A 457,736-nucleotide genomic window follows, 5' to 3' on the forward strand; every position below is an offset into this window, starting at 1 on the left:
CGGCGCGAGTCTGGCCGAGATCGACGCCGGCCTGTTCGGCGAAGACTTGCTGGCCACCTACCGCAAGGCAATGGAGACGGGCTTCCATGAGGACGACCGCATGATGCCGAGCGACAATCGCCTGAACATCAGCTGGGGCCGGCGTCGCCTGGTGCGGGTCGGTCACGGCCTGGCCGTCACGCTGCAGGACATCAGCGAACGCAAGGCCCACGAGTCGCAGCTCGAGCGCCTGGCCAACGTCGATTCGCTGACCGGCCTGGCCACCCGCCACGCGTTGTTGGAACGCATGCCAGCGATGCTGGCGCAGGCGCACACCGCCGACATGGGGGCGGCGCTGCTGTTCATCGACCTGGACGAATTCAAGCACATCAACGATTCGCACGGCCACGCCACCGGCGACGGGGTGCTCAAGTGCGCGGCGCAGCGCCTGCTGTCGCTGCTGCGGCCGTCGGACCAGGTGGCGCGCTTCGGCGGCGACGAATTCGTCGTCCTGCTCACGCCCTGCGATGGCGAGCGCCAGGCGGCATCGGTCGCGGCGCGCATCGTCGAGGCGTTCGGGGTGCCGTTCCTGCTGGGCGACGAGCTGCACGCGGTGGGCGCGTCGATCGGCATCAGCATGTACCCGCGCGACGGCGCCGATGCCGAGACGCTGGTGCGCCACAGCGATATCGCCATGTATGTCGGCAAGAACGACGGCAAGGGCCAGTACCGCTTCTTCGATCCATCGCTGTCGACGACGCTCAATTCGCGCGCGCGCCTCAAGCAGCACATCCTGGAAGCGCTCGAGGGCGACCAGTTCGTGCTGCACTACCAGCCGCGCGTCGATGCCCGCAGCGGCGAGTTGCTCAGCATGGAAGCGCTGGTGCGCTGGCGCCATCCGACGCTGGGCATCGTGGCACCGGGCGACTTCATTCCGCTGGCCGAATCGACTGGCCTCATCGTGCGCATCGGCGAGGCCGTGATCGACAAGGCGTGCGCGCAACTGGCCGCGTGGCGCGAGGCCGGCGTGGCGCTGGTGCCCGTCTCGATCAACGTCTCGCCCAAGCAGTTTTTGCGCGGCGGCGTGCAACGGCAGTTGCGCGCCGCCATGGCGCGCCACTGCGTGCCGGCCAGCCTGATCGAGGTGGAAATCACCGAGTCGGCGATGATGGGCGACCAGGACGACATCCTGGCCGAACTGGCGGCGCTGCGCGCGCTGGGCGTGAAGCTGCACGTGGACGACTTCGGCACGGGCTACTCGTCGCTGTCGCAATTGCAGCGCCTGAAGATGGACGTGCTGAAGGTCGACCGCGCGTTCACCAACGAGCTGGCCAGATCGAAAGAGGGCAAGGTGTTCTTCCAGGCGATCGTGTCGATGGCGCACGCGCTGGGCATGTCGGTCGTGGCCGAGGGCGTGGAAACCGCCGAGCAGCTGGCCATCCTGCGCGGCCTGGAATGCAATGAAGTGCAGGGTTACTTCATCGCGCGCCCGATGCCGGCGCACGAGATGGCGGTGTTGATGACGCAGCGCTATTTACTTGAGATAGCAGCGGCGGCGTCGTGAGCGAGGGGGCAGGGAAGTTCCGTGCTGACGATTGAGCGGCATTGGTCCGGTGATGCAGGCGCGGCATAGAGTAACTGCACCGGACATGCCCGGTGTGAAAGGATCCCATGCCGAACCTTCAGGATGTTGCTGACCAAATCAACGCGCGCCTCGACCAGATCTCGACCAACACCGCGAGCACGGCGGGCAATACGGCCGATATCCGCAACGAACTGGTGCAGACCAACAGCCGCCTGCAGCAGATCGACGCCACGCTGGTGAACGGTTTCGCCAATTTGTCACAGGGTTTGTTCGCGCTGATCCAGGTACAGATCATCGCTGCCGGCCTGCTCGACCACAACCGCAAGCAGAACGACACCATCATCTGCGAGCTGGCCAACAGCAACACGCTGCTGTGCAGCATCCTGCGCAAGCTGGCCCGGCAAGTACGCAGCAGTGAGGCGTCACAGGTGTCGCTGGCGCGCATCGAGGGCATCAATGAGCGCGTCCATGCGCCCGAAGCCGGCGACGTCGACCGTCAGCGCGAACTGCTCGAACAGGTGCAGGCCTGCTGCCCGCCCGAATCCCCGCCGCAAGAGCCGTGCCCCGACATGTGCCCGCCACCGGTGTACCGCGACCGCCAGCCAACGGGCCAGGACTGGAAGCCGCTGCCGCCGCCGCAACGGCCGATCGGGTAGCTGCCATGGCCACGTTCATCCTGCAGGATGCGACCGGCATCGGGTCGGACGACCTCGACCCGGCGCAGGGCTTCATCGACATGTCGATCATCGCCAACGATACCGGTCTCGGCATGGCCGATCCGGCGGCCGGCAAGCAACGCATGACCTACACCCGCACCGGTAACAGCCCGCCCCAGCTGCGTCTCGATGCCATGATCAACACGGCGTTCTCGCCAAATTACGGCAGCGGCGCGAACAACGTCGACACGATCGTCCTCGCCGGCCTGAAAACACTGGTGCTCGACGACGGCTCGTCGATGGCCAACAACGGCACTGCGTTGCCGCCCAGGTCGAGCGGCCTGCCCGGCGCCAGCCTCAACCCCACCGAGCAGTGCCTCGTCATTTACGATACACAGCTGACTATCTGCGTGGCCAGCGCCGGCTCGGGCGGCTCGCTTGATTTGTCAATATCCCCGCCGGTAGCGCTGTATCACGAGTTCTCCCATGCCTTTCGGATCGTCAACAACACGCTGCAGGCCGTGACTGGCATCTGCGACCCGTCGGCGCCCGAAGAACGCGCTGCCATCATTGACGAGAATGACCTGCGTACTGACCTGGCCAGCCGGCAGGGCGCAGCCGCCACGCTGCGCGACCCCGGCAATCACTGCGGCAGGATCGATTCGGACTGCGAAAGCTGCTGCATCATCGCCACGCTGGTGTCCAGGTCGCCCGGGTCGCGGCAGGTGCAGATGCTGCGCTGCGCGCGCGACCACTTCGTGCGCGGGACCGAGGTCGGGCATGCGTTCTTCGATCAATTTTTCCACGACTATTACGCGTTTTCACCACAGGCCTGCACGCTCATGGCCGGCGACCAGTCGCTGCGACGTCAGTTGCTCGAAGGCTTCGTCGAACCCTTGCTCGACTTCTGGAACGTCATGGTCGAGCGGGGCCGTCGCGTGATGAGCAGCACGCAATTGGGCGCTGCATTCATCGCGCTGCACCCCGATCGCCTTCACGCCGAGCTGCGCCACGCTGCTTTGCTTCGTACCAGTGCCTATTGGGAATGCGGGGCCGGGCAGTCCGCCGAGGCGCCGGCGCGGTTGATGGCGTTGCTGCGCGAACGTGCCTGGTCCAGCCCCTACATGCAATGGGCACTGGTCGCGCCGGTCAGGCTGATGCACGCGCTGCTGACCCGGTATCTGGCCGGCGCCGATGCCCAGTCGATCGGCCGCGCGTTCAGCGAGGCGCTCGATGCTTGGGCGCCCGAGGTGCCGATCAGCCCATTGTGGGCCGCGCTGCCAGCCGCGCAGGTGCGCAGCGAGTTGGCATTCTGCGAGCGCGCACTGCTGCAGACAACGACGAGTAAAGCCCGCTTCCGGCAACGATTGGGCGAGCGGTTTCCCGATATCACGGCCGTCGCTAGCGTGCTGGGCCGACTGCAGACACTGGACCAGGGGGCTACATGGCAAGCGACGACAGCAAACCCGACGACCTGACCGCAGCCATCCGGTCGGTGGCGCCGGTGGATACACGCCTCGAGGTCGTCGTGCGGTTGCAGAACAAGGCAACACGGGCGCTGCATTATGTGGCCGACGTGCGCGCAACACGCTACGACCCGGCCACGCGCACCCTGACGTTGTCGCTGTCCGATGAAGGCCGGGAAGTCATTCTTGGTCTGGCGGGCAAGTTGCCCCGGTTCCGGCATGTCGATCCGGGCAGCCAGGCCGAGATCCACCTGAGCGTGCCCGACAAGATCGTCAAGCTGTCGCGCTCTGCCGGATCTGACGAGCTGGCGTTCGAAACGCAACAATTGTCTGAGGTCCGTGAAGTCGTGGTCGAAGTGGCATGGGCCGACGTGCCGTATTACCATGACACACGTGCCAGCGCGCTGCAAGATGCGCGCCTGCCGGCTGCCCGGTGGGAGCAACACAAGGCACGTGCGACGCAGCGTCAGGACACGCAGCGCGCGCCCGGATCATGAGGCAAGGCGCGCACGGTGACTGGGCATGCAGCGGAGCATGCCCAGGGAAGGGCGATCAGTCGAGGTCGGCAGCGCTGTGGCGTTCGAGCACCTGGTCTTCCGCCGGTCCGAACGAGCGGTTGACCTTGCGTCCGCGTATCACGGCGGGCCGCGCCGCGATCGCATCGGCCCAGCGCTTGACGTGCTTGTATTCGTGCACTGACAAGAACGTGGCCGCGTCATACAGCTGACCGAGCACCATGCCGCCATACCAGGGCCAGATGGCCATGTCGGCGATCGTGTACTCGTCGCCGGCCATGTAGCGGTTGTCGGCCAGATGGCGATCCAGCACGTCGAGCTGGCGCTTGGTTTCCATCGCGTAGCGGTCGATCGGGTATTGCAGCTTTTCCGGCGCATACGCGTAGAAGTGGCCGAAGCCGCCGCCCATGAATGGCGCCGAACCCATCTGCCAGAACAGCCAGTTCATCGTTTCGGTGCGCGCCACGCCATCTTGCGGCAGAAACGCATCGAACTTTTCGGCCAGGTACACCAGGATCGCACCCGATTCGAACACGCGCACGGGCTCAGCGCCACTGCGGTCGACCAGGGCAGGGATCTTCGAATTCGGGTTGGCATCGACGAAGCCGCTCGAGAACTGCATGCCTTCGTTAATACGGATCAGCCAGGCATCGTACTCGGCGCCCGCATGGCCGGCGGCCAGCAGTTCTTCGAGCATGATCGAGACCTTCACGCCATTGGGCGTGGCCAGCGAATACAGTTGCAGCGGATGCTCGCCTACCGGCAGCGCCTGGTCGTGCGTCGGTCCGGCGACCGGGCGATTGATATTGGCAAAGGCGCCGCCCGGGGTGGCGGGCGGGGTCCAGACAGTTGGTGGAACATACGGCGTTGAATCAGGCATGGCGTTTCCTTGAGCTGACGTGTCAGAAGAACCATTCTAGCCAATGGACGACAAACGTGTTGGCTGCGGCTTCACGCGTTCAAGTTACCCCGGTTTCGTGGCGGCCACGTGTTGTTGAACGCGTGGACGGGGAACCCGTCCACCCTACAAAAATACCGTAGGGTGGGCGGCTATGCTGCCCACGCGTTCAACGGAACAAAAATCCGCCAAGGCCGGGTCGAAAAGCGCAAAGCCGGATAAGAAAAAACCCCGCCGAAGCGGGGTTTGGGAGATAGCAGAGCGGCTCAGACAAACGCCGTCAGCGCACCCTTCATCTTTTTGAGTGCCGCCGACTCGATCTGGCGAATCCGCTCGGCTGACACGCTGAATTCTTCCGCCAGCGTGTGCAGTGTGGCACCCGAACCGTCGTCGTTGGCCAGCCAGCGCGCTTCGATGATGCGGCGCGAACGTGGATCCAGCTTGCCAAGCGCCGATTCCAGGCCTTCGGACTGCAGGCGCGTGACTTGCTGCGCTTCGAGCACCTTGGTCGGCTCTTGCTGCTCCGACGACAGGTAGGCGATCGGCGAAAACTTGTCGTCTTCGTCGTCGGTTGGCGACTCGAGCGCGATATCGCGGCCCGACAGACGGGTTTCCATCTCGATCACTTCTTCACGCTTGACGCCAAGCAGCTTGGCCAGATCATCGACCTGACCCGGCGACATCGCGTCCAGGCCCACCTTGTTGCTGCGCAGGTTGAAGAACAGCTTGCGCTGCGCCTTGGTCGTCGCAACCTTTACCAAGCGCCAGTTCTTGAGAATGTACTCATGCATCTCGGCCTTGATCCAGTGCATCGCGTACGACACCAGGCGCACGCCCTGGTTCGGGTCGAAACGCTTGACTGCCTTCATCAGGCCGATATTGCCTTCCTGGATCAGGTCGGCGTGTGGCAGGCCGTAGCCCAGATAGCCACGCGCGATCGACACCACCAGGCGCAGGTGCGACAGCACCATCTTTTGCGCTGCGTCGAGATCGTTATCGTCGCGCAGCCGCTTTGCCAGCGACATCTCTTCTTCGTGCGTCAGCATCGGCAGGCGGTTCACTGCCGAGATATACGCATCGATATTGCCGAGATTGCCGGTGAAACCTAGTCCCAGAGCACGATTGCCGGTCGGGACCAATGCGGATTGTGCGGACATGTTTATTTCCCTTTTAATAATCTTGCTGCACCCTGACGGGCCTCGGCCTCATGCCGGTGACACCATCCTGAAGCGAACATCGCTTCGTCATGCGGATACTTTTGCTTGAAATTTGATTGCCTTGGACCATATATTAGCACTCCCCCAAAGAGAGTGCCAGAACGTGGCCAGAACTTAAGACTGTCCAAAGTATTGCCCATAGGAATTAAATCCGCAAGCAAACTTACTGTAGAACAGCACTTGAATATTCGTTTGATTCAGCTCAGAACCGAGCCGATAAACACTGGAAATCGCGTACAGGTTCAGAGTAAGGCGCGACAGACAAGCTCTCTGTTGAATGGCGCACGTACGACTGGGACGGCCTGTAGGAGTTCTACGCAAGACAGCGTAGGGAAGTACGACGTGACCGTAGGAGTATGGGCGCACTGCGGCGCATTCCGACGGCCAGGTAATTGGGGAGGCAGCGCAACGGCCGCCTCGCCCTGCTCTGGAAGTGGTGCCACTTCCGGCGTTTTCAACACCCTGAATCAATCTTTTTTATTCAGCAATATTGTAGGAGTGCCGCTGCCGTCACCCCTGTAGCGCTGTCAGCGCCCCCGCGCCAGGTGACGCCGTACCGACAGCATGGCGCCGATCAGGCCCAGGCCGGCACTCACTGCCAGCAAGCCGGCAATTTCCAGCCCGCCCAGCGTCATCAGCTGGAATTGTGAGCCGTACAGCCGCGCAAATTCGGCAATGGCGCCATTCAGCGGGTGCAAGGCCAGCGCCACCACGCCCAGGGCCACGCCGCCGGCGCACAGGCCGAGCAGGGCGCCCGTATAGAAGAACGGGCGGTGGATGAAGTCATTGGTCGCGCCCAGCAGTTGCGAAACGGAGATTTCTTCTTTCTGCGTCAGCACCTGCAGGCGAATGGTATTGAACACCACCGCGATGACGACGATGCCGAGTGTACCGGCCAGCAGCAGCAGGGCCAGGCGCAGGATGCCCAGCAGCGCGGCCAGGCGCTTGACCCAGGCCGAGTCGACCTGCACCGTCTCGACGCCGGGCAGGGCGCGCAGGCGCTCGGTGATGGCGTCGACCTGCGCCGCGGCGCCGGCGCTGGCAAAGCCGCCCAGCTTCATCACGTAACTGTCCGGCAGCGGGTTCTCGCCGAGCGTTTCCAGCACGCCGCCCAGGCTGCTGCGGGCCTTGAGCGATTCCAGCGCTTCTTCGCGCGGCACGAACATGACTTCGCCCTTGCCCTGTGCGACGATCTGGCGAATCTGCGGCAGCAAGGCCTGTGCATCGGGCCGACTGACATCCTCGCGCATGAACAGACTGATCTCGGGGTCGACCGATAACTGCTCGGACAGCGGCCGTACATTGTCGAGCAGAGTCAGGCCGGCGAACGGCAGCGTGAGCGCCAGCGCGACGACGAGCACGTTGAACAGGAAGCTGCCGGGCGACTTGCGCACGGTCGACAGCGCGGCCACCAGGGCGAAACGGTGCTGGCGCAACCACGGGCTCATGCTGCACCTCCGACCAGTTGGCCATTTTCCAGGCGGATGACGCGCTCGGCGCGCTCCAGCACGTAATCGTCGTGGGTCGAGATCACGCACGTGACGCCCACCGCATGGAACGAGCGCAGCGCATCGAGCACCTTGTCGGCCGCGACGCGGTCGAGGTTGGCGGTGGGTTCGTCGGCCAGGATGATCTGCGGGCGGTTGACGATCGCACGGGCCACGGCCACGCGCTGCTGCTCGCCGCCGGACAGTTCGAGCGGCATCGCGCGGGCGCGGTCGAGCAGGCCGACCTTGTCGAGCGCCGCGCGGGCGCGCTGCTCGGCTTCGGCCGTGCGCGCACCGGTCACCAGCATCGGCAGCATCGTATTGGCCAGGATATTGCGGTCGTTGAGCAGGCGCTGTTGCTGGAAGATGATGCCGATATTGCGGCGCAGGAAAGGAATCCCGGCCGGCTTGATGCGCCCGACGTCATGCCCGCTGACGATCACCTTGCCGCTGGTGGGCCGCTCGACGCCGGCGACCATTTTCATGAGGGTCGACTTGCCCGCGCCCGATGGGCCCGCCAGATAGACCAGCTCGCCCTTGCCGATGGCGAGCGTGACGTCGTGCAGCGCGTAGCTGCCCTGCGCGTCGCCGTGGGTGTACTGCTTCGATACTGACTGGAATGCAATCATGGTGTCCTTGTTCGATCAGCCGCTCAGCCGAGCAGCGCGTCGACGAATTCTTCGGCATTGAATGGCTGCAGGTCTTCCAGCTTTTCGCCCACGCCGATGAAGTACACGGGAATCGGGCGGTTCTGCGCGATCGCGGCCAGCACGCCACCCTTGGCGGTGCCGTCGAGCTTGGTGACGACCAGGCCCGTCAGCCCCAGCGCATCGTCAAACGCCTTGACCTGCGCCAGCGCGTTCTGGCCCGTGTTGCCGTCGATGACGAGCAGGATTTCATGGGGTGCACCCGCCATGCCCTTGCCGATCACGCGCTTGATCTTTTTCAGCTCTTCCATCAGGTGCAGTTGGGTTGGCAGGCGGCCGGCCGTGTCGATCATGACGACATCGGTGCCACGCGCCTTGCCCGACTGGACCGCATCAAAGGCGACAGCGGCCGGATCGCCCGACTGCTGCGAAATCACGGTCACGTTGTTGCGCTGGCCCCAGACCATCAATTGCTCGCGCGCGGCGGCGCGGAACGTGTCGCCCGCAGCCAGCAGCACCGACTGGTCGAAGCTTTGCATGTGCTTGGCCAGCTTGCCGATGGTGGTGGTCTTGCCGGCGCCGTTCACGCCCGCGATCATCATCACCAACGGGTCATGGCGGCCCAGTTCGAGCGGCTTTTGCAATGGCAGCAGCATCTCGATCATCAGGCTCTTGAGCGCCGTCTTGACGGCGGGCGCGTCGAGCAGCTTGTCTTCCTTGACCTTGCGGCGCAGTTCGGTGAGCAGGTGTTCGGTGGCGCCGATGCCGGCGTCGGACATCAGCAGCGCCGCTTCGAGTTCGTCGTACAGGTCTTCGTCGATGCGCGCACCGACGAACAGCAGCGACAGATTGCTCGAGGTCTTGGACAGGCCGGCCTTAAGGCGCGCCATCCACGATTGCTTCTTTTCCAGCTCGGTGGTGGGGCGCTCGGCGGTTTCCGGGAACAGGTTGCTACCTTCGTGCAGCACGCTGACCTCGGTCTTGAGGTCAGGCTTGACCTCGGGCTTGACGTCCTTTTTGATATCGGGCTTGGCCACGACAGGCGCCGGGGGCGCCGGCCTGGCGGCAGGCGCCGCGCGCGTCGCGGGTGCAGCAGGTACAACAGGTTCCGGCGCCGGGGTATCGGGCGCTTTCTTTCTTTTGAAGAAGCTGAACATAGTGTCTGGTGGGGGACTTCGTGCGAACGCCGGCGGGGCCGGCGATGAAAAAACGTGCGAATATTTTACCAGAGCAGCAATACGTTCCCGCTTTGCGCGCTAGCGTGCTCCTTTTGCGGCCTCGGCCTGTGCACGCATCATCTCGAGCGTGGCGTTTGGCGTGATCAGATTGCCGTCGTAGCGCAGCTCGATCACGGCCGGCAGCTGTTCCTGCGCCGTGTAGGCCAGCGCGCGCGCCAGGGCCGGTGCAAAGTCGGCGGTCTGGTCGACCACTTCACCATGGCCGCCATAGGCACGCGCCAGCGCCGCGAAATCCGGATTGTGCAGGTTCGTGCCCGACACGCGGCCCGGATAGGTGCGCTCCTGGTGCATGCGGATCGTGCCGAACATATTGTTGTTGAAGACCAGGATCACGACGCCGGCACCGTACTGCACGGCGGTGGCCAGTTCCTGGCCGGTCATCATGAATTCGCCGTCGCCGGCAAAGGTCACCACGGCGCGCTCGGGATGCACGATCTTGGCCGCGACGCCGCTTGGCACCGCATACCCCATCGCGCCATTGGTCGGGGCCAGCTGCGTGCGCATGCCGCCGTACCGATAGAAGCGGTGCGCCCACGACGCGTAGTTGCCGGCGCCGTTGGTGATGATCGCGTCCGCCGGCAGGGCGCTTTGCAGATCCTGCACAACTTGCCACAGGTCGAGCGGGACGCCTTCGCGCAGCAGGGCAGGTTGCGCCTGCCACGCGACCAGCTCGCCCCTGGCCTGCGTCACATTGGCCTGCCAGGTTGCGTCGACCGGTTCCATCGCGGCGAGCATGGCGCAGGCCTGCGGCATGCCGGCCGCGATCATCAGTTCGCCCTGGTAGACGCTGCCCAGTTCTTCGGGATCGGGATGGATGTGCACCAGGCGCTGGGCCGGCACGGGCGCGTCCAGCAAGGTGTAGCCGCCGGTCGTCATTTCACCCAGGCGCGGGCCGATGGCGATGACCAGGTCGGCGTCTTTCACGCGCGCGGCCAGCTTCGGATTGATGCCGATGCCCACGTCGCCGATGTAGTTCGGGTGCGCGTTGTCGAGCAGGTCCTGGAAGCGGAACGTGCAGCCCACCGGCAGGTGATTGCGCTCGGCGAACTGCGCCAGGTCGGCGCAGGCTTGCGCGGTCCAGGTGCCGCCGCCCAGCAGGACGACCGGACGCTTGGCCTCAGCCAGCATCGTGCGCAGTTGCGCGATCTGGTCGCTTGATGGCGCGCCGTGCGCTGGCGTATAGGCGCGCGTGTCGGCAACTTCCGCCAGCGAGACCAGCATGTCTTCGGGCAGCGCCAGCACCACCGGACCCGGGCGGCCGCTGGTGGCGACCTGGAATGCGCGCGCCAGGTATTCGGGGATGCGGTCGGCGCGGTCGATCTGGGCGACCCACTTGGCCATCTGCCCATACATGCGGCGGTAGTCGATTTCCTGGAACGCTTCGCGGTCGACGAAGTCGTTACCGACCTGGCCGATGAACAGGATCATCGGCGTGGAATCCTGGTACGCCGTGTGCACGCCGATCGATGCATTGGTGGCGCCCGGCCCGCGCGTGACGAAGCAAATGCCCGGCTTGCCGGTGAGCTTGCCGTAAGCCTCGGCCATGAACGCCGCGCCCCCTTCCTGGCGATTGATCACGAAGCGGATGTTCGAATCGTGCAGCGCGTCGAGCACGTCCAGGTAGCTTTCACCCGGGACACCGAAGGCGGTATCGACGCCGTGAATGGAAAGGGCATCGACCAGGATCTGGCCGCCGGTGCGGGAAGGGTGCGTCATGGTGGGGATCGTCCTTGAAGTAGCTTTCAAGGCATTTTATGTGACCAGTACGAGCACGGCTTTTGAAATGGCGACATGAAATTTCATAAACAGCGGTACTGGTACGGTGATCCATCATCGCAGCGTGACCTGGCGATGTCGATCCGAACATCGATGCGGGCAATAGGCTGCGGTTTGACCAGCTTGATACCGTTTCGCTGAACGCCTCGAATGTCGTGACGCGAGACCAAGAAAACCCAAGCCAATCAACGCCAGCGTGCCCGGCTCTGGTAGCTGGTAGCCAGGTATGTCCGCCCCTAATGCCCACTGGTTGGCAGGCGGCGTCAAATTGCCGAAGTAGATGGTATCGATCGCTGCAGTGGGATCAAATGTGAAGCTGCCGAGCACCATGCCAATATCCTGGATTCGTGCGCCGCGGAAAAGGCAGAACTGTCCAGGCAGAGTTTCACAGAAGCCTGTCCCCGTATTACCAAGGAACTGTGCTCCATGAGTGTCGTTCTGGATTGACGAGTAGTAAACCAGGAAGTCCCCATCGCCGTAGTGATTGCCGAGGGGCTGACGTGTCGAATAGTTGAACGATACGCCGTCAGCGAAGCCGCCTGCCACGGAAATTTTTGTCACTCCCGTAAGATAAGTAAGACCATGTTCGACTTTGATGATACCGCCCTCGAAAGTAACGCCGTAGTCGCCACCACGATTGCCAAAGCTGTCCGTGCCGCCGTTGTAAAAGTTTTCAATCAAGGCGCCGTTTTGTGAACCTTCGAAGTTCAGGATTGGAATGGCGGATGCTGTGCTGCTAAAAGCAATCAAAACTGCAGTCACCATGCTCGATATGTTGAATTTCACGATAATTTCCTAAGATTTGAATGACACGAGGCCATTAGCAATATCCGCACCATGAAGCAATGTGCTTTTCATTCAATGGCTTGGGAAAATTATTCTTGAACATTTTAAAAAAGTGTAATAAATGCCGACATGCAAATAGGGTGAATATGGGAGAAGGTGGTGAAACGACAGCGATCCAGGCTTCGTACTGACATGGTAGGGTACCCAGGCTTGCCAGAGCCCGCGAAATCCCCGTCAGATATCGGGTACAATACGCCCCGTGAAGCAGGCCAGGCAGTCGCTGGTCCACGCCGCAAGGTCGTGGACGGGAGGAAGGTCCGGACTCCATAGAGCAGGGTGACGGTTAACGGCCGTCCGCCGAAATCCGCTGGCGCAAGCCAGTGGTACAAGGCGAGGAATAGGGCCACAGAGACGAGCGTATTTAGTTACGGTGAAACGCGGTAACCTCCACTCGGAGCAATTCCAAATAGGCACGCGTTGATGTTGCTCGCGGAGCGTGCGGGTAGGAAGCTTGAGCGCTGGAGTAATTCAGCGCCTAGAGGAATGATTGTCCAAGTGTCGCCGCAAGGTGGCATTACACAGAATCCGGCCTATCGGCCTGCTTTACACATAATTCATGACGCGCACCGCTCGGTGCGCGTTTTCCCCGGTCGTTCCGGAGACCGCATTGACCCACTACATCCTCGCCCTCGACCAGGGCACCACCAGTTCGCGTGCGATCGTGTTCGACGATGCCGGCGTGGCCGTGGCCAGCTGCCAGCGCGAATTTCCCCAGCATTTCCCGCAACCCGGCTGGGTCGAGCACGATCCGGCGGACATCTGGGCCAGCCAGCTCGCCTGCGCGCGCGCCGCGCTGACCGACAGCGGCGTCGACCCTGCGCGCATCGCCGCGATCGGCATCGCCAATCAGCGCGAAACGACGCTCCTGTGGGACCGCGTTACCGGCGAACCCGTGGCCAACGCCATCGTCTGGCAAGACCGGCGCACGGCCGGCGCCTGCGACCGGCTGCGCGAAGCGGGCAGGGCGGCCATGATCGCCGAACTGACCGGGCTGGAACTGGACGCGTATTTTTCCGCCACCAAGCTGCAATGGTTGCTCGACCACGTCCCGGGCGCCCGCCAGCGCGCCGAGCGGGGCGAGCTGGCCTTTGGCACCGTCGACAGCTATCTGGTGTACCGCCTGTGCGGGCGCCACGTGACCGATACCAGCAACGCGGCGCGCACGATGCTCTTCAACATCCACACGCTGGCCTGGGATGACGCCTTGCTGGCGCTGTTCGACATCCCGCGCGCGGTGCTGCCCGAGATCGTGCCCAGCAGCGGCCTGGTCGGGCATGCCGCCGCCGAGTGGTTCGGCCACCCGATCCCGATTGCCGGCATTGCCGGCGACCAGCAGGCAGCCACCTTCGGCCAGGCGTGCCATCGCAAGGGCATGGTCAAGAATACCTATGGTACCGGCTGCTTCATGCTGATGCATGCCGGCGCAACGCCACCGGTATCGCATCACCGCCTGCTGTCGACCGTTGGCTGGACAATTGACGGGCGCACCGACTACCTGCTCGAAGGCAGCGTCTTCATGGGTGGCGCCACGGTGCAATGGTTACGCGATGGCCTGGGCATCATCCGCCAGTCGCGCGAGGTCGAGGCGCTGTCCACGAGCGTGCCCGATAGCGGCGGCGTGATGCTGGTGCCGGCATTTACCGGCCTGGGCGCGCCGCACTGGGATCCATACGCCCGCGCCACCATCCTCGGCATGACGCGCGGCACGACCGCCGCCCACATCGCGCGCGCCGCGCTCGAGGCCATCGCCTACCAGAGCGCCGAACTCCTGACGGCCATGCAGAAGGACGCCGCGTGCGCCGTCACCGAACTGCGCGCCGATGGCGGGGCGGCGCGCAACGACCTGCTGATGCAATTCCAGGCCGACCTGCTCGGCATCCCCGTGGTGCGCCCGCGCGTGACCGAAACAACGGCGCTGGGCGCCGCCTGGCTTGCAGGCCTCGCGTGCGGTGTCTGGGAGTCGCCTGCAACACTCGAACACCAGTGGCAGGTCGACACCTGTTTCGAGCCCCGGATGGCGGCCGAGCGCCGCGCGGCGCTGATGGCGCGCTGGGCGCGGGCAGTGGCACATGCACGATCCTGGGCCGAACCGGAGGATTAAATCCGCTGCTGGATGACAACGATGCAACGAGTGTTGCAAAAAACCAGCAAATCGCGCAGAGTCAGCAGAATTGAAAAAAGCGCTTTGATTCCTCATGGAAACACATGTATCATATTTTCTGAGTTGAGCAAGACGATGCGCGTCGCGGTGACAGCGCCCTTGAATCTGGAGAATATGATGATGACTACCCCAAAACGTATCCGTGTCCTGGCTGCTGTCCTGGCTGCTGTCATGCCTTTCACCACGGGCGCCGCGGTGTACTCCAAGAGCAAGAGCAGCACCTTCGACGTCACGATGCGCGTCGTGGCCGACTGCACCATCGCCGCCAACGGCATCGACTTCGGCCAGACCGGTGTCATCACCTCCGCGATCACCGGCTCGTCGAACATCAATGTGACCTGCACCAACACCACGCCCTACAACGTGGGCCTGGACGCCGGCACCGGCGCCGGTTCGGCCGGCACCACGCGCTTCCTGAGCGGCACCGGCGCCAACGTCGACACCGTCGCCGTCAACCTGTACCGCAGCGCCGGCTCTAGCCTGTGGGGCAATACCCAGGGCACCGACACGCTGGCCGGCACCGGTACCGGCAATGCGCAGACGCTGACCGTGTACGGTGAAATCCCGGTCCAGAAGTCGCCGACGCCGGACAACTACAAATCGACGATCACCGCGACCATCTACTTCTGATTGGAGTCGTGCATGCGGGGTTTCTTCTCCATCGCGCTGGCGGCGGCACTGTGTTCCGGGACGGCGGCGTATGGCGCCAACCTGCAGATTTCTCCGGTGTCGATCAGCTTCCAGCCCGGCCAGAACTCGGCCGGCATCCAGTTGCAGAACAATGGCGACACGCCGCTGTACGGCCAGGTCCGGGTGTATGCCTGGGACCAGCGTGACGGCATCGACGCCCTGACCCCGACCACGCAGCTCGTGGCCAGCCCGCCGATCATCGAGATCGCGGGCAAGAGCGCCCAGACGATCCGCCTCGTGCGCCGCGCCGGCACCGCAGTCGGTAACCCTTCGACACCGGGCGGCGCCGAACAGACCTACCGCATCCTGATCGATGAACTGCCGCGTGGCGACCCTCAGCAGGCCAACGTCGCGATCCGCCTGCAGTATTCGGTCCCGGCCTTCGTGCTGCCAAGCGATACGCAAGCTGCCCCGCAACTCGAATGGAGCACCTTCCAGCGCGCCGGCGCCTGGCATCTGCGCGCCCGCAATACCGGCGCGCTGCATGCGCAGATCGGCGCCACCAGCGTGACGGTCGGCAGCCGCGACGTCGTGCTCAGCAAAGGCTTGCTGGGTTACGCACTGCCTGGTCGCACGCGCGAATGGGCCTTGCCCGCCGACGTCGCCGGGGCACTGCCAGCGCCGCTCGCCATCGACACCAACGTCAACGCCAAGTCGCAGTCCGCCAAGGCGGCCGTCGCGCGCGACTGACGCCCGGGGCAGCCATGCACACGCGCCACCGGGCGTGGCTGGGCCCTGCGGTCGTCGTCCTTGCCTACCTGCCTGCTGGCCCTCGCCATCACACCTGCCACGCCCATCGCGGCAGCGGCCGCCATGGTGGCCGCCGCCCCGGCGTCGGCCTCGCTGGCCGCGCTCGACGCGCAGGCCGGCCTGGTGGCGGCCCAACCCACCGAACTGTATCTGGACGTGTCGATCGACGGCCAGTCCACGGGCCTGCTCGTCTCCGTGATCCAGCAGGGCGCCAGCCTGCGCATGACGGTCGAGAGCCTGCGCGAACTGGGCCTGGACCCGGCGCGCTTTGGCGTGGCCGACCGCGCCGATTTTCTGCTCGACGAGATCGACGGCATGACCTGGCGCTACGACAGCGCCGCCCAGACGCTGGCGCTGACCCTGTCGGATCGCCTGCGCGTGTCGCGCGTGATCAGCGCGCGTACCGTGCGCGCCAGCGGTGCTGGCCAGGCCAGCCGCGGCATGCTCCTGAACTACAACGTGTTCGCCCAGAGCAGCGGCGGCTCGGTGGCCAGCAATCTCGATCTGCGTTATTTCGATCCGCACGGCAGCTTGAGCAGCACCGGCGCGGCCATCCTGCGCGGCGAAGAGCGCGGCTACACGCGCTACGACACCACCTGGACTTACGCCAACCAGGACCGCTTGACCACCGTGCAACTGGGCGACACCGTCACCCCGGCGCTGAGCTGGTCGCGCGCGCTGCGCCTGGGCGGCATCGAGTGGCGCCGCAACTTCGAGCTGCGTCCGGACCTGGTGACCTATCCGGTGGCCTCGATTGCCGGTTCGGCGGTCGTCCCCACGAGCGTGGACCTGTTTGTCAACAATGTGCGCCAGTTCAGCACCAGCGTGCCGACCGGCCCGTTCGTGGTCGACCAGGTGGCGGGCCTGAACGGCGCCGGCCAGGCCACCGTCATCACGCGCGATGCGCTGGGGCGCGAAGTCGCCACCACGCTGCCGCTGTACGTCGACACGCGTCTGCTGGCGCGCGGCCTGACCGATTTCGCCGTCTCCCTTGGCGCGCTGCGGCGCGACTACGGCGTGGCATCGTTCCGCTACGGCGGTCCGGCGGTGGTGGGTTCGATACGCCATGGCTGGACCGACCGCCTGACGCTGGAAGGGCATGCCGAAGCCGGCAGCGGCCAGGTGCTGCTCGGCGGCGGCGTGCTTGCGCGCGTGCCGGGCGCCGGCGTGGCCAGCGGCGCACTGGCGGCCAGTGCCGGCCGCTACCGGGGCTGGCAAGCCACGCTCGGGTACCAGTACGTGTCGCCGCGCTTCGCGCTCGACCTGCAATCGATCCGCGCCAGCGCCGGCTTCGGCGACCTGGGCACGCTCGAAGGCACGCCGGTGCCGCGCGCGCTCGACCGGGCCAGCATCAGCACGGCATTCGGCGGCAACAGCTTCAGCATGAACCTGATTCAGCTGCGCACGCCGCTGGTGGCGGGCGTCGCGCCGGTGCTCGATCCGTTTGGCAATCCGTTGACCAGGTTGACTGCGCCGGCCCTGACCCCGACCCCGGCTCTGGTGACGCGCACCGTGTCGCTGGCCTGGTCGCGCAGCGTCGGCCTGCGCGGCTACTTCAGCCTGGGCGCATTCCAGGATCTCGAGCGGCGTGCCGAGCGGGGCATCACGGCCACCTTCAGCATGGCCTTCGATTCGCGCGTGGCGGTCAACACCAATGCGGGGCGCCAGCGCGGCGAGCAGGTGGCGTCGGTATCGATGGGGCGCGCGCCGGACTTCGACGGTGGCCTCGGGTGGGCCGTCCAGGCGGGCAAGACCGGCCCGCAACGCTACGACCAGGCCCAGCTGCAATACCTTGGCGCGCACGGCCGCGCGATCGTGTCGACGCAGCGCGTGGGCGAGAGCCGCAACACGAGCCTGGATGTCAGCGGCGCGGTTGTCGCGATGGATGGCGCGCTGATCACGGCGCGCAATGTCGGGCGCGGTTTCGCGCTCGTCTCGGGCGGCGCGCCCGACCTGCCGGTGCTGCAGGACAATCGCCCGATCGGTCGCACCGACCGCAACGGGCGCCTGCTGGTGCCCGACCTGCAACCGTACGCCACGAGCCGGATTGCGATCGACCCGTCGTCGCTGCCATCCGACACCCGCATCCCGCACACGGTCATCGAGATCGTGCCGCGTCAGAATGCCGGCGTGGTGGCGCGCTTCGCGATCGAGCGCTATGCGGCCGCAACGCTCACGCTGGTGCGCGCCGATGGCACGGTGCCCGACGTCGGCACGCTGGCGCGCCTGGACGGCAGCGAACTGACGGCGATGGTCGGGTACGATGGCGTGCTGTTCATCGAAGGCTTGCGCGCACAGAACCGCGTGCGCATCGGCAGCGGCAAGGATGGGTGCGAAGTGCGTTTCGACTACAAGCCGGTGGCGGGCGAACTGCCCGTGATCGGACCGCTGGTTTGCCAGCCCCTGCAAGGAGAATGACCAAATGATCGCAATCTGCCGCCCACGCGCGCCACGCCTGTGCCGCCTGATCCTGATGACTGTCACGCTGTGGTTGCTGGCCGCTACCGCGGCGCGCGCCGACAACTGCGTGGCCGCGATGACCGATGTCGACTTCGGCGTGGTCAGCCCGATCGTGGGCAGCGACGTGACCGCCAGCGGCACGCTGACCGTGACCTGCTACTGGACTATCGGGTCCAACCAACTGCTGCTGCCAGCGGCGAACGTCTGCGTCAACCTGGGCGTGGGCCCGGGCGGCGGCACGGGCGCCCCGCGCTACCTGCTCAACGGCAGCAACCGCCTGTCGTATAACCTCTACACCGACAGCTCGTACACGGCGGCCAAGATCTGGGGCAGCACCGCCAGCACCATCGGCGCCAGGCCGATCACCGCAACACTGGCAGGCTTGCTGGGATTGGGCGGGGTGACGCGCAGCTTCACCGTGTACGGAAAAATTCCGGCGGCGAGTCTGGTAGGCGTGGCCACGGTTGGCAATGCCGACACGGTGTATGGCGCCAGCTTCGCCGGCCACGGCACCGTGCAGTACGGCTTCGGCAGCGTGCCGTGCACGGCCGGCGCCAGCGCGGCATTCTCGTTCCAGGCACGCGCCACGGCGGTCAATAATTGTCTGATCAGTACCAGCAACCTGGCCTTTGCCAGCGGCAGCCCGATCAACGACCAGCGCATCAGTGCGCCGTTGAGCGTGGCCTGCACGGCCGACAGCACCTACCAGATCGCGCTGAACGGCGGTGTGTCGAACAATCCGGGGGCGCGCACGATGAAGAACAGCGTGACCGGCGAGACGATCGGCTACCGGATTTCATCGACACCCGACGGCGCGGCCTGGGGCGACGGCACGGCCGGCACCACGGTCTACAGCGGCACCGGCACCGGCAGCGCGCAGAACGTCATGATGTACGGGATCGTGCCAAGTCAGCGCGCCCCGACGCCGGGCGACTACCGCGACACGGTGACGGTGTTGCTGATGTTCTGATGAAAGGTCGGTGCGCCGTTCAGGCGGCGGCTTCGAGTTGGCTGATCAGTTCGCCCAGTGGCATCGGGCGGCAGAACAGGAAGCCCTGCATGCACGGTTTGCCGTGCGACGCGAGAAACTGCGCCTGCTCGCGGGTTTCGATGCCTTCGGCGACGACGCGCAGGCCAAGCTGGCCGGCCATGGCGAGGATGGACTTGACCAGCGCCGTGCCATTCACGTCGTGCGGCATGTCGCGCATGAAGCCCTTGTCGATCTTCAGTTCGTACAACGGCATTTTCTGCAGGTAGGCCAGGCTCGAGTAGCCGGTGCCGAAGTCGTCGATCGAGAACCGGATGCCCAGTTCGGCCAGCACATGCATTCGGGCGACGGTGGCGTCCATGTTCTCGACCAGCAGGCCTTCGGTCAGCTCGAAGATCAGCTGGGTGGCGGGCACGCCCGTCTCGGCGAGGATCGAGCGCACCACGTCGACGAAGTCGGCTTGCTGGAACTGGCGCGGGCTGACGTTGACCGACAGCGGCAGCGCGTGGCCGGCGCGCGACAGGCGCAGCCAGGACAGGCATGCCTGCCGCAGCACCCAGGTTCCCAGCGGGACGATCAGGCCGGTTTTTTCGGCGATCGGAATGAACACGTCGGGTGGCACCAGCACGCCGTCGGCACGGCGCCAGCGCAGCAGCGATTCGGCGCCGATCGGCTGGCCGTCGGGGCTGACCTGCAGCTGCAGGTGCAGCGCGAACTCGTCGTTGTCGAGGGCATTGCCCAGGTCGCGTTCGAGCATCAGCGTATTTTCGGCGGCGGCCAGCATGGTCGTTTCGAACAGGGCCGCGCCATTGCGGCCTGCGGCCTTGGCATGGTACATCGCCGTATCGGCTTCGCGCAGCAGGTCCTGGGCGGTCTGCTCGAGCCGGGTCGGCAGCGAAATGCCCACGCTTCCCGACGACTGGTAGACCTGGCCATCGATGTCGATGGGCCGGCGCAGGGCAGTGCCGACGCGCTCGGCCAACGCCATCGCGGCGGCGGTGGCCGCGCTGGCGTCGTCGCCAAGATGCTCGGCCAGCACGACGAATTCGTCGCCACCGAGGCGCGCCACGGTGTCGCGCCGGTGGACGGTATCGCGCAGGATGCCGGCCACGTGTTTCAGCAGGGCGTCCCCGGTCGCATGGCCGCGCGCATCGTTGACGCTCTTGAAGTTGTCCAGGTCGAGATACAGCACGGCCCCGATGCCTTCGCCGCGCTGCGCCTTGTCGACCAGGGTACCCAGGCGCTCCATCAGCAACCGGCGGTTCGGCAGTTCGGTCAGCACGTCGTAGAACGCCAGCTTGCGGATCGATTCGGCGGACTGGCGCTTCTCGGTAATATCGCGGCCGACGGCCACCCAGTGCGTGATCGGTCCGCCTTCGCCGGCAAACGGCACGATATCGACTTCCACCCAGCGGGGTTCGCCTGCTTTCGTGTAATTGACCAGTTGCGCCGACGCCGGTTCGTAACGCGCCATCGCGTCCGACAGGGCCGCGACGGTGTCGGTGCAGGTTTCCGGTCCGTGCAGGACATGCAGGCTTTGCCCGATGATTTCGTCGATGCGGTAACCGCTGTGGCGCTCGAACGCAGCGTTCGCAAAGATGATCGGCTGATGCGAGGTTTTCCCGGGAATTGCCTGGACGATCAGCACCATGTCGTGCAGGCCCGCCAGCGCTGCCGAGGTCAGTCGGCGTTCCTGATTGACCGCGCGCAATGTGGTGCGCTCCTGCTCGAGGGACGTGGAAACGGCGTCCGCCTTGTTCAGCGAACGCGACAAGCCCTTGAGTACGCTACCCGCCGTCAGCGTGCCCAGCGTGCCGACACATGCATAGTTGAGCGCGAAGAGCAGCGCGCCCACGGGCGAGTCGTTCGCGAGGTCGCCCATGGTCAGCTCGCTGTAGCCGGCCAGGCCGAGCACGATCATGGCCAGGGCGCCGGTCCCGATCGTGACATACGCCGCGCGCTGTCCCAGCAGGATCACGGCAATGACGGGTATCGCAAGAAGGTAGCAAAGGCCGACTGCGCCAACGGAGACGATTGAACCGACGGCAACGAAAAACAGCATGGCCAGGAAATTGACGACGCGGCTCGTGTGCGACAAGCGGTCGAAACGCCAGATCGCCAGGATCCACGCCAGTGCGATCGTGTCCATCAGGGCAACTTGCGGATAGCCCCGGTAGGCAGCAACCAGGGCGCTGGGCACGGCCACGACCAACGCCAGCACGAGCACTGCCGACATCAGCCTGGCAAAGGCGCGCACGCGCCACCGGAAGAGGTCCCGATTGATTCTATGAGGCATCCAGGCTGTCCAAAAATAGTGCAATCATTTGTAAATTTCCATCAGGAAACATTCTATCAGTTTGTATCAGATCACATCGTTCGATCCGTCCCTGTTGCGCGCACGCGACCATCAGCGCAGGTTCCCATGCTCTCCCGTCCGGCCCTGTATCTAAGCGATGAACAGAACGAGGCTTTACGTTCTAATCTGCAAGACATTTCCAAGAGGAACTATTAAGCTGTCGGGAATCTTTCTTTTCCCTCGTTGCCATTCTTGCCATGCCGCCTTCCGCCGATCTCAACCTGCTCCGCTTGCAACATCTCGACGAGCGGCGCAGACCGCTGGTCGTGCGGTCGATTATTTTGATGGCGTGCTTTTGCCTGTTGCTGATCGGTCTGCATGGGTGGAGCTTATGGGCGTCGCGCCAGGGTGAACTGGACCAGACGGCAATCAGCACCGAAAACATGGCACGCGCGCTGGCATCACACGCCGAGCGCTCGCTGACTGTGGCCGACTCGGTGCTGGCGGAGATGGTGGAACGCGTCGAGCAGTCAACCACGCAGCCGGTGGACATACGGCGCCTGCATGCACGGATGGCGCGCATCACGCGCACCAGCGAAGAAGTGCGCGAGTTGTTCATCTACGGCGCTGACGGCATGCGGCTGGCAACCTCGCTGCCAGCGGTGCTACCGGGCAGCAATATCGACCGCGAGTTTTTCCGTTACCACATGACCCATACCGACCTGGGCACGCGCATCGGCAAGCCGATTTTCAGCCGCTCCACGGGCGTCCAGACGATTCCCGTGTCGCGCCGGATCAACCGCCCCGATGGCAGTTTCGGCGGCGTTGCGATGGCGTCGCTCAATCTGGATTACTTCGGCAAGTTCTACGACAGCTTCGACGTCGGCCGCACCGGCACGATCATCCTGGCCATCGATGACGGCACACTGCTGTATCGCCGCCCGTTCAACGCCGTGATGGTGGGAACGAGCATCAGCAACGGTCCCGTGTTCCAGGCCTATTCGAAATCGGGCCCCGTCGGCACGGCGATGATGACTTCCAGGATCGATGGCGTCGAGCGCCTGTACAGTTACCGCCACCTGGACGGCTTTCCGCTGCTGGTGGCGACGGCCCAGTCGAAGGACGAAATTCTGGACGGCTGGTGGATGGCCGTGATCAAGATGAGCTGCGTGGTCGTGTTCGCCGTGTGCATGCTCGGCTGGGGAGGGCACCGCATGATCAGCCAGTTGCGCGTGCGCGAGGCGCTGGAGTCCGAATTGCGCGCGGCGCGCAGCGCGCTCGAACTGCACAATGTATCGCTGCGCCACCTGGCCGACGTCGACGCCCTGACCGGGCTGGCCAACCGGCGCCGCTTCGACGAAGTGCTGGCCGTCGAATACGAACGGGGACGCAGGAGCGGCCTGCCGTTTTCGCTGATCCTGCTCGATGTCGACCATTTCAAGAAGTTCAACGACTGCTATGGCCACGTCGCCGGCGACGACTGTCTGCGCCGGGTTGCGGGCGCGATCGCGTCGGGACCACGGCGGCCGACCGACCTGACGGCGCGCTACGGCGGCGAAGAATTCGCCATCATCCTGCCCGATACCGACAGCGATGGCGCCCGCGCGGTGGCCGAGAACATCCGGTGCGCCGTGCAGGCGCTTGGCCTGGCGCACGAGGGAAGTTCCTACGGCCATGTCACGGTCAGTCTCGGGGTCCATACCTGCGACCAGGCCGATGGCACGTGCGGCGCGCCGCTGGCCGCCATCGAAGCTGCGGACCGCCTGTTGTACCAGGCGAAGATGGATGGGCGCAATCGCCTGGTCGCCGGTCCGTAGCAGCGGCCGGCAGCGCGGGGCTGAACAGTTGCCTCAGATTGGCGGGACATCCGCCGGACAAGACACAACGCCAGGGCAATAGCTCGTCTATACTGTATTGATGATGCCGACGACCAGCAGGACCCCCACGAAGCGATTCACCGGAAGCCAGACTGTGCAATGACCAAGACAGACAATGCTGCCAAAAAAGTCATTCTGGTCGTCGAAGATCTTCCGTTCGACGCCGAATTCACGTTGCAGGCGCTGGAAAAATTCGAAGGCAGGGTCGATGTCGATGTCGCGCGCGACGGCTGGGATGCGCTGGTCCTGATGAAGCAACGTCATTTCGACCTGATCCTGATGGACCTGAAGATGCCCCGGATGGATGGCTTCGAGACGATGATCCTGATGCGGGGTTACCAGCTGCAGTACGACGTGCCGTTGATCATCCTGACCAACTCGGATCTCGACACCGACCGCGAGCGTGCCCGCCAGCTCGGCGCCGTCGACTATGTCCACAAGTCGGGCGACCTGGCCCGGTTCAGATCCGCGCTGCAGGCCACCGTCGAAAAGCACATGCGCGTCTGAGCGAGGTGTTCAGGGCCGCTTCGACCGGCCGATGATGCTCGCGACCTTGGTGGTGATCATGTCGACCGCCGGGCCGTTGGCGCCATGGGGCAGGATCACGTCGGCATTGCGCTTGGTGGGTTCGATGAACTGCTTGTGCATCGGCCGCACCGTGTCCAGGTACTGGCTGACGATGCTCTCCAGTGAACGGCCGCGTTCGGCAATATCGCGCTGCATGCGGCGGATGAAGCGCACGTCGGACGCCGTGTCGACAAAGATCTTCAGCGACATCATGTCGCGCAGATCGGCGTCGTACAGGGCAAACAGCCCTTCGACCACGATCACGGGCGCCGGCTTCACGGGAATGGTCTTGTCCGAGCGGTTGTCGATCGTGAAATCGTACTCGGGCATCGCGATCGGCTCGCCATTGCGCAGCGCCTGGACATGCTGGATCAGCAACGGCCAGTCGAACGCGTGCGGATGATCGTAGTTCTGCTTGCGGCGCACTTCGGGAGGCAGGTCGGACTGGTCGCGGTAGTAATCGTCCTGCATCACGATCGAAACCATGTCGGCGCCGAACGACGCCAGTACCTGCTGGGAGACCGTGGACTTGCCACTGCCGCTGCCACCGGCGACCCCGATGACGAATGGCGAAAAAGGAATGGAATTCATCCCTGCATGATACCGGAGCCTCCGGCGTACCGGTAGCAGGGCGCCCCCACCTTACCAGGGTGGGGGGCAGGATCACTTCAACGGCGCTGCCGGCTGCGCATGCAGCCAGCGTGCATGCACGAAGCGCGCCGCGTAATCGAGCGCGTAGCCGAGGATGCCGATCAGGATGATGGCCGCCGTCAGCTCCGAATACGCCAGCCGGTCACGCGTATCGAGGATGAAGTAGCCGAGGCCGGCCGACACGCCCAGCATTTCGGCCGGCACCAGCACGATCCAGATGATGCCGATCGCCAGCCGCACACCGGTGAGGATTTGCGCCGTGATCCCCGGCAGCACGAGGCGCCAGATCACTTCCCAGCGGGTGGCCGACAGCGAACGCGCCAGCAGCATCCAGTTCGGATCGAGCTGCGCCACGCCGGCGGCGGTGCTGAGCATCAGCGGCCACACGGCGGCAAACGCCAGCAGGAAGTACACCGGCGCGTCGCCCACCCCCAGCACCATCACGGCCAGCGGCATCCACGACAGCGGTGACACCATGCGCAGCAGCTGGAACAGCGGCGTGCTCGCCTGCGAGAACGCCTTCGACATGCCCACCAGGATCCCCAGCGGCACGCCGAACAGGATCGCAAAACCCAGGCCCACGGCCACCCGTGTCAGGCTCGTGCTCACATGCAGCCAGATATCCGGCCCGGTGACCATGACCTGGAACGCGCGCATGGTCTCGAGCGGCGCGAACATTGCGGCGATCGGGGTGCGCTGCTCGAGCGCCTGCACGCCCAGCGACCAGAGCACCACGGCCAGCGCAAAGCCGAGCAGCGGCCACAGAAAACGGCCCGCCATCGTCAGACCGCGATCGTTTCGGTGCGCAGCAGATTCGCCGGCAGGCCGAACGCGCCCGGGCCACCCGCCAGCCCGATCGACTTGCGCACGAAGCGGTCATCGATGAGGTCGCGCGCGACAAACTTCGGATCGAGCTTGGCCAGGAAGGCCGTGTCGCCTTCGACCTTGGTCTGGCCGATGGCGCGCACCAGTTCCTCGGTGTACGAGGCGAACGGGAACGGCTGGAAGTCGATGCGGCGCTGTTTCCACGCCGGGTGCGCGACGATGCCGCGCTTTTCGTAGTCGGTGTAGTCAGTGGTGGCCAGCACTTTCGTCAGCGCCTGCAACGGGTGCGGCGTGTAGCGGTTCGGACCGGCGTTCGACAGCAGCCGGGCCGTGTCGATCTGGTTCGAGCGCGACCAGAGCTGTGCATTGACGATGGCATTGGTGACGCGCTGCGACCATTCCGGCTTGTCGGTCAGGTCGCGCTCGGCCAGGAAGGTCACGCAGCAGGCGTGGTTTTTCCAGACGTCGCCCGAGAAGCGCAGCACCTTGCCGATGCGGGCGTTTTCGGCCGCGGCATTGAATGGCTCAGCCACGATGAAGCCGGCGATCGATTTGGTCGCCAGCGCCGACACCATCTCGGACGGCGACAGCACGATCAGATTGACTTCATTGGGCTTGATGGCGGCGCCGCGCGCACGCGTGACCACGGTGAGCTTGTTCGCGCCGAGGATTTTCTGCAGCAGGATGTTGTGGATCGAATACCAGAACGGGATCGCGACCGTCTTGCCGCCCAGGTCGGCAACCGAGTTGATCTCGTTCTGCACCGTCAGGGCCGAACCGTTGATGTGGTTCCAGGCCACGACCTTGGCCGGGAATTTCGCGCCGTAGCGCACGAACAGCGTGGCCGGCGACAGCAGGTGAATCACATTGACCTGGCCGGCCACGAACGCCTCGATGATCTGTGCCCAGCTGCGAAACAGCCGTGGGGTCTCGACTTTCAGGCCCTGTGCTTCGAACAGCTTGCGGCCATGCGCCACCAGCAGCGGCGCGGCGTCGGTGATCGGCAGGTAGCCGATTTTCACCGGCTGGTCGTCGCCCTTGAAGTTCTGCGCCATGGCGTCGCCCGCGAACAGCAGCGGCGATGCGGCCGCCGCGCCCGAGAGGGCCGACATGCGCAGGAAATCGCGCCGGGTCATGCCGCAATCGCAGTCGGAGGAAGCGCAGATGTGGATCGGGTTGGTCATGGATTGTCCTTGTTATGGTGTTCGGGCGAGGCAGAGACCGGGGCGCCGGCGCGCAGCGCCTGCAGGATGTCGAGGCGCAGTGCGACCACGCCGGCAGCGTGTTCTTCGCGCGGGCGCGGCAGGTCGACGCGCCATTCGCGCACGATGCGTCCCGGCTGGCCGGCCATCAGCAGGATGCGGTCGGCGACCAGGATCGCTTCATCGATATCGTGCGTGACCAGCAGCACGGCGGTGTGCCAGCGGTGCACCAGTTCGACGAGCAGCGTCTGCATCTCGGCGCGGGTGATGGCGTCGAGCGCCGAAAACGGTTCGTCGGCAAACAGCAGCTCGGGTTCGCGTGCCAGTGCGCGGGCCAGGGCCACGCGCTGGGCCTGGCCACCGGAGAGCTGCGCCGGGTAGGCATTGGCGCGGCCGGCCAGGCCGACAGCGTCGATGGCTTGCCGCACCCGCGCGGTGCGCGCGTCGCGCGCAATGGCCGGCTGGCGCGCGAAATCCAGGCCGAAGCCGACATTGCCTTCGACGTTCAGCCACGGCAGCAGGCTCGGTTGCTGGAACACGAGCGCGGCGCGCGGATGCGGCTGCAGCAGCGGCGCGCCGAGAAAATGCACGCTGCCGGCCTGCGGGCTGGACAGGCCGGCCAGCCCGCGCAGCAGCGTCGATTTGCCGCATCCACTGCCGCCGAGCAGGCACACGATTTCGCGCTTGTCCACGCCCAGCGTGATGTCGTCGACGACGGTGCGCCCGCCATAGCCGATGCGCAGATTGCTGGCCGCCAGCGCGACGGTCGGGTTCTGCCCGCTCATGCTGCGGCCTGTTTTTGCAGTTCGGCCTCCAGCTGCGTCACGCTCGGCGTGATGATCGGGACAAATGCCGACTCGCGCCAGCGGCGCGCGAAGCTGCGGTCGCGGTCCACCAGGTAGGCGCGGCCACCGCTGGCCTGCAGTTCGAGCATGACCGCCTGCGCGACGTTCGCCGCCAGCGCGATGCGCAGCCGGAACATTGGCGCGGCCGCAGTCTTGAAGCGGCCATCGGTCACGCCGGCCTTCAGCGCGCTTACGTGTTCTTCGAGCGCGGCCTGTTCGGCCTCGATGCGCGCGAGCAGGGGACCGCGCGCGGCGCCCGCCAGCGCATGGGCCGCGCGCAGGCTGGCGCGCGCCAGGCCGATCGACATGCCGCATTGCAGGCCGAGGAACGACGGCCGCACGCCCGGCAACCAGGCGCGCGCGTTCGGGTGCAGCACGTCATCGGCGCCGATCGGCACGGCGCCCAGCTTCACGGCGGCCGTATTACTGCCGCGCAGCGCCATGAGTTCGAGGTCGCTGCTGCGCGCCACGCCGGCGCGATCGCTGACGAACGCGACGACCGCCGGCGGCAGGTCGCCCGCCGAATTGACGGCGGCGGCGGCGATGAAGCCTTCCTTGCGCAGGTTGGTGATCCAGGCCAGCGCCCCGTCCAGCTGCCAGCCGTCGTCGACCGGCGTGGCGGTGATCTGCAGCGACTCGATCCCGGACAAAAATTTCATCGCATTCGACAGGCCCGTGGCGCCGGCATAGTCGCCGCGCATCAATGGGCCCAGCCAGCGCGTGCGCAGCGCGTCGTTCGGGCTTTGCAGCAGGTATTCGATGAAGGTGCGCTGGCCCCAGAACACGAACGACGCGGCGAGCGAATGCCCGGCCACGGCGGCGATGGCCTCGATGGCGTCGGTCGTGGCGCCGCCCGCGCCGCCGAGCGATTCCGGCACGCCGATGGCGAACAGGCCGGCGCCGGCCAGGCGCGGCACGATTTCGTGCGCCAGGTCAGGCGTCGTGTCGAGCGTATCGGCATTGGCCTGCAGCCAGGCCTGCAGGTCGGTCGACAGCGCGGTGGCGTGTTCGCCGCCGACCATCAGATCGCTCCGCTGGCGAAGGGTTGCAGCTGCGGGTTGATCGCGCTGCCGGCCAGCGAATTGGCAAAGTTGCACAGCGTGGCCAGGCTGATGCCCAGTACCACCTCGAGCGCCTGCTGCTCGTTGTAGCCCGCAGCCTGGAATGCGCGCCAGGCCGCATCGTCGACGGCGCCGCGGGTGGCAATCACGGCGTCTGCAAACAGGCGCACGGCGTCGAGGCGGGCGTCGCCGGTGTCGGCGCCTTGCTGCAGCGCGCGCACGGTCTCCACGGGCAGCTGGGCTTTTTTGAGCGCGATGGCGGTGTGGCCGGCGATGCAGAAATCGCAGCCGTGGATGCGCGCGGCGGTGATCTGCACCACTTCGCGCTCGGCCAGCGTCAGGCTCGTTTCGGCATTGATGCCCGAGACGGTCATATAGGTTTGCAGCGCTTGCGGCGAATTGGCCAGCACGCCGATCAGGTTTGGCAGGAAGCCATTGTTGGCGACGGCTTTGTCGACGAATGGGCGGCTGCCTTCGGGGGCGGTTTCTTGGGTGTGCAGGGTCAGTCGGGACATGGCGGCTCTCTTGGGTAGACGTTGGGTCGTTGATTCTAACGCGATCGCCGGGCGCGCTGCGGCAGGCGGTGCGATCTGCTGCCACTGGCGCGGCAAGACGTATTCAGCTGGCATTATCCGGTGCGGGGCGAGTGCGCCCTACGAACAAAAGCTGATAAGCAAATAACAAAAGTATCTGGCGCAGCAGAGGCTGCGCAGGAAGCGTCAGAAGTAGACGGTGACGCGGCCGGCGTCCGGGCCGGCGCTGCGCAGCGATGGCGCGGCCGGGGCATCGAGAAGATACGGCGTGGCCGGGCTGGCGCACTGCACCTGCACGGCGGCGCCGGCACTGACCGAGCAGGTGGCCACGATCGTCAGGCGCGCTTCGAAGCTTGCCGACACAACGTGCGCATCGGCACCGACCGGCAAGGTCAGGGTAGCGGTGGCCAGGAGAGCAGCAAGGAAACGGAGGGAGCGCGACATGCTTTGTGGTGGGCAACTAGCCGGTAGATGATCGATGAAGACCATCATAGCCACATCGGCAAAGCCGTGGGCGAACGCAGTGTGCAACGCTAAGAGGAAAGGATTTAGCGGTATTTCTGGTTTGATCGTATTTACTTGCCGGTTCGACGGGATGTGTTTCGCAGATCGACAACACGAAGCTGGATAGTTACGATAAAGATAAAAACAGTTGTCGTTTTTACGGGTTTTTACTGAATTAGAGAATAGTCTCTAAAAGCAATATTAATTTCAATAAAGAAATATCAGGCTGTGTTTTCCGGAAGACTCGCCAGCAATCCCGATACCGCGTCGATCAGTCCGATCGGGCTGAACGGCTTGACGATGTACAGATCGGCGCCGGCATCCATGCCAGCTGCGACATCGCTTTGCTGGCCGCAGGCCGACAGCAGCACGATCTTGACGCCGGCATTGGCCGGATCCTGCCGCAGTCGCGCGCAGACGTCGAGGCCGCTCTCGCCGGGGCCGAGCCAGATATCGAGCATGACGACGTCGGGCCGCTCGGCCGCAAACAGGGCAAGCGCCTGTTCGGCGTTGGCCGCTTCGACGATGCGGCCCAATGCCTGCAGGCTCAGTGAGATCAGCAGGCGCAGTTCGTCCTGGTCATCGACGACAAGAATGGTGTTAGTGGGCATCGCCGTGCTCCTGCCGTGAATAGGGGCTGATGGCCCTGGCCCAGTCGCACCGCAAGACAGGCAGGGTAGGCAGGGCAGGCAAGATCGGCAGGATCGGCATGGAGGCCAGGGTGGCGGTCATGGATGGGCTGGCATGAAAGGCGCGTCGATGCGCCGAGCATAGCAGTTCAGTTGCTGATCAAGCGCGCGCCAGACCGTGTTCAACAGCGGCGCGCAATTCGCCAAACGGCACCGGTTTCGGGAACACCGGAATATCGGCCGGCAAGCCCATCGCCTTGATCGTTGCACGGTCCAGGCCGCTGACCACGATCATGCTCATGCCGGCGCTGCCACTGTCTTCGCGCAGCGTGCGGATCATGCGGAACCCATCCATGCCCGGCATGTTCAGGTCGCTCACCAGCAGGTCGGGACGCTCTTCGCCAATGCGGATCAGGGCCTCGAAGCCGTTGTTGGCCTTGACCACGTCCAGGTCCATGCCCCAGCCGGCCATTTCGAGTTCGTACAGGCGCAGCATCAGGGGATCATCGTCCACCACCAGCACGCGCCGCGTCGATGACGCCGGAGCGGCTGGCGCGGCCGGTGGCGGCGCGTGCGCGGCGATGGCAACGCGACGCCCTTCGACCAGGCGGTTGACCGATTCCAGCGTGATGCGGCGGTGGCCGCCGGCCGTGCGCCACGCTTGCAGCGTACCGCTCTCCACCCACAGTTGCACCGTGCGATGCGACACGCCAAGGACTGCGGCCGCCTCCTTGGTCGAGCAAAAGTCGGCGGCGTTGTACGGTGCTGCCGGCTGCAAGTCGGGAGAATTTTTCATATTTACTGATGTTACGTTTTAAGTTTCCCAAAGTCAAAATAGTTAACCGGATAAATGAAGCATTCCTTAAACCAAAAGTTGTTATCCGGTGACGTCAAATCGGAGCATAGCGCATTGGCAAGTTCTTGGGGTGCATCAGAGTGCTGGATGCCCGTACAGTGGTTTCAAACACACGCTGGTTGTTACTTTACGTCAATCTTATTCTTTGCCTTGCGCTTGCACAAACGTAAATATGTGGTTGCGGAATGAGGCCCGACCTTCACTGTGACGGCTAAGTCCCTAATTTAAAGGAATATTTTGAATTGTCGAGTACCCCAAACATGCACCTAAGTCATTGGTTTCATTGGCAAAATTAGGAAAGCACGGTTGGGATTTCGCTTGACCGTCAACATTGCTTCCACTAAAGTGGGAAACAGTGTGAAAAAGTGTCGATTTGTGGGAAGAAATCCAGATCCCGGCGCCAGACAACAACGACCAACCGAATTCTCCAAGCTAGGCATTTACGTGTTCCAGGGCGCGTCAGCGATCAACCTCGATGCAAAAGGGCGGATGTCCATTCCAGCCAAGCATCGTGACGCCCTGAGACTTCAGTGCGAAGGTCGCGTCACGCTGACCAAGCACCCACAGGGCTGCCTGTTGTTCTTTCCGCGCCCGGTGTGGGAAGAGCATCGCAAGCAGATCGCCGCCTGGCCGATGTCGGCCCGTTCGTGGCAGCGTATTTTCCTTGGCAATGCCGTCGATGTCGAGCTCGACAGCGCCGGACGGATCCTGATCTCCCCCGAGCTGCGCGCTGCAGTCGGGCTCGAGAAGGAAGTGATGATGCTCGGTATGGGCAGCCACTTCGAAATCTGGAACGCCGCCAAACTGGCCGAGGACGAGGCCGCAGCTGTGGCTGGCGGCATGCCGGATGTACTTTCCAATTTTTCTTTCTGAGGCGCCGATGACGGATTCTTTGACGGTGCCTGATTATCAGCATCGCACGGTGCTACTTGACGAGGCAGTCGATGCGCTCGAGTTGACCGGCGCACGTGCTGCCGGTACGTATATAGACGGGACCTTCGGTCGCGGCGGTCACAGCCGCCTGCTGCTGTCGCGCCTGGCGCCGGAAGGGCGCCTGATCGCGTTCGACAAGGACCCGCAAGCCATTGCAACCGCGGAGCAGATCAACGATCCGCGTTTCAGCATTGTTCACGACAGCTTTGCCACGATGGCCGACGCGCTTGCCGCGCGCGGCATTCATCAGGTCGACGGCATCCTGCTTGACCTGGGCATTTCGTCGCCCCAGGTTGACGACGCCAGCCGCGGCTTCAGCTTCCGCCAGGACGGCCCCCTCGACATGCGCATGGACACCACGCGCGGCATGTCGGCGGCCGAATGGGTCGCGACGGCAGAGCAAAACCATTTGGAAAAGGTGATACGCAATTATGGAGAAGAGCGGTTTGCTTTTCAGATTGCAAAGGCGATTGTTGCTCGCCGCGCAGTCGAACCAATTTCAAGCACACGACAGCTTGCCGCAATCGTGGCAAGCACGGTCAAAAGCAGGGAGAAAGGCAAGGATCCGGCAACCAGGACCTTTCAGGCTATCCGGATTTTCATCAATCAAGAGCTTGAAGACCTCGAAGCGGGGTTGACCGCTGCCTACAGCATGCTCGCGCCCGGCGCCCGCATGTCGGTGATCAGCTTTCACTCGCTGGAAGACCGCATGGTCAAGCAGTTCTTCGCATCCAAAGCCAATGTCGAACAGCCTGACCGGCGCCTGCCGATTCGCGCCGTCGATTTGCCGCAGCCGTTGATGAAGCTGATCACGAAGATCAAGCCATCGGATGCCGAAGTGTCGGACAACCCGCGCTCGCGCTCGGCCGTGCTGCGCGTCGCCGAACGCCTGGGAACGCCGACATGAGCGTGAAGGTCAATGTGTTTCTTACCACGCTGCTGGTCGGCTGCGCGCTGTCGGTCGTCAATGCCCGCTATCAGGCGCGCCATTTGCTGATCGAACTCGAACGCCTGCAGCAGCATGCGCGCCAGCTCGACGTCGACTGGGACCAGCTCCAGCTCGACCAGTCGCGCCTGGCCAAGAACGATCGCATCGAGCAGATCGCCCGTTCCGAACTGAATATGGCGCCGCTCACGCCCGCCCGTACCCAATACCTGACCGAAGGCGCCCCATGACGCGCGGTGCTTCCAAATCCGGCGCACGCGTTGCTGCCTCGAAGGGCGTTGCATTCACCAAGAGCCCGGTGCTCGCGGTGCGCCTGCCTGACTGGCGCTCGCGCATGGTGCTGTTCGTCCTGTTCGCGTCGTTCGCCGCACTGGGCGCGCGCGCCGTCTGGCTGCAGGGCGTATCGAACCAGTTCCTGCAAAGCCAGGGCAAGAGCCGCTACGAGCGCACGCTCGAACTGCCGGCCACGCGTGGCCGCATCCTCGACCGCAACGGCGCCGTGCTGGCCACGTCGCTGCCGGTGCGCGCCGTGTGGGCGATCCCCGAAGACGTGCTGGCCTCGCCGCCAGAAAAAATCACGGCACTGGCCAAGCTGCTGGGCATGCCCGAAGCCGACATCCGCAAGAAGCTCGACTCGGACCGCACCTTCGTCTACCTGAAACGCCAGGTCGAAATGCCGGTGATCGCCGAAATCGAGAAGCTCAAGATCAATGGCCTCGACACGCGCAAGGAATACAAGCGCTTCTACCCGCAGGGCGAAGTCGTTACCCACCTGGTCGGTTTCACCAACGTGGAAGACAAGGGCCAGGAAGGCATGGAGCTGCAACACCAGAAAACCCTGATGGGCGTGCCTGGCAGCCGCCGTGTGATCAAGGACCGCCTGGGCCACATTGCCGAGGATCTCGGCATGTTCCGCGAACCGCACCAGGGCCGCGACCTGACGCTGTCGGTCGACAGCAAGCTGCAGTACATTGCGTTCACCAGCATCAAGAACGCCGTCGAGAAGTTCAATGCGAAGGCCGGCGCCGCCGTGGTGCTCGACGTGCACACGGGCGAGGTGCTGGCGCTGGCGAACTACCCGACCTACAACCCGAATGACCGTTCCAAGCTGACCGGCGAGCAGCTGCGCAACCGCGTCATCACCGACACGTTCGAGCCAGGTTCGACGATCAAGCCGATCACCATCGGCCTGGGCCTGGACACGGGCCGCATCACGCCCGACACGGTGTTCGACAACAACCCGGGCTGGATGACGATCACCGGCAAGCGCATTCGCGATACCCACAACTACGGCGTGCAGACGGTCAGCGGCATCATCCAGAAGTCGTCGAATATCGGCGCCGTCAAGGTGTCGCAGCGCATCCCGCCGCAGGAAATGTGGGAGATGTACACCAAGGTCGGCTACGGCCAGGCGCCGCGCTTCGGCTTCCCGGGCGCGACCGCCGGCCGCGTGCGGCCATGGAAATCGTGGCGCCCGATCGAGTACGCGAACATGGCCTTTGGCCACGGCCTGTCGGTCTCGCTGCTGCAGATGGCGCGCTCGTACATGATCTTCGCCCGCAACGGCGACATCATTCCGCTGTCGTTCGTGAAGGTCAACGAAGAGCCGGTCGGCCAGCAGGTGATTTCGCCCAAGACCGCAGCGCAGGTGCGCACGATGCTCGAATCGGTGGTCGGCCCGCAGGGCACGGCGTCCAAAGCGCAGGTCGCCGGCTACCGCATTGGCGGCAAGACGGGTACGGCCGAAAAGCTCGTCAACGGCCGCTACTCGCGCACCAACAATATCGGCTATTTCGCCGGCATCGGGCCGATGTCCAAGCCGCGCTTCATCATCGCCGTGATGGTCGACGATCCGAGCGGCGCCCTGCGCACCGGCGGTAGCGTCGCCGCACCGACGGCCGCCGACCTGTTTGCCAGCGCGCTGCGCGCGGCCAACGTGCCGCCCGATTCCTCCATCACGGACATCATCATTCCGGAAGTCCCACTCGAGGAGAGCATGTGATGAGCCCAGACCTGAACGACATCCGCAGCTGGATCGCCGCCGCCGCACCGGGCGGGGGTCTCGTTTCCGACTCGCGTCGCGTGCAGCCGGGCGACGTGTTCTTTGCCTACCCGGGCGATGCGCAGGATGGCCGCCGCTTCATCGGCGCGGCTGCCGACGCGGGCGCCGCCGCCATCGTGTATGACGATCAGGACTTCACCTGGCCTGACACCGTCACGACGCCGCACCTGGCCGTGGCCGGCCTCAAGCAGCTGGCCGGCCCGATCGCGCATGCGGTGCTGGGCCAGCCGGACAGCGCGATGTTCACCGTCGCCGTCACCGGCACCAACGGCAAGACCTCGTGCGCGCTGTGGACCGCGCAAGCGCTGGCGCGCCTGGGCGAGACCGCCGGCGTAATCGGCACGCTGGGCGTGGGCGTCATCGCGCCCAAGGCAAAGACCGAAGCGCAGTTCGACGTCACCGGCTACACGACGCCGGACGCGGTGCTGCTGGCACAGACGCTGGCGGAGCTGAACGGCAAGGGCGTCACGGCGCTGGCGATCGAAGCCTCGTCCATCGGCCTGGTGCAGCAGCGCACGGCCGGGATGCATGTCGACGTGGCGATCTTCACGAACCTGACGCGCGACCACCTCGACTTCCATGGCGACATGGCCAGCTACGAAGCGGCCAAGGTCAAGCTGTTCGAGTGGCCGGGGCTGAAGCACGCGATCGTGAACCTCGACGACGCAGCCGGACAGCGCCTGGTGGCGCATCTGCGCGCCAACTTCCCGGCGCTGGCGGTCACCGGCTACACGCTCGACGCAACGGCTGCTGCACCGGATGGCGTGGCCGTGCTGCGCGCGAGCGGCATGCGCAGCAAGAACGCCGGCACCGAATGCCAGGTCGAGACGCCGGCAGGCAGTGCGACCATCCGCAGCCGCCTGGTGGGCAACTACAACGTGAGCAATACGCTGGCGGTGCTGGGCGCCTTGCTGGCGCGCGGCGTGGCGCTCAAAAGCGCAGTCGAGGCGATTGAATCGCTGGTTCCGGCGCCGGGCCGCATGCAGCAGATGGGCGGGCAGGATGCGCCGATGGTCGTGATCGACTACGCGCACACGCCGGACGCGCTGGAAAAAACCCTGGACGCGCTGCGCCAGGTGGCGGCCGACCGCGGCGGCCAGCTGTGGTGCGTGTTTGGCTGCGGGGGCGACCGTGACCCGGGCAAGCGCCCGCAGATGGGCCGCATCGCGCAGGCCGCCGACCAGGTGCTGGTCACCAGCGACAACCCGCGCAGCGAAGAACCAGCGGCCATCATCGCCCAGATCGTGGCGGGGATGGATGCCAATGCCCCGGACTCGCGCCTGCAGACGGTGGAAGACCGCGCGTCGGCCATTCTACTGGCCGTGAAACAGGCGGCCAAGCAGGACGTGATCCTGCTGGCCGGGAAGGGCCATGAGCCCTACCAGGAAATCAAGGGACGCAAAATGCCGTTTTCGGATACGGACCACGCTTCGCTCGCATTGACGGCGCGGCTTACCATGTTGAGGACGCACTGATGCGCGGTACCCTGGCACAACTCGTGGCGGCCATTCCCGGCGCGCGCCTCGTCGGCGCGGATGTCGCCTTTGGCGGCGTGTCGACCGACAGCCGCAAGGTCGACGCCGGCGCGCTGTTTGTCGCACTGCGCGGCGAATCGTTCGACGCCCACGATTTCCTCGACCAGGTCGCGGCGCGCGACGTCGCCGCCGTGGTGGTGTCGACGCTGCCGGACGGCTGGACGCTGCCGGCGATCGTCGTGCCCGACACGCTGGTGGCGCTGGGCCGCATCGCGCATGCCTGGCGCACGGGGTTCACTCTGCCCGTCATCGGCGTCACCGGCAGCAACGGCAAGACGACGGTCAAGGAAATGATCGCGTCGATCCTGGCGGCCGCAGTGGGCGAACAAGCGCGCCTGGCCACGCAGGGTAATCTGAACAACGAGATCGGCGTGCCCCTCACGCTGTTCCGCCTGACGGCCTCCCATCGCGCGGCGGTGGTGGAGCTGGGCATGAACCATCCGGGCGAGATCGCCCGCCTGGCGGCCATCGCCGCGCCGACGGTCGCGCTGGTAAACAATGCGCAGCGCGAGCACCAGGAATTCATGCACACCGTGGAAGCGGTGGCGCGCGAAAATGGCGCCGTGCTGCAAGCCCTCGCGCCAAACGGCGTGGCCGTGTTCCCGGGCGACGACACCTACACGGATCTGTGGCGCGGGATGACGACGTGCGACGTGCTGACGTTCGGCCTGCGCGAAGCATGCGACGTGCGCGCGAGCTACACCAGCAATGGTTTCGGCAGCCTGCTGCACGTAACAACGTCGCCCGAGCGCGATACATCGGCAACGCAACCAACGTCGTTCCCGCGCAGGCGGGAACCCAAGTTGCCAGAGCAGCCGGCTGCGGATGCGGTTGTGGCAGCACATGCTGACCTGGATTCCCGCCTGCGCGGGAATGACGGTCTTGAAGATGCGGGCGACAATACGTTCACAGTCACACTTGCCGCTGCCGGCGAACACAATGTGCGCAACGCGCTGGCCGCGATCGCCTGTGCTGTCGGCGCTGGCATCGACCAGGACGCCATCGTGCGCGGCCTCGAGGCCTTCGCACCGGTCGGCGGGCGCCTGCAGCGCAAGCAGACCGCCGGCGGCGCGACCGTCATCGACGACACCTATAACGCCAATCCCGATTCGATGCGCGCGGCGATCGACGTGCTGGCCGCGTATCCCGCGCCGCGCATCCTGGTGGTGGGCGACATGGGCGAAGTTGGCGCGCAGGGAAAAGAATTTCACGAAGAAATCGGGGCTTACGCACACACGCGTGGCATCGACACCGTGCTCGCGACGGGCGAGCTGGCGCGCCATCTGGCCGCGTCGGGAGCACAGCATTACGAGCAGTTCGACGAGTTATTGGCAGCACTGGATAAAAAACTGGGCAGCAATACGGACGCGACTGTGCTGGTGAAGGGCTCGCGTTTCATGAAAATGGAACGCGTGGTCCTGCACCTGACCGGATCAACCCCCCTTGGCAAGGACGCCCACTAATATGCTTCTCTGGCTCGCACAATACTTTCAGGACTATCTCGGTCCGCTGCGCGTGTTTAACTACCTCACGTTCCGCGCGGTGTTCGCCACCATCACGGCCATCACCATCGGCCTCGTGGCCGGCCCGATCGTCATCCGCAAACTGACCGAACTGAAAGTCGGCCAGGCCGTGCGTACCTACGGCCCGCAAAGCCACCTGACCAAGCACGGCACCCCGACGATGGGCGGCGTGCTGGTCCTGATCGCGATCGGCATCTCGACGCTGCTGTGGTGCGACCTGTCGAACCGCCTGATCTGGCCAGTGCTGGTCGTGACGATGGGCTTTGGCGCCGTCGGCTGGGTCGACGATTACCGCAAGGTGGTCTACAAGGACCCGGAAGGCATGCGCTCGCGCGAAAAATACTTCTGGATGTCGCTGATCGGCATCGCATCTGCTCTTTATCTGGCGTTCTCGGTCTCGGCCGCCAATCCATGGGAAGTCGCGCAACTGTTCTACGCCTGGGTGCAGTCGGGCTTTTCGATGAGCCTGCCGCCGAAGGCCGACCTGATCGTCCCGTTCTTCAAGACCATCAGCTATCCGCTGGGCGTCTGGGGCTTCATCGCGCTGACCTATTGCGTGATCGTGGGCGCATCCAATGCCGTGAACTTCACCGACGGCCTCGATGGCCTGGCGATCATGCCGACCGTGATGGTCGGCGCGGCCCTGGGCCTGTTCGCGTATCTCACCGGCAGCGTGACGTTCTCGAAATACCTGTTGATCCCGTACATCCCGGGCGCCGGCGAACTGCTGATCTTCTGCGGCGCGATGGCGGGCGCGGGCCTGGCCTTCCTGTGGTTCAACGCGCACCCGGCCCAGATGTTCATGGGCGACGTCGGCGCGCTGGCTCTCGGCGGCGCGCTGGGCACCATCGCCGTCATCGTGCGCCAGGAAATCGTCCTGTTCATCATGGGCGGCGTGTTCGTGGCCGAAACGCTGTCGGTGATCATCCAGGTGACCTGGTTCAAGTACACGAAGAAGCGCTATGGCACCGGCCGCCGCGTGTTTTTGATGGCGCCGCTGCACCACCACTTTGAACAAAAGGGCTGGAACGAAACCAAGGTCGTGGTCCGCTTCTGGATCGTGACCATCGTGCTGATCCTGGTTGGCCTCTCTACATTGAAACTTCGTTGATGAACTACGACGGCAAACTCGCACTGGTACTGGGCCTCGGTGAATCGGGGCTCGCGATGGCGCACTGGCTCGCGCGGGGTGGCGCACGCGTGCGCGTGGCCGATACGCGCGCTGAACCGCAACGCCTGCCGGCGCTGCGCGCGGCCGCGCCGGATGCGCAGTTCGTCGCTGGCGAATTTGGTGCCGACCTGCTCGACGGCGTCGATTTCGTTGCTGTCAGCCCGGGCCTGGCACCTGGCCGCGAGCTGGCCGCCATCATGCCTGCTGCCGCTGCCCGCGACATCCCCGTCTGGGGCGAGATCGAACTCTTTGCCCAGGCGCTGGCGCACCTGCGCGAGAGCAGCGGCTACGCGCCGAAGGTCATCGCGATCACGGGCACCAACGGCAAGACGACGGTGACCAGTCTGACAGGCCTGCTGTGCCGCCGCGCGGGGTTGACTACGCGCGTGGCCGGCAATATCAGCCCGGCCGCACTGGACGTGCTGCGCGAGTCGATCGATGCGAACGAACTGCCGCAAGCCTGGGTGCTGGAGTTGTCCAGCTTCCAGTTGCATACAACGTTCAGTCTCAAGGCCGACGCTGCGACGGTGCTGAACCTGACCCAGGATCACCTCGACTGGCACGGCACGATGGATGCCTACGCAGCCGACAAGGCGCGCATCTTTGGCCCGGACACCGTGCGCGTCCTGAATCGCGACGATGCACGCGTGATGCGCATGGCGGTCGATGCGCCGCTGTTCACCTTTGGGACCGATGAACCGGTCGATGCCGACAGCTTTGGCCTGATCGACGAGCGCGGCGTGCTGTGGCTGGCCAATGCCGTGGCGGGCGAGGCGAGTGACAAGAAACTCAAACGCGGCGAAATCCGCGAACAGGTCGACGCGATCGTGGGCCGCCTGATGCCGGCCGATGCGCTGAAGATTCGCGGCCTGCACAATGCCGCCAACGCGCTGGCCGCGCTGGCCCTGTGCCGCGCCTGCGGCCTGCCGCTCGCGCCGCTGCTGCACGGCTTGCGCGAGTATGCGGGCGAACCGCACCGCGTCGAGCTGGTGGCCACCATCGACGGCGTCGACTATTACGACGACAGCAAGGGCACCAATGTGGGCGCCACCGTCGCTGCGCTGCAGGGCCTGGGCAAGGCCTTTGCCGGCGCCGACCAGCAAATTCTGTTGATCGCCGGTGGCGACGGCAAGGGGCAGGACTTTTCGCCGCTGGCCCAACCGGTAGCGGCGTATGCCCGCGCCGTGCTGCTGATCGGCCGCGATGCGCCGGCCGTGCGCGCCGCGATCGATGCGACCGGCGTGCCGGCGTTCGACCTCGACGACTTGCCGCAGGCAGTGCGCCGCGCCGCCGGTCTGGCGCGCGCCGGCGACGCGGTACTGCTTTCCCCTGCGTGCGCCAGCCTGGACATGTTCACCAATTACGCGCACCGCGCGCAGGTGTTCGTCGAGACCGTGCGCGACATCGCACTCGATAAAGGGCAGGAGATCTGATGGCCTTCCAGCTGCCCTTCAAGTTTTCCGGCAATGCTGTCGACGCCACCGTCGACGGGCGCAGCCGGCCGTCCAAAATGATGGATTACGACCAGCCGCTGGTCTGGGTCACGCTGCTCCTGATGCTGTTCGGGATGGTGATGGTGTACTCGGCGTCGATTGCGCTGCCCGATTCGCCGAAATTCCGCTATCTGCAAGACCGCAACGAATACTTCCTGTACCGCCAGGCGGTCTATATCCTCGTCTCGATGGTGGCGGCGGCCATCGTGTTCCGCGTGCCGATCGCGGTTTGGCAGCGGCATGCGCCGATGATCTTCATCGGCACGCTGGTGCTGCTGGTGCTGGTGCTGATTCCGGGCCTGGGCGTGTCGGTCAACGGCGCGCGCCGCTGGCTCTCGCTCAAGGTGTTCATGGTGCAGCCATCCGAAATCATGAAGATTGCCGTGGTGCTGTACGCGGCCGACTTCACGGTGCGCAAGCAAGAGTACATGCACAAGCTGACCAAGGGCTTCGTGCCGATGGTCGTTGCCATTGGCCTCGTGGGTGGCCTCTTGCTGATGGAGCCGGATCTGGGCGCGTTCGGCGTGATCGTCTGCATCGCGATGGGCATCCTGTTCCTGGGTGGGATCAACATTATCTGGTTCGGCGGCATCGGCGCGCTGCTGGTCGTGATCTTCAGCGCGATCATCGCGCTCTCGCCGTTCCGCCGGGCGCGCATGTTCGCCTATCTGAACCCGTGGGAAGAGGGCAATGCACTGGACAAGGCGTACCAGCTGACGCACTCGCTGATCGCGTTCGGGCGCGGCGAGATCTTCGGCGTGGGCCTGGGTGGCTCGGTCGAGAAACTGTTCTACCTGCCCGAAGCCCACACCGACTTCATCATGGCCGTGATCGGCGAAGAACTGGGCCTGGTCGGCGTGCTGGTCGTGGTGGCGATGTTCTACTGGCTCGTCAAGCGCGCCTTCGACATCGGCCGCCAGGCGATCGCGCTCGAACAGGTGTTCGCCGGCCTGGCCGCGAAAGGCATCGGCATCTGGATTGGCGTGCAGACGTTCATCAATATGGGCGTGAACCTGGGCCTGTTGCCCACCAAGGGCCTGACCTTGCCTTTGATGAGCTTTGGCGGTTCGGGCGTGCTGTTCAACTGCGTCGGCCTGGCGATCCTGCTGCGCATCGATTATGAAAATCGCGTGCGCATGCGCGGAGGCCGCACATGACCAAAAAACTGATGATCATGGCCGCCGGCACCGGTGGCCACATCTTCCCCGGCATCGCGATCGCGCAGACGATGCGCGCGCGCGGCTGGGACGTGAGCTGGCTGGGCACCGCGCACGGCATGGAAACCGATCTGGTGCCGAAAGCCGGCATCGACATGGACACGATCGACTTCGCCGGCCTGCGCGGCAAGGGCCTGGCGCACACCATCAAGGGCGCGCTCAAGATGGCGGCCGCCTTTGCGACCTGCCGGCGCTACCTGGCCGCGCGCCGGCCCGACGTGGTGCTGGGCATGGGCGGTTATGTGACGGTGCCGGGCGGCATGATGGCGCGCGCCGCCGGCATCCCGCTGGCCCTGATCAATGCCGACGCCGCGCTGCTGCTGTCGAACAAAACGCTCACGCCATTGGCGCAGCGCGTGCTGTTCGGCTTCCCGGCCGATTTCGGCAAGGCAGCCGGCAAGGCGGTCGTCACGGGCAACCCGGTGCGCCAGCAGATCCTCGATCTGCCAGCGCCCGCCGAACGCTTCGCTGGCCGCACAGGCGTGCTGCGCGTGCTGGTCGTGGGCGGCAGCCTGGGCGCCAAGGTGCTCAACGACGGCGTGCCGGCAGCCTTGGGCCTGATCGACCCGGCTGCGCGGCCGGTCGTCACGCACCAGTCGGGCAAGAAGAACATCGATGCGCTGCGCGCCGCGTATGCGCGCGCTGGCGTGCAGGCCAATGTGGTCGACTTCATCGACAATATGGCGGCGGCGTATGCCGACGCCGACCTGGTGATCTGCCGCGCCGGTGCGATCACGGTGTCCGAACTGACGGCGGCCGGCGTGGCCAGCGTGCTGGTGCCGTTCGTGGCCAGCACCACGAGCCACCAGCGCGACAACGCCATCTGGATGGACGGGCAAGGCGCGGCCGTGCACCTGCCGCAGGGTGAACTGAATCCGCAGCGGCTGAAAAGCCTGCTGCAAACGACGCGCGAAGGGTGCCTGGCCATGGCGCAGGCGGCAGCGCGCGTCGGCCAGCGCGACGCCAACGAGGCGATCGCGCGCGAACTCGAACAACTGGCAGCAAGGGTAAAAGCAGCATGAAACACAAGATCAAGAACATCCACTTCGTGGGCATCGGCGGCAGCGGCATGAGCGGCATCGCCGAAGTGCTGCTCAATCTCGGCTATCAGGTGTCGGGCTCGGACCTGGGCAGCAATGCCGCCAGCCAGCGCCTGGCCGAGCTGGGCGCCAGGGTGTATCTGGGCCACCACGAAGACCACGTCACGGGCGCGGACGTCGTCGTGACCTCGACCGCCGTGAACGAAGCCAACCCGGAAGTGGTGGCCGCGCGTACCAACAAGGTGCCAGTGGTGCCGCGCGCGATCATGCTGGGCGAATTGATGCGTCTGAAGCGCGGTATCGCGATTGCGGGCACGCACGGCAAGACGACGACCACCAGCCTGGTCGCGTCGGTGCTGGCGCAGGGCGGACTCGATCCGACCTTCGTCATCGGTGGCCGCCTGACCGCCGCCGGCGCCAATGCGGCGCTGGGCAGCGGCGACTACATCGTGGCCGAAGCCGATGAATCGGACGCGTCGTTCCTGAACCTGTCGCCGATGATCGAAGTGATCACGAACATCGACGCCGATCACATGGAAACCTACGAGCACGACTTCGAGAAGCTCAAGGCGGCGTTCGTGCACTTCACGCACCGCCTGCCGTTCTACGGCCGCGTCATGCTGTGCATCGACGACAAGCACGTGCGCGAGATCCTGCCGCAGGTGACCAAGCCGGTCACCACCTACGGTTTCTCAGAAGAAGCCGAAGTGCGCGCGCTGGACGCCTACGCCGACGGCACGCACATGCACTTTACCGTGCGCCAGGAAGGCTACCCGGACACGAAGTTCGTGCTGAACCAGCCCGGCATGCACAATGTGCTCAATGCCTGCTCGGCGATTGCGATTGCGCGCGAAATCGGCATTGACGATGCTGCCACCGCCCAGGGCCTGCTGGAATTTCGTGGCGTGGGCCGCCGCTTCACGCGCTACGGCGACGTGGCGCTGGCGTCCGGCGGCAGCTTCACGCTGGTCGACGATTTCGGCCACCACCCGGTGGAAACCGAAGTCACGCTGGCCGCTGCGCGCGCCGCCTACCCGGGCCGGCGCCTCGTGCTGGCCTTCCAGCCGCACCGCTACAGCCGCACGCGCGACCTGTTCGAAGACTTCGTCAAGGTGCTGGCCACGCCGGACGTGCTGCTGCTGGCCGACGTGTATCCGGCCGGTGAAGCGCCGATCGTGGCCGCCGACGGGCGCGCCCTGGCGCGCGCATTGCGCACGTCCAGCAAGATCGAGCCGATCTTCGTCGAGTCCATTGCCGAGATGCGCGACGCCATCCTGAACGTGGCACGTGACGGCGACGTCGTGCTGACGATGGGCGCCGGTTCGATCAGCGGCATTCCGCAACAACTGACCACAGCGAAAGGCTGAGCATGACGACGACCATTCAACTTCTCGATGCCACCGTCTTCGGCAAGGTCGGCGTCCTGTTCGGCGGCCGCTCGGCCGAGCGCGAAATCTCGCTCATTTCCGGCAACGGCGTGCTGCAGGCGCTGAAAAGCCGCGGCATCGATGCGCACCCGTTCGATCCGGGCACGCACAGCCTGGCCGATCTGGCCGCGCAGGGTTTTGACCGCGTGTTCATCGCGCTGCACGGCCGCTACGGCGAAGACGGCAGCCTGCAGGGCGCGCTCGAACAGCTGGGCATTCCGTACACGGGCAGCGGCGTGATGGCCTCGAGCGTCGGCATGGACAAGATCACCACCAAGAAGCTGTGGCTGATGGAAGGCGTGCCAACGCCGAAGTACGCGACGGTCGATGCCGACACCGACCTGGATGCGCTGGTGGCCGAACTGGGCCTGCCGCTGATCGTCAAGCCGCCGCTCGAAGGCTCGAGCATCGGCATCACCAAGGTCACCGACCGCAATCAGCTGGCGGACGCGATCGCGCTCGTGGCCAGCATGGACGATGCGGTGCTGATCGAGCAGTTCGTGACCGGCCGCGAATTCACGGTCGCCGTGCTGGGGCAGGGCGCTGCCGCCCGCGCGCTGCCGATCGTCGAGATCGTCGCGCCCGAAGGCAAGTACGACTACCAGAACAAGTACTTCACCGACGACACGCAATACCACTGCCCGGCGCCGCTGCCCGACGAACTGACGCAGGAGATCCAGCGTCACGCGGTGAACGCCTACCGCGCATTGGGCTGCGAAGGCTGGGGGCGCGTGGACGTGCTGGTGCGCGAGAGCGACATGCGGCCGTTCCTGCTCGAGGTGAACACGTCCCCGGGCATGACGACGCACTCGCTGGTGCCGATGGCGGCGCGCGCGGTGGGCATCGGCTACGAGGACCTGTGCGTCGAGATCCTGCGTTCGGCCCGGCTCAAGATGGGCAACCGGGGTGCGAAACCCGAAGCGAAGGACTGAGCGCAATGTGGCATGACGTCCGCTCCCTCAATGCAACCGCCAGCTTCCTGACGGCGCTGACGGTGCTCGCCGCGCTGGTGACCGGCGTCTGGTGGCTGTCGCAGCGCCCGATGTTCGCACTGGGCTCGGTGACGGTGGAGAGCATGTACGGGATCGACCTGAAACACGTGAACGAACTGACCGTGCGCAACGGCGTGGTCGGTAAAATTCGCGGCAACTTCTTTACCGCCGACCTGGAGCAGGTGCGCGCGACGTTCGAGACCGTGCCCTGGGTACGCCGCGCCACGGTGCGCCGCGAGTGGCCCAACGCGCTGGTGGTCGAAGTCGAAGAGCACGAGGCGCTTGGCACCTGGGGCGACGAAGGCCGCCTGCTGTCGGTCAAGGGCGACGTGTTTACGGCCAATATCGCCGAAGCCGACGATGAACAGACGCTGCCGGAGTTCGATGGACCGGTGGGCAGCGAGAAGGATGTGCTGGCGCGCTTCAATGAATTGCGCACGGCGTTTGCCAAGGTGGCGCTGGTGCCGCACGCGTTGTCGCTATCGAATCGCTATGCATGGACCGTGAAGCTGGATAATGGCATGAGCGTCGAACTGGGACGCGAACAGGATCGCAACACGTTGAACAAGCGCGTCGCGCGCCTGGTCGGCGTGTACCCGCAGCTGGTGGCCCGGCTGCAGGAGGGCCGTATCGATACGATCGATATGCGCTATCCGAACGGACTGGCCTTGTCGTCGGCGGCGCTGAACGTGCCGCTGGATGCGACGAAGCCGGTCAAGGCAGCCAAGAAGCCCAAAGCCGCACCGAATACAAAAACCAATACAACAACCAAGCAAATCTGAGCAGGCTACAGCAATGACAAAAGACGCGAAAAACCTGATCGTCGGTCTCGACATCGGCACCTCCAAGGTGGTGGCCGTGGTCGCCGAAGTGATGTCCGACGGACGCCACGAGGTGATCGGGCTGGGTCAGCACGAGTCCAGGGGATTGAAGAAAGGCGTGGTCGTCAACATCGAGGCCACCGTCGAATCGATCCAGCGCGCGCTGGAAGAGGCCGAGCTGATGGCGGATTGCAAGATCCGCAACGTCTACGCCGGCATCGCCGGCAGCCATATCCGTTCGTTCAATTCGAGCGGGATGGTGGCGATCAAGGAGAAAGAAGTCACGGCGACCGACGTGGCGCGCGTGATCGAGACGGCCAAGGCGGTGAACATCCCGACCGACCAGCAATTGCTGCACACGGTGCCGCAGGAATTCATCGTCGACAACCAGGAAGATGTGCGCGAGCCAATCGGCATGAGCGGCATCCGCCTCGAAGTGCGGGTGCACATTGTCACCGGTGCGGTCTCCGCAGTGCAAAACATTGTAAAGTGCGTGCGCCGCTGCGGTCTCGAGGTCTCGGACCTGATTCTGCAGCCGATGGCGTCCGCCGATGCGGTGCTGACGGTCGACGAAAAAGAACTGGGCGTGGTGCTGATCGACATCGGCGGGGGCACCACCGACATCGCGGTGTTCTCGGACGGCGCGATCCGCCACACGGCCGTGATCCCGATCGCGGGTGACCAGATCACCAGCGACATCGCGATGGCCTTGCGCACGCCGACCGGCGAAGCCGAAGATATCAAGATCCGCTACGGCGTGGCCAAGCAGGTGCTGGCCGACCCGGGCGAGACACTCGAAGTGCCAGGTCTCGGTGACCGCGGCCCGCGCGCCCTGTCGCGCCAGGCGCTGGCGGCCGTGATCGAGCCCCGGGTGGAGGAGCTGTTTGCGATGGTGCACCAGGCGGTGCGCGAATCGGGCTACGAAGGCGTGCTGTCGTCCGGCATCGTCCTGACTGGCGGCAGCGCGATCATGCCCGGCATGATCGAAATGGCGGAAGACATCTTCCTCAAACCGGCACGCCTCGGCACGCCGGACTACCGCGGGCAATTGGCCGACGTGGTGCGCAGCCCCCGCTACGCCACCGTGCTTGGCTTGCTGCTCGAAGCAAAGAAACAGTACCTGCGCGGGCACATCGTCACGCGCCAGGATGGTTCGGTGAAGGCAGTCTGGCAGCGCATGAAGGAGTGGATCGCGGGGAACTTCTGACGCACATGCAATCGCACTAGCACTTGGTAACAAATTAGGTAGCGAAATTTCATCACGAATTACAGTTTTTTACATACAATCGCAGATACCGGTTTGAGGCGGCGAACCAGATACGCACAGGCCTCGTTCCCGGAACTGCACTTTGAAAATTAGGGAGCACATCATGGAGTTCGATATGGTCGATAACGCAGCACTGGGGACCGTGATCAAGGTCGTGGGCGTCGGTGGCGCCGGCGGCAACGCGGTTCAGCACATGATCAATAAAGGTGTATCCGGTGTCGAGTTCATCGCCGCGAACACGGACGCGCAAGCGCTGGCCGTATCGAGCGCCGGCAACATCATCCAGATCGGTGACTCGGGCCTGGGCGCAGGCATGCGTCCTGAAGTCGGTCGCCAGCTCGCCGAACAATCGCGCTCGCGCATCGAAGACGCACTGCGCGGCGCGCACATGGTCTTCATCGCGGCCGGCATGGGCGGCGGTACCGGTACCGGCGCCGCACCGATCGTGGCCGAAGTGGCCAAGGCAATGGGCGCGCTGACCGTCGCTGTCGTCTCCAAGCCGTTCTCGTACGAAGGCCAGAAGTGCATGGACGTGGCCGAAGCGGGCCTCGAAGAACTGACCAAGCACGTCGACTCCCTGATCGTCATCCTGAACGAAAAGCTCGAAGACATCTACGAAGACGAAAGCATGCTCGACTGGATGCAGCACGCCGACGATGTGCTCAACAACGCGGTCGCCGGTATCGCCGAGATCATCAACGTGCCGGGCCACATCAACGTCGACTTCAACGACGTCAAGACGATCATGGGCGAGCAGGGCAAGGCCATGATGGGCACCGCGACCGCCGCCGGCGTCGATCGCGCGCGCATCGCTGCCGAGCAGGCTGTCGCTTCGCCGCTGCTCGACGGTATCGACCTGTCGGGCGCCAAGGGCGTGCTGGTCAACGTGACCGCAAGCCGTGGCCTGAAAGGTAAAGAGATCAAGGAAGTCATGGCCGCCGTGCGCGCCTTCGCCGCGCCGGACGCGTCGATCGCCCAGGGTATCGCTTACGACGACAGCATGGGCGACGAGATCCGCGTGACCGTGGTTGCCACGGGCCTGGGCAAGAACAAGAAGTCGATCCAGCTGGTCCAGCCGCAGCAAGTCATGCGCACCGGTACCTACGACGCGCCAGTGATGCAGGGCGCTGCAGCCGTGCCGGGCGGCCTGACCGCCGGCAAGGCCAGCCCAGACGCGCTGGGCGGCATGAAGCAGCCAGCCGTGTGGCGTCGTGAGCAGGCATCCGAGCAGGTGCAGGCAATGCAGCGCAACGGTGTCGAGACCTACGACATTCCAGCGTTCCTGCGCAAGCAGGCGGACTGATGTTCGCATGATGGTCGGCGCAGGCTGACCAGAGTTGAAGAGGCCAGCGCAAGCTGGCCTTTTTGTTTGCGCGCTGCTTGCGCGCTGCTTCCAGCCCTGCCGGCCAACTGCCATCACACGTCATTCCCGCGGAGGCGGGAATCCAAGTCCTCAGCACTGCCGCTACGCATGGCAAATGTGGCAGCGCGTGCAAACTTGGGTTCCCGCCTTCGCGGGAACGACGTGGTGGGGGGGAGTGGCCAACTGCCGATGCAATGCCCTGCACACCCCTCCCGGATCGGCGATAATGGTCGGATTCACACAACCTTCACAGGAGCGAACATGAGCATCCAGATTGGCGAACGCCTGCCCGACGGCACGCTGGCCGAATTCATCGAGAACGAAACCGCAGGCTGCAGCCTGGGCCCGAACACGTTCCAGGTCGCCGATCTGGTCAAGGGCAAGAAGATCGTCATCTTCGGCCTGCCGGGCGCATTCACGCCGGGTTGCTCGGTGCAGCACGTGCCGGGCTACGTCAAACACGCCGATGCGCTCAAAGCCAAGGGTATCGATGAAATCTGGTGCATCTCGGTCAACGACGCGTTCGTGATGGGCGCCTGGGGCCGCGACCAGAAAGCCACCGGCATCGTGCGCATGATGGCCGACGGTAACGCCACGTTTACCAAGGCGCTGGGCCTGGACAACGACTACTCGGCCCACGGCATGGGCGTGCGCTCGAAGCGCTACGCGATGCTGGTCGACGACGGCGTGGTCAAGACGCTGGACCTCGATGCCAAGGGCGTGGAAGCGTCGAGCGCGGAAGCGATGCTGGAAAAGCTGGGCTGATTTTTGTTGTAACGACCGGCGCAGCATCAAGCTGGCCGTAGGGTGGATGGCTGTGCCATCCACGCGTTCAGATCAAGCTGATTTTGTGGCGCTTTGAGGTTCGTTGGACGCGTGGACGGGAAAGCCCATCCACCCTACGGCGCCGTTTTTTTACCGCCAACTAAGACAACCTCACCGTGAAGCGCCCATCGGGAAACCTGTACAGCATCTACGCGATGCTGCTTGCCGTCTTCATGTTCGCGCTGATGGACACGGCCATGAAGCTGCTGTCGGCGCGCTATCCGGCGCTGCAGGTCGCCGCATTGCGCGCCATCTGCTCGCTGCCCCTGATTGCGCTGTACGTGGCCTGGCGCGGCGCATTTGCCGGCATTCTGCGCGTACGCTGGCCGATGCACCTGCTGCGCGCCGGACTGGGCATCCTGATGCTGGCGCTGTTCGCATTTGGCCTGCAAAAGCTGTCGCTGGCCGAAGCCTATTCGATCTTCTTCATCGCGCCGGCCCTGATCACGGCCTTGTCGGTGCTGCTGCTGCGCGAGCGCGTCGACCTGGCGCGCTGGGTCGCGATCGGCGTCGGCCTGATTGGCGTACTGGTCGTGCTGCGCCCCAGCGGCGCGGGCTTTCTGACGGTGGGCGGCCTGGCGGTGCTGGGGTCGGCCGCCTGCTACGCCGTTTCGGCGATCACGGTGCGCGTGCTGTCACGGACCGACCGCAGCGAGCACACGGTGTTCTGGCTGATGGTGCTGATCGCCATTGGCGCCGGCGCCCTGGCGGCGCCCGACTGGGTACCAATGTCGGCCCGTGACATCCCGATCCTGTGCGGGCTGGCGGTGTCGGGTTTCATCGGCCAGCTGGCGATCACCGAAGCGTTCTCGCGCGGCGAAGCGTCGAGCGTGGCGCCGTTCGAATACTCGGCCCTGGCCTGGGGCGTGGGCCTGGACTGGCTGCTGTGGCGCGCGCTGCCAGACAGCTACACGTTGCTGGGCGCGGCAATCATCATCTGCAGCGGCCTGTATCTGATCCGCCACGAGAAAGAGCATGTCGAAGCCGAGCATCCTTGACGAGCAGGGGAGGGCGCAGCAGCGCCGGAAGCGCTGGGCTATAATCGATCCATGCTGAAACAACGAACCATCAAGGAACTGGTCCGCGCCACGGGCGTCGGACTGCACTCGGGCCGCAAGGTCGAACTCACGCTGCGCCCGGCCGGTCCGGACACGGGCATCGTGTTTCGCCGGGTCGATCTCGACCCGATCGTGTCCATTCCCAGCTCCGCGCACGTCGTGGGCGACACGCGCATGGCGTCGGTCCTGATCAAGGACGATGCGCGCGTCTCGACCGTCGAACACGTGATGTCGGCCTGCGCCGGCCTGGGCATCGACAACCTCATCATCGACGTGACGGCCGAAGAAATCCCGATCATGGACGGTTCGGCATCGTCGTTCGTGTTCCTGCTGCAGCAGGCGGGCGTGCAAGAGCAGTCGTCGGCCCGCAAGTTCATCCGCGTGCTGAAGGACGTCGAAGTGCGCCAGGGCAGCGGCGCGGCCGAAAAGTGGGCGCGCCTGTCGCCGCACAATGGCTACAAGCTCGACTTCTTCATCGAATTCAATCACCCGGCGGTCGATGGCACGATGCAGCGCGCGAGCGTAGACTTCGGCGACATCACCTATGTGCGCGACGTCGCGCGTGCGCGCACGTTCGGCTTCATGCAGGACGTGGAAAGCCTGCGCGGCATGGGCCTGGCGCGCGGCGGCTCGTTCGAGAACGCGATCGTGATGGATGAATACCGCATCCTCAATGCCGACGGCCTGCGCTACGAAGATGAATTCGTGCGCCACAAGATTCTCGACGCGATCGGTGACCTGTACCTGGTCGGCCATCCGCTGCTGGCCAGCTACACGGCCCACAAGTCGGGCCATGCGCTCAACAACGACCTGCTGCGCGCCTTGCTGGCGCAGCCGGATTCGTACGAGATCGTCAGTTTCGATGCGCTCGATACGGCGCCGCCGTCGTACGTCAAGCAGATGACGCGGGAGTGGGCGCAGAGCTGATCTCAGCTTACCTGCGCTTATTTTCGCTTCGCCGCCAGCGCCCTGAGCGCGGCCACCAGATCGTGATTGTGCTTGTCGTCCGGCAGTGACGCGGCCAGTTCCTCGAACGCGCGCACGGCCGTCGGCGGCAGCTCCAGCGTGCGCATCTCGGGTTTGTCCGGCAGCGCGCGCGTGACCTGCACCTTGATGCGGGTCGATTCCACCTGCCAGCCACGCCCGATGAGCGTACTTTGCAGCTTGGGCAGCATCTGCTTGAGCCGCGCCGCCAGCGCCGAGCTGGGCACGGCCAGAATCAATACCCCTTCCTGAAACGACAGCACATCGCAGTTGTGAAACACGGCTGGCAGCGCCGCAGCGCAGTCGGCCTGCAGGCGCGCCATGCGCGTGATGGCCGGCATCAGGCTGGCCAGGCGGTCGTTCGAGCGCAGGAAGTCGGTGGCGGCGTGCGAGGTCTGCCGGTTCTTGGTGCCGAAGATATGGACCGGGCGCTTTGGGGGAGGTTGCTGCATGCTCGGAACATACCACAGCGCGCGGCAGATGGGGAAACCCCGGCGCAGCGCCGGGTCGCGGCCAATGCAGCACGGGATTTTGCAGGCCATACGAGGCAGTCTGATAACGTTTCTGTCCTTGCGGGACTTGTTATCCTGCCCACGATCCCCAAGTGTGGCCGAATCGCATGATAAAATCAGTGGTTATTTGCCTAACGCGGTCTTTGGTGAAATCTGTTGATATCATCTTGGCTCCCTCATTGGCGTCTATTGCGGCGTATTTAATACTAGAAACCAAGCATGTCATTCCTGACCCAGATTTTCGGCAGTCGCAACCAGCGACTGCTCAAGCAATATCAAAAGACCGTGCGTGTCATCAACGCGCTCGAGCCACAGATGGAGCAGCTCTCGGACGCGGAACTGCAAGCCAAGACGCCTGAATTCAAGGACCGGCTGGCCAAGGGCACGACCCTCGACGAGATCCTGCCAGAAGCATTCGCCGTCTGCCGCGAAGCTGCCAAGCGCGTGATGAAGATGCGCCACTTCGACGTCCAGCTGATCGGCGGCATGGTCCTGCACCAGGGTAAGATCGCGGAGATGGGCACGGGCGAGGGCAAGACCCTGATGGCCACGCTGCCGGTCTACCTGAACGGCCTGTCGGGCAAGGGCGTGCACGTCATTACCGTCAACGATTACCTGGCGCAGCGCGATGCTGACCAGATGGGCCAGCTGTACGGCTGGCTGGGCCTCACGACCGGTGTCAACCTGTCGCAGCTCGACCACGACAGCAAGCAGAAAGCCTACAGCTCGGACATCACGTACGGCACCAACAACGAATTCGGCTTCGACTACCTGCGCGACAACATGGTCTACGACCTGCGCGAGCGCGTTCAGCGCGGCCTGAATTTCTCGGTGGTCGATGAAGTCGACTCGATCCTGATCGATGAAGCGCGCACGCCGCTCATCATCTCGGGCCAGGCCGAGAACCACACCGACCTGTACATCCGACTGAACGCGGTGCCGCCGCAGCTGGTCCAGCAGATCGGCGAAGAAACGCCGGACGGCAAGGGCAAGATCGAAGTCCCGGGCGACTACCTGAAGGACGAGAAAGCGCACACCGTGCTGCTGACCGAATCGGGCCACGAGCACGCCGAAGCGATCCTGACCGAGATGGGCCTGCTGCCTGAAGGCGCGTCGCTGTACGACGCCGGCAACATCACGCTGATCCACCACCTGTATGCGGCGCTGCGTGCCCACGTCCTGTATCACAAGGACCAGCACTACGTGGTGCAGAACAACGAAGTCGTGATCGTTGACGAATTCACCGGCCGCCTGATGACGGGCCGCCGCTGGTCGGATGGCCTGCACCAGGCCGTCGAAGCCAAAGAGGGCGTGCGCATCCAGAACGAGAACCAGACGCTGGCCTCGATCACGTTCCAGAACTACTTCCGCATGTACGGCAAGCTGGCCGGCATGACCGGTACCGCCGATACCGAAGCGTTCGAATTCCAGGAAATCTACGGCCTCGAAACCGTCGTCGTCCCACCAAACCGGCCGTCGCAGCGCAAGGACCGCCAGGATCAGGTCTACAAGACGTCCGACGAGAAGTACAACGCGATGGTCATGGACATCCGTGACTGCTACGAGCGCGGCCAACCAGTCCTGGTGGGCACCACCTCGATCGAGAACTCTGAGCTCCTCTCTGGCATCCTGACCAAAGCGAACCTGCCGCACAACGTCCTGAACGCGAAGCAGCACGCACGCGAAGCGGAAATCGTGGCGCAGGCGGGCCGTCCCAAGATGATCACCATCGCCACCAATATGGCCGGCCGTGGTACCGACATCGTCCTGGGTGGCAATATGGGCAAGCAGATCCAGCTCATCGAAGCCGATGGCAGCTTGAGCCCGGAGCAGAAAGCTGCCCAGTCGCAGACGCTGCGCGACGAGTGGCAATCGCTGCACGACCATGTGGTCAATGCCGGCGGCCTGCACATCATCGGTACCGAGCGCCACGAATCGCGCCGCGTCGACAACCAGCTGCGCGGCCGTTCGGGCCGTCAGGGCGATCCGGGTTCGTCCCGCTTCTACCTGTGCCTGGACGACGCGCTGCTGCGCATCTTCGCCGGCGACCGCGTGCGCGCGATCATGGACCGCCTGAAAATGCCGGAAGGCGAACCGATCGAAGCGGGCATCGTCTCGCGCTCGATCGAGTCGGCCCAGCGCAAGGTTGAGGCCCGCAACTTCGACGTGCGTAAGCAATTGCTCGAGTACGACGACGTCGCCAACGACCAGCGCAAGGTGATCTACACCCAGCGTAACGAACTGCTCGAAGCGACCGACATCAGCGAGATGATCAATTCGCTGCGCGTGGGCGTGTTCACCGACCAGGTGCGCATCCATGTGCCGGCTGAATCGGTCGAAGAGCAGTGGGACGTCAAGGCGCTGGAAACGACGCTGGCAGGCGAGTGGAGCCTGAACGTGCCGCTGCAGCAGATGCTGCAGGACGAGCCGAACCTGAACGACGACGAACTGCTCGAGCGCGTGCTGACGGCGGCTGAAACGTCGTACAACAGCAAGGTCGGCATCGTGGGCCGCGAATCGTTCGGCGGCTTCGAGCGCAACGTCATGCTGCAAAGCGTCGACACCCACTGGCGCGAACACCTCGCGGCGCTGGACCATCTGCGCCAGGGTATCCACCTGCGCGGCTACGCACAGAAGAACCCGAAGCAGGAATACAAGCGCGAAGCGTTCGAGCTGTTCTCGAACATGTTGGATCTGATCAAGAACGAAGTGATCCGCACCGTCATGACCGTGCACATCCAGTCGCGCGAAGAAGTCGAAGCAGCCGAAGCGGCAATGGCAGCGCAGGCAGCCCAGCTCGAGAACGTCAACTACCAGCACGCCGACTACAACCCGTCGGCCGCGCCGGAAGAGCTGTTCAATCCGAACCCGAACCAGGGCGGCGAAGGCGACGCGGTCTCGGCCGAAGACCACAGCAGCTACATGGGCGTGAAGGTCGGCCGCAACGACCCATGCCCTTGCGGCAGCGGCAAGAAGTTCAAGCAGTGCCACGGCAAGCTGGCGTAAGCGCAGCAGGCAGGTAGCATGTAGAAGCGGCCGGGGAAACCCGGCCGTTTTTTATTGGGGGCGCTGATATTCTGGCGGTCTGGCGGCGGTCTGGCTGACGTAGGGTGGATGGCTATGCCGTCCACGCGGTGATCGTTATCGGTTGCAACCACGAACGGCCCTTCGTTTTAGTGCCGGAAGACCGGGCGGCCAACCATCACCGCGTGGACGGGAAGACCCGTCCACCCTACGTAGCGTCGGGAAACGGGGGAAACGCAGCCGGTTTATTTTGGCCCGCAATTTCGTACCGGATGACGGTGCCGTTACAATAAGCGATTCGCAATTTTTCCAACGAGATCAACATGGCCGTCAATTCCCCCCTGCCAGTCGCAGCCGACCTGAAACCCGTCAACGGCATCGAGATCGGTTTCGCCGAAGCCGGCATCAAGAAGCCCAACCGCAAGGACATCCTCGTCATGCGCGTGGCCGAGGGCGCCACTGTCGCCGGCGTGTTCACGCTGAACCGCTTCTGCGCCGCGCCGGTCCAGGTCAGCAAGGCCAATCTGGCCGCCGTCAAGAATGGCGGCGCGCCGATTCGCGCGCTGGTGGTCAATACCGGAAACGCCAATGCGGGCACGGGCGAAGAGGGCTTTGCCAATGCGCAGGCCACCTGCGCCGAGCTAGCCAAGCTGCTGGACATCGAGCCGGGCCAGGTGCTGCCGTTTTCGACCGGCGTGATCCTGGAGCAGCTGCCGCTGCAGAAGGTCGTCGCCGGCCTGCCGGCCGCGGTGTCGAACCTGAAGGCGGACAACTGGTACAACGCCGCCGAGGCGATCATGACCACCGACACCCAGCCGAAGGCCGCATCGCGCACCGTTACCATCGGCGGGCACACCGTCACGATGAGCGGCATCAGCAAGGGCGCCGGCATGATCAAGCCGAACATGGCCACGATGCTGGGCTACCTGGCGTTCGATGCGAAGGTCGCGCAGCCGGTGCTCGATGAACTGGTCAAGCACGCGGCCGACCATTCGTTCAATGCGATCACGATCGATGGCGATACGTCGACCAATGACTCGTTCATCATCGTCGCCACCGGCGCCGGTTCGCTCGTGATCGACAAGGCCGAAGGCGCGGATTATGAAGCGTTGAAGGAAGCCGTCACCGACATCTCGCGCAACCTGGCGCAGCAGATCATCCGCGACGGCGAGGGCGCCACCAAGTTCATGACCATCACGGTCGACGAAGGCGCGGACGTGGCGGAATGCCGCAAGATCGCGTATGCGATCGCGCATTCGCCGCTGGTGAAAACCGCGTTCTTCGCATCGGACCCGAACCTGGGCCGCATCCTGGCCGCCATCGGCTATGCTGGCGTGGACGACCTGGATGTCACGAAGCTCGACCTGTACCTGGACGACGTCTGGGTCGCCAAGGCGGGCGGGCGCAATCCCGACTACAAGGAAGAAGACGGCCAGCGCATCATGAAGCAGTCCGAGATCACGGTGCGCGTCAAGCTCGCGCGCGGCGACGCCACGGCCACGGTCTGGACCTGCGACCTGTCGCACGACTACGTCACGATCAACGCCGACTACCGGTCCTGATCTTGACGTCGCCACTGGACCAGTTCCTGCGCCGCGCCGAAGGGCTGCTCGAGCGCCTTGAGGCGGTGCTGCCGGCCGCGCATGCCCGCGAGCCGGACTGGAAGCGCAGCACGGCGTTCCGCTGGCGCCGCCGCGCGAACGGCGCCGGCAACTATCTGCAGCCGGTGCTGCACGCGTCGACCATCAACCTGGACGACCTGCACCACGTGGCCACGCAAAAGCGCCAGATCGAGCAGAACACGCGCCAGTTCGTGGCGCGCCGCCCGGCCAACAACGTGCTGCTCACCGGCGCGCGCGGCACCGGCAAATCGTCGCTGATCAAAGCGTGCCTGAATGGCTACGCCGACCAGGGCCTGCGCCTGATCGAGGTCGACAAGGCCGACCTGGCCGATTTGCCCGACATCGTCGACCTGGTTGCAGGCCGGCCTGAGCGCTTCGTGATCTTTTGCGATGACCTGTCGTTCGAAGAGGGTGAGGCGGGCTACAAGGCGCTCAAAGTCGCGCTCGATGGCAGCATCTCGGCGCAGTCCGACAATGTGCTGATCTACGCGACGTCCAACCGACGTCACCTGATGCCCGAAAAAATGTCGGACAACGCGGGCTACCAGCATGGCACGGATGGCGACCTGCATCCGGGCGAGACGGTCGAAGAGAAAATCTCGCTTTCCGAGCGGTTTGGTTTGTGGCTGTCGTTCTACCCGTTCCGTCAGGATGATTACCTGGGCATCGCCGGCCACTGGCTGGCCAGCTTCGGCTGCACGCCGGAGCAGATCGCGGCGGCGCGCCCCGAAGCGCTGCAGTGGGCCTTGCAGCGCGGCTCGCGCTCGGGCCGTGTGGCCTGGCAGTTCGCGAAAGACTACGCAGGCAAGCTGCCGGATCAAGCCGCATGAGTACCGTGAAAGCCAAACCCGTCGATGTCGCCGTCGGTGTGCTGATGCGCCCGAATGGCGACGTGCTGCTCGGCCAGCGCCCGGACGGCAAACCATACGCCGGCTATTGGGAATTCCCGGGCGGGAAAGTCGAAGCGGGCGAAGACATCTTCGCGGCGCTGCAGCGCGAGTTCATGGAAGAACTCGGGGTGCAGGTTGTGAGCGGGGAGGCCTGGTGCTGCGTCGAACACGTCTACGAGCACGCCCACGTGCGCCTGTATTTCTACATCTGCCGCGAGTGGCTTGGTGAACCGCAAAGCCTGGAAGGGCAAGCCTTTGCCTGGCAGGGTGAGTACGGCGTCAGCCCGCTGCTGCCGGCCACGATCCCGCTGCTCGAATGGCTCGACCGCGTCCGTTTTGCGGATCGCATAACGTAAAGTTCGGTAGCGCAGGCCCCTTGCCAGCGCCGACTTCAACTGGCGAGGTACCTGGGTGTGACCTTCGCCGACGGCGTCAGGATGACAGATCAGCGCTGCTGCCGTGACTTCTTGCGCGCGTCGCCCCAGCCGCGCAGCCAGCGTGTAAGCCAGCGGTCGACCTTGTCGCACGCGCATTCCCCCGCTGCCTGGCAACCCACGCTCGCCAGAGCACTGCCCAGCGGCCTGCTGCAGCAATCGCACGGCAACAGGTCGCACTCCCCACGCTGGTAATGCAAGACAGGATTGGGCATCGCAACCACACGTGCAGCCAGCGCGCGGTCGTGCGCAGCACCACAACGCCGCAACTGGCGCCGCAGGAGCGGCAACCCCAGCCTCAGGCCATGGCGCGCGATGACGCGGTAGCCATGGCCCGAGCAGCTGGCGCGGCCCGTGGAGGCGCGCCAGGCGCAGGAAAAACCCTTGAAGGGGGAGAGGTGGCGCTGGTACAGGCGAATCGCCCACAGCGCCAGGCGCGTGCCGGTGGAATGCGGCGCGCGCGCCATGTCAGCGCTGTGGTGGCGGCGGTGGTGGCTCGTCGAACGGATCGAGCGGGTCGGCCGGCACAGCGCCGGGGATCACGAATTTTTCTTCGGCCCAGGCGCCCAGGTCGATTTGCTTGCAACGCTCGGAGCAGAACGGGCGATACTTGTTCGCCTCGATCCATTCGACTTTCTTGCTGCAGGTAGGGCAGGAGACAACGGTCATCGTACGGTCAATCGGTTAAAAATTACAGAGCGTCAGGTCGAACGGCACGTCCACCTCGAGTGGCTTGGGCTTGCAGTCGCCGTCCTGGCTGGTGAAGCGCACCCACAGCATGTACTTGTTGGCCGAGATCTCGGGGATCGCGCCGGTCGTTTCGTCGAGCGTCAGGCGCAGCATCTGGTAGATTTTACCCTGCAACATCTGCTGGTAGCTGCCGGCGGCGGCGAACATCTTGACCGATGCGCCGGAATTACGCAGCAGACGCAGCACCAGCGACAGCGCTTCGAGCAGCGGCGAGAGCGGGCCGAACCAGCCCATGATGTCGTCAAAACGCTTGTCGAACGGGCGCTTCTGCCAGGCGAAGTATGACGGCAGGTCGAACTCGCAGGCGCCGCCCGGGATGATCGTGCGGCCGCGGATGCTCATGAGCCATTCGTTCTCGCGCACGTTCTGCCCGGTCTTGCCCTGGCTTGCGACCAGCGCGCTGCTGGCTGCATCGAGTTCGGCCAGCACGGCGTCGAGCGTTTCGGCCACGACGGCCGGATTGCTGCGGTAGGCCAGCAGCGATTGCTTCTGGCGCTCGAGCTCTTGCAGCAGGTCGGATTTCAGATCGGCGCGGCCGGCCACTTCCAGCATGTCGAAAATCGTCGCGAGCGCGACATGGTGCTGCATCGGGTGTTCCTGATGCACGAAGAACTTGAATTTTTCGTACAGGTCTTCCAGCCGCAACAACGTGCGAATCCGCTCGTTGAAAGGGTATTCGTAGACGATCAAAATGACATTCCTCTGAATGTAGGCTGGAAGGCAACTGCGTGATTCTGAACCATGCGGGCCGAAATTACAAACCCTGCATCACTATTGTTACAGACTTAACGCGAGATACCGTTCATGCAATGCCTGCACCTGCGCCCGCAGGGCCTCCAGGCCGGCGTCGTTGTCGACGACGTCGTCGGCTTCGGCCAGGCGCCGGGCGCGCGTGACTTGGGTTGCCATGATCGCGCGCACCTCGTCGGCGGAGAGATGGCTGCGCTGCATGACGCGCGCCACCTGCGTGTCTTCACTGCAGTCGATGGCCAGCACGCGCGTGACGCGTTCGCGCCAGCTGCCCGATTCGATCAGGAGTGGTACGACATAGATGACGTAGGCGCCCGTGGCCGCCTGGCCGGCTGCCTCGGTCGCGGCGCGGATGCGCGGGTGCAGGATGGCTTCGAGCCGCGCGCGGGCGGTGGCATCCGAAAACACGAGGGTGCGCATGCGGGCGCGGTCGAGCGCGCCGTCCGGCTGCGCGAAATCGGGCCCGAACTCGGCCACGATGGCCGGCATCGCCGCGCCCTGCGGCGCGGTCAGCGCATGGGCGATGACGTCGGTGTCGACGATCGTCGCGCCCAGCGCGGCAAACAGGTCGGCGACCGTGCTCTTGCCGCAGCCGATGCCCCCGGTCAGTCCTACCGAAAACGCCGGCGTCATCCGAACAGACCCGCCGTGAAGCCGCCCAATTGCGCGCCATACAGCATCGTCAGCAGGCCCGCAGCCGCCAGGTAGGGGCCGAAGGGGATGGCCTTGTCGCGTGCGCGCTTGGCGAACACGATCAGGCTGATGCCGACGATGGCGCCGACGACCGACGACAGCAGGATGATCGTCGGCAGCGCAGTCCAGCCCAGCCACGCGCCCAGGCCGGCGAGCAGCTTGAAGTCGCCGTAGCCCATGCCTTCCTTGCCGGTGGCAAGCTTGAACAGCCAGTACACGGACCACAGCACGAGGTAGCCAGCGGCGGCGCCAATGACGGCGTCCTGCAGCGGCACGAAGGTGCCGTTCAGGTTGATGAGCAGGCCGGCCCACAGCAGCGGATAGGTCAGGTCATCCGGCAGCAACTGCGTGTCGTAGTCGATGCACGTCATCGCGATCAGCAGCCACGCGAACAGCAGGCTGCCCATGCCCATCGCGCCGCTGCCGAAGGTCCAGACCAGCAAGCCAGACACGATGGCGGTAAACAGTTCGACGGCCGGATAGCGCGGCGAGATCGGCGTCTTGCACTTGCGGCACTTGCCGCCCAGGACGAGATAACTGATGACCGGGATGTTTTCCATCGCCGTGATCCGGTGCCCGCAGCACGGGCAGGCAGAGCGGGGCACCGTCAGGTTGAAACGGTCCGTATGCGGTGGCGGCTGGCCGCTTTCCTGCGCAACATAATTGTCGGACTCGCGCTGCATCATCTTCGGGATGCGGTAGATGACGACGTTCAGGAAGCTGCCGACCAACAGGCCCAGCAGGGCCGCTACCAGCGTGGGTGCAAGCTGCGCAGGGAGCGCGAACAAAAGGGATTCCAGGGGCATGTCGGTCGTTTCGGGTCGGGTGGCATGCAGTACGGGCAAGCTGCACGGTAGATTCTGTAGAACAACCTTATTGTAGGGCGTTTCCCCCGTTTGGCGAAGCGCTTTGCCGGTTCCCGCCCACGATTGCGACGCCTCACGCGCGGTGCGTGGTCAGGCACCAGACTCGATCGTATCGACGTCCCGTGCCATCCCCATGCGATCACTCCTATGCAAACTCCGACCTTCACATTTCTGAACCACGGCAGCTGGTTGCTGCGCACTGACGGTGCGCTGTTGCTGGTCGACCCGTGGCTCGAGGGCACCGTGCACAACAATGCCTGCCGCCTGCTCGACGACGCTACCCGCGACGCGCACGTGATCGACGAACTCAACGCAGGCAGTTTGCCGGTGTTTATCTGGTGCTCGAGTTGCCGGCCCGAGCACCTGTCGCACTCTTTCGTGCAGCGTTTTCGCGCCGAATTTCGCGGCATCGCCACCTTCCTGTGCCGCGAGGGCGACTGGCGCCTGGCGGACGCACTGCGGCGTCATCACCTGCCCATGGCCACATGCCCCGTTGGCGCGCCGCGCGCGCTGGCCCCCGGCCTGCACCTGACGGCCCATGCCAGCGACGAGGGCGACCCCTATTGCCTGATCGCGTGCGGGCAGCACACGCTGCTGCACCTGGGCGAACGGGCGCTGGCCACTGCCGCCGCGTGCCGTCGCGCGGCTGTGCAACTGCGCGCGGGGCAGGTGCGTATCGATCTGCTGCTGACCAGCTTTGCTGCCCATGCGACGCCGGGCGAAGCCGCGACCGAACGCGGCATCGGGCGCATGGCGTGCCAGATCGACGCCTTCCGGCCACGGCTGGTCGTGCCGGTCGCCTCGTTCGCGCACTTCAGCCGCATCGACAACACGTGGCGCAATCACGGCCGTCCCACGCCACTGGACGTGCTCGACGCGCCAGTGCTGGCCGCGCTGCGTGGCGTCGTCCGGTTCATGCGGCCCGGGGCACAGATGGCGTTGGCCTCTGCGACGCCGGCCGCCTTGTGCGCGCAGCACGCCGAAGCGCTGGCGTACTGGATGGCGCGCTGGCGAGAGCAACCTGCGCCGTTGCCGCGCCCGGCCCAGGCCACGCTGGCCGAGCTGAAGGAGGCGTTCGTCGATTATCGCGACCGCGTCGGTGTGCATCTGCACGGCCTGCCCAGGATGCTGGAATGGCTTGGCATTCTGCGCCCGCTGCACCTTGCGCTGCCCGACCTGCACCGGACGATCGTGCTGTCGTACCGGCATGGCCTGCGCCCATTGGTGAGCGATAGCGGGGCCGATATCGCGATGTGTTCGGGGACGGCACTGTACCTGCTGCGCGCCGGGGACGGGTTCGACACGACGGTTGCGGGTGGCTGTTTTCAGAGCATGCGTGCGCAAGGCATGTCGATGTTCAGGCGTTTCTTCTTGCCTCAGCGTGGTTGCCAGGGCGTGCTGGCGCGGCAAGGGCCATCGAATATTGGCGGTGTGCTGCTGCGTGCGACATTAGTTTGGGCATGGCGTGCAATACGTACACCATTGTCGTGAATGCACTGCCTGAATTAACTGCGCCACTACCAATTACCATGCGAATCCAATGCCGGCGTGATGCCATATCGGTAATGTATTTGCTCTCATCATATTTGGTGATAGCAGCATTAAAAATATGCATGGGGTTGTCATTACATCTCGGCCAACGATCACTGCGCAGACACTGAAAATATTATTAGCTTGATATTATTACTAATTCTTTTTCATCCGATGTAGGCAGTAAAAATCGGATAATAGGGTGTTTTCAGGGATTGACGACGACTGTTACAGTGTTTCATTTATGCAACGTGTGAAGTTTTTTGTTGTCACATGCTGAGCCCATGTCGATGTGCCGGCGGAAGCCTGCAGCAGCGGCGCTCGCCCCCCTTAAGCGCCGATTGGGGTGTCGTCTACCATATGCTTTTCCTCTCGCCATTTGCAGAATGGGTCCATAGCGACACATTTGTATTGACGACGATTTCATTGTATCCGTGCGGCAATTACTTGGTGAAGCGGTGTATCCCCATAGGTGCGCACACCACCTAATACATTAAAACTCTTGAAATTTCTGAATATTCGAATGTTTCATTTGTAAATATATTAGTGGTACGGGCGCTGGTTTCCCTATGCGGCAATTAGCACGGTCGTATTAGTGCAAATCGGCGACAATCAACAAATACATAATGGATCGCGCCAATCCCCGCGCCGGGATTTTCCATAGCTTATCGAGATCAGCATGGTTATCATGTGAGATGCCTGATGCATATATATCCAACGTCAATATGGAGCAAAGACATTATGTCCGATGACCAGCAATCTCCTTCCCGGCGCCGCACGCTCATCAAGACCCTGGTGTTCGTGCCGATGGGTGCGGGCGCTGCAGCGGCGATCCAGCAGAACTTGCCCAACGCAACGGCCGCAGCGCCGGCCGAAGGCAAGCCAGATGCTTACACCCCAAAATTCTTCACCGCGACCGAATGGAAATTCGTCATCGCCGCCGTCGATCGCTTGATTCCGCATGACCAGCATGGCCCTGGCGCCGTCGAACTGGGCGTGCCTGAATTTCTCGACCGCCATATGCAGAGCCCGTACGCCGCCGGCGCGATCTGGTATATGCAGGGCCCGTTCCTCGAAGCGACGTCCGAATTCGGCTACCAGGGCAAGCTGGCGCTCAAGGACATCATCCGCGTGGGCATCAAGGCCGTCGACGCGCATTGCGCCAGCAGCTTCTCGGGCAAGGCGTTTGCCGATCTCGACCTGCGCATGCAGGAGGCGGTGTTGAAGGACCTCGAAGAAGGCAAGATCAAGCTGGCCGACATTTCGTCGAAGCTGTTCTTCGCTGATTTCCTCGCCGAAGTGCGCGCCGGCTACTTTGCCGACCCGAGCCACGGCGGCAACAAAAACATGGGCTCATGGAAGATGATCGGCTACCCCGGCATGCGGGGCGATTATCTGGAGTGGGTCAAGATTCGCGACAAACCGTATCCGCTCGGACCGGTCGATCTGGCGGGACGGAGAGGATAAAAGATGGCAATCGTAAAACCAAAAACAGATGCAGTGATCGTTGGCATGGGCTGGGTTGGCGCCATCATTGCCAAGGAATTGACGGACGCCGGCATGAACGTCGTCGTGCTCGAGCGCGGTCCTGACCGCGACACGCAGCCCGACTTCGCCTACCCGCGCGTGATCGACGAGCTCGAAGGCTCGGTGCACCGCAAGTACCTGCAGTCGCTGGCGCAGGAAACCATCGCCATCCGCCACAACGGCACGACGTCGGCCGTGCCGATGCGCCGCATGGGCTCGTTCAAGCCGGGTACGGGCGTCGGTGGCGCCGGTTCGCACTGGTCGGGTTGCCACTTCCGCGCGCTGCCAGAGGATTTCAAGATCCGCAGCATCATGGAACAGAAGTACGGCAAGAAGATCCTGCCGGCCGGCATGTCGATCCAGGATTTCCCGATCACGTATGAAGATCTGGAACCGCACTTCGACCACTTCGAATACGTCTGCGGCACCTCGGGCAAGGGCGGCATCATCAATGGTGCGCAGGTCGGCGGCGGCAATCCGTACGAAGGCTCGCGCTCGCGCGAATTCCCTCTCGGGCCAAACCCGGATTACCTGGGCGCCGAATACTTCTACAAGGCCGCCAACGCGATGGGTTACCACCCATACCCGATCCCGGCCTCGAACGCCTCGGGTACCTACGTCAACCCGTACGGTTGCCAGATGGGACCGTGTAACTTCTGCGGCTTCTGCTCGGACTATGGCTGCCTGAACTACTCGAAGGCGAGCCCGAACGCGAACATCCTGCCGGTGCTGCGTGGCCGCAAGGGGTTCGACCTGCGCACGATGGCGCAAGTGATGAAAGTGAACCTGACGCCGGACGGCAAGATGGCCACCGGCGTGAACTACCTCGACGCCCAGGGCCGCGAGACCGAGCAGCCGGCGGACATCGTCATCCTGGCCGCGTTCTCGCTCTACAACGTGCACTTGATGCTGCTCTCGGGCATTGGCCCGGCGTACGATCCTGTCACCAAGACCGGTACCGTCGGCAAGAACTATTCGTACCAGAACCTGAACCGCGTCTCGCTGTTCTTCGACGAGACCGTGCATGCCAACCAGTTCATGGGCATTGGCGGCGGCGGCGCCACGTTCGATGACCTGAACGGCAACCGCAACGATCCGACCAAGACCGGCTTCATCGGCGGCGGCATCATCTGGGCGCGCCAGCCGGGCGGCGGGCCGGTGCGCGGTATCGCGACCGCACCGGGCGTACCGGGCTGGGGCAGCGACTGGAAGAAGGGCGCCAAGGACGCGATGCGCCATTCGTTCTACTTCGAAGTGCAGGGTTCCTGCATGTCGTACGACGATGCCTATCTCGACCTCGACCCGAACTACAAGGACGGTTTCGGCCGGCCATTGCTGCGCATGACGTTCGACTGGCACGAGAACGAAATCATCGCGTCGCAATACCTGGTAGGCAAGGCGCAGGACATGTGCCAGGTGCTCAATCCATTGGCCATCAAGGGCGATGCCAAAAAGGCGGGCAGCCACTACAACATCAACCAGTACCAGAGCACGCACACGGTCGGCGGCGCCATCATGGGCGACAACCCGAAGACGTCGGCCCTGAACAAGTACCTGCAGTCGTGGGATGTGCCGAACGTGTTCGCGCCGGGCGCCAACGCGTTCCCGCAGAACAATGGCTACAACCCGACCGGCATGGTCGGCGCGCTGGCGTACTGGTGTGCCAAGGCGATCCGTGAGCAGTACATCAAGAACCCAGGCCCACTGGTTCAGGCATAAGAGGACAAACAGATGACGACGAAAAAACCTGTGAAAAAAGTCCTCCTGACGCTTGGCATCGTTGGCGCGCTGGTGTTTGCCGGCATGTACGGCTACGCCGTCGCACCGACCGAGACGCGCAAGATCGAACCCGGTCCGCAACTTGCAGCAGGCGCCAAGCCTGATGCCGGCCTGATCGAGAAGGGGCGCTATGTCGCCACGGCCTCGGACTGTATCGCCTGCCACACGGCGCCAAGCGGCAAAGCCTTTGCGGGCGGCCGCGTGATCCAGTCGCCGATCGGCAATATGTACTCGACGAACATCACGCCGGACAAGACGACCGGTATCGGCAATTACTCGCTGGACGATTTCGATCGCGCGATCCGCCACGGCATCACGCCGACCGGCGGCACGCTGTATCCGGCGATGCCGTTCCCGTCGTATGCCCGCATGAGCGACGACGACCTGCGCGCGCTGTACGCCTACTTCATGCACGGCGTGGCACCGGCAAGCGCCGCGAACCGCGCGGCCGACATCCGCTGGCCGCTGTCGATCCGCTGGCCGCTGGGCATCTGGCGCAAGACCTTCGTGCCGGTGCAGCGCCCGATGGACCTGTCGAAGTACGCTGACCAGCGCATCGCGCGTGGCGCCTACCTGGTCCAGAGCCTGGGTCACTGCGGCACTTGCCACACCCCGCGCGCGACCACGCTGAACGAGCTGGCACTGGATGAGTCCGGTCCTGAGTACCTGGCCGGCGGTCCGCTGATCGACGGCTGGCTCGCGGTGAACCTGCGTGGTGACAAGGTCGACGGCATGGGCAACTGGAGCGAGAAGGATATCGTCGATACCCTCAAGACCGGTCGCAACAGCCATTCCGGCGTGCTCGGCGAGCCGATGCAGGATGTTGTCCTGCACAGCACGCAGAACATGACGGATGCCGACCTGAGCGCCATGGCTGGCTACCTCAAGACGCTGCCGGCCACGGGCAACAAGAAAGCCAGCTTCACGGCCAGCACGGCGACGGTCGACACCATCATGAGCGGTGACGACAGCCAGCGCGGTGTCCAGCTATACCTGGACAATTGCTCGGCCTGCCACCGTGTCGACGGCAAGGCCTCGGGCAATGTGTTCCCTGCGCTGCCGGGCAACCCGACCGTGCTGCAGCAGGACCCGAGCTCGCTGATCCGCGTGATCCTGGCCGGCGCACGCCTGCCTTCGACCAAGACGGCGCCATCGGAACTGGGCATGCCGGGCTTCGCATGGCGTCTGTCGGACGAAGAGACGGCGCACCTGACCACCTTCGTGCGCAATGCCTGGGGTAACAAGGCCGCGCCAGTCGGTGCAGCCGATGTCGCCAAGGTGCGCAAGGCACTGAAGGACCACGAGATCCACGAGATGGACAAGGGCGATACCAAGCACTAAACGTGTGAGGGTAGCGTGACGGCGGCGCCGTCGGTACAGGGTCATTCACGTGATCCGGTGCTGGCGGCGCCGCTTTTTTTTTCACGGGTAGGGGGGCGGGTTTCCCGCCCACGCGTTCAACGCACCTTCGCACACCACGGAGCGACGCCAGGCGTGTGTCCATCCCGCCCGACCTTCCTGTACAGTTTATGCTGTGAGACCAAGAGCCCCCGTGACGACGGCAGGTTCGACATCGGCACGCGTCGTGTTTCGCTTGAAGGTGTGCACGTAACCATCCACCACGCCAGCAGCGCCATGCGCTGGCAACCGAGTTCAGCCTGACGGGGCTGCCGGACTATTCATGACGATCGAACTTATTCTGGTGGCAGCCAGGAGCTTCCTGTTTGTACTGGTGACGATGTTGCCAATCCTTAATCCGGCCGCAACCGCGCCGATTTTCCTGAGCCTGACCGAAGGCGCATCGCCGCCGATCCGCACGCTGCTGGCACGCCGCATCGCCCGCAACATGTTCTGGCTGATGGCCGGTTCGATGCTGATCGGCTCGTACGTCCTCGATTTTTTCGGCATCTCGCTGCCCATCGTCCGCATTGGCGGCGGCCTGATCCTGGCCTCCGTCGCCTGGCGCCTGCTCGGGGCCACGCCTGCCACCCCCGACAGCCGGGCTTCCCTGGCCGAGACCTTCACACCGGAACACGCCCAGCGCCAGGCCTTTTATCCGCTGACCTTCCCGATCAGCTGTGGCCCGGCCTCGATCGCCGTCGCCATCACGGTCGGCGTGGCCCTGCATGATGTCAAGGTGGTGTTTTCACTGGCGCGCATGGGCGGCGCCTTGCTTGCTCTGGGCCTCATCGGCGTGCTGCTGTACCTCGCGTTCCGCTACGGCGAACATTTCCTGCGCTTGATCGGCGAAGCCGGCACCGCCGTCTTCCTGCGCCTGACCGCGTTCATCCTGTTGTGTCTGGGCGTGCAGATTGTCTGGGACGGGGTGCGCGAACTGGTACTCAGTCTGATGCCGGTGGCCACCCATCTTGCCGCTTTAATTTGACCTTATGGTCCTGACCTTTGGAGACCATCGATGACGTTCCTCACCACCACACCTGCCCGCATGGCGTTTGCATTATCGGGCTCGCTCTGCTGCAGCGCCGCGTTCGCGCAAGACACGCCGGAACTCGACTTCTACGGCTCGCTGCGCACCCAGGTCGAATCGGTCCACCCCGACCGCGCCGATTCCTATACCGGCCTGCGTGACGCGTATTCGCGCGTGGGCGTCAGCGGCACCTACCCGATCAATGCAGATATGGCGCTCGTCGGTCAGGTCGAGCTGCCGGTCGATGTCGCCAACGCCAGACTGCGCGACCCCTATGATCAGGATGAACCCATCCGCATTGCCAGCGTCGGGGTGAAGGGCACGCTCGGCGCGCTCACCTACGGCCAGCAGTGGATGCCTTACTACAACGCGGTGGCGGCGCCCGTGGACATGTTCAGCACGTACTACAGCGGCTATGCGACCTACACCGTGTTTCGGGTAGCCAAGACGCTCGCGTATACAACCCCGGCCTACAACGGCCTGTCGTTTGGCGCCGGCTACGCCCCCAGCAGCGGCAACCGCCGTTCGACCTCGCGCATTGACGACCGCCGCTGGCAGGCCGTGGCCACGTATGTCCGCGGCGACACCCGTCTGGCGGCAGGCGTTGATGACCGGGGCGACGCGGGCTACGGCAAGAACCGCATCTACGGCATCACGCTGAGCCACCAGGCCAAGGCCGTGTATCTCGCGGTGAAGTACGAGGCATTCGAGACGGGCAACCGCCAGCCAGGCGGCTTCTCGACCGATGGCAACCGCGCCATCAATCTGTATGGCCACTATGTACTGGGCAAGAGCACGATCAAGCTGATGCTTGCCAAGGTGGACAACTACGGTGACGAAATCATCCACCTCGGTATCGATTACGCGCTGTCGCGCGACGCCAGGCTGTTTGCCGAGCTGTATCGTGAAGCCGAGACGGCGGCACTGACATCACGCCGTGGTGGCCTGGCGGACGTGGATGGCAGTGTGCGTGGTGGTCGTGCGCTGGCGGTGGGGCTGCGTTACGATTTTTGATGGGAGTGGGCAAAGCAGGGTGGGGCGCTGCCAGGCATCCGTACCATGCCATGGCGCCGGAAATTTTGTTTGATAAGCGCCTTGCGTAAATGCGCCTCAGCCTTATGTGGTGTCGATGAAAAATTCTATTTCCTCGACGCAGCATCCCGACATCCTGTACGGACCCCACCAGCCCGAGTTGCTGCGCGATGAAATCCTGGCCGACCTGCTCGAAGCCAGCGCGCAGCGTACGCCCGACCAGCCCGCCTTCGTGTCCGGTGCACGCCAGCTCAGCTACCGCGAACTCGACGAGCAGGCCAGCCTGGCCGCCTCGCGCCTGATCGACTCCGGCATCGGGCCAGGCGATATCGTCGGCCTGTGGATGCCACGCGGGATCGACCTGTTGATCATGCAGGCGGCGATTGCCAAGACCGGGGCCGCCTGGCTGCCGGTCGACGAAGACACGCCGGCCGAGCGCCTGCTGGTCTGCATGACGGACGCCGGTTCGCCGGCGCTGGTGACCAGCGAACGGATGCGCGAGCGCCTTGGCAGTATGACCCAACCCATCCACATGGCCGAGCACCTGCTGCTGCCCGCAACGGACGACTACGTGCTCAAGCGCCGCGGCGTGGTGCCGGGAAGCGCGCCGGCCTATGTGATCTACACGTCGGGCTCGACCGGCAAGCCGAAAGGCATCCTGATCGACCAGCGCAGCATCTGCCACTTCCTGCGCAGCGAAAACGCGGTGCTGGGTGTGCGTGCGGACGACCGTGTCTACCAGGGATTTTCGGTCGCCTTCGACATGTCGTTCGAAGAGATCTGGATTTCCTACCTGGTCGGCGCGACGCTCTGGCTCGGCCCCAAGGAAGCCGCAGGCGATCCGGAAGCGCTGCCGCGCCTGCTCGCCGAAAACGGCGTCACCGTGCTGCATGCGGTGCCGACCCTGCTGTCGCTGTTTGCCGAAGACGTCCCGAGCCTGCGGATCATCAACCTGGGCGGCGAGATGTGCCCGGAAGCCGTGGTCGAGCGCTTCTCGCGGCCCGGCCGTGTCATGTTCAACACCTATGGTCCGACCGAAGCGACAGTCTCGGCCAGCCTGGCGCGCATGGAACCCGGGCGCACGATCACCATCGGCGATCCGCTGCCGAACTATGGGCTGCTGGTCATCGCGACCGAGACCGACAAGGGCCTGCAGATCCTGCCGCGTGGCGCCACCGGCGAGCTGTGCATCACCGGTCCCGGCCTGTCTGCCGGCTATCTTGGACGCCCTGATCTGACTGCCGAAAAATTCCTGCCCAATCCATGGGCCTCTGGCAGCGACGATGCGCGCCTGTACCGCACGGGCGACCTTGCGCGCATCGAACCGGACGGGCAGGTCGTGTGCCTGGGCCGGACCGACGATCAGGTCAAGATCCGCGGCTTTCGCGTGGAACTGGGCGAGATCGAGGCCGTGCTGGCCCAGCAGGATGGCATCGGTACCACCGCCGTCCTGCTGCGCAAGGACGATGGCATCGACCGTCTGGTCGCCTATCTGGTGCCGACGCCGGCCGCGACCGACGAGCAGCTTGCGAGCGCCACGTTGCGCACGGCGCTGTCCGGCCGCCTGCCGCCCTACATGGTGCCGAGCCGCTTCGAAGTCCTCGCGGTCATGCCGCGCCTGACCTCTGGAAAGATCGACCGCAAGGCACTCAAGGCCATGGCATTGAGCGCGCCACTGCCGAGCGACCTGGCGGCATCGGACGCGCCGGAAACGCCGGGGGAGACCGCCTTGTTCGCGGCCCTTGTCCAGCTGTTCCCGGGGCAGCCGATCCGGCGCGAGCAGGATTTCTTTTCCGACCTGGGTGGCCACTCGTTCTTTGCCGCCCGCCTGGCAAGCGCCTTGCGCCAGGATCCGCGCTTTGCCCACATGACGGTGGGCGACATCTATCAGAAGCGCCAGGTTGGCGCGATCGCGGCCAGCCTCGATCAGGGCGCGGGAACGGCAGCGATGGAGGCCGACTGGACCCCGCCGCCGGCAGCGCGACGCTGGGTCTGCGGCCTGGCCCAGCTGGCGGTGTTTCCGCTGCTGGTAACGCTGCGCATGGCGCAGTGGCTGGCGCCGTTCTTCGCGTATCACTACCTGACCGGCGAGCCCGGCGACAGCGTCCCCCGGGCGGTCGCGGCAGCGATCGGCGTGTTCCTGCTGGCGACCGTCATGGAGTTCGTGCTGGCGATTGGCGGCAAATGGCTCGTCGCCGGGCGGCTCAAGCCTGGCGCGTACCCGCTGTGGGGCATGACCTACTATCGCTGGTGGCTGGCCGACCGCCTGATCGATGCGGCGCCCACCTACCTGCTGGCCGGGTCGTCACTGTACACCTGGTGGCTGCGCCTCTTGGGCGCGAAAATTGGCGACGATGTCGTGATCGGCTCGATGACGGTGCGCGCGCCTGAACTGCTGCAGTTTGGCGACAACGTCAGCATCGGCAATGCCGTCAATATCGAAAACGCGCGCGTGGAGCGCGGCCGCCTGCTCCTGGGGCGTGTCACGCTCGAAGACGACGCCTTCGTGTCGTCGTACGCCATCTTGGAAGGAAACACCCGCGTGGAGCGGCGCGGCCACCTCGAGGGCCAGTCGGCGCTGCAGGACGGTGGTGTCGTGCCTGCGAACCGCGTCTGGAAGGGCTCTCCGGCACGCGATGCCCATGCGTTCGATCCATCGGCACTGCCGCCGCGCCCGCACACGAGCCAGCTGCGCCGCGCAGGCGAAGCGCTGTTCTTCGTCTTCGGCATCCTGCTGGTTGCCACGCTGTTCTTCATGCCGGTGTTCCCGAGCTTCGTGCTGATCGACTGGTTCGACGAGCGCGGTGCGCTGGCCTGGCTGCAGGCGAGCACCATCGAAGGCCAGCTGGTGCGCTACTTCGTGCTGGCGTTGCCGGCCAGTGCCGTGCTGGTGTTCCTGACCATGCTGGTGTCGGCGGCGATCCGCTGGGGCTTTTTGCCGCGCATCCAGCCGGGCCGCTACGCCGTCCACTCGAATGCCTATTGCAAGAAGTGGCTGGTCAGCCACATCCAGGAGTCGAGCCTGAACGTTTTGCACGGCATCTACGCCACTGTCTACGCGCCGTTCTGGTACCGCCTGCTGGGCGCCAAGGTCGGACGCGATGCCGAGATCTCCACCGCGCTGGGCGTGGTCCCGGACATGCTAACGCTGGGCGATGAAACCTTCATTGCCGACGCCGTGATGCTGGGCGATGAACATGTCGATGGCGGCTGGATGACGATGCAGCCGACCGTGGTGTCGAACCGCTCGTTCGTCGGCAACGGCAGCTACATCCCGGACGGCACCATCCTGCCGGAGGGCGTGCTGGTGGGCGTTCACACCCACGCCCCGGACAACGAGCGCATGACGGCCGGCGACACGTGGCTCGGCTCGCCCCCGATTCGCCTGCCGGCGCGCGAACAGGTCGGCGGTTATCCGGAACACCTGACCTACAAGCCATCGCCCCTGCGCCGCCTGGGCCGCGCGCTGGTGGAAGCCTTCCGCATCGTGGCGCCGCATGCCATGGTGATTACGGTCGGCTACACGGTGGTTCTGGACCTGATGCCGATCGCCGGGGCAGGGCACTGGGGCGCCGTCATTGCCTATCTGGCGTTGATCGGTCTGGCCTACGGCATCGGTAACTACCTGTTCGTGCTGGCCTTCAAGTGGCTGTTACTGGGCCGCTACGAGAAGCGCGCGGAGCCGATGTGGACGCCGTTCGTCTGGCTGTCCGAAGGCGTCACCAATATGTACGAAGGCATTGCGGTGCCCAACTTTATGCGCTACCTGCGCGGCACGCCCTGGCTGCCGGTGGCCTTCCGCCTGCTCGGCTGCCACATCGGCAAGGGCGTGTACATGGACACCACCGACATCACGGAGTTCGACTGCGTGCACATCGGTGACCATAGCGAACTCAATGCGCTGTCCTGTCCGCAGACCCACCTGTTCGAAGACCGGGTGATGAAGATCGACCGCGTCGATATCGGTAGCAAGGTCTACTTGGGCCCGCGCAGCGCGGTGCTGTACAGCGCCCGCGTGGGGGATAACGCGCGCCTGGGACCACTCACGCTGGTGATGAAAGGCGAGCATATTCCGGCAGCGACGAGCTGGGTCGGTCTGCCTGCGGCGCCTTTGCGGGCGGCGGGGTGAGCATGGTGATGCCGCTGGCCATTTGCTGGGCAGGCGAGGCCGGCGGTTCCCCGCTTGCTGTGCCACCTGGCCTGGCGTTACTGGGCGTACGCGGGCAGTCAGACCGTGAAACGGCCCGGCTGCGCGTTCGTGCTGTCCTGACAACGGCGCTGGCCGCGCATGTCAGCATCGATGCCGGCCGAATCGCACTGCATTCGCCGCAGGGTGTAGCGCCCTGGGCGGTGGTGGCGCTGGATGCGGGGGATCAGCGGGTTGCGCTGTCGATCAGCCATGACGGCGACATTTCGGTCGCGGCGTATTGCTTGAGCGGTGCAGTCGGCATCGACGTGATGTCCATCGTGCCGGTACCAGACTGGCAATCCGTGGCGCGTGATTACCTGGGGCAGGACGCAGCCCGTAAGCTGGCAGCCCGGCCCGAGGACGAGCGGGATGCCGCGTTTGCGCATGCCTGGAGCGAACACGAGGCCCGCCTGAAATGCCTCGGCTTACAATTGGCCGAGTGGTGCGACGAACGCGCTGTCGCGCTGCAGGCTTGCCGCTGCTTTCCGCTGGCGCTGCCGGAAGGCTATGTAGGTTATGTCGCGCTGTCGGCAATGCCATTTGTTTGATCGCGATATGCCGAGAACTTGCCGACCTCGCCTTACCTGACCCCGTCGCTGTCACCCGGTTGCGTGTCACCACGAACAGCAACCTTTACTGCTCTATAACGGGAAACTGGAAAGCAAAGTACACAACTCCTGAGTTAAAGTCCCGGCCTCGCCAACTACGTTCTCGAGTTCATCCAAGTTGTACTCTTTTGAGACTAAAGTTTTGGAAGTTGCTCTGCTTGACACAACGACGACGATGCTGCGAATCATGTCAAAGCCGACTCTGCCATGCACTAAGGTATTTCGATGCTCGCGCAATGCATGGCTGCGCTTTACCCAAGCCAGGTAAAAAGGCAATCCATCGTTGGTACACCGACGTTGAGCATCTACTTCTAGAAGTTCCAACTTCTGAGAAAAACTAAAGCCTTTAATTTTCTTTGAGCGTTCATCGAAAGTGTTCCCTTCATCTACCCACGCAAGGCATAAATCTAACGCCGTCTCAAGCCGCGAATACTCAAACAACAACCGACCCAAAAGCGCTTCTACAGTCGCGCGCAGCTCATTTCGTGCTTCGCGCAATTGTGTTCCTGTGCATTCCACGCCGTTTCTCCTTCGATTCACCAACACCTGCACTTCTCCTGCTTCGTTGCGCGAATCGGAGATACACCGACTTCACGTCCGTCCTAGTGCTTTAGAGCTGCTGTTGGCAGAATCCGGCCGATCAGCCCAGCATGGCAATTTACCGCGCTGGAAAAATCACACACCTGCTCGACCGGCAGCTGCAGACCCGAATCGAACAACCAACGGCTTTGTTCGATAGCTTTTACTTGTGCTCGGTGGGACGACAACTGGCCGAGTTTGCCGCTACCCATTCAGCAGCCTTGGCAACCCGATCAACTGAACTGTCTCCCGGGTGAATCTGGCGCATCGGTTCGATCCCTCCACGAATCACCGGCCCGTCTCCAATGGCATATCGCGACTGCGTCAACACCAGGGTCGAGCCATCCGGCAAAGGATACGTCGCGTTGGCAGTCGTCATCCCTGACGAGGTGCTGCCGAAGGTCTGCACTCTGGACTCGCCCAGCAGAGCAATCAACAACATTTCCCCCGCACTCGACGTGCGTTTGTCGGTGACGACCGCCAGCGGTCCCTTGTCGAAGCGGCTCAACGGATTGGCACGGCCTTCACCCGTCCTCTGGCGCATTTCTTCCAGGCCGGCACGAGTCATCAGCGCCGTGCGCTTGCCGTCCCGGTCGACCCACATCGCGTTGTTGGCACCGCTGAACAACGGCGACATTGCCACCAGGGGCGGCCAGGCATTCCCACCGGTCTGCTCGCTCAGGTCGATCACCAGGGCGCAGGCGTCGGCGATGTCGGGCGTTGTCCCGGCCTCGTCATGAAAGCGTGTCAGGTAGGGGCCAAGTGCCGTCGTGGTGCTATTGACGACAGGCGGCGGTGTCCAGCGCAGCACTTTGCCTTTGCTTGTTTGCAGCACCTGGAAGGTGGCCGGTGGAAGATCGCCTGAGGCTGATTGCGTGCGCTGTACGGTCACTTCATGGCGTGCAGGGATCAGGAAGCTATGCCCGTTCGTGTCGAGGGTCGCCAGCAGACCGGTGATGCGTGTGTACAACTCTGTCCGGTCGATGTCCGACGGCTGACCCTCGAGTATGGCCAGTAGTGCCATCCTGGCCCGGTCATATTCGGCCTGCTGGCGTGGGTACAGGCCACGGTTTTCGACAAGCGCGACCGTCTTGCTGGCGACGTCACGTGCCAATGAAACAGACATGGTTTGGGCAGGCGCTTGTGCACCAACGGCAGGCGTTAAAAACATCGCAGCCAAAACCGCGACGCCAAATGCTCGATGCATATTGAGATCCGCTTCCAGATGAGAGGAGGATCAAAAGTTTGGCACGTTCAACGCGGGAAAGATGCGCACATTTTCACGAGTCTGAAAGGCTGCTCCTGCCTGAGCTCCACGGCGCGTTCACCGCAATGTTTTCCGAAAACTGCAGACATCGCTTACACCACCGAACCCAGCTTGAAGATCGGCAAATACATGGCAACCACCAGCCCGCCGATCAGCACACCAAGAATCACCATAATCAACGGCTCCATCAGCGACGACAGCGCCGCGACAGCCTCGTCGACTTCCTCCTCGAAGAAGTCCGCGACCTTGCCCAGCATGGCGTCGAGCGAGCCGGATTCTTCGCCGATCTGCACCATCTGGATCACCAGGTTCGGGAACACGTCGGCATTCTGCATCGACGCCGTCAGGCTGGTACCGGTGCTGACCTCGTTCTGGATCTTGCGCGTCGCTTCCAGGTAGACGGCATTGCCGGATGCGCCGCCGACCGAGTCGAGCGCTTCCACCAGCGGCACGCCGGCGGCGAACATGGTGGCCAGCGTGCGGGTCCAGCGCGCGATGGTGGCCTTGCGGATCACGGGGCCGAAGATCGGCAGGCGTAGCAGCAGGCGGTCCATCGCCTGCTGCATCTTGAGCGAGCGGCGCCAGGCCTGGAAGAAGAAGTAGCCGGTGGCGAACATCGAGCCAAAGATCAGGTACCACCAGGTGACGAAGAAGTCCGAGATCGCCATCACCACCAGCGTGGGCGTGGGCAGGTCGGCGCCAAAGCTTTCGAACACCTGCTTGAAGGCCGGCACCACCCAGATCATGATCACGGCGGTGACGATGAAGGCGATGGCCAAAATGGCGATCGGGTAGGTCAGCGCCGATTTGATCTTGCCCTTGAGCGCGAGCGTTTTTTCCTTGTAGATCGCCAGGCGCGTGAGCAGGTCTTCCAGAATACCGGCCTGTTCGCCGGCCCCGACCAGATTGCAGAACAGTGGATCGAAGTACAGCGGGAACTTGCGGAACGCGCGGTTCAGGCTCGTGCCGGTTTCGACGTCGTTGCGCAGGTCCTGGATCAGCTTGGCCATCGACGGGTTGCCGTGGCCCTTGCCGACGATGTCGAACGATTGCAGCAGCGGCACGCCGGCCTTCATCATGGTCGCGAGCTGGCGCGTGAACATGGTCAGGTCCTTGTCGGTGATCTTCTTGCCGCTGCGGTAGACCTTCTTCTTGACCTTGGTGACCATGATGCCCTGGCGGCGCAGGGTCACGTTGACGATGGCTTCGCCGCCGGCGCGCACTTCGCCGCGCACGGTGCGCCCGGTCTTGTCCTTGCCTTCCCACGCGTACACGTTCTCCTTGACCTGTGCGCCGCGGCTCTTGGGGGATAGGGAGGTTGCCATGGGGGTTCCTGTTCAGGGTCTTATTCGTTGGTGCAGCCGAGGACTTCTTCGACGCTGGTCAGGCCTTGCTTGACTTTCATGAGGCCCGAGCGGCGCAGCGAGTTCACGCCTTCCTTCTCGGCCTGGGCCGCGATTTCCATCGCGTTGCCGTTGCCCAGGATCAGCGCCTCGATCGCGGGCGAGATCGGCATGATCTGGTAGATGCCGACCCGGCCCTTGTAGCCCGAGCCCAGGCAGCGGTCGCAGCCGACCGGGCCGTACGGCTTCCACGAGTCGTCGATGTCGGTCTCGCGGTAACCTGCGGCGAGCAGCGCTTCGTGGCTTGTCTCGAGCGGCTGCTTGCAGCTGCACAGGCGGCGCGCGAGGCGCTGGGCCGTAATCAGGATGACCGACGAGGCGATGTTGAACGGCGCCACGCCCATGTTCATCAGGCGCGTCAGGGTCGACGGCGCATCGTTCGTGTGCAGCGTCGAGAACACCATGTGGCCCGTCTGCGCGGCCTTGATCGCGATGTCGGCCGTTTCCAGGTCGCGGATCTCGCCGACCATGATGATGTCGGGATCCTGGCGCAGGAAGGACTTCAGGGCGACAGGGAAGGTCAGGCCGGCTTTTTCATTGACGTTGACCTGGTTCACGCCGGGCAGGTTGATCTCGGCCGGGTCTTCCGCGGTCGAGATATTGATGCCCGGTTTGTTGAGCAGGTTCAGGCAGCTGTACAGCGAGACGGTCTTGCCGGAGCCGGTCGGGCCGGTCACCAGCACCATGCCGTAAGGGCGGGCGATGGCGTCGAGCAGCAGCGCTTTCTGGTCCGGATCGTAACCGAGCGCATCAATGCCCATCTGGGCCTGGGTCGCATCCAGAATACGCATGACGGTCTTTTCGCCGAACAGCGTGGGCAGCGTGCTGACGCGAAAATCGATCGTGCGCGTGGCCGACATGATCAGGCGCATGCGGCCATCTTGCGGCACGCGCTTTTCGGCGATGTCCAGGCGCGCCAGCACCTTGATGCGAGAGACCAGCTTTTCGCGGATCGCCAGTGGCGGCGACGCGTGGTCGCGCAGCACGCCGTCCACGCGCAGGCGGATGCGGTAAAACTTTTCGAAGGGCTCGAAGTGAATGTCCGATGCACCCATCGTCACCGCGTCGATCAGGATCTTGTTCAGGAAGCGCACGATCGGCGCATCCTCGACATCGTTGGCTGCCTCGGGCGGCGCGGCTTCCTTGTCGTCGTCGGCGAACTCGATCGCCGCTTCTTCGCCGGCCAGGTCGCTCAGGTCCTGCTCGGCGCCCTTGGCGATGGCTGCCAGCAGGGCCAGCAGGGCGTCGTGTGGCACGATCACCGGTTCGACCGTGGCCTCGCTCTGAAACTTGATCTGGTCCAGCGCCTGGCTGTTGGTGGGGTCGGACAGCGCAACCGACAGCTTGTTGCCGCGCTTGGCCAGCGCGATCACGCGCTGGGCCTGCATCAGCTTGGCATCGATGGCGCTGGCGGGCAGCACGCCCACCGAAAAGGCCGACAGGTCGAGCAGCGGATAGCCAAAGGTCTCGGCGCAAAACGCGGCCAGCGCGCGCGCCTCGATGGCGCCGCTGGCCAGCAGGGCATCGATGAACGCGATCTTTTCCTGCGCGGCTTTCTTGTGCAGCATGTCCGCCTGCACGGCGCTCAGGCGGTTGGCCTGGACGAGCGCGCGCGCAAGGCCCGACAACGGTGTGCCGGTGGTCGGATGAGGGAGGACTGCTGCCATATGAGCCGGGTGTGGGTACCTCAGGAAAGTGACCAGGACGCCAGAGTCACCGGCGGATCAAGGGATGATGCCTATGGGCATTAATTTTGTAAAGGATTTGGTGTGACGTGCAGCAAGACGGGCATGTGGACAATCTGGCATGGCATGCCGGATCGTCCACATGGCGCTGCGCGCATCGTGTGCGCTACAGAGTGAGCGGCCTTGGCGGCGATGAAACACTCTTGGTAAAGCTATTACGGTTGTGGTCGCCTTGCAAAGCTGGGTTTTCGCAACACTTCAGCCCGCTAATATTGCATGGGTTCTAGTGCGTGAGCGCCAGGCGCGTGCTCGATGTCGTGCCAGTCACGCCGGGCGTATGCGCGAGCTTGAACACGGCCAGCGCATCGGTCAGGTGGCCGGTCTGGCCCGTCAGCGATTCGGCGGCGGCGGCCGCTTCCTCGACCAGCGCTGCATTTTGCTGCGTCATCGCGTCGATGCTGCCGATCGCCAGGCCAATGTCTTCGATGCCCGCATTCTGGCGCGTACCCGCATCGCGGATCTCGAGCATGATGGTTTGCACCTTGCCCACGGCCTCGACAATCTGCGCCATCGTCACGCCGGCCTGGTCCACCAGCGCGCTGCCGGCGCCGACCTTGGCGACCGAGTCGCCGATCAATTCCTTGATCTCCTTGGCAGCTGCTGCCGAGCGATGCGCCAGCGTGCGCACTTCGCTGGCCACCACGGCAAAGCCGCGGCCCTGCTCGCCGGCGCGGGCAGCTTCGACGGCTGCATTCAGGGCCAGGATATTGGTCTGGAACGCGATGCCGTCGATGGTCGCGATGATGTCGACGATCTTTTTCGACGAGGCGCTGATGTCGCCCATCGTCGTGACCACGCCGCCGACGACGTCGCCGCCACGTGATGCGATTTCGTTGGCCGTGACCACCAGCGCACTGGCTTCGCTCGCGTTGGCGGCGTTCTGGCGCACTTCGCCCGTCAGCTCGGCCATCGCGCGCGTGGTGCGGTCGACGTTCGATGCCTGCGATTCGGTGCGGCTGGCCAGGTCGGCGTTGCCGCTGGCGATCTCGCTGCTGGCGCTGGCGATGGCGTCGGCCGAGGCCTTGATGTCGCCCACCAGCGTCGACAGGCGGGTGCGCATTTCCTTCAGCGCGGCCAGCAGGCTGCTGCTGTCGCCCGCGTCGGTGTGAATCTCCATCGACAGGTCGCCGGCGGCCACCGCCTGCGCGATCGTGCGCGCATAGGCGGGCTCGCCGCCCAGCTGCTGCCAGATGGTGCGAACCATGAACCACGAGATGGCTACCAGCACCGCGATCACGATCAGGGCTGACAGCACCATTGCGATCACGGTCTGGCGCACGCTGTTCTGGCTGGCTTCGATGCCGGCCGCGAACTGGCGCTGGGCCAGATCGGCCGTCTTGGCCAGGTCGGCATTCAGCAGCGCCAGCGCTTTCTGCATGGCGCCGACGGTGGCCTGCGGGTCGCCTTGCTCCATCTCGAGCATGATGCGGGCCGACGACAGTGCCGGCGTGTAGTAAGCGGTGAATTCGGTATTCAGGCGTGCGCTCGTGGCTTGCTGGCCGGGGATCTTGGCGAGCTGGTCGAGTGCGGTGCGCACCTTGGCGGCCTGGTTGTTGGCCTGGTCGACGAGCGCCTTGTCGTTCTCGGTGACGGCATCGGTCAGCATCACGGTGACGGCGCCGATGTCGAGCGACAGGACCTTGATCGCGTCCATCAGCGGATAGTCCACCGACTCGGTGGTGGTGATCGACTTCAGGGCGCCGTTCGCGATGGTCGCGCTGATGCCGGCCCCCAGGCCGAAGATGATGGCGGAAATGATGGGCAGTGCCCAGATCCTGCGCTTGATGCTCATGCTTGTCTCCAGATACAACGCCCGCCACGCGGCGCAGAGCCGGTGGCGGGCGTGGTTAGTGCTTGCTTATGGGGTGAGGACGACCTTGACGCTCGCATCGACGGCGCTCTTGTCGATGTAGCCGATGGCCTTCGGGTTGGCGGCGACGGCGGCCTTGACGCCGGCACTGTCGGCGACTTCCTTCGGCATCGTGGCCTTCCCGGTAAACACCAGCTTGGACCACAGGGCCTTGGCCTGGGCCGCATCCTTGTCCGCGACCTTCTTGTAGAACTCGGCGCGTACCGGGGCGTTGTCGGGCTGGTCGATCGGCGTCATCGACGTCGATTTACCGAGGAAGAACTGGGCGACCTGGTCCTTGGTCAGTGCGCTTTCGGCGGCTTTCGGATTGACGACGACAACCACTTCGGCCAGAGAGGGGAGCGAAGCAAAAGTGGTGCTCAGGCAGGCGGCGATGAGGATTTTTTTCATGGTCGCTCCTTAGAACACGAAGTCGAGGGCGACGGCGCCGACGGTCACAGGACCGGAGAAGCCTGGCTTGACATTGATGAACAGGCCGCTGCCGGTTGGCTTGATGCGGTCGATCTGCACCTTCAGCGCGGCCGACTTGTAGAAGTCCCAGCGCACGCCAATGGTGTCGGTGGTCTGCTCGCCCTGGCCAACGCCCGAGACGGCAATGCGGCTCACGCCGGCGCGCAGCGCCTGCAGGGTCGGGGTGCAGGCAGCCGGGAAGCCGGCGGGGCAGGCGGTCGGCACGGTGTTGTTGATGGTGCTGTCGATCTTCAGTTCCGAGCGCGTGTAGTACGGCAGGAACTTGCCGATGCGGTAGCCGCCCATCACGTACCACGACGTGGTGTCGTTGATGTAGGTCTCGGTCTTGCGCTTGGCAAATTCGCTTTGCAGCACGAAGTTGTTCCAGTCAGCGGTCAGGCCGATCGAATTGAACGTGCCCTTGTCGCCCTTGGCTTCCACTTCGCTTGCCAGCGCGGTCAGCTGGGGCAGGCGATAGCCGGCGCCGGCAGCGCGCAGCGAGCCGACCAGCGTATTGAGCGATGGCAGGTCGTCCAGCGTGACCTTGGTGCGGGCGTGGCCCACGCGCAGCGTGAACGGGCCGTTTTCGGCCACCACGTTCAGCGCCAGGATGTCCTTGCCGCGCACGTGGAAGCTCGTCACCGGCGCCTTGGTGCTGCCGGCTGCGAACTGCGTGGTCAGGCTGGTGTTGCCGAACTCGTGGCGCCAGGTGATGTCGGCGCCATCGACGCTGTTGAACGGCACTTGCGAATACACTTCCGACGGCGGGCGCAGCATCGTGTTGGCATACCCGACGTTGCGGTAGTCCGAGATCATGAAGATCGGCAGGCCGACGCGGCCCACGCGCACGCTCAGTTCATCCGAGATGCGGAACTTGGCGAAGGCCCAGCTCAGTTCGGCGCCATAACCTTCTTCGGCGTCCTTGCGCACCAGGCCCTGCGCGGTCAGCGACAGCCAGTCGTTGACGGTGTAGTCGGCTTGCAGGCCGAGGTTCGAATCGATACCGGTGCGGAAGTCGCCTGCGCTGCCACTGGCCTGGTTCGGACGGGCAAATTCAGCGCGGTCTTCATCCGCATAGGTGGCGGCAGCGGTGCCGAAGCCGCTGATTTTGACGGCGGTCTCCTGTGCCTGTGCGACTGACGCGCACAGAGGCAGCGCCAGCAGGCTGGCGATCATTGTTTTTTTCATAATAGGGGTGTGCTGAAACGTAGGCTGCTGGGAACGACGGTGCTGACAAGGGCAGCAGGCAGGAGCACCGGTACATACTGGAATTTATTCTATCCACCCGGCAATATTGACAGCAACAGTTTTATGACACGTGGAGAGTATTCGAGACAATTCGCGATGTTGTGTGGCCTAACTGACACAGTAAGCGGTCAGCTTGGATAACATGATGACAAGTTACTCAACTTGTCTGGCTGCTGCCACATCGCATTCCAGTTGGGTCTGGGCATTCTGTAGCGGAATGCGGCGTCCGTCGATCGCCAGGTCCGCCAGCGCCTGCGGTGCGGCGCGCAGCCGACCGGCACGCATGGCATCGAGCAGGGGTGTGCAATCGCCAAGCAGCAGTGGCAGACTGGCAGCCATTTCCCAGGCACCGCGTGCGTCCTGGCGCAGCACGACGCCGACTTCGCCATCGGCGCCAATGACCATCACCTCGGGCCTGGCGTCGCCGCCCAGATCCAGTATGAACGCGTCGCATGGGCTGGTCTGGCCGCGCATGCACGTTGGCAGGTGCGCCGCGTCCGGCGTGCGCCGCCAATCGGTCTGCACGAAACCGGCAGGGAGCGTGGCGCCCGCTGGCCACACGTGCAGCTGGTCGGCAAGTGGCCTCACGCCGGTGTCGAGGTCGGGCTGGTGCAGGCGCGTCAGTTCGGTCCGCAGCCAGGCGGCGTCCGGGCCGGTCGTGCTGCTCTCCAGCCGGGCCAGTGCGGCGCGGCCATAGCGCGCGCCGTGATCCCATAGATACGCCACGTCCAGTTGCCGTAACGTGATCTGGCCGGCACCCAGGCGCGCCAGCTGGCTGGCCACGGCGATGCGTCCAGGGTCGAGCAGCGGCGAGAGCAGCAGTGCCAGCACGCCGATCACCGTAAACGCGGCGGCGATGTTCACGCCCGCCAGCGTCGGCAGCCAGCCCCGCCGCAGGGCCGCCGCCGCATACCCACCGGCATAGCACGCTGCCACCAGCAGGCAGGCAGCGGCGATCACGCGATCAAGCGACCAGCCGTGATCGAGCACGCGCAGCGCGAGGGCGTAGGCGGCGAGCAGCGTCAGCGGCGCCAGCAGCAGGCTCGCCACACGCGCCGAGACAGCGATGACACGCGCCGGGCGCTCGCTGCCATCTTGCCAGGCGGCATTGATCAGCACCACGAAGCTTGCCGCCGCTGACAGCAGCATCCCGGCGGCGCTGCGCGTGGCCCATAGCGGCTCAAGTCCGGTAAATGGCAGGCTGGCCAGGAAGCCGCCCACCAGCAGCGTGAGCACCGGCAGGGTCCACGACAACAGCACGTGCACCAGGTTGCGGATGCCGCGCACGATGGCCGGCTTGACGTCGGTCAGGTGCATTGCGCAGGCAAAGGCGAACGCCGTGACGGGAATGGAAAACCAGGCCTTGCGCATGGCCTGGCTCAGGAAGTCGAGCCGGATCAGGTCGAACAGCGATGCGCCCAGTTGCAGCACGAGCCAGGTCGCGCCAACGAACAGGGCGCTGAAGGCGAGCTGCAGGCCAAGGGTCCAGGCCACGTCGAAATACGTGGCATACGCTGCGATGCGCCGATGCTCGCGCGCGCCGGCGAGCACCAGCGCGTGGGCAATGAAGCAAGCGGCCGCCAGGCACACCGTCAAGGGGCCGGACGGGGTCGGTCGCAGTACGTCGACGCCACCCAGCCGGCGCCAGATGTCGTGGATGGCCAGCAGCGTGATTGCCAGGGCCGCGGCGCTCACCCAGCCTGCCAGCGTCCGGCGCGGCACATGTCCGAGCGCGCTGATCAGGATCACCGGCAACAGCACGCCCAGCATCACCAGCGGCGCGAACAGCAGGGGCGTGGTCGCGGGCCAAAGCTTGTCCTGCAGGGCCGTGTAGAGCAGGTACAGCAACACGCCCTGGATCAGGCCGATCCCGATGCGTGCGGGGCCAAGCCGGTGCGGCGCCAACTTAACTGCCCCGGTAGGTCGAGTACGACCAGGGCGTCATCACCAGTGGCACGTGGTAATTCTGGTCCGTGGCCGCGATGCCGAAGCCCAGCGTGATGCGGTCCAGAAAGCGCGGGGTGGACAAGGCCACGCCGCGCGCCGCGTAGTAGTCGCCCGCATGAAACACCAGCTCGTACTGGCCGGGCTGCATTGTTGCTGCCTCGAGTAGTGGCGTGGCGCAGCGGCCGTCGCCGTTCGTCACATCGGCCTTGAGCAGCGTGCGGCCCGCCGCGCCGATCGTGTACAGCTCGACGGTGATGCCGGCGCCGGGACAGCCGTGCGCGGTGTCGAGTACGTGGGTGGTGAGTTTGCCCATCCGGTCTCCCATATGTGGTGGATGCGTTGCGGTATGCGTCGCATCTTATACCGCTGTTTGCCCAGCGCTATATGATCAGGCTTATATCATTCTTCGGAGTGCCTCATGTCCACGACCTATCCACGCGACCTGGCCGGCTACGGCCGCACGCCGCCTCATCCAGAGTGGCCGGGCGCGGCGCGCATCGCGCTGCAGTTCGTGCTCAACTACGAAGAAGGCGCCGAGAACAATGTGCTGCATGGCGATGCGGCGTCCGAAACGTTCCTGTCCGAGATCGTCGGCGCCAGTGCCTTCCCGGCGCGCCACATGAGCATGGAGTCGCTCTACGAATACGGCTCGCGCGCCGGCCTGTGGCGCCTGCTGCGCCTGTTCGAGGAGCGCAAGCTGCCGTTGACCGTGTTCGGCGTGGCGCAGGCGCTGGCGCGCCATCCCGAGGCCGTGGCCGCGTTCCAGGAGCTGGGCCATGAGATCGCCTGCCATGGCCTGCGCTGGATCTCGTACCAGAACGTCGACGAAGCCACCGAGCGCGCGCACCTGCGCGAAGCCGTGGCGATTTTCCGCGACCTGACCGGGGCGCCGCCGCAGGGCTGGTACACGGGGCGCGACTCGCCCAACACGCGCCGCCTCGTGGTCGAGCATGGCGGCTTTGCCTACGACGCCGACCATTACGGCGACGACCTGCCGTTCTGGCAACACGTCGAGGCTGCCGGGCCGGATGGGGCGATGCGCCGCACGCCGCACCTGGTGGTGCCGTACACGCTCGACACCAACGACATGCGCTTTACCTCGGCCGGTGGCTTCAATTCGGGCACGCAGTTCTTCGATTACCTGAAGGATGCGTTCGACGTGTTGTACGCGGAGGGCGACCCGGATGGCCTGAACCAGCCCAAGATGCTGTCAATCGGCCTGCATTGCCGCCTGGCCGGTCGCCCGGGCCGCACGGCGGCGCTGGCACGCTTTCTCGATTATGTGGGCCGGCACGACAAGGTCTGGGTCACGCGGCGCATCGATATCGCCAATCATTGGAAAATGGTGCATCCTTGCCCCATGTGATGGCGTTGCATTATATGTTTCGTGATATGAGCAATATCATCCATTGATTATGGGTTGGTGGACCGTGAATGGTAGCCTTCCGCCCTTGGCGTCCAGTAATCCACTCACCAAAGACAGGCATGTCAGAACCGATCCGATTCCTCTACCAGGGCCAGGTGCGCGAACTGCGCGACGTGAAGCCCACGCAAACCATCCTGCAGCACCTGCGGGAGGACTTGCGCTGCACCGGCACCAAGGAAGGCTGCGCCGAGGGCGATTGCGGCGCCTGCACCGTCGTGATCGGTTCGCTGGAGGATGGCGAACTGGCGCTGCGCGCGGTGAACGCCTGCATCCAGTTCACCCCGACGCTCGACGGCAAGGCGCTGTTCACGGTGGAAGACCTGGCGCAGCCCGATGGCGCGCCCCATCCCGTGCAGCAGGCGCTGGTCGAATGCCACGGCTCGCAATGCGGCTTTTGCACGCCGGGATTCGCGATGTCGCTGTTCGGCATGTACCTGAAGCAGGAAGGCCGCGCGCCATCGCGCTGCCAGATCAACGATGCGCTGTCGGGTAACCTGTGCCGCTGCACCGGCTACCGCCCGATCATCGATGCTGCGCGCCGCATGGTCGAGCTGCCGCCCGTTGCCTTCGACCGCGCTGCGCTGGCCGAGCGCCTGCGCACGCTGCAACGCAGCCACGGCTTCACGTACGCCGCGCATGGCCAGCACTTCCATGTGCCGAGCACCGTGGCCGAGCTGGCGGCGCTGCGCGCTGACTATCCGGCTGCCGTGCTGCTGGCCGGCTCGACCGACGTCGGGCTGTGGGTCACCAAGCACCTGCGCGAACTGGGCGACGTGATCTATCTCGGCCAGGTCGCCGAGCTCAAAACGATGCACGAACAGGACGGCATGCTGGAGATCGGCGCCGGCGTCTCGCTGCAGGACGCCTATGGGGCGCTGGCGGCGCGCTATCCCGCTGAGCTCACGGAACTCTGGCAGCGTTTCGCGTCGCTGCCGATCCGCCATGCCGGCACGCTGGGCGGCAACGTGGCCAACGGCTCGCCGATCGGCGACTCGATGCCGTGGATGATCGCACTGGGCAGCCAGGTGGTCCTGGCCAGCAGCGCCGGTACGCGCGTGCTGGCGCTGGACGACTTTTACCTGGGCTACCAGAAGAAGGATTTGCAGCCCGGTGAATTCGTCCAGGCCGTACGTGTGCCGCTGCCGCAATCGCGTCCCGGCCTGCGTTTTCGCACCTATAAACTGGCCAAGCGCTTCGACCAGGACATCTCGGCCGTGTGCGCCGCGTTTGCCATCGTGCTCGACGGCGAGACGATCGTCGACGCCCGCATCGCGTTTGGCGGCATGGCCGCAACGCCACAGCGCGCCGTGCAGGCCGAAGCCGCGCTGCTCGGCCAGCCGTGGAGCGAAGACGTCTTGACGGGCGCGATGGCGGCGCTGGGCCGCGATTATGCGCCGCTGTCGGATGCCAGGGCTTCGAGCAGCTACCGGATGCGCACGGCGCAGAACCTGCTGCGCCGCTTCTGGCTCGAGACGCGCCTGCACGACCCGCTGCCCGCGCAGGCAGTCAATGCCTTTGCCGGCGCCTGAGGAGACGATCATGAACGACGGCGGCATCAAGAACCTGGACGTCTGGGCCGAAGTGGGCCGCGCGCGCAAGCACGAGTCGAGCGAGCTGCACGTGCGCGGCGGCGCGACCTTCACCGACGATATCGCCGAGCTGGCCGGCACGCTGCATGCGGCGCTGGGTTTGTCGACCCGTGCGCATGCGCACATCGCCGCCATCGACCTGGCGCCGGTCCGCGCCAGCACTGGCGTGGTCGCCGTGCTGACCGTCGCCGATATCCCGGGACTGAACGATTGCGGCCCGATCATCCACGACGATCCGATCCTGGCCGATGGTCTCGTGCAGTACGTGGGCCAGCCGATTTTCATCGTCGTCGCCGACAGCCACGACAACGCACGCCGTGCGGCGCGCCTGGCGCAGGTGACCTACGAGGACCTGCCGGCGATCCTGACCCCGCAGGCAGCGCGCGCCGCGCAATCGTATGTGCTGCCGCCCATGCGCCTGACGCGCGGCGACGCCGAAGCCGCGTTTGCACGCGCACCGCACACGGTTAAGGGCCAGCTGTACGTGGGTGGGCAGGAGCAGTTCTATCTCGAAGGCCAGATCGCGTATGCGATTCCCGGCGAAGACCGCGGCATGCACGTGTACTCGTCGACCCAGCACCCAAGCGAGATGCAGCACGTGATCGCCCATGCGCTCGGCCTGCATTCGCACCACGTCACGGTCGAGTGCCGCCGCATGGGCGGCGGCTTTGGCGGCAAGGAATCGCAGTCGGCGCTGTGGGCCGCGGCGGCCGCCATCGCCGCCGTGCGTACGGGCCGCCCCGTCAAGCTGCGCGCCGACCGCGACGACGACATGCTCGTTACCGGCAAGCGTCACTGCTTCCATTACGAGTACGAAGTCGGCTACGACGACGCGGGCCGCATCCTGGCCGCGCGGGTCGACATGGTCACGCGCGCCGGCTACTCGGCCGATTTGTCCGGCCCCGTGGCCACCCGCGCCGTCTGCCACTTCGACAATGCGTATTACCTGTCCGACGTCGACATTCGCGCTGCCTGCGGCAAGACCAACACGCAATCGAACACCGCGTTTCGCGGCTTCGGCGGTCCGCAGGGCGCGATTGCCATCGAATACGTGTTGGATGAGATCGCGCGCAACCTGGGCCGCGACGCGCTCGATATTCGGCGCCTGAATTTCTACGGCGCGCAGGAGCGCAACGTCACGCCCTATGGCCAGACCATCGTAGACAATGTCATCCCCGAACTGGTGGCCGAACTCGAAGCGGGCAGCGACTACCGCGCGCGCCGCGCGGCCGTGGACGACTACAACCGCACCAGCCCCGTGCTCAAGAAGGGGCTGGCGCTCACGCCGCTCAAGTTCGGCATCGCGTTCAATGTCACGCACCTGAACCAGGCTGGCGCGCTGGTGCACGTCTACGTGGACGGCTCCATCCTCGTCAACCACGGCGGCACCGAGATGGGGCAGGGCATCAACACCAAGGTGATGCAGGTCGTCGCGCACGAGCTGGGCGTCGAACTGGGGCGCGTGCGCGCCACCGCGACCAACACCAGCAAGGTCTCGAACACGTCGGCCACCGCCGCCTCGACCGGCGCGGACCTGAACGGCAAGGCCGCGCAGGATGCGGCCGGCAAGATCCGCGCGCGCCTCGCGCAATTCGCGGCGCAGCAGTACGGGGGCGCGGCCAGCGAGGTGCGTTTCGCGGCCGGCACCGTGTTCGTCGCGGGCCTGGCGCTGCCGTTCGAGGAGCTCGTCGCCAAGGCTTACCTGGCGCGCGTGCAGCTGTGGTCCGATGGCTTCTATGCCACGCCCGGCCTGCACTGGGACCCGAAGACGATGACGGGCCGCCCGTTTTCGTACTTTGCCTACGGCGCGGCGGTGTCCGAAGTGGTGGTCGACACGCTCACCGGCGAATGGAAGCTGCTGCGCGTCGATGCGCTGTACGACGCCGGCCGCTCGCTCAATCCCGCGATCGACATCGGCCAGGTCGAAGGTGCGTTCATCCAGGGCATGGGATGGCTGACCACGGAAGAACTGTGGTGGAACCCGGCCGGCAAGCTGATGACCCATGCGCCGTCGACCTACAAGATTCCTGCGGTCTCGGACTGCCCGGAGGATTTCCGCATCGCGTTGTTCGACAATGCCAACGTCGAAGACAGCATCCACCGCTCCAAGGCGGTGGGCGAGCCGCCGCTGCTGCTGCCGTTCTCGGTTTTCTTCGCAATCCGCGACGCCATCTCGAGCGTGGGCGGGCACCGGGTCAATCCACCACTGAATGCTCCCGCGACGAGCGAAGCGATTCTGGATGCGATCGCGTTCGTCGAGGGCGCCGCCGGCGCGCGCGCGTGACGATGGACTGGTTGCGCGCCCGGGGCGATGTGCCGTCCGTGCTGGTCACGGTGGCGGCCGTAAAGGGTTCGGCGCCGCGCGAGCCGGGTGCGAAGATGCTGGTGCGCGCGCACGACTTTGACGACACCATCGGCGGCGGCCATCTCGAGCACCGCGCGCTGGAGATTGCGCGCACGATGCTGGGGCTTGGCGAAGCGCGCCGCTTCGAACGCTTTGCGCTGGGCCCGAGCCTGGGCCAGTGCTGCGGCGGCGTCGCCTGGCTCGCGTTCGAGCGCGTCGATGCCGCGCAGCTTGCCCTGCTGCGGGCCCGCCGCAACGTCGACACCTGGCGCCTCGTTGCTCTGGACGGCGCGTGCGAGTGGGCCTTGTTCGACGACGCGGCGCCCCTCGCGGGTACGGCGGACGCGCCGGCATTTGAACGCGCACTTGAAGCCCGTGTGCTGGACGGCGAGGGCGGTCGCCGCTGGCTGCTCGACCCTGTCCTGGCGCCGCGCGCGCACCTGATGCTGTTCGGCGCCGGCCACGTGGGCGCCGCCATCGTGCGCGCGCTGGCCGAGCTGCCATGCCGCGTGACGTGGGTCGACGAACGCGACGCCATGTTCCCGGCGTTGATTCCCCCGAATGTGACGATCGAGGCGACCGATACGCCCGAGGCGCTGGTAGCACACGCCGCCCCTGGCACGAGCTTTCTCGTCATGACCCACAGCCACGCGCTCGACCTGCGCCTGTGCCACGCGATCCTGGCGCGCCCCGCGCATCCGGCCACGCCCGACTGGTTCGGCCTGATTGGTTCAAGCACCAAACGCAGCCAGTTCGAAGCGCGCCTGCGCGAGCGCGGCATCGACGATGCGCGCCTGGCCAATATGGTCTGCCCGATCGGCCTGCCCGATATTGCCGGCAAGGCCCCGGCCGTGATCGCCGCATCGAGTGTGGCGCAATTGCTGGCCGTGTGGGAAGCTGCAGGCCACACTGCATATCACCCAGAACTTCAAACGGAATTTTCGTAATGCCCACTGCATCACCCAATGTGCAGGCCTATCGCGCCAGCCTGCTGCACTTTCGCGCCGATCCGGCGTTCGACGACGGCGCCGCGCTGTTGTACGAAGACGGCCTGCTGATCGTCGAGGACGGCCGTATCCAGGCCGCCGGCGACTACGCCGCGCTCGCGCCTACGCTGCCTGCGGGCCTCGAACCCGTTGACTACCGCGGCAAGCTGATCGTCCCCGGCTTCATCGACACGCACCTGCATTACCCGCAGACCGACATGATCGCCTCGCCGGCGCCTGGCCTGCTGCCGTGGCTCGAGACCTATACCTTCCCGACCGAGCGCCGCTACGAAGATCACGCAGATGGCCGCACCACGGCCGACTTCTTCCTCGACGAGCTGCTGCGCTGCGGGACCACCACGGCGATGGTCTACTGCACCGTGCACCCGCAATCGGTCGATGCATTCTTTGCCGCAAGCGAAGCGCGCAACCTGCGCATGGTGGCCGGCAAGGTGCTGATGGACCGCAACTGCCCAGACTTTTTGCGTGATCTCGAAGGCGAGCTTGGCGAGAGCGAAGCGCTGATCAAGCACTGGCACAAGCGCGGCCGCGCGCTGTACGCGATCACGCCGCGCTTTGCGCCAACATCGACCGAAGCCCAGCTGCGCCTGACGGGCGAACTGGCGGCGGCGTACCCGGACACCTTCATCCAGACCCACGTGGCCGAGAACCGCGACGAGTGCACCTGGGTCGGCGAGCTGTTTCCGCAGGCGCGCAGCTATCTCGACGTGTACGACAGCTATGGCCTGATGCGCCCGCGCGCGATGTTCGGCCACTGCATCTGGCTCGACAACGAAGACATGGCACGCATGGCGGCTACCGGTTCGGCTGCCGCCGTGTGCCCCACGTCGAACCTGTTCCTGGGCAGCGGCCTGTTCGACTTCGAACGCGCCGACAAGGCCGGCATGCTGCTGTCGCTGGGCACGGACGTGGGCGCCGGCACCTCGTTCTCGCTGCTGCAGACGATGAACGAAGCGTACAAGGTCGCGCGCATGAAGGGCAGCTACCTGACGGCGCTGCGGATGTTCTACCTCGCCACGCTGGGCGCCGCGCGCGCGATGGGGCTGGCCGACACGATCGGCAGCTTCGCGCCCGGCCTCGAAGCCGACTTCGTGGTGCTGGACCGCGAAGCGACGCCGCTGATGGCGCGCCGCACGGGCCACAGCCACTCGCTCGAGGAGCTGCTGTTCGCGCTGGCGCTGCTGGGGGATGACCGTACGGTGGCCGCGACGTATTCGTATGGTCGCCGGGTGCACGAACGTTAATTTGCCGAGGCCACGTAGGGTGGACGGCTGCGCCGTCCACGCGTTGATCGTTGGCGGCGCCGTTCTCGTGCCGGATGATCTGGCTGCCAACCATCACCGCGTGGACGGCGCAGCCGTCCACCCTACGTACAAAAGTCACGGCGGCGGTCCAAGCTGCAATATTGCCAACCCCGCACGAAGGCGTTAGAGTCTGACGCTTGCCATCCACCCTGAAAGTATCACCATGCACAAGTATTTGCCCGGCAGTGCGCTGCTGGCGCTGGCCGTCGTCGCTTCGCCCGTCCTGGCCCGTGCGCCATCGGTCACCGCCAACGAAGCGGCCACCGCGCGCCACTACGCCAGCCTGATCGAGGGCAGCACGCCGCGCCTGTCCGAGCTGACGATGTTCTTCACGCAGATGCCCAAGGGTGGCGATTTGCACCACCATTATTCGGGCGCGATCTATGCCGAGACCTATGTCGATTTCGTCGACAAGCAGGGTTTCTGCATCGACAAGAACACCTACCGCATCGAGACCGACAAGGCGACCATCGCCGCGCAGCGCGCCAAACCGGCCGCTGAACGCGCCTGCCTGTCGGGCGCGCAAGTCAACGCCGACGAAAACACCTGGCGCGAGCTGGTCAAGCGCTGGTCGAACAAGGATTTCAGCAACCACGTCGCCATCCAGCCGGCGCCGGACCGCCTGTTCTTCGGCACCTTCGGCTACTTTGGCCCGGTGGCCAACGACAATCTGCGCGAAGGCCTGCAGGAGATCAAGGCGCGCGCCATCGCCGAGAATGTCGGCTACATCGAAACGATGTTCCTGCTTTCGCCGTTCGTGGCCAACGCCGCCTTCGACACGAGCACCCGCGCCAGTGTGAACGACGACGCGGCGCTGGGCGCCCAGTTACGCGCCGAGCTGGCAGCACTGGACGCCAACGCGGCCTACAACACGTCGATCGACAGCTTCGTCGCGCAGATCAATGCTGCATCGGAAGGGATTGACGACGAGCGCTTCACGATGCGTTATCAGAACTACACGCTGCGCCTTTTGGCACCGTCGCAGGTGTTCTCGGCGATGGTGTCGAGCTTCAAGGCCGCCGTCAAGGGCGGGCGCATCGTCGGCGTCAACATCGTCGGCCAGGAAAGCCTGCACGTGTCGATGCGCGACTACCTGCTGCACATGAAGATGTTCCGCTTCCTGAAGACGGTGTACCCGGACGTGAAAGTCGCGATGCATGCGGGCGAGCTGGCGCTGGGCGAGGTGCCGCCGGAAGGCCTGAAGTTCCACATCGACAGCGCCCTTGGCATTGCCGGCGCCGACCGCATCGGCCATGGCCTGGACTTGGCGCATGAAGCCAATGCACCGGCCATCATCAAGACGATGCGCGAGAAGGATATTCCGGTCGAGATCAACCTGACCTCGAACGCGTTCATCAGCGGCGTGGCCGGCGCGGATCATCCGATCCACCTGTACCGCAAGTATGGCGTGCCGTACGTGATTTCGACCGACGATGCCGGCGTGACCCGCCACACGCTGTCCCACGAGTACGTGCAATTTGCCAGCCAGTTCAAGCCGTCTTACGCGGAAATCAAGAAAGCGTCGTACAACAGCATCCGCTACGCCTTCCTGCCTGTGGCAGAAAAGCAACGCTTAACAAAACAGCTCGATGGGCGCTACGCCCGATTCGAGGCGCAGGTCGCCGCCATGGCGACCCAGGCAGCGCGCGTGAAATAAAGTGTGTCACCCTCGATCCGGCGCTCGCCGGATCGCCTGCCTGTCATAAACAACCTTCGACTTTTCGGCACTAAGTTAACCGGGAAGAAAGGTTTGTCGTCTTCTCGCTACACAATTCTGTGTTGCACCGCTGGTTCTACTGATTTTTCACCGAAAAAATTTCGCCGTGGAATGCCACGCATATAATTCCGCCATGTCATAAAGCGCGCCAAATGACACGATTTCTGTCGCGTAACGACAACGCCGGCGGGATGATTTATACGGAAAAGCTCTGAATAGCCAAGCCAAATTGAATTTGTCGGGCTGAAAACGCTGATGCATATTGGCGCAATTCTGGTGTAAATCAAACCACACATCGTGTCATTTTGTTGAAACATTGTACCGATACAATCGCAGCCGCTTGCCGGCTGAATCACTGGCGCGGCACGACGAATACAACAAGCAGTAAAGCAGGGGAGGACGTCCGCCGGACGTCCAACAAACAACTTTGAAGTTCTTTTTGGGGTAATCAATGATCACTCAACAGCAGATCCGGCTCACCAAGTTGGCGCTGGCTTTGTCAGTTGCGTTGGCGGCGTCGCCGTCGTTCGCACAGAACACTACTTCGGCCGTCGGTGGCCGTATCTCGAACGTCTCGGGTCAGCCGGCTGCCGGCGCGCAAGTGCAGATCCTGCACACCGAGTCGGGTTCTGTCAGCAATGTCGTCACCGACGCTGAAGGCCGCTACGTTGCACGCGGTCTGCGCGTGGGTGGTCCGTACACGATCACCATCACCAAAGATGGCATCACCCAAACCCGTAACAACGTCTTCCTCGACCTGGCGCAAACCGCAGAAGTCGACGCCACCCTGGGCGTGCAGACCGTGACCATCGCCGGTACCGCATCGCGTTCGGAAGTCTTCACGAGCAACAACATGGGTGCGGGCACCGCCATCAGCAACACCCAGCTCCAGACCCAGGCGTCGATCCAGCGTAACCTGCAAGACTATGCGCGTGCCGACCCGCGCGTGTCGCAGACCGACAAGGACCGTGGCGAAATCTCGGTCGCCGGCCAGAACTCGCGCTACAACTCGACCACCATCGACGGCGTCGCAATCAATGACACCTTCGGCCTGGAAGCCAATGGCAGCCCGACCGCGCGTCAGCCGATCTCGATCGAAGCGATCCAGTCGGTGCAGGTCAACGTCGCCAACTACGACGTCACCCAGAAGGGCTACACCGGCGCGAACATCAACGCCGTGACCAAGTCGGGTACCAACACCTACAAGGGCGGCGTGTACTACGTGTTCCGCAACGACACGATGTCGGGCGACCGTTACAACCCGATCACCGACGTCTACACCGACGCGCCGAAATCGAAAGAAACCACCAAGGGTGTCTGGGCATCGGGTCCGCTGATCCAGGACAAGCTGTTCATCTACGCTCTGGCCGAAAACTTCGAAAGCTCGCGTTCGAGCCCTGAGTTTGGCGCTATCGGCAGCGGCGCCGGCACCACCGTGGGCATCAGCCAGTCGTCCATCTCGGAAGCCCAGCGCATCGCCCAGCAGACCTACGGCGTCGACATCGGCAGCACTGCCGTGCCGACCGGCTCGATGCTGACCTCGAAAGAGCGCCTGGTGAAGTTCGACTGGAACATCACCGACGAACACCGCGCCAACCTGCGTTACGCCAAGACCGAACAGGGCGAGCCGTTCTACCCGGGCTTCTCGGCCACCGGTGTCGGCCTGTCGTCGAGCTTCTACAACCAGGGCAAGTCGATCGAGACCACCGTCGCCCAGTTGTTCTCGGACTGGACCCCGAACTTCTCGACCGAGCTCAAGTTCTCGAACCGCGATTACGATTCGGTCCCGGTCAACGCAACCCGCACGCCATCGATGGCCCTGCAGTTCAGCGGCGCACTGCCGGCTGGCGCACCAAGCGGCCTGTCGACCGCCAACCGTAACATCAACTTTGGTACCGAGTTCAGCCGTCACAACAACGTGCTGCGCAACAAGACCAAGGACCTGTACGCCGGCGCCAACTGGATCGTGGGCGACCATGAAATGAAGTTCGGTGCCGACTACACCAAGAACGATGTCTACAACGCGTTCCTGCAGGGTATCAACGGTTCGTACACCTACGCCTGTCTGGATTCGGCGGACGCGAACTTCTACAGCTTCGGCGCACTGCCAAGCTGCGCACGCGCAACCAATGACCAGGTTCAGCGCGCCGTTCTGGAGAACTTCCAGAAGGGTCGTCCACTGAGCTACAGCCAGCAGCGCGCGCTGCCAGGCGCGTCGCTGAACGATGCGGTCGCCGAGTTCAGCACCAAGAACACCGGCCTGTTCCTGCAAGACACCTGGACTGTCAACGACCAGCTGACCCTGACCTACGGCGTGCGCTACGACCGTAACGATGTCGGCGGCCGTCCATTGGCCAACGTCGCTGCTGGCCAGCCACTGGTGGCCGGCAACCCAGCCACCGGCGTGCGCCAGTCCGGCGGCTTCGGTCTGGACAACACCCGCACCATCGACGGTACCGACCTGATCCAGCCACGCTTCGGTTTCAACTACCGCTTCGACAAGTCGCCACGTCCAACCCAGATCCGCGGCGGCTTCGGCCTGTTCCAGGGCGCGGCAGCCACGGTGTGGATGTCGAACCCGTTCTCGGGCACCGGCGTGGCCACCGCCACGATCAGCTGCTCGGGCACTGGCGCCACCCGCTGCCCGACCACCGGCGGCCTGACCAGCTTCAATCCTGACGCCCAGCCTGCCATTTCCGGCGCGATTCCGGCCGCAGACGTCAACTTCCTGGATCCAAGCTTCCGTCAGCCATCGATCTGGAAAACCAACCTGGCGTTCGACACCGAACTTCCATGGTACGGTCTGGTCTTCGGCGCTGAAGCGCTGTACACCAAGAACAAGAACGGCATCTATTACGAGCACCTGAACCTGGGCGCAGCAACGCGCAACGGTTCGGATGGCCGTCCGCTGTTCTGGAACGCAGCCGGCCTGAGCACGGCGTGCTACGGCGTGTCGAACAACACGGCGAACATCATCACCAGCTGCGGCGCGGTCAACCGTTCGCTGAACAACCGCAGCTTCGGCAACGTGCTGGTGGCGCGTGATACCGACAAGGGCGACGCGAAAGTGCTGACCATGTCGCTGTCGCAGCCGATGACCAAGGGCTTTGGCTGGTCGGTGGCGTACACCTACACCGATGCGACCGAAGTCTCGCCGCTGACGTCGTCGGTGGCCAACTCGAACTTCAACGGCCGTTCGTCGTTCAACCCGAACGAAGAAGTTGCCGCAACCTCGAGCTACGCCATCAAGAATCGCGTCAATGCGCTGATGAACTTCCAGAAGAAATTCTTCGAAGGCTACAACACGCGTCTGGGCGTCTTCTACGAAGGTCGTGAAGGCCGTCCATACAGCTGGACGTTCAACAACGACATGAACGGTGACAATCTGGCCGGTAACGACCTGATGTACATCCCGACCGCCTTCGGTTCGAACGAAGTCGCGTTTGCAGGTGACACCGCAACCAACCGTGCCAACGAGCAGCGCTTCTGGGACGTCGTCAATGCGAACAAGGGCCTGAGCAAGGCTGCCGGTGGTGTCGTCAAGCGTAACAACTCGACCGCTGAATGGGTCAACACCTTCGACGTGCGCATCAGCCAGGAAATCCCGGGCATCTTCGCACGCAACAAGGCGACCTTCTCGCTCGACTTCATGAACTTCGGCAACCTGCTGAACAAGAAATGGGGCCGTACCGAAGAGATCAGCTTCCAGGGCTCCGGTGGCCAGGCACGCAGCTTCGTCGACGTCGCTGGTATCGATGCACAGGGTCGTTATGTCTACGTCGTGCGTAACGACGTCGAGCGTCAAGACCTGAAGCAAGCCAAGGGCGAGTCGCAGTGGGCAATCCAGGCAACCCTGCGTTACGAATTCTAAGCAGCGCCAATTCGTAGCATGAGGTAGTTAGAACGGCCGGTGGAAACACCGGCCGTTTTTTCATCAAAAAAGTCCGCAGCCCTGCTGCTGTAAGGATTTCCTGCGCACAGGTGGCATGGGATAATGCTCGCTGTTGCGCTTATCCAAGCCCCGTTCTTCGGGTGCCGGCCACCCCGGCCCGATTCCATAAAAGGTGTTTTTCATGATCGTCTCGCGTCGCGCAAGCGCCCGTCTGTCCACACTCACCATTGCGCTGCTGCTGGCCGGCTGCGTGACCGCGCCCCAGGGCCCGGTCACCATCAACCTCGTGTCGCTCAATGACTTCCACGGCAATCTGGAACCAAGCCGCTACGTGCTCAAGGGCGCTGACGGCAAGGACCAGGTCATGCGCGCCGGCGGCGCCGAAGCCGTGGCTGCGGCCCTGCAGGCCTGGCGCAAGGAAGACAAGGAGTTGCTGCTGGTGTCAACCGGCGACATCGTCGGCGCCAGCCCGGCGCTGTCGTCGCTGTGGGCCGACGAGCCGACGATCGAAGTGATGAACATGCTGAACCTGCGCGCGAGCGCGGTAGGCAACCATGAATTCGACGGCGGCCGCAAGGAACTGCTGCGCCAGCAGAACGGCGGCTGCGATTCACCGCACCCGACCAAGGCCTGCAAGTTCACCCCGAATTTCGGCGGCGCCAAATTCACGTACCTGGGCGCGAACGTGATCGACAAGGTCACCGGCAAGCCGATCATCCCGGGCTTCACCATCGAAACCGTCAAGGGCATCAAGGTCGGCCTGGTGGGCGTGGTGCTGCGCGATACGCCGAACATGGTCGTCGCATCGGGCATCGCGGGCTTGACGTTCGGCGACGAAGCCGAAGCGATCAACAACGCGCTGCCGGCCATGCGCGCGGCCGGCGCCAAGGTCATCGTGGCCCTCGTGCACCAGGGCGGCCGCACGGTCGAGTCGCCGTTGCAAACCGGTTGCAGCAAGCTGACGGGCGACATCGTCCCGGTCGTCCAGAAGATCGATCCGTCGGTCAAGCTGGTGCTGACCGGGCACTCGCACCAGGGCTACCTGTGCGACGTCGATGGCCGCGTCGTGACCCAGGCCGATACGGCAGGTCACCTGCTCACGCGCGTGTCGATGCAGGTCGAACCAACCACCGGCGCGGTCTCGAACCTGACCGTTGCCAACGTGGTGATGAAGCCGGGCGAGTATCCGGCCGATCCGAAGATCGTCGCGTACGTCGCGCAAGTGAAAGAGCGCAGCGAAGCCGCCTTGACGCGCCCGATCGCCAAGATCGCCGTCGCGCCGCTGCTGCGCAAGAATAACGACGCGGGTGAATCGCCCCTCGGCAACCTGGTGGCCGATGCGGCGCTGGACTCTGCGCGCAGCCTGGGCGCGCAGTTCGCGTTCATGAACAATGGCGGCATCCGGCGCGACCTCGAAGCAGGCGCCGACAAGACCGTCAACTTTGGCCAGGCCCAGGCCGTGCTCCCGTTCGGGAACACGACGGTCGTGATGAACCTGACAGGCGCGCAGATCCGCAACCTGCTCGAACGCCAGTGGGCCGATGGTCCGAACGTGACGTCCAGCGTCCTGCAGGTCTCGCAAGGCTTTACCTATACCTGGGACGCGAAGCGGCCGGCCGGCACCCGGCTGGTGCCGGGCAGCGTCAAGCTCGATGGCAAGCCGCTGGTTGATACCGCAACATACCGCCTGGCGCTGAACAACTTCCTGGCCGAAGGCAGCGACGGCTATCCGGAATTCGCACTGGGCACGCAGCGCATCGATACCGGCCTGCGCGACTTGGATGGCTTCATCGCCTATCTGAAAAAACTCGAAGGGCAGGGCGCCGCGCTGGCCCCGGCTACCCCGCGCATCGTGCGCCTCAATTAAGACCATCAAACCATCATGAAAAAACTCGCATGCGTGCTGGCGCTGACCGGCGTCTTTGGATTACTGGGCGCATCGGACGCCGCCGCCTGGGGCCGTGACGGCCACCGCGCTGTCGGCTCGATCGCCGACAAGCTGCTCAAGGGGACCAACGCGCAGAAGCAGATCGCGCTGCTGTTGCAACCGGGCGAATCGCTGGCGTCGGTCGCCAACTGGGCCGACTGCGTCAAGGGCACGTACTGCGGCCCGCAGACGCCCGAGATGGTGGAATACGTCGAAGGCAATCCGCGCCACAGCGAATACCACTACACCAACGTGCCGTTCCAGCTCGATCACTATCACGAGCATGGCGTCGGCACGAGCGATGTCGACATCGTGCAGACGCTGGAGCAGTGCATCGCTGTCCTGCAGGGCAAGACCGACCCGGCGCTGAACCCGCACAAGTTCACCAAGCGCCAGGCCTTGATCCTGCTGGCGCACTTTGCCGGCGACATCCACCAGCCGCTGCACGTGGGTTCGGCGTTCGTCAGCAAGGACGGCAAGTTCATCGTGCCGAAATCGCGCGCCGAGATCGACGACGCGCTCGTGTTCGATTCGCGCGGCGGCAACAACCTGCTGCTCGATGACGAGAAACTGGCAGCGCTGTCCAAAGGGGTGATTCCTGCTGCAGAAGCGGGCGATGCGCCGGTCGTCGTCAAGGAGGGCGTGCCGAAGGCGTTGACCAAGCCGTTCCACTCGTACTGGGACAGCACGACGGTCGACTACGCCTTCCGCCGCGTCAAGACGCGCACGCCGGAGCAGTTCGCGGACGTGGCAATCGCCAGCGCGCCGCTGGTCGCGAAAGCCAAGGGCGACGTGGCCACCTGGCCCGTGCAGTGGGTGGAAGACGGCCTCAAATCCGCCAAGCTGGCGTATGCCGACGTGGTGCCGGGCAAGCTGACGCCGCAGACGGGCAAGAAGGGCGAGACCTACTACACCTTCGCGCTCGAAGTGCCGGCCAATTATCCGGTGCCGAGCTCCGAAATCGCCAAGACCCAGCTGATCAAGGGCGGGTATAACCTGGCCGCGATGCTGCAGGCAATCTGGCCGTAAGCCCACGGCATGCAGCGCGCGGATTGTTCGCGCGCGCGGTGCACTTTTGGCACGGCCTCGGATAGAATCCGGTCATCCCCCGACCAGACTCCCGAGGCCCCATGCATGTCCCACTGAAGGCCGCCATCGCGGCAGCCTGCCTGTTCCCCGCACTCCACGCTCACGCGCAAACCCCCACCGGCGCCAGCCTGCCACTGTGGGAATTCGGCCTTGGCGCCGCTGCCCTGAGCACGCCGGCGTATCCCGGCGCCGACGACCGCACCACCCGCGTCCTGCCCATCCCGTTTTTGCTGTATCGCGGGGAAGTGCTGCGCGCCGACCAGTCAGGTATCGGTGCGCGTCTGTTCCGCTCCGATCGCCTTGAGTTCGATGTTGGCCTGTCGGGTGCGTTGCCGTCGGACTCGGACGACGTCGAGGCACGTGCCGGCATGCCGGATCTGGGCGCGCTGTTCGAATTCGGTCCGCGCTTGAAAATTCGCGTGGCCGATATCGACGCGACGAGTCGATTGCGCGCCGAACTGCCACTGCGCGCCGTGATCGAAGCGCGGGGCGGCCTGCGCCGTCAGGGCTGGACGTTCGAGCCGAAGCTGGCCTACGAGACGCGCGGCGAGCGCGGCCTGTGGTCGTTCGAAGCCAACACGTCGGTGGTGTTTGGCGACAAGCGCATCAACCGCTATTTTTATGAAGTCGCGCCGCAGTATGCGACCGCCAGCCGCGACGCCTACAGCGCCGACGCCGGCCTGGTGCTGGCGCGCGTGGGGCTGTTTGCCACGCGCCAGCTCAATCCCGACGTGCGCCTGTTCGGCTACGTGCGCTACGAATCGTACGCCGGCAGCGCCAACCGCGACAGCCCGCTGCACCTGAAGAATTCGGGTACGTCCGCCGGCATCGGTTTTGCCTGGACGCTGGCGCGCTCGAGCCGGCGCGCGGCGGGCTTTGAGCCGGTCGATCCGGTCACGCCATGACGTAACGCGCGCAAGGCCGGCGCTTGGCGCCAGTCAGCTTTACGGCTTGTTAATGACACCATCAGAAATCGTAAAAGAGCGGCATGTAAAAAGAGCGGAATACACGCCGCTCTTTTTACATGCCGCTCTTTTTGCCTCAGGCCGTCACGACGCAGTATCAGCGTCGCTCGGCGCTGTTTCGGCGATTATTTCGGCTTGTAAGAAACACGACCCGACAACCCGATCGTACCGGCGCCGTTCGACAAGTCTTCAGTGCCGCTCAGCGAGCCGCCGCCGGTTGCGTGAAAATAGGTGCCGGAGCCGCCGGTGATGGTGAAGGTGCCGCCGTTCATGACGTACGCAGTGCCTGCGCCGGTAGGAACGAACTGGCCGCTGTAGTCGGCAAAAATCTGGTCGCCGTTTGGATACAGCAGGATGAACTTGCCCTTGCTGAAGGTGAACGTCGTGCCGGACTGGGCGAAGCAATCACCGCCCACGAACGCGACTGGCGTACCTTCAGCCGTCTCACCGTGGCCGGCAAGCTTGCCGCCGAGGGTGGACGCACATTGCGGCGCAGGTCCCACTTTTTCATTGAATACGCCTTTGACTTCAAGCGCCTTGACCACGTTCGGACCGGCCGAAACCGAGAACGAAGCGGCCATCAGGGCCAGGCTGGACAGGAGGCGTACGGAGACAGTCTTCATTACAATAATTCCTTGGCTGTTAAAAAAATGATATTGCACATACTAAGATAAGAGAACAAATCCTCTTGCGCGCACGATTCCATTTTTTCACCTTGTTGCAGGTTCCCCACATGCTCCTGGTGCTCGGTCGCAGTTTGATGACACCTTCACTGCGCGACATGGTTGAACGCGTGGACGGCGCAGCCGTCCACCCTACGTTGACAGCGCATCCATAAAAAAACGCCGGGCGAACCCGGCGTTTCATGTGGTGGAGAAGGTGACCTGGGTTATGCGGCCTCGCGCATCCCCAGCGCTGGCCGCGCCACGCTCTTGAGCGCCGGACGCACCTGCTGCGCTTCGAAGCGGAACGTCGACACCAGCTGCGACAGCGCCTTCGCCTGCTCCCGCATCGACGTCGATGCAGCGGCCGCTTCTTCGACCAGCGCCGCGTTCTGCTGCGTCACCTGGTCCATCTGCGCGATCGCCTGGTTCACCTGTTCGATGCCGGCCGACTGCTCCTGGCTGGCCATGGCGATGCCCGACATGATGCTGGTCACGCGGCCGATGCTGTCGACGATTTCCTGCATCGTCGCGCCGGCATCCGACACCAGGCGGCTGCCTTCCTCGACCTTGGCGCTCGAGTCGCCGATCAGGGTCTTGATTTCTTTCGCTGCTGCGGCCGAACGCTGCGCCAGATTGCGCACTTCGGAAGCCACGACCGCGAAACCGCGACCCTGTTCACCGGCGCGCGCTGCTTCGACTGCCGCGTTGAGCGCCAGGATATTGGTCTGGAACGCGATGCCATCGATGACGCCGATAATGTCCACGATCTTCTTCGACGAATCGGTGATCGCATCCATCGTCTGGACGACGCGCCCGACGGTGTCGCCGCCACGGCCGGCCACCTGCGAGGCGTTCTGCGCCAGCGTATTGGCTTCGCGGGCGTTGTCCGCATTCTGGCGCACGGTCGAGGTCAGCTCTTCCATCGAGGATGCGGTTTCTTCCAGCGCGCCGGCCTGCTGCTCGGTGCGGGCCGACAGTTCGAGGTTGCCGGCCGAGATCTGGTCGGCCGCTTCGGCGATCGTTTCGGTGCCGCTACGCACCTGGCTGACGATGCCGACCAGGTTGTCGTTCATGTCCTTCAGGGCGCCCATCAGCGCGCCCGTTTCGTTCTTGCCCTGGACGACAATCTGGCTGCTCAGGTCACCCGTGGCGACGGTCTGCGCGACCAGCACGGCTTCTTCGAGCGGGGTCGTGATGCGACGGCCGATCCACCAGGCGAACAGGCCGCCGCAGACCAGTGCGAGGGCGGCCAGCGTGACTTGCAGTTTCAGGCTCGTTGCGAAGCTCTCGTCGATCTTCACCGAATCGGCGGCCACGACGTCTTTCTGGAACTTGACGATGGCGCGCAGGCTGTCGAGATACGACTGCACGCGCGGCAGCATGTCGGTATTGAGGAAGTTGCGCACGGCCGCATCGTCGCCCGCCGCCTTCTGCGCCATCACGCTCTTGCGCGCCTTGCGGTAGCCTTCGCGCTGCTCGTCGACCTTGGCGAACAGGGCCATTGCGGCCGGGTTGTTCGCCAGGCTCGTGGTCAGTTCCTTGTGCACGACGTCCGACCGCTTGGACGATTCGGCGATCGCGTCGAGGAAGTATTTTTCGTCGCTCGCATCGGTCATCTTGATTGCGGCAATCGTGCGCGCGGCATTGGTCTCGATGATGGCCTGCCATTCCTGCAGCAGGGCGAGGCGGTGCAGGCTCTCGCCGGTCAGCTCGTCGGTCAGGTTTTCCGCTTTCTGCATCTGGAACAGGCCAATGCCAACCAGCAGCACCATTGCGGCGAGGATGGTGGCGAAACCGCCGAGGATGAGCGTGCGGATTTTGAGATTTTGAAAGTTCATGAAATTCCGTCTATCGGTGAAAAGCAAAATTCGTGGCATACAAAGTATTGCCACAAGGCATTGCATTCTCACAGATTCGGAACAGAAAATCCGGAAAAATTGTGCGAAGCACAATGACTTTTCCGGAATGTCGCGCGATGGTCACGCGTTGTACAGACGAAGTTTTCGCAGTACGTGCACCCCTGAAACGTTTGACGCTGCCAGGGCGGCAGCGTCATTGTTCAGGCACTGGCCGGCGAACGATCAGCGAGACTTGACGAACGGTTTGCCCAGCGCCTTGGGCGCCACCGACTTGGCCATCAGGCCTGCCAGCACGACCACGGTAACGATGTACGGGATCATCTGGATCAGCGAGCCCGGAATGCGGCCCACGACCGGCAGGTCGACGCCTTCAATCTGGATCTGCACCGCGGCAAAGAAGCCGAACATCATGCAACCCAGCACCGTGTGCACAGGCCGCCAGTTGCCGAACACCAGCGCCGTCAGTGCCAGGTAGCCGGCGCCGGCCGACATGTCGCGCAAGAAGAAGCCGCTCTGGACAATCGACAGGTAGGCGCCCGAGAACGAGCACAGCACGCCGGCGATGATCATCGCCGTGTAGCGGGTGCGCTGGACCGAGATACCGGCTGCGTCTGCCGCATGCGGGTTTTCGCCACAGGCGCGCAGGCGCAGGCCGAAGCGGCTGTAGAACAGCACCCAGTGCACGATCGGGAGCAGAGCGAAGGCCAGGTACACCAGCACCGAGTGCCCGCCGATCAGGCTGCCGTAGACCCAGCCGAGCACCGGCACGTCGGCCACCAGTTCGGTCCCGGGCAGGATGACGCTCGCGAGGCGCGCCTCCCCGAGGTCCGGCGTGCGGCCGCCCTGCTGGAAGAAGTACTGGGCGACGACGAACGTCAGCCCGCTCATGGCGATATTGATCGCGATGCCGGCCACGAGCTGATTGCCCTTTTGCGTGATCGAGACGAAGGCCTGGATCAGCGCCAGCACGACGGAGGCGACGATGCCGGCCGCGATGCCCAGCCACGGATCCTGGTAGGTGTAGGCAACGCCGGCCGACACGAAGGCCGACGCGAGGATCTTGCCTTCAAGGCCGATGTCGACCACGCCGCTGCGCTCGGCGAACAGGCCGGCCATGGCCGCGAACATCAGCACCGGCGCGTTGCGGATGGTGGAGACGACGATACTGGCGAACTGGAAGTCTTCCATGGCTTATCCCTTGCTTGCGCCGTTGTTGGAGCGTGTTGCGTTGATCAGTTTGAGTACCGCCGGCGCGTACATGTTTTCCATGGCGCCGCAGAACAGGATGATCAGGCCCTGGATGAAAATGAAGGTCTCTTGCGGGATGTTCGGTTTTTCCAGCGACAAGTCGAACCCGCCCTGGATCAGCGCGCCGAACAGGATCGACGAGAGCAGGATGCCTACCGGGTGCTGGCGCCCCATCAGCGCAATCGCGATGCCGATGAAGCCCGCACCGGCCGGGAAGTTCAGGCTCAGGTAGTGGGTCGAGCCAAGGATCGAATTCACCGCCGCCAGGCCTGCCAGGGCGCCCGAGATCAGCATTGCAATGATGATCGTGCGGCTGATGCGCACGCCCGCATAGTGCGCGGCGTGGGCGTTCAGGCCCGTCGCCTGCAGGCGGTAACCCCAGCTCGAACGCGACACTGCCACCCAGTAGACGACCAGTGCGACCAGGGCGAGGATAAAGGCCAGGTTCAGCGGCGTGCTCTCGCCAAAGAACGGCAGCCAGTTCGACAGCAGCGGGATCGCGGCAGCATCGGTGAAGGTGCGGCTGGCCGGGTTCTGGTCGCCCTCGGGAATCATGTACTTGACGATGATGAAGTTCATCAGGCCAGCGGCGATGAAGTTGAACATGATGGTCGTGACCACCACGTGGCTGCCGCGCTTGGCCTGCAGGTAGCCGGGCAGGAAGGCCCAGGCTGCGCCAAAGACAGCGCTGGCCACGATCGCCAGTGGGATCAGGAGCCACGGCGAGAGCGTCGCGTCGAACGCCAGCATCGCCAGCGTCAGGCCCAGGCCGCCCAGATACATCTGGCCTTCGGCGCCGATGTTGAACAAGCCCGCCTTCATGGCGATCGAGACGGCCAGGCCGGTAAACACAAAGGTCGACGCATAGAACAGCGTGTAGCTCAGGCCTTCGGGATTGATGACGGCGCTGTTGACGAGGATCTGCAGCGACTCGACCGGGCTTTCGCCCAGCAGATGGATCACGAGCGCCGCGACCAGCAGGGCAGAGAGCAGATTCAGGACCGGCAGGACGAAGCCCGAGGCCCAGCGTGGGAGTTCAGTGGTTTTCATGATTTGTGCATCCCGCCCATCAACAGGCCAATGCGGGTCGTGTCGAATTCGTCGATCGGCAATTCGCCGGTAATGCGCCCGCCCGACATCACGATGATGCGGTCAGCCAGCGCGCGCACTTCTTCCAGCTCGGTCGAGACCAGCAGGATCGCCACGCCCTCGTCGCGCAGGCGCAGCAGTTGCGTGTGGATGCTCTCGATGGTGCCGATGTCCACGCCGCGCGTGGGCTGGCCCACCAGCAGCAGTTTCGGCGCCGCCGAGACTTCGCGCGCGATGACGACCTTCTGCTGGTTGCCGCCCGAAAGCAGGCCGATACGCACGTTGGGGTCTTTCGGGCGCACATCGAAAGCCTCAAGCAAATGCGCGCAGCGCTTGGCGATGGCGTCGAAATCGAACAGGCCCATGCCCTTCGTGACGCGCTCCTGGTAGCCGAACACGGTGTTCTGCATGACCGAGAAATCCTTGATCACGCCGTCGCGCAGGCGGTCTTCCGGCACATGGCCGATGCCCATGTCGCGCAGCTCGGCGGGCAGGCCGTCGGCGTTCGAGCGGCCAGCAAAGGGCAGGGGTTTGCCCTCGAGTGAGACCACGCCGGACGTTGGCAGGCGCATGCCCGACAGGATGTGCATCAGCTCGCTCTGGCCATTGCCCGACACGCCGGCAATGGCGACGATCTCGCCAGCGCGCACCGACAGGGCGATGTCGCCCAGCAGCTGCACGCCGTTCGCGTCCTTCAGTTGCAGGTTCTCGACCTGCAGCACCGGGGCGCCTGGCGCATACGGTTTGCGCGGCAGGTTGCCTTCGATCGGACGGCCGACCATCATGTTGGCCAGCTGTTCCTTGCTGGTGTCGACCGTGGCGACGGCGCCGGCCAGGCGGCCCGCGCGCATCACCGTTACCTGGTCGGTGATGTCCATGATCTCGCCCAGCTTGTGGGTGATCAGGATGATGGTCTTGCCCTGTTCCTTGAACAGCCGCAGGATGTCGAACAGCGATGCGATTTCCTGCGTGGTGAGCACCGCGGTCGGCTCGTCCAGGATCAGGATCTCGGCGCTGCGGTAGATCTGCTTGAGGATTTCGACGCGCTGCTGCGCGCCCACCGACAAATCGGAAATCACGGCCAGCGGATCGACGTCGAGGTGGTAGCGCGCACAGATTTCGCGCAGCTTCACCTCGGTCTCGCGGCGTTTCTTCGACAGCTTGAAGGCACCTTCGGCCCCCAGCATCACGTTGTCGAGCACTGTCATGTTCTCGACCAGCATGAAGTGCTGGTGCACCATGCCGATGCCGAGCCCGATGGCTTCCTGGCTCGAGCGGATCTGCTGCTCCTTGCCGTTGATGACGAGCTGCCCGCTGTCGGCATGGTAGTAGCCGTACAGGATGCTCATCAGGGTGGATTTGCCCGCGCCATTTTCGCCGATCACACCATGGATCGAACCCTTGGCGATCGAGAAGCTGACGTCGGCGTTCGCCTGCACCGGCCCGAAGGCCTTGCTCACGTTGCGAAATTCTACGGCTGGCTGCATTGCGATCTGTCGTAAAAAGGAAGTGTGCTTATCATTCAAAAGCGCGCCGGACCGGTAATCAACCGGCGCGGCGCGCTTCGAATGGAATGAAGGTGATCAGACCGGGCAGGAACTGCCGGCGCGGTAATCGATGACCTTGATCTTGCCGTTGATGATGTCCTGGCGTACGCCGTTGACGCGCTTTTCGATTTCCGGCGTGACGACCGCGCGGTTATCCTTGTCCAGCACCCAGTCGACGCCGCCTTCTTTCAGGCCCTTGTAGGTGACGCCTGCTTTCCAGGTGCCTTTCTTGACAGCCATGAACGAGTCATACACTGCCACGTCGACGCGCTTGACCATCGAGGTCAGCATCGTGCCCGGGTGCAGGTAGTTCTGGTTCGAGTCGACGCCCACGGCCAGCTTGCCCTTGGTCTTGGCCATCTGCAACGCGCCCATGCCGCTGCCGCCGGCCACGGCGAAGACCACGTCCACGCCGCGGTCAAATTGCGCACGTGCCAGTTCGCCGCCCTTGGCCGGGTCGTTCCAGGCTGCTGCCGTGGTGCCGACCATGTTCTGGATGATTTCAGCTTTCGGCGCCTGCGCCTTGGCGCCCTGGCCGTAGCCGCAGGCGAATGCGCGGATCAGCGGAATGTCCATGCCGCCGACAAAGCCGAGCTTCTTGGTCTTGGACGCCATGGCCGATGCCACGCCGACCAGGTACGCGCCTTCCTGCTCCTTGAACATCACCGATTCGATGTTCGGGCCTTGCGCCACGCTGTCGATCAGGATGAAGCGCACGTTCGGGAATTCACGCGCGACTTTTTGCACGGCCTGGGTTTGCGAGAAACCGATGGCGGCGATCAGGTCGACCTTCTTGCGCGCCAGGCCGCGCATGACTTGCTCGGCCTGGGTATCGCTATTGGCCTGGACCTCGAACACCTTCACGCCGGTCTCTTTCGTGAAGCGCTGCAGGCCCTCGAAGGCCGACTGGTTGAACGACTTGTCGAACTTGCCGCCCGCATCGTAGACCATGCCGAATTTCGGCGCGGCGATCGGTGCGGTCGATGGCGCCGCCAGCGCGCTGCCGGCAAGGCACATGGCCGCCACGGTGATGCTGAGTTGCTTGAATTTCATGGTTGAGCTCCTGGAATAGCGATATTGTACCCGCCGCATGCCTTGCGATGGGATCGGCTGCGCGATTGTCGCAGCACGGCGCCGTGCAAGTGGTTACGGTTTGTATCTGGGGAGGGGCGTTGAGGCCAGGCCCGCGCCCTGCGGGCACAAGCTGTCAAATATGCATCAAGCTGCAAGTTGATGACAAATACGATTTTACTTCCCAATTTATTCGCTGGAAATATAAATGCTGACAAATCCGGCGATTATTTTACGGTGAGGGCCAGATCGGGCGCTGCCGCGGTCGTTTCGACGGGTGGCGTGGCATTCGCCACCGCATCGGCCACGGCGGCCGCAGCGGCCGGCGTCACCGGTTGATTGAACTGGCGCGTGAGGAATCCGGCAACCATGGCGTGTGTCGCTTCCAGGTACGGGATGGTCATGTGGTCGGAATCCGGCACCACGTCGTCGGCCACCAGCGCGCCCAGCTTGGCCACCAGGAGGTCGGTGTGGAAGTGGGGCACGACATCGTCGCTAGCGGCGCGCAGCACGTAGGTGGGCGCCTTGAGCATCGGGGCGTACTTGATCGACTCGAAGCGGTGGCGCAGCATGTATTCGATGGGCATCACGCGGAAGCGCCGCTTGGCAATCGCCAGGATCGAATCGTACGGCGTGATCAACACGACCGAATGCGCGGGGCGCTCGCGGGCCACCTGCACGGCGACGCCCGAGCCCAGGCTGCGGCCGACCACGGCGATACGCTGGGGGTCGACCTGACCGCGGGTGGCGAGCCAGTCGTAGAGCAGGGCGCCGTCCTCGATCATGTGGATCTCGGCCGGGATGCCCTGCGAATCGCCATAGCCGCGGTAATTCATCGCCAGCACGGTCATGTTGGGAAACAGCTTGCCGGCGTCGCGCGCGACCCACGACACTTCTTCGGAGCGCCCGCCGAAGTACAGCACGGCCGGGCGCGGACCGGGAATGACGGGCGTCATCAGCCAGCCAGCCAGGCGCGTGCCGTCTTTCGCGCGCAAGACGACGGGGCGGGTGCGGTGACCGCTCGAACGGGGACTTTTCACTTCGCGCTCGAGCGTCGGATTGAACACCAGGCGGCGCTGGTTGGCCGCGACGGCAGCGGTCAGGCCCAGCCATAACATGCTGGCCAGTCCAGTGAGTCCCGCCGCCATTTTTTTCGAAGTGTCCATGCTTCCAAGTCTACGCCTGCTGTCGAGTTTTGTTCTTAGAGGCATTCTTCTATGCACGTTCCATGATGGTTTGTCAGCCTAAAAAGTTGTTTTATTCCAACATGGCAGAGCCTGCCCCATGGTAGCGATGCCGGACGGCACGCTTGCGCCGCCGGTTTGGGTTTCCGGTAGGATTGATGCATCCGGCCTCGCGCCATCTCCTGGAGTCTTTGTGCACTTTCTTCTGACCTATGATCTGGCCCCCGACTATCTCGAACGCCGCGGCGAATTTCGCGACGCCCACCTGGCGCTGGCGTGGGAAGCGCAGGAGCGCGGCGAGCTGATTCTTGCCGGCGCCATGGCCGAGCCGGCCGACAAGGCCGTCCTCGTGTTCGACTGCGAGACTGCGGAGCTGGTGCAGCTGTTCGCGGCGCGCGATCCGTACGTGCTCAATGGCCTCGTGCGCGCCTTCCACGTGCGTCAGTGGAATACGGTCGTCGGCGATCTGGCGACCAATCCCGTCCGGCCGGGCTAACCTTCATCCGACATTCGCCTCGGCGCCCCATGAACATCGGGTAAGATTGCCCGCGTTTATCACCGCCGGGGAATGCAATGCAATCTGCTGTGAATCTGTGGCCACTGCTCGGCGTGGTCGTCATCGTGGTGGGGTTCGTGCTGCGCGCCAATCCGGTGCTGGTGGCGGTTGCCGCCTGCGGCGTGACCGGCGTTGCCGCCGCGATGTCGGTCATGACGTTGCTCGAAACGCTTGGCGCCGCCTTCCTCAAGACCCGCAACCTGCCACTCATCCTGCTGCTGCCGCTGGCCGCCATCGGCCTGCTCGAGCGCTTTGGCCTGCGTGACCGCGCCCAGGCCGCCATCGGCAAGGTGCGCTCGGCCACCGCCGGGCGCCTGCTGATCGTCTACCTGTTTGCGCGCGAAAGCACGGCGGCGCTGGGCCTGACCAGCCTGGGCGGCCATCCGACGATGGTGCGTCCGCTGGTCGCGCCGATGGCCGAAGCGGCGGCCGAAGCGCAACACGGTCCGCTGCCGCAGCGCATCCGCTACCGGATCCGCGCGATGTCAGCCGCCACTGACAATATCGGTCTGTTCTTCGGCGAAGACATTTTTGTGGCGTTCGGCGCCATCGTCCTGATGCACACGATCCTGCAAGCCGAAGGCATCGAGGTCAATCCGCTGCATATTGCGCTGTGGGGCATCCCGACGGCGATCACGGCGTTCGTCATCCACGCCTGGAACCTGCGTCGCCTGGACGCCGAGATTGCCCGCGCCGTGCTGGACGAGAAGGGCGCCGCATGACGCTCTCGATCGACCACTTCTACATCCTCGTCGGCCTGCTGCTGGCGGCCGTGGCCATCATGAACCTGGTGGACCGCAGCAATCCGCGCCGTGTCACGACGGCCCTGTTCTGGGGTCTGTACGCGCTGCTGTATCTGGCGGGCGAAGCGCTGCCGCTGGCGGCGGTGGGCGCCCTGATGATCGGCATGGCGCTGCTAGCCGGCTTTGGTGGCGTGAAGGCCGGCCAGCCCAAGGCGCTGGCGCCGGAAGCGCGCCAGGCCAGCGCTGCGCGGCTGGGAAACCGCCTGTTCATCCCGGCGCTGCTGCTGCCGCTGGTGACCGTCATCGGCGCGACCCTGCTGAAGGACGTGCAGCTGGGCGGCCTGCCGCTCCTTGATCCGGCCCATATCACCATTGTCAGCATGGGTTGCGGCGCGGTCGTGGCATTGATTGCCGCGTGCTGGCTCACGCGCGCCACGCCGCTGCAGGGTGTGCGTGAAGCGCGCCGCTTGGTCGATGCCATGAGCTGGGCCGTCGTGCTGCCGCACATCCTGGCGGTGCTGGGCCTGCTGTTTTCCGAAGCAGGGGTGGGCAAGGCGGTGGCGCACCTGACCACGACCTATATCGGCCTGGACTCGGCGTTCATCGCGGTGGCCGTCTACTGCCTCGGCATGGCGCTGTTTACGATCGTGATGGGCAACGGCTTTGCCGCGTTTCCCGTCATGGCGGGCGGTGTCGGGATCCCGGTGCTGGTGGGCGTGTACGGCGCCAACCCCGCCGTGATGGCGGCGATCGGCATGTTCAGCGCATATTGCGGTACCCTGATGACGCCGATGGCGGCCAACTTCAATATCGTGCCGGCCGCGCTGCTGGAACTGCCCGACAAGAACGCCGTGATTCGGGCCCAGATCCCGAGTGCGCTGCCGATCCTGATGGCCAATATCTTTTTGCTCTACTTTTTGATGAACCTGTGATGATCAAGACTGTGTTGCTGACGGGCTTCGAGCCGTTCAATGGCGCCACCATCAATCCGGCCTGGGAGGCCGTGCGCGCGTTGGAAGGCTGGCAGGGCGACGGATTCCAGGTCGAGGTGCGCCAGTTGCCGTGCGTGTTCGGCGACGCCATCGAGGATCTGACGGCGCTGATCGACGAGCTGCATCCGGATGTCGTCATCGCCGTCGGTCAGGCGGGCGGGCGGCCGGATATCTCGGTCGAGCGGGTGGCGATCAATGTCGACGATGCGTCGATTCTGGACAACGGCGGGCAGCAGCCGGTCGATATGGCGATTGCCGCCGATGGTCCGGCCGCGTATTTTTCGACGCTGCCGATCAAGGCGATCGTGCACGCGCTGCTCGCACGGGGGCTGGTGGCGGGGGTCTCGCAGACGGCCGGTACGTTCGTCTGCAACCATGTGTTCTATGGGCTGATGCACCACGCGGCGGCGCAGCCGCAGCCGATCAAGGCGGGGTTCATTCACGTGCCGTTCCTGCCCGAGCAGGCGGCTGCGCGGCCGGATGCGCCACCGTCGATGGCGCTGGAAGACATCATCGCCGGCGTCAAGCTGGCGGTAGAAGTGACGCTCGGCGTCGACACCGACCTGCGCGAAGCGGGCGGCGCGACGCACTGACATATCCTGAAAAACCGTCGTTCCCGCGCAGGCGGGGACCCAAGTCATCAGCGCAGCCACCAGTGCAATTGACAGTGGCCCGGCGCGCACACTTGGGTTCCCGCCTTCGCGGGAACGACGCTGGTGTGGCGTACTGACGTATCCTGAAAACCGTCGTTCCCGCGCAGGCGGGAACCCAAGTCACCAGCGCAGCCAAGCGGGCAATCGATAGTGGCCTGGCGCGCACACTTGGGTTCCCGCCTTCGCGGGAACGACGCGGTGGTGGATTACCGCAGCTTGATCGTGGTGACGGCTTTTTCGTCACGCAGCTCGAATGCGGCATCCTCGAAGCTCGGCGGACCGAAGCGGCCGCGGGCATCGCGGCTGAATGCGTACGGCTCTTTCGGGATGCCCAGCACGTTGCGATCGAGCTTGCCGTTGTCGTTCTCGTCCTGATACGACAGCACGGCCCACGAACCGGTCGGCACGCCGTCGACCGTGACGATCGTTTCGCCCGCCTTGGCCGGGGCCGAGCCGGAATACGCGCAATCCTTTAAAAAGGTCGTCTTGTCGCACACGGCGACGAGCACCTTGCCCTTGGCCGTGACGCCCTGGACGCGTACTTCGATCGATGCGGCCGAGGCGCTGCCTGCGACGCAGAATGCTGCGGCGAGTGCTAAAGTACGAAAAGTCGATTGCATGGTTTCTCCAATGGTTCAATTGTTGGTGTATCGTGTTTGACCGCCTGCCGCCGTTGCTGCGCTACCGTGCGCAGCGGTCGCATGTTAGGCTGTCGGCATCCGCTTCCATGCCCGCCATCCCATCAAGGCGCTTACTTCATTATGCTGCTCAACGCGCTCATCGTTCTCGCCACCATCGCCTTCATGGAATTGTTTTCCATCGTCGCGCACAAGTACATCATGCACGGCTTCGGCTGGGGCTGGCATCGCTCGCACCACGAGCCGCGCACCGGCTGGTTTGAAAAGAACGACCTGTACGCCGTCGTGTTTGCCGGCATCGCCATCGCCCTGATCTGGTTCGGCACGCGCGGTTACGGGCGCATCGAATGGATCGGCGCCGGCATGACCGGCTATGGCCTGCTGTACTTTATCGCCCACGATGGCCTGGTGCACCAGCGCTGGCCGTTCCGCTACGTACCGCGCAGCGGCTATTTCAAGCGTCTGTACCAGGCCCACCGCATGCACCATGCGGTCGAGGGCAAGGAGGGCGCCGTGTCGTTCGGCTTTCTGTACGCGCCGCCCGTCACCAAACTCAAACAGCAGTTGCAGGCCCAGCAGAACCAGCTGCGGGGTCCGCGCGGCCAGGGCGCTGCCACAGACCACGCCGCACCGGCAGCTCGCGACTAGATTGTAAACGCGAGGCCAGCGCCTGCAGGCCGCCCAGCGCGAGCAGGCGCAGCTTGGTCGCCTTCGACGTGCCGACCCGCTTGTCCCAGGCGCGCGGTCCACGCCGTTTCACTTCCACCCCGATCTGCCGATACACATTGCGCGCCGTGGCAATCGCCCACGCCGAGCGTAGCGGCAACGCCGCCAGACCGATCGACGCCGATGCGTAGTACGGCTCCGCATGGTCCACCAGGCGCGCGGCGACCGTGGCCAATGCGGCGCGGTGGCGCGGCAGTGCTACCAGATCCGGCTGGATGCCGGCCTCGATCAGCCACGCATCGGGCACGTAGCAGCGACCGATGGCCGCGTCGTCGATGATGTCGCGCGCGATATTCGTCAGCTGGAACGCGAGCCCCAGATCGCAGGCCCGGTCGAGCACCGCCTCGTCACGCGCGCCCATGATCGACGCCATCATCAGGCCGACGACGCCGGCCACGTGGTAGCAGTAGCGCAGTGTGTCATCGATCGTGCGGTAGCGCGCCTCGTTGACGTCCATCGCAAAGCCGGCCAGGTGATCGTACGCATAGCGCGGCGCGATTGCGTGGCCCAGCGCCACTTCCTGGAACGCGGCAAAGGCCGGATCGCGCATCGGCTCGCCCTCGTAGGCGCGACGGGTGTTGTCGTACAGCCGGTCGAGTTCGAACGGCGCATTGTGCATGGCCTGCGCCACCGGGGCGCTGGCAAAGCCCAGCTCCTGGCCGTCAACGACGTCGTCGCAGTGGCGGCACCACGCATACAGCATCAGCACGGCGCGCCGCGTGGCCGGCGGGAACAGCTTGGCGGCCGCTGCAAAGCTCTTCGACCCGACCTCGATGGTCTGGGTCGCGTGCGCCATCAGGTTCTGGCCGGCCTCTGTCGTCATCGCAGCCCTCCGGCATGCGCTCCCGCGTTGACACCTTCGAGCATCAGGCCGGCCGTGGCCTTGGCCGACCCGATCACGCCCGGCACGCCCGCGCCAGGGTGGGTGCCGGCGCCGACCAGGTACAGGTTCGGCAGTTCGGCGTCGCGGTTGTGCGGACGGAACCAGGCGCTTTGCGTCAGTATCGGCTCGAGCGAGAAGGCCGAGCCCACGTGCGCATTGAGCTCATCGCGGAAGTCGTTCGGCGTGAAGATGCGGCTCGTGACCAACTGGCTGCGCAGCCCCGGCATATAGCGTTGTTCGAGGTAGTCGAAGATGCGGTCGCGGTAGCGCGGCCCTTCGACGTCCCAGTCGATCGGCGCATTGCCCAGGTGCGGCACTGGCGCCAGCACGTAGTGGCTGCCGCAGCCCGGTGGCGCCAGCGACGGGTCGGTCACGCACGGTGCGTGCAGGTACAGCGAAAAGTCGTCGGCCAGCTTGTCGCTCTTGAAGATCTCGGTGATCAGGTCTTTGTAGCGCGCGCCGAAGCAGACCGTGTGGTGCTGCAGCTGCTCGTGGTGCTTGTTCAGGCCGAAGTAGATCACGAACAGCGAATTGCTCCAGCGCTTCTTGCGCAGCGTTTCGCCCTGGCTGCTGCCGCGACCGTGGTTGCTCAGCAGGTTGGCATAGGTGTGCACGACGTCGGCATTCGACGCAACGGCGTCGGCCGGGAACCAGCGGCCGTCTTCCAGCCGTACGCCGCTGGCCAGGTTGCCGACGGTTTCGATGCGCGCCACGGGGGCGTTCAGTTCGAGCTTGCCGCCCATGTCCTGGAACAGGCGCACGAGGCCATTGACGAGCGCACCGGTGCCGCCGCGCGGGAACCAGACGCCCCAGCGCCGTTCCAGCGCGTGGATCAGCGTGTAGATCGAGCTGGTGGCAAATGGATTGCCGCCCACCAGCAGCGAATGGAACGAGAAGGCCTGGCGCAGGTGCTCGTTCTTCACGAAGCGCGAGACCATGCTGTAGACGCTTTTCCATGCTTCGAGGCGCGCCAGTTTCGGGCCGGCGTTGATCATGTCGCGGAACGACAGGAACGGCACCGCGCCCAGCTTCAGATAGCCCTCGTCGAACACGGCTTTCGAATAGGCGAGGAAGCGCTGGTAGCCGGCCACGTCAGCGGGATTCAGGGCATGAATCTGGCGGTCGAGCGCTTCCTGGTCGTTCGCGTAGTCGAAGAAGGTGCCGTCTTCCCAGCACAGGCGGTAGAACGGGGTGACCGGCAGCATCTCGACGTAGTCGCCGATCTTCTTGCCGCACAGCGTGAACAGTTCTTCGATCGCGGTCGGATCCGTGATGACGGTGGGGCCGGCGTCGAACGTGAAGCCCTGGTCTTCGTAGACGTAGGCGCGGCCGCCCGGTTTGTCGCGTTTTTCGAGCAGGGTGGTCTGCGTGCCGCCGGCCTGCAGCCGGATGGCCAGGGCCAGGCCACCGAAGCCGGCGCCGATCACGACGGCGCGCTTGGGTTCGATTTTCATCTGGTTCATTCGGGATTCCTGATCTGATGGGGTTGTGTCTTGCGAACGGCCGTAAAAGCTTCGAGCACCGGGACCGGCGGTTTGCCGGTCAACAGGCGCAGCTTGTCGGCGAATGTCAGGCGGCCGGCGTAAAAGCGCGCGATCATCGGTGCGCCCAGGCGGTAAAAGCGCTGCATCACCTGCCAGCGGTGGTCAGGGCTGCCGGCCATGAACAGCATGCGGTTGAGCATGCGGAAAAAGCCCTGGCGCTGCCATTCCTCGCGTGCCTCGGTGCGGATCGCGGCAAACAGTGATTGTGCCGCAAACGGCGCCGCCAGGTCGGGCAGGGCGGCGATACGTTCGGCCAGGCGCACGGCCACTGGCAGCGAATACCCGGTCGTCTGGTGAAACAGGCCGGCGCGCAGGCCGACGGTGGGCTGGCCATCGAGGGCATCCCAGAAGCGGTCGAAGTCGCCGGCCAGCACGATCGGCAACGAGCCCTGTTCTTCGCGCAGCACGTCGCGGATCTGCCAGCCGCGCCCGGCGGCGTAGGCGGCGATGTTGGCGCGCAGCCGTTCTGGTTCCCAGACGGCGCTGTCGACGTAATGGGTGTCTTCGATCAGCACGCGGTCGGGGCCGAACGGCAGCAGGTAGACGAAGCGGTAGCCGCCTTGCTGGGCCACGCTCGCGTCCATGATGAGCGGCTGCGTCAAGCCGTGCGGCGCATGCAGGCGCACTTCCTGGCCCAGAAAGGTCTGGTAGCCCAGCGCCAGATGCGGGCTGGCGCTGGGGCCGCGCCCGTCGATGACGGCGTGCGCATGCAGCAGCGTGCCATCGGCCAGGCGCACGCTCGTCGGCGTGACGGTGTCGATCCGCACGCCGGTGCGCAGCAGCGGGCCAAGGGCGGCTTCGATCGTGCGCGCAAAATCGGGCGAGGCAATACTGGCGTAGCCGCCATTCAGCGCGCGCGCGTGCTCGGGAAAGAGGACGTCGTAGCCGGGCCAGCGGTGCGAGACGAGCGGCGCGATCCAGCGCAGCTGGGCCGCAGTCAGGTCGCTGTCGTGGAATGACCAGGTATGGTTGCCGCCCAGGTGTCGGCCCTGCTCGAGCAGCAGGATGCGCAGTTCCGGGCGCTCGGTCTGCAGGCGCCAGGCGATCAGGCTGTTGGCCAGGCCGCCGCCGACCAGGATCAGGTCGTGGTCGATGCTGTCGCGACTACTGTTGCTGCGCTCATCCATGGCTGGCCACCGCCGTCGGCAGGTGCAGAGCGGTCTCGATGATGTCGGCCGCGCGCGGCGCGCCACCGGCAACGCGGATCGCGTCGGACAATGGCGCCATGCGTGCGGCGAAATCCGGCTCGGCCAGCAGCCGGCGCAGCTTGCGCACCAGGTCGGCCACGCTGCTCATGCGCGGCGAAGCGCGCAGGCCAACACCGCTGTACTCGACGCGCGCGGCGCCGCCCGGGTGGTCGAAGGCAATCGGCAGCGCCAGGATCGGCGTGCGCGCCGCCACCGCTTCCATGATGGTGTTGGCACCCGCATGCGAGACGATCGCGTCGGCGCGCGCCAAGACGGCCAGTTGCGGCACGTAGGCGTGCACGCGCGTGGCGCCGATGGCTTCGAGCGAGCGCACCTGTGCGTCATTCAGGCCGCCGCAATGGGCAATCAACAGGTCGGCATCGAGCTCCCTGCAGGCTTTGGCGATGCGCTTGAAGAGCGGGTAGCGGTCGCTGACCAGCGTGCCGAGCGACGCGTAGATGAACGGGCGCGTGCTGGATGCCGGCGGCAGGAACGGTGCCAGTTCTTCCGGGCTTAAAGCAGGCGCCACATTGGCTGCGTGCAGCGGCCCGACATGGTGGAAGTGCGCCGGCAGTTCACGGCGCGGGAAATCGAAGCCCGGCACGATCTGCGCGATCTGCGCCAGCGGCGACAGGCATTCGTGCAGCATGCTGCGTGGTGGCAGGCCAAGGCGTTCGGCCTGTGCCGCGATCGCGCGGTGGTGCGGGCCCATCATCCAGTCATACACGCGCGTGCTGCCTTCGACGATCTTGAAGGCGCGCTCGCTGTCCTCGTACACGAACGGCATCACCGGCAACGGGATGCCCGGCTCGCGGTTGACGGGCAGGGCGCACGCGATCGAGATGAACGGCATGCCGATGCTTTCGGCGACCATGCCGCCGGCGGCTTCCATCTGGTCGGCCAGCACGCAGTCGACCTGCAATTGCTCCAGCGCGGCCGGCAGTTCGCGGCACAGCATCTCGGTGCTGGCGGCCATGTCGAGGATCACGCGGCGCAGGCCCAGCGGGCTGCCGGGATTGGCCACACGTGCGAGCATCGCAGGCAGCGAGCCGGCCGGATGGGTGGCTGCGCCGATCGCGTGAAAGCCGACGCGCGCATCCTTGACGTAGGCGGCCGCGTCCGGGCGATGGATGAAGGTGACGCGGTGGCCACGCGTGACGAGTTCGCGCGCCAGCACCATCAGCGTGTTGAAGTGGCTATACAGGGCCGGAGCCACGACCGCGAAGTGCGTCATGCGAGGGTTGGTCAGATCAGGGATGCAGTTCAGGGATTCAGTTCAGGCGCAACTCGGCCAGCTGGTGACTCGGGCGCAGTTCGCGCGGCTTGGCAGGTTCGGCGACAAAGCGCGCGCCCTTGGCTTCCTTGGCGAACAGCGCGCCCATGAAGTGCCGCGTGCGGCCCTTGCCGCCGATGGCGGCGCCCAGGCAGCGATCGGCCTCGATCAGGCAGGCCGACAGGCGGCGCTGCGCTTCGTCGAAGCCGAGCGTATTGATCAGGGTGGCCTTGCCGATGTCCTTGCCGGTGTCCTTGCCCGTGATCGCGCTGTCGTTGCCGGCGCCGTCCAGGAAGTCATCCTTGATCTGGAACGCCTGGCCGGCCGCCAGCGCAAAGGCGCGCAGCTGCTGCGACACGCTTTCGTCGGCGTGGCACATGATCGCGGCCATATCGACGGCAACGCCCAGCAGCAGGCCGGTCTTGAGTTCGTTGGTGGTGGCAATCGCCTCGGGCGAGCGGGCGCCGCCGTGCAGGTCTTCGAACTGGCCGCGCACGAGGCCCTGGTCGCCCACCGTCTGCGCCAGCGTCGCGACGAGACGCGCGCGGGTGGCCGGCTGGATATCCTGGGATTGCGACAGCACGCCAAAGGCGCGGCTCAGCAGGGCCACCGAGGCCAGGATGGCGACGTCCTGCCCAAACTGGATGTGGATCGCCGGTTTGCCGCGGCGCAGGCTGGCGTCGTCCATGCATGGCAGGTCGTCGAGAATCAGCGACGCCGCGTGCACCAGTTCGACCGAGCAGGCCACATCGATCAGGGCAGGGGAGGCGCAGCCGAGGTCGCGCGCCACCAGCATGACCAGCAGCGGACGCATGCGCTTGCCGGCTGACAGGGCCGACGTGCGCATGGCCTTGGCCAGGCTGTCGGACTGGCCGTTTGCGCTCAATAATTGTTCAATGCGGTCGTCGATCGCCGAGCGCAGCGTGTCGATGTCATCGAACACGGCGTCGTCGAATTTTTTCAGGCGGAGCCCGTCGTAGCGCGGCGTTGCTGTAGTCATACGAGCTCCTCTGGAAAATTGATGGTCTTGATAACTATCATACCGGACCCAAAGTTAAAAAATAATTAATTGGCCTCAATCGTGCGTAGTTTTCTGCCTAGAAATTATACCCATGTGTGCAGAAAGGCAATGCTTTACGGGACAAAAACGGTTCGATTGTTCACGTGGCTGGTGGATCCGGGAACAGGATTTTCAAAAACGCCCGCACGACCGGCGCATCGTCCTGCGCCGGATAACTGATATACAGGTTGGCCGACGGCGCATGTTCGTTGATTGGCAGGAAGCGCACCCCCGGCCAGCCGATGCGGCTCGTCGTTTCCGGCATCAGGGCCACGCCCAGGCCAGCGCCCACCATCGCCAGCAGCGTCTGCGGCTCGGCCGCTTCCTGGAAAATGGTCGGCTCAAAGCCCGCGTTCACGCAGCATTGCATCAGGTAGCGCGGCTCGGCCGACTGGTCCAGGTGCAGCGTCAGCATCGGCTCGCCGGCGATGTCGAGTAGCGAGATTGCGTCACTGCTAGAGAGTGGATGGCGCGCATTGACGGCCACGCAGAACTGCTCCTTGAAGCACAGCTCCTGGCGCAGGTTGGCCGCTTTCAGCACGTCCGGCTCGATGCGCGGCTCGCGCCAGAAGCCCACGTCGATCTGCTTGTTGCGCAGCGCTTCCCACTGGTCGTTCGGTCCCAGCTCGTGGATCGTCCACGTCACGCGCGGGAAATCGGTCTGGAAGCGTTCGAGCAGGCCCGGGATCGGCCCCCACATCGCCGAGCCGACGATGCCCACGCGCAGCCGGCCCACCTGGCCGCGGTCGATCTGGCGGATGGTGTCAATTGTCATGCGCATCCGGCCCAGCAGGTCGGCCGCCTCGACCATCAGCGCGCGCCCTGCCACGGTCAGCTCGAAGCTGCGCGTGGTGCGGGTAAACAGGCGCACCCCCAGTTCGCTTTCGAGCTTCATGATCTGCTGCGACAGCGGCGGCTGCGAAATATGCAGGCGCTCGGCGGCGCGGCTGAAGCTTTTCTCTTCAGCCACCGCCAGGAAATACTTCAGTTGTTTCAGGTCGATCGACATGGGCTGATGCGCTGACGACTCAGGCTGCGCGGTGGTTCAGCGCCACGGCCAGGCGCGCGCCGATCAGCGCGTTGTGCTTGACCAGCGCGATATTGGTGGCCAGGCTGCGGCCCTCCGTCAGCTCCTTGATGCGGCCCAGCAGGAACGGCGTGACCTTCTTGCCGGTGACGTTCTGGCTGGCCGCTTCGCCCAGCGCCTGCGTGATGATGGCGTCGATCTCGGCGGGCGCCATCGCGGCGTCGGCCGGCACCGGATTGCTCACCACGACGCCGCCGGCCAGGCCGAGCTGCCACTTGGTGCGGATGAACGCCGCCTGGTCTTCAGGCGAGTCGATCTGGAAGTCGGCCTGGAAGCCGCTCTCGCGCGTGAAGAAGGCAGGAAAGCCCGGCTGGCCGACGCTCAGCACCGGCACGCCGTGCGTTTCCAGGTACTCGAGCGTCAGGCCAATGTCGAGGATCGATTTGACGCCGGCGCAGACGACCGCCACGCTGGTCTGCGCCAGTTCCTGCAGGTCGGCCGAGATGTCGAAGCTCGTTTCGGCGCCGCGGTGCACGCCGCCGATGCCGCCGGTGACGAACACTTCGATGCCCGCCAGCTGCGCGCAGATCATCGTCGCGGCAACGGTGGTCGCACCCAGGCGTGCCTGCGCCAGCACATAGGCCAGGTCGCGCCGGCTTACTTTCATGGCGTCCGGCGAGGAGCCCAGCAACTCGAGCTGCTCGTCCGACAGGCCGATGCAGATCTTGCCGGCAATGACGGCGATCGTGGCCGGTACGGCGCCGGCGTCGCGGATGATCTGCTCGACCTCGCGCGCGGTGCGCACGTTCTGCGGGTACGGCATGCCGTGCGAGATGATGGTCGACTCGAGGGCGACGATCGGTTTGCCGGCGGTGCGGGCGGCGGCCACTTCGGGCGAGAGCAGGAGGAAGTTGTGCATGGGAGGTCTCTGGTTAATCAGTCATAGGGAGTTGGCTGTCGGCCGGTTGATCGAGCAAGCCGGGCGCAAGTTGGGGGCAGACGGTCTGCGCGCAGCCGATGGTCATGGCGGACAGGGCCAGGCCGCGGCGGCAGGCCAGGTCGAGCGAGGTGGCGCCGCTGTACAGGCTCCAGCAGACGGCAGCGGCAAACGCATCGCCGGCGCCGGTGACGTCGACGACGTCGACGGCCGGCGCGGCCAGGCTGCGCAGGCCGTCGGGTGTCGTGAACATGACGCCCTGAGCGCCGCGCGTGACGATCACGTCCTGTGCGCCGTCGGCCTGCAGATCAATGCAGGCGCGCGCGATCGCGGCCTCGCTGTCCATCGCGTGGCCGGCGCGTTCTGCCAGTTCGCCCAGGTTCAGGATCAACAGGCGCAGGCCGCGCAGGTCGCGTGGCAGGCGGTTGATCTTCGGTTCGGATACGGCGACGACGACCATCGGCACGCCGCCCGCCAGCGCGTCGCCCAGCAACCCGGCCACCGCATCCTGTGGCAGGTTCAGGTCGGCCACGATCAGTGCGGCGCCGGCGCGCTGCGGCGCGCGGCTGGCGAAGAACGCGGGCGTGAGCGCCTCGTTGATCGCCATGTCGGCCAGCGCGACACGCATCTCGCCATCTTCATCGAGCACCGCCGTGTAGGTGCCGCTGGCCGCGCCGTCGACCAGCAGCACGCTGCGCGTGTCGATGCCCGCTTCGTCGGCATGCGCGAGCAGCGCGCGGCCCGAGGCGTCCGGACCGACTGCGGTGATGAGGCTCGTTGGGGCGCCGAGGCGCGCGAGGTTCTCGGCAATATTGCGCGCCACGCCGCCGAACGATTCGGTCTGGCGCGCCGGATTGGATGTGCCCAGGGCCAGCGGGCCGAGCGAGCGCAGCTTGCGGTCGAGATTGGACGCGCCGATACAGACGACGGGGCGGTGATCCGGCAGCACATAGGCGCGGCCGAGGATGCGCCGTTCGCGCACGAGGGTGGCGATGTAATTGGCCACGGCTGAGCGCGACAGGCCGAGGCGCGCCGCCAGGTCTTGCTGGGAGATGAACGGGTTGGCGCGGATCAGCTCATACAACTGGTCTTTTTTGGGCATCGCTCGGCAAATGACTTAAACTTATGTCCGGCAATGCTAGACATTTGTCATGGCGCCGTCAACGTCGGCGTGGTCCTGCTAATTTATCGCGAAAACATATAAATCGGGAAGAAAAAGTGTATTTGCCATACATATCGGCATTCATGCATAGTTATAATATTCAGCTGACCAGATGCCGCCGCGCCTGCGAAGGCCGCGCCAGCCTCCATCCCATCTCCCCACATCACCAGACCTCACAAGGAATAACATGTCCAGCAATCTCCCGTTCGACGCCGCCGACATCATCCGCGCCCGCAAGCCGGGCTTCGCACCGCGCGTCGCGCTGATCCTCGGCTCCGGACTGGGTGTGCTGGCCGAACAGATGACGGACGCCGTCTCGATCAGCTACGCCGACCTGCCGGGCTTCCCGATCAGCACCGTGCACGGCCACGCCGGTGAACTGGTGCTGGGCGAACTGGCCGGCGTGCCGGTCGCCTGCATGAAGGGCCGCGGCCACTTCTACGAAGGCTATGGCCCGGGCGTGATGACCAACGCCGTACGTACCCTGAAGCAGATCGGCTGCGAACTGCTGTTCGTGACCAACGCTGCCGGCTCGCTGAACATCGAAGCCGATGCCGGCTCGCTGGTCGCGATCACCGACCACATCAACTTCTTGCCGGGCAGCCCGATGTCGGGCCCGAACGACGAGCGCTTCGGTCCGCGCTTCTTCAGCATGTCCAATGCGTATGACGCCGAGACGCGCGAGCAGGTCAAGGCCGTCGCGAAAGAGAAGGGCATTGTGCTGAACGAAGGCGTGTACCTGGCCGCCGCCGGCCCGCACTTCGAGACCGTCGCCGAAATCCGCGCCTTCAAGACGCTGGGCGCCGATGTCGTCGGCATGTCGCTGATCCCCGAAGTCATCGCGGCGCGCCACTGCGGCCTGAAAGTGACGGCGGTGTCGGCCATCACGAATCTGGCCGAAGGCCTGTCGCCGTTCGCGCTGTCGCACGAGCAGACCCTGAAGTACGCGGCGATCGCGGCCAAGGACATGGTCACGCTGATCCATGCCTTTATTGAACGTCTCGGTTCGACGCCACGCAGCGCCGCCTGATCAACCTACTGAAAGCGAGCGATCCAATGTCCCGTGCATTCATCCTCCTGCTGGACTCCTTCGGCCTGGGCGCGTTGCCCGACGCCGACAAATATGGCGACCTTGACGCCAACACCTTCGGCCACATCGCCGAATGGGCCGCGAAGGAAGGCAAGCCGATGGCGCTGCCGAACCTCGAGCGCCTCGGCCTGGGCGCGGCCGGCCACAAGGCAAGCGGCGAATGGGCGCCGGGCTTCAGCCAGCGCGACGGTTTCACCGGCGCCTGGGGCATCGCGCGCGAACAGTCGACCGGCAAGGACACGCAGAGCGGCCACTGGGAAATCGCTGGCGTGCCGGTGCTGTTCGACTGGGGCTACTTCCCGAAGACCGTGCCGTCGTTCCCGAAGGAGCTCACCGACAAGCTGCAGGAACTGACCGGCGTGCCGGGCTGGCTGGCCAACTGCCACGCCTCGGGCACCACCGTCATCAACGACTTCGGCGATGAGCACGTCGCCAGCGGCAAGCCGATCCTGTACACGTCGGCCGACTCGGTGCTGCAGATCGCTGCGCACGAAGAGCACTTTGGCCTCGAGCGCTTGTACGCCGTCTGCGAAGCGGCCTATGAACTGGTCAAGCCGTACAACATCGGCCGCGTGATCGCGCGTCCGTTCACGGGCGCCAACGGCGACTACAAGCGCACGTCGAACCGCCACGACTACGCGGTGCCGCCGGTCGCGCCGACGCTGCTGGATCACGTCAAGGACGCGGGCGGCGACGTCTTCGCGCTTGGCAAGATCAGCGACATCTATGCAGGGCAGGGCGTCACGCGCCTGATCAAGGGCCCGGACAATATGGCGCTCTTCGACCGTCTGCTCGAAGTGGCCGACGAAGCGGGCGACAAGTCGCTCACGTTCGTCAACTTCGTCGACTTCGACATGCACTTCGGCCACCGCCGCGACGTCGCCGGCTACGCCAACGCGCTGCACGAACTGGACGCGCGCCTGCCGGAATTCATGGCCAAGCTGAAGGACGGCGACCTGGTCGTACTCACGGCCGACCACGGGTGCGACCCGACCGCGCCGGGTTCGGACCATACCCGCGAACACATCCCGATGATCTTCTTCGGCCCGAACGTCGCGCCGCAAGAGCTGCCAGTGGCAGATACCTTCTCGGACATCGGCGCCACGCTGGCCAAGCACCTCGGCGTCAAACCACTTTCGAACGGAATCGCACAGCTATGAGCCAGCCGCTGGACTTCAAACGCAACGTCGCCATGGACCTGGACCTTGGCCTGATCAACAGTCTCAAGGTCAACCGCAATGCGGCCGACCGCCGCGCCGCGAGCCTCGCGAACCGCCGCACGGTGAAGAAGGAATACCAGGCCGCATGGCTGGTGCGCGCGATCGAGTGCATGGACCTGACCACGCTGTCGGGCGACGACACGCCGGGCCGCGTCGAGCGCCTGTGCATGAAGGCGATGCGCCCGCTGCGCGCCGATTTGATGGCCGCGCTGGGTCTCGAGACCCTGAGCACCGGCGCCGTCTGCGTGTACCACGAGATGATCACGCCAGCCGTCAAGGTGTTGCAGGGCCGCTTGCCGATCGCCGCCGTGTCCACGGCATTCCCGGCTGGCCTGTCGAGCATGGAAACCAAGCTGCGCGAGATCGAACTGTCGGTCGCTGCCGGTGCCACCGAAATCGACATCGTCATCACGCGCCAGCACGTCTTGCTGGGCAACTGGCAGGCGCTGTACGACGAGATGGTGGCGTACCGCCAGGCTTGCGGCGACGCGCACGTCAAGGCCATCCTGGCCACCGGCGACCTGGTCACGCTGGAGAATGTGGCGAAGGCCTCGTGGGTCTGCATGATGGCCGGTGCAGACTTCATCAAGACCTCGACCGGCAAGGAAGGCGTGAACGCCACCATCCCGGTCTCGCTGGTGATGGTGCGCGCGATTCGCGACTACCACGAACTGACCGGTTTTCAGGTCGGCTACAAGCCGGCCGGCGGGGTCTCGACGGCGAAGTCGGCGCTGCAATACCTGACCGTGATGAAGGAAGAACTGGGCAACGACTGGCTGCAGCCGCACCTGTTCCGCATCGGTGCATCGAGCCTGCTGACCGACATCGAACGCCAGCTCGAGCACTACGTGACCGGGAACTACTCGGCCGCCCATCGTCACGCGCAACCTTAAATCCGGATACGTCATGCCAACAATTAAAGAGATTCTTCAGACCATGGACTACGGCCCCGCTCTCGAGACCACCAAGGAAGCGCAAGCATGGCTGGACGGTCACGAGCGCCGCTTTGGCCTCTTCATCGACAACGCCTGGAGCGATGCGGGCGAGACCTTCGCCACGACCAATCCGGCCGATGGCGTCGAACTGGCGCAGGTCACGCAGGCGACGAACGACGATGTCGAACGCGCCGTGGCAGCCGCGCGCCGCGCGCAGCCGGGCTGGGTCGCGCTGGGTGGCCATGGCCGCGCCAAGATCATGTACGCACTTTCGCGCCTGCTGCAAAAGCATGCGCGCCTGTTCGCGGTGCTCGAAACGCTCGACAACGGCAAGACGATCCGCGAAACGCGCGACGCCGACCTGCCGCTCGTGGCCCGCCATTTTTACCATCACGCCGGCTGGGCGCAACTGCAGGCCGAAGAGTTCGCGGACTACCGCGCCGTCGGTGTCGTCGGCCAGATCGTGCCGTGGAACTTCCCGCTCCTGATGCTGGCGTGGAAGATCGCGCCGGCGCTGGCTGCCGGTAATACGGTGGTGTTCAAGCCGGCCGAGTACACGCCGCTGACCGCCTTGCTGTTTGCCGAAATCTGCCAGCGCGCTGGTGTGCCGGCTGGCGTCGTCAACATCGTCACGGGCGATGGCCGCGTGGGCGAGGCGATCGTGAATCATCCGGGCATCGACAAGATCGCGTTCACCGGCTCGACCGAAGTCGGTCGCCTGATCCGCAAGTCGACCGCCGGCAGCGGCAAGAAGCTGTCGCTCGAGCTGGGTGGCAAGTCGCCGTTCATCGTGTTCGACGATGCCGACCTGGACGCGGCTGTCGAAGGCCTGGTCGACTCGATCTGGTTCAACCAGGGCCAGGTCTGCTGCGCCGGTTCGCGCCTGCTGGTGCAGGAGTCGGTGTACGAGCGCTTCATCAAGAAGGTCAAGGCGCGCATGGAAACCCTGCGCGTCGGTTCGCCACTGGACAAGTCGAACGACATCGGCGCACTGGTCGATCCGGTGCAGCAGCAGCGCATCCACGGCCTGGTGGAATCGGCCCGCGCCGAAGGTTGCGAAGTCTGGCAACCGGCCGGTGAGCTGTCGACGTCTGGTTCGTGGTACCTGCCAACCCTGATCACGGGCGCGTCGACATCGGCTGCCGTGGCGCAGGCCGAAATCTTTGGCCCGGTGCTGGTGGCGATGAGCTTCCGCACCCCGGCCGAAGCCGTGCAACTGGCGAACAACACCGTCTACGGCCTGGCTGCCTGCGTCTGGAGCGAGTCGATCAGCCTGGCGCTGGACGTCGTCCCGCAGATCAAGGCCGGCGTGGTCTGGATCAACACGGCGAACCAGTTCGATGCAGGCTGCGGTTTTGGCGGCTACAAGGAATCGGGCTATGGCCGCGAAGGCGGCAAGGAAGGCATGTACGAGTACCTGACGCCGCTGTCGGAAGATGCACGGCCTGCGGCGCCGGTGTTTGCCGCCAAGGGCGCCGCGAAGGGTGCTGTGAATGCGGCGGATGCCGACAGCCCGTTTGCGATCGACCGCACCGCCAAGCTGTACATCGGTGGCAAGCAGGCGCGCCCTGACGGCGCTTACAGCCGCGCGATCAATGGCGCCAACGGCGCGTTCCTGGCCGATATCGGCGAAGGCAGCCGCAAGGACATCCGCAACGCAGTCGAAGCAGCGCACAAGGCGGCCGGCTGGGCCAAGGCCACCGCGCACAACCGCGCGCAGGTGCTGTACTACATCGCCGAAAATCTGGCGATCCGCGCCGACGAATTCGCGGCGCGCATCGCGCAGCAGACCGGCTCGAACGACGCCGCGCGCGAAGTGGCCGCCTCGGTCGAGCGCCTGTTCTACTGGGCCGCCTGGGCCGACAAGTACGACGGCCAGGTGCACCAGCCGCCGATGCAGGGCATCACCGTGGCGCTCAACGAGCCAGTGGGCGTGATCGGCATCGTGTGCCCGAACGAGAACCCGCTGCTGGGCTTCATCTCGCTGGTCGCCCCGGCGCTGGCGCTGGGCAACCGCGTGGTGGCGGTGCCGTCGGAACAGCATCCGCTGTCGGCGATCGATCTGTACCAGGTGCTCGATACGTCGGACCTGCCGGGTGGGGCGCTCAATATCGTCACCGGATCAAGCGACGAACTGGCGCGCACGCTGGCCTCGCATGGCGAGATCGATGCCGTGTGGCGCCACGACGGTTCTGCCGAGGGGTGTGCCGAAGTCGAGCGCCTGTCGAGCGAGACGCTCAAGCGCACCTGGACCGGCGGCGCGAAAGGGCGCGACTGGTTCGATCCGAAGCAGGCCGGCGGCCGTGTCGTGCTGCAGCATGCGAGCCAGGTGAAGAACGTCTGGATCCCGTACGGCGTTTAAAGAAGCCAAGTACGGAAAATACACGCCACATTAAAACAACGTCATTCCCGCGCAGGCGGGAATCCAGGTAAGTTCGCGATGACGCACACTTGGATTCCCGCCTGCGCGGGAATGACGGTTTTCAGGTCAACAATTCATAGAGACGTCCCCATGTTCCTCCCCCAAGAAATCATCCGCAAAAAACGCGATGGCGGCATCCTGTCGGCCGAAGAGATCCAGTTTTTTGTCCGAGGCATCCCTGACGGCAGCGTCACCGAAGGCCAGATCGCCGCGCTCGCGATGGCGGTCTACTTCAACGACATGACGATGGATGAACGCGTCGCCTTCACGCTGGCGATGCGCGACTCGGGCCAGGTCATGGAGTGGAAGTCGCTGGACCTCCCGGGCCCGGTCGTTGACAAGCACTCGACCGGCGGCGTCGGCGACGTCGTCTCGCTGATGCTCGGCCCGATGATCGCGGCCTGCGGCGGCTTCGTGCCGATGATCTCGGGCCGGGGCCTGGGCCACACCGGCGGCACGCTCGACAAGTTCGACGCGATCCCCGGCTACAGCACCGTGCCTGATCCCGATACCTTCCGCCGCGTCGTCAAGGATGTCGGCGTGGCCATCATCGGCCAGACCGCCCAGCTGGCGCCGGCCGACAAGCGCTTCTACAGCATCCGCGACACCACGGCGACCGTCGAATCGGTGGCGATGATTACCGGCTCGATTCTGTCGAAGAAGCTGTCGGCGGGTCTGGATGCGCTGGTGATGGACGTGAAAGTGGGCAGCGGCGCCTTCATGCCGACGGCCGAAAAATCGCTGGAACTGGCTGAATCGATCGTCAGCGTCGGCAATGGCGCCGGCACCCGCACGTCGGCCATCCTGACCGGCATGAACGAGTCGTTGTGCCACGCGGCCGGTAATGCGGTCGAAGTGCGCGTCGCCATTGACTACCTGACCGGCAAGGCGCGCCCGGCACGCCTGCACGTAGTGACGATGGCGCTGTGCGCCGAGATGCTGGTGATTTCGGGCCTGGCAGGCACGGACGCCGAAGCGCGTGCCAAACTCCAGACCGCGCTCGACTCGGGCGAGGCAGCCGAGCGCTTCGCGCGCATGGTCGCGGCGCTGGGCGGCCCGGCCGACCTGATGGACAAGCCGGATGCGCACCTGGAAACGGCACCTGTCATCGTGCCTGCGCCAGCCCTGCAGGCCGGCTACGCCGTCTCGGTCGACACCCGTGGCCTGGGCCTGGCGGTTGTCGCGCTGGGTGGCGGCCGTGTGCGGCCACAGGACAGCATCGACTTCGCCGTGGGCCTGACGGGCCTGGTTGAACTGCGCGATCAGATCGCCGTGGGCCAGCCACTGGCGATGGTGCATGCACGTTCGCCCGAGGCCGCCGAGCGCGCTGTGCGCCAGGTGCAGGCGGCTTACCAGATCGGCGACACCCAGCCGGCCGCCGAGCCAATGATTCACCGCATCGTCCGTCCTTGAAAGAAACGCCATGACCTACACAAAACTGATCGATGAAGCGCGCGCTGCGCGCGAGCTGGCGTATGCGCCGTATTCCAACTTCCAGGTGGGCGCAGCGCTGGCGTGCAAGGATGGCCGCATCTTCCGTGGCTGTAATGTGGAAAATGCCGCCTACGGCCTGTGCAATTGTGCCGAGCGCACGGCGTTCTTCAGCGCCATTGCCAACGGCTACAAGCCGGGTGACTTCGCAGCGCTGGCCGTCATCGGCCAGACCGAAGGCCCGATCGCGCCGTGCGGCGCCTGCCGGCAAGTGATCCTGGAATTGGGTGGCAATGAACTGCCGGTGATCCTGACCAACCTGACCGGTGCCATCTTCGAAACCACGGCAGCGGCGCAGTTGCCGAATGCATTTGGTGGACAGGACCTGCAGTCCTGAAAGAAAGTGTTCATGGCGCGCAGAAACGTCTGCGCGCCATGATCGCAGCTTCGGTCAATCAACCCTTGCAATCGCCAAGTTGATCACAAAGTGATGATATATACACATCGACTTGGAGCTTGTTATGAAAAAATTGATCGTTTTACTTAGTGGCGTCGTCATCGCTGCAAGTGCCGCAGCTCAGACCACTCCAACCACGCCGCAGCCAGCGAAAGCAGGGGCTACCCAGCAAAAAGCACCGGTGATGGGCACTGCGGACAAGCGCGCCAACCCTGCAGCGGAGCCGGAAGACAGCGCGAACTCGGTGTCGACCGATTTCCAGGGCACCAGCAAGCAGGAAACCACGGCGGCAGGCATGGGTCAGCCGAAGAAGCAGACCGAGCGTACCTCGAGCGCAACCCGTACCGGGACCGCCACCCAGGACGTTGAAGACAAGACCAAGAAGTAATGTAGTGCCGGAACGGCGTCGCAACGCCGTTCCAACCGCGTTACAGCCCACCATTACCACATCAGATCGTCCGGAATCTTGAAGTCCGCGTACGGATCGTCCTCTTCCACTTCCTGTACTTTCTTCTTGATCTGCACGACGATCGACGCATCGCGCTGGGCGATTTTCTCGCCGATGATGCGCGGCACCAGCTCGAAGCTGCCATTCATGTGCACGATCACCAGGCGGCCCGCCACCAGGTGCTCGACGATCTGCGACGTCACGTGGATACGCTCGATCTTGGTGCCGAACGTGAAGTTGTACGGCACATCACCCTTGCCCTTGGGCTGCTTGTTCTTCTGCACCATTTGCGCGATCTGCGCCAGGATGGCTTTTTGCGCAGCGGCGGCATCGCGTTGGGTGTTCAGCTCGCGCGCACGCTCGGCGTTCTTGCGCTGCAGCTCGAGCGCCGCTTCGCGCGCCTCGTTGACCGACTCCACGCCCGTGCGCAGCTCGTGCTTGTGCTGTTTGCTTTTTGCCTGCGTGACCTGTTTGACCTTCTTCTTGTCGACCAGGCCGGCCTTGAGTAACTGCTCTTGCAGCGAAACCATAATGTGCTTTCCCTAAATATGACGGGCCGCCCGATCACGAAGGCGGCGCAAGGGCGCTAGCATAGCAAACAAGCGCCAGGCCGAGCCAGCATCAGGCGGCGTCCCACGGATCGTAGGTGCCGACCTGCCACAGATGGCCTTCCGGATCGCGGCAGGCGAATGCGCGCCCGCCTTGCGGCGCATCACCGATCGGCTGGGTGATCACCGCGCCACTGCCGAGCACGCGGGCATGCACGGCGTCGGCGTCATCCACATGAAGCCAGATCGTTTGCGTCAACAAGCCGCCGGCCTGTGCCGGTGTCGCCAGCAAGCGGCCGTAGTCGTCGGCTGAGTGGGTGCCGATCATGACCATGCCATCGCCCAGTGTGAGCTCGGCGTGCGCGACTTCGCCCTGCCGGCCCGGGATGCAGCGCCGTATCGTGAAGCCGAAATTCGTGCACAGCCAGGCGAGCATGGCGGGGGTATCGTGGTAACGCAGGCAGGGGACGACGGTGGAAGGCATGGCACGCTCCCGGTTCGGTTGGTCGGAACAGCGAAGACAATCCAAAGATGCTTGAAATTTCGACAACGGGCCCACAATGTAAGCATATCGTACCTTCCAACCGGAGACCATCATGAACCCGTCAGACGAAAAAACCTTGCAGGACTTCCTGGGCCAGCTGGTCCAGGCCCGTGGCGTGACGAAAGATCCACAAGCCGACGCGCTGATCCAGCGCGCCGTGGCCGAGCAACCGGACGCCGCCTACCTGCTGGTGCAGCGCGCGCTGCTGGTGGAGCAGGCGCTGGGAAATGCCAAGGCGCGCATCGCCGAGCTGGAACGTCAGACCACGAAGGGCAGCGGCGGGTTCCTCGACGCGAACACGTGGGGTAATTCGGCGCAAAGTAATCCATCCACACCAGCGCCAGTACAGGGCGCAGCACAGGGTACGGCAGCACCGGCCCGCAGCGGCGGCTTCCTGGGCGGGGCCGGCGGCGGCATGCTGGGCACGATCGCGGCCACGGCGGCAGGCGTGGCCGCGGGCAGCTTCCTGTTCCAGGGTATCGGTAATCTGCTCGATCACAATGGTGCGGGAGCCGGCGCGGAAGGTGGCGCCAATCATCTGCTGGCCGATGCAGGGACGGGTGAAGCGAACAGCGGTGGCGCACTGGCTGACCAGGCGGGCATCGGCGCCATCGATGAACCGAACGCGGCCGACGATCCGCTGGCAGACAGCAACCATGGGGATGAGCCGAGCGGGTTCTTCGATGGCGACGGGTCGGACGAGGGCGTGTTCGGCTGATCAGGCCAACAAGCGCAAGCTCAGCCGGTCACGAGCGCCGTGATCCTGGACGCATCGTCCGGCGTCGCCGGGTTGTAGACGACAATCGACAGGTCCGGCCGGCTATCGACGGCAAACGACGAATATTCCAGTGCGAGCCAGCCGGCCACCGGATGGCGCAACTGCTTCGTGCCTTCGCCGTAGGTGCCAACATCCCGGCTCTGCCATAGCGCGTCGAAGTCCGGGCTGCGCTGGCGCAGTTCGCGGACCAGCGGCGCCGACTGGACGTCGACACCGGCGCGCGTCATGTCGGCCCGGAAGGCCGCGACGACGAACCGCGCCACGCTGTCCCAGTCACGCTGGGCGGCGCGCGTGGCGGGATCACAAAAAATGCGGCGCAGGATGTTGCGGTGCTCGGGCGTGGCGCTGTCGTAGCCGAACACCGCCGCAGCGGCGCGGTTCCAGGCAACCACATCCCAGCTGGCAGTCTTGACGAAGGCCGGACTCGCGGGCAAGGCATCGAGCACGCGCTGGATGCGGGGCGAGATTGCTGCGTGCGGTGCATGGTGCGGCGCCGGCGGGCGCCCCAGCGCCAGCAGGAACAGGTGCTCGCGCTCGGCACCAGTGAGCATCAGCGCCCGCGCGATGCGCCCGGCGACCTCGGCCGACGGGGCGCCGCCCCGGCCCTGTTCCAGCCAGGTGTACCAGGTGGTGCTGATACTGGCGCGCTGCGCGACTTCTTCGCGCCGCAGGCCTGGCGTGCGCCGGCGTGTACTGCCCAGCCCGAGCGCCGCCGGGTCGAGACGGGCGCGGCGGTCTTTCAGGTAGCTGCCCAGCGGATTGTCGCGGCTCGTTGCCCCGTCCATCCTGTTACCTCTTATACCCGTATAAAGTCACTACTTTACCCGGATACGCAGCCCGTCGATAGTGGACATCTACCCAACAAGGAGGATGTCATGCATGTATTCATTACCGGTGCGACCGGGTTCGTCGGCACTGCCGTGGTACAGGATTTACTTGCCGCCGGCCACACCGTCACCGGCCTGACGCGGTCGGAAGCCGGTGCCGCGGCGCTGTCAGCGCTTGGCGTGCGGGCGTGGCGCGGCACGCTCGATGATGTGGATGGACTGCGCGACGCAGTTGCGGCGGCCGATGGCGTGATCCATACTGCGTTCGATCACGACTTTTCACGGTACGCCGCCAACTGCCAGCAGGACCGGCGCGCGATCGAGGCGCTGGGCGCGGCGCTCAAGAGCTCGGATCGCCCGTTGATTGTGACGTCAGGCATGGTGCTCGATGTGCAGGGCCGGTCGGCGACCGAGGCGGATGTGACGTTCCCGCTCAGCCCGGCTTATCCGCGCGCATCGGAACATGCCGCCAGCGCACTGGTCGCGCGCGGTGTGAATGCGTCAGTCGTGCGCCTGCCGCCATCCGTGCACGGTGAGGGCGATCATGGCCTGGTGCCGATGATGATCGGTTTCGCCCGCACAAAAAGGGTGGCGGCGTTTGTCGACGATGGCGCCAACCGCTGGTCGTCGGTGCATCGCCTGGACGCTGCGCGCGTGTTTCGTCTGGCGCTCGAGCGCGCCGCCCCGGGCGCGCGCTATCACGCCGTGGCCGAGGAGGGCGTCCCGTTCCGCGACATCGCAGCGGCGATCGGACGCCGGCTGGGCGTGCCGGTGACGGGCATCGCGCGCGCGGCAGCAGCGCAGCACTTTGGCGCGCTGGCGCATTTCGCCGGCATGGACGTGCCGGCAGCGTGCAGCTGGACGCGCGAGGTGCTCGATTGGCATCCACGCCAGGGCACGCTGATGGAGGATGTCGACAGCACGCGTTATTTCCCGGCTTGATCGGGCACGCGACGCTCGTCAGAGCAGCGTCATCAGTACGCCGGTTGCGGCGGCCAGGGCAACGACCAGCCAGGCCGGCGCGCGCCACGTTACCAGCAGCAGGAAGCAGCCCAGCGCCACGGCGGCGTCACGCAGGTCGAGCACAGCGCTCGTCCAGACGGGGTTGTACAACGCGGCACCGAGGATGCCCACGACGGCGGCATTCGCGCCCATGACAGCGTGGCGCAGCGCGCGCTGGCGCTGCAGCCGGGCCCAGAACGGCAGGGCACCGTAGACGAGCAACAGCCCCGGCAAGAACAACGCCACCAGCGCCACGCAGGCGCCGCCGACGGCGGTGGCGCTCATCCCGGCCTGCGCGCCGAGGAATGCGGCGAACGCAAACAGCGGCCCAGGCAGCGCCTGGGCCATGCCATACCCCGACAGGAATGTTTCGCTGGCGATCCAGCCGCTGGCTACGGTCTCGGCCTGCAGCAACGGCAACACCACGTGCCCGCCGCCGAACACGAGCGCGCCCGACCGGTAGAACGCGTCGAATAAAGCGAGTGGCCGGTACTGCGTGGCAGCGGCGGCGACGGGCAACAGCATGAACAGCAAACCACACAGGACCAGCGCGGCCACGCCGCCCGCCACGCGCACCGGAAACGCGAGCGGGGCAGCGCCGTGCGGTGCCTCGCCGCGGCACCAGGCCCAGCCGGCCAGCGCACCGGCCGCGATGGCGACGAGCTGACCACCGGGGCCGGCAGCAACGACCACAATCGCGATGGCGGCCAGGGCAATCACCTTGCGCTGCCAATCGGGCGTCAGCGTGGCCGCCATGCCCCACACGGCCTGCGCGACAACGGCGACTGCCACCAGTTTCAGCCCGTGCACCGCGCCAGTGGCCAGCGGGCCGGTCGTGACGGCGGCCCCGAGCGCCCAGGCGAGCATCAGCAGCGCCGACGGCAAGGTAAAACCGAGCCACGCGGCGCAGCCACCCAGTACGCCCCCGCCGCGCAGCACGCCGAGCGCAAAGCCAACCTGGCTCGACGCGGGGCCGGGCAGGAACTGGCACAGTGCGACCAGTTCGCCATAGCGCGCGTCGTCCAGCCAGCGGCGGCGCAGGACGAACTCATTGCGGAAGTAGCCCAGGTGGGCGATCGGGCCGCCGAACGAGCGCAGGCCCAGCAGCAGGAAGATTCGGAAGATGGCGAACAGCGAACTGGCGCCTGCGCCATACGCTGGGGGAGGGGGCAGCTCGGGTTGGTCGTGCACGACTACATCTGCTGGAACAGCGTACTGTGATTGCGGCTCACTTCGAGCGCCTCGGGATAGCCGTGCAGCGTGAGCATCTGCCGGCCGCGCAGGTCGCGCCGCACTTCGGCGATCGCATCGACCCGCACCAGCGTCGAGCGATGGATGCGCCAGAATTCGTCGGGATCGAGCGCTTCTTCGAGTTCCTTGAGCGTCTTGCGGATCAGGTGCTGGGCGGTGGCCGTCTGCACCCGCGTGTACTTGTCGTCGGACTGGAAAAACAGCACCTCGGACGTCGCGACCATCCGCAGACTGGTGCCAGACTGGGCCTGGATCCAGCGCAGATACGACGGCTTTGACGACGGCGCCGCGCGACCCAGCAACTGGTCGCCCAGTTGCGCCAGCCGCGCCAGCTGGGCGCCGATGTCCTGCGGCTTGTGCTCGAGCTGACGGCGCAGGCGTGCCACCGTGGTGTCGAGCCGCGCCAGCGTCACGGGCTTGAGCAGGTAATCGATCGCGCCGTGCTCGAACGCTTCGACCGCGTATTGATCGTAGGCGGTCGCGAACACGATGTGGCAGTCGGCGTACAGCTGCCGCGCCGCGTCGATGCCGCCCATGCCCGGCATGCGGATGTCGAGGAACGCGATGTCCGGCTTGTGCTGCGCCGCCAGCGCCACCGCCTCGACCCCGTTGGCGGCTTCGGCAACGATGCGCAGCTCGGGCCACGCCTCGTGCAGGCGCGCCCGTAACTGGTCGCGCATCAGGGCTTCGTCATCGGCAATCAGGGCAGTGGGCATGGATGGTCAACCGTCTTCGGTCATTCGGTACGGCAGGCGGATCGACACGCAGGCGCCGCCCGTCACGGGTGCTTCGATGACGAGTTCGGCTTCCTTGCCGTACAACAGCGCCAGGCGTTCGCGGATATTCGCCAGACCCACGCCGCTGCCGGCATGCAGGTTGAAGCCGACGCCGTCGTCCAGAACATCGACATGCAGCGTGGCGCCTTCGACCCGCGAACGCACGACGATCGTGCCGCCCGCGACCTTGGGCTCGAGTCCGTGCTTGATCGCGTTCTCGATCAGCGTCTGCAGCATCATCGGCGGGAACGGCGCGCTGCCGAGAAAATCGGGCACCTCGAAGCGGACCTGGAGCCGCTCTTTCATCCGCGCCTGCATGATGGCGAGATAGGCGCGCGAGAGTTCGACCTGCTTGCCCAGCGTACCGCCGGTGCCGCCTTTGCCCATCGACCCGCGCATCTGCGGCAGCGACGCGCGCAGGTATTCGATCAGGTGGCCGTGCACACGCGCGGCTTCCTTCGGATCCGTTTCAATCAACTGGCCGATCAGCGCCAGCGTGTTGAACAGGAAGTGTGGCTCGACCTGGGCCTGGAGCGTGGCCATCTGCGCCTCGGTCAGGCGCCGTTCGAGATTGGCCACGTCGGCCTTGCTCGACGCATCGCGCGCCAGCAGTTCGGCGCGGCGCTTGCCGCCGGCAAGTACTTTCACGCCAAACGAGACCAGGATGAACCAGATCGCCGGTTCGACCAGGTTCACGAACAGGCCGGCGACAAAGCTCAGGAACCAGACCAGGTACAGCTGGCGCCATTCGATCAGCGCGAGCCAGTCGAAGAAGCGCCACCACAGGGCGCCCGCTTCGCGCATGGCGTCACGCACGAAGTCGAGCGCGCGGTTGATCTGGACCGCTGCCATGGTTTATTCCCCGCTCGTGTGGCGCAGGCGGCGCTGTGGGCGGCCAAACACGGCCACGGCGACGAACTTCAGTACCAGCAGGCCAACGAACAGGGCCAGCACGATCGGCACGATGGTGACCAGCGCGGCGAGGGCGATGGCGAGCACCAGCAGCACCGGCCACGGCATGCGGGTCAGGTAGCGTGCGCCGGATTTGGCCAGGCGCCAGGTGGTGCGGCCGGCCACTTCGGCGTTGCGCAGGATCGACTGGAAGCGGCTGGCGGGCGTATGAATGGTTTTCACGTGCAGTCCTTTCAAAGAGTGATGACCCTACTGTAGGGATGCATCTCGCCCAGGCCAAGGGCGATCCGACGAACGGTGCGATTGCCGGGGCGAGCGGTCGTCAGCGTGGATGAGCGGGGCACGGTTTTGCGTGTCGATACGGCGGCGCTGCACGATGGGTGCTACGGCGCGATGAGCTTGAGCGCTTCCTGGCGCATCACGTCGAGCATGCCTGCCTGCGGCGTGCGCGCGCAGCCGGCCAGTGTCGCGTCGAACAGCGTGTCGGCCGGCGGAAAGGTGCGGCGTTCGCCTTCGCGCTGAAAGCTGTAGATCAGTTTGCCGACGCTCTCATAGAACACCGGCAGTTCGCGCAGGCTGCGTTCCGGGAACGTCGCGCTGTGGTAGGCCACATCGACGTTCAGGTCGGCGCAGGTCTTGGTGGCGATGGTCCCGGTGTGATCCTTGCGGAAGCGGTACGTGACCGTGCCACTGGGGGCGCCATCCACGCTCGTGATGTCGAGCTGCCTGGCCATGCCGAGGGCCAGCGCATCGAGATCGGCCGAGCGCGACGAAGCGCGCACCGTCGCTGCGGCCTTGCGACCGCGCGTGCCGGGCGTGAGCTCGATCGTGACCGCGCCCTGAACGCCACGCCGCACGAGTGCCTGCGGATAGCTGGCGTCACTGGCGTAGATCGTGATTTCGCGCCAGGCCGGTATCGTGGCCTGGGCCGCGACCGATTGCGGGGCCAGCCCAAGAACTCCAAGCGCCAGGGTCGAACACGCTGCGATGGTTTTCATGGCTGGCCTTTGCATCGTCGTCAGGACGCCTTGCGCTCGTTCCAGTAATCGCGCAGCAGGCCGTAGAACACGGTGTCGGCGTATTCGCCGTGCACGCGCCAGCGCTGCGGCATGAAGCCTTCCTTGCGAAAACCGAGTTTTTCGAGCACGTGGGCGGACGCGTCGTTGCGCGGGTCGATGTCGGCCTCGACCCGGTTGATGCCAACTTCGTTGAAGCCGTGATCGAGCACCGCTTCGATCGCTTCGCTGGCATACCCATTGCCCCAGTGGCCCTTGGCGATGGCGTAGCCCAGTTCGCAGCGGTTGTACTGGTTATAAAAGTGGTGCAGGGCGACGGTGCCGATCACTTCGCGGCTGCCCGCCAGTTCGATGGCAAAGCGCAGCTCGGTCTCGTCGCGGTACGCTTCAAGCGCGCGCGCGATGGCGGTGTCGGCCATCGAGATGTCGGTCCACGGCTCGGCGCTCCAGTAGCGCACGACGGCAGGGTCGGAAAAAATGGCATACAGGGCCCGTGCATCGGTGGCGGCCAGCGGGCGCAGCATCAGGCGTTGGGTGGTCAGTACAGGGGTGCTATAAGTCGACATGGGTTTGCATTGTCATAGTTGTAAGCGTTAGCATACCATCGACTCGGGGCGTGCAGACAAGCGCCGTTCTGTTTTACGGTGCGATCGAGGCAGGTAGCGGGTCAGCCTGCGTTGGTGCGAAGGCGGTCGACCGCAGCGTTGATGCGGGCCACCGCCGCGTTGGCATCGGGCACGCCGATGACGAGCCGGGTCCATTCATTGCCGCTCATTTCGATGACGATCGTGTGCAGCGTGCGGCGCGTGAAAACGAACTGCCTGTCGCCGCTCTTGAGAAAGGCGCCAGCAGCGACGACGAAGGGGACATGCGTTCCGGGGAGGCGCAGGCCCAGCTTGAACCGGCTTGAACCACCGTAGCCATCGTCCTGGATGGCGCTGCGGACCTGCGCGAGCGGAACATGGACGTCTGCGCTCAAGGCCATCATCTGTTCCCATTTGCCCATGCGAACGATGAGTTCGTTGTCGGTCAGTTCAAGTTGCGGCATTGTCCATAAATCCCAGCAAGAAGCCGGAAAAAACCTGTCCCGCGATATCGGCATCGTCCGCCGTCATCGTCTCGAGCGGATTGTGACTGATTCCGCCGTTGCCGCAGCGGACGAACAGCATCGCCACGTCGGTCAATTCTGCCATGCGCATGGCGTCGTGGCCGGCGCCCGATGGCAGCTCGAAATGGGGCAGGCCAGCCCGTTCCACTGCTGCGCCCAGCTGCGCCATCAGGCGCGGCGCGCACGGCACGGCGTCGATCTCCAGCAGCTTGACCAGCCGTTCGCCGATGCCGCGCGCGGCGCAGATGGCGCTGATGCCGGCCAGGATATCGCCCACCGCAGCCAGGCGCACCGCATCGTCGGCGGCGCGGATGTCGAGTGACAAGCGACACGCGCCGGGAATCACGTTGACCGAGCCGCCCGGCACCTCGAGCTGGCCGACCGTGCCGACCAGGGCCGTGCCCTGGCGGCAGCGCGCTTCCACCAGTAGCACGATCTCGGCGGCAGCGGCAGCCGCATCGCGCCGCATGCCCATCGGCGTGGTGCCCGCGTGGCTGGCCACGCCGCGCAGTTCGACGATATAGCGCGAGCTGCCGGCAATCGCGCTCACCACGCCCAGCGGCAAGCCACGTTCGAGCAGCACCGGGCCTTGCTCGATATGGACTTCGACAAAGCCGAGCAGCAGCGCAGGATCGCGTGCGATGGCGGCGATGTGCGCAGGATTGTGACCAGCCTGTGCCAGCGCGTCGCCCAGCATAACGCCCTCACTGTCGACCGCGCTTAATAAACCCATGTCGAAGCTGCCCGCAACCGCGCTGCTGCCCAGGAACGTGCTGCGGAAACGCACGCCTTCTTCTTCGGCAAACGCGATCACTTCCAGGTCGTACGGCAGGCGCTGGCCGCGCGCGTGCAGGTCGGCGACGACGGCGATCGGCAGCAGGATGCCCAGACGGCCGTCGTATTTGCCGCCATCGCGCACGGTGTCGTAGTGCGAGCCCGTGGCCAGCGTTCTGGCGCCCGGCTGCGCGGCGACGTAGCGGCCGACGACATTGCCTACCGCGTCGATGTGGACCGTCATGCCGGCTTCGCGCATCCAGCCGGCAATGCACGCGGCGGTGCGCTGGTGGGCCGGCGTCATGTAGGCGCAGGTCAGGTTCGTTTCAACGTCGCTGATGGTGCCCAGCGTTTCGCACCAGTCCATCACGCGCGCGCCAAGCGACGGCGTCACGCCCAGCAGTGCGTTCAGCCGGATCTCGGCGATGCGGTGCACCTGGCGCAGCGCCTCGCGCAGCTCGTCGCCGCGCGCATTGCCAATGCGCCGCTCGAAGGTGGCGATGATGGCCTGGCGCGACAGGCCCTGGCCGGTCGGGCCCTTGACCGCGAGGATGAACGGAAAGCCGAAGCGGCCGTTGTAGTCGGCATTGAGCGCATGCAGCTGCGCGTATTCGTGCGGCGTGCACCGGTCCAGTCCCGAACTGGCTTGCTCGCTCGTGGATTCGGCGGTCAGGGCGCCGGCAATCGCCGCCTTGCCGGCCAGTTCCGGGTGGGCGCGCAGCAGCGCCAGTTGTTCGTCGATGCTGGCCGTGTCCACCACCGACTGCAAGGCGCGCTTGAGCGCGGCCAGGCTGGCGAACGGGCGGGCGGGCGCCGCACGCGCCGCGATCCATGGCGAATGCTCGTAGATGCCGCGCAGGGCCTCGACAAAGCCGACGGCCTCGCATGCGTTCAGCGTTGCGATCGTGGTCATGTGCGCTCCTTGGTGGTCAAGCGGTCGATCATACGGTCTCGCGGTGGCTGTGCCCATATCGCCCGGCGGATGGCTGCCAGCAGCGGGCGCATATAGACTACCCCTGCACCAGTGCGCGCGCCGCGCTGCTGACCTGGTCGCGCAGCCATTTGTGCTCGGTCGACTGGTGCACGCGCTGGTGCCACAACTGGTAAAAGCGCATCGGCGGAAACTTCACCGGCACTGTGAAGCTTTTCAAAGGCAGCGTCTTCTCAAAGGCGCGGATGAACTGGCGGCCGGTGGTCAAGACCAGGTCACTTTGCGTGAGCATGTACGGGATCACGCCGAAGTAGGGCGACTCCACCGCCACGCGGCGCTGCAGGCCCAGACGTTCGAGATGCGCGTCGATCACGCCGTGATACCCGGGCAGCATCTGGGTCGGGGCGACATGGGGCAGGTCGAGATAATCCTCGAGCGTCATCGCGTCCGGCGCCGTGCGCCGCGCGTACGGACTGTCGGCGCGCATCGTGCAGATAATCGGGTCTTCGAACAGCTTCGAGATGTGCAGGTGCGCCGGCGGCTCGTCCCAGTTGGCGATCACCAGGTCCATGTCGCCGTCGGACAGCATGCGCAGGTAATCCTGCCCCGGCCCCAGTGCGTGGATCACGACCTTGCTGCCGGGCGAGCCGCGGCGCAGCAGCGCCACCACGTTGGGCAGGAAGCGCGCATCGAGGTAATCCGGCGCGGCGATGTGGAAGGTACGCGCGGCGTCTTCGGGCTGGAACGGTGCCTTGCGCACGAACAGGCTCTCGGCTTCGTCCAGAATGCGCTTGGCGGGTTTCAGCAGACCTTCGCCGTGCTGCGTCGGCACCATGCCGCGTGCGCCGCGCACGAGGATCGGATCGCCCGTCAGTTCGCGCAGCTTGCGCAGCGAGGCGGAAATCGAGGGCTGCGGTTGATTGAGTTTGAGCGCCACGCGCGAGACGTTTTTCTCCACCAGCAGCAGGTAGAGGATGCGGATCAGGTGCAGGTCGAGGTTGCGGGGCAGGCTGGACATGGCCGTGAAATCTTCGTTGTATATCGAGTCGGATATGTCGAATATACGCCGATTTTGTTGTTGCAGAAATGGAAATCAGCGTATCGTCAAGCCGTCGGTCGCCGTGGTTGCACTGGCGCGCGCGCGTAGTTCCCCCTGAATCTGCGACCCTGAAGGACGCCCATGTTCGACCCCGGATACCTGGCCCCCTACGTTCTCGAATGGCTCAATCTGCTGGTGCGCTGGCTGCACATCATCACCGGCATCGCCTGGATCGGCGCATCGTTCTACTTCGTCTGGCTCGACAACACGATCAAGCCGCCGGCGCCCGGTTCGGACCTCGAGCGCAAGGGTGTCGCCGGCGAGCTGTGGGCCGTGCACGGCGGTGGCTTCTACAATCCACAAAAATACCTGGTGGCGCCTGCAGAACTGCCAAAGGAGCTGCACTGGTTCAAATGGGAAGCCTATTCCACGTGGCTCTCGGGCTTCGCGCTCCTGACCATCGTCTATTACATGAACGCGAAAGCGATGATGATCGACCGCAGCGTGGCGGATCTGTCGAGCGGGCAGGCGATCGGGATCGGCATCGGCAGCCTGGTCGTGGGCTGGATCGTCTACGACCTGCTGTGCCGCTCGCCGCTGGTGCAGCGCCAGCTGGCCTTTGGCGCGACGATCTTCCTGTTCTTGGTTGGCAGCAGCTGGGTGCTCACGCACCTGCTCAGCGGCCGCGCGGCGTACCTGCACGTGGGCGCGATGATCGGCACGATGATGGTCGCGAACGTGGCGATGCTGATCATTCCCGGCCAGCGCAAGATGGTGAATGCCATGCTGGCGGGGCAGAAGCCCGACCCGGTCCACGGTATCAAGGCCAAGCAGCGCAGCGTCCACAATAATTACTTCACGCTGCCGGTGCTGTTCATCATGATCAGCAACCACTACGCGATGACCTACAACCACCCGCACGCATGGGCAGTGCTGGGCGTGATCATGCTGGCCGGCGTGTTGATCCGCCACTTCTTCAACCTGCGCCACAAGGGCCGCATCGAATGGCGGTACCCTGTGGCGGGCGCCGTGCTGCTGCTGGGCCTTGGCGTGCTGCTGGCGCCGGCCCGGCCGGTGCGCGTCGATCCGGTGGTTACTACCGCGACGGCCGATGCAGCACGCTTTGCCGAGGTCCGCACGATCATGGGGGCGCGCTGCGTTTCGTGCCATGCAGCGCAACCGACGCAGCCCGGCTTTGCGGCCGCACCGCTGGGCGTCATGCTCGAAACGCCGGAACAGATCGGCCAGAACGCCGCGCGCATCTACCAGCAGACAGTCCAGACCAGGGCCATGCCGCTGGCGAATCTGACGCACATGACCGATGCCGAACGCGCCGTGGTCAAGGCCTGGTTCGAGGCCGGCGCCAACACAGGAAACACACCATGAACGCACTGCAGACACGCCTGACCGACTGGATCGACGCGCACTTTGATGACGAAGTGGGCTTCCTGCAGGCTGTCGTGCGGATCCCTACCGATACGCCACCGGGCAACAATGCGCCGCACGCCGAGGCCGTGGCCGACATGCTCGAGGGCGCCGGCTGGCCAGTCGAGCGGCACGCGGTGCCGTCGCAGCAGGTCGTCGACTACGGCCTGGAAAGCATCACGAACCTGATCGTGCGCCGGCCGTATGGCGCAGACGGGCCGACGCTGGCGCTCAATGCGCATGGCGACGTCGTACCGCCGGGCGAAGGCTGGACCCATCCGCCGTATGGCGCCGTGATCGAAGACGGCTACTTGTACGGGCGCGCGGCGGCGGTATCGAAAAGCGATTTCGCCACCTATGTATTCGCGGTGCGTGCGCTTGAAGCCCTGGGCGCGCCGCTGCGTGGCGGCGTTGAGCTGCACTTTACCTATGACGAGGAATTCGGCGGGCTGCTGGGGCCGGGCTGGCTGCTGGAGCAGGGCCTGACGCAGCCCGATTACGTGATCGCCGCCGGTTTCGGCTACAGCATCATCACGGCGCACAACGCCTGCCTGCAGCTGGAAGTGACGGTGCATGGCAAGGCCGGCCACGGCGCGATGCCCGACACCGCGGTCGATGCGCTGCAGGCAGCCACGCGCGTGCTCAATGCCATCTACGGCGACCTGCCACGGCTCAAGACCATCAAGTCGGGCGTGCCCGGCATCGATTCGCCGACAATGCTCGTCGGACGCATCGACGGCGGCACGAATACCAATGTCGTGCCGGGCAAGGTCGTGCTGAAGCTCGACCGGCGCATGATTCCCGAAGAAGACCCGGGCGCGGTCGAAGCCCAGGTACGCGCGCTGATCACGGACGCGGTGGCCGGCATGCCCGGCATCCGGCTCGACATCAAGCGCCTGCTGCTGTCGCAGGCATTGCGCCCGCTACCCGGCGCGCAGCCGCTGGTCGAGAGCTTGCGCCGCAACGCGCACGCCGTGCTCGGCGAAGCCATTCCCGCCGTCGGCACGCCGCTGTATGCCGATGCGCGCCTGTATGGTGAGCGCGGCATTCCGGCCGTGCTGTATGGGGCCGGGCCGCGCACGGTCACGGAGGCCAACGCGAAGAAGGCCGACGAGCGGCTGGCGCTGGAAGACTTGCGCAGCGCCACCAAGGTGGTGGCGCTGACGCTGCTGGACATGCTGGGCGTCGAGGCACAGCAGGCCGACAATCGTTAGCATCAAACGTCGTTCCCGCGAAGGCGGGAACCTAAGTCAGTGACGATACCGCGACGATCAAACGCCGCGGCGACGCAAGCACACTTGGGTTCCCGCCTGCGCGGGAACGACGGTTTCGCGTGTCGCGTGGTACCGATGCAGGTCGTCAATCGTTAGTATCAGCCCGTCGTTCCCGCGAAGGCGGGAACCTAAGTCAGTGACGATACCGCGTCGATCGAACGCCGCGGCGACGCAAGCACACTTGGGTTCCCGCCTGCGCGGGAACGACGGTTTCGCGTGTCGCGTGGTACCGATGCAGGTCGTCAATCGTTAGTATCAGCCCGTCGTTCCCGCGAAGGCGGGAACCTAAGTCAGTGACGATACCGCGTCGATCGAACGCCGCGGCGACGCAAGCACACTTGGGTTCCCGCCTGCGCGGGAACGACGGTTTCGCGTGTCGCGTGGTACCGATGCAGGTCGTCAATCGTTAGTATCAGCCCGTCGTTCCCGCGAAGGCGGGAACCTAAGTCAGTGACGATACCGCGTCGATCGAACGCCGCGGCGACGCGGGCACACTTGGGTTCCCGCCTGCGCGGGAACGACGGTTTCGCGTGTCGCGTGGTACCGATGCAGGTCGTCAATCGTTAGTATCAGCCCGTCGTTCCCGCGAAGGCGGGAACCTAAGTCAGTGACGATACCGCGTCGATCGAACGCCGCGGCGACGCGGGCACACTTGGGTTCCCGCCTGCGCGGGAACGACGGTTTCGCGTGTCGCGTGATACCGATGCAGGTCGTCAATCGTTAGTATCAGCACGTCGTTCCCGCGAAGGCGGGAACCTAAGTCAGTGACCATACCGCGTCGATCGAACGCCGCGGCAACGCGGGCACACTTGCGTTCCCGCCTGCGCGGGAACGACGGTTTCGCGTGTCGCGTGATACCGATGCAGGTCGTCAATCGTTAGTATCAGCACGTCGTTCCCGCGAAGGCGGGAACCTAAGTCAGTGACGATACCGCGTCGATCGAACGCCGCGGCGACGCGGGCACACTTGGGTTCCCGCCTGCGCGGGAACGACGGTTTCGCGTGTCGCGTGATACCGATGCAGGTCGTCAATCGTTAGTATCAGCACGTCGTTCCCGCGAAGGCGGGAACCTAGGTCAGTGACCATACCGCGTCGATCGAACGCCGCGGCAACGTGGGCAACCTTGGGTTCCCGCCTGCGCGGGAACGACGGTTTTACGTGTCGCTGATCGCATGATGTCATCGTCCCTCATACCTGGCACATCAGGGCCGCCCGGTCGCCCCGGCCTGGCCCAGCGATTCCGCCATCCGCACGAGCTTGACGAATTCGGCGCGATAGCCGTCAGTGTCAGCGCCCCGTGCGTCGTTCGCCAGCGTGGCGATGTCGGCGTAGCTGTAGTCACTGACCTGCGGCTCGCCGCGCAGGCGCTGGCCGAACGCGGCCACGGCCACCGCGAAGCGCTGGTCGGTTGGCGCGGCGGCCAGCGTGGCGCCCGCCGTTGCCGGGCGCACCGGCTGCTCGGCCAGGCGGCTCTTGCTCTCGCCCGGCAGCTTGTAGCGCACCCGTACGAACGCCAGCTCGTCATTTTTGCCCGCAGGTGCGGCTTTCTTGGCGGCGCCATAGCGCAGCGGGTCGACCAGTTTGGCAGCACCCGCTGCCGGCGTGATCTCGTAAATCGCCGTCACCGTGTGGCCGGCGCCCATGTCGCCCGCATCGACCTTGTCGTCCTTGAAGTCCTGGCGCGCCAGCATGCGCGTCTCGTAGCCGATCAGGCGGTAGGCCGCCACGCGGGCCGGGTTGAACTCGACCTGCATCTTGACGTCGTTCGCGATCGGGAACACCGTCGAGCCAAGTTCGCCCTGCAGCGCCTTGCGCGCTTCCAGCAGTGAGTCGATGTAGGCGGCATTGCCATTGCCCGACTGCGTCAGGCGCTGAATCAGCGCATCGTTCAGGTTACCGTCGCCAACGCCGAAAATCGACAGGTAGACGCCGCTCTTGCGCTTGTCGGCGATGAAGGTTTCGAGCTGGCGCGGGTCCCTCACGCCGATATTGAAGTCGCCGTCGGTGGCGAGGATGACGCGGTTGACGGCTTTCGCATCGAAATGGCGCTGGGCCATGGCGTAGGCGCGCTCCAGGCCATCGCGGCCGGCCGTGCCGCCGGCTGCCTGCAACGCATCGATGGCGTCGATGATCTTCTGCTTGTCGCCCCCCGTGGTTGGTTCGAGCGCCACCGTCGTGCCATTGGCGTAGGTAACGATCGCCACCCGGTCCTGTTCGCGCAAGCCCTGTGCGAACAGGCGAAAGCCCTGCTTGAGCAGCGGCAGGCGGTCTTGCGGGGCCATCGAGCCGGACACGTCGACCAGCAGCACGACGTTCATCGGCGGCCGTTCGGCGCGCTGCAGGTCGTAACCGCGCACGGCCACGTGCAGCAGCTGGTTGTCCGCATTCCACGGGCTGGGCATGATGGCCGTGGTCAGCGCGAATGGCTGGCTGGCCTTGTTCGGTGCGGCATAAGCGTAGGGGAAGTAGTTCACCATTTCCTCGACCCGCACGGCGGCCGGTGGCGGCAGCCTGCCGGCGCTCAGCTGGCGTCGCACGTAGGCATACGAGGCGGTGTCGACGTCGCTGCTGAAAGTGGAGACGGGTTGTTCTTCGACCAGCACCGCGCGGTTGGCCTGGGCGTCGGGGAAGCGCTCTGCGCCCGGTGCGTACTGTGGCATCGGGTAAGGCATCGTGGCCAGGCGACGCTGGAAGGTCGACGGCGGTACGCCGGCGTAGCCTGAATACGAGGAGATCGCGCTGCCAGTCATCTCGACCCGCTTCCCGGGCGCCGGCGGCTGCGGCGGCGCTGCGGCGCTGGCCACTTGCAGCTGCTGCGGGGCGCTGCAGGCAGCCAGCAGCAGGGTCGCTGCAACGAGGGGCAAAGCGGCGGGCAGGGCGACGGCGCGCGAGCGTGGCATGGCGGGACCTCATGACGTGATGGTTGTCATAAGGTGCACCAGCCGCGCGCCGCCGGCAATCGCGCTTACATCCTGTAATGCCTATGCACGCAGGGTATGCGCAGCGGTTGCCGGCGTGTGGATTACTTCTGCTTGAGCGAGCGCTCGAACAGCTGATAGATCCGGCGGTACTGGTCGTACCAGGCTTCGGGCTGCACGTAGCCGTGGCGTTCGAGCGGGTAGCTCGCCATCTCCCAGTGGTCCTTCTTCATCTCGATCAGGCGCTGCGCCATGCGCACCGAGTCCTGGTACAGCACGTTATCGTCGATCATGCCGTGCGAGATCAGCAGGTGGCCCTTGAGGTTCTGCGCGTACTCGATCGGCGACGATTTTTTATACGCTTCCGGGTCGATGTCCGGCGTGTTGAGGATGTTGGCCGTGTACTCGTGGTTGTAGGTGGTCCAGTCGGTCACGGGGCGCAGCGCGGCGCCGGCCTTGAACACGTCCGGTGCGCGCATCAGCGCCATGAAGGTCATGAAGCCGCCGTAGCTGCCGCCATACACGCCGATATTGTTGGCGTCGCCTTGCTGCTGGCCGACCAGGTACTTCACGCCGTCGAGATAATCGTCCAGTTCCGGGTGACCCATCTGGCGGTAGATCGCGGTGCGCCATTTGGCGCCATAGCCTTTCGAGGCGCGGTAATCCATGTCCAGCACGATGTACCCCTGCTGGACCAGCAGGTTGTGGAACATCTGCTCGCGGAAGTAGACCGGATAACGCTTGCTGACGTTCTGCAGGTAGCCGGCGCCGTGCACGAACATCACGACCGGGTAGGTCTTGCCGGCTTCCAGCTGCGCAGGCCGATACAGCTTGGCGTGCACCGGATCGCCACCGGCGCTCGATGGCACGGCCACGTATTGCGGCTCGATCCACTCGCGCGCCTTGAAGTCCGGCGTGCGGGTGTCGGTCAGTTTGGTGGCGGCGCCGCCCGAGACGGGCACGGTCGCGATCTGGACCGGCGTGTAGCTCGACGACCAGTGCACCAGCAGCTTGTTCTGGTCCGGCGACAGGTTGAAGCGTTCGACGCCGTCGAGCTTCGTTACTTCGCGCACCGCGCCACCCTTGGCGCTCACGGCGCAGACTTCATAGTCGCCCGGCGCTTCGTGGTTGCACAGCATGTAGGCGGTGCTGCCATCCGCGCTCCAGCGCACGTCGCTGGCTTCCCATTTGCCCGAGGTCAGCGCACGTGGCGCAGCCGATCCGGCGCCCATGGTGTCCTGCGTGTACAGGTGCGAGTAGCCCGATTCTTCCGACAGGTACCACAGCGTGCGGTTGTCCGGCAGCCAGCCGAATTCAGCATTGTCGTAATTGACCCAGGCGCCGTCAGTGACGCGGTTCAGGGGTTTCAGTTTGGCGTCACGCAGGTCGACGCTGGCGATCCAGCGGTCCTTGTTGTCGACTGAGCGCAGCATCACGGCGACGTTGGCGCCATTGCTGCTCCAGTCGATCGCATTGCGGCCACCCGAGACGACGACTGGCCGATTGCCCTTGAGCGGGTCCTTCTTGGCGGCGGCGCGCAGCGCGGCCAGCGGATCGACGGTGATGCCGGGCAGGGTGTCGAAGCCGATGTCCTTGACGGTATTGGTGCGCAGGTCGACCAGTTTCAGTGAATGCGCCGGCGGCATATTGCGGCCCACGCGCGTGCGCACGTCTTCCGTTTCTTCGTAGCCCGATTCGTTCACGTAGCGCGGCATCTTGCCCACGCGGCCCTTGTCGGCGCTCTTGGCGGCGGTGACGACCAGCAGCCAGCGGCCGTCCGGCGACAGCGAACTGGCCTCCAGCGTGACCTTGTCGCCCAGGTAGACGGGCGTTGGCGCCATCGAGGCATCGACCCGGCGCAGTTCGTCGTTGCGGGCGCGCAGCGCGTCGCGGTCATCCTTCTGGCGCTTGAGGTGCTCGATCAGGCGCAGTTCGGTCGCGCGGTAGGCGTCGTCTTCGGGTGCGTTCGGGTCCTTCGCCGCGCGCGGCAGCGCGGCCGGGCCGGTAACCCGGGTGACGCGGTCCCACACATACCAGTCGGTGCCGATGCGGTACTGCACCGAGCGTTCGTCGGCCGCGTACTGCGCGTTGCCGATGCGGGTCGCGCCGCGCGTGACCTGCACCAGCTGGCCCGATTTCAGGTCGCGCTCGAACAGGTCGTTGTTGCGGATGACCAGCATGCGCGTGTTGTTGCGGTTGTAGACCACGTCGGCGCTGTCGATCTTCGTCAGCTCGGCGTCGCTCACCATCTGCGCCTTGCCGGCGTTCGCGCCGGCCTGGAACGTGTCGCGCACGGGCGAGCCGGTGCGTTTCTGCTTGTAGTACACCTGCTTGCTGTCCCAGCTGAACCAGGCGTCTTCCACCGGCGTGCCGATCCAGTCGGGATGGCTCATGGCCTGGTCGAGGGTGATGGGTGTCGGTGCTGCTGCTGCCGGCAGTGCGATCGATGCCAGCGAGGCCGCGAACGAGGCCGCAAAGAGGGTGAGTGCAGGTGTGCGCATGGGTATGTGGTAAGTGAAAGAAGGGCTTTCTGGCCAGAAATGCGAATGCATTCTAGCGCAGCCACTTGCCACGGCGCGCGGATCGGAGAAGGTTTTTTTACTATAAATACAAACGCCGGCAGTATGTCAATACGGCCGGCGTTCGGTATTACAGGCGGATTATTCTGCCTTGATCGGGGCGTTTGCCCTGTTGCTCACATTGCCTTGAACGGGCCTTTTGGCGGACGTGGCAGGTACATCGAGACACGGGCGGCAACGGTCAGCACGGCCAGGGCGATGGTCAGGTATTCGAGTGGATGCATGATTAACCCCGCACCGATGGAGCGTAACCGCCGTGGGCGATGTACAGGTCTTGCGAAAAACTACGGATGGCGGCGATGGCCGCTGCGAAGAAATTGGTTTGCTGGATAGCTGCAGTCATGTTGCGCTCCTGGTTAAATACTGTCATGTTGCGTTGCAGTATAAGAGTCATCGAGTCATAAGAAAACTTTTCATTCGTGATTCCCGCGATTCATGAAACGAATAATTGTTTAGTTGCTTACTGGAAAGATATGCGCTTGACGCATATCTCGACAGTGGATACACGCATAAGAAGGGCAAGGATTCAATGCAATGGGGCAACACGGTACGATTCTTGCATGCAAAAACAGCATGAAACCGCGAGACACAACAACCCCACATTTGCGCATTGTTGTGGTGCTGTCTGCAACAGCACCCGGCGCGGACCCCGACGCGGCCCAGGCGGCGCAGACCCGGCGCAGCACCGCACTGCGCATTGGTCTGCTCGAATCGGGCTACGATCTGGTCGCATCGCTCCCGGCCGACGTGTTCCTGCCCGAGCGCATCGCGCAGTTGCAGCCCGACCTGATCATCCTCGACAGCGAGTCCGACGCGCGCGACGTGCTCGAACACATCGTGATCGCCACCCGCGACGCGCGCCGGCCCATCGTGCTGTTCACCGAAGACGACGCCCCGGCCAGCATGGACGCCGCACTGGAAGCGGGCGTATCGGCGTACATCGTGGCCGGCCTGCAGGCCGAGCGCGTCAAGCCGGTGCTCGACGTCGCGCTGGCGCGCTTCCGGCGCGAGCAGCGGTTACTGGATGAACTGAGCGATACCCGGCAAAAGCTGGCTGAGCGCAAGGTGCTCGACCGCGCCAAGGGCATGTTGATGACGCGCTACCAACTGACCGAGGACCAGGCCTACCAGCGCCTGCGCAGCCTGGCCATGAACAAGAACATGAAGCTGGTCGACGTCGCGCAGCGCCTGATCGACGTGGAAGACCTGCTGGGCTAAGCGCCTTGCAGCTAACAAGAACATCAGGATATCTATGACATTGGCAGGCAAGGGCGCATGGATCGCCGGTACCGACCGTCCCGAGATCGAAACCATCCGCATCGGCTTCATGCCGCTGGCCGACTGCGCGCCTTTGGTGATGGCGTCGGTGCTGGGCTTCGATGAACTGTACGGCGTGCGCTTTGTACTGAGCCGTGAACAATCCTGGACCGGCATGCGCGAGCACCTGGTAGGCGGGCAGCTCGACGCTGCGCAGGCGCTGTATGGCATGGTCTATGGGATCCAGAACGGCATCGGCACCGGCCAGTGCGACATGGCGGTGCTGATGAACCTGAACCAGAATGGCCAGAACATCACGCTCTCGCGCACCTGGGCCGAAGCAGCCGCAGAACCGGGCGGGCTGGCGCGCCTGGTGCAGGCCGGGCAGCGCCTGACGCTCGCGCATACGTTCCCGACGGGGAACCACGCGATGTTCCTGTATTACTGGCTGGCGGCGCAGGGCGTCGATCCGTTGAAGGACTGCCGGGTGGTGACGGTGCCGCCGGGGCAGATGGCGGCCAGCCTGGCAGCCGGCCATATGGACGGCTTCTGTGCGGGCGAGCCGTGGGGCCAGCGCGCGCTGCGCGACGGCGCCGGTGTGCAGGCCGCGTCGAGCGAGCAGGTATGGCCGAACCATCCCGGCAAGGCGCTGGGAACGCGCGCCGCCTTTGCCGCGACCCACCCGAATGCCTGCCGCGCAATGATCGCTGCGCTGCTGCAGGCGGCGCGCTGGCTCGACGCCTCGCGTGCCAACCGCGAAGCGGCGGCCGAGGTGCTGGCCAGTCCCGCGTATGTCAATGCCAGCCGCGAGACGCTGCAGTATTGCCTGGCCGGCGCGGACGAAGGCGCGGCCTGGCGTGGCCACAACGGCCTGCGTTTCTACGCTGGCGGCGAAGCGAACTTCCCGTGGCTGTCGGACGGCATGTGGTTCATGACACAGCACCGCCGCTGGGGCTTGCTCCGTACCGATCCCGATTACCTGGCACTGGCGCAGCAGGTCAACCGGATCGACCTGTATCGCGAAGCGGCCGAGCGCACCGGCACGCCACTGCCTGCCACCACGCTGCGTACGTCCACGCTGATGGATGGGCGGGTCTGGGATGGCAGCGATCCGCATGCTTTCGCTCAAGACCTCGCACCGGCTTGACGCCGGTCGCGGTGCACGCCGGTGCATCATCTTGGGGAATGGTGCACCGCGATGCAGCATTCGTGATGCGCCGGTTGCCGGCCCCGCCCTGAACCGCGCGTGGCACGCCTCTTGCTGATACAGAGCACAGGATCAATGACGATCTCCTTCATATAACGCCAGCCCAACGACGGGCCGGCACCAGGACAACGGCGTCCGCAGCTTCTGCCCCAGGCAGCAGCGCGGACGCCTTTTTGTTTTCCAAGGACGAAAATCATGACCGGCAAAGCAGACAACATCAACCTCTTCTCGTTCCAGGGCGCGCCGATGCGCGCCTTCCACCTGACCTGGGTGGCCTTCTTCATTTGCTTCTTCGCGTGGTTCGCCTGCGCGCCGCTGATGCCCGTCATCAAAGGCGAATTTGGCCTGTCGATGGAGCAGATCGCCAACATCAATATTGCAGCAGTGGCGATCACGATTTTTGTCCGCCTGCTGGTCGGGCCCCTGTGCGATCGCTACGGCCCGCGCAAGACCTATACGGGCTTGCTGCTGATCGGCGCGATTCCCGTGCTGGGCGTGGCCATGGCGCAGAGCTACGAAACCTTTCTGCTGGCGCGCCTCGGCATCGGCGCGGTCGGCGCCAGCTTCGTGATCACCCAGTACCACACGTCGGTGATGTTCTCGCCGAAGGTGGTCGGCACCGCCAACGCGGCCGCTGCCGGCTGGGGCAATGCCGGCGGCGGCGCGGCGCAGGCGCTGATGCCGCTGCTGCTCACCGCCGTCGTGATGCTGGGCGTGAGCCAGTCGATGAGCTGGCGCGTGGCGCTGGTGGTCCCGGGCGTCATGATGATCATCATGGCCTTTGTGTACTGGCGCTACACGCAGGATTGCCCGGCCGGTAATTACGATGACCTGCGCAAGACCGGCAACCTGCCGGCCAGCGCCGGCAAGGGCGGCTGGGCCAGTTTCACCGAAGGCTGCCGCAACTACCGCGCCTGGCTGCTGTTCGTCACCTACGGCGCCTGCTTCGGCATCGAGATCTTCATCCACAACATCGCCGCCGTGTACTACGTCGATCATTTCGACCTGACGCTGGGCCAGGCCGGCATGGCGGCCGGCAGCTTTGGCCTGCTGGCGCTGTTCGCCCGCGCGCTGGGCGGCTGGCTGTCGGACCGCGCTGCCAGGGGCGGTGACGTCAATCGCCGCGTGACCATCCTGTTTGTCCTGATGATCGGCGAAGCACTGGGCCTGTTGTGGTTCGCGCAGGCCGACGGCGTCGTGTTCGCCGTGGTGGCCATGCTGGTGTTCGGCCTGTTCACGCACATGGCCTGCGGCGCGACCTATGCGCTGGTGCCGTTCGTGGCGCCCAAGGCGCTGGGCGGCGTGGCCGGCATCGTCGGCGCCGGCGGCAATGTCGGCGCCGTCGCCGCCGGCTTCCTGATGAAGGGTACGGGTGACATCCAGAGCACGCTCACGATCCTGAGTGGCCTGGTCGTGGTGGCCAGCCTGTGCGCGCTTGGCGCGCGCTTCGGCAGCACGTCCCGCATCCCGTCCGCAACCGTTGCAGCATAAAGGAGAACGTCATGCATATCGTCGTCATCGGCCACGGAATGGTGGGCCACAAATTTCTCGAAACGCTGGCTGCCAGCAGCATGCAGGACCCGGCGCCACCGCTGCGGGTCACGGTGCTGGGCGAAGAGCCGCGCCCGGCCTACGACCGCGTGCACCTGTCGGAATTTTTTGCCGGTAAAAGCGCGGACGATTTGTCGCTGGTCGCGCCGGGCTATTTCGAACGCGCCGAGCTGGCCGAGCGCGTGGTGCTCCGCCTGAACGCAAAGGTAGTGGCCATCGACCGCGCCGCGCAATCGGTGCTGCTGGGCGACGGCAGCGCTGTCTCCTACGATCGCCTGGTGCTGGCCACCGGCTCGTACCCGTTCGTGCCGCCGGTGCCGGGGGCCGAGCGCAAGGACTGCTTCGTGTACCGCACGATCGAAGACCTCGAGAAGATGAAGGAATGCGCCGCCCGCGGCGACGGCACGCGCCAGCGCATCGGCGTCGTCATCGGCGGTGGCCTGCTGGGCCTGGAGTGCGCCAAGGCGCTGCGCGACCTGGGTCTGCAGGCGCACGTCGTCGAATTCGCGCCGCGCCTGATGGCGGTGCAGGTCGACGATGCCGGCGCGCGCGTGCTGCGCACCCGCATCGAAGAACTGGGTGTCGGCGTCCACACCGGCAAGAACACGCTGGCCATCGTCGATGGCGACGAGACCACCCACCGCATGCAGTTCGCCGACGGCACGAGTCTGGACACCGACATGATCGTGTTCTCGGCCGGCATCCGCCCGCGCGACGAACTGGCGCGCCAGGCCGGCCTCGAACTGGGCGCGCGCGGCGGCATCGTCATCGATGGCCAGTGCCTGACGTCCGACCCGCACATCTACGCGATCGGCGAATGCGCGCTGTGGAGCGGCCAGCTGTTTGGCCTGGTGGCGCCGGGCTACGACATGGCGCGCACGGCCGCGCGCCATGTGCTGGGCGCCGAATGCGGCTTTGCCGGCGCCGACATGAGCACGAAGCTCAAGCTGATGGGCGTGGATGTGGCCAGCCTGGGCGACGCGCATGGCGTCACGCCGGGCAGCCGCAGCTACCAGTTCCTGGATGAGCGGCGCCAGACCTATCGCAAGATCGTCGTCTCGAGCTGCGGCAAGTACCTGCTTGGTGGGGTGCTGGTGGGCGACGCCGCATCGTACGGCGCGCTGTTGCAGACGATGCTCAACAAGATCGAGCTGCCCGAAGCACCGGAATACCTGATCCTGCCCGAGAGCGGCAACACCGTGCGGCCTGCGCTGGGCGTGGACAAGCTGCCGGCCACGGCGCAGGTCTGCTCGTGCAACGACATCTCGAAGGGCGCGCTGTGCGAGGCGGTGGCGGGCGGCGCCACCACGATCGGCGCGCTGAAAAGCTGCACGACGGCCGGTACGGCCTGCGGCGGCTGCGTGCCGCTCGTGACGCAGGTGCTGAACGCCGAACTCAAAAAGCTGGGCGTGGCCGTCAACAACCACCTGTGCGAACACTTTGCGTATTCGCGCCAGGAGCTGTACCACCTGGTGCGCGTGGAAGGCATCAAGGAATTCGGCGAACTGCTGGCGCGCCACGGCCGTGGCCTGGGCTGCGACGTCTGCAAGCCGACCGCCGCGAATATCCTGGCCTCGGTGTGGAACGATTTCGTGCTCAAACCGAAGCACGCCAGCCTTCAGGATTCGAACGACTACTTCCTTGGCAACATCCAGAAGGACGGCACCTACTCGGTCGTGCCACGCATGCCGGGCGGCGAAGTGACGGCCGATGGTCTGATCGCGGTGGGCATGGTGGCCAAGAAGTACGGCCTGTACACCAAGATCACGGGCGGCCAGCGGGTCGACCTGTTCGGCGCGCGCGTGGACCAGCTGCCGGCGATCTGGGAAGAGCTGATCGACGCTGGCTTCGAGTCGGGCCACGCTTACGGCAAGTCGCTGCGCACCGTGAAATCGTGCGTCGGCTCGACCTGGTGCCGCTTTGGCGTCGGCGACAGCGTGGGCTTTGCCATCGAACTGGAAAACCGCTACAAGGGCCTGCGCGCACCGCACAAGATCAAGTTCGGCGTCTCGGGCTGCACCCGCGAATGCGCCGAGGCGCAGGGCAAGGACGTGGGTCTGATCGCCACCGACAAGGGCTGGAACCTGTACGTGTGCGGCAACGGCGGCATGAAGCCGCGCCACGCGGAACTGATCGCATCGAACCTGACCGAAGCCGAGGTGGTGCGCCTGACCGACCGCTTCCTGATGTTCTACGTACGCACGGCCGAGCGCCTGCAGCGCACGTCGACCTGGCGCGAAAACCTCGAAGGGGGCCTCGAGTATTTGCGCCAAGTGGTGGTCGAGGACAGCCTGGGCATCGGCGACGAACTCGAAGCGCAGATGCAGCACGTGGTCGACACCTATGCCTGCGAATGGAAGGAAGCCATCACCAATCCGGCCGTGCGCAGCCGCTTCCGCCACTTCGTCAACAGCGCGGAAACCGACAGTAACGTGGTGTTCGTGCCCGAGCGCGGGCAGGTGCGCCCGGCCACGTTCGATGAACGCCGCCGCACGATTCCCATCGCTGTGGCTTGAGGAGAATGACCATGCATCGTGACCCCCAACTTGCCAACTGGACGGCGGTGTGCCGGCTCGACGAGATCGTTCCCGACACCGGCGTGTGCGCGCTGCTGAACGGCCGCCAGGTGGCCGTGTTCCGCGTCGGCGAACTCGAGCCGCGCGTGTTCGCCATCGATAACTACGATCCGAATTCGCAGGCCGCAGTGCTCTCGCGCGGGCTGGTGGGCAGCATCGGCGAGCGCATCGTCGTGGCCTCGCCCATCTACAAGCAGCACTTCGACCTGGCCAGCGGCGAGTGCCTGGAAGCGCCGGCGCAGTCGGTGGCGAGTTATCCGGCCCGGATCGATGGCGCCGTCGTCTGGGTCGCTGCATGAATACGACGCACAGGCCCGCGCTGGTGGTGGTCGGCAACGGCATGGCCGGGATGCGCACAGTGGAGGAACTGCTCGCGCTGGCCCCGGGCATGTACGACATCACCGTGTTCGGCGCCGAGCCGCACGTGAACTACAACCGCATCATGCTCTCGCCCGTGCTGGCGGGCGACAAGACGCAGGACGACATCGTGCTGCATTCGCGCGCGTGGTACGCCGAGCATGGCATCACGCTGCACACGGGCGACCCGGTCGTCGCCATCGACCGCCGTCGCCGCAGCGTGCGTTCGCAATCGGGCGTCGAAATGGCGTATGACCGCCTGCTGCTGGCCACCGGTTCGCAGCCATTCATCGTGCCGGTGCCGGGCGCGGACCTGCCGGGCGTGGTGGGCTTTCGCGACCTGGATGACGTCGAGACGATGCTGCAGGCGGCGCGCGACGGCCGGCACGCGGTGGTGATCGGTGGCGGGCTGCTTGGACTGGAAGCGGCCAACGGCCTGCTGCGGCGCGGGATGGACGTCACGGTCGTGCACCTGACCGGCAGCCTGCTGAACCAGCAGCTCGATGGCGATGCGTCGCTGCTGCTCAAGGGCGCGCTCGAGCAGCGCGGCTTGCGCATCCTGCTCGGCGTGCAGACCGAGGCCATCCTGGGTGACGGCAAGGTGGCTTCGGTGCGCCTCTCGAACGGCGTCATGCTGCCGGCCGACCTGGTGGTGATGGCGGCCGGCGTGCGCCCGAACGTGGCGCTGGCGCGCGCGGCCGGCCTGCATGTCGAGCGCGCGATCGTCGTTGACGACACGCTGCAAAGCTACGACCCGCGCGTGTATGCGGTGGGCGAATGTGTCCAGCACCGCCGTGCGATCTTCGGCCTGGTCGCGCCGATCTGGGAACAGGCGCGCGTCTGTGCGGCGCACCTGGCCGGCTTCGGTCACCGCCGCTACGTGCAGCAGGCCGTGGCCACCAAACTCAAGGTGACGGGGATTGACCTGTACTCGGCCGGCGACATCGTCGGCGGTCCGGGCACGCAAGACCTGGTGCTGCGCGACCGCCGCGCCGGCATGTACAAGCGCCTGGTCCTTGACGGCAATCGCCTCACGGGCGCCGTCCTGTATGGGGACGTGGCCGACGGCCCCTGGTATTTCGACCTGATCGGGCGCGGCGTCGACATCTCGGCGCTGCGCGATCGCCTGTTGTTCGGCCCTGCGTTGTGCGACGCGCAGGCCGCCTAGAAAGCTATCCCATGACCATCCCGATCCACGCTGTGCGTACCACCTGTCCCTACTGCGGCGTCGGCTGCGGCGTGAAAGCGACCGCGCTGCCCGGTGGCGGCGCGACGATCGAAGGCGACCCTGAACACACCGCCAACCGCGGCCGCCTGTGCGTGAAAGGCTCGGCGCTGGGCGAGACGCTCGATCTGAACGGCCGCCTGCTGCATCCGGCCGTGCGGAAGAAAGGGGCGCTGGTGCGCGCCAGCTGGGACGAGGCACTGGATACCGTGGCGGCCGGCTTCGCCCGCATCATCGCCGAGCACGGGCCGGACGCCGTGGCGCTGTACGTGTCGGGCCAGATCCTGACCGAGGATTACTACGTCGCCAACAAGTTCATGAAGGGGTATGTCGGCAGCGCCAATATCGATACCAACTCGCGCCTGTGCATGTCGTCCGCCGTGGCCGGCCACAAGCGCGCCTTTGGTGAAGACGTGGTGCCGGGCTGCTACGAGGACTTCGAACTGGCCGACGTGATCGTGCTGGTCGGCTCGAACGCGGCCTGGTGCCATCCGACGCTGTTCCAGCGCATCGTGAGCGCCAAGGAAGCGCGTCCCGCCATGCAGATCGTCGTGCTCGACCCGCGCCGCACGGCCACCTGCGAGCTGGCGGACCTGCACCTGGCTTTGAAACCCGGTAGCGACGTGGCGCTGTTTAACGGTTTGCTGGCGCACCTGGCGCGCAGCGATGCGTTCGATGCCGACTACGTCGCAGCGCACACGACCGGCCTGGATGCGGCGCTCGATGTCGCCAACGCAGGCGACGACGTGGCGCGTGTCTGCGGCCTCGATCCGGATGACCTGCAGGCGTTCTATGACCTGTTCGCCCGCACCGACAAAGTGGTTACTGCATTCTCGATGGGCGTGAACCAGTCCAGCAGCGGCACCGACAAGGTCAACGCGATCATCAACTGCCACCTGGCCACCGGCCGCATCGGCCGTCCCGGCATGGGGCCGTTCTCACTGACCGGCCAGCCCAATGCGATGGGCGGGCGCGAAGTGGGCGGCCTGGCCAATATGCTGGCGGCTCACCTGGACCTGGACAACCCCGGGCACCGCGACGCCGTGCGCACGTTCTGGGATGCGCCGCGCATCGCCGAGAAGCCGGGCCTGAAGGCCGTGGACCTGTTCCGCGCGATTGAAGCGGGGGGCGTCAAAGCGGTGTGGATCATGGCGACCAATCCGGTCGTGAGCATGCCGGACGCCGACCAGGTGCGACGTGCGCTGGCGGCCTGCGAACTGGTGGTGGTGTCGGACGTCATGGCCAGCACCGACCTGGCGCCGTATGCGCATGTGGCGCTGCCGGCGCTGGCCTGGGGTGAGAAGGATGGCACGGTCACCAATTCCGAACGCTGCATTTCGCGCCAGCGCGCCTTTTTGCCGGCGCCGGGCGAGGCGAGGGCGGACTGGCGCGCGCTGTGCGATGTCGCGCAGCGCATGGGCTACGCCGGGTTCGACTTCGACAGCGCGCATGCGATCTTCGACGAACACGCGCGCCTGTCGGCCTGGAAGAATGACGACGATGGCCACCGCCGCGCGTTCCGGCTCGATCCGCTGGTGGGCATGCGCCGCGCCGCGTATGACGCGCTGCAACCGGTACAGTGGCCGGTGAACGCGGCGGGGGAGGGCACCGCGCGCCTGTTTGGCAGCGGCGGCTTTTCTTACCCGGACCGCAAGGCGCGCTTCATCGCGACGGGCGTGCGCGCACCGGCCAACCTGCCTTGCAGCGAATTCCCGCTGGTGCTCAACACGGGGCGCCTGCGCGACCAGTGGCACACGATGACGCGCACCGGCAAGTCCCCGCGCCTGGCCGGCCACGCGGCCGAGCCGTTCGTCGACCTGCACCCGCACGATGCGCTGCTGGCCGGCGTGCGCGAGGGTGAGCTGGCCCGCATCAGTTCACGCTGGGGCGCGATGGTGGCGCGCGTGACACATGGCGGCGGTATCGCGCGCGGCGCTGCATTCGTGCCGATCCACTGGAACGGCCAGACGGCGTCCGATGCGCGGGTGGGGGCGCTGGTCAATCCGGCCGTCGACCCGGTCTCGGGTGAGCCCGAATTCAAGCACACCCCGGTGCGGATCGAGCCGTTCGGCGTGGCCTGGTATGGGTTCATCATGAGCCGGCACGATCTCGGCCTTGAGGGGGTGGCCCACTGGACGCGCGTGCGCGGCAGCGGCTTCATTCGCTATGAGCTGGCCGGACGTGCACCGGTCACGCCCGACATGGCGCGCGCGCTGCTGGGAGGCGGCGAAGAAGCCGATGCCGACGCCGACTGGATCGAGTACCAGGACCAGTCGGCAGGCACGTTGCGCGCGGCGCTGCTGGTCGACGGCCGTCTGGAAGCGTGCCTGTTCGTGGCTCGCGTGCCCGATCTGCCGGCGCGCGCATGGCTGGGCGGTCTGTTCGCCGCCCCCGAACTGGGCCCGCGCGAACGGGCCACGCTGCTGGCCGGCCGCGCCGTGCAAGCCGGGCCCGATCCGGGGCCAACGGTCTGCTCGTGCTTCGGCGTTGGCCGCAACACGATCTGCGCCGCGATCCGGGCCGGCGACTTGCAGACGCCAGGCCAGGTGACGGCCTGCCTGAAGGCGGGCGGCAACTGCGGCTCGTGCATCCCCGAGATCAAGTCGCTGCTGCACGAGGTGCGCTTCGCCGCTGCTGCCGCCGCGTGATCAGCCCGGCGGCGTCTTCGGGACGGGTTTGGATGTGAGCAGACTGGCCACCACCGACCCGGCCAGGATCACGCCGACCACCCCCAGCGCGATGCCGGTCGGGATCTTGTAGATATCGAGCAGCAGCATCTTGATGCCGATGAAGATCAGGATCCCCGCCAGGCCATATTTGAGCAGATGGAAGCGGTCCGCCATGTCGGCCAGCAGGAAGTACATCGCGCGCAGGCCAAGGATGGCGAACACGTTCGACGTGAACACGATGAACGGGTCGCTCGTGACGGCGAAGATCGCCGGAATCGAATCGACCGCGAAGATCAGGTCCGTGATCTCGACCATGATCAGCACCACGAACATCGGCGTGGCATAGCGCAGGCCGTCGCGCATGATGAAGAACTTTTCGCCGTGGTATTCGTCGGTGATCCGCATATGCCCGCGCAGCCATTTGAGCACCTTGTTGTCGGCCAGGTCGGGTTCGCTGTCGGCCGAGATCAGCATCTGGATACCGGTGTAGAGCAGGAACAGCCCGAAGATGTAGAGGATCCAGTGGAACTGGGCCAGCAGGATCGCGCCCAGATAAATCAGGATCGCGCGCAGCACGATCGCGCCCAGCACGCCATACAGCAGCACGCGCTTCTGGTATTGCGGCGGCACGCCGAAAAAGCCGAACAGGGTGATCCAGACGAACACATTGTCGACCGCCAGTGACTTTTCGATCAGGTAACCGGTGAGGTATTCAAGGGATTTGGCCTTGGCCACGACCGGGCCGGCAATGCCTTCCAGATACCAATAGAACCAGCCACCGAAGGCCAGCGCCACCGAGATCCAGATCAGCGACCAGATGGCCGCTTCTTTGGTGCTGACCTTGTGATCGCCCGACGTTTTCAGGCCAAAGAAGTCGATGGCCAGCATGACGACGACGAACGCGGTAAAGGAGAGATAGAGCGTGGGTGTGCCGACCGATTCGAGCATGTGTCCTCCGTGGAGTGGCAGTGGCCGCTGGTGGGGGCGTGCTGACTGGCACGCGCTGTCATTACAGCATGAATTTTATGGAAATGCTACATGCATGAAAGTCCTTGATGCGGGCTTTTGATGACGGTGGCGGCAAGAGAAACAGCTGCTGGTTGCGGCTGTATCGGACAAGGTGTCGGGGGACACAGAATGTAACCCCGGATCGAACCACTGCCGACGTTGCGCGATTCCCAGTCGGTACGCAAATCACTTCAAGTCGACATTAAAACGATCAGTTTGATTCAAGCTATTACTCGGAGGGTATATCGCTTGCGACCGATTTTCTGCGTTGTCAGAAATGGCTCATCCAGTTTATCTGCAGTGCTGTCCGGTGAATCTTCCCGTTTGATCAACAGCGCGACAACACCGGGCAAGCAAGTGCAAACTAGCTAACAACTGCACCAGGCATTTGCCCGCGATCCGAACGACGCGGATTTGCCTGTTATTCAGGCTAATTAGTAGCTATGAATTAACATTAAATACTCCATTTCAATTAATAAATATGATGAATCAAATCGCACTAAAAGCTGTTTTGTTTGACATTGACGGCACGCTTATCGATAGCAATGATGCCCATACGCAAGCGTGGATGCAAACTCTTGAACGGCATGGCCATGTAGTCAGTTACGAGCAGATAAGGAGTTTGATCGGTAAAGGATCGGACAAGGTTTTTGCTGAGCTACTTGACATCGACTCAGAATCGGCTCTGGCGAAACAGATTGCAAAAGACCGCACGCAGTTATTGCTGAGCAGCTTTATGGGGAACCTGAACCCGACACCCGGCGCCCGGCTGTTGGTGCAGCACATGAGGTCCGAAGGTCTGCGTCTGGTCATTGCATCGTCCAGCGGCGAAGAGCTACCGGCATTACTCGCGCAGGCCGGCCTGCAGGACTTGCTCGACACATCGGTCTCTTCGGATGAGATAAAGGAGTCCAAACCCGACGGTGACATCATCGAAGTTGCCTTGCAAAAGGCCGGCGTGCATCCCAGCGAGGCCGTGATGATTGGCGACACGCCCTACGATATTGCGGCGGCCAAGGCAGCCGGCGTCAAGTGCATTGCACTGCGCTGCGGCGGGTACTGGGACGATGCAGCGTTGTCCGAAGCCTTCGCCATCTTCGATGATCCCGCAACATTATTGCGTCACTGGCCCGACTCGATGCTGGCAGGCTGAATTCGATGGCGAATTTCGAAATTCTTCTTAGCCTGGTGGCATTCTGCGTCGTGCTTGCGATCGTGGCACAGCGCCTGGATTTGCCGGTGGCGATCCCCCTGGTATTGGGCGGCATGGGTCTCGCTCTGATACCAGGTTTGCCTGCGGTCGAGCTGGATCCGGAGCTTGCACTGGCCCTGTTTCTGCCCCCGCTCCTGCAGGTCAGTGCCTACCGCACAGATTGGCCTGCGTTCCGTTCGAACCTTCGGCCCATTCTTTTACTGGCTATCGGCGCCGTTCTCTTTACGACAGCTGCAGTCGCCGTTGTGGCGCACTGGCTGGTGCCCGGACTTCCCTGGTGGGCTGCAGCAGCACTCGGTGCCATCGTGGCGCCGCCCGACGCTGTTGCCGCCAGCTCGGTTCTGAAGAAATTTAACCTGCCCAAGCGGATCGTCACCGTCCTGGAAGGCGAAAGCCTGATCAACGATGCGTCGTCACTAGTCCTCTACCGTTTCGCTGTCGCGGCAGTAGCGGCGAGCTCGGTGAGCTATTCGAGCGGCCTGTTTCAGTTTTTTGGCATGGGCATCGGCGGAATCATCATCGGCTGGTTGACCGGTCGTTTGGCGATGTGGGTGTTCAGCAAGGTCGATGACACGATGCTCGACATCACGATCAGCATTCTGGCGGGCTTTGCAGCCTACCTGAGCGCTGAGGCACTGCACGCTTCGGGCGTGTTAGGCGCGGTAGTTTGTGGTCTCGTCCTGGGCCGGAAACAGCATGCGGAATTCACAGCCCGTACCCGATTGGAGCTCCACGCAGTCTGGAATTTCATCGAGTTCCTGCTTGCCAGCTTGATCTTCATGCTGATCGGACTTCAGATGCGGGGCATCGTTGAACGGCTTGCAAGTGAGAGTGCCACGGCGCTTACCTCGCTTGCATTGCTCGCACTTGCCGTGTCTGTGACCCTTATTGTCAGTCGTTTCATTTGGGTGTTCATGACAGGCTGGCTGCCAGGCGCGTTCTCCCGGAGCGAGGCAGCGCAGTCGACGCGTCCCCTCTGGACGCACCATGCGGTCGTGTCCTGGGCCGGGATGCGAGGGGTGGTCAGCCTGGCGGCGGCACTTGCATTGCCGGCCAACTTTCCCGCGCGAGATGTCATCGTTTTCCTGGCGTTTTGTGCGATTTTTGCGACGCTTATTGTTCAGGGCACCACGCTTGGCTGGCTGGTCCGGAAACTCGAAGTGATCGAGCCGGAGAAGGACGCTGCTGAACCAGCGGAAGCACTGGCCAGAGCAGAGATTGCTGACGCCGCGCTTGATGTAGTCAAGGAACACCTCGAGCCAGACGCCAGCCCGGAGCATTCAACTGCAGCGTCTGCACTCGTTGACGAATACGAAGCCAGGGCTGAACGGGCAGCTGACGAGAAAGAAGCTGAATCGCCTGAAAACGCCGAGCAGTTCAATGCGCAAAGACGCTTGCGGCTGGTGGCAATTGAAGCAGCCCGAGAAAAGCTGTCCGAGCACACAGATCAAGTCGATGCGCAGACGCACCGCTCACTGGCAAACGAACTGGACCTGGAGGAGCAGCAAATCAGAAGCGCAATGAGCAAATCCAGCTAACTCGTCAGTGTCAGCCTGCACTACGCAAAGCTTTAATACAGGGGATATATTGAAGCTTTTGCGATCGCCAGCGGCGCCACTTGCACCTTGACGAGTTACTGCGTTTAACAAAATGCGTTGTACGTCATCACGAGGAGCTTTGCTGCCATCAAGCAGGGGAGGTGCCTTCAAAACTTTTAATAGAGTAAGTTAATTATTCTGTCTTCGCCATCTTGCGTAGTTGACCAATTACCGACATGGGTCATGCAAAAAACGAAAATTAACCGGCTGAGCAGCCCTGTCGACAACGACTATATTTCGGCAGAAAGGTATTTGAGTTTGTTGTTTAAACCACGTAAATGTCGCAGGCTGTTGCAGAAATTGCGCGCCGCGCCGATGTCAGAATATCCGGCCAAAGATATTTGGCGCGCCTCCCACACGGCGATGTCCGAAGTCGCTGCCTTTGACTGGTCCCACCATCAGCAGCAAATTCGCGATGGTGAGGCGCTCGGTCCCATCCTGATCGTGCGACAGAACGACGGCTCAGGCTTGATCATTGCGGATGGCTTTCACCGCATGTGTGCCCTTTTTACCGAAGATGAGCTGATCAAGGTTCCGTGCAAGATTGCCTGAACCTGGGCAGTCTTAAGGCGAATAAGAAACGGCGTTGTTGTCGTTCAGGGTCATCGTTCAGGGTCAGCGTTCAGGGTCAGGTCTGACATTTGGACACGGACTCTAACGTCGTCAAACGTGTTCGCCTTCCTACGCCATTGCTGAGGAAGGATGGGCTCGTTCCGGACACCGTCGCCTAAAACTGGAAATAGATGAAAACGTCAACTCTGAACGAACTGGAATTGTGCAACGCTGAGGCCGTGTCCAAATGTCAGACCTGACCCCCGCTTTGTGCAATATCTACGCGACATAATGAGCGGGCGCGCGTGAAATGCTCAAGGAAATACATGGGGGCTGAATGCGGACAAGGCATCCGTAAGCTGTGGCGATGCGCGGTAGAGCGGCACGTAACCACGCAGCAGAATTTGCGTGCTGCGCCGATACGCAGCGCTTTGCACGTGGATTCCATCGTCATCATGTTTCACGACGACAGTGGCGTCCAGGATTCCGGCCGGGTTTTCGATGGAGACGCCGATATCGGCGAACGTCCCCGTCGTTGCTGCCAGGCCGTGCGCCACTTGCTGCGCGACCGAGCCGGGGATCAGCGCCGCGGCCGCGAGGCAGCAACCGCCGGACACTGCCATCGATCCATGCCCAGCCTGTGGCGTGAAATAGCGCACCGCGATGTTGCCGCCTGCCCGCGGCGGCGCGACGAGGCAGATCTTCGGGATCGTTTCGCTGCGTTCCAGTTCGGCTGCCGTCATCAAGCTGCCATCACGGCGGGTCAGGCCCATGCGCAGGCCAGCTTCCACCCACACGGCGCGCAGGCGCGCCTTGAACACCGGGTCCGCATCGAACTCGCGAACCGGTTCGTACCCCGTCTTGCCGAATTCGCTGGCGGCGCAGATAACCATCGGAACTGCCACGTCAACGCACGACACGTGCACGCCATCGATGAGGTCGATCACCGCGCCGGTCGGCAGCAGCTTGCCGGTTTTCGAGCCGGTTGGCGCTTGCATGAACAGGTCGACGGCAGGATAGGCGCCATCGACGCCGGGTATGTCGGCGTCAAGGAAACGCCCGTCGGCGAAACGTTCCATCCGGGACACCGTGACCACGCCGGTATTCGTATTGCAGATCCGCACCTCGGTCTTCCCCGCGCCTGGCACAACGATCAAGCCCATGTCGATGGCCCACAGCTGCAGCGCCGAGGACATATTGCCGCAGTTGACGCTCCAATCAACGCCGTCGTGATCGCTTGCGAGTTGGGCCAGGGTACTGACGATGACGGGCGCACCGTTCTCGGTTGCCGTATCCGCGAAAAACACTTTATTGCTGGTTGGCCCGCCGCGGCCGAGGCCGGTGATCTGCTTGTTGTTCTCGTTCGTCCCCGCAAGCGGTGCGCCCATCAGATGGCGCAGCAATTCTTCTTTGAGGTGGGGGTCAAGGGGTGCGCTGGCCGCCCACAGCACGAGCCCGGTCGAAGTTCCGCCGCGCATATGGTGCACAGGAAATTCAATGACACCGTTCTGCAGACGTGGACGAAAGGCGTCGTGAAGAGACGAAGCGGTCGGCATTGGCAACTCCAATGGCAAACGCCGATTATCGCATGCAGAACGCCGTCTGCCGGCATGGCGCCGGCAGACGACATGGCGCCGGGCGCCGGATCAGCGCAGCGTGCGTGCGAAGAACTCGTCGGTGCGGCTGTTGGCCAGCGTGGCTGCGTCATGGTCGTAGTGACCGCCGCCCGGACGGGCAAATGCGTGGTCGCAACCAGGATAGACATGGATCTCGGCATCGGTGCTGTCGGCAAACGCTTCCTTGATCTTCTCCTGCGCCTCAGGGCCGATGTATTCGTCGGCACCGGCCAGGTGGTAGAGGAACGGCGCGCCAATGTTCTTTGCTTCGGACAGGTAGTTGTCGGTGCCGCCGCCGTAGTAGGCCGCGAAGGCATCGCCATCGGTGCGCGCCGCGCTCAGGTAGGTCATCAGGCCGCCCAGGCAGTAGCCGGTGACGCCGACCTTGCCGTTGCTGCCTTCCATCGTGCGCGCTGCACTGATGGTGGCGGCGATGTCCTGTACGCCGTGGTCGAAATCGTAGCTCTTGTACAGGGCGAACGCACGCGCGACGTCGGCTTCATTCGCTTCCGACAAATCCACGCCCGGCTCTTCGCGCCAGAACAGGTCGGGGGCGACGGCGATATAGCCCTTGGCGGCGTAGTTGTCGGCGATGCTGCGGATGCCGGCGTTCACGCCGAAAATTTCCTGCAGCACGATGATGACCGGGTAGGTACCGACGACGTCGGGACGGGCCACATAGCAATCGAAACCGCGTTCAGCGGTGGTGACGGTAAGTGTTTCGGACATGGAATTCCTTTAGGTTGACGGGGAGGGTGCCGGCCGGCTTGCGTAGGCGGCCGTAGCGAGACATATGATAAGACGAATGGGATGAATGCTGCCACCAGCACGATTGCAGCGCAGACTTCAGCCCTGGAGACTGACGCCCATCTGCCGGCAATACTGGGCGAGATGATCGGGCAGATCCGCTGGACACACCCCGCACGCCCGGTTGCCCGGCACGGCATAGTCGATGAAGGTCGGGTAGGGCAGAGCGAGCTCGGCCATGATCGAGCGAAACGCCTCCAGCGTCTTGCCGGCGCCGAGTCGCCCATTGCGCTGTTTTTCCTGGGCAATCGAGGAAACGTGGCGCTGCTGGTAATCGTGCGCAGGATAGACCAGCGTCTCATCCGGCAGTGCGAACAGTTTTTCGGTCACGCTGCGATACAGCGCATCGGTATTCCCGTTCTGGAAATCGGTGCGACCGCAGCCGTCGATCAAAAGGGCATCGCCTGTAAATACCCGCTCGCCCAGCAGATAGGAAAAGTGGCCATCGGTATGGCCGGGTGTATGCAGCGGCTGCAGGGATATGCCGCCGACCTCGAACAGGCGGCCTTCCTCGATCGCCACATCGGCGCACGGCAGGCAGTCGAACGCGGGTGCGGCGATCTTGCTGCCGGTGGCGTTGCGCAACGCCAGCGCCGCGGTGATGTGGTCGGCATGGATATGGGTGTCGAGCGTGTAGGCCAGTGTCAGTCCCAGTTCGTGCAGAACGCCAAGGTCGCGCTCCATGCTGACGATCACCGGGTCGATCAGAATGGCCTGGCCGGTCTGCGGATCCCCCAGCAGATAGGTATAGGTGCTCGACAACGGTTCGAAAAGTTGCTTGAAAATCATGGTGCCTCCTGTGATCGGTGGATCAGGATCTGCGCCGTTCGATGAGTTCAAAGATGCCCATGCCCGCCAACATAGCGGCGCAGAAAATGAGCGGCTGCACCGCGCCCGTCGCGAGCGAAGCCAGCGCAGGACCGGGACAAAAGCCGGCCAGTCCCCAGCCGGCCCCGAAGGCCAGGCTCCCCAGCACCATCCGGCGGTCGATCCGGGTGGCTGTCGGCAGGTGCATGGGCTCGCCCAGCAGCGATTGCCGTCCCTTGGCAGCAATCCGGAATGCGGGGAGCGCCACCAGGATCGCGCCGGCCATCACCAGTGCCAGCGAGGGGTCCCAGCGGCCGGCCAGGTCAAGAAAACCCAGGACCTTGGCCGGATTCGTCATGCCGGCAACGATCAGGCCAATGCCGAACACGAGCCCGGTAATCAATGCCATCAGGATGCGCATGCCGTTCTCCTCAAGCCAGTAGATGGCGCACGATGAACACGGTCGCGAAGCCGGCGCCCATGAAGGCCAGCGTGGCCGCCAGCGAACGGGCCGAGCCACGTGCCAGCCCGCACACGCCATGGCCGCTGGTACAGCCGGCGCCGTAGCGGGTGCCGATGCCGACCAGCAGGCCGGCGGCGATCAGCGTGCCCGTGCCGGCATCGATGCGCATGGCGGGCAACGGGGCGGCCAGCGTGTACACGAGGGGCGCCGCGACGAGGCCGAGCAGAAACGCGATGCGCCAGCCACGCTCGTCCGGGGCCGGGCGCAGCAGCCCGCCGACGATGCCGCTGATGCCGGCGATACGGCCATTGAAAAGCACGAACATGGCGGTCGCCAGGCCGATCAGCACGCCGCCGCCCAGCGCGCTCCAGGGAGTAAAGTCAGTCCAGTTCACGGTCATCACTGCCTCCCGGTTGTGCGCAGAATTGCTGGTACAGGACCTGCAGCACGGCGCTGGCCGCGTCGCTGGTCAGGCTGTAATAGATCTGCTTGCCGTCGCGCCGGGTCGTGACCAGGCGCTCCTCGCGCAGCACGCCCAGCTGTTGAGAGAGGGTAGGCTGGGCAATGCCGGACGCCGCCGCCAGCTCGCTGACGCAGTATTCGGCCTGGCTCAGCTGGCACAGCAGCAGCAGCCGGTCCGGGTTGGCCAGTGTCTTGAGCAACGCGCAAGCGCGCACGGCGGCGGCTTGCATCTCGAGCAGGTTCAATGGTTCTGGATGATGGTTCATGGTATCGCTTTCGTCAGACCCCATTGAATCACACTATACCGAAAAACAAAATATCTTTTAATATATTGATGGGTTCGTGGCGAAGGTTTAGGTGGCGCCGACGCGTGTGCACGGCACGGGGTAGAATTTCAGGGCATTGTGGTCGTCATGCCGTCGTTGAACGTCTTCATGGCCCACCACGACCATTGCCATATTCTGAAAGAACCGTACATGAGTCATTTCGAGCACCTCCGCAGTCACGCCATTCCTGCACTCCAGGCCACGATGGAAGAGTATGTCGCGCCGGCGTCCGGCGCGCGCCACATCCACCTGACCACCAGCGGCGCCGACATGGCGTTCCTGGTGGGTTTCCCCACCGTGCCCGACGCCAGCGACGGCCGCGCGCACATTCTCGAACACCTGGCGCTGTGCGGCTCGCAGCGCTATCCGGTGCGCGATCCGTTCTTCGCCATGCTGCGTCGCTCCACCGCGACCTTCATGAATGCGTTCACCTATGCCGACCGCACCGTCTATCCGTTCGTCAGCACCGACGAAAACGATTTCTACAACCTGCTCGATGTGTACCTCGACGCGGCCTTCTTCCCGAAGCTCGATTACCTGAACTTTTTGCAAGAGGGCTGGCGCTACACGCTCACCGATGGCGTGCTCGGTTACCAGGGCGTGGTCTTCAATGAAATGAAGGGGGCGTTCGCCGACCCGGGCCACGCGCTGTACAAGGGCCTGACCTCGACCATCCTCAGCGGCACCACCTACGAGGTCGATTCGGGCGGCGATCCGCTGGCCATTCCCGAGCTCACGCACCAGATGCTCAAGGACTTCCACGCCAGCCATTACCATCCGTCGCAGGCGGTCTTTATGACGGCCGGGCCATTGCCCGCTGCTGCGGTCCAGGCCCGCATCGCCGAGCGCGTGCTGGCGCGCCAGACCGATATCTCGGCACGGCGCGTGCCGCAACTGGCCAGCGCCTTCGCGGCGCCGCAGCGCAATACCGTGCGCATTCCGTCGCAGCAGGGCCGCGACAACGAATTCGGGCTGCAAATGACGTGGCTGATGGGCGAGTCGGCGGTCCCGAAAGTGGCGTTTGAAGCGAGCCTGCTGTCGGCCGGCCTGCTGGGCGACGCCGCTGCGCCGCTGATGAAGGCGATGGAGACGGCGGGCTACGGCCGGCCGTCCGGTTTCAATGGCCATGACGACAGTGCGCGCCAGATGCTGTTCCATGTTGGCATGGAGGGTCTCACCGAGGCCCAGGCGCCCATGGCCGAAGCGCTGATCTGGGCCACGCTGGAGCAGGTGGCCGAGCAGGGCGTGGAGCACGCCACGCTGCAGGCTGCGCTGCGCGACCTCAAATACCAGCAGCGCAATACCCGCAGCGGCAGCATGCCGAATGTGCTCGAGCGCCTCTTGACCGCGCTGCCAGTCGCGATGCGCGACGGCGACGTCGTTACCGCCTTCGACAGCGATGCGATCCTGCAGGCGATGGAAAGCGATATCGCCGATCCGGCTTACTTCAAGTCGCTCGTGCGTAACCTGTTGACCTCGCCTGGCCGCCTGGTCTCGACCATCGTGCCGGACGCCGCCTATTTTTCTGACCGTGACGCCGTGGAAGGCGCGCGCCTGGCGCAGGCCTCGGCCCTGTTGACCGACGCCGACCGTGCGCGCATCGCAGCCGATACCGTGGCCCTCGAAGCGCATCAGAAAACGGCCTTCGATTCGCAGGTGCTGCCGCGCATCCGGCCCGGTGACGTGAGCACGCAGCCGCGCGCCTTGCCTGCATTTGCACCGACCGCCGACGACATCCACGCGTTCAGCATCGGCTCGAACGGCATTTCGTCGGCCAGCATCGTGTATGACGTGTCGGCTATCCCGGCCGCCGACTGGCCATGGCTGGCGCTGTACACGCAGCTGCGCGACGACCTGGGTCTGGAGGGCCAGGACTACGCCGAGGCCGGCGCCTGGCGCCAGCGCATGGTGCCGTCGTTCGGCTTCGACCTGCAGCCGTTCCAGCTGCCGGACGGCGCGCTGCGCATCGACCTGACGGTATCGGCCAACGCCCTGCGCGAAGAGCATGCCAATATCGTCGCCGTGCTCGACGCCTATATGGCCCGGCCGCGTTTCGACGAGGCCGTGCGCCTGCGTTATCTGCTCGAGCGCAAGGTGGAAAACACGCTGGACGACCTGGCGCAGGCTGGTAGCCACTATGCGTCCATGGCCGTGAGCGCGCCGCTGGCGCAGGTGCGGCGCTTCCAGGATGCCATCGCCGGACCGACGGCGCTGGCATTCAATGCCCGCCTCAAAACCCTGGCTGCAACGCCGGAAGGCGTGGCCCAGGTCGCGACCGAACTGGCGCGCATTCACGCTGCCATCGTGGCGCAGCGCCCGAGCATGCTGTGCGCCGGCAGTGGCGACGATGGCCACGAACTGGCGCGCCTGCTGGCGGCAGCCTGGCCAACGTCCAGCACTACCACTGGTGCAACTGTGGCGCCTGGCACGTCCGCAGAAGCCGCACCGCAGCCTCCGGCGAATGTCGCGCTGCACGCGGCAGGCCAGGTCAATCACTGCAATATCGCCTGGGCAGTGCCGATGTCGCACGACGACGATGCCGGCGCCCTGAGCGTGGCTGCCGAGCTGTTCACCAACCAGGTGCTGCACACGGCGCTGCGCGAAGCGGGCGGCGCGTATGGCGGCAGCGCCTCGTATGCGGGCGATTCGGGCGTGTTCTCGATGGCGTCGTTCCGCGACCCGCGCCTGGCGGCCACCTACCGCGATTTCGATGCGGCTGTCGACACCATCCTGGCGTCCGACTACAGCGATGAGCAGCTCGAAGAAGCCATCATCGGCGTCATCAAGAAGCTCGACAAGCCGGAGGCGCCATGGGATGCGGTGCGCCTGGGCTGGCGCATGTACCGGCGCGGCACCGACATGGCCACGCGCGAGCGTTTCCGCCAGGGCGTGCTCGGCTGTACACAGGCGCAGGTGAAGGCGGTCGTACAGAAGTACCTCAAGAACGGTACAGCGAGCCGCGCGGCGTTCGCTGGCAATACCGAGCAGGATCTGGGCGGATTGGCCGTGGTGGACTTGTCGGCGCTGGCCGGCGCTTGATCGCGGTTTGTTGATGGCAGGCGGCTGCCGTCGGTAGCCGTTGGTAATACTGATTCCCTATTAAAATAGTTTAAATACTATATTTAATAGGGAATTTCTTTTTTGAATATTTGGTAGGCGCAATGCCTGCTATTGGATTCAGTCAGCCTTGAATCCATCGGTCATTTTCCGATCACTCTATTGCATTGACGGGACGCAGAATCTGCTCGGGAGGTCCTGCATATCATGCAATGGTATGGCGGGCGCGCACGAAGTTTCAAAGATTTTCTCAATTAAATATCTACATGGATAATGTAAGTGGGATATGCCATGAAACTATGTGAACCATTGGATATTCTGCCGGATATCGTGCATGGGATTGATATTGACGTCAAATCGCCATCTGGTGCTGTTCGGTACTGTAAAACCAGAACACCGCGTATCAGTCTCAAGCAATGGAATATGTTTCATGCGGTAATTGACTACGGTGGTTTCGATGGCGCCGCCGATCAATTGCATGTAACCCAATCGACCGTCAGCCACGCCGTTGCCAAGCTCCAGGAGCAACTCGGCGTCGCGCTGCTGGAACTAAAAGGGCGCAAAGCGCACATTACCGCCGCTGGCCAATGTTTGCTGGAAAGGTCGCGTGAATTGGTCAGGCAGGCCAACGCGCTCGAGATGCTGGCCGATACGCTGCACCAGGGCTGGGGCCCGGACGTACGCGTGGCAATGGATCCCGGTTTTCCCTCCGACTTGCTGATCCATGCCGTGCGGCAGTGCTCGCCGTCGCTGCATGACCTGCGCCTGAGCGTCAGCGAAGTCACGCCGGATGGTGCCCGGCGCGCGCTGCATGCGGGCGAGGCCGACATCGTCATCGGCGCGCAGCCGGTGCTGGGCTTTGCTGCCAGTTTTCTGTTCGAGGTCGAGCACATCGCCGTGGCCCATCCCGCCCATCCGCTGTTCTCAGGCAAGCGCGATATCACACACGATGAGCTGAGCACGCATTCCCAGGTCGTCATCGCCCCGGAACAACAGGGTAGCGGCGCCAGCATGGGCGAGTCGACGCGGCAGCATCCGGGTTCCTGGCGTGTGTGCAATCCCGAGCGGGCCATCGGTATCCTGCAGCAGGGCGTGGGCTATGCGTGGCTGCCCAGGTTCCAGGTGCAACAGGCGCTGGACGCCCGGCACTTGCGCGCCTTGCCGCTGGCGGGTGCACGCCATCACGGCACGCGGCTGTATCTGATGTGCGCCCAATCGGTGGCGGCGGGGTCGGTGGCCAGGCAATTCGCCGATGCGCTGCAGGCCTGCAGCGCGCGCTGCCGCCAGGCCGATGCGGGTCAGGCATGAAACGCGCTCTGCAGCCGATGTCCATGCCGCTGTCACGGCGCAGCAGAGAGGGTGATGCGTCCGCAGCCGTGCTCGGGCTCCGGCACGTGCTGCGCAACGGCTGGCTCATCGCTGGCGTGGCGTGTGCGATCGCCAGCTTCGCCATCGCCGTCGCATTGGGTGTGAAGCCCGTCTATGAATCCAACATCCTGATCCAGATCACACGCAACGCGCCGCCGTCGGCCGACGTGCAGACGGAAACCCCGGCCATCACCGAAATCGAGATCCTGCGTTCGCGTTCGATTCTGGCGAAGGTCGTGAATGCCTTGCACCTCGATATCGCCGTCGAGCCGACCCTGTTTCCTGTCGTGGGCGCCTTCATCGCGCGCAGCAATCCCGGGTTGTCGGAACCCGGCCTGTTTGGCGTCGGCGGCTACGTGTGGGGCAACGAACAGGTGCGGGTGGATACCTTCAACGTGCCTGATGCGCTGCTGGACCAGCCGTTCAATCTGGTCGTCAGCGGCCCGGACACCTATACGCTCAGCCAGCACGAGGCCGGCATACGGGTGCACGGCAAGGTCGGCCAGCAGCTGCATGCCAGGTTGCTTGCAGGCCCGCTGGAGATCCTGGTCGCCCATATCCACGCCAGACCGGGCGCGGCGTTCACGCTCTATCGAAGTCGCCAGGGGCAGGCAGTCGACAGGCTGCAACGGTCGTTGGCGATCGCCGAAAAAGGACGGCTGTCGAATGTGATCGGCGTATCGCTGCAGGGCGGCAGGCCCGAGCTGGTCAGCCGGATCCTCAATGAAATCGGCGACCAGTATATCCAGCAGCAGACCACCCAGAAAAACGACGAGGTGAAGAACCAGCTGGTGTTTTACGACCAACAAGTCGCGCAGGCGCAACGCCGCATCCGTGAACTCGATGCCAGGCTCAACGAACTCCTGCAACAGCATGGCGCATCCGACCTGAGCGAGGACGCACGGATCCTGGCCCAGCAATCGCTGGTGTTGCAGGCCGAGCTCACGGCAAAGGAGCAGCAGAAAATCGCGTTGTCGGGCCGTGTCGGCGACCGGCATCCCGAGATGCTGGTCGTGACGCGGCACATCGCATCCATCCGTCATGACCTGGCCGATATCGAGGGCAGGCGGAAGGGCTTTGGCGCAGCCCAGCAAGAAATACTGGCGGTCAATCGCGACAAGCTGGCGCACAGCCAGATGAGTTTCGAGCTGCTCAATACACGCCACAAGCTCGATGCCTTGATGCTGTCCAATCACGTCAACGTGCGGGTGGTTGACCGGGCCCAGGTGTCGTTGCAGTCGGTCACGCTCGGCTTGCCGGTCATGCTCGTGCTGGCTTGTCTGCTGGGTCTGGCAAGCGGTGTCGGCGCCTCGGTATTGAAAAATGCGCTCGTGCGGCGCAAACACCGGGGCGCCGCCTGGGGTGTGCGACGGCTCGCGATCGGTACGCAGGCGCCGCTGGACGAAGGCACTGTGGCCCCGCAGGACGCTGCGCCGCCCGCTGCGCCGGCGGCGTCGGAGCAGGGCGAAGGTGCCGTCCGCAGCGCCAGGGGTGATGCACCGGTGACCAGCACGCAGGCGTGAGCTGCCCTGCGGATTCTTCACCGCCTGAGTTGTGCCGTCATCGCGCCCGCGGCAATTTAACGTGCGAATTGCTATTTATGCCTATTCATCCATCCCGCCATCACGAGCGTATTTCTTTCGATGTTTTCTATTGGATTGGTCGCTAAAGAAACCAATCATAAAAATTCATCGAGTGACGGAGCTGAGCCGTCAGATGTATCGATATTTTCAACGTTTTCTTATTCCCTATTTTGCTAGAGTAAACCTCAGTGCAAAGGCGGCGTGAGCGAATATCGGGTCGATCGATAGCATCGTATTTCTGAGTCGTGCTGTGCCTGTCGGACGTTTGTCAGATCAAAACGGAGGGCGTGATGGCGATGAACAAGAATGTCAATGGTGTTGAATCCATGTTTCCGCCTGAAGTCATGCTCCCGCTTCTCGAAACGTTTTCATTGGCATTATTGGTCAGCCTGTTCATTTGCATGCTCAATATCCTTACCGAGCGTTGGCATGGCAGGTTTTCATTTGATATCGATGTCAATGGTGTCCAGAAAGTTCACAAGAACATGGTGTCACGCACTGGTGGCGTGGCCATGGTGGCGGGGGTGCTGGCCGTCCCGGCGTATGGCGGTTTGATGGGCTACCCGCTAGCGCTGCAAACCGAAACAAACGCGCTCATTTTGCTGCTGTTGCTGGCAGCCCTGCCGGCGTTTTTGGCCGGCATCACCGAAGACCTGACCAAGCAAGTGTCAGTCCGTCTCCGCCTGTGCGCCATCCTGACCAGCGCCGTGCTCGCCGCCTGGCTGGTGGAAGCGCATCTGCCGCGCTTGGATATCTGGGCGCTCGACGGCGTCCTGCACTGGCTCCCCGTGTCGTTTGCCGTGACCGCGTTTGCAGTGGCCGGTGTCTCCAATGCCATCAACATCGTCGACGGTTTCAACGGCGTCGCCGGTGGCACGATCGTCGTCATCCTCGCTGGCGCAGGTTTTCTGGCATGGCAGGCCGGGGATCCCGTTGTCGCCCTGCTGGCCCTGGCCGGGATAGGCGCCACCATTGGATTTTTGTTGCTCAATTACCCGACCGGGCGCCTGTTCATGGGCGACGGTGGCGCGTATTTCATCGGCTTCTGGGCGGCAGAAGTGGCAGTGCTGACGATTGTCCGCAATCCCGGCATCAACGCGTGGCAGATTCTCGCCATCTACGCGTACCCGGTAATCGAGGTCCTGTTCAGCATGTACCGCCGAAAGATCCTGCGCAGCGCCCTGGTCGGCTCACCAGACCGCCTGCATCTGCACTCGCTGTTTTACCGCCGCGTCGCCTGCAACAAGATCCGCATCGCCCGCTATACATGGCGTCGCAATGCGGGCGTGGCCTGCTTCGTTACCGCCTGGCTCAGCGCCGCGACGATCGCCGCCGTGCTGCTCGGCGATACCGTACCCGCTGCAGTGGCGCTGGTCCTGGCCCAGATGGTGGTCTACGTGGCGGTCTACATGCGCCTGGTGCGGGGCCATTGGGGACGCTGCCGCCACCCCGCCGTCATTCTTGGTCTGCGGCCGCAGCCCAGAAGCGAAGCGATCTGAGCGATGCGGCCTTGCGTGTATCCAGGACCCGAATCCATTTGCCACCCCTGACAGGAACAGCTTCATGCCCACCTTTGACGATATCCAGACGGCGCTACGCGCGCATCCCCGGCGGTGGCTGATCACCGGCTGCGCGGGCTTCATCGGTTCCAATCTGCTCGAAACGCTGTTAAGGCTCGACCAGACCGTCGTCGGCCTGGACAATCTGTCGACCGGCTTTCGGCACAACCTGGATGAAGTGCGCAGTCTCGTGACCGACAGCCAATGGCAACGCTTCACGTTCCTGCATGGGGATATCCGCGATCCGCGCATGTGCCGGCAGGCTGTCGCCAGCGTCGACAAGGTCCTGCACCAGGCCGCGCTGGGCTCGGTGCCCCGCTCGATCGCGGACCCGCTCGCTACCAGTGACACCAATATCAACGGCTTTCTTCACATGCTGGTGGCTGCGCGCGATGCGCAGGTCACGTCGTTCGTGTATGCGGCGTCCAGCTCGACCTATGGCGACCATCCCGATCTGCCCAAGGTGGAAGAGCGCATCGGCAAGCCGCTGTCGCCCTATGCGCTGACGAAGTATGTCAACGAGCTGTATGCGGACGTGTTTTTCCGCTGTTACGGTCTGCGCACCGTGGGGCTGCGCTACTTCAACGTGTTCGGCAAGCGGCAAGATCCTAACGGCGCCTACGCTGCCGTGATTCCACGGTGGATCGCGTCCATGCTGGCAGGTCGCCAGGTGCAGATCCATGGCGACGGCAGCACGAGCCGCGACTTTTGCTATGTCGAGAATGCCGTGCAAGCGAATCTGCTGGCGGCGATGGTACCGGTCGAGGCCGGCAGTGCGGTCTACAACGTGGCCGTGAACGAGGCGACGACGCTGAACCAGTTGTTTGCCTGCCTCAAAACCATTCTCACGGCGCACGGTGTCATGGCCATCATGGAGCCGCTTCATACCGCGTTTCGCGCCGGTGATGTGCGCCATTCGCAGGCGGACGTGAGCAAGGCGATGCGTGAACTCGGGTATGCGCCGGCTTACCGCATCGACGCCGGCCTCGCGGCGGCTGTGCCATGGTATTGCCAGCATCTCGGCAATTCCGCGCCGGGTGCGGGCGCCGTTGTCAGTGCCAACGTCACGGCAAGCGCGGATGTGAACCATGCCCATGCCGGCTAAGCATCTGCCGCAGGCGCTCACGATGCCGCCTGGCCGTGATGTGGGGGGCAAATGAGTCTGCTCGATACGCTCGGCGCACGGTGCCGCATCGCCGATCCGCAGCATCTCGCGATTTTCCGCGGGCTGTTGACCGTGGCGCTGTTCAGCTTGCTCGGCAAGCTGATGAGCGCGGCAAAGGAAATGGCTGTCGCCTACCGCTACGGCCTTGCAGCCGAAGTGGATGCTTACCAGTTCGTGTATAACCTCGTGTCCTGGCCGCTCGGTATCTGGGCCAGCGTGCTCGCTGCCGTGCTGGTGCCGCTGGTAGCACGCATGCGCGTGTCCAGTCCGCAGGCGATCCCGCGCTTTCGCGCCGAGCTGGCCGGTTTTACACTGGTGCTGGGCATGGTGCTGGCGCTGCTCGGTTGGCTGGTCATCGCCGCCCTGTTGCGGTTCGACCGGAGCGGCCTGCCGGCGCACTCGGCGCAGCTCGCCGCGACGGCGCTTCCCGGCCTGATCCTCATGCTGCCTCTGGGCCTGCTGGTCGCGCTGCTATCGACGTGGTTGCTTGCGGCGCAGCGCCACGTCAACACCTTGCTCGAATGCGTGCCAACGCTGTGCATTACGGCGGCCGTCCTGCTGTTTGCCGGCGGGGGTATCAGCCCCCTTGTCTGGGGCACGATTGCCGGCTGCGTCTGCCACCTGCTGACGCTCCTGGCGCCGCTGTCGACGCAGCGCGAACTCGAAACGCCTGTCTTCACCAGAGACTCAGCCCAGTGGCAATGGTTTTGGCAAGGCTTCGGCATCATGCTCGCTGGTCAGGCCTTGATGAGCTTTACCGTGATCATCGATCAGTTTTACGCGGTCGGTCTCGGCACCGGGGCGCTCGCCATGCTGGGTTACGCGAATCGGGTGTTGTCGCTGATTCTTGGCCTGGCAGCCATTGCCGTTTCGCGTGCCACGCTACCCGTGTTCTCGCAGGTCAGCGCCGATGCTGCCGGGCAGGTCTACCGTGTCGCCGTGTCCTGGGCGCGCTTGATGTTCGCCGGTGGGGTCGCCGTCATGCTGCTGAGCTATCTCGCCGCGCCGTGGGTGATACGGCTCCTGTTCGAGCGAGGCCAGTTCGATGCCACCGACACCGCGCAGGTGGCCGAGGTATTGCGCTACGGCTTGCCGCAGTTGCCCTTCTATTTTGCATCGATGGTCCTGGTGAGCTACGCGCTCAGCCAGCGCCGCTATGGCTTGATTGCCTGGTCCGGCGTCATCGGCTGTGGCGGTAAAGTACTTGGCAACCTCGTGTTGGTGCCACATCTTGGCGTCAATGGCATCGCACTGGCGACGATGGCAGTGTACGGGCTCAACGCGCTGTTCTTCTGGCTGGCGCTGCGGCGCCGGTCGCCACCACGGCGCACTGCGTCATGTCTCTGAGCGATGGAGCGCATCCAATGAAGATCCTGTTGCTCATGCATAGCCTGTCCGCAGGGGGCGCTGAGCGCGCGGCCTGCACGCTGGCCAATTTCTGGGCGGGCAGGGCGCGCGAAGTCACCATCGTCACGTTGGCCCCAGTCAGCGCCGACTTTTATCCGCTCGATCGCAGGGTAGGGCGTATATCGCTCGATCTGGCAGGTGCCAGTCGCCATGCGCTCCATGGCCTGTGGCAAAACGCAAGGCGCGTGCTGGCGCTGCGGCGCCTATTGCGCAGTCTCCGGCCAGACGTCGCACTTGCGATGATGAGTACGCCAAATGTGCTACTGGCCCTTGCCAGCCTGTGGCTGCCAGCGTTGCAGACGATCGGTTCGGAGCGTTGCTATCCGCCGCACGCACCGCTGGGTCGCCTGTGGCACGTTCTGCGCCGCAGGCTGTACGGCAGGCTCTCGGCCATGGTGGCGTTGACGGGCGAGTGTGCGCACTGGATCGAAACGCGAACGTCGGCATCACGGGTCGTCGTGATTCCCAATGCTATCGCCTGGCCATTGCCCGACACCCCGCCGCAGCGCAGTCTTCCCAGGCTGTGCCAGCAGCAGCGCAAGCGCCTGCTCGCCGTGGGGCGGCTCGACCCCGTGAAAAACTTCGATGCCCTGGTTGGCGCGTTCGCGCGCCTGGCGGGTGCATTTCCGGACTGGGATCTGGTCATCCTTGGGGAAGGGCCCGAGCGCGCCCGGCTGGCATCGACGATCGGGCGCATGGGACTGGTGCAGCGCGTGGCCATGCCGGGTGTGGCCGGCAATATCGCGTACTGGTATGGTCAGGCCGATCTGTTTGCGCTGACCTCGCTGTCCGAGGGCTTTCCCAACGCCCTGGCCGAGGCAATGGCCCACGGCGTGCCTGCGGTCAGCGTCGATTGCAATACAGGGCCGCGCGACATTATCCGGCACGGTATCGACGGTCTGCTGGTCGCGCCAGACGATATCGCCGCCCTGAGCGACGCATTGGCCCGTGTGATGGGCGACGGCACATTGCGCCGGCAGTTGGCGAGCCATGCAACGCAGGCGAGGGAGCGCTTTTCGGTCGAGAAGATCGGGCAGATGTGGGAAACATTGTTCATGTCGCTGTGCGGCAGTCAGGCGCTGGCCCATGAAGCCGGCCATGGAGGCAGCCACGACGGCAAGCCCGAAGTCAGCCCTACAGGAAGGCACGGCGTCAGCCGTACAGGCAGGCACGGCGTCAGCCATGCTGGCAGGCAGTCAGGCAATCAGTCAGCCGCAATGAAAGACCCTGCCCATGAACCATGAACTCGCCGCCCACAACGAGGCGAGGTTGCCCGGCTTGCATCGGCCACAAACCCCGGCATGCACCGACCGCCGTTTCTTCGTCAGGTACCACACCCTGTTGATGGCGATCGCGCTTGGCGCCATGTACGCCAATCTGCCAATTTATCTCTACATCCTTGATGCGCGGTTATTGCCCAAGTTTATTTATTTCGGCATTTTTGGATTGATCGCGCCGCTGATGGTCATACGCTGGCAAGCGTTTCGCGATTATCTGGTGTCGCCATTCGCCTTGTGGACATTGTTATTATTTTCCTTGAACCTGATTCATCTGGCAGGCTTTCCTGCCAGCGTGGACGTCGCTGGCGTAGCGTTCATGGATATGCAGGCCGAAGCCAGGCGCTCCATGATTGCAACGCGCGCGCAATATATTCTGTTCGCCCTGTTCCTTGGATTCATTGCCTATATCTCGCCCACGAGAAAGTATCTGCGGACCATGTTCGTGCTGATGGTTGTCGTGCCATGCGCCGTCATCGTCGATTTTGCCAATCCCGGCCTGTTGTATCCGGTGGATCTGACCGGTGCAGTCCTTGGCCGGGCAGCAGCCATGTTCATCAATCCGAACATTGCCGGGGAAGCCATTCTGCACATCGTCGTGCTGGGCTTTGCCGTGCTTGATCGCCGCTGTCGGATGCCCCTGTTTTTATTGGCTGGAATCGCCATCCTGACCACCTTTTCGCGTGCCGCGATCATTGCATGGTTAGTGTTGCTGGGGCTCTTTATTTATAAGAAAACATTACCAAAATCCGCTGCGATATCTCTGACGATTGCAATCGGTATTCTTCTCGTCTTTATCGGCAGCTTTGAAAGTTATATATCTTCGAGAGAAGAATTCGAAGATGCAGCCACCAATATCCTGTCAAGGCTCAACTTCTTCTCCAGCTTTACCTTCGATGATGATAGTTCTGAAGAGCGGGCAGGTGTGATTCAGGCAGGCTGGGAGTTATTTCTGCAAAACCCTTTATTTGGTTCAGGCGCTGGCGCCACGCATTTTTGGCGGCACCGGGGAAGCACGCATAACCAGCTTCTTCTTTTGGCGGCCGAATATGGTGTCATGGGGATTTTATTATGGGGATGGATGCTCATCATGCTCTGTAAAAGCAGTTTTTTCAGCGATCGGGGCTTGCGGTATGCGATGGCATTTCTGTTCGCGTTCATGTCGATGTTCACCCATCAAATGTTTGATGCCGCTTCGTATTGGCTGGTTACGTTTGCGCTGGTTTGCGCCATGCCGGGCAGCGCGTCGGCCGGCCCGCTGCCGCCCTGGCCCAGGCAGCGCATGGCGCGCCTGCGCTGAAAAAACACTGTCCAGCGTGGCATGACATGACACCCCGGCCAGGATCACAGCAAGCGTGCTTGCACGCATACATACACCTACACACACAGCATCGACGACGACGCGCTCTGCGTACTCAACCATGGCTTCCGCAAAATTTGTCATTTCGCTCGATTTTGAGCTGTTCTGGGGCGTCGCCGATACGCAGACGATTGCCGGCTACGGGCGCAATGTGCTGGGCGAGTGGCAGGCCGTGCCTCGTATGCTGGCCTTGTTCGCGCGCTACGGTGTGCGCGTGACGTGGGCAACGGTCGGGATGATCATGTGCCGCAACTACGATGACTGGCGCGCCACGCGGCCGACGCTCTTGCCGGGCTACACACGCCGCGCGTTGTCGCCGTATGGCATGGACCAGTTCGTACGCAGCTATCCACGGCTGTTCTTCGCGCGGCCACTGGTCGAGCAAATCCTGGCGGCGCAGGGGCAAGAACTGGGAACGCACACCTTTGGGCATTTCTATTGCAACGAAGCGGGCGCATCACCAGCGCAATTCGCGGCAGATCTCGCTTGCGCGCAGTCGGTGGCTGCCGGCATGGGTGCCAGCTTGCGCAGCGCGGTACTGCCACGCAATCAGATTGTCGCGGCGTTCCTCCCCATCCTGTCCCAGGCGGCGATTCAGGTTTATCGCGGCAATGCGCCGCATCCGTTGTACCGCCATGGCGACGCCGTGGTCGGGGGCCTTGCCGGGCGTGCGGCGCGCTTTGCCGATGCCTGCCTGCCGCTGAGCGGCAAACGCACCGTATGCCCACAGTCGCACGGGGCCCTGGTGAATGTACCGGGCAGCCAGTTTCTCTACCCATGGTCGCGCCGGCACCGCGCGTTGTTGCCCCTGCGCCTGCGTCGCCTGAAGCAGGGCATGGCACTGGCGGCGCGCGAGGGTAGTACGTTTCACCTGTGGTGGCATCCGCACAATTTTGGCGTGAACCTGGACGAGAATCTGGCGCAGCTTGAAGTATTGCTGCGCTACTACCGGCGCCTGGCCGACACCCACGGCATGCAAAGCCATTGCATGGCCGATTTTGCCTCGTCCTCGGCCACTGAAACTGCCACTGGCTCTACTTTCTCTTCGCCCAGCGCGCCAGGCGCACGGAATCCATCATGACGCGCCACGTCCTGCATGTCATTACCGGCCTGGCGGTGGGTGGCGCCGAGATGGCGCTGTACCGGCTCATCCTCGCGTTTCGCGACAGCCAGTATCGCCACACGGTCATTGTCCTCAGCCCTGGCGGCGGGATGTATTCGCGGTTTGTCGCGTCAGGCATCACGCTGATCGTGCTCGACGTGCGGCGTGCGCCGATCGGCGATCTCGTGCGCATGGTCCGCCTGATCCGCACGATGCGCCCGGATATCGTCCAGACCTGGCTCTATCACGCCGATTTCCTTGGCGGCCTGGCAGCCCGCCTCGCCGGCAACCGCAATGTCATCTGGGGCATTCGCACGACCGATGTCGACGGTGGCTGTGCGCGCAGCACAGCGCTCGTGCGCTACCTGTGCGCGTCGCTGTCGCGCTGGGTGCCGCACACCATCGTGTGCGTGGCCGAGGCGGCGCGGCGCTCCCATTCCCTGCTTGGCTACGACGCCAGCCGCATGGTGGTCGTGGGCAATGGCTTCGATCTGTCCGCATTCACGCCCGGCCACGACGAACGTGCAGCGCTGCGGGCACATTGCGGCTTCGCGGCTGACGACATCGTGCTCGGCACGCTCGGACGGTTCAACCTCGACAAGGACTATCCCAACTTCGTCAAGGCCGCCGGCCAGCTCGCCAGTCGCTACCCGCGGCTGCGCTTCCTGATGATCGGCAAAAACCTGGATGCAGACAACGCCGAGCTGTTGCGCTGGATCGATGCCACGGGCTATGCGAAGCGCTTCGTCTTGCTGGGCGAACGCGCCGATATCGCCATCTGCCTGTCCGCCATGGACATCTTCTGCCTGTCCTCGCGCACCGAGGCCTTTCCCAATGTGGTGGGCGAGGCGATGGCGATGGGGTTGCCGTGCGTGGCAACCGATGTCGGCGACGTCGCCGTCCTGATGGCGGACACGGGCGTGCTGGTACCGCGGGCCAATCCCGACGCGCTTGCGCAGGGTGTGGCGGGCCTGATGGCGCTGGCCCCCGCGCATCGCAGGCAACTGGGGCAGCAGGCCAGGGCGCGCATTGGCGCCAGGTTCACGATGGGGTGCGTGCGGGCGCGCTTCGAGCACATTTATGAAGGCGTCATTGCGAAAGGAGAACTCTGATGTGCGGATTCACTGGATTTCTGACTGCGGCGTCTTCACCGGCAACGGACCAGGTTGGCTGGCTCAGACGCATGACCGATGCGATCTACCATCGCGGCCCCGATGATGCCGGGTACTGGTCCGACGGCGAGCACGGCGTCGCCCTGGGCCACCGGCGCCTGGCGATCATCGACCTGTCCCCGGCCGGTCAGCAACCGATGCGCTCGTGCTCGAACCGCTTCGTGCTCGTCTTCAACGGTGAAATCTATAACCACCTGGGCATGCGCAACGAACTCGAGGCAAGCGCTGGCGTGTGCGGGTGGCGTGGTCGTTCCGATACCGAAACGCTGCTTGCCGGTTTCGATGCCTGGGGCATTGCCGCCACGGTCGAACGCACCATTGGTATGTTCGCCTTTGCCGTCTGGGACCGGCAGGCGCGTGTGTTGACGCTGGGGCGCGACCGCGTTGGCGAAAAGCCCCTGTATTACGGCTGGCAGGGCAGGGGAGACGATGCGGTGTTCCTGTTCGGCTCCGAACTCAAGGCACTGCGCGCGCATCCGGCCTGTGCTGCCGATATCGATCGCGCGGCGCTGTGCCTGCAGTTGCGGCACAGTTATGTGCCGGCGCCGCATTCGATCTATCGCGGCATCGCCAAGCTGCCGCCGGGCTGCCTGCTGACCGTCTCGGCGGCACGCCCGGAACCGGTGCTGCACACGTATTGGTCGGTAGCGCAGCAGTGGACGGCGGGCGCCGCCACACCGTTTGCAGGCACGCCAGCGCAAGCCGTCGATGCGCTCGACACCTTGCTCAGCGACGCCGTCGGCGCGCAGATGATGGCCGATGTCCCGCTGGGGGCATTCCTGTCCGGCGGCGTTGACTCGTCGGCGATCGTCGCGCTGATGCAGGCCCGGTCGACGCGGCCGGTGCAGACATTTTCGATCGGGTTTCACGAGCAGGGCTTCGACGAGGCGCCCCATGCGAAAGCCGTGGCCCGGCATCTCGGCACCGATCACACCGAGCTGTACGTGACAGCGGCGCAGGCCCAGTCGGTGATTCCACGGCTGCCGTCGATGTATGACGAACCGTTCTCCGACTCGTCCCAGATTCCCACGTTTCTCGTGTCCCAGCTGGCGCGCCGGCACGTCACGGTGTCGCTGTCGGGCGATGCTGGCGACGAACTGTTTTGCGGCTACACCCGGTATGGCTTCGCCGCCCATCTGTGGAAGTCGATCAGCGCGGCGCCGTTGCCCGTACGCCGGCTTGCCGCACGGGGCATCACGCGGGTGCCGGTGGCTTCCTGGAACCGGCTGGCGCGCACGCTGGGGCCGTGCCTGCCGCGCGCCATGCGCTTTGCCAACACGGGCGACAAGCTGCACAAGGGCGCCGACATCATGGCCAGCGCGTCGCTCGACGCGGTATACCTGGGCCTCGTGTCGCACTGGGATGATCCGGCTGCGCTCGTTATCGGCGGCCATGAGCCGCCCACCTTGCTGCGCGGCGCCGCGCCGGTGCTGGCCGGGCTCGGTAGCGTCGAGCGCATGATGGCGCTCGACACGCTGACCTATCTGCCCGACGACATCCTGGTCAAGGTCGACCGGGCCGCCATGAGCGTGTCGCTGGAAACCCGGGTGCCATTTCTGGATCACCGCGTGATCGAGTTCGCCGCGCGGTTGCCGCTGGCGCTGAAACTGCGCGACGGCGCGAGCAAATGGGCGCTGCGGCAAGTGTTGTATCGCTACGTGCCGCAAGCACTCATCGAGCGGCCCAAGATGGGCTTTGGCGTGCCCATCGGCGACTGGCTGCGGGGCCCGCTGCGCGACTGGGCTGAAACCCTGCTGGCCGAGTCGCGGCTACGCAGCGAAGGCTTCTTCGCGCCTGCGCTGCTGCGCACCCGCTGGCATGAGCACCTGGATGGCCGCCGCAACTGGCAATACCACTTGTGGGATGTCCTGATGTTCCAGTCGTGGCTCGAACAGCAGGCCGGGCCGCACCGTGAGGCGGGTGACGCCGCGCTGTACTGTCCGGCGCCGCCGGCTGTCGCTGCGCCATGCCCGCTGGCGACATGACCCTCGTGCACTGCATCCGCCCTTCCTGAGGATGAACATCATGAACAAAAAAATCGTTATTTCGGTCAATACCGCCTGGAATATCCATAACTTCCGCTCCGGCCTGGTCAAGGCCCTGATCGCGCAAGGCTACGACGTCATGGTGATGGCGCCAGCCGATGCCTATGCGCACCGGCTGGCATCGCTGGGCTGTCGTTTCAAGACGATTTCGATGGACAACAACGGCACCAGTCCCAGCCGTGACCTGTCGCTGCTGGTCAAGTATTGGCGTGTCTTGCAATCGGTGCGCCCGCTGGCCTACCTGGGCTACACGATCAAGCCGAACATCTACGGATCGATCGCCGCGCACCGGCTCGGGATCCCGGTCATCAACAATATCGCGGGCCTCGGCGCAACCTTCATCAGCAACTCGCCATTAACCTACCTCGTCAAGCAGCTGTACCGCTGCTCGCTCAGGCAATCGAACCGGGTGTTCTTCCAGAATGCTGACGATTGCAAGCTGTTCGTCGACGCGGGCCTGGCGCGGCCCGACGTAGCAGAAGTCCTGCCCGGCTCCGGGATCGACTTGCAGCAATTCCAGCCGGCACCGGCGCGGCTCCCCGCAGCGGACGGATTCTGTTTCTTGCTGGTGGCGCGGATGCTTCGCGATAAAGGTATCGACGAATATGCCGCCGCGGCGCGCATCGTGCGCCAGCAATTACCGGGCGTGCGGTTCCAGCTGCTGGGGCCGGTCGATGCGCACAATCCGAACTCGATCCCGCTTGAGCGAATCGCGGACTGGAAAAGCAGTGGCTTGATCGAATATCTGAAAGAAACCGACGACGTCCGGCCCTACCTGGCGCGTGCCGATTGCGTCGTGTTGCCGTCGTACCGCGAGGGTGTGCCGCACACGCTGCTCGAGGCGGCGGCCATGGCACGCCCGATCATCGCCACGAACGTGGCCGGCTGCAAGGACATCGTGGCGCATCAGGCCAATGGCCTGCTATGCAAGGTAAAAGATCCTGCCGACCTGGCCGCCATGATGGTGCGGATGGTTAGTCTGACGCACGCACAGCGCCTGGCCATGGGCCAGGCCGGCAGGAACAAGGTCGTCGCGCAATTCGATGAAAATGTCGTGATCGGACGCTACCTGAACACACTGCGGCAGATCGAAGCCAATGGGCATGCACACGCCGTGCAGGGCCTCGAAACAACGGCGCAAGTCTGATATGACGCTGCGCTTACTGACCGGTAACGCCGCACTGGCCCACATCGGCGCGCAGACGTTCGTCACGGCGTGGCGGGCGCTGCATGCTGTCTGCCCCTGGGCCACCGCCTGCCAGCATCCCGATTTCGTCTTGCCGTGGTACGGCTTGTACGGGGCGCAGTTCGTGCCCGTTGTCGTCCTGCAGGAAGCCGCCGATGGCGCGCTGCTCGGCCTATTGCCGCTGGCGCTGGACGACAAAGGCCAGCGCCTCACCGGCGCCGGGGAACGCCATGCCGAATACCAGGGCTGGCTGCAGCCCCCGGACGCCGGCGCAGTGTTCATCACAAGGGCGCTGCGGGCCATCCGCGACCATCTTCCGCGCGCCGATCTTGCGCTGCGTTACCTGCCGGCCGGCACGCCACTGTCCTGGCTCGATGCGTGGCGCAACGACGCATCCGATGCACGACGGTGGGTGACACTGCGGTCCATGCGCCGGCCACTGATGCAGATCGATGCGGTTGCGATGTACCGGCAGCGCAACAAGAAAAATCATCGGCAAAATAGCAATCGCCTGGGCCGACTGGGCGCGGTGCGGTTCGAGCAGGTTGTCGAGCATGCCCATTTCTTGCGCGTGATCGATGCCATCTGCGACCAGTACGATTTCAGGCAGGCGGCGCTGTACCGCGCAAGGCCGTTCACGCTCGACGCGGCAAAAAAGCGTTTTTATATTGCGCTGCACCGGCAAGGGCTGCTCCACGTCACGATCCTGACGGTGGACGGCGCCATTGCTGCATCCCACATCGGCCTCTTGAGCGCGGGCCGGGCCGTGCATCTGGGGATCAATACCTATCACCCGGCCACATCCGCTCACTCCCCCGGCAATTTGCTCCTGGCCATGCTGGGCGTGCATCTCGCGGCGCAGCAGATGCCGTTGCTCGACCTGACGCCAGGCGGCGACGGGTACAAGGAGCACTTTGCGACGGCACACGATCACGTCTCGACACTGACAATCCACCGCGATCTGCGCAGCTTTCTGCTGACGGCGGCGCGCCAGCGCCTGGTCGATGCCGCCAGGGCTCTGGCGACCTGGGCCGGCTGGCGCCACCATGACGTACTCGCCGTCGTGCATGGCATCCGGCCGCAGCGGTGGGCAAGCGCCGCCGCCGCATGGGTACGGCGCCGTGCACGCCCCCAGGCAGTCTCTCGCATCCTTCGATGCGGGCCTTCCCGCGAGGTCGAGAGTGCGCTGCTGCCAGCCCGCGACAGCTTGCCTGATGTGCTGCAATTTGACGCCGACGATGCGGCATTGGGTTACTGCGCATTCTTGAACACGGTCATGAAGCGGATGGAACGATCCGACCATTTCTATAGCGTCGTCCACGGCAACCGGCTGGGCCTGTTTTGCTGGGTGAATGGTCCCATGGCGGACTCAGACATGGTCCTGTCGGGTTTATATGTGCATCGGCAATGCATGCAGCCCGATCTGGTCGAGGGATTCATTGCAGGCGTCGTGCAGGACATCCGGCGTCGTGCTCCGCAAGCAGCGATTTACTACCAGGGCAGCCTGAGCGCTGAGCTGGACAACAACCTGGCGTGCTGTGGTTTCAGCCCGGCCAACCTGCAACAGGAGCAAGCGGCATGCATAGAAGCGCATTGATCCCCCCGCCCGACAGCATCACGTGCGACATCGGGCAGATCCCCGCCGGCGTCGAAGAAGCCCTGGTGACGACTTATGCATCGCTGCATTCGTCGCTGGCGTTTTTCAGGGTGTTCCGGTCGATCGAACATGCCAGTTGCTACCTGGCCCATCGCGCCGGTGCGCCCAGCACGGTGTTGCTGTTTACATTCAGCGGTCGCCGGATCGACGTCATCAACGAAATGATCGAGGTCGAAGAAGCCGAGATGGCGCGCTTCGCGACCTATGTCTTTGCGCACTTTCCGCAGATTGACGTCATCAGTTTCAAGGCCGTCAAGACCGCGACCCGCGCGCTTGGATATCCGGTGCAACAGTACCGGGCCAAGGGCAGCTATGTCGTCACGCTGCCTGCCACGCCCGATGCCTACAAGGCACGCATCGGCAAGTCCACGCGCGCCAGCATCAATCAGGGCCTGAACGGCATCCGGCGCCACTTCCCGTCGTTCGAGTCGCGCTTTTTCGTCAACGACGAGATCGACGAAGGCCATATCCGGGCGATCGTGGCGTTGAGCGAACAAAAGATCAATGCCGGCGACGCCGTGTTTTTCTATGATGTGGCGCGCCTTACCCGGCTGGCCAGGCTGTGCGGATTCGTGCACGTGATCCTGATCGATGGCCGCATCTGCGCCGGCTCCGTCAATTACCAGGTTGGCGCCAGCTTCTTTGGCGACGCGATGGGGTACGACCCCCAGTATGAAAAATTCGGGCTTGGCAAGTTGTGCGTTTTCCTGACGATCTGCGAAAGCATCGTGCGCGGCGGAACCCGGTTCTATCTGGGCGGCGGCGTGTTCGCTTTCAAAGAACGCTTGCTGGGGGTGCCGTTTTACATGGACGAAGTGCATCTCTATCGTTCGCCCGTAAAACTGCTGCGCAACATCGATCATGCAATCGGCGCCATGCTCGCCGCGGCCACGCGATCGGCCAAGCAACTGCTGCACCAGCACAAGGGGGCGACCTGGGCACGACTCGTGTTCAAGGCGTTCTACCTGTTGCAGCGGCGCAAGTGACACTTTGCCTCCATGGTGAGCCGATGAAGAGCCTGTCGACAAAGCGGCGCAAGTTATTGCTGCGTAGCGCCGCCCTGGGCGCGGCGGCGTTATTGCCAGCCCCAGTTGGCGATGCAACGGGAGGCCAGCCCCGGCGCAACCAGGTGGGCGGCATCAAGGCCGCCATGGTGCCGCCAGCCATCGTCAGCCTGGCTGACTACGGCGGTTTGCCCGGGGCGCAAACGGCAGCGCTGGTGGGGGCGTTTCGCCAGGCACTCGATGCGCTGGCGGATCAAGGCGGTGGCACGCTGCTGGTCCCGCGTGGTGTCTACGATTTTGGTCACTGCCCCGACGCCGCGACGCTCGTGCTGTGCCGCAATGCGCGCGACATTGCCATCTCGGCGTATGGCGCTCTGTTTACGGTCACGACGGCGGCCAACGTCATGCCCAACCTGTTTTACTTTTTCAATTTTCAGAACATCACGATTGCCGGCGCCAGTTTCGCCGATGCAGGATTCGACCCGCGGCCCGACTGGCGCGGCATGGTGTGCGTGGGGATCCAGGCGGACCGGCCAAGCCATGGCTTCACACTGGTCGACTGCTATGCCGAAAGGGTGGTGAGTCTGCTCTCGTCGCATAACAACGCCGCCACGCGACGCTTTCTTTCCAATATTTGTGTCCACGGCGAAGTGCGCTACGCGTATTACGGCGTCAACGCCAGTTTCATCAGGGAGAACGCCGAGATCGACCTGGTCTGTCACGACGTGCGACGGGCCGTCATCGCGTCGGCGCTGCGCAATGCCGACATCCGGGTAACGGCGTCCAGCACCGCCCAGTGGCCTGGTAGCAATGGGCTCATCGCACTGATTTGCTCTGGCGCCAGCGTCGGCAATGTAAAGAATGTACGGATCGTGCTCGCGGCTTCGGGCGAGGGCAACTACGGCAGCTATGTTCACCTTTATCACCAGGGCGATCAAACTGAAGGCACGATCCGCAACATCGACGCCACGGTCCATGTCGCCCATGCTGCCCCCGCCACGAGCCTGTTCCTGTTCGACCACGAAGCCCGCTTCGTCAAAGCGACCACGTCCCGGGTATGGGACCGCATCGCGCTGCACGGCACGATTACCGGCGACTTCGACGGCCGCATCGTCGCCAATCCATCAGTCAGCGCCAGGCCCGGCACGGTTTGCCTGGATCGTCACCTGGCTCAGCGTGCACATGCGCATCCCGGGCACATGGCGCTGGTGGTGCAATGAAACCTGGAGGCGACGCAGGGCCATGCGATTACTGATCTACATTCATTCGCTGGAAAATGGCGGCGCCGAGCGCGTGGTCGCCAATCTCGCCAACTACTGGGCGTCGCTTGGCTGGGCCGTCACGGTGGTGACCGTGGCCCCGCAGGCGCGGGATTTCTACGTGCTTGATGCCGGCGTCGGCCGCCGCTGCCTTGATCTCGCGAGCCAGGGCGGCGGCTTGTTCGTTGGCGTCGTGCGCACGGCCCGGCGTACGCGTGCGTTGCGCCGGGTGCTGCGCGAGGTGCAGCCCGCTGTCGCTTTGTCCGCCATGCACACGGCCAATGTCGTGCTGGCGTTGGCGGCGCGCGGCCTGCCTGGCGTGCGCACGGTGGGCTCCGAACACAACTTCCCGCCCAAGGCGCCGATGGGCGTGGTGTGGGAAACGCTGCGGCGCCATGCTTACGGCCACTTGCACGCTGTCGTCGCGCTGACCCATGAGTGCGCGCACTGGCTGGAACGCCATTCCCATGCCCGGCGCGTTCCCGTCATTCCGAACCCTGTCGTGTGGCCATTGTCGCAGCATGCGCCGCTGGTCAATCCCGCGACCTCGTGCGCGCCCGGCCGGCAGATCCTGCTGGGGGTTGGCCGGCTCAGTGAAGAGAAAAACTTCACGACCCTGATTGCCATCTTTGCCCGGCTAGCGCCCCTGCACCCAGACTGGGACCTCGTCATCCTGGGGGAGGGCGCGCAGCGCGCAGCGCTGTCTGCGCAGGTGCAGGCCGGCGGGCTGGGGCAGCGCGTGTTCTTGCCCGGCAGTGTCGGCAATATGGGCGACTGGTATGCGCGGGCCAGTCTGTATGCCATGAGTTCGCATTTCGAGGGCTTTCCCAACACGCTGGTCGAAGCCATGGCGTATGGCTTGCCGGCGGTAAGCTTCGATTGCGATACCGGCCCCCGGGACATCATCCGCCATGGGATCGATGGCGTGCTGGTTGCGCCCGGTGACGTCGAAGGCATGGCGTCGACGCTCGATACCCTGATGCGTGACAGCCGTGCACGGGCCAGATTCGCGCAGCGCGCCGTCGATGCGCGAGAGCGGTTCTCGATGGAGAAAATATCGCGCATGTGGGAAACCGTCTTCACACCATCGGCGTGCAGGCATGGCGTCAAGGCTGACGTTGTTGCTGAATGAGCCACGCAGTGTAATCAGTCCACAAGCAATACCCCGCCTGTTGTTCTCCCAATCTCATCGCTTCACTACCAGCCTCGAGCACGCTCCGGCTACGTCACGCATTTAAAAAATTTCTAATCTGCAATTGCTTGGAGCAATGTTGCAACGTTTCAGTTTGCCCAAAGAAAAATATTTGGGGAACTAATTGAGCCGAAGCATCTCCAACGCCAGTGTTTGAATTTTTAAGAAGCATTTTTCTGACACACATCAGACGTTGGCGCTGAATTCCTGTTAGCCCCCTGTACCCATCGTGGACCGGCAGGAAACCAAAGCGGTGACATTTTTCTCAAGGAAATTATTTTTTATTTCTCGGAACCAATCGCTTTGAGGAAACTCAAACGAGTTCATGATTCCAGGAATGAGGAGATGCCATGATCGATAGCACGTCGTTGTAGTCACAGCACGCCCAGCAGGGGATGTCTGCGTGCGCTTTCTCGCGTCATGTCGTGGGAAGACCATCTGTCTTCTCGTCGCCAGTTATCCACCATAGCGCCTTGCCGCGCTTCCCCGCCGCTAGCTGATCGTCAGTCGATACAGCTAGTCCATTTCAGCAGGTCCTGCGGATATCCCTGCCACTCCGATGCGAGCGGCAGCGGGATCGTCACGCTCTTTGTCTGCGGATGCTTCCCGCCACTTGCACTGCAAGCGGCGATGGGATCGTCACGCCCCGGTTGTTGGATTTTTTATATAAAGCGATTTTCAAATGTCACCTATTCACATCGATTCCATTCCTTCCGTCCGTCGCCCAATCGGGCTCGCACTGCTGTGCGCCGGGCTTCTTTCCAGCACGGTGCTGATGTCGGCTGCTGTCGCTGCGCCTGTCGCGCTGGCCTCGGTCACGGCGGGCCCGACGACGGCAAGCAGCGACGGCACCAATCTCAGTATCCGCATTCGTTATACCGGCACGCCGGCCTGGGTGCGTGTGTACATCGATAACGATGCCGTCACCACGACCGGTTATGCATTCAACGGCGTCGGCGCCGGCTACATGATCGAGAATGGCCGCCTGTACCGCTACAGCGGCAGCAACGGCTCCTGGGCCTGGACCTTCGTCAAAACCGTGCCGTACGCATCGGCCAGTAACCTCGCGACGATAACGGTGACTCGTGCCGAACTCGGCGGCGCCGACAACATCAGCCTCATCACCCAGACCGATCCCCCAGCGCAACTCTCGCCGATCCTGCGCCTGTCGATCACCAAGGCAACGCCTGCCCCGACGCCGACGCCGACGCCGACGCCAACGCCGACGCCAACACCGACGCCAACACCGACGCCGACGCCAACCCCGACGCCAACGCCAACGCCAACGCCAACGCCAACGCCAACGCCAACGCCAACGCCAACGCCAACGCCAACCCCGGGCGCCACGGTGCCAGTGAACTACACCGCCAGCACGGCCATCATCACCAACCCGGAGCGCGGCTTTTACCGCCACGTTGGCTGCGAAACGCCACTGAGCCAGTCGCAACTGACGAGCTTCCGCACCTCGGGCGGTGAATCGCTGATGCTGTGCGTGTTCTATCTGCGCAGCTTCGTCAACGCACCGATCAGCCAGACCACGCTCAATCTGTTCCAGCAACAGATGGACACAGTGCGCAAGGCTGGTCTGAAAGCCATCGTCCGCTTCGCCTACAACGACAACAACTCGCCGGTCGATGCGACCCCGGCGATGGTCAACACCCACCTGTCGCAGCTGGCGCCGTACCTGACAGCCAACAAGGACATTATCGCCGTCGTGCAAGCTGGCCTGATCGGTGCCTGGGGCGAGTGGGGCAACACCAACAACTATGGCGACAGCTACAACATGACTGCCAAGAACATTGCTGACCGCAAATCGGTGGTCGACAAGCTGCTGCAAGTGGTGCCGGCCGAACGCATGGTGCAGTTGCGCATGCCCCTGTTCAAGACCAAGCTGTACACCCCGACCGCACTGACCCCGAGCGAGGCCTACAACGGTTCGGCCAAGGCGCGCCTGGGCCACCACAACGATTGCTTCCTGTCCAACGCGTCGGATTACGGCACCTATATCAATCCATCGGTGGAGTTCCCGTACCTGGCGGCCGAAACGAACTACGTCCCATCGGGCGGCGAGACCTGCAACTACGCGCCGCCACGCAGCGATTGCCCGACCGCCCTTGCCGAAATGGGCCGCTTCCACTGGTCGTACCTGAACCTGGACTACAACACGACGGTGCTGAACAACTGGAAAACGCAGGGTTGCTTTACCCAGGTCAAGCAAAAGCTGGGCTACCGCTTCGTGCTCAAGAGCGGCGCGTTCTCGCGCACGGCGAAACCTGGTGGCGGCTTCGTCGTCAACCTGCAGCTGCAGAACGAGGGCTGGTCGGCGCCATTCAACAGCCGTGACGTGGAACTCGTGTTCCGCAACACGGCGAGTGGGGCAACCCACCGCGTCAAGCTGGCAACCGACCCCCGCCATTGGCTGTCGAACCAGACCGTGACGATCAACCAGACCGTGGCGCTGCCCGCCAATATGGCGGCCGGTTCGTACTCGGTGCTGCTGAACCTGCCGGATCCACAGGCGTCGCTGCGCGATCGCCCCGAGTATGCGATCCAGCTGGCCAACAGCAACACGTGGGAAGCGTCGACCGGGTTCAACAACCTGCAGCATACGGTTGGCGTCGCACCATAAGCACCATAAGCAGAATCGCGGCCTGATGCCGAAAGGCGGGCAATAAAAGAGCCAGGCCGGTTTGCCGGTCTGGCTTTTGCGTTTCGGCGTTTCTTCCAGGGCGTGCTGGGCTGTAAGCTGGCGCAGGTGAGGGCGGTCGTGCTGACTTGCCTGGAGAATGGCGAGGTCAGCCGCGCGGCGTTTGCCGGCAACACCACGCAGGATCTGGCGGGGCTGATGGTGCTAAATTTGCCGGTGGCGGCCGGCGCCAGAACGTCGGCGTCACGGCACTGGTGTAGACTGGCAGCTTGTGTCTGATCGGCCGCATCAGACCACCTTTCAGACCAGGACAGCACACGATGAACAGTTTTGCCTCATGGCAGGCACGGGCGGCGGAATACAGCGCCACCAGCAAGCGTGAAACCGTGTTGTTTCTGGCGTATGAAGCAGCGTCGGCATCCGAGGCCAGTGCCGCAGGCTTTGAATTGGTCGGAACGAGCTGGGACGCCAATGGCGTCGAGGTCAAGGCGTATAAATCGAAGCCGCCGGGCGTACCGGAATTCGGGTGCATCATTTGCGGTAAAAATTCGCAGTATTACCATGGCGTGTATTGCTGCGGAAGGAAACGGGTTCTGATGCTGTGAACGCTGCAATCGCAGCATGACGACAATCACAACGTGACGCGGCGCGGTATCGCGCAAGACGACCACCGATCCAGGCATGGACAAATAAAAAGCCAGACCGGCTGACGCCTCGTCTGGCTTTTTGTTGTCTGGTCGGGGTGAGAGGATTCGAACCTCCGGCCTCTACGTCCCGAACGTAGCGCTCTACCGGGCTAAGCTACACCCCGACGGTTCGGGGTGTACGTACAACCACCCCGGGATGGTCGTAATATAAAATCGCTTAGTGGTTCCTGTCAACGGCGAAGCTGCTCAGTTGCAGCAGGCTGTTCTTGAACAGGCTGTCGGGCAATCCGGCAATCGCTTCCGATGCCCGGCGCGCTGCCTGTTCAGCCTGCGCCCGCGTGTAATCGAGCGCGCCGCTCGACGTTACGGCGGCCAGCACGGCGTCGAATTGTGCTTCGTCGCCTTGCTCGATGCAGCTGCGGACCAGTTCGCGCTGCTCCGGCGTGCCGTGTTCCATCAGCCAGATCAGGGGCAGGGTCGGTTTGCCTTCGCGCAGATCGTCCCCCAGGTTCTTGCCGATCTCGGCGGCGTCGCCAGCGTAGTCGAGCACGTCGTCGATCAGCTGGAATGCGGTGCCCAGAGAGCGGCCGTATTCGCCAGCGGCGGCGATCTGGGCGTCGTTCGCGCCGGCGATCAGCGCGCCCAGTTCGGCAGCGGCTTCGAACAGCTTGGCGGTCTTGGAGCGGATCACGAGCAGGTAGCTCGCTTCGGTCACATCCGGATCGTGCATGTTCAGCAGTTGCAGCACTTCGCCTTCGGCGATCACGTTGGTGGCGTCGGACAGGATCTGCATGATGCGCATGCTGTCGAGGCCCACCATCATCTGGAACGCGCGCGAGTAGAGGAAGTCGCCGACCAGCACCGAGGCGGCGTTGCCGAACAGCGCGTTGGCGGTCTGGCGGCCGCGGCGCATCGACGATTCGTCGACGACGTCGTCATGCAGCAGCGTTGCGGTGTGGATGAATTCGACGACGGCGGCCAGCTCGTGGTGCGCGGTGCCCCGGTAGCCATAGGCATTGGCCAGCAGCAGTACCAGTACTGGACGGATGCGCTTGCCGCCGGCACTGATGATGTACTCGGCGATCTGGTTGACCAGCGTGACTTCGGAATGCAGCCGCTGGCGGATCACCGTGTTGACGGCCTCCATATCGGGCGCGATCGACTGGACGATGGTGTTCTGTTGGGCGTGTTGGGTAGCGGCTGACAAGGCTGACCTGCGTGAGCGTTGGGTTAACTATAAGAGTGAGGCGATTATACGTCATGGGAGGGCGAACCGTCGGGCTGACAGGGGTGCGCTTGCGAGAGAGCGGGCGATGCCGCCATGGACGCCGCCCGATGCCGTGAAGCGATCGCCGAATGGTTTTGACGCACTGCACCTACTTATGTATAATCCTCTGTTCCCCGGCTTAAGATTAGTCCTGCGTGTCAAGCGCGGGCCGACGCGCCGAGGGGTTCTTTTAACATTTGATGAGGTTTCAAATCATGTACGCGGTCATAAAAACCGGTGGCAAGCAATACAAAGTTGTCGCTGGTGAAAAACTTAAAGTAGAACAGATACCGGCAGACATTGGTTCCGAACTCACGATCGATCAGGTCCTCGCCCTTGGCGAAGGCGAAAGCATCAAGTTTGGTGCTCCGCTGGTCGAAGGTGCAACGGTGCTGGTGAAAGTGGTTTCGCAGGGTCGCCACGACAAAGTGCGTATCTTCAAGATGCGTCGTCGTAAGCACTACCAGAAGCGTATGGGCCATCGCCAAAACTTCACCGAAATCCAGATCGTTTCGATCAACGGCTAATCCCCGTTCCGGTTCCCAGCAACGTCATCCAGGAGTAAATAAATGGCACACAAAAAAGGCGGCGGTACTACCCGCAACGGCCGTGACTCAGAAAGCAAGCGCCTCGGCGTGAAAGTCTACGGCGGCCAGGCAGTCAATGCCGGCGGCATCATCATTCGTCAGCGCGGCACCCCAGTGCGCGCTGGCACCGGCGTCGGTACGGGCAAGGATCACACCCTGTTCGCGCTGGTCACTGGCACCGTCAAGTTCGTCAAGCAAGGCGTCGGCTCGAAGCAATTCGTGACCGTCGTTGCTAACGAAGCAGCGGAAGCAGTCGCAGCGTAATAACGCACTCGCGCCGCTTCCGAGCGGCGCTTCTTTGCAAGGCGCAAGCCTTCCATCGAAAGGCTCTGCCCACGGTAGGGCCTTTTTTAGTTTTTAAGCGGTCACAATCATGAAGTTTATCGACGAAGCAAAAATTGAAGTCATCGGAGGCGACGGCGGCAACGGATGCGCCTCGTTCCGGCGCGAAAAGTTCCGCCCATTTGGCGGACCCGACGGCGGCGATGGCGGCACGGGCAGCTCGATCTTTGTGGTTGCCGACCGCAACGTCAACACGCTGGTCGATTTTCGCTATTCGAAAGTCCACACCGGCAAGCATGGCGAACCGGGCCGCGGCTCGGATTGCTACGGCAAGGGCGCCGAAGACATCTATATGCGCATGCCGGTTGGCACGCTCATCATCGACGATGTCAATGGCGAAATCATTGCCGACCTGACCGAACACGGCCAGACCGAACTGCTCGCCAAAGGCGGCGAGGGCGGCTGGGGCAATATCCACTTTAAAAGTTCGACCAACCGCGCCCCGCGTCAAAAGACCGAAGGCAAGGAAGGGGAGCGTCGCACGTTGCGCCTGGAACTGAAAGTTCTGGCGGACGTGGGCCTCCTGGGCATGCCGAACGCCGGTAAATCGACCTTCATTACCGCCGTCTCGAACGCGCGCCCGAAGATCGCCGATTACCCGTTCACCACCCTGCACCCGAACCTGGGCGTGGTGCGCGTGTCGCACGAGAAAAGCTTTGTTGTGGCCGACATTCCGGGCCTGATCGAAGGCGCCGCTGAAGGTGCGGGCCTGGGTCACCAGTTCCTGCGTCACCTGGCGCGCACCGGCTTGCTGCTGCACATTGTCGACCTGTCGTCGTTCGAAGCGAACATCGATCCGGTCAAAGAAGCCAAAGCCCTGATCAAGGAACTCGAAAAGTACGACGAAGAGCTGCTGAACAAGCCACGTTGGCTCGTGCTCAACAAGCTCGACGTGCTGGACGAGGCCGAGCGCAAGAAGCGCGTCAAGGACATGATCAAGCGCCTGGCCTGGAAGGGTCCGGTCTTCGAGATATCGGCGCTGAACCGCGAAGGTTGCCAGGAACTGATCAACGCGATCTACCTGCACCTGGAAGAAAAGCGTCACGCCGAGCATCGCGCCGAAGAGACCGCGATGACCGAAGAAGCGCGCGGGATTTCGTCGATCGATCCGGACGATCCACGCTTCAAGATCCTCGAAGACTGACCCTTGGCTGGTAGCGTTCCTCAGCCCGCCACCTGGTCGCGCGCCTGGTTGCGCGGCCAGCTGTTGCAGCTGGTCGCGACCGTCAGCTCGCTGGCCTCGCTGGCGGCATTGCTCGATCCCGACCGTATTGCGTCGGCGATGGGCCTGTTTTTGGTTGGCGTGAATGGCTACAGCCAGTTTTACGCCATCTATGTGGGCGTCCGCCTCGCTACCGCGGGGCTGGCGCTGTTGGCGGCCAGGCACGGCAATCAGCCGATCTTGGGCGACCTGACTGCCTTGTTCCTCCTGGCCCAGCCGGCTGGCCGCCTCGCCGCGGCCTTTGCGATCGGCTTGCCCACGGGGGTCTTACTCGCTGTCTGCGCGGTTGAACTGCTGGCAGGACTTTCCCTGCTCGCATTGCGGCCGCGGGGAAAATTCCTGTCGCCATGAACTCTGCCCTCCAACAAGCTTCCCGCATCATCGTCAAGGTCGGCTCCTCCCTCGTCACCGACGAGGGCAGGGGGCTGGACCATACCGCCATTGCCCGCTGGGCGTCCCAGATTGCCGCACTGCGCGCCCTTGGCAAGGACGTGGTCCTGGTCAGCTCGGGCGCCATTGCCGAAGGCATGCTGCGCCTGGGCTTCACGAAGCGCCCCACCGATATCCACGAACTGCAGGCGTGCGCCGCCTGTGGCCAGATGGGCCTGGCGCAAATCTATGAAACGAGCTTTCGCGCGCACGGCGTGCAAACGGCCCAGGTGCTGCTCACGCATGCCGACCTGGCCGACCGCGAACGCTATCTGAACGCGCGCTCGACGCTGACCACCTTGCTGCGCCTGAAGGTGGTGCCGATCATCAACGAGAACGATACCGTCGTTACCGACGAGATCAAGTTCGGCGACAACGACACCCTGGGTGCGCTGGTCGCCAACCTGATCGAGGCCGACGCGCTCGTCATCCTGACCGACCAGCCCGGCTTGTACTCGGCCGACCCGCGCAAGAACCCGGATGCGCGCCTGATCGCGCACGCCCAGGCCGGCGACGTGGCACTGGAAAGCATGGCGGGCGGTGCCGGCACCAGCATCGGTAGCGGTGGCATGCTGACCAAAGTGTTGGCGGCCAAGCGCGCTGCGCGCTCCGGCGCGCACACCGTGATTGCCTGGGGGCGCGAGCCGGATGTCCTCACGCGCCTGGCCGGTGGCGAAGCGATCGGTACGCAATTGCTGGCCCCGACCGGCCGCCTGACGGCGCGCCGCCAGTGGATGGTCGACCATCTGCACACGAGCGGCGAAGTCGTCATCGATGCCGGCGCGGCAGCCAAGCTCACGCGCGAAGGCAAGTCGCTGCTGCCGATCGGCGTCATCGCCGTCAAAGGCGAGTTCGGCCGCGGCCAGGTGGTTACGTGCGTTGACGAAGCGGGCAAGCCGCTGGCGCGCGGATTGACCAATTACGCGAGCAGCGAAGTGCGGCGCATCATGCGCCATTCGTCGACCGAGATCGAGCGCATCCTCGGCTTCGTTGAAGGGCCTGAGCTCATCCATCGCGACAATATGGTCTTGCTGTAGGCAGCGAGCACTAACCAACCGGCTGTTGCGTCAATCTGACGTAACGGCAGGTTTGTCTCCCAAATCGTCCAAAAATATTGCCGCAGAGATTCAAGCGTTACGCTTGGGGATACACTGCGCTTAAGCGCTTCGCGCGTATATATTCAGGACCTGCCATGAAACTAAGTCGCAAATTACCACTGGGTTTTGCCGCCGTCACCTTGCTCGTCGCCTGTGCAGGCTTCTTCGGCATGGCGCAGCTGAACAGCTCGGTCGATACCTACCGCCAGGCGGTGGTCACCGAAGGCCAGGCACAGCAGGTGCAGGCGCTGCTCTCCCACTTCCGCAAGCAGGTCCAGGAATGGAAGAACACCCTGCTGCGTGGCAAACAGGAAAGCGAACGCGTCAAGTACTGGAGCGCGTTCCAGAAGAACGAGACGGAAGTCGCGCAACAGGTCAAGGCCTTGCTGGATGCCATGCCGGAAGGCGAAGTGCGGACGCTGGTGACGCAGTTCGGCGCGGCGCACGCGACCATGGGTGCGGATTTCCGGCGCGGCTACCAGGATTTTGAAGCGGCCGGTTTCGATGCCTCCGCTGGCGATATCGCGGTCAAGGGCAAGGACCGTGCACCGGCCGAGCTGCTGGTGCAGGCCCAGGAAAAAATGTCGGCCGTCAGCCTGGCCAGCGCGGCCCAGGCCGATGCAGTCGGCAAACAGGCCACGCTGCTCAGCTATAGCCTGATGCTGGTGGGCGCCGTGGTGGCCGTGATCGCCGGGATCCTGGTGTCGCGTTCGATCACGCGCCCGCTCGACGAAGCGGTCGAGGCCGCGCGCAGTGTGGCGGCGGGCGACCTGCGCACCGCGATCACGGTGCGCAGCAACGATGAAACGGGCCAGCTGTTGATGGCGTTGAAGGAGATGTCGGCCAGCCTGCAGCGCATCGTGCTCGAAGTGCGTGGCGGGGCCGAGACCATCGCGGTGGCGTCCGGTGAAATCGCGCAGGGTAACCTCGACCTGTCGGCGCGCACCGAGCGTCAGGCCGGCGCGCTCGAAGAGACGGCGTCGTCAATGGAAGAACTGACCTCGACCGTCATCCAGAATGCCGACAATGCGCGCCAGGCCAGCGTGCTGGCCGTGTCAGCCTGCGATGTGGCGGTCAAGGGCGGCAAGGTGGTCGAGCAGGTGGTGGGCACGATGGCGTCGATCAGCGCATCGTCGCGCAAGATCACCGACATCATCGGCGTCATCGACGGCATCGCGTTCCAGACCAATATCCTGGCGCTCAATGCAGCGGTCGAAGCGGCGCGCGCCGGCGAGCAGGGCCGTGGCTTTGCCGTCGTGGCCGGCGAAGTGCGCACCCTCGCGCAGCGTTCGGCGACGGCGGCAAAGGAAATCAAGGACCTGATCGGCGAATCGGTGGCCTGCGTGGAAACGGGCGACCGGCTGGCCGGCGAAGCGGGCGTGACCATGGGCGAGATCCTGGCCAGCGTGCGCGGCGTGATGGACATCATCACCGAGATCAGCGCCGCCAGCAGCGAGCAGAGCCAGGGCATCTCGCAGGTCAACCAGGCCGTCACCGAAATGGATGTCACGACCCAGCAGAATGCGGCGCTGGTCGAGCAGGCCGCTGCCGCAGCGCAATCACTGCGCGAGCAGACGGTGGCACTGACGGAAGTGGTCAGCGTGTTCAAGGTCGAAGAGCCGGCCGGCGCCGTGGCGCCGCCCCGTACCAAACTGGCACTGGCTGCTTGACACGAACCGGGTGCGCGGTAAGATGCCCGCGCGCCCGTAGTGCCGGGATGGGCCCGGTAACCGGTGGCGCACCTTGTGAGCCACCATCCGATGACGCCACTTTCACCTTCCGCCGTGGTCCAGGCGCAGCTCGACGCCTACAATGCCAAAGACCTCGATGCGTTGATGGCCACCTATGCGCCGGATGCGGCGCAATTCGCGCTGCATGGCGACCTGCTGGCGCGCGGCCACGACCAGATACTGTCGCGCTACAAACAGCGTTTTCTCGAACCCGACCTGCACGCGCGGCTGCTGACGCGCACGGTACTGGGCAACTTCGTCACCGACCTCGAGATCGTGACCCGCAACTTCCCGGAAGGTCTGGGCACGGTCGAGATGCTGTGCGTCTACGAAGTGGTGGACGGGCGCATCGTGCGCGCGTCATTCGCGACCGGCGAGACCCGGATTTAGCTTGCCGCCGATCCAGCTGCCGTGGCCGCCGCTACTGCAGCTGGATCGAGTACGCCCGCCGGCGCTGGCGTCTTGTCCCTGAACTCGCACAGGTCAGCAATCAGGCAGTTCCAGCATTTGGGCTTGCGTGCTACGCAGGTGTAGCGCCCGTGCAGGATCAGCCAGTGGTGGGCGTCGTGCAGGAATTCCTTCGGCACGAACTTCAGCAGCTTCTGTTCGACGATGTCGACGTTCTTGCCCGGCGCGATCTTCGTGCGATTCGAGACGCGGAAGATGTGCGTGTCGACCGCCATCGTCGGTTCGCCAAAGGCCGTGTTGAGCACGACGTTCGCAGTCTTGCGTCCCACGCCCGGCAACGCCTCGAGCGCTTCGCGCACGGGCGGTACTTCGCCGCCATGCTGATCGACCAGGATCTGGCAGGTGGCGATCACGTTCCTGGCCTTCGTGTTGTACAGGCCAATGGTCGCGATATAGGTCTTGAGCTCATCAATGCCCAGGTCGAGGATCGCCTGCGGCGTGTTCGCCACCGGGAACAAGCGGCGCATGGCCTTGTTCACGCCGACGTCGGTCGACTGGGCCGACAACAGGACCGCGATCAGCAATTCGAACGGGGTCGAAAATTCGAGCTCGGTGGTGGGCGTCGGGTTGGCCGCGCGAAAGCGCGTGAAAATCTCGTGGCGTTTGGCGGAATTCATGCAGGTCAGGTCGGGTCGGTGTTGCCGGCGGCCTTCAGGCGCGCGCGTTCCATGGCGGCGGCGATGATCGCGCGCTTGCGCTCTTTTTCTGCCAGCTCTTCGGGGGTATTGGTTGCTTCTGCCGTGACTTCACGCATCTTTTGCACGGCCTTGGCGGCCAGCCTCGCGTCGTTCTCGTCGCGCTCGCGGCGCAGACGTGCTTCGCGGAAGTCGTGGCGGCTGCGCGCCGCATCGGCTGCCGGCTGGCTCCAGGCATCCCAGCCGGTGCGTTCGCCGGTGACCGGCACCATCGCGATGCAGTCGACCGGGCAAGGCGCCACGCACAGGTCGCAGCCGGTGCACAGGCTCGGCAGGATCGTGTGCATCTGCTTGGCCGCGCCCAGGATCGCATCGACGGGACACGCCTGGATGCACAGCGTGCAGCCAATGCACAGCGCCTCGTCGATGAAGGCCACCGGGCGCGGACGCTCAATGCCATTGGCCGGATTGATCGGGATCACGGCGCGGCCCGTGGCGGCGGCCAGGCGGCGCACGCCTTCCATGCCGCCGGGTGGGCACTGGTTGATGTCGGCTTCGCCGCTGGCGATCGCTTCCGCATACGGACGGCACGCGGGATAGCCGCACTTGGTGCACTGGGTCTGCGGCAGCAGGTCTTCGAGCTGGTCGGCGAGGGCTTTGGTCACGGTGTGGCGGATCTGGTAAAGCCGACATTATCCGCCAAAATGCCGGGCGCTGCGGTGAAACCCGGCGCGCCGGCATGGCGTCGAAACGGATGCATCACGTGCGTGGTCAATCGAACAGAGGTGTTGGCCGTAACCTGCTGTACTATAAACCGATCCACCGACGAGGACTGACATGAACGAATTGATCGCCCCGTTGCTGTTTGCTGCCATTTTTTCTGCAGGTGACAACCTGCACACGCGCAACACCAAGGACAGCCATGCCACGGCGCCGCCCGAGCATACCGAGGTGGCGCTGGAGCTGCCGTCGCTGTACCGCAGCGTCGAATCCAGCGGCGAGTTGCGCCGTGGCGAGCGTCTGCCCGCACGCTATCAGGCGGTCCAGTACGTGGTCGAGGACTGGCGCAAGCTGCGCCTGACCAAGCCACCGCGCGGGCATCAGTGGGTGCAGGCCGATCGCAGCTTCGCGCTCGTGGCCATCGCCACTGGCCGGGTCGAGCAGGTGGTGCTGGGGCGCTGAGCGTATCTAGATCACAAAAAAAATGCCATGGCGCTTGCCATGGCATTGTTCATTCAGCGGTCGCTTATTTGTTGTCGCGGATGAATTGTGTGATCTTCGGACAAACGATCTCGCGCCAGCGGCGGCCCGAGAAGATGCCGTAGTGGCCGGCTTTCTCGACGACAAACGCCTGTTTTTTCTCGGCCGGCACGCCACTGCACAGGTCGTGCGCAGCGCTGGTCTGGCCGATGCCCGAAATATCGTCCAGCTCGCCTTCGACGGTGAGCAATGCCACCGTTTTGATGTCCTGCGGGCGCACCAGATTGCCACCGACGTTCCACGTGCCTTTCGGCAGGCTGAAATCCTGGAACACGGTCTTGATCGTGTCCAGGTAGTACTCGGCGGGCATGTCGAGCACGGCGTTGTATTCATCGTAGAACTGGCGGTGCGATTCGGCCGAATCGTCGTCGCCCTGCACCAGGTGCTGGTAGAACTCGCGGTGGCTCTGGGCGTGGCGGCCCGGGTTCATCGCGATGAAGCCGGCGTGCTGCAGGAAGCCGGGATACACCTTGCGGCCAAAGCCCGGGTAGTTGCCCGGCACCGAATAGATCACGGTGTTCTCGAACCACGAGAACGGCTTTTCGACGGCCAGGTCGTTGACGGCGGTGGGTGATTTGCGCGGGTCGATTGGGCCGCCCATCATCGTCATCGTCTTCGGCAGCTTGGCGTCTTTCTCGCTTGCCATCAGCGCGATCGCGGCCAGCACCGGCACGGTCGGCTGGCACACGGAGATCACATGCACGTCCGGGCCCAGGTGACGGATGAAGTCCTGAATGTAGAAGATGTAATTGTCGAGGTGGAACGGGCCGTCGGACAGCGGCACCATGCGCGCGTCGGTCCAGTCGGTGATGAACACGTCATGGTCGACCAGCAGCGCCTTGACCGTGTCGCGCAGCAGCGTGGCATGGTGGCCGGACAGCGGCGCGACGAGCAGCACGGTCGGCTGGGCGAGGGCGGCGATGCCGGCGGCGGGCAAGTCCTTCTTGAAGTGCAGCAGGCTGCAGAACGGCTTTTCGAGCACGATCTCTTCGACGATGCCGACTTCTTCGCCCTTGATGGTGGTGGTCTTCAAACCGAATGCCGGCTTCTGGTATTCCTTGCCCAGGCGGTACATCAACTCGTATCCGGCGGCGATCCGCTGCGAAAACGGGGTGTGTGCAAACGGCGAGACGGGATTGGAAAACATCTTCGACGACGCCTCAGCCCACTGCATGAGTGGGGTCAGGAAGGAGCGTTGCATTTCGTGCAATTGGTAAAGCATAAATAAATCCTTCTATTAACTGCGCGCGCCGCAAAAGATTTGCGTTGAAGCTTCAACGATTATAGGGGATTTGCTTTTGGCTTGTGGAAACCTGAGCGGGCATGATGCTGAAGCATGCTGCACTTGTAGCATATTTACCCGTGCGCGCTTCGTTGGGCATCCCACATAAAACAAAACGCCCCGCGATGCGGGGCGTTTTAACGGGACGTTGTCGTTGCGATGTTACTGAACGACGGTGACCGGCTGTTTAGTCGAAGACTGGCGTCTCGACGCCGAGGATCTTGTGCAGTTTTGGCGACGTGGTCGTGTACTGCATGTGGATCTTCTTGTCCGGGAAGATGTAGGGTGCAGCGCCGAACGCAGCCAGTGCCGCTTCGTGGAAGCCCGACAGGATCAGCTTTTTCTTGCCCGGATAGGTGTTGATGTCGCCGACGGCGAAGATGCCCGGGACATTCGTCTCGAACTTCTCGGTGTCGACCACTTTCAGCTGCTTGCGCTCGATGTCCAGGCCCCATTCGGCGATCGGGCCCAGCTTTGGCGACAGGCCGAAGAATACCAGCAGCATGTCCAGCGGCACGCGGCGGGTGACGCCGTCGGCGCCGGTGACCTTCACTTCGGTCAGCTTGCCGTCTTTTTCATCGAAGCCGGTGACCTGGCCGGTGATCAGCTGCATTTCGTATTCGTCGCACAGCGCCTTCATCTTGGCCACCGAGCTCGGGGCCGCGCGGAAGTCGTCACGGCGGTGCACCAGCACCACGGACTCTGCCTTGCCGACGAAGTTCAGCGCCCAGTCGAGCGCCGAGTCGCCGCCGCCGCAGATGACGATGTTCTTGCCGTCGAAACGTGCCGGATCCTTGACACGGTAGAACAGCTGTTCGTTTTCGAACTTGTCGATTGCGTCGACCTTGATCGTGCGCGCCTGGAACGAACCGACGCCGGCAGCGATGAAGATGGTCTTGGTGATGAACTGGGTACCGGTCGACGTCTCGACATTGAACCGGTTGTCTTCACGGCGCTGCACGCCGGTGACTTCCTGGCCCAGGTGGAACGTTGGCTCGAACGGCTCGATCTGCTTGAGCAGGTTGTCGGTCAGTTCCTGGCCGGTGCAGACCGGCACGGCCGGAATGTCATAGATCGGCTTGTCCGGGTACAGTTCCACGCACTGGCCGCCAACGGCTGGCAGCGAATCGATGACGTGGGCCTTGATTTCGAGCAGGCCCAGTTCGAAGACCTGGAACAGGCCGACCGGACCGGCGCCGATGATGACGGCATCGGTCTCGATGGCGCCGGCGAACGAACTGTTGGGAGCGATGCTGCCCGCTTCGTGGGTGGCACTGATAGTCATGCGCTTAAATCCTGTGATGTTTGAATGGTGAGGCGAGGGCGGCCGGAGCCGCCACGCGTAACGCCCGCGCGACCGGCGCCGGCGCACAACAGCCGGCGCGACGGCGACCTGACCGCCCGATCAGCGAACCAGTTGGTCGAGCTTGTCCGTGACGTCTTTCCACTTGTCGGCCTCTGGCAGGGCGGCTTTCGTCTTGGTAATCGACGGCCAGAAGCGCGACAGATCGGCATTGATCTTGATGAACTGCTGTTGATCGCCGGGCACGTCTTCTTCGGCAAAGATTGCATTCACGGGGCACTCGGCGACGCACACGGCGCAATCGATGCACTCGTCGGGATCGATGGCGAGGAAATTCGGGCCTTCCCGGAAACAATCTACCGGGCATACATCGACGCAGTCGGTGTAACGACAGCTGATGCACGATTCGGTGACAACGTGGGTCATAACAGTCCTATCAGTTGGTGGGGTGTCGCATTGCCGGGCGCACGAGGGCCGGCCGGACAAGACAAAGCACTGTATTTTAGGGCAATTCGGGTTTTCTCACAAACTCGCTTATATACACAATGGACATAAGCAAATGACGAGCTGTACCGCACGGGCGTGCGGTTCGCGCACGGGTGCGGCGTCAGGCAGCCTGGCGCAAGGGTACCAGCAGATTGTGCCATTCGCTGCCGCCGATGGCGGTGCGTGTGCTGATGCTTATGCTGATGCGCGCAGCGACGCGTGGGCGGCCAGGGCGGCCATGGACGTGGACAGACTGGCGCCGTGGTCGTATTCGGGCAATTGCATGGTGCCGCAGCAGGCGTGCCGGTCTTGCCGGGCGCCAGGGGCATCGCACACACAGGCCGCCAGCGGCGCGCCGGGCAGGTACACGTCTTCGGTTGTGCCGGCTGGCGCTGCGCCGGTCTCGACCACTTCGCGCCGGCTGAACTGGTTGCGGATGAAGCCGCCATACGCAGCGGGCTTGCCATCGGCCGCGACCACCACCAGCATGGCGTTGACGACGTCGGCGAACGTGGCGGCCGAGTCGGGTGCGCCAATCAGCGCGCGCAGCAGCACGCCGCCCAGGTAGGCCGCCACCCGGTGCAGCACGGCGGCGTCGTCTTCGCGCTCGGGGTTGCGCTCATGGGCAAACAGGTCTGCCAGCACGTCGTACACGGCGCCCGTAAACACCTGGGAGATGGCATGCACCTGGGTGCCCACCTGGCTCAGGCGCAGGTCGTTGTCGGCATTGCGCAAGCCGTTGCGGTTGCCCAACGCCAGCCCGAACTGCTCGGCGACGTCGCTCAGGAAGGAGGTGTCGTGCAGATTGGCCTTGGTCTGGGCGACGAGGGCTTCGCACTGATCGAACTGCGACAAGGCAAGGAAAATGGCAGTGAGGTCGCCAAACGATTCGTGCAGACCGCCCGTCTGGGGCGGGGCGTCGGCCTGCAGCCAGCGCGGCTTGATGCCGTCGAGGATCGCGTGGGCAGTCTCGTGCGAGACGATATCGAACGAACGGCAGGTGAACACCCGCCCGGCGCCGCCGGCGGGGACGAAGTCGCCGAACTTCAGGCAGCCCTGGGTGCGGCTGTAGAACGCGTTCATGATGTCGGGCAGACCGTGGGGGAAGACGCGCAGCGGGCTGCTGTCGATGCTGCTGTTCCATTGCCATGGCAGCGGCATGGCGACGCCAGCTGTTGCCAGCACGCGCTGGTACATGGTCAGGGTCTGGCGCACGACGGCAAAGGTGTGCACGGCGTCGAACTGGGGCGTGTCGGCCTGGGTGACGAAGTCGCCGGCGGCATTCGGCTCGACCTGCTCGATGCCGGGCACGCCGGGCGCGATGCGGGCGTCGCGCGGGCCGGCCAGCACGGCGCCTGGCAAATACGCCGTGCGGGTGCCGATGGCGCCCACCGACGGGTCTTGCTTCCACATCAGCACGCGGGCACCGAAGGCGTGCGGCAGTGGCTCGGCATCGACGGGCGGGTCGGGCTCAAGCGGCGCCTCGAAAGGTTGCTGGAGATGCATATCCATGAAGGCTCCTCGCGTCATGATGGCGTTCGCTTTCATGGTCGCGCGCCATGACGGGCACGCTTTGAGACGCGTCAATTGCGGCGTGACGAATGCATCAGTTCTAGCGAACTCTGGCATACGACCGCGTCAACTGGCATCATGGCGGATTGTTCGCAATATTTAGGAAGGAATGTCCCGATGGCGGAAATCAGCATCGTCCAGCAACACACCCTGAGCCCGGCTGCGGCGCGCACGGCGGCCGAGCAAGTGGCGCAGCGTATTGCGACCGAGTATGGACTGGCATGCCAGTGGGATGGCGACGTGCTGCGCTTCGAGCGCAGTGGCGTGGAGGGCGCATTGACGCTGGAAGACCAGCAGGCGGCGATGCGGATCAACCTGGGATTCTTGATGGGCGCCTTCGCGCCGGCCATCGAGGCCAAGGTGGCGGAGAAGATGCGCAAGACCTTCACCGCCTAGTACCCTAGTACATTGATTCGTTGAATCAGCCTTTCAGCTCTTCGATCAGATCGATGTATTGCTGCTGGGCTTCTTCTTGCGACGTGCCGGCCAGACCGGCCCAGGCGTCGAACTTGGCGCGTGCCACGAAATCGGTCATGCCCGGACGCTCGCCGGTCGCGTCGCCGCTCGAACCCTGCTTGTACAGCGCATAGATCTTCAGCAAGGTCATATTGTCCGGACGCTCCGACAGATTCTTCGAATCGAGCTGGGCCTGGGTGAATTGTTCTTGGACGCTCATGGAAACTCCTGTGATGGTGGGTTGCAGTCTTGTCGCTCGGACAAGGCGGCAGGCATCTTAGCGCAGGAGGTGGGGACGACCCGGGGATTGCGCCGTACTTTAGAGGGGAACTTCAAATGCGGTGCGGTACCTGCCATGCGCCGCCGGAGAGGCGGTGCATGGCAGCGAAGCGATGCTATGGCTTAGACAGCCAGCAGGTCGACGTCGAAGATCAGGGTGGCGTTTGGTGGAATGACACCGCCGGCGCCGCGCGCGCCATAGCCCAGGGCTGCAGGGATGGTCAGGCGACGCGAGCCGCCGATTTTCATGCCTTGCACGCCTTCGTCCCAGCCGCGGATGACCTGGCCGGCGCCGAGTGCGAACTCGAACGGATCGCCACGGTCTTTGCTCGAATCGAACTTGGCGCCGAGGCTGCCGTCGTCGTTGCGCAGCCAGCCGGTGTAGTGCACGGTGACGTGCTGGCCAGCCTTGGCTTCGTCGCCGGTGCCGGTGACGAGTTCTTCGTATTGCAGGCCAGAATCGGTAGTGATGGTGGACATGGTCTTCCTTGTTGTTCAGATTGAACGGCGATTGTAGTGCATGGGTCGGGAAACCGCCATTGTCCGGGCCAGCCGTGCGCCCGTTGCAGCCCGGCGCGCTCCCGTAGAATGCGCTCTTGACCTTTCCAACTGGAGTAGCCATGCCGCATGCCGACAGCGCGACCGTGATTCCGAGGACCGCTCCGATGAAGGGCGTCCTGCTTGCCTGGCGGCGCGCGCTGCGCTCGCAGTTCAGCGGCCGCATGCTATTGCTCTCGCTGGTCCCGCTGCTGCTCTCGCTCTCGCTGTGGGGCGTGGCGATGTGGCTGGGCCTGCAGCCGCTGCTCGATTGGCTGCACGGGCTGTTTACTGACTACGGCGGCTTCGATGCAAGCAACAGCATGCTGGGCATGGTCGGTCTGGGCATGCTCAAGGTCATGGTCGTGCCGCTGCTGGCAATTGCCTTGCTGCTGCCCCTGATGATTGCCTCGAGCCTGCTGTTCATGGGCATCGTCGCGATGCCGGCCATCGAGCGCCACGTGAGCGGCCGTCACTTCCCCGCGCTCGACAGGAAAGAGGGCGGCTCGTTCGTCGGCAGCCTGGCCATCAACGTCGGTAGTACGGCCGTGTTCGCACTGCTGTGGCTCTTCACGCTGCCGCTGTATGCCATCCCGCCGCTGGCCTGGCTGGTGCAGGCCGGCCTGTGGGCCTGGGTCACGTCGCGCGTGATGAGCTATGACGCGCTGGCCGCGCACGCCAGCGGGGCCGAGCGCCAGGTGCTGATGCGCACCTGCCGTCCGGCGCTGCTGACAATCGGCCTGGTCTCCGGCCTGGCCGGCGCGCTGCCCGGCATCGCGTGGATGGGCGGGGCAGTGATCTCGGTCGTGCTGTTCCCGGTGCTGGCGCTGGTGTCGCTGTGGCTGTACATCATGCTCTTTTTGTTTGCCGGGCTCTGGTTCCAGTACTACTGCCTGCAGGCACTGGCAGAGTTGCGCGCGCAGCAGATTCCAGCACATCCCGGCGCTGGCGCGTCCATCTAAATCAGTGGTGCGCGGTGCACCGGTACCGTGTCGGGCGCGTTAACTGCCAGCGTCGACCGTGCATACGGCGCTTGATGCGTTGCTGCCAACAGTCGTGACGCACGGGCATCGCTTGCGGCCATGCTATTTAACCAACCCGTTGTTTTTTTGCGAAAATATTCCGGTATAGGCCGATTTGTTAAACGGTATCTCGCGTCTATCTTATTGATGTGGTGGAATATTACCTATGGACGGGGCGATCTGGAGTGGGATTGCACTGCTGAAATTTGTGAACTAACAGACACCACAATCACTCGAACGGACCAGCAGCAATAGATGGCGAGCAGGTTGGCGGGGGTTGCAAGCGTTTTGATTCGGACCGGTTAAGCCATCATGGAAAGTATTCGTCGCCTCGTGCGACCAAACAATGTATTCGGCAAGCGCGCCGCCACCTCGCGGAGCGAACCGACCATGGACGGCGCAGTTGCTGCGCCAGTCGTCGCCGCAGCCGGTGCTGCAGCGTCGGGGGCGTCTGCGTCCCCGTCCGTGCCGGATTCGGCGGGTGACGTTCCCCTGCACGATGCCTTCCCGCACCTGGCCGACAACGGCCACGGCAACGGCGGCGGGCCGGGCGACCCGTCCGGCGGGCCGGATGGCTCGCCGCCAGCACCGCGCAAGCGCCGCTGGAAGCTCTGGCTCGCCCTGATCGGCTTGCTGCTGATCGCGGCCGCCGCCGCCTGGGCCGTGATGGAAACCCGCACCTCGCGCCTGCAGTCGAAAATCTTCGCCGACATGGCCAGCGAACTCACGTTCCGCATGGCCAATGGCCCGAGCGATTCGATCCGCTTCCCGGCCGCCAGCCCGTACGACACCCGCCTCGGTTACGCCGGCCTGCCGAAATACCTCGAGCGCCTGCAGACGCGCGACTACGCGATCGCGGCGCAGGCGCGCATCTCGCCGCAGATGGTCAAGATGGCCGATCTCGGCCTGTACGCCACCTACCACGAGAAAACCAAGGTCGGCCTCGAGATCCTCGATTGCCGCGCCCAGCCGTTGTTCACGTCGCGTTTCCCCGAGCGCTACTACGATAAATTCGACGCCGCGCCGTCGCTGCTGGTGCAAAGCCTGCTGTTCATCGAAAACCGCGAACTGCTCGACGCGAGCCACCCGCGCCGCAATCCGGCCGTCGAATGGGACCGCTTCTCGAAAGCCGTGTTCGACAAGACGCTGGCCAGTGTCGGCCTGGGCGGCGACGGCCGCGTGGCCGGCGGCAGCACGCTGGCCACGCAGATCGAAAAATACCGGCACTCGGCCGAGGGCCGCACCGGTTCGCTGACCGACAAGATCATCCAGATGGCCTCGGCCACGCTGCGCGCCTACCAGGATGGCGAAGACACCACCAACTCGCGCCGCCAGGTCGTGCTCGACTACCTGAACACGGTGCCGCTGTCGGCCAAGCCGGGTTACGGCGAAGTCAACGGCATCGGCGACGGCATGTGGGTCTGGTACGGCCGCGATTTTGCCAAGGTCAACGCGATGCTCAAGGGCCCGATGACGAGTCCGGACGCCGTGATGGCCTACAAAGAGGCGCTGTCGCTGATGATCGCCCAGCGCCGCCCCGCGTATTACCTGGGCGCCGGCGAGAGCGACCTGGAAACCCTGACCAACAGCCACCTGCGCGTGCTGACGCAGCAGGGCGTGATTTCGCCGCAACTGCGCGACGCGGCCCTGAGCGCCAACCTGAAACCGGCGCTGCACACGGGCGTGGCGCCGCCACCGGCAGACGCATTCGTCTCGCGCAAGGCAGCCAATGCGGTGCGCAACCACGTGGGTTACCTGATTGGCGACGCGCGCCTGTACAACGTCGACCGCCTCGATCTGTCGGTGGTCTCGACCCTTGACGGCAATGCCCAACAAGCCGTCACGACCGCGCTGCGCAAGCTGTCCGACGCCGAACACGCGAAAGAAGCCGGCCTGACGGGCAAGGGCATGCTCGGTAACGGCGACCCGGCGCAAGTGGTCTACAGCTTCACGCTGATGGAGCGGGGCGAGCACGTCAACTACCTGCGCGTGCAGACCGATAACTACGACCAGCCACTGGACATCAACGAAGGCGCCAAGCTGGATCTGGGTTCGACGGCCAAGCTGCGCACGCTGGTGACCTACCTCGACATCGTCGACCAGTTGCACAAGCGCTTTGGCGCGATGGACAAGATTGGCCTGATGGGCGTCGAAGTCGATGCGAAAGACCGCATGTCGCAGTGGGGCCTCGACTACTTCCGCACACTACCCGACGGCGCCGACCGCAGCCTCAAGCCCATGCTCGACGCCGCCATGGTGCGCAAGTACTCGGCCAATCCGGGCGAGCGCTTCTTTACCGGCGGCGGCGTGCACACGTTCGGCAACTTCAGCAAGCTCGACGACAGCCGCATCATGGACGTGAACCAGGCGCTGCGCAGCTCGACCAACCTCGTGTTCGTGCGCATGATGCGCGACGTCGTGCGCTACTACATGTTCCAGTTGCCGGGCTCGTCCGCGCAACTGCTGGCCGACGCTGACGACCCGCGCCGCGCCGCCTATCTGGCGCGCTTTGCCGACAACGAAGGCAAGGTCTTCATGGCCAAGTTCTGGAACAAGTACAAGGGCAAGACGCCGCAAGAAGTCGAGACGCTGCTGTTCTCCAGTGTGCGTCCGCTGGCTTCCAAGCTCGCGGCAGCCCACCGCACCGTGGTGCCGAACGCCACGCTGGCGCAGTTTGGCGCGTTCATCGATGCATCGGTCCCGGCCAGCAACGAGATCGATCCCGACCGCATCCCGAAACTGTACGAGACCTACGATGTCCGCAATATGTCGCTGGCCGACCGCGGCTACGTGGCGTCGGTGCACCCGCTCGAACTGTGGCTGGTGAGCTATCTGCGCACGCATCCAAAAGCCACCTGGTCCGAAGTGACGGCCGCCAGCGTCAAGGAGCGCCAGGAAGTCTACCAATGGCTGTTCAAGACGCACCGCAAGCACGCACAGGACAATCGCATCGCCGGCCTGCTCGAAGTGGAAGCGTTCCTGAAGATCCACGCGCAGTGGAAGAAGATGGGCTACCCGTTCGACTCGCTCGTGCCGTCGTACGCGACCACGCTGGGCGCCTCGGCCGACCGGCCGGCCGCGCTGGCCGAGATGATGGGCATCATCGTCAATGGCGGCGTGCGCAAGCCGATCGAGCGCATCGATTCGCTGCACTTTGCCAAGGCCACGCCGTACGAAACGCTCGTGCGCCGCAACAAGGGCGGCGGCAAGGAACAAGTGCTGGCACCTGAAGTTGCGCGCGCCGTGGCCGACGCCATCCAGGGCGTCGTCTCGGACGGTACCGCCAAGCGCGTCAAGACCGCCTTCCAGCAATCGGACGGCAGCATCATCGCCGTGGGCGGCAAGACCGGTACCGGCGACCAGCGCTTCGATGTGTATGCGCGTGGTGGCCGCCTGATCGAGTCGCGCTACGTGAACCGCTCGGCGACGTTCGTGTTCAACATCGGCGAACGCTTCTACGGCAGCATGACGGCGTATGTGCATGGGCCGCAGTCCGAGAACTATGACTTCACCAGCGCGCTGCCGGTGCAACTGCTCGTCACGCTGGCGCCAAGCCTGATGCCGATGATCGAGCCGCCGGTCGCGCCGGTGCCCGTGCCCGGCCAGGCCGTCGCCGCCGCGCCGCGGCAGTGCGTGCGTTGAGGCCAGGGCAGGATCTTCCGGGCGCGCCGGTCAAGGGGCTGCGCGCCCGCCTGCAGAACTTCAGCATCGTCTCGCTGCGCGACCTGGTCGTGGCCACCGGCCCGACGATCCTGATGGTCGCTGCGGCCGTCGTGCTCGCCTACTGGTGGGTCGACCCGGCACCGCCGCGCACGCTCCGGCTGGCCACGGGCCAGGAAAATTCCGCCTACGAGCAATTCGGCAAGCAATACGCCAGCGTGCTGGCGCGCGACGACATCAAGGTCACGCTGCGCGGCACGCTCGGCTCGCAGGACAATCTGCAGCAGTTGCTGGCCGGGCAGGCCGATGTCGCATTCGTCCAAAGCGGCTCGACCGACGACAGGACAGGCAACGCCGACAGCGTCGAGCGGCGCGGCCTGGTGTCGCTGGGCAGCCTGTTCACCGAACCCGTGTGGCTGTTCGTGCGCGACGAAGCGAAGGTCACGCGCTTGCCCGATCTGCGCGGCAAGCGCATCAACCTGGGGCCGGAAGGCACGGGCGTGCCGCGCCTGGTGCGCCAGCTGCTCGACGCCAACAATATCGCGCCGGGCGCATTGACGATCAGCGACCTGGCCAACACGCCGGCCACCGTTGAATTGCTGGCCGGGCGCATCGACGGCCTCGTGTTCAGCTCGGCGCCCGAAGCGCCGCTGATCCAGATGCTGCTGCAAACGCCGGGCATCCGCCTGTTCGATTTCTCGCAGGCCGAAGCCTATACGCGGCGCCTGCCATTTTTGACGCACGTGGTCCTGCCGCGCGGGATCGTCGACCTGGGCCGCAATATCCCGAACCAGGATTACCACCTGATCGCGCCGACCGCCACGCTCGTCGCGCGCGAGGAAATCCATCCGGCGCTGGTGGGCCTGCTGGTCAAGGCGGCGACCGAGATCCACGGCGGCGCCGGCTGGTTCCAGCAGCAGGGCCAGTTCCCGTCGCCGAAATACACGGAAATCCCGGTGGCGCCCGAGGCGGCGCGCTATTACCGCGATGGCCCGCCATTCATGCAGCGCTATATGCGGTTCTGGCTGGCCAACCTGGCCGAGCGGCTGTGGGTCGTGGTGGTGGCGCTGACGGCGCTGTTGATTCCGCTGTCCAAGATCGTGCCGCCGATTTACGTCTGGCGCGTGCGTTCGCGCGTCTACCGCTGGTACGGTGAGCTGCGTGCTATTGAACAGTCGCTCGAGGAGAGTGGGGCCGACGCCACCGACGCGGTGCGCAAGGAGTTGCTGGGCCGGCTGGACGGGCTGGAAGACCGCGTCAACCATATCTCGGTGCCGCTGGCCTATGCGGACGAGCTGTACCGCCTGCGCAGCCATATCCACCTGGTGCGCGAGCGGGTGCGCGGCGTGCACGAAGAGCAGGTAGCGCAGCCGGTGGCTTGAGCATGTCTTTTTGGAATTGACCGGGAATCCCATTACACTGGCGTCCCCAGTCATCTCTTCGAAGGCCGTCATGATCCGCCGCACGCTTCCCGCCCTTGTCCTTGGTTGTTGCCTTGCCGCTGGCCTTACCATCCCGTCTGCTGCAATTGCCGCGGACAGCGCCAAAGACAGCAAGCGCCCGACGCGCGAAGCCTATACCAAGTACGAATACCGGATCCCGATGCGTGACGGCGTGCAGTTATTCACGGTCGTCTACGTGCCAAAAGACAGCTCGCGCAGCTACCCGTTCCTGATGCAGCGCACCCCGTACAGCGCCGGCGTGCGCGCCGAAGGCGAACTGCGCTACGGCGTGGACTGGCTGCCCGAGTCGCTGGGGCCGTCGCGCGAATTCGAGGACGCCGGCTACATCTTCGTGAGCCAGGATGTGCGGGGCCGCTACATGTCCGAAGGCGTCTGGCAGGAAATGACCCCGCACGGCAAGGCCACGCCTGCCAAGGGGGAGGGCCGCGAGAGCGACGACATGCACGATACGGTCGCCTGGCTGCTCAAGAACATCCCGAACAACAATGGCAAGGTGGGCATCTGGGGCATCAGCTACCCGGGCTTCTACGCCGCTGCCAGCGTCATCGATTCGCACCCGGCGATCAAGGCTGCCTCGCCCCAGGCGCCGATTGCCGACCTGTACATGGGCGACGATTCGTACCACGGCGGCGCGTTCAAGCTGGCCGCCAACTTCGACTTTTATGCGGCCTTCACGGCGGCGCTCAACCCGACGCCGTTGCCGAAGACCGGCAGCGAATTCGATTACGGCGTGGCCGACGGCTACGATTATTTTCTGAAGCACCGCACGCTGGCGAATATCGCCGCCACGATGACCGACACGCAGCGCGAGCTGTTCATGCCGAACATCGAGCACGATACCTATGACAGCTTCTGGAAAGAGCGCGCCATCGGCCCGCACATCAAGAACGTCAAGGCGGCCGTGCTGACGGTGGGCGGCTGGTTCGATGCGGAAGACGCCGCCGGCCCGTTCATCGTGCACCGCGCGCTGGAAGCGCAGAACAAGGGCGGCAACCATGCGCTTGTGGTGGGCCCGTGGGTGCATGGCGGCTGGGCGCGCGGCGACGGCGCCCGGCTTGGCCACGTCAAGTTCGACGCAAAGACAAGCGAATGGTTCCGGCGCGAGGTCCAGTTCCCGTTCTTCGAGCAGCACCTGAAGGGCGTCAAGCCGGGCAAGACGCTGGCGCCGGTGACCGTGTTCGAGACGGGGTCGAATGTCTGGCGCCAGTACGACGCCTGGCCGCCGAAACCGGCAAAGGCGCGCACGCTGTACTTCGGCGCCAATGGCGCGCTGCGCTGGCAGCAGCCGACCGCGACGATGAGCACGACCACGGGCGCCGGTTTCGATGAATACGTGGCCGACCCGGCGCGCCCGGTGCCCTACATCGGTTACCCGGCGCTGGGCGTGCCGCGCGAATACATGGTGTCGGACCAGCGCTTTGCCGCCACGCGGCCCGACGTGCTGGTGTACCAGAGCGCCGTGCTGGAAGAAGATGTGACGGTTGCCGGGCCGGTCACGCCCAAGCTGTTCGTCTCCACGAGTGGCACCGATGCCGACTGGGTCGTCAAGCTGATCGATGTCTACCCGGCCAGCTTCCCGAGCCCGGCAGGGGAGCGGGGCGGCGATGTCGGCCCGCCCGCAGTGAGCCTGGGTGGCTTCCAGCAACTGGTGCGTGGCAATCCGCTGCGCGGCAAGTTCCGCAACAGCTATGAAAAGCCCGAACCATTCGTGCCGGGCAAGGTCGAGCCAATCAAGTATGAACTGGGCCAGGTGAACCACACCTTCCGGCGCGGTCACCGGATCATGGTGCAGGTGCAGAGTTCGTGGTTCCCGCTGATCGACCTGAATCCGCAAACGTTCATGCGCATTCCCGATGCCAAGCCGGGCGACTTCAAGAAGGCGACCCAGCGCGTGTACCACGCGCCAGGAACCGCGTCCGGGCTGGAGCTGCTGGTGCTGCCGAACCCGGGCAGCGCCAACTAGCTCAGGCGCCGACCCACGGCAGGCCGGCCGTGCACCAGCCGCCGATCGTCTTGCGGTGGCCATCGCCGTCGCGGTCGCCTTCGAACCCTTCCAGGATGTCGAAGGCGTTTGCATAGCCCAGCTCGGTCGCCACGCGTGCGCTGTGGCGCGAGCGCACGCCCGAGCGGCACAGGAACAGCAGCACGTCGTCCTTGTCGGCTACCTGTTCGAGCTGCGCGCCGAAGTCGGGATTGGGCGCGCCACCTGGATAGGTGGCCCACTGCACCGCCAGATGTTGCGCCTGGCCAATCGCAACGCGGCCGACCCAGTCGCGTTCGGCGTTGGTGCGCACATCGACCAGCTTGACGTCCGGGCTGCTCTGGAGCAGGGCGAACGCTTCCTGAGGCGTGACTGCACCAGCATAGGGCTGGTCAGCGCCACGCTGGCGCGCCGCCGTGAGGATCTGTTCTTTGGTCATGTCGGGTAGGTCCATTCGTCGTTGGTCATCGTCAATGCACCATCCTGGAGCGCAGCGGGGTGCGCTGAATTGGTGCAAGCACGTAGAATTGCTCGTTAGTGGTGCAAATTGGCGTACAGGTAAATCTTGCCATACGCCCCCGGTCGAGGCGATTTTATGGGTAAACTAACCCATTGCCCAAGAACGATTTGCGCATAGCCGCATGCACTGAAGTTGGCATCGTCGTTGACACCCAGTTGGCACATTTCGTGCTTCATCATGATGCAAGTTGTCGGTTCGCATAGACCGACATCCTTTTTTCAATTAGGAGATTCCGAATGGCAAAGTCCGCCGCAGATGTAATGCAAATGGTCAAAGACAACGAAGTCAAATTCGTTGATTTACGCTTCGCCGATACCCGCGGCAAGGAACAACACGTCACGGTCCCGGTGTCGCACTTCGACCTGGACAAATTCGAATCCGGCCACGCCTTCGACGGTTCGTCGATCGCCGGCTGGAAAGGTATTGAAGCGTCGGACATGCTCCTGATCCCGGATGCAAACACGGCCAATATCGACCCGTTCATGGAAGAGACCACGCTGTTCATGCAGTGCGATGTCGTCGAGCCATCGGACGGCAAGGGCTACGACCGCGATCCGCGCTCGATCGCCAAGCGCGCTGAAGCCTACCTGAAATCGTCGGGCATCGGCGACACCGCCTACTTCGGCCCGGAGCCAGAGTTCTTCATCTTCGACGCCGTGCGCTGGAAGCTGGACATGTCGGGTTGCTTCGTCAAGATCGATTCCGAAGAAGCATCGTGGTCGACCGACAAGGAATTCGAAGGCGGCAACAGCGGTCACCGTCCAGGCGTGAAGGGCGGCTATTTCCCTGTGCCACCAGTCGACTCGTTCCAGGACATGCGCTCCGAAATGTGCCTGATCCTCGAATCGATGGGCATCCCGGTTGAAGTGCACCACCACGAAGTCGCCGGCGCTGGCCAGAATGAAATCGGCACCAAGTTCTCGACGCTGATCGAGCGCGCCGACTGGACCCAGAACATGAAATACGTGATCTGGAACGTGGCCCACAGCTACGGCAAGACCGCGACTTTCATGCCAAAGCCAATGGCTGGCGACAACGGTTCGGGCATGCACGTGCACCAGTCGATCTGGAAAGACGGCAAGAACCTGTTCGCAGGCGACGGCTATGCAGGTCTGTCGGACACGGCGCTGTTCTACATCGGCGGCATCATCAAGCATGCCCGCGCCCTGAACGCGATCACCAATCCAGGCACCAACTCGTACAAGCGCCTGGTGCCAGGCTTCGAAGCCCCGGTCAAGCTGGCGTATTCGGCCCGTAACCGTTCGGCCTCGATCCGCATCCCGCACGTGGCGAACCCGAAAGGCCGCCGCATCGAGACGCGTTTCCCGGATCCACTGGCGAACGTCTACCTGTGCTTCGCAGCACTGATGATGGCCGGTCTGGATGGTATCCAGAACAAGATCCACCCGGGCGAAGCGGCAACCAAAGACCTGTACCATCTGCCGCCTGAAGAAGACAAGCTGATCCCGACGGTGTGCGCATCGCTGGAAGAAGCACTGGACGCACTGAACGAAGACCGCGAGTTCCTGACCCGTGGCGGCGTGTTCAGCGACAGCATGATCGATGCCTACATCGATCTGAAGATGCAGGAAGTCCAGCGCATGCGCATGACCCCGCACCCAGCCGAATTCGACATGTACTACTCGTCGTAATCGGTTCATCCAGGCTGGCGCGGATGTGCATCGCGCCAGCCTGGCGGGTAGAACAAACGCGGGGAAAGCCATGCTTTCCCCGCGTTTTTTGTTGCTTGGGGCTTATATTCCTTGGGGTATAGTCGGGCGCATCTACAATAGCGTGCCCTTGCGACCAACCGGGATGGGAATGACAAATAGTGTGTTTCAGGCCAGTGTGGCCGTTTTTACCGCCGTGTTTGCCTCAGTGCTGCTGTGCGCCAGTGCGCACGCGCAAATCTACCGTTGTACCGATGCCAATGGCCGGCCGCTGTACACCGATACCAAGGTCGGCAAGTGCCAGCTGATCGACACCGGCTACAGCGCGCCGCCGGCAGCTTCGGTCCCGATTCCTGCACCGCGCTCGGCGGGCGGTGGGGGCGGGTCATCCGCGTCGAATTCCGCGCCGACGGCGGCCCCGAGCGCGGCCCAGTCGAACTTCCCGCGCGTGGACAATGTGCTGCAGCGCGCCCGCGACGACGAGCGGCGCGAGATCCTGGGCGATGAGCTGCGCCTGGAAGAACGCAAGCTTACCGACCTCAAGCGCGTCTTCAACAACGGCGAGCCGGAGCGTCAGGGCAACGAGCGCAACTACGCCAAATACCAGGAGCGTGTGGCGTCCATGCGCGACGAAATCAACCGCAGCGAACGCAATATCGAAGCGCTACGGCGCGAGATCGGCAATATCAGATGACCCTGCCTCCGATGGCCCCACCCGTGTACGACCCGGGCAACCCGGCACGTTTCGCCGGCCTGGACTTGCTGGCCTCGGCCGTGATGATGACCGGGCCCGATGGCGAAGTGGTGTATGCCAACGCCGCCGCCGAAAACCTGATGGAGCTGTCGTTCAAGTCGCTGCAGCGCCATCGCCTGCCCGAGCTGTTTACCAACGGCGCCGAGATTGGCGTGTTGATCACGCAGGCGCTGGTGCACCAGTACGCCGACCTGCGCCAGGACCTGACGCTGCAGAGGAGCGGGCGCGAACCGCTGCACGTGAACAGCATCGTCAGCGCGCTGGGCGACGGCACGGCGCTGATCGAACTGCGCGAGAACGTGCAGCAGTTAAAGCTCGACCGCGAAGAGCGCCTGATGGACCAGAGCCAGGCCAACAAGGAGCTGATCCGCAACCTGGCGCACGAGATCAAGAACCCGCTGGGCGGCATCCGCGGCGCAGCGCAACTGCTCGAACTCGAGCTGCCGCCGCACCATCTGCTGGAGCTGCAGGAATACACGCAGGTGATCATCAAGGAAGCCGATCGCCTGCAAACGCTGGTCGACCGCCTGCTGGCGCCGCACCGCAAGCCGCACATCGTCGGCGACGTCAATATCCACGAAGTGTGCGAGCGCGTGCGCAGCCTGATCCTGGCCGAATTCCCGCAGGGGCTGTCGATCCGGCGCGATTACGATGCGTCGATTCCCGAGTTTCGCGGCGATATGGAGCAGCTGATCCAGGTGGTGCTGAACATCGCCCACAACGCTGCGCAGGCCGTCGCCGGGCGCATTGCGCAGGGCGACGCCGAGATCGTTTTGCGCACCCGCGTGGCGCGCCAGGTCACGCTGGCCAAGGTCCGCTACGGGCTGGCATTAGACTTGCATATCATCGACAATGGACCGGGCATCGCGCCCGATATCCGCGACCGCATTTTCTATCCGCTCGTATCCGGGCGTGACGGCGGGAGTGGCCTCGGACTGACGCTGGCGCAAACGTTTGTGCAGCAACACCTGGGTGTGATCGAGTGCGAAAGCCGGCCTGGACTGACGGATTTCAGGATCCTGCTGCCCCTGCCATAAGCGGGAGAAAGCGGATTGCACCGGCCAGTCCTTTATTGAATCCATGTTGCGGGAAGCACGAAACCATGAAACCAATCTGGATTGTCGACGACGACGCATCGATTCGCTGGGTCCTTGAAAAAGCCCTGGCACGCGAAAGTCTGGAGACCCGCAGTTTCGCCAATGCGCGCGAAGCCATGACCGCTTTTGAAACCGACACGCCGCAAGTGCTGGTGTCGGACATCCGCATGCCGGGCGAATCCGGCATCGACCTGCTGCAGGCCGTCAAGGAACGTCATCCGGGCCTGCCGGTCATCATCATCACCGCCTTCTCGGACCTCGATTCGGCGGTGTCCTCGTTCCAGGGCGGCGCCTTTGATTACCTGGCCAAGCCATTCGATATCGACAAGGCCGTCTCGCTGATCCGGCGTGCGTTAGAGGAGAGTCTGCGCGAAGCGAGCGTCGAGGCGCCACCGGCCGAAACCCCCGAGATCCTCGGCCACGCGCCGGCGATGCAGGAAGTGTTTCGCGCCATCGGCCGCCTGTCGCAGTCGAACGTCACGGTGCTGATCACGGGTGAATCGGGCACCGGCAAGGAGCTCGTGGCGCGCGCGCTGCACAAGCACAGCCCGCGCGCGCAGCAGCCGTTCATCGCGCTCAATACGGCAGCGATCCCGAAAGACCTGCTCGAATCCGAACTGTTCGGCCACGAGCGCGGCGCGTTCACCGGTGCGCAGGCAATGCGGCGCGGCCGCTTCGAGCAGGCCGAGGATGGCACGCTATTCCTCGATGAAATCGGCGACATGCCGTTCGACCTGCAGACGCGCCTGCTGCGCGTGCTGTCCGATGGCCACTTCTACCGCGTGGGCGGCCACCAGCCGGTCAAGGCCAATGTGCGCGTGATTGCCGCTACCCACCAGAACCTCGAACAGCGCGTGCGCGACGGCTTGTTCCGCGAAGACTTGTACCACCGCCTGAACGTGATCCGCCTGCGCCTGCCGTCGCTGCGCGAACGCAACGAAGACATTCCCGTTCTTACGCGCCACTTCCTGGTGCAAAGTGCGCACCAATTGGGGGTGGAGCCCAAGCGCATGAGCGAGCAGGCAATGCGCTTCCTGTCGGGCCTCGAGCTGCCGGGCAATGTGCGCCAGCTGGAAAACCTGTGCAACTGGATCACCGTGATGGCGCCGGGTCAGACCGTGGAGGTCAAGGACCTGCCGCGCGACCTGACCCAGGGCCAGGCGCCGCTGACAGGGAGCAGCGTGCCGAACGTGGTGCCGCTGTCCGACGGCATCGTCAGCGCCGGTGCGCAGCCAATGGCATCCGGCGGTGGCGTCGTGCTGCAGACCGCCGGCGCGCAGTCGCCCGAAGGCTGGCTGGGGCTGCTCGAATTGCAGGCGGCCGGCATGCTCAGCGCAGGGCAGATGGACGTGATGGATATCCTGGGCCGCCAGTTCGAATCGGCCCTGATCCGCACGGCGCTCAAGCACACGCACGGGCGCAAGAACGATGCGGCCATGCGGCTCGGGATCGGGCGCAACACGATCACGCGCAAGATCGTGGAACTGGGGATCGACGGCGCGCGCGAAGAGTAAGCTTTTAGATGGCAGGGCGTTGGTGTAAAGTCCTGCATCGGCGCATTGCGCCCGTTCCATTTTCTACTCAATGCTGATCAATTGCGTCGCCTACCAGGAAGGCAAGAAGCTGTCCGATATCCCGGTCGAGGATATCAGCGAATACATCAAGTTGGAGGACACCTTTGTCTGGGTCGCGCTGCGTGACCCGGGCGTTGCCGACATCGCCCTGATGCAGGAAGAATTCGGCCTGCACGAACTGGCGGTGGAAGACGCACTGCGTGGTCACCAAAGGCCCAAGCTCGAAGAGTATGGCGATTCGCTGTTCGTCGTCGTGCAGATCGTCGAGCTGGTGGGCGACGAGATGTCCGTCGGCCAGTTGTCCGTTTTCGCCGGCCCCAATTACGTGCTGTCGGTGCGGCGTGACGCCAACCAGGGTTTTCTCGGTGTGCGGGCGCGCGCCGAGCGCGAACCGCACCAGCTCAGGAAAGGCGCGGGCTTCGTGCTGTACGCGCTGGTCGACGCCGTCGTCGACCGTTATTTCCCCGTGGTCGACACGCTCGAATCCGAGCTCGAATCGATCGAAGACCATATCTTTTCCATGCAGGGCAAGCAGCGCGACAATGTCGAGCGCCTGTATGACCTGAAGCGCAAGGCGCAGACGCTGCGCCACGCCGTGGTCCCGCTGATGGATGCGCTGGGGCGCCTGTACGGCGGGCGCGTGCCGGCCGTGGTGGATGAGACCCAGGAATACTTCCGCGACGTGCACGACCACCTGCACCGCATCGCCGGCCGGCTGGACGCCGTGCGCGACACGATCAACACCGCAATCCAGGTGACGCTGTCGATGGTAGCGATCGAAGAAAACGAAGTGAGCAAGAAGCTGGCGTCGTACGCGGCGATCTTCGCAGTGTTTACCGCGTTCGCCGGTGTGTGGGGGATGAACTTCGAATTCATGCCCGAACTGAAATGGAAGTATGGCTACCCGTTCGCGATGCTGACGATGATCTGCGTGTGCGGCTACCTGTATCGCAAGTTCAAGCGGGTGGGGTGGTTATAGGGGCTGGCGCTTGCCGGCCGTGGCGGCTGCGCCGCCAGACGCCACGATGACGAGCAGGATCGCCAGCCACTGCAGGCTGGTCAGGCGTTCTCCGAGCCAGATGAAGCCGGCCAGCGCCGCGATCGCCGGTCCGCTGCTGACCAGGATGCCGAACACCCGCTGCGGCAGGCGCCGCAGTGCCATCATCTCGAGTGAGTAGGGCAGGGCGGACGACAGCAGCGCGACCGCCACGCCGCCCGCCAGCATGGCCGGCGTGAACAGCGCCATGCCCGCATGCGCCACGCCGAACGGCACCGCGAACACGCTCGCCGCCAGCAAGCCCCAGGCCACGGCCTGGCCGCTGTTCAAGGTCGAGACGCGCTTGCCGAACACGATGTACATCGCCCAGCAGAACGCGGCCGCCAGTGCGTACGCGATGCCGGCCGGATCCAGCTGCGTCGCGCCGGCCACCGGCAGCAGCAGCCACAGGCCGACGCCGGCGCAGACCACCCATACAAAATCGCGCGCATGCCGCGACGACAGGACCACGACTGCCAGCGGCCCCGTGACCTCGATTGCCACCGCGATCCCCAGTGGGATGCGCTCGAACGCGCGGTAGATGCACAGGTTCATCGCGCCCAGCATCAGGCCGTACACGAGCAGGTTGCCCACATCGGCGCGCGCCGGGCGCCCAAAGCGCCAGGGCCGCACGATGGCCAGCAGGATCAGCGCCGCCAGGCCTACGCGCAGCGCAGTGACGCCTTCGCTGCCGACGGCCGGAAACAGCCCCTTGGCCCAGGCCGCACCCGCGTTGACCGACACCATCGAGGCCAGGATCGCCAGACCCGGGCCCCATGCCGCATATCGGCCAGCCGCGTTCAACGCGGCGCCATGGCCAGCGCCACCGCTTCTGCCACGCGAATGCCATCGACCGCCGCTGACATGATGCCGCCCGCGTAACCGGCGCCTTCGCCGGCCGGGAACAGGCCGCGCGTGTTCAGGCTTTGCAGGTCGTCGTTGTTGCGCCGGATGCGGATCGGCGACGAGGTGCGTGTCTCCACGCCCGTCAGCACCGCGTCTTCCTTGTAGTAGCCCTTGATCTGCTTGTCGAAGGCGACAAACGCTTCGCGCATCGCGACGATGGCATAGTCGGGCAGCGACGTGGCCAGGTCGGTCAGGTGCACGGCCGGCAGGAACGACGGCGTGACCGAACCGAGCGACGTGGATGGCCGGCCTGCCACGAAGTCGCCCATCAGCTGGCCCGGTGCGTCATAGGTCGAGCCGCCCAGCACGAATGCGCGCGATTCGAGCTCGCGCTGGAAGGCGATGCCGGCCAGCGGGTGGCCCGGGAAATCCTCGGGCGTGATGCCAACCACGATGGCGCTGTTGGCATTGCGCTCGTTGCGCGAATACTGGCTCATGCCGTTGGTGACGACGCGGCCTTCTTCGCTCGACGCGGCCACCACGGTGCCGCCCGGGCACATGCAGAAACTGTAGACCGAGCGGCCATTGGATGCGTGGTGCACGATCTTGTAGTCGGCCGCGCCCAGCAGCTTGTTGCCAGCGTTCGGGCCGAAGCGGCAGACGTCGATCAGCGACTGCGGGTGTTCGACCCGGAAGCCGATCGAGAACGGCTTGGCTTCGATGTACACGCCGCGTTCGTACAGCATCTCGAAGGTGTCGCGCGCGCTGTGGCCGATGGCGATCGTCAGGTGACGGGTGGGGATTTCTTCGCCGCTGGCCAGGCGCACGCCGACCACCTGGCGCACGCCGCCGGTTTCTTCGATCAGGACATCCTGCATGCGCGTATCGAAGCGCATTTCGCCGCCCAGGTTGATGATCTCGGCGCGCATCTGCTCGACCATCTTGACCAGGCGGAAGGTGCCGATGTGCGGCTTGCTGACGTACATGATCTCTTCGGGCGCGCCGAACTTGACGAACTCGGTGAGCACCTTGCGGCCGTGGTGGTTGCTGTCCTTGATCTGGCTGTAGAGCTTGCCGTCCGAGAAGGTGCCGGCGCCGCCTTCACCGAACTGCACGTTCGACTCGGTATCGAGCTTGCGCTTGCGCCAGAAGCCGAAGGTGTCGACGGTGCGCTCGCGCACCACCTTGCCGCGCTCGAGCACGATCGGGTTCAGGCCCATCTGCGCCAGGATCAGCGCAACAAACAGCCCGCATGGACCGGTGCCGACGACGACCGGGCGCGGGGTGCCGGGCGCGGGTTTGGCGGCATTGACGAACTTGTACTCGACGTCGGGGGCGGGCATGACGTGCGGGTCGCGCAGTTTTGCCAGCACGGCCTTGTCGTCGGCAACGGTTGCGTCGATCGAGTAGATCAGGACGATGGCGGATTTCTTGCGCGCGTCGTAGCTGCGCTTGTAGACAGCAAAGTCGAGCAGCTCGGCGTCAAGGATGCCAAGACGGGCCAGGATGGCGTCGCGCAGGGCGGCGTCCGGATGGTTCAGGGGGAGTTTGAGTTCGTTAATACGCAGCATGGGAGTGGTTGCTAGTGAGGCAACAAAATGAGAGCGGCAAAAGCCGTTATTTTACCCTGCCGTACAGGCACCAGCCGGTAAGAGGGATAAAAAAACAAACAGTCTATAATATGTAAATACACAGGGTTTGTGATCTTTCGACATTCTCACTGGGAAGCCCTGGTTTTGATTTGAAACGTGCGAAATTACAACGAACTTTGTGGAACTGTCGCAACGTTCAAGCGCCGAAATTCATAAAAAATAACGTGCCTCGGGTGGCGCAAAAGTGCACTGCAGCAGGGAGTTTTCAGAGCTGTTTTGGTGAATGAATGCACCATGCCTGCGCGCTGTCTCAAACCGACAACATTGTGCGAACGAAAATAACGAAATGCATACGTATATGCACAAAAAGTTGTTGACGCCACAATGTCCTATGCATGAACGTAGATGAGCGTTCATTTCCTTTTCGAGGAAAAAATGGCATGAACGTACTTACAGCGTAATGTGGGTGTACAGGGAGGGGCGCTACCGCGATCGGTGCTGGTGCGACCAGGAACAGGACTGCCATGAGCGGTCCGGCAAAAAAGAGAAAGCAAATCACATGTTGAAGAAAACTGTATTAGTTCACGCACTGAGTCTGGCCTTTGGTGGCGCAGTGATTGGCATGGCTGCAATGTCGCCGGCAATGGCGCAGTCGAATGCATCGGGTAGTGTCTTCGGTACCGTCGCCCCGGGCAGCAATGTGCAGATTCTCATCGAGAATACCGACATCGGTATCCGCCGCACCCTGACCCCGGATGCACAGGGTCGTTTCGTTGCCAGCTCGCTGCCGAGTGGCACGTACCGCGTGTCCCAGTTGCGTGACGGCGCCGTCATCGGCTCGGTCAACGTCGAGACCGGCATTGGCCGCAACGGCGAAGCCATCTTCGCCGCTGCCGCACCGGCCGGCGGTCCGCAGGTCGTCCAGGTGACCGGCACCCGCGCCACCATCGACACCAGCAGCGCCGGCAGCAGCGCCACGTTCAATGCCCGCGAACTGGCAACGTTGCCGATCGGCCGCACCGTCGAAGCCATCATTCAGCTGGCACCAAACACCACCACCGCCGACTCGCGCTTTGCCGGCGGCGCATCGTTCGGTGGCGGCGCAGCGTCCGAGAACTCGTACTACATCAACGGTTTCCCTGTCACCAACCCGTTGACCGGCCTGGGCGCTGCCCAGCTGCCATTCGGCGCGATCGCCGAAGCGCAAGTGCTGACCGGCGGCTTCGGCTCCGAATTCGGCCGCTCGATCGGCGGCGTCGTCAACATCGTCACCAAGGGCGGCACCAACACCTGGGAAGCGGGCGGCATCGTGACCTGGGAACCGAAATCGCTGCGCGCCACGCCGAAAGACATCTACTACCGCAATACCGGCACGCCAAACAACGTCAATACCGACGGTACGCTGCGCCTGGCGCGCGCCGAAAATACGCGCGACCAGAAGGTGTATGGCGCCTACGTCGGCGGCCCGATCATCAAGGACAAGCTGTTCTTCTTTGCCTCGGCCGAGAAAACCGAAACCGAAGAAGGCCTGGTCAATGGCTTCCGCGTGGCCACCAACAATGCCGCCGTCGGCTGGCGCGAGCGCGACACCAAGGTCGAGCGCTACATGGCCAAGATCGACTGGAACATCACCGACAATCACCGCCTCGAATTCACGACGCTGGGCGACACGCCTGAAGTGAACAATTCGGACAGCGGCTTCAACTACGCGACCCGCAGCCGCACCGGCGCCGTCACGTCGACCACGCGCCGCATCAACGTCGACAACAACGGCGCCAAGCTCAATACCCTGCGCTACGTCGGCAACCTGACCGACGACCTGACCGTCACCGCCCTGTACGGCCGCGCCAAGTCGCCGCACGAGAACTACTTCACCGGTTACAACCCAGACCTGTTCCAGATCTCGTCGACGGTCGACGCGCGCGCCCCTGGCCTGAGCTATGCCAATCCGCAAAACATCTCCGGCAACATCCTGGCCCCGGGCTCGGAGGACATCGTCGATTCGGGCCGTTTCGACGTCGAATGGCGCCTCGGCGCGCACACGCTGCGCGGCGGCTTCGACCAGACGAAGGTCGAGTCGGTGGCAGCGGGCGACTTCCTCGCTGGCGGCGGCAGGTGGACCTACTATCGCGCCAGCAATCCAGGCGCGGCCATCCCGGGCGAGGGCGGCGTACTCGTTCCTGCGCCGGCCAGCACCGGCAGCCCGTTGGGCAGCCAGGGCTATTACGTGACCCGCGACCAGTTCTCGACTGTGACGAATTCGTTCGGCGAGCAGAGCGCGTGGTATCTGGAAGACCGTTTCCAGGCAACCCCGAACCTGCTGCTGACGCTGGGTGTGCGTAACGAATCGTTCAAGAACCAGAACGACTCGAAGACGACCTTCCTGGAAATGAAGAACCAGTACCAGCCGCGCCTGGCCGCAGTCTGGGACGTCAACGGTGATTCGAGCTTCAAGGTGTACGCGACCCTGGGCCGCTACTCGGTGCCGATCCCGACTCACATCTCGGTGCGTGGCGCGGGCCGCTCGACCTTTACGTCGCAGTACTACACCTACACCGGCACCGACGCGAACGGCGCGCCAACCGGTCTGGCGCAGCTGAGCCAGCCTCTGTCGGGCAATAACGAATATGGCCAGGACAAGGTGGTCGACACGCTGGCGGCGCGCAATATGGAGCCGACCTATCAGGACGAAGTGACCTTCGGCTTCGAGAAAGCCTGGTCGCCATCGCTGAATTTCGGCGCCAAAGCGATTCATCGCAAGCTGCAATCGACCATCGACGATTTCTGCGACGTGCGTCCATTCCAGCGTTTCGCCGACGCCAATGGCATTGCGATCACCAACCCGTTGTTTGGCAACAGCTGCCAGACCTTCAATCCGGGTGAAGACAATGAGTTCCTGGTCGACTTCTCGGGCGACGCGACGAAGCTGACACCCGTCAACCTGAGTGCGGCGGACATCGGCTTCGACAAGCCAAAGCGCACTTATAGCTCGGTGGAGGCATTCCTCGAGCACCCGTTCCGCAATGGCTGGTATGGCAAGATGAGCTATGTGTGGTCGCGCAACAAGGGCAATACCGAAGGCCAGGTGCGTTCGGATAACGGCCAGGCTGACGTCGCCGTCACGTCGTCGTGGGATTACCCTGAGCTGATGGAAGGCGCCTATGGCTACCTGCCGAATCACCGCAAGCACCAGGTCAAGGCATTCGGCTTCTATCAGTTCAACGACGAGATCACCGTTGGTGGCAATGCGCTGATCGCTTCGGGCCGTCCACGCAGCTGCATCGGCAGCGCCGCCAATCCGGGCGATTCGCCGAACTACGCCAACCAGACCTTCTATTGCGGTGGCCTGACCCGTTCGCAGAACGTGCTGACCCCACGTGGCTCGGTCGGCAGCCTGCCATGGACGCACCGTTGGGACATGAACGTGGCTTACAAGCCTAACTTCATCAAGGGCCTGCAGTTCCGTGTCGACGTGTTCAACGTCTTCAACAGCCAGTCGGTTGCCAGCGTGACCGAGGCCTACAACAATGCCGCCAACGTCAGCAGCCTGTACCAGACGCCGCTGTCGCTGACCGCACCGCGTTACGCCCGTTTCTCGCTGATGTACGATCGCAAGTTCTGATCCAGCCGTTTTCAGGACAAATGCCAAACCGCCCTTCGGGGCGGTTTTTTATTGGGTTGCCCAAAGACATTGTGTTGTATTTACCCAACTTTTAGTTTCACGCTCGATAATGGTGCATCGAAATAAAAACCGGGACTGGTATAGCGCAACACCACCTTGACTTGTCCCGCACTGGAAAAATTTTGATGATAAAAAGGTCGTCAATACAAGACGTTGCGTGCCTTTAGCATTTGAATGGCGGTTCAGCGGATTGCACCAGTTTGATATTGCGTCGCACCACCATTGCGCTTTCCAGACTTTCAAAAAAATAAAGTGTTGTATTTCACACTCTGCATTATTGGTGCTCGGTTGACACTATTCTTGACGCCATGTTTTTATAGCTCCACTTGAATAACGTTTGGTTTCATCCAGGCACTTATTTAGGCTGATCGTCCCCAGTCAGACGTATGCATGAAAAATACTGCCGTGCAGAATGCGATCAGTGGTCAACCTATTCCGGCTCAATGCGTCCATCCGATGCTTTGCCGGCCCAGGCGACCGGCAGGCACGAGCCTGCGGAACAGGCACTGAGCATTCTGGTGCGCAATCACCGATAAGAAAGTACGAGGAGAATCACCCATGATGTTGAAACTGAAGTCGATGCCTTTCGCGATTGCCTGCGCAATTGCCAGCGGCGCCTTGACCTGCGCAGCACCGGCATTTGCCCAAGCCCAGCAGGGCAGCACCGAACCAGCCGCGCAGCGCGTGGTCGTGACGGGTTCGCTGATCAGCCGCACCAACACCGAAACGCCGACCCCGGTGCAGGTGCTGACTGCAGCCGACATCCAGAAGAGCGGCAAGACCTCGGTTGCCGAGCTGCTGACCGACCTGGCCGCCAATGGCGCCGGTACCCTGGGCACCGGCTTTGCCGGCGCGTTCGCCAATGGCGCATCGGGCATCTCGCTGCGCGGCCTGACCGTGGGCGCGACCCTGGTGCTGATCGACGGCCACCGCATGGCCCCGTATCCGCTGTCGGATGACTCCCAGCGCTCGTTCGTCGACGTCTCGTCGATCCCGTTCGATGCCATCGAAAGCATCGAGATCCTGAAGAGCGGCGCTTCGTCGCTGTACGGCTCGGACGCGATCGCCGGCGTCATCAACATCAAGCTCAAGAAAAACCTGAACGGCACCCGCCTGTCGGCCGAAGTCGGCGACACGCAGCACGGTGGCGGCAAGACCAAGCGCGCTTCGATCAGCACCGGCATCGGTGACCTCGACAACGACGGCTACAACGCCTTCATCACGGCAGAATACCGCAAGCAGAACGCGATCAAGGTCGTCGACCGCGAACAGTATGGTTATGCGAACCGCGACTGGCGCGCACGTGGTGGTAACGACCTGACCCTGGGCGTGCCGACCAACATCAACAACTTCCTGACCCCGGCCAGCAGCCCGTTCCTGTACAACGCGTCGAACCCGAACAACCCGGCTGGCGTCACCAACGTCAATAACCCGGCAAACTACCAGTTCCTCGACCCGACGAACTGCAACTTCACCAAATACCGTGCCGGCGGCTGCTCGGTGCGCGATGAACTGTCGAACATCCAGCCAGAGACCGAAAACGTCAACCTGATGATCGGCATGACGAAAAAGCTGAGCGAAGACTGGGAAGTGCGCTTCAACGGCTCGATGTTCCAGCGCGAAAGCAACAACAACCGCAATGCAACCCCGGCAGCGTTCAGCCCGACGAGCTTCAACGGCACCACGACCCTGGTCAATGGCGTGCTGACACCGCGTGTGGGCGCCATCTCGAACACGACCTTCGCCGCTGGCGCACCGGTCGGCGCGAATATCACCAACCAACTGGGTGCTCCGGCCCGCCTGTACGGCTACATTCCGGATGTCGGTGCAGCGACGGCGACCAACAACAAGACCACCGCGACCCGCTTCGCGGCTGACCTCGTCGGTAGTGCCTACGGCTGGGACGTGAACGCTGCCATCGGTGGCACCCGCGTCAAGAGCGACCTGGACTACAGCGGCTACGTCAACCGTACCAACCTGTACAACCTGCTGCGCAGTGGCACGTTCAATGTGCTGGGCAACAATGCGCCGGGCGTCGTGGATGCCGTCTCGCCACGTTTCGGCAACAAGATCGACTCGACGCTGAACTACGCCGACCTGATCGGTTCGCGTGAACTGTTGTCGAATTTCGGCGCCGGCCCACTGGCCTTCGCCGCTGGCGTGCACTGGCATGAGCGCAAGCAGAATGCACCTGCATCGAGCCTGACGCTCAACGGCGCGGTCGCCAATACGGCAGCGTTCACCATCGGTGACGAAACCAACAGTGCGGTGTTCGCCGAGCTGCAGGCCACGCCGATCAAGAACCTGGAAATCGGCCTGTCCGGTCGTTATGACCACTACGACACCTACGGCAATTCGTTCACGCCGTCGGCCAACTTCAAGTGGGCGCCGATCCAGCAGTTCGGTCTGCGCGGTACGTTCGCACGCGGTTTCCGCGCGCCGAACCCGGCTGAAGTCGGCAATGCCGGTTCGTTCTTCACGTTCAACGCGATCCGCGATCCGATCCTGTGCGCCAATGGCAGCCAGACCACGGCCGGCAACGTGCCATCGGCTTGCTCGTTCAGCCCACCGTACGTCCAGACCACCAATCCTGATCTGCAGCCAGAGAAGTCGAAGTCGTTCACGGCCGGTATCATCGTCGAGCCAATGCGCGGCCTGAACATGACCCTGGATTACTACAAGATCCAGATCAAGAACCTGGTCGTCACGCAAGCAGGTAACGATCCAAGCTTCACGCCAACCTGGGTCCGCGGTCCTGCCAACACGATCGACATCGCCACCGGCGTGGGCAACAACACGGTGCCTGGCATCCCTGCGGTTGGTCCGATCCTGTACGGCCTGTCGCCTTACATCAACGCCGGCAGCACCGAAACCCACGGCATCGAAGCGGACATCCGTTATCGCTGGCGCCTGGCCAACGATCTGGGCACTGTCAGCGCGAACCTGAGCGCAGCCCACGTCTTTGGCTATGTGACCGAACTGGGCAGCGATTCGTACCAGCTGGCCGGCACGCAAGGTCCATCGTCGGTTGGCGGCGCAACGGGTAACCCGAAAGACCGTGCGCAGTTCACCCTCGGCTACACCCGTGGCCCGCTGGACGTGACCGCCACCGTGAACTACACGAGCGGCTTCTCGACCTTCGACCCGGCACTGGGCGCGACCGACTGCGCATCGACTGCAGCCGACGTTGGTGGCCGTACCTACTTCCAGGGTCTGGTCCAGCCGATCGGCTACTGCAACGTGTCGTCGTTCACCGTTACCAACCTGAACCTGTCGTACAAGGTCACGGATAACCTGACGATCCGCGGCGCGATCCTGAACCTGTTCGACAAGGAAGCACCATACGACGTCGCTACCTACGGCAACGCCGGTGCACAAACGTCGTACAACGCGTCGCTGCACCAGCCAGGCGCAGTGGGCCGCTTCTTCAGCCTGGGCGCGAACTACACGTTCTAAGCCTGTCGCTGTATAAAAAAACCCCGCCAGCAGCGATGCCGGCGGGGTTTTTTCATGCGCTCTCTATTGACCGTTCAGATGGCGTCCCAGGCTCCCGCCAGCACGGCGAGCGCGGCCAGCCCGGCCGTCTCGGTGCGCAGCACGCGCGGTCCCATCGACAGCGACAGCGCGCCGGCGGCAACGGCCGCGTCTTCTTCGTGCGGCGTGAGCCCGCCTTCCGGGCCGATCAGGAGCGTGACCGCCTGCGGCGCATTCGCGCGTGCCCAGCCGGCCAGCGATTCGGTGGCGCGCGGACTGAGCAGGATGCGGGTCGTGCCCGCGCTTGCCGCCAGCCACGGTTGCACGTCCGCCATTGGGTGCAGCTGCGCCAGCCGGTTGCGCCCGCATTGCTCGGAGGCCGCGACGATGACGCCATGCCAGTGTGCCTGGCGTTTCTCGAGCCGCTCGCCGGACAGGCGCACGACGCTGCGCGCCGCGGCCAGCGGCTGGATCGCGGCCACGCCCAGTTCGACGGCCTTTTCGATGATCCAGTCCATTTTCGAGCCTTCCGGCAAGCCCTGGGCCAGCGTGACCGGGTAGGGCGCTTCGGCCTCGATCGCCTCGTGCCCGTCGATGACGGCAGTGGCGCGCCGCTTGCCGGTCTCGACCAGCGTGGCGCGGTATTGACCGCCTTCGCCATTGAACAGCGTCAGCGCGGCGCCGGGCTGCAGGCGCACCACATGCAGGTGATGCGCGACTGCTTCCGGCAGCTCGACGGTGCTGCCGTTGACAAGCGGCTGGGGACAATAAAAACGCGGCATGGCACTCCTGAAATCGGTATGGACAGGGCTGCATTTTAAATCCTCGCTACGGCGGTCTGGTAAAATAACGGGCTACGGCCAGCCGCAGGCCACCAGCTTTCCAATCCCTGATCCCCGATCTCCATGAAATCTACGCAAACCACCACCCTGATGGCCAACGCGATCCGCGCGCTGGCGATGGACGCTGTTCAGCAAGCCAACTCGGGCCACCCGGGCATGCCAATGGGCATGGCCGAGATCGCCGTTGCGCTGTGGGACAAGCACTACCGTCATAATCCGGCCAATCCGGGCTGGATGAACCGCGACCGCTTCCTGCTGTCGAACGGCCATGGCTCGATGCTGCATTACGCGCTGCTGCATCTGGCAGGGTACGACCTGACGATGGACGATCTGCGCGCATTCCGCCAGATGCATTCCAAGACGCCGGGTCACCCTGAAGTGGGCATCACCCCGGGCGTGGAAACCACCACCGGCCCGCTGGGCCAGGGCATCGCCAATTCGGTCGGCATGGCGCTGGCCGAATGGCTGCTGGGCTACGAATTCAACCGTCCAGGCTACGACGTGGTGGATCATTACACCTACGCGTTCCTGGGCGACGGCTGCCTGATGGAAGGCATCTCGCACGAAGTGGCGTCGCTGGCCGGCACCCTCAAGCTCAACAAGCTGATCTGGCTGTACGACGACAACGGCATCTCCATCGACGGCAAGGTCGAAGGCTGGTTCACCGACGACACGCAAAAGCGCTTTGAAGCCTATGGCTGGAACGTGATCCCGAAGGTCGACGGTCACAGCGTCAAAGATATCGATGCGGCGATCGAGCAGGCCAAGACGTCGGACCGTCCAACGCTGATCTGCTGCAAGACGATCATCGGCAAGGGCGCACCGAACCTGGAAGGCGGCGACAAGGTCCACGGCGCGCCACTGGGCGACAAGGAAATTGCTGCCGTGCGCCAGCACCTGGTCTGGGATCCGATCCCGTTCGATATCCCTGCCGAACTGTACGAAGCATGGGACGCGAAAGAGCGCGGCGCCCAGGCCGAAGGCGAGTGGAACACGATGTTCGCGGCGTACCGCGGCGAACATCCTGAACTGGCGAGCGAATTCGAGCGCCGCATGAAGGGCGAGCTGTCGGGTGAGTTTACCAAGGCGCTGGACGCCGCGATTGCGAGCTGCATCGAGAAGCAGGAAACCATCGCTACCCGCAAGGCGTCGCAAAATGCGATCCAGGCACTGGCCGCAAGCCTGCCAGAATTCCTGGGCGGCTCGGCCGACCTGACCGGTTCGAACCTGACCAACTGGAAAGAATCGGTTGCTGTGCGCTCGGGCATCGCCGGTAATCACATCAACTACGGCGTGCGCGAATTCGGCATGGCCGCGATCCAGAATGGCGTGGCGCTGCATGGCGGCTTCATCCCGTTCGGCGCAACGTTCCTGACTTTCTCGGACTACAGCCGCAATGCGCTGCGCATGGCCTCGCTGATGAAGATCCGTTCGATCTCGGTCTTCACCCACGACTCGATCGGCCTGGGCGAAGACGGTCCGACGCACCAGTCGGTCGAGCACGTCTCGTCGCTGCGCCTGATCCCGGGTCTGGACAACTGGCGTCCATGCGACACGGTCGAATCGGCCGTCGCATGGGGCGCAGCAGTCCAGCGCAAGGATGGCCCGACGACGCTGATCTTCTCGCGCCAGAACCTGCCGTTCATGGCCCGCGACACCCAGCAGGTCGCCGACGTCGCCAAGGGCGGCTACGTGCTGCGCGACACGCCGGACGCCAAGGTCATCCTCATCGCCACCGGTTCCGAAGTCGAACTGGCCGTGAAGGCCTTCGACGCACTGGCCGCTGAAGGCATCGCCGCGCGCGTCGTCTCGATGCCGTCGACCGACGTGTTCGATCGCCAGGACGCCGCCTACAAAGCCAGCGTGCTGACCCGCGGCACGCCGCGCGTGGCCATCGAAGCCGGCATCACCGCCTTCTGGTACAAGTACGTGGGCCTCGAAGGCGCCGTGGTCGGCATCGACACCTTCGGTGAATCGGCGCCGGCGCCAGTGCTGTTCAAGCACTTCGGCTTCACCGTCGAGAACGTGGTTGCCAAGGCCAAACAAGTTATCGCAGCGTAAGCATTCGCCAGAAAACGGACTGTCCCGCAGGGATGGTCCGTTTTACTATGTTCGTTACGAAAAAGTTTTTTTTCTACCAGGAGCCAAGCATGACGATCAAAGTTGCAATCAATGGTTATGGCCGCATCGGCCGCAATATCCTGCGCGCATTCTACGAAGGCGGCAAGAAACAGGACATCCAGATCGTGGCGATCAATGACCTCGGCAATGCCGAGTCGAACGCCCACCTGACCCGCTACGACACCGCCCACGGCAAGTTTCCTGGCACCGTCACGGTCGAAGGCGACAACATGATCGTGAACGGCGATCCAATCCGCGTGTTCGCACAGCGCAACCCTGCAGAAATCCCATGGGGCGAGCTGGGCGTCGATGTCGTGCTCGAGTGCACCGGCTTCTTCACCACCAAGGAAAAGGCATCGGCCCACATCAAGGGTGGCGCCAAGAAAGTCATCATCTCGGCCCCGGGCGGCAAGGATGTCGACGCGACCATCGTGTTCGGCGTGAACCAGGACGTGCTGAAAAGCTCGGACACCGTCATCTCGAACGCATCGTGCACCACCAACTGCCTGGCCCCGCTGGTCAAGCCGCTGCATGACGCCATTGGCCTGGAAACCGGCCTGATGACCACCGTGCACTCGTACACGAATGACCAGGTGCTGACCGACGTGATGCATGAAGACCTGCGCCGTGCCCGCTCGGCCACGCAGTCGATGATCCCGACCAAGACCGGCGCTGCCGCTGCAGTCGGCCTGGTGCTGCCGGAACTGAACGGCAAGCTGGACGGCTTCGCGATCCGCGTGCCGACCATCAACGTGTCAATCGTCGACCTGACCTTCATCGCCAAGCGCGACACCACCGTCGATGAAATCAACCAGATCATGAAGACGGCCGCCGACGGTGCGCTGAACGGCATCCTGACGTACCAGACCGAGCCGCTGGTGTCGGTCGACTTCAACCACAACCCGGCCTCGTCGAACTTCGACGCGACCCTGACCAAAGTGTCGGGCCGCCTGGTCAAAGTGACGTCGTGGTATGACAACGAGTGGGGCTTCTCGAACCGCATGCTCGACACCACCGTTGCGCTGATGAACGCCAAGTAATCTGTCAACACTGACGAGAAACCCGGATGCTGCCAGCGTCCGGGTTTTTTTTCGCCAAAGCTGGCTCGAACATCTCAGGTCGAATGAATAAAGATTGGTCGCTTATTCGTACTGGATAAAGCGACTTTGTCATCTGCATATAGTTGTCATCTATTTGCAACAAAGTAGAAAGTACATACCTTATCTCATAAAAAATCGTTTGGTTTTCATTATCTCTCTGCGAAACTTTATCGTTGTATGTACCCGGGTACATATGAACACCTTCGGATAATAATAATCGCAGCGAGAGGAAATCAATGAAGCCGCCAGTCCTGAAATACAGTGTCATTGCGGTCGCCATGGCCATTGCCACATCCCCGTACGCGTCGGCACAAAATGCCGGCGGCGAGGGCGCGCAAACCGTGTATGTCACGGGGTCGAACCTGAAGCGCACCGAGAAGGAAGGCACCCAGCCCATCCAGATCATCACGGCGAAGGATATTCGCGAAACCGGTGCCTCCACGGTCACCGAGCTGATTCGCCTGGTGCCATCGATGGGGTCGGATGTGAATCTCGACACCAACGACGGCGGGTTTTCCCGCGGCGTATCGACCGCTTCGCTGCGCGGGCTGTCGTCCAGCTCCACGCTGATTCTGCTGAACGGCCGCCGCATGACGCCGGTCGCGTATGCCGATCCGAACGATGGCAACTCGACGCTGTACGACCTCAATGCGATTCCGCTGGCCGCGCTTGAACGCGTCGAGATCCTGCGCGATGGCGCTTCGGCCGTGTACGGCTCGGATGCGATTGGCGGCGTCATCAACTTCATTACCCGCTCGAACTACAAGGGTGCCGAACTCTCGGCGCGCGTCAGTGCCAACGACGACAACGAATTCAAGCGCAAGGGCGTCAACGTCGTTGCCGGCACAGGCGACCTCGACACCGATGGCTATAATGTGTTCTTCACGGCCGACCTGTCCGACCGCGACCGCGTGCTGCGCGAAAACGTCAAGGATATCGAGTTCGAGCAGTACCGCCGCCTGTCGAATCGCTACGCCACGCCGTATGGCAGCGCCGTGTCAGGGGCGCCTGCGTTCTATCGCGAGACCGCGCCCAATTCTGGCCAGTTCACCGCGACCCGCGCCAACGCCGCCGATCGGCTGCGCCTGAGCACGAACTGCGATCCGGCGCGCCAGTTGACCGGCTCGACGGCGATGGGCCTGGCCGCAACCAGTGTGTTCGTGGGCCGCACGTTCTGTAACTACGACACCAACCAGAACCTGGAAGGCACAGGCGAAGGCAAGGATGCAAGTCTCCTGAGCCGCGGCACGATCAAGCTGGGCCCGAACGTGCGCGCCTTCGTCGAGGGCGCCTACGCCCGCACCGAGCGCCTGTACACGGCCAATCCGATCACGATCGGCACCACGCCAATTACCAACTTCAATGCGACCGGCGTGGCGCCGAGCTACCAGACGATCCTGCCGGCCGGCCACCCCGACAATCCGTTCCCGAATGCGCGCGCCTCGGTGGCCTACCGCTTCGAAAATGCCCCTAGCGGCACCGAGACGATCAATGAACAGGGGCGCCTGCTCACGGGCCTGCAGGGTTCGCATTTCAACTGGGACTGGGAAGTGGGCCTGCTCTACAACGAAGCACGCCGCAAGGATAGCTACGAGGGCCGCCTGTACCTGCCGGTGCTGCGCCAGTTGAACGCCGGCGCCACGCTGGCGCAGCTCTCTGCCAACCCGGACCTGTTCCGCAGGACCCAGAGTGACGACAAGTCGTCGATCACCCATTTCGACGTCAAGGCCAATACCCAGTTCGGTCAGCTGGGCGGCGGCGCGATCGGCGTTGCAGTGGGCGCGGAAGCCCGCCGCGAAAAGTTGAAGATGAATCCGGGCGAGTTGCTGGCAACCGGCCAGATCTACGGCCTGGCCAACACCATCATCGATGGCGAGCGTGACGTCAAGTCGGCCTTCATCGAAATGCGCACCCCGTTCTTCAAGAACTTCGAGATGGACTTTGCCGGTCGCTGGGACAAGTATCCGGGCATCAAGACCAACTTCGTGCCGAAGGTGGGCGCCAAATGGACGGCGACCAACAGCCTTGCGTTCCGTGGCAGCTATTCCGAAGGCTTCCGGGCGCCGGCGTTGTCACAGGTAACGCCAGGGGGCGCGCAATTCTTCCTCACCAACCTGTATGACCCACGCCGCTGCGAAAGCGATGAAGTGACACCAAAGCCCAACGCGACCGAAGTCGATTGCCGCAAGTCGGCCTCCGGCACCGGTGGCGCCAACCCGAACCTCAAGCCGGAAGAGTCGAAGAGCTATACCTTCGGCATCCTGTTCTCGCCGACCCCGAACTTCGATATCGGCCTGGATTTCTTCAAGATCCGCAAGGAAGGCGAGGTGGCACTCGGTACGGCGTTTGACGCGCTGCGCGACGAGGACACCAATCCTGACCTGATCGTGCGCGATCAGACGCCGGCCAACTTCATCACCGATGCCGCCGGCAGGCCGATTCCGGGCACCGGCCCGCTACTGACGGTGCGCCAGCCATGGCTGAACAAGGGTTCGGTGGAAGTGCAGGGCATCGATATCGACGTTGCCTTCCGCAAGAACCTGGGCGACTGGGGCAATTTCAGCGCCAAGCTCACGTCGGCCTACCTGCACTCGTACACGCTGCAGCAAGAACCGGGCGACCCGGAACGCAATCTGGTTGGCTACAATGCCGGTCTGCTTGACTGGAACCTGAGTAGCGGCATTGACCTGCCACGCTGGAAAACGAGTCTGACGGCCTCGCTGACCCGCGGTGCGCATGCCTTCAATGCCAGCGTCAACTATACCGGTCCGGTCTCCCTGCTGCGCAAGTACGACAACCAGACCACCTACGAGACGGCGTTCTGCCACTACCAGCCAGCCACCAGTGCAGGTACGCCCAGTGCGAGCATCACCGTACCGGGTTATCTTGCTGAGTTCCCGGATTGCAAGGTCAAGGAATGGGTGCGCTTTGGCGTAGGGTATACCTACACCGGGATCCAGAACCTGTCGCTCACGTTCAACGTCCAGAACCTGTTCGACAAGGCGGCGCCGTTCGACCCGCGCTATGGCGCCACGGCGGGTGCGCCACTGGCCGGCTACAACGAAGGATTGCACAATCCGTATGGCCGCTACTTCACCGCGTCGGCCCGCTACAGCTTCTGAGCATCCACGACGATCCTTACCCGGCCTGGCCTGGCGGGTAAGAACAAGGGCCGGAACCGCATGCAGTTCCGGCCCTTGTCCGTTGTGCGCCAGCGCTGCGTTTGGCCAGACAGCACGGTCGCGCTAATGAAGGCCAGGTAAGCGATTTAGTCGATACTAAAACCCGGCAAGGCGCAGGCCTTCCGGTTTTTTTACGTCGGTGCGGATCATAAGAATGGCCGCTTTTATTCGATCCGCATGAAATTGCGGCAAATACTCAGAATGAATGACACATTCTTGACAAGGATTAATGCATATGTGATGTTAGTGATGTCTTTTCGAATCGGAACAAGATATGCCTGCGCTACCAGCGAAAAAAACAATGACGTATTTTCTGATCCTTGCTGCAGGTCTGGGTATTGGATCAGGGGTTCCTTATATCGTCAGTGCATTGAAGCCTGCCTATATCAAAGGCGATTACAGCGCTTATTATCCGGCTGGAAAAACCAATGTCGTCCTTTACGGAACGGACACTTGTCCTTATTGCATTCATGCCCGCGCGTTCCTGCGCGGACGAAATATAGCCTTCATTGATCGCGATGTTTCGGCTTCCGATGAAAACCGTCGCGAATTTGCACAGCTTGGGAGAAAAGCCGTCCCGGTAATTCTCGTCGGTGAACGCCTGCTTACTGGTTTCAACCCGGACGATCTCGAATCTGCGCTGATCAAGGCTGGTCATGTCTCCAAGCCATGAACGCCGCCTCTGACAGGCCGACTTTGTTGTATTTGGAATTTAGCGATCGACGGCGCGATTCCGGAATCAAATCACCGTCTTGATAAATCAATCCAGGAGAAAATGCATGAATAAAAAAGTCGCAGCATTCTTGTTCGCCATCGGTGTTGGCAGCGCAGCTACCGTATCGGCTTTTCAGCAAAATATGGATCAATGCGGGAAAGATTGCTCCAGGGTTTACCGGGCTTGTCTCTCTTCCGATACAAGCCCGGCGCAGTGCCTGGAAGAGCGTGTTGCATGTTCGGATCGTTGCGGTATCTAAACTATTGACGCTGCCACCCCATTGCGCCCGACCGGCTGACTACATGTCAGCGTGTCGGGCCGTCTAACAACGCCAGGACCGTGATCCGAGGACGAATGGGCGTGTGCGAACTGCAGGCTCGAACCAGCTGTCCGGACGACACCAAATAACGTTTTCCGCACTGTCGGACGCCGGACGCCGACTGGCAGCTGGGATATGTCCTTGCGCCAGGCGGCGCATTTGCTGGTCCCTGGCGGCTCATCGTAGAGCACCACGGCAGAGCAGGCATGCACCCCAAAATGGCACCGTATCGCACGAGACCTGCGCCCACAACCGACGCCACTGGCGGCAATTCGCCTTGATTTACTGGGCAGATTGCACGATCAAACGCGATGTAGTTGTTAATTAACAACGAATTTGTTAACACTTGTAACGGGTCACGTAGGGTATGCCCGGGACCACGGTGCTGGATCCAATCAATTGATATATTTTTAAGAGAATTTACCAGCAGTAAATACAGGGTAATGTGACATTCATGTGAACGGGGGTATCTGCGACACGGACTTTTACTTGGTGAGAGGCAATGTCGTTGCCATAATAAATCGACGCTGGACAGAGAGCGGCAGAAGACATGCTCCAATTTGGCGCGTTTATGAATGCAACCAAGGATGATCCAATGAAGTTCAACGAAAAGATGAGCGTGCGTGCAGTGCGCCTTGCTCTTGGCCTGGTATCCACATTGGCCGTGTCCCACACCATGGCGCAAGAGGCGCCAATGCAGCGCGTCGAAGTCACCGGCTCCGCAATCAAGCGCATCAACGTCGAGGGCGCATTGCCGATCCAGACGCTGACCCAGGAAGCGATTGCCAAGACCGGCGCCAACAGCGTTGCGGAACTGCTCCAGACCCTGCCTGCGATGCAGGGCTTTACCATTGGCGCCATCGCCGCCGGTACCAACTCGGGTGGCCGCGTGTCGGCCTCGATCCACGACATCGGCGAATCGTACACACTGGTGCTGCTCAACGGCCGCCGCCTGGCGCCACAAGGTTCGGGCAGCACGGTCAATCTGCAAGCGATCCCGATGAGCGCTGTCGAGCGCGTTGAAATCCTGACCGATGGCGCCTCGGCCCTGTACGGTTCGGACGCCATCGCCGGCGTGATCAACTTTGTCCTGAAGAAGAACCAGCAGGGCGGCGACATCGAAGCAAACTACAGCCAGCCGACGGCCGGTCAGGCGGGTGGTTCGCGCTATATCGCCGCAACCTACGGCATGGGCGACCTGGACACCGACGGCTGGAACGTGCTGGCCAGCTACCGCCGCGACGAGCAGGACCAGATCCGCTCGACCGAACGCGACTTCGCCAACACGGCCTTCCGCAAGTTCTCGCGCAATGGCACCAACTACGTCTATGACAACACCAGCACCGCATCAGTGCCGGCCAATGTCACCGTGGCGTTCCGCAACCCGGCCGGCGTCGCCGCGCTGCCATCGGTCGGCTTCTCGCCGTATCTGCTGGCCAATGGCAATTGCCCGACGCTGACTGTGGCGAGCATCAACAACAACGGCACCACCGCGCGCAACTGCACGTTCGACTACATCCAGACCGTCGAAATGGTTCCGGAAAACAAGCGCGACAGCCTGTTCCTGAAGGGGACCAAGAAGCTGGGCGACAAATGGGAAGCGTTCACCGACATCGCTTACTCGCGCTTCGACCTGACCGCGCGCATCGCGCCAAACACCGCGCCGTTCACGATCGTCGCCGGCTCGCCGCAATTCAACCAGTACGTGGCGCCATACCTGAACACCACCCAGCTTGGCCGCGTCAGCTCCGTCTCGGGCAACTACCGTGCTTTCGACTGGGGCACGCGTGACAGCCAGACCATCACCGAATCGAAGCACGCAGTGGCGGGCGTCGAAGGCGAGTTCGCCGGCTGGAACATCAACAGCGCGCTGACCTGGTCGGAAAACTCGATCGACGAGCGCTATGTCGGCGGCTACATGAAGAACGCCGAGTTCCGCAACATGCTGACCAACCGCCTGTTCGATCCGTTTGCACCGATCGGCGCGCAAAGCGAAGCGACCCAGAAACTGATCGACGCCTCGGTCTTCAACGGTTCGATCCGTGAAGCCTCGACCACCCTGAAGGCGGCCGACGTGCGCGGTTCGCGCGAGCTGTTTGCCCTCAGCGGCGGTGCAGCCCAGCTGGCCCTCGGCGCGGACTACCGCGAATACCACTACCAGCAGGACCCATCGGCCGATGCGGTCAACGGTGTGATCTACAACTTCAACGCGCCGGCCCGGTATGACATGAAGCGCGACAACGTCGGCGCCTTTGCCGAAATGCTGGCCCCGCTGACCAAGCAGATCGAGGTCACGGCGGCGTTGCGTTACGACAGCATCTCGGCCATCGACGACGGCGTGCGCGGTCGCAAGGTCGGCAGCGATCAGTCCAAGACCACGTACAAGGTCTCGGCCCGTTACCAGCCGATGCCGGAACTGCTGTTCCGCGGTTCGTACGGCACCGGCTTCAAGGCGCCTGACATGCTCAGCCTGGCGCAGCCAACGGTCAACGCCGGCTTTACCGCATCCTCGTGGGCCTGCCCGATCGCCGATCCGACACTGTGCCGTCCAGGTTCCACGCAGTACAACGTGCTCTCGACCGGCAACGAAGACCTGCGTCCTGAAACCTCGAAGCAGTTCACCGTCGGCATGCGTTTCGAGCCATCCCCACGCTTCTCGGCAGGCCTGGACCTGTGGGACGTGAAGATCAAGGATGCCGTGAGCGCCGTCAGCGAACAGCAGGCATGGGCTGACCCGGCGACCTTCCGCGCGCTGTTCCAGACCTACACGGAACCTGCAACCGGCAACACCTACTGGGCGTTCCTGCAGTCGTCGGTGAACATCGGCAAGACCCACAATCGCGGTATCGACTGGGACATGACCGGCCGCCAGCGTTTCGGTTTCGGCACCTGGACGACGACGCTGAACGGCACGTACATGATGAAGTCGGACTACACGCGTGCGGGTACGGCGAACGACTGGACCAACAGCATGAACTACTTCGGCACCAACAATGCCGTCACGTTCCGCCACATTGTCCGTCTGTCGAGCTCGCTCGATACGGGCAAGCTGTCGAACTCGCTGATCGTCAACTACCGCAATGGCTATGTCGATGCAGCCGCCACGGTGCGTAACCTGGACACCGGCCGCAACGAAACCGGCTTCCGCCTGGATGTGCCATCGTTCCTGACCATTGACTGGCAGGGCCGCTATACCTTCACCGAGAACTTCATCCTGCGCGCCGGCATGAAGAATATCGCCGACCGCAAACCGCCGCTGTCGCTGCGCGCCTCGTCGGGTCACCAGGTCGGGTTCGATCCGCGCTACGCCGATCCGCTCGGTCGTCAGCTGTACGTGACGGGCAACTACAAGTTCTGATCAGGACTTGAGCTGAACGAACAAGGGCCGGATCCCTGACGGGAGCCGGCCCTTTTTTATCTTCGTGGTTCTCGCTGCAATCTGATCAGCGCTGGTCCGGCCACGGGGTCAGGATCTCGGCGCCATTCTTCGTCACCACCAGCATGTGTTCCCACTGCGCCGACAGTGAACCGTCGCGCGTCATCACGGTCCAGCCATCCTCGAGCTGGATCACGTCGTCTTCGCCCATATTGATCATCGGCTCGACCGTGAAGGTCATGCCTTCCTTGAGCAGCAAGCCCGTGTTCTTGCGGCCGTAGTGCAGCACCTGCGGTTCTTCGTGGTAGACACGGCCGATGCCGTGGCCGCAGTAGTCGCGCACGACCGAGAAGCCGGCGCCTTCGGCCAGCGTCTGGATCGCGTGGCCGACATCGCCCAGGCGCGCGCCCGGGCCGACGGCGCGGATGCCCGCCATCATGGCGTCATAGGTGACCTCGACCAGCTTCTTCGCTCCGGGCGACGGCGTGCCGGCAAAGTACATGCGGCTCGTGTCACCATGCCAGCCATCCTTGATCACGGTCACGTCGATATTGACGATGTCGCCGTCCTTGAGGATGTCCTTTTCGCTCGGGATGCCGTGGCAGACCACGCCGTTGATCGACGTGCACAGGGTTTTCGGGAAGCCGTGGTAACCGATATTGGCCGGCGTGGCCTTCTGTACCTTGCGGATGTAGTCGTGGCAGCGGCGGTCGAGTTCTTCGGTGGAGACGCCGGGGACGACGAATTCCTTGATCATGTCCAGCACTTCGGCGGCCATGCGGCCGGCCACACGCATCTTGGCGATGTCTTTGTCGTTCTTGAGTTTGATGGTCATACGGGGAGGGAGTGACGCGGCAGCGCCGCAGGCAAACCGCCATGATACCGCGTTGGGGTCAGGCAAGCAGGGCTGGGATGTAAAAATGCCCGCCAGGCAGAGCCGGGCGGGCATTTACTGAACTTTTCAGGACAGGGTCTTGCGACCCCGATCCATTAGAAGTTCTGGGTGTAGCGGACGTAGAAGAAGCGGTCCAGCGACTGGTCGGCGTCGATCTTCGAAGCCGATGCCAGGGTGCTGTACACCATGCGTGGCGACTTGTCGAAGACGTTGTTGATACCGAACAGGAAGCGGCCATCCCACGAGGTCTTGTAGCCGACGCTCACGTCATGGATGGTGACCGAACCCAGCTTGTTGGCGCCCGTGTTGCCGTCAGCCAGCACGAAGTTAGGCATGTTGCACTCGATCAGCTCTTCGACATCCCAGCAGGTGTCTTTGGTTGGGCTGTAGTAACGGAAGCCCCAGGTTGCATTCCAGTTACCCAGTGCCCAGTCGATCGAGGTGTTCGACTTCACGCGGTTGTAGTAGTACTCGCCGACATACTCTTTCCAGCGGGTGCCTGGACCGTCGTTGGTACGGAACGAGTCGGTGTACGACGTTTCGTTACGGAAGCCGAACTGGCCGTAGGCGGTGCGTGGCAGACGATACGACACTGCCAGATCGACGCCTTCGGTTTCCATCTGACCCAGGTTGGCGTTGCCGCGCGACAGGGCCGTCAGGTTACCGGTGGTTGGATCGCGACGCAGCGAGTTGCAGTAGTTTGCGTTGCCACCGATGTAGCACTCGTCGATGACGTAATCAGCGCCGATAGCGGTGATGCGGTTGTCGATGGTGATGTTGTACCAGTCCAGACCGACCGACAGGCCAGGCACGAACGATGGGCTGTACACGAAGCCCAGGGTCTTGGTGACCGCAGTTTCAGGGCTCAGGAACTGGTTGCCGGCGCCGCTGTTGAAGGCGACGAGCGACTGGGTGCCGCCGGCGCTGGTGATCGCGCCACCGGCTTGCATCAGTTGACGGTAGTTGACCGGGGTGCCAGTCACGCCGCCGAAGCCGCTGGTGCAACGTGCCAGCACGGCTGGGTTACGCGATGCTTCGCCGAAACGGGTGTCGCAAGCGTCGGTGAAGGTGTCGAACGACTGCGAACCACCGCCCGAGATATCGTCCAGGGTTGGGGCGCGGAAGCCTTCAGCCCAGGTACCGCGGACCAGCACGTCCTTGACCGGCTTGTACATGAAGCTGGCCTTGCTGTTGTTGGTCACGCCGAAGTTGCTGTAGTCCGAATGACGGGTTGCCAGGTTGAAGCTCAGCAGTTCTGCGAACGGCTGTGCTTTCAGGACTGGAATGTTCAACTCGGCATACGCTTCACGCACGGTGTAGCGGCCGTAGGTTGCCTGACCCGACAGGTTGGTCGAGTAGCCCGACTGCGAAAACTGGTCAGGAACGTCCGAACCCTTGACTTCGCGGTGTTCGATACCGACTGCCAGGCCGAGTGCGCCGGCTGGCAGCTGGAACAGTTCGCCGGCCAGGTCAGCGGTAGCGCTGTTGATGGTCGAGCCGTAGGTCTTGGTGCCGGTCGTGTTGACGTAGTCAAGCGCTGCTGCGTTCGATGCCGATGGGCCACCCAGGATATCCCATGGGGTGCACGATGCCAGGCCGATCGGGTTCGCTGCGGTGCCGCACTGGACGACGCCCGACGAATTCATGAACGATGGGCCCAGAGCTTGCTTCAGGTTCAGCAGATTGATGTTGCCGGTGTCGGTCGCGGTACCCGAAACCTTGTTGTGGTTGTAGCCAACGCTCCAGTTCCACGCCAGGTCCTTGACCATGAAATCACCCTCGAGGGTGGCATCGATGTGCAGGGTGCGGTTTTCGTTGTCGGTGACGCGTGGCAGCTCGATCGTACGACGCTGGAAGAACAGGTCCTGGCCGCGGCCGGCGCCGACGACGCTGCTGCCCAGCGGGTTGTAGTAGCTGTCCTTGTCGACATAGACAGGGAAGTTGGCTTGCGAGGTCGACTGCAGTGGGTAACCAGCGATCTGGCGCACCGACTGGCGCTGCGAGTACATGGCGGTCGTTTTCAGACGCATGTCTTTTGGCAGTGCGATTTCGCCCTTGACGAACAAGGTGTCGAGTTCGCTAGGCGACAGCAGGTCCATGTCCTGCGTGGTGTTGTACTTGTCTTCCTGGATCGCCGACGAGTTGTTGTGGTAGTTGGCGATGTTGCGCGAATCCGCGCCCTGGCCGCGGCCGTCGAACGAGCCGGTGTGGTTCAGGTAACGGTTGAAACCGCCCGCGCCGGTCAGACCGCCGCCGGTTGCCGGATTCACCGGTGCGATACGGCCCCATGGACCGGCGCCGAGGCCGTCGAACGGGTGGTCAGGACCGTATTGCGTCTTGGTGATGTTACGCTCTTGCGTGCCCACGCGACCGGTTTCGGTGTGCGACAGACCCAGCATCAGCGATGCCTTTTCATCGCCAGCGCCGTAGCTCAGCGAGAAGTCCTTGTTGCGGCCGTCGTTCTTTTCGTTCTGGCCGGTGTACAGGGACAGCTGGCCGCCCTGCATGTTCTTTTTCAGGATGATGTTGACCACGCCTGCGATTGCGTCCGAGCCGTAGATCGACGAGGCGCCATCCTTCAGGATTTCCATGCGTTCGATCATTGCCGACGGGATCGTCGACAAGTCGGTGTAACCTGCAACGGTCTGGGTCCAGCGCTTGCCATCAACCAGCACCAGCAGGCGGTTCGCGCCCAGGTTACGCAGGCTGACGTACTGGCCACCCGCTTCGGTGTTCGACGTCAGCGAGCCCGAACGCGAAAAGTCCGGCGCGCCGGCCGACGACAGGTTGTTGAGCACTTCGCCGACGGTCACCAGACCAGTTTTCTGAATCTGTTCCTGGTTCAGGATCTGGATCGGTTGCGCCGTTTCCAGGTCAACCTGGCGAATACGCGAACCGGTCACTTCAACGCGCTGTGGCGCAGCGACTTCCTGCGCGATCGCAGCGGTCATGCCAAGGGTCATACCGCCGAGGCAGATAGCGCGGACCGAACGGGACAAGAGTGTTTCCATCATGTTGCAGAACTCCTAGGGGTGTATGCGCGGCTGGTCCTGGGTAAGGGCCTGCCACCGAAAAAATGTCGCGGTGCGACTCGCTGAAAAACGCCAACTAATTGGTCAAACGGCTTTTCAAGTCAGCAATAAAACCATTCGGGGGACTTCACTGTCAATGCATACGCACCAGAACGGTGAGAATGTGACCGTTTTGTTGCAGAAATGTGTATTTACTCGTTTTCGATATCACATGTAATTGACTAGGCGGTTACTTGCTGATCTAAGTTTGGTTGGACGGCAAAAAGCCCGCCAGGCTTGCGCCTGGCGGGCTTTTCGCGCAATAAAATTGCGGTTTACCGACGATTCATTTAAAACGCCTGATTGTAGCGAACGTAGACAAATCGATCGATCGGCAGTTCCGGGCTGACCGACGACGATGACGAGTTGCCGCCGGTAGCCGAGCCTGCGCTGTAGTTGATGACCGGTTTCTTGTCGAAGATGTTGTTCGCGCCGAGCAGCAGCTTGGCGTTCCATGGCAGCGCGTAACCGATCGACAAATCGCCGTACCACATCTCCTTGGCGCGGGTGTAGCCCGTGCCCCAGCTGGTCTTGGCGGTCGGGTCCGAACATTCGCCCGGCAGGGTCAGCGAGAAGCAACGGTTCTTCTGGCTGCTGTAGAAGCGGGCCGTGAAGGTCGCGCTCCAGTTGCCCATGTTCCAGTCCAGCGAGGTGTTCGACTTGACGCGGAACGTGTCGTATTCGCCGGCGTATTCGACCCATTCCGAATCCGGGGTCGACTGCTGCTTGTACGAGTCGGTGTAGGTCGTTTCGCTGCGGATGCCGAACTGGCCCCAGGCCGTGCGCGGCAGGCGGTAGTTGATCGCCAGGTCGACGCCTTCGGTCTCGACCTTGCCGCGGTTGGTGTTGCCGATCTGCAGATCGACGACCTGGCCGCTGGCGTCACGCGTGATCAGCGAGCAGAAATTCTCCACGTTGTACAGGAAGCATTCCTCGATCGTGTCGGTGGCCGACACGCCCGTGATCAGGTTGTCGATCTTGATGTTGAACCAGTCGACCGAGACTGACAGCCCTGGCACGCTCGACGGACTCAGGACCAGGCCCAGCGTGCGGGTCTTGGCGGTCTCGGGCAGCAGGAAGCTGTTGCCGGCGCCGGTCGTGAACGGGAACGGGGTCTGGCCGCCGGTGGCAGGCACGTTTGCGCCCGTCTGGTTCTTCTGGCGGAAGCCGGCAGGTACGCCGCGCGCCGCGCAGCGCTGGGCCACGGCGGGGTTGACGGCTGCTTCGCCGACGACACTGTCGCAGGCGTCGAGGTAGCTGGCGAAGGTCTGCGAGCCGCCGCCGAAGGTGTCGCCCAGGGTTGGCGCGCGGAAGCCTTCGGCGTAGGTGCCGCGCGTGAGCAGGTCACGCACCGGTTTCCACATGAAGCTGGCCTTGCTGTTGGTGGTCGAGCCGAAGTTCGAGTAGTCCGAGTAGCGCGAGGCCAGATTCAGGCTGAGCAGTTCAGCAAACGGCACGTCCTTGAGCAGCGGGATGTTCGCTTCCAGATACGCTTCGCGCACCGTGTAGCGGCCGTAGGTCGGATTGCCGGCCAGGCTCGACGAGTAGCCCGAGCGTTCGAACTGGCCCGGCACGTCGTCGCCGCGCACTTCGCGGTGCTCGATGCCGCCGGCAATGCCGACGGCGCCGGCTGGCAGCGTGAACAGTTCACCGCTGAGGTCGGCAGTAGCGCTGTTGACGACCGAGCTGTAGGTCGCCTGGGCGGTCGACATCACGTAATCGAGCGCTTCCGGCGTCGAGGCCGATGGGCCGCCCAGGATGTTCCACGGGGTGCATTCACCCAGGCCAATTGGCGCTGCGGCGGTGCCGCACTGCACGATGCCTGCGGCATTGCGGAACGACGGACCGAGGGCGCGCTTGAGGTTGATGAGGTTCAGGTCACCATAGCCAGTCACCTGGCCGTCGACCTTGCTGTGGTTGTAGCCGACGCTCCAGTTCCATGGCAGGGCGCGCAGCGAGAACTCGCCTTCGAGCGACGCGTCGATGTGCAGGCTGCGGTTGCTGTTGTCGGTCACGCGCGGTACTTCAATCGTGCGGCGGTAGAAGAACAGGTCCTGGCCATTGCCGGCGCCGGCCACGGCGTTGCCGTACGGGTTGTAGTAGCTGTCCTTGTCGACATACACCGGGTATCTTGCCTGCGAGGTTGAGCTCAGCGGGTAGCCGGCAACCTGACGCGACGATTTGCGGTCGGCGTACATCGCGGTGGTCTTGAAGCGCATATTGGCCGGCAGTTCGACTTCGCCCTTGACGAAGAGCGACGTCAGCTTGCTTGGCGTCAAAAAGTGCATCTGGCTGGTCGAGTTGAACAGGTCGGCCGGCGCATTGGCAAAGGTGTGGTAGTTGGCGGGATTGCGCGCATCCTGGCCCACGCCATCGCCCAGCGGGCCGCCGGTGTGGTTCAGCACCCGGTCAAAGCCGGTGACGGCGCCGGTCGGGCTGACCTGGCGGATACGGCCCCATGGGCCGCTGCCCAGCGCTGAATTCGGCCGGCTCGGGCCGTTCGTCGTGGCGGTGATGTCGCGCGTGCGCGCCCAGACGCCGCCCTGGTCGGTATGGGTCAGGCCGAACAGCAGCGATGCCTTGTCGTCGCCGGCGCCGTAGGTGACCGAGTAATCCTTGGTCTTGCCGTCGTTTTCTTCGTTCTGGCCGTGGTACACGCTGACCTGGCCGCCCTGCATGGTTTTCTTCAGGATGATGTTGACCACGCCCGAGATCGCATCCGAACCGTAGATCGACGAGGCGCCATCCTTCAGGATTTCGACACGGTCGATCAGTGCCGACGGAATGGTCGACATGTCGGTATAGCCGCTGACCGACTGGGTCCAGCGCTTGCCATCGACCAGCACCAGCAAGCGCTGCGCGCCCAGGTTGCGCATGTCGAGGAACTGGCCGCCCTGTTCGCGGCTCGCGCCGAGCGACGAACCCCGCGAGAAGGCTGGCACACCGGCCGAGGACATGCTGTTGATGATGTCGCCGACGGTGACCAAACCGCTCTTCTGGATCTGTTCCTGGCTCATCACCTGGACCGGCTGCGCCGTTTCCAGGTCGACCTGGCGAATGCGGGAACCGGTCACTTCGACCCGTTGCAGGGCCTCTTGTGCGATGGCAGTCATCGACGTCAGCGCCAGCGTCACGGCAAGTGCGATCTTGGTACGTTGTTGCATGTGCTCTCCATCCTGAGCCCCATGGTGCGGGGCAGTCTTATGATTGATCGGCGAACTGAGGCGTGTTCAACAAACGGCAATACTTTTTGTTGGACATGCATACCCCGCAGGTATCAAACCATTCGGTATTAACGGGTGTCAATATGTCAGGAGGGCATTTCTGTTGCAAATACAACAGTTAACAAAAAGAAATTAAATGACTAAAAAGTCAGCAGTCTGCATGTACGTTTGGGGTGCAATAAACACTGCTGTTGGATGGAGGTGGTGCGGGGGAAAACCATGCGCACCAGGGTGGTGCGCATGGAATCAACCGGTAAAACAGGCGTGCCACAACCGCAGCACGCTGTCAGGATGGGTACCCACCTGGGCCGGCTCGACCCGGGTCTTGTCGTGCCCCTGCAGCCGCACGCTGTGCTGCAGCTTGCGCATCGCGCGGTACGCCGCCGCGACCTGGCTGGCCAGGGCTGCATCGATCAGGCCCAGTTCGCCGCACAGGTGCAGCAGGGCGATGTTGCCGGCGTTGGCGGTCAGCTGCGGGTAGGTGTGCGCGTGGCGCAGCACCAGGTATTGCACGATGAACTCGATGTCGATCATGCCGCCCGCATCGTGCTTGAGGTCGAACTGGGTACTGCGGTTCAGGTTGGCGTCATGCATGCGCGCGCGCATCTGCACCACCTCGTTTTTCAGCACGTCCGCCTGGCCGGCGCGGTCCTTGCGCAGCACCTGTTCGCGGATCGCCTCGAAGCGTGCGCCGATGGCAGCGTCGCCGGCGCAAAAGCGCGCCCGCGTCAGCGCCTGGTGTTCCCAGATCCACGCCGCTTCGCTCTGGTAGCGCTCGAAGGCGGCGATGGACGACACCAGCATGCCGCTGGCGCCGTCCGGACGCAGGGCAATGTCGATGTCGAACAGGATGCCGGCCGGCGTCGGCGCCGTCATCCAGGTGATGAAGCGCTGGGCCAGCCGGGCGTACAGGGGCGGCGCGTCACCGTCGTCGTCCTCGTACAGGAAGATCACATCCAGGTCGGACACATACCCCAGCTCCTTGCCGCCCAGCTTGCCGTAGGCGATGACGGCAAAGCGCGGTACCTCGCGGTGGCGGCCATTGACCGCGCGCCAGGCGTGCGTGACGACCGCGCCGACGATCGTGTCGGCCAGCGCCGACAGGTGGTCGGCCAGGTGCTCGACCGACAGTTCGCCGGCCAGGTCCAGCGCCAGCAGGCGAAACAGCTGCGCGTGGTGCGTCTCGCGCAGGATGTCGAGCTGGCGCTCGGTGTCGCCGGCAGCGTCGGTCAGCTGCGTGTCGAGGGTGGCCGCCAGTTGCGGCAGCGCTTCGGCGCCGGCGTTGCGGTCGTCCAGCAACTCGTCGAGCAGGATCGGGTGCTGGGTCAGGAACGTGGCGGCCCAGCCGCTGGCATTGATCATGCGGATCACGCGCTCGAGGGTGTGCGGGTATTCGGTCAGCAGCGCCAGATAGGCCGAGCGGCGCGCGATCGCCTCGAACAGGTCAAGCAGGCGCCCCAGCGTGGCGGCGTGGCTGCCCATCCCCGCATCCGCCACGACCGTGGCGATCAGGGGCAGGGCAGCCTCGACCAGCGCCAGCAGGCGCACGCGGCTGAAGTCGGGCAGGCTGGTCAGGCGTGCGCCCTGCAGCGTAGTGATCAGGCGGGTGGCGGCGGCGCGCGTGTCGTTGAAGCCCAGGCCCGCCAGGCGTGCGGTCAGCGCGTCGAGGTTGTCCAGGTCGTCGACCAGCGCCGGGGTGTCCGGGTCTGGCTCGGGCGCTTCCTTGTCGGCGAAGATGGCGTCGAACTGCTGGGCGACGTAGGTGCGCTGTTCTTCCAGCCGCGCGAGCAGGTTGGCTTCGTCCGGACAACCCATCATGCGCGCCACCGTCAGGCGGTCGTCTTCGCTCGCAGGCAGCGTGTGGGTCTGGGCGTCTTCGAGGTATTGCAGGCGGTGTTCGAGGTTGCGCAGAAAGGTGTAGGCCGCCAGCAGGCGTTCGACGGTGTCGACCGTCAACAGCTCACGTTCGGCCAGCAGGAGCAGCGTCTTGCGCGTGGAGCGCTCGCGCAGCGCCGGATCGCGTCCGCCGCGGATCAGCTGGAAGACTTGCGCCAGGAACTCGATTTCGCGGATGCCGCCCCGGCCCAGCTTGACGTTATGGCTGCGCTCGGGATGCAGGCGTTCCTGGCGTTTGACCTCGGCGCGGATCTGGGCGTGCATCGTGCGGATCGCATCGATGACGCCGAAGTCCAGGTAGCGCCGGAAGACGAACGGCTGCACGATGGCGTCGAGTGCCGCGATGTCGTCCGGCTCGCCCGTGACGGCGCGCGCCTTGACCCATGCATAGCGCTCCCATTCACGGCCCTGGACGATCAGGTATTCCTCGACCATGCCGAAGCTGGCCGCCAGCGGGCCCGACTTGCCGTTGGGGCGCAGCGCCATGTCGACCCGGAACACGAAACCGTCCTCGATCACTTCGGACAAGGCCGCGCTCAGGCGGCGCCCGAGACGGATGAAGAATTCGTGGTTCGACAGCTGGCGCTGGCCGGCCTCGGCGGCCGTGTCGCCGTCTTCCGGGTACACGAAGATCAGGTCGATGTCCGACGACACATTGAGTTCGCCGCCACCCTGCTTGCCCATGGCCAGCACGATCAGGTGCTGCGGGCGGCCCGAATCCTCGCCCACCGGCATCCCGTGCGCCGCCACCAGCTCGGCCATCAGGCTGGCGACATGGGTCTGGATGGCGAAGTCGGCAAACGCCGTCATTGCGGTGACGACTTCATCGAGGTCGGCGTGGCCGCCAAGATCGCGCGCGACGATGGTCGAGATCAACAGGTTGCGCACCCGGCGCATCGCACGCTCGAGCGGCAAGCCCTTGGCCAGTTCGCCCTCCAGCAGCACGCGAAAATCGGCGTCGGCCAGCGATACGGCGGACAAGCTGGCGAGCTGTTCAGCGCGCTCGAGCGCGGCGCCCAGCCAGCGCGCGACGAAACGCGACGCGGTGATGGGCGAGGTGACAGGAACGGTGGCTGGGACAGGTTGTGGTGCAGGGGAAACTTCGGTCATCGTTGATCCTGGGAAACGCGATGGATGGCCGTTTCAATAGGCCATTAGTCGGGGCCGGCAGGCAGTCGATGCGTTAAAATGGCCCGCTAACAGGCCGTCGCTGCTGCCCGGGTCAGCACCGATGGTAAGGTAGACGCCGCAACGCACGCAAGCGACCTGTTTTTTTGAGCTGTACATTTTTCGGCGAGCCTTTGTTATTAGCACCTTGATGCACAACCCGGATCCGCAGGCGACGTCCGCGTCCCGGCCGCTGGCCGTACGCTGGCGCCGGTTGCGCGCGTGTTATCGCTTCGCGAACCTGGCCTCGCACCACGTGCTGGGCTTTACCGTCAAGCTGCTGCTGATCGTGTATTTCGCGCTGGCCGTGTTGTTCCTGGTGCTGCGCTACGCCATCCTTCCCAACATCGACCTGTACAAGAGCGACATCGAGCGCGTGGCCGGCAATGCACTCGGCAGCCGCGTCACGATCTCGCAGTTGGCGGCGTCCTGGCATGGCATGCGCCCGGCGTTGTCGCTGCGTGACGTGCGCCTGCACGACCGCCGGGGCCGGCAAGTGCTGGCCTTGCCGCAAGTCAACGCCACGGTCGGCTGGTGGAGCATCGCCGCGCTCGAACCCCGGTTTGCGTCGCTTGAAATCATCGGCCCGCGCCTGGCCGTGCGGCGCGGCCGCGACGGCGTGCTGGTCGTGGCCGGCGTGCGGCTCGAGCAGCAGCAGGGCAATGGCGCCGGTGCCGACTGGCTGCTGCGCCAGCGCGAGATCGTCATCCGCAATGGCCGCGTCGACTGGGTCGACGAATTGCGCGGCACGCCGCCGCTGGCGCTGCAGGGCGTCACGCTGGCGCTGCTCAACCGCTGGGGCGCACACCACCTGGCGCTGACGGCCACGCCGCCAGCGCGGCTGGGCGGTCCGGTCGACATCCGTGCGCGCTTCCGGCACCGCTTCGGCCAGCAGCCGTCCGATGTCACGCGCTGGAAGGGCGAGCTGTATGCCGACCTGCGCGACGTCGATCTGGGCGCGTGGAAACGCTTCGTCGATTATCCAATCCAGCTCGAACGGGGCCGTGGCTCGCTGCGCACCTGGATCAACGTCGACCAGGCCCGGCTGGCCGGTTTCACCGCCGACCTGGCACTGGCCGGCGTGAATGCGCGCCTGGGCCCGGACATCGCGCCGTTGCAACTGGCGCGCGTGTCGGGGCGCCTGAGCGCGCGTGAAACACTGTTGAGTGGCAAGGGCGATGGCAAGCCTACCTTTGGCGCCAATGGCCACGCGCTGCGGCTCGATCGTTTCACGGTAGTGGCGCGCGATGGCCGCGCCTTGCCGCCCGCCACGCTCGAACAGACCTGGCGCCCCGCCGCCGATGGCAAGCCCGAGCAAGGCACGCTGCGCGCGCAGGGCCTCGATATCGGCGCGCTGGCGGCGCTGGCCCAGTACCTGCCGATCTCACCGGTGCAGCGCGGCTTGCTGGCCGATTACGCGCCGCGCGGGGTGTTGCAGGATGTCGGTGTCGAATGGGACGGACGCTATCCCGGCGTGACGGGCTGGCGTATTCGCGGTGATGTCGCCGGGCTGGCGCTCAAAGCCCAGGCCGCGCGCCCGGGGCGTGCCGCCACGCCCGGCTTCGAGAACCTGAGCGGGCACATCGACGCCAACGAGCGCACCGGCAGCGTCAAGCTCGATTCACAGCAATTTGCCTTAAGCATGCCGGCCTGGTTCGCCGAACCGCGCATGCCGTTCGACCGCCTGGTGCTCGATGCGCGCTGGGAGTTTGACGCGGGCCGGCAATTGCAGGTCGAGATCGACGATCTGGACTTTGCGCAGGGCGCGTTCAAGGGCTCGGTGTCTGGCCGCCACATCATGCCGCTCACGCCCGGTCACGGGCCAGGGACGGCCGACTTCACCGGCAGCCTCGACGGTTTCCCGATCAATAAAATCGGCACCTTCCTGCCGCTGGCCACGCCACACGGCCTGCACGACTGGCTGGTCGGTGCGCTGCAGGGCGGCCAGTTGCACGACACCACGCTGCGTCTGCGCGGCGACCTCGCGCAGTTCCCGTTCAAGTCTGCCGAGACGGGCGAATTCCGCGTCGCCGGACGCCTGGCAGGCGCGCGGCTCGAATACGCGCCTGGCCACCGCCATCCGGACGGCACGCCGTTGTGGCCGCTGGCCGAAGCGATCGACGGGCGCATCGTGTTCGACCGCGCGCGCATGGAAATCAATGGCAAGACCCTGCGCACGCTGGGCGTGGCGCTGTCGAACGTCAAGGCCGTGATCCCCGACCTGGGCGCGCATGACAAGATGATGCTGGAAATCGACGGCGCCGGCGCCGGGCCGCTGCAGGAATTCCTTCGCTACGTGGCCGCCACGCCGGTACTGGGCTGGATCGGCCACTTCACCGAAGACACGCAGGGCACCGGTAACGCCAAGCTCGACCTGAAGCTGCGCCTGCCGCTGGCGCACATGAACGAAGCAAAAGTGCAGGGCAGTCTGCAGTTGCAGGGCAACGACGTGGTGCTGTTCCCGGAGCTGCCGGCGCTGCAGAATGCCCAGGGCCGGATCGCGTTCCACGACCACGGCTTTGGCCTGGAAGGCGTGGGCGCCGATTTCCTGGGCGCGCCGCTGGCAGTGGGTGGCGGTACGACGCCTGAGGGCAGCACGCGCGTGACGCTGGCCGGTACGCTGTCGGCCGAGGGCATGCGCCGCACGGCGCCAGCGCCGGCGCTGGGCCGTCTGGCCGAACGCCTGTCGGGCAGCACGCCGTATCGGGGCGAGATCGTCGTCAAGGCCGGGCATCGCACGATCACGATCGATTCGGCGCTGGCCGGGCTGGGCATCGAACTGCCGGCGCCGCTGAACAAGGTGCAAGACGCGACCCTGCTGCTCCACTTCGTGCTCGAGGGCGAACCGACTGTCGAGGGCCTGGCGCGCGACGTCATCCGCGTGGGCGTGGGGCAGAGCCTGGGGGCGCGGTACGAACGCGAAAAGCAGGGCAAGGGCGCCTGGCGCGTGACCCATGGCGGGATTGGCGTGAATGTGCCGGCGCCGCGCCCGGACCAGGGCCTGATGGTACATCTGGACATGAAGGCGCTCAACGTCGACCACTGGCTGGCGGCAGGCCGCGCCATTGCCGGCATGGACATCAACGCGCCTGTCCCGGCAGCAGACGCACCCCCTGCCAGCGGCGCCGATGTCACCCAGTACGTGCTGCCGGCGGTGGTGGCCGGCCGGGTCAGTGAACTGACGGTCGGTGAGCGGCGCGTGGCCGACGTGGTCATCGGCGCCACGCACGTGGGCGACACGTGGCGCGCCAACCTGCATTCGCGCCAGGCCAGCGGCTATCTCACCTGGGCCGAGACGCCCAGCGGCCTGGGCAAGGTCACCGCGCGCCTGGCGTCGCTCGTGATCCCCGAATCGGCCGAAGCCGAGGTCAAGGACCTGCTCGAGTCGAACAAGGGCGCCACGGCCAGCATTCCGTCGCTCGACATCGTGGCCGAGCGCTTCGAGCTGTTCAACAAGAACCTGGGTCGCCTGGAACTGAACGCCAGCAATGTGCGGGCACTGGCCGGGCGCGAGTGGCGCATCGACCGGCTGGCGCTGAGCAACCCCGACGGCAAGCTGAACGCGTCGGGCCGCTGGCTGACCAAGGATGGCAAGAGCAATACCAGCCTGAACTTCGCCCTGGACATGGACAATGCGGGGCGCCTGCTCGACCGCGTGGGCTTCCCGGACACGATCGGGCGCGGCAACGGCTACCTGCGCGGCGACATTTCGTGGGCCGGCCTGCCATATGCGATGGACATCCCGAGCCTGTCGGGCCAGATCGAGATGAATGTGGAGTCGGGCCAGTTCCTCAAGCAGGATCCGGGCGCAGCCAAGTTATTGGGGGTGCTCAGCCTGCAAGCCCTGCCGCGCCTGCTCAAGCTCGACTTCCATGACGTGTTTTCCGATGGCCTGGCATTCGACGGCATCACGGCCAACGCGCTGATCACGCGCGGCGTGGTGCGCACCGATAACCTCAGGATGCATGGCGTGGCAGCCACCGTGCTCATGAACGGCACGGCTGACATTGCCAACGAATCGACCAATCTGCGCGTGGTCGTGATCCCGGAATTCAATTTGGGCACCGGCCCGCTCGTGTACGGCCTGGCCGTCAATCCGGTGCTGGGCCTGGGCGGCTATCTGGCCCAGCTGTTCCTGCGCGCGCCGGTGATGAAGGCGCTGACCTACCAGATGCAGGTGACAGGACCGTGGAAATCGCCGACCATTACCAAAATCCCTAACGGACCTGACAACAACCCGACCACCCCCACCGCCAGCAAGGAATGACATGACGACCGTAGCCGCGATCCAGATGGTTTCCACTCCTAATCTTGAAGACAACCTGGTCACCGTGCGCCGCCTCGTGGCCGAGGCCGCCGCGAAGGGCGCCACGCTCGTGGCCTTGCCCGAGTACTGGCCGATCATGGGCATGACCGACGTCGACAAGGTGGCGCTGGCCGAAGAACCGGGCGCTGGTCCGATCCAGGAGTGCATGGCGGAACTGGCGCGCGAGCATGGCATCTGGCTGGTCGGCGGCACGCTGCCGATCGTCTCGCCGAGCGCGGGCAAGGTGCTCAACACCACGCTCGTGTATGACCCGCAGGGCGTGTCGATGAGCCGCTACGACAAGATCCACCTGTTCGGCTTCAACAAGGGCACCGAATCGTACGACGAGGCGCGCACCATCGTGCCGGGCGATACGGTCGGCGTGTTCGATGCGCCGTTCGGCCGCGTGGGGCTGTCGGTGTGCTACGACCTGCGCTTTCCCGAGCTGTACCGCGCGATGGGCGAGTGCGCACTGATCATCGTGCCGGCCGCCTTTACCTACACCACCGGCCGCGCGCACTGGGAAGTGCTGCTGCGGGCGCGCGCCATCGAGAACCAGTGCTATGTGCTGGCCGCGGCCCAGGGCGGCATGCACGTGAATGGCCGCCGCACCTGGGGCCACAGCATGCTGGTCGACCCGTGGGGCGAGGTCAAGGCGGTGCTGCCGGAAGGCGAGGGCGTGATTGCGGGCGAGCTCGATCCCGTGTTCCTGCTCGGGGTACGCGACAGCCTGCCGGCGCTGCGGCACCGGAAGATGTAAAACCGGCGTCGCCTGTACCGGGCGCAGCGATGCGAATAAACGGGATATGGCACAATGCCCTTTCCAACCGAACGCACGAATCGACCCACAATGACGCCATTCGAACCGAACCTGTCCTCCATCGCTGTTGCCCGCGACGTCCTCCTGACGCCATTCGGCCTGGACGAAGACAAGCTGCTGCGCGCGCTGGGGACCATGTTCACGCACAAGGTCGACTATGCCGACCTGTACTTCCAGTTCACCAAGAGCGAAGGCTGGAGTCTCGAAGAAGGCATCGTCAAGAGCGGCAGTTTTTCGATCGACCAGGGCGTCGGCGTGCGCGCCGTGTCGGGTGAAAAGACGGCGTTTGCCTATTCCGACGAGATTTCCGAAGGGGCGCTGCTGGATGCCGCGGCCGCCACGCGCACGATCGGGCGCCAGGGTGCCGGGCGCATCAAGATCGCGCGCAGCACCCAGCACAGCGGCGGACGCTCGCTGTACCTGCCCAACGATCCGCTGGCCTCGCTCGATGCGACGGCCAAGGTGACGCTGCTCGAGCGCGTCGAAAAGATGGCGCGCGCAAAAGACCCGCGCGTGGTGCAGGTGATGGCGGGCCTGGCCGGCGAATACGATGTCGTCCTGGTGCTGCGCAGCGACGGCGTGCTGGCGGCCGATATCCGGCCGCTGGTGCGCGTCTCGGTCACCGTCATCGCCGAGCAGAACGGGCGGCGCGAAGTCGGTTCGTCCGGCGGCGGCGGGCGCTTCGACTATGGCTACTTCACTGACGAAGTGCTGGATCGCTATGCGACCGATGCCGTCAAGGCAGCGTGCGTGAACCTGGAAGCACGGCCGGCGCCGGCGGGTCCGATGACGATCGTGCTGGGCCCGGGCTGGCCCGGCGTGCTGCTGCACGAAGCCGTCGGTCACGGCCTCGAGGGCGACTTCAACCGCAAGGGCTCGTCGTCATATGCCGGCATGATCGGCCAGCGCGTGGCGGCCAAGGGCGTCACCATCGTCGACGACGGCACGCTGCAGGATCGCCGCGGCTCGCTCAATGTGGATGACGAAGGCAATCCGACCCAGTGCACGACGCTGATCGAGGACGGCATCCTGAAAGGCTATATCCAGGACACGATGAACGCGCGCCTGATGAAGATGCCCGTCACCGGCAACGCGCGCCGCGAATCGTTCGCGCACCTGCCGATGCCGCGCATGACCAATACCTATATGCTCGCCGGCGACAAGGACCCGCAGGAAATCCTGGCCTCGGTCAAGAACGGCCTGTATGCAGTGAACTTCGGTGGCGGCCAGGTCGATATCACGAACGGCAAGTTCGTGTTCTCCGCCAGCGAGGCCTACATGATCGAAGACGGCAAGGTGACGTACCCGGTCAAGGGCGCCACGCTGATCGGCAATGGCCCTGAAGTCATGAACCGCATCTCGATGATCGGCAACGACATGCGTCTGGATTCGGGCGTGGGCGTGTGCGGCAAGGAAGGCCAGAGCGTGCCGGTGGGCGTGGGTCAGCCGACCCTGCGCATCGATGGCGTGACGGTCGGCGGCACGGCTTGAAGCTGCACTGCTGTGGTATCGCGTAACAAGCTGTCTGTACAAGCCGTCATCGGCGGATAAAGGGCTTGCCAAGTTTTGCGGGTTGTTGCTATAGTCAATTGACCAAACACGGACGACATCATGCGCCACGCTTTCTTTACCCGCTTTTTTTACTTTAGCCATTCCAGCCTCAGGCGGTGGAACAGCAGCGGGTACGCGCAGTAAAAGTCCCGGCAGCATCCAGACAAACCGCCAGCAATGGCGGTTTTTTTATTTCAGACGAACTAAAACCGAACACAACCGAGCACGAAAGAGAGTCCAGCATGCCCCGCACCGACGACCTACGCATCCGTGAAATGAAGGAATTGACGCCACCCTCGCATCTGATCCGCGAGTACCCCGTCACCCCGGCAGCCGAGCAGACCGCGGCCGGCGCGCGCGTCGACCTGCACCGCATCCTGCACGGCCAGGACGACCGCCTGATGGTGGTGATCGGGCCGTGCTCGATCCACGACCCGAAGGCCGCGATCGAATACGCGCACCGGCTGGTGGAACAGCGCCGCCGCTTTGCCGGTGAACTCGAGATCGTAATGCGGGTCTACTTTGAAAAGCCCCGCACGACGGTGGGCTGGAAAGGCCTGATCAACGACCCGTACATGGACAACAGCTTCCGCATCAATGACGGCCTGCGCATGGCGCGCGAGCTGCTGCGCGACATCAACGAGATGGGCCTGCCGGCCGGCACCGAATTCCTCGATGTGATCAGCCCGCAGTACATCGCCGACCTGATCAGCTGGGGCGCCATCGGCGCGCGCACGACGGAGTCGCAGGTGCACCGCGAGCTGGCGTCTGGCCTGTCGTGCCCGGTCGGTTTCAAGAACGGCACCGATGGGAATATCAAGATCGCGACCGAGGCCATCAAGGCTGCGTCGCAGCCGCACCACTTCTTGTCGGTGACCAAGGGCGGCCACTCGGCCATCGTGTCGACCTCGGGCAACGAGGATTGCCACATCATCCTGCGTGGCGGCAAGGCGCCGAACTACGACGCCGCCAGCGTCGACGAAGCCTGCCGCCAGATCGCCGCGCTGGGCTTGGCCAGCCGCCTGATGATCGATGCGTCGCATGCCAACAGCTCGAAAAAGCCCGAGAACCAGGTGCCCGTGTGCGCCGACATCGCCACGCAGATCGCGGCCGGCGACGATCGCATCGTGGGCGTGATGATCGAGTCGAATCTGGTGGGGGGACGTCAGGATCTGGTGCCGGGCAAGGAGCTGACCTATGGCCAGTCGGTGACCGATGGCTGTATCGACTGGGACAGCAGCCTGCAGGTGCTGGACGGTCTGGCAGCAGCGGTGCGCCAGCGCCGCCTGCGCCAGGAATAATCAAGCAGGCATAAAAAAACGGCGCACCGAGGTGCGCCGTTGTTCTATCTGCTCGCCGCGATCAGAACTTGGCGGTCAGGTTCAGGAAGATATGACGGCCCATCGCGTCATACACCTGTGGGTAGGTATTGCCGTTGCCGTAGACGGCAGCGACCACGCCCGACAGCGGTGGATCCTTGTCCAGCGCGTTGTTCATGCCGGCGCGCAGGGTGAAGTTCCGGTTGATCTGCCAGCTGCCGACCAGATCCAGGTAGTTGCGTGCGCCCAGGCTCGCATCCGCTGCTTCCGATTCGGTGTCGAGGTCCACACCGCGTACGTAGCGCCAGGTCGCGCCCAGTTCCACGCCATTCCACGGGGTGCCCCAGACGGCGCGTACCTTGTGACGCCATTTTGGCAGTGGCACGCCGCAGGTAGGACCGTGCAGGCCGGCGCACTCACGCGTATCGCCGCCTGGCAAGTCCTGCTGCTTGAACTCTTTCAGGTAGGTGCCCATCAGCGACAGGTTCAGGCTGCCCCAGTCGCCCAGCTTGGCGTTCCAGTTCGCGCCCAGGTCGACACCCTTGGTCGAGGCCATGCCCAGATTCTGGTTGGTGGCGACGATCTGCGCGGTTTCCAGTGCCCACAGGGTGCCCAGACGGTCACGCGTGATCAGCGAGCAGAACGTCGGGTCGCCCGTTGCCAGGCAGCTCTCGAGGCTGGTCGTTGCCGGCAAGCCGCCGATGATGCCATTGACCTTCATGTCGAAGGCGTCGATGGTGACCGACGTGTTGCGTGTCGGGGTCAGCACCAGGCCCAGCGTGTACGAGTCGGATTCCTCTGGCGCCAGGTTCGTATTGCCGCCCGTGATCTGGTTGTACTGCTGGGCTGGCGAATCGACGATGTTGCCGTACTGGGCCGCCGTGACGCCGGTGCGTGCGCACTGGGCCAGGGTCGCGGTCGGGGTCTCGCCGGCGCATGGGTCCGACGACATGTCGTACAGGCCCAGGCCCGCCGGCGTGTACAGTTCGACCACATTGGCGGCGCGCGCCGCACGCTGATAGCTGAAGCGGAACTTGGCTTCCTTGATCGGCGCCCACTCGATGCCGGCACCATACGAGCTGGTCTTCTGGCCGGTCGAATAATCCGATTTGCGATAGCTGGCGGTGACGTTGAGCTGGTCGGCGAATGGTTGCTTCTGCAGGATCGGGATGCGGGTTTCGGCGTAGTAGTCACGCACGCTGAACTGGCCGCTCACGTTCTTGGTCGGGCCGCCCTGGCCGGCCAGATCGCCTGATTCGAAGGCAGCGTCGTTGTCCAGCGACAGTTTTTCGGTGCGGTGTTCCCAGCCGAGCGCCAGGCCGATGCCTTCGGTGCTGGTTGGGAGCTTCAGGCCGTATTCGCCCAGGTCGGTCGACAGGTTGACGCCCTGCACGGTTTGCGACGTGTTGCCGCGCTGGAAGCCCGGGGTCTGCAGGTAGGTCAGTGCTTCCTTGGTGACGCCGCCGAGGCTCCAGATATTGTAGGGCACGCAGTTCGGGTCGATGCCGTTCAGGGTGCTGCGGCAGACCGGTGCGCCGTTGGCGCCGGGGACGACGTCCAGTGCCCGCGCGCTGCGCGCCACCGAGAAGTCGTTGAAGTAGGTCTCGGCGTAGCGGACCTTGCCGACCTGCGCGAAGACGTCGTACTTCCAGTTGCCGACATCGCCCTTGACGCCGACCACGCCGCGGTAGGACGTGTGGTTCAGGTCGTCGCGGCGGCCACCGCCTTCGACGTTGCGGCGGAAGATCACCAGATCGGCCGTATCGCCAGGGGCGTTCAGGCCCAGCGTCCGGCGCCAGGCACTCGACAGCAGCGGGTTTTCGAAGGTGATCGCATTCGCGCCGGAAGCGTCGAGGCCGAACAGGCCGGACGGCGCGATCTGGGCGACAGTGCTGTCATCGTGGAAGCTGGCCTCGCCGTAGACGCGGGTCTTGTCGTTGATGTCGTAGTGCGTGAACGAGCTGAACGTGTAGCGCTCGGACGGACGGCGGAAATAGTTCAGCGGGCCGAAGTTGTAGGCATCGTTCGCGCCAATATACGGACGCACGCCGCCATTTGCATCGGCCACGGTGAAGCTGCGCGTGCCAACCAGGAAGCGACCCGGGAAGCTGGTGCCGGAGCCGCCGCAGTTGAACGTGTCGCCCGTGGTGGAGCCGCCCAGCGAGCACGCCGTGAAGTCACGCTCCGATTGCAGCAGCGGGTCTTCCTTCTTGTAGCCCAGGAACACCACGGCATTGCCGCGGCCGTCGGCGAAGTTGCCGCCCATCGTCAGGCTGATGTCCTTGACCTTGGCGTCGGCGCTCTTGTCGCCCGGTAGCTGGAAGTTGCGGCGCGTGGCGGCATCGGCTGCCGGCCCGCCGTTTTGCTGATGGTTGTAGAACTGGTAGTTGCTGTCAATCTGGACGCCCTGGAAGTTGTCGTCCATGATGAAGTTGACCACGCCGGCCACGGCGTCGGAGCCGTAGATGGCGCCGGCGCCGCCGGTCAGCACTTCGACGCGCTTGACCAGGCCCACGGGGATCTGGTTCAGGTCGGCGGCCGGATTGCGCGGGCTGCCTGCTGGCAGGCGGCGGCCATTGACCAGCACCAGGGTGCGGTCGGCGCCGAAGTTGCGCAGGTTGACAGTCGCGGTGCCGGTCGAGCCGTTCGAGACCGAGCCGCCCTGGTCGGCGAAGACCTGTGGCAGGTTGTTGAGCAGGCTCTCGACCGAACGCACACCTTCGAGTTTGATGTCCTTGGCGTTGACGACGGTAACTGGACTGATGCTTTCCAGGTTGGCCGTGGCGATGCGTGAACCGGTGACTTCCACGCGCTGAGGTTCGCCTGTAGCGGGCGCCGTGTCCTGGGCGTGGGCCGCCGAGAACGCGACGATCATGCCGCCTGCACAGATCAGTCGAACCGATCGAGATAACACTGTTTCAACCATCATGTCGATTTTCCCAGGTAAGACCTGCAGGGCGGATGTCGCCTGCAGTAATGTCATTGGATTGCCACCGCGAATAGCAGCGTCGAATTTTTACTACTTGGCAATAAAAACATTTCCGGTAAGGCAGTGTCAACGTATAAAGTCTTTACGAATCAAAAATACAACTGTACGCCGACTAGTCTGTACAAGTATGCATTTTGGTGCTAGTCATGATTCCGACATGAAAAATAATATGTGGAATATATGAAGGAAAATATAGTTTGTCCGGTATTTAATGCGGCAATAAGACAATTTTTTGGCAGGGATTGCTGTTTAAGCATATGTATGCAGGTTCATGTGTGACACGTTATCGACCCGATTCAAATGTCACAAATGTCAGTACATTCGATAACCCGCATCTATCTCCCCATGACATCCTGCATCTGTCAGCGCGCGCCGATATGCGCTATCGTGTCGGGTTCGCAACGCCTGCATTGGCGTCGCGGATTACGCGGGAAATGGCACGTTCGCCTGGTCCCGGTTCGGGAGTGTCATGCTTGCTTATATCGTCCGGCGCCTGTGGCAAATGTTGCCGACCATGGCGGGCGTCGTGCTGCTGGTGTTCATGCTGTTCAACTGGGTCGGCGGCGATCCGGCCTATCTGTTGGCCGGCAAGATGGCCGATGCAAACGCCATCGAGAACATCCGGCGCCAGCTCGGCACCGACCAGCCATATCCGGTGCAGCTGTGGATCTTCGTGCAGCAAATCGTCACGTTCGACTTCGGCAATGCGTGGAGCACGGGCGAACCGGTGGCGCAGATCATCACCAGCCGTCTGGGGCCATCGCTCACCGTCCTGATCCCGCTCACCGTGCTCGAAGTGTTCTTTGGCATTGCGCTGGCGCTGGGCATCGCCTTCGTGCGCGGCTCGCTGACCGACCGCGCCGTGATGATTGCCTGCACGGTGGGCATGTCGATCTCGATCCTCGTGTATATCTCGGTGTTCCAGTACGTGTTTGCTTACCAGCTGGGCCTGTTTCCGGTGCAGGGCTGGGGCAGCAGCCTGGGCGAGAATCTGCTGCACTACGCGCTGCTGCCGATCATCATTGGCCTGGCGGTCTCGATCGCGCCGACGCTGCGGCTGTACCGCAGCTTCGTGCTCGACGAAGTGGGGCAGGATTACGTGCGCACGGCGCGCGCCAAGGGCTTGAGCGAGCGCCGCATCGTCTGGGTGCACGTGCTGCGCAATGCGGCCATTCCCATCATCACGCACGTGATGGCGAACCTGCCGGCGCTGCTGATCGGGGCGTTTCTGCTCGAGCGTTTCTTCGGCATTCCCGGCATCGGGCGCGAAGTCATTCTTGCCGTTGAACGCAGCGACTTCCCGGTAATCAAGGCGATCACGGTCTACGTCGCAGCAGCGACGATGGTGTTCAACCTGCTGGCCGACCTGCTGTACCGCGCCGTCGATCCGCGCGTGCAATTCCGATGATGACAATGCAGACGTCCGACGATTCAGCCGGCCTGTGGACGCTGGCCTGGCGCCGTCTGCGGGCCGACCGCGTGGCGATGGCGGCGCTTGCCGTCGTGGCCGGCTTTTTGCTGCTGGTGCTGCTGTCAAGCACGGGCCTGGTGGCCGCCGACTGGGAAGACGAGGTGGCCGTCAATTACGCGCCGCCGGGCTTTGTCGGGGCCGATGCGACGGCGCGCGCACTGGCACAGGCGCAACTGCCGCGCGCCACGCCGCCGAATGCATTCGATCCGCTCGCGGCCGAACTGGCAACGTTGCAGGCCCAGGTGGCGGCAACGCATCCGCCGGTGGCCAAGCGCACGACGCTGCTGTTTGGCGCCGATAAATGGGGCCACGACATCGTCAGGAAAACGATCAAGGGTGGTGAGACGTCGATCGTCGTCGGCCTGGTTGCGGCGCTCCTGGCCGTCACGCTGGGCACGCTGTTTGGCGCCGTCGCCGGGTTCTTCGGTGGCTGGGTCGACGATCTGTTCAACTGGTTCTACAGCATCTTCACGTCGATTCCATCGATCCTGATGATCCTGACCGTGGCCGCCGTGCTGCAGCAAAAGGGCGTGACGACCATTGTGCTGATCCTGGGCCTGACCGGCTGGACGGGACCGTTTCGCCTGATGCGCGCCGAATACATCAAGCACAGCGCGCGTGAATACGTGATGGCGGCCAACGCCATTGGCGCGTCGAACTGGCAGCGCATGTTCGGGCACATCCTGCCGAACGTGTCGCACGTGGCGCTGGTGCAGATGTCGATCCTCGTGGTCGGCTTCATCAAGGCCGAAGTGATCCTGTCGTTCCTGGGCTTCGGCGTGCCGGTGGGCACCGTCTCGTGGGGCAGCATGCTCAACGAGGCGCAGAATGAACTCATCCTTGGCAAGTGGTGGCAACTGGCGGCCGCGGCTGGCGCCATGGCGGTGCTGGTCACCAGTTTTTCGCTGTTTGCCGACGCCTTGCGCGACGCGCTCGACCCCAAGATCAAATGACCCACGAAACCATGCCTTTGCTGAGCGTTCGCGACCTGCGCATCGCGTTCCGGGTCGACAAGCACCGCACCAGCGCCGCATTGAAGGGCGTCTCGTTCGACGTGCCGGACAACACCACGGTGGCGCTGGTGGGCGAATCGGGCAGTGGCAAGTCGGTCAGTTCGCTCGCCGTGATGGGGCTGCTGCCGCCCGAGACCACAATCGTCGATCCCGCTTCGCGCATTGCGTTTGCCGGGCGCGAACTGCTGGGTCTGCCGCTGGCCGCGCGGCGCGCCCTGTGCGGCAAGGACATCGCGATGATTTTCCAGGAGCCGATGTCCTCGCTCAATCCGGTGTTCACGGTGGGGTTCCAGATCGGCGAAGTGCTGCGCCAGCACATGGGCATGGACAAGCGCGCGGCGCGTGCCCGCACGCTCGAGTTGTTGGCCGAAGTGGGCATTCCCGATCCGGCGCGCAAGATCGACGCCTACCCGGGCCACCTGTCGGGCGGCCAGCAGCAGCGCGCGATGATCGCGATGGCCATTGCCTGCGAACCCAGATTGCTGATTGCCGACGAACCGACCACGGCGCTTGACGTGACGATCCAGAAACAGATCATGGACCTGATCGCGCGCCTGCAGCGCGAGCGGCGCATGGCCGTGCTGTTCATCACGCACGACCTGGGCCTGGTGGGCGAGATCGCCGATCGCGTGATCGTGATGCGCCACGGCGAGGTGCGTGAGGAGGGCGCTGCCGCGCAAGTGTTCGGCGCGCCGCAGGACGCCTATACCCGGGCACTGCTGCATTGCCGGCCATCCCTCGATGCACGTCCGCTGCGCCTGCCGGTAATCGACGATTACCTTGCGGGGCGCGTGCTTGCGGGTGCGCAACTGCCGCAGCGTGTGCGCGGCACGAACCCTGACGATGCGCCGCTGCTGGTGGTCAGGAATCTGGCCAAGAGTTTCTGGACGCGCGAGGGCCTGTTCGGCAAGCGCGAATTCAAGGCGGTGAAGGATGTGTCGTTCACGCTGGCGCGCGGCAAGACGCTGGGCGTGGTCGGTGAATCGGGCTCGGGCAAGACGACGGTGGGCCTGACGCTGTTGCGGCTGCACCGCGCAACGGGCGGCTCGGCGCTGTTCGAAGGGCGCGATCTGGTGGCCATGACCGACCGCGAATTCCAGCCCTACAAGCGGCGCATCCAGATCATTTTCCAGAATCCGTATGCCTCGCTCAATCCGCGCTTCACGGTCGGCCAGATCCTGCTCGAACCGATGCGCATCCACGGGATCGGCGCGCACGAAGCCGAGCGCGCTGCGCTGGCGCGCACCCTGCTGGGGCGCGTCGGCTTGCCGGACGCGGCCTACGGGCGTTATCCCCATGAATTCTCGGGTGGACAGCGCCAGCGCATTGCCATTGCGCGCTGTCTGACGATGCAGCCCGAGATCCTGGTCTGCGACGAATCCGTCTCGGCGCTGGACGTGTCGGTCCAGGCCCAGGTGCTGAACCTGCTGCAGGATTTGCAGGACGAATTTGGCCTGAGCTATATCTTCATTTCGCATGACCTGTCGGTGGTGAAGTACATCTCCGACCAGGTGATGGTGATGCAGAACGGCGGCGTGGTGGAGGTGGCCGATGCCGATGCGCTGTACTGCAACCCGCAGCATCCGTACACGAAGTCGCTGCTGGCGGCGATTCCGCGCGGGGTGTAACTACGGGTCGTTGCCGATGCCGCGAAAGACCGTTGCGAATATGCTAAACAGGCCGCGGAAACAGGTCGCATTCCTGTGCCGCGAGCGCAATTCACGTACACTGTGACGATGCCCCAGTTAGTCGAACTCATTCAAGTCTATGGCGTGCTGATCGTGTTCGGCATTGTTCTCGTCGAGCAGTTTGGCTTGCCCATTCCCGCCTACCCGATCCTGATCGTGGCCGGCGCGCTGTCGGTCGAGGCCGACGTCAGCTGGCAGCTCGTGTGGCTGGCCGCCATCAGCGCCTGCCTGATCTGCGATGTGTTCTGGTTTCGCGCCGGGCGCTTCTATGGCAAGCGCATCCTGCGGCTGCTGTGCAAGATTTCCCTGTCCCCCGATTCATGCGTCAACCAGACCGAAGACCGCTTCAGCCGGTTTGGCGTCAAGTCGCTGCTGGTGTCCAAGTTCATCCCCGGCTTCAACACCATCGCCGCGCCGTTGTCTGGTGCGATGGGCGTGGCCCCGAAGCCGTTCCTGCTGTACGCCGTCACGGGCGCGGCGCTGTGGAGCGGCGTCGGCATCCTGCTGGGCGCCTGGTTCCACGACAGCGTCGACGACGTGCTCGACATTCTGTCGACGATGGGCAGCACGGCGCTGGTCGTCGTCGCCAGCGTGCTGGGCCTGTTCATCGCGTTCAAGTATGCCGAGCGGCGCCGCCACCGTTCGCGCAGCGGCGCCGAGCGCATCGAGGTGGCCGAACTGCTGGCGCTGATCGACAGCGGCGCGCAACCGGTGCTCATCGATGCGCGCAGCCTGACTGCGCAGGACCTTGAAGCGGCCATTCCCGGCGCGCTCATTTTCCGCGCGTGCGAGCCGGGTAAATTAATGGCGTCGCTCGACCGTAAGCGCGAAATTGTGGTCTACTGCAGTTGTCCCGACGACGTGACGGCCGCCCAGGTCGCACACCAGTTCGCTGCCAACGGCTTTCGCCGCGTTCGCGCGCTCAAGGGCGGGCTCGATGCCTGGAATGGGCGTGGTGACACCCCGTCTTCGCTGGACCCGGCACCCTGCTGATCGGCCCTGCACCCAGCATGGTCGGTGGCGTAGTGCAATTACGGTGATTTAGCCCATTTTTACGTAAGTAAGCCCTGACACATGCCATTGTCTGTAGCAAAACTACAGATAGTTCTTGTCTTGGAGGCAAAATATTTAGTAAGCTTGCGGCTTCGTCTCCACTGTGCCCGCAATGACCGCATCCATGTCCATGAACGAGATTTCCCACCTGCATGCTGGCGGCCCGCGCCTGCTGGCCGATATCGGCGGCACCAATTGTCGTTTCGCGCTCGAGCGTGGTCCTGGTCAACTCGAGGGCGTCGAGATCCTGCCATGCGCCGCCTATGCGACGCTGGGCGACGCAATGCGCACCTATCTGGCCAGTCCAACCGTCCAGGCCCTGACGTCTAGCCCGATCCGTCATGCGGCGCTGGCGATTGCCAACCCGGTTACGGGTGACTATGTGCGCATGACCAACCACCACTGGGAATTTTCGACCGAGGCATTGCGGATCGAATGCGGCTTCGAGATCCTGCTGGTGGTCAACGACTTTTCGGCACTGGCCCGTTCGCTGCCGCATCTGGGCGAGCACAAGCGCCAGGTTGGCGGCGGCGTACCCCAGCCGGACACGGCGCTGGGCCTCATCGGCGCCGGCACCGGCCTGGGCGTGTCGGGCCTGATCCCGTGCGCCAGTTCGTGGACGGCATTGCGCAGCGAAGGCGGGCACGTGAGCTTCGCGCCCATCAACGATGACGAAATCGCGATCCTGCAATTTGCCTGGCGCGAATACGACCACGTCTCGTTCGAGCGCTTCCTGTCCGGCGCCGGCGTTGAACTGATTTATCGCGCGCTGGCCGATCGCGCCGGCAGCCCCAACGAGCGCCTCAGCGCCGCCGAGATTTCGCGCCGCGCGCTGTCGGGCGAATGCCCGCTGTGCGACGACGTGCTCGAGGCGTTCTGCGGCATGCTCGGCACCGTGGCCGGCAACCTGGCCGTCACGCTCGGCGCGCAGGGCGGTATCTATATTGGTGGCGGCATCGTTCCGCGCCTGGGCGCGCGCTTCGACCGCTCGTCGTTCCGCCGCCGCTTCGAACAAAAAGGGCGCTTCGTCCATTACCTGACGGCCGTGCCGACCTACGTCATCACCGCCGAATACCCGGCTTTTGTTGGCGTGTCAGCGATTTTGTCCGAAAAACTGTCAGACTGACGCCACTAGCTATCCGCCGCGTGGCTGGTCGCTTGTCCACTACGCGGTTTTATCGGGTACAATGGCCGCCAGTTGCAAGAAACGTCGTCGTCCCTCCGCGTGCCGCACAGGCCGCTCCCCGGCGCCTCCCGAACATGGCGAGTGCGCCGATGCGCCGCGTTTCCCAACGAGCATCAACACTCAGAGGCAGGTTGCCCGCGACGGGTTCCTTGCCTGTCGTGTAATAGACTGTCCGGCGCATCAGCCCCGGACCCACGGATTCCAGTATCAGGCAGCAAATCGCAAACAGCAGGCTAGCCGCCCATGCGCCGGCGTCGCTCGTTGCGTGGTTGCCGGGCGCTAACCGTGTGTGCCCTTGTTCTGTTGCGCGGATTCTGTTTCTGCTACCGCTATTGTTTGTGGATTGACGACATCGCACTTATGAATACTGACGAGGCCAAGCGCGTCCTCGAAACCGCCTTGCTGTGCGCCCGCGAGCCAATGTCGATCCATGGCATGAAAAAGCTGTTCGCCGACGTCGATGCGAGCGGTCGCAGCCAGGGCGCCGGCGTTGGCGCCGATACGATCAAGATTTTGCTGGAAGAACTGCGCCAGGACTGGGACGGCCGCGGCATCGAGATCGTCAGTCTGGCGTCGGGCTGGCGTTTCCAGAGCCGTCCCGAGATGAAACCGTATCTCGACCGGCTGTCACCCGAGAAGCCGCCGAAGTATTCGCGGGCGACGCTGGAAACGCTGGCCATCATCGCCTATCGCCAACCGGTCACGCGCGGCGATATCGAAGAAATTCGCGGGGTGGCGGTCAATTCGCAGACGATCAAGATGCTGGAAGACCGCGGCTGGATCGACGTGCTCGGCCACCGCGAGGTAGTAGGGCGCCCGGCGCTGCTGGGCACGACGCGCCAGTTCCTGGATGACCTGGGCCTGGCGTCGCTATCGCAACTGCCGCCGCTGCAGGCGCTGGCCGAAGGGCCGGATGCACGCAGCCTGGAAGCACTGGAAGCAGCACTGAACGACAATTTTGAGAAGGCGGACGCCGGCGCGCCCGTCCCACATCCGGACACTTCACCGATTGAAGTGTCGATACCAGACCTGACAGACGACGGAATTGCCGAGGCGGGTCAGCACAATAAAGATACGAATGATGAACCCAACTGAACCAACCGAAAACAAGCCTGTCGACGCAGCCGAGACCGCCGCCGCCAAGCCGAAGCGCCGCACCAAGGCCATGATTGCAGCCGAGGCTGCTGCTGCAACATCCGCGCCGGTCGACGCCGCTGCTGAGGTACCGGCCAAGCCGAAGCGCACGCGCAAGGTCGCTGTCGCCAGTGAATCGGGCGCCGCCGCGCCAGTCGCTGCCGAGTTGGCTGGTGATGCGCCAGCTTCCGACGCGCCAGTCGCCAAAGTGCGCAAGCCACGCGCCATGAAAGCCGCCAAAGAAGTCCAGGCTGCCAAGGAAGAGCTGGCGGCAGCGCCGGCCGCCGACGGCGCCGAGGCTGCACCTGCGCCTGCACCAAAGCCACGCGGTCCCCGTCAGATGCGCGAAAAGCGCGCCGAACGCGAAGCGCTCGAGCAGTTGGCCGCCCCTGCCGTTGCTGCTGAAGCCGACGCTGCGCCAGCAGGCGACGCGCCGGCTGAAGGTGCAAGCGCCGAGGCTGCTGCTGCCGTCGACGGCGCCCCGCAAGGCCGCGGCCGTGGCCAGCAAAAGCCGGGCATGCGCAACCAGCAGAGCAACCGTCCGGTGCAGGGCGCCGGTCGCCAGGGCCAGCCGGTCAAGCAGATCGGCCGCAACGGCAAGCCGGGTAAACCCGGTGGCAAGCCGCAGCCAATGGACGAGGCCGACAATGTGTTCTCGTTCGTCACGTCGGACGATTTCGACGCCAACGACGGCGCCCGCCGCAATGCGCCAGTCAAGGCCGTGCGCCGCGACCTGACCGCCGACGACGACGCGCCGAAGCTGCACAAGGTGCTGGCCGAAGCGGGCCTGGGTTCGCGCCGCGACATGGAAGACCTGATCGTTGCCGGCCGCGTGTCGGTCAATGGCGAGCCGGCCCACATCGGCCAGCGCATCCTGCCGACCGATGCCGTGCGCATCAATGGCAAGCTGATCCAGCGCCGTGTGAGCAGCAAGCCGCCACGCGTGCTGGTGTACCACAAGCCGGCCGGCGAAATCGTCAGCCATGACGATCCGGAAGGCCGTCCATCGGTGTTCGATCGCCTGCCGTCGATGAAGGCAGGCAAGTGGCTGGCCGTTGGCCGCCTCGACTTCAACACCGAAGGCCTGCTGCTGTTTACGACGTCGGGTGACCTGGCCAACCGCCTGATGCACCCGCGTTATAATATCGACCGTGAATACGCAGTGCGTACGCTGGGCGAGCTGGAAGAAGGCATGCGCCAGAAATTGCTCGCCGGCGTCGACCTCGACGATGGCAAGGCGGCATTCTCCAAAATCCAGAACGGTGGCGGCGAAGGCATCAATCGCTGGTACCGCGTGGTCATCGGCGAAGGCCGTAACCGCGAAGTGCGCCGCATGTTCGAGGCGGTCGGCCTGACCGTTTCGCGCCTGATCCGTACCCGTTACGGCGCGATGACCCTGCCAAGTGGCCTCAAGCGCGGTCGCTGGGAAGAATTCGAAGAAAACGATGTCCGTTCGCTGATGACGGCCTTCGGTGTCGAGAAAAAAGCGGCGCCGGAGAAAAACGCCAAGTCGGGCGGCAAGCCGGGCAAGGGCCCGCGTCCGAACGGTGCGCGCGACAGCGAGCGCGGTAATGAGCGTAGCAACGAGCGTGGAAACACGCGTGGTCCTGAGCGCGGCAACGTGCGCAGCGCCGGTGGCGACGATGAGCGTGGCAACGACCGCAGCGATGGCAACCGCATCGACCGCGCCGACGCCAACCGCAATGTCGATCCGTTCGGTCCGCAAGCAACGCGCGTGGGCAGCACCCGCGGCCAGGGTATCCTGAATGGTCCGGTGCCTGGCAACAAGCCAGTCGGTGGCCGTCCGGGTGGCCAGGGCGGCGGCAAGGGCCGCGGCGCCGGTTTCGGTGGCGGGCAGGGCGGCAAGACGGGTGGCGCTGGCGCCAGCAGCCGTCCACGCCAGCCCGATCCGTTGCAGACCACGTTCGGTTTTGCCAACACCGGTGGCGGCGCACGCCGTGGCGGTGCGGGTGGCGGCCAGGGTCCGCGTGGCGGCGCCGAGCATGCGGCACCGCGCCGCGGCCGTCGCGGCTAAGCCCAATTCAGTGCAGGCTGCCGATGGCAGTCTGCTAACTGTTGTATAGCTGCTCATTTTGGCGTGCGGATTGCGAGGCACGCCGAAAAGCAGTATAATTTGCAGCCTAATCGAAGACCTTCCCGACGTGTTGTTCAGCGTGCATCCGGTGTAAGCGTCATATTTTGATTGGGGTGTAATGACAAAAAGATGGGCAGATGCCCATTTTTTTTTTGGTAAATCGTTTTAGAAGCCCTGGAGAAGTGCCGTGCAGCAGTTTGATTTAATCGCCACGACAGTCAGTGGTCTCGGTTATGAACTCGTCGACGTGGAACGAGGCGACCGCGGGATCCTGCGTGTGTATATCGATTTTCCGGCTGCCGACGCGGACGAAAAGGGCCCGATCACGGTCGAGGATTGCGCCAAGGTGAGTCACCAGCTGTCGCATGTCTTCACCGTGGAAAACGTCGATTACGAACGACTCGAAATTTCGTCGCCGGGCCTCGATCGCCCGGTACGAACCCTCGCCGATTTTGCGCGCTTTGCCGGCCTTGAGTGCACGGTCAAGCTGCGCGTCGCGGTGCCGGGCAGTGATAACCGCAAGACGTTCACCGGTATCCTGCGCGGCGTCGAGAACGACAAGGTCGGCTTGGAATTTGACAGTAAAGATGGCCCGGCGTTGATGGAATTTACGCTGGCCGAATTGGATAAGGCACGTTTAGTGCCGCAGGTGGATTTTAGGAGTCGCAAAGCATGAGTCGCGAAATTTTGTTACTGGTGGATGCGCTTGCGCGCGAAAAGAACGTCGACAAGGAAGTCGTTTTCGGAGCGCTCGAGTTCGCGCTGGCACAGGCCACGAAGAAGCGTTATGAAGGCGAAGTCGACATTCGCGTGTCAATCGACCGTGACACCGGCGAATTCGAGACTTTCCGCCGCTGGCACGTCGTTCCCGATGAAGCCGGCCTGCAGCTGCCTGACCAAGAGATCCTGCACTTTGAAGCCAAAGAGCAGATCTCGGACATCGAAGTCGACGAATACATCGAAGAGCCGATTGAATCGGTCGACTTCGGTCGTCGCTTTGCCCAGGACACCAAGCAGGTCGTGCTGCAGCGCGTGCGCGATGCCGAACGCGAGCAGATCCTGCAAGACTTCCTGGAGCGTGGCGATTCGCTCGTCACCGGCACCATCAAGCGCATGGAACGCGGCGACGCGATTGTCGAATCGGGCAAGATCGAAGCACGCCTTCCGCGTGACCAGATGATCCCGAAAGAAAACCTGCGTATCGGCGACCGTGTGCGCGCTTTCATCCTGCGTGTGGACCGCAATATGCGTGGCCCGCAGGTGATCCTGTCGCGTACTGCGCCTGATTTCATCATGAAGCTGTTCGAACTCGAAGTGCCAGAGATCGAGCAGGGCCTGCTGCAGATTAAGTCCGCTGCCCGCGATGCCGGCGTGCGCGCCAAGATCGCCGTGTTCACGGCTGACAAGCGCATCGACCCGATCGGTACCTGCGTCGGGATGCGCGGTTCGCGCGTCCAGGCCGTGACCGGTGAACTGGGTGGCGAGCGTGTCGACATCGTGCTGTGGTCCGATGACCCGGCGCAGTTCGTCATTGGCGCCCTGGCGCCGGCGAATGTTTCGTCGATCGTGGTCGACGAAGAAAAGCACGCGATGGATGTCGTCGTGGACGAAGAAAACCTGGCCATCGCGATCGGCCGTTCGGGCCAGAACGTGCGCCTGGCGTCCGAGCTGACCGGCTGGAAGATCAACATCATGACGGCCGAGGAATCGGCCAACAAGGTGGAGCAAGAGTCAGCGGCCATCCGCGCGCTGTTCATGCAAAAACTGGACGTCGACCAGGAAGTGGCCGACATCCTGGTGGAAGAAGGCTTCTCGAGCCTGGAAGAAATCGCGTATGTGCCAATTTCCGAAATGCTGGAAATTGAATCGTTCGACGAAGACACTGTCAACGAACTCCGTACCCGTGCACGCGATGCGCTGGTCACCGAGGCGATTGCTTCCGAAGAAGGCCTCGAAGGCATGGAAGAAGCTCTGGTCAATCTGGAAGGCATGGACCGTACCGTTGCCGGCAAGCTTGGCCTGGCTGGTATCAAGACGGTCGACGCATTCGCGGCACTGGCCTATGACGAGTTTGGCGCCATCCTGGCGCTGCCGTCGGAACGTGCCCGCGACCTGATCAAGAGTGAATTTAATGATGTGACCGACGACGAGATGAAGCTGGTCGATGGCAAGTACGACGACCGGGCGAAAGCACTGCAGGCGAAAGCCTGGAGCCTGGCTGAAACGGCCAAAGCTTGAGCAAATCTTTATCATCTGTCGCGACACATAGAAAAGAGGACTGAATGGCGAGTAACAACGTAGCCCAATTTGCCACCGAGCTGAAGATGCCTGCAGACCTGCTGCTGACGCAGCTGCGCTCGGCCGGCGTCGAAAAAAGTTCGACGTCAGATCCGTTGTCGAAAGATGATAAGGACAAGCTGCTGAACCATCTGCGTCGTACCCACGGCGCGAGCGACACCGGTGAAAAGAAAAAGATCACGGTAACGCGCAAGGAAACCAGCGAAATCAAGCAAGCTGATTCGTCGGGCAAATCGCGCACCATCCAGGTTGAAGTCCGCAAGAAGCGCACCTTCGTGCAGCGCGACGACCTGGTCACGACCAAAGCACCTGAAGAGCCAGTCGTCGACGTTGCTGAACAAGCACGTCGCGAAGAGGAAGCAGCGCGCCAGAATGAAGCGATCGCCCGCCAAGAGGCTGATCTGCGCGAGAAGCAAGAGCGCCTGATCAAACTCGAAGCCGAAGAAAAGGCGCAAGCCCAGGCAGCGCAAGAGCAGGCCAAGCGCGATGCGGCTGAACAGGCCAAGCGTGACGCCGCCGAGAAATCGGCTGCTGCTGCCGTGGCTGCCGGTGCTGCCAAGGAAGCTGCTGCCGGCGCGAAAGAAGCCGCTGCCGGTGCTGCTGCTGATGAGTCGGCCAAGCGCGCCGCTGAAGAAGTCAAGGCCCGCAATGAAGCGGCAAGCAAGGAAGCGGCCGAACGCGTTGCCGCTACCGAGCGCGCCCGCAAGGCCGTGGCTGACGAAGTCGCGCAGATCAAGCTGATGATGAGTCAGCCGCGCCGCGTCATCAAGGCCCCTGAGCCAGCACCGAAGCCGGTCGTCGCACCAGCGGCCCCAGCCGGTACGCTGCACAAGCCTGCTGACAAGAAGCCTGGCGAAGTCAAGAAAGACGACGCCAAGAAGCCTGGCGACAAGAAGTCGATCAAGTCGGCCAATGTGTCGTCGACCTGGTCGGACGACGCTAAAAAGCGTGGCGGCCCGAGCGTGAAAACGCGTGGCGGCGCAGGCAGCAGCACCGGTGGCCGTGATGGCTGGCGTGCTGGTGGCGGCCGTGGCGGTCGTCGTGGTCATGATGACCGCGAGACCAACTTCCAGGCGCCAACCGAAGCGATCGTGCGCGATGTGCACGTGCCGGAAACCATCACCGTGGCCGAACTGGCCCACAAGATGGCCATCAAGGCGTCCGAAGTCATCAAGCAACTGATGAAGCTGGGCCAGATGTGCACGATGAACCAGGTGCTCGATCAGGAAACCGCGATGATCCTGGTGGAAGAGATGGGCCACAAGGCCTTCGCTGCCGCCGAGGACGATCCCGAGGCCCTGCTGGCTGATAACGGCGAGCACGCCGAGTTCGAATCGACCTCGCGCGCACCGGTCGTCACCGTCATGGGGCACGTCGACCATGGTAAGACGTCGCTGCTGGATTACATCCGTCGCGCCAAAGTCGCCTCGGGCGAAGCCGGTGGTATTACCCAGCACATCGGTGCATACCACGTGGACACCCCACGCGGCATGATCACCTTCCTCGACACCCCGGGTCACGAGGCGTTCACCGCCATGCGTGCCCGTGGTGCCAAGGCGACCGACATCGTCATCCTGGTGGTGGCGGCGGACGACGGCGTGATGCCGCAAACCAAAGAGGCAATTGCTCACGCAAAAGCCGCTGGTGTACCGCTGGTCGTGGCGATCAACAAGATCGACAAGCCGGGCGCCAACGCCGACCGCGTCACGCAAGAGCTGGTCGCTGAAGGTGTCGTGCCTGAAGAATACGGTGGCGAATCGCCATTCGTGCCGGTGTCGGCAAAAATCGGTACCGGTATCGACGATCTGCTGGAGCAAGTGCTGCTGCAGGCCGAAGTGCTCGAACTGAAGGCGCCGACCGAAGCGCCGGCCCGTGGTCTGGTGGTCGAAGCCCGTCTGGACAAGGGCCGCGGCCCGGTGGCAACGATCCTGGTGCAGTCGGGTACCCTGAAGCGCGGCGACGTCGTGCTGGCGGGTTCGTCGTTCGGTCGTGTTCGTGCCATGCTGGACGAAAACGGCAAGGCAGTCACCTCGGCTGGCCCATCGATCCCGGTCGAAATCCAGGGCCTGACCGAAGTGCCGACCGCTGGCGAAGAAGTCATGGTCATGGCCGACGAGCGCAAGGCGCGTGAAATCGCCCTGTTCCGTCAAGGTAAGTTCCGTGATGTGAAGCTGGCCAAGCAGCAAGCCGCGAAGCTCGAGAACATGTTCGAGCAAATGGCCGAAGGCGAGATCAAGAACCTGCCGCTCATCGTCAAGACCGATGTGCAGGGTTCGCAAGAGGCACTGGTCGGTTCGCTGCAGAAGCTGTCGACCTCGGAAGTGCGGGTCCAGATCGTGCACGCAGCGGTTGGCGGCATCACCGAGTCGGACGTCAACCTGGCAACCGCGTCGAAGGCAGTCATCATCGGCTTCAATGCCCGTGCCGATGCCCAGGCGCGCAAGCTGGCCGAGTCGAATGGCGTGGACATTCGTTACTACAGCATCATTTACGATGCGATCGACGAAGTCCGTACCGCGCTGTCGGGCATGCTGGCGCCAGAAAAGCGCGAGACCATCACCGGTCAGGTCGAGATTCGCCAGGTCATCCTGGTCTCGAAAGTCGGCGCGATTGCCGGTTGCCTGGTCACTGATGGTGTCGTCAAGCGTTCGTCGTCGGTCCGTCTGCTGCGCAACAACATTGTACTGTGGACTGGCGAGATCGATTCGCTCAAGCGCTTCAAGGACGACGCAAAAGAAGTGCGCGCCGGTCTCGAATGCGGCCTGTCGCTGAAGGGCCAGAACGAAATCCAGGTCGGCGACGTCCTGGAAGTGTTCGAAGTCACCGAAGTGGCACGTACGCTGTAAGCGACACGTTGGCGTAACATGGGGGCCAGGACGCTTCGCGGCAACGTCGCGAAGGGCCTGGCCCCTTTTTCGCTGCCGGCCTCGATGTAAGCGTTGGCCTGCAGCCCCTGCACGTCGTTCCCGCGAAGGTGGGAACCCAAGTTCATTTGCGCAGCCAGGAGTTCCATCGGTGTGGCTGTGCGTACATGCTCGGGTTCCCGCCTGCGCGGGAACGACGGCAAGTGAAGCAAACAAAAGAACAATGAGCGGTACATATCATGGCTAAACACAGCAAAAGCATTCCCAAGCGCGGCCTGCGCGTGGCCGACCAGATCCAGAAGGATCTGTCGGAACTCATCGCCTTCGAACTGAAGGACCCTCGCGTCGGCATGGTCACGATCAGCGAAGTGCAACTGACCCCCGACTACGCCCACGCCAAGGTGTATTTCACCCTGCTCAAGGATGGCGTCGAAGAAGTCAAGCAGACGCAGGAAGGCCTGAACAAGGCGTCCGGCTACCTGCGCAATATGCTGGGCAAGCGCCTGCACATCCACACGCTGCCGGCGCTGCACTTCGTGCATGACACGTCGACCGTGCGCGGCCTGCAGATGTCGGCCCTGATCGACCAGGCCAATGCGACGCGCTCGAAGGATGACCCGGAATCGAATCCGGCGCCCGAGGTGGACGTCGACCTGGAGCAGGATCAGGACCAGGCGCAGGAGCAGGACAGCGATATTGGTGACGACGCCGACAAGGCGAACAAAGCGTGAACGGTCGGCCCGCCAAAAAACCGCGCGACCTGGTCAATGGCGTGCTGTTGCTCGACAAGCCAGTGGGCTTCTCGTCCAATGACGCTTTGATCAAGGCCAAGCGCGTGCTCAACGCGAAGAAGGCCGGCCATACCGGCACGCTCGACCCGTTTGCCACTGGTCTCTTGCCACTGTGCTTTGGCGAAGCGACCAAGTTTTCGCAGGATTTGCTGGAGTCGGACAAGACCTATCTGGCCACCGTCCACCTGGGTATCACGACCACGACCGGCGACACCGAAGGCGAGGCCGTCGAGACGAAACCGGTGGACGTGACGCTGGACCAGATCGAGGCCGCACTGGCGCGCTACCGCGGCCCGATCCTGCAAACGCCGCCGATGTATTCGGCGCTCAAGCGCGACGGCAAGGCACTGTACGAATATGCGCGCGAAGGCATCGTGCTCGAGCGCGAAGCGCGCCCGGTGACGATCCACTCGTTGACGCTGGTAGCGTACGAGGCGCCGTTCCTGAAGATCGCCGTCACCTGCAGCAAGGGCACGTATGTGCGCGTGCTGGGCGAGGACATCGGCGCCGCGCTCGGTTGCGGCGCGCACCTGAACGCACTGCGCCGCACCGAGGTCGGGCCGTTGACGATCGAGGGCATGATCACGCTGGACGATCTGCTGGCGCACCCCGACCCGTTGTCGCTGTTGCAGCCGGTGGATGCCTTGCTGTCGAGTTTTCCGGCCCTTGAACTGACGCCCGAACTGGCGCGCCGTTTCCTGCAGGGCCAGCGCCTGGCGCTCGGCAAGGAAGACATCGCCGTGCCCGAACAGCAGGGCAGGGTGCGCATCTATCACGATGGCAGCCTGCTGGGCACCGGCATTCTGGGTGAGTATGCGATCCTCGCACCCGAGCGCCTGATCTCGACTGCGCCCCAGGGTTGATGTCACGCGGCAGTCATCAACGGGCGCTACCCTTACAGGCAGCGCCCCGTCTGCCCAACGACCGGGCAAGCTCTTGAAATACCTCGCTATTTCCAGCCACCCCGGTTAGAGCGGTACTTTACCTGTTATACTAGTCGGTTTCCGAAATCAGCAAGTGCGCGGCAACTTCGCAGCACCATCGCGGCAACATCGTGGCAGCACCGCAGCAGTACTGTAGAAACATCGCGGTACAGCGCAGCAGATACTCGGCAGATCGTACACTTCCGTACAACGCAACTTCTCAGAGACCATGTCAAACACCAAACGCGCGATTCGTAATATCGCAATCATCGCCCACGTTGACCACGGCAAAACCACCCTGGTGGACATGCTGCTGCGTCAATCCGGTACGTTCCGTGAAAATCAGCAGGTGGAAACCCGCGTGATGGACTCGAACGACCTCGAAAAAGAACGCGGCATCACCATTCTGTCGAAGAACTGCGCTGTCGAGTACGAAGGTACCCACATCAATATCGTCGACACCCCAGGCCACGCCGACTTCGGCGGCGAAGTCGAGCGCGTGCTGTCGATGGTTGACTCCGTGCTGCTGCTGGTCGATGCGCAGGAAGGCCCGATGCCACAGACCCGCTTCGTGACCCGCAAGGCACTGGCCCTGGGCCTGAAGCCAATCGTCGTCGTCAACAAGGTCGACCGTCCAGGCGCGCGCGCCGAATGGGCCATCAACCAGACGTTCGAACTGTTCGACAAGCTCGGCGCTACCGATGAACAGCTGGACTTCCCGGTCGTCTACGCATCGGGCCTGAACGGCTATGCCGGTCTGACCGAAGATGTCCGCAGCGGCGACATGAAGCCGCTGTTCGAAGCAATCCTGCAACACGTGCCAGTCCGTGACGACAATCCGGACGGTCCGCTGCAGATGCAAGTGACCTCGCTCGACTACTCGTCGTACGTCGGCAAGATCGGCATTGGCCGTATCTCGCGCGGCCGCATCAAGGCTGGCCAGGACGTCATCGTCCTGAACGGTCCTGGTTCGACCCCGATCAAGGGCCGCATCAACCAGGTCCTGAACTTCAAGGGCCTGGAGCGCGTGCTGGTCGATGAAGCCGTCGCCGGCGACATCGTCCTGATCAACGGTATCGAAGAAATCGGCATCGGTTCGACCGTCTGCGCACCGGACACCCCGGACGCACTCGAAATGCTGACCGTCGACGAGCCAACGCTGACCATGAACTTCATGGTCAACAACTCGCCACTGGCCGGCCGCGAAGGCAAGTTCGTCACCAGCCGTCAGCTGCGCGAACGCCTCGACCGCGAACTGAAAGCCAACGTCGCACTGCGCGTTGCCCCAACCGACGACGACACGATCTTCGAAGTCTCGGGCCGCGGCGAACTGCACCTGACGATTCTGCTGGAAAACATGCGTCGCGAAGGCTTCGAGCTGGCAGTGTCGCGTCCACGCGTCGTGTTCAAGATGGTCGATGGCGTGCGCCATGAGCCGTTCGAGAGCCTGTCGGTCGACGTCGAAGAAGCCAACCAGGGCGGCGTGATGGAAGAACTGGGCCGTCGTCGTGGCGACCTGCAGAACATGGAATCGGATGGCAAGGGCCGCGTGCGTCTCGAGTACCTGATCCCGGCGCGTGGCCTGATCGGCTTCCAGGGCGAATTCATGACCCTGACCCGCGGCACCGGCCTGATGAGCCACGTGTTCCACGAGTACGCACCAGTCGACAACAGCAAGGGCGAAATGGCCGGCCGTCGCAACGGCGTGCTGATCTCGCAGGATGACGGCGCTGCCGTTGCCTACGCAATCTGGAAACTGCAGGACCGCGGCCGCATGTTCGTGTCGCACAACGATCCGGTGTACGAAGGCATGGTCATCGGCATTCACTCGCGCGACAACGACCTGGTCGTGAACCCGATCAAGGGCAAGCAGCTGACCAACGTGCGTTCGTCGGGTACCGACGAAGCGGTGCGCCTGGTGCCGCCAATTCAGATGTCGCTGGAATACGCGGTCGAATTCATCGAGGACGACGAACTGGTCGAGATCACCCCGAAGAGCATTCGTCTGCGCAAGCGCTACCTGAAAGAGCACGAGCGCAAGAAAGCCAACCGCGAAGGTTAATTCCTTCGAACGTAAAAAACCCGCTGCCTGCAGCGGGTTTTTTTACGTCTGGTGCATCGCATCGGGCAACGCTATCAGCGATTCAGGCTGTCGCGCAGCGCATCGACCCAGGGTTCGTGCGCGAAGGTATGGTAACGGCCCGCCAGCAGCGCACCGGCCACCCTGGTACAGCGCTTGACGGGATTGGCCGGCAAGTGGCCGCGCCAGGTCATGTAGTCCAGCGCTTCCTGCGCCATGGCGATGCGCGATGGCGCCAGATCGTTGCGGCCGGCCATATGGGCATACAGCGCGGCACGCGCCGCCAGCAGGCTGTCGGTGGTCGCCTTCAACGGGCTCGGGCTGCCGATGGCCCACCACAGGCGGCGCAGCTTGGTGAGCAGCCCCAGCCGCTTGACGCCTACCAGGTTGGCGCCATGCTGGCGGTACTGGATGGTCGGCGTGTCGAGCATGACGACACGGCCCGAGGCGGCCGCCATCAGCGCCAGCCAGCCGTCGTGGTAGAACATCGTCTTGGGGGGCAGGGGTTGCACCAGGCCGATCAGGCGGCGCCGGAACGCGGCCGCGGCGCCGGTGACCACATTGCGGCGACAATACACGCGAAATGCGTTGCCGCTGAGGATATCGCGGCGTTCCATTCTGGAGATTTCGAGTTCGTCGAACAGCGTCGACCCGAGCGCGCGCCCGTTGGCGTCGACCAGAATCGCATCGGTGTGGGCCAGTTGCACGGTGTCGTCGGCCTCGAACACGCCGGCCAGCAGCGCGACCTTGTCCGGCATCCAGACGTCGTCCTGATCGGCCGAGAACACGATATCCGCGTCCACCAGGCGCATGGCCTGCTCGAAGTTGGCACTCACGCCCAGCGGGGGATCGTTGCGCACCAGGGTGACGCGCACCGGCGCCTCGCTGGCCCAGGCTTCCAGATACGCCCAGGTGCCATCGGTGGAAGCGTCGTCGGACACGACGATGTGGCTGACCGCGCGGGTCTGCGCGAGGATGCTGTGCAGTTGCTGCGGCAGGTACTTCACACCGTTATGGGTGATCAGCGCGACGCCGCAGCTCAGGGGGGTGTTGGCAGAAGTGGTCGATGAGTCCATGAGCGCCCGATCGGTTGCATGAGCAAACGATCATAGCGCGCCTTGGGAACTTGCACAAATTACACCGGGATCCGGTGCGCTGCGCGCTACCGCTACCTGCGCTGGTCAGCGCAATCCGAGCAACGCCTGTACCCGCTCGCGGCTGACACCGACCAGCGCCGACGTGATGGCCAGCAGCGACTGGTAATCGTGGCTGGTGGCGGTGCCGGAAAAATCCGCGGCCAGCAGCGCCAGTTCGGCTTGCGGCAGTTCGGATTGCGCCGTGCGCGCCGTGGCCTGACTCAGGGCGAGGGCGGCGGCATCCTGCGAGCGGCGCACGCGCACCAGCGCCTGCACCACCTCGCGCAATCCCTGGCGCAGGGCGTCCGGATTACCCAGTTGCCATTCGCGGGGCGCGAGCGCGGCTGGCAGCGCGGCCGTGTCGACGCGGCCACGGCCCGTGACGGCGATGGCATCCTTGACGCCGTCGAACGTGGCCTCGGGCGTCGTGAAGACGAGTGCGCGCTCCGTGTCGAGCCCGGCGCGGATGCCAACCGGCGCCAGTGTGCGGTCCAGGCGTCGGGCGATCTCTTCTTCGGTCATGCCCGGTTCGAACGTGGCCGCCAGTTGCGGACCGCCGATGCTGCCGACCGAAAAGCCCAGGGTCTGGCGGCCGGCGGCCTGCAGGCTGGCGATGTCCAGGCCGTCAATACGAAAACGTTGTTGCGCGACGCGGTCGCCGTCGAAGCCCAGCTCGGCATCGAGTCCCGCCCCGCCTTCGCTGCGGCGCACGTCGAGCGTGTCGCCCAGCTGGCGTGCCCGCGCTTCGAGCTGGCGCGACGCCGCGCCGCGCCCGGCCAGGCGCGTGGAGAGGTCGGCCTTGAGCGCTTCGAGCTGGGCGGCGATGCGCGCCAGATAGTCGAGCGCCTGCTGGGCTTGTGCCACGCCGGTTTGAAGATCCGGGCCATGCGCAGCGCCGCGGCGCGGTGCGCGCGCAGCTGGCGCGGTCGCGGGTTCGGCAGCGGGCGGCTGCGCGGCAACGGCGCGGGGCGCCATGGCGCCGGTACGGACGAGGCCGCCCGGCGTGCTGCTACCCGGAACGGCCGGTGGGGTGATGGTGCGGGTCAGGGCGTCCATGGCCATCAGATTGCATCGAACAGCGACAGGTTGCCGATCTTGGCGTAGGCCTTGTAGGTTGCCTGCAGGGCCGATGAGTAACCGCTGAGCTCAGTCGCGGCGACGCCGACGTCGAGCTGGCCGATGTCGAGGATGGCCATCTGGTTCGACAGGCTGATGTTGGCGTGGTTGGCCTCGAGCGTCCGGATGACGTTCTGGCGGCCGCCCATCGTGGCGATCTTGCTCGACACCAGGCCCTGGGTCGTATCAAAACCCTTCAGGTTGGCCGACAGCACGGCACGTATGGCAGGGTCATTGGCGCTCGCGCCTGGCGCCGACAGCACGCGGATGGTCTCATCCAGCTGGTTCAGCAGCGACTCCAGGCCCGCCAGGTCTTCGTTGGCGGGCTGGGTCAGGCCATTGCCGACCGTGACGTTCTGGCTGTTGGTGTTGCCCGCATACGTGTAGCGCGCACCCGGTGCACCGGCCGGATCGTAGGCCAGCGGCGCCGTCCGCGTCAGCGTGCCCGAGAACAGATGGTTGCCTTCGTGGTCGACCGTGTTGGCGGTGAAGAACAGGCTGTCCTTCAGCGCCTGCAGCGGCGCGAGCATCGCTTTCAGGTCGGCCGGCGCATTGCTGCCGTCCGAGGCCCAGACCAGCAGGTCGCGGCCCTCGGTCATCTCGCCCACCATATTGCTCAGGTAGCCTTCCGACTTGGACAGGCGCAGCTGCAGCGCGCCGATATTGTCGCGGTATTGCTGGACCGACGATTCCTCGCGCTCCAGGCGCGACAGGCGCACGCTGTCGACCGGGTCGTCCGAGGGCAGCAGGATGCGCTTGTTGCTGGCGATCTGCTGCATGATCTGGCTGACCCGCTCCTGGTTGACCTGGAGCGAGGCGTTCATCGTCGATTGGTACTGGGAAGTGGCGATACGCATGATTATTCCTTTAGCCCATCATCGCGAGCGTGGCGTCGAACATCGAGTTGGCAATCGAGATCACCCGCATGTTCGCTTCGTACATCCGCTGCAGTTCCACCAGCTTGACCGCTTCTTCGTCTTCGTTGACGCCGCTGGTCGATTGCCAGTCGTCGACCGCTTGCGTACGCACAGTGTCGGTGGTCTTGAGGGATGCTCTGTTGAGTTTGCTGTCGATGGCAAGTTTGCCCAGCAGCTGGGTATCGGCGTCGCCCAGCAGGACAGTCCCGATGCCGGGCAGCGTGACCGGCTGGCTCTTGATCGCGGCAAGCTTTTGCAGATTGGCGGTGTCGCCCGCCAGGCCGTCACCCGAGAAGGCCAGATCTTCGGCCTTGAACCCGGCGACGACCTTCAGCGCATTCGCACCGCCGCCCGGTGTATAGACGAACAGCGGTGTGCCTGCCACGGCGGGGCCGCTGGCAGGCGTGCTGTAGCCCAGCGCCAGTTGGTTATTGACGCTCTCGGCAATGGTGCGGCCCAGCGTGTCGATATCATCCTGCAGCGGCTTGAGGGTCGTGATTTCGTACAGGCTCAGGCCACCGATCTGGCCGCCCATTTTCGTCGCGTCCAGCGTGAAAGTGGCACTCGCAAACGTGATCGAAAAAGCCTGCGGCGCGGCCGTTGTCGCAGCTGCCTGCAGCGTGCCGTGCATGCTGCCGATCACCAGTGCCTGGCCGCTCTTGAGCGCAACATCGCGGCTGCCATCGGCGTTGGTCGATACTTCGAGCGCCATCTTCGACGCCAGCGCATCGATGGCATTGTCGCGCGCATCGATCAGGCCAGACGCCGAGACGCCGCCAGCCTGGGTTTCCATGATCTGCCGGTTCAGGCTTGCGATCGTGCTGATGTCGCTGTTGGCCGAGTCGACGAGCGCGCTGCGCTGCTGGCGCACCGACGTGATCTGCGCGTTGAAGACATTGTTCATGCCATTGATGCGCTCGCCCATCAGGCTGGCGGACGTCAGTACCTGCTGGCGCAGCGGCGTCGAGCCGGGATCGCCAGCTACGGCGTTGATCGCTTTGAAGAATTCGTCGATGCCGGCCGACAGGCTGGCCGAGGCGTCCCCCATGACGCTTTCGAGTTGGGTCAGGTAGGGCTGCGACTGGGCGTAGGCGCCTTGCTCCGACGCCGCGCGCCACATCGCCTGGCTCTTGTAGTTGTCCGAAAAGCGCATGAGCGAGCTCACCTCGACGCCATTGCCGGCCGAGCGCCCGCTGGCATCCGGGCCCAGCGACGTAAACAGCGCCGATTGCCGGGTGTATCCCTTGGTTTGCAGATTGGCGATGTTCTGGCTGCTGGCCGACAGGGCGATCTGGGCGGCGAGGGCGCCGGAAAGGGCATTGTTGATGATCGTCATGGTGAAAGTCGTTTCGGGGACAGGGTTAACCTGATAAGGCGACCAATTCTTGCCGCTCGTTAAGCTTTACGACAGATTGGCGCTGCGGGTGCGAACGGTCAGGTCTTGCCACCGCTGGCGCCCGGCACCAGTTGGCGCAGGATCGCATCGGCAATGCCGAACGCGCGCTGGCCGGCCATATTGCCTGCCAGCAGATCGTCGGCCATGTCCTGCATGTCCTGGTTGACACGGTTATTGAACACGCTGTCCTCGCTCGCCATCTCGCGGGTCGAGGCGCGCATCGTGCGCAGCATGTGGCCGATGAAGAAGCGTTCGAATTCCACCGCCGCCTTGGTGGCCTTGGCCACGTAGGCCGGATCGGCCGGTGGCTCGGCAGCAGGGGCGACTGCGTTGTCGGCATTGAGCGCCAGGCTCGTGTTGTGAAGTTCGTCGATGCGCATCAGATCACCACCAGTTCGCCTTCGATCGCGCCGGCCTGGTCGAGGGCCTGCAGGATCGCCATGATGTCGTCGGGCGAGGCGCCCAGGCTGTTGACGGTGTCGATGATCGTCTGCAGGCGCGCGCCTGGCGGCCAACGGAACATCTGGCCCGAGCCCTGGTCGACCGACAGCTTCGATTCGGGTGTCACGGCGGTCTGGCCGCGGCTGAGCGGCCCCGGCTGGCTGACGCGCGAACTCTCTGAAATGATCACCTTGAGCGAGCCGTGCGTGACAGCGGCGGCTTTCACCCGCAGGCCGTCGGCGATGACGACGGTGCCGGTGCGCGAATTGAACACGACGCGCGGCACTTCGACGCCCGATTCGACGGTCAGCGCCGTCAGGCGCGCCATGAACGCCACGCGTTCGGTCGGATTGCTCGGCGCGATGACATCGACGCTGGTGCCATCCTGCGTGGTGGCTACGGGGCCGTAACGCTTGTTGATGGCGTCGACGACATTGGTCGCCGTTTCGAAATGCGGCTGGCGCAGGCGCAGTGTGATTTGCGGGCGGGTGGCAAAATCGGTGGCGATCTCGCGCTCGATCTGGGCGCCGTTGGGCACGCGGCCCGCGGTCGGGGTATTCACGGTGACCGACGAGCCGCTGCGGCCGGTGGCGTTCAGGCCGCCGACCACGACGTTGCCCTGGGCCAGTGCATAGACTTCGTTGTCGGCCGCGCGCAGTTGCGTCAGCAGCAGCGTGCCGCCGCGCAGGCTTTTCGAGTCGCCCAGCGACGAGACGGTGACGTCGATCGTCTGGCCACGGCGGTAGCCGGGCGGGAAGGTGGCCGAGACCATCACGGCCGCAACGTTCTTGTTCTTGGCGTCTTCGCCCTCGGGCAGGCGCACGCCGAACTGCTTGAGCATGTTGACGACCGACTGGCTCGAATACTTCACCTGGGTCGAGTCGCCGCTGCCGTTCAGTCCGACAACCAGGCCATAGCCGACCAGCGGATTGTCGCGTACGCCTTCGACACTGACGAGGTTGCGCAGGGCCTGGGCGGCGTGTGCGGGGTGGATGGGCAGCAGGGCGCTCGCGCAGAACGCGGCAAACAGCAATGGCGCAAAGCGGCGCGAAATCATGGAGATCCTCAGAACGGCATCAGGGGGCTGTTGAAAAAGCGCGTCAGCCAGCCTGGCGTGTTGGCCTCGGCCAGTGCGCCGCGGGCGGAATAGGCGATGCGGGCATTGGCCACGCGCAGCGACGAGACGCGGTTGTCGGTGTCGATGTCGGCGGCGCGCACAAAGCCTTTCAGGCGCACGAATTCTTCGCCCTGGTTCAGCATCAGGTTCTTTTCGCCGGCCACGCGCAGCAGGCCATTGGGCAGCACTTCCTGCACGATCACGGTCAGGGCGCCGGACAGTGCATTTTGCTGGGTACTGGTGGCGTCACCCTCGAAACCGCGGTCGGCCGAGATGTCGATCCCGGTCTTGCCGTAAACCTTGCCGAGCGCGGCCAGCGGCGCGATGCCGATCGACGAGCCCTTCGAGATGCTGGTGCCGGCGCGCTTGCTGGCCTGCGTGGTCTCTTGCAGGATCACGGTGACGGCGTCGCCCACGCGGTAGGCGCGGCTGTCGGACGTGAGCGAGACCGTATCGGCCGTGAACACGCCACCCGACAGGCCGGCGCGCACGGGGCGCTGCAGTGGCAGGGCGTCGTCGTCGGCCAGCGACACCGGCATCGGCGACGAGCAGCCGGCCAGTACCAGCCCGCACAGTGCGGCGGCAAGCGCGTGGAAAAGCGGGCGCATCAGCGTGCCGCCGCCGCCAGGGTCTGCAGCATATTGTCGGCTGCCGACAGCACCTTGGTGTTCATTTCGTAGGTGCGCTGGGCCGCGATCATGTCGACCATCTCTTCGACGACCTGCACGTTCGAGCCTTCCAGCGAGCCTTGCTTGAGCTTGCCGAATGCGGCGTCGCCCGGACGGCCTTCGTTGGCCGCGCCGCTGGCGGCCGTTTCCTGGAACAGGTTGTCGCCCAGTGCCAGGAGGCCCGTCGGATTGATGAAGGCGGTCAGGTTCAGCTGGCCGATTTCCTGCGGCGCCGGCTGGCCCGCGATCGTTACCGAGACGACGCCGTTCTCGCCGATGGTCACGCCGGCAGCGTTCTGCGGAATCGTGATCTGCGGCACGATCGGCAAGCCCTGGGCATTGGTCAGCGTGCCGTTGGCGTCGACCTGCAACTGGCCGGCGCGCGTGTAGGCCGGTTCGCCGTTCGGGCGGCGCACCTGCAGGAAACCGGCGCCCGAGATCGCGACGTCGAGCGGCTGGCTGGTCTGTTGCAGGCTGCCGTTGGTAAAGGCTTTCTGGGTGCCGACCACGCGCACGCCGTTACCGAGCTGCACGCCATTGCTGACGGTGTTGTCGGCATTCTGGGCGCCCGGCTGTGCATCGACCTGATAGAACAGGTCTTCGAACACGACGCGGTCGCGCTTGAAGCCGACGGTGTTGACGTTGGCCAGGTTGTTGGCGATCGCCTGCAGCTTGGCGTCTTGCGCCTGTACGCCGGTCTTGCTGATCCACATTGCTGGATTCATGGTTGCTCCCTGTGAGGTTGTGCCGGCGTCAAGCGCCAAGCAGTCGGTTGCCCGATTCGTTCATGCTGTCGCTGGCCTTGAACATCTTCATCTGCATCTCGAAGCTGCGGTTCAGGGCCATCACGGCGACCATTTCTTCGACCGCGGAGACGTTGCTGCCTTCGAGTACGCGGCTGCGCACGTTGATGTTCTGGTCGGCGGCCAGCGGCTCGCCGCCACGCGCCACGATCAGGCCCGCTTCGTTCTTGGTCAGTTCAGCCCCTTCGGCGCCCACCAGCCGCAGCCGGTCGACGACCTGGGTGACGGTGCCGCCTTCCGGCATGACCGAGATCGTGCCGTCGTTGGCGATGTCGACCGCCGTGTGGGGCGGCAGCACGATCGCGCCGCCTTCGCCCATCAGAGGGCGGCCGGCGACCGACAGCGCGCCGTTGGCATCGATGTCGATGGCGCCGCTGCGGGTGTAGGCTTCGCCGCCATTCCATTCGACCGCCAGATAGCCGTTGCCGGCGACGGCCACGTCCAGCGGGCGGCCGGTCTCGCGCACGGTGCCGGTGCGGGTGGAAATCGTGTCGGCTTCCGAGCGCGACTGGTGCACGCTGTCGTAGCCGTAGCCGCCCAGCGACTGCACCGACGCCAGCTCGATATTCGCGCGAAAACCCGGCGTGTCGGCATTGGCCAGGTTGTTGGCCCGCACCTGCTGCGCGCGCAGCGTGCGTTCGGCGCCGCTGACGGCGGTAAAGATGAGCTTATCCATGGCGCGGCGCTTACAGGGCCTGCATCAGCGACTGCATCATCTGGTTCTCGGCGGTGATGACCTTCGAGTTCGCCTGATAATTACGCTGCGACGTCATCAGGCCGACCAGTTCCGACGTGATGTCGACGTTCGAGCCTTCCAGCACGCCCTTGGACAGCTTGCCGCCCAGGCCGACGCCCGGCGTCGTGTACAGCGGCGCGCCCGAACTGGCATTGGCAATCCAGGAAGTATCGCTGACCGAGACCAGGCTGCCTTCGTCCGGGAAGGTGGCAATCGCAATCGTGCCGACGACCTGCTGCTGCTCGTTGCTGTACTTGGCCACGATCGAACCGTTCTCGGCCAGCTCGACACCGACAAAGGTGCCCGAGGCATAGCCGTCGGCGCGGTTGGTGGTGTTGGTTGCTTCGCCGGCAAACTTGGACGTGCCCATATAGTCGAAGCTGAAGCTCATGTCGGCCGCGCCTGTAGCGGCGCCAGCGATGGTCAGCACCGGCGTCGCTGCCGGTATGATCTGGCCATTGGTGCCGAAGTTCATGGCGAAGTTGGCGGTCGGCGCCGCGCCATCGAGGCTGTAGTGCACGGTCACGGTGTCGGCATCGGTCTTGACGAAATACTGCGACACGGTGTGCTGGGTGCCGAGCGAATCGTAGACCACCGATTGCTTGACCATATTGTAGGTATTGCCGTCGGTCGGGCTGAAGGCAGTGGCCGGGACTTTCCAGTCGCCCGACATATTGCCGGCGTAGCTGACCTTGGTGGTGGCCACGGCCGGGATCTGGCCGGTCGGGATGGCGATGTCGCCCATCGTGCCGAGCACGCCGCCCACGGTCGGGCCGTAGCCCTGGACTTTCTTGCCGGTCGAATCGACCAGCAAGCCGTCGGCGTTCGTCGAGAAGATGCCGACGCGCGAGTACGACACGACGCCCTGGGCATCGCGGCTGGTGAAGAAGCCGCGGCCCTGGATCGCAGCGTCCATGCCGCGCCCGGTGCTCGACAGGCTGCCGGTCTGGCTGATGTTCTGGGTCAGCGACTGCACCTGCACGCCGTTGGCCTGGTCGCCGGCATACACCGAGGCGAAGTTGGCGCGGCTGCTCTTGAAGCCGTAGGTGCCGGCGTTGGCGATATTGTTCGACAGCGTCGTGAGCTGTTCGTTGATGGCCTGGATGCCCGACAGGGCGATATTGAAGCTCATGGCTTATCCTTTAATTGAACGTGACGGGCGCATCGGCGCCGGTGGTCTTGCCGTTGAAACCCGTGATCCAGCCCGGTTCGACGTCGCCGATGCCTGCCACCTGCATGACGATGCCGCCGGTCGAGGACAGGCGTACGCTGTTCAGGCGTCCGTCGATTTCCACCGCCGGCTTGGTGCCGTCGGCCGCTTCGGCAGCGATGCTGTATTTGCCGGCTGGCAGGCCGAGTTTGGCCGGGTCGATCGTGAAACCCTGCGCCCCCGCGGCATGCGGCGGCAACTCGATCCGTGTTTGTGTCCCGGTGGCGCCCGTGAGCACCAGGTGGGTCAGGCTGCTGGCGCCGCCCAGCTGGACGGTGCCCTGCAGCGGGGTGTCGCCCAGTTGCACGCGGCTCGTCTCGACCGAGACCTGGTTGCCGACCTGGCCGCCCATCGCCAGTACCTGCAGGCTTTGCAGCATGGTGGCGCTGGCGGCGGTGGTCTGGGTCATGTTTTCCAGCGCTTCGGTCTGAGACAGCTGCGAGAGCTGGTTGACGAACGTGGCCGGATCCGATGGCGCCAGTGGATCCTGGTTGCGGATCTGCGCGACCAGCAGCTTGGTGAACATGTCCTTGTTGGCGCTGACCGGGCTGGCGGCCGGGGCAACGGCATTACTGCCCGTGCTGCCGGTCGCGTTGCCGTTCAGGCCGAAGGCATTCGACGTAGTGGTGACCATGATCAGCTCTCTCCCATGCGGATCAGCGACTGCTGCATCGACTTGATGCGGCCCATGACCTCGACATTGGTCTCGAAGGCGCGCGAGGCGGCCATCATGTCGGCCATTTCGGCCACTTCATTGACGTTCGCGTAGAACACCATGCCGTCGGCGTCGGCCAGCGGATTGTCCGGTTCGTGCATGCGGCGCAGCGGCGCGCTCGACTCGACCACGTCGAGCACCTGCACGCTGGCGGTGCCGGCGTCGCCCACCATCGCGGCGAACACGGGCTTGCGGGCGCGGTAGGCATCGGCTTCGGTGCCGGCGACCGCATTCGCGTTGGCCAGGTTGCTGGCAATCGTGTTCATGCGCACGGTTTGGGCCGCCATGGCCGAGCCGGCGATCTGTGAAATATCCTTGAATCCCATGGGATGCTCCTGGTTGGTCTTATTGACCCGTGATGACTTTGTTCAGACCGCGCAGCTTCATGTTGATGAAGGTGAGGCTGGTCTGGAAGTCGGACGCGTTCTGTGAGAACGCCGCCTGCTCGACACCGATTTCGACGGTGTTGCCGTCGGCGCTGGCCTGGTACGGGACGCGGTACAGCGGACCGTCGGCCGACAGCGTCGGCATGCCGTCGTCGGCATCGCGCTGGTCCTGCAATGCACTGGCGAAATCGATGTCGCGGGCGGTGTAGCCCGGCGTGCTTTCGTTGGCGATGTTGGCGGCCAGAACGCGGGTGCGTTCAGCGCGCAGCTGGAGCGCGTCGGCATGTACGCCCAACGCTTCCTTGAAATTAATCGACATGGCGATTCTCCGGTGAAGTGCAGTGGGATTGGTTAGAATGGTTGTTTCCGCCCGACCAATATTGTCCACCCATGGATTTCCGTAAGGCAATACTGATCATTGTAACCTGTGTGTTGTGCACCACAGCAAGGTCAGCGCAAACTCTTTCCGCACAGATACAACAGATTGCACATGATGAGCTCGAAAAAGTGGCCGCTGCCAGCGGTTTGAGCGAACCCGAGTTCGATCTGACCGTGGTCAGCAGCCGTCCGGCGCCAGCGTGCAGCGTGGCGCCTGCCGTCGAGACCGCCGACACGCGCCAGCCGGCGCGCATGCGCTTTGTCGCGCGTTGCCCGGACGGCAACGGCTGGCGCCAGGAATTCATCGTGCGGGCGCGGGTGTCGGCCATGGTGGCGGTGGCCAGCGCGCCGTTGTCCGCCAATACGGTGCTGGGCGTGTCCGATGTCGCACTCGAGCGGCGCGACATCACTAACATCGCCGATCCGGTCGGGGTGCTGGCCAATGTCGTCGGCCAGTCGAGCCGGCGCAGCCTGCGTGCAGGCGATGTGCTGCGTGTGGGCAGTCTGGCTGCGCCGGTCGTGGTCAAGCGCGGCGACGGCGTCGTGATGGTGGCGCGCCAGGATGGCATCGAAGTGAGCATGGCCGGCGAGGCGCTCGACGCTGGCGCGCGCGGCGCCGTGGTGCGGGTCAAGAACAGCGCCAGCGGCCAGGTCGTGCGCATGCGTGTGGTCGGCGCCGGTGCAGTCCAGCCGCTCGACTTGCCGCTGGGCGAATGACGCGGCAAACCGGGCATCAATCCGCCATGCCCTGCAGCTTGCCGGCGATACGCGCCAGTTTCGACGCATAGTCGGGGTCGGTGGCGTAACCGCCCCGCGCCAGTCCCTGCGCAAACGCCTGCGCGTCGTTGCCCGTATTGAGCGCGCTGCGGTAGCGCGGGTTGTCCAGCAACACGCGGGCGTAGTCCTGGAACGCGCTGGCCGCATCCGGATAGGCGCGAAAGCGCTCGCGGGTCGTCAGCGCTGCGCCGTTCACGTATTCGGTGGTGGTCGAGTCGCCCGTCGCGCCGTTCCAGCGCGGCCCGGCCTTGATGCCGAACAGGTTGTGGCTGCTCGCGCCGCCTTCGACGCGCAGCGGTCGCTGGCCCCAGCCCGATTCAAGGGCAGCATGGGCCTGCACCAGTTCCGGCGCCACGCCAAGCTGCTGCGCCGCCTGGCGCGCCCAGGGTGCGATGCTGTCCAAGAATGCCTGCTGCTGGGGCGGCCTGGCGACAGTGTTTGGCGCAGGGACGCCATCAGCGCCGTCAGCGCCCTCGGTGCCATCCATGATCAGCCCGGTGGCCCGTGCGCGCAGCAGCGCGCCTTCGGCGCTCAGCGTGCTGGCGGCGCCGCCGTCCGGGTCGCCATGCTGAATGTAGGCGGTCACTTCACTGGCGACATCGTTCAACAGGCTGCCAAAACCCGTGCCGCCGCCGGATGCGGCGGTCGGGCGCGTTGCGTTCGTTGCGCTCGTGGCGGCAGTGGGCGCGGTGGCCCGGGTCGTCAGGTCAGCGTGGCGCATACAACTGCTCCTCGCCGTGCAGCACGCGCTGCATGATACCGTGCTGCTCGGCAAGCAGCTGGCCGTTGCGCAGCGTTGCGTCCTTGCACGCGCGCACCGTCTGCTCCAGTGCCTGCCAGGCCGCCTCGAAGGCGGCTTGCGGGGCCGGCGCCAGTGTCGCGCTGTACTGCGCCATCGTTCCCTGCGGCCCCAGCAGTGCGCGCACGAGATTCACGCGCTGCTGGCGGCGCGCTTCCATGGCCTCGAGCAGCGGGGTGAGTTCATCGGCCAGCGTGCTCAGCTCGGCACTGCGGTGGCGCACGGCGGCGTCGAACTGGCGTTCGAGCAGCATCAGGATGTTGGCCGCTTCCTTGACGTCCTGCGTGACGCCGTCGGCAAGCAGCGTGTTGGCCTGGGCGCGGGTGAGGGTGGCCATGTTTAGCGTCCCGAGTGAAATTTTTGAATCAGGCCAGCCAGGCGCCCGGCATCGAACGGCAGCTCGCCGCGTGCGAGCGCTTCGCGCAGCTCGGCCACGCGCACTGCGTCGAAGTCCGGCATGGCGCTGAGCGCATCGGCGGCAGGCTGCAGCACCGCCGATTGCAGGGCGGCTGCCGGCGCCCCCGATGCTTCGGTCTGGACCGGTACCGACACCGCACCGGCGCCGGGCGCCACGGTGGTGATGGCGGACGACGATGTGCCGGAGATTTTCATGCGGTTACCTCGTGATTTGGTGTTGATGGTCATGGCGATGTCGGCAGCTGGCCGCGCAGAGTTTCCAGTGCCGCCGCGTCGGGCAGGTTGACGGTCGCGCCCGCATTGGAGGTTCCGACCAGTGCCTTGCCAGCTGGTGCGCCGGCGGCCGGTGCGCCGAACATGCCGGCCACCGCGCGCGACTGCGCGCTGGTCAAAATCAAGAGTTCGATGCGGCGGTTCTTGCCGTCGAGCGGCTGCTCGGGATGCAGCGGGCCGCGGTCGGCCATGCCCACCACCTGCAGCACGGTGTCGGTGCGCATGCCGCCGGTGAGCAGCTGGGCCCGTGCCGACAGTGCGCGGTCGGTCGACAGCGCCCAGTTCGAATAGGCGCCGCGGTCGATGCCGGCGTAGCGGCTGGCATCGGTATGGCCGACGATCAGCATCTGGTTGCGCATCTGCGCGAACAGCGGCCCCATTTTTTGCAAGAGGCGCGCAAAGCGCCCGGTCGGCAGCGCGCTGCCGCGCATGAACATGCCCTGCTTGTCCGTGTCGTGCAGCATCACGCGCAAGCCGTAGGGTGTGACCACGGTAGCCAGGTTTGGCGCCAGGCCTGCTTCGACCGACAGCTCGGTGAGCGCTTTGGACAGCGCGGACAGGTCGGCCTGCGTTTCATAGCCGACCTTCGGTGCATTCGCATCGCCCCCGCTGCCCGGATTGCCGGGGCCGCCATTGCCCGTGTGCGGTACCGGGAAGCGTTCGATCAGGCTGCCGCTCGGTTCGCTGGCGATGGCGGGTTTTTGCCCCTGGCCTTCGAGCATGCCGCTCTCGGTCGCTTCGCTGATGATGGCTTTCAGATTCTGCTGTTCGCGCGAGGCGATCAGCCACAGCACCAGGAACAGCGCCATCAGCGCCAGGCAGAAGTCGGCGAACGCGACTTTCCAGGCGCCGCCATGTTCGTCATGCTGGTGCTTGCCGCCACCGCGCTTGACGATGGTCGATTCGTGCTTGTCGTTCGTTTTCGACACGTGTTACCCCGTCATGCGGTCGGCGGCGCGACGACGCTTGTTCTGCGATTCGTCTTCGCCGCCCATCGCGTTGATCCACTGTTCGAGCTGGGCAAAGCTGGGTTTGGTATTCAGCTGGATCAGGCGGCGCCCGGCGTCGATCGCCAGCAGGGCGGGCTTGCCGGCCACGTGGGTGCACAGCACGACCTTGACGGTTTCCATCGTCGAGGCATCCGAGTTGACCGTTTGCTTCATCAGGTTGGCCAGCGGCTCGAGCACGCCGTAGCAGGCGAAGATGCCGATGAACGTGCCGACCATGGCCGCGCCGATCTTTTCGGCGATCTCGCCCGAATCGGCGCCGCCCGAGACCGAGTACATGGCCATCACGATGCCCAGCACGGCCGCAAGGATGCCGAAGCCCGGCATCGCCTCGGCGATCTTCTGCAGCGATTTGGCCGGTTGCGTCAGTTCTTCGTGGATGGCTTCGAGTTCCTGCTCGAGCACGCCTTCGAGCTCGTGCGCGTTGATCTTGCCCATCGCCATCAGGCGGAAGTTATCGACGATGAAGGCCAAGAGCTTGGTCTCGTCGAGGATCGCAGGATAGCGCTGGAACAGCGGGCTTTCGGCGGGCGCCTCGACGTGCGCGTCCAGTGCCTTCAGGCCGCCGGCAGCCGTCTGCAGCAGCTCGTACATCAACAGCAGCAGCTGGCGCTGGAATTCCGAGTCGTGCTTCTTGCGCGCCGCCACCTTCTTGAGCTGGTGGCCCAGTTCGGCCAGGACGTGCTTCGGGTTGCCGAGCACCAGCGCGCCCAGCGCGGCGCCGCCGATGATCAACAGCTCGATCGGGTGGAAGATCGAGGTAAAGGTGCCGCCCATCAGGGTAAAGCCCCCGAAGACGGCGCCGAGCACGATGGCGATACCGAGTAATTGCTGCATGACGTGGTGCCTTTCTGGCGGTTTCTGTGGTGTCGTTTCAGTCGCGCCGGAGCGCGGTCTTCATTTTCGCCAGCGCGCTCTTGTTGAGCTGGCAGACGCGCGCGTCGGACAGGTCGAGTACGGCGGCGATTTCCTTGTAGCTCAGTTCGAACTCGTAGATCATCTGGATCACGCGCTGTTCCTTGTCGTTCAGTGCGCTCAGCGCCTGTTCCAGGCTGCGCCGCACCATGTAGGCGTCTTCGGGACCGGGCGTGTGGTGCTCGGCGCCGACCGCTTCCTGCAGGATCTCGTCGAAGCTGAGCATCTCTTCGGCGCTCTCGGCCAGCAGGTATTGCTGGTACTCGTCCAGGCTCAGGCCCAGCGCAGCCGCCGCTTCCTGTTCGTTCGGCTCGCGCCCCAGGCTGCGCGTCAGCGCGCGCAGGGCGTCGCGCTGGCGGTGGCTGTCCTGGCGCACGGCGCGCGGGCGCCAGTCCTGGCGGCGCAATTCGTCCAGGATCGCGCCGCGCACGCGCAGCGCGGCATAGCTCGAGAACCCGGTGTCGGGCGCACCATAGCGGCGCAGCGCTTCGAGCAGGCCCATCAGGCCGATCTGTTCCATGTCCTCGCGCCCCATCGCGCCCGAGACCTGGCTGCCGAGCTGGCGCGCGATGCGCTTGACCAGCGGCGCATACGCCAGCAGGTGACGCGACTCGTCCTGCGGCGACAAACCCGCGCTGGCCACCACCTCGCCATATTCGCTGGCGGCGGCATCGACGTAATCGGTCATGTAGGCCACGGCGTCTCCGGGATCAGGCTGCGTATCACTCGATGATCAGCTTGCCGACCATGACTTCGGAAAACGGCTTGAGGTGGTTTTCCTTCGCATAGTTGGCGTTGAAGACCTTGTTCAGCTCGGCCGCGTACTGGTCCACCGTCATGGCGGACGCTTCGGCCATCGTACGTGCCGACAGGGCGGACACCGCGATGCTGCGCAGCAGCGGCAACTGTTCCTTGGTCGCCTTTTCTTCCGCCGCTGTGGTGGCCAGCACCAGGTCGACCGACAGGTAATGGGTGGCTTGCTCGGCCGGCGCGCGGCGCAGCATGACGATGACCTTGTCCAGCGTGACGTACTTGGTCAGCTTGGTTTCGGGCGCCGGCTTGGCGGCCACGCCGTGGCTTGCGGACGTGTTCATGTACCACATCGCGCCGCCAGCGGCGCCCGCCACGACGACGACAGCGGCGACAATTGCAATGATCAGTTTGGATTTCATGGGGGGCGTGTCAATTCATCGAGAAAAGGTTGGCGCCGGTGGCGGCCTCGTCGTGCAGCGCGCGGCCAGGGGCGCGCGCCTGTTCCTGTTCCTGGCGCGAGCGACCCTGGGCATCGGCCTGGCCCTGGCCCGGCGTCTGGCCGCCGGTCTGGGTACTGGCCTGCATGCGCGGCACGTCGCTGACGTTGACCGAGACGCTGCTGTACTGGCGCCCCGCGAGGTCGCTGCGCAGGCTGTCGCTGACGGCGTTCAGCTGGCGCAAGACGTCGCTGTTGGAGGCGGCGATATGGATCTCCAGATTGCCTCCGCTATGGCGGATCGCGATGTCGATGCGGCCGAGCATCGGCGGCTCGAGGCGGATCGTCGCCTGGTCGATGTTGCGGCCGACCTGGAGCTGCAGGCGTTCGCCCAGCGCTTCGTGCAGGTTCTGGCGCCATGCGGTCGGCGGACCGGCCAGCACGATGCTGTCGGTGCTGCGAATGCTGGCCGGCAACGTACTGGCGGCGCTCACGCCCGGACCGGCTGAGACGGGGGCGGCGTCGGCACTGGCTTCGGCCGCTGCTTCGCCCGCTGCCTTGCCCGATAGCGGCGCAGCGGCAGGCATGGCGTTCGGCTGCGCCGTCACTGGCTGGGGCGCACCCGGGCCAGGCCCGGCTGCTGCCGCTGCTGCCGGCACGCTGGCGGCCTGCATGGCAGATGGCTGGATCGACGCACGAACCGCACCGGCATCGCTCAACACATTGGCCACTGCCGGAGCGGCGCGTGCGCCGGTCACCTGAGCGAGCGCGCCCGGCGCGCCGGCAACCGGTCCGCCGGCGGCATCGTCGGAAGGCGCAGCAGCGCCATCACCGGCAACGCCGGGCTTCGCAACCTGCATCGCCAGCATCATGGCGGGCAGTGCGGCCGGCGCCAGCATCGGCGCCATCGCGCCCAGCAGGATGTCAGGGACGACGTCATCTTGCACGGGTGCCTGGTCCTCGCCGGCGTCGGCGGCTGGCGCCGCCACGTCATCCTGCTGCGGCATGGTGACCGTGACGTCGGGCAGCGCGCGGTCCAGCGCGATCCAGTGACCGAAGGGCAGGGGAGCAGCAGGCGCCGTGGCCACTGCCGTGGTCGTTGTCGTGGCCTGGCCCGGCGCTGCCGTACCGGCCGTGCCAGCGGCGGGCACCAGCGCATCGGGCGTTGCCGCGCCGGGAATGGCGGTGGCTGCTGCCGGGGCGGGATTGCCCGCCACATTGCCAGCGGCCTGCATCGTCGTCGTCATGCTGCTGTTCATTGCGAAATTCATTGCACGTTCTCGCCAGGTTCGGTTGCGCCCGCGAGGGCATAGGCTATCCAGCCTTCCTTGTTGTCGCGCATCTCGTCCATGCGCGTCTGCAGGCCGGCAGCGGCAGCGGCGCCCGCTTGCGCGGCGCGCTCGTGCGCTGCGCGCAAGCGCTGCAGGGCCGCGCGCTCGGCGGCGCTCCACGGGCCCTTGACGGCCAGCGCCTGCAGCTGGCGCGCCAGGTCGCGCACGACCCGCTCGAGGCCATCCCAGTCGGCGCCGCTGACCGCGGCATCGAGCTGCGCGCCCAGGCGGCCGATGACGAGTGACCTATCCATTGCGTTCCTGGACGCCTTTCCAGCCCTGGCGAATGGTCGACAGGATGCGGGTGACTTCATCGACCATGTCCGTGTCGAGCTTGATGCCGGCCGTGTGCAGGCGGCCCGCACAGAAATCGTAGATACGCGCGAGGTTGGCGACCGTGTCGCCGCCGCCGTCGAAGTCGAGCGAGCTGGCCAGGCCATTGATGATCTCGACGCACTTGTTGATGCTGTTTGCCTTCTGTTCGTAGCGGCGCGCGACGATGTGCGCGCGGGCGCGCGCCAGTTCGTCGAGCAGGCCGTCGGTGAGCAGCAGCACCAGGTCGACCGGCGAGGCGCGCGTGGTCTGCGCGTCGAGGTTCACTGCGTGGTAACTGCCGTAGGCTTCTTGATAGGACATGATGGGAATCCGGCTGTGGTTATTTGTCGTTGCTGAACAGGGCATCGAACAGGGACACATTGTTGTTCATCACGGACTGCATCGTCTGCAGCTGCGTGAATTGGCGCAGGTAGCGCTGGTAGGCGGCTTCATGCTGCCCGTCGAGCGAGGCCTGGCGGTCGCTCAAGCGCGATTGCTGGGTGGTGGTCTGTTCGCGGCGCTGCTTGATCTGGCCGTCGACGCCGCTGCTCCAGGTTTTCAGGTAGGTGTCGAGCGCACCGGCGATGCCGGTTGGGGCCGACGTACTCGGCGCGCCGATCAGCGCGTCCAGGCCGGTCGGATTGACGGCCAGCTGGCTGGTCAGGCGCGCAGCATCCAGTTCGAGCGTGCCGCTGCGCGTGGAAATGATGCCGTAGGCCGCGAGCGAATCGCCATTGGCGGGCCGCAGCAGCGACCCGAGCCGGTCGGCCAGCGCGCGCACGCCGCTGTCATGCGCGAACGTGCCCCCGGCCACGCCCTTGGCGGCGTCGCCGCTGGCGGTCAGCTTGCTCAGCGTGGTCTTGAGCTTGTTGTAGGCGTCGACGAAGGCCTGCACATTGGCCGTCGTCGTTTTGGTGTCGGCCGATACCGTCAGTGTGACGGGCGCTGCGCCGGTCGTCTGGGTCCGGGTGAACGTCATGCTGACGCCATCGACGGCGGTGAATGTGTTGCTGGCCTGCGTGATCGCGGTGCCGTTCTCGGCGCCGACGCGGATCTCGGCATCCTGGGCTTCGACCAGCACGCGGCGCCGCGCCGGGTCGGCATTCGCGTCAACCAGGCTCGACGTGCCGGTGATGCCGCTCGTATCGAGCGTGATGGCCGAGTTCAGGCCGGTGTCCCGGGCGGTGAGCACCAGCTCCGCGGTGCCGCCGGTGGTGACGATCGAGGCCGTGACCTTGCCCGCGTTGCCGGCGGCGCCATTGATGGCGGCGGCCAGTTCGCGCGTGCTCAGCGCGCCGCCGTCGGTGTTGGCCGCAGCCATGTCGACGTCGAAGGCGAGGGCACCGCCCATATTCAGTTTGAGCGTGCCCGCCACGCCGGTGCTGTCGGTCAGGCCCGTAAGCGACACCTGGCTGGCCGTGGCGATCTGCTTGACGAAGAATGCATACGTGCCGGCGGCGGCCTTGCTGCTGGCCGTGGCGCTGCCGACCGTGGTGTCGCCAAACACGGCGGACTGGGCGAACACCTTTTTGTTCGCGCCCGTCAGCGCCGCCAGGCTGGTCTGGAACGCCAGCAGCGCCGAATTCATCTCGGTCAGGCCGCGCTCGGCGGCCGTGGCGGCGGCAAGCTGCGCCGTCAGGATCTGCTGGCGCGGCGCGACGTATTTGTCCGCCAGATTCGTCGCGGTCGGGACGGGATCGTAGACCGGTGAAGTGATTGCCGTTGCCATGGGATGGGTTCCTTGTGGTTGCGTGTGCTTGTGCGTGTGCGGTGGGCTCAGGCCCGCCCGGCCAGCCAGGATTGGGTGGCGATGTCGTCTTCGCGCTTGCGGGTAGCGCGTTCATTCTCGGCCGCATGCGCGTCCTGGGTACGGGCCAGTACCTTGCCCAGCAGTTCGCGCCCGATCCAGGCATCCCTGAGCCGGTTCTGCGAGACGGCCATGTTCGCCTGGTGCAGCGACAGGTCGACCCGGTGGCTGTCGGCCAGCGCCATCACGCCCTGCTTGTAGGCGCCGCAGTTCAGCGCCATGGCAGGATTGATCTGCAGTGCCGCGCCCGATGCCCCGCTGCCGTGTGTCAGCGCCGTCAGGCGATTCAGGTTGTTCTGGTAGCGCACCCGGGTTGCTTCCTGGCTGGCCAGGTCGGCCTCCAGGCGTTCGACCTGGGTCGAACGCAGTTGCACCAGGGTGCCCAGGCTGCGGATGGTCGTTGAACGTGTCATGCCATGATCGCTTTCAGGGCGTCGATGCAGTTGTCGATGGGCGCGCCTTCGCGCGTGCCCTGGCACAGGAACGTCTCGATATGCGGTTGCAGCGCCACGGCGCGGTCGGTCTCCGGGTCGGCGCCCGGCACGTACGCGCCCAGCGGAATCAGGTCGCGCACGCGCGCATGGCGCGCCAGGGCCGCCTTGAGCTTGCGCGCGGCCAGCGAGTGCTCGGGCGTGACCACCTGCGCCATGCAGCGCGAGATCGATTGCGCAATGTCGATCGCCGGGTAGTGGCCGCGCTCGGCCAGTTCGCGCGTGAGCACGATGTGGCCATCGAGGATCGCGCGCGCCGAGTCGACCACCGGATCCTGCTGGTCGTCGCCTTCGGCCAGTACCGTGTAGATTGCGCTCATGCTGCCTTGCGGGTTTTCCCCATTGCCGGCCGATTCGACCAGCTGCGGCATGTTCGAAAAGACCGACGGCGGATAGCCGCGCGTGGCCGGCGGCTCGCCCAGCGACAGTGCCACTTCGCGCAGCGCCATCGCGTAGCGGGTCAGCGAATCGCACAGCAGCAGCACGTTCTGGCCGCGGTCGCGGAAATGCGCCGCCACCGCATGGCACAGCTCGGTCGCCATGACGCGCATCAGCGGGCTGTCGTCGGCCGGTGCAACCACCAGAACGGCGCGCTTCAGGCCTTCGGGTCCGAGCGAGCGCTCGACGAATTCGCGCACCTCGCGATTGCGCTCGCCGATCAGGCCAACCACGACCACATCGGCCACGGTCTGGCGCGTGATGAGGCCCAGCAGCACCGATTTGCCGACACCGGAACCGGCCATCAGGCCGACGCGCTGGCCCTTGCCAATCGTGAGCATCGCATTGATGGCCCGTACGCCCACGTCGAGCGGCTCGTCCACCGGGGTTTTCTTCAGCGGATTGACGCGTGGCGGGGCAGGGGCGAGCGGCTGGTCGCCACCCAGGCGGCCCAGCCCATCGATCGGCTCGCCCAGGCCGTTGACCATGCGGCCCATCCAGCTTGGGCCGATCATCAGATCGGCCTTGTCCGCGGCCGGCAGAACGCGCGCGCCGGTGGCCAGGCCGGTCGCCTTCTTGAACGGCATCAGGTACGAGACCTTGTCGCGAAAGCCGACCACCTGCGCATCGAGCCACTCGCCATCGACCGTCTCGATGCGGCAGCGCTGGCCCGTGTGCAGGCGGCAGCCGCTCGCTTCGAGCAGCAGCCCCTGGGCGCCGACCAGGCGCCCGGTGGGCGTGGCGACCGGCACCGCGCCGAGTTCGACGGCGCGCAGCGAGTCGGCCAGCGAATGCGACAGCGAAGCGGCCACGCCAGTCATGCCCGTTCCCCTTCGCCCAGCAACTGGTCCTGGACCTGTTCCATCACGGCCGCCAGGCGCCCCTGGCAACCGGCATCGACTTCATGGTCGCCCGAACGCACGCGGCATTCGCCGGCGTCGAGCGCCGGGTCGGGCAGGATCGTCCATTTCTTGGCGCGCTTCGGATCGAGCTCCAGCACGCGGCGCAGTTCTTCCGGATTCATGAACACTTCGACCTGGTCGCGCGACGGCGGCATCACGGCCAGCGCTTCCTCGACCAGCGAGAGCAGTTGCACCGGCTGCAGCGCCAGCTCGGCGCGGATCACCTGGCGCGCGATCTTGCCCACCAGGTCGACCACTTCGGTGCGCTGCGCGGCGCGCAGGTCGGTCTTGAGTTTCTTGAGGCTCTTGAGCATCGCATCGACCGGCTTGGCCAGTTGTTCGAAGCTCTCGAGCGCCATCGCCCGGCCTTCGTCGATGCCCCGTTCGAGGCCCTCGATCTTGCCTGCGGCAATACCGTCGGCGCGGCCCTGGTCCAGGCCCACTTCGTAACCGTCACGCTGGCCCTGGCGATAGCCGTCGGCCAGCGCGCTTTGCCACTCGTTGGCGGCATTGCCACCGGCCGCCCCGGCGGACGCGCCGGCAGGGCGCGCCGCGCTGAACTGGTGCAGCGGCGGGAAGTGGTAAGTGCGAAACGGTTTCATTCGGCCGTCGCTTCGGCAAACAGCTGGATGTCGATCTCGCCGGCGTCGGCCAGCTCCTTGACCGTGGTCATGATTTCGCGGCGGGTCTGCTCGATGCGCGACATCGGCACCGGGCCGGAGCGGCGCATCAGGTCTTCGAAGCTTTGCGCCTGGCGGCGCGGCATCGCGGCCAGGATGGCGTCGCGCAGCGGCGCTTCGGCGCCTTTCAGGGCAATCGCCCACTGTTCCAGCGGCACGTCGTCGAGCAGGCGCGAAATCACTTGTTCGGTCTGGCGCGACAGGATGAAGAAGTCGTACATCGACATCTCGATCTGCGAGACGACCTCGGGATCATGGGCGCGCAGCAGTTCAACCATGCCGGCGCGGTTGTCCTGCAGGCGGTTGAGGATGTCGGCAACCTGGCGCACGCCTTCGACGCTGGCGCTCTGCGTGTCGAACGCGGCCAGGCAGCGGCCCACCAGCTCTTCGAGTTCGTGCAGCACGTCGCGGTTGATTTCGTCCAGGCGCGCCATGTTCAGCAGCACCAGTTCGCGGCCTTCCAGCGGCAGCGCTTCCAGGATTTGCGAGGCCAGCGCGGGTGGCAGGAAAGCCAGGAACACGGCCTGCATCTGCACGTGCTCGCTCGAGACGAATTCGGCCAGCCACTTTGGCGACGCGTACTGCAGGCGCGCCATTTTCGGGCGGATCGCATCGCCATAGATCGAATTGAGCACGCTGTTGGCGATATCGCTGCCCAGGGCCAGGTCGAGCGAGCGCTTCAGGTAGCTGCGCGAGGCGCCGTGCAGGCCACTTTGCTGGCGGTAGTCGTCGAAGAACGTCTGCAGCGCCGATTTGACGGTGTCGACCTTGATGCCGCTCATGCGCGACATCACCTGGGTCAGTTCCATCAATTCGTCGCGCTCAAGGCAGCGCAGCACGGCCGCAGCCTGCTCTTCGCCGATCGACAGCAGCACGATGGCCGCCTGTTCGACCGGGCTCAGGCCCGCCTCGAGGTCGCTGTCTTCGATGTTATTCAGTTCGGCCATGTTTTTTCTGTACCCATTGTTTGACGACTTCAGCAACGCGCTCCGGCTCCTTGGCCGCCAGCACTCTCAGGTGATCGACCATGACGTCGACCGGCGAGCCGGACGGCGGCAAGTCATAGTTCTCGAGCAGGGGAATGACGGCGCCCGGGCTGCCCTGCGCGGGCGCTTCGAGCGCCGCGACGCCGGCAGGCAGCGCGGTGAGCGGCGCTGTGGCGGTGGCGCCCGGCAAGGCCGGGGTGGCGGGGAGGGCTGGCGTGGCCGGCGACGGCGCCAGGCGCGTGGTGGCAGCGCGCAGCAGCGGCCGGGCCAGCAGGAAGTACGCCAGCAGCGCGCCGACCGCCCATAAGGCCCAGCTCGCCATGTCGACGATGTTGTCGCGTTGCTGCCACCAGGCCTGTTCCACCGGAGCAGCCGGGAACTTCATGGCCGACACGGCCAGCACATCGCCCCGTGCGGCGTCGATGCCCAGGCCGCCGGCCAGGATCTTCTCGATATTCGTCAGTTCGGCCGGTGTCCAGGCCTTGCCGTCGGCGGCGCTGGTCGCGTTGAGCACCACGGCCACCGACAGTTTTTTCAGGCGGCCCCGCTCACGCTTGATCTGCGTGATCGCGCGGTCATACGCGTACTGGCGGGTGGTGGCGTTCTTGCGCGCATTGCCATCGTCGGTTTTTTCAGCCGGCGGGGTGCCCGCTCCTTCGGCGGTGGCAGGCGCTGGTGGCCGGTTCGACAGCGTGCCCGGCACGCCCATCGCCATGCGGCTTTTTTCCATCTCTTCGCGCATGGCTTCGCTGGTGACCTTTGGCGCTTCGCCGTATTTTTCCTGGGTTTCTTCGATGCGGTCGTTGTCCACGGCGGCCGTCACGCTGACCTTGTAGTTGGCCACGCCAAGGATCGGCGCGAGCAGGTCGTTGACGTTGGCGCGCACCTCGTCGGCGTGGCGTTTTGCGGCCGTGTCGCCCTGTGCGGCGCCATCGAAGCCGTCGGCCAGGTCAATCCGCGAGGACAGGTAGTTGCCGGCCTGGTCGACCAGCGAGACGCGCTGGGGCGACAGGCCCGCCACGCTGCCCGAGACCATGTTGACGATCGCGGCGATCTGTTCATTGCCCAGGCTGCGGCCCGGCTTGACGGCGACCACGACCGACGCCGAATTGCCGTCGGCATTGCCCGTGACGAACGAGCTGGTCTTCGCGATGGCCAGGTGCACGCGCGCACTGGCGATCGAATCCATCGTCAGGATGCTTTGCGCCAGCTCGCCTTCGAGACCGCGCCGGAAGCGCACGTCCTGGACGAACTGCGACACGCCGAGCGGGTCGTTGCGGTCCATCAGTTCGAGGCCGGCCGGCAGCTGGGCGGTCACGCCCTTGGCTGCGAGCAGCATGCGCACCTTGCCCAGCTGCGACGACGGCACCAGCACCTGGCCGCTGTCCGGATGGACGCGGTAGGGAATCTGTTCGGCTTCGAGCACCGTCATCATGTCTGCGGCGACGACTTTCTCGCGCGCGCCAAAGACCGGCTTGTAGCTCGATTGATCCTGCCACATGAACATCATGACGGCAGCGGTGACCGCCACGGCCAGGCCCAGCATCAGCGGCAGGTTGTTGCGCAGCAGCGGTGGCAGCGCGGGCAGCGCGAACTTGCCGCTGAAGGGGGACTTGAGGGAGGAGAGCACGTGAGCGTCGCTTGTAGAGAGAATCAGATCGGAAGCTTGAGCAATTCGTCGACTGCGCCCATGACCTTGTTGCGTACTTGCATCAGCATCGAGAACGAGAGACTGGCTTCCTGGCTGGCCAGCATGGCCCCGACCAGGTCATCGCTCTTGCCGGTTTCAACCGCGGTGACGCGGGCGCTTGCGGCCTGGTCCTGGGCGTCGACGCCGGCAATGGCGCTCTGCATGGCCTGGGTAAATGAAAACGCCCCCGTCCCGCCCGCCGGGGTGCCGAGCTCGGCAAATGATGCAGCAGCCGGTGCGATTGCCAGGCGACTCGCATCGTTGCTTAGTTGTGCCAGATCGGCCCGAATGAGGCCGGCAAGTTCCATTGCCATCGTGTTTCCTTCAAAATTTAGTGTTGTTCGCCAGCGACAAAAAATACCGATTTTTCCGAATTTTCCGGTATGAAATTGTTAAATTCAGGCTTGGCGCGTCTTTACGTCGAACGACTCACCTCGTGCAGAAAGAATCATTTTCCCTTAGACGCTCACTCTAAAAACAGCATGATGCTGCGATGCAACGGTTAGATATTACCGTAGGGCAAATGATAAATCAAAGTGATATGTCAAACTTACTTCGGCAAAACTCACGGTATAATTATTGCTGCCGGGAATCAAAGCAATGTGACATTAACTTTCGATAAAGACAGATGCCAATTAATCAACTTGACCGAAGACGCGACCATCAGGTGCTCGATCCATGCCTGCTGGGACGTCCGGTGCATCTGCTTCCAGCTTTTGCTGCCGGGCTGGCCGAGGCGATTGGCGCCGAAATGGCATCGCCTGGCGGGCGCCGGCACTGGGGTGCCTATCGTCTCGAACACCTCGCGTTCGAACGGGCGCCCGAGCAGGCGGGACTGCGCTGGCTTGGGGTCAGCGGACCGTATGGCGTGGCCTCGATTGCCTTTGAACGAAACCTGCTCCTGGGGTTGCTGGAAGGGCGTTATGCAAGCCGGCAACCGACGACTTCTGCTGCGGTGCAGCAAAACCCGGCGCTGGAGCGCGTCACGGCAACTGAAGAGCGTCTGGGTGTCACATTGGCCCAGCAGCTGGCCAGCCAGCTCGATGCCCGGGTCGCCGATGGCCTGGCCCGGCTCGACGGCGCTCCCGCACCCGTCAAGGCGGGCGCCGGCGCCGCGATCGTGCCAGCGGGCGCACCGGGCAAGACCGGATGGGTACTGCGCGCCGTGCTGCGCGCCCAGTACGGTCGGCGCGATACCGATGAGCCGACCCACGCTGCGCCGGAAGGGCAGATCTGGATTGGCCTCGACCACGCCCTGATGGCCTGCGTACTGCAGGGCATCAAGGCCGACCGCGGCGCTGTGCGCGCGGCAGGTGGCGCGCGCATGCCGGGCGAGCCGCTGGCCACGCGCCTTGAAGTCAAGCTCGACGGCTGCCTGGTGAGCAAGGAAATCACGCTCGCCACGCTGTTCGGTCTGCAGGTCGGCGATGTGATCCCCGTGGCGCTCGGTCGCGCCGATGTCGTGCTGGACAACTCCCGCCTGTTCACCGCCGCGGTGGCCGAGCACAAGGGCAAGCTGTGTTTAACCTCATTTGAAGATGCCGAATAATGGACATGAATCTCAACGAGCAACTGGGTAGCGACGTCATCATTGACGACCTGGACAGCGAAGAAGCGTTGCAAGCCGCAGCCGGCCGAAGCGGCGCGCGCCAGCTGCCGCAGATGATGCGGCGCATCCCCGTCACGCTGACTCTCGAAGTCGGTTCGGTGCGCATCTCGCTGCAGGAGTTGATGGACATCGGGCCGTCGTCGGTACTGCCCCTGGATTCCCTGGCCGGCGAGCCGCTGGTCATCAAGGTCAACGGCACCCCGATCGGCCGCGCCGAAGTCGTCGTCGCGGGCGAGCAGTACGGTCTGAAGGTAATCGATCTCGAAGGCCTGAACCTGGACATTCTCGCGCCATGATGTGCTTTACCGGGGGCGTCAGGGCCCGTGCCCCTGCGCTTCTGTCCGCGCTGCTGGTGGGACTGCTGATGGCGGTTCCGGCCGCGGCCCAGAACCAGGACCTGCTGGCCGGCGTGCTGCCCGGCGCCACCTCGACCAGCGCCGGCATGAGCGTCAAGTCGCAGATCCTGGTGCTCATGACGCTGCTCGGGCTGCTGCCCGTGATGGTCATGATGATGACCTGCTTCACGCGCTTCGTGATCGTGCTGTCGCTGCTGCGCCAGGCCCTCGGCCTGCAGCAGGGCCTGCCCACCCGGATCATCACCGGCATCGCCCTGATCCTGACCATCCTCGTCATGCGCCCCGTGGGCGAGCAGGTCTGGACCCAGGCCTTCCTGCCCTACGACCAGGACAAGATCGGCCTCGAGACCGCGCTGCGCATTGCCGAACAACCCGTCTCGCGCTTCATGCTGGCCCAGACCAGCAAGGCGTCGCTGGAGCAGGTTGCCCGCCTGGCCGGTGAATCGACGGCCCAGCCGCCGCAGCAGCACAGTTTCCCCGTCAAGCTGGCCGCGTTCGTGCTGTCCGAACTGAAGACCGCGTTCCAGATCGGCGCGATGCTGTTCATCCCGTTTTTGATCATCGACCTCGTGGTCTCGTCGGTGCTGATGGCGATGGGCATGATGATGCTCTCGCCCCTTGTCATTTCCCTGCCGTTCAAGCTGCTGCTGTTCGTGCTGGTCGATGGCTGGACGCTCACGGTGAGCACACTGGTTGGCAGCATCCATGCGTACTAGTATCAAACCCGGCCTGGCCACGGGAGAATCGCGATGAGTCCCGATATCGCCGTCGACCTCGTGGTCGAGGCCCTGCAGATCGTCATGCTGATGGTGATGGTGCTGGTGATCCCGGGCCTGCTGGTTGGCTTGCTGGTCGCGCTCGTGCAGGCGGCCACGCAGATCAACGAACAGACGCTGAGTTTTTTGCCGCGCTTGCTGGTCACGCTGCTGGCCGTGATCCTGGCCGGCCACTGGATGACGTCGACGCTGATGGATTACTGCGTCTCGGTGTTCCAGCGCGCGGCAACGCTTGTCGGCTAGGGCAGGGCGCGCGCCGATGGAACTGTACGGCTTCCTGATGCCGCTGATCGGCGCCTTGTGGTGGCCGTTCTGCCGCATCATGGCGATGATGATCACCGCGCCCGTGCTGGGCGATGGCACGATCCCCATCCCCGTGCGCGCGCTGCTGGCAGTGGTGCTGTCGTTTCTGATGCTGCCGCTGACGAGCAAGGGCGCGATGCCCGATGCGTTTTCGCTGGCCGGCGTGCTGGCGATGTTCGAGCAGGCCGTGATCGGCGCCGTCATCGGCCTGGCGCTGCAGTTCGCGATGGCGGCCATCAGCATGCTGGGTTTCCTGGCCTCGAGCCAGATCGGCTTTTCGATGGCGACCATGAACGACCCGGTCAATGGCCAGGCCTCGGACGTGATTTCGAGCCTGATGGCGCTGGTGGCGATGCTGGTGTTCTTTGCCATCGATGCGCATCTGGTGCTGGTGGCCGTGCTGAGCCAGAGTTTTCTGGCCTGGCCGGTGGGTGGCGGCCTGCAGCCGATGCTGCTCGAAGCCGTGGCGCTGAACCTGAGCTGGGTATTCGCCGCGTCGATCCTGCTGGCGCTGCCGCTCGTGTTTTCCACCGTGGTGGTGCAGATCGGCTTTGGTTTTCTGAACCGCGTCGCGCCCAGCCTGAACCTGTTTTCACTGGGCTTTTCGCTGGTGACGATTTTTGGCTTGCTGATGCTGATCCAGCTGGTGCGCTTCATCCCGGAGCACTACATCGCGATGACCAACCAGGTGCTGGAAATGCTGACCGAACAAATGAGGCTGGCCCATGGCCGATAGCAGCAGCGGCGACAAGACCGAAAAACCCTCGGCGCAAAAGCTCAAGAAAGCGCGCGACGAGGGGCAGGTAGCGCGTTCGCGCGACCTGGCGACGGCGGTCGGCATCCTGATCAGCCTGAAGGTCTTCATGCTGATGCTGCCCGGTTACCTGGACGACATGCGCCATCTGTTTCGGCTTGTGTTCGTGCCGCTGGGCGAGGCGGGCGACATGGAAAACGCGATGTCGACCGTGTTTTCGTCCGCGCTGCTGCTGCTCGTGCACATGGTGCTGCCGTTGCTGGCCGTGCCGCTGGCGATCATCATCGCCGGTGCGATCCCGGGCGGGATTGTCGCCAGCGGAAAGAACCTGGCGCCGAAGTTCAGCCGCCTCAATCCGTTGACCAACCTGGGCAACCTGTTCAAGCAGAAGCACTGGGTGGGCTTCCTGACGTCGGCGGCCAAGGCGATCGTGCTGGGCATCGTGCTGTGGCACGTTTCGAACGGCAGCATCAAGGGCTATATCGAGTTGCAGCGCATGCCGCTGGACGTTGCCATCGGCGCCGGCGGCACGCTGGTGTTCGACGCGCTGATGGCGCTGGTGGCGGTGTTCATCCTGTTCGCGCTGATCGACGTGCCGGTGCAGAGTTTTCTCTTCATGCGCAACCAGCGCATGAGCAAGCAGGACATCAAGGAAGAGCACAAGAGCAGCGAAGGCCGCCCGGAAATCAAGCAGCGCATCCGCCAGCTGCAAAACCAGCTGGCCCAGCGCAGCGTGCGCAAGTCGGTGCCGACGGCCGACGTCGTGATCGTCAATCCCGAGCATTACGCGGTGGCGCTCAAGTACGACGTCGACCGCGCCGAGGCGCCGTTCGTGGTGGCCAAGGGCGTCGACGAGATGGCGCTGTTCATCCGCCGCGTGGCCGCCGAGCACGGGCTCGAGGTCGTGGAGCTGCCGCCGCTGGCGCGCGCGATCTATCACACGAGCCAGGTGCAGCAGCAGATTCCCGCGCCGCTGTACCAGGCCGTGTCGCAAGTGCTGAATTATGTTTTACAACTGAATGCGTTCCGTGCAGGCAGGCGCCAGGCGCCGCCGCGGTTCCCCAACGAGGTGGTCGTACCACCGCACCTGAGTGAGGCTCAAGCATGACCGTGACGAATACCTTCAACGCCTTCGTGGGAGAGCTGCGCCGCCACAAGTTCGCCGCGCCCGTGTTCCTGATCGCGCTCCTGGGGATGATCATCCTGCCGCTGCCGCCGATCCTGCTCGACGTGCTGTTCACCTTCAACATCGTGCTGTCGCTGATCGTGATTCTGGTGGCTGTGACGGCCAAGCGCCCGCTCGACTTCTCGGTGTTCCCGACCGTGATCCTGGGCACGACCCTGATGCGCCTGGCGCTGAACGTGGCCTCGACCCGCGTCGTCCTGCTCAACGGTCACGAAGGCACGCACGCGGCCGGCCAGGTCATCGAATCGTTCGGTAACGTCGTCATCGGCGGCAATTTCGTCGTCGGTCTGGTGGTGTTCGTGATCCTGATGATCATCAACTTCATCGTCGTGACCAAGGGTGCCGAGCGCATCTCGGAAGTCTCGGCGCGCTTCACGCTCGATGCGCTGCCGGGCAAGCAGATGGCAATCGACGCCGACCTGAATGCCGGTCTGGTCAACCAGGAGCAGGCGACCACGCGGCGCAAGGACGTCGCGGCCGAAGCCGACTTTTATGGCGCGATGGACGGCGCCTCCAAATTCGTGCGCGGCGATGCCATTGCCTCGATCCTGATCCTGATCATCAACCTGATCGGCGGCGTTGCCATCGGTGCGTTGATGCACGACCTGCCGCTGGGCGACGCCTTCCGCGTGTACGCGCTGCTCACGATCGGTGACGGCCTGGTGGGTCAGATCCCGGCGCTGCTGCTGTCGGCCGCCGCCGCGATCCTGGTCACGCGCATCGGCGAGTCGGGCGACCTCGAAGACCAGGTCAGCCAGCAATTGCTGGCCCGGCCGGGCGTGCTGTACTCGGCCGCCGGCGTGATGATGATCCTGGCGATCGTGCCGGGCATGCCGTGGTGGTTCTTCACGGTAGCTGCCGGCGTGCTGGCCTGGGTCGGCTGGACGATGGCCAAGCGCATCGGCGCGCCGGACGTGGCGGGCGTGGCAAAAATCGAAGCGGCGCTGCGCGATGACCGCGTGCCCGAACTCGACTGGCAGGCGCTGCCGGTCGTGCAGGCGGTGACGGTGGCGGTGGGCTACAAGCTGGTGGGCATGATCGACCGTGCCCAGGCCGAGCCGCTGGCCAAGCGCATCAAGGGCGTGCGCCAGAGCCTGTCGGAGCAGATGGGCATGCTGCTGCCGGCAATCTCGGTGCGCGACGACCTGGCGCTGCGCCCGACGCAGTACGCGATCAGCCTGTCGGGCACCGTCGTGGCCGAGGCCGAAGTCATGCCCGACCATCTGCTGGCGATCCCGTCGCCGAACGTGTACGGCGAACTGGATGGCATTCCCGGCATCGAGCCGGCGTACGGGATGGCGATCACGTGGATCCTGCCCGAGCAGAAGGCGCATGCGCTGGGGCTGGGCTACCAGGTGGTCGAAGTGCCGAGCGCGATCGCGACCCACGTGTCGAAAGTGGTGCGCGAATACCTGCACGAGCTGTTCCGCCACGAAGACGTGCCGGCGATCCTGGAACGCCTGACGGCGCTGTCGCCCAAGCTGGCCGCAGCGCTCGACAAGGCGCTCACGCACACCCAGCTGTTGCGCGTGTTCCGCGTGCTGCTGACCGAAGGCGTGTCACTGAAGGACATCGTGGTGATCGCCACCACGCTGCTCGACAGCTCGGAGACGACCAAGGACCCGATCCTGCTGGCGGCCGAAGTGCGCTGCGCACTGCGGCGCCAGATCGTCTCGACGCTGTTCGGCAAGAAGAAGGACATGCCGGCCTTTAACCTGTCGGCCGAACTGGAAAACATGCTGCTTGGCTCGCTGAACCAGGCGCGCCAGAATGGCGGCGGCAAGGTCGCGCTGGACAACTACCCGATCGATCCGCAGCTGCTGTCGCAACTGCAGATCAATATGCCGGTCGCGCGCGAGCAGATGAAGGGCCAGCACACGCCCCCGCTCTTGCTGGTGCTGCCGCAGGTGCGGCCACTGCTGGCGCGTTATGCGCGGCTGTTCGCACCGGGCCTGCACGTGCTGTCGTACAACGAGATCCCCGAAAACCGCGACGTGTCGATCGTCGGTACGGTGGGCTGATCAGCCCTTGGCCACGAGGCGCCGCGTGATCACCGGGCCATCCGGCCCCAGGTGAAACGCCAGCTTGCGCTCACGTAGCGCGGCGTCGCCCGCGGTGGCGCGGTCGAAGCGGCGCAGGTGCTCGGTCCATGATGGATCGATGATCTGCTCGGTGAATAATCCCGGGTCGCTGACGTCGCGCAGCAAGGTCCAGCTCAGCGCACCCTGGCGCAGGCGCGCGCGCCGGCTCAGTTCCATCAGCGCCATGAAGGCTTCGGTGCGCTCCGGGTCGATCCGGTACTCCACCGTCAGCACGAGGCGCCCGCCATCCTGCAGCGGCGAAAGCGACGGCGCCAGCGCCTTGAGCGCGGACGATGGCGTCATGTCTTCGAGCAGCTCGCGGTCCTGGATCAAACGCAGCACGAGCGCCATGACGACGACGCTGCTGCCGGCTGCATACAACAGGCTGTGCTGCACGCTGTCGAGCGTGGCCACCTGGCCCCAGACCGCGGCGCCCGTCGCGCTCGCGCCCATCAGGGCCATCTGATAAATCGACATCCCGCGCGCCCGCACCCAGTCGGGCAGGGCCATCTGCATCGACACGCTCAGCGAATTGGCCGACACGATGAAGGCCATCCCCGACAGCCACATCGCGCTAGAAGTCAGCACCACGTTCGTGCTGACCGCCGCCACCGCGATCATCGCCGCCGACAGCACGGTGCTGGCCATGACGAGCGTATCGCGGCTGAACGCCTGGCGCATGCGCGGCAGGAAGAACACGGCGCTGATTGCGCCGCCGCCCATGCAGGCCAGCAGCAGCGTGAACACGCCGGCGCCGCCGCCGCCCTGCGCGCGCGCCACCAGCGGCAGCAGCGCCATCAGCGCGGTGGAGTGGAAGAACGACGCCGCCACCCGCGCCAGCACGGCCTTCACGCGGTTGGAGTGGCGCGCAAACTGCAAACCGACGCGCATTGCACCGCCGATCCGCTCGCGCCCCAGCGGACTTGGCACGTGCGTGCGGCGCCAGCGCATGATCACGAAGCCCGAAATCACCGACAGCACCGCATTGAGCACGAATACATACGCGCTGCCCAGGCTGGCAATGATGGCGCCGGCCGCCAGCGGCCCGGCGATGCGCGACGCGTTCATCGCCACGCCATTCAGGGCCAGCGCCGCCGGCAGCTGCGCGCGCGGCACCAGTTCGGGGACGATCGCCGAGAACACGGGCCAGCGCATGGCCAGGCCAATGCCGTTGGCAAACGTCAGCGCCAGCAGCACCGGCGGCGTGATGGCGTCGGCCAGGATCACCGCGCACAGGATCGTGGCCACGACGGCGACCCAGAACTGCGTGATGATGAAGTAGCGCCGCCGGTCGAGGATGTCGGCCAGCGCACCGCTGGGCAAGCCGAGCAAAAACACGGGCAGCATCGATGCGGTCTGCACCAGCGCGACCCAGATCGGCGCGGTCGTCAGCGACGTCATCATCCAGGCAGCGGCCACGTCGTTCATCCACATGCAGGTGTTGGCGATCAGCCATGTGAGCCACAGCATGCGAAACACGGGGGCGCGCATCGGCCCGAACGCCGACGGCGGCGGCGCGGCGTCGTTGGCCGAGGGCGCCGGGGCGGGGGTCTGGGAAATGGTCATGCCGGTGAACTCACCGGAAGCGGCGCGGCTGGCCGCGTGCATCTGCAGCGTGTCATTGATAGGGCGAATGCGTGAAGACAAGCGCCATTGTAGTCGCCGCAGCCCCGGGGACGGCGCGCAGCTCAGCCTGTTGGATCAGCCTGAGCTGCGCGCCCGCTGGGCTGGCAGCAGCAGCGCCAGTTCGGCCACGGCGCGGAACACGGCCGGCGTCAGTGCCTGCGCCGCCTCTTCGGCATTGGCGATCATCGCGTGGCTGCGTCCGGGGGGCAGGGCGTCGCGAAAGCCCCAGCGCAGCACTGTCAGGCCGGCGCGCTTCAGTACGGTCTCGAGTTCGGGCTGTAGCCAGCGCAGGCGCGTGAGCGCGCTCGCATCGGGCGCGCAGACCTCGATCACCAGGCCCTGCGGCGTCGGTTCGACCTGGATCACGACGGCGCTGCCGTCGGCCAGTTCGAGTTCGAGCCGCAGCGCGGCCCGCGCACGGCGGCGGCGGCCGGGGGGCTTGTCGGCCTCGTCGGCCAGCACGGCCAGATGCTGCGGCTTGTCGCCAGCGCCATGGACCGTGAAGCGCCAGGCATCCTGGTGCGTTGCGAGCAGCTGGGGCTGGTGCACGACCTGGCCCTGCTGTCCGGCAGCGAGCATGGCCGGCGACAAATGCCCGCCCATGTCAGCCAGCGCGCGGCTGGTCAACTGGCTGCCATGATTACGCACCTGGCTGCGCCAGGCGCGCGCCAGGCCGGCGCCGTCCTGCTGCTGATAGGCTAGCTGACGCGCCATCAGGACCTGGTCCGGCCGCATGGCGGCGCCATCGCCGTCGGCGGCCGGGCCCGGCTGGCCCGTGGCCTGAGTTTCCGGCGCCAGTGGGGCCGAGAACGGCAGCGGCAGCGCATCGGCGCCACCAGCCAGGATGGGGGCCGGGGCCACCACGGCGCCGACCTGCAATGGCACGAGGGTGGGCGGGGGCAGCGCGGCAACGGGGAACATCTGGGCCATTGGGTTTACCTGTCAGCGATAAAAAAAGGCCAACCGCATGGGCTGGCCTTCGAAGTCTAACCCGGGGTGAGGCCCGGGTATGCGGCCATTATTGCAGCAGCGACATGACCATCGACGACATGCTGTTCGACTGCTTGAGCATGGCGGTGCCGGCTTGCAGCAGCATCTGGCTCGACGTCATGTTGGCGCTTTCGGTCGCGAAGTCGACGTCCATGATCAGGCCGGTAGCTTGCTTGGTGTTGGTGCTGATGTTCGACAGGTTGTTGTTGACGTGTTCCAGACGGTTGGCGGCGGCGCCCAGGCTCGAACGGACTTTGTTGACCGATGCCAGTGCAGTGGTCAGGTCGGTGATCGCAGTGGTGGCATCAGCGGCGGTGCTGATTTCCGTGCCTGCGGCGCCGGCAGCGTACGATGCGGTGGCAGCACCGACGTCGGTAGCGATGGCAGTCACGTCCGTTGCCATGTTGATGTTCATGACTTCGGTCGCGTCAGCACCGATCTGGAATTTCATGGCAGCGCCAATCGTACCGGCCACGATCAGCGTTTCGCCACCAAACTTGGTGTTTTTCAGCACGTTGCCAAGTTCGGTACCCAGTGCGTCATATTCGGACTGCATCGACTCTTTGTCAGCGATGCTCGACGACGTATCGGCAGCCTGGGTTGCCAGATCCTTCATGCGGATCAGCATGTTCGACACTTCATCCAGCGCGCCTTCAGCGGTTTGCAGCATCGCGGTCGAGTTCTGGGTATTACGCATGGCAACGGCCATACCCGAGGTCTGGGCCTTCAGGCGCGAAGCAATCTGCAGGCCGGCAGCGTCGTCCATTGCCGAATTGATGCGGTAGCCGGTCGACAGGCGGGTCATCGAGGTCGACAGATTGCTCTGGGTCTTCGAGATGGCGTTTTGTGCGGACAGGGCAGCGTTGTTGGTGTGCAGGCTCAGCATGATGGACTCCGAAAATGTAGGGAAAGAATTCTGTATGTCGAGTGCGTCACTCGCTCTCATGAGTACAAGGCGACACATTTCCGTACGGCATTAAATTCTTTATCGAATTTTTTTCAAATAAATTTTTCGGCGGGTAATCACTCCTACGATGACCGTCTCACCTTGGCGTATGTTGCAGCAATAACAGCCCCTAGTAATGCGAATGAGGATGATAATGATTCTCATCTCTGTTAGAATCCCGGTTTTTCGCACCTTACGATTGCCAAACCATGACCCAACAAGCCAACGCCGCACTGCGCCCACCCGTCGAATCGATCCTGTCGCGCCTGATCAGGAGCGCGCTTGTTGGCGCTGTCGCCTCGGCGCCGATCCTGGCGCTGCCGTTTGCCGCCAATGCGCAGGAGGCAGGGCCGGCAGCGGTGGAGAAGGTGATCATCACCGGTGCGAAAGTGCAGGCCGATCCGGCCTATGCCGGCGGACAGATCGGTCGCAGCGGCGGACTGGGCGTCCTGGGCGAGGCGGACATCATGAAGACGCCGTTCTCTACAACCAACTATACGTCGCAAATCCTCGAAGACCAGCAGGTGCGCACGCTGGCCGACGTTGTCGTCAACGAAGCGTCGGTGCGTGTGATGACGTCGACCGGCGGGTTCAGTGAAGACTTCCAGATCCGCGGCTTCAATGTCACCAGTGGCGACGTCGGCCTGAACGGCCTGTACGGTCTGTCATCGTCGAACCGCATGCCGGCCGCCATCATGGAACGCGTCGAAGTGCTCAAGGGGCCGGGCACGCTGATGTATGGCATCAGCCCGAACGGCAGCGTCGGCGGCAACATCAATATCGTCACCAAGCGCGCCGGCGACCAGCCATTGACGCGGGTGACCGCCACCTATGAAAGCCAGGCGCTGTTTGGCACCCATGTCGACGTCGGCCGCCGCTTTGGCGACAATGGCGCCTGGGGCGTGCGCGTCAACGGCGTGATCCGCGGCGGCGACACCAATATCGACGACGGCAAGCAGGATTTCGGCCTGGCCGCGATCGCGCTCGATTACCGCTCGCCGAAACTGCGCTGGACCCTGGACAGCTACGGCCAGCAAGAAAAGACCGACAACTTCCGCGCGCAGAACAGCTTCCGGCCCGACATCGCGTCGATCCCGGCGCCACCGTCGGGCCACCGCGCGGTGTACCGCGGCGCCGACCTCGAGTTCCGCGATGCGACGATCGCCTCGCGCCTCGAATACGATGTGTCGAAAGAGTTGATGGTCTATGTGACGGCCGGCTACCACTACGGCGCCAGCGAGCAGGACTTCCCGACGGCGCGCGCACTGAACGCGGTTGACGCTGCCGGCAACTTCCGCCTGACCAACGCCTGGTACGACGCCTATGGGCGCAGCAAGACTGGCGAAGTCGGGGCCCGCCTGAGCCTGGACACGGCCGGCATCAAGCACTTCATCACCGCCTCGGTCTCGCGCCTGGACAGCGAAGCGGGCAGCTTCTACCTGTCGGCCGCGCCAAGCTCGTCGCAGCTGTCGAACATCTACAACCCGGTCGCGATCACGCCGATGATGGGCAACCGCCTGGCGCCGACCAAGACGTCGGAAACCGAGCTGTCGAGCGTCTCGCTGACCGACACATTGACGTTCCTGGACGGCCGCGTGCTGTTCACCGGCGGCTTGCGCAAGCAGAAGGTAGCGCTAGATAACGTGGCGCCAAGCGGCGCGGTGACGAGCTCGTACAGCGAAAGCGCCGTATCGCCGCTGGCTGGCCTGGCCGTCATGCCGATGGAAAACGTGTCGCTGTACGCGAACTTCACGTCGGGCCTGACCCGCGGCAGCACCGCGCCGGCCACGGCCGCGAATGCCGGTGAAGTCTTCGCCCCGTTCAAGTCCAAGCAATATGAAGTGGGCACGAAAGTCGATACCGGCCGCGTACTGCTCGGCGCCGCCGTGTTCCAGATCGACCGTCCAAACGCCATCACCGATCCGCTGACGACGATCTACAGCCTGGACGGCACGCAGCGCAACCGGGGCCTGGAACTGTCGGCAGTCGGCGAAGCCGCACCGGGCCTGCGCCTGATGACGAGCGCCACGTTCTACAACGCCAAGCAGCAGCGCACTGCCGGCGGCATCAACGAAGGCAAGAAGGCCACGGGCGTGCCGAAGAACGCGTTCAACGCCGGCGTCGACTGGGACTTGCCATGGATTAGCGGCCTGAGCCTCAATGCCCGCGCGATCCACACGGCCGAGCTGGCGCAGAATGTCACCAATACCGTGTATATCTCGTCGTGGACGCGCTTCGATCTCGGCGCGCGTTATCGTACTGAGCTGATGGGCAAGCCGGTCGTGCTGCGTGCCAGCGTCGAGAACGCAGGCAACAAGCGCTACTGGCTGTCGAGCAGCACGCTGGCGACGGTTGGTACGGCTGCGGCGCCACGCACGGTGTTGCTGTCGGCGCAGGTTGACTTCTAAGTAGTCCTACGGTTTGATCCGGGACCTGCCTGCATGGTGAATGCAGGCAGGTCCTAAGTTTTTGGGCATGGCCGGTACGAAGTACGAGATTCGGAACAAAAATCTGTTCCAGGCGTTGTTTTGCGGTAACTGAATCGCGTGTATTCTGTTGCCCTAGGGTATAGTTCTTCCCATATTCTGCGAACATGTGATGAAACTTATAACCTTTGAAATCAGTGATCGTTCCCTTGCGATCACCACAGTGAAAAAAGCTGGAGACCAATGGGAATGCGTACTATCGGCGTCCGGCCAAGCCGGTGACGGCGCGATGTCAGCTATTGTCCAGCAACAGATCAAGTTTGACGGTGCCTATTGCGCTGATATGGTGCTGGAGAAGGCGGTGGATTTCAGTGGGGCTTTTCTGCAGTTGATGATGTAGTCGGCAGCAGCGGTATCTCGCCCACTTTTCCACAACGACGTCGTTGTGGTATCGCAACTTACTGTGTACATCGCATTCCAGCAAGCATCGGGCAAAGTGGGGCAGGCGCGGTATGCTGAGCAGGACTTGAGACTCACCCGTTGACTCACGGCGGCCAACGAGTTCGCCGCTATTCAATCTACCCTTGCGCTGCGCATGTGAGCGCTCAACAAAGAGCTGCGCGATGCGAAACTTCTGTCTACTGGTTGCATGCCAAACCTCGACGCCGCACTCGAAGGCGCCAACAACGGCATCCCTCGATAGCGAGTTGGCCACGCTGTGCCCAGCAGTCGAGTGCCCGGGCGCCGACGATTACGATGAGTTGCAAGCTTGGGCAATCGAGCTTCTGAGCTAATACGCTACGTGCGTGGTGCACCATGTGAAAACAGTTTAGATATGGACGAATTAAAAATGAAAAAAATGGCGGACTTTTGCCATGCTTACGGCGACCTCCCAGTCAGGATAAAGCAAACCATATAGTTCGTTGATGGCTATCAAAACCTGACCTGCGTAGTCCTCCGCTTGAGATTCTGTCACCCGATGCTCTAATGGTTGGTGAATGAGCTTATTTCTAATTGCAGCTCCCTCATTTAATGTTTTACAAAATTCTGATCTCCGCCCTAAATATATCTCCATAAGCTCGCCATAGAGTTTGGATAACGGAGGAGACGGGACGTGCTCAATAAACGCTGCAAGTTTCGGCTCCTTGCGAATCAAAGCTTCTTTGATTGCAAGCTCCGCCGCAATTGTGGCATCAATCCATTTGAACTTTGGGTTTTTCTCTTGAATTGCTCTGTAAATGTGTCTCATGGCAAAAAATGGTTGAATATTCTCATTAATGCCATGCTGTAATTTAAGCCGTATATCGTGATTAAGCTCCTGTTGAAAATTCACGCCAATTTTTCCAGAAATTTTCCCAGGGGAGTGACGATATTCGTGGGAGTTTCGATCCATTGCCCAAGTGAAGGTGGAAATTTCACTAGCCACATCATCCGAAATTTCGTATCTACCTAAAAAAAATTTAACGTACTCGAGAACTCGGCGCACCGCTGAGTTAAGTTCTAAGCATATTGATTGATAAGTTGACTCAAAATCTGGCGGAAACGAAAGAAAGTTTAGAAGAGGGTCCGTCGGTGAATTCATATATTCAAGCGCTTTCGGACTTAGCGGAAAGTCGTAAAGTTGCACAAATCCCTTTCCCTCAAAATATCCAAAGCGAACGTCAGCCATGTTTCCATAATACGTCGGGACATCAAGTCGATACCAGTCTACTTCATTGGCATGGTCTGGGTTGTGCCGAAAATTTATTTTGAATTCTGCGCAAATATTAATTTTTGGCCATATTTCTTTGTTCTCTAAAATCACTTCCACTGAACTTTGACTCGCTGTGTTATTTGCCTTTGATTTTTTTTGCTCATATTTTACTAAATCAGATAATCAAAATTATCAATTATGCATGCTTTTTAAATGGCACCCGTATTGGTACTACATTTCATATTCAAACATCTTCAAAAAGGTTCGCCTATAATTCGAGTGCTTGGCGTCGTTCCGGAACTATTCGCGAACGTCGTAAATTCATTCAACTCTCGCGAGCGTATGGTCCATGTTGATCTACGATATTTTCCGTGGATGCTAGAGCGCAGGAGGTATCATGCTCCATGGTCAAACTCCCGATCGCCGCCAACTATTACGTGTGAGAGACTTGGAATATTGACGGGCTGTGCCAGTATGCGGAATGCGTGGTACAACGCGCGAAGACAGTTCATGATTAGCAAAACAAAATCAAAGCAATTGGACATTGAGCATAGAAGCAGGTAATAAAATAAGCCGCTTCTGCGGCTTAATTTATTTGGGCTAATCTATTGCTAGTCGGCGACTCGCTTCGAATTTGAAATATAGTGAGTCTGTGATAATGGCGACTTGTAATGGTCTTCGTCCAAGAAGCGCAAAATACGTCGAAGTTCAGTCGCATTGCTGGGCAGCTTTATCTTTCCGTCTTCAGTTCTGTCTATTTGCACGGCAAAGTCTACCGCCGCGGCAGCTATTTGCTCTGTAGTGAATTTATCTAAAATACCACTCTGCCTAATTAAAGCGATTTTCTTTCTTATTGGGGTGCTAGCTGAAGCAACAAATTCAGGTACACTTTCAACTGCGAACTTTTCATGATTTGCAAAGTTGGTTACTTCTTCAGTCGTCGCGTCCTTAAAATATTCACTCAGTTCGAATACGCGACGGGCAAAATGGAAGCTTTGGAACTTAAGTGTGCCGCCTTCTAAAACTGCTAAGAGCTTCGTATCCAAAGTCAAGCCTGCATCAGTCATTCTCTGAAATGTATTTCCAGAAAAAAACATTGCGATTCCGCTCTTTGCGATAAGGCGGCGGTTTTCGAAAATCTGCACCAAAACTCGACCCTTCACGTCCGAGCGATGCTCGGTAAAAATGGCTTTGACGCAGTCGAGAGAGTGCACTTCTGGGCTATATTGGTCGATCTTGATTGGGTTGGCAACGGCGTCCGCAATCCCGTCGATATCAACAAAATTTTCGATGGCTAGTAGTTCTCCTTCTTCAGGCCTATAACTGCCTTCAAAAGGTACTACGGTATCGATCCCGTTCATGAACGATTCATACTGGCTGTCGAAAAGTTCTTGGATTTCAGCTTGCAATCCCTGGCTTAGTGGAAATCGGATAATTCGCGCATTTGGAATGCTTGTGAGTGCAAAAAGATTCATAGTTGGCCTAATTATTTATCTCTAAAACCCCGTACTCGCTAAGTTGTACTACTTTGCCAATCGACTTTACGTTATTTATCTTTCGCTTTGATATGAGAAGAAATGTAATTCCATCTTTAGTCTCAGCCTCGTAAAAATGATAACCAAAAGCGCCAAGCACAGGATTAACCTGCAGAGAGTGGGTAGTAATTAATACAAAAACCAGCATTCCGATCGCTAATATCCATGCATCAATATCTGCCGATGCTTGTCCCTTGAATAATAGCGGAAGAGCATAAGCTACGAAAAATCCGATCACCTCTTTGTCAGCGCTTTTTACCTTTTGAATAGAAATTGGGAGAATTTCTAATTTTTTCCCTGCCAACTTGATGATCTGCAGAGCGAGCGCCCCAAGCAGCAAGCATGCAAAAGCTGCAACTACTGCAAGTCGATAATTATGTTCTTTCGCCGCAAAGATATATGCAATAGAGATGCTGATTGGCGCTGAAGCTGTAAGAGCAAGTACAATTCTAACAATGACGCCTAGCATGACGAACTCCTTTAAGAGACCGACATTATACTGTATGTTTGTACAGTACTGGCAGCCGCTGCGGCCCGTAATTAATATTGTATGTGATGCAATAGCGTTGAATTCTCGCCAATTATATCGACGCTGAACAAGTTTTCTGACTGTTCAATTAACCAAAAATACGATGCCGACCCTCTGTTCCAAAAGAGGTAAGATGACATCGCGTTGCGCTCGATGTAGATATTTCTCTCGGATCTGAGCATAGCGGCAAGCATCTTCCAGTCCCGACGTCCTGCACAAGCGCCAACTGCTCGATCGTATGGCCTTGTTCGCACAGGCGCGAACCACCCTTATACAGCTCAGGCATCAGGTCTGACATTTGGACACAACCTCAACCTAACCTTGTCAGACACCAGCGCTTGCAAAGCACTGCCCAAGCTTCAGCGCGCGACCTGAAATCGTAAACCAACCCCGACGGCATCTTCTCTCAAGTCTCGCGTTCGCCCATCGTGGCGCTTACCATAACTGATCTGGCTGTATGAATGCACCTTGAACAGCTTTGGCTTATGATGGCGCGTTTTCGACTGTATTCATCGCCTGCTCTCAGGCGACCACACCCTCCAGCATGAGCACTCCTTCGACCATTCCGGCTGCTACTGCCATCGTCCCGCCATCTCGCCGCCTGTCCGTTGCACCCATGATGGATTGGACCGACCGCCACTGCCGCGTCTTCCACCGGCAGATCACCCGCCACACCTGGCTCTACACCGAGATGGTCAACACCGGCGCGCTGGTCTATGGCGACGCCGAGCGTCACCTGCGCTTCGACGACATCGAGCATCCCATTGCCCTGCAACTGGGCGGCAGCGACCCCGGCGACCTGGCCAAGAGCGCGAAGCTTGGTGAGCAGTGGGGCTACGACGAGATCAACCTGAACTGCGGCTGCCCCTCCGAGCGCGTGCAGAAGGGCGCGTTTGGTGCCTGCCTGATGAACGAGCCGCAACTGGTGGCTGACTGCGTCAAGGCGATGCGCGACGCCGTGTCGATCGACGTCACCGTCAAGCACCGCATCGGCATCGATCACAATGAAGAATACGGCTTCGTGCGCGACTTCATCGGCACGGTCGCCGATGCCGGCTGCAAAACGTTCATCGTGCACGCCCGTAACGCGATCCTGAAAGGCCTGTCGCCGAAGGAAAACCGCGAGATCCCGCCGCTGCGCTATGCCGTGGCGTATGAACTCAAGCGCGAGTTTCCCGACCTGGAAATCATCATCAACGGCGGCATCAAGAGCGACGACGAGATCGCGCTGCATTTGCAGCACGTCGATGGCGTCATGCTCGGGCGCGAGGCTTATCACAACCCATGGACGATGGCCGACTGGGACGCACGTTTCTACGATGCCCCCGGCGCACCGCGCACGCGCATCGACGTTCTCGAAGCGATGATCCCGTACATCGACGCGCAACTGCGCCAGTACGGCCCGCTGGGCTTGAAGCTGAACAGCATCACGCGTCACATGCTGGGCCTGATGCAGGGTTTGCCGGGCGCACGCGCCTTCCGCCAGACGCTGTCGGACTCGAAGCAACTGGCGCTGGGCGATGCACGCCTGCTGCTGGCTGCCGCTGCGCGGATGCCTGCAACCGCGTAACCACACCTCGCTAACAAAAAGCGTGCCTCGGCACGCTTTTTTTCGTCTGTAGACAAAGCGAGACATTTCCATACCGAAACTATCTTGAGACTTCAAATTTGCTTGCCGAAGGGCAACGTGAGTTCCATAATGTTTCTCTGTTCCAATTCTTGAACCACATCAACCCTGTTGTTGTGTTGAAACAATTCATCGGAGAAAGAGATTTTCTCGTTCGACGAGGAATTCTTCATTTATCCTTTAGGAAATAGCTGAAAACTATAAGAAACATAGCTTTCACTTGCGCATCGTACGGCGTATCGCGGGACGCGATCTCTACCGGACGAGTTTCGATCAATAAGTTACAGGGAAAACACGAATGAATTTGAACAACATGAAGGTCGGCACCCGTCTGGCCCTCGGTTTCGCACTGGTTCTGGTACTGCTGGTCGCAGTCGCGGTGGTCGGCATCCTGCGCATGGCGCAGATCCAGGATCGCCTCGATCACGTGGTGAGCGTCAGTAATGTATCGACCGGGCTCGTGGTCGAAATGCGCAACAACGTCAGCGATCGCCTCGCTTCGCTGCGCGTGCTGACCCTGATGACCGACCCGGCCGACATGGAACCGGAAATCGTCAAATTCAAGGAACAAACCGCCAAGTACGATGCGGCCCAGGCCAAACTGGCTGCGCTGTTCGCAACCTATGCCAATGATCAGGAAAAGACGCTGCTCAACCAGATCAAGGAACACGAAGCAACCGCGATGCCGGCCATTGCTCGTGCGACCGACCTGTATCTGGCCGCAAATGCGATGGGCGCCACCCGCGTGATGATCCGTGAAGTGCGTCCCGTGCAGCGCAAGTGGACCGACGCCCTGAACGCCCTGTCGGCCCTGGAAGACAAACAGAATGCCCAAAGCAAGGCCGATGCCGAAACGGCGTTTGCCAATGCCCGTAACTTCATGCTGGTCCTGCTGGTGCTGGCGGTCGTCATCGGTATCGTTGCTGCCGTGGTCATCACCCGCAGCCTGCTCAAGCAGCTCGGCGGCGAGCCGGCCTACACGGCGAAGATCGCTGGCAGCATCGCCCATGGCGACCTGTCGATCGCCATCGACACCAAAGCATCGGATCGCGGCAGCCTGCTGGTCGAAATGAAAGAAATGCGCAACAGCCTGGTTGGTATCGTCGAGCAAGTGCGTCGCGGTACGGAAACTATCGGCACCGCCTCGCGTGAAATCGCCGCCGGCAATATCGATCTGTCGTCGCGTACCGAACTGCAGGCAAGCTCGCTGGAAAAGACCGCCTCGGCGATGGAAGAGCTGACCGCGACCGTGAAACAGAATGCCGACAGTGCCCGCGAAGCCAATGCGCTGGCGGCAACTGCGTCGGACGTGGCCCGCAAGGGCGGCGACGTGGTGTCGCAAGTGGTCGGCACGATGGGCGAGATCAATACGTCGGCCAACAAGATCTCGGACATCATCGGCGTTATCGATGGCATCGCCTTCCAGACCAACATCCTGGCGCTGAACGCGGCAGTCGAAGCAGCCCGTGCCGGTGAACAGGGCCGTGGCTTTGCGGTCGTGGCATCCGAAGTGCGCAATCTGGCGCAGCGTTCGGCCGCGGCAGCAAAAGAAATCAAGACGCTGATCGGTGACTCGGTCGAGAAGGTCGAGCGCGGCAGCAAGCTGGTCGGCCAGGCCGGCGTGACGATGGACGAAGTGGTCTCGAGCGTCAAGCGCGTGACCGACATCATGAGCGAAATCGCCAACGCCAGCGCCGAGCAGAGCGCCGGCATCGCCCAGGTCAACACGTCGATCATCGAGATGGACAGCATGACGCAACAAAACGCTGCGCTGGTGGAACAAGCCGCCGCAGCCGCACAGAGTCTGCAGGACCAGGCAGGCGAGCTGGCCCGCGTGGTCAGCATCTTCAAGCTGGAAGAGGGCGAAGAGCACCACGTTCCAGCCCACGCTCAGGCCAAGGCCCCGGCAGCCGCGCCGGCCGTGACCACCACTGCGGTGGTGGCACGTCCGGTCGTCAAGCGCCCGGCGCCACCGGCACTGAAGAAGCCGGCTGCAGCATCGGCTGCACCGAAAAAAGCGGACGAGGCAGTTGCAGCGCCGAAGCCGAAGAAAGCCGCCGTCAGCGCCACCGCCAGCGCCGACGAGTGGGAAGAGTTCTGATTTTTAAGTAGTCGATCAGCGCCGGCCCGCCGTGCGGCGCACACCCAGACCATTGCCGTTCAATTCAAAAACCTTAAGTGGGGAAACCATGAAAAACCTGTCCGCCAAACTGTTCGTTGCACTGACCCTGACCGCCGCTGCCGGCGCGAGCTTCGCCGCTGAGACCTCGGCCCAGTTCGATCCAAAGAAATGCAGCATCGAGTACCCGAAGGCGTCGCTGATGAATGAAGAGCAGGGCACGACCACCGCGTCGTTCCTGGTCACCGCGGACGGCACCGTGACGGAATCGAAGATCGACAAGTCGAGCGGCTTCAAGAACCTCGACCGCGCGCTGGTCAAGGGCCTGACTTCGTGCAAGTTCAAGCCGGGCACCAAGGACGGCGCACCAGCACAAACCTGGACCAAGATCGACTACGCCTTCAAGCTGGACTGATCTACGCTCCCTGTACGTTCCCTTTCACGCAGTCGGCGCCACATGCCGGCTGCGTTGTTTTATCCCCCGCAGTACCGCCTCCCGCGTCATTTCCCCTCTGCACCAAACAATCTTGGTTGTTACAAGATTGTTGCCATATGTTACTGCTGTAATCACTTGGTTCAATCCCGTTTTTTAACGGATGCGCCCGGTATATTGAAGTCATACAAACAGCAACCGAAACGGAGCACATCATGAAAACCTTCCTCTCTACCGCCACCGCTGTTGCTGCCGCGCTCCTGATCGGCACCTCGGCTTTCGCACCGGTGCAAGCCCAGCCGCATCATCAGCGCGCCGACGTCATCATCATCAAGAAGGCGCCGCCAGCGCTGCGCCGCGAAGCCGTGCCGAACGCACGCCGTGGTTTCGACTGGGTGCCGGGTTACTGGAACTGGAACGGTCGCCGCCACGATTGGGTGGGCGGCCATTGGGAAAAAGTGCGTCCTGGCTACGCTTATCAGCGCGCAGAGTGGCGTCAGGACCGCAATGGCTGGCACCTCGACCGTGGCGGCTGGCGTCAGGAAGTGCGCGGCCGTGACAACGGTCCACGCGGCGACCGTGATCGCGACGGTGTCCCGAACCGCCACGACAACCGCCCGAACAATCCTAACCGCTACTAACAGGTCAGGCAGCGGCAGAACACGGCAAGATTCAAGCGGCCGTGCTGTCGCCGCCGCAGACTTGATTCCGGCCTGACAGCTTGGCCTGGTAGAGCAGGGCGTCGGCTCGTTCCACCAGGCTACTGGCGGCAATGGCCACGCCCTCTCCCGTCGTGCTGGCCACCGTCGACGTGTACACGCCGGCGCTGATCGTCACGATGCCGGCATCATTACCCGCATGGACGATCTGCAGTGCCATCACGGCGCCGCGGATGCGTTCGGCGACCATCCTGGCCCCGGCCGGATCGGTATCCGGCAGCAATGCCACAAATTCCTCACCACCATAGCGCGCCGCCAGATCGGCCGGGCGCACCAGGCTGTCCCGCAGCGCCGCCGCTACCTGGCGCAGGCAGGCGTCGCCCGCCACGTGGCCATACGTATCGTTAAAGCGCTTGAAGTAATCGACGTCGATCAGCACGATCGACAGCGGCAGTCCGCTACGCGCCGCGCGTGCATTTTCCAGCGTCATCGCTGCTTCGAAACGGCGCCGGTTGGCGATGCCGGTCAGGCCATCATGGTCGGCCAGCACCGTCAATGCCCGGTTATGTTCCTGCAGTTGCTCGCGCGCGCCCACCAGTTCGTGTTGCAGGTGGTCGCGAATCATGATCTGGCGCACCAGCCGCCAGCCGAAGGCCAGCAGCAGCAAGATCGCGACAAACGTGATCGTGGCCTGTGTCAGCACCGACTGCAGCCATTTCGCGAGAATTTCCTCCTTCGATTGCGCGGTCGCGACGATCAATGGATAGGTGTCGAGGTGGCGGTAACTGTAGAGCCGCTCGATGCCGTCGATCTTCGAGCGTCGCATGCCGGAGCCAACCGGCCCCTGGCTCAGGTACATCTGCTGGATCGGGCCGTTGCTCACATCGGTGCCGATCAGCGACTCGCTGTGCGGCAGGCGGTAGACCATCGTGCCATCGTCGAGCGTGAGCATGACCACGCCGGCGCGGCCGACGTCGAAGCTTTCGTACAGCGTCGAAAAATACGCGATGCGGATGGTGCCGAGCGCCACACCGGCAAAGCTGCCATCGGGATGATCCAGCCGGCGCGACACGGGCAGCACCCAGTCGCCGGTCGACCGGCTGCGCACCGGTTTGCCGACATGCACGCCGCGATCCCGGTGTGTCAGGTGATATTGAAAGTATTCGCGATCGGTGTTGTTGTGTGCGAGCGTACGGTCTTGCGACGTCATCAACCAGCGGCCGTCGGCGCCGAACACGAACAGCGCATGCAGCTCCTCGACCTGCGAGGCCATATTCTTCAGATGCAGCTGCAACCGGGCACGTTCAGCGCCGCGGTCGGCCCCATCGGTTTCCACGCGTTCAACCACGCCGGCCAGCACGGTATCGACGACGCGCACGGCGCTTTCGCCCTGGGCCGCGAGCGCATGCGACATATTGGCCGTGGCCACGGCCACTTCGGCCAGACGTTCCTGGCGCGCACGCCAGCTGTCCGAGATCTGGATCGCCAGTAACAACAGGCACAAAGCCACGACGAACAGCACGGCATTGCGCACGGCGGGGCGCTTTTCAGCGGTCAGGCGGGAGATTTCGGGAACGGCACTGGTGTCTGGCATCGTGGGAGAGGGCGCGCCGCTACAAACGCCCAGGGTCGTCAGCTGCAGGGACGCTGATTACTTGTAGAAAACCGACGAATTGTCGCACAGCGCCGACCCTGCGCCCGAATTGTCGCCGCCCCGTTACAACTGCTCGTTAGCTCAGGCCACGCGCAATCCCAGCTCGCTGATCAGTTCGGCTGCCTGGCGCGGCGTGATCCAGGCGCCCTGGAACAGCTTGACGTCGGCCAACGTCAGGCCCGACAGATCCGCTTCGCGCAGGTCGGCATTGTCGAAGCGCGCCTGTTTCAGGCTGGCGTTGCGCAGGCTGCCGCCTTCGAACACGGTGTCGCGAAAGTCGCAGGCGGCCAGGTCGGCGTCCGAAAAGTCGAGCGCCTTCAATGTGGATTTGCGAAACGACATGCGGCGCAGGTCGGCGCCGATCAGCAGGCATTCTTCGAAGCTCAAACCCAGGTGCGCTGCTTCTTCGAAATTCGCACCGGTCAGCTTGCAGCCCTTGAAGGTGAGGGAGGCAAGGCGCGCGCGGCGCCAGCTGCTGTTGTTCAGGTCGCAGCTCTGGAACTGCGCATCGGTCAGGTCGGCCGCCTCGAAATCGGCTTGGCGGCCGCGGCAGCGCTGCCACGTGGTCTGCGCCAGCTTGGCGGCGTAAAACGAGGTTTCGGCAATGCTGCAATTGATGAAGCTGCTGCCACGCAGATCGAGCCGCGACAGATCGGCATCGTCCAGCATGCAATCGATAAACGTAATGCTGCCGCTGGCAAGTGCCGCAGCGATATCGTCACGGCTTGGGGAATCGGTAAATGTATGCATTAATTTGTGTTGAAAATAGCGCGCACCAAAGCGGCGACCGGGTTTCAAGTTCTCGGGTTACGCTCATAGCGCCCAACAGCATGGTGGCGGCAGTTTACCTGAATTTTCTGGTGCCCAATTCGTGCCTGATTTCATCGGAAATTGCACGCAATTCACAGGCGGCGCAGGGTGTTGTGCGCTGGGCGGGAAAGGTACACGCTGAGTTTCCACTTGGACAAAAAAAAGGTAAGATAGTGTCGCTCCCTTTATGTTTTTGATAAGTGCTTATTTCCGGTTAAGCTTATTGAAAACAGTCGAAGGGTAATCGTGTTTGAGAAATTCGGAATACAAGATGGATCATAAGAAAACGGCTGATTGGGAACTCGCTTCCGGCAGCTGGACGGTGGCAGCCAACGATGGCGAGATTCGCCTTAATCGCACGGTGATGGGTAATGCCATCGCCCCCTCATTGGGTTCCGCAGATATTGCCGCCATCATGAACATGCGCCGTGCGCACGGTGCGCCGACGCTGTATCCCCCCGATTTTAATTTCTCGCCCATCGACGGCGCGCAACTGGCGCCCAATCCCCCGAGCGGCGCCAGCTGGATTGCGCCAAGCGGCGCGTCGGCCATCACGGACGCTGGGATGCCCGAAGCCGTCGGCCTGAAGCGCACGCGCCACAGCGTGCCGGTCGATCGCCTGCGCCGGCACGACGCCGACAGCATGGCCGACATGGAATTGCCGCTGCCGCCGCCAGGCGAGTACGAATTCTTCTCGGGCACGTTCGGCACGGTTGGCGCCGTCCTGCTCGCGCTCGATACGGGCAAGGGCACGCTGTTCGGCTGGCTGCCGGCGTCGCAAAAGTGGCAGCCGCTGCTGGGCATCGGTGCGCGTCTGCTGTCCGAATCGAATTTGCCCGTACACGCCTGGCGCGCAGAGATGGCCGCTGCATTCAACAGCCGCCTGTATATTCCCACCGAACATGGCCTGGCGATGCTGGTGCCCGATTTCGCGGCGCTGCAGTTCCGGATCGATTACGTGGGCAACGCCCCGGTCGTGGGCGCGCCGGTGGCATTCGATCACCAGGTCTGGGCGCCGATTCGTCATGAAAACGGCGTGGTCCAGTTCGTGTTTGCCGACGCCCATGGCGTGGCCGGTCCGCCACTGCGCGTCGATGGCAGCTGGACTTTGGGCGAGATGGGCGCGCCGTGCGCCTATGGCCGGCTTGCGGTCTGGCCCTGCGCGGAAGGGCAGTTGCGCTTGCAGAAAATGACTGACGGCAGCGTGGCGGCCACGTTCCTGGCCTGGCCGGAAGGCATCACGCCGCATTTCGAATTCGGCAGCGCGCACATAACGCGCTCGGGTTCTCTGTGGCAGTTGTGCTTTGACAGCCGCCTCGACAGTTATGTGTACGTGCGCCTTGGCGTCAACGAGCACGAACAGGTCGCCGCGCTCAATCCGCGCATCGGCTCGGGCACCATCAACTACCGCTTCGCCACCAAGCTGAAAACCGATCCATGGGTCGAGCCGGAACATGGCGACGATGGGGCGGCCAACACGGTCGTCGTGCCACTGCTGGAGCTGGGCGAGCGCAGCGCCGTGCTGGCCTTGCGCATCGACAGCACGGCCGGCCTGGGTACCTTGCTCAATTCGGCTGAACGCATGCGCGCCCAACTGGTCTACGATGATGAGAACAACGACATCGTATTCCACACCATCGCGGTCAGCAAACCATGGGAACTGCGCCTCTTCCTGCACAACGGTTACTTGTGGGCCTACCACCCCGGCATGCAGCGCATCCTCGGCTGGGACGTCCAGCAATGATGCCGCGCGCGTGGTGTGCGGCGCTCGCGAGCGTCGTCCTGGGTCTGTGCGCTGTGCCGGCGCAGGCCATTCAGCAAGCGTTTCTGGTGCAGAACTCCGGCTGGATGGAGCCGTTCTACGCCGATCCGCAATCGCAGTTCAAACCGCTGATTGCCGCCGTGGCCAATGCCGCCGCGCGTCCGGGCGACAAGGTCATGGTGCTCGCGTTCAGCCAGTCCAGCGGCAGCAATGTCTCGCCGCAATTGCTGGGGCAGGGCGATGGCGCCGCCCAGGTGGCCGGCTGGCTGGCGCCGCTCGCGCCTGCGCGCAAGAGCGCCAGCGCACTGGCCGACACGGACTTTCGCGAAGCGGTGACCAAAACCATCGGTGAAACGTTCAAGTCGCGCCCCGGCATCATCTGGATTTTCACCAACAACAAGAACAGCCCCGGCAACGATCCCGCCACGGCGGCGCGCAATCTGGAGTTCTACCGGTTGCTGCACCTGGAGCCTTCCATCACGCGCACCGTGGTGTTCCCGCTGCGCATGCCGGTGCAGGGCAAGTTCTTTGCCGCCAAAGGATTGATGGTCTACGGGCTGGCCTACGGTAAGGAAGCGGGCGACGAGCTGGGCCGCATGGTGGCCGAAGGCCGTCTGGCGACGATCCTGACCAAACCGCCGGCGCGCCTGAAACCGGTGGACCAGGACGGCGTGCGCATCGTCCCCCAGGCCGTGCTGAATACCCCGAACATGACGGCCTCGATGGGCACTGACAAGCGCACCGTTGTGCTCGATGTGGACGCCGACAAGCTGGTCCCGCACATCCGCTTGAAAGCATCCCTGCAGAACCTGTTCTATCCGTACCTGATTGCACAGGCCACCGTCGATGGCCAGCTGCGCACGCGCGCTGGCACGACGCCGTTGACGGTGACACCGACAGCCGTGAGCAATCTCGCGCCGGGCGCCAGCCAGTCGATCGAGGTGAGCTTCAAGCTGCCGCTCGAAGAAGTGCCGTCGGCCTGGTCGCGCCAGGCCATTGCGGCGATGGGCAAGCAAGTGATCATGCCGATGTCGGTGAGCCTGGGCCTGAGCAATCAAAGGCTGGCCTTGCCGGCATCGTTCAAGACCGAGATGCAGGAGCTGTTCCCGGGCGACCCGCTGTCGGACATGTTCGTGCCGCCCGACAGCGTGAAATCGTCCACGGCGCAAGTGCCGCTGATCGTGCGCGTGCAATATCCATTGACGCCGGTGCTCGTGATCGTCGGCGGCGTGCTGGCCTTGCTGCTGGCGCTGGCTGCGCTCGCGTTTCTGGCCATGAAAACCACGCGCTATCCGATCATGGTCAACGGCGTGCGCCGCAACGTGCTGCTCAAGCCGTTCAAGTCGCTGGCGATCAAGGCCGACGACGGCGCCGCGGTTGGCGAAATCCGGCGCGGGCTCGGCCGTCCGACTGTGGTCCAGGTCGAGCCGGGCCAGACGTTGACCATCGCGTCGTAATCCATTCAAGTAGTCTTTATCCCATTCAGGAGAACGTGGCATGACGCAGCAAGCAAAAGATAACGCAGGCTTTGCCCTGCCGGCACCGGTCGAAGGCCAGCAGGCGCCAGCCGCGGCGGCGACCCCGGCGACCCCCGCGACGGGAACGCCAGAGACGGTCGAATCGCTGCCGGTAACCACCGACGTCGACACGTCGTCGCGCGATGCGCTGATCGGCGGCGGCGTGCTGCTGGTGCTGTTCATTGCGTTCTTCTTTGCCAAAAATGCCTACGCCAACACGCTGGTGGCAAAACGTATTCAACCGGGCAAGGCGAATGCGGCTGGCTGGTGGCTGTTCATCTTTTTGGCCAGCCTGTCGACCGGCGTCGTGCTGGCGGCAATCAATGCACCGAAGTTCATGGCGCCCCTGATCATCGGCCCACTAACGCTGATCGGCCTGATTGCGCTGGTGCTGATGCTGCTGTCTTCCCGCAAATAAGTACCCAGACCAGGAACCACGCGACATGGCAGATAATCTGAACCAAACGATCGGCGCCGGTACCGGCGAACGCAAGCAGGAGCAGAGCATCGACCTGCGCCCGACGCTGTTCATCGGCATCGGCGGCACCGGCATGGAAGTGCTGATGCGCGTACGCCGCCGCATTCTCAACACGCTGTGGGGCGGCAACGGCGCGCGCACCCGCGTCGACAGCCTGGCCGAATTTCCGGTCGCGCAGTTCATCCAGTTCGACCTCGACACGGGCGCCGTCATCGACAGCGGCCGCGCCCAGGCCGAAGACCTGCAATTTGACCAGGTCAAGTTCACCGACGAAGAGAAAATCGTCGAAGCCTTCGACATGGACAAGTACAGCCGCGACGACGACGCGCTCGAGAAATACCCGCACATCAAGGAATGGCTGTCGCTGACGCCAAAGAAAATCCGCGAACTGGGCATCGATCCATCGAAGGGCGCGGGCCAGATCCGCGCCGTCTCGCGCCTGTACCTGTTCGACAAGTACACCAAGATCCGCGACAAGATCCGCCTGAAGCTCAAGACGCTCAAGGCCGGCCTGTCGCACGAGCAGCAACTGGCGCGCCTGGGCCTGCGCATGGAAACCGAGAAGTTCCGCATCGTCATCGTGGGCTCGGTGGCCGGCGGCACCGGTTCCGGCGCCTTCCTCGACATGGGTCTGCTGGCGCGCTGGCTGGCCAAGTCCGAGGTGGGCAATGCCGACGTCGAACTGATGCTGTTTTTGCCGACCGGCTACGCTGGCGCCAACAAGGAGCGCACCGAAGCGAACGGCTACGCCGCGCTGATGGAACTCGAATCGGCCATGCTCGGCAACAAGGGCTACGTGGGCCGCTGGGATGCCTACGACCAGCCGGAATTACCGCGCGAGCCATACAGCGAAGTCTATCTGATCGATTCGGGCAACCTGGCGCAGCAGCACACGAACGACGTCAAGGATGTCTACCACATGGTGGCCGACACGCTGTTCGAAGATTTTGCATCGGGCGACTTCGCGCGCCGCAAGCGCTCGGTGGCCGTCAACCAGGCGCAGCACAAGAACTTCCTGCACGACGCGCTGGTGCCGAAGAACCGTTTTGCCGACATGCGCCTGTCGTACTCGAAGCGCTTCTCGTCGTTTGGCCAGGCCGTGCTCGACACGCGCCAGGAAGCGCGGCGCGAAGAGCGCGCGCACCGCTGGGCCGGCGCCATGCTCAAGGCGTTCTTTGGCGTAGGCGGCGTCGACACCGGCGTGAACCGCGCCACCGACAAGCAGCGCGATGAATTCATGGCGGCCCAGATGGCGCTGCGCGCCGCGCCGTTCAGCGACTTCCCGACCTTCTCCGACCGTAACGTCGAGCTGAAACGCTCCAGCGGCGAGTTCCTCGATTACGCCCTCGTCGACGATCTGCTGCAGGACAAGCACGGCCTGCTGCTGGCCGGCGTCGAGCAGCGCGTCAATGCACGCATCGACAGCATCCGTACCGGGTTCGATCGCGCTGAGTGGCCGACGCAGGTGCGAGAGACCGTGCAGCAGCTCGAGCGCGACTCGGTGCGCGACCAGGACTCCACCGCCGACACGACCGAAGACCGCGTGGTCAAGCGTCGCCGCGAAGTGCTGGAGCGCATCAAGCATGCGATCCGCGACCAGCTCTACGCTTACCTCGACAACAAGGATTTCGGCGGCCTCGAATATGTGCTGTCGCTGGTCGAGCAGATCAAGGACCGGCTCGAAGCACCGGGCACGGGCCTGATCAGCGCTCTGAAGCTCAACAGCGAGCGTTACCGCGAAATCAAGGAAGCGGTGCGCACCCGCGAATACGAACGCCTGCTGGCCAACCTCGAACAAACCAAAGGCGGCTTCTTCAGCAGCAATAACGAAAAGCAGGCGGTCACGGTGCTGGACCACCTGCGCACCGAAATCGCCAACGCGCTCAAGTTCCACCTGCGCGCCAAGGCAGCCGACGAAGCGGCGATCCTGATGGCCGACCTGTCCGCCTGGCTGGGCAAGAAGAACGGCGTCGACGCGCAGGGCCGCGCCATCTGGAACGGCCTGGTCGGCGAATTGCAGGCCGGCCGCGAAGCCGTACTGACCATGCTGGGCCAGCTGCAGCACGCCAACGCCATCATCCAGCAAGACCTGAACAAGGACCACGCTACGTTGATCACGGTGCCGGTGGCCGAGCGCAACGTGCCGATGCCGGGCGCGCTGCAACTGCGCGAATGGGCCGATGAGGCGTTCAAGGATCTGGGCGGCTCGAAGGTGCTGTTCCCGATGCTGGGCGACGCCGCCCAGCGCAGCGAAATCATCAACAAAGTCAAACGCATGGCCGAGCGGCAGTTGACGCTGGCCGGTGCGGGCGATGCGGACAACGTCGATCACGATCCGTTGATCGAGGCCCTGGAACAGATGAACCCGGCCGAACGGATGGACCGCTTCCGCAAACTGCTGGCCTGCGCGATGCCGTGGATCGACGCGAACCTGTCGGGCGACTTCACCGTGAAGGCCGACCAGTTCAAGTGCTTCGTCGGCGTGGCCAATGCCGACCGTTTTAAACGCCTGTTTGGCGCCGAACTCAATACCTGCGTGCCGACCCAGGCCAATATCACCGCGGCGCAATTGTCCATCGTCGAGACCGGTGTGCCGGGCCGCGCCGTCTGCTACTGCGAACTGTCCGGCATCCCGATGACGGTGCTGCGCGGCATGGAAGGGTGGCGCACCAGCTACCGCAAGGAAGCCGAAAAGAACCCGACCCACACGCACATCGACTCGACCCAGTTCAGCCATCCGATGGCGCCGACGACCGACGAAATCAACCGCCTGGCCGAAGACTTCAAGCAGTACCTGCAAGCGATCATGCTGGGCATCCTGACGCGCTCGACCCAGCGCGTGATCCCGCGCGGGCAGTACCAGTTTGCCGTCGCGCGCGGCGACGTGCGCCGCATCGGCAACGAACGCGCCATTCGCCAGAACGGGCTGCCAGCTACTTACCGCGACGCCATCGTCGAACGGGTGCAGGAACGTTTGGCCGAACTCGACGCCAGCCAGACCGTCGCCCTGGCGGCGCTGGCCAGCTATTACGAGACGGCCGTCTACACGCCGAAACTGGTGGAAGACGCGACCGGCGCGCAGGATGATCGCAAGGGCTTTGCCAGCGCGATTGCCGGCGAAGCCAAACGCGAGCTGGCCGAGAAGGCCCGCCGCAAAGGGATGAGTCAGCGCGACATCGACCGCGCCGACGAACAACTGCTCGAGGTGCTGACGGAGTGGGCGAGCGTCGTGCCGGATTCGGATGAAGATGCCTACGACTGGGAAGTGCGCGAGCCGGGCGAGGATGGTCATCTGCGCCTGAAATACGTGATCAAGCCGGATGCGTTCAATGCCGGTAAGTTAGATGCCTTGCTGGCGCCGCAGGCTACTGCGCCTGTTGCTACGTTCCCGGCTGGTGCGCCGGGCATGCCTGGCACGCCGCCGCCGCTTGGCGCGACGCCACCGCCACTGGGGATGCCGCCGCCGCTCGTCGAGCATCAATATCATCTGGGTATTGGTGGGCAGCAGTTCGGGCCGTACAGCGCGCAGCAGATCGTGCAGATGGTGCAGGCGGGGCAGGTTGCGGTTGCCGGCACGAAGGTGTGGCGCGTGGGTCTTGCGGCCTGGGGTGAGCTGGGGCAGTTGCCGGAATTGACGATGCTGTTCGGGGCGCCGGCATCGCCGCCGCCGTTGCCACCGATGCTGTGAGGATGAGACTTTGAAACAGTGTTCTGGCTGCAGTGCGACGCTGCAGGGTGAGGTGGCGTTTTGTCCATTCTGTGGTGAAGGGGTGGATGGGGCGGTGCGCAAGGTTGTGCCGGCTGCTGCTCCTTTCGCTGCTCCTTCGGTTGCTGCGGTACCAGCGCCGCCGAGCGTTCCTGCGCCTGCTACGCCTGTCGTGACGCCGCCACCTGCTGCAGCGCCGGCGGCAAGCGTGCCGCCGGTTGCCGCTGTGCCGCCATCTGCGCCCACAACGCCTTCCCGGCCTGTAGCCGATCGCGCGCCGATACCGCCCGCAACGCGCAAAGGCGGGAAGGGCAAGTGGATCGCCGGCGGGATCGCGCTGCTGCTGGTCGTGCTCTACAACATGGGTTCCCGGGACAAACCGGTGATCGAGGAAAGCGCCTGCGAATCGGCCTTCGACCTGGGCACCCAGGCGGTCACGTCGGGCGACCTTGCCGCCGCGCGCACCCAGGCGCTGCGGGCCAGCGCCGAATGCGGCGACAAGGAGCGCGCCAAGGTCAACACCTTGCAACGTGCGATTGCGGCAGCGGAAAAGACCGACAACGCCTGCCAGCGCAATTTCCGTTCAATCGACGGCTTGCTGCAGGACAGCCGGCCTGGTCGTGCACGCGCAGGACTGAACGAATTGACGGCAGCGTGTTCAAACAAGCCGGAGGCCGAAGCCTTGCGCACCCGGCTGGAGGCGACCCAGGAAGCCATCAAGGGAGCGCTGGCTGACGTGCGCAGTGCGCTCGATGCACGTGATCAGGCGCAAGCCAGGGCGGCACTGGCCAAACTGACGGGCCTGAACCGCGATGAACCCAGCCTGAACCAGCTCAAATGGGAGGTTGATGCACTGGATGCCGCCGCTGCGGCTGCAGCCCAGCCAGCGCCGCCTGCCGAGGTCTTCATGCCAGGCGCCGCGCCGGTCCAGCGTGCACCAAGCCAGGAGCCGGCTGCGCAGCGTGCGCCGAGTGCGCCGACTGCGTCAGGTACGCAAGACGCGAGCGCAGCGCAGCGCACGTCGATGGCGACGATGTTCCTGCGCGATGCCGAGCAGGCGCTGTTGCAGCGAAAATTTGACGCCGCCAAAACCTATGTAGAAAGCGCACGTCGGGCCGACCCGAACAATCCGCAGCTCGACAGCATGATGCAGCAGATCCGCGATCGCGAACGCCAGATGCTGCAAGAAGAAACCACCATCAGATAATGCAGTCTCATCAGGGAAAACCATGAAAACGCCAATGAAAAAGATCGTTGTCCTGACGTTGCTGACGAGCCTGGTATCCGGCTGCGCCACCACGGGCCAGAGCGGCATGTCGCAAACGCAGTACCCGCAAGGCGGCGTGGCCGCCGAGCAGGACCCGTGCGCCGTAGGCTCATCGGCACTGATGGGCGCCGCAGCCGGCGCACTGCTGGGCGCCTTGATGGACGGCAAACGCGGCGCAGCAAGGGGCGCCGCCGCCGGTGGCATCGTGGCCGCACTCGGCTGTGTGGCGATCAATTCGCAATCACGCCAGACCCGCACCGCCGCCCAGGTCGACAACGACTTCATCCGCACGCGGGGCCGTCTGCCTGCCGAGCCGCAAGTGGTGTCGTACCAGCCGCGCCTGAATGCCAGTACGGTGCAGCGTGGCAAGCCAGTGGTGGTGACGTCGACTGTTGAACTGGTGAACGGTGCGACGACGCCGGTCATGCAAGTGCGCGAAGAACTGGTGGTGTTCGATCAGGATGGCAAGCAGTTCAAATCAGGCTCGAAAGCGCTGACCAACAACTCGGGCGGACGCTTCGAGAACTCGTTTGAAATCACGTTGCCGAAGGATGCGTCGCAGGGAAGGTATGCGCTGCGGACCAATTTGTACGTCAACGGCAAGCTGTCGGCGTCGCGGGATTTGAATACGCAGCTCGTGTGGAATGGGGTGGAGCAGGTGATGATTGCTAGTCGCTGACTCAAACTAAAGCCGGGGTCAGGTCTGACATTCGGACACGAGCTCAGGCTTAAAGAGCATCGAAGACTAGGGAGTTTTGCTGAGCGAAGAGATTCGATACGTGCAGCAGGGATTGCGAGGCGAATGCAGAGCACGTGTCTGAATGTCAGACCCGATCCCACCTTTCTTGGGCCGTTAGCAACGACATTGTGCTCGCATGTAACAATCACGGACGAGCCGCCAACGGCGGGCATTGGCGCCGACGGGGAGCACATCTGGATGAAGTACAAACTTATTCGCTCGATGGCGCATAACTGGTCGCACTCCTTCATGAGCGAAATGAACTACGTGGACGGTGCCTTCGTCTATGAGGACGTGTACAAGCTCGCCAGAGAGCGACGCGGCGAGAAGGTCATCATCAACTGGATTCCTGCCGATGGCGAAGTATCGCGCGACCTCCCGTCACGGGTACAAAAATGTGTAGAGGCTTACTGGGCTGGACTATCGGAGCACCTTCGGCGACATCACGTTGACGCTTCAGCACTCAAGATTTTTCGCACCGAAGTGTATGTCGCTGAAAATTTTCGCATGTACGTTCGAGCTTTTGTCATTGACGATAGAGACAAGGAACACGTGGCCTTTGTCTGGAGCTAGCGCGAGCATGTTTAGCGATAGGGTCCTCGTCGGCAATGATATGGAAGAGAAGCCGCATTGCAAGCGGATTGCTTTTCGAACACAATCCGTTACACAGACCCGTGGAGCAACTGCCTTGACGCCCCGCGCGTAGGTATGGCCTATTTCATATATTCTGGGGACGTGGAAAAACTAAACGGTCGCGCACCGTTCTCAGATGGCGAGTGTGTAGCGCTTGTGCAGGCAACGCCAAATGTGGGGCATACGAGCCGATGGAGGCCAGGACCTCGCGTAGTCGACCTGAGCTATTTGAATCCGGGAACGGTGATCGCGAACTTCGTATTCGACGAGCAGGGTAATGGGCGCTTCCCGAATCAGCATGGATACTATGCGGCTCAGTTCGTGGATTTTTGCGGAAGGAGCGTGTCGAGTACCAAACCAAAGAATATACGGGTCATGGACCAGTGGCGCACGCGCATCCCAGATACTATCAGGCAGCAGGAAATCGTCGCGCGGGGCAAAAGTAAGGCCGAAGGAAGTGCCTATTCCGACTCAGATAACGCAGACCAGTTCTACGTGGTGGTTTCCAAATGAAGATAGCACTGCTCGCAATTATCTTGATTTCTGGCGCCGTGCAAGCAGAGGTAATCGAATGCCCTGCGGAGAATTTTGGAGCGCGACTCATCGGAGCCGGCATGTTTGAAGGTGATGGGAAACAGTACGAATTGATGGGTGAGCCGAAAACGGTGCACGGCGGCCACGATGTCAGATTCGGCTTCAATGGTGGCGAGGTGAGGTGGATAGCCTGCTGGTATCAGCCCACCATCTCTCGCTGGTATCGCGTGAGCCCTTCCGCGAAACATTGCATACTCAAACAGCGAACACTGGAGTCACGCCGGGTGACAGCATCCGTCCAGTGCAAATGATTTTGCGCCCCTACTTTCGCCAGGTTCAAGAAAGATGGGTCAGGTCAGAAAGGGGGGGCTGACATTCAGACATGTACTCTGCATTCGCCTCTCAATCCCTGCTGCACGTATCGAATCTCTTGGCTTAGCAAAACTCCCTAGTCTTCGATGCTCTTTAAGCCTGAGCTCGTGTCCGAATGTCAGACCTGACCCCGGCTTTTGTTCGCTCAGCAAAACTCCCTAATCTTCGATGCTCTTCAAGCCTGAGCTCGTGTCCGAATGTCAGACCTGACCCCGGCTTTTGTTCGGATCAGAACGCAAAAAGCCCAGTCCGAAGACTGGGCTTTTTACTTGCATTCTGTGGGGTGGCTGATGGGGCTCGAACCCACGACAACAGGAATCACAATCCTGGACTCTACCAACTGAGCTACAGCCACCACTGAACTACTACATCTGTCTCGTTGTTTCCGCGACAGAACAAGATTATATAAACTTTAGCCCGTGCTTGCAAATTTAATTGCATGTCGAAGCAGAGGGTGCTTGCGGCTCGGCAATGTCGACCGCGTACACGGGCGGATCGATCCCCAGCAGGCTGCGAAACGCCGCCGTCAGCGCGGCCGCACTGGCCGTCGTATAGCCCGTCAGGCAAGCTGACAGCCCCTCAGTGCCCACAGCCCGCGCCAACCCGCCAGCCACCAGCAAACGCGTCAGTTGCCGCGCTACAGCGTCCCCCGTATCCACCAGCGCCACGTCACCACGCCCCATACCCACCAGCAGCCGCTCGATCGCGCCACGCACCAACGGATAGTGCGTGCAACCCAGCACCAGCGTGTCGGCCTCCTGTGCCAGCAGTGGCGCAATGAAGCGGTCCAGCGTGGCCATCATGGCGCTGGAGTCCAGCTCGCCCAGCTCGATCTGGTCCACCAGGCCCACGCACGGCTGCAATAAGAAATCCACGCCGGTCTCACGATGGATCTGGTCCCGCAGTAGCAAGAACTTTGCCCCTTGCAGCGTGCGCGCCGTCGCCAGCACGCCCACCTTGCCACTGCGGGTGAGTGCAGCAGCGGGCTTCAACCCCGGCTCCACCCCCACGACCGGCATCCCCGGATGCGTCTCACGCAGCACGCGCACGGCCGCCACGGTGGCCGTATTGCACGCCACCACAATTGCTTTCGCACCTTGCGCAATCAGGAAATCGGCAATCGCCAGCACGCGCGCAATGACGAGCGATTCCGGCTTGTCGCCATAGGGCGCATAGCCGGAATCGGCAACGTACAACAGGTGTTCATGCGGCAGTTGCGCCTGGATGTGGCGCAGCACCGAGAGGCCGCCGACGCCCGAGTCGAAAATGCCGACCGGGGCGTCGTGGGAAAGCGTGGTGGAAACCATGCTGAAGGGGAGAGGTGTTATGCGACGTTGATCGGCACGCCGCGCAGCGATTCGATCTTGGCCGACCATTCCTTCGGGCCGGTCGTGTGGACCGACGTGCCGGTCGAGTCGACGGCGACGGTCACTGGCATGTCGGTCACGTCGAACTCGTAGATCGCTTCCATGCCCAGGTCCGCAAAGCCGACCACGGTGGCCGACTTGATCGCTTTCGAGACCAGGTACGCCGAGCCGCCGACCGCCATCAGGTAGGCCGACTGGTGCTTCTTGATCGACTCGATGGCGGCCGGGCCGCGCTCGGCCTTGCCGATCATCGAGATCAGGCCGGTCTGCTCGAGCATCATGTCGGTGAACTTGTCCATGCGCGTGGCGGTCGTCGGGCCAGCCGGGCCGACCACTTCGTCGCCGACCGGGTCGACTGGGCCGACGTAATAGATCACGCGGTTGGTGAAGTCCACTGGCAGCGATTCGCCCTTGGCCAGCATGTCCTGGATGCGCTTGTGCGCGGCGTCGCGGCCCGTCAGCATCTTGCCGTTGAGCAGCAGCGTCTGGCCAGGCTGCCACGAAGCGACTTCTTCTTTCGTCAGCGTGTTCAGGTCGACGCGCTTGGATTTCTGCGTGTCCGGCGTCCAGTTCACATCAGGCCAGCTCGACAGCGCAGGCGGTTCGATGTAGACCGGGCCCGAGCCGTCGAGCACGAAGTGCGCGTGGCGCGTGGCGGCGCAGTTCGGGATCATCGCCACGGGCTTGGAGGCCGCGTGGGTCGGGTACATATTGATCTTCACGTCCAGCACCGTGGTCAGGCCGCCCAGGCCCTGCGCGCCGATGCCCAGCGCATTGATCTTGTCGCACAGCTCGATGCGCAGCTCTTCGAGTTTGTTGTTCGGGCCGCGCTGGCGCAGCTCGTACATGTCGATGTCTTCCATCAGCGACTCTTTGGCCATCAGCATCGCCTTCTCGGCGGTGCCGCCGATACCGATGCCGAGCATGCCCGGCGGGCACCAGCCCGCGCCCATCAGCGGCACGGTTTTCAGCACCCAGTCGACCAGCGAGTCGGATGGGTTGAGCATGACGAACTTGGTTTTATTTTCCGAGCCGCCGCCTTTGGCTGCGACTTTCACGTCGACGGTCTCGCCTTCGACCAGTTCCATGTGCACCACGGCCGGGGTGTTGTCCTTGGTATTCTTGCGCTCGAAATGCGGGTCCGCGACGATCGAGGCGCGCAGCTTGTTGTCGGCGAAGTTGTAGGCGCGGCGCACGCCTTCATTGACGGCGTCCGTGACGGTGCCCGTGAAACCCTCGAAGCGCACGCCCATGCCGATTTTCAGGAACACGTTGACGATGCCGGTGTCCTGGCAGATCGGGCGCTTGCCTTCGGCGCACATGCGCGAATTGGTCAGGATCTGGGCGATCGCATCCTTGGCAGCCGGGCTCTGCTCGGCCTCGTAGGCGCGCGCCAGGTGCTGGATGTAATCCGCAGGGTGGTAGTAGCTGATGTACTGCAGTGCTGCCGCGACCGATTCGATCAGGTCGTCTTGGGTAATCACGGTTGCCATGTTCGCTCTTTCAGGGGTACCAGGAATGTTTGTTTTAAGCGTGCTTGTCGTTGTGCGTGCTCATCACGATGCGGTCGGTGTAGGCAATCGCCATGGCCGAGAGCAGGAACGCGAAGTGGATCAGGGTCTGGAAGAACAGCGTCTTCACATCGTATGACGACGCGTTGATGAAAGTCTTGAGCAGATGAATCGACGAAATGCCGATGATCGCCATCGCCAGCTTGGTCTTCAGGACCGACGCGTTCACGTGCGACAACCATTCTGGCTGGTCCGGGTGACCATCCAGATGCATGCGCGACACGAACGTCTCATAACCCCCGATGATCACCATAATCAAGAGGTTCGAGATCATCACCACATCGATCAGGCCGAGCACGACCAGCATGATGATGGTTTCATTGAGCCGGGTAGGGCGCAGGGCGCCCGGAACGCTGACGGCATCGATGATGTGTTTGAGCGAATCGGCGTTGCCCATGGCGGCGCCGATCAGGTCGACGAGTTCGACCCAGAAGTGAAAGACGTAGACGCACTGGGCCAGGATCAGGCCCAGGTAGAGCGGCAGTTGCAGCCAGCGGCTCGAGAAAATCAGCGAATTGAGGGGCGACAGCTTGCGAAAAGGCTGGTTCGGGGGCAGAGACGACATCGGGATGGAACTCCAGGAAATGCGAGAAAATTCAGCACGGCATTTTACACCGGCGCTGGCGTTACAGTGTCGTCGGAAGAGCACTTGCCCGCTTTGCAACGGACGGCGTTAGAATGAATCGGGCGGCGCCAGCCAGTCGCCGGGGGGCAATGTGTAAGGGCTCAGTAAGCGAGCGCCCCTATGGTATCGGCATAACCCACTAACTAGAATGGAGACTGATATGTCCGACAACGAGACAACGCAGGAGCAATCCCAGGGCCTGCAAGAGCACCGCGTGTTCCAGCCGCCGCACGAATTTGCCGCCAACGCCACGGTCAGCGGCATGGCCGCCTACGACAAGCTGTGCGCCGAAGCCGCCAGCGACTACGAAGGTTTCTGGGCGCGCCTGGCGCGCGAGAACCTCGACTGGCACAAGCCATTCACCAGCACGCTCGACGAGTCTGACGCACCGTTCTACAAATGGTTCGGCGACGGTCAGCTCAATGCGTCGTACAACTGCCTCGACCGCAACCTTGAAAACGGCAACGCCGACAAGACTGCGATCATCTTCGAAGCCGACGACGGCGCCGTCAACCGCGTGACCTACCGCGAGCTGCACGAGCGTGTCTGCAAATTCGCCAATGCGCTCAAGTCGCGCGGCATCAAGAAGGGCGACCGCGTCATCATCTACATGTCGATGTCGGTCGAAGGCATCAGCGCGATGCAGGCCTGCGCCCGTATCGGCGCGACCCACTCGGTGGTGTTTGGCGGCTTCTCCGCCAAGTCGCTGCAGGAGCGCATCATCGACGCCGGCGCGGTCGCGGTCATCACGGCCGACGAGCAGCAGCGCGGCGGCAAATCGCTGCCCCTCAAAGCCATCGTTGACGAAGCCCTGGGCATGGGCGGCTGCGACACGGTCAAGGACGTCATCGTCTACAAGCGCACCGGTGGCGACGTCGCTTTCAAGGAAGGCCGCGACCTGTGGCTGCACGAGCTGGTCGAAGGCCAGTCGGCCGACTGCGAGCCGGAATGGGTCGACGCCGAGCACCCGCTGTTCATCCTCTACACGTCCGGCTCGACCGGCACCCCGAAAGGCGTGCAGCACTCCACCGGCGGTTACCTGCTGTGGGCCGCGCTGACCATGAAGTGGACATTCGACCTGAAGCCTGACGACGTCTTCTGGTGCACCGCCGACATCGGCTGGATCACCGGCCACACCTACATCGCCTATGGCCCGTTGGCCGTCGGTGGCACGCAGGTCGTGTTCGAAGGCGTGCCGACTTTCCCGAACGCTAGCCGCTTCTGGAAGACGATCGAAAAGCACAAGGTCAGCATCTTCTACACGGCGCCAACGGCGATCCGCTCGCTGATCAAGGCGTCGGACGTGGACGAGAAAGTCCATCCGAAGAATTCCGACCTGTCGAGCCTGCGCCTCTTGGGTTCGGTCGGCGAGCCGATCAATCCGGAAGCCTGGATGTGGTACTACAAGAACGTCGGCGGCGAACGCTGCCCGATCGTCGACACCTTCTGGCAGACCGAAACGGGCGGCCACATGATCACGCCGCTGCCGGGCGCGACACCGATGGTGCCGGGTTCGTGCACGCTGCCACTGCCGGGCATCATGGCCGCGATTGTCGATGAAGCCGGCGCCGACGTGCCGAACGGGCAGGGCGGCATCCTGGTCGTCAAGCGCCCATGGCCGTCGATGATCCGCACCATCTGGAACAACCCGGACCGGTTCCGCACCAGTTACTTCCCGGATGAGCTGGGTGGCAAATACTACCTGGCGGGCGACGGCGCGATCCGTAACAAGGACACCGGCAACTTCACGATCACGGGCCGCATCGACGACGTGCTGAACGTATCGGGCCACCGCATGGGCACGATGGAAATCGAATCGGCGCTGGTCGCCAATTCGCTGGTGGCCGAAGCGGCGGTGGTGGGTCGCCCGGACGACACGACGGGCGAATCGATCTGCGCCTTCGTCGTGCTCAAGGGCGCGCGACCAACTGGCGAAGAAGCGAAAAAAATCGCCAATGAACTGCGTGCGTGGGTGGGCAAGGAGATCGGTCCGATCGCCAAGCCAAAAGAAATCCGCTTCGGCGACAACCTGCCAAAAACCCGCTCAGGCAAGATCATGCGCCGCCTGCTGCGCGTGCTGGCCAAGGGCGAGAACATCACGCAGGATGTGTCGACGCTTGAAAACCCAGCAATCCTTGAGCAGCTAAAAGAATCGGCATAAACCGCACCCCGTCGTTCCCGCGAAGGCGGGAACCCAAGTTTCTCTGCGCAGCCACATCAGCAAAATCTGGTGGCCACGCAAGCATAGCTTGGGTTCCCGCCTCCGCGGGAACGACGTTTTTTAGAGCGCGGGCCACTGGTCCACCGCCCCCATCACAACTTCTGTAACTGCTCTTTCGCATACGCCGCACCCGCACCGGCCGGCGCCAATTCGAGATACGTCGTGAACGCCGCCCTGGCTTTCTGCGGCTGCTTCGACCTCACATACGCATCACCTAAATTGCGATACGCAATCGCCCGCGACGGATCGATCTTGACGGTATTTTCAAACCAGCGCGCCGCCTCTACAAAACGATCCTGCTTGTAGAACACGAAGCCCAGATTGTTCGCCGCCAGCGCGAAATCCGGCCGCAGCTTGAGCGCCTCGGTAAACTGCGCCTCAGCCTGCGCATACTGCTTCTCTTTATACAGTTGCAAACCCAGGTCATTGGCCCGCTGCGCCTGCTGGCGGCTCGACACCGGCACCGCCGCCGGCGCCTTGAGCCGCGTCTCGCCACCCTGCAGATCCTTGACCACGACGGTGCCCGTTGCCTTCGATGCCTGCGCATCGAGCCGCGTATTGAGCGCAATCGCATCGTTCGACAACTGCGCCGTGCCGGCCGTGAGGAACTCCGTTTCTTCTGGCAGCTCGAATACGAAGTCGCCGCCTTCCGACCCTGGCAAGCTGCCAAAAGCCGGCGTCTGCTGCGACACGCTGGACACCGCTGGCGCCACATACGCCGCCAGCTCGGTGGCCGTGATCAGGCCATCGCCATTCAGGTCACCTTTGCCGCCCAGGCCCTGCATCAGGGTCCAAGTGAAGACCGAGTGGCCATTCGGCCCGCCATCGGCCACCAGCTGGTCGGTGCCGCCGGCCGTCAGCATCTGCCGGCCCATGCGACGCGCGTTATCGCGCAAGAACGACGCGTTGGCCGCGCCGCGCGTCAGGCCAAGGCCGCTGTAACAGGCGTCCATCACGAACAGCGCGTGCTTGGCCGGCAGGCTCTCGGCGATGTTCTGAATTTCGGTCATCGGAATCGCATCGGTGGCCAGGTTGTTCGGGTCGGCATCGAACGGCACGATGTAGCCGAGATCGCGCCCCGAACTGAGTTTGCGCGTCGCGCCATGCCCCGCGAAGAACACGAACACGCGGTCGTTCGGCTGCAAGCCGCCGTGGGCCAGGCGATCGTGGAACGCGGCCAGGATGCCGTGACGCGTGGCCTGTTCATTCTTTAGCGTGATCACGCGCTCCTGCGCAAAGCCGAACTTCTGCACCAGCAGCCGCTCGACGCCTTCCGCATCGCGCACCGCATATTCGAGGCGAGGCCATTTCGGATAATTGTCGATGCCCACCAGGATCGCCCACGAATTGGCGTAGCCAGTGGCCGCCGCGCGTGGCGCCGGCGCGGGCGCTGCCTTGCTGTCGACTTGGAACTTGGCGCCATCCCAGCCGGCAAATTGATAGCCCTCGGCCGCCAGGCGTTCCAGAATCATCGGCAACGCCTTGACGGTGCGCTCGTGGATATCGTGGAACAGAATGATGCCGCGGCCTTCCTTCTCGACGCTGCGCAGCACGCGGTCGGCGATCGACGACGGCACCGGGTCGGCCCAGTCGAGCGAATCGATATTCCACATCATCGACGTGAGCTGCGCATCGGCCAGCAATTGCATGCCTTCGCGATTGCGCGCGCCATACGGAAAGCGAAACAGCGATGAGCGCTGCGGATCGACCGCCTTGAGCAGCGTATCGGTATCGAGGATTTCGGACTTGAGCTTCGCGCCCGTCTGCTTGGACAACTGCGCATGCGTGAGGCTGTGATTGGCCAGCACGTAACCGGCGTCCTTGAGCTTGCGGCTTACCTGGGCATTGGCGCTCAGTTTGGCTGCACCCTGCGCATCGAGCGCGCCCAGGTTGCGCCCGACGTTGAAGAAGATCGCCGGCGCGTTGTACTGCTTGAGGATCGCGGCGATTTCTTCGCTGTAGCGGCGGTGCGGGCCATCGTCGAAGGTGAGCAGCACGGTCTTTTTCGGGAGCGACTTGCCGAAGATTTCAGCGCCTTCACGCCCGGCCTGCGCTGGCGCGCCCGGTTCTGGGGCAGCAGGTTCCGGTTTGGGCACAGCGGGGTAGGGCAGCACGACGCCGTATTCCTTCAGGATGCGTTCGCGCGTGTAGAGGTTTTTCAGGTAGGCGATGTAGCTGTCCCACTTCTCGCGCTTCAGCTCGATCGCGCGGGTATCGTAGCGCGCGAAGATCGCGCGGATCTCCTTCTCGTAATTACGTTCGATCTCAGCCAGCGCGTCGAGGTCTTCCGAAATCCGCTTGTGCAGCTTGATCGCGGCGAGCGACGAATCGCTGGCGATCTGCGCCTGCAGGCTGCGCAGGGTTTCGCGAAATGCCAGCCGGTCGGCGTCATACAGGCCGTCGCCCGACTCGATATAGTCGAGCAGGGTGCCGATGGCGTCGAAGCGGCGTGGGTTGTTCGACGCGATCAGCGTGGCCAGCGCCGTCTCGACGCGACCGATGCGTTCCTGGTTTTCGTGGAACAGCTGCTGGCCGATGCGGTTTGCCTGGGCACGCTCGGCGGCGGGCAGCGTGGCCTCGTCGTGGGTCAGCACGATGATCTTGCGGTAAGCGTCGAGCATGGCGCGCAGCTCGGTTGCGATGGCGCTGGCGTCCTGGGTGCTGGTGGCGGTTGCGGGGGCAGGCTTTGTTGTCGGCGCCCCGGTCGGGGTGCGGTTCACAAGCCAGGAGCCGGCGCCGGCGCCAGCGGCGGCCACAGCGAAGATGATGAGATAAAGTGATGTGCGTTTCACGACGTATCCGTTGCGGGTAGCGTGCCGGATGGGCAGGCCAGCCGGGAACGATACCATTCACAGGTTATGCGTGAAAAGAGGGCGAGCAGGACGTTGCAGGATCGGTCTTGTACTACCAGGAATTGTTGTTATAATGAGCGGCTTCGTGGAACGCGCACGTCGACCATCAGGAGAGATGGATGAGTGGTTTAAGTCGCACGCCTGGAAAGCGTGTGTAGGTTCATAGCCTACCGGGGGTTCGAATCCCCCTCTCTCCGCCAGAACACAAGTCATTGATTTAGTGAATAAAATCCTCCTGATTCGGAGGATTTTTTTTGCCCGTTTTACTATAGATTTGGGCTGTACTATTCAAATGGTCACCTCAGTGGTTTGACCATGTCCGGCCGGCGCCGATAGACCCGGTCCGTGATCTTGCTGTCAGCGTGCGCGAGCAGGCTGCGGGCATGCTCCAGGGTGCTTGCATCGCTGGCGCACTTGGCGCGCAGGTCGTGCTCGGTGAAGTGTTCGGTCACCTTCGTTTCCTCCATCACCCTGGCCATGAAGTTGCGCCAGAGCGATTCCCAACTGCCGGCCCGGCCGTTGTCCTTGAAGTAGCATTCGCCGGCGAGCGTGCAGAACAGGTACGGCGACAGCGGCACCGGCCGCGCCGCCTTCGCCGTGGCTACCGCTTCGCGCAGCTCGTCCGACCAGGTAATCACCATGCGCTTGCCGGTCGACCCTGACGTCTTGCCGGGCTCGACGTAGATGCCGTCTTCCTGCAGGTCTGACATCGTGAGGCGCAGCATGTCGCCGCGCCGCATGCCCGTCAGCAGCTTCAGGCGGATATAGGCCTGGGCCGCCAGCACGCTGCCCGACTTCCGGCGCGCCTCCAGCGACAAGCACTCGACGATCTCCCAGTCCTCGACATAGCGCGTGCGCGGCTTCTCTCCTTCCAGCCTGACCTCGCCCTTGAACGGGTGGCGGTCCAGGTATCCCCACTCCACGGCCTTCGTCAGCGCGTGCGACAGCAATTCCATTTCCCGGCGCGCTGCCGTCTTCTTTTCGCGGCGGTCGACGTATTGGTACACGTGCCGCGGCTTGATGTCGGTCAAGGCCATCGGGCCGAACGTCGCGCGCACCGGCTTGATCGCCGACGCATTCTGCGTTTGGGTCGTTACGCTCTTGAGCGGGATCACCTCCAGCGCGTACCGATCGAGCAGGGCGGCGACAGTCTTTGCCCGATCGACCACCTGCAGCCTCTCGGCCCACACCTTGTAGGCCTCCGGCAGGTTGGCGCCAAGTCGGAATGTCTGCTTCCCGTCCCACGCGGCCTCTTGGCCGGGCGGCACCTGGTAGTAGTAGCAGCCATGAGCAAGGCGCCAGCGCTTCGGCAAGCCCTGATTCTCGGGCTTACGCGCGCGCGGCATTCATCGCTCCCCAGTTCGGTTCCGTGGGTGTCTTCTTCCGTGCCGAGGCCGGCGCTGACGCGACTCCGAACAGCTGCTCGACGTGCGAGCGCAGCACGGCCAGGCTGCCGTCGGCGCGCTGGCGGAACTCGATACCCATAGCGCGCAGCATCTTCGCCTGCGCGCGGCGCTGCACTCGATCGGTCATGCTGTGGATCTCGTCGGAACTCAAGAACATTTCGGACATCATAAAACCCTTTCCAACTTCTATTTTCGCCCAGCGCTGGCGACCAGGCCGACGTAGCATGCACTGTGAAACGGCTTCTTGGCCTGCGCGCCACCCGGCGACTGCGCGCGCACGTACCGCTCGCCAGTGCGCACGGTCATGCCGCAGAAGGCGCACAGATGATCGCGACGCGCCGTACGTGTGATCTCATCGAGCTTCATTTGCCAGCGCCTTCGCCGTGCATGTCGGCAGCGCGGCCCGCGTCTACCAGCTGATCCAGCAGATCGCCGCTGTAATGGAATGAGCTGGCGTTCAACTCGGTCTTGGCCAAGCCCGCTTTAAACCACTGCGCATTACGCATCCAGCGGTACCGCTCCGCGTCCCGCGCCAGCGCTGCCAGGAAAGTGCGACCAGCGCGCCGGCCGCCAACGACAACCCACTGGCGCTCGTCGTCCACCTCAGCAGGGCGAGAAGCAAGGGCGCTGCGGGCAATATCAGCTGCGATCAAAGCAAGCGCCTGTTCCTCATCGGCCTGGCAGTTCACCAGTGGCTTTGCTACGTGATCCTCTTCCACCCAGCCAAGCGGGCGGTGGCACTCCCACCATGCTATCAATGCAGATTGCAGAGCTATATTGGTATCAGCCATTTGATTCGCTCCCTTCCTTCATTTCCGCAGCAAGGCGCTTCGCCTCTATCGCGCCTAGCTCCAGCAGAAGGCGGATTCTATGCGCGTCCAAGCCAGATCGATTCTCCAGAAAACTGATTACAAAACTTGGGTCGCTGCTCGCCATTAGTTCAAGCTGGTCTAGAGTGAGCGCACCCAAGGCATCCTTCTTTGAGTAAGTCGTCATATGCTCCCTTCCTGGCCGCCGTCGAGCTGGGCGGCGCGGTCCAGGCGTTCGATCTCCGCTAGCAGCAAAGCACCTGCCCGGATCAGGTCATATCGGCCGTACGTTGGCTTCCACCAATCTCTGCTCCATGGCCAGATGGGCGGGGTCATCCCCTTGGCATATCCCCCGGCCGACAGCGCGTAGCACGCTCCCGCCAACGACATTTCTGATTCGCTGTGCTCGTCGTCGTGCAAAGTTGTCCAGCCTTCCTGCTCGACCTGGCGCTGGCGCTCGGCCAGCACGTCGCGCGCGGCTGCGGTCTGCGGCGCTTCCGGTGTGCCGGGGGCGCTGGGTGCGTGCCGTTCGATGATGTCGTGCAGTTCGTTGACCGTCACCAGCATCATGTCTTCCCGGCCAGGCGGGCTGTCTCGGTCGGGCAGCTCGGCTACGTCGCGCACTACGTCGTTGACCCAGCCCAGCGTGCCGGGTGCTGCGGCTTGCTGGGCGGCGAGGGCTGCGCGGGCATCCAATCCGAGCACACGAACGTGCTCATAAACTGAGGCGCATCCCCGCACCTTGGCATTGGCGTAGAAGTCTTCGAAGTACTGCGCGGCCCGGCGGAGAACATCGACAGCCTCTTTGCCGCTCTCTGCATGCTGGGCGCCACAAAGAGGCGACAAAGTGGCGGCAGCGTAGAGCGGCAACGTATTCGCGTCTTTTAGGCGCGTGTCGATCAACTTATCAAGATCGCGTTTCAGCTCCATGGCGCTCTCGGCATCGCTTCGTCGAAGCAGGTCTTCGATCTCGCTCCAGTCGGCCGTGCTGGCGAGATAAACGTACCGGTTTGCATCTAAAACCATTGAGGCTTGCGGCGCTTCGCCCTCTGGCTGGTCTGTCAGACACGCAAGCTGGTCGCGCAGGTCGATGTTTGCCATGCTGAGCGACAGGTTTTCGGCGGCCGTGGCGCTGAGCTTGTCTGTCACTTCTCGCAGGGCGATGCTCAGGCCCTCTGGCTGGGCGCGGCTGCCTACGATAAATGCGACGTCATTATCCGCGCGCAAATCTTTTAATGCGCCTATAACAGCAGGGTGACTGAGGTCAGATTTTCTCAGCACTCTTGCTATCGCAATAACACCATCAATTAGCCCTGTCGATATGCCCTCTTTCGAACGGCAGTCCACACTGTGTTCATTCGGCTTGTCACATGCCATTTTGTAATCGGCGGTCATGGTTTGAAATCCTTTCGCAAAGTTTCTCCTACGCTGTTATAGGTGCCGTTCTTGATTCGCGTCCTGTCCCATTTCGTAGCGATCACTTCTAAGCGCTCGGGCGGCAACCATCCGCGCTTGATTAGATCGGCTTCACTTTTTGGGCGTGCGGCTTCATCGTCCGCAGACAGAGCTTCATCGGCAATCGACGTTACGCCACAATCGCCGTCGTATCCGAAGCGTGTCTCGCTGATTTGCTTCAACGCAGCGCGCAATGCTTCCACGCGGTCCGGCAGTTCAGTTGGATTGCTCATTTCGATTCCCCTTGGCGCAAGTCACGCACAGTGATTTCAAATGCTTCCACGCCGTTTTCGGTAACAGTTACGGTGTTGCCGTGGCCCACATGGTCATAAATCGCCTTGAGAACATCGCTGGTTACGTCCTTTGGCGTTCCAACGAACGAGTCGCCTGCCTTGTTCACGCGGCCAGCTTGGATGCGCTTGGTGATGGCTGTAGTGGCAATGCGGGTCATTTCGATTCCTTTGCTGGCGATGGGGCGAGAGCTTCTTTCACATCCCGCAGGTGGCAGATCATTGCCGTGGCTCCGGTAGTCGGGATTGGAAACTTGTCAATCCACCGTGACACTTTGTCCAGCTTGGCAATCGCATCGACCGGCACCGCTACCTGACCGGCTTGTGCCGCGACAGGGACGGCGGCGAGCGCCTCCTTCACCTCGCTTACTTTGCGCATCGCGCTGCTGGCGCCAATGGTTGGGATTGGCAAGTTGCGAGCCCAGGTGTGGACCTCGCCCAGTTTTCCGATCAGGTCGGCGACGTCGATGCGCACCAAGCCGGCCAGGTCGACGTCTGGCGCTGGCGGCGTGCCAGCGGCGACGATCTCGACGACCTGCACGCGCTCGTGCTTTCCCGGTGCGTGGCTGAACGGGTCGCCGGCTTTGCCGACAGTCCCGTGGTTTTCACTGGTCATACACAGCGCCCATGTGCGCGGGATGCCGGCGGTGCGGCGGGGGAGTACTTGTTCCATCAGTCTTCCTCTCGGTCTCGGTGGGCGCGGCGCGGTGCCGGCGGGTTCAGTTTGTTTTCGGCCTTGGCGCGGAGTGCCTGCTCGAGCGCGACCTGGGCGAAAAGATCGCGGGCCATCTGCTCGGGGCACTGGTAGGTGATACGCAATTCTTCAAAGGTCACAGCGGCCACCCGTGGGCGATCGCCGCGCTGCACACGACGCAATGCAGGAAGACGATCGCGCACTTCCACTTGATGACCCGCAGGCGGTGCTCGCTCATGGCATTTCCTCCAGTACAGCCAGTGCCGCGCGCAGCTTGGAGGCGGCCACCTTGCGATCCCGGCGCGCCTGGTCGATCACATCCAGGGCTGCGCGCACGGTGAAGTTCGGCGCGCGAGCCAATTCGTCGACCGGCATCGCGTACAGCGTGCGGATCTCGAACACGTCGGGCCGCGCCTTCGCATAGTCGAGCATTTCCTCCGTCTCGACGTCGACCCACTGGCGCAGCGGGTCACTGATCACTCGGCACTGATCGAGTGCGCTCGACAGCGCCAGGGGCGTGGCAGGGCCGGTCACGCCCGGGTATGCGTGCTCCGCCAGGCGGCGCATCAGCTCGCGGTTGTCGGCGGCAGGGACGATGCGCTCACCTTCGCGGATCGTCGGCACTGCCTGGGTGATAGCGATCATGGTCATTTCCTCGGTTCGGTTGGACGGGCGGCGGCGTGAGCTTTTTCGATCGCCACCTCGCGCTGGTAGCGGCTGGACTGCGAGTTGATGCGCGCCTGCCGGATGGCGTCACGGTCCGCCGGCGTCAGGGCCTGCTCGTCGGCGGTCAGCGCGCGGCGGCGCTTCTTCGTGGCCATGGTCAGTCCTGAGCCATCACGGTGACGCCCAGAGCGCCGTCGTCATACGCTGCATCGATCAGCGCATCACGGTCGCCGATGGCGGTGTAGGTGGTGCTGCCGGCGCTGGTGCGGGCGGTGATGCGGTAGCTCATGGCGGTCCTCATTTCGTTTTCGGGCGCGCAGCAACCCGGCGGCGGGCCGGTGCGCGGGTAGGGTTGAGCGCGGCAGCTTCGTCGCGCTTCTCGGTCAGCATCTGGATTGCAGCCCGGGTGATCGCCGCCATCGTGGCTGCCGCGACGTCCGGGTGCATGCCGTAGTACTCGGTCACGGCGCGCCGGCTACTGCCGTACGACGCCGATACGCAATGCTCGTCGTGGTCGTGCTTCACGTTCAGGCCACGCTTCACGCACAGCTCGCCGGCGTCGCGCGGGTTGCGGCGATAGCGGGGCAGGTCGGCGCTGTGCAGGCCGCCATACATGCCCAGCGGCGCGCCACGTGGAGAGACCTGGTGCACCGGCACGTCGCGCCAGATGGTCGTCGGCTTCTTGCCTCGCTGGTTCCGGTCGAGCTTGGCCAGCACGATCTCTTCGTCGATCGCCTGGCTCAGGTACTCGGTGTCGTACTGCTGGGACATGGCTACGCTCCGATGACAATCAGGCCCGAGCGGCTGCCCATCGCGACGTTTTTACGGTCGGTCATATCAGGCATCACGAGGGACTTGAAGTCGTCTTGCTCTTCCGGCTCCTCGTCGCACGGGAAGAGGGCGCGACCAAAGCTGCTGCCCATGGTCTTGCCGTCGAAGTGCCAGTACGAGTAGTCGGTGCCGCGGCTGTCATTCCATGGCCACGGCCAGCCGTGCTCGGGCAGCATCACATCGGAGCGGATGCTGAAGAACGACGCCACTGCCGCGCGGAACGAATCCGCGTCGACCGCCTGCAGCACCTCGTCGGCGATGCCATCGGGATAGCCGTCCCAGCCGATGCTGCCGATCCACTCGGCATCCTTGCCTTGGCCTACATAGAAATCTGCACGTGTACCCATCTCGTTCTCCGTTTGTCGCCGCAGTGCGGCTGTTAGTTGATGTGGCGGCTGCCAGGCCTCGTACTTCAGAGACGATGCAGGCGCCTGAGTCCTGCCAGCTACCACACAGCGCGACTCGGTCCCTTGAATTACTGATGGTTGGTCGAGTACTTCCCAAGCCGCGCTGTGTGGTGACTCCGGGAAGGTGCTGCTGCATCCAGAGTCGTCCGGCTATGAGTAGAACTATACACGAATGGATAGACAAGGCAATACGCGAATGAATAAACTCTCGCGAAATTGCTCACACATGGATAGATGGCCGAAAAAAAACCCGCGCTGGGCGGGTGAGGGAGGGCTACAAAAGCAAAGGCCACCCGGAGGTGGCCCTGTTGTCGCTGCAGTGGGTTGCAATCCCCGGTCTGTAGAGGCCCTCCGAAGAAGGACTTTAGCCTGATGCCGAAGCAGAGCAGGAACTCAATTCTATACAGAAATGCTAACGTGCCTCAGCTCGGCAATTCCGTCAATGGTGATTACCTTTGCAGCATTACCTAAAAAGCTGGCCGCTCGGCCAAATTCGATCGATGACGCTGCTCGCTCGATTACAGCAATGCGATTCGAGACATCAGACGCTGACTTGACGTCAAACAATTTCCCATGGAACTCATATACATTTGGCCAATTGACCTTGCCATTTTCCATCGCCACGGGCTGGACGAAGATTTGAATTCCTGTCTTTGGAATGACGATCGCAGCAGGAAATTCAATGGTGTGCCCGCTCGCACCCTGGACCTTGGCTTGGCGGATGATTCGGTCGGCCCCTAGTTGAGCCTCCAGTTCTCTCACCACCGTCGCTTGGAACTTTGCTTGCGCGAATTTTGGCTGCCACGACTTACTTTTAAACGAGAGCGCCAGAGCGAGCTTCGCGGCGTCCCACAAGGCCCGCTGCAGCAACGCGATCGGCCCGGTGGACTCGATACTCCAGTCTTCCCCAAAGGCTGCCAACGATACGCCGGCCGTCTGGTTCAGGGAATCCAAACGATTTTTGCGAAGTATGATGCCCATCTGCTCCGCGTATATGGCCGTCTCGCAAGCGTCAGTGATGTAAAAACTATCCGGGCTTGGTTGGGCTATATAGAAGGCAACATGAGGGCCAGACTCCCCCAAAGTGAAGGGCGCTGTCGCACGTATGGAGGCCCGCCCCGAGGGCTGGCAATGCCATTGCGTGATCGATTCGAGAGTGGCGCAGTTCATAAAAGTTGCTCGTTTTGGCCCTTGAGTGGGTGCAGGAATGGTCCGTTCAGATAGAGGTTAACACGTCCGCAAAATTTAGCAATCGCGTCTTCGAGTTCCACTATGGGCGGCTCGATTGGCTCCACATAATCGTCGGCTGCGACCGTCCATATATGCTCGTGGGTATGGGCCGTGATGACGACGCCGGAGAAGGGTAGTCCGGAAACTATTGCGTTCCGATGCGCCTGGTCTGGATTCGTGTCGATCCCGTACACACGGTGGTTGCGGACCCAGATCGAGATATAGAACGCCTCGGGTATTTCAATCTCGGCCTGCCCACGTCGCTGGATCGAGCGCCTGCGGAATTGTGCTCGGAAATCCACTTCCTCGGAAACCTCCGTGCCCAAATAGCACCTGCTCTCGAACTTCGCCCAGCCTGCAGATTTTTTGCTCGGGCTGGGCACCCACTCCATTTCCCGAACGAGGGCTTTCCTGAGCTCGATGAATGCCTGTATGTCTTCACTGCTAGGTTTCAGAACCATTTTGTTTTCGTTATGGTCGTGGCGGCATCCAGGCGTGCCGTAGCGCCTAAGTCTACCTAAAATGCATGCGCCTGAATTTTCGTGAAAGTCTTCGCGTCAGTCGTCGCCAGCATCTTTCTGCCGTCCTTCAAATGCATGATGAACGTCACGTCCTTGCCTTTGCCGCCCAGCAGCAGGCCTGCCAGCAAGCCAACCGGCCCGAGCGCGGCGCCGCCGACCAGACCCCAGCCGATTGTGCCGGCGGTGCGCTTGACCTCCGCTTCGGTGGCCACTGTGACGCTCTCGACTTGACCTATCAGTACGACGTTCTGTCCAAGCAGGCCATCGCCCATCTGCCAGGGCAGGGTAATTACACCGCCATTCGTTGTGCACTTGCCAGCTGGGAAGTCTCCCGCGTGAATTTCTAAAGTCGCCATTACTTCCTCTTCGACATGGGCGCGCCTCGGCCCTGGTTAGAACGGTAATTCTTCTTCAGGCGGAGCAATGGATAGATCCACTTCGACCAGGTCCAAATACTCCAGCTGGATCAGGGCCAGGATCACGTGCGTCTGAAAGTTTGCATGCGCCCGAAACCCGTTTATCTCCACCGATACCAGCATCACGACATACACGCGGCAATGCCGCTCGATTCGTTTAATCAGTTCGTCGCCGGCGCCAGGTACCGTGAATTCCGACGGCACGATCGCAACGAGGATGGGTGATCCGTAAGGCTCGATCTCAGCCACATGGATCAGCATTAAATGAAGTCGGCTTCCATCCTCACGACACGGCCGAGCACCTCTGTACTTTCGTCGACCTGTCGGCTGCGGAACTCGGGCTGTTTGTTGTCGGAGGCGAGGAACCAAGTGCCGCCGTTTAATTCCAGTCGCTTCACGCAGGGCTTGCCGTTGTGGTTCACCGCGTACATGGCCCCGTCAATGAGCTTGTGCTTTTCCTTGTCAGCCGTGTTCACAATCACGACATTGCCCCTCTTGAGCGTCGGATACATGCTGTCACCGATCACCCGAATCGCCACCAGCGCGCCAGCTGGCAGGCCTTTCTCAATCACCCAGGAGCGCCGCACACTCAGCATCGTGTCTTCTTCAAATTCGAGATCGCCGTCAGCCCCGTTGACGCCGGCGTGGATATAACGCGCGACCATGCGCACGCCGACGAAGTCGCCTTCCTCATCGTCAAACGATACTTTGACGAGTTCGCCCTCAGGTTCCGCAGGTGGCGTGCGCTCCATTGGGCCTGTGCCATCCATCAGCCATTGAGTCGCGACGTTGCACGCCTCGGCGAGCGTGATGAGCGTGTTCATCTCGGGCCCTTTCTTTCCGGAGCCCTTCAAGATTCGATTGATTGTCGGCTGCGGAATGCCTGAGGCGCGGGCAAGTGCGCTCTGTGACACGATGCCCGCCGCCTGCATTGCCTGGTCCAGCCTGGATGAAATAGTCATCCTCAGACTATACGCGGGCGTATAGCTCGCACACAACATGCTATTCATTTGTGGATTGCTTTCCTATCCATTCGCGTATAGACTTGCGCCATGGACAAAGACCCTTCGACCCTTCTCAGGGAAATTAAGCAGGCGACAGGCTGGAGCCAAACGCGCTTAGCGCTTGAGCTCACCACCTCTCAGCCTACCGTCAACCGCATTCTCAACGGTCAAGCCAAGTGTCTCAGCGACACGCTGGTCGCGATCAACGGATTGCACGAGAAGCATTGTCGCGGTCGACCGCGCCGCCGCAAGGCCGCTCCGCCGACCTGATTGCGAACTGCCCATAACCACATTGTCGCGCCCAAAACATTTCCACGCACCATTTGTTTGCAGGAACATCACATGAACTACAAAGACGCCTTTTACAAGACCGTGCACGACACCCCTGGCGGCTGTGAGGCGCTGGCCGTGCGCATGGGTTACACCGCCGGCCTGCTGCGCAACAAGGCCAACCCGAACAGCACCACCAACGTGCTGACGATGGACGACGCATCGCGGGTGATGGAGCTGACGGAGGATTACGCGGTGCTGCACGCGCTGGCGCGCCGCCATGGCTTCGTGTGCGCCAAGATCGAATCGCAGCCGGCGAGCGACATGGCGGTGTTGGAATCGGTCACGGACATCTGGCAGAAGCTGGGCCAGCTCGGCACGCAGGTTCACAGCGCCCTGTCTGATGGCCAAGTCGACCGCGACGAGGTGCAGCACATCGAGAAGGCGATCTTCGTTTCGATCCGCCCGATGATGGAGCTGCTGGCGCGCCTGAATGGGATGGCCGAAAAATGAAGACCCTCCTCACAAAGCTGGAAGGGGCCGAGCTGCGCGCAGCAATCCTTCAGTGCATTCGCGACGGCTTCACGTTCACCGCTCAGATCAGTGAACGCCTTGCCGTGACGTCGGACAAGATTTCGACGCGTCTGGACTACCTGCGCACCCTGGGCGTGATCCACGGCGTGCGCGTGTCTTCGCCGAAGGGCGGCTTCGTCAACGAATGGCACATGGGCCCAGCGCTCGACGAATACGGCCAGCCCGGCCACGTGCACGAGGGCGGCAGTCGGGCGCAGAAAGACGGCCTGCCGCACGTCGTCGTCAGCACCACCTATCCACCGGTCGACCGCCGCGACCCACTCGTGACCGCGCTGTTCGGTGCGCCGGTGGCCGAACGCCGCGCGCTGCAGCAGAGCGCACCGTGCTGCACCCGCTGCCAGATGGAGCAGGGCACCGGGCACCAGGCCGGCTGCATCGTTGCGATGGTGGCGGCATGACGACCAACATCCTCAGCGAGAAGTGGGAAGGCGACACCGCCGCGCCTATCAATCCGGACAACATCCGCATCAAGGCTATCGAAGCGCCGGTGTTTGGCGAGTGCGATGGCTGCCTGTTCATCGGCCAACGTTCGGAGGTTTGCGTGCGCGCTGCTGCCAATGCTGTCGACGCTGGTGATCCGGACTGCGACCAAGTGCTGCCAGGCCGTCGCGCGGTGATCTACGTGATCGACAAGAGCGACCCGCGCCAGATCCCCTGATCAAGAAGGGGCACTGATATGGCAAACGGTATCGACTGGTTCCGCTGGCACCACGGCAGCGTGAACGATCCGAAGTTCGGCCTGGTGGCCCGGAAGGCTGCTGCGCGCGTCGGTGACGTGATCGCCGTGTGGGCACTGATCCTCGAGCAGGCCAGCGCGAACACTGAGCGCGGCCTGTTCGGTGCGATCGATTGCGAGGCGACTGACTTCCTGCTCGGCGCCGACGATGGCACCACCGCACGCATCCTGGAAGCGATGCAGGGCCGCGCGCTGGTCGATGGCGAACGCGTCACCCGTTGGGAAGAGCGCCAGCCGAAGCGCGAGCGCGTGGACAACACGGGCGCTGAGCGCAAGCGACAACAGCGTGCGCGTGACAGCGCAAACACTGGTGCTACTGCTGGCGTCACGTCAGGTCACGCCATGTCACACCAAGTCACGCCTAGAGAAGAGGAGAGAAGAGAAGAGAAGAACAACGACGACAGCGCGAGCGCTGCGGCTGGCGCCGGTGTCGTCGTCGTCGTCGATCCTGATCCTGCTGAACCCGACCACCCACGAGCCGCCGCAATGCCGCCTCGCGAAGACCTGCCGGAAAGCACTGACCCTGCGGTCGTCCTGTCGGTGGCTCTGCGCAAGCTGGGCGTCAACGCGACCTTCACGCACCCGACGGTGCAGGACTGGTCGACCCGCAAGGTCCCGATGACGGTGCTGCATGCCGCAGTCGCCACGGCGCGCGAGCAGAAGGGCCCGGACGCCAGGATCCCGCCGAACTACCTCGTTCGGATCGTCGAGGAGCTGCTCAATCCTCCGGCGCCGTCGGCACAAGCCTACGCCAAGCCGGTCGCCGCGCCGATCCAAGTCCGCAAGCCGCAGGGCAACGACCCGAAGGGCACGGACGAAAGCTACGCCGAATACCAGGCCCGAATGGATGCCTTCGAAGCCGCGCGCCGGAAAGCCCTGAACCCATGACCACGAACACCACCGGAGGCAACATGCTGACCCTGCAAAGCCCTGGCGCTGCCGAAGCGACGATGTCGAGCCGCGAGATCGCCGAAATCTGCGAAGCCCGCCACAACGACGTCATCGCGACGATCGAGCGCCTGATCAACGAAGAGGTTTTACGACTTGGTCGTAATACTGCCCGGGCCCACCAAGCCGACGGCGGCGGGCGCCCGACGATGGTCTACGACCTGACGAAGCGAGACTGCTTGGTCGTGATCTCGGGCTATAGCGCCGCGCTGCGCGCCAAGATCATCGACCGCTGGATGGCGCTGGAAGCCGCGGCGCCGGAGCTGGCCCTGCCGCGATCGTTTGCCGACGCGCTGCGCTTGGCTGCCGACCAGCAGGACGTGATCGCCGCCCAGGCCGAGCAGCTGGCCGCCGCCGCGCCGGCCGTGGAGTTCGTCGAGCGCTACGCCGACTCGACCGGCACGAAGGGCTTCCGCGAAGTGGCCAAGCTGCTGAACGCAAACGAGAGTGCATTCCGCGAGTTCCTGCTCGACCAGAAGATCATGTACCGGCTGAACGGCGCGCTCACGCCGCACGCCCACCACATGGACGCCGGCCGCTTCTGCGTCAAAGCCGGCACCGCCCAGAACAACCACGCGTTCAACGCTGCGCGCTTCACCACGAAGGGCGTGACCTGGATTGCAGGCGAGTGGGCAAAGCACCAGGTGGCGCTGCGCCAGCGCATCGGCGCCGAGGTGGCGGCATGACCGCCTACTACAACGAAATCGACCCATACGCAGCCGAGTGGCTGCGCAACCTGATCGCGGCTGGCCACATTGCCCCCGGCGTGGTCGACACCAGGAGTATCGAGGATGTACACCCCGCCGACCTGCAGGACTTCACCCAGTGCCACTTCTTCGCCGGCATCGGCGTTTGGTCCCTGGCACTTCGCCGCGCCGGCTGGCCAGATGACCGACCTGTTTGGACTGGTTCCTGCCCCTGCCAACCTTTCAGCGCGGCAGGCCAAGGAGCTGGGTTTGCTGACGAGCGGCACCTATGGCCGGCATTCCACCACCTCATCCGCCAGCGCCGCCCTGCAGTCGTCATTGGAGAGCAGGTTGCAAGTAAAGACGTCGAGCCTTGGATCGACCTTGTACAAGATGACCTGGAAGGCGTGGGATACCGGTTCGGGGCGATCCCGTTCCCGTCTGCGGGCGTCGGTGCTCCGCATATCCGCGACCGGCTCTACTGGGTGGCCGACGCCAACGGCAGCGCTCGCGGACAAGGGCGTTCGGACATTCGAGGGCGGCTTGATGGAAGCGATGCGCAATCACGGCCCGGATCTGGCGGCAGCGTCGTGCCTGGCTGGATGGCCCACGCCGATGGCGGGCACGCCGGCGCAGAACGGCAACAACGCAGCGGGGAACAACGACAGCAGCCGGAAGACGGTGGACGCGGTGTCGTGGCACCTGGCCGGATGGCCGACGCCGAACTGCAGTCCGGACGCGCCGAACATGAGCTCGAATCGCGGGGACGGGCAGAGGGCCCGGCTGACGCTGCAGAGCTTGGGCGCCATGGCCAAGAGTGTAGGACCGGGCCGATTAACGGCTTCTGGCGCGATGCTGATTGGCTCGGATGCCGGGATGGAAAGTGGCGGCCAGTTGAACCCGGCACATTCCCGCTGGCTCATGGGGCTGCCGCCCGAGTGGGACGCCTGCGCGCCTACGGCAACGCGATCAACGCCGAAGCGGCGCGTGTCTTCGTCGAAGCCGTAATGGAGTCCGCATGACCACCGCCCACGACCCCTGCGCCATGTGCGCGAACTTCACCGTGCCCACCAACGGCGCGCCGACTGGCAAGTGCAGCGCCTGGGGAGAGCAGAAGCCCTGGGACGGCCAGATCGGCGTGCTGTTCAAGGAAGCGCGCGACCGGGCGCCGCGTGCGCGGTATGTGGCGCAGCAGCAGGCACAACAACAAGAATTGGAGAAAGCATGAACATTTACAACCGTCAGTTCGTGGCTGACTGCCCGAACAACAGCCAGCCCATCATCTACAGCCTGCGCATCGAGACGGTCGACAGGATGATCCCGGTCGAGCATATCGTCACCGCCACGGCGCTGATCAAGCGCGGCTACCACGAGCAGATCGCCGACGAACTGCACCGCCGCTTCGGCGGGCGCCAGGCCCTGCGCGCGCACCACCATGGCGTCGACATCGAAACCATCCGGGAGGATGCATGACGATCCACTATCACGGGACGCCGATCACGCCGCGCACTGTGATCGTCCAGCTCGCGGGCCGCTGCTTCTGCGTGTCGTTCGCGCGGCCTGACGACGTCGAGTGGTGTCATCGCTTTGGGCAGAGCGTCATGCTTGACAACGGGGCGTTCACGATCTGGAACAAAGGCGGCGCGCCGAACTGGCCGGCCTTCTACGCCTGGTGCGAGCGCTGGCTCGAATACCGCACCACGTGGGCTGTCATCCCTGACGTGATCATGGGTGACGCCGAGGCAAACGACGAGCTGGTGCGCCAGTGGCCGCACGGCCAGCGCGGTGCGCCGGTGTGGCACATGCATGAACCGGTCGACCGCCTCAAACGCCTGTGCGACGAATGGGAGCGGGTCTGCATCGGCTCGTCGGCGCAGTTCCGCCAGGTTGGATCCGACATCTGGCACTCGCGCATGTCGCTGGCGATGAACGCGATCTGCAAGACCGGCCGCGTGCCGACGTGGCTGCACATGCTGCGCGGAATGAACGCTGCGCGCTGGGGCTACCCGTTCGCCAGCGTGGACAGCACCGACATCGCACGCAATCACAACCGGAAGAACAACCCGCGCGAAATGGCTGAGACCTGGGATGCGATCCAGTGCGCGCCGACGTGGAAGCGAAAGTACGTGCAGATCGATCTGCTGGAGGCCGCATGATCCGCTCCCCCATCGCCCGCACTGGCACCCTCAAGCCCGCACGCACACGCAAGTGCGCCGTTAAGGGCTGCGGCAACCGCTTCCAGCCGCGCAACATGACGCACAAGGTCTGCGGGCCGGACTGCGGCGCCGTGTTCGCCGTGGCCGAGCGGCAGCGCCTGGACGCCAAGCAGACCCGCGAAGCCAAGGCCAAGCTGAAGACGCGCACCGAGCACCTGGCCGACGCACAGGCGGTGTTCAACCGGTACATCCGCGCGCGCGACGAAGCGCTGCCATGCATCAGCTGCGGCCGGCACCACACGGGCGCTTGGGACGCCGGCCACTACCGGTCGGTCGGCGCCCAGCCCGCGCTGCGCTTCCACGAGGACAACACGCACAAGCAGTGCGTGCCCTGCAATCAGCACAAGGGCGGCAATGCCGTCGAGTACCGGATCCGCCTGCGCGCGCGCATCGGTGACGAGAGGGTCGAGTTCCTCGAGCGCGAGCACCCTCCAGCAAAGTACACAGCTGAAGACGCAAAGCGCATCAAGGCCGAATACGCGGGGAAGCTCAAGCGCTTGACTGCTTCCAACTCGTAATAGAAGGAGCAGTTACCGTTCTGATTAGTCAGGACGGTATCGCCCACGATTGAGCCGTCTTTTCAACAGCATGAGATATCTTCACCAAGGCGGGCGCAGCTAACATCGCGTAAAGAAGCAGTGCCCAGAAACCAGGCAGGGGCAGCCAACTATACAACTCCAGCTTCCCCTCTACGGGAGGATTTTTGCCGCTATCGTGCAGCACGAAAAACACGATAGATGATGTGGTGAAGTAGACAAGGGCCAGCATGGTCCCCATGAAACTGTCCTCGGCAGCTTGGACGGCCAACTTTTTAACCTGATCGTTGTCGAAGTTTAATGTGGCTCGGCTGTACATAATCGCGCAGATGGCGAAGAGAATGCCTGCAACCGCAACTCCGCCCTGCAAGAACGGCTCAACGCGCATAACGGAAAGGTAAAAGGAAGTCATCACCGTTGCGGCCAGCAAGCTGAAAAAAGTCAGCTTGGCCACAATCCACCCACAATATTTGTTTATTTTGTTCAGGTGCATGTGTGTTCCCGTCGAATAGGTTTCTACAATTATGTAGTGATCGGCAAGTAAACAGAAGCGATAAGTTTTCAACACAGCTTTTCATCCAAATGGAATAAATCCAACAAGCATTAATTCAATCCGGAAATTTCTTGACCACCCATGCTACGCTCGCTGGGTCGTCTTTCGGAGAACCCCATGACCACCGTTGCACTCGGCTTTTTCAATGCCCCAAACCTGCGCCGAGTCCGCAAGGCGGAGGCACCTGCTCAACACTTCGTAAAGGCTGATGGCCTAGATACCTGTTTGGCCTGCTGGAAGGACTGGATGACCGGCGACCAAGACAAGGATCTGGGCATAAAGACGATGCAGGGTCTGAGTGGTGATGAGGGCAGTGGTCCCGATATCCACGAGGCCCAGCAGCAGGCCGATCACCGCATCGGCGCCGCTACTGACGCCATGATCAATAGTCTGTGCCGAATCCACGTCTGGGCGATCTACCGCGCATGCAGCATCACCAGTGTATGGAAGTTCCCCAACGCGAACCTAGCTGATGTCGCCGCAGAGGCGAAGTTCGCTCTTGAGATTAAGTTGCGACAGAACGGAGCGACAGCAGTATTATTCTGACAACGCTCGTAAGTCAGAGTACATTAGGTGTCTCAACAACAATTATATTGAGATATCATGAAGCCCCACGAATTACTTCCCTTTCTCAAGCAGGCTCCTAACATTCAGTCGATCGCCGATACGGTCTCGACTGCACTCTTTGTGCCTGAGCAAACCCAAACCTCGCGTTACGTGACTTATAGCGCCGGCGAAAAATCCAATGAGTTTGTAGTGACTGTGCTGGGTACTGCACTTACCGCTAGGCTTGAATACTCCAAGATGGAATCGCGAGGCTCGACGTTTCTCGCTGGGCAGTTCTCCTTCTTTAAAAAGGTTGATGACAAAGAGTGTCGCCTCCAGACGGTATTGCGAATGATCCCGCCTAACGGCATTCGTTTACCTGACGGTACGCATATGGATGCAGACGATCTGGATGTTGCAACCGGCATGGTGATCACGTTGCGCGACAGGTTGTCGGTCTCCTTGCTTACCGAGCAAGTGGATGCAATGGAAAAATGGTCTTTTAATTGATCTTGCTTTCCACAGGTGCCTGCGATATAGTCGAGTCTTAGGCCGTCTTCGCACGTCCAGAGAAAAGCCCGAACCCTTAAACGTTCGGGCTTTTTGCGTTGGTGGTCTACTTTGCAGATAGCACTGAGGCTCACCCGCTGGACAGCGTGAGGCCTCCCGTTCAATGCGGATGCAGCTAACCAGCCGCGGGTGAGAGTCCCGCCGTCCGCTCCCGTGTCTCCGGTCCTGCACCAGCAGGATCTTCGCCGCCCCTCGCATCCATGCGCCGGGCGGCTTTTCTTTTCCGAGGTATCTCATGAAGCGCAAGACCGCCATCAAGTCATCGTCGCTGCCAACGCGCTCGCCGCTTGGCACTGCCATCCTGCTGTGGCTGCTGCTCGACTACACCGGCGCGCCTGGGTGGGCATTCGGTGTGATGTGGACCCTTGTGGCGGTCCTTGCCATCAGCTGGGTCCATTGCCTCTTCACGACCACCGAGCTCGATGTGCCGGGCTTTGGAGAGAAGTAACGTGAGCATGCCGATCGTCTGCTACCGCGACCAGATCATCCGTGCTGTCACTGGTGGCAAGCCAGCCATGGTCTTCCACGTGGTCGACGAGACAGCGCTGCGGCGCCTGTGTGATCGCCTGGCTGAGGCCGAGCGTGCCGTTGAGATACTTCGCGCCAAGGGCCACGGCCGGCCGGGCCTGCTGCTCGATGAGTTGGCCGAGCTGGTGCCCGCCATCAAATGAAGCTGACCGCCCTCAAGTCCCGACTGCAATCGGCCGCGCCGCGTGTCGCCACCCTGACGGCGCGCCCTGGTGTCGTGGTCGAGCGCAAGCGCGGTTATGCCGGCGTGTTGGATCGGAAGCGCATCCGCGCCCGCGACTGCAGCCTGTGCCAAGAGTGCAAGCGGCAGGGTCGCACAACCATCGGCCATCCGGTCGACCATATCGTGCCACTTTGGAACGGAGGTTCGGACAGCGACAGCAATAAGGAGACGCTGTGCCAGCCATGCCACGACCTAAAGACGGCCCGCGAAGCGCGGTTGCGCGTCTATCGGTAACGATGTGCTTTCGCAGCTTCGATCAGCTGATTTTGAAGTTTTCTACGGCCCTCGATCTTTGCAGATGCCACTTTAATTGCATCGATAAGTAGCATTGGATGCGCATCAGGTGTGTAGACAGTTATCTCATGCGCAGTTTCAATATTGCTCTGCTCAAGCCATGCGACTAGGAGACTTTGGTGGTATGCGATCTCATTTTGCACGGCTGTTAGCTCGAGATTTATCGTCACCAGTTCTTGACTTTGCAGAGCAAGCTCCGCCTGTGTCTTCTGGTGCCCAGCAGTTTGCTTCATTGTTTCCGTCGAATCTTCAATCTGCTGGATTTGCAAGCGAACAGATGAGCCTAGCCAGTAAAAAGCGAACAACGATATAAGAGGGTTCAGCAAGCCACCGATGTAGTCGCCAAACGAGCCCCAGTCAGCCGGATCGGTAGCAATCTCCAGCTCTAGCTTATGCCCGAACCACCATGCGTACCAGGATACTGCTCCGATAAGCGCTAAGACCAACAAGATCCCCATTACCCACAGTTGCTGTTTCGTGCTCACGTTGCCTCCAATGCCTGAGAGGCGACAGTCTAGCTTAAGCCGGGGGGGGTATCGAAAGTTGGTTAGCCTCATTTCTCAGACACCGACTAGTTCCGCACGCGCAAAAAAATCCCCCTTTCAAATCGGAATTCAAATGGCTGGAGTCAAAGGCCGAAGCGGCGGCGCCCGAGCCGGCGCTGGCCGCAAGAAGAATCCGGAGAACGATGGCGCTGAATATTCGCCCACGACCGCCGGGCTGTCGCCGCTCGAGGCGCTGGAAATATTCATGAATGACCCGGAGGTGCCTGTCGCTCTGCGACTCAAGGCCGCCGGGCTGGCCGCTCCTTTCCGGCACAAAAAGATGGGCGAGGGCGGCAAGGCCGACGCCGGCAAGGCCGCGGCAGATGAGGCCAGCGCCGGAAAGTACGCAACCCGCCGCGCGCCCAGCTCGGCCGCAAAGCATTAGGAGATAGTCGATGGAGTACACGACGGCGTGTCCAGACTGGGAACGCCGGATCGTGGCTCGGGAATCGCTGATCGCGCTTCCCCCGCTGTTCCCGGAAGTTGCTGCTGAGGCCTGGGAAATGATCGGCGGCTTCCAACTGGTCGACGTAACTGGTCAACCACTGGTGCGCGACGCTTCGCTCCCCTGGAGCAGAGACTTCGTGCAGACGGTGTTCGGCGCCGAGGATCCGGAGACGGGCCGGCGCCTGATCAACGAATACTTCTTGATGATCTCCAAGAAGAACGCGAAGAGCACCGTCGCGGCCGAGATCATGCTCGGCGCGCTGATGATGAACTGGCGCCAGTCGGCCGAGCTGCTGATCCTGAGTCCCACGAAAGAGATCGCAGAGAATTCCTACAAGCCGATCCGCGACTTCATCAACGCCGACAGCGACCTGCGCGCGCTGTTGAAGGTTCAGGATTACTTCCGGACGATCACGCACCTGGGCACCGGCGCGACGCTGAAGGTGGTGGCCGCCGACGCCGATACGGTGTCGGGCAAGAAGGCTTCGTTCGTGTTCGTCGACGAGCTGCACGAGTTCGGCAAGAAGGAGAAGGCCTCCAACATGCTGCTCGAGGCGACCGGCGGCCTGGCGTCGCGGCCAGAGGGTTTCGTCATCTACGCGACCACCCAATCAAATGAACCGCCGGCGGGCGTGTTCAAGGCGAAGCTCGACTACGCGCGCAAAGTGCGAGACGGCCGCGTTGTCGACCGCAAGTTCATGCCGGTGATCTACGAGTTTCCGGCCGCCATGCTCGCGAGCAAGGCGTATGAAAACCTGAGCAACGCCTACGTCACCAATCCGAACTGGGGCGCCTCGGTCGATATCGAGCGCATCACCCAGCTGCACGGCCAGGCGAAGGAGGGCGGCGAACAGGAATTCAAGGAGTTCCTGGCCAAGCACCTGAACGTCGAGATCGGGCTGAATCTCAGGTCCGATCGGTGGGCCGGGGCGGATTTTTGGCTTGATGCGGCAGATGCAACGATCTCGCTGGACGCGCTGCTGGAGCGCTCGGAAGTGGCGGTGATCGGGATCGACGGCGGCGGGCTAGACGACTTACTTGGCTTGGCTGTGCTGGGTCGTGAACGTGAAACTGGGAAGTGGTTGCTCTGGTGCCATGCCTGGGCACACGAGATCGCACTCGAGCGCCGCAAGGAGATTGCTCCCCGGTTGTTGGACTTCCAAAAGCAGGGTGACCTCACCATCGTTAAGCGCCCGGGTGACGACGTCATGGCCGTGGCGGATCTGATATGCCAGGTGCGCGACTCGGGCCTGCTTCCCGAAGAGAAAAGCATCGGCGTCGACGCCGCCGGTATTGGCGCGATCGTCGACGAGCTGATCACCGAAGAACGCGGCATCGAGATGAAGCACATTGTTGCGATCTCGCAGGGCTACAAACTGAACGGCGCCATCAAGGACACCGAGCGAAAGGTTGCGGGCGGCGAGCTGCTGCACGCAGGTAGCCCGATGATGGCTTGGTGCGTCGGCAACGCGCGCATCGAGGACAAGGGCAACGCGATCCTGATTACCAAGCAGGCCAGTGGCAAGGCCAAGATCGACCCGCTCATGGCCACGTTCTGCGCGGTCTCGCTGATGGCGCTGAACCCGGCTGGAGTCGGGGACGACGGTTTTTATTCGAACCCAATTATGGTGGGACTCTGATGCAAGAACGAAAAATACTCGGCCAGGTTCGCGCCACGCTGCTGAACTGGCTGGGCGGATCGTTCTCGTTGCGCGACGGGGACGCGATGTCGGCCATGTCGGGCAGGGCCACGGCGACCGGCAAGAACGTAAGCGTTGATTCTGCGATGCAGCTGTCGACGGTATGGGCGTGCGTTCGCCTCATTTCCGAGACGGTTTCCACTCTGCCTCTGCGTGTCTACCGCAAGCGAGACGGCGGGGGGCGTGATGTTGCCAGTGACCACCCGCTGCACTCTCTGCTGTGCTTGTCGCCCAACGCTGAAATGACCCCTGGCCGGTTCATGTTGCTTATCGTTGCCAGCATCATCATTCGGGGTAACGCGATAGTCGAAAAGCAGAGGATTCTCGGGCGCGTCGTTGCGCTTAACCCGCTGCTGCCACAGGAAGTAACTATTCGCCGTGAGAATGGCCGGCTGGTCTATGACGTACTGGACGGAAAAGGCGGCAAGCGCACACTCCAAGCTGATGATGTGATGCACATCCGAGGCTTTGGCATTGATGGAATGTGCGGCCTGCAGCCGGTTATGCAGGCTCGCGAGATCATCGGTGCCGCCACGGCCGCGAACGAGGCAAGCGCAAAAATCTTCGCCCAGGGCATGCAGGTAAGTGGCGTTCTGACCTCTGACGCAAAGCTGAATCCGGCGCAGCGCGAGCAAATTCGCACTAATCTGATGACCTTCTCGAACTCGAGCAGCTCGGGCAAGCTGATCGTCCTCGAGGCCGGCATGAAGTATCAGGGCATTTCGATGGACCCTGAAAGTGCACAGATGCTCCAGACACGTGCCTTCAACGTGGAAGAAATCTGTCGCTTCCTTGGCGTCCCGCCCTTTATGGTGGGACATATGGACAAGGCGAGTAGCTGGGCGTCGAGTGTTGAGGCGCAAAACCTCCACTTTTTGACCAGTTGCCTGCGCCCGATTCTCGACAATATCGAGCAGGAAATCATCCGGTGCCTTATTCCGCGCGCTGAATGGGGCACGATTTACGCCGAGTTTTCTGTAGAAGGGCTACTCCGCGCCGACAGTGCGGGCCGTGCCGCGTACTACAACACCGCATTGCAGAACGGCTACATGAACCGCGATGAGGTTCGGGCCCGAGAGAACCTGCCGCCAATCAAGGGTGGTGACGTTTATACGGTCCAGACCAATTTGACCCCGATACACATGCTTGGCGCCGAGAAGCAGGCCGATGCCGCGCGCAGCGCCTTAAAGGCATGGCTTGACGCTCTCCCATCGGCTGAGTCAGCTACCGCGTAAGGAACACCAATATGAAACGTAATTTGCCGCTCCTGCCGGCGGCTCAATCGCGCGCTGGTATTTCGTTCGATCTGCCGCAAGCCGCGCTTGTTCGCTGGAATCCTGCTATTCAGGCAGCCGCAGGCGACACGCAGTCGATCAGCATTTTTGACCCGATCGGCTATGACGCATGGACTGGCGATGGCGTAACGGCGAAGCGCATCGGTGCGGCGCTTCGCGGCATGGCAGGCGCCGACGTCACGGTCAACATCAATTCGCCAGGCGGCGATATGTTCGAAGGGCTGGCGATCTACAACCTGCTGCGCGAACACCAGGGCGAAGTGACTGTGAATGTCATCGGTGTAGCGGCCTCTGCCGCTTCGATCATCGCCATGGCCGGCGACAAGATTCAGATTGGCCGATCGGCATTCCTGATGATCCACAACTGCTGGGTTGCCGCAGTCGGAAACAAGACAGAATTGCGTGCGGCGGCCGACACCATTGAGCCATTCGACCGAGCCATGGCCGATGTCTATTCGGCGCGTACCGGCCTCGATGCTAAGGCCGTTGCCAAGCTGATGGACGCCGAAACATTCATCGCCGGCAGTGATGCAGTGGCGCAAGGTTTTGCCGATTCCTTGCTGGCGGCGGATCAGATCACCGAAAAGCAGGGCGACAACACTACAGCCGCGCGGGCGCTTGATACCGCACTGGCAAAGGCGAATATGCCTCGATCCGAGCGCCGCCGCCTGATTTCTGAGATCAAGGGTACGCCAAGCGCTACCCATGAGGGCACGCCGAGCGCTGCCGACCCGGCCGAAGTGGCCGCATCAACTGCAGCACTCCTGGGCGTCCTCGCCCGCTTTGAATCCGCAGCAAAACGATAAGGAAATACCATGGATATGAACGTCACTGACCTGCTCAAGCAAGTCACCGCCTCGATGGAAAAAGCATCGAGTGAATTTTCGGCCAAGGCCGACCAGGCCATCAAGGAAGCCAAGGCCGCCGGCGATATGAGCCAGGAAACCAAGGCATCGATCGACAAGATCGCCAGCGAATTCAACACTCTGAACACGGCCACCACCGCGCTCAAAGCCCAGCTCGGTGAAGTCGAGCAGCATATTGTCGCGAGCACCGGCACTGCCAATGAACGCGCCGCTGCGATGTCGGCCGGCGCCCAGGTGATCGCGCACGCCGGCCTGAAGGCCTTCGCCGCCAAGGTCTCGAGCAATGAGCGCCTGCGCGAAAGCTTCCCGGTCAACGCGGCCCTGATCTCGTCTGGCGTCGCCGGCGGCGTTGTTGAGCCGCAGCGCCTCCCAGGTGTCGACGTCAAGGCCAAGCAACGCCTGTTCATCGAAGACCTGATCTCGCCCGGGCGCACTGATGCTCCGGCCATTTTCTGGGTGCAGCAAACCGGCTTCACGAACGCTGCTCGCGTCGTTGCGGAAAACACCGCAAAGCCGTACAGCGATATCGCGTTCGCAACCAAGATGACCGCGGTGAGCACGATCGCCCATATGTTCAAGGCATCGAAGCAGATCCTCGACGACTTCAAGCAGTTGCAGAGCCTGGTCGACCTGGAAATGCGCTTTGGCCTGAAATACGCCAAGGAAATGGAAATCCTGTTCGGCGACGGCACCGGCGTTCACCTGCTGGGTATCGTGCCGCAAGCAACCGCCTACAGCGCTACCGGCATCCCGGCTGGCGCCACAACCATCGATGCGCTGCGCTGGGCAATGCTCCAATCGCAACTGGCACGCATCCCCGCCACCGGCCATGTCCTGCACTTCACCGACTGGGCCAAGATCGAGATGGCGAAAGACACGCTCGGCCGCTACATCATCGGCAACCCACAGGGAACCACTGACCCTCGCCTGTGGAATCTGCCGGTTGTGCCGACCGAGATCCCGGCGTTCTTGGGCAAGTTCTTGACCGGCGCTTTCGCGCAGGGTGCGCAGCTGTTCAGCCGTGAAGACGCGAACGTGGTCATCTCGACCGAAAACGCAGACGACTTCGAGAAGAACATGATCTCGATCCGCTGCGAAGAGCGCGCTGCCCTGGCGGTCTACCGCCCTGAGGCATTCATCTACGGCACCCTGCCGGTACCTGCTTAAACCGTTGCGCGGAGCCTCTCATGCCTGGGGGCTCCGCCTGGAGATTTGCATGATCAAGATGAAATCCGAGCGTCCATTGCTGGTCAATGGCGTGGCGCAGACCGAATTCGAAACCACCGAGCAGCACGGGAAAGAACTGATCGCAGCAGGGCTGGCCCAGCCGGCCGGGCCTGAGCAAGCCGATGTCGCTGAGTCGGCAATGGCTGCTGGCGAGGCACCGGAGGTCATCAACGAGCCGGTGATTGTCGACGAGCCACCGGTTGCCAGGCGCGGCCGCGTCGCGAAATAACCCATGCTGACCGCCATGACCCACCTGCACATGGTCACGACCGTCTCCACCATCCGCGTCTACGACAGTCCGGGCGGATATGAGGCGCGTCGGCCGTACCTCGGAATCATCACGGTCGACCACCTGACAAGCAGCACCGTGTATGTGCACGGCGCCGTCGGCAAGATCGACCGCGCGACGCATGCGCGCGCACTGGACATGCTCCGCGAACTCGGAATCACCAAAGTGATGTACGAGCGACGCGGGCAAATGAAAACCATCGAGCTGTAATCGATCTCCCACGAAAGACCGCGCCCCATGAAATTTGCTGACCGCTTGAAATTCACCGCTACCGGCACGAGCGCCGCAACGATTACTCTGAGCGCGGCAGTGGCGGGATTCCGTACGCTGGCGCAGGCCATAGCTGATAGCGCGCTCGCGATCGGCGACACGGGTGTGCCGTTCATGATTGAAGACGGTGCCGGCAATAAAGAAACGTCGTTGTTCACGATCACCAGCGCGACGGTGCTGACCCGCACGTCGGTCTTGTCCAGCTCGGCGGGCGGCACTGCGGCTGCGACGTTTACCGGCGCAACCCTGACGGTCTTCAATTCGATGCCAGCGTCATTCGCAGCCAAGCTGCCGGCTTTCGAGACCGATATCGCTGGCGCTGTTCCTGGCTTTGTTTTGTCCACCGCCGCGCCGAGCAATTCTGACGGCCGGCCGAACGGCACGATCTACATCCAGGTGTCGTAATGGGCATCAAAGTTAAGAAGGGCGGCGGGTACGTCAGTCCGGTCGGCACGTTCATCAAGAAAGGCGGCGTGTATGCGGCGGTGACTGGTCTGTTCGCGAAGACGGCCGGCGCGCTGCAGGGAATCGACGGCGCTAATCCCGTTCCGGTCCCAGTGAACCCGACGATCATCATCGCGCCATCCAAAATGGCAGTCAGCACCGGTTCGCCGTATACCGCCACGGACGTCGACGGGGCGGCCGCATACGCCTTCCCGAACGCGCAGGGACAAATCCATTTCACGGCAGATACTGCGGTCGTGGGGCAGAAGTACGACGTCTACATGCTGTGGTCGCTGGCCGGCGCTCCGAATCTGCCGTCGCCCGCATCCGTGAAGTTCTATGGAGCCTACGAGCCGTGGACTGCATCGTCGAACCCTGTATATGCGAACAAGGTGATCAACCTCGTCCCGCCTCAAGCGGCTGGTATTGTCGAGCGGTCCCAACTACCGTTTTCGTTCACCCGCGAAGATGCCGGACGTATTTCGCACTTTAAGGTGGGCCGCCAGCAGGACACCGTGGGCGGCACGATGCGCATCCGCGGATTCGAGCTGGTCCCGACCCCTGTGCTGGTCGAAGCGAGCATCTCGCCTGCCGGCAATCTGTCGCCAACGAGCTTCAACACGCCGTACTCAGGCAGCAAGGTGATCTCGCTGCTGTCGCTGTACACGCCGATCTGGACTACCACCAATGCGGTCTATGTCGTCGCCCCTGTGACCGTCGGCGGCGTGCAGCAATCGCGCCTGGCCAAGCTGAACAAAAACACGTACGAGATGATGCAGGACGTTCAGCTGACCACCGGCACGCACGATACGACCATCGGGCACCGGGACGGCAGCGTGTGCGTGACTGATGACGGCAGGGTCATCGCTTATGGCGAGGCGCACCACACTTCATGGAGGGGTGTGGCATCGCCTACCGAGGACATTTCGGCATTGGCTACAACAACTGCGCCGACCGGCCTGGACGTGAATTGCTCGTACCGCCGCTTCTTCCGCAACCAGTTCGACGGCAGTATGTGGATGGGCGCGCGCGGCAATGGCTACCTGGCCGGCATCTACAAGTGGAACGGCGCCACGTTCGAACGCAAGGGCGCTGACTTCCTCGCTGGTAATGCGGCATCGTACCTTGGCTCTTACGGCATGGAGATTGCGTTTTCGAGCGTCGATACGCTGTACGTCACGACGGAATTCCTGCAAGGCAATGGGCCGTTCGAGATGTCGGGTTACCCGCGCCAGAACATCAATCTGATCAAGTCAACGGACGGCGGGGCGACCTTTACGACTATGCGCGGCAAGGCGCTGAATCTTCCCCTGGTCAGCGGTACGGACGACAGCGACATCGCGTTCCCGAACAACAACTACAACCACAATGCGAGCGTGGCGCGCATCGCGATCGGCGCTGACGGCCAGCCGCTGCTGGTCGCAAGCTGGCAGCACCCGGATGAAGCCTTCCGAAGCCTGTGGGTAGCGAAATACAACACCACCACCAACAAGTGGGTGCGCACTCGACTGTTAGCGCACAACGGTGTGCAGGATGCCGGCACGCCCCACGTTGCGTACCACAACGGGAAGGTCATTGTTACCGCCGCAACCACGGACGACAACGTACCAGCCACTCTTGGCACGGCGAACCAGCTTTACCTTTTCACGACCACTGATTCTGGTGCGACGTGGAAGAAGTACGCGATCACGCACCCGGTGGGCGCGTACAGCGGCGCGTATATAGACCAAGCTGCGCTCCGGCTGGACAACAAGCTGCGCCTTTTGCCCAACAATGAAGCCCAGCCGAACACTTCGGTGATTTGGGAGATGCCGGTCCCAATGTGACTGCGACAATAGCGGCAACTAGATATAGTTCTCGATGGAAATTCATGATATTATCAAAAAACTATCAGGAGAATTAAATTGCGACCTGCAATCAACGTTAAGCACATTCTTGGACTGGATATTCTGCGGTTCTTTGCAGCATGTTTGGTGGTCGCTTTCCACTATTGTTTTTTGATGGGCATCAACCCTGGCGGTTTGGTTGGGAGTGCGAGTAGAGGGATTGTGAAGTTCCCTGAGCTTTACAGTGTCACCAACTTTGGCTGGGTGGGGGTTCAGATTTTCTTCGTCATCTCAGGATTTGTGATCGCATTTTCAGGTGAAAAGGCCGGTGCATTTTCTTTCCTGCGGAGTCGGATTGTTCGACTTGGTCCAGCTGTGTGGATTTGCGCCCCAATTACTCTGGTGGCGACAATGCTCGTTGGGTTTCGGGAACATGAGGATATGTATCGTGCGTTCAGGCACAGCATGGCATTCTTACCCTGGGCGCCTTGGATTGATGGCTCCTACTGGACCCTCGGAATTGAAATTTCGTTCTACGCAGCCGTGCTCTTTCTTATCAAATTCTTTGAATTCGGTCATATTAAGATATTGGCAATAGTAATCGGCTTAGTCAGCTCGGCTTTTTGGATCGTGCATGCCGTTGCGGGAACCGAAGAAATCTACTCATTTGCTCCCTACTTGAAGTGGGGACTGGAAGATAGGTTGCCGAAGTTGCTACTGATAAATCACGGGATGTTTTTCGCGCTTGGTGTTTTTCTTTGGTCGCAGCTAATAAAAAAGCATGATTTGAAAAACATTTTTTGGATCATCCTGTTCTGCATATCAGGGTGCTTGCAAATTATTGCTGAATCTAACATTTCGAGCCATGAGTTTAAGGTCGGTTACTCCCCGCTAATTCCATGCGTTATCTGGCTAGCGTCTGTAGCAGCGATCTTTGTTTCCGTACGTGCAAATGCATGGTTTCATACGCTTCCATCTGGAGTGATTAAAGCTGTTCAGATCGCGGGAATGATGACCTATCCGTTATATTTACTCCATCAAATAGTAGGTGGCGCGATTATGGGCTGGATGGTTGTAAAGGGCGTGGATCGATGGGTCGCACTTGCAGCCGTTAGCATTGTGATGCTTGTCACCACATGGGCAATCGCGACGCGTACAGAGCCACTCCTACAGAAGTGGACCAAGTATCTAATTGATAAGGTGCATGATCACTACATGACACTACGAGTGAGATTTTTGAACTAACAAATGAAACCCGCTCCGAGCGGGTTTTTTTACGTCTACCGGAAGCCCGGCACGGCCCCATACGGTCATATGAGAAAAGCCGGTTCCGGCGTAAAGGAGATCTATGTTCGGAACTTTTGCCTTCGGCGAATACGGATTTGCCGAGCAAGCGGCTGTTGCCGCCTCTCCGGTGCAGAACGTTATTCTCGGATCAATAGTGGCGGAATCCCGCCGGGTTGCATTCCCGGGAGGTACTCGCGTGGTGAAATTTGGCACTGTGCCGGGCGCGGCGACGCCTAACGCGCCAAACTTGGAAGCAGGGCGGTGGTGGAGCGAGAAGCACCCGCTCGACGAACGCTACTGGGTGGCGAACATCACGGTCGACCTGGACGAGCGCAAGACCACTGCTGTGTCCGTCGAGGCGATCGCCGCCGGTGTGACGGTGCTCCAGCAGCCCGTCATCCAGGGCAAGCTGATCCCGGTGAAGCTGGGCGGCTTCAATGCCGCCACCGGCGCGGCCAACTTCTGCACGTTTCGCGTCACGTGCGCGAATGGCGAGCGGTTCGACCGCACGATCTGGTTCAAGCAGCAGGTCGGATCGTGGTCGCTCAACAAGGATGCGGACGACGAAAGCTACTTCGTGGCCGACATCAGCAACGACTTGGCCGACAGCAACACCACCGCCAGTGCGGTGCTGGCGCAGCCGGTGGGGGTGAGTGTGCTGGTGGCGGCTGTGATTCAGGGCCCGCTGATTCTGGTGAAGCTGGGCGGCATGGACACCTTGCCGGCTGGCGTGAACTACTGCGACCTGCGCATCGACTGTGCAAACAGCGAGCGCTTCTACCGGACCATTCAATTTAACAGGGTGGACAACTGATGATCGATGCATCGCAACTGCCGAGCGTGCCGAACACCGAGCTGCTGAAGCAGCAGGAAGAGGCCGCGGTCGAATACGCGCGCGCGCCGGCAGCACCTGGCGCGCCGCACGGCGCCGGCCGGCCACCGGCAACACAAGGAACGACCCGATGAGCCTGCGACTGATTACCCCGCCCGTGGCGCTGGCCGTGTCGCTGGAAGCTGCGCGCTTGTCGGCACGGCTGGACGGGACCGAGGCCGACGTCGAGCTGCGCCAGCTTATCGGCCAGCACACGCGCGACGCCGAGCACGAGACAGGCCGCGCGCTGGTGGCGCAGACCTTTCGGCTAACGCTCGACAAATTCCCGCCAGCATTCCGGCTCGAGCACCCGCCGATCCTAGCTGTCGAGCACATCAAGTTTTACGATGTCAACGGTGTGCGCCAGATCCTGCATCCGGACGACTACCTGGTCGACAACGAAAGCGAGCCGGGCTACATCGTCCCGGCGCCGGGCCGCGGCTGGCCGGCGACGCAGGCGCGCATCAGCGCAGTCGAGGTGCAGTATTCGTGCGGCTACGGCGTCGACGACAGCACCGTGCCGGACGAGATCAAGGGCTACATCCTGGGCAAGGTCGCCGAGCACTTCGCGCCGGCCGGCACGCCGAAGAGTGAGTTTCTGGGCGGCCTGCTCGATCGTGCGCGAGTGTACCTGTGATGAACGATCGGATCACCCTGCAGCGCCCTGGTCCGGACACCGGCAAGCTGCGGGCGCCCCAGGTCTTCGAACCCATTGCCACGGTCTGGGCGCACGTGCTCTTCCCGAGCGGCGCCGAGGTGGTGCGCGCCGGCGCTGAGGTTTCCATCGTCAAGTGCTCGATCCGGATCCGCGCCCTCGCCGACATCACCACTGCGGCGCGCGTGCTCTTCAAGGGGATGGCCTACGACGTCGAGTCGGCGCTGCCGGATGCGCGCGACTCCCGCTTCATGTTCCTGGTGTGCAAGGCTGTCACATGATCGACTTCGACACCTCAGCTTTCGAGACTGCGATGACAGCTGCAAGGCGAACCATCACTGAAGCGCTCGGCGAATCGACGCTTCGGACGGTGGGTTTTGCGGGCGCCGAGGTTTTTCGCGATCAGGCAAAGCAGAATTCGCTGGCCAACAAGAAGACCGGCATCCTGTTCGACAACATCATCGTCAAGCGTCTGGAAGAGGATTCCGATGGGGATCGACGTCAGGCGTACATGGTCACCGTGCGCAACGGCACTGCCGCCAGCCCTGGCGCCTTTTACTGGCGCTTTGTCGAGAAGGGTCACAAGTTCGTGCCCAAGAACAAAAAGGTGAGCAAAAAGACGGGTAGGACGATTGGCTGGAAGGCCCACCGGGAAGCTGCTCAGCGAGTGGCTGATCTGGAGTTCGGAAACAAGAGAACCCGAGCATATCCGTTCATGCGGCCCGCCTACGACAGCAAAAAACGGGAAGCCATCGACGTCATGACGCAGACGCTGGCGGAGCAGATCGCAAGGAATGCAAAGTGACCCCAGAAGACCATATTGAAGTCGTGCTGGCCCACCTGGCCGACGGACGACTTTATCCCGACGTGGCACCGCTGTCTACGGATACTCCATACATCACATACCAAGTGGTCGGCGGGGAGCCGATGAACTTCCTGTCTGGCGATCGCCCGGCCAAGCAGCACGTGCGCATTCAGGTGAATTGCTGGGCCGGCGCAAGCGAGCGCGCCGAAGTGTCTGAGCTCGCCAAGCTGGTCGAAGACGCGTTGCGCTCCGCGACCGAACTGCAGGTCGAAGTTGTATCCGGCCGGACGTCTACCTACGACGAAGAAACCGATTCCCGCGGGACCATGCAGGACTTCATGCTGTTCTGCTGACCTGTTCCACCTTTACCCACAAGCCGCCTCGCGAAAGCCGGGCGGTTTTTTATGCCCGGCTTCCGGGCTTTACCCCTGAAAGGCCGATATGCAATTGCCAAATAACATCGCGTTCGCTGTAGCGTCCGCATTCGCCGCTGCCGTCAGCATCACCGCGATCACCAACGCCACCGAGGCTGTGGCCACCGCCACCAACACTTTCGCCACCGGCGACTTCGTCGAATACACCGGCGGCTGGAGCAAGGCCAACGGCCGCGTGTTCCGCCTGAAGGCTGCGTCCGGCACGTCGTTTACGCTGGAAGGCCTGGACACGAGCGATACCTCGCTGTTCCCTGCCGGCGCCGGCGTCGGTACCGTGCGCAAGATCACCACCTGGACTCCTGTCACCGGTGTGGTCAGCGCCGATATCGCCGGCGGCGATGGCAAAAACGTCGAAGTGCCGCTGCTGGACAGCGACATGCCGGTCATGCTCCCCGACGGCTTCACTGCAACCACCGTCACGCTGACGACCGCCGACGACAAGTCGCTGCCGCATCACGCCGCCCTGAAGAAAATCTCGGATGGCGTCGCGTTGACCTGCCTGCGCGGCACGCTCCCGGGCGGCGGCGTCCTGCTGTACGCCGGCTACTGCTCGTTCAACGAGTCGCCGAGCCTGGCCAAGGGCAGTGTGATGGCGGTGAAGTCCGTCTTCTCGCTGCAGAACAAGGTCGTCCGCTACTGATCTGTGTTGCCAGCTGGCGCTGAATGGTCGGCGCTGGCCTTTTCCCAACCCTGCAAGGTAGCTCCTTGCAGGGTCTTTTTTTACCCCTTCTGAAAGAAAAATCATCATGGCAAAAGCAAAACTCACTCTGGCAGTCGCCGCTACCTTCAAAGCAACCGTGTCGATCCCAGTCCCGGGCGGCAAGTCGGCTGACGTCGAATTTATCTTCAAGCACCGCACGCGCGACGACTTCAAAGAATTCATGGAAACCCTGGCTGGCTCCGAAGACGTCGATGCGCTGATGGATATCGCTAGCGGCTGGGATCTGGACGAGCCGTTCGGCAAGGACGCTGTCGAGAAGCTCGTGCAGCGCTATATGGGCTCGGCCCGCGCCGTGCTCGACGTGTACCTGGCCGAACTGACCGGCGCCCGCGCAAAAAACTAAGGGACGTTGCCACCGCCATGTACGAGGCCGTGCCCACCGACGCTGAACTAGCGACCGCGGGCATGACTCGGGATGAGGTGACAACGTCTGTCGAAATCTGGCCCGACAACATGCGGGCCTACAACACGTTTTCCGGGCTGCGCAAGCAGTGGAATTTCGCTCCGATGGGCGGCCCGATCGGGTTGAATTTCCTCGTCGCCTACAACCGGATGGACCGGATGGGGCTGACGGTCGAGGAATACAACCAGCTGGACGAGGATCTCCAGGTGATGGAAGACGCAGCGCTCACGGCAATGCGAAGCTCGGATTGAATGCAGTGCCGCCGCCGGGCGGCTTTTTTATGGGCGGCGAATGAGCACGATCACCAACGAAGCAATTATCAAGGTCACCACCGATGCCACTGGCGTGGAAGAGGGCGGGCGACGTATTGATGCATCGACCGCGCGAACCGGCAAGAATCTCGACAACCTGGCTGCCACCGCCAAGCGGACAGGTAAGTCGCTGGATGACCTGAGCGGCTCGTCCGGTATGCGTGCAGTAGGCGACGGCGCCGGCGCGGCAGCCGGCAAGGTCGACCGCGCGACGCGGACCATGGCTGCATCCATCCAGCGCGCAACCGCGGCGGCAGATGCTGGCGCGAAGAGCGGGGCAGATTTCTACGCGAGCCTGGCCAATTCGCGCGGCCTGAATATGACCGCGCTCCGGCCGTACCTTGACCAGCTCGACGCCGTCACCCGGAAAACCGCTCAGGCGGCTGCGGCGCAGCGTCAGCTCGACGCCGGCAACAGCTTCTTGGACGGGCTGCGCTCGCAGGCTGATGGGATCGGTAAAACCGCGTCGCAGCTGGCCGCCCTGCGCGCCGAGCAGCTGGGTGTCGCAGACGATGCACGCCCACTGATCGAGCAGCTTCAGGCGGCGGAAGAGGCTGCCGGGAATGCTGGCAGTTCGATCAGCGGGTTCGGCGCCGCACTCGCCAGCGTCGCATTTGGCGGCGGCATCGCCGCTGTTGCCCAGCTCTCGGACCAGTACGGCAAATACTTGGCCCAGCTTAAGCTGGCCACGACCGGCCAGAGCGAGTTTACGAATGCTCAGAACTCCGTGCGCAGCATCGCCACGTCTGCGCAATCGGACCTGTCCGCGACTGCTTCCCTGTACGCGAGCATCACGAAGAGCACGCGCGACCTGGGCATCGCTCAGGCCCAGGTGGCCAGCATCACCGAATCGGTGAGCCTGGCACTGAAAGTCTCGGGAGCATCGACTGCAGAGGCGTCGTCGGCGATCCTGCAGTTGTCCCAAGCATTTGCGTCCGGCGTGTTGCGCGGCGATGAATTTAATTCGGTCAACGAAGCTTCGCCGCGCCTGATGCAGGCGCTGGCCGATGGCATTGGCGTACCCGTTGGCGCGCTGCGTGCGATGGCGGAGCAGGGGCAGTTGACGACTGCAGTGCTGGCCGACGCGCTGCCACGCGCGCTTGGCACGCTCCGTAACGAAGCGCGTTCGGTCGAGACGATCGGCGGCGCGGTTACCGTCCTCAAGAATAACGTGATGGAGATGGTCGGCGCCACTGCGCAGTCGAGCGGTGTTGTCGCTGCATTCTCTGGCGGCATCAAACTGCTTGCTGATAACCTTGTGCTGGTAGGCGGTGCGATGGCAACGGTCGCCGCCGTAAAGCTGGCTTCTTCGCTGACGTCAGCTGCTTCCGCTGCTTACGCAGGTGTCGTCGCCAATAATGCCCGTTTGGCGTCAAACTTGGCCGCAGCGCGCGCCGATGTTGCAGCCGCAGCCACTGCCAATGGCTTGGCAGCAGCGCGAGTCGCGGAATTGCGCGCGGCAGTTCTCGCGGCAGAGGGCAATGTGGCCTTAGCCATTACCACGAACGGGCTTATTCCGGCCGAAGCGCGGTTGGCTGCAACATCAGCAACGCTGTCAGCAGCGCTCACAGCTCAAACGGCAGCATCAGGGGCGGCGTCCGTTGCAGGGCGCGCCCTCGGTGCGACCATGGCACTGGTTGGCGGGCCAATCGGCCTCGTGGTGGCAGCGCTCGGCGTGGCCGCAACTGTCTACGGTGTCTGGGCGAGCAAGGCTGAGGAAGCAAACAACAAGGTTGTCCAGTCTACCGAGGAATCGACGGGCGAAATGATCGTCCGCCTTGACGAGCAGATCGCCAAGCTCCGCGAGCGCAACGCACTCGCTGCTACGGAGCCGCGCATCAAAGCGCTGGATGGCATCAGCGAGGTCGACAAGGACGGGCTGGCACGCGCCAAGGCAGCGCTCGACGCAAACAAAGCGGCCCAGGCCGCCGCCGGCACCGATGCCAGGGCGCGCATGATGCTCCAACTCGAGGAGGTGGAGCTTTCGGGCAAGTACGAGGGCGCCATGTCTCGCGTGAAATCGCTCCAGGGCGAAGTGGCCACGGCTGCATTGCGTACTCGCACGGCGCGCCTGGACGACTGGTACGCGCAGAATGGCTCTTCGGCACAGCGGTTGGCGGCTGAACTTGACAAGCTGAAGAAGGAATTCGGCGCGATCCCGCCCGAAATGGAGAAGCTGGTACGCGCAAAGTTCGCGGATCCGGCTTCTGCCAAGGCGCTCAAAAGCCAAGCAGCAGCCGCCAAGGAATATGCCGACCTGGTTGACCGAATCAACGGCAAGAGCGCAGGCGTCGATCCAGACTATCAGGACAACCTCCTCAAACTGTCAGCTGGTTATAGCGCCGGCAAGCAGTCGCTCGAAGCCTATCGCGCTACTGTTGAGGCATACATCGCCCAGCAGCCGTTCGCAAAACAGGCTGAGGAAGAGCGCCTGCGCGCCTTGAAAGAGGTCAGCGATTTCCAGGACAGCTACTCCAAAGGCCTGGAGGCGACGAGCAGCGTCTACGCCAAGCGCGCCCAGGATGCCGAGGCAGAGGCCGTGCGTAATGAAGAACTGGCCAGCACGTACGGCATGGCTAAGTCCGCGATCGAGGCGCTGGAAGTGGCGCGCCTGCAGGAGCAGCTCGCGCAACGTGCGACGCTGGGCCTGACGCTCGACGAGATCGAGAATCTGGAAAAGCTGATCGACCTGAAGCAGCGTAGCGCTGCTGCTGTCGCTGCGATGGAGCAGGTCGACGCCGCGAAGAAAGCTGCGGAAGAATGGAAGCGTGCATCGGAATCGATCGAGCAGTCCCTCACCGATGCGCTGCTGCGCGGTTTCGAGTCGGGCAAGGACTTCGGCCAGAACCTGGTCGATACGCTGAAGAACATGTTTGGCACCCTGGTGCTGCGCCCGATCATTTCTGCGACGGTGAATCCACTGGCTGCCAGCCTGACGAACACCTTGGGCTTGGGCGGCGGCGCGGCCGGGGCGTCCAGCGCGGCAGGCGGCTTTGCGAGTGCGGCCAGCGGCGTGTCGAACCTGTACGGCATGGTCAGTGGCGGCGCCACCCTTGCCGGCGGCCTCGGTACCGGTTTCCTCGGTAGCCTGGCCGGCGGCCTGAATGGCGCAGGCATTGGGTCCGGACTGACGTCGGCGCTGGGCATGAACATCGGCAACGGCATCGCGTCCGTCGTCGGGACGAATGTCGCCAGCGGGATCGCGACCGGCCTGTCCGGACTCGCTGCCGCTGCGCCTTGGGTGGCTGGTGCTCTAGCTGTCTATACCATCGGCAAGAAGGCCTTTGGCCGCGGCCCGAAGGAATACACCGGCGACCAAACTCTCAACGGCTCGCTGGACGTCGGCGGGTTTTCGGGAACGATGGATGCCGCCTGGGTAAAAAAGGGTGGATGGTTCCGCAGCGACAAGGATGGCTTCGACAAGAACCCGGTCGGCGCCGAAGTCTCGGCTGGCCTGACGTCTGCGTACGACGCGATCAAGGCATCTTCGGCTGACTTCGCTGACGTGCTCGGCCTCAACGCGGCCAGCATCGCCAGTCGTTCGCAGGCCATCAAGATCGCGCTCGGCAAGGACGAAGCAGCCAACCAGGCCGCGATCGCCGAGTTCTTCGTCGGCGTGGCGAACACGGTGGCGGCTGAATTGCTGCCGGAAATTGGCAAGTTCCAGGTGCAGGGCGAGCAGGCCTCGGCCACGCTCCAGCGCCTGGCGGTGAACTTCAGCGCGGTCGACCAGATCCTGGTGGTGATGGGCTCCACTTCGCTGGCGGCCTTCGGTGCTGTTGGCAAGGATTCGATCGAGGCGCGCGAGCGCCTGGTGGCACTGGCCGGCGGCATCGAAGCGCTGGCGGAGAAAACCACCTTCTTCAACGACAACTTCCTGTCGCAGGCCGAGCGGGTCGCCAACGCACAGGGCCCGCTGAACCAGAAGCTGGCAAGCCTGGGATTCGCTGGCATCACCACCAGCGAGCAATTCAAGGAGGCGGCGCAGGGCCTGGTGAAAGCTGGCGCGTTGGCCACTGAAGGCGGTGCGCAGCGGTACGCCGAACTCCTGGCGCTGGGCCCGCAGTACAAGCTGGTGTCGGATTACCTGAAGGAAGCCAGCGACACAGCTGCTGAAGCGGCGGACACCCTGGCTTCCAGCATCTTGCAAGAGCGTGGGCAACTGCAAGGCGAGCTTGATCAACTGACGATGTCAGCAACCCAGCTGCTGGGCAAACAGCGCGCCGCGCTCGACGAGAGCAACCGTGCGCTGTTCGACCAAGTGCAGGCGATCAAGGCGCAAACGAATGCTACGCAAGCCGCAAAGGACGCCGCGGCGAATCTGCTGGGCGGGGTGGACAGCGCGTTCGGCGTGCTGCAGAAGGTGGTCAGCCGCCAGAAGGAAGCGCTGCAGGGCGAGATCGACGTGCGCACCAAGTCGATCGCCAAGATCCAGTCACTTTCGCAGGCGTTGCGCGGCTCGCTGGACGGCATGTCGGTGTCGGGTCGCGAGGCAGAGGATCGCCAGGGCGCACAAGCACAGATTCAAGCTGCGCTGGCGATTGCCAAAGCGAGCGGGGTGCTGCCGGATGCCGAAAGCCTGAAGAGCGCGCTCTCGGTTGTCGGCAGGGATTCGGTTGGTCAGTTTGCGACGCAGCAGGATTATCTTCGCGACTTCTACGCCACGCGGGTCGGTATCGAGGATCTGGCTGGACTGACCGACGACGCGCTGTCAGTCGAGGAGCGCAGCCTAAAGGAGATTCAGGACCAGGCCAAGCAGTTCGACCAGATGCTCGAGCGCGAGCAGGAGCAGATCGACGTCCTGAAAGGGATCAGCACTACGGGGCTGTCGATCGAACAGGTCCTGCTCACGCTGCGCGGCGCGATGCAGGCCGCCAACGCGAACCCGGTTGTCTCGGCCGGCGCCGCAATCAGCGACGCCTACAAGACGCACCTCGGCCGCGCGCCGGATGCAGCTGGCATGGAGTACTGGAAGGAGGCAGCCGCTGGCGGCACGCCGGTGGCGGATATCGTCGGCGGCATCGCCAACTCCACCGAGGCCAACCTGAACAAGCTGTATCTGGACGTTCTCGGACGGGCTCCGGATGCTGCCGGTCTGGACTTCTTCGCCAAAGCGTACGGCGGGACGATGGACGCTTCGGAGATCGCGGACTTCATCAAGTCGGCAAAGAGCAGCCAGGAGTACAAGTTGCGCGGCTTTGCCGTCGGCACGAACTATGTGCCCGTCGACATGCCGGCGCAGATCCACCAGGGCGAGCGCATCATCCCAGCGGCTGACAACCGCGAGCTGATGCGCCGCTTGGCGAGCCCGGGCGAGGGCGGTTCCGCACTAGTAGAGGAAATTCGCTTGCTGCGCCAACAGGTCGAGCGCCTGGAGGCTGCGGCCGGAAGGACGGCAGATGCAACCGAGGGTACCGCGTCGAATACCGGGCAACTGGCCGACCAGTTCGAAAACGTTACCGACGGTGGAAATATGATGCGAGTGGAGAAAATGGCATGACGGCAAGCGCTCGAGTGATGGTCCCGATCAACATCACGCCCAGCATGATCAAGACCGGCACTTCGGTGCCGGAGACGGATACAGCGAAAGGGGAGGTGGCCTGGGTGTCGGGCGCGAACTATACGACTGGCAACCTGCGCAACTATAGCGGGTCGGTGTGGGCCTGTAGCGTGGCTCACACCGGCCGCACCGCGACGCCTGACACCGATCCTGGCTTCTGGTACCGCGAGGGGCCGACGAATCGCATGGGGCCGTTCGATGACTATTCAAACACGAAGGTCGCCTCGACCGGGTCGCTCACCTATGTGATCCAAGCGGGGTTCCTGAATGGCCTGTCAATTTACGGCATCGAGGCCGCGACCTACAGCATCGTGGTGAAGAACGCGCCGGGCGGTACGGTCGTCAGCGCATGGTCAGGCGATCTGTACAGCCAGGCCGCAGGGTTCTACGAGCTGCTTTTCTCGGATCTGCTGCTGACGACGCAGCTGTCCTTCGACGGGATCCCGCTCGCACCGGCGGCCGAGGTGACGATCACATTCACCTCGGCGCCGGGCAAGCGCGTGGCGATCGGCACGATCAAGCTGGGCGACTGGCGCCAGTTCATCGGCAACGGCTCCTGGGGTGGCACGCAGTACGGCGCGGAATCGGACCGCAAGAGTTACACCCTGCGCCAGTACAACCAGGACGGCACGTACAAGATCGTTCGGCGTGCGCGCAGCCGGAATGTGTCGTGCGAGATCGCGATCGATCCTGAGCAGGCGATGTATGCCGACTCGATCCTGGATGAGATTACCGACGTGGCCGTGCCGTTCGAAGCGAGCGGACTGCCGCGCTATGGCTACCTCAACACGGTGGGGTTCGTGACGGCCAGCATGCGCGCCGACTCGGCCGGGAAGACGTCTATTAAATTGAAAGTAGAGGGAAACATCTGATGGCAATTGCTCCAGTACCAACGTTGACGGACATTCCGTCATTCCCCGCGCTGGCCGACCGCGCGGCCGGCACCTACAATTCGAAGGCCTACGAATTCGGTACGCACATGGCGGACAAGTTCAATGGCGAGATTGCGGCCGTGGCCGCGAACGTCCGCAACAACGCCTTGGAAGCGCAGCAGAGCGCTCAGGCCGTCGAGGCTTCTGCAGCCAGCGCGGCAACGAATGCGACCAATGCCGCACGGGATGCAGCGACGGCCGCCAGTGCCCCGGGCACGAACGCCACGTCGACCACCAGCATGGCAATCGGCCTCGGCACGAAGACATTCACGCTGGCGCAGACCGGCAAGCTGTTCGGCCGCAGCAACACGATCACCATCTCGGCGCCCACCGGCGACAACTGGATGTCGGGTCCGATCACCGCGTTCAACTCGGCCACTGGTGAAATGACGGTCAACGTCACGAACATCAGCGGCAGCGGCACGTTCGCCGCCTGGACGGTGTCGCTGTCGGGCGCGGCCGGCCTGACCGGCGTGGTGAACGAGCTGCGCGCAGCGAACATCGCATCTGCTGCGACTACCAACCTGACCGCTGCGACGGGCAACCTGGTGCACATCACGGGTACGACGACGATCAGCGCATTCACGCTGGCATTGGGCGCCGAGCGCTCGGTGATCTTCGACGGCGCGCTGACGCTCATCAACAGCTCCGGCCTTTCGCTGCCGAGTGGCGCGAATATCGTCACCGCTGCGGGCGATTGCGCGCTGGTCCGTGGTGACAGTAACGGCGCCGTCGTCACGCATTACCAGCGCGTGAGCGGCGGCCCTGTCGTTGGCGGCGTGATTGCCAAAGAGTTCGTTTCGCCGGACCTAATTATTACCGCCGGCAGTAGCGCAACAATTGCTCACGGCTTGGGGGTGAGGCCAAAAATTATTCAAGGATATCTGCGTTGCATTGCTGGTCAAGATATTGGAGGTCGTGCGGCACAAGTGGGCGATATTGCAGTGGCTAACATGGGATTCTCATCCGGCGGTACCACTTCAACGCTCTACGGTTCGATCGTGCAGGCAGATGGTGCAAATATCTATGTATATTTTGCCAATAACGGGGGCGGTAACCCGTTTCAACAATTTCAATCAGAAAAATGGCGCTTCTTCTTGGAGGCATTCGCATGAAGACGAAATATTACGTGGACTTAAAAGGCGCCTATCTGGGCGCGTTCGTCGGTGCTCAGCCTCCAGTAGGTGCAATCGAAGTCCTTAAGCCACCAAGCAACGGAGAGGAGGTTTGGGACGGAGAGAAGTTTAATCCAGCACCTGCCCCCGTTCCGCAAGTCATCACATGCGGGCAGGGCCGCGAAGCGCTTTATAACGTCGGCTTGTTCGGCAACGTTCAGCCCGCGATCGATGCCATCGAAGACCCCGACGCCAAATGGCGAATTCAGAACGCGTGGGACTACCGCCCGGCATGGGAGCGGCAATCGCCGTTCGTCGTTGCGATGGCAGGCATCCTCGGGCTGGATGAAGTCGCGCTTGACGAACTGTTCATCACCGCTGCACGGCTGTAATCCTCGCGGCCCACACAGGCCCGGTCACAAACCGCAAGACACAGCCCGCCTCGGTGGGTTTTTTTTCGTCCCATCGAAAGGCAGCAATGAGCATCAGCAAGGTCACCCCGCCAGAAGTCGGCAGCTACGCCGGCGCCGCAGTAACAGTCGCCACCTCTCTCACCCTGACTGAGTTTGGGGTGATCGTCGGCATCGCCACGGCGCTTCTCACGTTCGTGCTGAACGCCTGGTACACGCACCAGCGCAACACCCGCGAGCACCTGCTGGCCGAACTGGACCGGCGCGAACGGGAAGTTCGCCTGCAGCAGTTGCAGGCCCAGCTGCTGGCACCGCTGGGCCCGCTGGGCTCGCTGACGAAACCGTAACACACAGCACACCCAGCGTCGGCGCCGCCGGCGCGCAACCCAAAGGACAGATCGTGAAATTCATTGACGACGCACGCGCGCAATTCCCGAAACTCTGGTCGGTACGCTTCGCGCTGCTGGCCGCCATTGCATCGGCCATCGAGGCCGGCATGCACCTGTACGCCAGCGGCACCGCGCCGATCCTGGTGGTGGCCGCCGGCTTGACCTCGCTCGGCGCAGCGCTCGCGCGCGTGGTGGCGCAACCGTCGGTGACCGGCAATGGTTAAGGGCGCACCCACCCAGCGGCGCGGTCTGGTCGCGCTGGTCGGCGCCGTGGCTGCGACCGCGCTGTTCACCTTCACGCCGCCGTTTGAGGGCACCAAGTACACCACCTACCGGGACATGGCCGGCGTGCTCACATACTGCACCGGCGCCACCGAGAACGCGGCCTGGGGCAAGACGTACACGCCCGCGCAGTGCCGCGCCCAGCTCGACCGCGACCTCGAGCGGCACGCCGCCGGCATCGCCATGTGCATCCCGCTCGCGCGCCTGACCGATGGCCAGAAGGTGGCCTTCGTCGATATCGCCTACAACATCGGTGTGGGCGGCTTCTGCGGCTCGAGCATGGCGCGGCGCACGAACGCTGGCGACATGGTCGGCGCGTGCAACGCACTGCTGGCCTGGAACAAGGTCAAGGTTCTGCGGCCAGTTAAAGGCCCCGACGGGAAGCCGCTCAAGGATGCCCGCGGCAAGGTCGTGATGCAGTGGGTCTACGAGGAAGTGCGCGGCCTCACGCGCCGGCGCCAGGCCGAGCGCGAGTTGTGCGTGAAGGGGCTGCCATGATCCCGGCCCAGTACCGCGCGCTGGTGGCCGGCCTGGGCCTGCTGCTGGCGATGGCGCTGGCCGGCGCCGCCGGCTGGTTCACGAACGGCTGGCGGCACGACGCCGAGATCGCCGAGCTACAGCGCGCGCACGCAGAAACCATGCGCAGCCAGTCTGAGCTGGCGCTGACCACGCTGCAGGTCGACGCCGCGCGCATCACCACGGCTGCCACCGAGTTTGCCGCCATTCAATCCACTCTGGCGCCGCGAATGTCGGCGCTCACCAAGGAGCTGCGCAATGCGAAACCTCTGCCTGCTGGTTGTGTGCCTGATGCTGACCGCGTGCGCAACCTCGACGCCGCAATCGAAGCCGCCAACAAAAGCATCCCTCGATAGCGCGTTGGCCGCGCCGTGTCCGGTGGTCAAGCGTCCGGCCGCGCCCGACTACGACGCGTGGCAGGAATGGATGAACGAATTGCTCGGCCAGTACGCTACGTGCGCGGCGCGCCACGCGAAGACGGTTCAGGCCTGGCCCAAGTAAAGCCACGGCGCGGCCCACCCTCCACCAGCACCCGCTGCACCACTGCCGGCGGCGTCTTCTGATCTCGCAGAACGCGCAGGCCGGCGTCTAGCCCGAACGAGATGGCGATGTTGACGGCCAGGTCAACGTATGCGGCGGTGAGGCGGTCGGTTCGTTGTTCCATAGGCTGATTATGTCAGGCTATGTGCTCGCTTTTATCGCCTGAGCAAAATTAGCCAGTGTGCATTGACGCGTCGACGCACTGCGCGAAGACAGTTCAGGCCTGGCCGAAGTAGGGCGCTAGTGCTCGGCCTCGCCCGCGGCGCGGGTGATGGCTCGCCGAGTGGCGGCGCCGGCGTCGTCCCTGTGCTGCTCGCTTGCCCATTCCTGATCGGCATTCATCACCAGCGTGGCCTGCTCCTGTACGTAGACCTGAAGTCGGAGCCTAACGAGTAAGTCGAGCGCATCGCCGCTGAAGACGAGCGGATTCCAGCTATGCACGACCGATCCGTCGGCGAAGTGCAGGTTGACGTAGCCCTCGCCATCAACCACCTCAACGCGCTCGGCGCCGATCGCGCGCGCCGCCCGCTCCAGTAGCACCAGGTCGGCCGCCGGAATGTCGACCCGCGGCGCTGCCGCCAGTTCGTCCAGGTCATCGTAAATTTCGTTGCCCATAGTCCCCTCCGATTAGACGGCTATTTTACTGCGCCGAAGCGGCGCTACCGACGCGCTTACGCTGGTGGTCCAGCAGCAGCCGAGGCTGTACTATTCAAACTTGCTGAAATGAATAGAAACAAGGGCTTGCATGGCTACGGCAGGCGACTCCGTAGTACAGCCGGCCTTGCGTAAGCTTTTGGTTTGAAAGAAGAATTTGGAATTCCCTAGTTAGCTTCATAGCCTACCGGGGGTTCGAATCCCCCTCTCTCCGCCAAAAATACTGAAAAGCCCCTGTGAAGGGGCTTTTTCAATTCCGCCTACCCTATTTCTACCAACACGAACCACTGGGCAGAAGCCGGGGTCAGGTCTGACAAACGGACACGGCCTGAACTGTAGTGCGGCATATTTGCCGTTAAGGCAGAGCTTGTGTCCGAATGTCAGACCTGACCCCGGCTATGCACAACCCGTCCGCGTTTTCCGGTATACCTTCGCGCGAGGCTGTGCCGAGATGGTGGTAATCCCGACAAAAAGCGGTCAACCGAGGGTCTGCGCCGGCTGGAGGTTCGCGCAAGCTGGGGGGCAGGTCGAGGCAGACCCTCGCATCACGCCACCATATATAATTGCAAAGTAGCCAACTTTGTTAATCATATGAATATTTCTAATCCTGTCTTCGCGGTAGCTTTGACGCTGTTGGCATTCTTGGCGGTCAAAATCACGTTCGTATTCGAAGGCAAGAGTTCTCCGCCGATGCGGTTTGGCACAATCAATGGTTTGCGGGGCTACCTCGCACTCTTCGTGATGTTGCACCATGCGTGCATGTGGTTCGTATTGGTCCACACCGGAAAATGGGATGTGCCTCGGCCAAATCTATACGGACCTCTTGGCCAGGCCAGCGTGCTCATGTTTTTCATGATTACGAGTTTTTTATTCTATGACAAACTACTGAATGCGCGAGAGCGCAGGTTTGACTGGAAAGCATTTTTCATCGGCCGTTTTTTCCGTATTGCGCCGCTTTATTATGTGGTCCTGGTATTTGTATTTTTAACTGTTGCCTATCTGTCAGACTGGCGCGTCGTCGAAAGCTTGCAGGCGATTTTCCTCGCCGTCGCCAAGTGGTTATTATTCACCATTCCTACTGCAGCCCCACTCAACGGCCACACCGATTCCTGGCTCATCATCGCTGGCGTGACGTGGTCGCTCCGCTACGAGTGGTGTTTCTATTTGGCGCTGCCCTTGATTTCGCTGGCCGTGGGACAACGTCCAGGTTGGCTCATGTTGCTTGTCTCGATCGCAGCGCTGATCATCGGTTGGCAGATCGGATTAAATATTCGATTTGCAGCTGTATTTGTAGGCGGTATCCTGGCTGCATATCTGGTGCGTGATCCGAGATTTACGCGATTCTGTGAAAAAAAGATCGCATCGGTATTGGTGCTGCTTTGCTTTGCTGCAGCCCTTCAATTCGACAATCTGCTGAAGATTGCGCCGTGTATCGCGCTGATCGCTGCCTTTTGTGTGATTGCCGGCGGTGCCGATATGTTCGGCATGCTCTCGTTACCGACGTCTCACAGGCTCGGCGAACTCGCCTACGGCATCTATTTAATCCACGGTATCGTGCTGTTTGCGGCGATCAATTTTGTTGTCGGCAAAGATGTCGCGGCTGGCATGTCCGTGCCAATGTACTGGATGGTTGTTGCGGTGCTGGCGCTGGTCACGCTGGCGCTGTCTGGCATGGCATACCACTACGTCGAGAAGCCAGGAATCGCTCTGGGCAAGAAACTTCGCAAGAAGCGCACATGATTCCTGGCCGGCCCTGATGGTCTACAGACGCATCACGACCGCTTGTAACGCAGCCACACGCCGCCACCGTCCTGAACCTCTGCCGATTCGAGTTTCAGGTAACTCGGCTGCTTCCAGGTCTCTTCGGCAATTTCAAACGACGCAGGATGATGGCCACGCCCATCGACCAGCGGCAATATCAGCACGCTGACTTCATCGACCAGGCCAGCATTGACGAAGGAGCCGCTGACGTGCGGGCCGCCTTCGACGATCAGTCGCTTCGTGCCCAGCTCATCGGCCAAGGTCTGCACGACCTGCGCCAGATCGATATGGGTTTTGCCTGCGAAGAAATACGACACTTCGATGGACTGCAGATAGGCCAGATAGTCGTCCGACACGGCTTCCGTCAGAACCGCAACAACGTGGGAGCCGAGTGCCTCATTGCTCTTCCATGCAACCTTGCCATGACCATCAATGGCAATGGCGTAGGTCTCTGCATCACGCTTGGCGAAATAGGGCGTACGTGGGATCGGCTCTTTCGCCAATCCTTCTGGATAACCTTCGCCATGCGCGATTTCTTCCATGGTCGTGCGGCCGCAAATCCAGCCATCGAAGTCAAACGTCGCGGCCAACTTTTCATACAGATCGCCTGCGGCTTTCTTGAAGGGCCGATCCCAGCCATCGGTCAGCGCGTGGCCGTCGATGGACGACATCATGTGGCAAATAACATAGGGTTTCATCAAATTCTCCAGAACGAGACAGCAGCAAATTGCTCGTCAATTAAAAGGGTCATGCCTCGTCATCAAAGTCGGCAGACAAACTCAGATCGCGTTGCATCGAGATGCCGTGAACACGTTCCTCCAGGCGTTCAACAACGGCATTGAAGCCCCAGGCGCCGAGCACGAGATGCCGTGGCGCGTCGGCGCCATTCGCAATCGTGACCATGGCCTGCGCGGCCTTGACCGGGTCACCGGCTTGTGTGCCGCTGGTTTCTTTCGTCCCGGCCAGGCGCTTTGCCGCCGTATCGGCATAATCGGTAATCCTGCTCGTCGTCTGACGCAAGGAGCGGCCCGCCCAATCCGTGCGAAACGGGCCAGGCTCGACGCAGGTGACGCCAATCCCCAGCGGTAGCACTTCGGCGCGCAGCGCGTCCGACCATCCCTCGACCGCATGCTTGGATGCGGCATAGTAGCCAGACCCCGGATAGCCGATGAGACCAGCGACCGAGGTGATATTGAGGATGTTGCCCTTGCGCTGCTCGCGCATCAGGGGAAGTACCGCGCGCGTCATGGCGAACAGGCCGAAAACGTTCGTGTCGAACTGCGCACGAATTTCAGCTTCTTCACCTTCTTCGACAGTGCTCTGGTAGCCGTAGCCGGCGTTGTTGACCAGAACGTCAATGCGTCCGAATTGTTCGCGTGTTGCGGCAACGGCAGCATCGATGTCTGCAGAACGCGTGACATCCAGAGACAGTGCGAGCACGCGCTCCGGTGCGCTGCGTTCGATGTCTGCAATGGCGCTCTTGTCGCGCGCGGTGACGACCACGCGCCAACCGCGCTGAACGATCAGTTCAGCCAGAGCCCGGCCCAGGCCGGTGGAACAGCCGGTGATGAACCAGACCGGCGTGTTGTCCTGCTCGGAAAAGCCCTGCATCACTTGTTCAAATGCTCGCGCACCTTCGCCGCACTGTTGCCCACCTGGCCAACCACGCGCTCCAGCTCTTCTTTACTGATGCCCAGGGCTTCAGTCCAATAGCGGACTTCATGGGCCTCGGTGAGACTGATGAGGTTGCGGTCTGGGTTGCCTTTGTTCGAAAGATTATCTGACATGGGTATCTCCTCAAAAACTGCAGGATGCGCGGCCAGGGCGTACCGAGTCAGTGCGTGATTTCACGAACCGCTTAACAACATGCATGCCGTCCTGATAACGCAGTGCTGCCTGTCTGTTGTTTTCACGGCATGCAGTTCGTCCACTGTTTTATGCAATTCGTCCACCGTGTGCCAGTGGTAGCCGCGTTTTGCCCGATGCCTCGCCTGAAGCTCTTCGCAGCTGCATGGACGGCAATAAAAATTGCAAAATTAATATTGATTCAGCATACCAAGAATCTGCTAAAATATTTTACAGGCAATAAAAATTGATAATAATCCACCAAAGTTTCATTGTCTGAGCCACGGCGAGCTCAGTAAATGCCGCTCCCCGTCACCAATATCGATAGTCCCCGGAGTCCATCTCATGCGCATCAAGTCAGTCCTGCTGTTGCTGTCCGCCTTCATCACCTTCAGCGCGGGCATCGCCCACGCCGGCCCGATCCTGGTCCAGAACGGCAATTTCGAGCTGACCTCGAATGGTGGCAACAAGAAAATCAACGGCACGACGGTCGATGCAAAAGGCACCACGCTGACCGGCTGGACCAGCAAGGAAGGTAGCAGCGGCTCAGGTGGCTACAACTTCGTCCTGGACGGCGCGACCGCTACCACGACCACGTCGGTGCTGCGGCTTGAAGGCACCAAAAACGGCTTCACCGCTTCGCCAACCGGCGGCAATTTCTTCGCTTCCGACTCGCAGTACTACCCGGGCCAACTGTCCCAGCTGATCAACGGCCTGACGATCGGCACCTCGTACCTGCTGACCTTTGATTTCGCACTGGCGCAGCAATCCGGCTTCGTCGGCGCCAACTACGACAATTACTGGCAGGTCGGCTTCGGCAAGGCCACCCAGAACAGCACCAAGCTGAGCATTCCGGATGACGGCTTCAGCGGCTGGAAGTCGGCCACGATGGCCTTTACGGCCACCAGCGCGAGCGAAATGCTGTCGTTCCTGGCTCGTGGCACCGCGCCTGGCGCGCCGCCATTCATGCTGCTCGATAACGTCGCGCTCAATGCCGAGGTGCCCGAGCCAGCCACCTGGACCATGCTGCTCGGCGGCCTGGGCCTGATCGGTTTCATGGCGCGCCGTCGCCGCAACGCGCAGGCCTGAACATATGGGCGGGTAGCGGCAGGCAAGTCTCCCGCTACCCGCCTGTAACGTCACCATGCACTTTTCTCCCGCCGAATTCGCCGCCACCGGGCTGCGCCTGTGCGTCTGGCTGATCCTGCTCACGGCCCTGTTCGTGCCGCTGGAACGCTGGTTCGGCGTGCGCCACGACGGGCCGAATGGCGAGCTGCGGCATGACCTCGCGTATTACTTCCTCAGCAGCCTGGTGCCCATCGTGCTGCTGAGCGCGCCGATGGCGTTGCTGGCCGCACTGGCCCCCTGGCTGGTGCCGGATGCGTTGATCACCGCCATCGCCGGCTTGCCGCTCGCCGTGCGCATGGTGCTTGCCTTCGTGATCGCCGAAACCGGCTTCTACTGGGGCCACCGGCTGAGCCACGAGCTGCCGTGGTTATGGCGCTTCCACGCGCTGCACCACAGCACCGAACGCATGCATTTTCTGGCCAATACCCGCAGCCATCCCGTCGACATGGTCATCACGCGCCTGTTCGGCATCGTGCCGCTGTATCTGCTGGGGCTGGCCAGCCCGACCGCGGCCGGCAGCGCCGCACCCGCCGCACTGATCGTGCTGGGCACGTTGTGGGGCTTCTTCATCCACGCCAACCTGCGCTGGCGCTTCGGCCCGCTCGAATGGTTCGTCACGACGCCGGCCTTTCATCACTGGCACCACAGCCGGCACGACCACATCAACCGTAACTACGCGTCCACGCTGCCGTTCCTGGACCGCCTGTTCGGCAGCCACTACCTGCCGCGCCACTGGCCGGCTGAAGTAGGGACGGACACGCCGCTCGCGCCCACGTTGAGCCGCCAGTTGATCGAACCGCTGCTGCCGGCGCCGCCAGTCAAACCGGTTGCCGAACAGTCATTTTGAAGGGCGACGCCAATACAACGGCGGCCCCCGAATCTGGTTGATTGACAGCGTGATCGCGTACAATGACGGGCCAATCACTACCAAACACACCTAATGGAATGGCTTTTTGACCCAAATATCTGGGTCGGCTTGTTCACCCTTGTCGTGCTCGAGATCGTCCTTGGCATCGACAACCTGATCTTCATCGCCATCCTGGCGGACAAACTCCCCCCGCACCAGCGTGACAAAGCCCGCCTTGTCGGCCTGTCGCTCGCCATGATCATGCGCCTTGGCCTGCTCACCGTCATCGCCTGGCTCGTCAAACTCACCGCGCCCCTGATTGTCCTTGGCCCGCTGACGTTCTCCGGGCGTGACCTGATCTTGCTGGTGGGCGGCTTCTTTTTGCTGGCCAAGGCCACGATGGAGCTGCACGAGCGCGTCGAAGGCAAGCTGCACGTGGCCACCGGCAAGCGCGCCTACGCCAGCTTCGCCGCCGTCGTCGCGCAGATCATCGTGCTCGACGCCGTGTTCTCGCTCGACGCCGTGATTACCGCCGTTGGCATGGTCGACGAGCTGGGCGTCATGATGGCCGCCGTTGTGATCTCGATGGGCGTCATGCTGTTCGCCTCCAAGCCGCTCACGCGCTTCGTCAACGCGCATCCGACCGTTGTCGTGCTGTGCCTGAGCTTCCTCTTGATGATCGGTCTGTCGCTGATTGCCGAAGGCCTGGGCTTCCATATTCCCAAGGGTTACCTGTACGCGGCGATCGGCTTCTCGGTGGTGATCGAGCTGCTCAATCAGCTGGCGCGCCGCAACTTCGTCAAGCAGGATGCGCACATCCCGCTGCGCGACCGCACGGCCGATGCGGTGCTGCGCCTGCTGGGCAGCACGCGCGGGATCGAGCCTGGCGACGAGCCGGACCCGGTGACGAACAAGCAGCAGAAGCAAAAGCCCGACGAGCCGACCTTCGAGCTTGAAGAGCGCAATATGGTCAGCGGGGTCCTGAGCCTGTCGCAGCGCTCGGTGCGCTCGATCATGACCAACCGCTCGGACATCTCGTGGATCAATATCGAGGACGACGCCGACACGATCCGTGCCCAGCTCCTGGCCACGCCGCACGGCTTCTTCCCGGTGTGCCGGGGCGAGCTCGATGAAGTCATCGGCGTCGCGCGCGCAAAGGATCTGATTGCCGACCTGACGCTGTCGGGCGCGATCGATGCGAACAATATCCGCGTGCCGATCATCGTGCCCGACGCCAGCGGCGTGCTCAAGGTGATGGACCGCCTCAAGCGCTCGCACGGCCAGCTGGTTCTCATCGCCGACGAATACGGCACCTTGCAGGGCCTGGTCACGCCGATCGACATCCTCGAAGCCATCGCCGGCGAATTCCCGGACGAAGACGAGCAGCCCGTGGTGCAGGACCTGGGCGGCGGGCGCTGGCGCGTGGATGGCACGGCCGATCTGCACTACCTGGAACAGGTGCTCGAGGTGGACGCCTTGGTGGGCGACACCGACGACTACACGTCGCTGGCTGGCCTGATGCTCGAGCGCTTCGGCACCTTGCCGCTGGTGGGCGACGGCATCGAGATCGAGGGTCTGCGCATGGAAGTTGAAGAGGTGCTGGAACGGCGCATCGCCTCGGTGCTGGTCACGCGCATCGCCGATCCGCTTTGAGGATAAGTTGAACGACCTTTTTTGACAGGGACACGATCATGCAAGCACTCTCCCGGGGCCAGCGCCTGCCCCTGTCCAACGTGGCGCCAGAAGGCGTGCTGCAGGCGGGCGTGTCGGCCCAGGGCCTGGCGCTCGATGTCGCGTGCTTTGCCCTAAGCGCCGAAGGCAAGCTGGCCGATGAGCGCTACATGACGTTCTTCAACCAGAGCGCGACGCCGTGCGGCGGCGTGGCGCTGAATGCGGCCGGCCAGGATGCTGCGGACTTCAGTTTTCAGCTCGCGCGGCTACCTGGCTGGGTCGAGCGCGTGAGCATCGTCGCCAGCACCGAGGGTGCAGCGACGATGGCGCAACTGCAGACCGGCTACCTGCGTCTGGTTGGTCCACAGGGCGAGTTCGCGCGCTTCACGTTCAGCGGCAGCGACTTTGCCGGCGAGCGCGCCGTCATGCTCGGCGAGCTGTATCGCAAGGATGGTGGCTGGCGCTTCATGGCCGTGGGGCAGGGCTTCAACGGCGGGCTGGATGCGCTGGTGCGTCACTTTGGCGGCGCAGTGGCCGACGATGCTCCCCAAGCTGCGCCATCACCATCGTTCGACCTCGAAAAGCGCGTGGCCCAGGCCGCGCCGCAGCTGGTCAATCTGGTCAAGTCGGCCGCCGTGTCGCTCGAAAAAGCGGGGCTCGCGCAGCATCGTGCCAAGGTCTGCCTGGTGCTCGACATCTCCGGTTCGATGAGTGCCTTGTACAGCAAGGGTCTGGTGCAGAAATTCGCCGAGCGCATCCTGGCGCTGGGCTGCCGCTTCGATGACGACGGCGAGATCGACGTGTTCCTGTTTGGCCGCAACGTCCACCAGGGCGAGGCGATGGGCCTGGCGAACTGGCCGAACTACATCAAGGGCATCATCGCGCGCCACCCGCTCGAAGGCGATACCCGTTACGGTGCCGCGATCGAAGCCGTGCGCCGGCATTACTTTCCGGATGCGCGTGGCGGCGAACGCCGTGCCGTCGCCAAGGCCGCCATGCCCGTGTACGTGATGTTCGTTACCGATGGCTCGACATCCGACAAGCCGCTGACCGAACGTCAGCTGCGCTGGGCCAGCCGCGAGCCGATCTTCTGGCAGTTCATGGGCATCGGCAAAGGGCGCAAGTCGAAAGCCAAGGCGCTGGCCAGCTTCGCCGACTCGGATTTCCCGTTCCTCGAAAAGCTCGACGAGCTTGATGGCCGCCTGGTCGACAACGCCGACTTCTTCTCGGTCGCCTCACCCGACGAGCATCCCGACGCCGCGCTGTACGACCTGTTGATGAACGAGTACCCGCAGTGGGTGAAGCAGGTCAGGGCGCTCGGCATGATCGGCTGACGTGCGGTAGAAGAGGGCGCATTTGTCATGCAAACAGGCCCCGAAATACCGCTCTTCTCAGCCAATCGAAACCAGTAGTCGCACGTTACTCTTGTCGTATCGTCAGGACGTCAATACGTCCACAGACCGTGTACAACAGGGAGAAACAACGTGTTTGAAGGATTCATCCAGCTCACCCCAACGGGCGTCGCGCTCACCATGGCCGCGTCGTACATCATGACCGTGTTTGCCAGCGAACTGTATCTGCACCGTTCGCGCAGCCACCGCGCAATCACGTTCCACCCGCTGCTGTGCCACCTGTTTCGCCTGTGGATCTGGCTGACGACCTATGGCGTGACCGCCAAGGCCTGGGTGGCGGTGCATCGCAAGCATCACGCCAAGTGCGACACGGTCGACGATCCACACAGCCCGCACATCCACGGCCTGTGGACCATCCTGACCAAGGGCACGCTCCTGTACCGCAAGGCCGCGCGCAACGCGGACCTGATCAAGGCCTATGGCGTGGGCATCAAGGAAGACTGGATGGACGCGCACCTGTACACGAAGCACCGCTTCCGCGGCGCGTTCCTGTTCCTGGCGCTCGAGATGCTGGTGTTCGGCATGACGAACGGCTTTTTGATCTGGCTGTTCCAGTTTTCGATCCTGCCATTCTGGGCCTCGGGCTTCATCAACGGGATCTTCCACGTGGTGGGCTACCGTAACTTCCAGACCAAGGAAGGGTCACGCAACTTCTTCCCGATCGGGATCATCTTCGGCGGCGCCGAACTGCACAACAACCACCACGCCAACCCGGCGTCCGCCAAGCTGTCGATGAAGTGGTGGGAGTTCGATGCGGGCTGGCTGGTGATCCGCATCCTCTCGTTCGTGCGCCTTGTGACCATCAACCATGTCGACCGGCTGCCGGCACCGGATGCGGCGCAGGCGCGGCGGCACGCGGCGGGTTGACGCCCGCCGGGCGCAGCTTCTTGCCGAGCCGGCGCCATCCGATCACCACGCCCGTCACGCTGAGCAGCAAACCACCGAGGCTCAGCACGACCAGCACGATGTCCCACAACGGGCGCCGCTCGAGCAGCGGCAGCCAGTCCCACGAATGCAGCATCGCGAACAGCCAGCGGCTGGCGCGCTTGCCGCTGTCGATGTGGCCCAGCACCGCGCCGGTGCGCGGGTCGAGATGCACCCAGGTCGCGTGCGGATCGGCGAACACGAGGCGCAGCACGGGCAGCGGCTTGTCGGCACCGCCCATCATCGTGTGCGCATCGCGCGCGTAGTAATACAGGTCGTAATCAACCAGTTGCTCGACCCGCGCGACGGGTGCGTCGACCAGGTGCGCGGCGGCAGTCTGCAGCGCCGCCGCGTCGAGCGTCAGCGGCCGCGCGGCGTGGCTGTCCAGCACCTGCGGCGCGCCGCCCGTGCGGTAGGCCAGCACGCGGTTCTGGCCCAGCACGCGCACCCAGCGCAGTTCGCGCACGGCGCCGGTGCTGGCGGCCAGCAGCGCTGGCGGCGCGGCGTCCTGGTTTGTCAGCGTCAATGATCCGCCCTGCAGCGCCTCCATGCGCAGCTTCGGCGCGCCCGTGTCAAAGATGTGCCACGGGTTCATCGACATCAGGCCGCTGAAGATCCACGCGATCGTCACCAGTGCAAACAGCAGGCCCGTCACGTGGTGCCAGCGCATCATCGCATTCGGGTACGGCGTGCGTGCGCCGCTGCGGTAGGGCGCGCGAAAGCGCCAGCGCAAGATGCCGGCTACGGTGCCGGACAGCGCAGCCGCGATGCCGGCAATGGCCAGGTAATTGACGATATTGGTCCAGTAGGGCTGGAACAGATTGCCGCGAAACGGATACAGCCAGTGGATCCAGGCGCCGGCGTAATTCCACAGCTGTTCGCTGCGCGTTGCATCGCGCACGACTTCGCCGGTTTTCCCGGACACGTACAGCAGCGTGCGATCTTCGTCGTTCACTTCGACCCGGTGCAGCGGGCGCTGCGCATCGAGCCCGCGCGAGTGGGTGAAGGCGTCTTCGTCGATCACGTCCTGATAATGCACGTTGATGCCTGGGCCGGCCCAGGCGGCAGCGCTGGCCAGCGCATGGGCCGCGTTCACCGTGTCCACGCGCGCGCCGCTGATGGCGTCGATGACGATAGGGCCGCGCTTGCCGCTGCCAACCGGCGTCGCCACATACACGGCGCGTCCGCCACTGGACGCCGCCAGGCGCAACCCGTCCAGCGGCTTGGAGACACCGGCCCTGGCCAGCGCCACGTCTGGTGCCAGCAGCGGCGCTGTTTGCGACAGCGCCGGCAGGTGCGCCAGCCGTTCGGCGTCGGTCAGCTTCGGGTAGCCGACATACATCATGACGATGCCCGATGCGAACCACATCGCAAACAGCACGCAGCCACCGATGCCCAGCCAGCGGTGGGTGAGGAACAGCCAGCGCTTGAGTTGTGCCTTCATGCGAGACTCCCCGTCAGAACGCCACGCGCAGCGACAAGTCTGCCGTGCGCGCCGCGCCCAGGTACGCCATCGTGCTGTTCACGTTGGCGGCGTAGATCCGGTCGGTCAGATTGCGCACGCGCCCGACCAGCGTGACGTCGCGGTTGATCTGGTAGGCCAGGCCCAGGTCGACGAACGTATAGGCCGGCCAGTACAGCGTGTTGGCGGCGTCCGCATACACCTTGCCGACCCGGCGCACGCCGATGTTCGTCTGCAGCGCCGGCGTGATGGTGTACGACAGCCACAGGTTGGCCACGGTCGCCGGCGTGTTGACCGGCGTCTTCCCGGCCAGCGACACGTTACCCTGGCGGTAGTTCTGGTATTCGGCGTCCACGTAGGTGATGTTGCCCTGCAGGCCCAGACGGCGCGTCGGCTGCAGGCCCACGGCCAGCTCGACGCCTTGCGATGTCTGCTCGCCCACCAGCAGGGTCAGGGCGCTGTTGTTCGGGTCCTGCGTCGCGATGTTCTTGCGCGTGATGTGGTACGCGGCCAGCGTCGCCGTGCCCTTGCCATCCCAGAATCCCAGCTTGCTGCCGATCTCGAACTGGCGCCCGGTGGTCAGTTCGCTGTTGGTGCGCACGTCCGCGAACGAGGCGGTCGACAGCACGCCGGACGGTGGATCGGCCGCCGTCGCGTATTGCGCATACAGGTTCATGTCGGGCGTGACGTCCCATACCAGGCCAAGACGGCCTGTCGTCGGCGTGTAGCTGCGCGCGAAGCTGGCCGGGCTGGCGCTGGTTACCTCGCGACGGTTGGTCAGGTCGAGTTCGATGCGCTCGTGGCGCAGCGCGGTCACCAGGTTCAGGGTGGGCACCAGCGCCGTGCGGTTCTCGAGATACAGGGCCGTTGTCGTGACCTTGTTGTCGCGGTCGGGCCGGAAGCCCGGGCTCATGCCCGGCACCGCGAAGAACCGTTCGGTGACGAAGTCGTACGGGTCGACCGTGCTGACCGTGGCGGGCAGGCTGTTCGGGAAGCGCGTCTGCTTGTTGACGCTGACGTCCAGGCCAAAGGCCCAGTCGCTGCGGCGCGCACCGATGCGGCTCTTGTACACGCCGTCCAGGCGATCGCCGACCATGCGCTGATCGTGGCGCTGGAGCAGGGCGGCCGAGCGGATCACGGCCGTGTTGGACGGGTTGAAGCGGTAGGTCTCGACATTGCGGTAGTCGCGCAGCGCATCGTAGAGATACAGGGTGTTCGTAAGCTGCAGTGCGTCGCTGACCTGCCACTTGCCGATCGAGCGCAGCCAGTGCACGCGCTGATCGTAGACGCCGTCAGCGCTGTTGTAGTTCTTGAAGCGCGTGGCCTCGAGAATGCGCGCCTGGCCAGCGATCGGGTTGGCCAGCGGCGTGCCCCAGTACGGCCGGTCCACGTCTTCCTGCTGGAATTCATAGGCCAGCGTGTGCGTCACGCCGCGCCCGAATTGTGACAGCAGGGACGCTGCCAGCTGGGTCGAGCGGCTGTCGACGCCGTCGATCGGGCTGCCGGTGTCGCGGTGGTTGATGTCGATGCGCGCGTAATGGCCATCGCTCAGTTGGCGATTCAGGCCGACCGATGCTTCTTTCAAGCCATGCGCGCCAAGCCGTGCCTGGGCTTCTGAGAATTCGCGCGTCTCGGCCAGTTTGGTGATGTAGTTGATCGAGCCGCCCACGGCGCCCGAGCCGAACAGAAAGCTCGATGGCCCGCCGATGGCTTCGACCCGGTCGACGATCCAGCTGTCGACAGGGCGCGCCGCGATCGCATACTGGACGTTGATGCCGTTGAACAGCTGGCTGATCGAGCCGCTGCCAAAGCCCCGGTAGCTCACGCCGATATTGCCCGGCGCATTGTGGGCGGTCACGCCGGGGATGGCGCGCAGGATTTCCTGCGTGTCCTGGGCACCGCGCACGTCGATCAGGGCGCGGTCGACAACCGTGACGGTGGCCGGGGTTTCGCGTGCGCTCAAGCCAAGGCGGCTGGCGGTATCGAGTGGCGTGTCGAGGTCGAGCAGGCTACCGGCGCGCGGTGCGTCAGCCGTGATCTCGACGGTGGGGATAGTCTGGGCGTACGCCTGCCATGGTGCGGCGAAGGTAAAGCCCAGGGAGAGCGCGATCGTGCGCGGCCGGGCGTGAAGACATGGGGTCATTGCATTTCCTGTGCGCGCGACGAACGGCGATGGCGCGTCGCGCATGGTCCGCCGGTGCTGCATGGGGATGCAGCGCCGGAATCAAGGGGTATGACGGATCAGGAAAGGGCGGCAGGTGGCCCGCGCGATTGCGCAGGCGTCCAGGCAAATTGCGGACGTGGGGCGTGGTAGAACAGGTGCGGGTACGGATCGGGCTCCAGGCTGACGATTTGCAGCGTGCCGGCGTACGGCGGCGGTGCAATGGCGGCATGCTGGTGCGAGCAGCACAGGTCACAGTGCGACATGTCGGGCACCGGCGGCGCCGTCGTCTGGCCCGCGTCGTCCACGACCAGGACGTGGCGGGTGCCGGTGGCGCTGCAAATCTCGGACAGATAGGCATTGGCTGGCTGCGCGGTGGCCAGGGCCATCGCATGCGACAGCACGGGCGTGAACAGGCCAAACAGGAACGCCACGAGGACGGTCCAGCCATACAGCGCGCGGGTTGTGCGAAGCCTGTGCATATGAAAATTATAGTCGGGGCAGCGCGCCGCGGCGCACGGGTGGTCAATTTGTCCATCTTACCGGCCGGCGCGTGACCGGGGTGCCGGCGATCCCGCGTGCGATTGATATAATCGCGGTCTACCATTCCCGCTACCGACGACCAACACGATGCCGCGCACCCTTGTCATTTCCCCGAACTGGATCGGCGACGCCGTCATGGCCCAGCCCTTGCTGCGCCGGCTCCGGGAGCGTCATCCCGAGCGCCCGATCGATGTCGTGGCGCCCACCTGGGTGGCCCCGGTCTGGCGCGCGATGCGCGAAGTCGACACGGTGCTCGAGTCGCCGTTCAAGCATGGCGCGCTGCAGTGGAAAGAGCGCAAGGCATTCGCGAAAATGCTCAAGGCGCGTGGTTACGCCGACTCGTTCGTCTTGCCCAACACGCTCAAGTTCGCGCTGATCCCATGGCTGGCCGGCATCCCGCGCCGCGTGGGTTACAAGGGCGAGATGCGCTATGGCCTGGTCAATGTCATGCACCACGACGACAAGACCGCACCGCGTCCGATGGCCCAGTTCTACCAGGCGCTGGCCGATGCGCCGGTGCGCGACCTGGCACGGCCCGAGCGCCTGCCCGAACCCGTAATGACCGTGGCACCAGCAGAAGCGCAGGCCGCGCTCGCGCGCCTGCAGCTGCCGGGCGGCGCGCACGTGGTGTTTGCGCCGGGCGCCGAATTCGGTCCGGCCAAGCGCTGGCCGTCCGCGTACTTTGCCGAGCTGGCGCAAATGATCCTGGCCCATCGCCCGGATGTGCAGATCCTGCTGCTCGGCTCACCGAAAGACCGCGCCGTCTGTGACGAGATCACGGCGATTGCGCCGCAGGCGCACAACCTGGCCGGTTCGACCTCGCTGGCCGAAGCCATCGCGCTGATCTCGCGCGCTGCCGCCGTGGTCACGAACGATTCGGGCCTGATGCACATCGGCGCGGCGCTGGGGCGGCCCGTGGTGGCCATCTATGGCCCGACCGATCCGCGTCACACGCCGCCGCTGTCGCAACTGGCGCAGATCCTGTGGCTGCACATCGAATGCTCGCCATGCCAGCAGCGCGAATGCCCGCTGGGCCACCAGAATTGCATGAAGCAGATCCTGCCGCAGGCTGTCTGGCAGCCCTTGCAATCCATGCTTGCCGCCGCGTGACGCGGGCAAGCCAAACGATTTAACAGAGGACCCCATCATGATTCTGGTTACCGGCGCCGCAGGTTTTATTGGCGCGAACCTCGTGCATGCGCTGTCAGCGCGCCAGCCGTTCAGCGTGTTCGCCGTCGACAATATGTCGCGGCCTGAAAAATTCCATAACATCGTCGACGCCGAGATCGCCGACTACGCCGACAAGGAAGACTTCCTGGTGCGCCTGAAGGCCGGTGAATTCGACAACAAGTTCACTGCCGTGCTGCACCAGGGCGCGTGCTCGAACACGATGGAGACCGATGGCCGCTACATGATGAAGAATAACTACGACTACACGGTCGCGTTGTTTGAATTCTGCCAGCGCCAGGACATCCCGTTCATCTACGCGTCGTCGGCCGCCGTGTATGGCGCCGGCACCGTGTTTCGCGAAGAGCGCCCGCTCGAGCGGCCACTGAACGTCTACGGCTACTCGAAATTCCTGTTCGACCAGTACCTGCGCCGCTACTGGGCCACCAAGGGCAAGGATGCGGGCAGCCAGGTCGTCGGCCTGCGCTACTTCAACGTCTACGGGCCGCTGGAAGGGCACAAGGGCACGATGGCGTCGGTACCGTTCCACCAGTACCACCAGTTCCTGAAGGACGGCAAGGTGCGGCTGTTCGGCGCCAACGACGGCTACGAAGCCGGCGCGCAGATGCGCGACTTCGTCTACATCGACGACGTCGTCAAGGTCAACCTGTTCTTCCTGGACCATCCCGAACAGCGCGGCATCTTCAATCTGGGCACGGGCCGCGCGCAGCCGTTCAACGACCTGGCGGTCGCCACGGCCAACGCGCTTGCCAACGAAGGCAAGCCAGCCTTGACGCTGCAGGAGATTGTCGATCAGGGCCTGCTCGAGTACCTGCCGTTCCCGGACAAACTGAAGGGCAAGTACCAGAGCTTCACGCAGGCCGACATCTCGGCACTGCGCGCGGCCGGCTACAACGAACCGTTCACCGACGCGGCCACCGGCGTGGCGAAATACATGGACTGGCTGCGCGCGCAGCCGGTGCGTTGATGGTCAGGGGCGGGTGTACTGCATGCCCAGTGCGGTTTCACCTGCCACCTGTGCCTTGTTTTCCGGGCTTTCGCTGAATGCGATCAGCAAACGTTCGATCGGCAGGCCGTTGTTCAGCTGCTGCAACCAATACGTAGCACCGGCCTCGTCCGGTGCCCGATGCAGCACATTGCGGTACATGGCGGCGATAAGCTGTGTTGGCGTTGGCGCCCCCCATACAGGCCGGCGAACTCGCCGGAGCGCGCGAATTCGCGGCCCATGTCGTCAAGTGACAAGCCGCCATCCATCGCACGAATCCAGAATCCAAGCCCCCGGTCGTCCGGCTGGCGATTGAAGGCAGCGCGGTACAGCCGATAGGTCTTGCCGGCGCTGCCTTCGGCATCGAAGGCCAGCGTCACATCGGCAAATTCCAGGCGATACGGGTCGCGCACGGTCTGCGTGCCGTCCCGGCCGGTGTTATCGAAGACGGTCAGGACATTGTCGCTGCGCGTGACCGTGTAGATCGAACGCGGCCCGCTGAGCGTGGCGCCGCTGACGGTCACGAACGCCGGTGCGCCGGGATCCGAATCGTACAGATGCGCCAGTTCCACGCGCGGGATCAGCAGATAGGCGCCCGGCCTGGCGTGACTGAGCGTGAAGGCCCCATCCGCGCTGCGGTAGTCGCCCGCATCACTCGGCGTCAGCGCATCGAGCCCTTCAACGGTGACGGCGCTGACGCGCCACCCCGTGTCCGGTCCGAGGTAGGCAGGGCCCGTGGCATCCATGACCAGTCGCAGCCGGATGATTTGCCCGCGATAGGCGCTCAGTGCGACCGGCAGCGTACCGGTCAGCGGTACCATCGAGCCTGTGCCAGACTCGCTGTAGACATCTTTCCAGCTCGCCCCGTCGTCGCCGGATACCTGCACCCGGAAACGCTGTCCGCCCGATGCCAGTTGCATGGTACGGTTGACCAGCACCCGGGCGCTGTCGCTGGCGACGAACAATGGCTTGCCGAGCGTGGCGCTTTGCAGACCCCAGTCGCTTTCGCCGACATGAAAGCGCAGCGCGCCAGCTGCAATGATGTCGTGGTGCCCGGCGTTCGCGCTCGTCCAGTGGGCGGTATCGAGTGGTGCCCGGGTAGTGCCGGTGGCGGCGCGCAGCATGGCTGTCACGCTGTAGCCGGTGGCGCCGGACAGCGCCGCGATGCGTACCTGGTACGGCGTGTCTGGCCGCGTGTCTGCCAGCGCGGTGAGCATGGGCTGCAACCGGTTGGTGCTGGCGACGGCCGGATCGATGACCGTGACGTCGTAGTTGAAGCTGCGCGCGCCCTTCGCGATCACGACATTGGTGATGCTGACGCGATAGCGCACGTCGTTTGCCGGCTGCGCATGGTGGCCTGCGGGGTCGATGTTCGCCATTTTCCAGACGAGAGTGTTTTCGCCAACACCGTTTTTCACGGGTTCGAGCGTGACGTTGACCGGTGCACCGTCGCGCGTGACGCTCACCATGGCCTGTGTGAAGTCGGCGTCGGGATACGACAGTGACCAGCGTTCGTACACGGTTGCGTAGGGCACGTAGCCCTTCGCCGGCCATGCAACGAAATCGTCGCGTACGGCCGACCTCGCGCCGAAATAATCGGTATCGGTCACCCACAGTGCATTCGCTGCCCACAGCTTTCTGCCGTCGATTTCACCTGCAGGCACGTCGCCGGTGCCCATCGTGCGTGTGTTGGGATGGAAGATCCAGCGCCGGTGTCCGACAGGTCCATTGTCGCTGCCAGGATCCTGGATATAGCCGTCGATGACCTCGGGGCCCATCGTGCCGAGCGCCAGATTCGAGGAAATCGCTGCATCGGCACCTTCCTGCGTGTAGAACTTCCAGGTCGGTGGTGGCGTATGCGACAGCTGGCCGGCCGCACTCATGATCAGCGCTGCGTGCTGTGCCTTGGCGCTGTTCTGCTCTGATAGCCGGACGGCAGCCGGGAGGCCCGCCATCGCCCGATACCAGTTCACGCGTTGTATGACGGCTGCCCTGAACGCGGGAGTCGTCGTGCCTGGCGCGCCAGCCGCATGGTTGCCGGTCCAGCCGATCGGCGGCGTCGGTTCGCGGTGGATGCGATTGTAGAACAGGCGTACTGCCTCGCGGTCGTTCGTATCGATCGTGAATGGCGCACCGTCGACAACCAGCGCGGACTCCTTGCGCTGGTAATCCACGCCCGGTGCGAAGCCTTGCGCGGCCCGTGCCGCCTCATTGGTGACGGGCGTACCGAGCTGTATTGCAGTGCGCGGGGAGGCCATGGACGCCGCGCTGCCTGTCTGCAGTGCTGGCGCGTCGGATTGACCTCCGCAGCCAGCCAGCGAGAAGACCAGCAGCATAGCGACACCATGTGAACGACTGAACATAATTATTGCCTAGTGGAAAATTCCAATAATTATGCCGTAGGGAAACAGGTGTGTATAGCAGAGAAGGCGTCGTTTGCGGGGATATGCGCGCGGCATGAACAGCAGCGACGTATACATCTTGTTTACAACTGCTGGCAGCTTTTATATCCGGTTTTTATGCCCGAATCGCTAACCTGCTCGTGTTCCATGCGGCGCCATCGTGCGTCGTATGGGTTCCAACACAACCAAGAGCAGACACCATGAATGCATCGATTCAAGCGCGCCGCGCCGGCCTGGTGGCAGCCGCCATCCTCGCCATCAGCGGCGCCGCGCACGCCCAGACCACCGGCGCCGTCGAGGTGGCAGAACCCGCCGCTTCCGCATCACCCGTTACCTTCAACGCCGCCATCACGTCGGACTACCGCTACCGTGGTATTTCACAGACGCGCCTGCAACCGGCGCTGCAGGGCGGTCTTGACTACGTCCACGCCACTGGCTGGTACGTCGGCGCCTGGGGCTCGAGCGTCAAGTTTGCGAAGGACGCCGGGGGCGATGGCGACGTCGAGATCGACCTGTACGCCGGCAAGCGCGGCGAGCTCGCGGTCGGTTTGTCTTCCGGTCTGACGTACGACGTCGGCGTGCTGCGCTACCTGTATCCGGACAATGGCCTGGGCCAGGTCGCCGGCTTCGTCAACGCCAACACCACCGAGGTGTATGCGCAACTGGGCTACGGCCCCGCCTACATCAAGTATTCGCACGCCACCACCAACCTGTTCGGCTTCGTCGACAGCGAAGGCAGCGGCTACCTCGACATCGGCGCCAGTCTCGACGCGGGAAATGGTGTCACGGTGCTGCTGCACGCCGGCCGCCAGCGCGTGGACAACAACCCGGCAGCCGATTACACCGACTGGAAGATCGGCGCTTCGCGCAGCTTTGCGCTGGCCACCGTCGCCGTGGCGTATGTCGGCACCAACGCCAGCAAGAGCGCCTACGCCTCGCCAAGAAACGGCAAGTTCACGGGCCGCGACGCGCTGCAGCTGACTCTCAGCCGCACCTTCTGAATCCAACCACCAGAATAACAACCTCGCTGAAAGCGAACGTCCATGGATCTTATCTATATCGGCGCGCTCCTCGTCTTCGTCCGCCTGACTTGCCTCCTGGTGAGCGGTTGCGGACTCCTCGGAGGCAAGCAATGAATCTCTCCTACGCGATCGGCGGCCTGGCCGCCTGCGCGCTCCTGGTCTATCTGCTGATCGCCTTGTTCAAACCGGAGGACATGTGATGGCCACCACTGAACTGATGACGCAGTTCCTGCCGCTGCTGGCGCTGTTCCTGGTCGTGCTGCTGGCGCTGGCCTGGCCGCTTGGCGCGCTGCTGGCGCGCATCGGCGCCGCCGACATCAAGCCAGGCGCCGTGCCCGGCCTGGGCTGGGTCGGCGGCATCGAGCGCGCGCTGCTGCGCGCTGCGGGGCCTGCCGCCGGCACCGCCCAGACCTGGAAAGCCTATGCGCTGGCGCTGATTGCCTTCAATGCGGTGGGCGTCGTGTTTGTCTACGGTCTGCAGCGCCTGCAGGGCTGGCTCCCGCTCAATCCAGAAGGCATGGCGGGCGTGAGCCCCGATTCGAGCTTCAACACCGCCGTCAGCTTCGTCGCCAACACCAACTGGCAAGGCTACAGCGGCGAGCAAACCATGAGCATCCTGACCCAGATGGTCGGCCTGGCCGGCCAGAACTTCTTTTCGGCCGCCACCGGCATCGCCGTTGCATTCGCGCTGATCCGAGGCTTTGCCGCGCGATCGGCCGGCGCGATCGGCAATTTCTGGGTCGACGTCACGCGCTCGACGCTGTACGTGCTGCTGCCGCTGTCCGTGATCCTCGCCGTGTTTCTGGTGGGCCAGGGCGTGGTGCAGAACCTGTCGCCGCATGTACAAGCGCAGGTGATCGAGCCGGTCGCCTACACGCAGCCGGCCAGCGATGGCCAGGCCGCGGTCGAAACGCGCGCCGACACGCAGGTCATTCCAATGGGTCCCGTCGCTTCGCAGGAAGCCATCAAGATGCTGGGCACGAACGGCGGTGGCTACTTCAACGCCAACTCGGCGCACCCGTTTGAAAATCCGACCGCGCTGTCGAACTTCGCGCAGATGATCGCCATCTTCCTGATCCCGGCCGCACTGTGCTTCGCGTTCGGCCGCATGGTGGGCGACTCTCGCCAGGGCTGGGCCGTTCTGGGCACGATGACGCTGATCTTCGTGATCGCGGCCATCGGGGCCTTCGCCGCGGAGCAGCAAGCCAATCCGCTGCTGGCGCCACTGGGCATCGACCAGGCGGCAAGCAGCCTGCAGTCGGGCGGCAATATGGAAGGCAAGGAGACCCGCTTTGGCATCGCCGCATCGAGCCTGTTCGCGGTCGTGACCACGGCAGCATCGTGCGGCGCGGTCAACGCCATGCACGATTCGTTCACGCCGCTGGGCGGCATGGTGCCGATGGTGATGATGCAGTTCGGTGAAGTGATCTTTGGCGGCGTGGGCTCGGGCCTGTACGGCATGCTGGTGTTCGCGATCCTGACGGTGTTCATCGCCGGCCTGATGATCGGCCGCACGCCGGAATACCTGGGCAAGAAGATCGGCGCATTCGAGATGAAGATGGTTGCCGTCGTGATTCTGGTGACGCCATGCCTGGTCTTGCTGGGCACTGCGCTGGCCGTGACCACCGGTCTTGGCGCGGCCGGCGTGGCCAATCCGGGCGCGCACGGCTTCTCCGAAATCCTGTACGCGCTGACGTCCGCCGCCAACAACAACGGCAGCGCGTTCGCGGGCTTGTCGGCCAATACGCCGTTCTATAACACGCTGCTGGCCGTGGCGATGTGGTTCGGCCGCTTCGCCGTGATCGTGCCGGTGCTGGCCATTGCCGGCTCCCTGGCCGGCCGCCAGCGCCTGCCCACCACGCCTGGCACCTTGCCCACCCATGGCCTGATGTTCGTCGCCATGCTGGCCGCGATCGTCGTGCTGGTCGGTGTTCTCAACTACGTTCCGGCGCTGGCGCTGGGTCCCGTGGTCGAACACCTGCAATTGTTCGGAGAATGACAATGGATCAATCAATGATCAACCCAACTGAAGCAACCCCGGTCCAGGCGCCGCGCAAATCGCTGAACCTGTTCGATGGGGCGCTGGTGTGGCCGGCGATGCTCGACGCGCTCAAGAAGCTCCATCCGCGCACGCAACTGCGCAGCCCCGTGATGTTCGTCGTCTACGTCGGCAGCATCATCACCACGCTGCTGTGGTTCCAGGCGCTGGCCGGGCACGGCGAAACAAGCGCCGGCTTCATCCTGGCCACCGCCGTCTGGCTCTGGTTCACGGTGCTGTTCGCGAACTTCGCCGAAGCACTGGCCGAAGGTCGCAGCAAGGCGCAGGCGGCATCGCTGCGCAATCTGCGCCAGACCGTGACGGCCAAGAAGCTCGAGGCGCCCAAGCACGGCGAGCCATGGCAGGCCTGTCCGTCGGGCGATCTGCGCAAGGGCATGTTCTTCCTGGTCGAAGCGGGCGACGTGATTCCCGTGGACGGTGAAGTGGTCGACGGCGTGGCCTCGGTCGACGAAAGCGCCATCACCGGCGAATCGGCGCCCGTGATTCGCGAGTCGGGCGGCGACTTCGGCTCGGTCACGGGCGGCACCCGCGTGCTGTCGGACTGGCTGGTGGTGCAGGTGAGCGCCAATCCCGGCGAGACGTTCCTGGACCGGATGATCGGCATGGTCGAAGGTGCATCACGCAAGAAGACGCCGAACGAGATTGCGCTGACCATCCTGCTCGTCGCGCTGACGATCGTGTTCCTGGTCGTGACGGTGACGCTGCTGCCGTTCTCGCTGTTTGCGGTGCAGGCGTCCGGCAGCGGTTCGCCGGTGACGCTCACCGCGCTGGTCGCGCTGCTGGTGTGCCTGATCCCGACGACGATCGGCGGCCTGCTGTCGGCCATCGGCGTGGCTGGCATGAGCCGCATGTTGCAGGCCAATGTGATTGCGACGTCGGGCCGCGCGGTGGAAGCGGCCGGCGACGTCGACGTGCTCCTGATGGACAAGACTGGCACCATCACGTTCGGCAATCGCCAGGCGTCCGCCTTTCTGCCGGCGCCCGGCGTGACCGAAGAAGAACTGGCCGACGTGGCGCAACTGGCGTCGCTGGCCGACGAGACACCGGAAGGCCGCAGCATCGTGGTGCTGGCCAAGAACCGCTTCAATCTGCGCGAAAGGGCGATGGAGTCGCTTGGCGCGGTGTTCGTGCCGTTCACGGCGCAGACGCGCATGAGTGGCGTGGACCTGGGGGAGCGGCAGTTGCGCAAGGGCGCTGCTTCGGCGTTGCGCCGTCATATGGAGTCGCTCGGCGCGGTCTGGCCTGGCGACGTGGAACGCAGCGTCGACGAAGCATCGCGCCGTGGCAGCACGCCGCTGGTGGTGGCCGATGGCAGCCGCGTGATGGGCGTCGTTGAACTCAAGGACGTCGTCAAGGGCGGCATCCGCGAGCGCTTCGCCGAACTGCGCCGCATGGGCGTCAAGACCGTGATGGTCACCGGCGACAACAAGCTCACGGCGGCAGCGATTGCGGCCGAAGCCGGGGTCGATGACTTCATCGCCGAAGCCACGCCGGAAGAAAAGCTCGCGCTGATCCGCAGGTACCAGAGCGAAGGCAAGCTGGTGGCGATGACGGGCGACGGCACCAACGACGCACCGGCGCTGGCGCAGGCCGACGTCGCGGTGGCGATGAACTCGGGCACGCAGGCGGCCAAGGAGGCCGGCAATATGGTCGACCTGGATTCGAATCCGACCAAGCTGCTGGAGATCGTCGAAATCGGCAAGCAGATGCTGATGACGCGCGGCGCGCTGACGACGTTCTCCATCTCGAACGACATCGCCAAGTACTTCGCGATCGTGCCGGCCATGTTCGTCGCCACCTATCCCGAGCTGAAGGCGCTGGACGTGATGGGGCTGACCAGCCCATCGTCGGCCATCATGTCGGCCGTGATTTTCAATGCCCTGATCATCGTGGTCCTGATCCCGCTGGCGCTGCGCGGCGTGCGTTATCGCGCCATCGGCGCGGCGGCCCTGCTGCGCCGGAACATGCTGATCTACGGCCTTGGCGGTCTGCTGCTGCCGTTCGCCGGGATCAAGCTGATCGACATGGCGCTCGCTGCGCTCAATCTGACCTAGGAGTTTTCATGCAATCGATTCTTCGCCCCGCACTCGTGCTGTTTGCGGTGCTCACCTTGATCTGCGGCGTGCTGTATCCACTGGCCGTGACCGGGATCGCCCAGGCGGCGTTCCCCGCGCAGGCCAATGGCAGCCTGTTGGAACGGGACGGCAAGACCGTCGGCTCGGCGCTGATCGGCCAGTCATTCAGCTCGCCGGGCTACTTCTGGGGCCGTCCATCGGCCACCGGTCCGATGGCCAATAACGGCGGCGGTTCGGGCGGCTCGAACCAGGGCCCGCTCAATCCGGCCCTGCAGGAAGCGGTCAAGGGCCGCGTCGCTGCGCTGCGCGCAGTCGACCCGTCCAATATGGCGCCGGTGCCAGTCGACCTGGTGACAGCATCGGCCAGCGGTCTCGATCCCGAGATCAGCGTGGCGGGCGCGCAGTACCAGGCAGCGCGGGTGGCGCGTGCGCGCGCGATGCCGGTCGAACGGGTCGGCGCGCTGATCGAACGGCACACCGAGCTGCCGCTGCCTGGCTTGCCAGGTGCGCCACGCGTGAACGTGCTGGCGCTGAACCTGGCGCTGGACCAGGCGGCCCGCGTGGCCAGCGTGGCCAGCAGCCGCGAAAGCGGGCATACTCGTTAGACCATGCCTCACGACGACCAGCGACCCGACCCCGACGCACTGCTTGCGCAACTGCGCGAGCAGGACCGGCGCGCCGCGCGCGGCCGCCTGCGCATTTATTTTGGCGCCTCGGCCGGTGTGGGCAAGACCTACGCCATGCTGCAAGAGGCGCGCAAGCTGCAGCGCGAGGGTGCCGCGCCGCTGGTGGGCATCATCGAAACCCACGGGCGCACCGAGACGGCCCGCCTGCTCGACGGGCTCGAACTGCTGCCGCGGCGGCGCATCGATTATCGCGGCAAGACGCTGGACGAATTCGATCTCGATGCCGCGCTGGCGCGTGCGCCCGGCGTGATCCTGGTCGATGAACTGGCGCATTCGAACGCGCCGGGGTCGCGCCATCCCAAACGCTGGCAGGACGTCGAAGAACTGCTGGCGGCGGGCATCGACGTGCTCACGACTGTCAACGTGCAGCACCTGGAAAGCCTGAACGACGTGGTGGGCGGCATCGCCGGCATCCGCGTGGCCGAGACGGTGCCCGACCGCGTGTTCGACAGCGCCGACGAAATCGTGATGGTCGACCTGACGGCCGACGCGCTGCTGGCGCGCCTGAAAGAGGGCAAGGTGTATCAGCCGCAGCAGGCCGAGCGTGCGGCCGGTAATTTCTTCAAAAAGGGCAACCTGATCGCGCTGCGCGAACTGGCGCTGCGCCGCACGGCCGACCGTGTCGAAGGCGACGTGCGCGCCTGGCGTGAAGCGCAATCGATCGATGCGATCTGGAAGACCGGTGCCGGCCTGCTGGTATGTCTCGGACCCGGAGCGCATGCCGAACACGTCGTGCGCAGCAGTGCGCGCATGGCGTCGCAACTGGGTACGGGCTGGCATGCGGTGTATGTCGAGACGGCGCGCCTGGGCAAGCTGCCCGAGGCTGCGCGAGCCCGCATCATGGATACGCTCAAGCTCGCGCACAGCCTGGGCGCCACCACGGCCGTGCTGTCGGGCGAAGACATTGCGGCCAGCACGCTCGACTACGCGCGCGATCATAACCTGTCGCGCATCGCACTGGGCCGGGATGGTTCGCGCTGGCCGTGGCGCCGGCGCACGGCGCGCCGGCTCGCGCGGCTTGCGCCGGGCGTGGACCTGATCGAGATCGGGCAGCCGGCGGTGCCGCCTGCTGCGAGCGGCGTGATGGCGGCTGCGGCTGCACCTGAGCCGCCGCGCCAACCCTTGCTGCCACACGCGTTGGCTGGCGGTGCGTGCCTTCTCATGGCACTGGTGGCCACGCCGCTGCAGCCGTGGCTCGATCTGGCCAATATCGTCATGTTGTTCCTGCTGGTGGTGCTGCTTGTGGCCATGCGCTTCGGGCGCGCGCCATCGGTCACCGCCACCTGCGTCGGCGTGGCCAGTTTCGATTTCTTCTTCGTGCCGCCGCGTTTCGATTTCGCGGTGAGCGACGTGCAGTATCTCGTCACGTTCTCCGTGATGCTGGCCGTGGGCCTGATCACCGGGCACCTGACGGCCGGCCTGCGTTTCCAGGCGCGCGTGGCGGCGCAGCGTGAGCGGCGCGTGCGCGCGCTGTACGAATTTGCGCGCGAGTTGTCCGGCGCGCTGGCGGCATCGCAGGTGTTCGAGTCGAGCCGCGCCGTGATCCAGAATGCGTTCGGCGCGCGCGCCACGCTGCTGGTGCCCGATGCCGACGAGCGGCTCGGCATGCCAGCGGCGGAGGATGGCGCTTCTGCAAGCTCGGCGCCCGGCAACTTCGACCTGGGCATCGCCCAGTGGGCGTACGACCACGCGCAGCCGGCCGGCCTGGGCACGGACACGCTGCCAGCATGCCCGTTGTTCTATCTGCCGCTGGTGGCGCCGATGCGCACACGCGGCGTGCTGGCGATCGAGCCGGAAGGCGGGCGCTGGGTCTTGATTCCCGAGCAGCGCCGCCAGCTCGACGCACTGGCGGCACTGGCAGCGATCGCGCTCGAGCGCGTGCATTACGTCGAGGTGGCGCAGGCCGCATTGGTGAACATGGAATCGGAGCGGCTGCGCAACTCGCTGCTGGCGGCGCTGTCGCACGATCTGCGCACGCCGCTCACGGCGCTGGTGGGCTTGTCCGAATCGCTGCTGCGTGGCGAGCCGGCGCTGCCTGCCAATTCACTGGCGCTGGCGCAGGCTCTGCATGATGAAGCGGTGCGCATGGGGACCCTGGTAGCGAACCTGCTGGACATGGCGCGCATCGAAAGCGGGGAAGTGCGCTTCAACCTGGAATGGCAGGCGCTCGAAGAAGTCATCGGCAGCGCACTGCGCGCGTGCGGCGCGGCGCTGCGCCAGCACACGGTCACGGTGCGTCTGCCGCCCGACATGCCGCTGGTGCGCTTCGACGCCGTGCTGATCGAACGCGTGCTGTGCAACCTCGTTGAAAATGCCGCAAAATACACGCCGCCCGGCGCGCGCATCGAGATCTCCGCCATGGCGCGCGGGGCCTGGATCGACGTCACGGTGAGCGACGACGGTCCCGGCCTGCGCGCCGGCAGCGAGGAAGCGATCTTCGAAAAATTCACGCGCGGCGAGCGCGAATCGGCGCTGCCCGGTGTGGGCCTGGGCCTGGCGATCTGCCGCGCGATCATCGGTGCACACGGCGGTATGATCCGCGCCTGCACATCAACCCTGGGCGGCGCCGGCTTTGTGTTCTCGCTGCCGGCCGGCAGCCCCCCTGAACTGGACTTGCTGTCGATGGAGACAAACGATGCTTGACGCGCCTTGCGCACTGCTGGTGGAGGACGAGCCGCAGATCCGCCGCTTCGTGCGCGCCGCGCTTGAACAGGAAGGCTGGCAGGTGCACGAATCGGTGAGCATGGCGCGCGGCCTGATCGACGCCGGCACGCGCCGCCCCGACCTGATCGTGCTCGATCTCGGCCTGCCGGACGGCGACGGCATCGACTTCATCCACGATGTGCGTAAATGGTCGGCGGTGCCGATCATCGTGCTGTCGGCGCGCGTGGCCGAAGGCGAGAAAATCCGCGCCCTCGACGCCGGCGCCGACGACTACCTGACGAAACCGTTCGGCACCGGCGAACTGCTCGCCCGCGTGCGCGCCACGCTGCGCCGCCAGCGCCAACCGGCCGCCGGCGGCGACAGCAAAACGCACTTCAGCGACGTCTCAGTGGACCTGCAAGACCGGGTGGTCACACGAAACGGCGAACACGTCCACTTAACGCCTACCGAATACCGCCTGCTCGCCGTCCTGGTCAGCAATGCCGGCCGCGTGATGACGGCCCCGCAGCTCTTGCGCGCCGTCTGGGGCCCTGGCCACGCCGAAAGCGGCCACTACCTGCGCATCTACATGGGCCACCTGCGCCACAAACTCGAACCCGACCCCACCCAACCCCGCCACCTCCTCACCGAAACCGGCGTCGGCTACCGCCTTTGGCTCGGCTAATAAATCCCCCAATCAATATTAAATAAATTAGGGTCTGAGTAGAATTAAAAAGCAATTTTCAAAGTTGCCAGTTAATTCGACTCCGACCCTAATTAATTTGCAATACTTTCCCAAAATCTAAATTAGGGTCAGAGTCGAATTGTTTGACAACATTCGGTAATTGCCCAATAAATCTACTCTGAGCCTAATTAATTCTGTCTTTGACCTGTAATTTTCTTGCACTGTCGAATTCTATGGCAAAAAGAAAGATTCCCGAATCATTTAAATACACCGCGAATTCGATTCAATGAAACCAGGAATCAAACTATCGAAAAATTGCGATCAATTGCTCAATAATTCGACTCTGACCCTAATTAATTTGCAAGAGTTTCTGCAAGAATAAATTAGGGTCAGAGTCGAATTGTTTGACAACTTTGAGTAATTGCCCAATAAATCTACACTGACCCTATTTGTTGGGGAGGCCTTGGCCGCCGATGGGTTCGGTTTCGAAGCGTTCGCCGAAGCCGGCGATGAGGGGACGGGCTTGTTGGATGGCGGCTTGGACTGACTGGAGGGTCAGTGAGGCCTTGTGGTTGTCTTGCGAGTCCCAGGTTTCGGTAATCCAGATGGCGTCGGCGTCCTGCTTGTCCTTGGCGATGATGTAGGCCAGGCAGCCGGGCATCGCGGTGGTGCCTTCCAGCAGGATGGCGATGAGGGCGTCGCGTTGGCCCGGGGTAGAGCGCATTTTTCCGATCAGACCGTACATGCGGGGTGTCTCTTTCATCGTGTTGGTGGTGGTGACGGGGGGTGCGGCGGCGCGGGACTGGGTCAGCGGCAGGGCTATTAGCGCCCCCAGTACCTTGCGGCGGGATACGGGCATGCCTGTTCTCGCGTGGAATTGTCCTGAGGAAGTATAGGTGTGCCCCCTGACGCCGCCAAGCACAAACGGGCGTCTTGGCGCATTCGATGCAGGTCGGGTTAAGATGGCTTTTCCATCATCCTGTCACGAAAGCCTCGATGCGACTTCATCCTCTTGCCCTGGCCGTCAGCGCCTGCATTTTCTCCGTCTCCCAGGCTGCACATGCACAGCAGCCGGCCGCCGTGTCCGAAACCGCACTGCGCGCCCACCTGTCCTTCCTTGCCGACGATCTGCTCGAAGGCCGCGGCACCGGCCAGCGCGGCGGTGACCTGGCCGTGCGCTATCTGGAAACCCAGGCTGCGCTGATTGGCCTCAAGCCCATCCCCGGCGGCGGCTATCGCCAGAAGGTCGAGATCGAGGGCTCCAAACTTCTCAGCGGCAGCGCCACCTTCACCGCCGGCGGCAAGACCTTCAAGCCGGCGCTGGGCAAGGGCGTCGTCATGGGCACGAAGAGCGGCAATGAGAACCTGTCGTTCGATGCGCCTCTGGTCTTCGTCGGCTACGGCGCCGCCGCACCCGAAGAAAAGTGGGACGACTACAAGGGCCTCGACGCCAAGGGCAAGATCCTCGTCATGATGGTCGACGATCCCCAGCCTACCGCCGAAGAGCCCAACCGCTTCGCCGGCAAGGCCTACACCTGGTATGGCCGCTGGGTCTACAAATTCGAGGAAGCCGCGCGCCGCGGCGCCGCTGGTGTCCTGTTGATCCACACGACGCCATCGAGCTCCTATCCGTGGAGCGTGCCGGCCAATGGCTTCGGCAACGAGCGCTTCGGCCTCAAGGGCCCGGGCAATCCGATGGAAGGCTGGCTGCACGAAGACACCGCGCGCGAGCTGTTCGCGGCTGGCGGCCATGACCTCGACAAGCTGCGCGCGCAGGCCGAGCGCCGTGATTTTCGCCCGGTCGACCTGAAGGTGGCGGGGCATGTCGAATTGCGCTCGGCGATCCGGCCGGTCGAGCAGTTCAACGTGATCGGCATCGTGCCCGGCACCGACGCCAAACTGAAAGAGCAGGCCGTCGTGTATTCGTCGCACTGGGATCACATGGGCATGGCCGAACTGAAGGCCGGCGACGATCCGAAGGCCGACCGTATCTACAACGGTGCGATCGACAACGCATCGGGCACGGCGGCGCTCCTGGTGATGGCGGCCGAAGCGGTCAAGAAGCCGGCCAGGCGCACCCAGATCTTCTTGTGGCCCGCCGCCGAAGAGCAGGGCCTGCTGGGCGCGGCGGCGTATGTCGCCAACCCGGTCTGGCCGCTGGCGCAAACGGCCGCCGACCTCAATCTCGACAGCCTGAACTTCGTCGGCCGCACCCGCGATATCGGTGTCGCCGGCGCGGAGCGCAGCAGCCTGTTCGAGACCTCGAGCCAGGTGGCCAGGTCGATGGGCCTGAAGATCGCGCCAAGCACGCCGGACATGTCGGGTGCCTACTTCCGCGCCGACCACTTCGCGTTTGCCAAGGCGGGCGTGCCGGCGTTTAACGTCGGCTCGGCCGTGTTCTCGGGCGATGGCCACTTCGAGTTCGAGCAGCACCAGAACGAATCGAGCACCAACATCAAGGGCTTCAAGGACCACTACCACCAGGTCAGCGATGCGTACCGGCCCGAGTGGGATTTGTCCGGCATGGTGCAGCAGGCCCAGTTCACGCTCAACCTCGGTTACGCGGTCGCGAACGCGCCCCGCATGCCGACCTGGAAGAAGGGCGAAGCCTTCGGCAGCGTCAAGCGCAAATAGGTTCGTCGCCAGCGCTTACACGGCTCACACGGGTCACACGGCAGCGGCGGCCCCACTGGCCGCCGCCGTCAGGATGCGATCCAGGTCGGTCATGTCCACCGGCTTGACCAGATGATGGTCGAACCCGGCCTGGCTGCTGGCATCGCGATCCTGCGACTGGCCATAGCCCGTAACCGCCACCAGCAAGGCGTTCGCGGTCGCCGGTGCTGCGCGCAACTGGCGCGCCAGTTCGTGGCCATCCATCCCGGGCAGGCCGATGTCGAGCAGGCAGGCGTCGGGCACAAACTGCGCGGCGCGCCGCAGGGCATCGAACGGATCGTGTTCGACCGCCACCTCATGCCCCGCTGCGCTGACGTACATCGCCAGCACCTGCGCCGCGTCGATATTGTCGTCCACCACCAGCACCTTGAGCTGCTGCAGCGTGCCCGCCTCGGGCTTGTTCGCAGCGCTAATGCCGGCGCTGCGCTCCTCGCTGCGCGGCAGCGTCACGATGAAGGTGCTGCCCAGACCCTGGCCCGGGCTCTCCACGCGCACGCTGCCGCCATGCAGCTGGACCAGGCTGCGCACCAGCGCGAGCCCGATTCCCAGCCCCCCCTGCGTGCGGTCGGGCGTGCGCTCGCCCTGCACGAACATCTCGAATGCACGGTCCAGTTCTTCGGGCAGCATGCCGATGCCATTGTCTGCCACCACGATGCGCAGGCGCGATGCGTCCAGTTCGAGCGCCACGCGCAGCTTGCCGCCGGCGGGCGTGAACTTGACCGCGTTGTGCAGCAGATTGCCCACCACCTGCACCAGCCGTTTGCGGTCGCCCATGACCCAGGCCGGCGTTGCTGGCAGCGATGAGGTCAGCGTGTGGCCTCGCTGGCGCAGCGGTTCCTGGACCTGTTCCATCGCTTCGGCCAGCACCTCGTTGACATCGAGGCGCACTTTCGACAGCGTCACCAGGCCGCGCGTGACGCGCGACACGTCCAGCAGGTCGTCCACCAGGCCGGCCATGTGCCTTGCCTGGCGCGCGATGATGCCGCTGATCTGGCGCGTGCGCGCCGGGTCGAGCGTGTCATGGCCCAGCAACTGCGCGCCGGACGCGATTGGCGCCAGCGGATTGCGCAGCTCGTGCGCGAGCATCGCCAGGAATTCGTTCTTGCGCTGGTCGGCCTGGCGCAGCGCTTCTTCGGCGTTGACGCGGTCGGTCACGTCCTGGATCGTGCCGCGCAGCGCCGACACGCGCGCGTCGCCGTCCTGCACCGCCTCGCAATGCAGGTCGATCCAGATGCGGTGGCCTTCGGCATGCAGCACCTGTAGTTGCAGCCTGCCGCTGCCGCCGGTGCGTTGCAGCTCGCGGATCAGCGCACTGGCGCGCTGCCACGATTCTTCGGGCAGCACCGACCCGCGCTGTTCGTCGAATGGCGGCAGCTCGCGTCCGTAGATGTGCGGCACCGATTCCGACGTGATCAAGTCGCCGCCCGGCAGTTGCATGTGCCAGGTGCCGAAGCGCGCCATGCGGTGCGCGTCGCGCAGTTCGGCTTCCTTGATGGCCAGCGCTTGCGCGCGTTCGCCGAGCAGCGTCGATGCAGCGCTGATGGCCTCGGCTACTTCGGCCGCTTCCTTGACGTGCACTTGCGTGAAGCGGGGCGGCGTTTCGCCTTTGCCCAATGCCACGGCCGGCACGGTCAGGGCCTGGACGGAACGCGCGAGGCGTCCGCCAATCTGCCAGGCCAGCCACAGGCCGACGGCAAACAGCAGCAGCACGCCGGTCAGCAGCGCAGCCAGCGGCTCGAACAGCACCTGGTTCAGGTTAGAGCGCGGCATGCCGATGGCGACATGCCAGCCCGTGGCTTCGGAGCGGGAGTAGAAGGTGAGCAGGGCGACGCCTTCCTGCGACACCGACTGCACGATGCCTTCGCGCTGGCGCTGCATGGCGCGGAACAGTGGATCGGTGACGCGGTTGCCGACGAAGCGCTCCGGGCTCAGGTTGCGCGCGAAGATGGTGCCGCCGGCATCGACCACCGACGCCCGTGCGCCATCCGACACGGATCTGGGCGTGAGCATGTCATCGAAATACCCGGGCCGTACGCCGATGCTCAGCACGTAGGCCACGCTGCCGTCGATCATCACCGGCACGTCGACGCTGACGGTGGGCTCGCCGATGACCTTGCCGATGAAAACGCGCGAGATGCCTGGCCGGCCGCTGGCAAATACCTTTTCCAGCGAGTCGGACGGTTCGAGCGGAAGGCGTTCGCCATAGACCACGGCGGTGTTGAGGATCTGCTGGCCGCTGCGTTCGCGCAGCACGGCGACCATGCCGTCGCCGGCCAGTTGCAGCGCCTCGCGCGCCTGGCGGTGCACGAGCGGGAAGTCGCGGTCCTGGAGTGCATCGAGCGTCGACAGGGTCTGGGCAATGACCTGCGCCTGCAGCAGCTTGCTGTCAACCGTGTGCACGAGCGCGCGCACGGTCTGCATGGTGTTGCGCTCGAACTGGGCGCGGCTTTTCTGGTACTGATGGACGAACAGGAGAGATGCGCCGACCACCCCCGGCAACAGGGTTACCAGGACCAGCCAGAGCAAATAAGCCCGCAGTGGTCTGCGGGGCATGGTGGACGATATGCCAGTCACATTGCTTTCCAGAACGTTTAATCCGGCAAATTCTACGCGACAAACTGTTGGCGCACACATTCGTTCGGGCGACTAGCAGCAGGCTGTGTCGGTCAGCGCCGGTTACGCGTGAACAGTGTCTTGTAATAAATTGCCGTCGCGTGCCAGCGACCATTGGGCGTACAAGCGTATTCGGGCAACTCACCGACCCGTTCGTAACCGCTTTGTTGCACCAGGCGCTCGGCGCCGGAACCCACTGCCGCATCCAGAAACAACAAGCCGCGGCGCAAAGCCAGTGCTTCGATTTCGAGGGCTTGCAGCAGCGCCATCCCGATGCCGCTGCGCCGTACGGTGCAGTGTACGAGCAACTGTTGCACTTCAGCGCGATTATGGCCGTTTGGCTTTGTAATTAATGCTAACTGGATAGTGCCGACCAGCACGCCGTCACGTTCCGCTGCCAACAGGACGCGCTGGCCCAGACCGACTTCTTCCGCAATGCCTTGCCAGTAGGCGTCGAGCTGTTCCTGGTCGAGACCGTTGACGAACCCCAGTGAATGGCCATCGGCAACCGCATCGAGGAGCAGCGTGCCCAGCGACGGCATGGATTGGGCGATGGTGCGTGGATCGAGTCTGCGGATGATCATAAAACTCCCGGAACAAAGGGTGGGTGGATTGTCTCTTTATTTAAAGCACGATGCATGCCACCACGCTTAGCGGAGATGGTCAGTGTGTCATCACCTGTTGTGGACGCGCCATACCCCAGGCCTTGACCAAGGTTTTATTTTCTCGTATTGACATCGATCTATCGACATGAAGAAAGGTCGCTTGTAATGTTCTCTCACGGTAACTATTTTCAGCGACTCGCGCTGCACAAGGATGACCATGACAGAACCAAACAAGAAACGCCGTGCCTTGGCACTGGCAAATCTGCGCATCGGCAAACGACTGGCAGTGGGCTTTGGCCTGATCTGCATCATGTTGATCGTGATGATCGTACTGAGCAATGCGATGCTGGCCCGCACCAATGCCGGCACCGACGAGATCGTCAACGGACGCATGCCGCGCATCGCGCTGACCACCCAGATGCAGGACCGGATCAACGATATCGCCATCTCGCTGCGCAATATGATCCTCAGCGAGAGCGGTTCCGACCACCGGCGCCAGGTCAAGGACATCATGGCCGCGCGCGCGGCGATGGACGCCATCCTGATCAAGCTGCGGGCCTCGCTGCACAACCCGAAGGCGATCGAGCTGCTGGCGCAGATGGAAAAGGAAACCGCGCTGTACAAGGCCGGGCAGGATGCGATGATCAAGCACCTCGAGGCCGAGGAAGTCGACGAGGCGCGCGCGCTGCTCGGCGAAGACCTGGGTCCGCTGCTGATGCGCCTGAAGCGGGCAACGTCCGAGCAGACCGCGTTGCAGGTTGCGATTGCGGACGAGGCCGCGCGCGACGCGGCCGCCACCTACCGCAATACCAGCCTGCTGATGTGGGGCCTGGGCGGCGTCGCATTGCTGCTGTCGGTGCTGGCGGCGTGGGCAATCACGCGCTCGATCACGCGGCCGCTGGCGCAGGCGCTCACCGTGGCCAATACGGTTGCCGCCGGCGACCTGACCAGCCGCATCGAGGTAACCACGCATGACGAAACGGGGCAGTTGCTGCAAGCCCTCAAGACCATGAACGAAAACCTGGCGCGCACCGTCGGCACCGTGCGCGTGGGGACCGACACGATTGCGGTGGCCGCGGCCGAAGTGGCGGCGGGCAGCCACGACCTGTCGATCCGCACCGAGCAGCAGGCCGCGGCGCTGGAAGAAGCAGCGTCGTCGATGGAAGAGCTGACGGCGACCGTGCGCCAGAATGCGGACAACGCGCGCCAGGCCAATGTCATGGCAGGCCTGGCCTCGAGCGTGGCCTCGCGTGGCGGCGACGTGATCGAGCAGGTGGTCGGCACGATGGACGGCATCAACGCATCGTCGAACAAGATCAACGACATTATCGGCGTCATCGACGGTATCGCGTTCCAGACCAATATCCTGGCCCTGAATGCGGCCGTGGAGGCAGCCCGGGCGGGCGAGCAGGGCAGGGGGTTTGCCGTGGTGGCGGGCGAAGTACGCAATCTGGCGCAGCGCTCGGCGGCGGCGGCGCGCGAGATCAAGGGCCTGATCCAGGATTCGAGCGGCAAGGTCGCCGAGGGCGGCAAGCTGGTGGCGCAGGCCGGCCAGACGATGCGCGAGATCGTCGACAGCGTGCGCAGCGTGACCGACATCATGACCGAGATCAGCGCCGCCAGCGTCGAGCAGACCGCGGGCATCGAGCAGATCAACCAGGCCGTGGCGCAGATGGACGAGGGCACGCAGCAGAACGCGGCGCTGGTCGAAGAAGCGGCAGCGGCGGCGACCTCGATGCGCGAGCAGGCGGCCCTGCTGGCGCAAGCGGTGGCGGTGTTCCAGATCGATGGGGCGCAGAGGCAGGGGGCGTCGGCGGCAGTAGCAGTAGCAGCGGCGCAGCCGGTGGCGCCAGCGCGGGCTGTCCCGGTGCCTGCACCGGTCGCCGCACCAGCACTGGCACCGGCGCCGACACCGGCCCCGGCCCCGGCCCTGCGCAAGGCAGTCGCACCGGCCAAGGCACCAACCAAGCCAGAGGGCACGTCCGGCGCGACACCAGTGGCGGCCGGGGATTGGGAAGAGTTCTGACCTCGCGCTGAGCCAGCCCTGGTTTTGCCGTTCAAACGGCGTCGGCATTAAAAAACGGCACGCTTCGGCTTGCCGTTTTTTTTGCACGAACAACCAACACATGCGCAAATGAAAACGTGCGCATCGTCCAGTATTCATTGCAATCGCGCTGGCATTGCCGGTTCGTTAGCGTGCATGCATCGTTATCGTCCGCATTAGAACTTACCCTGCTTGCCGAAAAGAAATATAACGAAATCTCACGGCATTGGAAGGTAATCTCATGGAACACGCAGTCAACGATCGCGAAGTACTCTCTTTCCGCCTCGGCAAGGAAGAATACGGCATCAGTATTCTCAAAGTGCAGGAAATTCGCGGCTACGAGGCGCCGACGCGCCTGGTCAACGCGCCCGAGTTTCTCAAGGGCGTCATCAATCTGCGTGGCCGGATCGTGCCGGTGGTGGACATGCGCATCAAGTTCGGGTTCGCCAATCCAGCCTATGACAGCCTGACCGTCGTAATCATCCTGAACATTGCGCAGCACGTGATCGGCATGGTGGTCGACAGCGTTTCCGAGGTTGTCACCCTTGAAGCCGACCAGATCCGCCCGGCGCCCGCCATGGGCACGCTCGATGCGGGCTATCTGCGTGGTCTCGGGACGGTCGGCGAACGCATGCTGATCCTGCTCGATATCGACGCCCTGATGCAATCCGAAGAACTCGGCGTCGTGCCGTCGCTCCCGCTGGCCGCCTGAGCCACCCCGCAGAAAGAACAATCCCATGAAACTTGGTAATCTGAATATCGCCACGCGCCTGTCGCTTGGCTTTGGCATCGTCGGCGTCATGCTCATCGCGATGATTGTGATGAGCAATGCGTCGCTGCTGCGCGTGAACAATGGCACCAGGGATCTCGTCGAGCACCGGATTCCGGCGATCGAGATGAGCAACCGGTTGGAAGGCCAGATCAACGTCATTGCCATCGCGCTGCGCAACATGATGCTCAATGCCGAGCCGACCGACCGCCAGAAGCAGGTGGATGCCATTGGCAAGGCGCGTGCGACGATCACCTCGACGCTGACCGAGATCGAGCCGCTGCTGACGGCGCACCCCGATGAACTGGCCATCCTGCGCACGATGCAGAGCACGAGCACCAGCTACCTGACCGGCGTCACCGAACTGCTCGCGCTGATCAATGCAGGCCAGGAAGAACCGGCCAAGGTCTACCTCACCAACGAACTGCGCCCGCGCCTGGCCAAGCTGAAGGAAGCCACTGCCGCCGAACTGGCGCTGCAAAAGGACCTGAGCGCGAAAGCTGCAGCAAGCGCCGCAACAACCTATGACAGGACGATGTGGCAAACCTGGGCCCTGGGCGGCCTGGCGCTGGCGTTCGCGGCCCTGGTGGCCACGCTCATCACGCGTTCGATCACGGTGCCGGTGCGCCGTGCGCTGGAAGTGGCCAATACCGTTGCCGCGGGCGACCTGACCAGCCGTATCGACGTCACCACGCAAGATGAAACCGGCCGCCTGCTGCAGGCGCTCAAGACCATGAACGAGAGCCTGGCGCGCACCGTCGGCGCCGTGCGGATTGGCACCGATACCATTGCGGTTGCCGCCGGCCAGGTGGCGGCGGGCAGCCAGGATTTGTCTGGCCGCACCGAGCAGCAGGCCGGCGCGCTGGAAGAGACGGCATCGTCGATGGAAGAACTGACGTCGACCGTCAAGCAGAACGCCGACAATGCGCGCCAGGCCAACAAGCTGGCCGAGACCGCGTCGAACGTGGCCGCGCGCGGCGGTGAAGTGATTCACCAGGTGGTCGATACGATGGACCAGATCAATGCATCGTCGAACAAGATCAGCGACATCATCGGCGTGATCGACAGCATCGCCTTCCAGACCAATATCCTGGCGCTCAATGCGGCGGTGGAAGCGGCCCGTGCGGGCGAGCAGGGCCGCGGCTTTGCAGTCGTGGCCAGCGAAGTGCGCAATCTGGCGCAGCGTTCGGCGGCAGCGGCCAGGGAAATCAAGACGCTGATAGGCGACTCGAGCAGCAAGGTTGCCGACGGCAGCAAGCTGGTGGCGCAGGCAGGTTCCACGATGCAGGAAATCGTTGACAGTGTCCGGCGCGTGACCGACATCATGACCGAGATCAGCGCCGCCAGCGTCGAGCAGACCGCCGGCATCGAGCAGATCAACCAGGCCGTGGCGCAGATGGACGAGGGCACGCAGCAGAATGCAGCGCTGGTCGAGGAAGCGGCGGCGGCATCGGCATCGATGCAGGAGCAGGCAGCGATGCTGGCGGCTGCTGTGGCGGTGTTCAGGATCGATGCCGGGCAGATGGCCGACGCCGTGCCCGCCGATGTCGCCGTTGTGCGTGCCAGGCCGGCAGCGGCACCGGCAGCGGCAGTGAAGAAGGTTGCCATTGCCCATGCCAAGCCGGCCGCAGCGCCGAGCCCGACGCGGACGCAGGCCAAGGCGCCTGTGGCTGAGGACGAATGGGAAACGTTCTAAGCTGCTCTGAATCTGTATGGCCGGATGACGGGCGGTGAAAAAAAACGGCAAGCCGCAGGGCTTGCCGTTTTTTGTTGCCTGGTCTGAATGCATTAGGCGCTGTCATCGTCAGCGATGGATGAGGCTGACTGGAATGATCTCGTGACCTCATGACCTCATGATCCCGTGCGACCGTGATCCCATCATCCCATGACGCCGAACGCCACGGTTTCCCACTGAAACCGGTACGCTATCCGGTGCACCCGACGCATCCCCTATTTAACGTTGACAGCGCCAACCGGCGAACCGCAGACGTAAAAAAACGGCAGACCCTGCGGTCTGCCGTTTTTATATCCGTCGCGCACCAGGCGACATGCGCCCGATGCAGTACGGCGTCGCTTAGAACGAGTGACGCACGCCGACGTTGTAGACCTGTGGGTCCGCGCCGAAGGCCGTTGCTGGCAGGGCGATGGTGCCCGATGGCGAGGTCAGCGAGAACACGCCGTTGTTGTTGTTACGCAGTTTTGCGTACGATGCGTACACGTTGGTGCGCTTCGACAGGGTGTAGGTGTAGGCAACGGTGACTGCCTTGCCTTCTGCGCCGCTGGCCAGTTCTTGCTGCTGGTAGTTCAGGAAGACGCGGTTGGCGCCGAAGCCATACGACACGCCGGCGTTCTTCTGCTCGTACTTGGCGCTTGGCAGGATGCCGGTTTCAGGATCAGCAGCCATGTAGCCAGCGCGCACTTCGAAGTCGCCGAACTTGTAGCCGATACCTGCGTTGTATTCTTTGTCGTCGCCGGTCGCCAGGCGCTCGACGTTCTGGTAACCAGCGCCGATGTACAGGCCAGCGTTTGCGTATTCCAGCGAAACGCCGGTCACGTCGCCCGATGGGTCGATGCTACGCTCGCCGGCGCCGTAGGCTGCGCGCAGGGTGAAGCCGCTCAGAGCATTGCTCTGGTAGTTGACCGAGTTCGACAGGCGACGGGTCAGGCGGTTGGTGCCGAAGGCAGCCAGGTTCGAACCGTAGAAGCCCTGGCCCAGGGTGTCCGATGCGCCGGCAACAGCAGCGATCGGGCCATATTCACGGCCGACGGTCACGGTACCGAAGGCGCCTTGCAGGCCCACGACAGCGCGGCGCTGGAACATGTTCGAATCGGTTGCGCCGGTATCGACGGCAACAGCGGCTTCGATGTTGAACAGTGCCTTCAGACCATTGCCCAGGTCCTCGGTACCGCGGAAGCCGATACGGCTTGCCGATTGGGTACCCGACGACACGACGGTGCGGCTGCTCTCGCCAGGCGCATCGTTGTTTTCAACACCGATCGACGCATCGACCATACCGTACATGGTAACGCTGGTTTGGGCTTGGGCGACGAGTGGCAGTGCCGACACGAGGGCGATGGCAAGAATTTTGTGCTTCATGGATGAATCTCCAGTGTTTGTTTGTGAAATAGCCTAGTAATCATGACATGCCCGACGGACATCTGTCACCGGGTTCCCCCAAGCGGAATTGTCACGAAATCGACCGGAAATCACATCCGAAAAACCGCGATACGGTCCGCTTTTCATAGGAGAATCGCCGGTTTCAACGACCATCACAGCCAACAGAATCGGGGTCGCAAACCGTATAAAATATTGCTGAAAATCAACCAAGGACGTTGCAGGGACGCCACATTTTTGGCCTTGACAGGTGCTGCAATGCGCAATAACGGTGCATACATACGGTTCGGACCCAGGCGCATAGCAGGGGAGGACGGGCTTGGACGGCTGTTCTGCCCGCTTGGGCATGAGGGAGGAAGGGTTTTTCTTGCACCGCAATAGTGCATGGAAAATTTCTGACGCGGGTAGGCCGGCGACGCTGTCGGTCCGGGTGACGGGGCGCGTGAATCGGGTCAGCCCGGCCAGTCATGCGTGCATGCTACGATCACGGCGTCGTCGGCCAACCCCTGTTCATCAAGGATCACATCACTGTGCAAACCGGTATCACGCAAGCGCCATTCGGCCAATTGCCAGACGGCGCTGCCGTCACCCAGTTCACGCTTACCAACGCCCATGGCATGGTGGCGAAGATCATTGACTTCGGCGGCATCGTCACCGAACTGCACGCGCCCGACCGCGAAGGGCGGCTGGCCGACGTGGTGCTCGGTTTCGACACGCTCGAACCCTACTGCACTGACAGCCCGTACTTTGGCGCGCTGATCGGCCGCTATGGCAACCGCATTGCCAGGGGGCGCTTCACGCTCGACGGCGTAGAGGTGCAGTTGCCCGTTAACAACGGCAACAACCACCTGCATGGTGGTGCTGGTGGTTTCGACCGTGTCCTGTGGACGGCGACGGTCGATGGCGCCAACCTGCGCCTGGCCTACCGCAGCGTCGACGGCGAGATGGGCTATCCGGGCAACCTGGATGTCACCGTGGTCTATACACTCAATGACGCCAATGAACTGGTTGTGCGCTTTCACGCCGTGACCGACAAGGCCACGCCGGTCAACCTGACGCAGCACAGCTACTTCAACCTGGCTGGCGCCGGCGACATCCTCGGTCACGGCCTGACCATCGACGCCGACCGTTTCGTGGCGATCGACAGTGAATCGATTCCGACGGGCGAACTCGCCCCGGTCGCCGGCACACAGTTCGATTTCCGCCAGCCGCGCCCGATCGGCGAGCGGATCGCACAACCCGACCAGCAACTGCGCCACGGCAGTGGCTACGACCACAATTTTGTTCTGAACAAGCCGGAAGGCGCGGCGCTGACCAGGGCTGCGCGCGTGAGCGAACCCGCCTCGGGCCGCGTGCTGGAACTGTGGACGCAGGAACCCGGCGTGCAGTTCTACAGCGGCAACTTCCTCGACAGTTCTCTGTCCGGCAAGGGCCGCAGTTACGGGCATCGCAGCGGCTTGTGCCTGGAGCCGCAGCATTTTCCCGATTCGCCGAACCAGCCACAGTTCCCGAACGTGATCCTGCGGCCGGGCGAGGTCTATGCCACCGAGTCGCGCTTTCGTTTTACCACCGAGGCGGCGTGATGCAGGTACTGACTGACACCCGGCACGAGCTGGGCGAATGCGTGCTGTGGTGCGAGCGCACCGGTCGCCTGCTGTGGACCGATATTCCGGCCGCCACCCTGTGGGCGTACACGCCGGCATCCGGCCGCACGGCCAGCTGGCCGATGCCCGAGCGCCTGTGCTGCTTTGCGCTGACCGGCAGCGACGACCGCCTGCTGCTGGGGCTGGCGTCCGGTCTTGCGTTCTTTACTTTTTCGAGCGGCAAGGTCACGCGCATCTGCGATGTCGAACCAGACATGCCATCCACGCGCCTGAACGACGGCCGCTGCGACCGCCAGGGGCGTTTCGTGTTCGGCATGTTCAACCAGGCCGACAATCCCAAGCACGCGCTGGGCGGCTTCTATCGCTTGAACCTCGACCTGTCGCTCGAGCGCCTGCCGTTGCCCAATGCTGCGATTGCCAACAGCATCTGTTTCAGTCCGGACGGGCGCCGCATGTACTTTGCCGACTCGGCGCAGAAGGCGATTCTGTACGCCGACTACAACCCGTGCAGCGCCGAAGTGGGGCGCGTGCACACGTTCGTCGCGGCCGATGCCGTGCCGGGCGAGCCGGATGGGTCGACGATCGATGCCGATGGCTATCTGTGGAGCACGCGCTGGGGCGCCGGCATCGTCGCGCGCTTTGCGCCCGATGGCCGGCTCGAGCGGACGGTGCCACTCGGCGCGCCGCAGCCGAGCTGCCCGGCGTTTGGCGGTGCGGACCTGGCGACGCTGTTCGTCACCAGCGCCCACGTGGGCATGAGCGACGGCGAGCGCGCCGTCGCGCCGTTATCGGGCGCGCTGTTTGCGCAGGCACTCGATGTGCGCGGCCTGCCCGAGTCACGCTTCCTGCATGCCTGAGCGGGCTGGCTGCCGGTCATTACAGCATCCGCACCCAGTTGCCCTTGTAGAGAATCGGCCCGGTCGGCCCGCCAGCGCCGGGCGAGCCGCCGCGTGGTTCGAGCGAGACGGCCAATGTGGCGATGTCGTCGCCAATGGCGCTGCCGGTCAGCGGCAGCTCGATCGCGCCTTCCGGTGGAATCACGCCGAGCGAGCGGGGCGCGCCTTCCTTGGGAACGGCCCACAACTGCAGCGACTTGTCGGCGGCAACCGGTGCGTTCTCGACCAGGCGCGCCGTGAACACGCGGCGCTCGCTGTCGGCAGTCAGCAGCAGCGCCGTGCGCGCCTTGTCATCGATCAGCGTGGCGACCAGATCGACCTGTGGCGCCTCGACCAGCGTCGAGCGCAGCACACCCACCATCAGCAAGGCCGCGGCCAGCGACGCCAAGCTGAGTGAACGCCAGAACGTCAGCGACTCGGTACGCCAGAACTGCCAGGCCGCGTGCGCACGCTTCGGAACCTGACCCAGACCCAGGCGACGCTCGATTGCGCGCCACACCTGGGCGCGCGGTGTCTGCGCACCCGTAAATTCGGCCATCGGCATCAGGCGCTCCTGCCATTCGGCGGTCAGGCGCTGCAGGACCGCGTCGTCACGCAGATAGCGTTCGAAGCGCCGGCGCGCGCCGCCCCGGAGCGTGCCGAGGACATACTCGGCCGCCAGCTTGTCGCACAGTTGCGGGTTGTCGCGGATATTCATGCTCGTTCGCCTTTAACCAGGCACGTCTTGAGCCGCTCCAGGCTACGGCGGATCCAGGTCTTGACGGTACCGATCGGTATCGCCATCTGCTGCGCCACCTCGCTGTGCGACAGGTCATGGAAGAATGCCAGCCCCACGACTTGCCGGTGCGCGCCTTCGAGCAACGACATGCACAAGGCCAGCGCCTTCGCATCATGGCTGATCAGGAGGGCGTCGATCGGCGTGGCGCGCGGATCCTGCAGGGCCGCCATGATTTCGGCATCGAAGACGGGGCCGTCGATGTCGAGGTCGTGGTTACAGCGGCGCAGCAGGTCGAGCGATTTGTTGCGCACGATTGTCGTCATCCAGGTCATGGGCGCGGCCAGGTGACGCTGGTAACCGGCGGCGCCGTTCCAGATCGCCACGAACCCGTCCTGCAATGCTTCTTCAGCCAGTTCGCGTTTCCCTAATATACGCAGCGCGTAGCCAAACAGTTTCGGAGAAATGGTGTCGTACAGCGCGCGAAATGCCGCCGCGTCGCCTTGTGCTGTCGCTTGCAGCCAGATGGCCAGCTGCTCGGGATCGGGATGAAGGGTGTCTGGCACTGTCATCCTTGGACGGTGTAGGAGTGGAGAATCGGATGGTATTGACAATATCATATCGTCCCGATCGCGCCCGCACGGATGGGCCCGCGTGTCATGTCAAACATTTTTAAAAATAGTTGAAACCGAATCAATCGTGCGTCAGTACAAGCTATACGCGCTGCATTGGCAGCCAGGTTTCCTGGCTGGAATAACCGAGCAGACGCCCGCCCATTTATTGATCGCATCAACCGGAGACCTACCATGACAGACACGAATGTGACATTGGCACTGCTCGAATCACGCAAGGAAAAGCTGGAAAAGCGCCGCTCGTTTTTCAAGAACGTGGGAGGGATCAGCGTCGGTATGGTAGGGGGCACCTTCCTGTCCGCCTGCGGCGGCTCGGTCAAGGACGCGATTGCGCAGGCCGCGCAGCCGACCGATATCGACATCCTGAATTTTGCGCTGAACCTCGAGTACCTCGAAGCGCAGTTCTATTCGTACGCGGTGTTCGGCACCGGCCTGGCTGCGAGCCTGACGGGCGGCACGGGCACGCAAGGCGCCGTGACGGGCGGGCGCGCGGTCGCATTCAAGGATCCGCTGGTTGCGCAATATGCCAAGGAAATCGCGCAGGATGAGATCGCGCACGTGGGCTTCCTGCGCGCGGCGCTCGGCACGGCGGCCGTTGCCCAGCCAGCCATCGATATCGGCGGCACCGATCCAAACGGCGCGTTCTCGAACGCGGCCCGCGCGGCCGGCCTGGTGGGCCCGGGCGTCGCCTTCGACCCATATGCCAGCGATGAAAACTTCCTGCTTGGCGCGTTCATCTTCGAGGACGTCGGCGTGACTGCGTACAAAGGCGCGTCGCCGCTCATCACGAACAAGACCTTCCTCGAGGCAGCAGCCGGCATCCTGGCGGCCGAGGCGTACCACGCCGGCATCGTGCGCACCGTGCTGTATACGAAAGGCTTGACGGCGCCGACGCTGCGCACTGCGGCCACGGCGATTTCGAACGCACGTGACAGTCTCGATGGTTCGACCGACGTCGATCAGGGCATCGTGAATGCCACCGACAGCACCGTCTCGAACATCGTCCCGCTCGACAAGGATGGCATCGCGTTCAGCCGCACGCCGGGCGACGTGCTCAATATCGTGTATCTGACCAAGGAATCGGTCACGATGGGCGGCTTCTTCCCGCGTGGCGTGAACGGGTTGCTCAATATGAGCTCGGCCTACGTCTGATCGTTGGTAGTACCGGCGATGCGGTTCGCCGCATCGCTCTGACGGGGCAGTGCGCTGCCGTCCGGCGTCCGCCGGCGGCATGCGCAGTGTTCATCAGGATTGTGGCATCCCCGCCACGCGCCATCCTGGGCGCATGCCTAACGGGCGCGGCCCCGTTTGGTTGCTCGATATAATCGCGCCAACAAGAATATGTTGGCGGCGATGCAGTAAAGCAGGACAAGATGTTCAGGGTTTCAAGCTCGCCAGCCTTGCAAGAACCACACTGGGTATTCCTGATGAGTAATCTGAGCGGCTTCATGCCGATGGTCGATGGCACTCTCACGCTGTCCGGCGACCGTAACGGGCTGGACGCGCCTGCGCCAGTCCTGGCCGCGCCATCCACACCGTTTGAACCCGCGCTGTTCGAGCCTAATACCTGGCCCGAAGGCCTGCGCGCCATCGCCGACCTGATTCAGGCGTCGCGCTTTCCGATGTTTCTGGCGATCGGTCGCGAGCTGCGCCTGTTCTACAACGACGCGTATTCCGACCTGCTGGGCGACAAGCACCCGGCGGCGCGCGGCGCCCCATATGCCAGTGTGCGCCCCGAGCTATGGGACCGCATGCGGCCGTATTTCGATGAAGTCCTGGCTGGCGAGTCCGCCCAGCTCCAGCACGCGCTGATGGAATTCGAGCGCAACGGCAAACGCGAACGGCGCTTTTTCTGCGTGTCGCTGTCGCCGGTGCGCCATGCAGGGCAGGTGGCCGGCGTCTATTGCGTACTCACCGAAACGACGTCCGACGTATTGTCGGATTACCGGCATGCCTTCCACCAGAAGCTCGGCGAAGCGCTCGATGGCCTCGATGACGCCGACCACATCATGCGCGCGACGAGCGCCATGACCGGGCAGACGCTGGGCGTGGCGCGCGTGGGTTACGCCGAGGTGGACGTCCCTGGCCGCACCGTCAGCATCGACTGCGACTGGACCAGTGGCCGCATGGCCAGCCTGGCCGGCCGCTCGCATCCCCTCGACGCATTCGGTCCAATCGTCAATGCCAAGCTGCGCCAGGGCCGCAGCGTGCGCATCGACGACGTCGATGCCGACGAACGCAGTGCGCCGCATGCCGCCGCCTACGCCGCCATTGGCGCGCGGGCGCTGGTGATGGTGCCGATCATCGAAGAAGGGCGCCTGTGCGCCGTGTTCTACCTGCACGAACCAATGGCGCGCCACTGGACCGAACAAGAAGTGGCATTGGCTGAAGACGTGGCGCGCCATACGCGTGAAGTGGTGCGCCGCTCGCGCGTCGAAGAAAGTCTGCGCGACGAGAGCCGCATCCTCGAGACGGTCAACCGCGCCGGGCGCGCGCTGGCCTCGACGCTTGACCTCGACACGCTGGCCCAATCGATCACCGACGCCGGCGCCGAACTGAGTGGCGCGCGCTTCGGCGCGTTCTTCTGCAATCCCGCCGGTCGGGGCACCCCGCTGCACGATCCGGTGAATGCCCCAATCGGTGCCACGGTGCCCGAGCAGATGCGCCTGTACGCGCTGTCGGGCGCGTCGCGCGAGCAGTTCGACCGGCTCGCGCCCCCGACGGCAGCCATCTTCCGCCCGCTGATCGAAGGCGGGGCGCCGGTGCGCAGCGACGACATCACGTACGATCCGCAGCACGCTGCGCTGGTGGCCGACGGCACGCCGCTGGCGCAGCTGCGCGTGCGCAGCTATCTCGCGGTGCCGGTCATATCGCAATCGGGCAAGGTGCTCGGCGGCCTGTTCCTCGGTCACCCGGCACCGGCCATGTTCACCGAACGCACCGAGCGCATCGTCGCCAATCTCGCCGCACAAGCGGCCGTCGCGATGGACAATGCGCACCTGTACGAGATCGCGCAAACGTCGGCGCTCGAACGCGACGCGCTGCTGCAGAGCGAGCGCCTGGCGCGCGTGCAGGCCGAGCGCCTGAGCCATACCAAGGATGAATTCCTGGCCATGCTGGCGCACGAGCTGCGCAACCCGCTCGCGCCGATCAGCAGTTCGGCCAGTTTGCTCAGCATGCAGTTCGCGAACGAGCCGCGCATCTGCCAGACCAGCTCCATCATCAGCCGGCAGGTCAAGCACATGAGCCGCCTGATCGACGATCTGCTCGACGTCTCGCGCGTCACGCGCGGGCTGGTCAAGCTCAAGCTGGCGACGGTTGATTTTCGCGATGTCGTGAACGGGGCGCTCGACCAGACCCGTCCGCTGGTGCTGGAAAAAGCGCACCACGTGACGGTGCAACTGCCCGAGACGCCCGTGTACGTGCGGGGCGACCAGACGCGCCTCGTGCAGAGCGTGGCCAATATCGTCGGCAACGCCGCCAAGTACACGCCCAAGGCCGGTACGCTGGCGCTGCGCCTGGTGGCGGGCGACGGACGCATGATGCTCGAAGTGCGCGACAACGGTTCCGGCATGCCGCCCGACCTGCTGCCCAATGTGTTCGACCTGTTCACGCAGGGTGCGCGCACGCTGGCCCGCTCGCAGGGCGGGCTGGGGCTGGGGCTCACGCTCGTCAAGCGCCTGGTCGACCTGCACGATGGCGAGGTCACCGCGCACAGCGATGGCGTCGGCTGCGGCAGCACGTTCACGCTCTGCCTGCCGTGCGTGAGTGCGCGCGCCAGCGAGGGTGATGCCGACGATGCGCCGCCGTCCGAGGCCGATCCGGTGCGCGCCGCGCTGGGTCGCCAGTTGCGCGTGCTGATCGTCGACGACAACACGGACGCCGCCGACAGCCTGGCCACGCTGCTGCAGGTACAGGGCCACGCCACCGCCGTCGAATACGACGCCGCCTCGGCCCTGCGCCGCGCGCGCGTCGAGCATCCCGACGTGATGCTGATCGATATCGGCCTGCCCGACATCGATGGCTACCAGCTGGCCTCGAGCCTGCGCGCGCTGCCCGAGATGGCGGCCACGGTACCGGTGGCCGTGACCGGCTATGGCCAGGCCAGGGACCGTGAACGGGCGCTCGAGGCTGGCTTCGTGCATCACCTGGTCAAGCCGGTCGACATGACGGCGCTCGTGCGCATCCTGGACGCGAGTGCGGCGCAGGCAGCGCAGGCCGAGGCCGCGGCCGCATCGGCCTGAACCTGAACCTGAACCTGAGCCTGAGCCTTGCCGCCCTTCATGGCGGGAGTATGATGATGCTCCTGTCAATGAAAGGATGAGCATGACCGAATTCGTCATCACCGCACCCGAGACGGCGTCCGTGGCCGTCGCCGGTTCCAGCGCGCGCTTCCCGGTGCGCCGCGTGTTCTGCGTGGGCCGCAACTACGCGGCGCACGCGCGCGAAATGGGCAGCGACCCGAATCGCGAACCACCGTTCTTCTTCACCAAGCCGGCCGATGCCATCGTACCGGCCAGCGGCGCGGTGCCGTATCCGCCATCGACGAACGACATGCACCACGAGATCGAACTGGTCGTGGCGCTGAAAGCCGGCGGCAAGGATATCGACGCGGCGCAGGCGCTCGATCTGGTGTGGGGTTATGGCGTGGGCCTGGACCTGACCCGGCGCGACCTGCAGGCGGTGGCCAAGGACGCCGGCCGGCCATGGGACATGGCCAAGGGCTTCGACGCATCGGCCCCGTGCAGCGCACTGCATCCGGTCAGCGACGTGGGGCACCCGGCCCAGGCGCGCATCTGGCTCGAAGTGAACGGCACGCTGCGCCAGGAAGGCAACCTCGATGAAATGATCTGGCCCATCGCGGACGTGATCGCGTCGCTGTCGCGCCTCGTGACGCTGGCGCCGGGCGACCTGATTTATTCGGGCACGCCGTCCGGTGTCGGCGCGCTGCAGCCGGGTGACCAGGTGCGCGGCGGCGTCGACGGCGTCGACACGTTCGAGCTGACCATCGCGCCCCGCTAAGGGCCAGGTCTCTCCACAATCTTTGTTCTGCCTCAACACATGCGAAATTTGATACGCTAGGGATATCGGCGCACGTGGGGAGGTAGCAATGACACAAGTTGCATTGATAGCCGTGCATGGCATGGGCGAGACTTTGCCCGACTATGCCGACGGCCTGATGGCGGGGCTGCGTACCCGCCTGGATGCGCTGGCCAGCCAGGTCGTCATGCGCTCGGTCTACTACCAGGGCATCCTGCACGATAACCAGCGCCTGGTCTGGGACCGCACCGCAGCCACCGGCAAGGTGCGCTACGCTGCGCTGCGCAAATTCGTCCTGTATGGCCTGGGCGACGCCGCCGGGCTGGAAAACAGCAAGGATGATCCCGGCTCGATCTATGAGCAGGCCCAGGGCGAGATCGCCACCACGCTGTTGTCGGCCCACGCGGCGCGGCCCGGCATGCCGGTCGTGTTCGTCGCGCATTCGCTGGGCTGCCAGGTGCTGTCGAGCTATCTGTACGATGCGCAGAAGGCGGCCGCCGGCAAGCCGGTCGGCGCGGGCATCTGGCGCGATATCGGTGCCTGGGCCGGTGCGACGCTGGGCCGGTCGCTGACCGCGAGCGAGCTGGCGTTCATCGGCGGCGGCACCTGCGTTGCGCTCGTGACCACCGGTTGCAATATCCCGATCTTTGTGGCCGCGCACCAGGAAATGCACATCATCCCGATTGCGCCGCCCACGTCGCTGTTCAAGTGGATCAATTTCTATGATCCCGACGACGTGCTGGGCTGGCCGCTGCAGCCGCTGTCTAACGGCTACCGCGAACTGGTCGAGGACCGCGCGATCAATGCCGGCGGCGGGGTGGGGGACTTGTTGCTGCGCAGCTGGAATCCGCTGGCGCACAATACCTACTGGGACGATGACGCGGTGCTGGACGCCATCGCCGCGATGCTGCGCCGGCTGGCGGCATAGCAGGCGGCGTCGTAAGCGACTAAGCTGCCAGCGCCGGCACGGCGCGCGCCGCCAGTTGCGGGCGCGTCCGACCGCTGGCGTGGTCCAGCTTGAACGTAGCGGCCACCTGCGCCAGTTGCGCAGCCTGTTCCTGCATGCTCGCTGCCGCGGCGGCGGCTTCCTCGACCAGCGCCGCGTTCTGCTGCGTCACCTGGTCCATCTGCGCGATCGCTTCATTGACCTGGTTGATGCCCACGCGCTGCTCCTGCGTGGCGGTGCTGATCTCGGACATCATGTCGGTCACCCGCGCTACGCTGGCCACCACGTCGTCCATCGTGGCGCCGGCCTGCTGCACGAGCGCCGTGCCCGCATTCACCTGCGTCATCGAGTCGCCGATCAGGCCCTTGATTTCACGCGCCGCACCGGCCGAACGCTGCGCCAGGTTGCGCACTTCGGACGCCACCACGGCAAAGCCGCGCCCCTGTTCCCCGGCGCGCGCCGCTTCCACGGCGGCATTCAAGGCCAGGATATTGGTCTGGAAGGCGATGCCGTCGATCACGCCGATGATGTCGACGATCTTGCGCGCTGAGGCGTCGATCGAACCCATCGTGTCGACTACCTGGCCGACGATGGCGCCGCCACGCGCCGCAACATCCGAGGCGGTTTTTGCCAGGCCGTTGGCCTGCACCGCATTGTCGGCATTCTGGCGCACGGTGGCGGTCAGTTCTTCCATCGAGGCGGCCGTTTCTTCGAGCGAGCTGGCCTGCTGTTCGGTGCGCGCCGACAGATCGAGGTTGCCGGCTGCGATCTCGCTCGATGCGGTCGAGATGGCGTTCGTGCCTTGCTGGACTTGCGACACCACCCGCACCAGCGAGCCGTTCATCGTTTCCAGCGCGCGCATCAGGTCGCCGACCTGGTCTTTCGGGTAGGTCGCAAACGTGTGGCCAAGGTCGCCCGAGGCGACGGTTTCGGCGACGTCGAGTGCGGCGTCCAGCGGCCGGGTAATGCTGCGCGTGACGAGTACGGCGGCCACGGCGCCGATTGCCGTCGACAGCAGGGCCAGCAGCAGCACCAGTTGCGTGCTGCGTTGATTCGCCGCCTCGATGGTCAGCGCGGTCTGGTCGATGCTCTTGCGCTGGATCTGCAGCAGGCTCTGGACCCGGGCGCCATAGGCGGCCGCTGCTGGCGCGAATACCTGTTCATAGGCCTGTTCCGCCGCGGCTGCGTCGCCCGACGTGCGCGCGTTCATCACGGTTTCCTTGGCCTGCTGGTAGGTCTTGCGCAGGCCAAGGATGTCCTGCAGCGTGGCTTTCTCTTCGGGCGAGTCGAGCAGGGCTTCGACTTTCTTGAGGATGACCGTGGTACCCGTGACGCTGTCCTTGATCGGCTTGGCGAACACGGCCGACAGGGTGCTGTCGGTACTGCGCGCGATCAGCGAGGTGCGCGCAATGGCCGAATAGGTCAGCACATACCAGTCCGAAACCAGGCGCTCCTTGGTCAGCGGCTTTTGCATCATCTGCTGGGTGGCCTCGGCGCTGGAACGCGTGGTGTAGAGGGCGAACGAGGTGCCGGCCAGCGACAGGACGAGCATCGTGGCAAAGCCAAGGGTGAGGCGGGAGCCGATACGTAGATTTTTTAACACGATGTCATCACTTTGAAGAAAGGATTGAGTGCCGAGGAAATGCCGTACGGCAAGTATCAACCCTTTAAACTTCAAATGAAATAGCAAGAAGACAGCATGTTGTAATGACGCCGCACAAGCCGGATGCGGCGTTATCTGGCTTATGCCTGACGCGCCAGCTTGAACAGAGTGCGGATGTCACCGGCCACGGCGCCGCGCGCGTTCTTGATGACAGGCTGGCGATAGCGTTCGAGCAGCTCGCGGCGCGCTGCGTTCAGCAGGCCCAGCTGGTCGAGCACCGCGTACACGGTCGGATGCAGCGCGCGCACATTGCCATCGGCGATCTTGATCGCGATGCCGATCCCGGCCGAGCGGATGCCGATCGCCTGCACGGCGTCGGCGCCGATCTTGGTGACCCAGTCGCCACCGCCCGCCTTCATCCAGTGCAGATCGGTGCGCTCCTCGCCCGAGACCAGATCGGGGCGGGCGATCATCGCGTCGCGCAGCGTGCCCATCGCGCCGCCCAGCTGCGGGTCTTGCGGGCCGTGCGCGAGGCGGGCGTACAGGTGCGCCAGGCGACTGAGCGGCATCGCGTAGTTGGGGGCCGAACAGCCATCCAGGCCAACTGGCATGGCGTCGGGCGCCATGCCGATGGCGTCGGCCAGCGTGCTGCGCACGGCTTGCTGCAGCGGGTGCGCGCGATCGACGTAGTGTGCCGTGGGCGCATCGTGCAGGCGGCACCAGGCCAGAAAGCCGCTGTGCTTGCCGGAGCAGTTGTGGTGCAGTGGCGTCCAGTGCGCGTCCGCCGGGGGCTTGCCGCCGGTGAACTCGTAGTGCAGAGGCACCGCGCAGCCGCATTCGAGGTGGCCGGGGTCGAGCCCGATCTTGTTGAGGATGGAGCTCACGCCGTCGAGGTGCTTGTCTTCGCCCGAATGGCTCGCGCACAGCAGCGCGACTTCGTCGCCGGAGAGGCCAAAGCGCGCCGGGCCGTCCGCCAGGATGAAGGGCAGGGCCTGGAACGGCTTGAGCGCCGAGCGCGTGAAGGTCGGGTAATCCGGGTCGCCGGCGGACCACAACAGGCGGCCGTGCGTGTCGACCACGGCGACCGAGCCGAGGTGCACGTTCTCGATCACGTTACCGCTGTCGGGGTAGCCGCGCGTGGTCGCGGCGAGGGGAATGACTGGCATGGGAGAGGGCACATTGGCGTTGGAGGAACCCTACTGTACGACATACCTACGCAATGCAGACACACAGTTGAAACAAGGCGCGCTTTCATATATGCACCTCCCGTTCACCCCGCCGATTGCGCACTTCGTCGCGCATTTCCGGCGCTTGATGCTCTTGGCGCTTGAACGGGTTTTACGGCTCGCTAGACTGGCTTCATCGTCAGGCAACGAAGCGCTGGCGACACGGACTTCTTCGCCACCGATCTGAAAGGAATTTCCATCATGCGCCTCTCCCACCTCGCCTTGTTCGCTGCCGCCGCTGCCGTCTCGCTGGGCAGTGCCGCCCAGCCAGTGACTGCAACCAATCCCGACGTCGTCAACGTGCACGCTGCGCAGCCAAAGAAAGTCTATATCGATCCGCTGATGTACAAGCGCATGCAGGGCGCCTACAAGCTCGACGACGGGCGCACGCTGCACGTGACGGGCAAGAGCCGCAAGCTGTACGTTGACCTGGGTGACGGGCTGCAGGAAATCGTCCACGTGGGCCGCGACCGCTTCGAGGCAGTCGGCCGGGACCTGAGCGTGCGCTTTAACGGCGGACCGTTCCCGCACACGGTGCACCTCGAGGACGATGGCGGCCGGGTGCTGGCGTCAAGCCAGCGTTGAGCCGAAGCGGCCGGCCTGGTAGTCGGTGATCGCCTGCGCGATTTCATCGCGGGTGTTCATGACGAAGGGCCCGTGCGAGACGACCGGTTCGCCGATCGGATCGGCATGACCGAACAGCAGCAGCGAGCCGGACTCGGCGACGATCTCGAGCGCGTCGCCCTCCGTGCTTAGCTCCACCAGTTGGTAAGCGTTGGCGAGATCGCCGTGGTGACCCACGCCGATGCGTCCACGCACCACATACAGCAGCACGTTGCGACCTTGCAGGCCGGTGATGCGCAGCCGGCCACCGGCCTGCATCGCGACCGTGCTCATGAACACGCCGGTCAGCGACTGCACCGGGCCCGTGCTGCCATCCCACGCGCCCGCGATCAGGTTCAGCGTGACCTTGCCGTCGTCGAGCGCTAACGCGGGGATGCGGTCCTGCTGCACGCCGGTATAGGCGGGCGTCGTCATCTTCAGGCGCGACGGCAGATTGACCCACAACTGCAGGATCTCGAGCGGGCCGCCGGTGTCGAGAAACGCGCGCGGCGAGACCTCGGCGTGCACGATGCCGCTGCCGGCCGTCATCCACTGGATGCCGCCGGCGTGGATCACGCTTTCATGGCCGGCGCTGTCGCGGTGGGCCAGCATGCCTTCGACGATGAAGGTGACGGTTTCGAAACCCCGGTGCGGATGCGGACCAAATGGCAGGCCACGGTTGTGCGGGCCGTAGGTCTGCGGACCGTGGTGATTCAGGAACAGAAAAGGATCGATCTGGTCGAGCTGGGGCGAAGGGACGGGGCGCTGCGTGAGCAGGTCGCCGATGTCGTCGCGCAGCGCGGCGTGCGCGCGCAGGAAGGTCTTGTCAGTCATGGTGAGGATGCCGTTTAGTCAGGATGCGTAACGATACGCTGAAAGTGGCCGTCGCGTTCACAGCGGAGGCAGAAGACGCTATGCTGGACCTTTGCGTGTCTGCAACCCTTGGAGATTGGCCCTGTATGTACAAGAATGCCTGCCTTGCCAGCCTGTTGCTGGCCTCATCCACTGTCCTGGCTGCCGCACCTGCTGCATCCTCGGCTGCGGCGCCCAGCGAGGCTGCCGTCAGCGCTGCCAAGTATGCGGTGGCCACCTACCGCAACGACGTCGTCGACACGCTGGCCAAGCTGGTGAGCTTCAACACAGTGGCCGATCCGCGCTATCCGTCGGACCAGAACCCGGTGCATGCCGCGTTCAAGGCCACGCTCAAGGCAGAAGCCGAGCGCATGGGGCTCGATTACATCGATTACGGCTGGACGGTCGTCATCGGCCTGGGCAAGGGAACGGAGCGCGTCGGCATCGTCACCCATGGCGATGTGCAGCCGGTGGACCCGACCAAGTGGAAGAAGTCGCCGTTCGTGCTGGACCGCACGAGCGAGCCGGGCAAGCTGATCGCGCGCGGCGCCGAGGATGACAAGGGCCCGATCGCCACCGCGCTGTATGCGATGAAGACGATCCGCGACCGCCAGATTCCGCTCACCAAGCGCATCGAGCTGTACGTGTACATGGGCGAGGAATCCGACTGGGGCCCGCTGACCGAGTTTCTCAAGACGCACGTGCCGCCGCAGATGAGCATCACCCTCGACGCCGAGTATCCGGTCGTGACGGCCGAGAAGGGCGGCGGCCTCGTGGCCGTGACGGTGCCGAAGGCCGGCGCACAGGCGCCCGTGGAGGGCGATGCCTACATCGCCGCGTTCGGGGGCGGCTCGTTCAACACGCAGATTCCGGAAGACGCCGAAGCGCTGGTGGCCAACGCGACGCCGCAGATCGAAGGGCAGATCCGCGCGCGCGGTGCGCAGCACGAGGGCATGACCTACACCTACACATGGCAGGGCAAGGACCTGGCGGTGCGCGCCAAGGGGCTGTCGGCCCACTCGTCCAAGCCGCAGGAAGGCGTGAACGCCGTGAGCATGCTGGCCGATGCGCTGGCCGTGCGGCCGTGGGCGAATACGACGGCCGGCGGCGTCGTCAACTACCTCAACGAGATGGTGGGCACGGGCTACTACGGCGAGAAGTTTGGCAGCGGCGCCGGCAACATCGCCTACCGCGACAAGTTCATGGGCCCGCTGACGTTCAAGCCGACCGTGATTCGCCAGCTGGAGGACGGCATCGAAGTGGCGATCAATGTGCGCCGCCCGCAAGGCAAGACGGGCGTGCAGCTGACCGATGAAATCAACGCCGCACTGAGCCAGTGGCAGGCGCGCCAGATCCCGCTCACCAACGTCAAGGTCGGCGTGCGCGACCCGTGGGTGCTGAACGATGCGCCGCAGGTGCCGACGCTGCTGGCGACCTTTGCCTATTTCACCGGCATGAAAGATGCCAAGCCGGTTGCCATCGGCGGCGGCACCAATTCGCGCCTGTTCCCGAATGCCGTCAGCTTCGGGCCATCGATGCCGGGCCAGAAGTACTCCGGGCATTCGGAGCACGAGTTCATCACGACCAAGCAATTGCTGCTGAACCTGCAGATGTACACGGCGGTGCTGGTCGAGCTGGCGCGCTGATGCACGCTAGCCTGATGCTGTGACTTTCCGAATGAGTCGTATCTGAGACTAGAGCGTACAAAGTGCGGTGTCGTGAGTTTTCTGCAATGCCGTGCCTTTGAGGTACGAATGGGTCGATCCCGGGCTGTCGCGGCCACCTCGGTATTGCCAAACTGGCAACCATGCTATGCTAGCCTGAACGTCCGGGTTCGGCCAAGAGCGGACCTTGGCCTTCTCGAGACGCCATTGGAAAAACAGATGAGTAAAAACGACGAAACGCCAGAGATCTACATTTCGTTGAGTGCCGACGAAGCACTAGTGTTGTTTGAGTTTCTGAGTCGCTTTGAGGAGTCAAACGAACTGACGATTGTCGATCAGGCCGAGGAGCGAGCACTTTCAAATTTGCTCGGCCCTCTCCAGAAGCAGCTCGTGACTCCGTTCCGGCATGATTACCTGGTGTTGTTGGAGCAGGCGAGGAACAAGTTACGGAACGATTTAAGCTAAACCGATCAAATCACTCAAAGTAGCCTAGCCCATGTCACCGTTCCTCAATGGCCTCTCCAGCCGCATGAGCTCAGACGCCTACGGTTACGCTCGCGCGAGAGTCAGGAAACGTTTTGGGGCGTTTTGGAGTTACTCAATCAAGCGGTAGCCGATTTGAAAGCGGTATGCCTATGTCGGGACCGGTAACGATACTAATCCGGCTTTACCTAAATGGAAAAATTTGCAACGAGAGCTTGATTCTTAATTAGGGGAGCGTTGGCGCGAGTGACGAGAAAGATTTATAGTTGGGCGTTGTTATCACTCATCGGCGGGGCTAAAGCACCTGTGGCGTTCGCACCCTAAATCATTAGCGTTGTTCTACGACGTACATTAGCGTCTGTGAGATAGGTCGTCGTCTGCCTTCGGCCAAAAGCGGTCGTTAGCAATGTCTGCCACTATTCAGCTAACGTGTGTCATTTTGGGTAATAGGCTGGAAAATCCGTAGCTAAAAATGGGATTGTCATGGTGATCGATTACTGTCCGGTTTGTGGCTACGGTCCTGGTCTTGGATTTGATTCACCGGAAGATCTGCGACACTCATTCGAGATCTGTCTTTGCTGTGGCTGCGAGTACGGCTACGTCGATAATGTGGGTCACTATGAGCGGTGGGTCGCAAAGGGTTGTCCTTGGTTTTGCTCCAAAGGTCGCCCTTTGAGCTGGTCGCTTGAAGATCAACTAAGGCACACGATTCGGCCATGGCCGCCTGAGTAGAAGTCGGCGACGTAAGGCGGCAACATTGAGCGGTTGAAGTAGCTAGCTAGGTAAAGTCCGCAAAGGGTCGGTACCGGCCTGTCGTGACAGTCAGTGCTTTTTCAAGCCTGGCAACCTGCTAAGCTGACGTGGACGGCCGGGTTTGGCCAAAAGCGGATCTACACCGAGACTATTTCACCCGATAAGTTACTGAGAATGAA

The 457,736-nt window shown here is 63.7% G+C and carries 402 protein-coding genes, 3 tRNA genes, 1 other RNA gene and 1 pseudogene (1 of these 407 only partly in view); 236 read left to right on the forward strand and 171 right to left on the reverse strand.

From position 1 onward, the window contains the following. From ACZ0AJ_RS01300 to ACZ0AJ_RS01315, 4 genes are all read left to right on the forward strand, one after another. On the forward strand, positions 1-1,543 hold the 3' portion of the coding sequence (locus ACZ0AJ_RS01300) for a bifunctional diguanylate cyclase/phosphodiesterase (protein WP_499453440.1). It extends 1,151 nt beyond the left edge of the window; the window shows 1,543 of its 2,694 coding nt (coding positions 1,152-2,694); its start codon lies off the left edge, out of view; it ends in the stop codon at positions 1,541-1,543. 107 nt (positions 1,544-1,650) lie between these two features. Continuing rightward, positions 1,651-2,220, forward strand: a complete 570-nt coding sequence (locus ACZ0AJ_RS01305; RefSeq protein WP_499453442.1) for a hypothetical protein — start codon at positions 1,651-1,653, stop codon at positions 2,218-2,220. A gap of 5 nt (positions 2,221-2,225) precedes the next feature. Continuing rightward, complete coding sequence (locus ACZ0AJ_RS01310; protein WP_499453444.1) at positions 2,226-3,698, forward strand: hypothetical protein; 1,473 nt, start codon at positions 2,226-2,228, stop codon at positions 3,696-3,698. Next, the gene (locus ACZ0AJ_RS01315; protein ID WP_499453446.1) at positions 3,665-4,183 is read left to right on the forward strand and encodes a hypothetical protein; all 519 of its coding nucleotides are present in this window, start codon (positions 3,665-3,667) and stop codon (positions 4,181-4,183) included. Before ACZ0AJ_RS01310 ends, ACZ0AJ_RS01315 begins: the two co-directional genes overlap by 34 nt. 55 nt (positions 4,184-4,238) lie before the next feature. Here the strand turns inward: ACZ0AJ_RS01315 and yghU are convergent, their stop codons facing one another. The 7 genes from yghU to ACZ0AJ_RS01350 all read right to left on the reverse strand — a co-directional run bounded on the left by yghU (position 4,239) and on the right by ACZ0AJ_RS01350 (position 12,250). After that, a complete protein-coding gene (gene yghU / locus ACZ0AJ_RS01320) occupies positions 4,239-5,081 on the reverse strand; it encodes a glutathione-dependent disulfide-bond oxidoreductase (protein ID WP_499453448.1) in 843 nt (280 codons plus the stop codon). Between the two features lie 284 nt (positions 5,082-5,365). Beyond that, positions 5,366-6,256, reverse strand: a complete 891-nt coding sequence (rpoH, locus tag ACZ0AJ_RS01325; RefSeq protein ID WP_183557105.1) for an RNA polymerase sigma factor RpoH — start codon at positions 6,254-6,256, stop codon at positions 5,366-5,368. 587 nt (positions 6,257-6,843) lie between these two features. Then, positions 6,844-7,764: a permease-like cell division protein FtsX gene (gene ftsX / locus ACZ0AJ_RS01330; RefSeq protein WP_499453450.1), complete on the reverse strand. Its 921-nt coding sequence runs from the start codon at positions 7,762-7,764 to the stop codon at positions 6,844-6,846. Then, positions 7,761-8,432: a cell division ATP-binding protein FtsE gene (locus ACZ0AJ_RS01335; RefSeq protein WP_183557109.1), complete on the reverse strand. Its 672-nt coding sequence runs from the start codon at positions 8,430-8,432 to the stop codon at positions 7,761-7,763. The genes ftsX and ACZ0AJ_RS01335 overlap by 4 nt, the downstream gene beginning before the upstream one ends. A 23-nt stretch (positions 8,433-8,455) precedes the next feature. Then, positions 8,456-9,607 carry a signal recognition particle-docking protein FtsY gene (gene ftsY, locus ACZ0AJ_RS01340; protein WP_499453452.1) on the reverse strand — a complete coding sequence of 384 codons (1,152 nt, stop codon included), beginning with the start codon at positions 9,605-9,607 and terminating at the stop codon, positions 8,456-8,458. 99 nt (positions 9,608-9,706) lie between these two features. Next, entirely contained in the window at positions 9,707-11,404 is a 1,698-nt protein-coding gene (locus ACZ0AJ_RS01345) for a thiamine pyrophosphate-binding protein (protein ID WP_499453454.1), read from the reverse strand. A 114-nt stretch (positions 11,405-11,518) separates the two neighbouring features. Next, positions 11,519-12,250 carry a PEP-CTERM sorting domain-containing protein gene (locus ACZ0AJ_RS01350; protein ID WP_499453456.1) on the reverse strand — a complete coding sequence of 244 codons (732 nt, stop codon included), beginning with the start codon at positions 12,248-12,250 and terminating at the stop codon, positions 11,519-11,521. A 261-nt stretch (positions 12,251-12,511) separates the two neighbouring features. Between ACZ0AJ_RS01350 and rnpB the strand changes: the two genes are divergently transcribed. From rnpB to ACZ0AJ_RS01380, 6 genes are all read left to right on the forward strand, one after another. Further along, positions 12,512-12,859, forward strand: an RNA gene (gene rnpB / locus ACZ0AJ_RS01355) — RNase P RNA component class A. A gap of 58 nt (positions 12,860-12,917) precedes the next feature. Beyond that, on the forward strand, positions 12,918-14,411 hold the full coding sequence (gene glpK, locus ACZ0AJ_RS01360) for a glycerol kinase GlpK (RefSeq protein ID WP_499453458.1): 1,494 nt from the start codon (positions 12,918-12,920) through the stop codon (positions 14,409-14,411). Between the two features lie 177 nt (positions 14,412-14,588). Beyond that, complete coding sequence (locus ACZ0AJ_RS01365; protein WP_499453460.1) at positions 14,589-15,101, forward strand: Csu type fimbrial protein; 513 nt, start codon at positions 14,589-14,591, stop codon at positions 15,099-15,101. A 12-nt stretch (positions 15,102-15,113) separates the two neighbouring features. Beyond that, positions 15,114-15,851, forward strand: a complete 738-nt coding sequence (locus tag ACZ0AJ_RS01370) for a fimbrial biogenesis chaperone (protein ID WP_499453462.1) — start codon at positions 15,114-15,116, stop codon at positions 15,849-15,851. 60 nt (positions 15,852-15,911) lie between these two features. Next, positions 15,912-18,329, forward strand: coding sequence for a fimbria/pilus outer membrane usher protein (locus tag ACZ0AJ_RS01375; RefSeq protein ID WP_499453464.1), 2,418 nt, complete (start codon positions 15,912-15,914; stop codon positions 18,327-18,329). Positions 18,330-18,333: 4 nt separating this feature from the next. Beyond that, positions 18,334-19,341 carry a Csu type fimbrial protein gene (locus tag ACZ0AJ_RS01380; protein ID WP_499453466.1) on the forward strand — a complete coding sequence of 336 codons (1,008 nt, stop codon included), beginning with the start codon at positions 18,334-18,336 and terminating at the stop codon, positions 19,339-19,341. A 19-nt stretch (positions 19,342-19,360) separates the two neighbouring features. Here ACZ0AJ_RS01380 and ACZ0AJ_RS01385 read toward each other — a convergent pair whose 3' ends face one another. Then, complete coding sequence (locus tag ACZ0AJ_RS01385; RefSeq protein ID WP_499453468.1) at positions 19,361-21,655, reverse strand: putative bifunctional diguanylate cyclase/phosphodiesterase; 2,295 nt, start codon at positions 21,653-21,655, stop codon at positions 19,361-19,363. A gap of 344 nt (positions 21,656-21,999) precedes the next feature. Here ACZ0AJ_RS01385 and ACZ0AJ_RS01390 point away from each other — a divergent pair, with 344 nt between their 5' ends. Together ACZ0AJ_RS01390 and ACZ0AJ_RS01395 are read left to right on the forward strand one after the other, a co-directional pair. Further along, positions 22,000-23,472, forward strand: coding sequence for a sensor domain-containing diguanylate cyclase (locus tag ACZ0AJ_RS01390; RefSeq protein ID WP_499453470.1), 1,473 nt, complete (start codon positions 22,000-22,002; stop codon positions 23,470-23,472). A 159-nt stretch (positions 23,473-23,631) separates the two neighbouring features. Beyond that, the gene (locus ACZ0AJ_RS01395; protein WP_499453472.1) at positions 23,632-24,039 is read left to right on the forward strand and encodes a response regulator; all 408 of its coding nucleotides are present in this window, start codon (positions 23,632-23,634) and stop codon (positions 24,037-24,039) included. Between the two features lie 9 nt (positions 24,040-24,048). Here the strand turns inward: ACZ0AJ_RS01395 and udk are convergent, their stop codons facing one another. The 9 genes from udk to ACZ0AJ_RS01440 form a co-directional block, all read right to left on the reverse strand. Beyond that, positions 24,049-24,690: a uridine kinase gene (gene udk / locus ACZ0AJ_RS01400; protein ID WP_499453474.1), complete on the reverse strand. Its 642-nt coding sequence runs from the start codon at positions 24,688-24,690 to the stop codon at positions 24,049-24,051. 72 nt (positions 24,691-24,762) lie between these two features. Further along, positions 24,763-25,530 carry an ABC transporter permease gene (locus tag ACZ0AJ_RS01405; protein WP_499453476.1) on the reverse strand — a complete coding sequence of 256 codons (768 nt, stop codon included), beginning with the start codon at positions 25,528-25,530 and terminating at the stop codon, positions 24,763-24,765. A 2-nt stretch (positions 25,531-25,532) separates the two neighbouring features. After that, the gene (locus ACZ0AJ_RS01410) at positions 25,533-26,759 is read right to left on the reverse strand and encodes an ABC transporter substrate-binding protein (protein ID WP_499453478.1); all 1,227 of its coding nucleotides are present in this window, start codon (positions 26,757-26,759) and stop codon (positions 25,533-25,535) included. After that, entirely contained in the window at positions 26,756-27,562 is an 807-nt protein-coding gene (locus tag ACZ0AJ_RS01415; protein WP_499453480.1) for an ABC transporter ATP-binding protein, read from the reverse strand. Before ACZ0AJ_RS01415 ends, ACZ0AJ_RS01410 begins: the two co-directional genes overlap by 4 nt. Next, on the reverse strand, positions 27,559-28,644 hold the full coding sequence (locus ACZ0AJ_RS01420) for an acyl-CoA dehydrogenase family protein (RefSeq protein WP_499453482.1): 1,086 nt from the start codon (positions 28,642-28,644) through the stop codon (positions 27,559-27,561). Before ACZ0AJ_RS01420 ends, ACZ0AJ_RS01415 begins: the two co-directional genes overlap by 4 nt. After that, complete coding sequence (locus tag ACZ0AJ_RS01425) at positions 28,644-29,198, reverse strand: carboxymuconolactone decarboxylase family protein (RefSeq protein ID WP_499453484.1); 555 nt, start codon at positions 29,196-29,198, stop codon at positions 28,644-28,646. Before ACZ0AJ_RS01425 ends, ACZ0AJ_RS01420 begins: the two co-directional genes overlap by 1 nt. 204 nt (positions 29,199-29,402) lie before the next feature. After that, positions 29,403-29,660, reverse strand: coding sequence for a hypothetical protein (locus tag ACZ0AJ_RS01430; RefSeq protein WP_499453486.1), 258 nt, complete (start codon positions 29,658-29,660; stop codon positions 29,403-29,405). 281 nt (positions 29,661-29,941) lie between these two features. Then, a complete protein-coding gene (locus ACZ0AJ_RS01435; protein ID WP_499453488.1) occupies positions 29,942-30,331 on the reverse strand; it encodes a response regulator transcription factor in 390 nt (129 codons plus the stop codon). A 178-nt stretch (positions 30,332-30,509) separates the two neighbouring features. Beyond that, on the reverse strand, positions 30,510-31,145 hold the full coding sequence (locus tag ACZ0AJ_RS01440) for a response regulator (protein WP_499453490.1): 636 nt from the start codon (positions 31,143-31,145) through the stop codon (positions 30,510-30,512). 504 nt (positions 31,146-31,649) lie between these two features. On the opposite strand from ACZ0AJ_RS01440, the gene mraZ reads away from it, so the two are divergent. From mraZ to lpxC, 18 genes are all read left to right on the forward strand, one after another. Beyond that, positions 31,650-32,078, forward strand: a complete 429-nt coding sequence (mraZ, locus tag ACZ0AJ_RS01445; protein WP_499456699.1) for a division/cell wall cluster transcriptional repressor MraZ — start codon at positions 31,650-31,652, stop codon at positions 32,076-32,078. A 7-nt stretch (positions 32,079-32,085) separates the two neighbouring features. Next, positions 32,086-33,045: a 16S rRNA (cytosine(1402)-N(4))-methyltransferase RsmH gene (rsmH, locus tag ACZ0AJ_RS01450; protein WP_499453492.1), complete on the forward strand. Its 960-nt coding sequence runs from the start codon at positions 32,086-32,088 to the stop codon at positions 33,043-33,045. Next, on the forward strand, positions 33,042-33,314 hold the full coding sequence (gene ftsL, locus ACZ0AJ_RS01455) for a cell division protein FtsL (RefSeq protein WP_183557193.1): 273 nt from the start codon (positions 33,042-33,044) through the stop codon (positions 33,312-33,314). The genes rsmH and ftsL overlap by 4 nt, the downstream gene beginning before the upstream one ends. After that, positions 33,311-35,086 carry a peptidoglycan D,D-transpeptidase FtsI family protein gene (locus ACZ0AJ_RS01460; RefSeq protein WP_183557196.1) on the forward strand — a complete coding sequence of 592 codons (1,776 nt, stop codon included), beginning with the start codon at positions 33,311-33,313 and terminating at the stop codon, positions 35,084-35,086. Before ftsL ends, ACZ0AJ_RS01460 begins: the two co-directional genes overlap by 4 nt. Beyond that, positions 35,086-36,621 carry a UDP-N-acetylmuramoyl-L-alanyl-D-glutamate--2,6-diaminopimelate ligase gene (locus ACZ0AJ_RS01465; protein WP_499453495.1) on the forward strand — a complete coding sequence of 512 codons (1,536 nt, stop codon included), beginning with the start codon at positions 35,086-35,088 and terminating at the stop codon, positions 36,619-36,621. The genes ACZ0AJ_RS01460 and ACZ0AJ_RS01465 overlap by 1 nt, the downstream gene beginning before the upstream one ends. Further along, the gene (locus ACZ0AJ_RS01470; protein ID WP_499453497.1) at positions 36,621-38,144 is read left to right on the forward strand and encodes a UDP-N-acetylmuramoyl-tripeptide--D-alanyl-D-alanine ligase; all 1,524 of its coding nucleotides are present in this window, start codon (positions 36,621-36,623) and stop codon (positions 38,142-38,144) included. Before ACZ0AJ_RS01465 ends, ACZ0AJ_RS01470 begins: the two co-directional genes overlap by 1 nt. Position 38,145: 1 nt before the next feature. Then, a complete protein-coding gene (mraY, locus tag ACZ0AJ_RS01475; protein ID WP_183557206.1) occupies positions 38,146-39,315 on the forward strand; it encodes a phospho-N-acetylmuramoyl-pentapeptide-transferase in 1,170 nt (389 codons plus the stop codon). Beyond that, the gene (gene murD / locus ACZ0AJ_RS01480; protein WP_499453499.1) at positions 39,315-40,808 is read left to right on the forward strand and encodes a UDP-N-acetylmuramoyl-L-alanine--D-glutamate ligase; all 1,494 of its coding nucleotides are present in this window, start codon (positions 39,315-39,317) and stop codon (positions 40,806-40,808) included. Before mraY ends, murD begins: the two co-directional genes overlap by 1 nt. Continuing rightward, the gene (gene ftsW / locus ACZ0AJ_RS01485; RefSeq protein WP_258836519.1) at positions 40,808-42,025 is read left to right on the forward strand and encodes a putative lipid II flippase FtsW; all 1,218 of its coding nucleotides are present in this window, start codon (positions 40,808-40,810) and stop codon (positions 42,023-42,025) included. Before murD ends, ftsW begins: the two co-directional genes overlap by 1 nt. Then, complete coding sequence (gene murG, locus ACZ0AJ_RS01490) at positions 42,022-43,107, forward strand: undecaprenyldiphospho-muramoylpentapeptide beta-N-acetylglucosaminyltransferase (protein WP_499453501.1); 1,086 nt, start codon at positions 42,022-42,024, stop codon at positions 43,105-43,107. The genes ftsW and murG overlap by 4 nt, the downstream gene beginning before the upstream one ends. Continuing rightward, positions 43,104-44,492, forward strand: coding sequence for a UDP-N-acetylmuramate--L-alanine ligase (gene murC / locus ACZ0AJ_RS01495; protein WP_499453503.1), 1,389 nt, complete (start codon positions 43,104-43,106; stop codon positions 44,490-44,492). Before murG ends, murC begins: the two co-directional genes overlap by 4 nt. Before the next feature lie 2 nt (positions 44,493-44,494). Then, positions 44,495-45,484 carry a D-alanine--D-alanine ligase gene (locus ACZ0AJ_RS01500; RefSeq protein ID WP_499453505.1) on the forward strand — a complete coding sequence of 330 codons (990 nt, stop codon included), beginning with the start codon at positions 44,495-44,497 and terminating at the stop codon, positions 45,482-45,484. 5 nt (positions 45,485-45,489) lie between these two features. Further along, a complete protein-coding gene (locus tag ACZ0AJ_RS01505) occupies positions 45,490-46,326 on the forward strand; it encodes a cell division protein FtsQ/DivIB (RefSeq protein ID WP_183557221.1) in 837 nt (278 codons plus the stop codon). Positions 46,327-46,339: 13 nt separating this feature from the next. Next, positions 46,340-47,572: a cell division protein FtsA gene (gene ftsA / locus ACZ0AJ_RS01510; RefSeq protein ID WP_183557224.1), complete on the forward strand. Its 1,233-nt coding sequence runs from the start codon at positions 46,340-46,342 to the stop codon at positions 47,570-47,572. Positions 47,573-47,735: 163 nt separating this feature from the next. Continuing rightward, positions 47,736-48,935: a cell division protein FtsZ gene (gene ftsZ, locus ACZ0AJ_RS01515; protein WP_183557227.1), complete on the forward strand. Its 1,200-nt coding sequence runs from the start codon at positions 47,736-47,738 to the stop codon at positions 48,933-48,935. A gap of 321 nt (positions 48,936-49,256) precedes the next feature. After that, positions 49,257-49,760: a peroxiredoxin gene (locus ACZ0AJ_RS01520; protein ID WP_183557230.1), complete on the forward strand. Its 504-nt coding sequence runs from the start codon at positions 49,257-49,259 to the stop codon at positions 49,758-49,760. A gap of 215 nt (positions 49,761-49,975) precedes the next feature. Next, the gene (locus ACZ0AJ_RS01525) at positions 49,976-50,818 is read left to right on the forward strand and encodes a DMT family transporter (RefSeq protein WP_499456701.1); all 843 of its coding nucleotides are present in this window, start codon (positions 49,976-49,978) and stop codon (positions 50,816-50,818) included. Positions 50,819-50,869: 51 nt separating this feature from the next. Further along, positions 50,870-51,805, forward strand: a complete 936-nt coding sequence (gene lpxC / locus ACZ0AJ_RS01530; protein ID WP_499453509.1) for a UDP-3-O-acyl-N-acetylglucosamine deacetylase — start codon at positions 50,870-50,872, stop codon at positions 51,803-51,805. 17 nt (positions 51,806-51,822) lie between these two features. Here the strand turns inward: lpxC and ACZ0AJ_RS01535 are convergent, their stop codons facing one another. Next, positions 51,823-52,314, reverse strand: coding sequence for a DciA family protein (locus tag ACZ0AJ_RS01535; RefSeq protein WP_499453511.1), 492 nt, complete (start codon positions 52,312-52,314; stop codon positions 51,823-51,825). Between the two features lie 279 nt (positions 52,315-52,593). Between ACZ0AJ_RS01535 and secA the strand changes: the two genes are divergently transcribed. From secA to ACZ0AJ_RS01555, 4 genes are all read left to right on the forward strand, one after another. After that, on the forward strand, positions 52,594-55,380 hold the full coding sequence (gene secA, locus ACZ0AJ_RS01540) for a preprotein translocase subunit SecA (protein ID WP_499453513.1): 2,787 nt from the start codon (positions 52,594-52,596) through the stop codon (positions 55,378-55,380). A gap of 341 nt (positions 55,381-55,721) precedes the next feature. Continuing rightward, a complete protein-coding gene (gene argJ, locus ACZ0AJ_RS01545; RefSeq protein WP_499453515.1) occupies positions 55,722-56,960 on the forward strand; it encodes a bifunctional glutamate N-acetyltransferase/amino-acid acetyltransferase ArgJ in 1,239 nt (412 codons plus the stop codon). 2 nt (positions 56,961-56,962) lie between these two features. Further along, positions 56,963-57,850 (forward strand): ATP-binding protein, encoded by an 888-nt coding sequence (locus tag ACZ0AJ_RS01550; RefSeq protein WP_499453517.1) that lies wholly within the window; start codon positions 56,963-56,965, stop codon positions 57,848-57,850. After that, positions 57,847-58,266, forward strand: coding sequence for an NUDIX domain-containing protein (locus ACZ0AJ_RS01555; RefSeq protein ID WP_499453519.1), 420 nt, complete (start codon positions 57,847-57,849; stop codon positions 58,264-58,266). The genes ACZ0AJ_RS01550 and ACZ0AJ_RS01555 overlap by 4 nt, the downstream gene beginning before the upstream one ends. A gap of 89 nt (positions 58,267-58,355) precedes the next feature. Here the strand turns inward: ACZ0AJ_RS01555 and yidD are convergent, their stop codons facing one another. From yidD to ACZ0AJ_RS01580, 5 genes are all read right to left on the reverse strand, one after another. Then, complete coding sequence (gene yidD, locus ACZ0AJ_RS01560) at positions 58,356-58,811, reverse strand: membrane protein insertion efficiency factor YidD (protein WP_499453521.1); 456 nt, start codon at positions 58,809-58,811, stop codon at positions 58,356-58,358. Between the two features lies 1 nt (position 58,812). Then, positions 58,813-59,013, reverse strand: a complete 201-nt coding sequence (locus tag ACZ0AJ_RS01565; RefSeq protein WP_258836504.1) for a DNA gyrase inhibitor YacG — start codon at positions 59,011-59,013, stop codon at positions 58,813-58,815. A gap of 15 nt (positions 59,014-59,028) precedes the next feature. Further along, positions 59,029-59,784: a cell division protein ZapD gene (gene zapD / locus ACZ0AJ_RS01570; RefSeq protein ID WP_183557256.1), complete on the reverse strand. Its 756-nt coding sequence runs from the start codon at positions 59,782-59,784 to the stop codon at positions 59,029-59,031. An 87-nt stretch (positions 59,785-59,871) separates the two neighbouring features. After that, positions 59,872-60,477, reverse strand: coding sequence for a dephospho-CoA kinase (coaE, locus tag ACZ0AJ_RS01575; protein ID WP_183557259.1), 606 nt, complete (start codon positions 60,475-60,477; stop codon positions 59,872-59,874). Then, a complete protein-coding gene (locus ACZ0AJ_RS01580) occupies positions 60,474-61,343 on the reverse strand; it encodes a prepilin peptidase (RefSeq protein ID WP_499453524.1) in 870 nt (289 codons plus the stop codon). The genes coaE and ACZ0AJ_RS01580 overlap by 4 nt, the downstream gene beginning before the upstream one ends. 207 nt (positions 61,344-61,550) lie before the next feature. Here ACZ0AJ_RS01580 and ACZ0AJ_RS01585 point away from each other — a divergent pair, with 207 nt between their 5' ends. From ACZ0AJ_RS01585 to ACZ0AJ_RS01620, 8 genes are all read left to right on the forward strand, one after another. Further along, positions 61,551-62,894: an MBL fold metallo-hydrolase gene (locus tag ACZ0AJ_RS01585; protein WP_499453526.1), complete on the forward strand. Its 1,344-nt coding sequence runs from the start codon at positions 61,551-61,553 to the stop codon at positions 62,892-62,894. A 780-nt stretch (positions 62,895-63,674) separates the two neighbouring features. After that, positions 63,675-64,400, forward strand: a complete 726-nt coding sequence (locus tag ACZ0AJ_RS01590) for a gluconate 2-dehydrogenase subunit 3 family protein (RefSeq protein ID WP_499453528.1) — start codon at positions 63,675-63,677, stop codon at positions 64,398-64,400. A gap of 3 nt (positions 64,401-64,403) precedes the next feature. Then, positions 64,404-66,179: a GMC family oxidoreductase gene (locus tag ACZ0AJ_RS01595; RefSeq protein WP_499453530.1), complete on the forward strand. Its 1,776-nt coding sequence runs from the start codon at positions 64,404-64,406 to the stop codon at positions 66,177-66,179. Positions 66,180-66,191: 12 nt separating this feature from the next. Next, a complete protein-coding gene (locus tag ACZ0AJ_RS01600; RefSeq protein ID WP_499453532.1) occupies positions 66,192-67,580 on the forward strand; it encodes a c-type cytochrome in 1,389 nt (462 codons plus the stop codon). 340 nt (positions 67,581-67,920) lie between these two features. Further along, complete coding sequence (locus tag ACZ0AJ_RS01605; protein WP_499453534.1) at positions 67,921-68,625, forward strand: MarC family protein; 705 nt, start codon at positions 67,921-67,923, stop codon at positions 68,623-68,625. 30 nt (positions 68,626-68,655) lie between these two features. Continuing rightward, entirely contained in the window at positions 68,656-69,681 is a 1,026-nt protein-coding gene (locus ACZ0AJ_RS01610; protein WP_499453536.1) for a porin, read from the forward strand. A gap of 115 nt (positions 69,682-69,796) precedes the next feature. Further along, complete coding sequence (locus tag ACZ0AJ_RS01615; RefSeq protein WP_499453538.1) at positions 69,797-73,828, forward strand: Pls/PosA family non-ribosomal peptide synthetase; 4,032 nt, start codon at positions 69,797-69,799, stop codon at positions 73,826-73,828. 2 nt (positions 73,829-73,830) lie between these two features. Continuing rightward, on the forward strand, positions 73,831-74,436 hold the full coding sequence (locus tag ACZ0AJ_RS01620; RefSeq protein ID WP_499453540.1) for a 4'-phosphopantetheinyl transferase family protein: 606 nt from the start codon (positions 73,831-73,833) through the stop codon (positions 74,434-74,436). A gap of 93 nt (positions 74,437-74,529) precedes the next feature. Here ACZ0AJ_RS01620 and ACZ0AJ_RS01625 read toward each other — a convergent pair whose 3' ends face one another. From ACZ0AJ_RS01625 to uraH, 9 genes are all read right to left on the reverse strand, one after another. Continuing rightward, complete coding sequence (locus ACZ0AJ_RS01625) at positions 74,530-75,015, reverse strand: hypothetical protein (protein WP_499453542.1); 486 nt, start codon at positions 75,013-75,015, stop codon at positions 74,530-74,532. A gap of 223 nt (positions 75,016-75,238) precedes the next feature. Next, a complete protein-coding gene (locus ACZ0AJ_RS01630; protein ID WP_499453544.1) occupies positions 75,239-76,282 on the reverse strand; it encodes a S41 family peptidase in 1,044 nt (347 codons plus the stop codon). Between the two features lie 152 nt (positions 76,283-76,434). Then, entirely contained in the window at positions 76,435-77,667 is a 1,233-nt protein-coding gene (locus ACZ0AJ_RS01635; protein WP_258836492.1) for a type II secretion system F family protein, read from the reverse strand. A gap of 20 nt (positions 77,668-77,687) precedes the next feature. Beyond that, the gene (gene pilB, locus ACZ0AJ_RS01640) at positions 77,688-79,412 is read right to left on the reverse strand and encodes a type IV-A pilus assembly ATPase PilB (RefSeq protein ID WP_499453547.1); all 1,725 of its coding nucleotides are present in this window, start codon (positions 79,410-79,412) and stop codon (positions 77,688-77,690) included. A gap of 301 nt (positions 79,413-79,713) precedes the next feature. Continuing rightward, entirely contained in the window at positions 79,714-81,282 is a 1,569-nt protein-coding gene (locus ACZ0AJ_RS01645) for a methyl-accepting chemotaxis protein (protein WP_499453549.1), read from the reverse strand. Positions 81,283-81,348: 66 nt separating this feature from the next. After that, complete coding sequence (locus ACZ0AJ_RS01650; RefSeq protein WP_499453551.1) at positions 81,349-81,750, reverse strand: type 2 periplasmic-binding domain-containing protein; 402 nt, start codon at positions 81,748-81,750, stop codon at positions 81,349-81,351. 9 nt (positions 81,751-81,759) lie between these two features. After that, positions 81,760-82,998 carry a porin gene (locus ACZ0AJ_RS01655; protein ID WP_499453553.1) on the reverse strand — a complete coding sequence of 413 codons (1,239 nt, stop codon included), beginning with the start codon at positions 82,996-82,998 and terminating at the stop codon, positions 81,760-81,762. Between the two features lie 213 nt (positions 82,999-83,211). After that, entirely contained in the window at positions 83,212-84,963 is a 1,752-nt protein-coding gene (locus ACZ0AJ_RS01660; protein ID WP_499453555.1) for a DUF4153 domain-containing protein, read from the reverse strand. 1 nt (position 84,964) lies between these two features. Then, a complete protein-coding gene (uraH, locus tag ACZ0AJ_RS01665; protein WP_499453557.1) occupies positions 84,965-85,318 on the reverse strand; it encodes a hydroxyisourate hydrolase in 354 nt (117 codons plus the stop codon). A 105-nt stretch (positions 85,319-85,423) separates the two neighbouring features. Between uraH and puuE the strand changes: the two genes are divergently transcribed. The 10 genes from puuE (at position 85,424) to ACZ0AJ_RS01715 (ending at position 102,205) form a co-directional block, all read left to right on the forward strand. Further along, positions 85,424-86,371: an allantoinase PuuE gene (gene puuE, locus ACZ0AJ_RS01670; RefSeq protein WP_499453559.1), complete on the forward strand. Its 948-nt coding sequence runs from the start codon at positions 85,424-85,426 to the stop codon at positions 86,369-86,371. A gap of 119 nt (positions 86,372-86,490) precedes the next feature. Continuing rightward, the gene (gene xdhA, locus ACZ0AJ_RS01675) at positions 86,491-87,960 is read left to right on the forward strand and encodes a xanthine dehydrogenase small subunit (RefSeq protein ID WP_499453561.1); all 1,470 of its coding nucleotides are present in this window, start codon (positions 86,491-86,493) and stop codon (positions 87,958-87,960) included. Positions 87,961-87,970: 10 nt separating this feature from the next. Continuing rightward, positions 87,971-90,304 (forward strand): xanthine dehydrogenase molybdopterin binding subunit, encoded by a 2,334-nt coding sequence (gene xdhB, locus ACZ0AJ_RS01680; RefSeq protein WP_499453563.1) that lies wholly within the window; start codon positions 87,971-87,973, stop codon positions 90,302-90,304. Positions 90,305-90,306: 2 nt separating this feature from the next. Then, entirely contained in the window at positions 90,307-91,311 is a 1,005-nt protein-coding gene (gene xdhC, locus ACZ0AJ_RS01685; protein WP_499456703.1) for a xanthine dehydrogenase accessory protein XdhC, read from the forward strand. Then, the gene (guaD, locus tag ACZ0AJ_RS01690) at positions 91,311-92,615 is read left to right on the forward strand and encodes a guanine deaminase (RefSeq protein ID WP_499453565.1); all 1,305 of its coding nucleotides are present in this window, start codon (positions 91,311-91,313) and stop codon (positions 92,613-92,615) included. Before xdhC ends, guaD begins: the two co-directional genes overlap by 1 nt. 223 nt (positions 92,616-92,838) lie before the next feature. Beyond that, a complete protein-coding gene (locus ACZ0AJ_RS01695) occupies positions 92,839-94,332 on the forward strand; it encodes an adenosine deaminase (protein WP_499453567.1) in 1,494 nt (497 codons plus the stop codon). Positions 94,333-94,843: 511 nt separating this feature from the next. Next, the gene (locus ACZ0AJ_RS01700; protein WP_499453569.1) at positions 94,844-98,263 is read left to right on the forward strand and encodes a TonB-dependent receptor; all 3,420 of its coding nucleotides are present in this window, start codon (positions 94,844-94,846) and stop codon (positions 98,261-98,263) included. Positions 98,264-98,465: 202 nt separating this feature from the next. Beyond that, positions 98,466-100,151: a bifunctional metallophosphatase/5'-nucleotidase gene (locus ACZ0AJ_RS01705; protein WP_499453571.1), complete on the forward strand. Its 1,686-nt coding sequence runs from the start codon at positions 98,466-98,468 to the stop codon at positions 100,149-100,151. A gap of 15 nt (positions 100,152-100,166) precedes the next feature. Beyond that, positions 100,167-101,240 (forward strand): S1/P1 nuclease, encoded by a 1,074-nt coding sequence (locus ACZ0AJ_RS01710; protein WP_499453573.1) that lies wholly within the window; start codon positions 100,167-100,169, stop codon positions 101,238-101,240. Between the two features lie 101 nt (positions 101,241-101,341). Then, entirely contained in the window at positions 101,342-102,205 is an 864-nt protein-coding gene (locus ACZ0AJ_RS01715) for a MipA/OmpV family protein (protein ID WP_499453575.1), read from the forward strand. Positions 102,206-102,390: 185 nt separating this feature from the next. Here the strand turns inward: ACZ0AJ_RS01715 and ACZ0AJ_RS01720 are convergent, their stop codons facing one another. The 7 genes from ACZ0AJ_RS01720 to ACZ0AJ_RS01750 all read right to left on the reverse strand — a co-directional run bounded on the left by ACZ0AJ_RS01720 (position 102,391) and on the right by ACZ0AJ_RS01750 (position 110,910). Continuing rightward, positions 102,391-102,888 (reverse strand): hypothetical protein, encoded by a 498-nt coding sequence (locus ACZ0AJ_RS01720; RefSeq protein WP_499453577.1) that lies wholly within the window; start codon positions 102,886-102,888, stop codon positions 102,391-102,393. Between the two features lie 266 nt (positions 102,889-103,154). Further along, complete coding sequence (locus ACZ0AJ_RS01725) at positions 103,155-104,768, reverse strand: methyl-accepting chemotaxis protein (protein WP_499453579.1); 1,614 nt, start codon at positions 104,766-104,768, stop codon at positions 103,155-103,157. Between the two features lie 243 nt (positions 104,769-105,011). Further along, positions 105,012-105,977, reverse strand: a complete 966-nt coding sequence (locus ACZ0AJ_RS01730; protein ID WP_183557370.1) for an ABC transporter permease — start codon at positions 105,975-105,977, stop codon at positions 105,012-105,014. A gap of 3 nt (positions 105,978-105,980) precedes the next feature. Continuing rightward, positions 105,981-107,087: an ABC transporter permease gene (locus ACZ0AJ_RS01735; protein WP_183557372.1), complete on the reverse strand. Its 1,107-nt coding sequence runs from the start codon at positions 107,085-107,087 to the stop codon at positions 105,981-105,983. Then, positions 107,084-108,613 carry an ABC transporter ATP-binding protein gene (locus ACZ0AJ_RS01740; RefSeq protein WP_499453582.1) on the reverse strand — a complete coding sequence of 510 codons (1,530 nt, stop codon included), beginning with the start codon at positions 108,611-108,613 and terminating at the stop codon, positions 107,084-107,086. The genes ACZ0AJ_RS01735 and ACZ0AJ_RS01740 overlap by 4 nt, the downstream gene beginning before the upstream one ends. 96 nt (positions 108,614-108,709) lie before the next feature. After that, a complete protein-coding gene (locus ACZ0AJ_RS01745; protein ID WP_332530145.1) occupies positions 108,710-109,726 on the reverse strand; it encodes a BMP family lipoprotein in 1,017 nt (338 codons plus the stop codon). A gap of 245 nt (positions 109,727-109,971) precedes the next feature. Further along, on the reverse strand, positions 109,972-110,910 hold the full coding sequence (locus tag ACZ0AJ_RS01750; protein WP_499453584.1) for an alpha/beta hydrolase: 939 nt from the start codon (positions 110,908-110,910) through the stop codon (positions 109,972-109,974). A 211-nt stretch (positions 110,911-111,121) separates the two neighbouring features. On the opposite strand from ACZ0AJ_RS01750, the gene ACZ0AJ_RS01755 reads away from it, so the two are divergent. The 4 genes from ACZ0AJ_RS01755 to pcp all read left to right on the forward strand — a co-directional run bounded on the left by ACZ0AJ_RS01755 (position 111,122) and on the right by pcp (position 113,812). Continuing rightward, a complete protein-coding gene (locus tag ACZ0AJ_RS01755; protein ID WP_183557384.1) occupies positions 111,122-111,424 on the forward strand; it encodes a YciI-like protein in 303 nt (100 codons plus the stop codon). 77 nt (positions 111,425-111,501) lie between these two features. After that, complete coding sequence (locus tag ACZ0AJ_RS01760) at positions 111,502-112,206, forward strand: DUF969 domain-containing protein (protein ID WP_499453587.1); 705 nt, start codon at positions 111,502-111,504, stop codon at positions 112,204-112,206. After that, the gene (locus tag ACZ0AJ_RS01765; protein WP_499453589.1) at positions 112,203-113,159 is read left to right on the forward strand and encodes a DUF979 domain-containing protein; all 957 of its coding nucleotides are present in this window, start codon (positions 112,203-112,205) and stop codon (positions 113,157-113,159) included. Before ACZ0AJ_RS01760 ends, ACZ0AJ_RS01765 begins: the two co-directional genes overlap by 4 nt. A gap of 2 nt (positions 113,160-113,161) precedes the next feature. After that, positions 113,162-113,812, forward strand: coding sequence for a pyroglutamyl-peptidase I (gene pcp / locus ACZ0AJ_RS01770; RefSeq protein ID WP_499456704.1), 651 nt, complete (start codon positions 113,162-113,164; stop codon positions 113,810-113,812). Between the two features lie 266 nt (positions 113,813-114,078). Here pcp and ACZ0AJ_RS01775 read toward each other — a convergent pair whose 3' ends face one another. After that, complete coding sequence (locus ACZ0AJ_RS01775) at positions 114,079-114,492, reverse strand: DUF2141 domain-containing protein (RefSeq protein WP_499453591.1); 414 nt, start codon at positions 114,490-114,492, stop codon at positions 114,079-114,081. A gap of 141 nt (positions 114,493-114,633) precedes the next feature. On the opposite strand from ACZ0AJ_RS01775, the gene ACZ0AJ_RS01780 reads away from it, so the two are divergent. Next, positions 114,634-115,158 (forward strand): sterol desaturase family protein, encoded by a 525-nt coding sequence (locus tag ACZ0AJ_RS01780; protein WP_499453593.1) that lies wholly within the window; start codon positions 114,634-114,636, stop codon positions 115,156-115,158. Here ACZ0AJ_RS01780 and crtB read toward each other — a convergent pair. From crtB to ACZ0AJ_RS01820, 8 genes are all read right to left on the reverse strand, one after another. Further along, a complete protein-coding gene (gene crtB, locus ACZ0AJ_RS01785) occupies positions 115,064-116,059 on the reverse strand; it encodes a 15-cis-phytoene synthase CrtB (protein WP_499453595.1) in 996 nt (331 codons plus the stop codon). The genes ACZ0AJ_RS01780 and crtB overlap by 95 nt on opposite strands. Beyond that, on the reverse strand, positions 116,056-117,582 hold the full coding sequence (locus ACZ0AJ_RS01790; protein WP_499453597.1) for a phytoene desaturase: 1,527 nt from the start codon (positions 117,580-117,582) through the stop codon (positions 116,056-116,058). Before ACZ0AJ_RS01790 ends, crtB begins: the two co-directional genes overlap by 4 nt. Beyond that, positions 117,579-118,790, reverse strand: coding sequence for a lycopene beta-cyclase CrtY (gene crtY / locus ACZ0AJ_RS01795; protein WP_499453599.1), 1,212 nt, complete (start codon positions 118,788-118,790; stop codon positions 117,579-117,581). Before crtY ends, ACZ0AJ_RS01790 begins: the two co-directional genes overlap by 4 nt. After that, positions 118,783-120,084 carry a glycosyltransferase gene (locus tag ACZ0AJ_RS01800; RefSeq protein WP_499453601.1) on the reverse strand — a complete coding sequence of 434 codons (1,302 nt, stop codon included), beginning with the start codon at positions 120,082-120,084 and terminating at the stop codon, positions 118,783-118,785. Before ACZ0AJ_RS01800 ends, crtY begins: the two co-directional genes overlap by 8 nt. Before the next feature lie 37 nt (positions 120,085-120,121). Further along, positions 120,122-121,123 (reverse strand): polyprenyl synthetase family protein, encoded by a 1,002-nt coding sequence (locus ACZ0AJ_RS01805; protein ID WP_499453603.1) that lies wholly within the window; start codon positions 121,121-121,123, stop codon positions 120,122-120,124. A gap of 160 nt (positions 121,124-121,283) precedes the next feature. Further along, complete coding sequence (locus tag ACZ0AJ_RS01810) at positions 121,284-122,192, reverse strand: LysR family transcriptional regulator (protein WP_499453605.1); 909 nt, start codon at positions 122,190-122,192, stop codon at positions 121,284-121,286. A 19-nt stretch (positions 122,193-122,211) separates the two neighbouring features. Next, positions 122,212-123,129: a pseudouridine-5'-phosphate glycosidase gene (locus ACZ0AJ_RS01815; protein WP_499453607.1), complete on the reverse strand. Its 918-nt coding sequence runs from the start codon at positions 123,127-123,129 to the stop codon at positions 122,212-122,214. Between the two features lie 13 nt (positions 123,130-123,142). Next, a complete protein-coding gene (locus ACZ0AJ_RS01820; RefSeq protein ID WP_499453609.1) occupies positions 123,143-124,249 on the reverse strand; it encodes a carbohydrate kinase in 1,107 nt (368 codons plus the stop codon). A 247-nt stretch (positions 124,250-124,496) separates the two neighbouring features. On the opposite strand from ACZ0AJ_RS01820, the gene xapA reads away from it, so the two are divergent. The 7 genes from xapA to ACZ0AJ_RS01855 all read left to right on the forward strand — a co-directional run bounded on the left by xapA (position 124,497) and on the right by ACZ0AJ_RS01855 (position 132,252). Beyond that, entirely contained in the window at positions 124,497-125,339 is an 843-nt protein-coding gene (gene xapA / locus ACZ0AJ_RS01825; RefSeq protein WP_499453611.1) for a xanthosine phosphorylase, read from the forward strand. A gap of 26 nt (positions 125,340-125,365) precedes the next feature. Continuing rightward, positions 125,366-126,559: a phosphopentomutase gene (locus ACZ0AJ_RS01830; RefSeq protein WP_332530160.1), complete on the forward strand. Its 1,194-nt coding sequence runs from the start codon at positions 125,366-125,368 to the stop codon at positions 126,557-126,559. Beyond that, complete coding sequence (deoC, locus tag ACZ0AJ_RS01835) at positions 126,556-127,512, forward strand: deoxyribose-phosphate aldolase (protein WP_499453613.1); 957 nt, start codon at positions 126,556-126,558, stop codon at positions 127,510-127,512. The genes ACZ0AJ_RS01830 and deoC overlap by 4 nt, the downstream gene beginning before the upstream one ends. 13 nt (positions 127,513-127,525) lie before the next feature. Further along, on the forward strand, positions 127,526-129,916 hold the full coding sequence (locus tag ACZ0AJ_RS01840; protein ID WP_499453615.1) for an aldehyde dehydrogenase family protein: 2,391 nt from the start codon (positions 127,526-127,528) through the stop codon (positions 129,914-129,916). A 150-nt stretch (positions 129,917-130,066) separates the two neighbouring features. After that, on the forward strand, positions 130,067-131,389 hold the full coding sequence (deoA, locus tag ACZ0AJ_RS01845; RefSeq protein ID WP_499453617.1) for a thymidine phosphorylase: 1,323 nt from the start codon (positions 130,067-130,069) through the stop codon (positions 131,387-131,389). Positions 131,390-131,399: 10 nt separating this feature from the next. Further along, complete coding sequence (locus ACZ0AJ_RS01850; protein WP_332530163.1) at positions 131,400-131,804, forward strand: cytidine deaminase; 405 nt, start codon at positions 131,400-131,402, stop codon at positions 131,802-131,804. 124 nt (positions 131,805-131,928) lie between these two features. After that, a complete protein-coding gene (locus tag ACZ0AJ_RS01855; RefSeq protein ID WP_499453619.1) occupies positions 131,929-132,252 on the forward strand; it encodes a hypothetical protein in 324 nt (107 codons plus the stop codon). A 53-nt stretch (positions 132,253-132,305) separates the two neighbouring features. Here the strand turns inward: ACZ0AJ_RS01855 and ACZ0AJ_RS01860 are convergent, their stop codons facing one another. Next, positions 132,306-132,842, reverse strand: coding sequence for a DUF2058 domain-containing protein (locus tag ACZ0AJ_RS01860; protein WP_183557442.1), 537 nt, complete (start codon positions 132,840-132,842; stop codon positions 132,306-132,308). Positions 132,843-132,933: 91 nt separating this feature from the next. Next, complete coding sequence (locus ACZ0AJ_RS01865) at positions 132,934-133,344, reverse strand: VOC family protein (RefSeq protein WP_499453621.1); 411 nt, start codon at positions 133,342-133,344, stop codon at positions 132,934-132,936. A 112-nt stretch (positions 133,345-133,456) separates the two neighbouring features. On the opposite strand from ACZ0AJ_RS01865, the gene ACZ0AJ_RS01870 reads away from it, so the two are divergent. Next, complete coding sequence (locus ACZ0AJ_RS01870) at positions 133,457-134,122, forward strand: DUF2076 family protein (RefSeq protein WP_499453623.1); 666 nt, start codon at positions 133,457-133,459, stop codon at positions 134,120-134,122. Positions 134,123-134,142: 20 nt separating this feature from the next. Here the strand turns inward: ACZ0AJ_RS01870 and ACZ0AJ_RS01875 are convergent, their stop codons facing one another. Further along, on the reverse strand, positions 134,143-134,967 hold the full coding sequence (locus ACZ0AJ_RS01875; protein WP_499453625.1) for a helix-turn-helix transcriptional regulator: 825 nt from the start codon (positions 134,965-134,967) through the stop codon (positions 134,143-134,145). A 90-nt stretch (positions 134,968-135,057) separates the two neighbouring features. Between ACZ0AJ_RS01875 and ACZ0AJ_RS01880 the strand changes: the two genes are divergently transcribed. Beyond that, complete coding sequence (locus tag ACZ0AJ_RS01880; protein WP_499453627.1) at positions 135,058-135,951, forward strand: SDR family oxidoreductase; 894 nt, start codon at positions 135,058-135,060, stop codon at positions 135,949-135,951. Positions 135,952-135,969: 18 nt separating this feature from the next. Here the strand turns inward: ACZ0AJ_RS01880 and chrA are convergent, their stop codons facing one another. The 9 genes from chrA to ACZ0AJ_RS01925 form a co-directional block, all read right to left on the reverse strand. Next, complete coding sequence (gene chrA, locus ACZ0AJ_RS01885) at positions 135,970-137,202, reverse strand: chromate efflux transporter (RefSeq protein WP_499453628.1); 1,233 nt, start codon at positions 137,200-137,202, stop codon at positions 135,970-135,972. A 2-nt stretch (positions 137,203-137,204) separates the two neighbouring features. After that, positions 137,205-137,978: a LytR/AlgR family response regulator transcription factor gene (locus tag ACZ0AJ_RS01890; RefSeq protein ID WP_332530172.1), complete on the reverse strand. Its 774-nt coding sequence runs from the start codon at positions 137,976-137,978 to the stop codon at positions 137,205-137,207. A 6-nt stretch (positions 137,979-137,984) separates the two neighbouring features. Beyond that, on the reverse strand, positions 137,985-138,890 hold the full coding sequence (locus ACZ0AJ_RS01895) for a sensor histidine kinase (RefSeq protein WP_499453630.1): 906 nt from the start codon (positions 138,888-138,890) through the stop codon (positions 137,985-137,987). A 3-nt stretch (positions 138,891-138,893) separates the two neighbouring features. Beyond that, the gene (locus tag ACZ0AJ_RS01900; RefSeq protein WP_332530174.1) at positions 138,894-139,172 is read right to left on the reverse strand and encodes a hypothetical protein; all 279 of its coding nucleotides are present in this window, start codon (positions 139,170-139,172) and stop codon (positions 138,894-138,896) included. A 161-nt stretch (positions 139,173-139,333) separates the two neighbouring features. Further along, complete coding sequence (locus tag ACZ0AJ_RS01905; RefSeq protein WP_499453632.1) at positions 139,334-139,948, reverse strand: TonB family protein; 615 nt, start codon at positions 139,946-139,948, stop codon at positions 139,334-139,336. A gap of 20 nt (positions 139,949-139,968) precedes the next feature. Further along, positions 139,969-140,532 (reverse strand): GNAT family N-acetyltransferase, encoded by a 564-nt coding sequence (locus ACZ0AJ_RS01910; protein ID WP_499453634.1) that lies wholly within the window; start codon positions 140,530-140,532, stop codon positions 139,969-139,971. Between the two features lie 101 nt (positions 140,533-140,633). Continuing rightward, the gene (locus ACZ0AJ_RS01915) at positions 140,634-141,014 is read right to left on the reverse strand and encodes a hypothetical protein (protein ID WP_499453636.1); all 381 of its coding nucleotides are present in this window, start codon (positions 141,012-141,014) and stop codon (positions 140,634-140,636) included. After that, positions 141,001-142,761 carry an allantoate amidohydrolase gene (locus ACZ0AJ_RS01920; RefSeq protein ID WP_499453638.1) on the reverse strand — a complete coding sequence of 587 codons (1,761 nt, stop codon included), beginning with the start codon at positions 142,759-142,761 and terminating at the stop codon, positions 141,001-141,003. Before ACZ0AJ_RS01920 ends, ACZ0AJ_RS01915 begins: the two co-directional genes overlap by 14 nt. Positions 142,762-142,858: 97 nt before the next feature. After that, the gene (locus ACZ0AJ_RS01925) at positions 142,859-143,797 is read right to left on the reverse strand and encodes a LysR substrate-binding domain-containing protein (protein ID WP_499453640.1); all 939 of its coding nucleotides are present in this window, start codon (positions 143,795-143,797) and stop codon (positions 142,859-142,861) included. 162 nt (positions 143,798-143,959) lie between these two features. Between ACZ0AJ_RS01925 and ACZ0AJ_RS01930 the strand changes: the two genes are divergently transcribed. Continuing rightward, entirely contained in the window at positions 143,960-145,204 is a 1,245-nt protein-coding gene (locus tag ACZ0AJ_RS01930) for a urate hydroxylase PuuD (RefSeq protein WP_499453642.1), read from the forward strand. Then, positions 145,201-146,457, forward strand: a complete 1,257-nt coding sequence (locus tag ACZ0AJ_RS01935; RefSeq protein ID WP_499453643.1) for a M20/M25/M40 family metallo-hydrolase — start codon at positions 145,201-145,203, stop codon at positions 146,455-146,457. The genes ACZ0AJ_RS01930 and ACZ0AJ_RS01935 overlap by 4 nt, the downstream gene beginning before the upstream one ends. A 1,262-nt stretch (positions 146,458-147,719) precedes the next feature. Here ACZ0AJ_RS01935 and ACZ0AJ_RS01940 read toward each other — a convergent pair. After that, a complete protein-coding gene (locus ACZ0AJ_RS01940) occupies positions 147,720-149,417 on the reverse strand; it encodes a vWA domain-containing protein (RefSeq protein ID WP_499453645.1) in 1,698 nt (565 codons plus the stop codon). Positions 149,418-149,539: 122 nt separating this feature from the next. After that, positions 149,540-151,936 carry a S9 family peptidase gene (locus ACZ0AJ_RS01945; protein WP_499453647.1) on the reverse strand — a complete coding sequence of 799 codons (2,397 nt, stop codon included), beginning with the start codon at positions 151,934-151,936 and terminating at the stop codon, positions 149,540-149,542. Between the two features lie 651 nt (positions 151,937-152,587). On the opposite strand from ACZ0AJ_RS01945, the gene ACZ0AJ_RS01950 reads away from it, so the two are divergent. The 7 genes from ACZ0AJ_RS01950 to ACZ0AJ_RS01980 all read left to right on the forward strand — a co-directional run bounded on the left by ACZ0AJ_RS01950 (position 152,588) and on the right by ACZ0AJ_RS01980 (position 162,835). Beyond that, on the forward strand, positions 152,588-153,232 hold the full coding sequence (locus ACZ0AJ_RS01950) for an ANTAR domain-containing response regulator (RefSeq protein ID WP_183557494.1): 645 nt from the start codon (positions 152,588-152,590) through the stop codon (positions 153,230-153,232). Between the two features lie 34 nt (positions 153,233-153,266). Beyond that, a complete protein-coding gene (locus ACZ0AJ_RS01955; RefSeq protein ID WP_499453649.1) occupies positions 153,267-154,418 on the forward strand; it encodes a CmpA/NrtA family ABC transporter substrate-binding protein in 1,152 nt (383 codons plus the stop codon). A 255-nt stretch (positions 154,419-154,673) separates the two neighbouring features. After that, positions 154,674-155,969: an MFS transporter gene (locus tag ACZ0AJ_RS01960; RefSeq protein WP_499453651.1), complete on the forward strand. Its 1,296-nt coding sequence runs from the start codon at positions 154,674-154,676 to the stop codon at positions 155,967-155,969. 11 nt (positions 155,970-155,980) lie between these two features. Continuing rightward, positions 155,981-158,545 (forward strand): nitrite reductase large subunit NirB, encoded by a 2,565-nt coding sequence (nirB, locus tag ACZ0AJ_RS01965; RefSeq protein WP_499453653.1) that lies wholly within the window; start codon positions 155,981-155,983, stop codon positions 158,543-158,545. An 11-nt stretch (positions 158,546-158,556) separates the two neighbouring features. Beyond that, complete coding sequence (gene nirD / locus ACZ0AJ_RS01970) at positions 158,557-158,904, forward strand: nitrite reductase small subunit NirD (protein ID WP_499453655.1); 348 nt, start codon at positions 158,557-158,559, stop codon at positions 158,902-158,904. Continuing rightward, a complete protein-coding gene (locus ACZ0AJ_RS01975) occupies positions 158,901-160,130 on the forward strand; it encodes an NAD(P)/FAD-dependent oxidoreductase (RefSeq protein ID WP_499453657.1) in 1,230 nt (409 codons plus the stop codon). Before nirD ends, ACZ0AJ_RS01975 begins: the two co-directional genes overlap by 4 nt. Before the next feature lie 11 nt (positions 160,131-160,141). Next, complete coding sequence (locus ACZ0AJ_RS01980) at positions 160,142-162,835, forward strand: molybdopterin-dependent oxidoreductase (protein ID WP_499453659.1); 2,694 nt, start codon at positions 160,142-160,144, stop codon at positions 162,833-162,835. Here the strand turns inward: ACZ0AJ_RS01980 and ACZ0AJ_RS01985 are convergent, their stop codons facing one another. Next, the gene (locus ACZ0AJ_RS01985) at positions 162,836-163,804 is read right to left on the reverse strand and encodes a TerC family protein (RefSeq protein WP_499453661.1); all 969 of its coding nucleotides are present in this window, start codon (positions 163,802-163,804) and stop codon (positions 162,836-162,838) included. Positions 163,805-164,345: 541 nt separating this feature from the next. Here ACZ0AJ_RS01985 and ACZ0AJ_RS01990 point away from each other — a divergent pair. From ACZ0AJ_RS01990 to ACZ0AJ_RS02000, 3 genes are all read left to right on the forward strand, one after another. Then, the gene (locus ACZ0AJ_RS01990; protein ID WP_499453663.1) at positions 164,346-165,017 is read left to right on the forward strand and encodes an HAD family hydrolase; all 672 of its coding nucleotides are present in this window, start codon (positions 164,346-164,348) and stop codon (positions 165,015-165,017) included. Between the two features lie 5 nt (positions 165,018-165,022). Beyond that, on the forward strand, positions 165,023-166,615 hold the full coding sequence (locus tag ACZ0AJ_RS01995; protein WP_499453665.1) for a Na+/H+ antiporter: 1,593 nt from the start codon (positions 165,023-165,025) through the stop codon (positions 166,613-166,615). A gap of 243 nt (positions 166,616-166,858) precedes the next feature. Continuing rightward, positions 166,859-167,227 (forward strand): ParB N-terminal domain-containing protein, encoded by a 369-nt coding sequence (locus tag ACZ0AJ_RS02000; protein WP_499453667.1) that lies wholly within the window; start codon positions 166,859-166,861, stop codon positions 167,225-167,227. A 314-nt stretch (positions 167,228-167,541) separates the two neighbouring features. Here ACZ0AJ_RS02000 and ACZ0AJ_RS02005 read toward each other — a convergent pair whose 3' ends face one another. The 6 genes from ACZ0AJ_RS02005 to ACZ0AJ_RS02030 all read right to left on the reverse strand — a co-directional run bounded on the left by ACZ0AJ_RS02005 (position 167,542) and on the right by ACZ0AJ_RS02030 (position 171,648). Continuing rightward, positions 167,542-168,783: a PrpF domain-containing protein gene (locus ACZ0AJ_RS02005; RefSeq protein WP_499453669.1), complete on the reverse strand. Its 1,242-nt coding sequence runs from the start codon at positions 168,781-168,783 to the stop codon at positions 167,542-167,544. A 90-nt stretch (positions 168,784-168,873) separates the two neighbouring features. Beyond that, positions 168,874-169,572: a dienelactone hydrolase family protein gene (locus ACZ0AJ_RS02010; protein WP_499453671.1), complete on the reverse strand. Its 699-nt coding sequence runs from the start codon at positions 169,570-169,572 to the stop codon at positions 168,874-168,876. Between the two features lie 117 nt (positions 169,573-169,689). Continuing rightward, positions 169,690-170,439 carry an MBL fold metallo-hydrolase gene (locus ACZ0AJ_RS02015; protein ID WP_499453673.1) on the reverse strand — a complete coding sequence of 250 codons (750 nt, stop codon included), beginning with the start codon at positions 170,437-170,439 and terminating at the stop codon, positions 169,690-169,692. A gap of 22 nt (positions 170,440-170,461) precedes the next feature. Beyond that, positions 170,462-170,878 carry a YeeE/YedE family protein gene (locus ACZ0AJ_RS02020; protein ID WP_499453675.1) on the reverse strand — a complete coding sequence of 139 codons (417 nt, stop codon included), beginning with the start codon at positions 170,876-170,878 and terminating at the stop codon, positions 170,462-170,464. 10 nt (positions 170,879-170,888) lie between these two features. After that, the gene (locus ACZ0AJ_RS02025) at positions 170,889-171,320 is read right to left on the reverse strand and encodes a YeeE/YedE family protein (protein ID WP_499453677.1); all 432 of its coding nucleotides are present in this window, start codon (positions 171,318-171,320) and stop codon (positions 170,889-170,891) included. Further along, positions 171,301-171,648, reverse strand: coding sequence for an ArsR/SmtB family transcription factor (locus ACZ0AJ_RS02030; protein ID WP_499453679.1), 348 nt, complete (start codon positions 171,646-171,648; stop codon positions 171,301-171,303). Before ACZ0AJ_RS02030 ends, ACZ0AJ_RS02025 begins: the two co-directional genes overlap by 20 nt. A 210-nt stretch (positions 171,649-171,858) precedes the next feature. Between ACZ0AJ_RS02030 and ACZ0AJ_RS02035 the strand changes: the two genes are divergently transcribed. From ACZ0AJ_RS02035 to ACZ0AJ_RS02120, 18 genes are all read left to right on the forward strand, one after another. After that, a complete protein-coding gene (locus ACZ0AJ_RS02035) occupies positions 171,859-174,747 on the forward strand; it encodes an insulinase family protein (RefSeq protein ID WP_499453681.1) in 2,889 nt (962 codons plus the stop codon). Positions 174,748-175,056: 309 nt separating this feature from the next. After that, entirely contained in the window at positions 175,057-176,073 is a 1,017-nt protein-coding gene (locus tag ACZ0AJ_RS02040) for a LysR family transcriptional regulator (RefSeq protein WP_499456705.1), read from the forward strand. Next, positions 176,070-177,656, forward strand: a complete 1,587-nt coding sequence (locus ACZ0AJ_RS02045) for a Wzz/FepE/Etk N-terminal domain-containing protein (protein WP_499453683.1) — start codon at positions 176,070-176,072, stop codon at positions 177,654-177,656. Before ACZ0AJ_RS02040 ends, ACZ0AJ_RS02045 begins: the two co-directional genes overlap by 4 nt. Positions 177,657-178,006: 350 nt before the next feature. Continuing rightward, a complete protein-coding gene (locus tag ACZ0AJ_RS02050) occupies positions 178,007-179,215 on the forward strand; it encodes an MraY family glycosyltransferase (RefSeq protein WP_499453685.1) in 1,209 nt (402 codons plus the stop codon). A 64-nt stretch (positions 179,216-179,279) separates the two neighbouring features. Then, entirely contained in the window at positions 179,280-180,380 is a 1,101-nt protein-coding gene (locus ACZ0AJ_RS02055; RefSeq protein ID WP_499453687.1) for an SDR family oxidoreductase, read from the forward strand. A 51-nt stretch (positions 180,381-180,431) separates the two neighbouring features. Further along, complete coding sequence (gene murJ / locus ACZ0AJ_RS02060; RefSeq protein WP_499453689.1) at positions 180,432-181,787, forward strand: murein biosynthesis integral membrane protein MurJ; 1,356 nt, start codon at positions 180,432-180,434, stop codon at positions 181,785-181,787. A 17-nt stretch (positions 181,788-181,804) separates the two neighbouring features. Beyond that, on the forward strand, positions 181,805-183,091 hold the full coding sequence (locus tag ACZ0AJ_RS02065; protein WP_499453691.1) for a glycosyltransferase family 4 protein: 1,287 nt from the start codon (positions 181,805-181,807) through the stop codon (positions 183,089-183,091). Then, complete coding sequence (locus ACZ0AJ_RS02070; protein ID WP_499453693.1) at positions 183,081-184,424, forward strand: O-antigen ligase family protein; 1,344 nt, start codon at positions 183,081-183,083, stop codon at positions 184,422-184,424. Before ACZ0AJ_RS02065 ends, ACZ0AJ_RS02070 begins: the two co-directional genes overlap by 11 nt. Positions 184,425-184,545: 121 nt before the next feature. Continuing rightward, entirely contained in the window at positions 184,546-185,565 is a 1,020-nt protein-coding gene (locus ACZ0AJ_RS02075; RefSeq protein ID WP_499453695.1) for a polysaccharide deacetylase family protein, read from the forward strand. Continuing rightward, entirely contained in the window at positions 185,562-186,698 is a 1,137-nt protein-coding gene (locus tag ACZ0AJ_RS02080) for a glycosyltransferase family 4 protein (RefSeq protein WP_499453697.1), read from the forward strand. Before ACZ0AJ_RS02075 ends, ACZ0AJ_RS02080 begins: the two co-directional genes overlap by 4 nt. Continuing rightward, positions 186,698-188,743 (forward strand): asparagine synthase (glutamine-hydrolyzing), encoded by a 2,046-nt coding sequence (gene asnB, locus ACZ0AJ_RS02085; protein WP_499453699.1) that lies wholly within the window; start codon positions 186,698-186,700, stop codon positions 188,741-188,743. Before ACZ0AJ_RS02080 ends, asnB begins: the two co-directional genes overlap by 1 nt. Positions 188,744-188,783: 40 nt before the next feature. After that, positions 188,784-189,950, forward strand: coding sequence for a glycosyltransferase family 4 protein (locus tag ACZ0AJ_RS02090; RefSeq protein WP_499453700.1), 1,167 nt, complete (start codon positions 188,784-188,786; stop codon positions 189,948-189,950). Between the two features lies 1 nt (position 189,951). Then, positions 189,952-191,586: a GNAT family N-acetyltransferase gene (locus ACZ0AJ_RS02095; RefSeq protein ID WP_499453702.1), complete on the forward strand. Its 1,635-nt coding sequence runs from the start codon at positions 189,952-189,954 to the stop codon at positions 191,584-191,586. Continuing rightward, a complete protein-coding gene (locus tag ACZ0AJ_RS02100) occupies positions 191,568-192,632 on the forward strand; it encodes a GNAT family N-acetyltransferase (protein WP_499453704.1) in 1,065 nt (354 codons plus the stop codon). The genes ACZ0AJ_RS02095 and ACZ0AJ_RS02100 overlap by 19 nt, the downstream gene beginning before the upstream one ends. A gap of 23 nt (positions 192,633-192,655) precedes the next feature. Then, positions 192,656-193,870: a hypothetical protein gene (locus ACZ0AJ_RS02105; RefSeq protein WP_499453706.1), complete on the forward strand. Its 1,215-nt coding sequence runs from the start codon at positions 192,656-192,658 to the stop codon at positions 193,868-193,870. A 22-nt stretch (positions 193,871-193,892) separates the two neighbouring features. After that, positions 193,893-195,041, forward strand: coding sequence for a glycosyltransferase family 4 protein (locus ACZ0AJ_RS02110; RefSeq protein WP_499453708.1), 1,149 nt, complete (start codon positions 193,893-193,895; stop codon positions 195,039-195,041). 835 nt (positions 195,042-195,876) lie between these two features. After that, positions 195,877-197,730, forward strand: coding sequence for a DUF4832 domain-containing protein (locus tag ACZ0AJ_RS02115; protein ID WP_499453710.1), 1,854 nt, complete (start codon positions 195,877-195,879; stop codon positions 197,728-197,730). 338 nt (positions 197,731-198,068) lie between these two features. After that, on the forward strand, positions 198,069-198,353 hold the full coding sequence (locus ACZ0AJ_RS02120) for a hypothetical protein (RefSeq protein WP_499453712.1): 285 nt from the start codon (positions 198,069-198,071) through the stop codon (positions 198,351-198,353). A gap of 129 nt (positions 198,354-198,482) precedes the next feature. Here the strand turns inward: ACZ0AJ_RS02120 and ACZ0AJ_RS02125 are convergent. Next, positions 198,483-198,559: transfer RNA gene (locus ACZ0AJ_RS02125), tRNA-Pro, on the reverse strand. A 53-nt stretch (positions 198,560-198,612) separates the two neighbouring features. Next, the gene (gene ispB, locus ACZ0AJ_RS02130) at positions 198,613-199,602 is read right to left on the reverse strand and encodes an octaprenyl diphosphate synthase (protein WP_332530217.1); all 990 of its coding nucleotides are present in this window, start codon (positions 199,600-199,602) and stop codon (positions 198,613-198,615) included. Between the two features lie 275 nt (positions 199,603-199,877). Between ispB and rplU the strand changes: the two genes are divergently transcribed. The 7 genes from rplU (at position 199,878) to ACZ0AJ_RS02165 (ending at position 205,459) form a co-directional block, all read left to right on the forward strand. Further along, on the forward strand, positions 199,878-200,189 hold the full coding sequence (gene rplU, locus ACZ0AJ_RS02135) for a 50S ribosomal protein L21 (protein ID WP_183549341.1): 312 nt from the start codon (positions 199,878-199,880) through the stop codon (positions 200,187-200,189). 42 nt (positions 200,190-200,231) lie between these two features. Further along, positions 200,232-200,513, forward strand: coding sequence for a 50S ribosomal protein L27 (rpmA, locus tag ACZ0AJ_RS02140; RefSeq protein WP_183549343.1), 282 nt, complete (start codon positions 200,232-200,234; stop codon positions 200,511-200,513). A 109-nt stretch (positions 200,514-200,622) separates the two neighbouring features. Continuing rightward, a complete protein-coding gene (gene cgtA / locus ACZ0AJ_RS02145) occupies positions 200,623-201,735 on the forward strand; it encodes an Obg family GTPase CgtA (protein ID WP_183549345.1) in 1,113 nt (370 codons plus the stop codon). A 3-nt stretch (positions 201,736-201,738) separates the two neighbouring features. Continuing rightward, positions 201,739-202,164, forward strand: a complete 426-nt coding sequence (locus ACZ0AJ_RS02150) for a hypothetical protein (protein ID WP_258836393.1) — start codon at positions 201,739-201,741, stop codon at positions 202,162-202,164. Further along, positions 202,161-203,279, forward strand: a complete 1,119-nt coding sequence (proB, locus tag ACZ0AJ_RS02155) for a glutamate 5-kinase (protein ID WP_499453716.1) — start codon at positions 202,161-202,163, stop codon at positions 203,277-203,279. Before ACZ0AJ_RS02150 ends, proB begins: the two co-directional genes overlap by 4 nt. A 155-nt stretch (positions 203,280-203,434) precedes the next feature. After that, the gene (locus tag ACZ0AJ_RS02160; RefSeq protein ID WP_499453718.1) at positions 203,435-205,009 is read left to right on the forward strand and encodes a methyl-accepting chemotaxis protein; all 1,575 of its coding nucleotides are present in this window, start codon (positions 203,435-203,437) and stop codon (positions 205,007-205,009) included. A 90-nt stretch (positions 205,010-205,099) separates the two neighbouring features. Then, positions 205,100-205,459 (forward strand): nuclear transport factor 2 family protein, encoded by a 360-nt coding sequence (locus ACZ0AJ_RS02165; RefSeq protein WP_499453720.1) that lies wholly within the window; start codon positions 205,100-205,102, stop codon positions 205,457-205,459. Here the strand turns inward: ACZ0AJ_RS02165 and nth are convergent. Further along, complete coding sequence (gene nth / locus ACZ0AJ_RS02170; RefSeq protein WP_499453722.1) at positions 205,456-206,154, reverse strand: endonuclease III; 699 nt, start codon at positions 206,152-206,154, stop codon at positions 205,456-205,458. The genes ACZ0AJ_RS02165 and nth overlap by 4 nt on opposite strands. Before the next feature lie 5 nt (positions 206,155-206,159). Continuing rightward, positions 206,160-206,837: an electron transport complex subunit RsxB gene (rsxB, locus tag ACZ0AJ_RS02175; RefSeq protein WP_183549352.1), complete on the reverse strand. Its 678-nt coding sequence runs from the start codon at positions 206,835-206,837 to the stop codon at positions 206,160-206,162. A 172-nt stretch (positions 206,838-207,009) separates the two neighbouring features. Here rsxB and ACZ0AJ_RS02180 point away from each other — a divergent pair, with 172 nt between their 5' ends. Continuing rightward, positions 207,010-207,354, forward strand: a complete 345-nt coding sequence (locus ACZ0AJ_RS02180; RefSeq protein ID WP_258836388.1) for an RcnB family protein — start codon at positions 207,010-207,012, stop codon at positions 207,352-207,354. Between the two features lie 64 nt (positions 207,355-207,418). Here the strand turns inward: ACZ0AJ_RS02180 and ACZ0AJ_RS02185 are convergent, their stop codons facing one another. The 4 genes from ACZ0AJ_RS02185 to ACZ0AJ_RS02200 form a co-directional block, all read right to left on the reverse strand. After that, complete coding sequence (locus ACZ0AJ_RS02185) at positions 207,419-208,654, reverse strand: polyhydroxyalkanoate depolymerase (RefSeq protein WP_499453725.1); 1,236 nt, start codon at positions 208,652-208,654, stop codon at positions 207,419-207,421. A gap of 247 nt (positions 208,655-208,901) precedes the next feature. Continuing rightward, positions 208,902-209,999 (reverse strand): NAD(P)/FAD-dependent oxidoreductase, encoded by a 1,098-nt coding sequence (locus ACZ0AJ_RS02190; RefSeq protein ID WP_258836386.1) that lies wholly within the window; start codon positions 209,997-209,999, stop codon positions 208,902-208,904. A 120-nt stretch (positions 210,000-210,119) separates the two neighbouring features. Next, entirely contained in the window at positions 210,120-210,443 is a 324-nt protein-coding gene (gene fdxA, locus ACZ0AJ_RS02195) for a ferredoxin FdxA (RefSeq protein ID WP_183549368.1), read from the reverse strand. Positions 210,444-210,698: 255 nt separating this feature from the next. Then, complete coding sequence (locus ACZ0AJ_RS02200) at positions 210,699-212,015, reverse strand: hypothetical protein (RefSeq protein ID WP_499453728.1); 1,317 nt, start codon at positions 212,013-212,015, stop codon at positions 210,699-210,701. A gap of 177 nt (positions 212,016-212,192) precedes the next feature. Here ACZ0AJ_RS02200 and ACZ0AJ_RS02205 point away from each other — a divergent pair, with 177 nt between their 5' ends. Next, positions 212,193-212,471, forward strand: coding sequence for a polyhydroxyalkanoic acid system family protein (locus ACZ0AJ_RS02205; RefSeq protein ID WP_258836384.1), 279 nt, complete (start codon positions 212,193-212,195; stop codon positions 212,469-212,471). A gap of 25 nt (positions 212,472-212,496) precedes the next feature. Here the strand turns inward: ACZ0AJ_RS02205 and ACZ0AJ_RS02210 are convergent, their stop codons facing one another. Together ACZ0AJ_RS02210 and ACZ0AJ_RS02215 are read right to left on the reverse strand one after the other, a co-directional pair. Beyond that, on the reverse strand, positions 212,497-212,751 hold the full coding sequence (locus ACZ0AJ_RS02210; RefSeq protein WP_183549378.1) for an acyl-CoA-binding protein: 255 nt from the start codon (positions 212,749-212,751) through the stop codon (positions 212,497-212,499). A gap of 182 nt (positions 212,752-212,933) precedes the next feature. After that, positions 212,934-213,290: an FKBP-type peptidyl-prolyl cis-trans isomerase gene (locus ACZ0AJ_RS02215; RefSeq protein WP_183549381.1), complete on the reverse strand. Its 357-nt coding sequence runs from the start codon at positions 213,288-213,290 to the stop codon at positions 212,934-212,936. A gap of 140 nt (positions 213,291-213,430) precedes the next feature. On the opposite strand from ACZ0AJ_RS02215, the gene ACZ0AJ_RS02220 reads away from it, so the two are divergent. The 4 genes from ACZ0AJ_RS02220 (at position 213,431) to ACZ0AJ_RS02235 (ending at position 221,455) form a co-directional block, all read left to right on the forward strand. Then, complete coding sequence (locus tag ACZ0AJ_RS02220; RefSeq protein ID WP_499453730.1) at positions 213,431-214,309, forward strand: EI24 domain-containing protein; 879 nt, start codon at positions 213,431-213,433, stop codon at positions 214,307-214,309. 372 nt (positions 214,310-214,681) lie between these two features. Next, entirely contained in the window at positions 214,682-218,011 is a 3,330-nt protein-coding gene (locus ACZ0AJ_RS02225; RefSeq protein ID WP_499453732.1) for a transglycosylase domain-containing protein, read from the forward strand. Continuing rightward, complete coding sequence (locus ACZ0AJ_RS02230; protein ID WP_499453734.1) at positions 218,008-219,411, forward strand: TAXI family TRAP transporter solute-binding subunit; 1,404 nt, start codon at positions 218,008-218,010, stop codon at positions 219,409-219,411. Before ACZ0AJ_RS02225 ends, ACZ0AJ_RS02230 begins: the two co-directional genes overlap by 4 nt. A gap of 70 nt (positions 219,412-219,481) precedes the next feature. Continuing rightward, positions 219,482-221,455, forward strand: a complete 1,974-nt coding sequence (locus ACZ0AJ_RS02235; RefSeq protein ID WP_499453736.1) for a CocE/NonD family hydrolase — start codon at positions 219,482-219,484, stop codon at positions 221,453-221,455. A 1-nt stretch (position 221,456) separates the two neighbouring features. Here ACZ0AJ_RS02235 and ACZ0AJ_RS02240 read toward each other — a convergent pair whose 3' ends face one another. Next, on the reverse strand, positions 221,457-221,912 hold the full coding sequence (locus ACZ0AJ_RS02240) for a rhodanese-like domain-containing protein (RefSeq protein ID WP_499453738.1): 456 nt from the start codon (positions 221,910-221,912) through the stop codon (positions 221,457-221,459). A gap of 317 nt (positions 221,913-222,229) precedes the next feature. Here ACZ0AJ_RS02240 and glnA point away from each other — a divergent pair, with 317 nt between their 5' ends. The 5 genes from glnA to corA all read left to right on the forward strand — a co-directional run bounded on the left by glnA (position 222,230) and on the right by corA (position 228,067). Beyond that, positions 222,230-223,645: a type I glutamate--ammonia ligase gene (gene glnA / locus ACZ0AJ_RS02245; protein ID WP_183549392.1), complete on the forward strand. Its 1,416-nt coding sequence runs from the start codon at positions 222,230-222,232 to the stop codon at positions 223,643-223,645. A gap of 196 nt (positions 223,646-223,841) precedes the next feature. Further along, complete coding sequence (locus ACZ0AJ_RS02250; protein WP_499453741.1) at positions 223,842-224,357, forward strand: DUF4124 domain-containing protein; 516 nt, start codon at positions 223,842-223,844, stop codon at positions 224,355-224,357. Beyond that, positions 224,354-225,454 (forward strand): nitrogen regulation protein NR(II), encoded by a 1,101-nt coding sequence (gene glnL / locus ACZ0AJ_RS02255; RefSeq protein WP_343024625.1) that lies wholly within the window; start codon positions 224,354-224,356, stop codon positions 225,452-225,454. Before ACZ0AJ_RS02250 ends, glnL begins: the two co-directional genes overlap by 4 nt. Before the next feature lie 65 nt (positions 225,455-225,519). Then, positions 225,520-227,028, forward strand: coding sequence for a nitrogen regulation protein NR(I) (ntrC, locus tag ACZ0AJ_RS02260; protein WP_499453743.1), 1,509 nt, complete (start codon positions 225,520-225,522; stop codon positions 227,026-227,028). Positions 227,029-227,098: 70 nt separating this feature from the next. Next, on the forward strand, positions 227,099-228,067 hold the full coding sequence (gene corA / locus ACZ0AJ_RS02265; RefSeq protein WP_499453745.1) for a magnesium/cobalt transporter CorA: 969 nt from the start codon (positions 227,099-227,101) through the stop codon (positions 228,065-228,067). Here corA and ACZ0AJ_RS02270 read toward each other — a convergent pair. Both ACZ0AJ_RS02270 and ACZ0AJ_RS02275 read right to left on the reverse strand, forming a co-directional pair. Then, positions 228,062-228,871 carry an EamA family transporter gene (locus tag ACZ0AJ_RS02270; RefSeq protein WP_499456706.1) on the reverse strand — a complete coding sequence of 270 codons (810 nt, stop codon included), beginning with the start codon at positions 228,869-228,871 and terminating at the stop codon, positions 228,062-228,064. The genes corA and ACZ0AJ_RS02270 overlap by 6 nt on opposite strands. Before the next feature lie 53 nt (positions 228,872-228,924). Continuing rightward, positions 228,925-230,541, reverse strand: coding sequence for an NAD(P)/FAD-dependent oxidoreductase (locus tag ACZ0AJ_RS02275; protein ID WP_499453747.1), 1,617 nt, complete (start codon positions 230,539-230,541; stop codon positions 228,925-228,927). Between the two features lie 580 nt (positions 230,542-231,121). Between ACZ0AJ_RS02275 and ACZ0AJ_RS02280 the strand changes: the two genes are divergently transcribed. Further along, on the forward strand, positions 231,122-234,184 hold the full coding sequence (locus ACZ0AJ_RS02280; protein WP_499453749.1) for a TonB-dependent receptor: 3,063 nt from the start codon (positions 231,122-231,124) through the stop codon (positions 234,182-234,184). 618 nt (positions 234,185-234,802) lie between these two features. Continuing rightward, positions 234,803-237,700, forward strand: a complete 2,898-nt coding sequence (locus ACZ0AJ_RS02285; protein ID WP_499453751.1) for a TonB-dependent receptor — start codon at positions 234,803-234,805, stop codon at positions 237,698-237,700. Between the two features lie 74 nt (positions 237,701-237,774). Here ACZ0AJ_RS02285 and ACZ0AJ_RS02290 read toward each other — a convergent pair whose 3' ends face one another. Beyond that, the gene (locus ACZ0AJ_RS02290) at positions 237,775-238,500 is read right to left on the reverse strand and encodes a 16S rRNA (uracil(1498)-N(3))-methyltransferase (protein WP_499453753.1); all 726 of its coding nucleotides are present in this window, start codon (positions 238,498-238,500) and stop codon (positions 237,775-237,777) included. Between the two features lie 123 nt (positions 238,501-238,623). On the opposite strand from ACZ0AJ_RS02290, the gene tkt reads away from it, so the two are divergent. The 6 genes from tkt (at position 238,624) to ACZ0AJ_RS02320 (ending at position 249,355) form a co-directional block, all read left to right on the forward strand. Continuing rightward, the gene (tkt, locus tag ACZ0AJ_RS02295; RefSeq protein WP_499453755.1) at positions 238,624-240,621 is read left to right on the forward strand and encodes a transketolase; all 1,998 of its coding nucleotides are present in this window, start codon (positions 238,624-238,626) and stop codon (positions 240,619-240,621) included. A gap of 89 nt (positions 240,622-240,710) precedes the next feature. Further along, positions 240,711-241,721 (forward strand): type I glyceraldehyde-3-phosphate dehydrogenase, encoded by a 1,011-nt coding sequence (gene gap, locus ACZ0AJ_RS02300; protein WP_183549416.1) that lies wholly within the window; start codon positions 240,711-240,713, stop codon positions 241,719-241,721. A gap of 296 nt (positions 241,722-242,017) precedes the next feature. Beyond that, positions 242,018-244,903: a TonB-dependent receptor domain-containing protein gene (locus tag ACZ0AJ_RS02305; protein WP_499453758.1), complete on the forward strand. Its 2,886-nt coding sequence runs from the start codon at positions 242,018-242,020 to the stop codon at positions 244,901-244,903. Between the two features lie 334 nt (positions 244,904-245,237). After that, positions 245,238-245,636 carry a glutaredoxin family protein gene (locus ACZ0AJ_RS02310; RefSeq protein WP_499453760.1) on the forward strand — a complete coding sequence of 133 codons (399 nt, stop codon included), beginning with the start codon at positions 245,238-245,240 and terminating at the stop codon, positions 245,634-245,636. 106 nt (positions 245,637-245,742) lie between these two features. Further along, on the forward strand, positions 245,743-245,937 hold the full coding sequence (locus ACZ0AJ_RS02315; protein ID WP_499453762.1) for a hypothetical protein: 195 nt from the start codon (positions 245,743-245,745) through the stop codon (positions 245,935-245,937). A 655-nt stretch (positions 245,938-246,592) separates the two neighbouring features. After that, positions 246,593-249,355: a TonB-dependent receptor gene (locus ACZ0AJ_RS02320; protein ID WP_499453764.1), complete on the forward strand. Its 2,763-nt coding sequence runs from the start codon at positions 246,593-246,595 to the stop codon at positions 249,353-249,355. A gap of 85 nt (positions 249,356-249,440) precedes the next feature. On the opposite strand, the gene map is transcribed toward ACZ0AJ_RS02320, so the two are convergent. The 4 genes from map to glnE all read right to left on the reverse strand — a co-directional run bounded on the left by map (position 249,441) and on the right by glnE (position 259,569). Then, on the reverse strand, positions 249,441-250,208 hold the full coding sequence (gene map / locus ACZ0AJ_RS02325; RefSeq protein ID WP_499453766.1) for a type I methionyl aminopeptidase: 768 nt from the start codon (positions 250,206-250,208) through the stop codon (positions 249,441-249,443). A gap of 155 nt (positions 250,209-250,363) precedes the next feature. After that, entirely contained in the window at positions 250,364-253,219 is a 2,856-nt protein-coding gene (locus ACZ0AJ_RS02330) for a TonB-dependent receptor domain-containing protein (protein ID WP_499453767.1), read from the reverse strand. A 410-nt stretch (positions 253,220-253,629) separates the two neighbouring features. Next, a complete protein-coding gene (locus ACZ0AJ_RS02335; RefSeq protein ID WP_499453769.1) occupies positions 253,630-256,503 on the reverse strand; it encodes a TonB-dependent receptor domain-containing protein in 2,874 nt (957 codons plus the stop codon). 306 nt (positions 256,504-256,809) lie between these two features. Continuing rightward, entirely contained in the window at positions 256,810-259,569 is a 2,760-nt protein-coding gene (glnE, locus tag ACZ0AJ_RS02340; protein WP_499453771.1) for a bifunctional [glutamate--ammonia ligase]-adenylyl-L-tyrosine phosphorylase/[glutamate--ammonia-ligase] adenylyltransferase, read from the reverse strand. A gap of 208 nt (positions 259,570-259,777) precedes the next feature. Here glnE and ACZ0AJ_RS02345 point away from each other — a divergent pair, with 208 nt between their 5' ends. From ACZ0AJ_RS02345 to aroG, 4 genes are all read left to right on the forward strand, one after another. Next, positions 259,778-263,893 carry a YhdP family protein gene (locus ACZ0AJ_RS02345; RefSeq protein ID WP_499453773.1) on the forward strand — a complete coding sequence of 1,372 codons (4,116 nt, stop codon included), beginning with the start codon at positions 259,778-259,780 and terminating at the stop codon, positions 263,891-263,893. A gap of 1 nt (position 263,894) precedes the next feature. After that, entirely contained in the window at positions 263,895-264,692 is a 798-nt protein-coding gene (locus tag ACZ0AJ_RS02350; protein WP_499452481.1) for a carbon-nitrogen hydrolase family protein, read from the forward strand. Between the two features lie 90 nt (positions 264,693-264,782). Beyond that, a complete protein-coding gene (tldD, locus tag ACZ0AJ_RS02355) occupies positions 264,783-266,243 on the forward strand; it encodes a metalloprotease TldD (protein ID WP_499453775.1) in 1,461 nt (486 codons plus the stop codon). Positions 266,244-266,545: 302 nt separating this feature from the next. Next, entirely contained in the window at positions 266,546-267,604 is a 1,059-nt protein-coding gene (gene aroG / locus ACZ0AJ_RS02360; RefSeq protein ID WP_183549445.1) for a 3-deoxy-7-phosphoheptulonate synthase AroG, read from the forward strand. A 61-nt stretch (positions 267,605-267,665) separates the two neighbouring features. On the opposite strand, the gene ACZ0AJ_RS02365 is transcribed toward aroG, so the two are convergent. Further along, a complete protein-coding gene (locus tag ACZ0AJ_RS02365) occupies positions 267,666-270,497 on the reverse strand; it encodes a TonB-dependent receptor domain-containing protein (RefSeq protein ID WP_499453777.1) in 2,832 nt (943 codons plus the stop codon). 583 nt (positions 270,498-271,080) lie between these two features. Between ACZ0AJ_RS02365 and ACZ0AJ_RS02370 the strand changes: the two genes are divergently transcribed. From ACZ0AJ_RS02370 to typA, 13 genes and pseudogenes are all read left to right on the forward strand, one after another. Then, positions 271,081-272,019: an ABC transporter permease gene (locus ACZ0AJ_RS02370; RefSeq protein ID WP_499452487.1), complete on the forward strand. Its 939-nt coding sequence runs from the start codon at positions 271,081-271,083 to the stop codon at positions 272,017-272,019. Beyond that, a complete protein-coding gene (locus ACZ0AJ_RS02375; protein WP_499456707.1) occupies positions 272,019-273,035 on the forward strand; it encodes an ABC transporter permease in 1,017 nt (338 codons plus the stop codon). Before ACZ0AJ_RS02370 ends, ACZ0AJ_RS02375 begins: the two co-directional genes overlap by 1 nt. After that, positions 273,032-274,723 carry an ABC transporter ATP-binding protein gene (locus ACZ0AJ_RS02380; protein ID WP_499452489.1) on the forward strand — a complete coding sequence of 564 codons (1,692 nt, stop codon included), beginning with the start codon at positions 273,032-273,034 and terminating at the stop codon, positions 274,721-274,723. The genes ACZ0AJ_RS02375 and ACZ0AJ_RS02380 overlap by 4 nt, the downstream gene beginning before the upstream one ends. Positions 274,724-274,831: 108 nt before the next feature. After that, positions 274,832-275,776 carry a VTT domain-containing protein gene (locus tag ACZ0AJ_RS02385; RefSeq protein ID WP_499452491.1) on the forward strand — a complete coding sequence of 315 codons (945 nt, stop codon included), beginning with the start codon at positions 274,832-274,834 and terminating at the stop codon, positions 275,774-275,776. A gap of 190 nt (positions 275,777-275,966) precedes the next feature. After that, a complete protein-coding gene (locus ACZ0AJ_RS02390) occupies positions 275,967-276,962 on the forward strand; it encodes a glucokinase (protein ID WP_499452493.1) in 996 nt (331 codons plus the stop codon). Positions 276,963-277,382: 420 nt separating this feature from the next. After that, complete coding sequence (scpB, locus tag ACZ0AJ_RS02395; RefSeq protein WP_183549464.1) at positions 277,383-278,117, forward strand: SMC-Scp complex subunit ScpB; 735 nt, start codon at positions 277,383-277,385, stop codon at positions 278,115-278,117. Continuing rightward, positions 278,101-280,191 carry a 23S rRNA pseudouridine(2605) synthase RluB gene (rluB, locus tag ACZ0AJ_RS02400; RefSeq protein ID WP_499453781.1) on the forward strand — a complete coding sequence of 697 codons (2,091 nt, stop codon included), beginning with the start codon at positions 278,101-278,103 and terminating at the stop codon, positions 280,189-280,191. The genes scpB and rluB overlap by 17 nt, the downstream gene beginning before the upstream one ends. A gap of 247 nt (positions 280,192-280,438) precedes the next feature. Further along, positions 280,439-280,927: a ribosome maturation factor RimP gene (gene rimP, locus ACZ0AJ_RS02405; RefSeq protein WP_183549472.1), complete on the forward strand. Its 489-nt coding sequence runs from the start codon at positions 280,439-280,441 to the stop codon at positions 280,925-280,927. Continuing rightward, positions 280,924-282,489, forward strand: coding sequence for a transcription termination factor NusA (gene nusA, locus ACZ0AJ_RS02410; protein WP_183549475.1), 1,566 nt, complete (start codon positions 280,924-280,926; stop codon positions 282,487-282,489). The genes rimP and nusA overlap by 4 nt, the downstream gene beginning before the upstream one ends. 44 nt (positions 282,490-282,533) lie before the next feature. Further along, the gene (infB, locus tag ACZ0AJ_RS02415; RefSeq protein ID WP_183549478.1) at positions 282,534-285,395 is read left to right on the forward strand and encodes a translation initiation factor IF-2; all 2,862 of its coding nucleotides are present in this window, start codon (positions 282,534-282,536) and stop codon (positions 285,393-285,395) included. A 257-nt stretch (positions 285,396-285,652) separates the two neighbouring features. Beyond that, positions 285,653-286,027, forward strand: a pseudogene (gene rbfA, locus ACZ0AJ_RS02420) (30S ribosome-binding factor RbfA); the annotation flags it as partial. A 113-nt stretch (positions 286,028-286,140) separates the two neighbouring features. Beyond that, on the forward strand, positions 286,141-287,067 hold the full coding sequence (gene truB / locus ACZ0AJ_RS02425; protein WP_499452500.1) for a tRNA pseudouridine(55) synthase TruB: 927 nt from the start codon (positions 286,141-286,143) through the stop codon (positions 287,065-287,067). 289 nt (positions 287,068-287,356) lie between these two features. Next, positions 287,357-289,189, forward strand: a complete 1,833-nt coding sequence (gene typA / locus ACZ0AJ_RS02430) for a translational GTPase TypA (protein WP_499452502.1) — start codon at positions 287,357-287,359, stop codon at positions 289,187-289,189. 74 nt (positions 289,190-289,263) lie between these two features. Here typA and ACZ0AJ_RS02435 read toward each other — a convergent pair whose 3' ends face one another. The 13 genes from ACZ0AJ_RS02435 to flgB form a co-directional block, all read right to left on the reverse strand. Beyond that, positions 289,264-290,283, reverse strand: coding sequence for a glycosyltransferase family 2 protein (locus tag ACZ0AJ_RS02435; protein ID WP_499452504.1), 1,020 nt, complete (start codon positions 290,281-290,283; stop codon positions 289,264-289,266). A gap of 105 nt (positions 290,284-290,388) precedes the next feature. Beyond that, positions 290,389-291,405 carry a hypothetical protein gene (locus tag ACZ0AJ_RS02440; protein WP_499453785.1) on the reverse strand — a complete coding sequence of 339 codons (1,017 nt, stop codon included), beginning with the start codon at positions 291,403-291,405 and terminating at the stop codon, positions 290,389-290,391. Continuing rightward, positions 291,405-292,316, reverse strand: coding sequence for a flagellar hook-associated protein FlgL (gene flgL / locus ACZ0AJ_RS02445; protein WP_499452508.1), 912 nt, complete (start codon positions 292,314-292,316; stop codon positions 291,405-291,407). Before flgL ends, ACZ0AJ_RS02440 begins: the two co-directional genes overlap by 1 nt. A gap of 10 nt (positions 292,317-292,326) precedes the next feature. Beyond that, positions 292,327-293,712 carry a flagellar hook-associated protein FlgK gene (flgK, locus tag ACZ0AJ_RS02450; protein ID WP_499453787.1) on the reverse strand — a complete coding sequence of 462 codons (1,386 nt, stop codon included), beginning with the start codon at positions 293,710-293,712 and terminating at the stop codon, positions 292,327-292,329. Positions 293,713-293,810: 98 nt separating this feature from the next. Then, positions 293,811-294,152: a rod-binding protein gene (locus ACZ0AJ_RS02455; protein WP_499452513.1), complete on the reverse strand. Its 342-nt coding sequence runs from the start codon at positions 294,150-294,152 to the stop codon at positions 293,811-293,813. Further along, on the reverse strand, positions 294,152-295,270 hold the full coding sequence (locus ACZ0AJ_RS02460) for a flagellar basal body P-ring protein FlgI (protein ID WP_499452515.1): 1,119 nt from the start codon (positions 295,268-295,270) through the stop codon (positions 294,152-294,154). Before ACZ0AJ_RS02460 ends, ACZ0AJ_RS02455 begins: the two co-directional genes overlap by 1 nt. Before the next feature lie 8 nt (positions 295,271-295,278). Beyond that, positions 295,279-295,938, reverse strand: a complete 660-nt coding sequence (gene flgH, locus ACZ0AJ_RS02465) for a flagellar basal body L-ring protein FlgH (RefSeq protein WP_499453790.1) — start codon at positions 295,936-295,938, stop codon at positions 295,279-295,281. Beyond that, positions 295,938-296,723, reverse strand: coding sequence for a flagellar basal-body rod protein FlgG (gene flgG / locus ACZ0AJ_RS02470; protein ID WP_183549500.1), 786 nt, complete (start codon positions 296,721-296,723; stop codon positions 295,938-295,940). Before flgG ends, flgH begins: the two co-directional genes overlap by 1 nt. A gap of 28 nt (positions 296,724-296,751) precedes the next feature. After that, the gene (locus ACZ0AJ_RS02475; protein WP_499452517.1) at positions 296,752-297,477 is read right to left on the reverse strand and encodes a flagellar basal body rod protein FlgF; all 726 of its coding nucleotides are present in this window, start codon (positions 297,475-297,477) and stop codon (positions 296,752-296,754) included. Positions 297,478-297,487: 10 nt separating this feature from the next. Beyond that, on the reverse strand, positions 297,488-298,669 hold the full coding sequence (locus tag ACZ0AJ_RS02480; RefSeq protein ID WP_499452519.1) for a flagellar hook protein FlgE: 1,182 nt from the start codon (positions 298,667-298,669) through the stop codon (positions 297,488-297,490). 10 nt (positions 298,670-298,679) lie between these two features. After that, entirely contained in the window at positions 298,680-299,381 is a 702-nt protein-coding gene (locus tag ACZ0AJ_RS02485) for a flagellar hook capping FlgD N-terminal domain-containing protein (RefSeq protein ID WP_499452521.1), read from the reverse strand. A gap of 2 nt (positions 299,382-299,383) precedes the next feature. Further along, entirely contained in the window at positions 299,384-299,788 is a 405-nt protein-coding gene (gene flgC / locus ACZ0AJ_RS02490; RefSeq protein ID WP_258836342.1) for a flagellar basal body rod protein FlgC, read from the reverse strand. A 19-nt stretch (positions 299,789-299,807) separates the two neighbouring features. Further along, positions 299,808-300,167: a flagellar basal body rod protein FlgB gene (flgB, locus tag ACZ0AJ_RS02495; RefSeq protein ID WP_499452523.1), complete on the reverse strand. Its 360-nt coding sequence runs from the start codon at positions 300,165-300,167 to the stop codon at positions 299,808-299,810. A gap of 188 nt (positions 300,168-300,355) precedes the next feature. Here flgB and flgA point away from each other — a divergent pair, with 188 nt between their 5' ends. After that, a complete protein-coding gene (gene flgA, locus ACZ0AJ_RS02500; RefSeq protein WP_499452525.1) occupies positions 300,356-300,943 on the forward strand; it encodes a flagellar basal body P-ring formation chaperone FlgA in 588 nt (195 codons plus the stop codon). Positions 300,944-300,959: 16 nt separating this feature from the next. Here flgA and ACZ0AJ_RS02505 read toward each other — a convergent pair whose 3' ends face one another. The 17 genes from ACZ0AJ_RS02505 to fliE are packed head-to-tail and all read right to left on the reverse strand — an operon-like array spanning position 300,960 to position 314,557. Continuing rightward, complete coding sequence (locus ACZ0AJ_RS02505) at positions 300,960-301,724, reverse strand: glycoside hydrolase family 73 protein (protein WP_499453795.1); 765 nt, start codon at positions 301,722-301,724, stop codon at positions 300,960-300,962. Then, positions 301,711-302,139: a flagellar export chaperone FlgN gene (gene flgN / locus ACZ0AJ_RS02510; protein ID WP_499452529.1), complete on the reverse strand. Its 429-nt coding sequence runs from the start codon at positions 302,137-302,139 to the stop codon at positions 301,711-301,713. Before flgN ends, ACZ0AJ_RS02505 begins: the two co-directional genes overlap by 14 nt. A 2-nt stretch (positions 302,140-302,141) precedes the next feature. Further along, a complete protein-coding gene (flgM, locus tag ACZ0AJ_RS02515) occupies positions 302,142-302,414 on the reverse strand; it encodes a flagellar biosynthesis anti-sigma factor FlgM (RefSeq protein ID WP_499452531.1) in 273 nt (90 codons plus the stop codon). Between the two features lie 29 nt (positions 302,415-302,443). Beyond that, a complete protein-coding gene (locus tag ACZ0AJ_RS02520; RefSeq protein ID WP_499453798.1) occupies positions 302,444-303,421 on the reverse strand; it encodes a flagellar motor protein MotB in 978 nt (325 codons plus the stop codon). Between the two features lie 3 nt (positions 303,422-303,424). After that, complete coding sequence (gene motA, locus ACZ0AJ_RS02525; protein WP_258836336.1) at positions 303,425-304,336, reverse strand: flagellar motor stator protein MotA; 912 nt, start codon at positions 304,334-304,336, stop codon at positions 303,425-303,427. Between the two features lie 37 nt (positions 304,337-304,373). Continuing rightward, a complete protein-coding gene (locus ACZ0AJ_RS02530; RefSeq protein WP_499456708.1) occupies positions 304,374-305,102 on the reverse strand; it encodes a FliA/WhiG family RNA polymerase sigma factor in 729 nt (242 codons plus the stop codon). A 34-nt stretch (positions 305,103-305,136) separates the two neighbouring features. Next, a complete protein-coding gene (locus ACZ0AJ_RS02535; RefSeq protein ID WP_499453801.1) occupies positions 305,137-305,586 on the reverse strand; it encodes a flagellar basal body-associated FliL family protein in 450 nt (149 codons plus the stop codon). A gap of 10 nt (positions 305,587-305,596) precedes the next feature. Next, on the reverse strand, positions 305,597-306,862 hold the full coding sequence (locus tag ACZ0AJ_RS02540) for a flagellar hook-length control protein FliK (RefSeq protein WP_499453803.1): 1,266 nt from the start codon (positions 306,860-306,862) through the stop codon (positions 305,597-305,599). Between the two features lie 8 nt (positions 306,863-306,870). Next, the gene (locus ACZ0AJ_RS02545) at positions 306,871-307,188 is read right to left on the reverse strand and encodes a hypothetical protein (RefSeq protein WP_499452539.1); all 318 of its coding nucleotides are present in this window, start codon (positions 307,186-307,188) and stop codon (positions 306,871-306,873) included. Then, on the reverse strand, positions 307,181-307,570 hold the full coding sequence (gene fliS / locus ACZ0AJ_RS02550) for a flagellar export chaperone FliS (RefSeq protein WP_499452541.1): 390 nt from the start codon (positions 307,568-307,570) through the stop codon (positions 307,181-307,183). The genes ACZ0AJ_RS02545 and fliS overlap by 8 nt, the downstream gene beginning before the upstream one ends. 19 nt (positions 307,571-307,589) lie before the next feature. Next, positions 307,590-308,978 (reverse strand): flagellar filament capping protein FliD, encoded by a 1,389-nt coding sequence (gene fliD, locus ACZ0AJ_RS02555; RefSeq protein WP_499452543.1) that lies wholly within the window; start codon positions 308,976-308,978, stop codon positions 307,590-307,592. 47 nt (positions 308,979-309,025) lie between these two features. Further along, positions 309,026-309,469 (reverse strand): flagellar FliJ family protein, encoded by a 444-nt coding sequence (locus ACZ0AJ_RS02560; protein ID WP_499453805.1) that lies wholly within the window; start codon positions 309,467-309,469, stop codon positions 309,026-309,028. After that, on the reverse strand, positions 309,466-310,806 hold the full coding sequence (gene fliI, locus ACZ0AJ_RS02565; RefSeq protein ID WP_499453807.1) for a flagellar protein export ATPase FliI: 1,341 nt from the start codon (positions 310,804-310,806) through the stop codon (positions 309,466-309,468). The genes ACZ0AJ_RS02560 and fliI overlap by 4 nt, the downstream gene beginning before the upstream one ends. Next, complete coding sequence (gene fliH / locus ACZ0AJ_RS02570; protein WP_499452545.1) at positions 310,803-311,489, reverse strand: flagellar assembly protein FliH; 687 nt, start codon at positions 311,487-311,489, stop codon at positions 310,803-310,805. The genes fliI and fliH overlap by 4 nt, the downstream gene beginning before the upstream one ends. Continuing rightward, positions 311,486-312,514 carry a FliG C-terminal domain-containing protein gene (locus ACZ0AJ_RS02575; protein WP_183549563.1) on the reverse strand — a complete coding sequence of 343 codons (1,029 nt, stop codon included), beginning with the start codon at positions 312,512-312,514 and terminating at the stop codon, positions 311,486-311,488. The genes fliH and ACZ0AJ_RS02575 overlap by 4 nt, the downstream gene beginning before the upstream one ends. After that, positions 312,498-314,183, reverse strand: a complete 1,686-nt coding sequence (gene fliF, locus ACZ0AJ_RS02580) for a flagellar basal-body MS-ring/collar protein FliF (RefSeq protein WP_499453809.1) — start codon at positions 314,181-314,183, stop codon at positions 312,498-312,500. The genes ACZ0AJ_RS02575 and fliF overlap by 17 nt, the downstream gene beginning before the upstream one ends. 23 nt (positions 314,184-314,206) lie before the next feature. Then, positions 314,207-314,557, reverse strand: a complete 351-nt coding sequence (gene fliE / locus ACZ0AJ_RS02585) for a flagellar hook-basal body complex protein FliE (protein ID WP_499452548.1) — start codon at positions 314,555-314,557, stop codon at positions 314,207-314,209. Positions 314,558-314,871: 314 nt separating this feature from the next. Here fliE and ACZ0AJ_RS02590 point away from each other — a divergent pair, with 314 nt between their 5' ends. From ACZ0AJ_RS02590 to ACZ0AJ_RS02620, 7 genes are read left to right on the forward strand one after another with little or no spacing between them, the layout of a single operon-like run. Beyond that, positions 314,872-315,792 (forward strand): FliM/FliN family flagellar motor switch protein, encoded by a 921-nt coding sequence (locus ACZ0AJ_RS02590; protein ID WP_499453811.1) that lies wholly within the window; start codon positions 314,872-314,874, stop codon positions 315,790-315,792. Further along, positions 315,792-316,148 carry a FliM/FliN family flagellar motor switch protein gene (locus tag ACZ0AJ_RS02595; RefSeq protein ID WP_499452552.1) on the forward strand — a complete coding sequence of 119 codons (357 nt, stop codon included), beginning with the start codon at positions 315,792-315,794 and terminating at the stop codon, positions 316,146-316,148. The genes ACZ0AJ_RS02590 and ACZ0AJ_RS02595 overlap by 1 nt, the downstream gene beginning before the upstream one ends. Continuing rightward, positions 316,148-316,924: a flagellar type III secretion system pore protein FliP gene (gene fliP / locus ACZ0AJ_RS02600; protein ID WP_499456709.1), complete on the forward strand. Its 777-nt coding sequence runs from the start codon at positions 316,148-316,150 to the stop codon at positions 316,922-316,924. The genes ACZ0AJ_RS02595 and fliP overlap by 1 nt, the downstream gene beginning before the upstream one ends. Positions 316,925-316,957: 33 nt before the next feature. Then, positions 316,958-317,227: a flagellar biosynthesis protein FliQ gene (fliQ, locus tag ACZ0AJ_RS02605; protein ID WP_332530288.1), complete on the forward strand. Its 270-nt coding sequence runs from the start codon at positions 316,958-316,960 to the stop codon at positions 317,225-317,227. Positions 317,228-317,243: 16 nt separating this feature from the next. Continuing rightward, the gene (gene fliR / locus ACZ0AJ_RS02610; RefSeq protein WP_499452556.1) at positions 317,244-318,023 is read left to right on the forward strand and encodes a flagellar biosynthetic protein FliR; all 780 of its coding nucleotides are present in this window, start codon (positions 317,244-317,246) and stop codon (positions 318,021-318,023) included. Beyond that, positions 318,013-319,149 (forward strand): EscU/YscU/HrcU family type III secretion system export apparatus switch protein, encoded by a 1,137-nt coding sequence (locus ACZ0AJ_RS02615; RefSeq protein WP_499452558.1) that lies wholly within the window; start codon positions 318,013-318,015, stop codon positions 319,147-319,149. The genes fliR and ACZ0AJ_RS02615 overlap by 11 nt, the downstream gene beginning before the upstream one ends. After that, positions 319,146-321,248, forward strand: coding sequence for a flagellar biosynthesis protein FlhA (locus ACZ0AJ_RS02620; RefSeq protein WP_499452560.1), 2,103 nt, complete (start codon positions 319,146-319,148; stop codon positions 321,246-321,248). Before ACZ0AJ_RS02615 ends, ACZ0AJ_RS02620 begins: the two co-directional genes overlap by 4 nt. On the opposite strand, the gene ACZ0AJ_RS02625 is transcribed toward ACZ0AJ_RS02620, so the two are convergent. The 3 genes from ACZ0AJ_RS02625 to ACZ0AJ_RS02635 form a co-directional block, all read right to left on the reverse strand. Beyond that, entirely contained in the window at positions 321,249-322,874 is a 1,626-nt protein-coding gene (locus ACZ0AJ_RS02625; RefSeq protein ID WP_499456711.1) for an MFS transporter, read from the reverse strand. 135 nt (positions 322,875-323,009) lie between these two features. Continuing rightward, positions 323,010-323,864, reverse strand: coding sequence for a hypothetical protein (locus tag ACZ0AJ_RS02630; RefSeq protein ID WP_499452562.1), 855 nt, complete (start codon positions 323,862-323,864; stop codon positions 323,010-323,012). Positions 323,865-323,952: 88 nt separating this feature from the next. After that, positions 323,953-324,810, reverse strand: a complete 858-nt coding sequence (locus tag ACZ0AJ_RS02635) for a flagellin N-terminal helical domain-containing protein (RefSeq protein WP_499452564.1) — start codon at positions 324,808-324,810, stop codon at positions 323,953-323,955. Positions 324,811-325,079: 269 nt separating this feature from the next. Between ACZ0AJ_RS02635 and ACZ0AJ_RS02640 the strand changes: the two genes are divergently transcribed. Together ACZ0AJ_RS02640 and ACZ0AJ_RS02645 are read left to right on the forward strand one after the other, a co-directional pair. Beyond that, positions 325,080-327,278, forward strand: a complete 2,199-nt coding sequence (locus ACZ0AJ_RS02640; RefSeq protein WP_499453816.1) for a TonB-dependent receptor — start codon at positions 325,080-325,082, stop codon at positions 327,276-327,278. A gap of 190 nt (positions 327,279-327,468) precedes the next feature. Further along, positions 327,469-327,696 carry a hypothetical protein gene (locus ACZ0AJ_RS02645; RefSeq protein WP_499452568.1) on the forward strand — a complete coding sequence of 76 codons (228 nt, stop codon included), beginning with the start codon at positions 327,469-327,471 and terminating at the stop codon, positions 327,694-327,696. 444 nt (positions 327,697-328,140) lie between these two features. Here the strand turns inward: ACZ0AJ_RS02645 and ACZ0AJ_RS02650 are convergent, their stop codons facing one another. The 3 genes from ACZ0AJ_RS02650 to ACZ0AJ_RS02660 all read right to left on the reverse strand — a co-directional run bounded on the left by ACZ0AJ_RS02650 (position 328,141) and on the right by ACZ0AJ_RS02660 (position 330,993). Then, positions 328,141-329,106, reverse strand: coding sequence for a hypothetical protein (locus ACZ0AJ_RS02650; RefSeq protein WP_499453819.1), 966 nt, complete (start codon positions 329,104-329,106; stop codon positions 328,141-328,143). 494 nt (positions 329,107-329,600) lie between these two features. Next, the gene (locus ACZ0AJ_RS02655; RefSeq protein WP_499452572.1) at positions 329,601-330,464 is read right to left on the reverse strand and encodes a Kiwa anti-phage protein KwaB-like domain-containing protein; all 864 of its coding nucleotides are present in this window, start codon (positions 330,462-330,464) and stop codon (positions 329,601-329,603) included. 7 nt (positions 330,465-330,471) lie between these two features. Beyond that, positions 330,472-330,993: a KwaA family protein gene (locus ACZ0AJ_RS02660; protein WP_499452574.1), complete on the reverse strand. Its 522-nt coding sequence runs from the start codon at positions 330,991-330,993 to the stop codon at positions 330,472-330,474. 604 nt (positions 330,994-331,597) lie between these two features. Here ACZ0AJ_RS02660 and dusA point away from each other — a divergent pair. The 4 genes from dusA (at position 331,598) to ACZ0AJ_RS02680 (ending at position 335,873) form a co-directional block, all read left to right on the forward strand. Beyond that, positions 331,598-332,623 (forward strand): tRNA dihydrouridine(20/20a) synthase DusA, encoded by a 1,026-nt coding sequence (dusA, locus tag ACZ0AJ_RS02665; RefSeq protein ID WP_499452576.1) that lies wholly within the window; start codon positions 331,598-331,600, stop codon positions 332,621-332,623. Positions 332,624-332,978: 355 nt separating this feature from the next. Further along, positions 332,979-334,781: a methyl-accepting chemotaxis protein gene (locus ACZ0AJ_RS02670; protein ID WP_499452578.1), complete on the forward strand. Its 1,803-nt coding sequence runs from the start codon at positions 332,979-332,981 to the stop codon at positions 334,779-334,781. 88 nt (positions 334,782-334,869) lie between these two features. Next, complete coding sequence (locus ACZ0AJ_RS02675; protein WP_183549598.1) at positions 334,870-335,214, forward strand: energy transducer TonB; 345 nt, start codon at positions 334,870-334,872, stop codon at positions 335,212-335,214. 233 nt (positions 335,215-335,447) lie between these two features. Continuing rightward, on the forward strand, positions 335,448-335,873 hold the full coding sequence (locus tag ACZ0AJ_RS02680) for a YXWGXW repeat-containing protein (protein ID WP_499452580.1): 426 nt from the start codon (positions 335,448-335,450) through the stop codon (positions 335,871-335,873). A gap of 31 nt (positions 335,874-335,904) precedes the next feature. Here the strand turns inward: ACZ0AJ_RS02680 and ACZ0AJ_RS02685 are convergent, their stop codons facing one another. Next, positions 335,905-337,485, reverse strand: a complete 1,581-nt coding sequence (locus ACZ0AJ_RS02685) for a sensor domain-containing diguanylate cyclase (RefSeq protein ID WP_499452582.1) — start codon at positions 337,483-337,485, stop codon at positions 335,905-335,907. Positions 337,486-337,626: 141 nt separating this feature from the next. Further along, positions 337,627-338,295, reverse strand: coding sequence for a pentapeptide repeat-containing protein (locus tag ACZ0AJ_RS02690; RefSeq protein WP_499452584.1), 669 nt, complete (start codon positions 338,293-338,295; stop codon positions 337,627-337,629). A 331-nt stretch (positions 338,296-338,626) separates the two neighbouring features. Between ACZ0AJ_RS02690 and ACZ0AJ_RS02695 the strand changes: the two genes are divergently transcribed. From ACZ0AJ_RS02695 to ACZ0AJ_RS02735, 9 genes are all read left to right on the forward strand, one after another. Further along, positions 338,627-340,099 (forward strand): hypothetical protein, encoded by a 1,473-nt coding sequence (locus ACZ0AJ_RS02695; RefSeq protein ID WP_499452586.1) that lies wholly within the window; start codon positions 338,627-338,629, stop codon positions 340,097-340,099. After that, entirely contained in the window at positions 340,096-341,574 is a 1,479-nt protein-coding gene (locus ACZ0AJ_RS02700) for a hypothetical protein (RefSeq protein WP_499452588.1), read from the forward strand. Before ACZ0AJ_RS02695 ends, ACZ0AJ_RS02700 begins: the two co-directional genes overlap by 4 nt. A gap of 40 nt (positions 341,575-341,614) precedes the next feature. After that, a complete protein-coding gene (locus ACZ0AJ_RS02705; RefSeq protein WP_332530305.1) occupies positions 341,615-342,052 on the forward strand; it encodes a hypothetical protein in 438 nt (145 codons plus the stop codon). Between the two features lie 25 nt (positions 342,053-342,077). Then, entirely contained in the window at positions 342,078-345,800 is a 3,723-nt protein-coding gene (locus ACZ0AJ_RS02710; RefSeq protein ID WP_499453824.1) for a tubulin-like doman-containing protein, read from the forward strand. A 190-nt stretch (positions 345,801-345,990) separates the two neighbouring features. Next, a complete protein-coding gene (locus tag ACZ0AJ_RS02715; protein ID WP_499452592.1) occupies positions 345,991-347,025 on the forward strand; it encodes a hypothetical protein in 1,035 nt (344 codons plus the stop codon). Between the two features lie 34 nt (positions 347,026-347,059). Then, positions 347,060-347,764, forward strand: a complete 705-nt coding sequence (locus tag ACZ0AJ_RS02720) for a hypothetical protein (protein ID WP_499453826.1) — start codon at positions 347,060-347,062, stop codon at positions 347,762-347,764. A gap of 258 nt (positions 347,765-348,022) precedes the next feature. Next, positions 348,023-348,397, forward strand: a complete 375-nt coding sequence (locus tag ACZ0AJ_RS02725; protein WP_499452596.1) for a hypothetical protein — start codon at positions 348,023-348,025, stop codon at positions 348,395-348,397. A 135-nt stretch (positions 348,398-348,532) separates the two neighbouring features. Beyond that, on the forward strand, positions 348,533-348,970 hold the full coding sequence (locus tag ACZ0AJ_RS02730; protein ID WP_499452598.1) for a BPSL0067 family protein: 438 nt from the start codon (positions 348,533-348,535) through the stop codon (positions 348,968-348,970). After that, positions 348,967-349,302: an STY0301 family protein gene (locus ACZ0AJ_RS02735; protein WP_499452600.1), complete on the forward strand. Its 336-nt coding sequence runs from the start codon at positions 348,967-348,969 to the stop codon at positions 349,300-349,302. The genes ACZ0AJ_RS02730 and ACZ0AJ_RS02735 overlap by 4 nt, the downstream gene beginning before the upstream one ends. Positions 349,303-349,642: 340 nt before the next feature. Here ACZ0AJ_RS02735 and ACZ0AJ_RS02740 read toward each other — a convergent pair. From ACZ0AJ_RS02740 to ACZ0AJ_RS02755, 4 genes are all read right to left on the reverse strand, one after another. Continuing rightward, positions 349,643-349,718 (reverse strand) — tRNA-His (locus tag ACZ0AJ_RS02740). A 76-nt stretch (positions 349,719-349,794) separates the two neighbouring features. After that, positions 349,795-350,670, reverse strand: a complete 876-nt coding sequence (gene murI, locus ACZ0AJ_RS02745; RefSeq protein WP_499452602.1) for a glutamate racemase — start codon at positions 350,668-350,670, stop codon at positions 349,795-349,797. 17 nt (positions 350,671-350,687) lie between these two features. After that, positions 350,688-352,223, reverse strand: a complete 1,536-nt coding sequence (locus tag ACZ0AJ_RS02750) for a fumarate hydratase (RefSeq protein ID WP_183549636.1) — start codon at positions 352,221-352,223, stop codon at positions 350,688-350,690. Positions 352,224-352,257: 34 nt separating this feature from the next. Continuing rightward, a complete protein-coding gene (locus ACZ0AJ_RS02755) occupies positions 352,258-352,866 on the reverse strand; it encodes a TIGR00645 family protein (protein ID WP_332530314.1) in 609 nt (202 codons plus the stop codon). A 220-nt stretch (positions 352,867-353,086) separates the two neighbouring features. Between ACZ0AJ_RS02755 and acs the strand changes: the two genes are divergently transcribed. Then, positions 353,087-355,087 carry an acetate--CoA ligase gene (gene acs, locus ACZ0AJ_RS02760; protein WP_499452605.1) on the forward strand — a complete coding sequence of 667 codons (2,001 nt, stop codon included), beginning with the start codon at positions 353,087-353,089 and terminating at the stop codon, positions 355,085-355,087. 152 nt (positions 355,088-355,239) lie between these two features. Here the strand turns inward: acs and ACZ0AJ_RS02765 are convergent, their stop codons facing one another. Continuing rightward, the gene (locus tag ACZ0AJ_RS02765; protein WP_499453830.1) at positions 355,240-357,939 is read right to left on the reverse strand and encodes a polysaccharide deacetylase family protein; all 2,700 of its coding nucleotides are present in this window, start codon (positions 357,937-357,939) and stop codon (positions 355,240-355,242) included. Positions 357,940-358,108: 169 nt separating this feature from the next. On the opposite strand from ACZ0AJ_RS02765, the gene ACZ0AJ_RS02770 reads away from it, so the two are divergent. Then, positions 358,109-358,199: transfer RNA gene (locus ACZ0AJ_RS02770), tRNA-Ser, on the forward strand. A 96-nt stretch (positions 358,200-358,295) separates the two neighbouring features. On the opposite strand, the gene ACZ0AJ_RS02775 is transcribed toward ACZ0AJ_RS02770, so the two are convergent. The 20 genes from ACZ0AJ_RS02775 to ACZ0AJ_RS02870 all read right to left on the reverse strand — a co-directional run bounded on the left by ACZ0AJ_RS02775 (position 358,296) and on the right by ACZ0AJ_RS02870 (position 367,734). Continuing rightward, positions 358,296-359,345: a tyrosine-type recombinase/integrase gene (locus ACZ0AJ_RS02775; RefSeq protein WP_499452609.1), complete on the reverse strand. Its 1,050-nt coding sequence runs from the start codon at positions 359,343-359,345 to the stop codon at positions 358,296-358,298. Continuing rightward, positions 359,329-359,574: a DUF4224 domain-containing protein gene (locus ACZ0AJ_RS02780; protein ID WP_499452611.1), complete on the reverse strand. Its 246-nt coding sequence runs from the start codon at positions 359,572-359,574 to the stop codon at positions 359,329-359,331. The genes ACZ0AJ_RS02775 and ACZ0AJ_RS02780 overlap by 17 nt, the downstream gene beginning before the upstream one ends. A 17-nt stretch (positions 359,575-359,591) precedes the next feature. Beyond that, positions 359,592-359,771, reverse strand: coding sequence for a hypothetical protein (locus ACZ0AJ_RS02785; protein WP_499452613.1), 180 nt, complete (start codon positions 359,769-359,771; stop codon positions 359,592-359,594). Further along, positions 359,768-360,196, reverse strand: a complete 429-nt coding sequence (locus tag ACZ0AJ_RS02790; protein WP_499452615.1) for a hypothetical protein — start codon at positions 360,194-360,196, stop codon at positions 359,768-359,770. Before ACZ0AJ_RS02790 ends, ACZ0AJ_RS02785 begins: the two co-directional genes overlap by 4 nt. Next, positions 360,189-360,401 (reverse strand): hypothetical protein, encoded by a 213-nt coding sequence (locus ACZ0AJ_RS02795; protein ID WP_499452617.1) that lies wholly within the window; start codon positions 360,399-360,401, stop codon positions 360,189-360,191. The genes ACZ0AJ_RS02790 and ACZ0AJ_RS02795 overlap by 8 nt, the downstream gene beginning before the upstream one ends. Next, the gene (locus tag ACZ0AJ_RS02800; protein ID WP_499452619.1) at positions 360,398-361,609 is read right to left on the reverse strand and encodes a hypothetical protein; all 1,212 of its coding nucleotides are present in this window, start codon (positions 361,607-361,609) and stop codon (positions 360,398-360,400) included. Before ACZ0AJ_RS02800 ends, ACZ0AJ_RS02795 begins: the two co-directional genes overlap by 4 nt. Beyond that, on the reverse strand, positions 361,606-361,902 hold the full coding sequence (locus ACZ0AJ_RS02805) for a hypothetical protein (protein ID WP_499452621.1): 297 nt from the start codon (positions 361,900-361,902) through the stop codon (positions 361,606-361,608). Before ACZ0AJ_RS02805 ends, ACZ0AJ_RS02800 begins: the two co-directional genes overlap by 4 nt. Further along, positions 361,899-362,120: a DUF7446 family protein gene (locus ACZ0AJ_RS02810; protein ID WP_499452623.1), complete on the reverse strand. Its 222-nt coding sequence runs from the start codon at positions 362,118-362,120 to the stop codon at positions 361,899-361,901. The genes ACZ0AJ_RS02805 and ACZ0AJ_RS02810 overlap by 4 nt, the downstream gene beginning before the upstream one ends. Continuing rightward, on the reverse strand, positions 362,117-362,632 hold the full coding sequence (locus tag ACZ0AJ_RS02815) for a hypothetical protein (protein ID WP_499452625.1): 516 nt from the start codon (positions 362,630-362,632) through the stop codon (positions 362,117-362,119). The genes ACZ0AJ_RS02810 and ACZ0AJ_RS02815 overlap by 4 nt, the downstream gene beginning before the upstream one ends. Further along, the gene (locus ACZ0AJ_RS02820; RefSeq protein ID WP_499452627.1) at positions 362,632-362,793 is read right to left on the reverse strand and encodes a hypothetical protein; all 162 of its coding nucleotides are present in this window, start codon (positions 362,791-362,793) and stop codon (positions 362,632-362,634) included. Before ACZ0AJ_RS02820 ends, ACZ0AJ_RS02815 begins: the two co-directional genes overlap by 1 nt. A gap of 94 nt (positions 362,794-362,887) precedes the next feature. Then, positions 362,888-363,298 carry a hypothetical protein gene (locus ACZ0AJ_RS02825; protein WP_499452629.1) on the reverse strand — a complete coding sequence of 137 codons (411 nt, stop codon included), beginning with the start codon at positions 363,296-363,298 and terminating at the stop codon, positions 362,888-362,890. Between the two features lie 2 nt (positions 363,299-363,300). Continuing rightward, on the reverse strand, positions 363,301-363,474 hold the full coding sequence (locus tag ACZ0AJ_RS02830; protein ID WP_499452631.1) for a hypothetical protein: 174 nt from the start codon (positions 363,472-363,474) through the stop codon (positions 363,301-363,303). 2 nt (positions 363,475-363,476) lie between these two features. Continuing rightward, complete coding sequence (locus ACZ0AJ_RS02835) at positions 363,477-363,608, reverse strand: hypothetical protein (protein WP_499452633.1); 132 nt, start codon at positions 363,606-363,608, stop codon at positions 363,477-363,479. A gap of 8 nt (positions 363,609-363,616) precedes the next feature. Then, positions 363,617-364,090 carry a hypothetical protein gene (locus ACZ0AJ_RS02840; RefSeq protein WP_499452634.1) on the reverse strand — a complete coding sequence of 158 codons (474 nt, stop codon included), beginning with the start codon at positions 364,088-364,090 and terminating at the stop codon, positions 363,617-363,619. 2 nt (positions 364,091-364,092) lie between these two features. Further along, positions 364,093-364,497 (reverse strand): hypothetical protein, encoded by a 405-nt coding sequence (locus ACZ0AJ_RS02845; RefSeq protein WP_499452636.1) that lies wholly within the window; start codon positions 364,495-364,497, stop codon positions 364,093-364,095. A 459-nt stretch (positions 364,498-364,956) separates the two neighbouring features. Beyond that, positions 364,957-365,538 (reverse strand): DUF1828 domain-containing protein, encoded by a 582-nt coding sequence (locus ACZ0AJ_RS02850; protein WP_499452638.1) that lies wholly within the window; start codon positions 365,536-365,538, stop codon positions 364,957-364,959. Between the two features lie 185 nt (positions 365,539-365,723). Continuing rightward, positions 365,724-366,248 (reverse strand): hypothetical protein, encoded by a 525-nt coding sequence (locus ACZ0AJ_RS02855; RefSeq protein WP_499452640.1) that lies wholly within the window; start codon positions 366,246-366,248, stop codon positions 365,724-365,726. Between the two features lie 56 nt (positions 366,249-366,304). Next, complete coding sequence (locus tag ACZ0AJ_RS02860) at positions 366,305-366,664, reverse strand: hypothetical protein (protein ID WP_499452642.1); 360 nt, start codon at positions 366,662-366,664, stop codon at positions 366,305-366,307. Positions 366,665-366,700: 36 nt separating this feature from the next. Next, positions 366,701-366,985 (reverse strand): hypothetical protein, encoded by a 285-nt coding sequence (locus ACZ0AJ_RS02865; protein ID WP_499452644.1) that lies wholly within the window; start codon positions 366,983-366,985, stop codon positions 366,701-366,703. Continuing rightward, positions 366,985-367,734 carry an XRE family transcriptional regulator gene (locus tag ACZ0AJ_RS02870; RefSeq protein ID WP_499452646.1) on the reverse strand — a complete coding sequence of 250 codons (750 nt, stop codon included), beginning with the start codon at positions 367,732-367,734 and terminating at the stop codon, positions 366,985-366,987. Before ACZ0AJ_RS02870 ends, ACZ0AJ_RS02865 begins: the two co-directional genes overlap by 1 nt. Before the next feature lie 42 nt (positions 367,735-367,776). Here ACZ0AJ_RS02870 and ACZ0AJ_RS02875 point away from each other — a divergent pair, with 42 nt between their 5' ends. The 11 genes from ACZ0AJ_RS02875 to ACZ0AJ_RS02925 all read left to right on the forward strand — a co-directional run bounded on the left by ACZ0AJ_RS02875 (position 367,777) and on the right by ACZ0AJ_RS02925 (position 373,696). After that, on the forward strand, positions 367,777-367,998 hold the full coding sequence (locus tag ACZ0AJ_RS02875) for a helix-turn-helix domain-containing protein (RefSeq protein ID WP_499452648.1): 222 nt from the start codon (positions 367,777-367,779) through the stop codon (positions 367,996-367,998). A 72-nt stretch (positions 367,999-368,070) separates the two neighbouring features. Continuing rightward, positions 368,071-368,511, forward strand: a complete 441-nt coding sequence (locus ACZ0AJ_RS02880) for a phage regulatory CII family protein (protein WP_499452650.1) — start codon at positions 368,071-368,073, stop codon at positions 368,509-368,511. Further along, positions 368,508-368,990, forward strand: coding sequence for a hypothetical protein (locus ACZ0AJ_RS02885; protein WP_499452651.1), 483 nt, complete (start codon positions 368,508-368,510; stop codon positions 368,988-368,990). The genes ACZ0AJ_RS02880 and ACZ0AJ_RS02885 overlap by 4 nt, the downstream gene beginning before the upstream one ends. Then, positions 368,987-369,250: a ribosomal protein bL36 gene (locus tag ACZ0AJ_RS02890; protein ID WP_499453839.1), complete on the forward strand. Its 264-nt coding sequence runs from the start codon at positions 368,987-368,989 to the stop codon at positions 369,248-369,250. The genes ACZ0AJ_RS02885 and ACZ0AJ_RS02890 overlap by 4 nt, the downstream gene beginning before the upstream one ends. An 18-nt stretch (positions 369,251-369,268) precedes the next feature. Next, entirely contained in the window at positions 369,269-370,216 is a 948-nt protein-coding gene (locus tag ACZ0AJ_RS02895) for a hypothetical protein (protein ID WP_499452653.1), read from the forward strand. Between the two features lie 23 nt (positions 370,217-370,239). Continuing rightward, positions 370,240-370,962, forward strand: a complete 723-nt coding sequence (locus tag ACZ0AJ_RS02900) for a phage antirepressor KilAC domain-containing protein (RefSeq protein WP_499453841.1) — start codon at positions 370,240-370,242, stop codon at positions 370,960-370,962. Next, positions 370,959-371,984 (forward strand): DNA cytosine methyltransferase, encoded by a 1,026-nt coding sequence (locus tag ACZ0AJ_RS02905; RefSeq protein ID WP_499452655.1) that lies wholly within the window; start codon positions 370,959-370,961, stop codon positions 371,982-371,984. The genes ACZ0AJ_RS02900 and ACZ0AJ_RS02905 overlap by 4 nt, the downstream gene beginning before the upstream one ends. Next, a complete protein-coding gene (locus ACZ0AJ_RS02910) occupies positions 371,981-372,190 on the forward strand; it encodes a hypothetical protein (protein WP_499452656.1) in 210 nt (69 codons plus the stop codon). Before ACZ0AJ_RS02905 ends, ACZ0AJ_RS02910 begins: the two co-directional genes overlap by 4 nt. Beyond that, positions 372,187-372,435 (forward strand): hypothetical protein, encoded by a 249-nt coding sequence (locus tag ACZ0AJ_RS02915; RefSeq protein WP_499452657.1) that lies wholly within the window; start codon positions 372,187-372,189, stop codon positions 372,433-372,435. Before ACZ0AJ_RS02910 ends, ACZ0AJ_RS02915 begins: the two co-directional genes overlap by 4 nt. After that, positions 372,432-373,118 (forward strand): hypothetical protein, encoded by a 687-nt coding sequence (locus ACZ0AJ_RS02920; RefSeq protein WP_499452658.1) that lies wholly within the window; start codon positions 372,432-372,434, stop codon positions 373,116-373,118. The genes ACZ0AJ_RS02915 and ACZ0AJ_RS02920 overlap by 4 nt, the downstream gene beginning before the upstream one ends. Next, a complete protein-coding gene (locus tag ACZ0AJ_RS02925; protein WP_499452659.1) occupies positions 373,115-373,696 on the forward strand; it encodes a recombination protein NinG in 582 nt (193 codons plus the stop codon). The genes ACZ0AJ_RS02920 and ACZ0AJ_RS02925 overlap by 4 nt, the downstream gene beginning before the upstream one ends. Before the next feature lie 28 nt (positions 373,697-373,724). Here the strand turns inward: ACZ0AJ_RS02925 and ACZ0AJ_RS02930 are convergent, their stop codons facing one another. Next, complete coding sequence (locus ACZ0AJ_RS02930) at positions 373,725-374,207, reverse strand: hypothetical protein (RefSeq protein ID WP_499452660.1); 483 nt, start codon at positions 374,205-374,207, stop codon at positions 373,725-373,727. Between the two features lie 177 nt (positions 374,208-374,384). Between ACZ0AJ_RS02930 and ACZ0AJ_RS02935 the strand changes: the two genes are divergently transcribed. The 5 genes from ACZ0AJ_RS02935 to ACZ0AJ_RS02955 all read left to right on the forward strand — a co-directional run bounded on the left by ACZ0AJ_RS02935 (position 374,385) and on the right by ACZ0AJ_RS02955 (position 376,368). Beyond that, a complete protein-coding gene (locus ACZ0AJ_RS02935; protein WP_499452661.1) occupies positions 374,385-374,813 on the forward strand; it encodes a hypothetical protein in 429 nt (142 codons plus the stop codon). Between the two features lie 57 nt (positions 374,814-374,870). Beyond that, positions 374,871-375,323 (forward strand): hypothetical protein, encoded by a 453-nt coding sequence (locus ACZ0AJ_RS02940; RefSeq protein WP_499452662.1) that lies wholly within the window; start codon positions 374,871-374,873, stop codon positions 375,321-375,323. A 295-nt stretch (positions 375,324-375,618) separates the two neighbouring features. After that, positions 375,619-375,831, forward strand: coding sequence for a hypothetical protein (locus ACZ0AJ_RS02945; protein WP_499452663.1), 213 nt, complete (start codon positions 375,619-375,621; stop codon positions 375,829-375,831). A 1-nt stretch (position 375,832) separates the two neighbouring features. After that, the gene (locus ACZ0AJ_RS02950) at positions 375,833-376,054 is read left to right on the forward strand and encodes a hypothetical protein (RefSeq protein WP_499452664.1); all 222 of its coding nucleotides are present in this window, start codon (positions 375,833-375,835) and stop codon (positions 376,052-376,054) included. After that, positions 376,051-376,368 carry an HNH endonuclease gene (locus ACZ0AJ_RS02955; protein WP_499452665.1) on the forward strand — a complete coding sequence of 106 codons (318 nt, stop codon included), beginning with the start codon at positions 376,051-376,053 and terminating at the stop codon, positions 376,366-376,368. The genes ACZ0AJ_RS02950 and ACZ0AJ_RS02955 overlap by 4 nt, the downstream gene beginning before the upstream one ends. Here ACZ0AJ_RS02955 and ACZ0AJ_RS02960 read toward each other — a convergent pair. Then, positions 376,359-376,913 carry a hypothetical protein gene (locus ACZ0AJ_RS02960; RefSeq protein ID WP_499452666.1) on the reverse strand — a complete coding sequence of 185 codons (555 nt, stop codon included), beginning with the start codon at positions 376,911-376,913 and terminating at the stop codon, positions 376,359-376,361. The genes ACZ0AJ_RS02955 and ACZ0AJ_RS02960 overlap by 10 nt on opposite strands. Before the next feature lie 133 nt (positions 376,914-377,046). On the opposite strand from ACZ0AJ_RS02960, the gene ACZ0AJ_RS02965 reads away from it, so the two are divergent. The 27 genes from ACZ0AJ_RS02965 (at position 377,047) to ACZ0AJ_RS03095 (ending at position 400,384) form a co-directional block, all read left to right on the forward strand. After that, entirely contained in the window at positions 377,047-377,358 is a 312-nt protein-coding gene (locus ACZ0AJ_RS02965; RefSeq protein WP_499452667.1) for a hypothetical protein, read from the forward strand. Between the two features lie 10 nt (positions 377,359-377,368). Next, positions 377,369-379,060, forward strand: a complete 1,692-nt coding sequence (locus ACZ0AJ_RS02970; RefSeq protein WP_499452668.1) for a terminase large subunit — start codon at positions 377,369-377,371, stop codon at positions 379,058-379,060. Beyond that, positions 379,060-380,355 carry a phage portal protein gene (locus ACZ0AJ_RS02975; protein WP_499452669.1) on the forward strand — a complete coding sequence of 432 codons (1,296 nt, stop codon included), beginning with the start codon at positions 379,060-379,062 and terminating at the stop codon, positions 380,353-380,355. The genes ACZ0AJ_RS02970 and ACZ0AJ_RS02975 overlap by 1 nt, the downstream gene beginning before the upstream one ends. Positions 380,356-380,366: 11 nt before the next feature. After that, positions 380,367-381,221: a head maturation protease, ClpP-related gene (locus ACZ0AJ_RS02980; protein ID WP_499452670.1), complete on the forward strand. Its 855-nt coding sequence runs from the start codon at positions 380,367-380,369 to the stop codon at positions 381,219-381,221. A 9-nt stretch (positions 381,222-381,230) separates the two neighbouring features. Then, positions 381,231-382,448, forward strand: a complete 1,218-nt coding sequence (locus tag ACZ0AJ_RS02985) for a phage major capsid protein (RefSeq protein ID WP_499452671.1) — start codon at positions 381,231-381,233, stop codon at positions 382,446-382,448. A gap of 49 nt (positions 382,449-382,497) precedes the next feature. After that, positions 382,498-382,737 carry a hypothetical protein gene (locus ACZ0AJ_RS02990; RefSeq protein WP_499452672.1) on the forward strand — a complete coding sequence of 80 codons (240 nt, stop codon included), beginning with the start codon at positions 382,498-382,500 and terminating at the stop codon, positions 382,735-382,737. Between the two features lie 3 nt (positions 382,738-382,740). Further along, positions 382,741-383,007: a hypothetical protein gene (locus ACZ0AJ_RS02995; RefSeq protein WP_499452673.1), complete on the forward strand. Its 267-nt coding sequence runs from the start codon at positions 382,741-382,743 to the stop codon at positions 383,005-383,007. A 27-nt stretch (positions 383,008-383,034) separates the two neighbouring features. Then, positions 383,035-383,472 (forward strand): hypothetical protein, encoded by a 438-nt coding sequence (locus ACZ0AJ_RS03000; RefSeq protein ID WP_499452674.1) that lies wholly within the window; start codon positions 383,035-383,037, stop codon positions 383,470-383,472. Further along, complete coding sequence (locus ACZ0AJ_RS03005; protein ID WP_499452675.1) at positions 383,472-385,337, forward strand: hypothetical protein; 1,866 nt, start codon at positions 383,472-383,474, stop codon at positions 385,335-385,337. Before ACZ0AJ_RS03000 ends, ACZ0AJ_RS03005 begins: the two co-directional genes overlap by 1 nt. A gap of 78 nt (positions 385,338-385,415) precedes the next feature. After that, positions 385,416-386,582 (forward strand): acyltransferase family protein, encoded by a 1,167-nt coding sequence (locus tag ACZ0AJ_RS03010; RefSeq protein WP_499452676.1) that lies wholly within the window; start codon positions 385,416-385,418, stop codon positions 386,580-386,582. 103 nt (positions 386,583-386,685) lie between these two features. Then, positions 386,686-387,438 (forward strand): hypothetical protein, encoded by a 753-nt coding sequence (locus ACZ0AJ_RS03015; protein ID WP_499452677.1) that lies wholly within the window; start codon positions 386,686-386,688, stop codon positions 387,436-387,438. Beyond that, positions 387,438-387,590, forward strand: a complete 153-nt coding sequence (locus tag ACZ0AJ_RS03020; protein ID WP_499452678.1) for a hypothetical protein — start codon at positions 387,438-387,440, stop codon at positions 387,588-387,590. Before ACZ0AJ_RS03015 ends, ACZ0AJ_RS03020 begins: the two co-directional genes overlap by 1 nt. Continuing rightward, on the forward strand, positions 387,587-388,132 hold the full coding sequence (locus ACZ0AJ_RS03025) for a head-tail connector protein (protein ID WP_499452679.1): 546 nt from the start codon (positions 387,587-387,589) through the stop codon (positions 388,130-388,132). Before ACZ0AJ_RS03020 ends, ACZ0AJ_RS03025 begins: the two co-directional genes overlap by 4 nt. Then, positions 388,132-388,431: a phage head closure protein gene (locus ACZ0AJ_RS03030; protein WP_499452680.1), complete on the forward strand. Its 300-nt coding sequence runs from the start codon at positions 388,132-388,134 to the stop codon at positions 388,429-388,431. Before ACZ0AJ_RS03025 ends, ACZ0AJ_RS03030 begins: the two co-directional genes overlap by 1 nt. Then, positions 388,428-388,955 carry an HK97 gp10 family phage protein gene (locus tag ACZ0AJ_RS03035; protein WP_499452681.1) on the forward strand — a complete coding sequence of 176 codons (528 nt, stop codon included), beginning with the start codon at positions 388,428-388,430 and terminating at the stop codon, positions 388,953-388,955. The genes ACZ0AJ_RS03030 and ACZ0AJ_RS03035 overlap by 4 nt, the downstream gene beginning before the upstream one ends. After that, positions 388,952-389,308, forward strand: coding sequence for a DUF3168 domain-containing protein (locus ACZ0AJ_RS03040; RefSeq protein WP_499452682.1), 357 nt, complete (start codon positions 388,952-388,954; stop codon positions 389,306-389,308). Before ACZ0AJ_RS03035 ends, ACZ0AJ_RS03040 begins: the two co-directional genes overlap by 4 nt. A gap of 88 nt (positions 389,309-389,396) precedes the next feature. Further along, positions 389,397-390,029 (forward strand): phage tail tube protein, encoded by a 633-nt coding sequence (locus ACZ0AJ_RS03045; protein ID WP_499452683.1) that lies wholly within the window; start codon positions 389,397-389,399, stop codon positions 390,027-390,029. Positions 390,030-390,135: 106 nt separating this feature from the next. Then, the gene (locus ACZ0AJ_RS03050) at positions 390,136-390,453 is read left to right on the forward strand and encodes a phage tail assembly chaperone (RefSeq protein WP_499452684.1); all 318 of its coding nucleotides are present in this window, start codon (positions 390,136-390,138) and stop codon (positions 390,451-390,453) included. A 17-nt stretch (positions 390,454-390,470) separates the two neighbouring features. Then, positions 390,471-390,764, forward strand: a complete 294-nt coding sequence (locus tag ACZ0AJ_RS03055) for a DUF1799 domain-containing protein (RefSeq protein WP_499452685.1) — start codon at positions 390,471-390,473, stop codon at positions 390,762-390,764. Between the two features lie 40 nt (positions 390,765-390,804). Further along, entirely contained in the window at positions 390,805-396,324 is a 5,520-nt protein-coding gene (locus ACZ0AJ_RS03060; protein ID WP_499452686.1) for a tape measure protein, read from the forward strand. Further along, positions 396,321-397,256 carry a hypothetical protein gene (locus tag ACZ0AJ_RS03065; protein ID WP_499452687.1) on the forward strand — a complete coding sequence of 312 codons (936 nt, stop codon included), beginning with the start codon at positions 396,321-396,323 and terminating at the stop codon, positions 397,254-397,256. Before ACZ0AJ_RS03060 ends, ACZ0AJ_RS03065 begins: the two co-directional genes overlap by 4 nt. After that, positions 397,256-398,431 carry a hypothetical protein gene (locus tag ACZ0AJ_RS03070; protein ID WP_499452688.1) on the forward strand — a complete coding sequence of 392 codons (1,176 nt, stop codon included), beginning with the start codon at positions 397,256-397,258 and terminating at the stop codon, positions 398,429-398,431. Before ACZ0AJ_RS03065 ends, ACZ0AJ_RS03070 begins: the two co-directional genes overlap by 1 nt. After that, positions 398,428-398,823, forward strand: coding sequence for a hypothetical protein (locus ACZ0AJ_RS03075; RefSeq protein WP_499452689.1), 396 nt, complete (start codon positions 398,428-398,430; stop codon positions 398,821-398,823). The genes ACZ0AJ_RS03070 and ACZ0AJ_RS03075 overlap by 4 nt, the downstream gene beginning before the upstream one ends. A gap of 86 nt (positions 398,824-398,909) precedes the next feature. Continuing rightward, positions 398,910-399,188: a phage holin family protein gene (locus ACZ0AJ_RS03080; protein ID WP_499452690.1), complete on the forward strand. Its 279-nt coding sequence runs from the start codon at positions 398,910-398,912 to the stop codon at positions 399,186-399,188. 53 nt (positions 399,189-399,241) lie between these two features. After that, entirely contained in the window at positions 399,242-399,454 is a 213-nt protein-coding gene (locus tag ACZ0AJ_RS03085; RefSeq protein ID WP_499452692.1) for a DUF7940 domain-containing protein, read from the forward strand. Then, positions 399,447-400,010 (forward strand): lysozyme, encoded by a 564-nt coding sequence (locus ACZ0AJ_RS03090; protein WP_499452694.1) that lies wholly within the window; start codon positions 399,447-399,449, stop codon positions 400,008-400,010. The genes ACZ0AJ_RS03085 and ACZ0AJ_RS03090 overlap by 8 nt, the downstream gene beginning before the upstream one ends. Then, positions 400,007-400,384, forward strand: coding sequence for a hypothetical protein (locus ACZ0AJ_RS03095; RefSeq protein ID WP_499452696.1), 378 nt, complete (start codon positions 400,007-400,009; stop codon positions 400,382-400,384). Before ACZ0AJ_RS03090 ends, ACZ0AJ_RS03095 begins: the two co-directional genes overlap by 4 nt. A gap of 424 nt (positions 400,385-400,808) precedes the next feature. On the opposite strand, the gene ACZ0AJ_RS03100 is transcribed toward ACZ0AJ_RS03095, so the two are convergent. Further along, positions 400,809-401,183 (reverse strand): hypothetical protein, encoded by a 375-nt coding sequence (locus tag ACZ0AJ_RS03100; protein WP_499452700.1) that lies wholly within the window; start codon positions 401,181-401,183, stop codon positions 400,809-400,811. A gap of 630 nt (positions 401,184-401,813) precedes the next feature. Here ACZ0AJ_RS03100 and ACZ0AJ_RS03105 point away from each other — a divergent pair. Beyond that, complete coding sequence (locus ACZ0AJ_RS03105) at positions 401,814-402,962, forward strand: acyltransferase family protein (RefSeq protein WP_499452702.1); 1,149 nt, start codon at positions 401,814-401,816, stop codon at positions 402,960-402,962. A gap of 32 nt (positions 402,963-402,994) precedes the next feature. Here the strand turns inward: ACZ0AJ_RS03105 and ACZ0AJ_RS03110 are convergent, their stop codons facing one another. The 3 genes from ACZ0AJ_RS03110 to ACZ0AJ_RS03120 are packed head-to-tail and all read right to left on the reverse strand — an operon-like array spanning position 402,995 to position 404,770. Beyond that, entirely contained in the window at positions 402,995-403,681 is a 687-nt protein-coding gene (locus ACZ0AJ_RS03110) for a dihydrofolate reductase family protein (protein WP_499452703.1), read from the reverse strand. 49 nt (positions 403,682-403,730) lie between these two features. Continuing rightward, a complete protein-coding gene (locus ACZ0AJ_RS03115) occupies positions 403,731-404,594 on the reverse strand; it encodes an oxidoreductase (protein WP_499452704.1) in 864 nt (287 codons plus the stop codon). Continuing rightward, a complete protein-coding gene (locus ACZ0AJ_RS03120; RefSeq protein WP_258836295.1) occupies positions 404,594-404,770 on the reverse strand; it encodes a DUF3606 domain-containing protein in 177 nt (58 codons plus the stop codon). The genes ACZ0AJ_RS03115 and ACZ0AJ_RS03120 overlap by 1 nt, the downstream gene beginning before the upstream one ends. Before the next feature lie 403 nt (positions 404,771-405,173). Here ACZ0AJ_RS03120 and ACZ0AJ_RS03125 point away from each other — a divergent pair, with 403 nt between their 5' ends. The 5 genes from ACZ0AJ_RS03125 to ACZ0AJ_RS03145 all read left to right on the forward strand — a co-directional run bounded on the left by ACZ0AJ_RS03125 (position 405,174) and on the right by ACZ0AJ_RS03145 (position 410,753). Beyond that, on the forward strand, positions 405,174-405,917 hold the full coding sequence (locus ACZ0AJ_RS03125; protein ID WP_499452705.1) for a PEPxxWA-CTERM sorting domain-containing protein: 744 nt from the start codon (positions 405,174-405,176) through the stop codon (positions 405,915-405,917). Between the two features lie 55 nt (positions 405,918-405,972). Beyond that, positions 405,973-406,803: a sterol desaturase family protein gene (locus tag ACZ0AJ_RS03130; protein ID WP_499452706.1), complete on the forward strand. Its 831-nt coding sequence runs from the start codon at positions 405,973-405,975 to the stop codon at positions 406,801-406,803. Between the two features lie 93 nt (positions 406,804-406,896). Continuing rightward, positions 406,897-408,456, forward strand: a complete 1,560-nt coding sequence (locus ACZ0AJ_RS03135; RefSeq protein ID WP_499453855.1) for a TerC family protein — start codon at positions 406,897-406,899, stop codon at positions 408,454-408,456. A gap of 38 nt (positions 408,457-408,494) precedes the next feature. Next, a complete protein-coding gene (locus tag ACZ0AJ_RS03140; protein ID WP_499452707.1) occupies positions 408,495-409,808 on the forward strand; it encodes a VWA domain-containing protein in 1,314 nt (437 codons plus the stop codon). Positions 409,809-409,958: 150 nt separating this feature from the next. Then, positions 409,959-410,753, forward strand: coding sequence for a fatty acid desaturase (locus tag ACZ0AJ_RS03145; RefSeq protein WP_499452708.1), 795 nt, complete (start codon positions 409,959-409,961; stop codon positions 410,751-410,753). Here ACZ0AJ_RS03145 and ACZ0AJ_RS03150 read toward each other — a convergent pair. The 3 genes from ACZ0AJ_RS03150 to ACZ0AJ_RS03160 all read right to left on the reverse strand — a co-directional run bounded on the left by ACZ0AJ_RS03150 (position 410,689) and on the right by ACZ0AJ_RS03160 (position 414,915). Next, entirely contained in the window at positions 410,689-412,254 is a 1,566-nt protein-coding gene (locus ACZ0AJ_RS03150; protein WP_499452709.1) for a PepSY domain-containing protein, read from the reverse strand. The two genes, ACZ0AJ_RS03145 and ACZ0AJ_RS03150, sit on opposite strands and share 65 nt — an antisense overlap. Positions 412,255-412,267: 13 nt before the next feature. Next, positions 412,268-414,415, reverse strand: a complete 2,148-nt coding sequence (locus ACZ0AJ_RS03155; protein ID WP_499452710.1) for a TonB-dependent receptor — start codon at positions 414,413-414,415, stop codon at positions 412,268-412,270. 98 nt (positions 414,416-414,513) lie between these two features. After that, positions 414,514-414,915 (reverse strand): DUF2946 domain-containing protein, encoded by a 402-nt coding sequence (locus ACZ0AJ_RS03160; protein WP_499452711.1) that lies wholly within the window; start codon positions 414,913-414,915, stop codon positions 414,514-414,516. A 148-nt stretch (positions 414,916-415,063) separates the two neighbouring features. Between ACZ0AJ_RS03160 and waaF the strand changes: the two genes are divergently transcribed. Continuing rightward, on the forward strand, positions 415,064-416,086 hold the full coding sequence (gene waaF, locus ACZ0AJ_RS03165) for a lipopolysaccharide heptosyltransferase II (RefSeq protein WP_499452712.1): 1,023 nt from the start codon (positions 415,064-415,066) through the stop codon (positions 416,084-416,086). A gap of 34 nt (positions 416,087-416,120) precedes the next feature. Beyond that, positions 416,121-417,131, forward strand: a complete 1,011-nt coding sequence (gene rfaD / locus ACZ0AJ_RS03170) for an ADP-glyceromanno-heptose 6-epimerase (RefSeq protein WP_332530429.1) — start codon at positions 416,121-416,123, stop codon at positions 417,129-417,131. A 3-nt stretch (positions 417,132-417,134) separates the two neighbouring features. On the opposite strand, the gene ACZ0AJ_RS03175 is transcribed toward rfaD, so the two are convergent. Both ACZ0AJ_RS03175 and ACZ0AJ_RS03180 read right to left on the reverse strand, forming a co-directional pair. After that, positions 417,135-417,311: a DUF4214 domain-containing protein gene (locus ACZ0AJ_RS03175; protein WP_499453858.1), complete on the reverse strand. Its 177-nt coding sequence runs from the start codon at positions 417,309-417,311 to the stop codon at positions 417,135-417,137. Continuing rightward, positions 417,245-419,512, reverse strand: a complete 2,268-nt coding sequence (locus tag ACZ0AJ_RS03180; RefSeq protein WP_499453860.1) for a CAP domain-containing protein — start codon at positions 419,510-419,512, stop codon at positions 417,245-417,247. Before ACZ0AJ_RS03180 ends, ACZ0AJ_RS03175 begins: the two co-directional genes overlap by 67 nt. A gap of 239 nt (positions 419,513-419,751) precedes the next feature. On the opposite strand from ACZ0AJ_RS03180, the gene ACZ0AJ_RS03185 reads away from it, so the two are divergent. The 7 genes from ACZ0AJ_RS03185 to kdpE all read left to right on the forward strand — a co-directional run bounded on the left by ACZ0AJ_RS03185 (position 419,752) and on the right by kdpE (position 428,721). Beyond that, the gene (locus ACZ0AJ_RS03185) at positions 419,752-420,552 is read left to right on the forward strand and encodes a TorF family putative porin (RefSeq protein ID WP_499452713.1); all 801 of its coding nucleotides are present in this window, start codon (positions 419,752-419,754) and stop codon (positions 420,550-420,552) included. Between the two features lie 131 nt (positions 420,553-420,683). Continuing rightward, complete coding sequence (locus ACZ0AJ_RS03190; RefSeq protein WP_183549701.1) at positions 420,684-420,773, forward strand: potassium-transporting ATPase subunit F; 90 nt, start codon at positions 420,684-420,686, stop codon at positions 420,771-420,773. Beyond that, positions 420,773-422,572 carry a potassium-transporting ATPase subunit KdpA gene (gene kdpA / locus ACZ0AJ_RS03195; RefSeq protein ID WP_499452714.1) on the forward strand — a complete coding sequence of 600 codons (1,800 nt, stop codon included), beginning with the start codon at positions 420,773-420,775 and terminating at the stop codon, positions 422,570-422,572. Before ACZ0AJ_RS03190 ends, kdpA begins: the two co-directional genes overlap by 1 nt. A gap of 14 nt (positions 422,573-422,586) precedes the next feature. After that, positions 422,587-424,686, forward strand: coding sequence for a potassium-transporting ATPase subunit KdpB (kdpB, locus tag ACZ0AJ_RS03200; protein WP_499452715.1), 2,100 nt, complete (start codon positions 422,587-422,589; stop codon positions 424,684-424,686). A gap of 8 nt (positions 424,687-424,694) precedes the next feature. Beyond that, on the forward strand, positions 424,695-425,312 hold the full coding sequence (gene kdpC / locus ACZ0AJ_RS03205) for a potassium-transporting ATPase subunit KdpC (protein WP_499452716.1): 618 nt from the start codon (positions 424,695-424,697) through the stop codon (positions 425,310-425,312). Positions 425,313-425,315: 3 nt separating this feature from the next. After that, positions 425,316-428,036 carry a two-component system sensor histidine kinase KdpD gene (gene kdpD / locus ACZ0AJ_RS03210; RefSeq protein WP_499452717.1) on the forward strand — a complete coding sequence of 907 codons (2,721 nt, stop codon included), beginning with the start codon at positions 425,316-425,318 and terminating at the stop codon, positions 428,034-428,036. After that, positions 428,029-428,721: a two-component system response regulator KdpE gene (gene kdpE, locus ACZ0AJ_RS03215; protein ID WP_183549712.1), complete on the forward strand. Its 693-nt coding sequence runs from the start codon at positions 428,029-428,031 to the stop codon at positions 428,719-428,721. Before kdpD ends, kdpE begins: the two co-directional genes overlap by 8 nt. Positions 428,722-429,166: 445 nt before the next feature. On the opposite strand, the gene ACZ0AJ_RS03220 is transcribed toward kdpE, so the two are convergent. Further along, positions 429,167-429,580 carry a putative quinol monooxygenase gene (locus ACZ0AJ_RS03220; protein WP_499452718.1) on the reverse strand — a complete coding sequence of 138 codons (414 nt, stop codon included), beginning with the start codon at positions 429,578-429,580 and terminating at the stop codon, positions 429,167-429,169. A 137-nt stretch (positions 429,581-429,717) separates the two neighbouring features. Between ACZ0AJ_RS03220 and ACZ0AJ_RS03225 the strand changes: the two genes are divergently transcribed. Next, entirely contained in the window at positions 429,718-431,355 is a 1,638-nt protein-coding gene (locus ACZ0AJ_RS03225) for a M28 family peptidase (protein ID WP_499452719.1), read from the forward strand. A gap of 33 nt (positions 431,356-431,388) precedes the next feature. Here ACZ0AJ_RS03225 and ACZ0AJ_RS03230 read toward each other — a convergent pair whose 3' ends face one another. Beyond that, positions 431,389-433,947, reverse strand: a complete 2,559-nt coding sequence (locus ACZ0AJ_RS03230; protein ID WP_499453865.1) for a hybrid sensor histidine kinase/response regulator — start codon at positions 433,945-433,947, stop codon at positions 431,389-431,391. A gap of 113 nt (positions 433,948-434,060) precedes the next feature. Next, positions 434,061-434,591 carry a GNAT family N-acetyltransferase gene (locus ACZ0AJ_RS03235; protein ID WP_499452721.1) on the reverse strand — a complete coding sequence of 177 codons (531 nt, stop codon included), beginning with the start codon at positions 434,589-434,591 and terminating at the stop codon, positions 434,061-434,063. Between the two features lie 238 nt (positions 434,592-434,829). Here ACZ0AJ_RS03235 and ACZ0AJ_RS03240 point away from each other — a divergent pair, with 238 nt between their 5' ends. The 3 genes from ACZ0AJ_RS03240 to ACZ0AJ_RS03250 all read left to right on the forward strand — a co-directional run bounded on the left by ACZ0AJ_RS03240 (position 434,830) and on the right by ACZ0AJ_RS03250 (position 439,121). Further along, positions 434,830-436,638 (forward strand): methyl-accepting chemotaxis protein, encoded by a 1,809-nt coding sequence (locus ACZ0AJ_RS03240; protein ID WP_499452722.1) that lies wholly within the window; start codon positions 434,830-434,832, stop codon positions 436,636-436,638. 259 nt (positions 436,639-436,897) lie between these two features. Continuing rightward, a complete protein-coding gene (locus ACZ0AJ_RS03245) occupies positions 436,898-437,368 on the forward strand; it encodes a chemotaxis protein CheW (RefSeq protein ID WP_499452723.1) in 471 nt (156 codons plus the stop codon). 25 nt (positions 437,369-437,393) lie between these two features. Continuing rightward, complete coding sequence (locus ACZ0AJ_RS03250; protein ID WP_499452724.1) at positions 437,394-439,121, forward strand: methyl-accepting chemotaxis protein; 1,728 nt, start codon at positions 437,394-437,396, stop codon at positions 439,119-439,121. Positions 439,122-439,499: 378 nt separating this feature from the next. On the opposite strand, the gene ACZ0AJ_RS03255 is transcribed toward ACZ0AJ_RS03250, so the two are convergent. Continuing rightward, positions 439,500-440,522 carry a porin gene (locus tag ACZ0AJ_RS03255; RefSeq protein WP_499452725.1) on the reverse strand — a complete coding sequence of 341 codons (1,023 nt, stop codon included), beginning with the start codon at positions 440,520-440,522 and terminating at the stop codon, positions 439,500-439,502. 548 nt (positions 440,523-441,070) lie between these two features. Here ACZ0AJ_RS03255 and ACZ0AJ_RS03260 point away from each other — a divergent pair. Then, positions 441,071-442,123, forward strand: coding sequence for an aldose epimerase family protein (locus ACZ0AJ_RS03260; RefSeq protein ID WP_499456712.1), 1,053 nt, complete (start codon positions 441,071-441,073; stop codon positions 442,121-442,123). Further along, a complete protein-coding gene (locus ACZ0AJ_RS03265) occupies positions 442,123-443,001 on the forward strand; it encodes an SMP-30/gluconolactonase/LRE family protein (RefSeq protein WP_499452726.1) in 879 nt (292 codons plus the stop codon). Before ACZ0AJ_RS03260 ends, ACZ0AJ_RS03265 begins: the two co-directional genes overlap by 1 nt. Positions 443,002-443,020: 19 nt before the next feature. On the opposite strand, the gene ACZ0AJ_RS03270 is transcribed toward ACZ0AJ_RS03265, so the two are convergent. Together ACZ0AJ_RS03270 and ACZ0AJ_RS03275 are read right to left on the reverse strand one after the other, a co-directional pair. Continuing rightward, positions 443,021-443,737 carry an anti-sigma factor gene (locus tag ACZ0AJ_RS03270; RefSeq protein ID WP_499453869.1) on the reverse strand — a complete coding sequence of 239 codons (717 nt, stop codon included), beginning with the start codon at positions 443,735-443,737 and terminating at the stop codon, positions 443,021-443,023. Beyond that, positions 443,734-444,327: a sigma-70 family RNA polymerase sigma factor gene (locus ACZ0AJ_RS03275; RefSeq protein WP_499452728.1), complete on the reverse strand. Its 594-nt coding sequence runs from the start codon at positions 444,325-444,327 to the stop codon at positions 443,734-443,736. The genes ACZ0AJ_RS03270 and ACZ0AJ_RS03275 overlap by 4 nt, the downstream gene beginning before the upstream one ends. 234 nt (positions 444,328-444,561) lie before the next feature. Here ACZ0AJ_RS03275 and ACZ0AJ_RS03280 point away from each other — a divergent pair, with 234 nt between their 5' ends. From ACZ0AJ_RS03280 to ACZ0AJ_RS03295, 4 genes are all read left to right on the forward strand, one after another. After that, complete coding sequence (locus tag ACZ0AJ_RS03280; protein WP_499453871.1) at positions 444,562-445,539, forward strand: ferritin-like domain-containing protein; 978 nt, start codon at positions 444,562-444,564, stop codon at positions 445,537-445,539. Positions 445,540-445,814: 275 nt separating this feature from the next. Then, positions 445,815-448,631, forward strand: coding sequence for a GAF domain-containing protein (locus ACZ0AJ_RS03285; protein ID WP_499452731.1), 2,817 nt, complete (start codon positions 445,815-445,817; stop codon positions 448,629-448,631). Between the two features lie 82 nt (positions 448,632-448,713). Then, on the forward strand, positions 448,714-449,409 hold the full coding sequence (locus tag ACZ0AJ_RS03290; protein ID WP_499452732.1) for a fumarylacetoacetate hydrolase family protein: 696 nt from the start codon (positions 448,714-448,716) through the stop codon (positions 449,407-449,409). 88 nt (positions 449,410-449,497) lie between these two features. Next, complete coding sequence (locus ACZ0AJ_RS03295; RefSeq protein WP_499452733.1) at positions 449,498-450,355, forward strand: hypothetical protein; 858 nt, start codon at positions 449,498-449,500, stop codon at positions 450,353-450,355. A 19-nt stretch (positions 450,356-450,374) separates the two neighbouring features. On the opposite strand, the gene ACZ0AJ_RS03300 is transcribed toward ACZ0AJ_RS03295, so the two are convergent. After that, the gene (locus tag ACZ0AJ_RS03300; protein WP_499452734.1) at positions 450,375-451,976 is read right to left on the reverse strand and encodes a methyl-accepting chemotaxis protein; all 1,602 of its coding nucleotides are present in this window, start codon (positions 451,974-451,976) and stop codon (positions 450,375-450,377) included. Positions 451,977-452,116: 140 nt separating this feature from the next. After that, on the reverse strand, positions 452,117-453,142 hold the full coding sequence (locus ACZ0AJ_RS03305; protein WP_499452735.1) for an asparaginase: 1,026 nt from the start codon (positions 453,140-453,142) through the stop codon (positions 452,117-452,119). A 261-nt stretch (positions 453,143-453,403) separates the two neighbouring features. On the opposite strand from ACZ0AJ_RS03305, the gene ACZ0AJ_RS03310 reads away from it, so the two are divergent. Continuing rightward, positions 453,404-453,787, forward strand: a complete 384-nt coding sequence (locus tag ACZ0AJ_RS03310; RefSeq protein ID WP_499452736.1) for a hypothetical protein — start codon at positions 453,404-453,406, stop codon at positions 453,785-453,787. Here the strand turns inward: ACZ0AJ_RS03310 and ACZ0AJ_RS03315 are convergent. Further along, positions 453,773-454,639: a pirin family protein gene (locus ACZ0AJ_RS03315; RefSeq protein ID WP_499453874.1), complete on the reverse strand. Its 867-nt coding sequence runs from the start codon at positions 454,637-454,639 to the stop codon at positions 453,773-453,775. The genes ACZ0AJ_RS03310 and ACZ0AJ_RS03315 overlap by 15 nt on opposite strands. Positions 454,640-454,662: 23 nt before the next feature. Between ACZ0AJ_RS03315 and ACZ0AJ_RS03320 the strand changes: the two genes are divergently transcribed. The 3 genes from ACZ0AJ_RS03320 (at position 454,663) to ACZ0AJ_RS03330 (ending at position 457,034) form a co-directional block, all read left to right on the forward strand. Then, entirely contained in the window at positions 454,663-456,303 is a 1,641-nt protein-coding gene (locus tag ACZ0AJ_RS03320; protein ID WP_499452738.1) for a dipeptidase, read from the forward strand. A gap of 237 nt (positions 456,304-456,540) precedes the next feature. Further along, a complete protein-coding gene (locus ACZ0AJ_RS03325) occupies positions 456,541-456,786 on the forward strand; it encodes a hypothetical protein (protein WP_499452739.1) in 246 nt (81 codons plus the stop codon). A gap of 113 nt (positions 456,787-456,899) precedes the next feature. Beyond that, positions 456,900-457,034 (forward strand): hypothetical protein, encoded by a 135-nt coding sequence (locus ACZ0AJ_RS03330; protein ID WP_499452740.1) that lies wholly within the window; start codon positions 456,900-456,902, stop codon positions 457,032-457,034. Positions 457,035-457,736 lie beyond the last annotated feature (702 nt).

This window comes from Telluria sp. AC161, from assembly GCF_979258535.1.

Coding starts and splice junctions, on each gene's coding strand:
- ACZ0AJ_RS01305 (WP_499453442.1), top strand. CDS start 1,651: ATGCCGAACCTTCAGGATGTTGCTGACCAAATCAACGCGCGCCTCGAC.
- ACZ0AJ_RS01310 (WP_499453444.1), top strand. CDS start 2,226: ATGGCCACGTTCATCCTGCAGGATGCGACCGGCATCGGGTCGGACGAC.
- ACZ0AJ_RS01315 (WP_499453446.1), top strand. CDS start 3,665: ATGGCAAGCGACGACAGCAAACCCGACGACCTGACCGCAGCCATCCGG.
- yghU (WP_499453448.1), bottom strand. CDS start 5,081: ATGCCTGATTCAACGCCGTATGTTCCACCAACTGTCTGGACCCCGCCC.
- rpoH (WP_183557105.1), bottom strand. CDS start 6,256: ATGTCCGCACAATCCGCATTGGTCCCGACCGGCAATCGTGCTCTGGGA.
- ftsX (WP_499453450.1), bottom strand. CDS start 7,764: ATGAGCCCGTGGTTGCGCCAGCACCGTTTCGCCCTGGTGGCCGCGCTG.
- ACZ0AJ_RS01335 (WP_183557109.1), bottom strand. CDS start 8,432: ATGATTGCATTCCAGTCAGTATCGAAGCAGTACACCCACGGCGACGCG.
- ftsY (WP_499453452.1), bottom strand. CDS start 9,607: ATGTTCAGCTTCTTCAAAAGAAAGAAAGCGCCCGATACCCCGGCGCCG.
- ACZ0AJ_RS01345 (WP_499453454.1), bottom strand. CDS start 11,404: ATGACGCACCCTTCCCGCACCGGCGGCCAGATCCTGGTCGATGCCCTT.
- ACZ0AJ_RS01365 (WP_499453460.1), top strand. CDS start 14,589: ATGATGACTACCCCAAAACGTATCCGTGTCCTGGCTGCTGTCCTGGCT.
- ACZ0AJ_RS01370 (WP_499453462.1), top strand. CDS start 15,114: ATGCGGGGTTTCTTCTCCATCGCGCTGGCGGCGGCACTGTGTTCCGGG.
- ACZ0AJ_RS01380 (WP_499453466.1), top strand. CDS start 18,334: ATGATCGCAATCTGCCGCCCACGCGCGCCACGCCTGTGCCGCCTGATC.
- ACZ0AJ_RS01385 (WP_499453468.1), bottom strand. CDS start 21,655: ATGCCTCATAGAATCAATCGGGACCTCTTCCGGTGGCGCGTGCGCGCC.
- ACZ0AJ_RS01390 (WP_499453470.1), top strand. CDS start 22,000: ATGGCGTGCTTTTGCCTGTTGCTGATCGGTCTGCATGGGTGGAGCTTA.
- ACZ0AJ_RS01395 (WP_499453472.1), top strand. CDS start 23,632: ATGACCAAGACAGACAATGCTGCCAAAAAAGTCATTCTGGTCGTCGAA.
- udk (WP_499453474.1), bottom strand. CDS start 24,690: ATGAATTCCATTCCTTTTTCGCCATTCGTCATCGGGGTCGCCGGTGGC.
- ACZ0AJ_RS01405 (WP_499453476.1), bottom strand. CDS start 25,530: ATGGCGGGCCGTTTTCTGTGGCCGCTGCTCGGCTTTGCGCTGGCCGTG.
- ACZ0AJ_RS01410 (WP_499453478.1), bottom strand. CDS start 26,759: ATGACCAACCCGATCCACATCTGCGCTTCCTCCGACTGCGATTGCGGC.
- ACZ0AJ_RS01415 (WP_499453480.1), bottom strand. CDS start 27,562: ATGAGCGGGCAGAACCCGACCGTCGCGCTGGCGGCCAGCAATCTGCGC.
- ACZ0AJ_RS01420 (WP_499453482.1), bottom strand. CDS start 28,644: ATGGTCGGCGGCGAACACGCCACCGCGCTGTCGACCGACCTGCAGGCC.
- ACZ0AJ_RS01425 (WP_499453484.1), bottom strand. CDS start 29,198: ATGTCCCGACTGACCCTGCACACCCAAGAAACCGCCCCCGAAGGCAGC.
- ACZ0AJ_RS01430 (WP_499453486.1), bottom strand. CDS start 29,660: ATGTCGCGCTCCCTCCGTTTCCTTGCTGCTCTCCTGGCCACCGCTACC.
- ACZ0AJ_RS01435 (WP_499453488.1), bottom strand. CDS start 30,331: ATGCCCACTAACACCATTCTTGTCGTCGATGACCAGGACGAACTGCGC.
- ACZ0AJ_RS01440 (WP_499453490.1), bottom strand. CDS start 31,145: ATGAAAAATTCTCCCGACTTGCAGCCGGCAGCACCGTACAACGCCGCC.
- rsmH (WP_499453492.1), top strand. CDS start 32,086: ATGACGGATTCTTTGACGGTGCCTGATTATCAGCATCGCACGGTGCTA.
- ftsL (WP_183557193.1), top strand. CDS start 33,042: ATGAGCGTGAAGGTCAATGTGTTTCTTACCACGCTGCTGGTCGGCTGC.
- ACZ0AJ_RS01460 (WP_183557196.1), top strand. CDS start 33,311: ATGACGCGCGGTGCTTCCAAATCCGGCGCACGCGTTGCTGCCTCGAAG.
- ACZ0AJ_RS01465 (WP_499453495.1), top strand. CDS start 35,086: ATGAGCCCAGACCTGAACGACATCCGCAGCTGGATCGCCGCCGCCGCA.
- ACZ0AJ_RS01470 (WP_499453497.1), top strand. CDS start 36,621: ATGCGCGGTACCCTGGCACAACTCGTGGCGGCCATTCCCGGCGCGCGC.
- mraY (WP_183557206.1), top strand. CDS start 38,146: ATGCTTCTCTGGCTCGCACAATACTTTCAGGACTATCTCGGTCCGCTG.
- murD (WP_499453499.1), top strand. CDS start 39,315: ATGAACTACGACGGCAAACTCGCACTGGTACTGGGCCTCGGTGAATCG.
- ftsW (WP_258836519.1), top strand. CDS start 40,808: ATGGCCTTCCAGCTGCCCTTCAAGTTTTCCGGCAATGCTGTCGACGCC.
- murG (WP_499453501.1), top strand. CDS start 42,022: ATGACCAAAAAACTGATGATCATGGCCGCCGGCACCGGTGGCCACATC.
- murC (WP_499453503.1), top strand. CDS start 43,104: ATGAAACACAAGATCAAGAACATCCACTTCGTGGGCATCGGCGGCAGC.
- ACZ0AJ_RS01500 (WP_499453505.1), top strand. CDS start 44,495: ATGACGACGACCATTCAACTTCTCGATGCCACCGTCTTCGGCAAGGTC.
- ACZ0AJ_RS01505 (WP_183557221.1), top strand. CDS start 45,490: ATGTGGCATGACGTCCGCTCCCTCAATGCAACCGCCAGCTTCCTGACG.
- ftsA (WP_183557224.1), top strand. CDS start 46,340: ATGACAAAAGACGCGAAAAACCTGATCGTCGGTCTCGACATCGGCACC.
- ftsZ (WP_183557227.1), top strand. CDS start 47,736: ATGGAGTTCGATATGGTCGATAACGCAGCACTGGGGACCGTGATCAAG.
- ACZ0AJ_RS01520 (WP_183557230.1), top strand. CDS start 49,257: ATGAGCATCCAGATTGGCGAACGCCTGCCCGACGGCACGCTGGCCGAA.
- ACZ0AJ_RS01525 (WP_499456701.1), top strand. CDS start 49,976: ATGCTGCTTGCCGTCTTCATGTTCGCGCTGATGGACACGGCCATGAAG.
- lpxC (WP_499453509.1), top strand. CDS start 50,870: ATGCTGAAACAACGAACCATCAAGGAACTGGTCCGCGCCACGGGCGTC.
- ACZ0AJ_RS01535 (WP_499453511.1), bottom strand. CDS start 52,314: ATGCAGCAACCTCCCCCAAAGCGCCCGGTCCATATCTTCGGCACCAAG.
- secA (WP_499453513.1), top strand. CDS start 52,594: ATGTCATTCCTGACCCAGATTTTCGGCAGTCGCAACCAGCGACTGCTC.
- argJ (WP_499453515.1), top strand. CDS start 55,722: ATGGCCGTCAATTCCCCCCTGCCAGTCGCAGCCGACCTGAAACCCGTC.
- ACZ0AJ_RS01555 (WP_499453519.1), top strand. CDS start 57,847: ATGAGTACCGTGAAAGCCAAACCCGTCGATGTCGCCGTCGGTGTGCTG.
- yidD (WP_499453521.1), bottom strand. CDS start 58,811: ATGGCGCGCGCGCCGCATTCCACCGGCACGCGCCTGGCGCTGTGGGCG.
- ACZ0AJ_RS01565 (WP_258836504.1), bottom strand. CDS start 59,013: ATGACCGTTGTCTCCTGCCCTACCTGCAGCAAGAAAGTCGAATGGATC.
- coaE (WP_183557259.1), bottom strand. CDS start 60,477: ATGACGCCGGCGTTTTCGGTAGGACTGACCGGGGGCATCGGCTGCGGC.
- ACZ0AJ_RS01580 (WP_499453524.1), bottom strand. CDS start 61,343: ATGCCCCTGGAATCCCTTTTGTTCGCGCTCCCTGCGCAGCTTGCACCC.
- ACZ0AJ_RS01585 (WP_499453526.1), top strand. CDS start 61,551: ATGCAAACTCCGACCTTCACATTTCTGAACCACGGCAGCTGGTTGCTG.
- ACZ0AJ_RS01590 (WP_499453528.1), top strand. CDS start 63,675: ATGTCCGATGACCAGCAATCTCCTTCCCGGCGCCGCACGCTCATCAAG.
- ACZ0AJ_RS01595 (WP_499453530.1), top strand. CDS start 64,404: ATGGCAATCGTAAAACCAAAAACAGATGCAGTGATCGTTGGCATGGGC.
- ACZ0AJ_RS01600 (WP_499453532.1), top strand. CDS start 66,192: ATGACGACGAAAAAACCTGTGAAAAAAGTCCTCCTGACGCTTGGCATC.
- ACZ0AJ_RS01605 (WP_499453534.1), top strand. CDS start 67,921: ATGACGATCGAACTTATTCTGGTGGCAGCCAGGAGCTTCCTGTTTGTA.
- ACZ0AJ_RS01610 (WP_499453536.1), top strand. CDS start 68,656: ATGACGTTCCTCACCACCACACCTGCCCGCATGGCGTTTGCATTATCG.
- ACZ0AJ_RS01615 (WP_499453538.1), top strand. CDS start 69,797: ATGAAAAATTCTATTTCCTCGACGCAGCATCCCGACATCCTGTACGGA.
- ACZ0AJ_RS01620 (WP_499453540.1), top strand. CDS start 73,831: ATGGTGATGCCGCTGGCCATTTGCTGGGCAGGCGAGGCCGGCGGTTCC.
- ACZ0AJ_RS01630 (WP_499453544.1), bottom strand. CDS start 76,282: ATGCATCGAGCATTTGGCGTCGCGGTTTTGGCTGCGATGTTTTTAACG.
- ACZ0AJ_RS01635 (WP_258836492.1), bottom strand. CDS start 77,667: ATGGCAACCTCCCTATCCCCCAAGAGCCGCGGCGCACAGGTCAAGGAG.
- pilB (WP_499453547.1), bottom strand. CDS start 79,412: ATGGCAGCAGTCCTCCCTCATCCGACCACCGGCACACCGTTGTCGGGC.
- ACZ0AJ_RS01645 (WP_499453549.1), bottom strand. CDS start 81,282: ATGAGCATCAAGCGCAGGATCTGGGCACTGCCCATCATTTCCGCCATC.
- ACZ0AJ_RS01650 (WP_499453551.1), bottom strand. CDS start 81,750: ATGAAAAAAATCCTCATCGCCGCCTGCCTGAGCACCACTTTTGCTTCG.
- ACZ0AJ_RS01655 (WP_499453553.1), bottom strand. CDS start 82,998: ATGAAAAAAACAATGATCGCCAGCCTGCTGGCGCTGCCTCTGTGCGCG.
- uraH (WP_499453557.1), bottom strand. CDS start 85,318: ATGGGCAAACTCACCACCCACGTACTCGACACCGCGCACGGCTGTCCC.
- puuE (WP_499453559.1), top strand. CDS start 85,424: ATGTCCACGACCTATCCACGCGACCTGGCCGGCTACGGCCGCACGCCG.
- xdhA (WP_499453561.1), top strand. CDS start 86,491: ATGTCAGAACCGATCCGATTCCTCTACCAGGGCCAGGTGCGCGAACTG.
- xdhB (WP_499453563.1), top strand. CDS start 87,971: ATGAACGACGGCGGCATCAAGAACCTGGACGTCTGGGCCGAAGTGGGC.
- xdhC (WP_499456703.1), top strand. CDS start 90,307: ATGGACTGGTTGCGCGCCCGGGGCGATGTGCCGTCCGTGCTGGTCACG.
- guaD (WP_499453565.1), top strand. CDS start 91,311: ATGCCCACTGCATCACCCAATGTGCAGGCCTATCGCGCCAGCCTGCTG.
- ACZ0AJ_RS01695 (WP_499453567.1), top strand. CDS start 92,839: ATGCACAAGTATTTGCCCGGCAGTGCGCTGCTGGCGCTGGCCGTCGTC.
- ACZ0AJ_RS01700 (WP_499453569.1), top strand. CDS start 94,844: ATGATCACTCAACAGCAGATCCGGCTCACCAAGTTGGCGCTGGCTTTG.
- ACZ0AJ_RS01705 (WP_499453571.1), top strand. CDS start 98,466: ATGATCGTCTCGCGTCGCGCAAGCGCCCGTCTGTCCACACTCACCATT.
- ACZ0AJ_RS01710 (WP_499453573.1), top strand. CDS start 100,167: ATGAAAAAACTCGCATGCGTGCTGGCGCTGACCGGCGTCTTTGGATTA.
- ACZ0AJ_RS01715 (WP_499453575.1), top strand. CDS start 101,342: ATGCATGTCCCACTGAAGGCCGCCATCGCGGCAGCCTGCCTGTTCCCC.
- ACZ0AJ_RS01720 (WP_499453577.1), bottom strand. CDS start 102,888: ATGAAGACTGTCTCCGTACGCCTCCTGTCCAGCCTGGCCCTGATGGCC.
- ACZ0AJ_RS01725 (WP_499453579.1), bottom strand. CDS start 104,768: ATGAACTTTCAAAATCTCAAAATCCGCACGCTCATCCTCGGCGGTTTC.
- ACZ0AJ_RS01730 (WP_183557370.1), bottom strand. CDS start 105,977: ATGGAAGACTTCCAGTTCGCCAGTATCGTCGTCTCCACCATCCGCAAC.
- ACZ0AJ_RS01735 (WP_183557372.1), bottom strand. CDS start 107,087: ATGAAAACCACTGAACTCCCACGCTGGGCCTCGGGCTTCGTCCTGCCG.
- ACZ0AJ_RS01740 (WP_499453582.1), bottom strand. CDS start 108,613: ATGCAGCCAGCCGTAGAATTTCGCAACGTGAGCAAGGCCTTCGGGCCG.
- ACZ0AJ_RS01745 (WP_332530145.1), bottom strand. CDS start 109,726: ATGAAATTCAAGCAACTCAGCATCACCGTGGCGGCCATGTGCCTTGCC.
- ACZ0AJ_RS01750 (WP_499453584.1), bottom strand. CDS start 110,910: ATGGACACTTCGAAAAAAATGGCGGCGGGACTCACTGGACTGGCCAGC.
- ACZ0AJ_RS01760 (WP_499453587.1), top strand. CDS start 111,502: ATGCAATCTGCTGTGAATCTGTGGCCACTGCTCGGCGTGGTCGTCATC.
- ACZ0AJ_RS01765 (WP_499453589.1), top strand. CDS start 112,203: ATGACGCTCTCGATCGACCACTTCTACATCCTCGTCGGCCTGCTGCTG.
- ACZ0AJ_RS01775 (WP_499453591.1), bottom strand. CDS start 114,492: ATGCAATCGACTTTTCGTACTTTAGCACTCGCCGCAGCATTCTGCGTC.
- ACZ0AJ_RS01780 (WP_499453593.1), top strand. CDS start 114,634: ATGCTGCTCAACGCGCTCATCGTTCTCGCCACCATCGCCTTCATGGAA.
- crtB (WP_499453595.1), bottom strand. CDS start 116,059: ATGACGACAGAGGCCGGCCAGAACCTGATGGCGCACGCGACCCAGACC.
- ACZ0AJ_RS01790 (WP_499453597.1), bottom strand. CDS start 117,582: ATGAACCAGATGAAAATCGAACCCAAGCGCGCCGTCGTGATCGGCGCC.
- crtY (WP_499453599.1), bottom strand. CDS start 118,790: ATGGATGAGCGCAGCAACAGTAGTCGCGACAGCATCGACCACGACCTG.
- ACZ0AJ_RS01800 (WP_499453601.1), bottom strand. CDS start 120,084: ATGACGCACTTCGCGGTCGTGGCTCCGGCCCTGTATAGCCACTTCAAC.
- ACZ0AJ_RS01805 (WP_499453603.1), bottom strand. CDS start 121,123: ATGACTACAGCAACGCCGCGCTACGACGGGCTCCGCCTGAAAAAATTC.
- ACZ0AJ_RS01810 (WP_499453605.1), bottom strand. CDS start 122,192: ATGTCGATCGACCTGAAACAACTGAAGTATTTCCTGGCGGTGGCTGAA.
- ACZ0AJ_RS01815 (WP_499453607.1), bottom strand. CDS start 123,129: ATGCACAACTTCCTCCTGCTCTCGCCCGAAGTGGCCGCCGCCCGCACC.
- ACZ0AJ_RS01820 (WP_499453609.1), bottom strand. CDS start 124,249: ATGCCCAAAAAAGACCAGTTGTATGAGCTGATCCGCGCCAACCCGTTC.
- xapA (WP_499453611.1), top strand. CDS start 124,497: ATGTCCAGCAATCTCCCGTTCGACGCCGCCGACATCATCCGCGCCCGC.
- ACZ0AJ_RS01830 (WP_332530160.1), top strand. CDS start 125,366: ATGTCCCGTGCATTCATCCTCCTGCTGGACTCCTTCGGCCTGGGCGCG.
- deoC (WP_499453613.1), top strand. CDS start 126,556: ATGAGCCAGCCGCTGGACTTCAAACGCAACGTCGCCATGGACCTGGAC.
- ACZ0AJ_RS01840 (WP_499453615.1), top strand. CDS start 127,526: ATGCCAACAATTAAAGAGATTCTTCAGACCATGGACTACGGCCCCGCT.
- deoA (WP_499453617.1), top strand. CDS start 130,067: ATGTTCCTCCCCCAAGAAATCATCCGCAAAAAACGCGATGGCGGCATC.
- ACZ0AJ_RS01850 (WP_332530163.1), top strand. CDS start 131,400: ATGACCTACACAAAACTGATCGATGAAGCGCGCGCTGCGCGCGAGCTG.
- ACZ0AJ_RS01855 (WP_499453619.1), top strand. CDS start 131,929: ATGAAAAAATTGATCGTTTTACTTAGTGGCGTCGTCATCGCTGCAAGT.
- ACZ0AJ_RS01860 (WP_183557442.1), bottom strand. CDS start 132,842: ATGGTTTCGCTGCAAGAGCAGTTACTCAAGGCCGGCCTGGTCGACAAG.
- ACZ0AJ_RS01865 (WP_499453621.1), bottom strand. CDS start 133,344: ATGCCTTCCACCGTCGTCCCCTGCCTGCGTTACCACGATACCCCCGCC.
- ACZ0AJ_RS01870 (WP_499453623.1), top strand. CDS start 133,457: ATGAACCCGTCAGACGAAAAAACCTTGCAGGACTTCCTGGGCCAGCTG.
- ACZ0AJ_RS01875 (WP_499453625.1), bottom strand. CDS start 134,967: ATGGACGGGGCAACGAGCCGCGACAATCCGCTGGGCAGCTACCTGAAA.
- ACZ0AJ_RS01880 (WP_499453627.1), top strand. CDS start 135,058: ATGCATGTATTCATTACCGGTGCGACCGGGTTCGTCGGCACTGCCGTG.
- ACZ0AJ_RS01890 (WP_332530172.1), bottom strand. CDS start 137,978: ATGCCCACTGCCCTGATTGCCGATGACGAAGCCCTGATGCGCGACCAG.
- ACZ0AJ_RS01895 (WP_499453630.1), bottom strand. CDS start 138,890: ATGGCAGCGGTCCAGATCAACCGCGCGCTCGACTTCGTGCGTGACGCC.
- ACZ0AJ_RS01905 (WP_499453632.1), bottom strand. CDS start 139,948: ATGAAAACCATCGCAGCGTGTTCGACCCTGGCGCTTGGAGTTCTTGGG.
- ACZ0AJ_RS01910 (WP_499453634.1), bottom strand. CDS start 140,532: ATGTCGACTTATAGCACCCCTGTACTGACCACCCAACGCCTGATGCTG.
- ACZ0AJ_RS01915 (WP_499453636.1), bottom strand. CDS start 141,014: ATGCCGCAACTTGAACTGACCGACAACGAACTCATCGTTCGCATGGGC.
- ACZ0AJ_RS01920 (WP_499453638.1), bottom strand. CDS start 142,761: ATGACCACGATCGCAACGCTGAACGCATGCGAGGCCGTCGGCTTTGTC.
- ACZ0AJ_RS01925 (WP_499453640.1), bottom strand. CDS start 143,797: ATGTCCAGCCTGCCCCGCAACCTCGACCTGCACCTGATCCGCATCCTC.
- ACZ0AJ_RS01930 (WP_499453642.1), top strand. CDS start 143,960: ATGTTCGACCCCGGATACCTGGCCCCCTACGTTCTCGAATGGCTCAAT.
- ACZ0AJ_RS01935 (WP_499453643.1), top strand. CDS start 145,201: ATGAACGCACTGCAGACACGCCTGACCGACTGGATCGACGCGCACTTT.
- ACZ0AJ_RS01940 (WP_499453645.1), bottom strand. CDS start 149,417: ATGCCACGCTCGCGCGCCGTCGCCCTGCCCGCCGCTTTGCCCCTCGTT.
- ACZ0AJ_RS01945 (WP_499453647.1), bottom strand. CDS start 151,936: ATGCGCACACCTGCACTCACCCTCTTTGCGGCCTCGTTCGCGGCCTCG.
- ACZ0AJ_RS01950 (WP_183557494.1), top strand. CDS start 152,588: ATGAAACCGCGAGACACAACAACCCCACATTTGCGCATTGTTGTGGTG.
- ACZ0AJ_RS01955 (WP_499453649.1), top strand. CDS start 153,267: ATGACATTGGCAGGCAAGGGCGCATGGATCGCCGGTACCGACCGTCCC.
- ACZ0AJ_RS01960 (WP_499453651.1), top strand. CDS start 154,674: ATGACCGGCAAAGCAGACAACATCAACCTCTTCTCGTTCCAGGGCGCG.
- nirB (WP_499453653.1), top strand. CDS start 155,981: ATGCATATCGTCGTCATCGGCCACGGAATGGTGGGCCACAAATTTCTC.
- nirD (WP_499453655.1), top strand. CDS start 158,557: ATGCATCGTGACCCCCAACTTGCCAACTGGACGGCGGTGTGCCGGCTC.
- ACZ0AJ_RS01975 (WP_499453657.1), top strand. CDS start 158,901: ATGAATACGACGCACAGGCCCGCGCTGGTGGTGGTCGGCAACGGCATG.
- ACZ0AJ_RS01980 (WP_499453659.1), top strand. CDS start 160,142: ATGACCATCCCGATCCACGCTGTGCGTACCACCTGTCCCTACTGCGGC.
- ACZ0AJ_RS01985 (WP_499453661.1), bottom strand. CDS start 163,804: ATGCTCGAATCGGTCGGCACACCCACGCTCTATCTCTCCTTTACCGCG.
- ACZ0AJ_RS01990 (WP_499453663.1), top strand. CDS start 164,346: ATGATGAATCAAATCGCACTAAAAGCTGTTTTGTTTGACATTGACGGC.
- ACZ0AJ_RS01995 (WP_499453665.1), top strand. CDS start 165,023: ATGGCGAATTTCGAAATTCTTCTTAGCCTGGTGGCATTCTGCGTCGTG.
- ACZ0AJ_RS02000 (WP_499453667.1), top strand. CDS start 166,859: ATGCAAAAAACGAAAATTAACCGGCTGAGCAGCCCTGTCGACAACGAC.
- ACZ0AJ_RS02005 (WP_499453669.1), bottom strand. CDS start 168,783: ATGCCGACCGCTTCGTCTCTTCACGACGCCTTTCGTCCACGTCTGCAG.
- ACZ0AJ_RS02010 (WP_499453671.1), bottom strand. CDS start 169,572: ATGTCCGAAACACTTACCGTCACCACCGCTGAACGCGGTTTCGATTGC.
- ACZ0AJ_RS02015 (WP_499453673.1), bottom strand. CDS start 170,439: ATGATTTTCAAGCAACTTTTCGAACCGTTGTCGAGCACCTATACCTAT.
- ACZ0AJ_RS02020 (WP_499453675.1), bottom strand. CDS start 170,878: ATGCGCATCCTGATGGCATTGATTACCGGGCTCGTGTTCGGCATTGGC.
- ACZ0AJ_RS02025 (WP_499453677.1), bottom strand. CDS start 171,320: ATGACCGTGAACTGGACTGACTTTACTCCCTGGAGCGCGCTGGGCGGC.
- ACZ0AJ_RS02030 (WP_499453679.1), bottom strand. CDS start 171,648: ATGAACCATCATCCAGAACCATTGAACCTGCTCGAGATGCAAGCCGCC.
- ACZ0AJ_RS02035 (WP_499453681.1), top strand. CDS start 171,859: ATGAGTCATTTCGAGCACCTCCGCAGTCACGCCATTCCTGCACTCCAG.
- ACZ0AJ_RS02040 (WP_499456705.1), top strand. CDS start 175,057: ATGAAACTATGTGAACCATTGGATATTCTGCCGGATATCGTGCATGGG.
- ACZ0AJ_RS02045 (WP_499453683.1), top strand. CDS start 176,070: ATGAAACGCGCTCTGCAGCCGATGTCCATGCCGCTGTCACGGCGCAGC.
- ACZ0AJ_RS02050 (WP_499453685.1), top strand. CDS start 178,007: ATGGCGATGAACAAGAATGTCAATGGTGTTGAATCCATGTTTCCGCCT.
- ACZ0AJ_RS02055 (WP_499453687.1), top strand. CDS start 179,280: ATGCCCACCTTTGACGATATCCAGACGGCGCTACGCGCGCATCCCCGG.
- murJ (WP_499453689.1), top strand. CDS start 180,432: ATGAGTCTGCTCGATACGCTCGGCGCACGGTGCCGCATCGCCGATCCG.
- ACZ0AJ_RS02065 (WP_499453691.1), top strand. CDS start 181,805: ATGAAGATCCTGTTGCTCATGCATAGCCTGTCCGCAGGGGGCGCTGAG.
- ACZ0AJ_RS02070 (WP_499453693.1), top strand. CDS start 183,081: ATGAACCATGAACTCGCCGCCCACAACGAGGCGAGGTTGCCCGGCTTG.
- ACZ0AJ_RS02075 (WP_499453695.1), top strand. CDS start 184,546: ATGGCTTCCGCAAAATTTGTCATTTCGCTCGATTTTGAGCTGTTCTGG.
- ACZ0AJ_RS02080 (WP_499453697.1), top strand. CDS start 185,562: ATGACGCGCCACGTCCTGCATGTCATTACCGGCCTGGCGGTGGGTGGC.
- asnB (WP_499453699.1), top strand. CDS start 186,698: ATGTGCGGATTCACTGGATTTCTGACTGCGGCGTCTTCACCGGCAACG.
- ACZ0AJ_RS02090 (WP_499453700.1), top strand. CDS start 188,784: ATGAACAAAAAAATCGTTATTTCGGTCAATACCGCCTGGAATATCCAT.
- ACZ0AJ_RS02095 (WP_499453702.1), top strand. CDS start 189,952: ATGACGCTGCGCTTACTGACCGGTAACGCCGCACTGGCCCACATCGGC.
- ACZ0AJ_RS02100 (WP_499453704.1), top strand. CDS start 191,568: ATGCATAGAAGCGCATTGATCCCCCCGCCCGACAGCATCACGTGCGAC.
- ACZ0AJ_RS02105 (WP_499453706.1), top strand. CDS start 192,656: ATGAAGAGCCTGTCGACAAAGCGGCGCAAGTTATTGCTGCGTAGCGCC.
- ACZ0AJ_RS02110 (WP_499453708.1), top strand. CDS start 193,893: ATGCGATTACTGATCTACATTCATTCGCTGGAAAATGGCGGCGCCGAG.
- ACZ0AJ_RS02115 (WP_499453710.1), top strand. CDS start 195,877: ATGTCGGCTGCTGTCGCTGCGCCTGTCGCGCTGGCCTCGGTCACGGCG.
- ACZ0AJ_RS02120 (WP_499453712.1), top strand. CDS start 198,069: ATGAACAGTTTTGCCTCATGGCAGGCACGGGCGGCGGAATACAGCGCC.
- rplU (WP_183549341.1), top strand. CDS start 199,878: ATGTACGCGGTCATAAAAACCGGTGGCAAGCAATACAAAGTTGTCGCT.
- rpmA (WP_183549343.1), top strand. CDS start 200,232: ATGGCACACAAAAAAGGCGGCGGTACTACCCGCAACGGCCGTGACTCA.
- cgtA (WP_183549345.1), top strand. CDS start 200,623: ATGAAGTTTATCGACGAAGCAAAAATTGAAGTCATCGGAGGCGACGGC.
- proB (WP_499453716.1), top strand. CDS start 202,161: ATGAACTCTGCCCTCCAACAAGCTTCCCGCATCATCGTCAAGGTCGGC.
- ACZ0AJ_RS02160 (WP_499453718.1), top strand. CDS start 203,435: ATGAAACTAAGTCGCAAATTACCACTGGGTTTTGCCGCCGTCACCTTG.
- ACZ0AJ_RS02165 (WP_499453720.1), top strand. CDS start 205,100: ATGACGCCACTTTCACCTTCCGCCGTGGTCCAGGCGCAGCTCGACGCC.
- nth (WP_499453722.1), bottom strand. CDS start 206,154: ATGAATTCCGCCAAACGCCACGAGATTTTCACGCGCTTTCGCGCGGCC.
- ACZ0AJ_RS02180 (WP_258836388.1), top strand. CDS start 207,010: ATGAACGAATTGATCGCCCCGTTGCTGTTTGCTGCCATTTTTTCTGCA.
- ACZ0AJ_RS02185 (WP_499453725.1), bottom strand. CDS start 208,654: ATGCTTTACCAATTGCACGAAATGCAACGCTCCTTCCTGACCCCACTC.
- ACZ0AJ_RS02190 (WP_258836386.1), bottom strand. CDS start 209,999: ATGACTATCAGTGCCACCCACGAAGCGGGCAGCATCGCTCCCAACAGT.
- fdxA (WP_183549368.1), bottom strand. CDS start 210,443: ATGACCCACGTTGTCACCGAATCGTGCATCAGCTGTCGTTACACCGAC.
- ACZ0AJ_RS02200 (WP_499453728.1), bottom strand. CDS start 212,015: ATGGATATGCATCTCCAGCAACCTTTCGAGGCGCCGCTTGAGCCCGAC.
- ACZ0AJ_RS02205 (WP_258836384.1), top strand. CDS start 212,193: ATGGCGGAAATCAGCATCGTCCAGCAACACACCCTGAGCCCGGCTGCG.
- ACZ0AJ_RS02210 (WP_183549378.1), bottom strand. CDS start 212,751: ATGAGCGTCCAAGAACAATTCACCCAGGCCCAGCTCGATTCGAAGAAT.
- ACZ0AJ_RS02215 (WP_183549381.1), bottom strand. CDS start 213,290: ATGTCCACCATCACTACCGATTCTGGCCTGCAATACGAAGAACTCGTC.
- ACZ0AJ_RS02220 (WP_499453730.1), top strand. CDS start 213,431: ATGCCGCATGCCGACAGCGCGACCGTGATTCCGAGGACCGCTCCGATG.
- ACZ0AJ_RS02225 (WP_499453732.1), top strand. CDS start 214,682: ATGGAAAGTATTCGTCGCCTCGTGCGACCAAACAATGTATTCGGCAAG.
- ACZ0AJ_RS02235 (WP_499453736.1), top strand. CDS start 219,482: ATGATCCGCCGCACGCTTCCCGCCCTTGTCCTTGGTTGTTGCCTTGCC.
- ACZ0AJ_RS02240 (WP_499453738.1), bottom strand. CDS start 221,912: ATGACCAAAGAACAGATCCTCACGGCGGCGCGCCAGCGTGGCGCTGAC.
- glnA (WP_183549392.1), top strand. CDS start 222,230: ATGGCAAAGTCCGCCGCAGATGTAATGCAAATGGTCAAAGACAACGAA.
- glnL (WP_343024625.1), top strand. CDS start 224,354: ATGACCCTGCCTCCGATGGCCCCACCCGTGTACGACCCGGGCAACCCG.
- ntrC (WP_499453743.1), top strand. CDS start 225,520: ATGAAACCAATCTGGATTGTCGACGACGACGCATCGATTCGCTGGGTC.
- corA (WP_499453745.1), top strand. CDS start 227,099: ATGCTGATCAATTGCGTCGCCTACCAGGAAGGCAAGAAGCTGTCCGAT.
- ACZ0AJ_RS02270 (WP_499456706.1), bottom strand. CDS start 228,871: ATGGTGTCGGTCAACGCGGGTGCGGCCTGGGCCAAGGGGCTGTTTCCG.
- ACZ0AJ_RS02275 (WP_499453747.1), bottom strand. CDS start 230,541: ATGCTGCGTATTAACGAACTCAAACTCCCCCTGAACCATCCGGACGCC.
- ACZ0AJ_RS02280 (WP_499453749.1), top strand. CDS start 231,122: ATGTTGAAGAAAACTGTATTAGTTCACGCACTGAGTCTGGCCTTTGGT.
- ACZ0AJ_RS02285 (WP_499453751.1), top strand. CDS start 234,803: ATGATGTTGAAACTGAAGTCGATGCCTTTCGCGATTGCCTGCGCAATT.
- ACZ0AJ_RS02290 (WP_499453753.1), bottom strand. CDS start 238,500: ATGCCGCGTTTTTATTGTCCCCAGCCGCTTGTCAACGGCAGCACCGTC.
- tkt (WP_499453755.1), top strand. CDS start 238,624: ATGAAATCTACGCAAACCACCACCCTGATGGCCAACGCGATCCGCGCG.
- gap (WP_183549416.1), top strand. CDS start 240,711: ATGACGATCAAAGTTGCAATCAATGGTTATGGCCGCATCGGCCGCAAT.
- ACZ0AJ_RS02305 (WP_499453758.1), top strand. CDS start 242,018: ATGAAGCCGCCAGTCCTGAAATACAGTGTCATTGCGGTCGCCATGGCC.
- ACZ0AJ_RS02310 (WP_499453760.1), top strand. CDS start 245,238: ATGCCTGCGCTACCAGCGAAAAAAACAATGACGTATTTTCTGATCCTT.
- ACZ0AJ_RS02315 (WP_499453762.1), top strand. CDS start 245,743: ATGAATAAAAAAGTCGCAGCATTCTTGTTCGCCATCGGTGTTGGCAGC.
- ACZ0AJ_RS02320 (WP_499453764.1), top strand. CDS start 246,593: ATGAAGTTCAACGAAAAGATGAGCGTGCGTGCAGTGCGCCTTGCTCTT.
- map (WP_499453766.1), bottom strand. CDS start 250,208: ATGACCATCAAACTCAAGAACGACAAAGACATCGCCAAGATGCGTGTG.
- ACZ0AJ_RS02330 (WP_499453767.1), bottom strand. CDS start 253,219: ATGACCGCTGCGATCGCGCAGGAAGTCGCTGCGCCACAGCGCGTTGAA.
- ACZ0AJ_RS02335 (WP_499453769.1), bottom strand. CDS start 256,503: ATGCAACAACGTACCAAGATCGCACTTGCCGTGACGCTGGCGCTGACG.
- glnE (WP_499453771.1), bottom strand. CDS start 259,569: ATGACCGAAGTTTCCCCTGCACCACAACCTGTCCCAGCCACCGTTCCT.
- ACZ0AJ_RS02345 (WP_499453773.1), top strand. CDS start 259,778: ATGCACAACCCGGATCCGCAGGCGACGTCCGCGTCCCGGCCGCTGGCC.
- ACZ0AJ_RS02350 (WP_499452481.1), top strand. CDS start 263,895: ATGACGACCGTAGCCGCGATCCAGATGGTTTCCACTCCTAATCTTGAA.
- tldD (WP_499453775.1), top strand. CDS start 264,783: ATGACGCCATTCGAACCGAACCTGTCCTCCATCGCTGTTGCCCGCGAC.
- aroG (WP_183549445.1), top strand. CDS start 266,546: ATGCCCCGCACCGACGACCTACGCATCCGTGAAATGAAGGAATTGACG.
- ACZ0AJ_RS02365 (WP_499453777.1), bottom strand. CDS start 270,497: ATGATCGTCGCGTTCTCGGCGGCCCACGCCCAGGACACGGCGCCCGCT.
- ACZ0AJ_RS02370 (WP_499452487.1), top strand. CDS start 271,081: ATGCTTGCTTATATCGTCCGGCGCCTGTGGCAAATGTTGCCGACCATG.
- ACZ0AJ_RS02375 (WP_499456707.1), top strand. CDS start 272,019: ATGACAATGCAGACGTCCGACGATTCAGCCGGCCTGTGGACGCTGGCC.
- ACZ0AJ_RS02380 (WP_499452489.1), top strand. CDS start 273,032: ATGACCCACGAAACCATGCCTTTGCTGAGCGTTCGCGACCTGCGCATC.
- ACZ0AJ_RS02385 (WP_499452491.1), top strand. CDS start 274,832: ATGCCCCAGTTAGTCGAACTCATTCAAGTCTATGGCGTGCTGATCGTG.
- ACZ0AJ_RS02390 (WP_499452493.1), top strand. CDS start 275,967: ATGAACGAGATTTCCCACCTGCATGCTGGCGGCCCGCGCCTGCTGGCC.
- scpB (WP_183549464.1), top strand. CDS start 277,383: ATGAATACTGACGAGGCCAAGCGCGTCCTCGAAACCGCCTTGCTGTGC.
- rluB (WP_499453781.1), top strand. CDS start 278,101: ATGATGAACCCAACTGAACCAACCGAAAACAAGCCTGTCGACGCAGCC.
- nusA (WP_183549475.1), top strand. CDS start 280,924: ATGAGTCGCGAAATTTTGTTACTGGTGGATGCGCTTGCGCGCGAAAAG.
- infB (WP_183549478.1), top strand. CDS start 282,534: ATGGCGAGTAACAACGTAGCCCAATTTGCCACCGAGCTGAAGATGCCT.
- typA (WP_499452502.1), top strand. CDS start 287,357: ATGTCAAACACCAAACGCGCGATTCGTAATATCGCAATCATCGCCCAC.
- ACZ0AJ_RS02435 (WP_499452504.1), bottom strand. CDS start 290,283: ATGGACTCATCGACCACTTCTGCCAACACCCCCCTGAGCTGCGGCGTC.
- ACZ0AJ_RS02440 (WP_499453785.1), bottom strand. CDS start 291,405: ATGGCCATGGACGCCCTGACCCGCACCATCACCCCACCGGCCGTTCCG.
- flgL (WP_499452508.1), bottom strand. CDS start 292,316: ATGCGTATCGCCACTTCCCAGTACCAATCGACGATGAACGCCTCGCTC.
- flgK (WP_499453787.1), bottom strand. CDS start 293,712: ATGACGATCATCAACAATGCCCTTTCCGGCGCCCTCGCCGCCCAGATC.
- ACZ0AJ_RS02455 (WP_499452513.1), bottom strand. CDS start 294,152: ATGCGCATCGACGAACTTCACAACACGAGCCTGGCGCTCAATGCCGAC.
- ACZ0AJ_RS02460 (WP_499452515.1), bottom strand. CDS start 295,270: ATGATTTCGCGCCGCTTTGCGCCATTGCTGTTTGCCGCGTTCTGCGCG.
- flgH (WP_499453790.1), bottom strand. CDS start 295,938: ATGCGCCCGCTTTTCCACGCGCTTGCCGCCGCACTGTGCGGGCTGGTA.
- flgG (WP_183549500.1), bottom strand. CDS start 296,723: ATGAATCCAGCAATGTGGATCAGCAAGACCGGCGTACAGGCGCAAGAC.
- ACZ0AJ_RS02475 (WP_499452517.1), bottom strand. CDS start 297,477: ATGGATAAGCTCATCTTTACCGCCGTCAGCGGCGCCGAACGCACGCTG.
- ACZ0AJ_RS02480 (WP_499452519.1), bottom strand. CDS start 298,669: ATGAGCTTCAATATCGCCCTGTCGGGCATCCAGGCCATCAACGAACAG.
- ACZ0AJ_RS02485 (WP_499452521.1), bottom strand. CDS start 299,381: ATGGTCACCACTACGTCGAATGCCTTCGGCCTGAACGGCAACGCGACC.
- flgC (WP_258836342.1), bottom strand. CDS start 299,788: ATGGGATTCAAGGATATTTCACAGATCGCCGGCTCGGCCATGGCGGCC.
- flgB (WP_499452523.1), bottom strand. CDS start 300,167: ATGTCGATTAATTTCAAGGAAGCGTTGGGCGTACATGCCGACGCGCTC.
- ACZ0AJ_RS02505 (WP_499453795.1), bottom strand. CDS start 301,724: ATGCGCCACGCTGACCTGACGACCCGGGCCACCGCGCCCACTGCCGCC.
- flgN (WP_499452529.1), bottom strand. CDS start 302,139: ATGGCCACCCTCACCCGCGCCCAGGCCAACACGCTGCTTGCCGACGGC.
- flgM (WP_499452531.1), bottom strand. CDS start 302,414: ATGAAAATCTCCGGCACATCGTCGTCCGCCATCACCACCGTGGCGCCC.
- motA (WP_258836336.1), bottom strand. CDS start 304,336: ATGCAGCAATTACTCGGTATCGCCATCGTGCTCGGCGCCGTCTTCGGG.
- ACZ0AJ_RS02530 (WP_499456708.1), bottom strand. CDS start 305,102: ATGACCGATTACGTCGATGCCGCCGCCAGCGAATATGGCGAGGTGGTG.
- ACZ0AJ_RS02535 (WP_499453801.1), bottom strand. CDS start 305,586: ATGAAATCCAAACTGATCATTGCAATTGTCGCCGCTGTCGTCGTCGTG.
- ACZ0AJ_RS02540 (WP_499453803.1), bottom strand. CDS start 306,862: ATGAACAGCAGCATGACGACGACGATGCAGGCCGCTGGCAATGTGGCG.
- ACZ0AJ_RS02545 (WP_499452539.1), bottom strand. CDS start 307,188: ATGGATAGGTCACTCGTCATCGGCCGCCTGGGCGCGCAGCTCGATGCC.
- fliS (WP_499452541.1), bottom strand. CDS start 307,570: ATGTCCTATCAAGAAGCCTACGGCAGTTACCACGCAGTGAACCTCGAC.
- fliD (WP_499452543.1), bottom strand. CDS start 308,978: ATGGCAACGGCAATCACTTCACCGGTCTACGATCCCGTCCCGACCGCG.
- ACZ0AJ_RS02560 (WP_499453805.1), bottom strand. CDS start 309,469: ATGACACGTTCAACGACCATCCGCAGCCTGGGCACCCTGGTGCAACTG.
- fliI (WP_499453807.1), bottom strand. CDS start 310,806: ATGACTGGCGTGGCCGCTTCGCTGTCGCATTCGCTGGCCGACTCGCTG.
- fliH (WP_499452545.1), bottom strand. CDS start 311,489: ATGAAACCGTTTCGCACTTACCACTTCCCGCCGCTGCACCAGTTCAGC.
- ACZ0AJ_RS02575 (WP_183549563.1), bottom strand. CDS start 312,514: ATGGCCGAACTGAATAACATCGAAGACAGCGACCTCGAGGCGGGCCTG.
- fliE (WP_499452548.1), bottom strand. CDS start 314,557: ATGGCAATGGAACTTGCCGGCCTCATTCGGGCCGATCTGGCACAACTA.
- ACZ0AJ_RS02590 (WP_499453811.1), top strand. CDS start 314,872: ATGCCAATTAATCAACTTGACCGAAGACGCGACCATCAGGTGCTCGAT.
- ACZ0AJ_RS02595 (WP_499452552.1), top strand. CDS start 315,792: ATGGACATGAATCTCAACGAGCAACTGGGTAGCGACGTCATCATTGAC.
- fliP (WP_499456709.1), top strand. CDS start 316,148: ATGTGCTTTACCGGGGGCGTCAGGGCCCGTGCCCCTGCGCTTCTGTCC.
- fliQ (WP_332530288.1), top strand. CDS start 316,958: ATGAGTCCCGATATCGCCGTCGACCTCGTGGTCGAGGCCCTGCAGATC.
- fliR (WP_499452556.1), top strand. CDS start 317,244: ATGGAACTGTACGGCTTCCTGATGCCGCTGATCGGCGCCTTGTGGTGG.
- ACZ0AJ_RS02615 (WP_499452558.1), top strand. CDS start 318,013: ATGGCCGATAGCAGCAGCGGCGACAAGACCGAAAAACCCTCGGCGCAA.
- ACZ0AJ_RS02620 (WP_499452560.1), top strand. CDS start 319,146: ATGACCGTGACGAATACCTTCAACGCCTTCGTGGGAGAGCTGCGCCGC.
- ACZ0AJ_RS02625 (WP_499456711.1), bottom strand. CDS start 322,874: ATGACCATTTCCCAGACCCCCGCCCCGGCGCCCTCGGCCAACGACGCC.
- ACZ0AJ_RS02630 (WP_499452562.1), bottom strand. CDS start 323,864: ATGGCCCAGATGTTCCCCGTTGCCGCGCTGCCCCCGCCCACCCTCGTG.
- ACZ0AJ_RS02635 (WP_499452564.1), bottom strand. CDS start 324,810: ATGCTGAGCCTGCACACCAACAACGCTGCCCTGTCCGCACAAAACGCC.
- ACZ0AJ_RS02640 (WP_499453816.1), top strand. CDS start 325,080: ATGACCCAACAAGCCAACGCCGCACTGCGCCCACCCGTCGAATCGATC.
- ACZ0AJ_RS02645 (WP_499452568.1), top strand. CDS start 327,469: ATGAAACTTATAACCTTTGAAATCAGTGATCGTTCCCTTGCGATCACC.
- ACZ0AJ_RS02655 (WP_499452572.1), bottom strand. CDS start 330,464: ATGAATCTTTTTGCACTCACAAGCATTCCAAATGCGCGAATTATCCGA.
- ACZ0AJ_RS02660 (WP_499452574.1), bottom strand. CDS start 330,993: ATGCTAGGCGTCATTGTTAGAATTGTACTTGCTCTTACAGCTTCAGCG.
- dusA (WP_499452576.1), top strand. CDS start 331,598: ATGAGCACTCCTTCGACCATTCCGGCTGCTACTGCCATCGTCCCGCCA.
- ACZ0AJ_RS02670 (WP_499452578.1), top strand. CDS start 332,979: ATGAATTTGAACAACATGAAGGTCGGCACCCGTCTGGCCCTCGGTTTC.
- ACZ0AJ_RS02675 (WP_183549598.1), top strand. CDS start 334,870: ATGAAAAACCTGTCCGCCAAACTGTTCGTTGCACTGACCCTGACCGCC.
- ACZ0AJ_RS02680 (WP_499452580.1), top strand. CDS start 335,448: ATGAAAACCTTCCTCTCTACCGCCACCGCTGTTGCTGCCGCGCTCCTG.
- ACZ0AJ_RS02685 (WP_499452582.1), bottom strand. CDS start 337,485: ATGCCAGACACCAGTGCCGTTCCCGAAATCTCCCGCCTGACCGCTGAA.
- ACZ0AJ_RS02690 (WP_499452584.1), bottom strand. CDS start 338,295: ATGCATACATTTACCGATTCCCCAAGCCGTGACGATATCGCTGCGGCA.
- ACZ0AJ_RS02695 (WP_499452586.1), top strand. CDS start 338,627: ATGGATCATAAGAAAACGGCTGATTGGGAACTCGCTTCCGGCAGCTGG.
- ACZ0AJ_RS02700 (WP_499452588.1), top strand. CDS start 340,096: ATGATGCCGCGCGCGTGGTGTGCGGCGCTCGCGAGCGTCGTCCTGGGT.
- ACZ0AJ_RS02705 (WP_332530305.1), top strand. CDS start 341,615: ATGACGCAGCAAGCAAAAGATAACGCAGGCTTTGCCCTGCCGGCACCG.
- ACZ0AJ_RS02710 (WP_499453824.1), top strand. CDS start 342,078: ATGGCAGATAATCTGAACCAAACGATCGGCGCCGGTACCGGCGAACGC.
- ACZ0AJ_RS02720 (WP_499453826.1), top strand. CDS start 347,060: ATGAAAAAGATCGTTGTCCTGACGTTGCTGACGAGCCTGGTATCCGGC.
- ACZ0AJ_RS02725 (WP_499452596.1), top strand. CDS start 348,023: ATGAAGTACAAACTTATTCGCTCGATGGCGCATAACTGGTCGCACTCC.
- ACZ0AJ_RS02730 (WP_499452598.1), top strand. CDS start 348,533: ATGGCCTATTTCATATATTCTGGGGACGTGGAAAAACTAAACGGTCGC.
- ACZ0AJ_RS02735 (WP_499452600.1), top strand. CDS start 348,967: ATGAAGATAGCACTGCTCGCAATTATCTTGATTTCTGGCGCCGTGCAA.
- murI (WP_499452602.1), bottom strand. CDS start 350,670: ATGGTTTCCACCACGCTTTCCCACGACGCCCCGGTCGGCATTTTCGAC.
- ACZ0AJ_RS02750 (WP_183549636.1), bottom strand. CDS start 352,223: ATGGCAACCGTGATTACCCAAGACGACCTGATCGAATCGGTCGCGGCA.
- ACZ0AJ_RS02755 (WP_332530314.1), bottom strand. CDS start 352,866: ATGTCGTCTCTGCCCCCGAACCAGCCTTTTCGCAAGCTGTCGCCCCTC.
- acs (WP_499452605.1), top strand. CDS start 353,087: ATGTCCGACAACGAGACAACGCAGGAGCAATCCCAGGGCCTGCAAGAG.
- ACZ0AJ_RS02775 (WP_499452609.1), bottom strand. CDS start 359,345: ATGCCGCGCGCGCGTAAGCCCGAGAATCAGGGCTTGCCGAAGCGCTGG.
- ACZ0AJ_RS02780 (WP_499452611.1), bottom strand. CDS start 359,574: ATGATGTCCGAAATGTTCTTGAGTTCCGACGAGATCCACAGCATGACC.
- ACZ0AJ_RS02785 (WP_499452613.1), bottom strand. CDS start 359,771: ATGAAGCTCGATGAGATCACACGTACGGCGCGTCGCGATCATCTGTGC.
- ACZ0AJ_RS02790 (WP_499452615.1), bottom strand. CDS start 360,196: ATGGCTGATACCAATATAGCTCTGCAATCTGCATTGATAGCATGGTGG.
- ACZ0AJ_RS02795 (WP_499452617.1), bottom strand. CDS start 360,401: ATGACGACTTACTCAAAGAAGGATGCCTTGGGTGCGCTCACTCTAGAC.
- ACZ0AJ_RS02800 (WP_499452619.1), bottom strand. CDS start 361,609: ATGACCGCCGATTACAAAATGGCATGTGACAAGCCGAATGAACACAGT.
- ACZ0AJ_RS02805 (WP_499452621.1), bottom strand. CDS start 361,902: ATGAGCAATCCAACTGAACTGCCGGACCGCGTGGAAGCATTGCGCGCT.
- ACZ0AJ_RS02810 (WP_499452623.1), bottom strand. CDS start 362,120: ATGACCCGCATTGCCACTACAGCCATCACCAAGCGCATCCAAGCTGGC.
- ACZ0AJ_RS02815 (WP_499452625.1), bottom strand. CDS start 362,632: ATGGAACAAGTACTCCCCCGCCGCACCGCCGGCATCCCGCGCACATGG.
- ACZ0AJ_RS02825 (WP_499452629.1), bottom strand. CDS start 363,298: ATGATCGCTATCACCCAGGCAGTGCCGACGATCCGCGAAGGTGAGCGC.
- ACZ0AJ_RS02830 (WP_499452631.1), bottom strand. CDS start 363,474: ATGGCCACGAAGAAGCGCCGCCGCGCGCTGACCGCCGACGAGCAGGCC.
- ACZ0AJ_RS02835 (WP_499452633.1), bottom strand. CDS start 363,608: ATGAGCTACCGCATCACCGCCCGCACCAGCGCCGGCAGCACCACCTAC.
- ACZ0AJ_RS02840 (WP_499452634.1), bottom strand. CDS start 364,090: ATGTCCCAGCAGTACGACACCGAGTACCTGAGCCAGGCGATCGACGAA.
- ACZ0AJ_RS02845 (WP_499452636.1), bottom strand. CDS start 364,497: ATGGGTACACGTGCAGATTTCTATGTAGGCCAAGGCAAGGATGCCGAG.
- ACZ0AJ_RS02850 (WP_499452638.1), bottom strand. CDS start 365,538: ATGGGCATCATACTTCGCAAAAATCGTTTGGATTCCCTGAACCAGACG.
- ACZ0AJ_RS02855 (WP_499452640.1), bottom strand. CDS start 366,248: ATGGTTCTGAAACCTAGCAGTGAAGACATACAGGCATTCATCGAGCTC.
- ACZ0AJ_RS02860 (WP_499452642.1), bottom strand. CDS start 366,664: ATGGCGACTTTAGAAATTCACGCGGGAGACTTCCCAGCTGGCAAGTGC.
- ACZ0AJ_RS02865 (WP_499452644.1), bottom strand. CDS start 366,985: ATGCTGATCCATGTGGCTGAGATCGAGCCTTACGGATCACCCATCCTC.
- ACZ0AJ_RS02870 (WP_499452646.1), bottom strand. CDS start 367,734: ATGAATAGCATGTTGTGTGCGAGCTATACGCCCGCGTATAGTCTGAGG.
- ACZ0AJ_RS02875 (WP_499452648.1), top strand. CDS start 367,777: ATGGACAAAGACCCTTCGACCCTTCTCAGGGAAATTAAGCAGGCGACA.
- ACZ0AJ_RS02880 (WP_499452650.1), top strand. CDS start 368,071: ATGAACTACAAAGACGCCTTTTACAAGACCGTGCACGACACCCCTGGC.
- ACZ0AJ_RS02885 (WP_499452651.1), top strand. CDS start 368,508: ATGAAGACCCTCCTCACAAAGCTGGAAGGGGCCGAGCTGCGCGCAGCA.
- ACZ0AJ_RS02890 (WP_499453839.1), top strand. CDS start 368,987: ATGACGACCAACATCCTCAGCGAGAAGTGGGAAGGCGACACCGCCGCG.
- ACZ0AJ_RS02895 (WP_499452653.1), top strand. CDS start 369,269: ATGGCAAACGGTATCGACTGGTTCCGCTGGCACCACGGCAGCGTGAAC.
- ACZ0AJ_RS02900 (WP_499453841.1), top strand. CDS start 370,240: ATGCTGACCCTGCAAAGCCCTGGCGCTGCCGAAGCGACGATGTCGAGC.
- ACZ0AJ_RS02905 (WP_499452655.1), top strand. CDS start 370,959: ATGACCGCCTACTACAACGAAATCGACCCATACGCAGCCGAGTGGCTG.
- ACZ0AJ_RS02910 (WP_499452656.1), top strand. CDS start 371,981: ATGACCACCGCCCACGACCCCTGCGCCATGTGCGCGAACTTCACCGTG.
- ACZ0AJ_RS02915 (WP_499452657.1), top strand. CDS start 372,187: ATGAACATTTACAACCGTCAGTTCGTGGCTGACTGCCCGAACAACAGC.
- ACZ0AJ_RS02920 (WP_499452658.1), top strand. CDS start 372,432: ATGACGATCCACTATCACGGGACGCCGATCACGCCGCGCACTGTGATC.
- ACZ0AJ_RS02925 (WP_499452659.1), top strand. CDS start 373,115: ATGATCCGCTCCCCCATCGCCCGCACTGGCACCCTCAAGCCCGCACGC.
- ACZ0AJ_RS02930 (WP_499452660.1), bottom strand. CDS start 374,207: ATGCACCTGAACAAAATAAACAAATATTGTGGGTGGATTGTGGCCAAG.
- ACZ0AJ_RS02935 (WP_499452661.1), top strand. CDS start 374,385: ATGACCACCGTTGCACTCGGCTTTTTCAATGCCCCAAACCTGCGCCGA.
- ACZ0AJ_RS02940 (WP_499452662.1), top strand. CDS start 374,871: ATGAAGCCCCACGAATTACTTCCCTTTCTCAAGCAGGCTCCTAACATT.
- ACZ0AJ_RS02945 (WP_499452663.1), top strand. CDS start 375,619: ATGAAGCGCAAGACCGCCATCAAGTCATCGTCGCTGCCAACGCGCTCG.
- ACZ0AJ_RS02955 (WP_499452665.1), top strand. CDS start 376,051: ATGAAGCTGACCGCCCTCAAGTCCCGACTGCAATCGGCCGCGCCGCGT.
- ACZ0AJ_RS02965 (WP_499452667.1), top strand. CDS start 377,047: ATGGCTGGAGTCAAAGGCCGAAGCGGCGGCGCCCGAGCCGGCGCTGGC.
- ACZ0AJ_RS02970 (WP_499452668.1), top strand. CDS start 377,369: ATGGAGTACACGACGGCGTGTCCAGACTGGGAACGCCGGATCGTGGCT.
- ACZ0AJ_RS02975 (WP_499452669.1), top strand. CDS start 379,060: ATGCAAGAACGAAAAATACTCGGCCAGGTTCGCGCCACGCTGCTGAAC.
- ACZ0AJ_RS02980 (WP_499452670.1), top strand. CDS start 380,367: ATGAAACGTAATTTGCCGCTCCTGCCGGCGGCTCAATCGCGCGCTGGT.
- ACZ0AJ_RS02985 (WP_499452671.1), top strand. CDS start 381,231: ATGGATATGAACGTCACTGACCTGCTCAAGCAAGTCACCGCCTCGATG.
- ACZ0AJ_RS02990 (WP_499452672.1), top strand. CDS start 382,498: ATGATCAAGATGAAATCCGAGCGTCCATTGCTGGTCAATGGCGTGGCG.
- ACZ0AJ_RS02995 (WP_499452673.1), top strand. CDS start 382,741: ATGCTGACCGCCATGACCCACCTGCACATGGTCACGACCGTCTCCACC.
- ACZ0AJ_RS03000 (WP_499452674.1), top strand. CDS start 383,035: ATGAAATTTGCTGACCGCTTGAAATTCACCGCTACCGGCACGAGCGCC.
- ACZ0AJ_RS03005 (WP_499452675.1), top strand. CDS start 383,472: ATGGGCATCAAAGTTAAGAAGGGCGGCGGGTACGTCAGTCCGGTCGGC.
- ACZ0AJ_RS03015 (WP_499452677.1), top strand. CDS start 386,686: ATGTTCGGAACTTTTGCCTTCGGCGAATACGGATTTGCCGAGCAAGCG.
- ACZ0AJ_RS03020 (WP_499452678.1), top strand. CDS start 387,438: ATGATCGATGCATCGCAACTGCCGAGCGTGCCGAACACCGAGCTGCTG.
- ACZ0AJ_RS03025 (WP_499452679.1), top strand. CDS start 387,587: ATGAGCCTGCGACTGATTACCCCGCCCGTGGCGCTGGCCGTGTCGCTG.
- ACZ0AJ_RS03030 (WP_499452680.1), top strand. CDS start 388,132: ATGAACGATCGGATCACCCTGCAGCGCCCTGGTCCGGACACCGGCAAG.
- ACZ0AJ_RS03035 (WP_499452681.1), top strand. CDS start 388,428: ATGATCGACTTCGACACCTCAGCTTTCGAGACTGCGATGACAGCTGCA.
- ACZ0AJ_RS03045 (WP_499452683.1), top strand. CDS start 389,397: ATGCAATTGCCAAATAACATCGCGTTCGCTGTAGCGTCCGCATTCGCC.
- ACZ0AJ_RS03050 (WP_499452684.1), top strand. CDS start 390,136: ATGGCAAAAGCAAAACTCACTCTGGCAGTCGCCGCTACCTTCAAAGCA.
- ACZ0AJ_RS03055 (WP_499452685.1), top strand. CDS start 390,471: ATGTACGAGGCCGTGCCCACCGACGCTGAACTAGCGACCGCGGGCATG.
- ACZ0AJ_RS03060 (WP_499452686.1), top strand. CDS start 390,805: ATGAGCACGATCACCAACGAAGCAATTATCAAGGTCACCACCGATGCC.
- ACZ0AJ_RS03065 (WP_499452687.1), top strand. CDS start 396,321: ATGACGGCAAGCGCTCGAGTGATGGTCCCGATCAACATCACGCCCAGC.
- ACZ0AJ_RS03070 (WP_499452688.1), top strand. CDS start 397,256: ATGGCAATTGCTCCAGTACCAACGTTGACGGACATTCCGTCATTCCCC.
- ACZ0AJ_RS03075 (WP_499452689.1), top strand. CDS start 398,428: ATGAAGACGAAATATTACGTGGACTTAAAAGGCGCCTATCTGGGCGCG.
- ACZ0AJ_RS03080 (WP_499452690.1), top strand. CDS start 398,910: ATGAGCATCAGCAAGGTCACCCCGCCAGAAGTCGGCAGCTACGCCGGC.
- ACZ0AJ_RS03090 (WP_499452694.1), top strand. CDS start 399,447: ATGGTTAAGGGCGCACCCACCCAGCGGCGCGGTCTGGTCGCGCTGGTC.
- ACZ0AJ_RS03095 (WP_499452696.1), top strand. CDS start 400,007: ATGATCCCGGCCCAGTACCGCGCGCTGGTGGCCGGCCTGGGCCTGCTG.
- ACZ0AJ_RS03100 (WP_499452700.1), bottom strand. CDS start 401,183: ATGGGCAACGAAATTTACGATGACCTGGACGAACTGGCGGCAGCGCCG.
- ACZ0AJ_RS03105 (WP_499452702.1), top strand. CDS start 401,814: ATGAATATTTCTAATCCTGTCTTCGCGGTAGCTTTGACGCTGTTGGCA.
- ACZ0AJ_RS03110 (WP_499452703.1), bottom strand. CDS start 403,681: ATGAAACCCTATGTTATTTGCCACATGATGTCGTCCATCGACGGCCAC.
- ACZ0AJ_RS03115 (WP_499452704.1), bottom strand. CDS start 404,594: ATGCAGGGCTTTTCCGAGCAGGACAACACGCCGGTCTGGTTCATCACC.
- ACZ0AJ_RS03120 (WP_258836295.1), bottom strand. CDS start 404,770: ATGTCAGATAATCTTTCGAACAAAGGCAACCCAGACCGCAACCTCATC.
- ACZ0AJ_RS03125 (WP_499452705.1), top strand. CDS start 405,174: ATGCGCATCAAGTCAGTCCTGCTGTTGCTGTCCGCCTTCATCACCTTC.
- ACZ0AJ_RS03130 (WP_499452706.1), top strand. CDS start 405,973: ATGCACTTTTCTCCCGCCGAATTCGCCGCCACCGGGCTGCGCCTGTGC.
- ACZ0AJ_RS03135 (WP_499453855.1), top strand. CDS start 406,897: ATGGAATGGCTTTTTGACCCAAATATCTGGGTCGGCTTGTTCACCCTT.
- ACZ0AJ_RS03140 (WP_499452707.1), top strand. CDS start 408,495: ATGCAAGCACTCTCCCGGGGCCAGCGCCTGCCCCTGTCCAACGTGGCG.
- ACZ0AJ_RS03150 (WP_499452709.1), bottom strand. CDS start 412,254: ATGAAGGCACAACTCAAGCGCTGGCTGTTCCTCACCCACCGCTGGCTG.
- ACZ0AJ_RS03155 (WP_499452710.1), bottom strand. CDS start 414,415: ATGACCCCATGTCTTCACGCCCGGCCGCGCACGATCGCGCTCTCCCTG.
- ACZ0AJ_RS03160 (WP_499452711.1), bottom strand. CDS start 414,915: ATGCACAGGCTTCGCACAACCCGCGCGCTGTATGGCTGGACCGTCCTC.
- waaF (WP_499452712.1), top strand. CDS start 415,064: ATGCCGCGCACCCTTGTCATTTCCCCGAACTGGATCGGCGACGCCGTC.
- ACZ0AJ_RS03175 (WP_499453858.1), bottom strand. CDS start 417,311: ATGTACCGCAATGTGCTGCATCGGGCACCGGACGAGGCCGGTGCTACG.
- ACZ0AJ_RS03180 (WP_499453860.1), bottom strand. CDS start 419,512: ATGTTCAGTCGTTCACATGGTGTCGCTATGCTGCTGGTCTTCTCGCTG.
- ACZ0AJ_RS03185 (WP_499452713.1), top strand. CDS start 419,752: ATGAATGCATCGATTCAAGCGCGCCGCGCCGGCCTGGTGGCAGCCGCC.
- ACZ0AJ_RS03190 (WP_183549701.1), top strand. CDS start 420,684: ATGAATCTCTCCTACGCGATCGGCGGCCTGGCCGCCTGCGCGCTCCTG.
- kdpA (WP_499452714.1), top strand. CDS start 420,773: ATGGCCACCACTGAACTGATGACGCAGTTCCTGCCGCTGCTGGCGCTG.
- kdpB (WP_499452715.1), top strand. CDS start 422,587: ATGATCAACCCAACTGAAGCAACCCCGGTCCAGGCGCCGCGCAAATCG.
- kdpC (WP_499452716.1), top strand. CDS start 424,695: ATGCAATCGATTCTTCGCCCCGCACTCGTGCTGTTTGCGGTGCTCACC.
- kdpD (WP_499452717.1), top strand. CDS start 425,316: ATGCCTCACGACGACCAGCGACCCGACCCCGACGCACTGCTTGCGCAA.
- kdpE (WP_183549712.1), top strand. CDS start 428,029: ATGCTTGACGCGCCTTGCGCACTGCTGGTGGAGGACGAGCCGCAGATC.
- ACZ0AJ_RS03220 (WP_499452718.1), bottom strand. CDS start 429,580: ATGCCCGTATCCCGCCGCAAGGTACTGGGGGCGCTAATAGCCCTGCCG.
- ACZ0AJ_RS03225 (WP_499452719.1), top strand. CDS start 429,718: ATGCGACTTCATCCTCTTGCCCTGGCCGTCAGCGCCTGCATTTTCTCC.
- ACZ0AJ_RS03230 (WP_499453865.1), bottom strand. CDS start 433,947: ATGCCCCGCAGACCACTGCGGGCTTATTTGCTCTGGCTGGTCCTGGTA.
- ACZ0AJ_RS03235 (WP_499452721.1), bottom strand. CDS start 434,591: ATGATCATCCGCAGACTCGATCCACGCACCATCGCCCAATCCATGCCG.
- ACZ0AJ_RS03240 (WP_499452722.1), top strand. CDS start 434,830: ATGACAGAACCAAACAAGAAACGCCGTGCCTTGGCACTGGCAAATCTG.
- ACZ0AJ_RS03245 (WP_499452723.1), top strand. CDS start 436,898: ATGGAACACGCAGTCAACGATCGCGAAGTACTCTCTTTCCGCCTCGGC.
- ACZ0AJ_RS03250 (WP_499452724.1), top strand. CDS start 437,394: ATGAAACTTGGTAATCTGAATATCGCCACGCGCCTGTCGCTTGGCTTT.
- ACZ0AJ_RS03255 (WP_499452725.1), bottom strand. CDS start 440,522: ATGAAGCACAAAATTCTTGCCATCGCCCTCGTGTCGGCACTGCCACTC.
- ACZ0AJ_RS03265 (WP_499452726.1), top strand. CDS start 442,123: ATGCAGGTACTGACTGACACCCGGCACGAGCTGGGCGAATGCGTGCTG.
- ACZ0AJ_RS03270 (WP_499453869.1), bottom strand. CDS start 443,737: ATGAATATCCGCGACAACCCGCAACTGTGCGACAAGCTGGCGGCCGAG.
- ACZ0AJ_RS03275 (WP_499452728.1), bottom strand. CDS start 444,327: ATGACAGTGCCAGACACCCTTCATCCCGATCCCGAGCAGCTGGCCATC.
- ACZ0AJ_RS03280 (WP_499453871.1), top strand. CDS start 444,562: ATGACAGACACGAATGTGACATTGGCACTGCTCGAATCACGCAAGGAA.
- ACZ0AJ_RS03285 (WP_499452731.1), top strand. CDS start 445,815: ATGAGTAATCTGAGCGGCTTCATGCCGATGGTCGATGGCACTCTCACG.
- ACZ0AJ_RS03290 (WP_499452732.1), top strand. CDS start 448,714: ATGACCGAATTCGTCATCACCGCACCCGAGACGGCGTCCGTGGCCGTC.
- ACZ0AJ_RS03295 (WP_499452733.1), top strand. CDS start 449,498: ATGACACAAGTTGCATTGATAGCCGTGCATGGCATGGGCGAGACTTTG.
- ACZ0AJ_RS03305 (WP_499452735.1), bottom strand. CDS start 453,142: ATGCCAGTCATTCCCCTCGCCGCGACCACGCGCGGCTACCCCGACAGC.
- ACZ0AJ_RS03310 (WP_499452736.1), top strand. CDS start 453,404: ATGCGCCTCTCCCACCTCGCCTTGTTCGCTGCCGCCGCTGCCGTCTCG.
- ACZ0AJ_RS03315 (WP_499453874.1), bottom strand. CDS start 454,639: ATGACTGACAAGACCTTCCTGCGCGCGCACGCCGCGCTGCGCGACGAC.
- ACZ0AJ_RS03320 (WP_499452738.1), top strand. CDS start 454,663: ATGCGTAACGATACGCTGAAAGTGGCCGTCGCGTTCACAGCGGAGGCA.
- ACZ0AJ_RS03325 (WP_499452739.1), top strand. CDS start 456,541: ATGAGTAAAAACGACGAAACGCCAGAGATCTACATTTCGTTGAGTGCC.